Below are 461,373 nucleotides of genomic sequence, written 5' to 3'. Positions count from 1 at the left end.
TCGCGGCCACCTTTGCCATGGCCCTGGGCACCGCCATCACGGTCTCGGCCCTGGCAATACTCAGCGTTGGCTCGCGCAAGATCGCACTTAGCCTGGCCAGTAGCGGCTCCCGCTGGCAGCGTCCGGTCCAGATCGGACTTTCTGTCCTCGGCTCTTTGCTGGTCATCGGCACCGGCGCCATCCTGTTGCTCGCAACCCTGGACCAGACAACCTTGCTCTGACGCCGGCCCTGGCCTTCAGCCGGTCCAAAATAAAAACCCCCGCCACCGGACGGGGGTTTTCGCGCTCCGACTAGGCTCGGCCACAGCCAAGCCCGAAGCAGAGTTTAGAACAAGCCTTCCACCAGGCCTTCGCTATTAAGGCGGATCGAGTTGGCGGCGGGAACCCGTGGCAGACCCGGCATGGTCATGATCTCACCGGTCACCACGACCACGAATCCTGCCCCTGCCGACAAGCGCACTTCACGCACCGGCACCGTGTGGCCGCTGGGTGCGCCCTTCAGGTTCGGGTCCGTCGAGAAGCTGTATTGGGTCTTCGCCATGCAAACCGGCAGATCGCCGTAACCGGCATCCTGGAGATCCTGAAATTGCTTACGGATTTTCTGGTCGGCCATAATGTCGTCTGCACCGTAGAGCTGGGTGGCGATGGTCTTGACCTTGTCCCACAGCGGCATGTCATCGTCGTAGATCGGTGCGAACTGATCAACACCGGCTTCCACCAGTTCCACCACATGCTTGGCGAGTTCTTCGGTGCCCGCGCTGCCGTTCGCCCAGTGGCTGGCGACGATGGCATGTGACCCGAGCTCACGCGCAACATCCTGAACCACGGACAGCTCGGCTTCGGTATCATTGATGAACTGGTTGATGGCAACCACGACCGGTACACTAAAGGATTTCACATTGCGGATATGCCGTGCCAGGTTGCTGCAGCCCGCCCGGACGGCCTCGACGTTTTCCTCGCCCAGAGCGTCCTTGGCCACGCCGCCGTGCATTTTTAGCGCCCGTACCGTTGCCACGATGACCGCTGCGTTCGGATGCAGGCCGGCCTTGCGGCATTTGATGTCGAAGAATTTCTCAGCGCCAAGATCCGCGCCAAAACCTGCCTCGGTGACGACATAATCGGCCAGTTTCAGGCCGGTCTTTGTCGCGATTACCGAGTTACAGCCATGCGCGATGTTCGCAAAGGGGCCGCCGTGAATAAAGGCCGGGTTATTCTCCAGAGTTTGGACGATATTCGGCGAGAGAGCTTCCTTCAGGAGGACGGTCATCGGGCCAGCCGCGCTGAGATCGCGCGCGTAGACGGGCTTGCGCTCACGGGTGTAGGCAACGACGATCTTGCCCAGGCGTTCTTCGAGATCTTCCAGATCGGTGGCAAGGCAGAAGATTGCCATCACCTCGGAGGCAACGGTGATGTCAAAGCCGTCTTCGCGCGGGAAGCCGTTCGAGACACCGCCAAGCGAGGAGTTGATCGCACGCAGGGAGCGGTCGTTCATATCGACCACACGGCGCCAGGCAACACGGCGGGTGTCGATTCCCAGGGCATTGCCCCAGTAAATGTGATTGTCGATCAAGGCAGACAGCAGGTTGTGCGCGGCGCCGATCGCGTGAAAATCACCGGTGAAATGGAGGTTGATGTCTTCCATGGGAACGACCTGGGCATAACCGCCGCCGGCCGCGCCACCTTTGACGCCAAAACAGGGACCGAGCGAAGGTTCACGCAGGCAGATCGCGGTGCGTTTGCCGATCCGGTTCAGGCCGTCACCCAAACCGACGGTCGTGGTGGTCTTTCCTTCGCCCGCAGGGGTTGGTGTAATGGCGGTCACCAGAATCAGCTTGCCGTCCGGACGGTCCTGAACCGATTTGATGAATTCGGCTGAGATTTTACCCTTGGTTGGACCGTACTGCAGGATGTGCTCGCTCGGAATGTCGAGTTTCGCACCGATCTCTGCAACCGGTTTCATCGTGGCTTCGCGGGCAATCTCAATGTCGCTCTTGGGCATGCGTTCGTTTCCCCAGTGTAAGTGTTGTCAGGCCAATATTGCTCGGACCGGCCAAGGCCGGTCTTGGAGAGTGTGTATTCATGGAAATCGCTCGATAGCGAGAGGGCGGCAGACCGTCCTTGTGATAATTTCGCCCTTCGGCGAACCGTCACCGCAATTTCCCGCAGAAGCTATCTTGGCAGGAGCGGTCACAATATCCTGATACCGACGATATCCGGTTCACTTTACGTCATGCATCTGCCTCTAATCCGGGAACCGCGTATTCCTGCGGGATCGACGGCAAATGCATGCAAATTCGGCCAGCACGGCCACCATTCCCGGCGGTGATGCAATGCGCAATGTACAAGGGGGGAGCCTCTGTAAGGAAAACAGCGCTCGAAATCCCAAAATCGTCTATCCTTTTGCGCTGTGACTTAAATGCGACCCGGAAATATCTCTATGCGGACACTGTCCCTACGAAGTCTTCTTTGTCTCGGAATTCTCTCCTGCCTTCCGTCATGGCCGCCTGCCGCTTCTGAAGCGGCGGCGGCCGAAAACGTAGCTTTAGAACTGGTACTGGCAATCGATGTCTCGTCCAGCGTGAACAAGAGCGAATACGCTCTGCAGATGTCCGGGTTTGCGGAAGCATTCCGCCATCCGGCCGTGGTCACGGTTATCGAAAGCCTCGGCAGCCAGGGCATCGTCGTGACGCTGGTGCAGTGGTCTGGCGCCGACACCTATGTCCAGGCGATCGACTGGACCCGGATCAATGGTAAAGCGTCAGCCGAAGCTTTCGCGGCCCAGGTCGAGACGGCACCGCGCCTCATCGAGGGCGGTGCGACGGCGATCGGCGACGCCATGCTCTTTGCCAGAGCCCTGTTGGAGCTAAACGACTTTGTGGGGACCCGGCGCACTGTCGATGTCTCAGGCGATGGAGTCGCAAACCAAGGTAAACAGCCTGCCGTCGCACGGGCAGTCCTCAATGCGGAAGATATTACCGTCAACGGCTTGGCAATCCTGAACGAGGAACCCAGACTTGGTGCCTACTACCGCGCCGGCGTGGTCGGAGGACCGAACGCCTTTTTGATCACAGCGACCGATTTCGAGGACTTCGCAAGAGCGATCCGGATCAAGCTTGTGACTGAGATCGATGGCCCTCTTATCTCAGAGAATGCCGACGAGATTGAACTCGCATCAGGTGACGAATTAACCGGGGAGGAACCGGCCGGGATTAGCCGAGAACCGCTAAGCGCTGCGCGACACCTCTCTCCCGAATCCAGCAATCACGAGACCATCAAATAGGAACACAATGCACGTCGTCATTTTTGAACTGGAGCCAAAGGCAGGGCTTCGTGAAGACTACCTGGCCATCGCGGCAGGTTTGCGTGAAGAACTTGAAAAGGTCGACGGCTTCATCTCGGTCGAGCGTTTCTCCAGTCTGACGCTGGAGGGTAAACTTCTCTCCATCTCTTTTTGGCGCGATGCGGACGCTGTGACGGCATGGCGGCAGGACCGGAAACACAGAAAGGCCCAGGCCAAGGGACGTGGCGAGCTTTTTGCTGATTATCGCCTGACCGTTGCGCAGGTTGAACGGCAATACGGCCTGACGGATCGGGCGCAGGCTCCCGGGAACAGTGAAACGACCTAGCGGAGCCAAGTTCGGAGGCACAATGGTACAAGACTTGTTGAAACGAGTTTGGGTTTTTGCCGGCGCGACCTACCTTTCCGCGATTCTGAGCCTGCTGCCGGCGACCCCCGGCGCGGCCAACGGCCTCTCGGTCCCTGCCGACGTCATCGCGATCTATGAAAGCGATACGGTTCTGGTGGATGCGTACCCCTGGCCCGGGATGACGTTACGGGTGGTGGTGCAGCTCGCCAGCCTAGATGTGCCTAGATCGCCAGGCCTCTGTCAGACCGAATCCAAACTGGCAGCCGACGCCCGGCGTTTCACCGAGCGGGAAATCGGCAGTCTGATTTCACTCAACGGCGTTCGCGACGGCAATGATGCCGGCAGCGTCAAAGCCAACATCACGACTCAGTCCGGCAAGGATCTCGCACAGCTGCTCACGGGGGCCAACTTCGCCCGTCCCCATGACGGAGGCGAGACCCTAGGCTGGTGCCCTTAGAGTCTTTCATGTTTTGACGGAACCGGCCTTTGGTTTGGAGCGATTTGCGTTTTCTTGAAAACACAAGTCCTCAAAAATTGCGTTCGAGATCAGCATATTGCTGAGCGGGAAGCCGCGGATTTTCGGTCCGTTTAAACGCAAATTGCTTTAGAAACTCAGGGCGCATTCATCGACGGAGACGTAGATCCGTTGAAAATACACCGGGCGGTTTTCGTTGGAATAGGCCTTGGCGTGAATCTCGAAAAAGCTGCCTTTCGGTGTTAACCGGAATGTCTCAGCGGTTTCCCGGTCGAGAGATACGGTCTTGACCAAATGAGTTGCGCCAGCCGTTACGATGCCGAATTTCTCTTCCAGATAGGGGCGGATATTGGTCATATCCAGCTCATCGGTATTGACCTCCATCAGACCTGGAACTGTTGACTCGTCGATGAACATCTCGGCGCCTACGTGCGTCCCGTCCGACATGATGTAGCTACGGCGGATACGGATAAATCGTTCGCAATCGGTGATGTACTCGGCCCAATCGCCGTGCTGATCGACGATATCGAGGTGGATTTCCAACCTTGAAATACGCAGTGGTGTCCCATCGCTCTTTGAGACAAAGCGAAAGTGCCAAACCGAACTGGCCAACGGCTCGGTCGAAGCAACCCGACTGCCATCACCACGCCTGCGGACGATAACACCCAACTGCTGCAACTGACGTAAAGCCGCCTGTGTGGTGCCGAGACTCACACGCAGAAGTTCAGTCAGGCGCTTCTCGGACGGCAGAATGTCGCCGGGCGAAAGGTCTCCTGAATGGATGGCATTCATGATCGCCAGCCGGACGGCGGTTCGCTTGGTCCGGCCGCCCACCGCTATAGTTTCTGTCATCTCATTCGACAGAACCTGCTCGATACGGTCACCCTGATTTGCGATCTCAGATGACGCTTTCGCCTTCTTCGACGCTATCGAAACCCGCCTTGCCATAGACTGCTTTTCCAGACCGACCGCACCAGAACGAAGATCGTAAGGGCCAAAAACACAAGCGCGATCGGACTCTCTAAAACGACCCCCAAGTCGGACTTATACAGCAACAACGACTGACGCAACGAGGTTTCGAACATGCCGCCCAGGAGAAAACCGATCACGAGGCAGACAACGGAAAAATTGGTGCGGCGCATGACCAATCCTACGCCTGCAAAGACCAGCATGACTGCGACATCGAAGAGGGATTGGCCGGGCAGGTAGACGCCGACGATACAAAGCACGATGACCGGTGGCAGGATCAACGTCTTTGGGGTCCGCGCGATCAGGGCCCAGACCGGAATACCGAGCTTCCCGATGATCAGATGCACGGCATTTGCCATGAGCATAGATGCGAAGAGGGCGTAAATCAGATCCCCATGCATGGTCATCATGAAGGGACCCGGCACGATGCCGTGAATGATAAAGGCGCCGATTAAAAGCGCCGCGGCGATGTTCCCGGGGATGCCGAGGGCAATGGTTGGGACCAGATTCGCGCCGACAACCGCACTGTTGGCAGCTTCGGTCGCAATGATCCCTGCTGGATTGCCTTTGCCGAAACTGTCCGGTTCAGGCGAAGCACGGCGAGCCGCACCATAGCTGAGAAAGGCGGCGAGCGTGACTCCCAGGCCCGGGAGCATACCAACGCCCGAACCGATCAGTGCCGAACGCCCGATCGTTTTCCAGTGCCCGAAAAATTCGCGAGCGGGGAGCGCCGTGTCCGCCTGGGGTAACTTTTCTCCTGCCACGGCGGCAGGTTCGCGGCCACCGTACCAAAGATCGAACAACTGCTCGACAATAGATGCTAGCGCCAGAGCTCCGATCGCAACGGCTGTCAGCGGCAGACCATCGTAGAGATTGACTTCTTCGAACGTCATCCGGGCGGTGCTGTCGACCGGATCCAGTCCGATGGTCGATAAAAAAACACCCAGGAAGATCGCAATGAAGCCCTTCAGGGGCGAGTCTCCCGATATTCCGGCCAGGAGCGCAAAGGCGAACAGCAGAATGGTCGTGTATTCCAGCGGTCCAAACTGCAACGCGATGGCGGCGAAGGGAACCACCAGGGCGATGAGCAGAAGATCGGATATGGTATCGCCCGTAACCGAAGCGTAGAGCGCAAACTTCATCGCTCTTTGAGCTTCGCCCCTTTTTGCCATGGGATAGCCGTCCAGGGCTGAGGCCGCGGCTTCGGGCGTGCCCGGAGAGTTGAGAAGGATCGCGGGTATTGCGCCACCCGAAGTACCGCCCTTGTTCACACCCACAAGAAACGCGATGGCGGCCAGCGGCGACATATAGAAAGTCACCGGGATCAGCACAGCCAGAGCAGTAACGCTGCCCAGGCCGGGAACGGCACCGATAACGATCCCGAGCGCAATACCGGCGGCGATAAAAGCAAGATTGGTGACGGTCATGGCGTCACCGAAGCCGGTTATGAGCTGCTCGATCATCTGAACATTCCCATCGGGCCTCCGCTATGGCAGCCGAACTGTAAAGACAATCCAGGCAATCTGCTCAACGGCCAGAGGAAACAGCGTCGCGAGCAACAACAGGTGCCACCAGGTTCTGCTGCCGCCAATGAACATCCAGACCGCGGTGAGAATGGCCGCCGTCGCCAGAAAGCCAACGGTCGAAAGCCCCAGAACCGTAATTCCGCCGGCCACTGCCCAAACGACGACCTCGACAAACACTACGAGCGACCTCTCCGCCTTGGCCAAGCGTCGGAAGCGTCTTAACCGAATGACGACGAACAGCAACGAGAGGAGGAGAACGGTCCAGGCCGCAAGGCTGGGGAAAAAGTCAGGCGAGATGTCGTGCTCGCTTGCCGACGGCAAGGTGTTTTGCGGAATAAGCCACAGCAAGGCGAATACCGACACCGCCACCAAAAACAAACCGGTGGCGGTGTCGGCGTGAGAAGTTTCCTCAGCGCTTGTCTGCTCGGGCCGAACTGACAGATCTTTCACCGGGACGCCTTAGGCTATTGGGTCTTCTCCACCACGGTTTTCAAGCCGGCAAGTGTTTGCGCAATGTCTTTCGCGAGCGCATCGGACCCAACGAACTTGACCGGAAACTTGAGCTTGTTCGTGACCAGGTCCGAAAAATCCGCATCGGAGGACGCCCGTTCCATGGCGCTTTCAAGTTTTGCAACAACGTCGGCGGGCGTGCCTTTTGGGACGACGATGACGGCCTGGCTGGGCATTGAGATGCCGTAGAGCTCGGCAATCGACGGCGTGTCGGGCGAGGCCAGAAGGCGCGTCCCGTTCATCGACGCCAGTACCTTCATTTCACTCCCATAGCGGTTATGGATACCACCGCTCCAGGCAAAGTCGATCTTGCCGCCGAGCAGAAACGGAACCATCTCACCGCCGCCCTTCGTTGGGATACCGGTCCAGGTCACCCCCTCGAGGCCGCCGATATAGTTGATGTAGGCACGGGACATCGCACTCTGATCGGCATAATTCAGGCCATTCTCTTTGGCATGAGCGATCAATTCCTGAAGCGTGTTAAAGGGGGCATCCGCCTTGGCGACGATCGCCTGCTGATACTCCGTGATCTGACCTACATAGACAAAGCTGTCCAGATCGAACTCGACTTTCTGAGTCAATGGTGGCCAGAGCAGCGACGTAGATGCGGCAAAGAGCAAAGTGTGACCATCCGCTGCAGCAGCCGCAACCTCGGTTGCGCCGACCGCACCGCCTGCGCCCGGGCGCGTCTTCACGATCACCTTAGCCCCGAGCTCCTTAGCAAGTGCCTTGGAATACACGCGCGCCATTGTCTCGGTACTGCCACCCGCTTTGTAGGGGATGACAAGCGTAACTGGTTTCTCCGGGTATTCGGCTTGAACCTGGGTGGTGCCGGTCACGCCGGCAATTCCAGCCAGTGCCGCCACGGAAAACGCAAATCCGCGGCTCATGACGCCGCGCCGCGTTAATCCACGAAGAATTTGCCCGCGTAGGGCGGATGAAAATTTCATGATGTCCTCCTGTTCGGCTCGGCATCTTTGAGAGCGCCGTTCGTGATTTGCAAAACTATATAGTTTTTGACAAACTGTCTATAGGAACGATTCTGCAGCGGACACTGCAATGCGTCTCGAACATGAAGAGACACCAAAACTCGTCTGACGGACCGCGGCGCTTCTGCGGAGGAAATCAGAGAGTGAGCAAGAGGTAAGGACCGAAATGGCAAGCAATCTGGATGGACCAGTTTCCGAGACCGTAATGGGTGAGGTTTGGCCGGCGGCCCAACCCGGCGAGGATCCGGTACTCTATGGCCATGCGCGGCTCGAGCCCAATAATCCGGTTGAGGTCAGAAGCCTTCAAACCTTTCGTCTGACGTACCAGGTGGGCCGCTACGGATTGGACGATACAGGCGCTATTCGCATCGTTTTCCGCGCGCTTGGAGATTGGGGGCGCATGCAGACGACAGATCCGCAAGCGGACAATTACGTCACGGCCACGACCAGTAACGGGGTGCCGCTGAACGTAGAATACAGCCGCTACGGCATATCGCCACGACCGCGTTGGAAGACACTTACGGTCCGTGTCATGGGCGGTTTCCTGCGTGAAGGCGACAGGATTACGGTCGTATTTGGTGACACCTCGGGTGGGTCGAGGGGGATGGTAATGCAGACCTTTGTCGAAGCCGGCTTTGAGTTCAAGGTTCTGGCCGATGTCTGTGCCGTCGGGCATTTCGTGCCGATTCCCGAGACACTTGCGATCGCGGTGATTCCCAGCAAGGCAGCCGTCTGGCGTGCCGTACTCCCCAGCCTCCGGCGGCCCGGAGAGAGCTTTCGCTTTGGCTTGAAGGCGGAGGACATTTGGGGCAATCCAACTGACAAGGCATCCGGTCGCTTTACCTTCAAATCGACCCTTCCGGTTTCCGGACTGCCGTCGGAGTATGTTTACGAAAAGGGCAAGAAATCGGTCAGCTTTGAGAACCTGAGCGTATCGCAGGAAGGCATCTTGCGGATAACTGTCCTGGACCAGGATGCAGCGACAGTCGCTGAATCCCACCCCCTTATCGTACGAAAGGGTGAGGTCTCAGGATACTGGGGAGACCTGCATGGCCAAAGCGGCGAGTCGATCGGCGTCACCACATCGCGCCAGTATTTCGACTTCGCCCGCAACAAGGCCTTTCTTGATGTCACCGGCCATCAGGCCAACGACTTCCAGGTCAATAATGCCTTTTGGAAATATCTGAACGAACTGACGGCGGAATACAACGAGGAGGGAACTTTCGTCACTTTTCCCGGTTACGAATGGTCCGGCAATACGGCAGTTGGCGGAGATCGGAATGTCTTCTTCCGGGATGAAGGCCGGCAGATCCGGCGCTCCTCCCACGCCTTGCTCACCGATCGGTCTGACCTTGATACCGACGCGCCCGACGCGGCCAAGTTGTTTCAGAGTCTTGAAGGCGAGAATGCGGTGGTCTATGCGCATGTCGGTGGGCGCTACGCCGACATCGGTTTTGCCCACGACCCTAAGTTCGAAACCGCAATGGAAATTCATTCGGCTTGGGGAACTTTTGAATGGCTGCTGACGGACGGCTTTCCGCTTGGTCATCGCAGCGGCGTGGTTTGTAACAGCGACGGCCATAAGGGACGACCCGGCGCGAGCTATCCGGGCGCTTCGACATTCGGTGCCTATGGCGGCTTAACTTGTTTCTTGACCCAAGAACTCTCAAGGGACGCGATCTTCGATTGCCTCCGGCGCCGCCATCACTACGGCACGACCGGAACGCGTCTTCATATGGATGTTCGTGTTTCCCTGCCGGGCGGAGGCGTGCTCTTTGACCAGGACCCTAAAGTCTTTAACGATACCCCTTCGAAACCGGTCAATCATGTCATGATGGGCGATATCGTTCAAACCGACGACGAAGCCGTGACACTGAGCCTTGAAGTCATTGCGCAGGCGCCGATCGAACGGATTGAAATCCGAAACGGAACCGAGGTTCTTCAGACTCTTAGACCCTATGACGAGGCGGATTTGGGTGATCGCATTCGCGTTCTCTGGAGCGGAGCCGAATATCGCGGACGGGGACGCGACAGCCTGTGGGAAGGCCACGCCAGCTTCCAAGGCGCCACCATCGGCAGGATGGAAAAGATCAATGCCTGGAATCATGAACGGCTGTTGGAGATAAGCGCGAAAGATACCGTCACCTTTGAGGCTGTGACGACAGGAAACTATGGCGGTTTCGATGTCTGGCTGGATAAGGCCGGGGAAGGTACGGCCGAAATCGTCACCAACCACGGCACTCTCGCGCTGCCCTATCCAGAAATCGGATTGGAAGATCACATCATGGAAGCCGGCGGATTGGAGCGCAGGATAAAGCTGTTTCGGCTGCCGGAGATGCTTGAAACGCGCCAGATGACCGAGACGGTCACCATCCCTCTTAACCCTGTCGGTGACAATCCGCTCTGGATTTCGGTGTATACAGAGGATGGCTTTCAGGCCTGGAGCAGCCCGGTTTTTGCTTATCGCAAAGACTCAGAACCCGTTTAAATCGAGGCACTGGGACACAAGGCGGAGTCACTAAAAGTCGAGCTGCCCTAACCAGCGGCTACCTCGGCCAGTACAAATTCCCGGAAAGCCTGGACCTTGGGCTTCTTCAATGCGTCGGTAGGCATGGCCAGGTAGTATCCGATACTGGACTCAAGGCAAAGGTCAAAGGGCCGCACGAGCCTGCCCGAGGCAAGATCATCGCCGATCAGTGAAATTCGGCCAAGCGCGACACCGCGGCCTGAGGCGACGGCTTCGATCAACACCGACGGATCGTCGATGATGGTGCCCCGGCGCGGCTCGACATCACCGACGCCGGCCAGCGTCAGCCAGGATACCCAATCCTCATGATTGTCTTCGTGTAAGAGAGTGTGGTGTTTCAGGTCCGATGGGTTTCGCAAAGGGTTCGGCCCCTCCAGCAGAGCCGGACTGCAGACCGGAGCCATATCGATATCCAGCAGGAACTCAGTCGTAAGTCCCGGCCACTTTCCATTGCCGGCCCGTATGGCCACGTCGATCTCATCGGCGACGAAATCTACCAGTTGCAGGGAATGATGCAGCCGCAGATCGATCTCAGGATGAAGATGCCAGAACCGCCCCAGCCGCTTGACCAACCACTTGGAAGAAAAGGCCGGAGTCAATGACACCGATAGATTTGTATCGTCGGCGCCGCGCTGCAGATCCCGGATGGTGACCGCGATCCGGTCAAAGGATTCGCTGAGTATCGGCAACAGCTTTTGCCCCTCTTCCGTCAATACCAGCTTCCGTGTCAGGCGGTGAAACAGCTTGAAACCCAGCTGCTCCTCCAGGGATTTCACCTGATGACTGACCGCAGCCTGGGTCACGTTCAACTCCGCGGCGGCTTTGGTAAAGCTCAGACTACGGGCACCCGCCTCGAAAGAGCGTAGCGCATTCAGGGGCGGCAGGCGGCGCATTTCATCCTCGATCCATATACAAAAAAACTAATCCATCGATTAAAATTGATCGTTTGTCGATCCCTCTACATTCAATCAAATAATATGCACAGAAGGAATTTAAACGAGATTTTGCAATCTCTCATGGATGAGGAAATTTATACCATGGATCTCATTTTCCGCAGCATGTCCCACGCCGCAGGTGTGGAAATACCCGCCAATCACTATTTACCTTGGGAAAAGGCGAAGCAGTCATCCTCAGTTCGGCCCGGTCTCTACCAGGGCTCAACATTAGGTTTGAGAAAAAAAGCCGTTTCGATATTTGGCAAGGCCCTGGGACTTCTCGGGCACCGCCTGGTTCGGGCCGGAGGTGCGCTGGTCTCGTCTTAAGCTTAAAACCCTATGAAGACAGCTGGCGCGTTCAACTGAACGGAAAAATGAAGGGGATCGCGGCCACACTAAGCCAATCATGACGCAACAGTAACCACTACTGTTCTCGTGGCCAGGACACTATTGATGGAACCTAACCGCTTGGCGGAAGAACCCCTAGCTCTTAAGCCATTGGTCCAGAAATCCACCCAACCAGTCCTCGAGCGGCGCGTCATGCCGCTTGCTGTCGGCGATCTGCCGTTCAGCCGAATGGGCGCCGGGCTCTACAAGCATATGCCCCGCCTCCTTAATCCAGCGCTGCGAGATCTCCGGTGTGACTTCCGGATGGAATTGGATGCCGTAAATGTTTTCACTCAACCGATAAGCCTGATTGGGAAAGACCGAACCGCTCACCAACAGCTCGGCACCCTCGGGGAGCTCGAAACCCTCTTTGTGCCACTGGTAGACATGTAAAGGCGCGCCGAGAAACCCGTTGGCGGCTTGCGTAGGCTGCACTTCTACATAACCGATTTCATGGGCTCCCTCTGGATGCCGCGACACCTTGGCACCGAGGCTGCGGGCCAGCAACTGGGCGCCAAGACAGATGCCCAGATAAGGCTTTTCAGCGGCCACCCAGCGGCCAACCCAGTCGATTTCCTGGGCAATGTAGGGTGTTTCCCGATCGTCGTTGGCGCTCTCCGGACCGCCGTAAACCACGGCACCGACATAGTCGGAAATCGCGGCGGGATCCGGCAGGCTGTCGCCACGCCCTGGAGAAACCCAGTGCACTTCATAGCCACGCTCAGACAGCATTCGCGAGGCGCGGTCGTCGCGCTTTCCGACGGGATGATCGATCAGGATTATCTTTTTCGTCACTCGGTTCTCTCCAAATATCGACGCGGTCGCAAAGATACATCTTCCCTCAGAGATTCCCACCAAAGCCTAAACGTCTGCACTTCACTTCTTTGAAAGCGTGCGATCAGGGTTTTGGACGGGCAGTCAAAAAGGCCCGCATATGAAAAGCAGCCTGTTCCGGTTCGTAACGGGAGGAGACACCGATCGGACAGGCCCGGCGGGCCCGGCATCCCAGCTCCATACAGTCCGCGCCGGCCGGTGTCGCAAGATGGGTGGCACAGGCCGGCACGTCGTAACCGTTTCCTGAGAAAGCGGCGACCGGGCAGCTCGAGAGGCAAGGCTGATCCAGGCAGGTCTCACAGGGCGATGTCTCACCTGTGGCTGATGGAATATCGATCCGCACGTCGAAGCAAAGCGCGCCCCGGTAGGCGTGCCACAGCCCGTGTGTTTGATGGATCAGAACGCCGAGGGGTGACGGCCAGAGTGGTTCGGATCTTTGAGCCCAAAGCTGAAAGGGGAAATAAGGCGGTCCGCCAAAGGGAAAAGCCGCTTCGGCATTCAGGTTGTCGGCCAACGCCGAGATAACGCGAAGGCTCCAGCGGTCCATCGGGCCCAGAGCGCCGGCGGTATCCTGATCGGCGGAGGTTTGATCGCTGGAGGTTTGATCACTGGAGGTTTGATCACTGGAGGTTTGACCGGGAACTCCGGGGTCCCCCTGACCCTCGGGAGAGACCCGGAAAGCCTGCCACATCCCATCACCAGCGTTTCCCAGCAACAATATCGTCGACGGCCGACGGCCGTTTGCAAGCAGCGGGACGGTATCGTCAGTGTCTGGATGAAATCCACCCCGGAGCAGCAAACCCTGCTGCGCAGCCGCCTGCCGGATCTCCTCAAGCTGCATCGTCGTCTGTATCCTGCTCTCCGCTGGGCGCTTCCCCATCGAACCACTCGATGACATGATCTTCAAGATCCGCATCCTCGACTTCAGTTTCCGGAACCACACGGTTGAGCACGGACATACCCGCCCGATGGACTGAATCCGGGTCGCCGCTGACCAATGGATGCCAGTCTTCGAGAGGCTTGCCTTCCGCCAGTAGCCGGTAAGCACAGGTCGCAGGCATAAAAGCGAGAGAACCGATGTTCTCGGGCGTCAAGGCCACGCAATCAGGGACATAGCGAGTGCGCTGCTCGTATTGACTGCAGCGGCAGGTGCCAAGGTCCAATAGCTTGCAGGTCACGTCGGTTGCGATGATATCACCGCTGTCCTCGTCTTCGAGCTTGATAAGACAGCATTTACCGCAGCCGTCGCAGAGCGACTCCCACTCATCCCTGGTCAAATCGTCCAGGGCTTTGTGGCGCCAAAAGGGTGTATCTGAAGTCATTGGTGGCTGATACACCCACGCAGGCAATTGCACAAGAATTGCCAGTACACCTTATCACCACAGTCATCTTTCACCTTGCCAAGGAATGCCGGAGCGGCAGGGTTCAAAGATCGCATCTCCACATTCCGACCAGCTTCGTAGAGGCCGCCGAACGGACGATTGACCTGCTGCGAAATCCGGAATAGAAGTTGTATATACAACTTTGGGAACGATACTATGACTGACAACGGGTCCTTCTTGCTTTCGCCGGGTCAACTCACCCTGGACGACCTCCGCAGCTTCTGGTCGGGCAGCCAAGCCCTCACGCTGGATCCGGCCTGCGCCGATGCGATCGATGCTTCGGCCGAAACCGTCGCGGCGGTGCTGCGCGAAGGCCGCACGGTCTATGGCGTCAATACCGGCTTCGGCGTGCTCGCTAAGACTTCGATCCCAAACGACCAAGTCACTGAACTACAGCGCCGCCTGGTGCTTTCCCATAGCGCCGGCGTCGGCGCCCCGCTTTCGGACCGGGTTGTGCGGCTGATCCTCCTGCTTAAGATCAATGCTCTGGCGCGCGGCTTCTCCGGCATACGGCGAGAAGTGATCGATCGCCTGATCGCGTTGTTTAATGCCGGAGCCTATCCGGTGATCCCTGCCAAGGGTTCCGTCGGCGCATCGGGCGATCTGGCTCCTCTGGCCCACCTCTCGGGTGTGCTTTTGGGGGTCGGCGAGGTGAGCCTCAAGGGACGCATCCTGGAGGCCGGCGAGGCCTTGGCCCAGTTGGGTATTGCGCCGGTGGAGCTGGCTGCAAAAGAAGGATTGGCCCTGTTGAACGGCACTCAGGTCTCGACGGCGCTTGCGCTTGAAGGTCTATTCCTTAGCGAAAGGCTGTTCGAGTCCGCCATCGTTGCCGGCGCCATGTCGGTCGATGCCGCGCTTGGCAGCGACACGCCTTTTGATCCGCGCATTCACGAATTACGCGGACAACCAGGCCAGATCGAGGTTGCGGCGCAGCTTCGCGAACTTCTTGCCGGCAGCCAGATCCGGGGCTCGCATCTGGCCTGCGACCGGGTACAGGATCCCTATTCCCTGCGCTGTCAGCCACAGGTTATGGGTGCCGCGCAGGATGTCATGCGGCAGGCAAGCCAGATGCTCACGCGCGAGGCCAATGCCGTCTCCGACAATCCTCTCGTCTTTTCCGAGGCCGGCGATATCCTCTCGGGCGGCAACTTTCACGCGGAACCGGTGGCCCTGGCAGCCGACATGCTGGCCCTCGCCATCGCAGAGATCGGCGCAATCTCCGAACGCCGGATCGCTCTGCTGACGGATGCGACGATGTCCAGCCTGCCGGCCTTTCTCGTGGCCGAGCCCGGCCTGAATTCAGGCTTCATGATCGCCCATGTCACGGCGGCTGCTCTGGCAAGTGAAAACAAGGGTTTAGCTCACCCCACCTCGGTCGACAGCCTGCCGACTTCAGCCAATCAGGAAGACCATGTCAGTATGGCCACCCATGGTGCCAGACGCCTTGGAGACATGGCCGAAAACACCGGTCACATCGTCTCGACGGAACTGCTCGCCGCCGCGCAGGGCCTTGACCTGCGCCAACCTCTGGTAAGCAGCCCAAAACTGGCGAAATATCTGCAGCTGATACGCAAATCGGTGCCATTTTTGGACAATGATCGACAGATCGGAAGAGATATCGAAACAATTCAAAGACTTATACTCTCCAACAGCTTTTGCCTATGATTTAAAGTTGTGGTAATATGATTAATTATCAATTTTTGATACCAGTAATGGGATGTCTTGGCTCTTACTCGTAGACGCTCGCCATAGTTGAGGCTATATTTCCACCAATAGGGAATAGACTCGGTCTAATATAAATACCAATATTTGACTGGGATTCTTTCCCTGAACGATGGAAATCGGATACCGAAGGTAAGTAAATTGAGTATTTTGCCGGCGTCAATTGAAGATAAATCTGAAGATTCGCAGGAGCAGTTTGTGCTTGACCAACAGATCAGCCACTTGCTGCGTCGCGCTCACCAGCGCGCGTCTGCGATTTTCTTGTCGATTCTGGGCGAACACCAGATCACTCCCACCCAGTTCTTTGCGATGGCAAGGCTGCATGAAAAAGGCCAGCTGTCGCAGAATAAGCTCGGGCGCTATGCCGCCATGGATCCAGCAACGATTCAGGGCGTCATCCGCCGTTTACACGAGCGCGGCATGATTGAACGCATCCCGGATTCTACGGACCGTCGACGGATGGTCTTGAGTCTCTCGCCGCTTGGACACAAAACAGTGGAAGAGCTTCTGGCTGGCGCGAAGCGTGTGGACAATGAGATTTTGGGGCCATTGTCCGACGACGAGCGTGCACAGTTCCTGAATCTGGTGAAAAAGGTCGTCTAAATCGCGACCGCTCAGCGCTGAGGCCCGATAATGGGTAGGCGCGTGGTCAAGAAGCGTGGAGCCGCACCGGAACGGTAGCGGCTCCAAACGCTATTTCATGCTTTACCCCACAGCAGAGGTGCGCTAGCTGATAGCGCAATGAGCAAAAGCTCGGCCAACAGCAGCGGCAATTCACCTGCCGTTAGCAGGCACGAGTGCTCGACACCCTGTCTGTTTCTTTGTGTCTCTCTTGCTTCGGTTGCTTTTTATCAGCCAGGGCGCGACGACACGGCGGTTCGGATGACGCTGTAACCTCGGGTTTAGAGTAGATTAGCACCATGACAAACGCCGCAATCGATACCGACGTCATCATTATCGGCGCAGGGCCGGTCGGCCTGTTCGCCGTCTTTGAACTCGGCCTGCTCGACCTCAAGTGTCACTTGATCGACATCCTGGACCGGCCAGGCGGACAATGTGCGGAGCTCTATCCGGAAAAACCCATCTACGACATCCCGGCCCTGCCGATGTGCACCGGTCAAGAACTGACCGACCGGCTTATGGAGCAGATCACGCCCTTCTCGCCGGAGTTCCATTTCTCCCAGATGGCCGAAAAGCTGGAGAAAATGGACGACGGCCGCTGGCGCCTGACCACCGATGCCGAAACCGTACTGCAGGCGCCTGTCGTGGTGGTCGCAGCTGGTGGCGGCAGTTTCGTGCCAAAGAAACCGCCGATCAAGGGCATCGAAGACTTCGAAGGTACTTCAGTGCATTATGCAGTACGCAAGATGGAACAGTTCCGCGGAAAGAACATCCTAATTGCCGGCGGCGGCGACTCCGCATTGGACTGGACGGTCAACCTGCAACCCCTGGCCGAAAAGATGGCCCTGGTGCATCGCCGCGACGAATTTCGCGCCGCCCCGGATTCGGTCAATAAAATGCGCAGCTTGGTCGCCGACGGTGAAATGAACCTGCATATCGCGCAGGTCGCCGCCCTGCACGGTGAAAACGGTCAGCTGGAAGCTGTCACTCTGAAAAACAAGGAACAAGGCGAGTTCCAGGTCGAGTGCGATACGCTGCTGGCTTTTTACGGCCTGACCATGAAGCTGGGCCCCGTCGCCGAATTCGGCCTCAATCTCCATGAGAACCTGATTCCGGTCGACACCGAGAAATTCGAGACCAGCGAGCCTGGAATCTTCGCTATCGGGGATATCAACCATTATCCGGGCAAGCTGAAACTGATCCTTTCCGGCTTCCATGAAGGCGCCCTGATGTCCCAGCAGGCCTTTCGGATCATCCACCCCGATCAGAAGCTGCGCTTTCAGTACACGACCTCCAGCTCCAGCCTGCAGAAGAAGTTGGGCGTTTCCTGATCTTCGGCAAGCCGCAGAACGCAGCCTCTTTTGCCTAGCGAATCAGTTCGGTTCTTCGAGCCTGTTGACGAGGTAGAATGATCGTTCTACCATTTCTTTTATGACAGAGCTGAAAGACAAAATCGCCGCCCGGCTTTCATCGAGCTTTGCAACCAAAGGCTTCTCCGAGCCGGGAATTGATATTCTGCGCCGCGATGCGGGCGTCAGCCTGCGCACTCTGTACAAATACTTCCCCTCGCGCGAAGAAATGGTTAGCGGCGCTTTGGAGCACCGCCATCAAAGCTACCTGCAGCATCTCGCAGGCGACGATGAAAACGGCGACGACATTCTGGAGATGTTTCATCGCCTGGGCGTCTGGCTGGAAGGCAGCGGCAACAATGGCTGCCTTTTTCTCAACGCCTATGCCGCGCATCCGGAGAACGCTCCACTTCGTGACCTAGTTGCCAGACATAAATCTGCAGTACGGAAGAAGTTTTTGGAGCGTTTGCGGGCTGCCGCGCCGGACCGTGATCAGTCTCACCTCCGCTCGCTCGCCGACGCTTTGGCGATCATTCACGAAGGCCAGACAATGACGGCAATCGTCAATGGCCCCCAAAAGGCCACGGAGACAGCCGTTGCTTTGGCCAGGGTTTTACTGACCTCGGAAGGAATTCTATGACTGCTGTTCCCGAAACCATGGCCGCAGTGCTGCTCACCGGGCATGGCGGGCTCGACAAGCTGGACTATCGTGAAGACGTTCCCGTGCCGCGACCCAAGGCTGACGAGGTGCTGATTCGCATTGCGGCAGCAGGCGTGAACAACACCGATATCAATACCCGCACCGCCTGGTATTCGAAAGCCGTCGACCAAGGCACGAACAGCGGTGGCGGCAGCGGCTTTGATCAGGCGGATGACGCGGATGCCAGTTGGTCGGGAACCCCCCTCTCCTTTCCGCGCATTCAGGGGGCCGACGTCTGCGGTATCATTGCCGCCGTCGGCGATGACGTGGACCGCGCCCGGGTCGGCGAACGGGTGCTGGTACGCAATATGCTGCGCCACTACGTCGATTACCGCCCCTATGAATGCTGGACCATCGGCTCGGAAATGGATGGCGGCTTCGCGCAGTTCGCCGTCGCACCATCTCGAGAAACTCACGCGGTGAACTGCGACTGGTCGGACGACGAACTGGCGTCGATCCCCTGCGCCTATTCCACCGCGGAAAACATGCTGCATCGGGCACGGGTGGGCGTTGAACGCGTTGTGGCGGAACGAGTACTGGTCTCCGGCGCATCAGGCGGCGTCGGTTCTGCGGCCGTGCAGTTGGCCAAACGACGTGGTGCTGAGGTGATCGCAATTGCCGCGCAAACCAAGGCCGAGGAGGTATTGACGCTGGGTGCGGACCGCGTGCTTGACCGCAACGCAGATCTGCTCACCGAATTGGGCCGGGAATCCATCGACGTCGTGATCGACCTTGTCGCCGGGGAAAGCTGGCCCGTGTTCCTGGAGCTTCTGGTGCGTGGCGGGCGTTATGCCACGGCTGGCGCCATCGCCGGCCCCTTGGCGCAAATCGATGTGCGCACACTCTATCTGAAAGACCTGACGCTGTTCGGCTGCACCTTCCAGGAAGACGAGGTCTTTGCAAACCTCATCTCTTATATCGAACGCGGCGAGATCCGTCCTCTTGTTGCGAAGACTTATCCGCTTGCCGAAATCGCGCAGGCGCAGGAGGATTTCCTGGCCAAGAAACACACCGGCAAACTGGTCCTCATTCCCCCAGCGGTGAAGCCGTGAAGATCGCAAAGATTGAACTCTATCAGATCGACCTACCCTACTCGGGCGGACTCTACAAACTGTCGGGTGGACGGGAATACCGCAGCTTCGACGCCTCCATCGTGCGGGTCATCACCGACGATGGAACCGAGGGCTGGGGCGAGAGCACGCCCTTTGGAAGCTCGTACATAGCGGCCCACGCCGGCGGCACCCGGGCCGGTATTGCCGAGATCGCACCACACCTTCTTGGCCGGGACCCGCGTCAGCTCGACCGGATCAATGAAGCCATGGACGAAGCCCTGCTGGGTCACAATCATGCCAAAACCGCAATCGATGTCGCCTGCTGGGATGTTTTCGGCAAATCCGTCGGTATGCCGGTCTGCGATCTTCTGGGCGGGCGTACGGAATTTCGAATGCCGACGATCTCCTCGATCTATTCCGGCACGCCAGAGGATATGCGGGCTCGCGTTGCCGATCATCGCGCGCGCGGCTACAGGGGTCACTCGGTCAAAATCGGCGCGCTCGACAGCGAAGGTGGCCCTGCTTTGGATGCGGAACGCATCACGGCCTGTCTGGCCGACCGCCAGCCGGGTGAGTTCTTTCTCGTCGATGCCAACGGCGGACTGATCCCGGAAACGGCCCTGCGCTTGCTGCGCTTGCTACCGGCTGGTCTCGATTTCGTACTGGAAGCTCCCTGCGCCACCTGGCGCGAGACCCTTTCGTTGCGCCAACGCTGCAGCGTACCGATCATTCTGGACGAACTCGCTCAGACGGATGAAGACATCTTGCGGCTGGTGGCGATGGATGTTGCGGATGGAATCGGACTGAAGATATCCAAAAACGGTGGCCTCACCCACGGCCGGCGGCATCGTGATATTTGCCTCGCGGCAGGATTGAGCATCAGCGTACAGGACACGGTGGGTTCTGCAATCGCGTTCGCCGGCATTGTGCATCTGGGTCAGACCGTGCCCGAACAAAGCCTGCGTTGTATTCTGGATTGCCGGGATATGGTTTCAATCGAAACCGCCGCTTTCGACGCCCCGGTCGAACACGGCGGCGTCCTTGCGCCCAAGCTGCCCGGTCTGGGTGTCACACCTGATCTCAGCGTCTTGGGCGCACCAAAAGAAACTTACGATTAAGATCTAATTGTCCACTAACCACCTGATTAACAGAAGAATTCACGTTTTTCTGGTTCAGGAAAAAACGCTCAGACTTCAGGCATAGGTTCTGAGAAGCGCCCTTCCCTGGCGCGTTTGACCGTCCCGTCGAATTCAGCCTGGCTCTGTGCCTGATCGAGCGCTTGCCCGAGCGCCTCGATCCGCAGGCCATCGGTCTGCGGTGCTGGAAAACCGGCATGCTGGAGACCTTCATATCTTGACTTCAGTGCCTTTTTCTTACGGACTTGATGCGGCTGCAGATCGTCGAACTGCCGTGGCGTAATGGCATCTCCCAGGATGAGGTCCCCGGACGCGGCAGCAGCTTCAACCAAGGCCTCCCCCGCAGGCGACCGGACGATGATTCCGTTGAAACCGGCATCTTCACCAGTGGGACCGCCGCCCGGCCAGACATCAGCCGCGGCAACGTCGCTTGCCTCGCCCAATGCATCGGGGCAGAGCTTGCAGCGGGTCTCCAACTGCCACCCTGCCTCGTCTGCCCAAAGATCCAGGTAGGTCTTTTCGAAAGCCCGGCCATCGCGTGTCTCCACGCGGGTCAGGCCAGGGTTGCCATATCCCCGATAGCGAAAAACACTGACCTCCTGCTCTTCGATTCCGAACTCGCGCAAAAGCTCCTGCGATTTTTTCAGCCGCGATTGTCCGCCGCAGACCATCGCCAGCCGGTAGATGCAGAGGGCATCGACCCGAGGATCACTCTTCGAAAGATTATGTACAGCGTTCAGATCGCAAGGTTTGGCAACGACCGCGAAGGGTTCACTCCGCTCGAGCGCGCTCATGAAACCCGCCAACGGGGCCACAGGGCCGTACCGCGAGCCCGCGCCCGAAACCACGTCATAGGGCGTCCTGCTGATTGTCCAGCGGCTGCGCATGGGCTGATCGGGGTCGGCAACGACGTGCAGGACGAAAGCGACCTTGCCCGACTTGACGAGATGCAGTGCCAGCGCCGTCAGCGCTCCCCCGGTGGCGGCCCGAAAGCGCACGTCCTGATGACCGGCCCAGGCATAGCGCATACTGCTGTGCTGCCCCCAGATAGGATCGGGCTCACTCTCGCCGAACGCGCGCGGACTGACGGTCACACCAGGACAGGCGGACAGAAGCCGGGCTTGTTCTTCCCCGGTGAAGTCATCCGCGGGGGTCGGGCGCAATGATCCGTAGTCGGTCATCACCATGCGAACGCGTCCACGCGTCACGGCTTCACAAAGACCGCAGTTGATACAGAGGCCGCTGGTGACGACCTCAGAGATGCTCGTAGCTGTTTTATTGCTCATGCGGCCAGCACCCTCAATTTTTCATGAATTCGACAGGCGCTGGTCAAATGATGATGCAACGCCGCTGGCCGAAACCCTCTATCGCAAGACCGCCCGGGTCAACGATGACCTGTTTTCACTGGTGCCTTTCCAGATACGCAATAATTTGGTCAGCCAGTACTTCAGGAGCGATTTCGCCGCTTTTTAGGACGAGCTCCGCATTTTCGGGAATCTCGTAATCGGAATCGATACCGGTGAAATTCTTAAGCTCACCGGCGCGGGCTTTCTTGTAGAGGCCCTTGGGGTCCCGTTGTTCGCAGATCTCGATCGGCGTATCGACAAAGACTTCGATGAACTCGCCCTCCTCCATCAGCGCACGCGCCATTTGCCGCTCGGACCGGAACGGTGAAATGAAGGAGGCCAGCACGATGAGTCCGGCATCCACCATCAGCTTGGCGACCTCCGCGACCCGGCGGATGTTCTCCACGCGGTCCTGATCGGTAAAGCCGAGGTCCTTGTTCAGACCGTGACGGACGTTATCGCCATCGAGCAGGTAGGTGCGCCGGCCCATGGCATGAAGTTTCTGCTCGAGACGGTCGGCGACGGTCGACTTTCCCGAACCTGACAAACCGGTAAACCACAACACACGCGGTTTTTGCGCATTGATCGCTGATCGTGCAGCCTTGTCGATCTTCATGTCGTGCCATTCGATATTGCTGGCACGCCGAAGCGCAAAATCGACCATCCCTGCAGCAACCGTGGCGTTGGTGAACTTGTCGACCAGGATAAAGGCACCGGTCTGGCGATTGTCGCTATAAGCGTCGAAGGCGACAGCCTGGTCGACCGCTATTTTGCAGTAGCCCACTTCGTTTAAACCCAGGGTTTTGGCTGCGAGATGGTCCAGTGTATTTACATCGATTTGATGGACCAGATCGGTCACGCGAGCGACGGCCTGGCCGCAAACAAAGCGCGCTACGTAAGTGCGCTCGGGGAGCATCGCTTCGTTGTCCATCCAGATGACATGCGCGGCAAATTGATCGACCACTTCCGGCGGAGCCTCCGGATCGGCCAGAAGGTCACCGCGGCTGATATCGATTTCGTCTTCCAACAGGACCGTTACCGCCTGCCCGGCGACTGCTTGTTCAAGATCACCCGCTGGGCCGACAATCCGTTTCACCCTGGACGCCTTACCGGAAAGACTGGCCAGAATTTGTCCGCCAACCGAAACGCTGCCGGACGAGACCGTGCCGCTAAACCCGCGGAAGTCTTGACTGGGGCGGTTGACCCACTGCACGGGCAGCCGGAAGGACTTCGCGGCCTCGACACTTGAGCGGTCGTCATGAACTTCGATCTCTTCCAGGAGAGTCATGAGCGAGGGACCGCTGTACCAGCCCATTTCACTGCCCGCAGCAAATACATTCTCTCCAGTCAAAGCGGAGAGCGGGATGGCGTGAACGTCGTCAAGTTTCAGTTGTCGCGCGAACGCAAGATAGTCTTCGACGATCGTTTCAAACCTGGAGGAATCGTACTTCACCAGATCCATCTTGTTCACCGCCAGAATGACGTGACGGATGCCGAGCAGGGAAACAATGTAGGAATGACGCCGCGTTTGGGTCAGTACGCCTTTTCGGGCATCGATCAGGATGACCGCCAGATCGGCGGTCGAAGCGCCGGTTGCCATGTTGCGGGTGTATTGTTCGTGGCCTGGTGTATCGGCGGCTATGAACTTGCGCTTGTCGGTTTCGAAGTAACGGTAGGCAACATCGATAGTGATGCCCTGTTCGCGTTCAGCCTGCAGTCCGTCCACGAGCAAAGCGAGGTCGACTTCGTCGCCTTGGGTACCGTACTTCTTGCTTTCGCCCTCGGTGGCGGAGAGCTGATCCTCGAACACGGTCTTGGAATCGTACAGCAGGCGGCCGAGAAGGGTCGATTTCCCGTCGTCGACCGACCCGCAGGTAATGAAGCGCAGTTGATCCTTGGCGTCCTGCGCAGAGAGGAAGCTCTCAATGTCGACTGTGTCAGACATGGCCATCAGAAATAGCCTTCCTGTTTCTTCTTTTCCATGGACCCGATCTGATCCTGATCGATCACGCGCCCCTGCCGTTCCGACGCCCGGCTTTGCAGCAGCTCCAGGATGATCTCAGATACGGTGGAGGCCGTGGATTCCATCGCACCGGTGAGCGGATAGCAGCCCAGGGTGCGGAAACGGACCAGCTTGTCCTCCGGAACTTCGCCGGGCTCCAGCGGCAGTCGATCGTCATCCACCATCACCAGAACTCCGTCGCGCGTCACCACGGGCCGAGGGGCGGCAAAATACAGCGGTACCAAGGGGATTTCTTCGCGGTGGATGTATTGCCAGACGTCAAGCTCGGTCCAGTTGGACAGCGGGAAGACGCGGACGCTCTCGCCCGGTGCGACGCGGGTGTTGTAGAGGTTCCAGAGTTCCGGGCGCTGGGCTTTTGGATCCCAGCGATGGGCTTTTGAGCGGAAGGAAAATACCCGTTCCTTGGCGCGGGATTTTTCCTCGTCACGCCGTGCACCGCCGAATGCGGCGTCAAAGCCATGTGCATCCAGCGCCTGCTTCAGGCCTTCGGTTTTCATGACGTCAGTGTGAAGCTTGGAGCCGTGGGAGATGGGACCTATACCCCGCGCGACGCCATCCTGATTGACGTGCACGATCAGATCGAGGCCAAGCCGTGCAGTCATTTCATCCCGGAAGGCGATCATCTCCCGGAACTTCCACGTCGTATCCACGTGCAGCAGCGGAAAAGGCGGCTTGCCCGGCGCAAAGGCTTTCATGGCCAAATGCAGCATCACGGCAGAATCCTTGCCGATCGAATAGAGCATGACCGGGTTGCGGAACTCGGCCGCCACTTCGCGGATAATGTGGATGCTTTCAGCTTCCAACCGATCCAGGTGAGAGAGAGACTGCATGGCACTCGCGTTTGTTTTTCCTACCGGCTCGTGACCACAGATGCCTTCAGCCGGTGCGCATGCAGGTGCTTATAATGGGGCAGACTGTCTTCATAAACCTCTTTCACCCGGTCAGGCAGGCTGCCGATCTCGACGTACCTGCGCTTTTGCGGCTTCAGACCGTCTGAGTTCCGCAAGTTCGCATGAAAGGACCCGCCGTCCCACCAACTGACTTCATCGCGCGCACCGGGTTCCCAGCTCAACGCCTCAGAAATGAAGGGAATGCCCACCGCACGACACCAAGACTGCACCATGCTTCTCGGGTCTTCCAGCAGATCGTCACTGTCGAGCACAGGTGGAGCCGCCCCAAACTTGTCACAGAGCCGGTCGAACAAGGCGCGCTGTTCGACGAAGCCCACCTCCTTGGGATGGAAGTCCGGCCACTTGCTATACATGGAGGAGATTGTCTTAGCCGGATCGCGGATCAGAAAGGAATGGTCGAAGAGCAGGAGCAACTCATCACTCCAGAGATGGTCGACGTAATGCGGGAAGTCCTTGGAGAAGACCGGCCCCTCCTCGGCCAACGCTTTTATATTGTGCAGCACGGAGTCCAGTGTGAGGCCCGGCGTACGAAGACTGTCGTCAGTTACGCGCGGCCAAAGTGGCTCTTCACCCTGATACCAGGCCTCGCCGAAAGGTTCATGAAGGCATTCCATATCACCTCGCTGGCGCATCATCCATTCAAAGGCGGTCGAAGTGGAACGAGGCACGGCCCAGAGTACGAAGATTTTATTCATCTCGAGGTTCCCCTAGTTGCACGCCCCTTTGAGAAGCGTCGACAGCAGCCGGCCCTGTGCACGCCTAGGCGCCAAACCGAGTGTCTTGAAAATACGCCAGTAGAGTGCGCTGTCGGATGAGACGATTGGCCTGCCGACCAGCGCCTCAAGCTCAACTTCGCGCGCGACCATGCGCTCTGGCAGGCCGTCAGCACGCCGGAAGTTCGGCATGCCGTTGACCACGTAGGCATCTACATCAGGCGCCTGCTCGGCCAGCCGCTGCATCGAGCGCGCGGCCGCCTCGCCTGGGAAGATCCAGGACAGGTCATTGACCTCCTGCTGCGTTTCATAGAGCCCGAGGTCGACGAAATTGCCGAAATAGACAAGGTTGAATCCAGCCTGTCTGAGGAACCGGGCGATGCCGTCGCGCCAATCCGGCCAATAATAAACCGAATTGAGCGCAATCTTCTCCGCGCCCAGCTCCCGAAGGCCATCGACCAGACACAGACCAGCCATGTGAAATGGAGTCTCGTAGGTGTCACCGATCCGATCGCAGAATCCGCGAATTTCGTCGGGCGTGGTGCCGGAGGCATGTACCCAATTCGTGCCGACCTGGCCGCAGACGTCGGCACCGTTGTTTGCCATGCATTCCACAAACTCCTCCAGCAGGTGGAAGTTATGCTTCCGCTGGCTCAGTTCGTGTGCGTAACCGGGAACGTGCAGCATACGTCCATGTGCGCCAACCGTCTCCGGCGCAATGCGCAAAAAATCGGTCGGCGCAGCATCGAAGTCGTGTGGCGGTGAGGTAAACCCCACCTGATGAGGGAAAAGCTTTTTGCCCGGGTTCTTCCAGCGTTCCGGTTTAGCGTAAGTTGACACCTTCAACCCCTGTTTCCAGTTACCGTCATACAGATCGTTTTAGGTATAGACTGCACTCGCCCAACCATCTTGTATAATGCTATCGAAGCATAAATGAGATATCATTTCTGATATGAATAAGCGGCGCTTCTCCGTCCCCTCGACCAGCGCGCTGGTCGCCTTCGAAAGTGCCGCTCGACACGGCAACTTCAGCCGCGCCGCACAAGAACTCAATACCTCGCAGTCGGCCGTCAGCCGGCATATCGCGGATCTGGAGGGCCGGCTGGGCGCAAGGCTCTTCGATCGGCATAAGAAAGGTGTGATTCTTAACGCCCAGGGCTCTTATTTCCAGCAGGCGGTCATTTCGGGCTTGGACAGGATTCAAGCCGCGGCGGCGGTCATCTCGAACTGGACAGAAGGCGACGAAATTACCATCGCCTGCACGCACGAGATTTCACACCTCTTTCTCATGCCCCGCTACGAAGCCCTGGAGGCAGCGCTGGGCCGGGAAGTCCAGATCCGGATCATGACCCACGAGTACGACACGCTGGGCCTTCACCTGGAGTCCCGCATCGATGTGACATTTGCTTATGAGTTCCTGGACAAGGCGCCATCGGATTACGTGCAGGTCTTCCAGGAAGCGGTCCAACCGGTCTGCGCGCCAACCTTCGCCAAGGAGCATCATGCAGTACTGTGCCAGCCGGTTTCAAGTTGGAGCGGTCTGCCGTTTCTGCAGCTCACGAAACGCAACCAGGGTTGGGCGACCTGGGAAGATTGGCTTGCCAGCACTGACACGGCAGGCCTTGCGCCCGAATTCATCCGCTTTGACAACTACGTCTATTTGTTGGAGGCAGCGGCAAGCGGGCGCGGTCTCGCGCTCGGATGGCGTGGCTTGATTGAACGGCATCTTTCCTCAGGCACGCTGGTCCCTGTTTCGGACTGTTATGTTTCCTTTGACCGGGCGCTCTATGCTGTCCTGACGCCAAGAGGCCGAAACCGTCGCGCCGCAATCGCCTGCCTGGACTTTCTGGCGAAAGCGTAAGCGCGGGATTCCCGTCCATCGCCAAAATCAAGATCCTGCGCATTTGTCCGGCCCCGCTTCTGTGGGCTATTCCGCCCGATTTCAGGCAGCAGCTGTTCGGAAAGCCTTAACCGCGGCAGTCAAATAGTATCTACTCAGCCACTCATTCAAACCTAAATTAATTTTTCGAAGGCTGTCTGCTCATGTACCCCGCGTCGGTTAGACTTTTTACACAACTCCTGCCGTTCGTCGCTCTGGCTATTGTGGGCGAACTCGCCATTCAGATCGCCAAGGAAAAAATGTCGAGCGGAAGTGGCTTAACCTTCGTCTCAGTACTTATCTGGGCCTACCTCGCTTTTTATGCGCACGCCTCTCTTCTGTTGCCGGACAACCGAGATAAGGCAGAGGACAACAAACGCGTATTCGGCTTCGCGCTAAGGACTTTCGGACTGGGCTTCTTGATGATGATTCCAGTCGTCATAGGCGTAATTGCTGTGTTTTCACAGGTCTTTACCGCCACAGCTACAGCTGGCAGTGAGATCACTGCGTTCGTCGAAATTGGAATCCTGCTGGCCGTCTGCTTCCTGATCGTCTTCGGCCTGCTCGGAACACTTCTCCCCGCCTTCGTCGCCGACAGGGGACGTGGTTTCAGCGTGGCATTTTCGAGAGGCATTTCGCAGTTCCTCTGGACCAGCGGCCATTTTCTCGCCGGTCCGGTTCTCCTCTTTGCCGTGTCCTACGCGATTTCTATCGGTGGGCTCTATGCCATGGATCCGCACATCGACCTGCTGAACGCGTCCTATATCCCAAACATCCCGTTATTCCTGATTCTCATCGTCGCGTATGTGATTCAGGCCCTGGGCACTGTGATGATTGCCTGGGTACTCTCCACTGCGTTTCTACGTGCCGAGGGTCCGGCATAGGTGCCTGTCCGTCGGGGGCGCGATGTGAGGCCCTGACGACGCCAGCTTCAGGATGACGGATTACGCGTAATGCCGGCCAAAGCGATTGCCGAGAAACAGGTCCAAATCGGCCTGCTCCTGTTTCACCAATCCCTGCCCTGGCAGACTACCGTCGCGCACCAGGTCCACCATGGCACAGATCCCAGCGGCAGTGGTCAGTTGGATGGCGCTCCAGCGCTGTCCTCCCATTTCATTGCCATAGACGTTCTTGGCGTAGGACTCCTGGGTCAGGCGGCCGTTCTGCATGCCGCTGACGGTGACGAAGATCACGATCACATCCTGTGGCGTTGCGGGAACCGAGGTTTCCAGAACACTCTTCAGCAGATCACGGTGCGATGAGAGCCCCAAATCGTTCAGCAGAAGCTTGATGATTGCGTTATGACCGGGATAGCGGACGGTCTTGTAGTTCAGGTCCCGCACCTTACCGGCATAGCTCTCGCAGAGCGTCCCCAAGCCCCCCGAGGTATTGAAGGCCTCGTAGGTCACACCGTCCAGGGCAAATTCCTCTAGACCTTCGAGCGGCAACACTTCGCGCATCTCGCCCTCGTGGATGGCCTCACAGGGATTGCAGTACTCGTTAATCAGACCTTCGGTGCTCCAGGTCATGTTGTACTTCAACGCGTTGGAAGGATACTGCGGCAGAGCCCCGACACGCATGCGGATTTCGTGGATCTCATCGAAGCGTTTAGCGAGATCATTGGCGACGATCGAGATATAGCCCGGTGCCAACCCACACTGTGGCACAAAGACCGAACCGGCGCCCTCGGAAAGCCCTTTGACACAACGTGTGCTGGCCACGTCCTCGGTCAGATCGAAATAGCCGGCGCCACAATCCTTGGCGGCTTCCGCGACCACCGGAGTCAGACTGAAGGGTCCGGCATTTAGAACGACATCGTGGCCGGTAATGGCTTCGCGCATGGCGCGGCCATCTGTAACGTCAAGGCAACGGGTCGAGATCTTGCCGTTCCAGGTGCCCTTGAGGCGATCGAGTGCCTGCCCATCCCGATCAGCAATGGTTACGGCGTAATCGTTGGTTCCGCAGAGCAGCGCGGTTATAGCCTCACCAATCTTGCCACCGCCGACAATGAGCGAGCGGGTGGTCTGGTCGTTAGACATTGAAGAGCCGGTCATTTTGACACCTCTGGAAGCGAGAGCGGAAATCATGCCTTATCAGAGCCCAGTATTCTGTCGAAATGAAGTAGGCAATCTGTCAAAATGACGATAAAATCAAGGCAATTTAACGACGGTAACCATAAATATGCCAATAGATGAAAAAGACCTTAAGCTCTTGGAGTTGTTGAAAAACAATGCACGGGAGCCAACGTCTTCCATTGCCAGAAAGCTTGGCGTTTCCCGCTCGACAATACAAAGCCGGATTGAGCGGCTCGAGCGCAGCGGCATAATCAATGGCTACACACTGCGGATGAGTGATGAATACGAACGCAGCCGGATCAAGGCTCATGTCATGATTTCAGTCGCGCCCAAACTCTCCAGCCGGGTCGCGCACAGCTTGCAGGCTGTAACGGAATTGACCGCTCTCTACGCGGTCAGTGGTCCCTACGATCTCATCGCCGTTCTTTCGAGCGAAACAACCGAGCGAATCGACGCGCTGCTCGACGAAATCGGCGCCCTGCCCGGCATCCGCAAAACCACCTCGTCGATCATTCTCTCGACCAAGTTTTCCCGCTGAGAGTCTACCCGACGATATCGATCCACCAGAGGGCAGCCTCTACTTTATAGGGTGACAGTGCAATCGCTAGAAGCTGACCCCGCTTCAGGCAGCCTCGCGCTGGAGAATCCGCTGGGCCGGAAAGACGACCGATATCGACGTTCCTTTGCCGGGCTCGCTATCGATCTTGAACACCGCACCGTGAAGCTCGGCAAGACGCTTGCACAGCGGCAGGCCCAGACCGGTGCCTTCATGTTCACGGCTGACCGTGCTATCGACCTGGCCGAACGGCTTCAGGACCTTCGGAATGTCCGAGGCTGCGATACCGATTCCCGTGTCCTCGACCACCAGCTTGATCCGTCCGCGATAGTTTTGCGCAAAGACACGGATCGTCCCATCGGCTGGCGTGAACTTTACGGCGTTGCTCAGTAAATTGATCAGGATCTGCTTGATCCGGCGCTCATCCGCCATCAGGGGCGGCAATCCGGCCGGCAGCTCGTTGATCAAGGTCACATTGGCCAACTCGGCACGGCTGCGGACCATGGCAAGGCAGTGCTCCGCCGTGGCAGCCAGATCCAGAGGTTCGTCATGCAATTCGATCTTGTCGGCCTCGGCTTTGGAAAGATCGAGAATGTCGTTGATCAGATCGAGCAGATGAAGCCCGGATGATTTGATATCGTCGGCGTAACTTTTGTATCGTTTGTTGCCCAATGGACCGAGCATTTCCATCGACAGGAATTCGGAAAATCCGATCACTGCATTCAGTGGTGTCCGGAGTTCATGGCTCATCACAGCCAGGAAATCAGACTTTGCACGGTTTGCGACCTCGGCATGCTCCTTGGTCTCCACCAGTTCGCTTTCGACGCGCTTCTGTTCTGAGATATCCGTGTGTACGCCGACGTGATACAGCACGGCACCGTCGTCGTCGAACACCGGGTTGACGACCAGGCGGCTCCAGAACTTCGACGAATCCTTGCGGTAGTTCATAATATCTACGCGCACCGGATTATGCGTCTTGAGCCCGCGCTGCAGGGTCTCCAGAGTCGCAGGATCGGTTTCCGGCCCCTGGAGAAACCAGCAGTTTTTGCCCAGCACATCGCCCGGCTCATAACCGGTCAAACGGGTGAAGGCGGGATTGACAAAGATGGTCGGATCGCCGGGGCGCTGTGGATCCGAAATGATGACGCCGGCTTCCGTCGCAGTGACGGCGGCGGCCAAGCGCGTATTCTCCGCAGCCAGCAACATCAGTTCTTTTTCACGCCGTTTGAAAGGCGTGATGTCGCTGTAGAGGCTGATGGTATCACCCTCGGGCGTACGGAAATGTTCGGCCCGGATCCAGCGGTCGCCGTCCAAACGGATTTCATGACTCTCGTTTTTCGCGCGCAGCCGTGCCTGCTTTGCCACCCAGGATCTGGGGTGTTTTGATGCTTCCAGGTTTCGGCCAGCCTTGGCATGGAGCATGGCGATGTCCGTGAAGCTGGCGCCGGGCTGCACCAGTTTCTCCATCCCAGGGAAGAAGAGCTCGCGGAAGCGCCTGTTGCAGAGGATCAGGCGTTCATTGGAATCGAACAGTGTAACGCCGTCCGAACTGCTCTCGATCGCCCGCGTCAGGCGCGCTTGTGCGGCTGCGGCATGCTCGGCAACCATACGCTCCACGGTAATATCCGTACCGGTACCCCGATATCCCAGGAAAAGCCCGTCTGCGTCGAAGCGTGGTTTGCCACTCAGCTTAATCCATCGCAGATGACCGTCCGACAGGTCGATCCGATAGGTAAACTCCCTGAACCCGGCGTAGCGGGCCAGGTCTTCCATGTGGGTCTGGGCGGCCGCGGGATCGATTGCCGGATCGAGCACCTCGAACACCTTGTGGCCGATGAAACTTGAGGGGTCCATGCCTGTGGCATCGCGCACCCGGTCGGAAACATAGGTGAAACTGAGGTCTGCGCCCATTTCCCAGAACCAGTCGGAAGCGGCGTTGGCGATGTCGCGCAGGCGTTCCTCGCTGTCGCTCACCGCTTGCAGCATGGCTTCGCGATTTCGCGCCTCTCGAACCACTGACCGTCCGATCAGAAAGGTTGCAAGCTGCAGGGCCAGACAGGCCGCGGCGGCAAAAATCCAGGATGTCAGGAAGCGCTTACGCCAGATCAGCGAGATATCATCGGCAGATAGGGTCGCAACCAGGATCTGGCTGAAGTGGTCCAGCGCCTTCCAGGTCACGACTTCAGGCTTAAGACCGCCATCGTCATCCGCAAAAACCTTGCTGCCCGAAGCTCTTTCCGCATCGGAAACCACATCGAACAGCATTTCGATGTCCAGAGAAGTATCGTCGCTGCCATCCGGTTGCGGCCTCTGAACCCACAGTCGGCCTTCTTCAGTCACCAGCGTCAGCTTGGCGCCCGTCGGCAGAACCAGGCCGGACCACCATTCCAGCAGAGAACGAATCGGAAAACTCGCGGCGACGAACTTCGCGGATTCGCCATAACGCGTCTGACGGGCGATGGTCGCGAACCAGGTGCCGTCGATGTTGTAGGGAGTGCTTAGGACCGTGCGGCGTTCCTCTGTGGCCTGAGCGAGCACCGACATCAGCTCACTGTGGCCAGGCAAGGGAATCGCCGCCCATTGTTCGCCGACCCGCCCGTCCGACTCGAGGATGGCAGCCTGACGCCAATGGCCGAGAATCTGCGTCAGAGACTCGCTGGGCAGCGGTTTGGAGGATTGCTCATTGACGAGGCTGCCCCATTCGATCTCCCGCAGAACGGCCTCGTGATCGGCAAAAAACAAACCGACCGGGATGGCAGCATCATCCAGCGCCGCTTTGAGTTGATGCCGAACCTCACGCCGGACTTCGTGATAAGTCGTAAAGGCCCAGCCGCCGAGCACGACACAGGACAGCAGGAACAAAACAAGAGAGAACAGGTCGAAACTGCGCCGCAAGTTCCGATCACTGTGTTTAGCTGCACTTAGCGCCGCCCACTTGGGCGTCCATAAAAACGGCCAGCGAAGCTTTGTTTTCCATCGTGGATCCGCTGTCCGGCTAAAGCTCTCTCGGCTTAACCACATCCGGCGAAATCCTGTACCCAGTTGCCCAAACATAATTCTTGTCATCCACGGTCTTGTGACCAATCCAGTCCCCCCTAACCGGCTGTATCCCTAAAATCAGCGCCCGATATCAGCCGTTAGACTTCCATTAAGGTTAACGAACAGACCATAGATGCGTGAAAAAAGAGTTAATATTTACGAAGCTTTAAGCAGGATCAGAGGTCCTTTCGACAAGGCTTTGCACCCGCTTTTGGCCGTCTGGACCTCACCGGCCCATCCGCCTGAAACCAGCCTCCTCAAAGCTTCCCGCAGCCCGCTTCAAAGGGCTCACCAGAACAATGTTTCATGCTTTGTCGCAATTCAGACAGCAGTTGTCGCGAGAGACGAAGCTCAAGGCCCCTCATTCCATGGAAATGTGCATTGGGACTGGCCTTAATGAGGCCCTTGAGGTTCGCCCTGTATTTCAAGAGTCGGCGGCGCGGTAAGCGGCGGCGCGTGTACGGGTGCGATAGCAGACGCGATTAAGGATTAAAGACATGTCGGACGATGACGATCTCGACCTTCGGACCCTTGATGACGATGAACTCGTCAAACAGATGCACGACGATCTCTACGATGGCTTGAAGGAAGAGATCGAAGAAGGCGTCAACATCCTGCTCGAGCGGAACTGGACCCCTTACGACGTCCTGACTCAGGCGCTCGTCGAAGGCATGCGGATCGTCGGCATCGACTTCCGCGATGGCATCCTCTTTGTCCCTGAGGTTCTGCTGGCGGCCAACGCCATGAAGGGCGGAATGTTCATTCTGCGCCCGCTGCTGGCCGAAACCGGGGCGCCCAAGCTGGGCAAAATGGTCATCGGAACGGTCAAGGGCGACATTCACGACATCGGCAAGAATCTGGTCTCCATGATGATGGAAGGTGCGGGCTTCGACGTCATCGACATCGGCATCAACAATCCGGTCGAGAATTATCTGGCCGCGATCGAAGAGCACGAGCCGGATATCCTTGGTATGTCTGCTCTGCTGACCACCACCATGCCCTACATGAAGGTCGTCATCGACACCCTGAAGGAAAAGGGCATGCGGGACGATTATGTGGTCCTGGTTGGTGGTGCACCGCTGAATGAAGCCTTCGGGGAAGCCATTGGTGCGGACGCTTACTGCCGTGATGCGGCTGTCGCGGTGGAAACAGCCAAGGAGTTCATGGCCCGTAAACACAACCAGCTCAGCAAATAGGCCTGAGGCGAACGGACGGACTCGGGAAGCTGGCGAAGACAAAGGGATAACAGGTCCGGCAAAAAGACTGCCGGGCTCAAAATCAGGAACAGCACTGCTGCAGCCTGATGTAACCCCGGATGGATCTAATGCAGAACGGAACGACGGAGGAGACGACCCAACGCACATTGCTGATCGCCTGTGGCGCTCTGGCACGCGAAGTCGTCGATCTGATCCGGCTGAACCATTGGACCCACCTGAGCGTGACTTGCCTGCCCGCGATCTGGCACAACACGCCGCAGAAGATTCCCGAGGGCGTTCGTAAGAAAATCCGCGACAATCGGGACAGCTACGAGAAGATCCTGGTGCTGTACGGCGACTGTGGAACCGGCGGCGACCTGGACCGGGTTTTGGAAGAGGAAGGGGCAGAGCGGATCGACGGCCCGCACTGCTATGCCTTCTACAGTGGTGTCACCGGGTTCAATGAACAGGCCGACGCCGATCCAACCTGTTTCTATCTGACCGATTACCTGGTCCGGCATTTCGACCGCCTGATCATCGAGGGCATGGGTATCGACCGGCATCCTGAACTCCTGCCGATGTATTTCGGCAACTACACCAAACTGGTCTATCTGGCACAAACGGTGGACGCCGATCTGCAGGCCGAAGCCGAGGTCGCGGCACAGAAGATCAATCTGGGCTACGAATACCGCTTTACCGGTTACGGCGAACTGGACAGTTTCATCCGGCAGACTCATTAGGTTGGCGCTCGTCGTGAGCCCACGAAGAAAGAACAGAGAATGGCAAAGTTAACAGTCGTTTACTGGCGCGACATTCCAGCCCAGGTCATCGTGAAGGCTGGGCGCAAGAACGCAAAACGGCAACTCGACGAACGCTTCGAGAAAGCGATAGACCGGGCGGCCATGCGCGCGAAGCTGCGCGACAGCGATTCCTATCTGGAACATTGGCGCCGAGCCGAGCCGAGTGAGGTGAGCGATGATCTTGAGGTAGAAGCCACGCGAGCGGCCGACGCCCTTGAAAGCGCCTACACCGAAGACCGCCTGAAAGAACTGGTCACCAGCGGTGGCCTCGAACCAACATCAGCAGATTCTTGAGCTAAGGATATCGCCATGAACGCTTTCAGCGCCGCGCCCGCTGCTAAAGTCACCAGTCTGAACGGGGCCGACACCATGAAGCAACAGATCATCGATTTCGTGACCGGGTTCACGATCGAGACCACGCCGGGCTCGGCGCTCAAGATTCCCGACTACCGCGATCACCTCCGGCCGGGTGCCAAGGTCGCGGTAACCTTTTTGCCCGGCTCGGACTTCGCCGACACCATCGCGACCTCGAAGCGGCTGAAGGAAGAAGGTTTTCAACCCTTGCCACATTTCGCGGCCCGCTCGATCGTCAGCGCTGCGGTGATGGAAGAGAACCTCAAAAAACTCCAGGATGAGGTCGGCGTTGAAGAAGTGGTCGCCCTCGGCGGTGCTGTGGATACGCCCCTCGGTGCGTTCGAGTCATCGATGGACCTGCTGGAAACCGGTCTGTTCGACAAGTACGGCATTCGCGAAATCGGCGTCGCGGGCCACCCGGAAGGCAGTCCCGACATCTCCGAACATGGCTTAAAAGAAGCCATCACCTGGAAGAACGCCTTTGCGGAGCGCACGGGCGCGAAGCTCTATATTGCCACCCAGTTCTGCTTCGAAGCCGCGCCGATCATCGCCTGGGACCGTGCGATTCAGTCCGAGGGCAACAAGCTGCCGGTACACATTGGCGTGCCCGGTCTGGCGACCATCAAGACGCTCCTGAACCACGCCAAGGCCTGCGGCGTCGGCCCTTCCATGCGGGTTCTGACCCGTCAGGCGAAGAATATTGCCAAGCTGATGACCGTCAACGCGCCTGACAAACTGGTCATGGACCTGGCCCAGTATCACGCCGAAGACCCCAACTGCGGCATTGCCCGGGTGCATATGTATCCGCTCGGCGGCCTGCGTAAGTCGGCGGCCTGGACCTATGCAGTGGCGGACGGCGAATTCGTCATGGATCCCAAAGGCAAAGGCTTCAAGGTCACACGGGATATCTCTTAAGCCGGAAGCGGCTCAGGCATAGGCACATACTATCCTGAGCCGCACTTTTCCCGTCTTAGCACCCTAATTTGGCGGTCAAAATCACGACAGTGCGCTTTTAAGCCATCCGGTGTCGCGGGTGTGACAGCCGCATCTGCTATGATCACAGCTAATCGCGAGAGCATGATCGTTCTTGAGGGAATCAGTCAGGAACGTGAATCACTCTCTACTTTAACAGGTTAGAGGCTGATTCACGTTTTTCACTTTTCAAATGAAAAACGATCAGGCTCTAGGCTTCCGGAACCAATACGGAAACACAAACCACAGACAGCAGGCGCGGACAACAGCGGACACCGCGGCCCTTTGCCAGGAGTTAAAACACCATGTCACGCACCGTTGTCAGCTCGCATTCGAAGGAACTTGTGATCGGCTTTGATCAGCCCTTCTGCATCATCGGCGAGCGCATCAATCCAACGGGCCGCAAGGCACTTGCCGCGGAAATGGCCGCCGGTGACTTCAGCCGCGTCGAAACCGACTGTTTGGCGCAGGTCGCCGCAGGTGCGCACATGCTGGATGTAAACGCAGGAATTCCGCTGGCCGACGAGCCTGCAATTCTGGCGGAGACTGTCAAGCTGGTGCAGTCCCTGACCGACCTGCCTCTCTCGATCGACTCCTCCATCGTCGAAGCGCTGGAAAGCGGTCTGAGTGTCTATCAGGGCAAAGCTCTGGTGAACTCGGTGACGGGCGAAGACGAGCAGATGGAACGCGTTCTGCCGCTGGTCAAGAAGTACGGCGCCGCCGTTGTCGCGATCTCTAACGACGAAACTGGCATCTCAATGGATCCGGATGTCCGTTTCGCCGTCGCCAAAAAGATCGTCGAGCGTGCCGCCGACCACGGCATTCCCAAGGAAGACGTGGTTGTCGATCCGCTGGTCATGCCGATCGGCGCCTTGGGCACCGCGGGCCAGCAGGCCTTCGCCATCGTCCGCAAACTGCGCGAGGAGCTGGGCGTCAACACCACCTGCGGCGCCTCCAACGTGAGCTTCGGCCTGCCGAACCGCCACGCCATGAACGCCTTCTTCCTGGCCATGGCCTCCGGCGCCGGTATGACCTCCGCGATCATGAACCCGCTGCATGAGGAAGAGCTGACGGGCATCATGGCGGCCGACGTGCTGTTGGGCCACGACAAGGATTGCCGTGCCTGGATCAAGAAATTCCGGGCACCCGCCGCGGAAGGGGCCGAGGCCGAAGGCGCTGGACGGCGTGAGCGCCGTCGTCGGAGAGGCTGATCCCGGCGCCAGCGCCGGCGTCGATGGGGCTAAGTCCCCGGCAAGGGTTGGAGCTCGAAAAGCTGTTGGATAGGGACTGCGCTGGTGTCAAAAAGCGCAGTCCATGCCGTCAGGAGACAAGTCAAGGCGCCGAATCAACCATTAGGCTATTCTGAGATTGCAAATCCTCTTGAACCCGGGCAGGTATGTCAGAAGCACTTGAAGAGGCTAGCGGCGCTACTCTGGAACACCAGCCAGCCGCCGCAGAAACAGACGTAACGGGGACGGCGGACAAGGTGGCACAAGAGGCACTGGTCGTATTCACCCCTTCCGGACGCCGCGGACACTTTGCCGTCGGCACACCGGTCCTCAAGGCCGCGCGCAGTTTGGGCGTCGATATCGATTCGGTCTGCGGCGGCCGCGGCATCTGCGGGCGCTGTCAGGTTCAGCCGGAAATCGGCGATTTCGCCAAACACGGCATCCAGAGCCGGGCCGAGAACGTCTCGGAAAGCAACGAGGTCGAGGCGCGCTACAGCAAGAAGCGCGGCATGAAGGCCGACCGGCGCCTCTCCTGCCAGAGCCTGATCCAGGGCGATCTGGTGGTCGACGTCCCCGCCGACAGCCAGGTTCACAAACAGGTCGTGCGCAAGCGCGCCGAAGTCCGCGACATCGAACTCGACCCGGCCATGCGGCTGCACTATGTCGAGGTCGAAGAGCCCGACATGCATAACCCCACCGGCGATCTGGAACGTCTGATCGCTGCCTTGAAAGGCCAGTGGGGCCTGACCGATCTGGAATGCGATCTGCGCACTCTGCAAGGCTTGCAGCAGGCCTTGCGCAAGGGCAACTGGAAGGTCACGGTCGCCGTGCACCGCAGCCAGGTCATCACCGCCATCTGGCCTGGATTTCAGGGCAACGCCTACGGGATGGCCGTCGATGTGGGTTCCACCACCATCGCCGCGCACCTCTGTGACCTCCAGACCGGTGAAGTCCTGGCGTCTTCCGGCATCATGAACCCGCAGATCCGCTTCGGCGAAGACCTGATGAGCCGGGTTTCCTATGTCATGATGAATCCGGGCGGCGACAAGGCAATGACGGCCGCCGTGCGCGACGCGCTCAATGCGCTGACCGAAGCAGTCGCCGAAGAAGCACAGATTGACCGTACCCACATTCTGAATGCCACCTTCGTCGGCAATCCGATCATGCATCACCTGCTGCTCGGCATGGACCCGACGGAGTTGGGCGGCGCGCCCTTCGCGCTTGCTGCCAACTCCGGCATGACCTTGTGGGCCACCGAGCTGGAACTGAACATCAACCAGGATGGCCGGGTCTACGTGCTCCCTTGCATTGCGGGACATGTGGGCGCCGACACGGCGGGCGTCATCCTCTCCGAGCACCCGCATCTGGCCGAGGAAATCACCCTGGTGGTCGATGTCGGCACCAACGCCGAGATCGTACTGGGGAATAAAGAGCGCCTGCTGGCCTGCTCCTCCCCCACCGGACCGGCCTTCGAAGGCGCGCAGATCTCCTGCGGCCAGCGTGCCGCGCCCGGCGCCATTGAGCGCGTGCGCATCGACCCTGAAACGCTCGAGCCAAGATTCAGGGTGATCGGCAGCGACCTCTGGTCCGACGAACCCGGTTTCGCTCTCGAGACCAAAAAGACCGGCGTCACCGGCGTCTGCGGCTCCGGCATCATCGAAGTACTGGCCGAGATGTTCCTGGCCGGCATCCTGCTGACCGACGGCACCATCAACGGCGCGATGGCCGCCAAGACTCCCCGCATCCAACCCGACGGCCGCACCTTCTCCTACCTGCTGCACGAAGGCGACGGGAACGGCGACGGCGAGCCTGAACTGCGCATCACCCAGAACGACGTGCGCGCCATCCAGCTTGGCAAAGCCGCCCTCTACGCCGGTATCCGCCTGCTGATGGACCGCCTTGACATCGAACAGGTCGAGCGCATCATGCTGGCGGGCGCCTTCGGCAGCCATATCGACGTCAAATACGCCATGATCCTGGGCATGATCCCCGACTGCCCCCTGGACAAGGTCCACTCCGCCGGCAACGCGGCGGGCACCGGCGCGCGCATCGCCCTGCTGAACCAGAAAAGCCGCGACGACATCGAAACAGTGGTCAAAAAAGTCGAGAAGATCGAAACCGCCGTCGAAGCCAAGTTCCAAGACCATTTCGTGCAAGCCATGGGTATCCCGCATACGACGGCAGTGTTCCCGCATCTGGCGGCGGCGGTGGAACTGCCCGCGCCGAGTGTGAAGGCTGCGCCGGAGGGCGATGATGATGGGGGAAGACGGCGGCGGAGAAGACGGGGTTAGGGAAAGCGCACTATCGAAGCAGCATACTCTGCATAGTTTCGACGGATTTGCTCGGTATTGGCGCGTTCCGACCAAATCATCTCGCGGGTTACGAGTTCTTCATAATCGTCGTTCTATCCTCTAAGCCATGGATAAGAATGAGATATACACTGTGATGGCGCGGAATTGCGAACCCGCAATCATGCTCCACCGGCCCTACCCGCTCACCAGCGCGCATAAAGGGCACAGCTACCTGGGTGGTACTCCGAAGCTTCCGCAGTCGCTTGAATGGCCCCGCACATCTTCAGGGGTTCCACTTCATTTCCTAGCGCAGATCTACTGCGCCGAATTGCCCTCCAGCCAAGGGCTACTCCCGGACAGCGGCTTGCTATTCTTTTTTGCAAAAATCGATGAAGACATGGATTGGGACAACGAACCGCTTCATGACGCCTGCCGAGTGCTCTTTGTTCCGGACGCAGCCGAGACGTCGACTCCCGCCCCTTCCGACCTGCCGAAAATACAAGGTGGCTGGTCAGCGTTCGAAAAGAACTTCGTACTCCCCAGCGATCCCGTTTATTGCAGCTATCCCAAATGGCCTGTCGGTTTCTTTAGTATCGACTCCTGGCCCGATGCCTCCGCGTTCCCGGGTCATCACTATTTGGACAACCCATTTCGGGAATACCAGACCGCCATTGACCAGGCCCGCAGCGCCGAAGCAGACAGAGCCACCGGCCTACCACCTCTACCCGAAAAGGTATCCTACGTGGATTCCAGCCAGTTGATGGACGTCGGCCCCAAAGATAAGGACTCGGATACGCTGCCCGCCGCCGCCTTCGATCCCCCCTTCCCACAGCTATGGCTGATGATCGATCGCGTGGCTCGAATCGTCGCCACTTGGTCGGCAGAGTCCGCGCGCCGGGTCCGCGACGCGGATGATGCGCTCATCGCCGCATACAATACGCTTCGCCAAGACGCGGTCAGATGGGCCGCGGTTGCCAAGGCCGCCGGCCTGCTCACACAACCTGACGCCGGGCAACAGCGCCGCTTCACTGACTGGATGCGTGCGCTCCGCCATCATGACCATCGTCAAATCGGTACAAACGTCGGATCTCTTTATGCAAAGGGACTGATCAGCGCCATTCAATACATAGCGCAACGCCCCGACTTAACCGCATACATCCCGAAATTTTATCTGCAGGCCTACGCAAAAGAATTTTTGCCAAACCGGTACCAACGATCTCCGGGGTACCCAAACCGCGTATCGCACCAGATGTTGGGCAATGCACACTCTGCACAACAGGCCAATCCAGTTGATCGCGAAGAGGTTCTTCTTCTCCAGCTCATCAGCGACCCGGGCGTCAACTTCATGTTCTGCGATATGGGCGAGGCTGAGTTCTGGATCAATAAAGACGACCTCGCCAACCGCCACTTCGACCGTGTCCGCGCGACGACCTGCGGCGGCTGACATTTAGGGTAACGATCAATGGCCCGAATCTGGATTGCTGCCCTATTCTAATTACGCCAATTTACATTCTAAAAGTTGGGACATTGCCATTACTCTGACACTTATAAATATCGCGTGTTTTGTTTCGCTCATCGTGACAGCGTCTACATGGTCCATCGCCGTCGATTGGCGGCCAGGGGTTGAGACGGGCTTCGTTATCCGCGAGCCCTACATCTGGTGGGCGGTCTTATCGCTCCTTGGCGCGGTTGGCTTGTGTCTCTATCGAAGAAAATGGCTGAAAAGGCGATCAAGGTAATCGTCGTCAGACAAGACGACGCCCCGTCGTGTGTGCACTGCTTTTCGCAAAAAACAAGCGGGCCCCGACCCCCACATCGAAGCCCGCCCGCATCTCTCTTGCCGTTACGCCTGCTGCGACTTCCCTAAGATCGCGTTCATTGGCGACTTCAACAGCCCATCCAGCCTAAAGGCCTTTCCGCCCTGATAGGCATAAATCAGCCAGCAGGCCGCCAGGAAGGCGAACTCGCGTTTGATGGCGTTCAGGTTGTTCCACAAGGTCGCGTCGAAGCTGAGCTTACCCACGCTGTACCAGGCGATCACCGCGAAGGCGGCGATGGCGGCGAGACGGGTGGCGTGGCCGCTGGCGAGGACGAAGCCGATCAGCACCAGAAGGATCGGGATGTCGACGAAGCTCTTGATGTGGCCATAGCCCGCGAAGAAACCGCCGACGATGAACACAGCCGCCACCGACAGCCGCAACAGCAGACCGAAGTTGTTCCAGTTCGCCTGCTCCGGTGCCATGCCCCGGTTCAGGAAGCGCTGGTCAACGGAATAGGAGCCCGAGCCCAGGGCGAAGAGGATGAAGCACATCCCCGACAGGCCGATGTCGCGGATCTGCACCAGCAGCGCCGGTGAGAAGTGGGAGCTGACTTCTGTCTCCAGTCCGGACACCGTGACCACCGGCAATGCGATCACGAAGGTCCAGAGCAGGAAGGCATAGGTGAAGCTCAGAGCCCGCACGAAGACACCCGCCAGCAGCGCAACACCGGAGAGCAGTTCGAAGCTTGAGAGCAGCGTCAGGAAGACCAGCGGCGTCAGTATGTAGAAACGAGGTCAGGTCCCGTTTTGCGCGCGAAATCAACATGGAATTCACCAACCCAGTGCACAAGCATGCGAAGCTTCACTCGAACCTCCTCCTCGCATTCGTCGAAAGTCTGCACTGCCCTATTCGGAGGGTTTACGCACAAAGAGCCGCTCTACACCATTGGGCTCCCAGGGAGCGTTGGCGTCGGCCTCACAATTTCATTTGATGACTTACAAATCAGATTGACTTATACTAGCTATAGGCGCATTTCCTCACGAAGCGCGCGCTTTCAACGCTTGTGCAAACTTACCGATGGCTGTTGGTTCGTAACAGATGTTGGAGATGCATATTCCAGTCTTACCCACCCGCGCCGAAATCGCATTAACGTCCACCTTTTCTCTTTTTCTTCACACCAAACTCGTTTCTCGAAAATACATATAGGGGAACACTGAAATGGCTAGATTTCTACTTGCGGCATTGGCGGCAGCAACACTGACCGTCGTCGCGTCTTCCCATGCCAAGGCACAGAGCTGCACGCCGCAGAGCTTCGACGGGGCCTGGAACGGTGAAGTAACGCTCTGCCAAAACTGGGACGCAGAGGAGCAACAGAGGTTCTGGTTCACGGCGCAGGGTTCCCTGATCATTCCCTACGACTGGTTTCTGTTCCTGGAGCAGGCGGACAGCACCACCCTGTTCCGGGACGGCGGGCATATGGATGGATTGCGGTACCTTCCGCAGAAGCCGACGGACCTAAATCCGGACGGCCTGCCGATCGGCTTTACCAAAGACGTGACGCGGAGAAGAAAACCCTACTACGCGATATCGAAGTCATGGCTGGGAATTACCTGCGCCGCCTGCCACACAAATCAGATCGAAGTGACCGCTGGCGGAGAGACGCAACGGATACTGATCGACGGCGGACCGACGCTGGGAGACTTCGAGGGCTTTGCGGACTCACTGGTCGATGCCTTGGATGCGACCGCCGCCGACAGCGCGAAGTTCGACCGCTTTGCGGCGGCCGTTCTGGCAAAGCAGGACGTGCGGGCCAGCAGCTTCCGAAAGCGAAGCCTGAAAGGCCGGCTCGAACAGGTCACGGAAATCAGGCGAGCCTGGAATGCCCGCAACAAGGGACAGCATCCCTACGGTTTCGGACGTTTGGACGCCATCGGTGCCATCTTTAACGAGGTGGCCGCAGTACCGCTCGATCTACCCAACAACCACCATCCCGCGGACGCTCCGGTCAGCTACCCCTTCCTGTGGGATACGCCGCACTACGACCGGGTTCAATGGAACGGCAGTGTCGAGAACGAAGGCACCGGCGCCCTGGCGCGCAACATCGGCGAAGTACTGGGCGTGTTCGGCGCTCTCCAGTACGCCAGGCCCTTCGGCAACCGCACATCGGTCGATATCAGAAAGCTCGGTGAACTCGAGGGGCTGATCGCCACGCTGAAATCGCCGCAGTGGCCCGAAGCGATTCTGGGGGAAATCGACAGGCGGCCGGAAATTCAGGACAAGGGGCGCATGGCATTCGATCAGTACTGCCGTGATTGCCACAAACCCACCAATACGGCCGGCGCCAGCATCCCCTTCAAGGCGAAGATGATGACGGTCGCCAAGACCGGAACCGACCCGCGGATGGCTGTGAACTTTGCGACCAGGATGAACGAAACAGGCAAGCTCGAAGGCAAACCGGCTCAGTACCTCAGGCTCTTAAGCGACGGGAAGAAACTTAAGGACCCGAAGGACAACGGCATCAACCTGCTGAGTTACGCCGTGGGCGGAACGATCGTCCACGAGTTGATCTTCGACCTGCCCGCGACATTGAAGGCCATTAAGGCCGGCAGAATCGAAGAACGCCTGGCATCCGATAACCGGAAAGAACAGCAACTGACCAAACGAAGTATCAGAGGCGTGCCGACGAGAGAAGCCATCGCGGCCTATCTCGACAAGCCGGACAGCGGTCCTGGATGCGATCCGACGAAGGAAGCCTGTTACAAAGGCCGGTCTCTGAACGGTATCTGGGCCACCGCGCCGTACCTGCACAATGGCTCCGTCCGCACCATGCGCGAGTTGCTGCTGCCTGCCAGAATGCGCGCGGAAAAATTTATGGTCGGTAGCCGCGAATACGACGCCGAGAACATGGGCTTCAAGGACGCCGGCGGCTTCGAGCTGGACACGAGCCTGGACGGCAACAAGAAGGATGGCCACGAAGGCCCCGAGTACGGTAGCGAAGAACTTCTGAATGATCCTGAGTTGCTCAATGCGCTTCTTGAATACCTGAAGACGCTGTAGTTTTGGAAAAGAGCGCCCGGTGCTTACAGGTCGAAGCCCCGGGCGCTCGGCAACTCCCGGGCTTGAAGTAGAAACAAGCGCCGATACAGCGCACGACCATCGAACCATCTATCGCAGATATCGATCAAACTACGTCCCATTCCTTTCCAGTTTTTGCTTGATTCCCCCGCGCCTCAACCTGCCCTAAGACGTGCCGACTTGATGCAGGTCATGGTTCCCCTGCCCCGCCCCCTCCAAGATCTCCACCAGCTCGGGAGTTCGGGAGCGTAGTGCGCTTTTGCCTCTCTCGGTCAGTAACCATTGAGCCCGAGCACATCACAGCCGGCAAAGAAAGGGAAGCGCGATGCTGGAAATCAATCCGGAGACGGTCTGTTTCCTGATCCTCAAAGCCCATCAGTACGACGTGAAGGCGGAACCGGCGGTTCTTGGCGACAGTGCTCATCCGATTGACGACGAGGTGCTGGAGGATCTGGACGCGCGCGCGGGAGATGCCGTCGTCGCGGACCCAATCTACGAAGAGATGAAAAGTTTCATCGAAGACATGAACGAGGACGCGCAGATCGACGTGGTGGCGCTGATGTGGCTCGGCCGCGACGGCGTCTCCGCCGACGATTGGCGGCAGGTCCGCGCCGAGGCGGCGCGTGCCCGCAACGAGCACAGTGCCGAATACCTTCTGGGCACGCCGCTGCTGGCCGACTATCTCTCGGAAGGTCTTAACTGTCTTGGTTACGATTGCGAAGACTATCGGAGATGACGCGACGGGAAAGTTCCACGACCTCGAAAGCGACGACCCGGCGTCATACCCTGAAGGTAGCCGTGGCCATCCTCTGTTGTCCGATGTCGGCCGCGAGAGCTACGAGCACAACGAGGGGCGATCAGGTCACGAACGTCAATGCCAGTGCCGCACACGGCATGTTCCGTTTCGAGCCAGACCTCGTGCGGCTATCTCCCGGCGATAAACCGGTGTTTCTTAACAGCCGCAGCGACCATACCGTACACACGGTGCCCGAGCTCTGGCCGGAGGATGTACCGCCGGTCGCGGTCGCGCACAAGCCCGAGTCCAACCTGTCGTTTGAACGTGAAGGACTCTATGGCTTCCACTGCCGCCGACACGGCCAATACGGCATGGTCATGCTCGTGGTGGTCGGCCCGCCGACGGAGAGGGAAACGCTGAGAGAGGCAGTCGGAACCATGCGCGCCAATCCCCGCGAACGCAGCGCCTTCCTGAACCTGCTGGGTCGTTATGTCCTTACTGGACTCACCGCTCGTCAAGCGAAGAGATTGACGACGCCGATGCATTCTTCATTATAGCGCGTTGGCGAACTGGGCCGCCGACATTGGAGAAAGTCAAAACCGTGAGAGGACAGCTTGGGTAGTTTCGCCTTATGGCACTGGATGATCGTATTATCTCCCCTCGCTCTGATCGCTTTGGCTGTCGCCGTCTATAAGAGCAACCGGCTCGTGATGCAGCGCGAATTCCTCTTTTGGACGCTCGGTCTTTTGGCTGCGGTCGGCCTGCTTGCGGCCGGCTCAACGGTGGCGAGGAGTATCGTGGCGGGGCCTGTTGGGGCGATCGCTTTTTACCTTTATAGTTTCTTCTATTATCAACGCGTCGCCGGACGCGCGGTCGACGCAGGCTTTGGCAAGGGCATTGCGTTCGCCGCAATGATCCCGCTGATCGGTATCGTTTGCCTGCTGGTTCTCCTCTTTGCTCGCACGAAGGAGGTGTCTGCCATAGACGCACCACCGCCCGCAAGCGACGCGCCATGGCGAAACAAGTAGTCTGAAACACCAGATGATCTCACAGCCCCGAAGCGAATTCTTCACGGAGTTCGCGACAGAAGTTTGAGCTTCCTCTTCGGTAATGCAATCCAACTACCGGGCGTTTCGAACTCAGACTCGCCCAATGCCTCGAACCCAATAGACGCCGCTACTTTCATTCGATAGCGGTCCGTGATCCATCATAACGGCCACAGAAGCACCCCACGTCAGACACTCTCTCGCCCAGTCCGTGACACAAACCGGCGCAAAAACAACCTCCATCGACCTTGGCCAAGCATTAATGCCTGCATGGCCGCAATTTTCGTTAAGGGGGCACCGCTATGAATAACGGGCAAAAAACGACAGCTTTCCTCTCGCACCACGCAGCGGTGATTAAAATCGCGCTCCTGGGTTTGATGGTCGTGATTATGCTGATCCCACTCGAATATGTGCGCTCGGTGATTACAGAGCGTGCTTTCCTGAGTAAGTCGGTCACGCACGAACTGGGGGAAAGCTGGGGTCGGGCGCAAACCCTCGCCGGGCCGATCCTGCTGCTGCCTATCGAAGAATCTTATGTGGTCAAAGTTAAAAGCCCGGACTACACCGAGGAAAAACCTCTATATCTCGATGAAACCCGATGGCACCGGCGTAATCTTTACATTCTGCCAGACGCTCAAAAGATCACGGCGGATCTCACCAGTCAGACCCGCAAACGCGGGATATACGAAGCGCTGCTCTACACGGCGGATGCCAAGGCTCGGGGCAGCTTCCGGATCCCGGCAGCCGAAACGCTCCCCATCGAAGAGGGAGCGCGCGTGCACTGGGCGCAAGCCAAGCTGCTTGTTCATCTCTCCGATCTTCGCGGCAGCGCCAATGCACCAACGCTTCTTTGGGGCAATGAAGAGCTTCTGTTCGACGTGCGCAGTGACAAATTGCACCAGAGTCTTCCCGGCGATCTGAACTGGATTCAAGCCCCCCTGCCCAAACTCGCGCCGCAATCCGCGCCGATCGACTTCGCCTTCGACGTCAAACTGAAGGGCAGCAGCGCACTGGGCTTTATTCCCCTGGGACGGGAAAGCAACTTTGCATTAACCGGCGACTGGCCGCACCCGAGCTTTTCCGGTGCGCAACTGCCCGTCTCCAACGAGGTGCGCGATGATGGATTCTCAGCACAATGGCAGATCTCTCATCTTGCACGCGGTCTGCCGCAGGTCCTGCGTGACGACAACGACGGCGCCAAGATCCTGGTGCAGCAGATTCACAGGAACGCCGTATCAACCAGATTGCTGAACCCGGTAGACTTTTACCGGATGAGCGAACGCTCGGCGAAGTACGGCCTGCTCTTCATTATCGTCACCTTCGGCACGCTGTTTGTCTTCGAAGCCATGGGCAAACGCCGTCTGCACGCGGTGCAGTATCTGATGGTTGGCGCGGCCGTCACCCTCTTCTTTCTGCTGCAGGTCTCCCTGGCGGAAGTGATTGGTTTCGCCAGCGCATTCGGCCTTGCGGCCTTGGCCTGTGTTGCTCTGGTCACACTCTACGCCGCCAAGATCAACGCCAGCCGCATGCGCGGACTTCTGCTCGGCGGACTGCTTTCCGGCGTATACGGCTATCTCTTCTTCACGCTGCAGGCGGAAGACCAGGCAATGCTCATGGGAAGCCTTCTTCTCCTCATCCTGCTGGCAACCGCCATGTACACGACCCGGAACTTTGACTGGTACGCGCTTGGCGAACGCCTGGTGCCTCAGAGCCCGGCCCAAGGCAATACAGAACAAAGCGCTGGCGTTTGGGGGAATAGGAAACCCAACACCAGCGAACCGGATTCAACGGCAAAACTTTAGAGAAATGAATCAGCCAATTGCCCGTCCCAACCGCATGACCCCATAACCCGCAAAACAAAGCGAGAGACCCGAAGCGAACGTGCGGACCTGGTTCCAGATCTGCCACCTTGGTGAATAGTTCTCCCAGATCCGGGTTGCAGCACCCGGGTCGATGGGAATTTCGAGCAGAGCCAAAGCTTCGTTCATCGGGACGTTGACAAGCATGGTCAAGAGCATGCCGCCGACGAAATAGATCACTCCCGCCGCCGCGAAAAGCCAACAGACATCACGGCATTTAGCGCAAAAAGCCAGGACAGCCGTCAGAATCAGCACAACAGGCGTGCCGAAGAAGGCAGGTGCAAAGACCGCATTGCGAACAGAAGCATTCATCGCCTGCATCGCGGCAATGGCGACTTTGGGGTCTATGGCATCCAATCCCCACATGGTCGAGCAGACCCAGGCATAGAAAAATCCGAAGATCGCGCCGCTCAAAATCAAACCTGTGAAGGCGGAAAGACGGAGAGCAGTGGACATATCCAACTCCAAGTTTGTGCGATTGCCAAAAAATGTCCGGCGCGCGACTCAAGTTCCGTTTTTAGCTGGAAGCTATATCCGTAATCATATGTACGTCTAGACATATCCGTAATTACATGTACGGTTAGAGTCAAGCAAAACTTGGAGAAGAGAATGCGCAGCTCTGCACGGGCGGACCGTCAGGAAAAGATCGAAAAGGCAGCTTACGAATTGCTTGAAACAAAGGGCTACGCAGGCACCTCGATGCTGAGTATCGCAACACTGGCGAAAGCATCGAACGAAACCCTTTACCGCTGGTATGGCGACAAGCAGGGGCTCTTCAAGGCAATGGTCGCACGCAACGCACAGGATGTTAATGCCTTGCTTGAGGAAGAATTGCGAATTGAGCGCGCACCGCTAAAAACGTTGCGCGTGCTTGGACCCAAGCTACTGAGCCTGGTAGTCGGGTCGCGCGCGGTCGCATTGAACCGCGCGGCAGCGGCCGATCCAAGCGGCGAACTCGGCGCAGCCCTGACCGAGGCGGGACGAAGCTCGATTGTGCCCCTCATCGCACAGGTGTTTCAGAGGGCAAAGAAGTCGAACCTGTTCCCTGGGATCACGGTCAAGGATGCTGTTGAGTTGTATATCAACCTTCTAATCGGTGATCTGCAGATCAGGCGCGTTATCGGTGCAATACCCGCGCTGAGCGATGCCGAGATCAAAAAGCGCTCCGAGAGATCCCTGAAAGCCTTGCAGAGAATCTCCGCGGGTTAAGCCACGCCCCTGGACAAATATGGCGGTTACACCCCTTTCGCCACTTCTGAACGGGCAATCAAGAAATCTGTACGACCGGTGCTATCGACGAGAGCCGACCACATTATCTTTAATGAGGGCTCATGGGTTCTGTTGAAGCAATGCAATAGGCTTGTTCTCAGACGCCCTTTATCGCGCAAAGGATTTTGCAATTTCGGTAGTTACTCAAAGAATGAAGCGCCTCAGCATACTCTTCTCCGCTGGCTTTTCGGCACTGGCATGCCTCGCTGTAGCGTTGGCGGCGACAATGCCGGATGCCTCCTGGGCGACGTCGCCGGTCGAGACCAATCACTCCACTTCGGGCCCTCAAATTGCCGGTTTGCGATTGGGCATGACACGCCTGCAGTTCCTGGAGATCTATCCGGACGCGGAATGGTCGCTCGAGACGCCTCAGATCCATTGTCACGGACGACCGCTTTCCAGCGATTTCGTGGAACGCGGTCAGGCCGGTTGGAACAGTGGACACGAATGGCTGTCCGTGAAGTTTCACCGCGTGGGAAACAGCTTGCGGCTGAACAGCATTGAATATCGAAACCCCATTGATTTTGATGCAGAGGGTTTTGAAGCCCTCCGCAATCAATTAGACCTGCGCTTCGGTACCCACAGCCGTTTGCTGATTCCCGCGAAACTGGATGCCGCAAGGCTGCTTGTCGGATTCGAATGGTCAGAGTCGAAAAACTACAACATGACCTACAGAATCCATCACGATACGCACGGTAGCGGAAATGAACTCTTTGCCACATACCGCCTGACGGACTGGTTTCCGGGATCAAGCGTGCAGGAATCCGGCGATCGCCAACAGCGAAGCGTTTACGCAAAACTACGGAACACTTGCACCGCATCCCGCCGCAAATAGCGAATGCACATGCTAGTAATTGACGCGGAAAACGAACGAAGACACCCGGTTCAATCATTTCTGAACGCCTGATCAAGAAATCTGTACGCCTGGTTCTATGGCCAAATGCCGCAGCCACTATCTTTGAAATATCGTCCGTTCGACCGAGTCGGGTCCGAGAACAGGCGAAATAAGTTCAGGAAATGAAGGTGTTTACGATGAAAGCAAAGTTCTCGCTTATCGGCGCGTCACTCCTAGGCGCATTGGCGCTGGCGGCCTGCGAAGTAATCAACACGGCCGATGCCGATGCCGGAGATACGGTGGTCGAGAAACCCCAATTCACCGCTGACGGCCAACTTGTGCGCCCAGAAAACTATTACGAGTGGATTTATGTTGGCAGCCCGCTGACCCCGAATGCCTTGAACGGCGGAGAGGCAGGCTTCCCCGAGTTTCACAACGTCTATATCCAGCCAAGCGCCTACAAGATCTATAAGAAGACCGGTGTCTTTCCCGAAGGCACAATCTTTTACAAGGAGCTTCAACTGGTTCTTCGGTCCGATCACGAAGACGGATCGGCAAACGAAGCTTCCGGCCGCGGTTATTTCCCTGGTGCGTTTAACGGTGCCGACGTCGCGGTAAAGGACAGCGCACGCTTCCCCGATACCAACGGTTGGGGTTACTTCAACTTCGGACATCATGCGCCCCCGCTCGCCAAAACAGCGAAGGCACTTCCCGCCGAGGCTTGTGCGGCCTGTCACATCGCAAGTGCGACAAAAGACATGGTCTTCACTAAGTTCTACACGCGTTTGCAATAGGCCCTATTGTTGACAGGTTCGGACTTTTCGAACGTGTCAGCGGTAGGTCGCTGACATTGCAACACCGTTATCGTTCAAGATTTCGTTCGAACGCGGAAGATAAGAAGTTGGAGGGAAGCAGATTTGCTTCCCTCTTATTTTGTGGACGCTCTCGAAACGCGGACTCAATTAAAAAAATTTGTTTCGTTCCACGCAGCAATCCGGCAACACGTTGAAGGGGTGCGAGAGCCGAGATTATCACGGAATCAAACCACGGCCTGTAACGACAGACCGGGCGCGGCAGCCACATCACCCTCACAAAACACCAAGCATCTCTCAATTTTTCGCGAATTCACCGCGAGTGCCTTTCACGAAAAGTGAGGCTACGCGCGGTATCAGCCGTACAATAGGTAACGGGCATCAAAGCGATGAAAAATTGGAATTTCGGTTTTCGTCCATTCGTCCCCATCTTTGTCACGGCCTGATGGGCAGCTCATAGATAAAGGTTCCATGAGGTCAAAAACGGGGACTGGAGTGTTATCTTTCCCGATTGTCGAAATCGTGAAAGACAATCACTCTATTTTGTTGGAAGAGGAACTGTAACCTGATCGCTTTAGCTAGAGTCAAAGCAAATCAATCAGGTTCTGGAGTGCGATCGCTTTTGGCAGAACGGGTCAGGCGCGTGAATCGCACGCTTATTGTTTGGGAGTGAGTCTGAGTAACGTTTTTCGCTCATGCGGGCAAAAACGATCAGGCTCTTGAGGAGTGCTATATGTCTGGGATGATTCCTGAATTTGTGATTCAGGCACTCACGGCGCTTGCCGCGATCTTCATTTTCGCTGTTGGTGCCGGCGTGCTAACGCTTATCGTGCTTTATGTTCTGGATGTGAGCCAGACCAAGCAGGCGATCCGGCGAAACTATCCAATCATCGGCCGGTTCCGTTATTTCTTCGAACATGTGGGAACTTTCTTCCGGCAGTACTTTTTTGCCATGGACCGGGAGGAGATGCCCTTCAACCGGGAGCAGCGCAGCTACGTATACCGCGCCGCCAAAAACGTCGATACGACGATTGCTTTTGGTTCGACCCGCGACCTCAAACCGACCGGGACGATCATGTTCGTCAACTGCCCCTTTCCCACTCTGGAGCGCGATGCCGGCGAAACGTCGGAGGTGACGATCGGCCCCTTCTGCAAGCAACCCTATTCAACCAGCAGCCTCTTCAATGTTTCAGGCATGAGCTTCGGCGCGATTTCTCAAGTCGCCGTTAAAGCCCTGTCACACGGCGCGGCCAAGGCCGGTGCCTGGATGAACACCGGCGAAGGCGGTCTCTCGCCCTATCACCTGGAGGGAGGCTGCGATATCGTATTCCAGATCGGCACTGCCAAGTACGGCGTGCGTGACGAACAGGGAGGCCTCAGCGACGAAAAATTGCGTGACGTCGCCGCTCATTCCCAGGTCAAGATGTTCGAAATCAAGATGAGCCAGGGCGCAAAGCCGGGCAAAGGCGGCATCCTGCCCGGCGGCAAGGTTACCCCGGAAATCGCTAAGATCCGAGGCATTCCGGCCGGCCAGGATTCCATCAGTCCAAACCGCCATCCGGAAGTCGACAATCCGGGGCAACTGCTCGATCTTATTGCGCAGGTGCGTTCGGTGACCGGAAAACCAGTCGGCTTCAAAGCAGTGATCGGCGCCTACGGCTGGCTGGATTCACTCTGTGCCGAAATTCAGCGACGCGGCGTGGAGTCCGCGCCTGACTTTATCACCATCGACAGCGCAGACGGTGGCACCGGCGCAGCCCCATCCAGCCTGATGGACTATGTGGGTCTGCCGATCTCCGAAAGCCTGCCCATGGTGGTCGACCGGTTGGTGGCGCATAATCTGCGTGACCGGGTTAAGGTCATAGTTTCGGGCAAGCTTATTACGCCAGCCGACGTCGCGTGGGCGCTCTGTGTTGGTGCAGATTTCATCACCTCCGCCCGGGGATTCATGTTCGCGCTAGGCTGCATCCAGGCGCTCCAATGCAACAAGAACACCTGCCCGACGGGGATAACGACACACGATCCACGTCTCCAAAAGGGTCTAGACCCAGCGGACAAGGCAGTCAGGGTCCAGCACTACATTAAAAACATGGTGCATGAAGTCGAGGTGATTGCTCATTCCTGCGGTGTGCCGGAACCACGCCGTCTGCGCCGTTTCCACGCGCGCATGGTCGGCGCCAACGGGCGGTCTCTACCGATCAACGAAATCTATCCGGATAACGAACCCGGAGCGGCGCTTGAATCGCCGGCTGTACAATGACGCGTGAAACTAACGTGCCTGAACTGAGCGTGACGGCGCCCTTCGACGGGTCCGAGATCGCCCGTCTGGCAGTGGCCGGTCCGGCAGAAATCGAAGTTGCTTTAAGCAGAGCAGCTGCTATGTACCGCGACCGCGATCAATGGCTGGCGTTGTCCGATCGGATTGAGGTCCTGCGCCGTGCTGCCGACATCATGAGCGGGGAAGCCGAAGCGCTCGCGCTTAAGGCGGCGCAGGAAGGCGGTAAGCCGCTGGTAGATTCCAGAGTCGAGGTGGCACGCGCAATCGACAGCCTGCATGTTTGTATCGAGACTCTGCGCAGTGATGCCGGGCACGTAATCCCGATGAACGTCAACGCCGCGTCAAGCGGCCGGATCGCGATGACGCGGCATGAGCCGATTGGCGTTGTGGTCGCCGTCAGTGCCTTCAATCACCCGCTCAACCTGATTGCACACCAGGTGGCGCCGGCTGTGGCGGCAGGCTGTCCGGTGATCGTCAAACCATCTGAGGACACCCCCCTCTCCTGCCTGCGGTTCGTAGAGATTCTTCACGAAGCAGGGTTGCCGCAGGACTGGTGCCGTGCCTTGGTAATTAACGATGTTGCCGTGGCCGAAGCGTTGGTTACGGATCCACGCGTCGGTTTCTTCAGCTTCATCGGCAGCGCCCGGGTCGGCTGGCATCTGCGCTCGAAACTGGCCCCGGGTACACGCTGCGCTTTGGAGCACGGCGGCGCGGCGCCCGTCATTCTGGCGCAGGACGCCGATGTGGACACAGCCCTGCAATCGATCTTAAAGGGCGGGTTTTATCATGCCGGTCAGGTCTGCGTATCGGTGCAGCGTGTCTTCGTCGACCGCCACATCGCGCGGGGCTTTGCCATGCGCCTTGGAGCGGAAGCATCGAAACTGACCGTCGGCGATCCGACCAATGCCGAGAGTGATGTCGGCCCGCTCATTCGCCCTGGCGAAGTGGACCGCGTCCAGGACTGGGTCCGTGAGGCGGTCAATGCCGGAGCAGAATTACTGGCCGGCGGCGAAAAACTTAGCGACAGCTGCTACACACCGACAGTCCTCTTCGACCCGCCCGCGGATGTGCGAATCTCATCGGCGGAAATTTTCGGTCCGGTGGTGGCCATCTATCCCTACGACGATATCGAAGACGCCTTTACGCGGGCCAACTCGCTGGACTACTCCTTTCAAGCTGCGGTCTTCGCGCGCAACCTCGACACAATCATGCGGGCCTATGCAAGGCTGGATGCCTCTGCCGTGATGGTGAACGACCATACGGCGTTTCGCGTGGACTGGATGCCCTTCGCCGGACTGAAGCAGTCGGGCCTTGGTGTCGGCGGGGTCCCGCACACACTACGCGACATGCAAATCGAAAAGATGCTGGTAATCCGCTCGCCCGAACTTTGAGCACGGCGGCCACAAGGGAGACAGAATAATGAAAGCTTCAGACCTCTTCGTAAAATGCCTGGAAGCCGAGGGCGTGGAACGCATTTTCGGCGTACCTGGAGAAGAGAATGCCGATTTTATGATTTCGCTCTTGGAATCAAAGATCGAATTCGTGCTTTGCCGGCACGAACAGGCCGCCGCCTTCATGGCCGATGCCTACGGCCGGCTTACCGGTAAGGCGGGCGTCTGTCTGGCGACCCTGGGTCCTGGGGCTACCAATCTAGTCACCGGCGTTGCAGACGCGAATATGGACCGTGCACCACTGGTCGCAATCATCGGCCAGGGATCCACGGCGCGCCTGCACAAGGAAAGCCATCAGAACATGGACGCCATTGCCATGTTCGAACCGATCACCAAGTGGGCTTCGACAATCAACAACGAGCAGACGATCCCCGAGATCACCCGCAAAGCCTTCAAAATCGCACAGACCGAAAAACCTGGCGCGACGGTCATTGAGCTGCCCGAGGACGTCGCCAAGCGTGACGTGGAACTGCAACCCATGCCTATGGTCAAGACGCGCCGCCCGGCCGCCGACTGGAAAGCGGTCGCCGCAGCTGTGGATTTGATCGGCGAGGCAAAAACGCCCCTGATCCTGGCTGGCAATGGCGCTGTACGTAAACGCTCGGCCAAGCAGGTCAGACGGCTTGCAAGCAAAGCCGGAATCCCTGTGGTAAACACCTTCATGGGCAAGGGCGCCGTACCCCTGGACGATCCCCACTGTCTCTTCACCATTGGGCTGCAGGGCAAAGATCATGTCCTGAAAGCCTTCGGCGAAGCCGACCTGATCATCTCGATCGGTTACGACCTTGTCGAATACGCCCCTGAGTTTTGGAACAAGAGCCGCGACAAAAAAATTATCCACATCGATTACGATCCGGCAGAGATCGACGAGGCCTATCCGGTAAATGTGGATATCGTGGCCGATGTGGCGGATGCGGTTTGGCAGATCAACGAAGCGCTCAACGCCCGCTTCGAGGGACGTTTGCCTCTCCATGAAATCGGCAGTTGGAGCGGCCTGCGCACAACGATCTACGAGGATCTGATGGCGCAGGAAAACGACGCCGCCTACCCCATGAAGCCGCAACGCATGATCTCGGACATTCGTAAGGCCCTGGGAGCCAGTGATATCCTCTTATCCGACGTCGGCGCGCATAAGATGTGGATCAGCCGCTACTACCAGTGCTACGAAGAAAACACCTGCCTCATCTCCAACGGCTTCTGTTCCATGGGCTTCGCCTTGCCGGGGGCAATCGGCGCGACCTACGCGCATCCCGATGTCAACGTGGTGGCCGTCTGTGGCGACGCCGGTTTCCTCATGAACGTGCAGGATCTGGAAACCGCGGTCCGCGAAAAACGCAAGCTTGTCTGCATTGTCTGGCTCGACGGCGAATATGGGCTGATCAAGTGGAAACAGCAGAATCACTTCGATGGAAAACACTCACCGCTTGCTTTCTCGAACCCGAATTTTGAGATGCTCGCCGGCTCGTTCGGGATGTGGGGCCGACACGTCAAAACCGCCGATGACTTCATGCCGGTGCTGACTGAAGCCCTCGCTCACGATGGACCAAGCCTGATTACGGTTGATGTCGATTACGAAGAAAACCAGAAGCTCACCAAACGTCTGGGCGAGATCGAGTTGCCGATCTGAGCGCGTCGAACATCTATAACTCCTAATCACCGGAGATGATTATTGTTTAAAAAGTATGCTGCCGTCGCCTTTGTGGCCGGCACAATCGGCTTTGTGGCCGGAAACGCCTTCTGGTATCTGGCCAGCCCGCTTTGGATTGATGAGGTCGTCAGCGAAGATTTTGCCGGCGCGGGATCATCGCAAATCCTGGGCAGCGGCAACTTCAAGGACGCTGACGGCGCTCACCGGGGCACGGGCGAAGCCACCCTTTATCAGACAAGCGACGGCAGCAGAACACTCCGGTTCACCGGTTTCGAAGTGACCAACGGTCCCGATTTGAAAGTCTGGCTGGTCGCTAAGGCGGATGTTGCTTCTGCGGGGGATGTTACCGGCAGCCAAACCCTGTCACTAGGTCCGCTCAGGGGCAATATTGGTGATCAAAACTACAGCATTCCCGCCGATGCTGATCTCTCCAGGTACCAATCGGTCGTGATCTGGTGCGAACAGTTCGGGGTGCTGTTCTCAGCCGCTGCTTTAGGCAAGTGATCCAAATTCTGCAATCAGAAAATCGAGTCTTGGCAAGCCGGCCCCAAGAGCGTCTTATCTCCAGGTCACGTCGGATCAGGAGAGGTAGCATCGGCATGGAGCCACAGATCTTAAGACCGGAAAAAACCACGAACCCACTGCAAATGTTAATCCGATACAAGGTCTGGGCCAGTGGGATCGCGTTTGACACCGTCGCTGGTCTTCCCGAAGAAGAGCTCATCAAGGAACGGCAAACCACCTTTAAGACGATTCTTCACACCCTCAATCATATCTACGTTGTGGAAGACATCTTTCGGGCGCATCTGGAAGGCCGGCAGCATGGCTACGCAGCGCGCAACACCGAGACCTCACCAACACTGCCGGCGCTTCGTGAGGCAAGCAGGAACATGGGGCGGTGGTACATCGATCTTGCTGACTCGTTGACGGAAGACGAACTGTCCGAGATCATCGAATTCGAGTTTGTTGGTGGTGGCGCCGGTGCGATGGCTCGGATGGAGATCCTCTATCACATCGTTAATCACGCGACGTATCATCATGGTTTTGTCAGTGACATGCTTTATCAGGTCCCCGTCAGACAACCAGCCAACGATTTGCCGGTGTTTCTGCGCGACGTCTGGAACAAGAACTAAAGCCAAAATTCGTCCGATACTGTCTTAGAATTTTGCGAATAGTAAATTCGGCCTTTATGAGTTTAAGTCGTTGGATCAGTAGTTCAAAAACGATCGACGAAGGAACTGCCTGCGGATCGATATCCTGGACAAGCAGCAGAATCTGTTCGTATTGGACGACAAAGTGGTCGGCGTATTCCACATCGAACTTCCTGGATAAAATCTTGAAGGAAGCAATCGCCTCTTCAAGTCCGCCGATCAGCGACGCCTTTTTTACCTCAAGTCTGAATACGCGACTTTGCTGAACACGCTCTCTTCTACCCAGTATACGTGGGTGAGTTTGCTGTCTATTCATCAATGCTGTCTCTATCCATGCCAATAACATGCGTATCAGTTTTGTGGAGCGCCGCTTTCCAGGGCTCCAGCGATGTTTCCGCTCGGCTCTCTAGAACGAGGGTTAAAGCCTCTCAATAAACACGTCTTTCGTTTTTTGCCGTAGAATCGGGGTTTTGAGACACTCGGTGAATTTCAGCCATGCCGACCTTCATCCGGTATCTTTTGTGACCCCGATCGTCAGGCGGCATTCTGCTCCTGTTGTGACAGGAGACTGCCAATAAGGGCGCGGGTTTCCTCGTCGCCCTCAAAACTGATGTGCACGCCCCTAGACGAACATTCCACAACCGTTGCCAGGATCTTCTTCGATAGATTGCCAATTTCCACGTTTATGCTCTGTCCGGTCGAGAGTTCACCCTCGCAGTTGATCAACGCTCCGCCGAGAGAAAGGTCGTTTGCCTGTCCCCGACGACTGATACCGTCGGCGTCGAGTGTAATCGGCCAACTGCCGGCCTGCCGCGCATCCTTGCGCCGGTTGCCGACGGCAGACTCGCGAAGCTCCTTAAGAACGTCACCCATCTGCTTATCCAAATGATCGATGTTGGTCAGGGTTCCTTTCGCACCGGTCATCACGTTCGTCGAATGATCACTCACTGCCTTAGTGTCCTCAGCAACATCGGATATCTGCCCGGTCACTTCGGTCATATGGCGAACAGTGGATTGAACGGATTCACTGATCTCTTGTGTTGCCTGACTCTGCTGCTCCACCGCTTCGGAGATGGTGTCGGAAATCGTATTGACCTCTTTGATCGTTTCTGTGATCAGGCGGATCGCTTGCACGGCCCCCTCGGTTTCAGTGCGAATGGCGCCGATTTGACTGCCGATTTCTTCTGTAGCCTTGGCGGTCTGATTGGCGAGGTTTTTGACCTCAGAAGCAACCACGGCAAAGCCCTTGCCCGCATCGCCGGCCCGCGCGGCTTCAATAGTAGCGTTCAACGCCAACAGGTTTGTCTGTTCCGCGATATCCTGAATCAAATTGATCACGTCACCGATCTTTTGGGCCGCATCTGCCAATCCTCCAACAGTTTCGTCGGTTCGGTTCGCCTCATCAGCTGCTTTTTGAACAATAGTCGAGGACTGACCCACCTGACGCGTGATCTCACTGATGGACGCACTCAATTCCTCGGCGGCAGAGGCCACGGTCTGGATGCTCTCGTTCGCCTGGCTGGCGCCATCAGAGACAGTGGATGCTCGCTGGTTCAGGCGGCCAACGATCTCGGTCATCTCGGTTGAGGTTTCTTTCATTCCTTCAGCTTGCGTAGTCGTGCTCGAAACTGCGGCCTTCACTTCCTTGTCGAGTCGTTCGGAGATGGTCAGAAGCTCCGTCTTCAACTTTTCATCGCTGGCCCGTTTCCGCTCTTCCTCCTCATCCTTCATGCGGTCGACTTCCTTGGCATTGGCCTTGAAAACCTCGACGGCCTCCGCCATGTCGCCGATTTCATCCTGACGGCCGACGGAGGGCACCTCCGTCTCAAGGTCACCGCCCGCAAGTTTCTTCATGGCGGTTGTCATGCCGTTGATAGGAACCGTCACTCTGAAGATCACAACCCAAGCTGACACAGCACCGACCGCCAAGATAACAGCGAGAAGAACAGCCTCGAATATGAGCGTGTTGGTGGCATCGCTCTTCGACGTTTCTGCAAGCGAACCTGTTGCGACACTCACTGTCGACTGAATCTTCAATAGGCTGTCGATTGCAGCTGTTGCAGTGGCGACCCACTCTGGACCGTTCATGGGATAGGCCGACGTCGACGTCGCCTCGGCGTAACGTTCCTCGCGGATACTTTGGTAGATTTCGAAAAAGCTCGTTCGCACCTGCGACATCCGCAGCTTGATCTGAGCAGGCAGCGATGGGTTGCGGGCATCGAGTTGAGCTGCGTCCCAGGCGCTCTCAACGCGGCCGCGATATCTGGACAGGACCTGTAGTTGCGCATCGGTAATTGGAACGCGAGCGCCGATGATACCGCCCATGATGGCGCGTTCGCGCCCGGCATATTCGGCCATTGCCCAAACGTCGTGGCGCAGCGATACGAAGACGCCAAGCAGCGGATCTACTTCGGCAAAATGCTCGACCGCACCCAGCATCAGGTTCTGACTCTGAACGATCAAACGGGACGCTGCAGGCACCCAAGCCAAAGGGAGATCCTTGGGTCGTTGAGACTTATTTTGTGCAAGAGCATCATCCACCTGACTGCGTAGAGCGGCTATCTGGGTATAGGCTTCCTTCACCTCGGCAATCAATTTGTCTTTGCCGTCAAAGTTCCGCCAGTTCGACAGCTGCGTGATGGCCGCCTCAAAGGCTTGATCAGCAGCCTGCCGTCGGGACTCAATTTTCTTCAGAGCTCCGTCACTTGCCGGTGCCGCGGATTGAAGAGCACCGTTAGTAACCCCACGCTCAACCGCCCAGTTTCCGGCAGCCTTCATCAGATTATCGGTTAATTCTTGTCCCTCGAGGCCGACTCCATGCGTACGCCAGGTGTTGGAAACCACAGAATCCAGCACTAACAGTGTATCAATGGCCGCCGTTGCGGCATCAATCCATTCAAGCGCCGTCATATCGTAAGCAGCGCTATAGGTGCCGGCTTTGTAGACGGCATCGCGCGTCGCCTGATAAGAGCCGAAGAAATTGGCTTCGGCCTCCCGAATAGCTTCGGCGATGGCTGCCGGCGTTCCCGGCGCATCCGAAACACTGCGCACGCTATCCCATGCCGCCTCAACCTGTCCGCGAAAACCACTGAGTTTGCGAAGCTGCGCGGCCGTCATGCGTTTTTCACCAGCAACCAATCCACCAATGATCGCGCGCTCCCGGCCGGCATACTCGGACATGACCCAGGAGAAGTGTTTCAGCATGGCGAGTTGACCGATCTGATCACCACCCGTCTGAACTCTGGAAATCGCAACCCGCAAATCCTTGCTTTGCATAATCAGACCGGTCATGTTCGGGACCCAGCCACTCAGAACATCAGTACTGCGGTTCACTTTTTCCCGACTCAGAGCCACATCGACATTTTCTCGGAAAGCGACCACGGATTTGTAGGCTGCTTCCACCTCTTGACCCAGCACCTGCTGGTCCGCATAGAGGTCGCCGGTTTGGATCTTATCCAGGGCCTCCAAAAAAGCCGTATCGGCTGACTGGCGTCGCGCGCTGATCTTGTTTTTGACTTCATCGGAGGCAGGCTTTGCGTTAGCTAGTGCCGCGTTGGTAACACCTCGCTCCACGGCCCAGTTACCGGCTGAGGTGACAAGCAAATCAGCTAGTGCGTTGCTGTCCGAAATCTGTTCTGCAAGATGCCGGTCGCTGATCGCGGAAAACATCGCCGTAGTGGCAAAGGATGCTACTGCAACAATCAAAATTGAACAGATCGCGATCAAGCTGTTGCGGATGGTAAAAAGGCGTGCGGACTTCATAACTATTTTCCCGAGAGAAACAAGATAAGTTTACACCTTAAGAAAACTTCGCTTTCGAATGGTTAAAACCACTATCTATTTACAAGAATATCCATTTTTACTCACAACTATTCCGAATCATTTGCCACCCTCGGTAATTTTTCTATTGAATTTACAATTATATAACTTCGTGAAACTACCACTGGTAGTAAGTGCATTAACCCGCTGTAAACAAGTTTCCGCTTCGCTGATGTGAATTCGGACGCAAGAACCGGATGGCGAACAGGTTCGAGCAAGTGCATCACCCTCTCAGAAGTTCTTAATCTGATGAGGAAAACATGACGCAACTTGAGAACAAGATTGTCATCATCACCGGCGCCAGCAGCGGCATCGGTCATGCGGCGGCAAAGCTTTTCGCAGAGGAAGGCGCCAAGCTGGTTGTCGGTGCGCGGCGGCAAGTCGAACTTGACACGCTGGTCGGCGAGATCCGCGCGTCCGGCGGACAGGCTATCGCGCTCGCCGGTGACGTACGGGAGGAAGCCTATGCAAAAGCCCTGGTCGGACTGGCGCATACAGAATTCGGTGGCCTGGATGTTGGCTTCAACAACGCCGGCCAGCTTGGTGACTTGGGTGAGGCACCCGGGATCACATTGGCCAGTTGGCAGGAAACACTGGAGACAAACCTGACCAGCGCCTTCCTTGGTGCAAAATACCAACTGCCTGCCATGCTCGAGCGTGGCAGCGGCTCACTGATTTTCACCTCTTCCTTTGTCGGCTATACGGTGGGTATGCCGGGCATGGCTGCGTACGCCGCCAGCAAGTCGGGCATGGTTGGCCTTACCAAGGTCCTGGCGGCGGAATACGGGCCGCGAGGCATCCGTGCAAACGCCCTTTTGCCCGGTGGTACCAATACGGAGATGGCGCGGGCTCACTCCAATACCCCCGAGGCAAGGGAATTCGTGTGCGGCCTTCACGCCTTGAAACGGATCGCTAGGCCCGAGGAAATCGCCCAAACGGCTCTCTACTTGGCGTCGGACGCTTCCAGCTTTACCACAGGGCAGGCGATTCTTGTGGATGGTGGAGTGTCGATCAACCGAACCTGACTTCATTACGCAGAGAATGGGGGGCATGGCCGCTGGCAATGGCGATGCCTCGCCACCTTAACCGCCGCAGACCACGACCTTCTGCCGGTCACAGGCGGCAGTACGATGAGGGTAGACGGCATGATAATCTGCGTCTTCCCATAGAGAGAGCAACACATCGGTACTGGGAAAGGCTCCCACTACAACGAGGTCCCAATCCTCGACTTCTCCCACAAAGTTTGCCTCGAAGGGCGACACCAGCAGAAACCTGCCACCGACCTTCTCCATCGTAGGAATACTAACGGCGGCATAACGATCAAACGCATCTTTGCCGCTCCCAGGAACATTCGGTGCGATTGCCTCGTCCCTGTAAAGCGCCTGCTCACGCAATTTGAAAAAATTCACCAGCGTTACCGGACCGTCGGCCGGCCGGCTCATGATATGCCGCCACTGTTTCTGGGTCGGACTGCTGCCATCCGCGCCATCGCCATACCAGGCCACCAGACGACCCAAGCGGTCTTCGAAATTCCTGTTTGCGTTCACATCGAACTCCGTTAAATTTGACATGCGTAAAATTAAACTGGAATTTTTACACGTGTCAAATCTAAAACGCTCGGAACGCACCCGACTTGAAATTCTCGATGCCGCGTGGGATTTGATCGCCCAGCGCGGGGCCGCCGTTTCCATGTCGGAAATCGCAGCAGCCGTTGGCATGACACGGCAGTCGGTTTACGTGCATTTCGGCTCGCGTGGCGGCCTCTTAATGGCTTTGGTCCGCCGCGCCGACGAGCGCTTTTTCATCTGGGAGGGTTTCGCATCAGCAATGGAGGAAGCCGACCCTGCCGAGCGTCTCGACGCCGTTCTTGCAGTCTGGTTGGATTTCGTTCCCAAGATTCACCCGGTCGCCACCGATCTCATCCGCCTGCGTGCCACCGACGAAGACGCGGCAGGCGCCTGGAGCGACCGCATGTCCGAACTGCTGAAATTTTACCGCGGATTGGTTAGCGGCCTAAAAAAGGAAGACGCTCTCGCCGCCCATTGGAGCATCCCACGTGCGACGGACTATCTCTGGGCCAGCTCCTCGGTCCAGGCCTGGGATCTCCTTGTGCGGGATCGAGGCTGGAGTGAAGCGAGTGCCGGTAAAACCATCCGCAGCACAATTGCCGGCGCCCTGCTCAAGTGACATTGGAGCCGAGCAACACCCGGTTCGAACTACATGAAATCGAGACCTACAGCGTTTTGCATTTTTCTGGAACCGCAAGACCTCAAAAATTGCGTTCGCAATCAGCAGCGTGCTTGTTTCGAGGCAGCGAACTTTTTAAATCAGCCTTAAGCGCAAACTGCTTTAAGCAGGCTGAGGTCGCAGCCTGAAGCGGCTGGCCAGTAGCCAAAAGGCGATACCCATATTCAACATATTCCAGGCAATACCGTTCAGAAAGGCGGCTTCGTAGGATCCGGTCAGATCGTATATCTCGCCAGACAGCCAGCCGCCAAGCGCCATCCCCGCGACCGTCGCCATCAACACCAGACTGACGCGAGAACCTGCCTCTCGGGCCGGGAAATAGTCACGCACGACCAGGGCATAGCTTGGCACGATGCCTCCTTGCGACAGTCCGAACAATGCTGAGATTACGTAGAGCGACGCAAGGCCGTCGAAAGGCAGATAAAAGATCAGGGCAATGCACTGCAGGGTCGAACCCAGGATCAGCGTGCCGACCCCGCCGATCCGATCCGCGATCAGGCCCGAGGCCAAACGGCTGACCACGCCCAAACCAAGCATAATCGAGAGCATTTCCGCTCCACGCGCCGGGCCGTACCCTAGATCAGCACAATAGGCCACCATATGAACCTGGGGCATCGCCATGGCAACGCAGCAGGCAACACCGGCCAGCACCAGAACGGCTTGCAGCTTGGCGGGCGAGAGCGGCATTTTATGTTGGAGGATACCCCTTGCCGCAGCCTGGCTTTCAGCCGCCTCCAGGTCCGGGCGGCGACGGAGCATGAAGGCCAGCGGCAGCATGGTCACCAGACAGATCGCACCGACACCCAGATGAGTCTGACGCCAGCCGACGGTTTCGATACCGTACTGTAAAATCGGTGGCCAGATCGTGCCGGAGAGGTAATTGCCGCTGGCTACGATAGCGACGGCAATTCCGCGGCGTTTGTAGAACCAGTGAGAAACGTCCGCGACCAGCGGCGCAAATGTTGCTGAACTGCCCAGCATCCCGATCAACAGAGCCTGCGCGACAATGAAAACCCAGTAGTCAGAGGCAGCCGCCGTGGCGAAATAACCCAGAGCCAGCATCAGCGTGCCAACGATCAGGGGCGGAAAGATGCCGAAACGATCTGCCACACGCCCCATCATGATGCCGCCGATGGCAAAACCAATCAGCGTTGCAGTGTAGGGCAACGAGGCACCGCCCCGATCGATCCCGAATTCCGCCTGGATTGCAGGCAAAACCACCACGCTTGACCAGAGCCCGACACCACCAACCGTACTCAACGCCAGTGCAACGGCAAGGCGACGCCAGGAAGCTGCGCTGTCGGGTATGATCTGCAAAAGGTCGTTGGCAGGCGTTGTCATTCGTTTGGCCGGAGTCCCAGTTAAAAATGGGCAGTCTCCTCACTAACCGAGCAAAGGGCTGACATCAATGGTCACAGCGGTATGGCTGCTATGCGTTTGCCCTACCAGGCCATTGGCGCCCGATCGCGGAAGAACCCGCCGCTCGGCCCATCATCAGGCAAAGTCGCGAGCCAAAGCGCTGTATCCGCTCCCTCCTCCGGCGAGCGATTTGCGCCCGCCCCGCCCATTCTGGTTTTAACCCAACCGGGACACATCGCGTTGATTTTTACGTTTTCCGGCAACTCACGGGACAGCGCGAGGGTCAGCGCGTTTAGACCGGCCTTTGCAACACCGTAAGCGCCGGGTCCGCCCAAGCCCTGGGAGAAAGCGCCCCAGTCTGAAGACATATTGACGATCCTGCCATAACCTTGGTGGATCATCGCCGGCGTCACGGCACGGATGAGGTGATAAGGCCCGTCAAGCATGACTGCCAAGGAGGCACGATACTCCTGCGGACTTTCTAAAAGCGGACGATCGAAGAGAACACCGGCATTGTTGACCAGCACGTCGACGTCACCCAGTTGCTCGATAGCGCCCACAATTGTCGCAGGATCGGCAACGTCGAGCTGAACCGCTTCAGCGCCGAGGGACTCGGCGGCATCCGCTCCGGCACTGGCGCTTCGGGAACCAATCACGACCCTATAATTCAACTTGGTCAGACCAGCGGCGATCGCATAGCCAATACCGCGATTGCCACCTGTGACAAGAGCCGTTTGGGTCATTGCTAAATTCCTTCTTTTTTCAGGATCTTTACGCGCCAATATGGGGTTTGGGGGCAGAACGCGCCACCTTCAACAAACGACCATCTGAACAACACCTTTTGGTCAAATTCCTGCTCCAGGAGTAAATCTGAGGCGTTATGCCGAACGCGGATGTCAGCTTTTCGCAACTCTTGTCCCACAGTTTTTGATGGATCGAATAGTGCTTCGACTGATCCTCGGCCCATTTAACGCTCATTTCACGCCAATCGAAATGGCAGGCGCGGTTGTCGCCATTGTCGCACTGACCCTCCTCACACAAGTCGGCGGCCTCGTCTTGTGGTTTACCTTGGGCATCGATGCAATCATCAGTCGGCGCCGCTATAACGCCCGTAAATTATCGATGCTCGCCATCTTTACAATCCTCTATGGATTTTCGACCGTCATTATCGTTCCCACGGCTGCACCACTGTTCGGTCGGGTTGCTCTCAACTGTTTCGCGGACGGCCAACACCCCTATGAGGCCAACTCCTTTGCGTACTGTGCCTTGAACCGCCACTACGTGGCTCCGGTAACGAAACAGGTTCTGGAGCAGGTCTCAAACCAGATGGCGCGCACGCACCCAGGCACTTTGGTGAGCTATCTTGATGCCGGCTTTCCATTTGATCTCGGCATTCCGCTCCTCCCTCATCTCAGCCACAAAGACGGCCGAAAACTTGATCTGGCATTCTTTTACAAAAGCCGCCCAACTGGAGTTTCGATCAGTAAAGGCGGGGCATGGTTTATCGGTTACTGGGCCTTCGCACCTGCCTGGAATCTTCTGCGCAGCGAGCCGGTTTCACCAAATGACGGATTCCTTCGCTGGCGCTTCGATTGGCTCCAATGGAGTTTTGCCGATAGTGAATTGGATCAAATGCGAACAGGCGACCTGATCCGGATTCTAAGCCAAGGGCCGATATCAGACCGCGTCCAAAAGATCTTCCTCGAGCCCTATCTGGCGAAGCACCTGAATGTACAAAATTCCAAAATCCGCTTCGCCGGCTGGAACGCCGCACGGCATGACGACCATCTGCATTTTCAAGTGTATTGATGGATCACAGTCTAAGGTCGCCAAGCTTCAGAACCAAAGGCAGCATTGAACAATGCAACTTTGCGCCGCATTGTGGCACCGGCATCCAGGAAAGAGTTGGGGCACTTACCATGACAAACGATATACTCGAAGAAGAACAGATTTCATCGGCGAAACTGATTGTCGCCGAATTGAACGCGCGTCTCCGGCCTCTGGACCGGGGAGAGATCTATGAGGATCCGCTCGAAGAATTTCTTGCCGCACGCGGGATTGGCGGGGTGACAGGTGGTGGCACCCTCCAAGCGGCCAATGGAGAGGTCCAGCGCTCCGACATCGACATCAACCTGCCTGATGTGACGGAACAGATATTAGGTGAAATCAGCCGCTATCTCGAATCTCTTGGCGCGCCGAAAGGCTCTTTTCTTATTCTGGACGACGGCACGAAAACCCCCTTTGGTGTCAACGAAGGTTTGGCGGTCTACTTGAACGGCACCGATCTCCCCGCAAGCGTCTACGAACAGTCCGACGTGAACGTCGTTTGGACCGAATTCGAAAAGCTGCTTGCGGGCCATGGCGGAATCCAGAGCTACTGGGAGGGTCCGAAAGAAACCGCTCTCTATCTTTACGGCCCCTCATACGACACGATGGTCTCCCGTATCCGCCCCTTTATGGACGTCTATCCGCTTTGCCAAAAGGCGCGGCTTGAAAAGATCGCCTGAGAATCTCCCTGTAACGCTTGCCAGCTCCTCACCCAAAGTTCATAGTTTGTTCTCACAACTAGTAAGAGCAGGGAACCGGGATGGCGATGCCCTTGAGACGGCGGGCCGATAAAAAGCAAAGCAGTCACACGAGCAATCTTTCTCGGTCAAGCAGCGCTGCGCAGCCGGATTTCGCGTTCGATCAAGAAATCCCTGAGCGACCGCCCAATCGAAGACCGCAACGCGAATTGCCGCAGCGCTACTACCTGACCCACTTTCGGGAGATGTTGGATTTCGTCCGCGAGAAATATGTCCATGTTTTCTCTGATGAGCATCTGCGTTTCCTGAAGGATTTCGATGACCTGGACCTCGACGCGCAATGCCTCTTTGTGCGCTTGGTGAACCGCAAGGGTCATGTTTTTGAAGCCGAGAAACTGCGATATGCGGAAATCGTTGATCTGCCCGGCGCCCTGGAACGGCTACGCAACGTCGGGCTTGCGGACAACGTGACCCAAGATGACTTTACGGCCCTGCTCGAGAGTCTTTCCAAGGACATGCTGATCAAGCTGCTGGCACCACATCTTGAAACCGTTGGCGTTAAAAGAAGCTGGCCCAAAGCAAAGGTGCTTGCGCATGCTCGCGCGACCTTACCCTTCGCAAGCTACGCTACGTCTGGAGCCGCTTCCTCTTTTATCGTCCAGGGACGCCGCAGTGAACTTGGCTTTTTGCTTTACCTCTATTTCGGGAGAATCGAGCAAGGCGTGACCCGCTTCGCACTCCGCGATCTCGGGCTGGTCCGCACCCACCATTTCAAGATCGATTACGAAGCGCGCTTTGAGACCCGAGAGGAGGCGCAGGCCTGTTTTTTCTATGCGCAGCAGCGGGAGAAACTAAGAACCGTAGAAGATGCAACCTGCCGGTATTGGGCGGTGGTTGCCCCGCAATGGCCGGCGGTTTTAAGTGATAAAGCTGAGGATCTGCGGGACAAGCTTCTCTACGAACTCGGAAGTCGCCTGGAGAAAACTGAGGATGTTGAATCTGCGTTATCGGTTTACGCATTGGGCAATTCCGCGCTCTGTAACGAACGGCTGATCCGCCTGCACTATGCGCGCGGCGAGCGGGATATCGTGCGAGACAAGCTCGAAGCTATGATGGCAACGCCCGCAAGCGATCTGGAGGCTCTCTTCGCGCAGGATTTCTATCTGCGCAAATTCAAAGGCAAGCGCACGAGCGCGCTCACCGACCGTCTGCGGGCGGCCTCGGTCATCGGTGTGGACGAATCCTACCGCAATGCCCCTGAGCGGGGCGCGGCCGAGTATTTCAGGCGGCAGGGTTACGAAGCGTTTCAAAGCGAGAACGCTCTCTGGCGCGCCCTTTTCGGCATGCTGTTTTGGGAAGAGATCTATTGCGAAAAAGCGGCTTCGATTCACAATGCCTTCGAGCACCTGCCGGAAACTCTCAAATCAGGGCGGTTTTATTCTGCTTTTCAGGAACGCATCGAAGACAAGCTGGCGCTGTTGAAAGATCCCGCGAAGTCGCTGCCGTTTTTACTCGGGCAGCTTTCCAAGCACTATGGAACGCCCAACGGCATTTTCCGCTGGCGGCCGACGATCACTGACTGGCTAAGCCCTTTTTTACAGAAAGCCCCACCTGAGGCCGCAATCAGCGTACTGCGAGAGATGTGCAAAGACTACGTTTCGCGCAAAGACGGATTTCCGGACCTGATGCTCTGGAAAGAGGACGATCTGCGTTTCATTGAGATCAAGACTGCGGGTGACCAGATCCGCCGCAATCAGCTCATGCAGCTCGAGCTGCTGGGGCGGGCAGGTTTCAAGGTGGAGGTAAACCGCATCGAGTGGATTGTCGATCCTAATCAGATCTATGTCGTGGTAGATGTCGAGACCACAGGCGGGCGCGCGACGCGCAACCGGATCACAGAAATCGGTGCTGTGAAGCTACAAAATGGCCAAATCTTCGATAAGTGGCAGAGCCTGATCAACCCGCAGCAAGCCGTCCCCGCCAACATCACCCGGCTGACCGGCATCACCAATGCCATGGTTGCCGGTGCGCCGACCTTTGCGGAAATTGCGGACGAATTCGAGGAGTTCATGGGTGACGCCATATTCGTGGCGCACAATGTGCGGTTCGACTACAGCTTTATCTCAGAGGAGTTCCGGCGCCTGGACCGGCGCTTCCGGCATCCGCAGCTCTGCACCTGCGCAAGCATGCGCAAACTCTATCAAGGCTACAAATCCTATAGCCTGGGCAATCTCTGCCGCGCCTTTAACATTGCATTGGACAGCCATCACAGGGCGCTCTGCGACGCCGAGGCTGCCGCGGAACTGCTGCTTCTCGTGAATGCGCGTCGCCTGGAAGCATCAAGCGCTATTGAATGCGTAGAAGCGTGAAAACTTACGGCAGCCGCTCGTACCAGACGCCGCCATCATCTTTCTTGATGCGCTTGTAGTTGGCGGTCAGATAGGCTGCAGCTTCCGGGCGCCTGCGAAACAGCCTAAAACTGGCACGCTCCACAAAAACATAAGGTACCTGCTTTTCTTCAAGCGAAGCGAGAATATCCCGGATCTGTGATGGAACATAAAACTCCCAGGAAAAGCCCGCAGTCTTGTGCGCCGAATCTCTACCGGTGAATGGGTAGATCATAGCACTGCCGAAAGAATAAATAGGCCCTGGCCGTGCGCCCGGCTCCGTCAGGAACCTGCCGCTTTCGAAAATGCGCTTGTAGTTCGGATTGACCTTCCAGTGATAGGCCATCAGGCCCCCGCCCGCCATCATGGTCTCGGATATCAAGACACGTGCTTTGGCAAGAAAGGGGCCGGTCAGCGATGCGGTGGGCGGAATTGCGAATAGGGCGGTGCAGACCATCGCCGGAATTGCGGTGCGACCAAGCCACCCTGACCGCTGGGACAGGCCGAAATCGACAAACCGGCCGACATAGGCAGCAACCTTATCAATTCCGAAGACGGCCAAAATTCCCAAAGGGGTAAACAGCAGAAGCGTATGATAGGGCCACCAGGAAAAGCGCTGTATGAGAAACAAACCGCCCGCAAGCAGAATCCAAGCCAGCAGCAAAGTGACCATCCGCGGCGCCTGCTTTCGGAAACAAGCGACAATAGCAACGACGACAAAAAGCAGCCAGGGCGCCAGATTGGTCAGCATAAAGGCCGCAGCAGTCACCAAACGCGTTTTCGATGCAGGAGGTGAGGTGAACAAGGCCTCGGGCGGGTAGATGAATGATGTCCAGAATAGCTCCTGCAAAGCCGAATGCTGCCAGAACCAGAAAACCACGGCACAAAACGGCAGGACCACGCCAACCGCAACCGGTGTCCAAACCCGCAAAAGCAAGCCAATCAGTGAAACCTTGTGTTCGCGTAAAAGATAGAATGACGCGATGAGCCAGAAAGCAACGGCGATGGGGGCTAACAACAGCTTGAAAAGCGTTGCGACCGCTGCTGTAAGACCACTGAAAAAGAACAGCAACACCATGCGCTTGCCGGAAATCTCATTTTCCGAAGTCCCTTCCCGCTTCGATGGTTCCAAAGCTTGGAGCGCACTCCATGCCGTTAGGTAGAGCGGAAAAGCTACCAGTATTTCCAACTGAGTCAGTTCGTCTTCAAGTGCCGTCGCGTAGTAGACACCGATCGTCGCCAGAGGAACCACCGCCGACAGCCATCGCGCTTGAAAGTAGGGGCGCAGCGTAACCATCAAGATAACGGCAAAGACCGCGAACCAAATCAGTTCCAGAAGGTGGACGCCAAATTCAGTGAATCCGAATAGCTGACACGCCAGAAGATAGAAGGCATACAGGCCGGGCTGTTTGTTGCCCCAATATTCCACATAGAGCCTTGCACCCTGATCCAATTCCTTGGCAGCGAAGAACAGTACTGCCTGATCGTCGCCGAATGGATAGAAGAGATTGGCGATCCCAAGCGCGAGGAATGCTAAAAAGCCGATAACGTACCACCCCGCTTCGAGGAGACGGGAGTTAGACGCAGACTGTTCGCTTCCGGCGTCCGTCGTGTTTGATACCTGTTCCATGGTAGGCGAAAAAACTCTTAAAATTCAATTTGATAGAGCAGCTGGAATAGTGAAAGCGGCACGAGTTGAGGTGGTGTTTCAGGGATTGAAAATTCAACTGGGTAAGACTATCCGATGAAACCGGAAAATAATTGGTAAATAAATATCACTCATTACCAAGACGGTGAACCGCGTGGTCGCGGGTCGATCCGTCAAACCTTCTTGGTGTCCTCAATCTCCGCCAGCGGCGGCAAGCCGCGCTCTTTGCGGGGTGTCCGGCCGAAGAAATCCCGGTAACACTTGGAAAAGTGGGAGGCGGAAACGAAACCACAGGCCAGAGCCACATCAATCACGGACATATTGGTCTGCAGCAGGAGCAGGCGGGATTTGTTCAGCCGAAGCTCAAGATAATGGCGGGCCGGTGATCGATTAAGATATTTTCGAAACAGGCGCTCCAGCTGGCGGGTCGAGAGGCCTGCCTCACGTGCCAATCCAGTCCTGCTCAGCGGCTCTTCCAGATTTTGTTCCATCAGCGCGATTACAGACAACAGCTTAGGATGCCTCACGCCCAAGCGGGCGGGCAACGACATGCGCTGATGATCATGATGATCGCGGATACGCTCGTGGGTGAAGACATCGGCGACCTGAACGGCCAATTCGTAGCCGTGCTGACGGGTAATCACGTTCAGCATCATATCCAGCGCCGCCGTTCCGCCGGAACAGGTAAAGCGGTTGCGGTCGATCTCGAACAACTCGGTACTGACCTCGATTTCCGGAAATTCCTCTAAAAAAGCCGCTAGATTCTCCCAGTGGATCGTGCAGCGGTGATCATTCAGCAGCCCCGCGCGCGCCAGAATTTGTGTCCCGGTGCAAAGCGCCCCGATATCCGCACCTTTACGGTCCATACGCCGAAGCCAGGAATCCAGGGTCTTATTGGCAAAATTATAAACCTCGATCCCGCTGCAAACCATCACGGTATTCAGGTTGCTGGCTTCGTCGAATGTTGCGGTTGGCCGGAACTCGATCCCGCAGGACGCTGTCACCGGCTCACCATCCACCGTGATCAGCCGCCAATCGTAGAGAGGATGTCCGCTCACACGGTTGGCCATGCGCATAGGTTCAACGACGGACGTCAAAGCAATCATCGAGAAATTGGGGATCAGGACGATAGCTGTCGTCAGAGGGAATTCGCGAGGTGCGTTGCCGAACATAAGGCGCTCAAAAGTAAAATCTGTTCCGGGACTACCCACGCCAACAAGCTTGGCAGGGACCAGTGCTATGCCTTCAATGTCAACGCCAGTCCGCGTGACTGGCTTTGAAAGCTTCGCATTGGATTCTTATAGTTACTGTCCTTTCGAAGCTCAAATTCGATTATTCAAATTTCGGCTTCCGAAGACTGGGCAACTCTGGCACAAATCATCTATTGTCGCGAACAGAAAACTAAAATGGCGGGATCTTCAAAGAGATGTGTCCGGGCTTTACGTGATCTGTCATTGAGCTCTGCAAGATCTGTAACGCTCTTCGGTCATTGGAAAACGGCGCGGACCCGCGAACAAAAGCGAGCGTGTGCATGGGCCTACAGCCAGGTTTTGCGCGGTTTTTATAAGCGGAACAGGCCGATGCCCGCCTAGAGGGGACAAAACCAGTCATGAAGTCGCGCTATTCGATCTTCAGCTTGATGCGCAATGCCTTGAGCTATCATGAGAAATGGCCCGAAGCCTGGCGTAGCCCGGAACCGAAACCCTCGTACGATGTGATCATTGTGGGCGGTGGCGGCCATGGTCTGGCAACAGCCTATTATCTTGCAAAACTTCACGGAATTCACAATGTCGCGGTAATTGAGCGCGGCTGGCTTGGGGGCGGAAACACGGGCCGGAATACCACCATTGTGCGCTCGAACTACCTTTGGGATGAAAGTGCAGCGCTCTACGAACATGCGCTCAAACTCTGGGAAGGGATGAGCCAGGAGCTGAACTACAACGTGATGTTCAGCCAGCGCGGTGTCATGAATCTGGCGCACAATCAACACGACTTGCGCGAACTGTCACGGCGGATCAATGCCAACCGCCTGAATGGTGTTGATTCCGAGTTCCTGACTCCACAGCAGATAAAAGATCTGGTTCCGATCATCGACCTGCGCGGAAATGGCCGCTATCCGGTGCTAGGGGCATCAATGCAGCGGCGCGGCGGCACGGCCCGCCATGACGCCGTCGCCTGGGGTTATGCCCGCCGGGCCGACGAACAGGGTGTCGATATCATTCAGGAGTGCCCAGTCCATGGTTTCGAAATCGAAAATGGTAAAGTTGTAGGGGTCCAGACCGCGAAAGGTCTGATCAAAGCCAAAAAGGTCGGCGTCGTTGTGGCGGGGCATTCCTCGGTCATGGCGGAGATGGCCGGGATCCGTCTGCCCCTGGTCTCCCATCCGCTGCAGGCTTTGGTCTCCGAGCCGGTCAAGCCGGTGATCGATACAGTGGTCATGTCCAACGCAATCCATGCCTACATCAGTCAATCGGACAAGGGTGAACTGGTAATCGGCGCCGGCGTTGACAAATATGTCGGCTACGGGCAGCGCGGCAGCCTGCCGGTCACCGAGGAGACCCTGGCGGCAGTCTGCGAACTCTTCCCCAGCCTGAAACGCATGCGCATGATGCGCCAGTGGGGTGGCATAGTGGACACCTGCCCCGACGCCAGCCCGATCATCTCCAAAACCCCGGTCGAGGGCTTTTTCATCAATTGTGGCTGGGGCACCGGCGGCTTCAAGGCCACACCGGGTTCGGGCTGGGTCTTTGCCGATACCATCGCCAATGACCGTCCTCACCCGCTCAATGAAGCTTTCTCACTGGAGCGCTTTAACAGCGGCTATCTGGTTGACGAACACGGCGCCGCCGCAGTTGCTCATTAGGGGGAACAAAGACCATGCTTGAAATCAATTGCCCCTATTGCGGTCCGCGTTTCGAGACCGAGTTCTCTTACGGCGGTGAAGCCCATATCGAACGTCCGAAGGACAGCGAAAACCTCACGGATGAACAGTGGGGTGATTACGTCTTCATGAACAGCAACACCAAGGGCGTGTTCCTGGAGCGCTGGGTTCATACCAGCGGCTGCCGGCGTTGGTTCAATGTCGCGCGCGACACAGTCTCCTATCAGATCCTCGCGGTCTACGAGACGGGCGCCAAACCGCCCAAGCTCGACCTGCGTAATGACGTCTAAACGGAGACATCGGACATGCCCGCACGTTTTCGTCTGACCCAAGGCGGACTGATCGACCGCTCCAAGCCCGTTTCCTTCCAATTCAACGGTAAGGTCTATCTGGGATTCGAGGGTGACACCCTCGCCTCGGCCCTGATTGCCAATGGCGTCCATCTGGTCGGACGCAGCTTCAAGTACCACCGTCCGCGCGGCATCATGTCCGCCGGTGCCGAGGAAGCCAACGCCCTGATTCAGGTCGGTGAAGGCGCACGCAGCGATCCCAATCTGCGCGCCACACAGATCGAGCTGGTCGACGGCCTTGTTGCCTCCTCCCAGAACTGCTGGCCGAGCGTTGAGTTCGACGTCAGCATCGTGAACAATTTCGCCTCACGCCTTCTGCCCTCGGGCTTCTACTACAAGACTTTCATGTGGCCGGCCTCCTTCTGGATGACCTATGAGAGCGCGATCCGAAAAGCCGCTGGATTGGGCAAGGCCCCCGAAGGTCCGGATCCGGATAGCTACGACAAGACTTTTGCCCATTGTGATGTGCTTGTGGTTGGCGCTGGGCCCTCCGGCCTCACCGCTGCGCTCTCCGCCGGTCGAGCTGGCGCGCGGGTGATCCTGGCGGAGCAGGACAACGCCCTGGGTGGCGATCTGCTTAGCGAAGCGGATGCCGAGATCCAGGGTCAACCGGCACTTGAATGGGTCGAGGGAGCTCGTGCCGAACTGGAAGGCCTGGAGAACGTGCGTATTCTCACCCGCACTCAGTGCTACGGCTACTTCGATCACAACTTCATCGGCCTGATGCAGAACCTGACCGATCACCTGCCCCAAAACGCCAAACCCGCCAGTCTGCCGCGCCACCGCCTCTGGAAACTGCGGGCCAAGCAGGTCCTGCTGGCGACCGGCGCGATCGAACGCCCGCTGGTCTTCTCTGACAACGACCGTCCGGGCATCATGCTGGCCAGCGCCTGCCGGACCTACGTAAACCGCTACGGCGTCAAGCCGGGCAAGAAGGCCGTGATCTTTACCAACAACGACGGTGCCTATGCCGCCGCGCTGGATCTGCATAAGGCCGGTATCCACGTTGCGGCTATTGTCGATCTGCGTAGCGATCCGGAAGGGCCGATGACCGAGCAGGCCCGCGAAGCCGGTCTGCGCATCCTGGGCAATCACGCCGTCATCGCAACTGCAGGTGACAAGCGGGTCAAAGCGGTACTTGTCGCGCCGCTGAGCGAAGACGGCGAAAAAGTCTACGGCGGCGGCGAAAAGATCGACTGTGATCTGGTCGCGGTCTCCGGCGGCTGGAACCCTACTGTCCATCTGCATAGCCAGTCGCGCGGCAAGATTGTCTTCGACGACGACTACGCCTGCTTTGTTCCAGGCACGCCGGCGCAGGAATCCGTCACGGCTGGTGCCTGCTCGGGCAATTTCGGATTGGGCGCCTGCCTGACTCAGGGACACGATGCGGGGATCGCGACCGCCGCGAAAACCGGTTTCAAGGCCAAGGGCCGCAAGAGGGCCCCACCCAAAGCCGAGGACAGGAACTTCCTGCCTGCCCGATGGATGTGGCTGGTGCCTGGCGACAAGCCCCTGGGACATGGCGGTAAGCATTTCGTCGACGTTCAGAACGACGTGACGGCGGCCGACCTGCATCTTGCTTTGCGTGAAGGCTACCGCTCGATCGAACACGTCAAACGCTACACCACCACGGGCATGGGCACCGATCAGGGCAAGACCAGCAATGTCAATGCCATCGGTATCGTTGCCGGACACTTTGGCTGTCCAATCCCCAACGTGGGAGTCACCACTTTCCGACCACCCTATACGCCGGTCACCTTCGGCGTCTTCGCTGGACGCGACGTCGGCGATCTGCTGGACCCCGTCCGCAAGACGCCGATGCACGCCCTGCACGAGCACGCCGGCGCGGCCTTCGAGGACGTCGGCCAGTGGAAGCGTCCCTGGTACTTCCCGATTGCCGGCGAGGATATGCATCAGGCGGTCAACCGCGAGGTCAAAGCCTGCCGCGACTCACTTGGCGTGATGGATGCTTCGACCCTGGGCAAGATCGACATCCAGGGCAAAGACGCAGCGGAATTCCTGAACCGGATCTACACCAATGCCTGGAGCCAGTTGAAAGTCGGCGCCTGCCGTTACGGCCTGATGCTGGGTGAGGACGGCATGGTGATGGACGACGGCGTCACCAGCCGGCTTGGTGAGAACCACTTCCTTATGACCACCACCACCGGCAACGCCGCGCCGGTGCTGGGTCATCTGGAAGAGTACTTGCAGACCGAATGGCCGGAACTCGAGGTCTATCTGACTTCGGTCACCGAGCAGTTCGCCACCATCTCGCTCGCCGGTCCCAACGCCCGCAATCTTCTGGCCGAATTGACGGACATTGACCTTTCCGCCGAGGCCTTCCCCTTTATGACCCTGCGCGAAGGCACGGCCGCAGGCATTCCTGCCCGGGTCTTCCGGATCTCCTTCACCGGCGATCTCTCCTACGAGATCAATGTGCCCGCGAGCTACGGTGCGGCGCTTTGGCAGACGGTCATGACCGCCGGCGAAAAGTATGGCATCACACCTTACGGCACCGAGGCCATGCACGTGCTGCGCGCCGAGAAGGGCTTTATCATCGTCGGCCAGGAAACCGACGGTTCGGTTACGCCCTTCGATCTGGGCATGGATTGGATTGTCTCGAAGAAGAAGGACTTCGTCGGTCGCCGCTCGCTGTTCCGTGCGGATATGTCCAAAGATGACCGCAAGCAGCTGGTGGGCCTGCTCACCGATGTCCCCGAACAGGTGCTGCCGGAAGGCGCGCAGCTGGTCGAGAAAGTCGAAGACAAGCCCCCCATGAAAATGCTTGGGCACGTGACCTCCAGCTATCACAGCCCGAACGTTGGCCGCTCAATCGCCATGGCCCTGATCAAGGGCGGCCGGGCGCGCATGGGCAGTAAGCTTTACGCCCCGCTGGCCGACGGCAAGGTCGTGACCTGCACGGTCACCGGCGTGGTTTTCTATGACAAGGAAGGAGAGCGGACCCGTGGTTGAGGCCTATCTCAGACAGAGCCCGCTGTCGCAGCTCGCCCTGCCCAGCCGGATCGCGGCCGAACACGGCAACACTGGTGTAACGATGGCAGAACGTCAGTTCCGCCGCATCGTCAATCTGCGCGGCAATCCCAAGTCGGAAGAGTTCACAAAGGCCGTCAAGTCGGTCCTGGGCGCAGATCCGCCGTTGATGCCCAACAGCGTCAACACGGGCAAGGACATCACCCTGCTCTGGCTCGGCCCGGACGAGTGGTGGATCATCACGGATGCGGACACGGCGCCCGTCGCCGACAAGCTGCGTGAGGCCCTCGCCGGCCAGCATGCCGTGGTCACGGATGTTGGCGAAGGCTACACCTGCATCGCGGCCTCCGGCGCCTCGGCGGCGGACACCCTGGCCAAGGGCTGCACCCTGGATTTCCACGACAGCGTCTTCGCCCCGGGCAGTTGCGCCCAGAGCGACATGGCCAAGGCGGTGGTGGTTTTCCATCGCCTGGAGGCCGATAAGCCAAGCTTCGAGATCTACGTCCGAAGCAGCTTCGCGGAGTATCTCTGGCGCTGGATCGAGAACGCAGCGGAAGAATATGGGGTTGCGGTCACGCAGTAACTGCTCTCTCCAATCGAAACACCATGGCAGTATTGAGCCTGTTGTCAGAGTATTTGATGTTGAGAGTACCTCTCAAATCGAAACCAACGATCTGACCGCATTGTTCGGCGGGCTGTCTTTCTCGAGCATCACCGTGACCTGCGTTGGCGGCATGGCGTGTTCGAGCGCCAGTTTCTTCGGAATTCAGATCCAGGCGACGAGTTACGACGTTGCCACGCCGGTGGTCGCGGTCGCGGAGCCCGGCACGCTCGCACTGTTGGGCCTGGGTCTTGCCGGTCTCGGCTGGACGCGCCGCAAGTTGCGCTAAAGCTTTCAAACCGCAAAGCGGTTCGACAAAAGGGCAACCCCGAAAGGCGTTGCCCTTTTTGCTTATCTATAGCGCAATGCGGTTTCTGTGAACCATAGTGTCTCAAAACTCGCGTCTGAGATCAGCCTATTGCTGATCGACAGGCGGAGAATTTTGAGTCCGATAAAACGCATTTTGCTCTATCGGGCTTCAATGCCCGATGCTGAAATTGTTGTTCCCGTTCACGTCCCGCCCGCGCACCAGATAGAGCGGGCGAACGCCGTAGCCCTGCGCCGGATGCTGTTTGCCGATCTCCGCGCCCAGGGCGTGATCGTAAAGCGAAGTCGCCGGCATGAGCCGCACGATAAAAGCGGCACGGCGCTTGTCGGTCCGGTTGGCGCGGGAACCGTGGATCATATAGACGTCGTGGAATGACACTTGCCCGGCTTCCAGGATCAGATCCTCGGCCGTGGTCTCGTCAAACTGCTCGGCGTCGCAAACAAGGTTGATGGTTTTGTTGTCGCCTTCGACCCAGGAATGAGAAAAGACTTCGCGCGCCCGGTGTGACCCCGGGATAAACCGCATCGGACCGTTCTCCGGCGTCACATCGTCCAGCGGGATCCAGATGGTCAGGGTTTCCAGCGGCCGGATCGGATAATACTCCCCGTCCTGGTGCCAGGGCGTCTCCTTGCCGTTGTGCGCGGGCTTGCCGAAGATCGTCGTGCCCCAGAGGATGATGTCTTCGCCGATCAGCTGCGCGGCGATCTCCAGCAGCTCTGGCCGGGTTGCGAATTCCAGCCACTTTTCCGAGCCAATGACACCCTGGGATCCGCCGTTGATCTGGTGCGGCGCCAGCATGATGTCGCTCTCGAGATGGGCATTGCGCGCCAGCAAGGCCGCATACTCAACGCGCATCTCTTCGACCAGTGTCTCGGGAAGTCGATACGACGGTACGATCCAGCCTTTATTCCGATAGGCCTGGAGTTCAACTTTGGACAGAAAATTTCTGGTCATCGCTCTTTGTTATTCCGCAAAGTGGCGCCTGACAACTCAAGCGAAAAAATTAGCCTCACGCCATTTACTTTACAGCCCTGCAGTATGCAGAACGAGCTTTTGCAGGATGCGGTCCAGAGTCTGGCGCTCTTTTTTGTCGAGCGCGCCTAGAATCTGTTCCTCCCGCGCCTCGAAACCCTTGACGATGGTCTCATGCAGCTTCCGACCCTTCCGTGTAATCGTGAGCCAGGCCTGACGGCCGTCGACGGCGTCGGGAATGCGGTTGAGATAACCCTCAGAGAGCATGCGGTGCACCGCACGTGAAATGGAGTTACGCGGACGACCTGTCATGTTCGCGACGTCCTGAGCAGTCAACTCCGGCATGTGCGCAAGACAGAACAGCAGAAGGTATTCGCCGCGATTGAGACCGAAATCCCGCTTGATATCGTCATAGACGGGCAGCACAAGCGAGTTGGCCAGATAGGAAATCCGATAGGTATCCTTGACCTCATTGCGATCAAAGATCGCCGCCAGATTGCGCGGATTGGATGCAGGCAGGAGCGTATCTGCGGGGCGTTCAGTCATGCGGTCTCCGTTACAAATGCAAGGGTTCCTTTGCCCCTCCCATGAAGCAGGAACGAATCTTGTGAGCTAAATTTATAGCTGATATAATGTTCCAAATGGAACAAAATACCTTGATTCGGTATTAAGGAGTGTCGCATGTCGGATGCCGTTAAGAAACTTACGATCCCCGATCTGCACGAAAAGAAATGCAAAGGCGAGCGCGTCGTTCTTGCTTCGGTCACCGACTATCTGATGGCCCAGTGGGCCGAGCGCGGCGGCGTGGATGTCGTCGCAGTTGGTGATTCACTCGGCATGATAACCTACGGGCATCCAAACACATTACCGATGACGGTCGATCAGATGATCGAGCATATCAAGGCCGTGCGACGGGGCGCGCCGAACACACTCTGCATTGTTGCCATGCCTTTCGGATCTTACGCGACGCCGCAACTGGCCGTTGAGAACGCACTGCGTCTGATGAAAGAAGCGGGCGCCGAAGCAGTGAAGCTGCAGGGCGGACGCGAAAAGTTCGAGATCATCAAAGCGGTGGCCGACGCCGGGGTTCCGGTCATGAGCCACGTCGGCATGTGTCCGCACTTCGTCAATAGCTATGGCGGTTTCAAGCTGCAGGGCCGGACGGCGGAGGATGCCTTTAGGATCATCGACAACGCCCGGGCGATCGAGGAAGCAGGTGCGGTTGGTTTCGAGATCGAGGCAGTACCGCCCGAAGTCGGCAAGGCCGTGGACGATGCAGTCGAAATCTTCACCTTCTCTATCGGTGCTGGCGGTGCAGGTTGTGGCCAGCTTTTACTGGGCGCCGATCTGATCGGATCCTTCGACAGCTTCAAACCAAAATTCGCCAAGCGCTATGGTAATGTCGGTGAAGTGGCAACAAAGGCTTTCGCCGATTATGCGGAGGAAGTGCGCTCCGGCGCCTTTCCCGACAGCGAACATGTTTACAAGATGCCTGCGGAAGAAGCCGCGAAATTTTCGGCTGCGCTGGTTGTTAAAGGATAAGCAACATGACCCCAGAAAGTAAATTGGCAAACCGTGAGGCCTTCGAGCGCGAAGGTTATCAGTTTCCGATCCAGGCCATGACAGCCAAAGAGGCAGCGGGCTACCGGGCCCAGCTCGAAGCCCATGAGACGCTGAACGGCGGCCCGCTGCAGTCGAACATGCGCCATCAAACGCATTTCCTCTTCACCTGGGCCTACGAACTGGTGCACAACCCGAAGATCCTGGACGCGGTCGAAGCCGTTATCGGGCCGGACATCCTTTGCTGGGCGACGAACTTTTTTATCAAAGAGGCCAAAGACGGCAACTACGTCTCCTGGCATCAGGACGCCACCTATTGGGGGCTGGAGCCTACCGACAAGATCGTCACCGCATGGCTTGCCCTTTCTGAAGCCTCAGTCGAAAACGGTGCGATGAAGTTCCTTGCCGGAAGCCATCGAAGCGGTCAGCAACCTCATAAGGATACCTTTCACGAGAACAACCTGCTGAGCCGCGGACAGGAGGTCGAAGTCGAAGTGGACGAGGATAGGGCCACTGACGTAACGCTGTCCGCCGGGGAGTTCTCCTTGCACCATGTACTTCTCGCCCATGGTTCGCACCCCAACCATTCCGACGGGCGCCGTATCGGATTTGCCATTCGCTACATACCGACATCAGCACGCCAGACAAAACTGAGAGACGCCGCGGTTCTGGTTCGAGGCGTCGATAACTATAGTCACTTCGACCTGTTGCCTGGGCCCGAGGCCGATCTTGATGAAGCGGCGTTGGCGACTCATGCGGATTCGACGCAGCGCCTGATCGCCGCCGTCTATGAGGGCACTGGCAAAACAGAGCTGCGCGCCTGATTGCGTCTACCCGGTTACCACCTCCAAAAGAGGAGATCCAGAATGACTCCCGAAGAGATTCTTTCCTATCCTGCACGGGTGCTGACGCAGGCGCAGCGTGAGCGTTACTTCGAAAAAGGCTACATTGGTGTCGAGAGCCTGGTGCCGGCTGACCTCCTTGCCGACCTCGTGAAGGTTACCGAAGAATTTGTCGACGCAAGCCGAACTGAGACGCAGTCGGGAAAGATCTTCGATCTTGGTCCCGGACATACAAAGGACAGTCCCGTTTTACGGCGCCTGAAGCGCCCGGACGACCAACACGAAGCCTACTGGGGTTTCGCTTCGGGACTAATGGCAGATGTGGCCGCCGATCTCGCCGGCCCCAACGTGACCTATCATCACTCGAAACTGAACTTCAAATGGTTCGACAAAAGTGACACGGTGAAATGGCATCAGGATATCCAGTTCTTCCCGCACACCAACTACAACGTCTTTACGATCGGCTGCTATCTGGCGGATACAGATATGTCGAACGGACCACTCGCCGTGCTGCCCGGTTCGCACAACAAACCGCTCTATGATCAGTATGACGCAAAGGGAAACTGGACCGGAATGCTTAGCGACGAGGACGCGGCAAAAGTGGATATGAGTCAGGCCGACTATCTGACCGGACCTGCCGGGTCCATCACGATCCACAACTGCCGCACGCTCCACTACTCTCCGGCGAGCAAATCTAAACAACCAAGACCGCTGCTTCTCAACTGTTACAGCTCCAGCGATGCCAAGCCCTATACGCCGCATCCCGACCCCTCGTCCCATGCCTATCGGGTTATACGCGGACAGCCGGTGAAATGGGCGCACCATGATCCGCGGCCTTGCCAGATACCCCCCGACTGGTCGGGCGGCTACACTTCGATCTACGCAGCGCAGTCAGGGGAAGATGCGGCGTAGAGCTGGCCGCAGGCGATCGACCTGCTTCAAAACCCTATCAACTGCGATGGCAACCAAAGAGCGAGGCTCGGGAAGAAAACCACCAGCAGCAGAGTGATGATTTCCAGCGCGATGAAGGGCACGACGCCGCGGTACATATGGCCAAGCGTGATTTCCGGCGGAGAGATGCCACGCAGATAAAAGATTGAGGGCGCCATGGGCGGCGTCAAATAGCTGGTTTGCAGGACGACGAGAAAGAGGATGCAGAACCAGATCGGGTCGAAACCCATGATCTTGATGATTGGAATGGCGATCGGGATGATGATGAGGATCACCGAAACCAGATCCAACACAAAGCCAGCGAGAAATGTCAGGAAAAGTATCAGCGCCAGCGTTCCCCAGTCGCCCAGATTGGCGGCCGCAAGGACACTCTTCATGGCTCCAAGGCCACCCGAGGCGATGAACACACCAGCAAAAATGTTGCCGGCCAGCAGTATCGTCAGGACCATCACGGTGATCAGCAGGGTCTGACGGAAAGCGGTGACGAGAACGCCGAAGGAAAAATTCTTGTACAGCATGGTCAAAACAATGGAACCGACAGCACCGCAGGCTGCCGCTTCGGTTGCAGTTGCCCAGCCGAGCAAAATCGTCCCAAGCACCATGAAGATCAGGATGACAGGCGGCACCATCGCAATCACCGTCTTGCCGATCTTTTCCAACAGCGCCGGCTCCGGGCCCTCCGGCTCAACATAGGGCGCGGCGGCAGGGTCAAGAATACAACGTCCAAGGATGTAGAGGATGAAAAGGCCTGCCATGATAAGGCCCGGGAACAGGATCCCTGCAAACAGATCACCGACAGAAACATCCGCAACAGGTGCCAGGATCACAACCAATACCGAAGGTGGGATTACGGTGCCCAGTGAGCCTCCAGAACAGATCGTACCGGAGATGAGCGCCTTGTCGTAGTTATGGCGCATCATGATCGGGATCGCGAGTAACCCGATGACTGTCTCGGTCGCGCCCACCACACCGCTGGCCGCTGCGAAGATTACCCCCATCAGGATGGTGCCGACAGCGAGCCCGCCGGGAAGACGCCGGGTCCAAAGATGCACGACCTCGAACAGGCGTTCGGCAATGCCCGATTTTTCGAGCATTGCGCCCATGAAGATAAACAGCGGAAGTGCGGCGAGAACGTAATTTCCCGAAACATCCTGAACTTTGGTGACAAACTGGAAGACAGCCTTGTCGCCGAATCGCAGAATGCCGAACACGAGCGAAACGCCCATCAGCGAATAAGCAACCGGTATCCCCGCGAAAATCGCTATCAGCAGGACCGGGAACATAAGAAGAGCGAGATCCATCCTACAGACGAGCCCCGTCGCTGTCGGATCTGGTGTCGAGTTGCACTCCGCTGAAAAGCGTGTGCGCGGACTTGATGATCTCGGCCAGAGTTTGGAGAGCAAAGAAGGCAAAGCCGGTGACGAAGGTCACGCGGAAGGGCCAAACGACCGGATTCCAGGCGCTTTCACCCGAGACTTCGTTGTTCACATAGGCGTAGACCAGATAATCCCAGAGGCCGAGGGTCATCCATAGGACCATGGGCAAAAGGAAAACAAAGCCGAACAAATCCACCAGCGCCTGGCCACGCCGCGGCAGGGCTCCATAGAGAAAGTCGACTCTGACATGGCTGCGGGTTTGCATGGCGTAGGCAATGCCAAGCATCAAACCTGCGCCCATCAGCATATAGCCAAGCTCATAGGCCCAAAAGGTCGGTTGGTTGAAGGCGTAGCGAGAAACGACCTCCCACACCATGGCAAGCATGAGCGGCGCAGCGGTAGCGGCAGCGAGCCAGCCAGACCAGCGCGTGATCATTTCGATCCCACGGACCAAACTGCGAAGGATTACAAGCATCGGAAAAAACCCTGCGGCGGTAGCCAAGGGGGCCGCGGAGCTTTGCCTCCACGACCCTGGCCTCCGCCGGTTTACTGGGCGCCTTTACTTCGCTGGCGCTTTGGTGTCGCGATACTTGTGGGCATTGGCCCAGAGCGCTTTGTAGGCTCGCTGGTTCTCAAGGATCTTTGTAAACCAGCCGCCGAGCTCACCTGAGGTTTTGTCGGCCCAGGCCTGAGCCAGTTCCTGCGTTTTCGAAATCACCTCGTCGTTGACGACGACGATTTCATTGCCGCTTTCTTCATAGAACTTGTAAGCGGAAGCATCCTCATGCCCGGTTTCCTCATAGACCTTGTGGGTTGTGAGTTTTCCGGCCAGAAGAAGAAGCTGTTGGTTTCTTTCACCAATCCGGTCCCAGACCTCAGCATTCACATTGCACTCCAGCACTGAGGTCGGATGGTGATAGCCGGGCAAGACGATGTACTTCGCGATTTTATAGAAACCCGCCGACTTATTGAGATAAGGAGTCGACCACTCCACGGCATCGATGACGCCGCGCTCCAGCGCCGGATAGACTTCAGCGCCCGGCAGGATCACGGTAGAAACGCCCAGCTCGGCCGAAATTTCTGCCCAGGCTCCGGCCGTGCGCTGCTTGAGTCCTTTAAAGTCAGCGATCGTTTGAACTTTTTTTGTGGAATGCAGGCCCACTTCGCGCGGATAGATTCCGCAAGGGAAAGAAACAACGCCGAATTTGTCGCGCTTGTATTCCTGCCACATGGAAAGGCCGCCACCTTCATAGATCCAATGGATCATCTCTTCAGCATTCAAACCACCAGTCCAGCCACCGAACAGCACAGTCGTCTTGTCGATGCCCCAATCGTAGCCAACCCAGTGATGACCGATTTCGGCGACACCGTTGCGGACGGTTTCAGTAACCTTTAGTGGGCTGCCGAGCGTGCCGCCCGGAAAGACCTCGATCTTAATTTCATCATTGGTCAGGAAGGCAGCCATCTCGGCAAAGCCTTTGGCGGCGGTCTCGAGCGGTGGTCCGCCACCCCAGGACGTCGCCATGCTCCAGTTTTCGGCCGCAGTGCTCGTTCCGGCGCTGAAGGCCATGCCCAGCGCCGCAAACAGCACCATCCCGGTTCGCGTCGATTTCATTTTGGTATCTCCTCCCCATTTCAGGCTAGCCAATATCAGATTGGCCCTTGCCAGGCCGGCCCTGTCAGCACCGACCGCGACCGCGGCTTTTCTTGCTTCGCCGCACATTTATTGTTCCAAATGGTACAATCTAAATTGTTCCATTTGGAACATATAGTCAATTGTTCTGTCGCTTTTGGACAGACTGAAACTATCCACCTTCATTTTGTGGGGGGCATAAGGGGCTAAAAAATTATAATCGAGCGATAGGCTCGATAACAAATCGCTATGGCTCTGCGTCGCGATCCACCTGACCTCAGGGAGAGGCTTTCTGGAGCCGATCAGACATCAGGGCAACCTTCCATAGTAACATTGGGAAGAGGAGCACCTGGCATTACTTTTCAACACAGGAAATAGCTTTCCGACATCATCAAATCGTATCCGGATCACACAATGCCCGAACCGTGTAATCATTCGTTGCATCGCTGAAAGACCGGTGACTGGGTCACCCGCGAAATAGGAATCCGAGGCTGTCGCGTCACTACCTTTCAGGGAATTGACCTGCATCAATGTGCCTACTCTGGATATGCCTTCTTCTTTCGCTGCCCTGCGGGATCCTCCCCCCAAAATGGCCGCTCTTTTTAGTTTGGATCCAAAACCGCTGTCGCGCCTGTAGAGGACGACGGACTTCTCTCGTTGAGCCTTCGGGTTCCGCAAGCGGCCGGTCGTTTCTGAATTCCGGCCGACCACAGGGCAGGTCAATGAAACTGCAAGCTTCCGCCCCGATACGAACGGCGGAGCGAAACGGAGAAGACATGAATAATTGGCGTTGCAGAGGCGCGGCCTGTATCACCGCGCTCTCGGTCCTATTGGCGGCAGGTGCCGCGTCCGAACAGACTCTGGCGGCGGACGATACCTTCAACCCCTTCGGCTTCGACCTCGAAGGTTCCTTGGGCGAAGGCAAACACAGCCGCTACGTCGCCCCCCTGACCAATCCAATCTTCAACGAGACACCCCATATCACCACCGAAGCCCGTGCCTTCTACTTTTATCACGCCCTGCCCAACGATTTCGTCACCGGCGGTGGCGATGTCAATCTCGCGGCACTCCAGTTGCGCGTCGCCATCACCGACCGCCTGGGCTTCATCGCCACCAAGGACGGCTACGCCGACTTCGATTTCGACGAGGTCCTGCCCGACGAATCCGGCTTCGCCAACGTCGCCCTGGGCTTCAAGTACGCACTGATCTCGCGGCCCGAGGACGAGACCATTCTGACCGCCGGCCTGCGCTACGAGATTCCGATCAATGACCTGGAGACCGGCGGCATTGAGTTGCAGGGCGACGGTGACGGCTTTCTCAATCCCTTCCTGACCGGTTCCACCGTCTACGGCGACTTCGGGCTTCAGGCCAGCGTCGGCGCTAACGTCGCTCTCGATGCCGACGAGGATACCTCGATCCTGCACTACTCCCTGCACGGCGACTACGAGCTGTTCGAGGGCTTCTTCCCGCTGGTGGAGCTCAACGGCTTCACCGCGATCGACAACGGCAAGCGCACGACCGGCGCTCTGGCCGATCTGGACGGCGTGGACGTGCTGAACTTCGGCAGCGAAGACCGCGACACCACTGTCACGGCCGGCGGCGGCTTCCGCTACCGCTTCGACGACAACATTCAGCTCGGCCTGGGCGCGGAAACCCCCATCACCGACAAGGACGACACGATCTTCGACTACCGCGTCTACGTGGATCTGGTGCTGTCGATGTAGGAGCAAGGCGGTCGTGAGGGATATGAAGCCCCGGATATTCCGGTCTCGGGGCTTCAGCCTTTGGCAGTCTGGCGCTGGATCGCTGCATAGAGCAGCTTTCGCTCGATCGGCTTGGTGATGTGCTCATCCAGGCCGGCCGCGAGGTATCGTTGTTTATCTTCTTCCAACGCGTTTGCGGTTACGGCGATGATCGGCACCGAACGTTTGGGCATCGGTAAAGCACGGATTTCGCGCGTCGCGGTCATGCCGTCCATTTCCGGCATTTGCGAATCCATCAGGACCAGATCGAAGTCCAGCGACTTGACGGCCTGTAAGGCCTCGGCACCGTTCGACACAAAAGTCAGGTCGCAGGGCAGACTCGACAGAAAGGCCTGAATGATCTTTTGATTGATCGCGTTGTCGTCGGCAACCAGCACACGGATGCTCTTACGTTGTTTCAATAGCTCTTCGAGCGCCTGGTCGTCGTCTTCCAGGCTCTCGGCCTGCTGCACCGCTGCGGCCTTCAGCTCAAGCGTGAGGAAGAAGCGGGATCCCTCGCCGGGCCTGCTCTCGACACCGACGCTGCCGCCCATCAGTTCCGCCAGCTGGCGGCAGATGTTCAGGCCCAGCCCTGTGCCGCCGTACTTTCGCGACGTGCTGTCGTCGGCTTGAACGAAGGCGGAAAAGAGCCGGTCTTGCACCTCCTCCGACATGCCGATCCCGCTGTCCCGGATTTCGAAGCGGACGGCGATCTCACCCGCGGTCTGCACTTCGGCGCTGCTGCGGATTGCAATGCTGCCCGTCTCGGTAAACTTGGCGGCGTTGGACAGAAAGTTTGAGAGGATCTGGCGAATACGCAGCGCATCGCCGACGACATCCGGAAGACCTTCCAGATTCCCGCGATCCACGTCGAAATCGATTCCCTTCGCGGTGATGGCCGGCCGCCAGAATGCCGTTGTCGATCCGATCAGTTTTGCCAGGTTCATGGGATGCGGATCGAGGCGCATCTCTCCAGCCTCGATTTTCGATAGATCGAGGATATCGTTGAGGATCGTGAGCAGTCCTTTGGCGGATTCCTGGACGGACCCCAGCATTTCCCGCTGTTCTTCCTGCAGGTCATCCGCGTTCAGCGCTTCCGTCAGCCCGAGAATACCATTCAGGGGAGTCCGCAGTTCATGGCTCATGACCGCCAGAAACGCCGACTTCGCGTCATTGGCCGAATTTGCGGCCCGCACTGCATCGCGCAGCTCGGTCACGTCATCCTCGCAGACCACGAAGACCTGATCCCCCGTCAGGGGATGCCGGCTCATGCGAATGTCGAGAGAATGCCAGCGGACCCCGTCCAGCCGGTTCATCCGGCATTCGAACCTGCCGCAGGCACCGTTCCCGACGATGCCTTCCAGGATCTCCCGGCCCTCGTCGGTGTTTTCGAAGCGGCTGACGAACACGGGCGTGTCAGATGCTCTGTTGCTCCGCACGGATCCGCCATAAGCTTCTGCCGCGGCGGGGTTCTGGCAAACCGGCGCGCCATCCAGAAAGTAGCTGGTGACGCAGACATCGGTGTAGCGCATCGCCTCGACGAACAGCAGATGCTCGGGCTCCTCGCCGATATCGATATCTTCGAAGATAATCCCCATCACAGCCCTGTGGCGGTCGGGACCGACCAGGACTGCGCGGTGCTTGATCAGGACGGTTTTCGGCTGGCCGTTGGGATAGGTCGTCCAGGGATCCACGGTCATGCCCTGCTCGGCAGCGGCTTCGAAGGACTGCGCGATCCGCCGCCGGATACCCTCGCTGTCCGAAGAAAGGTCTTTGGCGGTCAACTGCTCGAGCGAAGTTAAGTCCCAAAAGGCGACTGCCGCCTCATTGCCCCACCAGAAGTCGTGCCGCTCGACATCGAACAGCCACACGGCATTCGGCATGAGGTTGAAAGCCTCAACGGAAGCGTGGTCGGGAAAATGGGTTAAGTGGGTATGCGAAACCAAAGCCTTACCTAGCCAGATCGGACACCAAGAATACCCGCTCTTTACAAGTACCTGGAGCGGTCTCCGAAACCTTGCCTTAAACGCGTAAAAGCTTCGCTAATTTTCCCTAAAATTGAAGAGACTGGGCGTAACCCAAAGGCTGAGGAAGACACCAGCCTGACCCGCCGCTTTACCTATTGTGATTTGCGTTTTTATTAAATCACAAGATCTCAAAATTTGCGTTCGAGATCAGCAATTTGCTGATAGAGAGGCAGCGAATTTTGTGTCTACTTAATCGCAAATTGCTCTAAGCAGCGAACCAGGCCAGGCCGATGCCCTCCATCCCGCTAACTCGCCCGCGCGGTTTCCTCGTCGTCATCGGCCTCCGTGCCGATGAAGCCGCCCGACTGACGCGACCAGAAGCCCGCGTAGAGTCCACCGCGTTCCAGCAACTCGGCGTGCGTCCCCTGCTCCGCGATCTGGCCATCGTCGAGGACGATGATCCGGTCCATGCGTTGAATCGTGGACAGACGGTGGGCGATGGCAATGACGGTCTTTTCGGTCATCAGGCTGCCCAGGGCCGACTGGATCAGGCCTTCGGCTTCGGAGTCGAGCGCCGATGTGGCCTCGTCCAGCACCAGGATCGGCGCGTCCTTCAGCACGGCCCGGGCCAGGGCGATCCGCTGCCGCTGGCCGCCCGACAGCTTCACGCCCCGCTCACCTACGTGCGCGTCGTAACCCCGCCGGCCCTTGGGGTCGGACAGACCGGCGATGAAGTCGTCGGCATAGACCAGCCGCGCGGCCCGCCGCATCTCGGCATCGCTGGCATCGGGCTTGCCGTAGAGGATGTTGTCCCGCACGGAACGATGCAGCAGCGCCGTGTCCTGGGTCACCACCGAGATCGAGCGGCGCAGGGAATCCTGCGTCACCCGGCTGATGTCCTGACCGTCGATCTCGATGCAGCCGCGCTCCACGTCGTAGAAGCGCAGCAGCAGGTTGATCAGGGTCGACTTGCCCGCGCCGGAGCGCCCGACCAGACCGACCCGTTCGCCGGGCTGGATTTCCAGCTCGATGCTGTGCAGGCCACCTGCAACAGGACCATCCTGGTCTTGATGCGCCGGATCCCGGCCGTACAGATGCACGACCTGCCGGAAGCGGATCCCGCCGCCGTTCAGCAGCAGATCCGGCGCCTGTGGCACATCGACCACTTCGTGGGGCTGGGAGATGGTCTCCATCCCCTCCTTAATCACACCGGCATACTGGAACAGCTGCGAGGTCACCCACATGATCCAGCCGGTCATGGCGTTCAGGCGCAGGGTCAGCGCCGCCGCAGCCGCCACCGTGCCCAGCGTCGTCTCGCCCTGCTGCCAGAGCCAGACCGCTGTCCCGACCGTAGCGACGATCAGCACGCCGTTCAGGCTGGCCAGCCCCGCCGTCATGGTGGTCATCCGCTGTAGCAGCCGGGCGAAGCGCAGCCGGTGCATGGCCATGGCCGTGCGGGCGTAGGCTTCCTCACGTGAGGCATGGGCGAAGAGCTTCACCGTCTGCATGTTGGTGTAGGAATCCACGATCCGCCCGGTCACCATCGAGCGGGCATCCGATAGGCGCTTCGAGGCCTTGCCGATCTTCGGGATCAGGGCATAAAGCAGCGTCAGATAGGCAATCAGCCAGATCGCGATGGGCAGGATCAGCCGCTCGTCCGCGCTGACCAGGATCAGGACCGCGCCCAGCACGTAGGCCGCCGCGTACCAGATCGCCTCGAAGAACATATAGGTCGAATCTTCCACCGCCGGCCCGGTTTGCATCACCCGGTTGGCGATCCGCCCGGCAAAGTCGTTCTGAAAGAATCCGACCGACTGTCCCAGCAGATGCCGGTGCGCGCGCCAGCGCACCTGATCCAGCAGATTGACCGACATACCGTGGTTCAACAGCGCGATGCTGCCTACGATCACGATCGGCCGCGCGATCAGGATCAGCAGCACGACCACGGCCAGCTCAAGCCCGTGCCGCGCCGAAAAGCTCTCGGGGCCGCTGGCGGCCATCAGGTCGACCAGACGCCCGGCGTAGTAGATCAGCCCGGTCTCGATCGATGCGACCGATAGGCTCATGACCGAGACCACGGCCAGCACGCCGCGGAAGGGTTTCAGGTTATCGAGCAGATAGGGCCAGAGCCGGTCGGGCGGTGTCGTCTCGACGGGTCTGAAGGGATCGATAAAGGATTCTAAAAAACGGAACATGATCTCTTATCCTGCATCGCGATGGCGAGAACTGCGCGCGGCAGTCCGTCGTCATGTTTAAAGCTGATGATGATTTTGAGATTGATGGAAATCCGGCATTGTCGGGTCTAACCCGGGCCGGCTCGAAGGCGGATCCGCCCCCGAAGGGCGAACTCACCAGGTTGGGGAGAGTGCGTACATCATTTCCATCTTCATGCTCCTGCTTAGGGCGCTTCGCGTTTTCTGGAGTCAGACCAACCGCGAATGGCTTTAGCTGCGAACGGGAAGCTATACGATCCTGACGCGAAAGTCGAGACCCTAAATGCTATCGGACAGAGACATTATTGTGGCGCGCGCCGCGGCGACAGGTCAGCCGTCAGGAAGCCGATACCCGAAAGATCCGGCCGTATTACTTACGATCGGAATCACCTGCGCAAGCTCCTGCGCGGTGAGGTTTTCGCGCCACCTCTGAATGCGAACCGAGTGGTCCGGCCGCGAATAAGCCCGTGAGGTTTCGGCCTCGACGAACCTGGCGTTGTTGCTGTTCTGAACACGGTCTTCCCACGACGCCAACTCGGGCTGATGATCCGGATAACTCAGACCCAGAACCCCGCAGACGCGCTGGGCAAAGTCACCGGGGTCCGAAATCATATCCTCGAAGCGGACGAGCGATGCGATGTCCGATACCTGCGCGAAGCCCTGCGCATTGAGATACTGCCAATGGTGCGCGCACTGCTCGACCAGAGGACGCGCCAGCCAGTCTTCCCAGCCTGGCGGCCGGGGATGATGCCCCCAGTTCTTGCCGATCCCGACCTTCAGCGAGCAGACGGCATCCAGCGGATGGCGGACGATCCAGAAGAACCGCATGCGCGGTACCGCCGCGCGCAACCGGGCGAGAGGAAAGGATAGACCCGTGTCGGGCGCGAAGCCCGCACTCTCTCGCGGCACCTTGAAGGCGAGCGGCGAAGAGAAATCCGCGTTCATGACATCGGCAAACGGTGGTTCGCTGCGGTAGGTGTAGATCGCCAGATGATCGAAGAATTCGCCGAAGATAGAGGTGCCGCTCCGGCCACAGCCCAGGACCATCGCGGGAGGCGGAATATTATCAGGCGTCATAGCGATCCCTCGAGCAGATGAGCGAAGAGATCATAACAGAACGCCGGCGCATTTCGAGCAAGCGGTTCCAGCCAACCTGGCCTCACGCGCAGTGCCGTCGGACACGAAGCCGCCGGCACGCCCCGGTCCGAGGAGAAAAATAACGGAGGGCTAAACCGAGCCCTCCGCTGAATTTGATGGAGGTACTAGGGTCGCAGCTAGAGATCAGCTCCGCTTTGGTTCCAGGGTCACGCTGTAGAGATCCTGGTCGTCGATGTCCTTCAGGGTGACCTTCATCTCTTCGCTTTCGCCGTCGATGTCTACGCGGCCGAAGAACTGCAGTTTTTCGCTCGGCGGCAGGTTCGCCTTACCGCCCGGGTTTTTCGTAAACTTCACCTCGGGACCGAAGGTGTTGTCCATCTCGCCCGGACCGAAGGAGCCGGCGTGGATCGGGCCGGAGACGAATTCCCAGAAGGGCGCGAAGTCCTGGAACTGCGCCTTGTTGGGGTCGTAGTAGTGTGCGGCCGTGTAGTGCACGTCGGCGGTCAGCCAGACCGTGTTTTCGACGCCGCTGTGCTTGATGAAACGCAGGGTCTCGGCAATGTCATGCTCGCGGCCCAGGACCGGACCGTCCCCGTTGGCGCCGTTCTCGAAACTGTTCTTTTCCTTCCAGTTGTCATAGACGATCAGGCCCAGCGGCATGTCGCTGGCAATTACCTTCCAGGTCGCGTTGGAGGCCAGCAGTTCGCGCTTCAGCCAGCGCAATTGCTGCGCACCCATAAAGGCGGTCTCAGGTGACGCCTCGGCCTGATTGTTGGCGCCGTTCGGCCCGCGGTAGCTGCGCAGGTCGAGGAAGAAGATATCCAGCGAAGGGCCGTAGCTGATCTTGCGGTAAATCCGTTCCGGCTCGTTCGGCCTGGTCCGCAGCGGCATGTATTCGTGGAAGGCCCGGGCGCCGCGCGCGAACAGCAGCGACGCGCTCTTGACCTTGTAGCGGTCATCGGAGATCAGCATCTCGCCCGGGTACCAGTTGTTGACCACCTCGTGGTCGTCCCACTGGGCCAGCATGGGAACTTCCGCATTGAACGCTCGGACGTTCTCGTCGAGCAGATTGTACTTATAGTTCCCCCGGAACTCCGCCAGGGTCTCGGCGACCTTCGACTTTTCCTCGGTCACCAGGTTCTTCCAGATGCCGCCGTCCGGCAGCGCCTTTTCGGCCTGGATCGGGCCGTCGGCATAGACGGTGTCGCCGGAATGGATGAAGAAGTCCGGGTTGTTCCGGCGCATGGTCTCGTACCCGCGCATGCCACCCCAGTCCTCGTTGATGCCCCAGCCCTGCCCGGCGGTGTCGCCCGACCAGACGAAGCTGATGTCACGCTTGGCCGCCGGCGAAGTGCGCAGACGGCCGGTCACAGGCTCGCTCTTGCTGTTCACGTTGTCCAGGTCCTGCAGGTGCATCCGGTAGAAAACATCCTGACCCGCGGGCAGTCCCTGCAGCTCCATCTTGGCGGTGAAGTCGCCGTTCGCCAGCGCCGCCGGGCCGCGCAGCATCTGCCCGTTCTTGAAGGACTCGGTGGTCGAGACCTCGACCATCAGCCGCGCAGGCTTATCCGCCCGCGCCCAGACGACCGCGCCGTCCGATGAGATGTCGCCGCTCTGGATGCCGTGGGTGAAAAACGGCCGTTTCGACTGTGCGATGGCCGGCGCCGGAAAGCTCTTGGCGGCCAGCAGGCCGGCGGCGGCTGTGCCCCCGACCAGGACCGAACGACGGCTCAGGTTTCTCGAATGCGGCTTGGGTTTCGTCATAACGATGCGCTCCCTCATTGTTTTCAGGGCTCTTGCTCTGCGGGTGGGCGCCATTGATGCGCCCAAGCTGTGAACCTTGTTTGAAGGAAGCGTGAAACTTACAAGTCGTTCGCTGTTCCAGAGCCTTTTGAGTATCAGACTGTTGCCGTGATTGAGCCCGAAATGACCAATGCTGTGTTGCAATCATTTGCCGGCAATTTTTCACTACCGCTGGCGGCAAAATCGAACGCGGAGGTTCAGCCCGGGCCTGCACCTGCGCGCGAAAGCGCATCCGAGGGCACCAGAATTGGCCAGGCGGCAGCGTTCAGTGCATCCCAGTGAGCTGCCGGGACCGTTATCCCCGACTCCAATGACTGCATATAGTTGGCTGCAAGCTGCGCCGCCGAAATCTCAAAGCGCTGGACGTTCGGCTGTTCGGCCTGACGTGCCACGGCATCGGCAAGAAGGGCAGGTTGATCGGTGCAGATGATGGTGATGGTCGATACTCCCTTGGCGGCGTTCAGATTTTCCACATGCCAGTAGTTTGGAAACGTTGCTCCACTCTCAAAACTTGCGCCATGTGCGCCCGCGGCATCCTGCCAATAGGCAGCAATGAAGACGCCTTGCTGCGCGACCAGAGAGAGGCTGCGCAGGATCAAACCGGGGTATCGGCAATTGGCCAGTTGCACGATCGCAAAACCTGAGCTCAATGCTTTCGTATGGGCCAGATCCGACGTCAGTGAACCGTGTTCACAGACATCGGCCCCGCCCGCGTCGATAACCGCCATTCCGCCGTTTTCAAAAACAAGGCGCGGCGTTGCGCCACCTTTCGGACCGGCCGGCGGCATCGCGATGCGGTCAAATCCGCCAAGACCACACATCTGTGACCAGGTGACCAGTTGGGCTGCGTCTTCATAGTCGCCGATGTGGTGACCGGCGCCCTCGTATGCCCGGGACAGCGCCGCGTTCATTTCATTACGGGAAACTCTCATATCAGGGCCTCCTTCATTTCGGGCTTCAGTGGCAGGAACCAGCTGTCATAGGTCTGGCCGATATCATCGATCAGGGGGGCGCCCTGATACATGGTGTTCCGCACCCAGAGCTTGGAGCGGGGATCGAACTTGCTGACACCGAAAAACGCGAGCTTGCACCGCAGCAAATCCATCGGACGGACATTGCGGTCGGCAAGGTTTGCACGGATTTCCGCGTATTTGTGCCGCGACATGGTCTGAATGCGGCGCACGATGCTTTTCAACGACGGGCGGCGCAGGAGAAAATGCACGACATCGCTGTCGGCGTGCTCGGCCAGATCCTCGATCAGCAAGTCATAGCACTCGCGGACGCGGCGCCCGATCGGCAGCGGCATCTGTTTTTCGATACCGGGGTCGGCGCCGACAAACCCAAGCCGGGGCTCAAGCTTTTCCTCGGATCGATACCAGAAAGCGTCACAGGTGGTCGGATCGGAAAAGTCGATCTCAAGAGCCCAGTCGTAGCGAAGTTCTATCACTTGGCGCAATTGGCTTGTGGTCATTGCTGGATCAACCACGGGGTTGGGGACGACCGTGCAGCTATCTTCAAGATCGTTGACCAGTTCGGGGTGAATTTCCATGCAGATCGCATGAATCAGTTCTTGGGTTTCCAGGCTCCATGTCCCCTTGGCATGATCCGACAGAACCGACCAGGTTTCGAGCTTGCCGTCCTGCTCCCGGACCCAGCCATCGACTTCAGCCAGCTCAGCGATCAGAATGCGGTTGCGTTCGATCTGCTCGTCATCGCTGGTTTTCGTCTCACCAAAATGCCGGATCGCGCGCTGCACCAGATCATGGAAAAGTTCAATGCGCCAGTCCGTCGGTGTGACCTTGTGCAGGACCTGTGCAAGAGCGGTTTCGCGCATTTCCACCCACTGGCTGAATAGCTCGCCGTGATTAACCAGGTAAGGCGCCATGCCGAGACCGGTGGAGTTGCCGATACCGAAGAAACGTTTCAACCGGTCATCCAGAGCGACGGCGCTGCCGGGCGCGCGGGATTTTGCGATGTGGTCAACCTGATCCAGGCTGAACTGGCGCAGCAGATAGCAGATGAACATTTCCGGCGCGAAGGGGCGTTTGAAATCTGTAAATTTGCTCCGCACTTTGTTCCAATCGGCCATCCCAAGCTTGCCGCTGCCGTAAACGGCCGTGGTGCGATAGAGGTATCCAACGTCGGCGATCTTATCGACGTCGGGTTGACGACCGGCGCAAAGTTCATCCAGGACATAGCTGAACAGGCGCGAACTGCGGTTGGCACGTGACAGGCTGAAAACCCGTGCATCAACCCGGCCCGCTTCCTGTTTCGGCACGTTGCGGCGCAGTTCCTCAAGCCAGATGTCGTCCACGACGCCTTCGCAAAGCGCCATCGTCAAATCCCAGCTCGTGGCGATCACCCGGTCATTACGATTCTCATCGGACAGATGATTGGAAAACAGTACAAAGCTGAAAGTGTCGTTGGGGGTTTCGATCTGGTAAATCGCAGTTCCGTAACCGTTTTCGTCCAGGTCAAAAAGCCGTCGTTCGATTTTCCATTCTTCTTTCATGATGCGCCGTACCAGCGTGCGCATAAAGCTGAGTGTCGAAGAATGCAACGATCCCAGCCGGGCAAGGTCCATAACCTCTGCCTCGGGGCGCATTTTTTCTGCTATTGCCGGGAGCATCTGGACATCTCCTCCTGAAGGTGGTTGGCACACCCGCAGTTAGAGGAATGTCGCGTCATAAGTAAAATTTGAAGATTCGAAGAATTTATAAAAAAAATAAATAAATCAATCTGTCTTGGCTGTGCACTCAACCGTATCATTCGGGAACATCGCGCAAATTCTGTGAGACTGCGCGCACAGGAACTGCATGAATCCCGCAGTTGCCTTCGATACACCTCGGTTTTTGACCGTAATAAGATAGAGATCCCGGTAAATCAGCGGTTCGGACAGTTCACGGAACACAAGTGACGGATTCAAATAATCCGGCGCAGCCAACGCAGGAAGAGCAGAGACGGCTTCGCCGTGTTCCACAATGCCGACAAGCGCCGCAATTGTCAGAACCCTGTAAGCTGGTTCAGTAACGGACAGCGGCAATCCGGCAGCGTTCCCGGTAAGGCGGCTGATCCCAGTGTCGGCTGCCATCCCAACGAATGGGAGGTCATGAAGACTCGACCAGTTCAAGCGGCCCTGTCGGTGAGCCAGTGGATGATCACCCCGACAGATCAGGCCCAAACGGTCGCGCATGAACGGTGTGTAGTCGAGATCATCAGTCCCCGACCATTTGTTTGAAATGCCAAAGTCGGCCGTGCCGTTCAGGATCTGCGTCTCTATCCCACGTCCATTATCATCCTGCATGTGAATGGAGGTTTCCGGCGACACTTCGGCATAGCATCGCATTGCCTCTGGAAGGATGCGAATGGCGATCGACGGCAACAGGGCGACTTTGATCCTGTTTTCCTGCCGCTCTGCGCTGGCACGCACCGAGAAAATGGCCGCCTGGATATCGTTCAGAATTTTCTCCGCATTTGGCAGAAATTCCCGCCCTTGCCGGGTCAGCGAAACAGACCGAGTCGTTCTGTGCAGCAGGGCAACCCCGACAATCTCTTCGAACTGCTGGATACTCAGCGTAAGCGCCGGCTGTGAGATCGCGAGTTCCTGAGCCGCTTGGCTGAAAGAACCGTGTTTTGCAACGCAGACAAAGGCACGAATTTGCTTTAATGAAAGGTTTCTGGCGATCTTTGTATCCATGCCGGCAACTTAGCAGTCGCGAAGCACACTTTGAACCAGGCAACGCAGCTGCGACATCACGACACGACTTTCTCCTGAGATGCACTCAAATCAAACCAGCGTCCACTGCCATTAGCCTTCGCCTTGAGGTGGCGGCGCAGATCCAAGAAACGAATGGCGGCTAGGTTTCTCGAACGCGGCTCAGGTTTCTTCATAATGATGCGCCCCTCGTTGTTTTCAGGATTCTTCCTCTGCGGATGGAATCCCTTGATGCGCCCAAGTTGTGGAACCTGTTTGAGGGAAGCGTAGAGTTTTGTTGACGGTTGCTGTTGTTGGTTCGAGACTCTTAATCCGGCATCCTCTCAGGGTCGCTTTGTGCCTTACTCAGGCCTTTCAGAAAGGCGTTTATGTCGGCCACACACCATGAGAGGTTTTCGGCAAAGTGCTGAATTCGGCCAACAACGGTATTTCAGATAGCCATTAATCAAGCGTCTTTCGCAAAGCTTTGGCGAGTTGATGCCTTCGGAATGGTTTGTTTAACAACACATCGCCCGAGCCCAGGACGCCGTTACGCTTGGCCGCATCGGCCGGATAGCCTGACATAAATATGACCTTCAGGCTGGGGAACCGCGCGCTGACCTCTTCGGCAAATTCTGGGCCGCTCGTGCCGCCGGGGAGCACGACGTCCGAAAGCAGCAGATCGAACTCTTGCCCGCTCTCCAGGGCCGCCCTGGCCGCCGTAGCCTCGGGCACACCTGTCACCCGATACCCCAGGCCGTCCAGTGTTCTGGTCACGAGCTCGCGCACCTCCGGATCGTCTTCTATCACCAGCACTTCCTCGCCACGGCCGCGTGGGATCTCCGCAGTTTCATCCTCGACCGCTTTCGCCTCGACAGCTTGGTCGCGCGGTAGATAGAGTTTGACCGTCGTGCCCTGACCCGCCTCGCTATAGAGGCTCACGTGACCGCCCGATTGTTTGGCGAAACCGTAGACCATGGAAAGCCCGAGCCCCGAGCCCTGACCAACGTCCTTGGTAGTGAAAAAAGGCTCAAAGGCGTGCGCCTGAACCGTCGCGTCCATGCCGGTCCCACTATCGGTCACCGCCAGCATCACGTATTCGCCAGCCTCTGCCTCGGCATTTTCCGCCACATAAGCGTCGTCAAGGTGGGTGTTACGGCATTCAATGGTTATCTTGCCGCCACCCGGCATGGCATCGCGCGCATTGACCGCCAGATTTAGAAGCGCGTTTTCAACCTGGGCCGGGTCAGCGGCGGCTGGCCAAAGGCCGGCGTCAGTCTGGAACTTGATTGCAATGGTCTCACCGAGAGTGCGCGTGAGCAGGTCCGACATTCCCTCGACTAGGGCAGCCAAATCAAGTGTCCGAGTCGCCAGGGGCTGCTGACGTGAAAAGGCGAGCAGACGATGCGTCAGCTCGGCGCCTCGGCCTGAAGTGCGGATGATGGTCTCGACCATTTTCTCGTTGTAGCTCGCATTCGACTGCATTTGTTCGGCAAGCCCCAGGATGATGGCCAGCAGGTTGTTGAAATCGTGAGCCACGCCGCCGGTCAACTGGCCTACCGCCTCCATCTTCTGGGCCTGGCGCAGACGTTCCTCGGCCGCTTTCGAATCGGTGATGTCTTCGACCACAAGATAGAACCCAGGCACGGATCCAAATTGATCGAAATCCGGCGCGTAGGTGGCGCGAATGAAGCGTTCGCCGCCATCTTTAAATGGCACAGCCGATTCAAAAATAACCGTACTCCCGGCTAATGCTCGATCAATGTATTCACGCAACACCTCAAACGCGGAGCCACCGAGAACCTCCTTGACGTGCAGGCCTCTAAGGTCCTCTCTCCCGTGACTGAACCAATCTTCGAAAGCCTTGTTGTTAAACTGGTAGCGGTAGTTCTTGTCTACGTACGCAAAAAGAATCGGAACAGCGTCCGTGAGCAGTCGCAGCCGCTCTTCGCTGTCCTTCAAAGCCTGGGCAGAGGTCACGAGCCGCCGGGCTAAATTTAGCCGCCAAGACACAAAACCGAGGATAGATCCGAGGATGAGAATTACCGCACCGCTTTGGAACCAGAGCATCTGCCAGAATGGTGGATAAACGGTGACCGCCAGAATGGCGCTGTCGCTCCAGGGGCCATGGCCGGCCCGCCCCTGTGTGAGCAGGCTGTATGTTCCACCGGGAACGCGGCGGTAGGTGACCTGAGATTCGCTGTCCGCAACAATCCAATCCTTGTCGTAGCCTTCGAGCCTATAGCGGATTTCGCGGTGTGTGTGTCCGGCGCTCCCGATGACCGATGCTTGAAACTCGAAATCCGTATCGGGCCAGTGAAGTTCGAACTTCTCGGCCCGTTCGACGGCGGATTGAAGCGGCAGTTTGCTCCCCCCCTGCGTTAGGGAGGTGAATACGACACGCGGCGGCTCGCCAAATGTCTTAAGCGATGGCAGGGAGATGACACCCAATCCCGAAAGCGTGCCAAACATGAGATCCTGGCCGCTGGTCATCAGGGTTCCGCCAGGCCAGCTCAGGAGAACATCGCTCGGCAAGGCGTCTTCCCGGCCATAGCGGGCAACGACGCGCCTGCTTTCCGGTTCGAACTGAAAGACTCCGGCGTTCGTTGCCAGCCAGAGATACCCCTCGGCATCGGATTCTATCGCAAAGATCGTATTTGTCGTCAGGCCGGACTCCGGACCTATCCGTTCGAATTTTCCGGCGGCCTCATCGAAGACGTTCAGTCCGCCTTCCACGGTGGCGATCCAGAGCCGGCCTTGCGGGCCGTATTCCACCTCCGACACGTTGGAGCTACCAATCGTTGCCGGGTCGTTCGGGTCGTGATTGTAGGCCCCTATGACCTTCTTGCCATCGAACTTCAGCAAACCCTGGCCCCAGGTCGAGAGCCAGAATTCTCCTGTGTTGGTAACGGTTACTTGCGAAACAAACGACGCTTTGACGCCGGCATCGACATTGGATGAACTATTGAAAAATTTGTATGAACCGTCCCTGATGTCGACCCGGCCGAGACCGCTGGTTTGCGAGCCGAACCAGATGATTTCCGGGTTGCCAGGATCGTAGACTCCCCCCCAGGTGCCAAATGCAAGCTGTTGCGAATTCCAGCGTTTCAGAATTGAACGGGACGCGGTATCGACCAAAAGAAAATCCGAGTCGACCTCGCCGATCCAGAGCCGGTTATCGCCGGCCTGCAGAATCGTGTTGACCTCTTCGAGTTTCAAAGGCGGTTCCAGATTACCGGTAAGGTCCGTCTCCGGCAGCCAGCGCGCGTAGCTTCTTGTTTGCGGGTCGTAGCGCTTGAGCCCGCCAACGCCGCCGACCCAGATGCCTCCATTGCTGTCTTCGTTGACGACCAGGACGGGTTCCAGGTGCCTTTCCGGCGGGCCCGGGTCATCGAAGCGGGCCGTCCAGATGGACGGCGTCGGTAATATGCGATAGACCGGTCCGGTGTTGTAGGGGAGCCAGATCGTTCCGTCGGCGCCCTCGAAGACAGAGAGAATCATCTCGGTCGTATCAGGGGACATAGCGCCGGGACTGCGCAGAACAACCTCGAAGCTCCCGATCTCGGGATCGTACATCTCGACGCCCGCCGCCACGGCAAATATCCGGCCAAGCCAAACGCGCCCCTGGCTGTCCACCGTCACCGACAGGACCTGGCTGTTAGATATCCCGTTGGGCTCGCCGGGGTCATGCCGAAAGTTTGTGAAGCGGTCGCCGGAGGGATCTAACCGTCCAAGACCGTTTTCCGTTCCGAGCCAGATCTCGCCGTTTCGTCCTTCGGCGACACTGTAGACCTGGTTCGCCGCCAGGCTCGCGGGATCGCTCGGGTCATGATGATAGTTCACGAAATTGTCCGCGCCGGGATCGAGACGGCTGAGCCCCGAGCTTGTCGCGACCCAAAGACGGTCTTTCGAATCGACGTGAAGGCCCCAAATGTTGTTTCCCGAAAGCGAGTTCGGATCCGTGGGATCATGGAAGTAATGCCTGAAGCCGCTCCCAGCCTCGTCGAGAACGTTCAGACCATTGCCGGTCCCGACCCAGACCGAGCCGTCTGAGCGCGTCGCGATCAATCCGGGCGCCCAGTTCATTGTGTCGGAACTCAGGCTGTTCGGATCGGCGGGGTCGTGGCGATGGGAGATGAAGCTGTTGCGGTCTTTGTCATAGATGACGATGCCGCCAGCGCTGCGGGCAAACCAGATACGACCGTCCCGGTCCTCAGCGATCGACCCGACCCGCGATAAGAACACCGAGCCGTCGGAGCCGAAATACTTCGCGTCTCGATAATCGTAGCGTAAAGCACCGTTCGCGGTGGCGAACCACAGAATACCGTCGCTATCTTCGAATCCGCCGGCCGTCACGGCCCCTGTGTCCAAGACCCATTCCGGTGATTCCGCCGCTTCTGCTCGTTGGATGGAAAGATTGGCCAGGAAAGTAATCAGGCAGGCAAAAACCAATGCCCGGCACCGGAGTCCTTCATCTATGGCGCCGCGATGGCCGTTGCTCTTTTTCAGGCCCAGGTCACTACCCTCTTTTCTGATCTTTTCGCCGAGCCCCCCCAAGGCATCGAAGAAGAGTTCAAGCCGCCCGGCGATACCGGCAGTCTTCGATTTGCGGTGGATTTGACCAATGCCCCTCCGGCCAATCTCGATCACCCGGTTCTCGATCCCGCAGTTCAGGCGAAGGCTCGATGGTTTTGAGGGGCCATCTTTCAGGATCAACGATCCCTCTTCGAAGTACTTGATGACCGCTCGCATGTCGAGCTCCGGCTAACTCCAAGACAGGCAAAGAATTTTTCTACCCTGGATCGGCCTGCATTTCGAGATCTTCAATAATTAAGCGTTCGGTTTTGTCGCTTTGTAACTAATGCTATCAGATATCTTTGCTGACCTAATGTTGTTTTTTCCGCTTTTCGTCAATCGCTTCATTTTTAATGCCTGGAATTTTGTTCGGCTGGTTCTGCCGGACGCTAGAAGCACGGACCTCTCGAGACAGGATTCCCGAGTTTCCGCTGAGGCGCGGCATCGGGCCCGAAGCGGTCATTGGGCGCAATAGCGACCGCCGCGTTACCGCTTCCCAACAGTGAACACTCGACTCTTTCGAAGGCTTCGCGGATTGGCAGCGCAATGATTTTCGGTCATGGTTCGTGGCATGGCGTTTGGTGTCTTCATCCACAGGACTGATTCAATATACGACGATGTGCCGTCGGAACGATATCAATTCCCAAAACAGTATCTGTCACGGGCTCAAGACTGTGAGGGTGACTGGGTCGTTTACCTCTAACCCAGCAAAATCAAAAACACCAAGGGCTACTTCGCAGTGGCCAAAGTTCAGGAGATCATTTCCGACCCGAGGAACGTTGACATGCACCTGGCGGTGATCGAGCCAGGGACGTATCTCGACTTCGGTGACCCCGTGCCGTTCCGTGACGCCGGTGTTGTTATCGAGCAAGGTCTTTTGAATGACCAAGGCGAAATCTCAGGACGGGCTCAGGCGGCGGTTCGACCGCTTTCTCCGGCAGATTTCGCCCGGATAGTCGAACGCGGCCTTGGACGTGACGAAGATGTCCTGCCTCGGATGGACTCGGCTCGAACGGCGGAGGGTTTCGAGGAGGAGCAGAGACCCTTTCAGCACATCTCGGCGAGGGAGCGTGTCAGGCAATTGACTAACCGGGCTGTGCGTGACCGAAACTTCCGGAAAAATGTACTCCGAGCCTATGGCGAACGCTGTGCCATCACAGGGTTACGGCTGATCAACGGCGGTGGCAGGGCAGAGGTTGAGGCAGCACATATCAGACCGGTCGAACATGATGGCCCTAACATCGTAAGCAACGGAATCGCACTATCCGGCACGGCTCACTGGATGTTTGACAGGGGGTTGGTTGGAATAGCAGATGATCTTGCGATCCTGGTTTCCAGACAAACCAACGATCCTGACGCAGTGAAATCGATGATCAACGTTTCAGGGAAACTCCTGGCACCTGAACGCCTGGTAGATCGACCGCGGGCTGAATTCTTGACTTGGCATCGAGAAAACAGCTTTAAGCTCTAACGGCGCAAAACCAACTGCGGTGACAGCGGACCTGGTCTGTAACCATCAGGATCGGATCATTGATTGCGCGTCGGTGATCTTAAAGGCACGCACAATTACAGACCTGACCCCAATCACAGATGAGAGGACTAACTAAGGCGCCTAATTCAGTCTCACGATCAAACCCTTCGGACCATTGCTAGTTGCGATTGCTGGTGGCTTGGACTTTCTGAGCCTCCAGGACCGCTTGAATAAGTTTCTCGGGCACCTCAATTGGAAAATACACCTCTGCCTCCCGTGCGCTCGTCTTCGCTAGTTCTATTGAAATGCGGCAAGCTCTAAGATAGTCACGGCATTCGGGGCACAATTCCAAGTGCGTGTCGAGCACGAACTTCTGCCTTGGAGGAAGTTTATCGTCCAGATAGGCAAGTATAAAATCTTCAAAGCTCCGGCACGTAATCATCATTGGAAGCTTGAAGAGAATTCCGTGGATACGGTTGATCGTTCTCTTGCTCAGTCCCATCATAGCGCTCCTCCGCGGATCAATGGCTCAAGAAGCTTCTTAAGGGCTGACCTCGCTCGGTGAAGTTTGACTCTAACATTCGCTTCGCTTGTCTCAAGCATATCGGCGACCTCTGTTGTTGATAGCTCTTCGATGTCCCGAAGCACTAAGATCACACGATAACTTTCAGGTAAACGACCAATCAATTCTATGACTTGGGCAGAGGATTGGGCCTGTTGCAATATCGTTTCTGGTGTCCTGAATGTTGTCCAATCTTCTTCTATGCGGCATCCGTTTTCATCAAAAATGGATTGAAATGGATCGATCGAATCTTCACATGTGCTGCTTTGTTTTCGCAGTAGCATCAGCGCCTCATTGACGACAATGCGATGCATCCAAGTCTTCAGTGACGATTTCTGATTAAAGCTATCCAGATTCTTGAAGACTGCCGCAAATGCATTCTGCACCGCGTCTTCCGCATGGCTACGATCCCGAAGCACTCTGTTTGCGACCGCCAGCATCCATCCCGCATGATGCCGCACGAACTGTTCCGTTCTGCCGTGCTCTTTGTTTTGCAGTGATGCTAGCTCGCGTTCTTGCTTCGTCGCACTTAAATCCGGATCGTCGCAGATCGTCATGTGGAAACCTCATCATCATGCAGCCCAGGAACGCACCCGTGAAATCTTGCTCGAAGAGCAGTTTTCAGGAGAATCTGAAATCCTACGGCTGTGCAAAAGAAGCTACTCATGGAACGCACGGCAAACGTTAGCTTCCAAGCTGTCGACGCTTTTATCGCCCACGGTTGTTATTCGATAAATCTCAACTCGGTGTTCTATTTTGAAGAATTGGCAAGCTCTGCGGCCGTGTCCGCAAACAGGCCAGCGAAATCAGTTGCCTCACGCTCAGTCTGACCACCGCTCTTCAGGAACGTCGTGATGATGGTTTGCGTTTTTTCTTCGGCTGCACGCTCAAGAAAATGACGCAACTCAATCGTAGCGCCCGCCTCTTCGTCACGGATTGATGCGTTTACGATGTCCTTGTACATAGCGATATCGCGCAGGTCTCTGGCTTTTAGCGTATTCAGAAACTCTTCGAGATATTCATCAAGCTCCATTTTTGGCACATATTTCGTAATGATGTTCAAGGCCTCGGCTTTCAGCGCAGGTATGTCTTCGCCCGTCAACAGAAACTGCATGGCCTTTTTCCGGCCCAGTCGGCGGGCAAACTGAACGCCCCCTTGCCCGCCAGTGGGAATGTTGACACCTATCTCGGGCTGAGCGAATACGGCGTTCTCAGTGCCATAAGTGATGTCACAGGCCATGGCGAATTCATTGCCCCCGCCTCGAGCAATGCCGTCCACGATAGCAATGGACAATTGCGGTAACGATTTGACATTGTTTATCATTTCGGCGAACGCGCAGATACCTTCTTGCCCTTCTGGCGTGCCGTTGATCGTTTTCAGATCAAGATGCGCCACAAAGAACAGCGGGTTAGCTGACTTGAAGACTATAGCCTTGGTCTCTCGGTCTTGCTTCAGCGAATAGAAGAAGCTGTTCATTTCACCAATGACGCCCACCGTCCAGATGTTGGCCGGAGGATTATCAATGACAACGGTCTTGATACCGTCTTCAGTTGTTATATGCAGCTGACTCACTTTTGAAGCTCCCAAAGGATGCAGCCAGAAGCCCTTGAATTGGCCACGGGGCATGGCCCGATTCCGGAACGGCTTCTTCTTAACCAAAAAAAATATACATATGTAAAGTTTTTTATTATACGACTGGAATATTTTCCATCCTAACGGCAAGAGCTATAACCACTTTGAGATTTGAAAAATCCAAAGCTGACTTTTCCAAACTGAGCACGGAGGGGTGATTTATGGTTGGCGCAAAGAATCGATTAAAGGATGTAACTGAGCGCTCAAAAGCAAAAGTCACCAAGTTCGAGGCGCGTAGAGCCAAACTCGCCGACGCGGCTTTGTCTACGCTGTCAAGTTTGGGCTACGCCCGGACATCTTTGCGCGATATAGCTGAAAACACGGAGTTCTCGCATGGCGTCCTTCGATACTATTTTGACGACAAACTTGACCTCATCATCCAGTGTATCAAGCAGTATAAAGCGGTTTGTGTTCAACGCTACGACGTGGCGACATCAACTGCGGAAACACAAGATGCTTTGCTTGAAGGTTTCTTAGAGCAGCTCTCCGAAACACTGCTGACAGAATCTCACTTGCATCGACTATGGTATGATCTTCGCTCCCAAGCATTGTTCGAGCCGGCACTGCGGGACGATGTGAGGAAAATAGACAGTGATTTGGAGCAGATGATCTGGCGAGTCGTTAAGCGTTATGCGGAGTTGGGCGACTGTTCTCCAAAACTAACATCGAGTGCGCTTTACGCCCTTTTCGATGGTTTGTTCCAAGCAGCCTTGGCAAAAGTTGTTGCAGGTGAAAAGGCAGGCGCTTTGGGATTAGATAAGGAGCTTCGACAGTTGTTTCCGGTGATTGCGTGAACTGGCAGTTGGAAACAGTAAGCGAAGAAAATGATATAATTTGGAGGCGCTGCGAATGCTTAAGGCTTTCACACTCGCTTTCAAAGGCATGCTCTCCGTATGCAGAAAGTTGTCTATACTGCCAGTTCTGCTCCTACGCAGGCATCCGAGCTGCATGGTCTGTATCGGCTCTTCGAAGGTTCCGCGAGACGGCAACATGGCCGATCCTCAATACAATGTTGGCGTCACGCCGTTTGGCCGATGGCGTCCCTCTTCGGTAGGCGTGAGAAGATAGTACCCGAACTCATAGATCTCCGGGTTGATTGACCTTCAACGTATTTTCGTCCTTTGCCCAGTTTGTGCTGGAGGTGACGGCAGAGCGTAACGACTCTCGTTCTGAGTGCATCAAAGGAGAGTCGGAGGCAAGAGGTGCCCTCTCTCACGCTCAAACGTAGCAATTAAAGGAGACGACCATGTTCTTTCGATCCATGCTGCCTACGAAAGCAGATGAAGCCCAACCAAACAGAAGGAAAATTCTTGCTTTAAGTGTAAGTGGGCTGGCATTGGTGGCTGCTTTCGGGCTGGCTAAGCCTATAGCAGCCGCTGGCTAACAGGAGGGCTCGCTCAAGAATGCAAGTGTAACTTATCTGGGCGGTCCGACTTATCTCATCGAGATTGGAGACTTCCGGATCATTTCCGACCCAGGTTTTGATCCCCAAGGGACAAAACGCATTGAAGGCCCAGGTCACACGTTGACGAAAGTGATGGAGCCACCGATCCCAGTCGACGAAATTGGCAAGATTGATATCGCCCTCGTTGGCCACGCAACGCATCTCGACAATCTCGACAACGAAGGCCGTCGTTTGCTTGGCAAGACATGGGGGCAGGTCTTAATTTATGCGTATCCCCTAAGCCGCCCGGATCTCCGACACGCTCTCTCTCAATGTCGCCGCAAGCTGATCCATAACCCGGGCCACCTCAGCGACCTGGGCTAGGGTTTCCTGCCCGCCCCCACCGCTTCCACCACCGGTCGACTCCAGGCTGGCCGTGATGCGGCGGGTGCCCTGGGCGACGAGACCGACGGTGCCCGCAACCTGCTCCGTGGTGGCATTTTGTTCTTCGATGGCGGCAGAAATGGCCGAGCTGGATTCGTTCATCCGGTTGATGACCGACTTGATCGTGCTGATGCTCTCAACGGTCTGCGTGGTGATCGTCTGAATTTCGCCGATCTGGGTGGAGATGTCTTCGGTCGCTTTTGCGGTCTGGGTCGCCAGTCCTTTAACCTCATTCGCAACCACGGCGAAACCCTTGCCCGCATCGCCGGCACGCGCCGCCTCGATGGTGGCATTCAGCGCAAGAAGATTGGTTTGAGCCGCGATGCCCTGGATCAGCGAGACGATTTCGCCGATGGCCTGAGCGCTGTCTTCAAGCGTCTGAACCAGTTCGCCGGCCTCTTCGGAACGCTCCACCGCTTCGACCGCCACGCCGGCAGAGGTGGCGACCTGGCTGGAGATCTCCCGGATCGCCTGGGTCAGTTCTTCCATAGAGGCTGCAATTGTGTCTGCCGAGGTGGAGGCTTCCTGCGCCGCCGCGAAGGCCTCGCCATTTGCACCAGCGCCGCCGCCAGACGACATCTGATGAATCGTAGAATGCAGGTATTCTGCGGTGCCCATGACCTCTTCGACCATGCCCTGCGCTTCACCCTCCAGGCGAGAGGCGATCTGCTCCAGATGCTGCCGCCGCGCGTCATCGCCCTGCCCAACGCTAAGAGTCTGAGCTTCAAGAGCCTGGGGCATCTCTACTGCTAGTTCCGCCTCCGTGGATTCTTCGCTTTCACTGGAAGACGCGCCCGAAAGCTCGCTGGCCAACTCGGCGCCGGTTTCTTCTCTGTCCGCGGGGCTAAGGCCGGTGACGAAGTGCAGAATGGCTGGTGCGACGAGCGCAGCAGCCACGGCACGCAGCGTCTCCATGCCCCACGCCAGTTCCTGGTCGATCACGCCGTTGCTCGCCAGGGCAAACTGCAGAACCGTAACCCCAAGCAAGGTGATAAATACAGTTACAGCAACCACAAGCGCCTGTTTCACACGCGGGTTGCTGCGAGCAACCGGCGACACCTCAACCTGCGAGGCTTCCTGTTCCTTGGATGCGGACATCGTAAGACAACCTTCCTGCTTGGCGTGAGCCAGTCGCTAACTCGACCTGAACCGCACCTACCAATGAGAGTATCAATGCCGGAGACATCAATACTTTTTGTAAAATCAGAATAATTTTATATAAATCCCTGTAAAATTTGGGTTAACCACGAGCTGGCGCCATAACCGGTTTCACCTGAAACCATTCGAGGGACTGTTTCATAGAAGGCCGTCGGCGGGACAGCTGGCCACCGGTTTTGCTTGGCCTCACCCTGTCCTGACGGCAATATGTTGCGAGCACTCCCTTCAAGAGGCGGGTCCTAAGATGCCGAGCAGATAGACTTCAATCTCTGCCCTCCTCTCCCGATCCCGATACAGCGGAAGCCTTCCCTATGACCGACACCATCCTGACTCACTGCGAAGACCGGATCCTCAAAATCACGATCAACCGGCCGGACAAAAAAAATGCGCTGACCCTGGCCATGTATGACCAGATGACGGCTGCCGTCGAAGCCGCACAAAATGATTCGGAGGTCCGTGTCGTCACCATTACCGGCACAGGCGATGCTTTTTCGAGCGGTAACGACCTGGCAGACTTCCTCTCCCATCCACCAACACCCGGCGACAGTCCAGCCGCGCGATTTCTTCACACCATTGCGGGCGCCGAGAAACCGCTAATCGCGGCGGTCAATGGTCTGGCTATCGGCATCGGCACAACCCTCCTACTGCATTGCGATCTGGCTTACGCAGCGGTCTCGGCAAAATTTCAACTGCCATTCGTCAACCTGGCTTTGGTACCGGAAGCCGGTTCGAGCCTGCTGCTTCCTCAGGTCGCCGGGCACAAAAAGGCGGCGGAGCTCCTGATGCTGGGCGAGATGTTCGATCCGGAGACCGCCCGGGAAGCCGGATTGATCAACGGCGTCTGCGCCGACGTGGCGCTCGAGCAAACCGTCATGGAAGTGTCCCGGCGGCTGGCCGCAAAGCCACCAGAGGCCCTGCGGCTGACCAAGGCACTGCTGAAGGACCACTCAGGCGACGCGGGAGAGAGGATCAACAAAGAACTGGGACACTTTGCCCATCGTTTGGAGTCACCGGAGGCTCACGAGGCCATGCAGGCATTCATGGAAAAGCGCTTGCCTGACTTTTCCAAGTTCTCCTGAATCGGGACGGCATCCTGAAACCAGAACAGGTTCCGAAACACCGTGACGACTGCAAGCCTCGAAGACGCTCTTACCGGCCGGATGGAGGGCTGGGCCCTCGCCCCGGTCCTGATCTGGCTGCTGACCGAAGGCCGCAAGATTCCCGAGCCCGGCCCACTGATCACCGCCCTGGCCCATCAGCTAGAGTCTGCCGGCGCGCCTGTCTGGCGCTTACGCACCGGCCTGCGCCTGATCCACCCGCAGATGTTCGGAACCGCCGTGATCTGGCAGCGCGGCCGGGGCGGCGCGGAAGAAACCCAGGTCCGTCACGGGGTTCTGGATTCCGATGCTTATCTCGGCAGTCCGATCCAGACCTTCAACGAGACCCACAGGACCGTCCGCTACCGGCTCGACCGGCTCGATGAAGCGCGCGATCACAGAGTCCTCTTCGAGCTGGCCGAACAGGGCGCGCGCGACTATGTGATCCAACCCATGACCTTCAGCGACGGCAGCGGCCATTTTCTGGCGGTCGCAACCGACCGGGTCGACGGCTTCAGCGATCTGGACATCTCCAAATTCGGTTTGTTGGCCGACACCCTGGCTCCCTGTTTCGAAATCATTTCAAAACGCCGGCTGTCGCAAACCCTCATGGACACCTATCTAGGGCACCGGACTGGTCAAAAAGTGCTGGAGGGTCTGATTCAGCGCGGCGATGGCGAAGCTATAAATGCCGCTCTCTGGTACAGCGATCTGCGCAATTTCACGGCACTGACCGATGCCCTTGGGCCGGAGCGGCTGTTCGACATGCTCAATGCCTACTTCGAGTTCGTATCCTCGGCAGTGACAGCACGCGGCGGCGAGATATTGAGTTTCATCGGCGATGCCATGCTGATTATCTTTCCCTGCAACGACGGCAATGAACGCGAAGCCTGCCAGGCCGCGCTGGATTCTGCCATCGACGCCTTCGACAGTCTCGCCACAGTGAATTTCTCCCGGCGGCGGGCAAACCAGCCAGAGATCGTTTTCGGTCTCGGCCTCGATGTCGGCAAAGTCGCCTACGGCAACGTCGGCGCTCCGGACCGGCTAGCTTTCACTGTGATCGGGCCGACAGTAAACCGGACCGCAAGACTTGAGTCCCTTACAAAAACCTTAGGCAAACCGATTTTAATGTCAGACAGTTTCGCCAAGCGGGTCAATCACCTCGCCACGTCGGTCGGCCGCTTTGAGATGAAGGGAATACCAGCCCCGCAGGAAGTCTTCGCCCTCCATCGCGAGTTTTAGAAGTCAGCGCCCATTCGTCGAATTGTCTGGTTCCTTTCGACCTGCTGCCTCTAGTTTCCCCGCATCTGGCACCTAATCCTTTGCAAATTAGAAAGATATCTTTGCAATTTGCGCAGAAATATCCGACCTGCTTTCTCCCAATTCCAACCAGCAATTTTTCAAGTGATTGAAAACCCTGCTTCTTGATTGCCGCGTTCTCTGGCACAGATCTTGATGCTTGCCTCAGTAAAATCGACATCTACTTGAAGAGATTGAGCTCGTGGCAATGCTACAGGAACTAAACCCGGCTCGCGAACGCCGTTCGACTGAGAAACTGCGTCGATACTGGTCCAGCGTAGCAGGGGAAAATGCAGTCCCCTGTCTTTCTGGTTTCTCGATCAGGATCAATGAAACCGAATGGCGCAAGCGTTTCCTATTGAAGGAAGATGTAGAGCCTTCGATGTCCGTATTCATTTTCTGTGGTGCAAACGCACAGATGCTGTTTGACGGATCTCCTGTCTCCAAAACTATGCTCGAAGCCGCTCCCCCTCATCTCAGAGACGACTTCTGCCGCAACTGCGAAAATGTCACATCGCGGCTTGATACAGTGAGCGAAGAAGGCTCGTACTGGCTCCACGGAGAAGAGGTCTTCTACCGCTATATCCTTCTGCCCGTAACATCGAGCAGCCATGAAAGAGGTTACATTCTCGGCGCATTTTCCACGTCCTCATAGTTGGCAGAGCCGCCCGAATGCACGGCTTTCTGCCGCGAGTTCGGGAACTTCGCTCCACAAAAGAGAATTGCGGAAAGGCATGCGCTTGCAAACCGGCGTATCGGCCCGAGCGATCAGGTGAAGGCGTCGGGCATGGATTCCTTTTTCTTTGCAATGTAGGCGTTCAAGGCCTCGTCAACCGCCGGGTCGATGGCCGGTGCCTCGTAATCTGCAAGCACCCGCTTGAAGATCTTGTTGGCGCGCTGACAAGCATCCAGTGCGCCCTCAGCCTCCCACTGCTCAAAAGAATTATTGTCTGCAATATTAGAGCGGTAGAAGGCAGTCTTAAAGTTTGCTTGCGTATGTGCACAGCCGAGGAAGTGACTGCCCGGGCCGACTTCGCGGATAGCGTCCATAGCCTGGCCATTCTCGGTCAAATCGTAGCCCTCGAGCATTCTCTGCATCATGCCGAGTTGATCCGCGTCCATAATGAACTTTTCGTAGGACGAGATCAGTCCGCCCTCGAGCCAGCCCGCGCCATGCAGGACGAAGTTCACGCCCGCCATCGCCGTCGGCATGAGTGTCTGTGCCGACTCGTACGCTGCCTGGGCATCGGGAGTCTTTGATCCGCAAAGCGAACCACCTGATCGGAAAGGAACGCCGAGACGCCGGGCCAGCGCTGCCGCGCCGTAGAGCACCAAAGCCGGCTCAGGTGTGCCGAAGGTGGGTGCACCGGACTGCATGGAAATTGAACTCGCGAAGCTGCCGAACACAACCGGTGCACCTGGATTGACCAGTTGGCTGAAGGCGATCCCGGCGAGGGCTTCCGCCAGTGTCTGTGCCAGGACACCTGCTGGCGTCACTGGCGCCATGGCACCGGACAGGATGAAGGGCGTGACGATACAGGCCTGATTGTTCCGCGCGTAGACCTTCAGCGCCCCCAGCATGGTGTCGTCGAAAGTCATCGGCGAATTGGCATTGATCAAGCTGATCATCACCGTGTTGTCGTCGACGAAGTCGTCTCCGAACAGGATCTTCGACATCGCGATCGAGTCTTCAGCTCGTTCGGGCGCAGTCACCGATCCCATGTAAGGTTTGTCGGAATAGCGCATATGGGCGTAGAGCATGTCCAGATGGCGCTTGTTGACCGGCACATCCACCGGTTCGCAAACCGTACCACCAGAGTGGTGGATCGATGGCATGGAGTAAGCGAGCTTCACGAAGTTCTGAAAGTCTTCGATCGTCGCATAGCGCCGGCCACCATCCAGATCGCGAACGAAGGGCGGGCCATAGACTGGCGCGAAAACCGTGTTGTCACCACCGATCTGGACTGAACGATCCCGGTTCCGGGCGTGCTGAGTAAATTCGGTCGGCGCGGTTTTAGCCAGACTGCGACACATGCCACGTGGAAAGCGGACCCGTTCGCCCTGCACATCCGCGCCTGCGTTCTTCCAGATCTCCAGGGCCTCCGCATCGTCCCGAAAATCGATACCGACCTCTTCCAAAATCGTATCGGCGTTGTATTCGATCAGTTCGAGCGCTTCGGTGTTCAAGGTCTCAAAGACAGGAATCTTCCGCGTGATATATTGGAGCTGCTCAACTTTTCCGCCCTGCCGCGCGGCCCGGCGCGCTTCTGCGCCGCCCGCGGCTCCACGCGCACCACGGCCACGGCGGCCGCCACCGGCACTAGCGCCCGTCTCGGTCATAACTCAGTCCTTCCAAAAAACCAGAACCCGATTATTCCCGCGCCGGACCAATCCGCTCTGTCGAATTCGCGACCACGAACCTCGGAAACGCGCCCCGTCCCCCTTGGAAAGCGATAGGAAACAGGGTGTAGGACTGCATATCAGGCCCATTAAGATGTCGCTTTTGGGTGGCAGTTTCGTGCATGTCGGAATTTGGCGTGGCGGTGTCGCAAACGGTTCGGACCATAAAAGGTCTATCGGCCATCTTGCCGCTGGAATTAGAATGGCTGCCAAACATCTGGCGGTTGGCAAGGTTGCTGATTTACAAGCTGGTGTACCTCCGCAGGGACAAGGCTTCAGCAGCGTTTCGGGAGACGAATAATGAAAACACATGCGCGGGCAGTGGTCGTTGGCGGTGGTGTGGTCGGCGCCAGCATTCTCTATCATCTGACCAAGCAGGGCTGGTCCGACGTGGTTCTGCTGGAGCGGACCGAGCTGACAGCCGGCTCCACCTGGCATGCCGCCGGCTTGCTGCCGCTTTTCAACATGAGCTACAGCGTCGGCCAGATCCACAAATACTCGGTGGATCTCTACAAAACCCTACAGGAGGAAACCGGCCAGGATGTGAGCTTCCATGTCACCGGCAACCTGCGTCTCGCCACCAATCAGGAGCGCATGGACGAGTACCGTCATTACTGCGGCACCGCCAACACCATCGGCGTTCCCTACGAGATGATCACGCCCGCTCAGGTCAAGGAACTCTGGCCGCTTTGCGACACAGAAGGCCTGGTCGGGGCGCTCTATCACCCGGACGACGGTCACATTGCACCAGTTGATCTGACCAACGCCCTGGCGATCGGCGCCCGCAACGGCGGCGCCGAGATCTATCGCCAGACCGAGGTCACCGCCATGACCCAGCTGCCGAGCGGTGAGTGGAAGGTAACCACCAACAAGGGTGAAATCACCTGCGAACACCTCATCACGGCGACCGGCAACTACGCCCGACAGACTGCCGCGATGGTCGGGCTCGACATTCCCGTGATCCCGGTCGAGCACCAGTATATCGTGACCGACGCCCATCCGCTGCTGGAAGAACGCAAGAAGGCAGGCTTGCCTGAAATGGCGGTGCTGCGTGAATCCGATGCCTCCTACTACATGCGCGAAGAGCGCCAGGGCCTGATCCTGGGCCCTTACGAGAAAGGCGCACCGGCCTGCTTCGTCGACGGCGTGCCGGAAACCTTCGGCCAGGATCTCTTCCCTGGCGATCTGGAGCGTTTGGAGCCGCATATCGAGGCCGCGATCAACCGTGTGCCAATCTTCGGCGAAGTCGGCATCAAGGACGTGGTCAACGGGCCGATTTCCTACACACCCGATGGCAATCCCATGATCGGCCCAGCGTTCGGACTACGCAATTACTGGCTCGCGGAAGGTTTCAGTTTCGGCGTGACCGCCGCCGGCGGTGCCGGCCGATACCTGGCAGAGTGGATCTGCGAAGGCGAGTCCAGCCTCGACATGCTGGATGTCGATCCACGCCGTTTTGGAGCCTATGCCAACAAGGCTTACACGGTTGCCAAGAACGAAGAAACCTACGCCAACGTCTTCACCATCCATTATCCGGATGAAGAACGCCCGGCGGCACGTCCCTGTAAGACCAGCCCCTGCCATGACCGTCTTGATGCCGCCGGAGCAGTCTGGGGTCAGCGCTACGGTTGGGAGCGGCCGAACTGGTACGCACCTGAAGGCGTTGCGCGTGAAGATGTCTGGAGCTTCCGCCGCAGCAACTACTTCGAGCACGTCGGTAATGAGTGCAAGCTGATGCGCGAAAAGGTCGGCATGATCGACTTGACCAGCTTCTCCAAGTTCGACGTGTCGGGCCCCGGTGCCGAGGCTTATCTCGACCGCCTGGTTGCGAACGCACTGCCAAAGAAGGTTGGCCGGATCGCCCTCACCCACAACCTGACTCCATCGGGCGGCGTGCGCAGCGAATTTACCATCACCCGAATGGGTCCGGAGAGCTTCTACCTTATCTCTTCCGGCGCGGCAGAGCGTTACGACTCCGATCTTCTGCTCAAGGAGCTGCCGGACGACGGCAGCGTAACCCTGCGCAACATCACAACCAGCCGCGGCGTCTTCGTGTTGGCCGGCCCGCATGCCCGTGATGTGCTTGCAAAGGTGACGGATGCCGATCTTTCCAATGCTGCTTTTCCGTGGTTGTCGTCACAAACCATCTCGGTCGGTCTGGCGTCGGACGTGCGTGCCCTGCGCGTAAATTTCGTGGGCGGCCTGGGTTGGGAGCTGCATCACCCGATTGAGTTCCAGAACCACATCTTCGACGCTTTGATGAAGGCAGGTAAGGAATTTGGTATCGGCCTCGTCGGTATGCGGGCAATGGATTCAATGCGGATCGAAAAGTCTTACCGCATGTGGGGCAGCGATCTGACCACCGAATATTCCGTTTTGGAAGCTGGTCTGAACCGCTTCGTCCGTTTGAACAAGGGTGAGTTCATTGGCCGCGACGCTCTGGTACGACAACAGGAAGCCGGTGTTCCGCAGAGCTTCATCACGCTGGAAGTCGACGTTAAGGACGCAGACTGCCTGGGCAACGAACCGCTTTACCTGGGCGAGGAAATGATCGGCCGGGTTACGGCTGGCGCTTTCGGCCACTCGGTCGGTAAAAGCCTCGCGCTCGCCTATGTAAAGCCGGAAGCCGCGGATCCGGGAACCGAACTGAAGGTCGACATATTAGGCGAACTCTTCCCGGCCAGGGTGATCGAGGAATCGCCTTACGATCCCGAGAACACTGCGCTCCGCGCATAAATCACAACATCGTTCTCACCTGAAAGGCAGGCAGCGAAAGCTGCCTGCTTTTTTTGTTTGGCATCGGTAATCTGCAGGACACAGTCAATCCAATCCTCTACTTCGCGACACCGCCAATCAGTCAGTTCCAACCTCGATTGCGATTCCTTCGCACACATGCAATGATGAATTGCAGTCCAGTTCATCCGCTTCAGAACAACAATAATCGTTGTAAAGGGGGATCCTAATGGCCAAGGCACCAAACAATCCGTTTGAAAAGATAGCAGCTCCTTCAGAGGAGGCGCGCGAAATCCGCGAGTTGACAAAGCTCACGGTAAAACTGCTAGACAAGCGCTACTCGCAAAAGAACAAAAAGGTCCTGCGCGGCGTCCACCCGAAATCTCATGGTTGCCTCAGAGCCATCTTCGAGGTCCGACAGGACATCCCCGAGTCATTGCAGGCCGGTCTCTTTGCCAAGCCCGGCAGCCGCTACAGAGCCTGGGTCCGTTTCTCCAACGCCGCCATAAAGGTAGCCCACGATCTGGGTACGGCTGATCCCGCGCAACAACAAAACGGCAGCCGCGGCATGGCGATCAAGGTGCTGGACGTCGGCGGCCGTGTTCTGTTGAAGGATGGAGGTGGCCAGAATCAAGACTTCCTGATGATCAACACGCCCGCCTTTGCCTTTGTCGACAGCAAACAGTATCTCGTGCTGAATAAAGTGCTGGAAATGACCGGCGACAATGAAACGGCTGCCGTTGGCGCCGTCTTGCAGCCAATCCTGGATCCGAATTCGAAAGCCTCGCCGGCCGAAAAACAACGCGCGGCAAAAACCGCCGGCGTCATTCAGATGATCCAGGCCACGCCTGTCGAAAACCCTGTCGACGTTGCCTATTTCGGCGCCGCACCTTTCCTTTACGGTCCAGACCGGGTCATGAGGTTTGCCGCAGTCCCATGGGGGGGCGATTCACCTCAATCCGTCCCGCCGCAAGCAGGGGCCAATTATCTGCGCCAGGCTGTTAAACGGCGAGTCCGCCAACGCGAGGACATCTGTTTCGACTTCAGGGTCCAAGTTCGGGGTAAGAACGACAAGAACCTTCAGATCGAAGACGCCACTGCAGTATGGGACGAAGCTAAGACACCCTTCGTTTCCGTTGCCAGACTGATCGTTCCCGCGCCGCAGGGACGGCCCGGCGCAGATCATGCCAAACTCGAACAACGGCAGGAGATGCAATGTGAGAAAATGGCCTTTACCCCCTGGCATTGCCTCGCCGAGCACCAGCCCCTGGGCAGCATCAACCGGCTGCGCAAGCCGGTTTACGACGCGTCAGCCACAAAACGCAGTGGCGGAAAGGCCTATCGCAAACCTGTGGTCAAACCGGCTGTAGGCAAGAAGACCCGAAAGAGGAAATTATCAAAACGCTAAGGTTAGATACGACTGCAAGAAACAGACGAAAAACACCCGTCATCTCGGCGGGGCAGCAGCATATCGACCAAATTTGATATCTTTTGATCTAGAGCATCGAACGTCAGATTTGGCGCCATATGCTTACCAGACGGACGATCTGTCGATTCGCCCTGACCGGCGGTCATTCTTGATGGAACCGGTCGAGAGCGTGAACCGCACTCTAACCACAGGGAATAGAGGCTGATTCACGCTTTTCACTAGCACTGTATGAGACGATCAGACTTTAGCGCCCGACAATAAAGTCGCGCAGGACGCTGGTCTCGGATTCGAGCTCCTCGAGCCGGTGCTTGACCACGTCGCCGATCGACACCAATCCGCAGAGCGAACCATCCTGAACTACAGGCAGGTGGCGGATACGGCTGCGTGTCATTTCAGCCATAACATCATCGATCTTTGCACCGGTGCCAGTCGTTTTGACTTCGCTGGTCATGATCGATGAGACCGGTTTTTCCAATAAGCCAGCACCCTGGTCGGCCAAACCACGTACAACGTCGCGTTCAGAGAGAATACCGGCAATTTTGTGACCGTCGTCACTGACGACCAAAGCGCCGATTTTTTTCTCTTTCAAAACCCGAATCGCAGCGTCGATTGTGATATCGGGCCGTATCGTCGAGACGTCGCCGCCGCCGCTCTTCGCATTGAGCATTGCTTGAACCTTCATGGGCCTTGCTTATCCTCCCTCAGTCATTCGGACTCCGAAAGGCGCCGTTCCTAACACCGGCCGACCAGCATCTTCATTGGCCGGTTCAGCTATTGCCGGGGTCGTCCGGTGCCTGAGCCGGACCGGCGATAGCTTGCTTGGAGCAACACCACTGCACTCGCTACTGTTCCACAGACTCCACGCCACTTGTATAACTTTAACGCATGACCGATCTTCATCGAAACTACCAAGATCGAGAATCATACACTGAATTGCAATTTTACGACGAATCACCTTCAGGCACCAGTCATCAGGACAGGAATTGCTTTTATCGACTGGCCGACCTCGGCTATAACCTGGAGGAACACTCAGAAAACCGATGCAAATCAAGAGTATCCTTGACATGATGACGCACAGAAAGGGGCGAAACAGGCTTCGTATTTCGGACCAGGACGCCCTGTTGAAATGGTGCCGTTCAAACGGCTTCTCGCTCACCCGGCGTGACTTGGCCTCAGAACTCATGTTCGACATCAACCGGCGCGGAAAGTCTGGTGATGCCGGCCAGGTGGCGGACTTTGTGCTCACAGCCAGCGAGCATATGTTTTCCATACGTGATGCCGACGATAGACAAATCGCCCAACACGCCCAACTCCGCGAAGTGCTTAAGCAAATCTCTGGTCATCTGGCAGGTGCGCACTCCGCAGCCAGCTGAGAAATCAGTCGAGACTTATTCGGTTTTGACAGGAAGGTTCAGCCCTTGGAGGCTAATCGTTTTTGTTGAAACAGTGAAAAACTCAAGTTGGCCTCAAGGAGCGCGATCGCATTCTAGAGATCGAGGCTTTCCCGTGCGGGATCTGCAAAACTCCGAAGCTCAGCCTCAGGCTCCCATCCGACAACCACGTAGGCGTAACCGTCCTGGCGCCACTCGACCATATTAAGATCGGCCCGGCGAGTGGAGGCCGGATCCAGGTCCCCCTTGCCGCTCGCCATGACACAGAGCGCGAAAGGCTCTCCATCGGCAGTTTGATAGATCAACTGGGCGACCGGGCGGCCGTTGATCCCCAGCAGACGAGCCCCCTTGAAGACCGCACCGGCGTCCGACAGATCGGGGACCACCAAATTCCGGTCTAGGCGCTTGCCGAGCCAAGCTTCGATATGCGGTGTCTCATCGGCCGAGACCTCTACGAGGTGGCGTTTTTCCTTGGCATAAATGCCGTGATAATCCGCGACCTGTGAAAGCCAGTCCGGCTGCGCCACCGGAGCGACGCCATAACGCCCTCCAGCCACGAAACCGCCCGCCGCACCGATCACCAGGAACGCAACAGAGGCTGCCACCAGCCACAGACGGGCCATGCTGCCGCCGGTTTTCGACGGAGGCGATGACACTACAGCAGCGGGGCGCCTTTCTTCCGTCAGATGGTTCGGCATCGCGCGAAGTTCGGTATCCGCAGATACCGCCGCGTGACCCCGAATCGCCTGGATCAGGTGAGCTGGAACCGGTTGCTCCACGATGTCGCTATGGAGCGTCTTGAGTGTCTCGGAATGACCGCGCAGGGTATCGCGCAATTGCCGTGCCTTGGGGTCCTCGACCAACAGATCGTCGACCCGGCACATCTCAGCAGCCGACAACTCGCCGTCCACATAGGCGACAAGAAAGTCGTTCAGATTGTCCCGAGTGATGTTCTCTGCACTCATGACTTTACGTAAGTCCTTCGCCGGGGGCGGCTTCAGGCAGAAAATCCGACATATACTCGGCAAGAGTCAGGCGAGCGCGGGAAAGCCGGCTCATAACCGTACCGATCGGGATCTCCAGAATCTCCGAAGCTTCCTTATAACTATATCCTTCGACACAAACCAACATGAGCAGAGCCCGCTGCTGCTCGGGAAAGCGCGCAAAGACCTTTTCCAGGTCCCCTAACAACAATCCGGACTCGATTTGGCCTTCGGCCGAAATGTCGACCAAATGCTCAGTGTCCGCCAAACCGGTGCCGCGCCGCACCTTGCGGGATCTCAGTTCGTTATGCCAAATCGACTGCATAATCGAAAACACCCATGAATCCAGGCGCGTCCCCGGGATCCACTGGTGGACACGGGTCAGCGCACGTTCGCAGGACGCCTGCACCAGATCGTCCGCCATATCCAGAGACCCGGTCAGACTGCACCCGAATCTTCTGAGTCGCGGCAGAAGATCGATGAGCGCCTGCTCAAAGCTGTCAGTACGTTCCGACATCAATAGCGACGGCTCATCACTGGCACATGCATCCTTCGATCATGACAACGCCTGGGATATCGAATTTATTCCGCATAAAAACCGAAAAATTCAGTGCAATGGATAATTTTCGCTGTCCAGGGAATAAAACACCGCAAAGGGGTGTTGTCATGGCATCATCCCCAGATAAGGCAGAGCCGGCTTATCTGAAACCGTACTCGCGCCGACACCACCCCATGTGGTCGCTGAGGCGAACATTAATGAGGCGTTAACGAATGAACAAGTTCTTATCTGCTTTCACCCTCTCCCTTCTATTGGCCAGCGGCAACGCAATGGCCGCCGCCAGTTGGAACGACTCACCCAGCAGCAGGAATGTGGATTACGCCGCCGCCGAATCCAAAATAAAGGCAGGCGACTATACTGCCGCCATCGTCTCGCTGCTCAAAGTCGTCAAGGCAGAGCCAAAGAATGCCGACGCCTACAACTATCTTGGCTATTCGCACCGCAAGCTCGGTCAGTTTGACGACGCACTGGCTTATTACCAAAAAGCCCTGTCGATCGATCCTGATCACCTCGGCGCAAACGAGTACCTCGGCGAGCTTTATCTGCAGACCTCGCAGCTGGAAAAAGCCGAAAAACAGCTCGATATTCTTGACGACCTCTGTTTCTTCGGCTGCCCGGAGTATCGAGAGCTCAAAAAGAAGATTGCCGAGCACAAGTCAGCGGGTGGCTAAGAAGCCCTGAGTGCGTCACGGCGAAGGAATTCAGCTGTTCCGCTTATGGAAAAAAGTGATGATCCACATCACTGGGAAGATCCAGATGATGCCGGTTACACCATAGAAGGCAAGCTGTGCCGCCCAGTGGTCGGGCAGGATCGCCGCACCGATCGAGATCAGGATCATCACATAGATTGCGAGTCCCAGTGCGATGGTCAAATAGATCGCGACGCGCTTCACCCTATCCGTCCTCTTTGCAATTGCGCCCTTTAAGCCGCTGCTTCGTGACGACGGATAAACACAGGTGCTTCGACGCTGGATAGTTGAGGCTGAAAACGGTAGCCACCATCCTCAAAATCCTTCAGATCGTCTACACGGGTCAGGCGATTTTTAACGATGAAGCGGGCCATCATGCCACGGGCGCGCTTGGCGGTGAAGCCGATGACTTTTGCTATGCCATCCTTTTCTTCCTTGAAGACCGGGGTAATCAGAGGGCCGTCCAGCTTTTTCGGGCGAACCGCCTTGAAATACTCACTCGAAGCCAGATTCACCAGCACCGGCGAACGGCTGTCTCGGCTAGCCTGATTGAGTGCCTCGGTCAAACGGTCGCCCCAAAAGCTGTAAAGATTGGTGCCTCGCGGATTGGCCAGCCGCGTCCCCATCTCCAGACGGTAAGGCTGGATCAAATCCAGTGGCCGCAGCAGCCCGTAGAGCCCCGAGAGGATCCGCAGGTGCTTCTGGGCATAGGCAACATCCTTATCAGCCAGACTGTCCGCATCCAACCCAACATAGGTATCGCCTCGGAAGGCTAGCAGCGCAGGCTTGGCATTGTCCGGATCACCTGTCTTTGCAAAGGCCTGGTAGCGCTCGTAATTCAATGACGCCAGGGATTCGCTGAGACTCATGAGCCGCGAAATGTCGCTGCGGCTAAGAGCCCGCGTGGTTTCCATGAGGATCTCCGTGTCCTCCTGAAAGGCGGGCGCACTGTAGGCTTTCGCGAATGGCTTCTGCCAATCTTCTGAAAAGTCGAGTTTTTTGGCCGGCGAGATAACAGCGAGCATAAAGAAAGCCTCGGATCAAAAGTCGTCAGGAGAACCTGTGAAGGATTCGCCAGGGGTTTCGAACGAGAAATCTTGTAGCCCAAAGACGACACGCCCGCCAAGGGTCTGGCGGGCGTGTTTCAAGCGATCGTTATCACACCGGCTGAGAAGCCAGTGAAACCTGCGGTGTTATCCTTCGGGAAGGATCAGCCAGCCGTTCTCGTGCTTCGCAGGCACCAGAGCGCGGGTGTCCTGACCGAGCGGTAGTGTGTAATCCACTGCCGAAAGCACACGGCCATCGGCCGAGCGGAGCAGGCGTAGATTGATATGCACCTGATTGGTGCCCACCGCATAGGTGCCGGCAACCACGGCCTGGGCATCATGCTGCTGGCCGAGATGCTTGAGCTGACGTGACAGAACCAGCTCTCCCGCCTGCTGCTTGATGGCAACGGAGCCCCGCAGTTTCATCTCGGTAACATGGTAGCCCAGTTGTGCGAGACGGCCGGAAACCTGTTCAGCCACCATGCGCCCAAGTGTCGAGGACCGGCGCAGATCGTCGATATCGACCAGACTGGCAACCAGTACCGGTTCGGCCCGGTCAAGCGGCTGGATCGTTGTATCCACCAGCATGTCAGTTGCAAAGTACGTCTGTGTCCCGATATGGGCATCGACAGGCTGGGCGTTTGTTACCGGCCTTTTGCCGTCCAGGGCGCAGCCGGAAAGCAACAGTGCGGCCAGCGACAAGGCCGAGAAGATCTTGGTTTTGCGGGGCATCGTCATCATTCCTTGCAAACTATTCGCTGACCACGGGCACGCGCTGAACCTGCATGCGCTCGGTGATGCGCGGTTCAGTCGGCCGCGGAGCGGCAAGACCCGGATGCTGGGTCATGTAGAGCGGCAGATCGGCAGGCTTGATGTAAACCGCCTCGGAGTTCTGATAGAGAACTGCGTCGCCGTAGAGAATGCTGGTGGTAACGACCACTTCGGCATCGGTCACTGCACCGTAGTCGATCAGTGATGTGATGATCGGCCCTGCAGCGAAACCGCCGACAATCGCCGCTTCGAGCGGAACCGCATCGAAGGCGCTCAAGCCCAGACCTGCGGCAACCGACCACAGAACTGTCGAGGTCGCCGGGTACTTCTGGCTCCGCTCATCATAAAAGAAGGGCTGAACCCGGTAATTGACCACAATTGACTGCTCGGGAGAGGAGGAAACCGCCATATTGTGGTCCAGCAGGTTCTGCTGAAGGATACCTTTAAATGCCGAGCTGAACGGCATGTCTGAGGCCAAACCCTGGACATAAAAGGGTCGTCCGCCGAGCAGGCTGCGCTGATAGAGTTCATCCTCGATCGCGCCACTTGCGGCATCCAGTTCAGGCACGGATTGCAACGAAGCAACCATATCCTGTACCACTCGATCACCGAGCTGGTCCCAATGCTGCCAGGTCATGACTTTGTACTGTGAAAGCTGCTTGCCCTCGGGAAAGTGCTTCACAGTTGGCTGTGCGCATCCGGCCAGAAACGCCAAGGCAAAGATGGCGATAATCCCGCGTCGCATCATAAAAGGTCTCCGAACAGTGAGAGGCGCCTGAACCCCCGCCCTACCCAAGCCTAGTGGCCTAAAGTGGAGCTGAATCTCGGCGGCGTCGGAAAAAGGCTGCCAGCAAATCCCTTCATTCCGGTTAAGAAAACTGGGGCAATTTTTGGCTAAAATTTTATATTTTCTCTTAATTATTTCCGGATCTTAGCTGTAAGCGAACAGCCTGGATCCCGCGTCTAGGCGCCTCCCGCTCGGGACAAATCCCCAGTCGCAATAGGTCTTTGAAGGGAGTCTTTCCACCGTGGTGTTGTTGCGGGCCGGACACATAATCTATAAAGTCGAAAGTTCATGATTTGTTCTGGTTTTCAACTCTACCAACTATGGTATCTTCACAAAGTTGTCACGCAACATGTTGTGTTTGATCCACAGTTAGAACTGTCCACTACTGTGGATAACGGGGGAGTGCTAGAATGGATGGCTCGGGGGTTTTATTGCGTGAAGATGTCATGACAATTTCGGAAGAGTCTGTGGATAAGTCGTCACTTGATGTGAATCTAGGGTCGTTGCAGAACGAATCCGCGCCGATTCAGGCCGAGATGTTCGGCGAGCTTGAGATGGCACCGAAAGATCTGCCCAACGACCAGGATGAAGCACTTCTTGGTGATGGCGAGATTCGCGACATCTTTCAGAATGAACGCGGTATCCGCGTCGTCATGGACCGCACACGCGACGATCTGCTGACCGCATTCGGCAAGGCGACCCTCACTGACCGTTACCTGATGGACGGCGAGAGCTTTCAGGATCTCTTTGCCCGGGTCGCGGCCCATTTCGCCGACGACACCGATCATGCCCAGCGCCTCTACGACGCCATCTCCCGCCTGTGGTTTATGCCTTCGACGCCGGTCCTTTCCAACGGAGGCACCACCCGTGGACTGCCGATTTCCTGCTTCCTCAACGAAGCCGGCGATTCTCTCGACGGTATCGTCGACCTCTGGAACGAGAATGTCTGGCTGGCCGCACGCGGTGGCGGCATCGGCAGCTACTGGGGCAATCTACGCTCGATCGGCGAGCGGGTCGGCCACAACGGCAAGACCAGCGGTGTCATCCCCTTCATCCGGGTTATGGATTCACTCACCCTGGCTATCAGCCAGGGATCGCTGCGCCGCGGCTCGGCCGCCTGCTACATGCCGGTGACCCACCCGGAAATCGAAGAATTCATCGAACTGCGCCGCCCGACCGGCGGAGATCCGAACCGCAAGGCGCTGAACCTGCACCACGGCGTGCTGCTGACCGATGCCTTCATGCGCGCAGTGGAAAACGATGACGAATGGGCGCTGACCAGCCCCAAGGACCACGCCGTGATCCGCAAGGTAAAAGCGCGCGATCTCTGGATCCGTATCCTCACGGCGAGGATCGAGACCGGCGAACCTTACATCATCTACGGCGACCACATTAACCGGGCGATCCCCGAACATCACAAGCTTGCCGGCCTTAACGTCAAGATGTCCAACCTCTGCAGCGAAATTACGTTGCCGACAGGGATCGATCATCACGGCGTCGACCGCACAGCCGTCTGCTGCCTCTCCTCACTGAACCTGGACAAGTACTTCGAGTGGAAGGATGAGGAAGGCTTCGTCGAGGATATTATGCGATTCCTCGACAATGTGCTTAGCGACTTCATCGCAAAGGCGCCGGATTCCATGGCCCGCGCGCGCTATTCCGCCGAACGTGAACGCTCCGTGGGCTTGGGCGTCATGGGCTTCCACTCCTTCCTGCAAAAGCACCGGATCCCGATAGAAGGTGTCATGGCAAAGGTTTGGAATAAGAAAATCTTTGAGCAGATCCGCAGTCAGGCCGATGCAGCCTCGAAGCTGCTGGCCGAAGAACGCGGTGCCTGTCTCGATGCCGAGGAATTCGGTATTATGGAGCGCTTCTCCAACAAAATGGCGATCGCCCCCACCGCATCCATCTCGATCATTTGTGGCGGTTCCTCCCCCGGGATCGAGCCAATGGCAGGTAACAGCTTTACTCACAAAACCCTTTCCGGCTCCTTCAACGTCCGCAACAAATACCTGGAAGAGCTGCTTGAGGAAAAAGGCCATAACGACGAGGACACCTGGACTTCGATCACATTGAACGAAGGATCGGTACAGCACTTGGAGTTCCTGAGCGACGACGAAAAAGACGTCTTCAAGACCGCTTTCGAGTTGGATCAGCGCTGGTTAATCGAGCACGCTGCCGATCGCACGCCGTTCATCTGTCAGGCGCAGTCCCTGAACGTGTTCGTGCCCGCTGACGTGCATAAACGCGATCTGCATCAAATCCACTTCCAGGCCTGGAAAAAGGGTGTTAAGTCGCTCTATTACTGCCGCTCGAAATCCATGCAGCGCGCTGAATCGGCAAACTCCAACGAAGCCGTTTCTTCGGTGCCGCATCTTGGCAAAATCGACAGCAAGGGCCAGGACAGGAGCGCGGCGCCGGCAAGCACAGACTATGAAGAGTGTCTCGCTTGCCAGTAGACGCCTACCGATCGAATTCGCACTGACTATGTGCCGGCATTGCGGCCTATTGGTGGTGCCGAAAGAGAATTATTGGCGTTCCAGGAACCGGAAAGCCGTATACAGTTTAATAGCCTCCCACCGGTTCAAGTAGCGCGCGGGAGGACTTCGCTTCTCAGAGGCGAATGGATTTATCCGGCAGGGTCGCGCCAACAGTGACGACTGCCGAAGAGGAGACGCCATCCCATGTCGTTGCTGGACGCCAGCCCGGTCTATAAGCCGTTTCGCTACCCCTGGGCCTACGATGCCTGGCTGATGCAGCAACGCATCCATTGGCTGCCCGAAGAGGTGCCGTTGGCCGACGACGTAAAGGACTGGCAGCAAAAGCTGAGTGAAGGCGAGAAAAATCTGCTAACTCAGATTTTCCGCTTCTTCACGCAATCGGATGTAGAGGTAAACAACTGTTACATGAAGCACTACAGCCAAGTGTTTCAGCCGACAGAAGTACAGATGATGCTGGCCGCCTTCTCCAATATGGAGACGGTGCATATCGCCGCCTACTCTCACCTGCTCGACACCATTGGCATGCCGGAATCGGAGTATTCCGCCTTCCTCCACTATAAGGAGATGAAGGACAAGTACGATTACATGCACGAGTTTGGAGTCGAGACCAAGAAAGACATCGCTATCACCCTTGCTGTCTTCGGCGCCTTTACAGAAGGCCTGCAGCTTTTTGCGAGCTTCGCGATCCTGTTGAATTTCCCGCGCTTCAACAAGATGAAGGGCATGGGCCAGATCGTCTCCTGGTCGGTCCGCGACGAGACCCTGCACACCCAGTCGGCGATCCGCCTCTTTAAGACCTTTATCAGCGAAAATCCGGAGATCTGGAACGAGGATTTCGAGCGCGAACTCTACAAGGCCTGCGAAACCATCGTGGTCCACGAAGACGCCTTCATTGATCTTGCCTTTGAAATGGGCGGAATTGAAGGGCTGAGTGCGGAAGAGGTGAAGTCCTACATCCGCTACATCGCCGACCGCCGACTAGGTCAGCTTAGCCTGCAGCCGCTCTATCGCATCGAAAAGAACCCTCTGCCCTGGCTCGACGCCATGCTCAACGGCGTCGAACACGTCAACTTTTTCGAAAACCGTGCGACCGAATACACCAAGGCCGCCACGCAGGGCAGCTGGGAAGAGGCCTTCGCCTGACGCTTCCTCGCAGTTTCGGTGCCATCAGGCCTTGGGGCCATCAGGCCTCGTTCATGAGGTCGCGGACAGCTGCGTCGAGAAAAGCCTCGAAGGCCGGCTCGTTCCCCGGGCTTGCAACGCAATGCCCCCAAGGTGATGTGAACGGCCGCAGCTCCGCATTCGGCATCTGTCCAACTTCGATTGCGTTGTCGGCAGGCGGGAAGTAAAGATCGTCGCTGCAGGGCATCAGGATAGCCCGCGCGGTAATGGCGCCCAGTGCACGCTTCAAATCACCCTCGTAAACCGGGTTCGCGCTGATATCACCCATCTGCCAAGTCTTGAGCTTGGCAAGCAGGTTGTTGGCGTCCCAGTTTTGGGCATGATCCTCGGCCCAATCGTCAAGCAGTTCTTCCGGCGTCTGGAATCCAAGCTGCCGGTATAGGCCTTCGCGATAAAAGGTCTGCGAAAACGCCCAGCCAGCATAGACCCGGCCAAAGGCGCGCAACCCCCGCCGCGGCGGTGATCGGTAGTTGCCATTGTTCCAGTCGCCATCAGCGCAGAGTGCCGCCTTCACACCTTCGAGAAAGACGAAGTTGTGCGGAGAGGTCTTGGCGGACGCACAAAACGGCAGGATCGCCTTTACCATATCCGGATACTGCGCCGCCCACTGATAGGCCTGACAACCCGCCATCGACCAGCCGGCAACCAAGGCAATACCTTCAATACCGTAGCGTTCAGTGAGCAGACGGTGTTGGCAGGCAACATTGTCCCAGAGCGTCACATCGGGAAAGCCGGCTCCATGACAGGGAACCGACGCATTGCTGGGCGAAGTCGAGAGGCCGTTTCCGAACATGTTGATGGAAAGGATGAAATGCCTGGCAGGATCGATCGCTCGGCCCGGACCGAAAAACCCCTCGTTCCGGCCGTGACTTCCGGTATAGAAGGTCGGAAGGACGACGACATTGTCCCGGGATTGATTGAGCGCGCCATAGGTTTTGTATGCCAGTTGGGCATTGGTCAAGCGGCCGCCGCCCAGCAGCTCGACATCACCCAGTTCGAAAATTTCGTAATCCATACCACCGCACTCCCGGGACATCAGGCTCTTCTTCAGTATAGCCGCAGATATTCCTGCACTTCCCAGTCGGTGACGGCCTGATGATAGCGCTCCCACTCATCGGTCTTGTAGGCGATGTAGGATTTTCGCATCACTAGACCCATAACCCGCTCGGCCAGTGCATCGTCACGCAAGGCGTCGGTCGCCATCATCAGATTGCGCGGCAAGCGCCGGATACCGAGCTCCTCGAATTCCGAATCGCTCATCGCATAAAGATCTCGATCGGTCGGCGGACCCGGGTCGATTTTGTTAGTTACACCTTCGACAGCCGCAGTCAGGGTCATACCGAGCGCAAGGTAGACATTCATGCACATGTCCGCGGCGCGGTTCTCGATACAATAGCGGCTCTGCGGCAGGCGAAATTGAGCGGAACGATTATTGTGCCCATAAGTGATGTTCGTCGGCGCCCAGGTTACGGTGCCTCCTTCAAATCCGCCGACCCGTGGAACCAACCCGTTGTAGGAGTTTACCGTCGGGCAGGTGATCGCGGTGATGGCTTCAGCATGCGCCATAAGCCCGCCAACCGCATGATGTGCCGTGTCACTCCATCCGTCCTCTTCCGAGCCAAAGAGATTCTTGCCCGACTGATCCGCTGCCTGCAGAGAAAAATTGATATGAGCACCGGAGCGCCAGTCGCCGACCGTTGGCTTCGGCATGAATGTAATGAACATACCGTGCTTCTTGGCAACTTCCTTCAAGAGTATGCGCAGGAAAACCAGCCGGTCGGCCATTTCCAGAAGATGCGTGTAGTGAAAATCGAGCTCAAACTGCGAATAGGCACCTTCGGCAACCACATCGTGGAGATTCCAGCCCAAGCCCTCCAGAATATCGATCATGTCCTTGAGAAACGGCATCGAATCGATGGAGTATTCTACGTCATAACCAAACGCCTGTCGGCGCGGGCGCACACCCTCCACCGGATCGTTGTCGATCGCCTTAACCGGCTGTCCCTGCTCGTCGTAGCGCAGAGCGATAAACTCCGGCTCGATCCCGGCATAACCCACATATCCAGCCTGCTCGGCGTCGCGAACCGCTCGCTTGAGCGCTTGCCGCGGACAGACATTGTAGGGCTTATCTTCCCAAAAGAGATCGGCGAAGATAATCGCCATCGAGGTATCCCAGGGACATATGTAGACTGCGTCCAGATCGGGTACCATGACCTGGTCGGAATCGGCAGGCGACAACTCCGGCACATAGGAGATTGAGTGGACAGCGAACTGCGGCCCCTTACCCATGCACAGCAGTTCGAAATCGCTCATCGGAACCGGCTTGGTCTTGGGAATTCCGAAAAGATCGATCCAACAGGATAAGACATATTTGACGCCGGCATCTTCGAGGCGCTTGCGCACTTCGGCCACCCGTGCCTCAGATGGCAAGGCGTCGGCAAAATTCTCAACATAAGCAGTCATTGTGTTCTCCCTGCAGCGGGATTGCTGCACCCGTTTGTTGATCCGGCCCGTGTTATTCCCAATTACGTTTCAACAGGAATTGGTTCTTGAAATTCTTCAGTCCCGTCATTGTCTCGCTTGAGGCAATGTCGGGCTGGCCATGAATTTCTCTGTTGAGAAAATCGAGAAAGCCGTTGCGGTCATCGCTGACCACTTCGACCAGCAAGTCGAAGCGGCCGCTGACCCATAGGATGTAGACAACATCCGGCAAGGCAGCGAGCCGTTCTGCAACGGCTGCCGGTGCGTGTCCCGAGGCAAGCTTCAGGCCCAGCATTGCATCGGTTTTGTATTCGGCGGCCACTGGATCAGCCATTGCTACGATCCGCAGCATCCCCGCTTGCTTCATGCTGCCCACGCGATTGCGGATCGTCCCCTCAGACACGCCCAGTTCTTGCGCGACCTCCGAAAAGGCCATCCGTCCGTCTTGCTGCAACAAAGAAATGATCGAACGATTAAGCCTGTCGTCCGGAGAGGATTTATCCATTTGCCGGTTAGCCGCATTTCCCTCATCGGCACCGGCAATACTCTCGACAATCTTTGCACCTCTGGCCACAGGACACTCCCTTTTACTTCACACACAGTTACGTGCGGAAATCACAAAAAATCAATATAATTTTTCGTATTTCGTATAATTTTTCACATTTACTACGAATTACGTAATTTACCGCATAGGGTTTCGGGATCGATATTTCGTGTTTCAGTTTGAAAGAATGCTAGCGGACCGATCCAGCAACCGCCTGGTAAGGGCGGGTCTCCAACGGGGTGAAAAAGGGGATACATCTTTCGACCTCAGCGCCCATCATCACGCCTTCTCGCAATCGCAAATTCGTTCTAATGACACAAGAATGACATACGGGGAATGCACGACATACGCGTTGACATTTTTAAGTCACAACAACATAATACGCCTACAAACAATCCAAGTATAAAACAGGCTGATGTAGTAATAAGCCGTTTTTGCAAATCCACCGGGAATATCCAATGTCGACAAGGGCGCTGCCCTTGCACAAGATTCGGGGCACGACATGGAAATCGAGTTAGGCAATCTCCGCTTCAACACGGAGTACCAGCTGACCTTTGTAGGCGGTCTGGCATTTTTATTTTTCTATTGCTACGACAGCTTCAACAAACCAGTGAAAAGCGGCGATTCCTTCGTCAGCACCCTTGCGCCACGTGAACTCGCGTCAAACCAGGATTACCTCAAGGCCTTCCTGGTCTACTTCTTTCTGATGACGCTGATCTATGCCTTCCTCTCGATATTCTTTCCGCACATCCTTCAGGCGGTCGAGTTTGCCGGTCTGGGCGACATATCGGTTGGCTTTGCAGCAACCCCCGAAACGGACGGGAACGCCGAGGGGCTGACTGAAGCCTTCAGTTTCAGCGGTCCGGAAGCCACTTACGCCGCGGCCTGGATGCCCATGGCCATCGCAATGATCCTGACCGGCATTTCCACAAACTATCAATGGCTCAACAAGATCGAGCTTTCCGTGCGCAGCGCGACCCACCGCATCATCGGCATTCCAGACGGGATCGAAAAGCTGGCCCAGCGCATTCAGGTCGCGCTCCTTGACGTCGAGAAATTCGACACCAACGACAGCCTCTTCATCCACGAGAAATTCAAGCTGATCACAGGCAAGGAGCTACATGACGTCTCGACCTACTACGACGACGTCATCACGGCCGACCCGCTGCGCCGCTGGATCAGGATGCAGTTTCTGTTCGACCGAATCGAAAACAAAAAACACCTCATCAACTCAGCCCTGAACGTGCATGTTTTCGAGCACTACGATTTCATCCTGAACCGCATTCGCCTTTCGGCCCTTGAGCTCTCAAATCTGGAGAGAATCAAACCGGTCCTGGCACCGGCCGATAGCGACGAACAGCAGAACATCACCGAGCGACAGATCGCGACAACGAAAAAAATTGACAGCACGCTGCACGACATTCACGCCATCCTGGCGGCAAGTATCTTTCAGCACAACAATGATCCGGCGTCGGTGATGAGCGCCTTTCAGGCGGTCGGGCTCTCGACGACAACGATTCGCAAGGACAACATCATCAACGGAGTCATCGCTGCGATCTTTATGCTGTTCTTTCTTGTGATCGTAATTGTCCTCCTGACGCCCCCCATCGCCGCGATGCTCAACATCACGACCTCGGAAGCTTTCCCGAAAGATTCCAACGATGCGCTGATTTGGGCAACCTCCGCCATTAGTCTGCATGGTGCTTCAGCGCTCATTGCCTGGAGCTATCAGAACAAACGGATCGTGGCACGGCGCTGGCGAGCTATGAACATTGGAAAGTTTGAAGTCCCCGCCCTGCAGTATGCCTTCGCCTGTCTCGTGACCTACCTGGCCGGTGCCTTCGCCCTGCTCTGCTGGTGGTGGATCAAGCAACTTTTTAGCGGCGAGACTCTCCTCCTCACCCAGAACGAACTCTGGATCCCGATCTTCGGTGTCCTCGGAATGGTCACCGGTTTCTGGGTGCTCTACACCATCGATGTCGCGCAACGCAGCGATCTCTCGAAACAACGCCTGTTGCTACAACCTCTCCTGCACGGATTAACGACGGGCCTGGCCGGTTACTTTCTTATGACCGTGTTTCTGAGTGGAAATCCGGATCTCGCCTTCAGCGTCTATGTCGGCATCGTGACCGCCCTGCAGGGCGGATTGATCGGCACCATCGTCACCCTCTTTTCCCGTCATCAGTTTTCCAAACCCGGTGCCTCTGCGGAACCGCTGGTCGTGGCCCAACCTGCGACGATGCCATAAGGGAAACGGACAGCATGATCAGAACCTCCCAAATCTACGCCACACCGCTCCGACCTAAGCTCGCACGTCTGACGTCGCTGCTGTGCGTCTTCGCACTGATGACTAGCAGTGTGACCCTTGGAATGGCTCAAGCCGCAACCGAGGAAACGGAAATCATTCGCTTCGGCGTGCGCCACGACGCGGCCCCTCTCTCCTTTATGAAGGACGGCAAGTGGGTCGGTTACAGCGTCAATCTCTGCAGCCTGATCCTTGACGCTTACCGTAAGGAACTGCCGGACGGCGCAAGCGTAGAGGCAGAATTCGTCCGCGTCACGGCGTCGAACCGTTTCGAATTCTTGAAACGCGGTGACGTCGATGCGCTCTGCGAAGCCACTACCGTCACGATCAGCCGGATGAAATCCCACCACTTCAGTCTACTGACCTTCGTCAGCGGTGCCGGCGGTATCAAGAAAAAGGAAACAAGCGTCCGTGCGCTCAAAGGAAAATCCACGCGCGCACGCGGCATCAAGGTCAGCGTCGTTGACGGTACCACGACCAAGGAGCAAGTGGAGAAACTGTTGGGATATGCAGTGGTTTTTCCCAGCAAACCGGTCCCGTCCCATGACGTCGCATTCGATCTTCTCCGTAATGGGGATGTCGAGCTCTACGTCGGAGACCGCATTATTCTCCGTGAGAAGTTGCTGAACCAGAATGACCGCGATGACTATGATCTCTCTGCGGGCTTTCTCTCCTATGAGCCCTATGCCATCGCTATCCGCCACGGTCGCGAAGATCTGTTGCAGGTCGCCAACGCGACCCTCGCCCGGCTCTATCGCGATGGCGACGAAGGCATCAAACCGATCTACAAACTCTGGTTCAAGGACTCCAAAATGAGCAAGCTGCTGTGGTCCATGTATCAGTTGCAGAAGCTGCCTGAGTGACGCAGAAGTTAAACTCCGATGTGAAAAGGTCTCCACGACCTGTCGCAAAATACTTCGCCAGGTTCGAGGCAAAATCACGAGCGCATGGACACCGTGATCACCATCACGTGAGCACGTCAGCACAATTGCTCGTCTGTGACCAATCTTGGTCAAGCTGACAGCACCGCACTGAGGGCCTGCGATTCTTGAGCATCGCGCGGTAAATCTGGCACATCAAAGATGCTCTAACTCTATGAAATGGATTAACCGACAGCCAATCACTTCTCATTCCCGGTCGGTTGATTTAAGGGCGGTCTTCGAGCTTTCCCCAAAACTGCACTACATCAGCATCAATGCGCTCGGCTGCGGCATTGATGATTGTGCACATGGCTCGAGCGACACGAGAGGACTGACGCAATCGTGGCTGCATCAGGGAAATTTCAAATGCGATGTTCGCATCCAGCGGACGCAGGACCAGCCCCTGCTCGAGGTAATCCAGCGCTGTAAGTGCATCTACAATGGCCACGCCTGCACCATGGACCACTAATTCGCAGGCGATATGGGCAGTAAACACATCCAGCCGTCGTGCAGGTAAGGCACCACTGTCTTCCAGGACCCGGTCCAGTTCCAATGGCCAACGGTCAAAGTTGCTAAGCGTGATCAGATCATATCCCTTTAAAGCACGTGGAGAGATTCTGCCGGAGCCGGCAAGCGTGTGATCGGGGGCGCAGACACAGACCAAAGGCAAACACATCAGCTTAGAGGTTTCGATTCCCGGTTCGGTGCCCCGGTCCAAACCAATGCCGATGTCCACAGTGCCAGCGGCAACAGCACGCGCAATCCAGTCGGTGCTGCGCACGGGAATTGATAGTGAGACATTTGAATGTGTCTTGGCGAAACTAGCCACCAGTTTCGGCAACCACCGTTGCGCTAGCAAAGGCATGGCTGCAACTGTTAGATCTCCATGCCGGTTGCGTTTGAGGTCGTCGGCAAATCGCGAAAGTGAGTCGAGTCCGGTATAGACCTGTTCGACCTGCTCAATGAGTGCCAATGCCTCAACTGTGGGGATCAGTTGATTGCCCTTGCGCAGAAACAGATCAAATCCGAGGTCATGCTCCATCAGGCGCAAATGCTTGCTGATGGCAGGTTGGCTGATGTTCAGGCGACGCGCTGCTTCTGTGACAGAACCAGCAGACATAATCTCGCGGAATACCTCAATTTGCCGGATGTTCATAACTAATCTTTCGTCTCGACTAAAATAAATCGATTTGAGGTTATGTTGCTCTACTTGCACACTCGAGTCCATTCATCGAGTGATCCAGGACAGGCGCATGACAACGGCTGCGATGCCTTCCCGCCGAGACGAACGGGTCTTGTGGCCCGGCGAACTATCCTTTCCATTGGAGGATTTCTCGGCGCGACTGATCTTGGTTCAGAAGGACCTGACCCGGCGTGCTTTGAATGGCGCGCTGATATTCGATCCAGAAAATATGTATTGGCTGACCGGGTTTCAAACCATCGGCTACTTTACCTTCCAAGCCATGTATGTCCCTGCCGACGGACTTCCCACGGTCATCACACGGATCGTCAACCGGGACATGGCACTGGCTTTACCGACGATCGGTGCGGTCGAGCCAGTTCTGGATACAGAGGATCATGTGGATGTTCTGAGAGGGTTTCTGGAGCAGACCGGACGGGGACGGCTCGGGCTTGAAACGCTGTCGCGATATCTGTGCGTGCACGACTACCGGCGTTTGCTAACGACCGATGGCTTGGAATTCGTCGACTGGGATTGGGTGATTGAAAGCCAGCGCGCCGTCAAAACCGGACCCCAGATTGATCGCATGCGCGCCGCGGCACGGACCGTCGAGGCCGGTATCGATGCTGCCCTGAAGACGATTGCGCCGGGACGGACAGACAATGACGTGGCCGCGGCGCTTTATCATGGCTCGATTGCCGCCGGCAGCGAATATATTGGCCATCCCCCCATGGTTGTTAGCGGTAAGCGCAGTGCGCTTTGCTTCGCCTTGTGGAAACGCAAAGTCATTGCGCGTGGCGATGTGGTTCTGCTCGAAGGGGCGGGCTGCATTGACCGCTATCACGTGATGATGTCCCGATCAGCCGTTGTCGGACCACCCACCGATGAACAAAAAGCGGCGGCAGAAGCGCTGATCAGCATTCTTGAAACCGCTGTTGAAACGATCAAGCCAGGTGAAACGGCCGGCGCGATCGACCGTAAGTGCCGTGACGGCGTCGAAAAGCTGGGGCTGGGAAAGTACTTCAAAAGCCGTGTCGCTTACGGCATTGGCATTGGTTTCCCGCCAAACTGGGCAGAGGGACATATCTATGCCATCCGTCCAGACGATCCGATGCTCTTGCGAGAAAACATGACCTTTCACGTGATCCCAACCATTTTTCGTGAGGACTTTGGTATGGCGATCAGCGACAGCGTGCGCGTCACCTCAACGGGATGCGAAGTCTTAACCAAATACCCCCGCGATCTGGTGATCGTAGACTGTGACAGCTAACAAGGAGAGACCGATGTTTGAATTTACCAGGATGCTCGTCCGATACAGCCTGTCTGCCGTAGTCTTGGCAGCAGCGGCAGCCGTAGCGCAGGCGCAAGAAAAATGGGACATGCCTGCTGCTTATTCTGGCCAAAACTATGTCTCTAAATCCTACATCGCTTTTGCAGAGGCCGTGACCGCCAATTCGAATGGCGCGTTGGAAATCGTCGTGCATCCTGCAGGGTCGCTCTATAAAGGGGCGGAGATCCTGCGTGCCGTGCGTTCAGGGCAGGTTCCGATCGGCGGACGCTATATGGGAGCTCATGCGAAAGAGGATCCAATCTTCGGAATGGACGTAGTGCCGTTTCTCGCCTCCGACTTTGACGCAGCTTGGGATTTGTATCAGACCTCCAAGCCCGCCATCGAATCGGCGTTATCCGAGCGCGGCATGAAACTGCTCTACATGCCCGTCTGGCCGCCCCAGGGGCTGTTCAGCAAAAACCAAGTCACTACGATGGCAGATATGAAGGGCACAAAATTTCGCGCCGCTGATGCAAACACCTCGCGGTTGGCGGTGCTGATGGGGGCAACCCCCACCAAAACCGAAGCGACGGAGATCAGTCAGGCATTTTCAACGGGTGTGGCTGACAGCATGATGGGATCGGGTGCGATCGGCGTTTTCCAAAAGATGTGGGATAATGTCGACTACTTCTACACTGTAAATGCCTGGATCCCCAAAAGTGCCGTGATCGTCAACGCCGATGCATGGGCCGATCTGGACGACGCGACCAAACAGGTGGTGATGGATGCGGCGGCCAAGGCCGAAGCGGACGTCTGGCAGGCCGCAAAGGACATCACCGACAGTTATAACGCGACCATGGCTGAAAACGGCATGACCGTAGCGCCTCCGTCAAAGCAATTGAAAAGCGAGTTCAGCACGATTGGTGCCAAAATGGCCACCGAATGGGCGGAAAATGCCGGTGAGGCAGGGACTGCGGCTCTGGTGGCGTTTAAAGCATCGAACTGATCTCAATCCAATGCTTGGCGCTGTCGAAAAACTGATTGTGTTGACCTGCCGGCTCTGCGGATTTCTGGCCGCGGGAGTGGTTCTGATATTGACGGGTTTGGTTGTTGTCAGTATCGGCAGCCGCGCCGTTGGCGTCTATGTGCCGGGCTTGACGGACTATGCAGCCTATTGCCTGGCCTGGGCGGGAGCACTCGGCATGGCCTACACCTTTGGACAGCATGGTCATATCCGCGTTGAGATGTTGGTGGATCAGATGCACGGCAGGCGGCGGTATTGGTTTGAACTGTGTGTTCTCACGCTCGCCACGGCGATGACCGTCTACCTGTCGTACTTCTTGGTGAAAATGACCCATACCTCGTGGCTGTACGAGGATCGCAGCGATGGATCCGACGAAATCCTCATCTGGATTCCGCAGGTTCCATTTGCTGCGGGTTTTTGCCTGTTCTCGCTGGTCTTGGTGCTTGCGTTCATCAAGGCGTTGATCCGGCGTGATCTGGAAGGTCTGGCCGCGACGAAAAAATCCGAAAGCTGGGAATAGACAAATGGCCGAAACCAGCCTTGCCATTCTGATGATTGTCGCCCTTCTGGGGCTGCTGGCTGTCGGCCTGTGGATTGGCCTGGCGCTGATGGGCGTCGGCTTCATTTCGATGATTCTGTTTACATCCCGCCCTGTGGGCGACGCATTGGCGACCACAGTCTGGTCGCACAGCGCGCTTTGGGGATTGGCGTCATTGCCATTGTTTATCTGGATGGGTGAGATTCTGTTCCGTTCGCGACTGTCCGAAGGTTTGTTCAGTGGCCTTGCGCCATTGATGCGGCGACTGCCAGGTGGGTTGATCCATGTGAACATCGTGGGCTGTGCCACCTTTGCAGCGATCTCAGGATCCTCGGCCGCCACTCTGGCGACCATTGGCAAGATCACTGTGCCCGAGCTGAAAAAGCGCGGCTATCCCGACAGAATGGCTTATGGCACCCTTGCCGGAGCCTCTACGCTGGGCCTGTTGATCCCACCTTCAATTATCATGATTGTCTATGGCGTGACCGCACAGGTATCGATTACGCGGTTGTTCATGGCGGGCATCTTTCCCGGTCTGATGCTGGGAGGTCTCTTCGTCGGCTATATCGTTCTGTGGGGAATGCTGACCGAAGAAGGGCGCGCGATGCGCGAAGAGCGTGCCACTTGGGGTGAAAAGCTTCGCGGCGTCGTTCGGCTGACGCCGGTCGCGGGACTGATCGTGGTGGTGATCGGGTCGATTTACAGTGGCTTGGCGTCTCCGACAGAGGCAGCTGTGCTCGGTGTTTTAGGGGCGCTTTTCCTGTCGACTGCCGAGCGCTCCCTGACATGGACCAGCTTTATTGAAGGATTGATGGGCGCGACCAAGACAACATCGATGATCATGCTGCTGGTTGCGGGATCCGCGTTTCTGACGCTGGCCATGGGGTTCACGGGCTTGCCGAGAGAACTGGCGGAGTGGATTGGAGGCATGAACCTCACTCCTTGGATGCTGATAGCTGCCCTGACGCTGTTTTACGTGATCTTGGGTTTTTTCCTCGACGGAATCTCATCGATTGTACTCACCATGGCCGTGGTCGAACCATTGGTTCGCGGTGCAGGGATCGACATGATTTGGTTCGGTATCTTTGTCGTGCTGGTCGCCGAAATGGCGATGATCACGCCACCGGTGGGGTTCAATCTCTTTCTGGTGCAAAGTATGACGGGCCGCGACTTGGGGTTCATTGCGCGCGCGGCACTGCCAATGTTCGTGCTCATGGTCTTTGGGGTAATATTGCTGACGGTCTTCCCGGGATTGGCGCTCTGGTTGCCAGAAGTACTGACGGCGAGGAATTGAGCCGATGGACCGTACCGTCCTGGTCTGTGTTGACACGTCCGATCCCGATTGCTGGCCTGCGCTCTTAGCTGACGTGCTCCACTCCGCTGTCACTGGCGCAACACTTCATATGGTGCACGTTGTCCCCGAGGAAGAGGCGCTTGGGCCTCTGTCTCAATTCGTACCTGAAGGATTTGCGGATGCGCATCGCGCAACATCGCACAGCAAGCTGGAGACTATGTCCAAGGACCTGCCAAGTCATGTGGACATCAAGCTACATATGCGCAGCGGAAATATCTACGTCGAGGCACTGAATCTCGCTGAAAAGATTGAAGCGGACCTTATCATCATTGGTTCAAGCAGACCGGACCTGCGCGACTATCTGCTCGGACCAAAAGCGGCACGGATAGTGCGGCATGCCAAATGCTCGGTGTTGGTTGTGCGATCATGAGTTAGGAGGGCCTATCGCTAAATTCAGGTGTAGAAGTCTCGATTTGATCAGACACTTCGCTTTTTAAAGAGAGAGTTACCGACTTTGATGGATGTGGCCAACCTCGCATCGCCCGAGACGACGCAGGCGCTGCCACACCGTATAGCGAAGCCTTCCAAGAATGCGAGGGTAAATAAATGACCCGTCCATGGGGGCAGATCGACCTGGCTCATCTACCCCCATATCAACAGAAACGGCCCCTCTCACTTTAACATCAGAAAGCCGAAGACGCGGGCTCGTCATTCTTTTATGGGATTTTGAAACCTATCGTTCCCCCTGCAGCGTCCAAGCCGTTTTGTCACGATTAACTAGAGTAACTCCTGACACCACCTTGTCAGCAGCCCTCCCCTAAGATCAACCCATCACATCGATCCTTAGGGCATTGTCGGAATGACTACTTTTTCGTCCCTGGAAATCTCCAGTAACAGAACCCATAACCAACATCTGATCGGCATCCTGCTGGTGGTTGCCTCGGCGGTCGTCTTCAGTCTGGCGGGTGTCCTGACCAAGATGATCGAGAGCGACGCCTGGACAATCGCCTGCTGGCGCGGTCTGTTCGGTGCCCTGTTTATTACGCTCTATGTCCTGTGGCGTGAGCGCGGACGAAAGTTTTCAGACATCTTTTCGCTCGGCTGGCGCGGCTGGCTGCTGGCGACCATCGGCAGCCTCTCGACTCTCGCCTTTATCAATGCCTTCAAACTGACATACGTCGCCAATGTCGCGATCATCTATGCCACCGCGCCCTTCATCGCGGCGGCACTCGAATGGATGCTTCGCGGTGTAGGTGTCCGGCCGTCGACCATGATTGCCGCTATTGCTTCCCTGCTTGGCGTGGCGATCATGGCCGGCGCCGGCGCCGCTACTGGCAGCATTACGGGAGATGCGTTGGCCCTGGTTATGACTCTTGGCATGTCGCTCTATATGGTCCTGATCCGGGTCTTTACCGATACGCCGGTCGTGCTGGCAGCGGCCGCGTCGGCCTTTCAGCTCTTCGTCTTGGGTTGGTTTATTACCGAGCCCCTAGCCGTTTCCTCGAACGACGCCGTTCTACTCGTCCTCTTCGGTGTCGTCTTTGCCGTGGCATCGGTCCTGCTGACCGAGGGCACCCGCATGATCCCGGCGTCGGAATCAGGTTTGCTGGGTTCAGCCGAGACGCCGCTTGCCGTGCTCTTCGCCTGGCTTATCCTCGCCGAGTTGCCGCCTAGTGCAAGCCTGATCGGCGGTGCGATTGTTATGCTCGCGGTGATTGGCCATGCCGCACGGGATTTCGTCGGCGCTGCAAGATAAACTCAAAGCAGCGAGGCAATTGAAGGGACAGCCATGCGAAAACCAGCATCCATGCGTGGCCTCGAAGACCTGGGGCGTGTCCGGCTGAGCCCGAACTTCTTCCTGCGTGACTTTCTCTATTCCGAGATCGCGGGGTTTCATGGCATTGCCAACATTCCGACGGATCCCGATCTTGCAATCACGGCCGGGCGCCATCTCTGCACGGAGTTGCTCGAACCCTTGCAACGGACCTTCGGCCGTGTCGCAGTTCGCTCAGGCTATCGTTCAGCTGAAGTCACGGCCTTTGGCAACGCCCGAAAGCAGGGCGCCAGCGTGAAGGCCAATGCCGCCTATCACGTTTGGGATTTACGTGACAGTCAAGGTCGGATGGGCGCGGCAGCCTGCGTCGTCATCCCCTGGTTTGCCGATCGCTATGAACGGGGTGCGGACTGGCGGTGTCTGGCGTGGTGGATTCACGATCATCTGCTCTTCGAACACCTTCAGTTTTTCCCCAAACTCTGTGCCTTTAACATACAGTGGTGTGAAAGCGCAGACCGCAGGATAGACAGCTTCATCCGACCAAAAGGCTGCCTGACGAAACCCGGTATGGCCAATTATGAAGGCAATCATGCTGAATGGTACGAAGGTTTTCCGGTCCTCGTGCAACCTCAGTAGTGAATGCCTTTCGCGGAACCTTGTTCGCGGATGATCGCGCCAACTTCACCGTCAAAGGAATCGCTCTCACCCTGCTTCGCAAGCTCCTTCTTGATATAGATATCGCGTTTGGTGACCAATATGTTGATCTTACGGCGTAGCGCATCTCGTTCTTTCGTCTTCTCGGCGATTGCCAATTCACGCGCCTCCGGACTCAAGCCCTGAAGGTCGGTCGGCAAAGCCTCCGGCTCCAATTCCTCGAGCGTCACGCGCCCTTCCGCCAAGTCGTTGATCAACTCGCCACGACCCGTAACGATCTCCTCGCTGGCGCCCTTTGACTTGAAATAGGCCGACTTATCCGCAATGACCGAACTCGGTGCTGCAGCGGTGCGTCCGAGTTTCTGCCGGACCTCATCCTGCTGCACCCTCTTGCCATACGGCAAAGCCGTCCCGTTCAGGCGCTGATTTAACGATTGAATATCCTGATCGAAAGGTGTTTCGATGATCTGCATATTGCCGGTCTGGGGGATGGATACAAAGCGCCCCTGGGCCAATCGTGCGATTTCACGCCAAATCTGGCCGGTATCCCCCGCACCACCGGCCAGCACAGTATTGATCACGATGTCCCGCTCGGCCGCCAGACTCGCGGTGACCGGGTATTTGATGTCGTCCTGGTAATTCATTTTCGGGGGCGAATCGCCGACCAGGAAAACCACGCGATAGACAGAACCGCCCCGATCCCAGCTCAGGCCGTTGATCGCATCGTCCAGGGCCTGATTAACGGATTCGGGCCGGTCGCCGCCACCATCCGCCTCGAACTTCAGTAACTCGCCGTAAATCCGATCTATATCATCGGTCAGATCGAAACTCCGGGTCACATAAGCGTCGCCCCGATCACGGTAACCGATCAGCGCCATGCGCAGATCCGGCGCCACCTTGGCATCCAGCATTTCTTTGGCGATCGACCAGATCTTGACCTTTGCGCCCTGGATCAGATGATCCATCGAGCCAGTGGTATCCAACAGAAAGGCCACGTCGATCTGGGGGCCGGCATGCTGTTCGGCCTGGCCGTGATGGTCCCGCTTGAAATGCGCGTCCTTCGAGGACTGCTCCGCCGCGACGGGAAACCCAGCCAGGATCAAGCAGGTCACCAACATCCCAGCTCCGATCAGTCTTGTCCCGGTTAATCGTCGCATCGCCCCCCCCTATGTCTGGTGATTAAAGCGACGATAGGAAATCACGCCACGACGGCCGTGCGAGGGCAGTGAAAAGGCGGAGTTAAGGCAAAGTTATGTCACGGCGAGGCAACTAAGGCAGAGAGACCGTTCCTGGGCGACAGCAGTGACGGCTGCCGCCCAGGATTGGACATGCTCATATTACGGCCGTCCGACGAAACCGGACCCGGCCAAAAGCAATCACACGATCTCAACCCGAAGCAGGGAACGAACGTGCTGGATTTGATTCAGGATCGTGGCAACCGACGAGCCTGCAAACAACAGGCCGACGGCGCGGTTGCTCGAGCGGTCCGCGACAATCGATCCGGAATCTCCGCCAGCGGACATATTAGTGGTAATGATTTGATCCCGGAACCGCGCCACACGCCCGGCGCCGTAATTGACGTCGATCGTCGCATTGACCGCGGTAATCCGCCCGGTCGTGTAGTTCGTCGTACGCCCCGTCTTGTGAAGACGCATGCCGACATTGACCTGTGCCCGCGGCACCCAGCCCTGCAGGTGCCCGACCCAGTGTATCTCGCGTTTCAGGTCGTGAAACTGGCCTTCCGCCACGGCTGCATCGACCAGATTGCGATGTAGAAAGCGCGGCACCGGCGGCTCGAACGTGATCGGAATGAAACGGTTGAGTCGCGCAATCCGGTCAGTTGGATCAGTCCCGCCGTCAAAGGGACCCGGCTGAAGAACCGGATCGCCCAAACCAGCATTATTGCTGTTTGCCAGCACGTGGTTGTTGCTCAGGATATAGTAGCGACCCGGAATTCCAGCAGGGTTGCTGCCGGTTCCTTCCAGATCGAAAACGCAGGTGCCGATGGTGCCGGCTGTGATGTTGACGTGACCGACTGAATAACCGCCGGAGGCGGGCCGGATCCGTCGAGCCAAAGCCTCGATACCGACCTCAGCCGGCTCAGCCTGACCGGCAAACAGCTCGCCGACCGCCAAGACATCGGTTTGCATATTATTGATCTTGGCCGGAATCATATCGCCTTCGCTCAATTCGTCCTTTCCGACCTTTTGCGACACAAGAGCAAGCAGAGCTGACTTGCCTGTCGGCTCACCCTTGGACCACTTGACTCCCAGGCCGAAGCCGACAAGGTTCGCGGGTGTACTCTCCGGCTTCAACATTTTCTCTACGGCCATTGCCTGCGTTTTAAGGGCCGATGCGCTGGTGGAATCTTCAGGTTTCAGGATCATTTTTTTTGTATCATTGGGCATGACTAATCCTTCCTTGTTTCTCCAGAGTCCTGCGCCGAAATTGATCCGATAACTTCAAGCTCGACCTTGTAGCCGTCGAGTTCCAAAGGGACCCCCGCCCGTTCGCGGTCCTCGTCGTGAATCCTCCTGTTCGTGAATATTTTAATGACCTTGACGCCCTCTCGTTCACCGATTCCAACACCCTGGACATCGGGCAAACTCAAAAGAGCGTCCTCGTGGAGTCTCAGTACGTCGTCAATTGTCATGTCGAGCACGCTATCGAGATGGCGATCTGTCGCCAAGATATCGGGTCAAAGACCGAGCCCGTCATCAGCCGACAGGTCTTGTTGGCAACTCACTACTCGCAAATTGAATCAGTGGGCTGGATTAAGGGCCTCATTGTAGACTGACCCGTGTTTGAGCAATCGAGTCGAAGTGGCGATTCACCCCTGAGAGGCAGGAACTGATGCCAATCAGTCGATCAGCTAAAGCTTGCGGCTCAGAGTAAATCGGTCTGCCTTTAGTCCCCGATTTTTTCAGTAGTTCGGAGGGCTACTTAGCGTTGATACTATACGCCACCATACAGCTGGCACGCAAGATAAATTCATTCGTGTACGTTTTTATTGTTCGGTACTTGGAATTACGCGACGGTCACAAGCGAAGCCTGATTGACGTCCGCTATACAACCAGTTGTCACGGGCGTCCTGTATCTCACGCCAAACTGACGAATACATTCGCCATTCCAAAACCCAGAACCATACCGCTTCACGCCGACATAATGACGATCGAGGAATTCACTTTCTATACTTCACAAAAAAGAAAAACACCGATCCTTCTTTTGATTTCCTAAAACAAGAATCTATTTTCCCTTATCAGCTACACGCAAATTTGGCACAACAATCACTTATTATTTACCAGTTAACTAAATTTTAGCGCATAGCTCGTATTGTTTTCATGATGAAGGACTATCATTTTTTATAATATGACGACGTGACGACAAAGGAGCAGTGAGTGTCGATCGAGCCGAATATCATCTCATTTCCCACACCCGGCATCCCGGGGGACGAGTACGACTATTGGCTGAGCTGGGTAGAATGTGAGCTCGCTATCTTGGGCTATGATCTGCCAGAGCTATCCTACGACTGGAAATCCGCGTACGAACGGAAAATGAAACCCGAGGAAGCAGCGACGGCAGCTGTGGCTGCTGTGGACCAAAACGCCTAACGCCGATCAATCGCGCAGAACCCGCCAACGCCCTTTAAGGCGTCTACCGACAGCAAACGCCCGTGAAGCACGTGTTCAGCACAACACTGAGAATTCAGCCATTCTGTTAGAAGTTTTAGGCCTCTGGCAGCTCCGAAGACGGCTGCTCCGTCACATGCGACGTCTTGTCACCACGCGCGCAGAGTAGGATGCAGGCGAGGCCCAGTCCGATTGCGCCCCAGAGGACGCCAGCGTAGATCAATTCCATGTCTTCCGATCTCCAAGCATGGCCGGATTGTTGTGCGGAGTTAGTCCGTTCTGCGTTATGCAGGAGATAGATTAACGGGTGGTTAGATTTGCACGACGCCCGCGAATTTAAGTGGGTGACATTCGCAGATCTGTTATGCAAATTCAGCATGGCTAAACATCGAATTGCCGCGCGTACTGCAGCGCCGGCATTCCTAGCGATCCTAAGGTCTTAGAGCAAGCCGGACGACTGCGGAATCCATAAAAATATTGCAGTTGGTCGCACTGCGTGACTTGCCTATTATCGCCGCCAAGCTTCCACTTTCATTGCGAGAAGAGGTCCGAGCATGGTGAAATTCGGTGTCGGTCAGGGTTTACGGCGCGTCGAGGACGTGCGTCTTTTGACCGGTCACGGTCGCTATACGGATGACATCAAGGAAAATGGCGAAGTCTTTGGTTTCGTTTTACGAAGCCCCCACGCTCATGCCGAAATCAGCGCGCTAGACGTCGAAGACGCCAGGGCTGCACCGGGCGTCCTGGGAGTTTATACCCACGAAGATCTGACCGCCGACGGCGTGCAGGATATCCCCTGCATGACGCCGATTCCCGGTAAGAACGACAGCCTGCCGATCATGCCCCCACATCCTGCCTTGGCCCGCGGACGGGTCCGCCATATCGGTGATCCGGTGGCCTTCGTGGTGGCTGAAACGCTGGAGCAGGCAAAGGACGCGGCCGAACTGATCTTCGTCGACTTTAAGGACCTTCCCGCCAACGTCCTCTCCGAGAAAGCAATGCAAGCGGGTACGCCGCAAATCTGGGATGAGGCTCCAGGCAACATCTGCCTGGATTGGGAACAGGGCGATCAGGGTATGACGGAGGCCGCATTGGCCGCTTCCCATAAGGTGGTCAAACTGAACCTCGTCAACAACCGGATTGTGGTCAATGCCATGGAACCACGCGGCGCTTTGGCCAGCTATGATGCCGAAAGCGATCAACTGACCCTGGTCAGCGGCAGTCAGGGCGTCTTTTCGCTTCGAGGGCAGCTTGCCGACCGGGTCTTCCAGATTCCGCAGGAGAAACTCAGAGTTCTGACACAGGACGTCGGCGGCGGTTTCGGAATGAAGATCTTCGTCTATCCGGAACAGGTCATGGTGCTCTTCGCTGCCCGGCGCCTGCGTCGCCCTGTCCGCTGGACCGGTGAACGCGGCGAAAGCTTTATGAGCGACAGCCAGGGTCGTGATCATCTCACGACAGTCGAAGCCGGCCTGGACGAGAATGGTAAGATTACGGCTCTCAAGGTTTCGACGGTCGCCGATCTGGGCGCCTACCTCTCCAATTATGGCCCCTATATTCCGACGGCTTGCGGATCGCACATGCTTTGCGGGGTCTATTCGGTTCCCACGGTTTACGTTGACGTCAAATGCGTCTTCACGAACACCGTGCCTGTCGACGCCTATCGTGGCGCCGGTCGCCCGGAGGCTGCTTACGTGGTCGAGCGCCTGATCGATTACGCGGCCCGCGAGATAGGTATCAGCCCGGATGAGATGCGGCGCAGGAACTTTATTCCCTTCGAGGCCATGCCTTACACGACTTCAACCGGCATTACCTATGATTCCGGTGATTTCGCCGAGATGATGCAGCGGGCCCAAACCGCAGCCGATTGGAGCGATTTTGAAGCGCGTCGCATCACCTCCAGATCCAAGGGTAAGCTGCGCGGTATCGGTATGTCCTCCTACGTCGAGGCTTGCGGCACATCGGGCAAGGAAGAAGCGCGAATCAAAGTCAGAGCCGACGGTGGAATCACCCTCTTCATCGGGACTCAGAACAATGGCCAGGGCCATGCGACGGCCTATGCACAGATTCTGGCCGACAAGCTGGGCGTAGAGCCCGAACAGGTCGAGTTGCGTCAAGGCGACACCAATGAGCTGACATCCGGCGGCGGCACCGGAGGTTCGCGATCGGTCCTGATGGGCGGCATGGCAATCGCGGGCGCTTCGGAAAAGGTGATTGCCCGCGCCCGCGAAATCGCCGGACACCTTCTCGAAGCCGCAACAGAGGACATCGCATTCGATGCCGGCATGCTGTCAATTGTCGGTACCGACCGCAGGGTTTCGCTGGCAGACGTCGCCCAGGCGATCGAGGAAGGCATGAACCTGCCGCCGGAAACCGCAGAAGCAGTCACGGACGGAATTGACGAAACCTCAAACTTCGAGGAGACCTTGCCCATGACCTACCCCAACGGCTGTCACATCTGCGAAGTCGAGGTCGACGAAGCCACAGGCGTCACGCAAATTCTGCGCTACGTCATCTATGATGATTTCGGCAAGGTCATCAATCCGCTGCTTGCGGCGGGCCAGGTGCATGGTGGAACGGTTCAGGGCATTGGCCAGGCCCTCCTGGAGCACACTGTCTACGACCCGGAGACGGGGCAACTGCTCTCAGGCTCGTACCTCGATTACTGCATGCCTCGTGCCGACGATATTCCGCAGATCGAGTTGACAATGGTTGAGGATATGCCTTGCGCAACCAACGACATGGGCGTTAAGGGAGCCGGTGAGGCCGGTGCCATCGGCGCCCCGCCTGCCGTCATCAATGCCATCGTCGACGCCCTGTCCCCTTTCGGCGTTCATCATGTGGATATGCCGGCGACATCCGAAAAGATCTGGCGGATTATTCAGCATGCCAATCGGAATCAGGTGGCGGCTGAATAGAGAAGCGGATAAAAACGGCGCGTTGAATAGATGTCCCTGCGCATTGAGCGTATGCTCGATTGCGGCGTTATTGAAGTAGAAGCTATGAGCGACAGCACAAACGGAGCCGCCTCTTCGGCCAACGACAACGCTTCGGGTTCGAAAGGACCTGAAGGAGAAAGCGACGCCGATGACCTGATGGCTGCCCTACGGCTGATCGCCGAGCGGGCTGGAAAGGTGATCCTTCAATACTACGTCGATGCGGAAGAGATTGTCGTCCGGCATAAAGATGATGCCTCTCCGGTCACCGATGCGGACGAAGCGGCGGAGACCTTTATCCTAGGCGCGCTCAATACGCTCACACCGCAAATTCCCGTCGTCTCGGAAGAAGCGGCCTCCGCCGGAGAAATTCCCGATATCGACGGAGACTTTTTCTGGCTGGTTGATCCCCTGGACGGAACCAAAGAGTTTCTGTCCCGTAACGGCGAGTTCACGGTCAATATTGCGCTGATCGAACATGGCATACCGGTAGCCGGCGTCGTTCATGCCCCTGCCCTGGCCATGACCTGGACAGGTGCGGGCGAAAGCACCGCAACCTTTTCTGAAACCGACAATCCTCCCATGCAGATTTCGGTTCGTGAGATACCCGATGAGGGCGCGACGGTTGTGGCCAGTCGACGCCACGGCACTGGCGAAAAGCTGGAGCGGTTTCTCGCCAGCCGAAAAATCAAAGACCGAGTTACGGCCGGTAGTTCACTCAAGTTCTGCCTGGTGGCCAGTGGCCAGGCGGACTTTTACCCACGCTTCGGCCGGACCATGGAGTGGGATACCGCAGCAGGCCACGCCGTGCTACTCGCAGCCGGCGGTGATGTCTGGACCCTGGATAACGAGCCGTTGGACTACGGCAAGCCCGGATTCGAAAACCCTGACTTCATCGCCGAGGGGGTTCACCTGGATGCCGGTTTCGACTCGGGCAGCGTGTCGGACTGACCACAGTCATATTAAATGTTTCCAGGGATGGACGCTAACACCCTGCCGCCCATCGGTCGAAATTTGCACGCCTGAGGCGGCCATTCCCAGTCATTGTCACGATTTTGTGTTGAAACCTGATTTGCCCGGCATCGCTTCAAACGGGAAACTGGGTGCGTCGCCGCATTCCGCGGTGCGTTTGAGAGAGCGAATCACAATACATCCATGTGGCGAATGCCCGTTAGAATGACAGAGTCCCCAAACGGTTTACGGTTCTGCCGGGCAACAATAAATTCAGGAGTGTTTATCCATGTCTTCAAAAAAATCAATCATGCTTGCGTCCAAGAGCCGCCGGTCCGTCATCATGGGCGGTGTAGCATTGGCGTCTGCAGGCCTGCTCAGCGCTTGCGCCAGCGGCAGCAAACATCACAACCCTTGCAATCCTTGCGCAGCCAAGAACCCCTGCAATCCGTGTAATCCCTGCAATCCTTGCGCAGCCAAGAATCCTTGCAACCCCTGCAACCCTTGTGCAGCCAAGAACCCTTGCAATCCCTGCAACCCTTGTGCCGCCAAGAATCCTTGCAACCCCTGCAACCCTTGTGCCGCCAAGAACCCTTGCAATCCGTGTAACCCTTGCGCAGCGAAGAACCCTTGCGCAGCCAGCTAAGAGCTCGATTGCTTTGATTTAAAGCAAGACAATCAGACTCTGACGCGCGTTAGAGCGGTAATAAATGGCGGCGGGCAAATCACAGCCTGCCGCCATTTTTGTTTTTTTATGTTGCATTCTACAATTGCCTCTTGGTCAGACCTATCGAGATCAAAGCTCATATCAAGCTCCTATGCGCAGCATCTTCTTGATCGTGGATCCCGTGTTCGCCGGCTGCTTCACGAGAGCTTTCCGATACGCCAGCATCGCGCTGCGAGCCGCACCTTTCGCTGAATCGGCTGTTCCCCCACCAAATCGCTCCTCATCAATGCCGACCGGTTTTAGGTCTCAATGACGCCGTCAAATTAAGCCAAATTGACGAGACCATAGCCTGGAGTCAGAGGGAGCGAAGGTGCTATTCTGCATCCACGCCTGGAATCGGCGCAGGCTCATCGCTTCGGATAACTTTTGGAAATTGGGTAGGTAAATGACGGCGGATCGTAAAGTCGCACTGGTGACCGGTGCAGGAAGTGGAATCGGCAAACATGCAGCCATGGCGTTGCTCAATGCTGGTTACGCAACGGTTTTGACAGGCCGTCGGCTGCGCCCCCTGGAAGACACGATTAAAGAAGCCGCAGTCACTGACGCACCGGCACTGGCCCTCTCGTGCGACGTCGGCAGTCCAGACGACGTGGCGGGACTTTTTTCGAAAATCGAGCAGAAATTCGGACGCCTTGATGTCCTATTCAACAATGCCGGCACCAACGTACCGCCACTGACCCTCGATGAGATTTCACCGGAACAGTGGCGCACGGTCGTCGATGTGAATCTGACAGGCGCATTCCTCTGCAGCCGTGAAGCCTTCCGGCTCATGAAGCGTCAGGATCCCATGGGTGGCCGTATCATCAACAACGGCTCGATCTCTGCGCAATCACCGCGCCCCGGCTCCGCCCCCTATACCGCAACCAAACACGCCATCACCGGCCTGACTAAGTCCACTTCGCTGGACGGTCGACCGTTCAACATTGCCTGTGGCCAGATCGACATTGGCAATGCGGCAACTGATATGACCACCGCAATGGCCGTCGGTGTGCCTCAGGCCAACGGCACCATGGCGGTCGAACCAACGATGGACGTGAAACATGTTGCTGACGCGGTGGTCCACATGGCTGGCTTACCGCTCGACGTGAACATTCAGTTCGTCACCATCATGGCAACGAAGATGCCGTTGGTCGGCCGGGGATAGCAGGCGCGATCAGCAAGGCGGGGACAAGCAGTTGATCGCAGCTCAACTGGCCGCGCGCAGGACTTCTTTGGCCAGCGCTCGGATTTCACTGGCGGCCTGGCCTCGGGGTTGAAACTCGCCAACGGCGCGTCCCTCAGCGAGGGCTGAGGCAAAGGCAACCCGGTTACCGATCCGAGCCTTGGCAATCTTGGCGCCATAAGTCTGGATCTCAGCGAGCATCTCGTCGATCAGATTAGCCCGTGGCGGCACACGGTTGAGCACGAGTATGGCGGGCACTTTTTCCTGCTGTGCCAACTCCAACGTCGGTTTGGTCGCCCAGACGTCCATCGGCGAGGGCTGAACAGGCACAATCACCAGATTGGCGGAGCGCACGGCAATCTTGGCCTCTGTTTCAGCGTGGGGTGGACTGTCAATCAAGACGATATCGTGATCTCGGGCCAGCTTTTCGACCTCAGCGCGCGAACGCCAGCCTTTCACCGCCGAAACCAGCAATCCGGCACCTGCATCGCCCAGACGCTCGGCACGCAGCCGGTACCACATGGCGAGCGATTGCTGCGGATCGATGTCGACCACAGCTACGGATTTTTTTGCCGCGGTGAAAGCGACCGCGAGATGGGCAGTGATAGTGGTCTTACCGGCGCCGCCTTTTTGCTGTGCAACCGTCAAAATTTTCGCGGCCATGCTGGAGTCCTTCGTTTGCAATCCGACAATATTGTGCAGGTGCGAAATGCGCCGTCAAGGCGGCAAAGCAAGGTTTGAGAATAAATCTTGGCAGTACCTCCACCTGACCGGGAATATTCATCGTTCTAACAACAGAAAGCACGCTTTTGCCAATCGCTCTTTTTGACTAGCGGAGGCTTTTGATTAGACTGCGCCGCCATGTCACAGAAGCAGCCACCATCAATGATCAAGGTCCCCGACCCAGAGGTCTACCGCGCGGCTGCCGCATTGCTGCACCAAGGCGAGGTGGTCGCCTTCCCTACCGAAACAGTCTACGGCCTGGGGGCGGACGCGACCAACGATCGCGCGGCTGCCCGCATTTTCGAAACCAAGGGGCGGCCGAGCTTTAACCCACTGATCGTCCACTTCGAAGATCTTGCAGCCGCGGACCAGGAAGTGGACGTAAACTCCCGGGCCGAAGCCCTGGCCGAGGCCTTCTGGCCGGGGCCCCTGACACTCGTCCTGCCACGTCGACCCGAGTCACGTATCTCTCTACTCTGCAGTGCCGGTCTCCCAACCCTTGCGGTCCGGGTTCCCCGGCATGAAATCGGCCAGAACCTGCTGCGGACTGCGCAACGACCGCTGGCTGCGCCGAGCGCAAACGCTTCAGGCAAAATCAGTCCGACATCGGCTGCCCATGTCGCCGCTTCTCTCGGCAACAGAGTGCCGATGATCCTTGACGGCGGCGACTGCGAGGTAGGTCTGGAATCGACTGTTGTGGATCTCTCCGGCGTGCAGCCCGTAGTTCTACGTCCCGGCGGTATCACACGGGAGCAACTGGAGGCAGTGCTGGGCCCGATCGCCGAGGCCGGTGCGGATAGCGACATCAAATCGCCAGGTATGCTGACCAGTCACTATGCGCCGGCGCTGCCGATCAGACTCAACGCCCGGGAGGTCGGGCAGTCCGAAGCCCTGCTGGCCTTCGGTCCGAATCCGATCGAAGGCGCCGCTGTGACAAAAAACCTCAGTCCCGACGGTGACTTGGGTGAAGCTGCCGCAAGACTCTTCGGGCTGCTTCACCTTTTAGACAAAGAAACTGTCGAAGCCATCGCAGTCATGCCCCTGCCAGAGGTAGGACTGGGGATAGCCATCAACGACCGGCTGCGCCGCGCCGCTGCTCCCAGAGCCCATACCAAGGAGCGCTAACACCAAGGAGCGCTGACAACAAGGAGCGCTGACAACAACGAGCGCTGACAACAACGAGCACAGATAATAGAGCTCTCGCGCGAGAAGACTGGCCCTCGGAGGCCGCAAGCATTAAATTCCAACCCATGAACACAGAAGTTCCGCAACCGCACACCGACAGCCGCCTCGCCGATTTCTTCACCGAACTCGAAAACGCCGTTGGTCCCAAAGCAGTTTTAACCGCTTCCGAAGATCTCGCGCCGCATCTGCAGGAGATGCGCGGCCTTTATCTGGGCGATGCACCTTGCGTCATCAAACCGGGCTCGACGGAAGAAGTCGCCACCGTTGTGAAAATTTGTGCCAGGCACGGCATGGCGGTCGTTCCACAAGGCGGGAACACCGGGCTGGTTGGCGGTGGGATCCCCATCACTTCCGACAAAGCCATCGTCCTGAGCCTGTCACGGATGAACACCGTCCGCGAAATCGACACCGCCAATTACACCATGACCGTGGAAGCTGGCTGCATCCTCCAGAACATCCAGATGGCTGCAGATAAGGCGGACAGGCTTTTCCCCTTGAGTCTGGGTGCTGAAGGCACTTGCCAGATCGGCGGCAACCTCAGCACGAATGCCGGCGGGATCAACGTGCTGCGCTACGGCAATGCACGCGATCTGGTGTTAGGCCTTGAGGTCGTGCTGCCGGACGGTCAAATCTGGCACGGTCTGCGCGCCCTTCGCAAAGACAACACCGGCTACGACCTGAAACACCTCTTCGTTGGTGGCGAAGGTACACTGGGGATCATTACTGCCGCGGTGCTTAAGCTCTTCGCCAAGCCGCGCGACAGAGTGACGGCTTTTGCCGCAGTGCCGACCCCCGCCGCCGCGGTTGAACTGCTCGGCCGCTGCCGAACGATTTCGGGCGAAGCTGTCAGCAGTTTCGAACTTATTCCGCGAATCGGTCTCGCCAACTCGATCAAGCACGTGGCAGGGGTAACGGATCCGCTGGATCAAGCCTACGACTGGTACGTCCTGGTTGACCTTGTCGCCGGCATTGAAGACGGCAGCCTGTCAGAAACCATGATGACCGTGCTGGAAGGCGCTTTGGAAGAAGAGTTGATACTCGACGCCACTGTGGCCGCGAGCGAAACCCAGGCCGCCGCACTTTGGCGCATTCGCGAAGCCATGGTCGAGGCTCAGAAGCACGAAGGCGGCTCGATCAAGCACGATGTCTCAGTTCCGATCTCCAGCGTTCCCGATTTCCTTGAACGCGCCATCGCAGCAGTTTCAGAACGTATCCCCGGTATCCGTCCAGTGCCCTTCGGGCACATCGGCGACGGCAACATCCACTTTAATCTCAGCCAGCCAGTCGGCGCCGACAGGGCAAACTTTCTCGCCCGCTGGGACGAGATGAACGAAGTCGTCCACGATATCGTGGTCAGTCTCGGTGGTTCCATCAGTGCGGAACATGGCATCGGTCGCTTGAAGGTCCAATCCAACGCTCATTACAAGTCGGCCGTCGAAATCGAACTGATGAAAAAGATCAAAGCGGCGCTGGATCCGGAGGGACTCATGAACCCTCACAAGGTCGTGGACTGAACTGGAGATTGTAGTCTCCCCACCATTTGTTGACTTCAATCATCGGAACAAGCTGACTAAAGTTCACGTCACAAGAACAAAAACAAATTACCTGGGGAGGAAATATCGTGAAAAAACTCTGCCTTTTTGTGGCCTTCTCGGCCTGCGCTGTCCTGGCATCGGCAAACCTGCAGGCGGAACAGTTGAAGCAGCCGCTTGCGGCGACACAGGCCATCGACCTGACTCAAAAAATGCACGAAGGCATGCCCTTCTGGCCTGGTGGCGTTCCTTTCACGATGCATCGTCTGGTGGACTACGATCAAGGTTATCAACTGCATAAATTCGAGGTCGGCGAAAACACCGGCACTCACGTCGATGCACCGTCTCACTTCATCAAAGGCAAGCAGTCGATCGACCAGATCCCGCTTTCGAACCTGATCGTACCCGCGGTGATGATCGACATTCAGGACAAGGTCACCGGCAATCCGGATTATGAATTGACTCCATCCGACATTGAGGCTTGGGAAGCCGCGAACGGTAAGATTCCCGCCAATGCGCTCGTCGTTCTCAACACCGGCTGGCACAAGCGCTTTTCCGACTCTGAGCGCTACATCAACATGGATGACTCCAAGGTAATGCACTTTCCGGGTTATCATCCCGACAGCGCGAAACTGCTGCTCGAACGAGACGTTGCCGGGGTCGGCATCGATACATTGAGCCTGGATTTTGGAGGCTCGAAGACCTTCGCTTTCCATGTAGCGATGCTGAAGGCCAATAAGTATCAAATCGAAAACATGGGAAATTTAGATGCTCTGCCTGCTACGGGCGCAACGGTCGTGGTCGGCGTACTGCCCGTCCAGGGCGGAAGTCAGGCCCAGGCTAGGATAATCGCGCTCTTACCGTAGAATCTGATTGTTTTTCACTGGAACAGAAACACGTGAATGAGCCTCCATTTTACGAGATCTGAGGTTCATTCACGTTCTTGATCAGAGCGATCAAAGAAAACCCTCTGATGACAGCCGCGTCCGAAGGGCCTCGGCCAGTTGGCGCCTACGGATGGGCTTATTCAGCAGCACCTCGCCCTTTTCTAGCAAAGCGTGGCGATTGGCCGCCAACGCAGGATAACCAGACATGAACATGAAGCGAAGATCGGGATAGGCTTTCTGGGCTTGCTCGGCAAATTCCGGTCCGCTGATACCACCCGGCAATACGACATCCGAAAGCACCAGGTCCACTGAGTCTCGGGCCGTCAAGACAGCCTGTGCCGCTGCAGCGTCAGGCACGCCAATCGCCCGATAGTCCAACCCCTCCAGCATCCGTACTGTCAGAGTGCGAACATCGGGGTTGTCCTCGACCACCAGAACGACCTCCCCCCGACCCTTTGGAAGCTGGTGCTTTTCAACCGTTTCCGCTGGGTTCAATACATCCTCAGCCCTCGGCAGATAGAGCTTTACGGTCGTACCTCGGTTCTGTTCGCTATAGATCGTTACGTGGCCTCCCGACTGCTGGGCAAAACCATAGATCATCGAGAGACCCAATCCGCTGCCCTGGCCCACCTCTTTGGTGGTGAAGAAGGGCTCAAAGGCATGGGTACGCACCTCTTCCGTCATGCCACTCCCTTCGTCGCTCACCGCCAGCACAACATAGTCTCCAGCATTCATCTCGGGGATTTCGGCCAAATCACCGGCATCCAAGTGGACATTGATGCAGTCGATTGTCAGCTTCCCGCCTCCCCGCATGGCATCGCGAGCGTTGATCGCCAGATTCAAAAGTGCATTTTCAACCTGCCCCGGATCGGCGGATGCACTCCATAGATTCTCAATCGCAGCAATATCCACCTCGCAAGCCTCACCGAGAGTCCTGTTCAGCAGGTCCTTCATACCGGTTGCCAAGGCGCCAATATCGATCACCTGTGGACTCAATGGCTGCTGTCGCGAAAAGGCCAACAGGCGTTGGGTCAGTTCTGCTCCCATTGAGACGGCTCTTAAGATTGGTTCCGTCAAGGGTGTGTCCCCGCCAATTTCATCTATCAGGAATTCCATGTTGCCCTGGATCACGGCCAGCAGATTGTTGAAATCATGTGCCACGCCGCCAGTCAGTTGACCTACCGCCTCCATCTTTTGGGCTTGGTGAAGTCGCTGCTCGGCAACCTTGATGTCGGTGATGTCGCTCGTGATTGAACAAACGCCGACGACACCCCCTCCTTCGTCCCTCAAGGGGAACTTGGTGTTCCAGGAATGGCGGATCTTGCCGTCGAGTTCCTCGCGAACTTCCTGCTGCAGTGACTGTCCGCTCGCAATGACTTCCCGGTCGGCATCCATATAAATTGCTGCAATCTCTTCAGGTAGAAAGTCGCGTGTCGTGCGGCCATTAAAGCCTTTCGACTTTCCCTCGAAGATCTCGGCGATGTTCTGGCTGGCGGCCATGAAGCGTCCCTCCAGATCTTTGAGGACGATTTCGACTGGCGAGTTTTCCAGGATACCTCTCAGCCAGGCATCACGTTCGCGAAGTTTTTTTTCAGCGCGCTGCCGCTCAGCAATTTCATCACGCAGTTTCCGATTGGCCGCCTGCAGTTCGGCCGTGCGTTCCTCAACGCGCCGCTCGAGATCACTATAGGCTCTTTCGAGTTCCGCTTCGGTTTCCTTGCGTTCAGTGATGTCCTGCACAGTGCCGATCTGCTCGATCGCGTGGCCGGCAGCATCCTCAATACTCTCGCCGATCTCAATGACATGGCGGACTTCACCGTCCGGCCTAACGATGCGGTACTCGATCTCGTAGTCGATCCCCTCCTTATCGTAACGTTGAAATTCAGCAGCCACACGTGCCCGGTCTTCCGGGTGAATTACCCGCTCCATTTGGACATCAAGAAGCGCCGGTGCTTCGGTCCATTTCACACCATGGATGCGTGCATATTCCTCGGAGCAGGAAATCAGGCGGTTGCCTGGCACATCCCAGCGCCAACTGCCGATCTTAGCTTGGCGTTGCGCACGGCTCAGAGCAGCTTCACTTAGGCGCAACGCCTGTTCCGTATCTTTCAATTCGGTTATGTCTTGCAAGATCCCTACCCAAACATTTCGCGGACCACCTTCGGGTGTCCGCTCGCCAACTTCTTGGAAATGGCGGTAGGTTCCATCCGATATTTTTTCGCGAAACTCCACAGCGTATCGGTCGCCGGCCGCCATAGCTGCATTGATACTTTTCACATAGTGTTCGTTGTCGTCAGGATGAAGAAAAGCCGTCACCCCCGGTCCCTTGGCCCGGGTCGCCATGTATTCATCGACCGTCAAACCGAACAGCAACGCAAGCTCCTCGGAACAGTAAGTGCATTCGTCCGCAGTATCATCCCAGACCCACGCACCCAAACGAGCCGCCCGCATCGCCTGCTTTAGCAAGGCCTCGCTTTGCTTGAGCGCCTCTTCCGAAAGCTTTTGCTGCGTGATGTCCTGAATAATCCCGACCGAGCGGATTACTGCGCCATTTTGGTCGAATACAGGCTCCGCCTTTTCCCTGACCGTAAGATAACTGTCACCTGGTTGATGTAATCGGTAATTGATGTCAAAACCTTCGCCACTAGTTCGGAGTTTTCTGCAGAGCTCCTGATAGCGCGGCCGGTCCTCGGGGTGCACCCACTCCAGTTCTGCTTCGGAAGAAGATGCACGCAGAAGATACTCCTGTACCGAGAAGCCGTACATTCGTGCCAGTTCCTCGGAGCAGTAAGTGCAGCAATCTTCCACCTCGTCCCATTCCCAATGCCCCAGCTTGGCAAGACGTTCTGTTTCTCTGAACAGATTTTGGGTTTTTGTTGCTGTCGGTTCGAGTGCCAATCCAGCCTGGTCCAGATCCGAAACAGGGACCAGTGCCACGAGCGCTTTGCCTCGGCGTTCGATTGTTATCTGCTCTCCCTCGTCGGACACCCGTCGCAAGATCTCGGCGAACTTAGTCCGCGCTTCGGTAATTCCGATAGATTTCAAATTTCCCTCTCCCGCTCTGTCCGAAATCTATACGCCGTGCTAATCCGGACGGAGTGAAGATGAAAACGCCTCGTCCTAAGGGCAGTCCCTAAACGATTTCCAATCAAGCCGCTTCCTGGTGGAGGACAGCACGCAGTTCCTGCAGCCGAAAGGGCTTTGCTAAGTAGGTCACAACCAATCCCTTCGCAGTGCCCAGCTTCGCTGCCATCTTGGCATAAAGGGGATTGAATCCGGACGCCACTACGATTCTGGCGGTTACCCGGCGATCAACCAGCCATTGTAGAAGTTGGATACCATCTGTGTCGGGCATGACCATATCGAGAACAATGACGGTCGGATGAAAGCTGTCAAAAGCCTCCATAAACTGGACAGCTTCCGTTGCCACACAGACATCGTAACCAGCACCAACTCCGACCCGTCGCACAAGTTCTGCAAGATCCCGGTTGTCATCGATGACGAGAAGACGCTTTTCGATCATCACCTACCCTCCGTGTTATCTTGAAACTGCTGCCTTAGAAAAACCGCCAAATCCGCCCGACGGTAAGGTTTGTCGATCAAGGTCACGTCAGCATCAAGAACGCCGTTGTGAATAGTCGCGTTTTCCGTGTAGCCCGAAGTGTAGAGCACCTTAATCTTCGGCCGTAACGCCACCGCTTGCTTTGCAAGGACAACACCATTCATCCCGTGCGGCAGTACAACATCGGTGAACAGCAGATCAGCCTGCTTGCCTTCACGCAGTATCTTGAGCGCCGTGACTCCATCGCCGGCCTCCCGAACTCTGTAGCCGAGGCTAGAGATCATGGTGACGGCCAAACGCCTAAGTTCGGCATCGTCCTCTACAATCAACACCGCCTCGCCATCACCCAGTGGCGCATCTCCAGTCTTCACCTTGGCTGGAGCGCAGTGTTCAGTCGAACCGCTTGCAGGCAGGAAAAGTTTGACAGTCGTCCCTTCCGCTTGCTCGCTGTAGATCACCACATGTCCGCCCGACTGCTTGACGAAACCGTGCACCATGCTCAACCCGAGGCCGCTGCCTTTGCCGACTTCCTTTGTTGTAAAAAACGGCTCAAACGCCTGGTCAAGAATCTCCGGCTCCATACCAACTCCCGTATCGGAAACGGCCAGTTGGACATAGCGTCCGGATAAAACTTCCTCGAATCGTTCGGCATACTCCTGATCAAGCTCCACGTTGCTGGTCTCAATCGTTAAGCGTCCGCCGTCGGGCATGGCATCGCTCGCGTTCAAGGAAAGATTGAGCAGCGCAGTTTGAAGTTGTGTGTGATCTATTTCGATCGACCAAACGTCTGCCCCTGGAATCGTCTCGATGCTTATGGTTTCACCGATTGTCCGCTTCAGCATGGTGGTCATCTCGGCCAGATGGGTATTAAGATCGGTCACCTTAGGCTGCAGCGCCTGCCTGCGGGAAAAAGCCAGCAATCGATTCGTCAACTCAGCACCACGCAGCGCGGATTTAAGTGCCGTTGCAATGAGCTCAGTCTTGTCCGGTTCATCCTTTGATTCTTCCGCCAGAAACTCCAAATTACCGATAATAACGCCGAGTAAATTATTGAAATCGTGCGCAATTCCGCCAGTCAGCTGGCCGACCGCTTCCATTTTCTGCGCTTGACGTAGCTTTTCTTCGGTCTCCAAGCGGTCGGTGACATCGGTTAAAATTGCGGCTATGCCACCGCCGGGGAGGTAGGTGCGATTGACCTCTATTGTTCGCCCCTTGGCAGAAGAAATCGTCTCCAGTGTCTTTGCTCTGCCACTCTTGATCAATTCGATGTGTTGACCTGCTTGCTGGTCGGGATCACCCGGCCCGAAAATGCCTTTCTTGGCCATCACATAATAGGCATCGAAAAGCGGATAACCCTGCTCCAGGCATTCTTTTGGAAAAACACCCATATTCTCGAAAGCGGAATTCCACGCGATCAATTTGTACTCGGCGTCAAAAACCTGGACGCCCTGGCTGATCGAATTCAACGCCGTGTCGAGCAAACTACCACCCGCACCTAATTTCAAATCGACTTCGCGTACCATTCTTTCGCAACTTCCGAATGTCTATTTTAACATAAATGCCTTTGTTTAAGGTTCGTAAATGCCATTGCCTTCCCGTCACAAAATTATGCGACCACTCCTCACAAAGATCGTCGCCACACTGATACTTTCGACAGTTAACTCATTTGAAAACCCCTGCACCAGAAAGTACAGCTCCCCAACAAGTCAATCTCTAGATGCAGATACGCAGAACAATATCTACAAAATAGATAATTCTGCACAGTACTACCGGCGACTGCAGAAATAAGCATCAGAAATCAACTCAACATTGATGTAATAAAAATAGCACAAATTTATAAACTGCGTACAAAGAATATAAATTTTACAACTTTAACGACGAATCTATATATATAAATCTATAATAACGATATCATTTCAGTATTTATATGTAGAAATTCTAACGTTGCGAGCGGTTAACCATACTTAAGCACGCAAGAAGTACTCGAGGATGAATACTTTGTGGGACTGGTTGCACAGCCAGCCTCGTCTCAAGTGAGGAAACAAGCGCATGTAAGAAACCCTTGAGTCTGGCAAGAGCACTTGAAGGCGCACTTACCTGTCTGGGGAAAAGCTTACTATTTGGGTCAAGACCCTATAGCGCCTCAAAAAACAGCACCGAGCGCTCACCGATCCAGATGGCGGCGATGGCGACGCAGGGAAGCGCAAGCGCGCCACGCACCAAAGTCATACGGGTCGGCAGATATTTTGCCAGAGCCCAAAGACATGGCCAGACTACGAGCGCGATCGCCACTTGACCAACCTCGACACCGACATTGAAGGCCAGCAAGCTCTGCCAGATATTAGGCGCATCCAGTTGTAGGATCTCGCGCAGCACGAAAGAGAACCCCAGACCGTGCAGCAATCCGATCAGCGACGTGATCGCTATCGTGCCTGCGTGCTGTTGTTTACTGATCGCAATCACCGCCGCATAGACGATCGAAAGGGCGATGCCGGTTTCGACCAGGGGCACGAACCAATCGGCCTTAGGCGCAAAACCGAAAAACCCGAGGGCCAGGGTCACGCTGTGACCAACGGTAAAGCCGGTGATACGCCAAAGCAGATCCTTCAACAGGGTCGCGCCAAGCACGAGGCAGAAGACAAAGAGAACGTGATCCGTACCTTCCAGGATGTGTCGCACGCCCTCCTTGACAAAGGTGAAGAACGCTTCAAACAGTGAGCGCGATACTTCCAGCGGTTCCGCCATCAGGCCGCGAACCCTAAAGATCAGTGGATCGCCCGCACCGTGAATCAACACGAGGTTCGCGGTGTCCTCCTGTCCAGGCAACCCAGGATCCAGTGTGCTCTCGATTGTGTAGCTTTCAAGCGATTCGGGCGCGCGATAGATGATCTCCACATCGACGATGGTGTCGCCGACATAGGTCGCTTCGAAATCGTCTGGATAGACTTCGCCCTTTAGTGCGGTATCAGCTTCTTCAAGCGTGGCGAAAGGAACCTGCTTTAGGGCGGGATAAGCCCGCAACCGACCGATTTCCGGGACCAGCGCCCGCCCCTCACTGCGAAAAATGTGGCCTTCTGCAATCAGGCTCGCCAGTCCCCCAGGATCGCGCCGCAGAGCTTCTGCGTCGAGGTAATGGACAAGAACCTCATCTTCAGTGCTGTTGGTCGAATAAGGTGCCGGTGCCCGCGAACCATCCGCCTGTTCCGGCCCGAGCTTATCGGCAATCAGATAGGCCATGGGCAGACGGATCAATACTCGCAGGTCATCCGCACGCTCCTCGACATGGATAATCCGGATATTGACGTTGAGATTGAAATGTGCGGCCGCCGTCCCTGCCAACCCGGCAACCAGCGCAAACAGCAACGTAAGGCGGGTGGGGCGCCAAGCGCACCACCCATCTGCCGAACATAAGATCCTACTCAGGACCATCTGGAGACACGAAACCGGGGGTCAGTTTTTGACCATGTTGTTCGAGCCGAAATAGTAGACGTGGCCTGACTTTCCATCCAGGTCTGCCGCCGCGATCTCGATCGAAGGCTTGTCCAGCTTGGTGTTCGAATGGCTATCCACCCACTCGGTCGCCGGTTGCAGGGTCGATGTAAAAAAAGTCGTTTCCGGCACCAGATAGTGATGCGGAATGGCAAGCTTTGCACCCACCTTGGCAACCACGGAATCGGCCTGCTGGTAATCGAAAATATGCCGGGATCCGTCGACCGGCACGAAGATCACATCTACCTGACCGATCTGGTCCCAGACTTCCTGCGGCGGGTTTGGACGATTGTCGCCCCACATCAGGAATTTCATGCCGCCGGTTTCGATCACGAACATGGTGTTGTCGAAATGGCGGGCATTTGTCGGCGGACAGACATTGTCCCGGCCCTCGAACTGTTTGACCGCGTCGGTCCAGGCAACAATGCCGGGAGCCACGCACTGGTGCTTGTCGGCGATACCGGTAATCTTGACGTCACCAAGCTGGAAGCTGCCCGCCATCCGGTCGAGCAGCATGTTCGCATCGAGTTTGTCGATGGCATCATGATCGAAATGCGCGTGGGTCGACATACCAATGTCGACCTCGACTTTCGGGAAGTCCAGGCGATACCAAAGCCCCCAGGCGCCAGACGGATCGTTCCGCCAGGGGTCCACCATCACGGTGATGCCGCGCGGCGAGGTGATCTGGAAGGCGGAGTTGCTGTAAAAGGCGACACCAACTTTGCCACTGTCCGCCTGGACGCCACCTTCATTCTGCACCTGGATGATACGGTTATGGTTCTTCCCTGATTTCCAGGTGTCCAGCCCGGTTCCCAGTGCTGACAAAGCACCGAACGAGACGCCAGCCAGCACAATGGCGCTGATCGTCCCAAACTTCAATTTGTCACGCATAGTTTCCCCTACCTCCTTGCAACGTTTTTTACGAGCAGACGCTCTTACCGTAAGGATAACAGGTGGGCTGATTCGGAAACAGATTGGGAAACCTGGGGGATACTATGGGGGAAATCCCCATATTAAGGCATTTACCGCGCACACGAAATACGCACAGACACCAACGCCTCGAATACCGGTTTTCAATGCAGCGAGGAGAGATAGCTGCGCAGATTGACCTTCACGCTGTTGAGGCCGACTTTCTTGCGAATGTTGTTGCGGTGAAAGTCGACGGTGCTGGTGGCCACGGTCAGAAGTTCAGCGATCTCCTTCGTCGTCTTCCCCTGCATGATTAACTTGGCGATCTCAACCTCGGTAGGCGTGAGTCGGGAAAACTTCGATGACAAACGGCTCGCAAAAGGTTCGGTAATGGCGTTCAAGTTGGTCTCAAGGATAGCCAGATACGAGCGGTTCCGTTCATTGGCCGTGCCGCGTTTCAGTTTCTCAAGATAGGGCAAAACCAGCTCTTCGAGGTTCCAGAGGATCTTTTCCTCGAAGTCACCGCGTGAGTCTTCGACACGCTGTAACAACACCTTCAGCGCCGTGTTGGTATCTTCCAGCTCAGCCTCGCGTTTCAGCAGCGCTTTCTCAGCTCGCCTCCGGCTGGCGATTTCCTTCTTCAACCCCTCGTTCGTCGCCGCAAGTTCCCGCGTCCGTGCTTCGACACGGGTTTCCAACTCATCGTGTGCCTGTCGTAGTTCACCCTGCACACGTTTGCGCTCGGCTATTTCCATCAGGAATTTCAGATCGCTGTCGACCACCTCCTTGAATTCGGACAGCAGATCGGCGTAGGCCACGGCCTTTTCGTTCTCCTTACTGTCCAGCACACAAATGGTGCCGAAGAGCGTCCCATCGGGCCATGTCAGGGGAAGTCCGAGATAGAACAGCATGTTGTGTTTGAGATCGGGATTTTGATCCCATTCCGGGTCCAGGCGGGCATTGCGCACGACCAGCAGATCGCGTGACTCCATGACCGTGTCGCAGTAGAGGCCGGTGTTCAGATCAAAGGACTGATCAGGCTCGTAGGGGTTGCCTTCGCCGGCCGAACTGACGAACACCATATGCTTCGGATCGGCCCGCTTCATGATCAGGCCGGCAGGCACGGTCAGCAGACGCGCAAGAATATCGACCACACGCTGCCACTTGGCGATCATCTCGTCGGGAATTTGCGGTTTACTGTCCGGCATAACGACCCGTCGCTCGAAAACTCTAACCTTGTCCACCGTTAGCGTCGCAGAGTGAGAGATTTTTTCAAGCAGTCTGTTTTCGAGTGACCTATTTTCGACGGGACGGCGGCGCCGTCGTTCCCCGCACGAGCAGTCCCACCTCCAGTTCAGTCGAATCCGGCATCGGCACATCACTCAACCTAGCCAGCAGGTACTCGGCTGCCCGGCGCCCCATTTCGCCGGCAGGCACATGAAGTGTGGTCAGCGATGGCTGCAGGTGAGAGGTCAGCGGCAGGTCATCGAAGCCGGTGATCGAGATTTCTCCCGGCACCGGCACGCCACGGGACTGACATTCGAGCAGTGCCCCCAGGGCCAATACGTCGTTGCCGCAGATTACCGCGGTCGGCGGCACGTCCTGGGTCAGCAACTGGCGCATGGCACTGCGGCCCTCGGCTACATCGTAGGCTTTCTCCAGGTAATATTCGGGCAGCAGCGCGAGGCCGCGCTCCTCCAGCGCTTCACGCACGCCAAGCGCGCGTTCGGTCGCCCGGTCATTGCCTTCAGTGATTCCAACTACCAGTGCAATCGCCTGATGGCCGATGTCAATCAGATAGCTGGCGGCACGCTTGGCCGCCAGACGATTGTCAAACCCCACGCAAGGCTTGGCACCGGATCGGTCGAAGGCCCAGGTATGAACATAGGGGAGCTCCATCTTGTCGAGCCGCTCGTAAAGCTTGGGTGTATGCAGACAGCCGACCAGGAGCAGTGCATCCACTCCTCGAGTCAGCAGCGCATCCACGTGCCGGACCTCTTCTTCGAGATCATAATCGAAGCTGGCCAGCAGCAGCGTGAAGTTGTCCGAGTGCAGGCGATGTTGAAAGGCCTGAACCCCGCGCGCGAAGATCGCATTGTCGAGTGTAGGAATCACGGCACCAATGGTTCTGGTTCGCTGCGACGCCAGGGCACGGGCGGCGCCGTGCGGCACGTAGCCGAGAGCTGCAATGGCCGCCTCGATCTTTTCTCGGCGCTGCGGCCTGACAAGTTCCGGCATGTTGAGATAACGCGACACGCTCGCCGTGGACACCCCTGCTTCTCGGGCAACGTCTTCTAGAGTGGGGGCTTTCGCGGTCACGGTTAGTAAGCGCTTTCTTTTGTTTGTATTTTCTCGGCGTTCCGGCCGTTCGCAAAGGTCCAGCAGGACTGCTGCGTTACCGCTGCTTTTGCGTAGAAATCCTGCAGACAATCGGGCATCAAAACTTTATGGACTTGACTTGCGAATGACAACAATGGTTTAGTTAAAAAAATGTAAGCGCTTACATTTAACAAAAACCGAGTCACTCTCTTTATGACGGGAATTGGCTCGGTACCGGAGGAAAGCATGTCGAAACCAGACGCTGCGGGCAGCGAACAAGATGCGCCCTCACAGAGCAGGCCACCGAACAAAAGCGATGGACGATGGGCGCTCCTGGTATCGGCAGCTTTTTTCTGCGTTTACGCACTGAATGTGCTGAGCGGAAAACTATCAACCGCCACAGACGTGAACATTCCAATCAATCTCGGTGACGTGGGCGAGTTCCTCACTCTCATCGCCGCAGCCATCTGCTTCGTGATTGCAGCTCTGCAACGCGAAGCGGCCAACTGACCCGGTCCGCCAACACATGGCATACGGGTCCAAAAAAATCGACTCCCAGGGAGGAAACTGATGTCGAACGAAGAAAACCCGCAATCCAATTCGAAACAGGAAACACCGCGTTCGCTTGAGCGCCGCCGCTTTTTTGAAACCGCCGCCAAGTTCGGTTTTACCACGGCACTGGTAGCCGGCGCGGCCGGCACGCTGATGTCGTCGGAAGCCCTGGCCCAGACCGCCAAGGAAGAAGGCGATCGGAAAAAAGCCGCCAAACATACAATGACCATCGCGACCGCCTATATTCTGGGCGCCTCGCGCAGCTATCCAATCATGCAGTTGGACTTCAAGGAGAACATCCAAAACCTGACCAACGGACAGGTTTATGTGAAACTGGCTCCGGGCGGACAGCTTGGCGCAGGCGGTGCACTGGCCCAGAAAGTTCAGGCAGGCACTATCCAGGCCGCACAGCACTCGCTGTCCAACTTTGCGCCTTTCGCACCGGCCGTCGATCTGATCAACGTCCCCTACTGGTGCGGTGAGAACCAGAAGTTCATCAACCTGGTGACTTCGGATGCCTGGAAAAGTGAAATCAATCCCAAGGTCGAAGCCAAGGGCTTCAAGCCACTTTGGTATGTTTGCATCGACCCACGCGTTGTCGCGTTGCGTAAAGGTGGTGACGGACCAATCAAGACGCCGGATCAGATGAGTGGCATCAAGTTCCGTGTTCCAGGCTCCAAGATCCTGCAGCAGTTCTACCGCCTGCTGGGCGCCAACCCGACGCCGGTCGCCTGGGGTGAGACGCCCTCCGCAATCAAGCAAGGCGTTGCCGACGCATTGGATCCCTCGGTCGAGGCGCTGAACGTCTTCGGCTTCAAGGACATTCTCTCCTGGGTCACCTTCAACCGCTCGGTACCGGATTCACAGGTCTATTCCTGTAATCTCGAGTGGTTCAACTCAATGCCAGGAGACATCCAGGAAAGCATCGAGTTCGCCAGCGATATCACTTCGCAACAGAACCTGGCCAAGGTTCCGGGTGCACGCGCCTACGCCATGGCGGAGCTTTCCAAAGCCGGTGTGCAGTTCTATGCACCCAACGACTCGGAAATGGAACAGTGGGTCGCCAAGGCCGGACATCAGCTCTCGGACTGGGATGCCATCAAGACCGAGCTGGCTGGTTCCAAGGCTACGTTCGACAAGCTGCTCGAAGCCGCCAACACGCAGGGCCGTCTCTACGTCCACGACGTCTGATTTGACCTATGCGCTTTCGGCCGGCGGCCTCCCCTTCTTTGGGAAGGCAACGCCGCCGGCCGGCTTTCTTTAGAATGAAGCTTCTTAAAATATACGGAGCTTCTTTGAGAAAAGAATCAGCATGAACGGCTTCCTGCAGAAACTGGATCGGAACGGCGAACGTTGGCTGCTGCTGGTCTTCTATTCGACGATTGTTGTTACAATCGCGATGGAGGTCATCCGCCGCTTCACACTCAGCTACTCCTCGATTTGGGGCGAGGAAATCGCCCGCTACGCCTTCATCTATCTGGCATGGGTCGGTGCTTCGGCCGCGGTGCGCGAGCGCGCCCACATCCGTATCGACGTGCTGCTGCACTATCTGCCACCGCGCGGTAAGGCTGTCATCTACCTCTTCGGAGACTTCGCCACGCTGATCCTGGCGGTGATTGCGGTCTATTGGTCGCTGGAAACCGTCCAGACCTCGCTGAAGTTCGGCTCCGTCACCCATGGCCTGCGTATCAGCCAGGCCTGGTTCCTGGCAGCCGTGCCTCTCGGTTTTTCCATGATGCTGTTCCGGCTCGTCCAGTCCATCCGGCGCGATCTGATCGATCTGCGCCACGGACGCGACGTGTTCGACGGCAATCGCCTGTTCGATTGAGGGTCTAAATTATGTATCAGATCTTAAATCAGCAGGTATCTGTGGAACTGGGGTGGGAATTCTACGTCTCGCTCTGCGGTATGGTGCTGCTGATCGCCCTCGCCGTGCCAGTCTGGGTCGCCTTGGGCCTTGGGGCCGTGGCCATGCTGGTCCTGACCGACGTGCTGCCGCTTTCCCTGGTCGGCGAGGCACTGTTCGACGGAATCGATGCCTTTGCCTTGATCGCCGTGCCGCTCTTCATCCTGACTGGCGACGTGCTGGTCCGCACAGGCCTTTCCAACAAGCTGCTGGACATTGCCGAAGCCACGGCGGGCGGTTTCAAGACCGGTTTCGGAACGGCGACCGTTCTGGGCTGCGGCTTCTTCGCGTGTATTTCCGGCTCGGACGCGGCCGGTGCCGCGGCGGTCGGGCGTATGACCATCGACCGCCTGACCGAACAGGGCTATCCCAAGCCCTACGCCTGTGCCCTGGTAGCTTCGGGCGCCTGTACCGGTATCCTGATCCCACCCTCGATCGCTTACATCATCATCGGCCTGGTGCTCGGCGTCTCCGCCTCGACCCTGTTCCTGGCCGCAGCCGTGCCCGGCGTAATGGTCATGCTCTCTATCATGATCACCAATATCGTGATGAACCGGATTTACGGATACGAAAACGCCGAAGGCGGCTTTTCGATGGAGCGCTGGCTGAAGACGATCTACGAGGGGCGATACGCCCTGCTCGTCCCGGTCGTCATCCTAGGCGGAATCTATACAGGCATCTTTACGCCCACCGAGGCGGCCGCCGTCGCGGTGGTGACCACCATCATCATCGGTCTGTTCCAGGGCACCATTTCCCTGGGCGATTTCCCCAAGATGTTGGAGAGCTCGGCTAAGGTGAATGGTGTGATCCTTCCGATTATCGCGCTCTCGTTGCCGCTGGCACAAACCCTTGCAGCCCTCGAAGTACCGCAAGGCTTTGTCCAGAGCATGACTTCGCTGACCGACAATACGGCAATCCTGACCCTGATCATGATCGGCATTCTGATCCTGGCCGGCTGCGTGATGGAGACCACCCCAAACATCGTCATTCTTTCGCCGATCCTTTTGCCGCTGGCGCGGGAGATCGGTATGGACGATATTCATTTCTGTATCATGATGGTAACGGCATTGGGCGTGGGCTTTATCACACCCCCGCTGGGTTTGAACCTGTTCGTCGTCTCCGGTCTGACGGGAACCTCGGTGCTGAGTATCGCGGCCCGCGCGGGGCCATACGTTATCGCCATGCTGAGTGTCGTGTTGATGCTCGCATTTATACCGGAACTCTCGCTGTGGGCTCTGGACTGACGTAATATCAAGCTGACGTCCAGCCAGGCAGCAACAAGAGAATCCAGCCCTTTGACCCCTAGACAACCGGGAGAGAAAAACCGTGTCCGCTAAAGATCCCTTGGCCAACTACCCACAGGCCGAATACCTTAAAAAAGCCGAGATGACCTCCGCGACCGGCGAAGCCGACGTGCGCGACCTGGTCGCCGGCATGCTGCGCGAGATCGAAGAAGGCGGTGAAGCCAAAGCCATTGAATACACCCGCAAATTCGACAAGTGGGAGGGTGATATCATCGTCCCGCAGGAAACGATCGAAGCTGCAGCCGCAAAGGTTCCGCAGCGCCTGAAGGATGACCTCCAGTTCGCACACGACCGGGTACAGGGCTTTGCGCAAGCCCAACTCAAAAGCATGAGCGAGTTCGAGACCGAACTGTCACCCGGTCTCTTCGCCGGTCAGAAGCTGATCCCGGTTCAAACAGCCGGTTGTTACATCCCGGGTGGCCGCTACTCTCACGTCGCTTCAGCCATCATGAGCGTGACGACGGCAAAAGTTGCGGGCGTCGATAACGTCATCGCCTGCTCTCCGCCTAACCGGGATGGCGGCGTACACCCCGCCATTCTCTATACCTTGAAACTCGCCGGCGTCGATCAAGTGCTCGCGTTGGGTGGTGTTCAGGGCATCGCAGCCATGGCCTTCGGTCTCTTTACCGGTCACAAGGCCGATATTCTGGCCGGCCCGGGCAACCAGTACGTGGCCGAAGCCAAGCGCCTGCTGTTCGGCCGTGTCGGTATCGACATGTTTGCAGGACCGACCGAGATCCTGGTCATTTCTGATGAAGCCGCCGATCCCTGGATCGTTGCAACCGATTTGGCCGGTCAGGCGGAGCACGGCCCCAACAGCCCGGCCTGGCTGATTTCCACTTCGCGCAAGCACGCCGAAGAGGTCATGCGCCTGATCCCAGATGCTATCGAATCCCTGCCGGAACCCAACCGCACTTCAGCCCGGGATGCCTGGCGGGACTACGGCGAAGTCATCGTGACGCCAAGCCGCGAGGAAGCCGTCAAGATCAGCGACGACTACGCCGCAGAACACCTTCAGGTCCAGACCGAGGATCCGCAATGGTGGCTGGAGAACCTGCGCAACTACGGTTCACTGTTCCTGGGCGAGGAGACCACGGTTTCCTTCGGCGACAAGTCCTCGGGTACCAACCACATCCTGCCCACGAAGGGTGCGGCCCGCTACACGGGCGGCCTCTCGGTCGGCAAGTTCATCAAGACCGTCACCTACCAGCGCTCGACTCGCGACGCCAACCGCGACGTGGCAGCGGTGACCGCGCGAATTTCGCGCCTGGAAGGCATGGAAGGCCACGCCCGCAGCGGCGACGTCCGTCTGGCCAAGTACTTCCCGGACGAAGAGTTCGAGCTCAGTGCCTAACCAAGCAGACTGCGTGGTTTCGACCGGGAACAGCTTATGACGAACCCGGATCCGAGTAACTTCGATCTGACCGGCGAGGTCGCGCTCTGTACAGGCGCGACCTCCGGGATCGGCCGCCGCATGGCCTGGGCGCTCGCCCAGGCCGGTGCCGATGTGGTTCTGCTCGGCCGCCGGCAAGAGCAACTGAATGCGGCCAAATCCGAAATCGAAACCGCAGGACAAGGCCGTGCCGCCACTCTGTCGGCGGATCTGGCGACCCTCTCGACCTGCGAAGATCTGACCGACGAAGCGGCAAAGGCTTTCGGCCCGGTATCGATCCTCGTGAATGCGGCAGGTGTGAATTTGCGTCAGCCGCCCGAGGACATTACGCCGGAGAGCTGGGATCTGACTCTGAAGCTTAATTTGTCGATCCCGTTCTTTCTCGCCCGCGCTTGCATCCCTGCCATGAAGGACAGGCAATTTGGCCGCGTCATCAATATCGCGTCGCTGCAATCGACCCGCGCCTTCCCCAACGCCATGCCTTATGGCGCCTCCAAGGGCGGAATCGCCCAATTGACACGCGCCATGGCCGAAGCCTGGTCCCCGTCCGGCGTAACCGCCAACGCCATCGCGCCGGGCTTTTTCCCGACGGAGTTGACGGAGGCGGTCTTCGCCGATCCGGAACGATCTGCCCGCAATGCCAGCCAGACCGCCATCGGCCGCAACGGCAAGATGGAGGATCTGGACGGCCTCACCGTCTTTCTTGCCTCGCGCGCCTCTGATTACATCACCGGTCAGGTGATCAATATCGACGGCGGCTATACCGCCAAATAGGAACAAGAAAATGAAAGCCCTGGTCTATACCGCGCCGGAACAGCTGGTTTACCGCGACGAACCGGACCCGCAGCCTGCAGGCAACGAGTGCCTTGTCAAAGTCGATGCGGTCGGCATCTGTGGTTCAGATATGCATGCCTTCAAGGGCCACGACCAGCGGCGGCCTGCGCCTCTCATTCTGGGGCACGAAGCCAGCGGCATAGTGGTCGAGGGGCCGGACGGCAACAAGGGACGCCGCGTCGTGATCAATCCGCTGGTCAGCTGCGGCAGCTGCGAGTGCTGCCTTTCCGGACGGGTCAATCTCTGCCCAAGGCGCGAGATCATATCGATGCAGCCGCGCCAAGGAGCCTTCGCGGAGATGATCACCATCCCGGAGCGCAATCTCATCGACGTGCCCGATGGCATGGACAGCGCAAAAGCTGCTTTGGCCGAACCTATCGCGACGGCCCTGCACGGTGTTGTTTTGGCCGCCAAAGCCAGCGACCGGCCGCTTTCGGAAGTTAAGGCACTGGTGTTAGGCGGCGGTGCCGTTGGTTTATCTGCAGCCCTTGTACTGCGCAGCCATGGCTGCCGGTATATTATGCTCGGCGACACCAATCCGCTGCGGCGGCGCACGGCCGAAGCGCAGGAGATCGGTGCGGTCTACGATCCGATTTCGGGGCCAACGCCGGATGACAACTCCATGCACGTGGTGATCGATGCGGTCGGTGGCCGTGCAACCCGAACCGCGGCCCTGGCGGCCGTCCGACCTGGCGGAGTCGTGGTACACATCGGCCTGCAGGACAGCAACGACGGAATCGATATCCGCAAGGCGACCTTGCAGGAAGTTTCTTTCATCGGCAGCTACACCTACACCATGATCGATTTCCGGGCCACGGTCGCGGCCATGCACAGTGGCGCATTGGGAAAACTCGACTGGATCGAACAGCGCCCTCTGTCTGAAGGTGCAGCCGCCTTCGAAGACCTCAGTAAGGGCTCGACCGCCGCGGCCAAGATCGTTTTGCGACCGACCTGACAGCCCTCGGCAGATCCGCACAACAAGCTGTTTCCTCCGCTCGCATGTGATTAGACTGGCGGCAACCGATCCTGTGTCGACACCGGCGCTGGTTCCAAAAGCATAGCTAATCAATGCGCTGCCTGCCGCAATGGCATCTGCCTGCGCTTGCGAGGAATGAAAATGAAAGTCAAAGCCGCCGTTCTACATGCCCTTGGCGCATCGCAACCTTACGCCGAAACAAAGCCCCTGGTGATCGAAGAGGTTGAGCTAGCGCCACCGGGCGCAGGCGAAGTCCTGGTGGAAGTGAAAGCCGCCGGGCTTTGTCATTCGGACCTCTCCGTGATAAACGGCAGCCGCCCACGGCCCACCCCCATGGTGATCGGCCACGAAGCCGCAGGCGTTGTCGCCGAATGCGGCCCTGGCGTCGAGGACCTTAATCCCGGCGACAAAGTGGTAATGGTTTTCGTGCCCAGCTGTGGCAGTTGCCTGCCCTGCGCGGAAGGGCGGCCAGCGCTTTGCGAACCCGGCGCAGAGGCTAACACGGCTGGCACCCTGCTTTCGGGCGAGCGCCGGCTCGAGCGTCCCGGTGCAACACCGGATTCAATGCTGCATCATCACATGGGCGTCTCGGCCTTTGCCGAATATGCCGTGGTCTCGCGCCGTTCGTTGATCAAGGTCGACGACGAAGAATTGAGCCACGAAGAAGCCGCTCTCTTCGGCTGCGCGGTCCTGACCGGCGTCGGCGCCGTGGTGAACACGGCAAAAGTTCCGCCGGGCAGCAGTGTCGCGGTGCTCGGCCTCGGCGGCGTGGGCCTTAATGCGCTTTTGGGCGCCAAGCTCGCCGGTGCGCGGCACATCATTGCCATGGATCTTCAGGACAGCAAATTGAACTTGGCGAGTGAACTGGGCGCCACGGGCACGGTGAATGCCGCCGACGAAAATGCGATAGAAGCGGTGAAGGACCTTACCGGCGGGGGTGTTGATTTTGCTTTCGAACTGGCCGGCTCAGTCAGGGCCATGGAACAGGCTTACCGGGTCACCAAACGCGGCGGCACGACCGTCAGCGCTGGCCTGCCCCACCCCGATCACCGCTGGGATCTTCAGCAGGTTAATATGGTTGCTGAAGAACGTACCATTAAGGGCAGTTACATTGGGTCCTGCGTGCCGGTGCGTGACATTCCCCGCTACATCGAACTCTATCGTCAGGGACAACTTCCCGTCGACCGACTGATGAGCGACGTCCTGGACTTGCAGGAAATCAACATGGGTTTTGATCGGCTTGCCTCAGGCAAGACCGTGCGGCAAGTCATCAGGTTCTAGTGTCAGTTGAGATTCAGGATATCTCTGAGGTTAAGCGGTCGACAAGACAATGAGCTGCGTCCGACGAAACATTGCCCGCTTTAGGGTCTGTTGTTCGAGATTTTCCAGATTGCAATTGCCCCTTCTCAGCATAAACGAGATTTAGGCGCTAAAGCAGGGTCAGGCGGTCGGCGGGCATCCGAACTCGAACCGTCGTCCCCTGTCCTGGATGACTCTCGATATCCAGGCTTCCCTTGTGCAGCTCGACCAGTGTCTTACTCAAGGGCAGACCGAGGCCGACACCTTGACGGCTTCTTGTCGCGACATTTTCGACTTGCCGAAAAGGCTCGAGCGCGACTTTGATATCCGAGCGGCTCATTCCGATACCTGAATCAGTCACCGATATTTCTAGGTCGTCGTTCTTCAGCAGTCCTGCACGCACCAAAACCATCCCGCCAGACGGCGAGAATTTGATTGCATTGGTCAAGAGATTGACGACCACCTGCTTCATTTTCAGTGGGTCAGCGTAAAGAATCGGCATCAGATCATCGACCGAAGACTTCAGGGTGACATCGCTCCGAACAGCCTGCTCTCTCACTAGACTGATGGACGCGGCGATAAGGTCTTTGACCTCGACCGCTTCCGGATGAAGTTCTCCATGACCCGATTCAACGCGCGACAAATCTAGGACATCATTTATCAGGTCAAGCAGATGACGAGCAGAGCTGTGGATGTCGCTGGCATAGGCTGGGAATTTCTCTACGCCTTTGGGACCCAGCAATCCATCCTTCATAATTTCTGAAAAGCCGAGGATTGCATTAAGCGGTGTACGCAGCTCATGGCTCACGCTTGCAAGAAACTCCGACTTTGCGCGGCTCGCTCGCTCAGCAGATTCCTTGGCAAGGCGGAGCTCAAAATCGTTGCGTGTTCTTTCCATGGCAATGCCCGTTAAACGAGCCGCCGTCATGATCTCCTCGAGCTCACTCGTCGAGGGGACATGCGGTTCTTCGTGATACGCCGCGAATGTCCCCAACAGATTACCGCTCATCGAGAAAACTGGCTGACACCAGCAGGCGCGCAGGCCCGCCTCGCCTGCACGCGAATCTCGTTCCAGCCATTGCGCATCGACCTCGATATCTTTGACGACCACACGCCGTCGGTTGAACGCTGAGACAGCACAGCAGTGCCCGGTCGGCCCTACTTCGGTCCCATCGATCGCTGCGAGATACCAGTCCGCTACGCTGGGTGCTGCGAGATGACGTAGTGTTGAGCGTTCAGAGTCCAACGCCATGATGGCGCAACGCATGCCGTCATAGTGACTTTCGGCCTTGCCAATGATTGCTTCAAGCGAAAGCTGCAGGGGTGCGCCGGTCGCCAAAAGCTCGAGCACCGTATTCCAGTCCTGACGCGAAGCAATTTCGTCAACGGAGGTATGGTCCGAGTTCCGCTCTTCAGCCCGCTTCGAGTCCGGGGCATCCACCATATTTCATCGACCTCTGTATCTTCACGTCAACTCCATCACAGGCAGCCCAAGCGCCGCCATTCCACCGCTATGACTGGTCAGCCGGTTTTAGTGCTTATCTGCGCAAAGCAGAGTGAGGTTTCCACACAAACGATTGTATTAACAAGTCGTAAACGAACAGTTAATATTTCTTTCAAAGCCACTTATTTTAAGTTGAATAAGTCTTAAATTCTCTCTATCGATTTAGTGATTACCCGTCAATACAGTTCCCCGCTGCAAGGCCAAGCTAGCCGGAACAGTTAAAGACGTGACGGCCAGGCGATAAATCACGGTAGACGGTGGAACTCCACCTCTGGACTTGCTAAGTCTCTAACAGGATAAAAACGATGTGCCTGGCGATCGGCGGTGTATCTGCCCTTTGGCGCTTTTGAGTCAAACGAATTCAGGGAAACGGGATATGACCTATATCGCCCCCATCGAAGACATGCGCTTCGTGCTCGATGAAATTGCCGGGCTGTCGGGTATTGCTGAATTGCCAGGTTATGAGGATGCCACACCGGATCTTGTCGACGCGGTGTTGGGTGAAGCCGGCCGCCTGGCGATGGAAGTCCTTGCTCCTTTGAACCACCCCGGTGACCGGGAGGGCTCCACCCTCGTCAATGGGATCGTCCGAACTCCCAAGGGCTTTCGCGATGCCTATCAGCAGTACGTCGATAGTGGCTGGAATTCCCTGCCTTTCGATCCGGAATACGGTGGTCAGGGTCTTCCCTGGGCGGTATCGACGGCCGTAACCGAGATGTGGAACGCTGCAAACATGAGTTTCGCACTCTGCCCCCTGCTCAATCAGGGTGCCGTTGATCTGTTGCAGACCCATGCTACGGAAGCCCAGAAACAAACCTACCTGACCAAGCTGATCTCCGGCGAATGGACCGGCACAATGAACCTGACCGAACCGCAGGCCGGGTCCGATGTTGGTGCCTTGAAAACCAAAGCGGTACGAAACGGCGATCACTACCTGATTACAGGTCAGAAAATCTTCATTACCTGGGGCGAGCACGATTGCACAGAAAACATAATTCATCTGGTTCTTGCGCGCCTGCCCGACGCGCCAGCAGGCACAAAAGGCATCAGCCTCTTCATCGTACCCAAGTTCCTGGTCAATGCAGACGGCACTCTGGGGCAGCGGAACGATCTGCGATGTGTGTCGCTTGAACATAAATTGGGCATTCATGCCTCTCCGACTTGCGTCATGGCCTATGGCGACAGCGGCGGTGCAGTTGGTTATCTGGTGGGCGAGGAAAACAACGGCATGGCCTGCATGTTCACCATGATGAACAACGCACGCTTGTCGGTCGGGGTCCAGGGCGTCGCCATCGCAGAGCGGGCGTACCAGCAAGCCGCTACCTTCGCCAGGGAGCGTGTCCAAAGCCGTGCCATCGGCACCAAAGATGCCAAGAGTTCCGCAATTATTCATCATCCAGATGTACGGCGCATGCTGTTGACCATGCGCGCCGGTACTGAAGCCATGCGCTGCATCGCCTATCTCAATGCCGCGGAAATTGATCGCTCCCATCACCATCCCGATCAAGCTGTACGCACAAAAAGTAACGCCCGCGCCGGGATACTGACCCCGATCACCAAAGCCTGGTCGACGGAACTAAGCTGCATGATTACTTCGCTGGGTGTTCAGATCCATGGCGGCATGGGCTTCATTGAAGAAACCGGCGCGGCGCAGCATTACCGGGACGCCCGAATTCTACCAATTTACGAAGGCACGACTGGTATCCAGGCGCTCGACTTGCTGTCCCGAAAGTTGCTGCGGGACGGCGGAGAGACGGCCCGTGGCCTGATCGAAGAAATGCTGGAAACCCTGGCCGCGGTTGGCGCCAGCAACAACGGGGCTGTCGCTGCTCTCGCCGCGCCGGCAACCGAAGAGGTGAAGCTCCTCGCAAAAACCACCGAAACACTGTTAGCGCTCGGTGCTGAGGACATGGAGGCAGCCGCTGCCGCTGCGACTCCCTATCTCAACCTCTTCGGCACCGTGGCCGGTGGCTGGCTGCTCTGCAAGAGCGCCTTGACCGCAAGTGGAAAACTGGCAAACGATCAAGGCAATGCCGCGTTCCTGGACGCGAAGATCAAGACAACCCGCTTTTATCTCCACAACATCCTGCCGCAGGCCAGCGCTTACGCTAAGGCGGTCGCCAACGCAGACAGCGTCATGACATTGGACGAAACGCAGTTCTAAAACCCGGCAGTGACGTCAAAGGAAGTCTGCAATCCGCTTCAGGAATCGCTCAATGTCATGGCAATCGACGAAGGCATGCACGGATAACCTGATACGGCCGTTATCTCCCCAAACAAGAAATTTTTCAGCCGCCAGGACCTGCATGATCCGCTCGTAATCAGGATGCGCGAAAGCTATATTGCCGGCGCGGGCTGCTTTAGGTTCGGGCGTGAGTACCTCCGCACCCATTCGAAAAAGTTCCGCGCGCAGATGACCGCCTAGGTTATGGGCATTGGCAGCAATCTCGTCGATCCCGATGTTCAGAAGATAATCCAGCGACGTACGCATGAGGTAGGTGTCCAGATGGTTCGGGTTTCCGACCTCCGCCCGCCCCGCGGTTTCCAGCAGATTGTATTGCCCTGGTCTTTCGCCCTGGGTCGCGGAGTTCCAGCCGACACCAAGCGGTTCGAATTCAGGCCGGCGTTCGCGGTTCCAAACAAGAATGCCGGTGTGAGTCGAAAGCAGCCACTTGTAACCGCAGCAAACGACGAAATCGCTCAAGCGCGCATCCACCGGCACGACGCCAAGCGCGTGGCTGGCATCGATCAGGAGCACGATATCCCGCCCTTCCAGCGCATCTGATAATTGCGCAACATCGATCTGTTGGCCGGTCAGATAGCTGACTTGGCTGACGAGAAGCAGGCGTGTGCGGGAATCACAGGCCTCGATCAGATCCCCGATTTCAATGACCCCGCCTCTGGAGGGAATCATGCGGACCTGGACGCCGAGCTTTTCGAGACGTGTGAGACCATAGCGCCCCGACGCAAATTCGATCTCTGGAGTCACAACCGAATCGCCCGCCTGCCAGTCGATCGAGGAAACGGCTCGGTTGATCGCCTCCGACGCACTCCCGACCAAGGCAATATCGTCAGCCGCCATTGCGGTAAGGCGCCCCAACCGCGCCCTGACCTCTTGCGCCACCAGCCAGTGACGCCGGTATCCGTTCTGGCCGCTGGCCTTGTCGCGCGCAAAGTCTTCAAAGGCGTCCCGATGGGCTTTCAACAATGGCGGCTCGCCACCAGTCGCCAGATGCGTGATGCCTTCCAACCCGATGAAGTCGCTTTTCTGTGCCAGCATTTCTCGATCCCTGTGCGCCAAGTCCGTTCACTCTAGGCGAGAGCATCGGCACTGAAAATCTTATTAGCCTGTCCCTATAGATCACACGATGCGCCAATAACTTGAACTTTCTGTGCTTAAGGCGTGGATATGTTTCGCAGGCGAGCATGAAGTTGTTAGCTGTGTTGGCCATTGCCGCTGACGAGCCCCTGGGCTCCGCCATCACTTCCGAAATGACCTTTGGGGTGGTCAGGAAATATCTGTCTGAGAGTGAAAAATTATTCGACGGACTTTAATCGGCCATTGGGTGAGATGACGCGAGATGGTTCTTACAGAATATATCTTGCGCGAATTGGGTTCTTGGAAAAAGAGTGTGTTGGCTGGTCGAGCGGTGGAGTGATTCTTGCAGCCAGAAACTATTTACGGTGACACTCGAAATAGTCTCGCAGAGGCATCAGCCAATGAGCCTAGAAGACGGCGGGCCGCTGGTCGACTACCTACTGCTAGCGGGAAATAATAACGATTCCACAATATTGCAAAGACCTACTCTGGCGCTGCCTATCCAGAACAAGGCAAAGAATGACGGACACGCGACTATTCGTGAGATAAAGTCAAACCATGACCACCTCCACACCCGAAGCATTGTATTTTCGACATTATATCAATAGAAGATGCATTCTGATGTTACGACCTGGAGGCGAATTCTTATATACAGAAACCGTCTACTTACTCTGAACTTGCTTAAATGGCAGAACAGATTGAATCACACTGGCTTGACATTTTAAAATTCCCAATACATTAACTATATATTAAGCATAATTTACTTAACTGGAGTTTAGCTCCGCTTACGATCCGCAATAAGGTTTCTGAAAGAATCTTGGGGCTTTTGACAATGGCTTTGCCAGAAACGCTGACGAGAGAACCTTCCTCCAATCCAAAGAACTGCGAGCCAGCGCTCAGCGGTAAGGTCTCCCACCAACAGCAAAAAGAAACGACGATTCTCCCCAGGCCGGTTCGGATCATCCATGTCGATGACGATCTGGTTGAACACAAGCTGGTTCGAAAACACCTGTCGAGCCTTGAACACCTTAGTTACGAGTTGATCTCGCTGAACAACTTCCCGGAGGCACTCGATCGCCTTCGACAAGAGTCCTTCGATGTTGGTCTTATCGACTATCACCTCGGCGCACATACAGGATTGGAGCTTCTCACCAGGTTAGGAGGCCGTTTGAGTTCGACACCTCTGGTCATATTGACAGGACGAGGTGACTACACCGTCGATGTGGAAGCGACAAACGCTGGGGCGTTTGATTATCTGGACAAGAACGAGCTGACCCCAGCGCTGCTTGAGCGGACAATCCGGAACGTTCGGGTCCAGTTTAAGACGGAACAACAGCTTCGCGAGAGCGAAACACTCTTAAAACATGCGAAGACGGAGGCCGAGGCCGCAAATAGGGCAAAATCAGAATTCTTGGCCAGAATGAGCCACGATCTCAGAACCCCACTGAACGCAATTCTGGGGTTTTCCGAGATGATCCAGGGACAATTTTTAGGGCCTGTCGGCGGAAAGAGGTACCTGGATTACGCCAGCGATATACACCAGAGTGGGCAGCTGCTTCTGACAATGATCAACGATATCCTCGATCTATCGAAAATCGAATCAGGAAACGTTGAACTGCACGACATCGAGATTGCCGTTGATGAGCTGATTTCAACAGCACTCAAATTGATCGAACCCGGTGCCACACTTGCTGGCATATCGATCCGAACCAGGCTCGATCCGGCTCTGCCGCTTTTACGGGCTGACCGGCAAATGGTTGACCGTATGCTTTTCAATCTTTTGACCAATTCCATGAAGTTCACGCCCCGGGGCGGCGAGATCGTGATTCAGGCAAAGGTAAGTGGGGGAGACGTTCAACTGATCGTCGAAGACAACGGCATTGGAATAGCCGCGAACCAAATCAATCACGTCCTGGAACCCTTTACCCAACTCAAAAGTTCGCAAGAACCTTCCTCCGGCGCAGGTCTTGGCCTCGCAATCACCCATTCGTTCATTGAGATTCATGGTGGCACGCTCACCGTCGAAAGCGAACTCGGATCAGGCACCCGAGCAACTTTGACCTTCCCGTCAAACAGACTGCATTAATAGACTTTCACCGCCGGTCTCGGTCAATCCGATGCAAGACCCTTCACCTTCTGCGCCGATATTCTGTTATGAAGGAATAGAGTTCCAACAATTCGGATCAAGCGGTGACAGAAAACACGACCGGCGTTCAGGCGCAGCAACACGACATCATTATCAGAAACGCGCGCGTCATCGATGGCAGTGGCGAACCATCCTTCACAGGCGACTTAGCGATCCTCGATGATCGAATCTCTGCACTTGGTGATCTTTCCAAAGACCGGGGCGCGAGCGAGATCGATGCGGGCGGTAAGGTTCTCGCGCCGGGGTTCATCGACTCCCATACCCACGACGATCATGCTCTGGTGGCGACACCTTCGATGGACTTCAAGATCAGTCAGGGGGTAACCACGGTTGTAACCGGCAACTGCGGGGTCAGTATCGCGCCCCTGGCGATCGATCGGCGGCCACCGCCGCCGATCGACTTGTTGTCTGGCGACCCGAGGAATTTCCACGCCACCTTTGCCGGATATCTGGATGCGTTGGATGCCGAACCAGCCGCGGTAAATGCCGTCTGTCAGGTTGGTCATTCGACTTTGCGGCTGGCTGCCATGGAACGTTTGGACCGCACTGCAACAGGTGATGAAATCGATGCCATGCGCACGACCCTGGCCGAAAGTATGGAAGCCGGTGCGGCCGGTTTCTCGACAGGTCTCTTCTATCCACCGGCCCGCGCAGCAGCGACCGAAGAGGTCATCGAGATCCTGGAAGGTTTCAGTGATTTCGGCGCCATCCACACCACCCATATGCGCGATGAGGCCGATCATATTGCGGATTCCATTGCAGAGACCGCCAGGATCGGGCGCGAGGCGAAGATCCCCGTTCTGATCTCTCATCACAAATGCGTTGGCCGTAACAATCACGGCCGTTCCGGCGAGACCCTGGCCGCCATCGATCAGGCCCGCGCGACGCAGCTGCTGACGCTTGACGCCTACCCCTACGTCGCAGGCTCCACAATGCTGGACGCCGGACGCCTGATGACGGCCTCGAAGGTTCTGGTCACCTGGTCCGTTCCCCATCCCAACTACTCCGGCTGGGATCTGGAAGACGTCGCCAAGGATATGGGACGTTCCGTCGACGATACGATCGAGGCGCTGTTGCCCGCCGGCGGCATCTTCTTTTCCATGGATGAAGAAGACGTGCGGAAAATCCTCGCCTACCCGCACACCATGATCGGTTCGGACGGCATTCCCGGCGACGAGCACCCCCATCCACGCCTCTGGGGGACCTTTCCACGCGTCTTAGGTCACTATTCACGGGATGAAGGACTGTTCGATCTGGAAACCGCCGTACGGAAAATGACGTCCATGACCGCCGAGCAGTTCAAGCTTAAGGACCGCGGCACGATCCGGCTAGGCGCCTTTGCCGACCTCGTTCTATTCGATGCAGAAACCATCGAAGATTCGGCGACCTTCGAGCATCCAAAAACGCCCGCAAGGGGGATCGACAGGGTTTTCGTCAACGGCCGGTTAGTCTGGAGCGATGGTGGCTTTACCGGTGCCCGTCCGGGCCGAGCCCTGCGGCACCGGCATTAAGTCCGGTTACTCACCGAGGATAGAGGCTGCCGCATCGGCCAGAACCTGACAACCAAGCGCGATATCGTCGTCGTGGCTGTCTTCGGCGAAGTCGTGACTGATCCCGCCGATGGAGGGGATGAACAACATGGCGCAAGGCATGAATTCCGAGATGACCCCTGCGTCATGGAACGCGCCGCTGGGCATCTCCGTCCACATTTCGCCTGTATTCTTTTGTGCGGCAACCGCAAGGTGCCTGCGGAAGCCTTCGTCCATGTGGGCAGGCGCAACACGCACACGCGCCGGCTCAGAAGTGATCTTTGCACCGCCACGCGCATTGATCTCGTCGATAAGACGCGAAACCGTTGCCTCAAAGGCATCCAGCACCTCCGTCGATTTATCCCGATACTGCAGATCCAATTCCGCGTAACCCGGCACGATTGAAGCCGCACCCGGTTCGATGACGGCGCGGCCCATGGTCCAAACCGAACGCTCTCCTGCGACCTTGGGAAATTCTTCGTTAATGGCATTGGCCAAGGCATATAGCGCAGCCGAGGCATCCTTGCGGATCGCCATCATGGTCGTGCCGGCGTGGTTCTGCTGACCATCGAATTTCAGGCGCAGGCCACCGAGACCGACGATAGAGGTGACGACGCCAATGCCAAGTCCGTCTTCTTCAAGATGCGGTCCCTGTTCGATGTGCGCTTCCAGAAAGCCCAGATAGCGTTCACGATCAAGTTGGATGCGCGGAGCATCTCTCAGACCCGCATCACGCAAAGCATCGCTTAGCAGGACACCATCCTTATCCTGAGCATCGGCCTCCATCTCTGGCGTAAAGAAGCCGCAGAGCGAACGGCTGCCCATACAGCCAAAAAACCGCGATTCTTCATCCTGCAACGAGACCGCATCGACAGCCAAATGCCTGGTTTCGGGATCTTCCCTCAACGCCCGGGTAACTTCGAGGCCGTAAACGACGCCCAGGGCTCCGTCCAACCAGCCGCCGGTCGGCTGGGTATCCGAGTGCGACCCGATCAACAGTGCCGTACCGGCATTGGGTGAGCGCCCCAATACGTTTCCGACACCGTCGATCGTCGCCTCCAGGCCAGCCGCCTCATACTGCGCCTTAAGCCAGCGGCGCGCCTCCATATCCTCTTCGGAGAACGCTGGCCGCACAACGCCATTATCGACCGCACCGATGCTGCGGAGATGTCTTAGATCCGCAAGCAGGCGGTCGGCATTGATCTTGGGCACTCGGGTCTCTCCTCATTGAATGAACATACTCGTCCGCCACCACCGACAGGCCGCAACGATCCGACGCGCAATTATTGCCAAGCACCAGGGAATCACAAGGACTCACACGTCAGACGACAAGTGTCGGTCGCTTCGGGGCCAATGAGAGGAAGATTTTTCTGATACCGGAGAATTCAGAGATGAAAAAGCAGCCGATTTATCTCGGCAGTGGAGAACCACCCTATGACCAGAACAGCTTATTCCGTCTGCCAGCCAAAGATCGATCCGAGCCGGTCCGCCGGCCTCAAGCCGGATGGATCTCCCAACGATAACGACCGGGTAGAGATCGGACCGACGGACCTTGCTTTCACCGAATGGGCAGCGCTTGGTCTGACCGCACCAAACCTGGACCGCATGCGTGAGGCCCGCCTGAATCGAATCTGCGCGGAGCTGCAAAAGCGGGATTATGCCGGCGTTCTGTTATTCGACCCGCTCAACATCCGCTATGCCACCGACAGCTCCAACATGCATCTTTGGATCACGCACAATCCGGCCCGCGCCGCCTTCGTATCGGCCGACGGCTATGTCGTGCTGTGGGATTTTCATGGGTGCGATCATCTTTCCGGTCATCTGCCGCTGATCCGGGAAATCCGCAGCGGCGCGGGCTTCTTCTATTTCCTGACCGGCGACCGGGAAGAAGACTATGCCCAGGCCTTTGCAAAACAGATCGACGAGCTATTGATCCGGCATGGCAGCGGCAACCGGCGGCTGGCCATCGATAAGATTGAGATTGCAGGGCTACGCGCGCTTGAGAGCCTGAACATCGACATAAAGAGCGGTCAGCAGGTGATGGAACAGGCGCGAGTCGTCAAGGGTGCGGACGAAATCAAGGCCATGCGCTGTGCCATGGCCACTTGCGAGATCGCCGTCTCGGAAATGCGCAAGGCCCTGCACCCTGGAATCGCCGAAGTCGAGCTGTGGTCCGTCCTGCACGCCGAAAACATTAAACGCGGCGGCGAGTGGATCGAAACCCGAATCTTGAATTCGGGCCCACGCACGAATCCCTGGATGCAGGAAGCGGGCCCACGCAAGGTTCAAGAGGGTGACCTGGTCGGTTTCGACACCGATCTTGTGGGCCCCTACGGGATGTGTGCGGACATTTCCCGCACCTGGTATTGCGGCGACGGACCAGCCAGTGACGAGCAAAGGCGCCTGCACGACATCGCGCACCGGCACATTTCCAAGAACATGGAACTGCTCAAGCCCGGCGTGGCTTTCCGGGAATTGGTCGAACGCGGCGACCGTTTGTCCGAAGAATTCCGGCCCCAGCGTTACGGCGTTATGCTGCACGGCGTCGGGCTCTGCGACGAATATCCGGCCATTTACTATCCAGAAGATTTCGTCGACGGAGCATTCGAGTACGTTATCGAGCCGGGTATGACGCTCTGTGTCGAGGCTTATATCGGCACAGTCGGCGGTAAGGATGGGATCAAGCTGGAAGAGCAGGTTCTGATTACTGAAGACGGATATGAGAACCTGACAGCCTGTCCCTTCGACGAACGACTGATGTCATAGAGGTTCTGGAGTTCGTCACACCTTCATCAGGGTATTTTTCCTCGCCTTCGCTGAGCCGGCGACTATAGTCTGGTTCCGAATCAGGACTGATGTCGCAAGGACCGGGCAAGTCAAATCTGGCAGCGGCAGATGAGGGAGGAAAGCGGACATGTCTTCAGCACGATCACTGCTTGCGATCGATCAGGGTACCACCAGTAGCAGGGCTATGGTCTTTGACGACGCCGGACGTCCGATGGGTCAGGCGCAGCAGGAATTACCGCAACACTTTCCGCAGTCGGGGTGGGTCGAGCATGAAGCCGAAGACATCTGGCGTGACACGGTCGGCGTGGTCAAAGGCGCACTATCCAATGCCCGGGTTTCTGCCGGTGATATCGCCGCGCTGGGCATCACCAACCAGCGGGAAACCACAGTCATCTGGGACCGCAAGACCGGTGAAGCCGTGCATAAAGCGATCGTCTGGCAAGACCGGCGTTCGGCGCCGCTGTGCGATCAGTTGAAGCAGGAAGGTCACGAGGCAATGGTTCAGGCCCGCACAGGCCTGCTCATCGATTCCTATTTCTCGGCGACTAAAATTGCCTGGCTGCTGGAGAACGTCGAAGGCCTGCGCGCCCGGGCCAACCGTGGTGAACTCGCCTTCGGTACCATTGACTGCTTCCTACTTTGGCGGCTCACCGGCGGTAAGGTTCATGCAACCGACGCAACGAATGCCGCCCGCACCATGCTGTTCGATATCCATCGTCAAGCCTGGGACGAAGATCTTTTGGAACTCTTCGGCGTTCCCGCATCGCTGCTGCCGGAAGTCTACGACAGCAATGCCGACTTCGGTGTAACTGATGCAAGTCTGTTTGGCGCGCCAATCCCGATCCTGGGCATTGCAGGAGATCAACAGGCGGCGACAGTCGGGCAGGCCTGTTTCGAATCCGGCATGATGAAGTCGACTTACGGCACCGGCTGCTTCGCGCTGATGAATACCGGCGAGACCGCGCTGAAATCAACGAACCGGCTCCTTACGACGGTTGCGTACCGTATCGATGGCAGGACCAACTACGCCTTGGAAGGCAGCATCTTCGTTGCCGGCGCTGCAGTGCAGTGGCTGCGCGACGGACTGAAGATCATTTCCTCGGCCGGTGAGACCGAGGGTTTAGCGAAATCGGCCGACGCGTCACAGGAGATCTATGTGGTCCCTGCCTTCACCGGCCTGGGTGCGCCTTATTGGGATGCCGATGCCCGTGGTGCGATCTTCGGCCTGACCCGCGCGACCGGGCCTGCGGAGATTGCTCGCGCGACGCTGGAAGCAGTTTGCTATCAAACCCGGGATTTGTTGAAAGCCATGGAAGCCGACGGCGCGAGCGGCCTGGAAACGCTGCGGGTCGACGGCGGTATGGTCGCGAACAACTGGATGCTGCAGATGCTGGCCGACATCCTGGGTGTCGCTGTCGAGCGGCCGGTGGTCGCCGAGACCACAGCCCTTGGGGCTGCCTGTCTGGCAGGGCTGAAGAGCGGCGTCATGAACGGTCTGGGCGGTATCTCGGGCACCTGGCAAAGCACCGGGCGATTTGAGCCCCGCATGTCTGCTGAGGAGCGTGATACCCGCTACAGCGGCTGGCTGGATGCGGTCCGTCGAACCCGCAGCTCTGATTAAAGCTAAATTTGGCTAAGAAACAGCCCACTCAAGGCAAAGAAACCAAAGGCAGCAAGGACAAGTCCTGACAGTCGGTTGATCCACTGCAGCGCAGATGGTGTAACCCGCTTGCGCAACAATCCTACGCTGCCACTCAGGCCCAGCCACCAGAGAGCGGATCCCAGAAAAACGCCAAAAACCAGGATTACTGCGCCGGTGTACCCCCCACCCAAGCCCGCGGTTGCCCCTGCAAATCCAAGTCCTGCGAAAAGTGCAATGAAGGAAAGAATCGTCGCCGGATTCGCGAGGGTAAGGACGAAGCACGACAGAAAAGCCCCGCCATGTCCTCCGTTTTTACCGTCTGTCCCCAGCGCCGCCGGAACCGCACGAAAGGTCTTCACTCCCAGCCAAACAAGAAACAGGCCGCCACCAAGCCGTAACGCGCCTTCCATTTCCAGCAGAAAAATTGATACCGCCGCCAAGCCAAACGCTGCGACAGCGCCGTAGCAGGCATCCGCCGCCGCTGCCCCAAGTCCGGATACAAAGCCGATCCCCATGCCCTGAGTAAGACTGCGCCGGATACAAAGTACACCAATTGGACCGACAGGCGCGGCAACCGACAGCCCCAACAAAAGTCCTTTCGCAAATAGCTCCAGCATTGAATTCATCGCCCATATCGTATACTATCCGAAAATTAGCATCATAAATCGGATAAATCACGGAATTTGTGAACTTAAATGGAAATTGACCAATCTGACCGCCAACTCCTGACGCTCGTTCAGGATGATTGCCGCCGGTCTTACAGCGATTTGGCGAAGGAAACCGGCATCTCCGCCTCCACCATTCACGACCGTCTGAAACGGCTGCAGGTCCGTGGCGTTATCAAAGGTCAAGTTGCCATTCTGAATGCCAGCGCTCTCGGGCTCGACATCTGTGCCTTCGTACAAATCACCTTGAGTCATCCGACCAAAGTCAGCCAGTTCCTCCAGCAGATCGTCGCGTTACCGGAAGTGCAGGAATGCCATCACGTAACCGGAGATTTCGACTATCTCCTGAAGATTCGAGCCCGGAACGCTGCTGCGCTGGAAAGTGTAATTACTGAAAAGATTAAAATTATCGAAGGAGTTACGCGCAGCCACACCGCCATCGCGCTCTCATCTGCGAAGGATACACCCGCTGTTGACTGCGGTTTGGTGCCCCAAGAATGACACTTACCTTAACGAGTATAAAGTCACACAAAAATAACCTTTAGATAAAATCGTCGATCAGGTTGATTTTTTTGATCTTTTCTTAATCATGCTGGCGCAGACTTTGATCTGCCGGCACCTCTCGATGCCCGTCTCGATCGAACCCGAATTGATCAGTCGCCGTCGAATGGCCATTGCTTCTGGATACGGCTCCGTCACCGGCAATTGTTTCTACGGCGAAGAAGTTTTGAGCTTGACCAACTCCACCGTTCACTCCCTGAAGACACCCGACCAGCGGCACTACAAACGCGCCCAGGTCGTTCTTTCCGGATGCCTGATCAACGAGATCGCGACGCTGGATTGCGCCGTCATCGATCTCTCGATCAACGGAGCGCGTGTTTGTCTGGACGATGCGCCCGACGATAAGCAGATCATTAAGTTGCGCCTGGCCCGTTCCACTGATCTGAATGTCGAAGTTGTGTGGCAGGAAGACGGTATCCTAGGCTTGCAGTTCACCGACGACCCATGCGATGTCGCCAATATACTGGACGGCTTACTTCCGGAAGACTGTCTCGACTCATCCAGCGGCTTGCGCCTACTCAAAAAAACTTAGAGCCGCCCCCGACAGTCCCATTTTGACATCTCGCACGCTGTATCTTCCGCAGCCGGACGTGCCAATATGCCTCCTATGAGACACATCGTCCCCCTTCTGTTCCTGTTGATTGGGCTAGCAATCTCCTCTGCCCATACCGCAGCCTGGGCTGCAAACGCCGAGGTATCCGGCAAGCAGAGTGAGGTTTTTGGTCCCGCCGCCATCGAGGTTGGCGGAGTCTTGGTCCGGCTGGAAGGCTTGCGGGCACCGACCAACGAACAGGTCTGCAGCGAAGGTCCGGTCCTCTGGACCTGTGGTCGGGATGCCCGCTGGGCGACTCTGAATCGCTTGGGGAATCACTGGATCGTTTGTCAGGATCGCGGACGAGACAGCGACGGATCCTTTATCGGCCTCTGCTTTCTTGGCGGCGTGGGTGGCCCCGAGTTAAACGCTTGGCTTGTCGAAAAGGGTTGGGCGCTCACCGATGCAATAGGTGCCGAGCGCTATGTCAATGAAGAGACGTCGGCAAGAGCCGAGCGCCTCGGGTTATGGCGAAACGGTATTGAGCCGAACTGGGAGTAAGCGGCCCGAACCTCCTCCAAAAACCGCGATCAGGCCGCGACGGTTTCGGTCCCGGCAACCATCGCTTCGCGCTCGGCGACAACCGACTGGTAATCCCGCAACACTTGATCGCGCAGACCGTGCGAGCGCTCAGATTGAATTTTCAAACCGGCAAAGTTCGGCTCATTGAACGCTTTGATCATGAGTAAGGCATCGCTGTCGAACCAACGCGGCAAAACACAGCCGCAAAAATATCCCCTGGCACGAAGTGCAGCGGCCACCCGGGCCACCTCCGGCTCACCGAGATTGATCGCCACTTTCATAATCGCACGACCGTTTGCCTCTGCCTCTTCTTCCAAAGAATTCACGCTGGCATCAAAGTCCCTGCCGGCATGCCTCAGATTGACAGCGGTGACGTCGCAGTCCGGCATGTCGGTGACCGTCAGTTCGCTGCTGCCTCGTGGAACCATCGATACACTTGCATCGATATAGCTGCGCCGGTCCCCGAGATGCGCGACCACGTCCCGGACCGTACCGGCGTAGCATTGCGGCAAAAAGACCTCTGCGTCGTTGTCCTGCGCAAAGCTGCGGGCGTAATTCAAAGTAGCGACACGTCCAATCGGCCCGTGCGCCTGGAGAAACATGCGCTCGGGCAGATAGTCCATCTCGTAACCGATTTCGGTAAGTCCGAGGGAAAGACACGCCTTTTGGGAGTAGAAATGATTGCAGACTGCGGCGCCGAAAAGAAGTTCACAGCCAAGGCTGCTGCGGGCGTGTTCGATGGCAATATTCATCATCGATGCCAGTAGCCCACCCGAGCGATGCTCTTTACTAACCACCGCTTGGCCGATCTCTAAAACTTTCGGCGACGGTGCGCAACGAGACAGCCCGACATGCCCGACCACCGTGCCGCCAGCGGTTCGGGCAACAACCGAAATCAGCTTTTGATCCCGGTTCCCAGCAGTGAACGTTGCGGGTTCATAGATCGAGGGCTTCAAGTAATTGTCACCGTAGGCTTCCCTAAAAAGCTGAACGATGGACTCGGCATCCGAATTCCGGAAACCGCTAATAATATAAGGACCTTGCTGACGTGGCGACAGAAATGCCGACATAATGAATCCCCTGTGGCATATTTGTGTCTACTTTAGCGGAAAAAAGTATACGCAGCATTTATGAAATATTTAAATCGCCTTTAACATTCGTTTACAGATGATTTAAATAGTATTTGAGGTAGTTATAATATTACTTTCCGGGGAAATAACTAATTGGGAATTCCCCTTACACGGGAATCTACGTACGTCTTTAGCGTGTGGTGGCACTTAAATGAAACCAGTGAGAGCGCGATACATCTGCTAACCAATTGAACACAAGGCGAAATTCGAAGCCGATGCGACTCAGGTCAGAGTGCGAATCGGGTGCTCAGGACAAAAAAAGAGAGCGGCCCAAAGACCGCTCTCTTTTATTTAAGGATGTAAATTTTTAAGGGTTTCTACTCTTGTTAGAAACCCGCTTTGTTGTCAGCCTGCAATCACGTGCTGTAGCTGCTCGCCCAGACCTTCGATGCCGAGCGAAACCGTATCGCCGGGTTTCAAATAGCGCGGCGGCTTTTGCCCCATGCCGACACCCGGCGGCGTGCCCGTTGTAATGATATCACCAGGATGCAGGGTCATGAAGCGGCTGAGATAGGACACGACAAAGGCAACTCCATAGACCATCGTGTTTGTGCTGCCGTCCTGCTGGCGCTCGCCGTTGACGTCAAGCCACATGGAGAGCGCCTGCGGATCGGGAACCTCGTCACTCGTGACAAGCCAGGGACCAATCGGGCCGAAGGTATCAGCCGACTTACCCTTGACCCACTGGCCACTGTGCTCGATCTGGAAAGCGCGTTCGGAGACATCGTTGACCACACAGTAGCCGGCAACATGCTTCAGTGCGTCTGCTTCATCCACGTACTTCGCCTTGCTACCGATCACAACGCCCAGTTCGACTTCCCAATCGGTCTTTTCCGAACCGCGGGGAATTTCAACATTATCGTTGGGGCCGCAAATCGACGATGTCGCTTTCATAAAAACGACCGGCTCGGGTGGAACTTCCAGCCCCGACTCTGCAGCATGATCGGAATAGTTCAGACCGATAGCGATGAACTTTCCTGCCCCGGCCACGCAGGGCCCGATCCGACTTGCACCATCGACTTCCGGCAGGTTGGCCGGATCCAGTGCGCCAAGTTTCGCCAGTGCGTCAGGCGACAGAGCGTCACCGTTCACGTCGCCCAGCACCGAGGAAAGATCGCGGATAGTACCGGCGGAATCCAACAGCCCGGGCTTTTCAGCGCCTTGCGGCCCGTAACGAAGCAGTTTCATGAAGTTGTCCTTTTACGCGGAAATTCGGAGTGAATTACTAGTATCGGATTATGCCGTTCAGTTGGACCAGCCGCCATCGATGATATGGATTTGGCCGGTCGTGTAGGCCGCGGCATCGCTCGCAAGATAGAGTGCAAGTTCGGCGATTTCCTCTGGCTTACCCAGCCGTCCGATCGGTTGTCGAGCGATAAAAGCCGCGCGCGCAGCATCATAGTCGCCCTGCGCTGCAAGACGTTGCTCGAGAGAGGGCGACTGAACGGTTCCCGGACAAATCGCATTGCAACGAACGCCTTGCTGAACGAAATCCGCAGCGACCGACTTGGTCAGACCAATTACCGCCGCCTTGGACATACCGTAAGCAAAGCGGTTCGGAACACCCTTCACACTGGACGCGACCGAGGACATATTCACGATCGAACCGCCGCCCGCCTCCAGCATCTTTGGCATAAAGGCGCGGATGGTCCGGAACATGGATTTAACGTTGAGGTTGATCGCCTGCTCCCAGTCCGCTTCGCTGCACTCAAGGATCGTTCCGCCGTGCACGAAACCCGCACAATTGAACAACGCATCGAGACTCCCGACCTCGGAAGCCAGATCTGAAACCATCGCGTCGTCAGTTACGTCAAGCCGGCGCCGGTTGCTGACATTGACCTCGGCAAGAGCGTCTTCATTTATATCGGTCGCCCAAACGGTCGCGCCCTCGGCCTCGAACAGCTCGGCAGTTGCCCGGCCAATTCCCTGTGCAGCAGCCGTCACTAACGCAGTTTTGCCACGCAGTCTGTCAGCCATAAATCTCGTTTCCTCCCGAAGTCGACATACTCTTTAAGGTGATTTTGAAATGCGTCTGCCAGACAGAACACTGTTTTACGTCAAACAGGAAGGCAGCTACATCACGGCGCCAATTTGCCAGGGGACAAATTCATTGTCTCCGAAGCCAAGCTCTTCGCTTTTTGATTGCGTTCCAGACGCGACCGCCAAGACCTTCTCGAAGATCTCAGCGCCCTTCTCTTCCACGCTGGAACCGCCTTCAGCGATCGGTCCGCAGTTTACATCCATGTCTTCGGACATGTTCTCGTACATCAGCGAATTGGTTGCCAGTTTGATGGAAGGAGCCGGCTTATAGCCGAACACCGAACCGCGCCCGGTGGTAAAGCACACCACATTGGCACCTGAGGCCACTTGGCCTGTGATCGAACAAGGGTCGTATCCGGGACTGTCCATGAAAACAAAGCCCTTAGTATCAATGGGCTCCCCGTAGAGATACACGCCACTCAGCGGCATGGTGCCGCCCTTGGCCGCAGCACCAAGCGACTTTTCCAGAATTGTCGTCAAACCCCCGAGCTTGTTGCCGGGCGAGGGATTGTTATTCATCTCGCCGCCGTTCCGCTGTGTGTAATCTTCCCACCAGTGGATCCGCTCAATCAGCTTTTCACCCACCTCCCGGCTGACCGCCCGGCGGGTCAGAAGATGTTCCGCGCCATAAATTTCCGGCGTCTCGGAGAGGATTGCCGTACCGCCGTTGCGCACCAGGAGATCCGCAGCTGCGCCGAGTGCCGGGTTCGCCGTGATGCCGGAGTAACCATCGGAGCCGCCGCACTGCAGTGCCAGGGAAAGTTCACTCGCCGGCACGTCTTCCCGCCGACAGGCATTGGCGGCAGGCAACATAGCCTTGATGCGTTCAACGCCCGCCTCAATCGATTTGCGCGTGCCGCCGTTGGCCTGAATGGTCATGGTCTGGAAGCTATCCGTATCGCTTAGGCCATAAGTCTCCATTAGCTGCGGAATCTGAAACACCTCACACCCAAGGCCAATCATCAGAATTCCGGCGAAGTTGGGATGCGAGGCATAGCCCCAAAGGGTCCGTTGAAAATTATCGAAGCCCTCGCCCGAACTCGCCATGCCGCAGCCGGTGCCATGCACAAAAGAAACCACGCCATCGATGTTTGGATAATCGTCTAGCAGGCCGCTGCGGTTAAAGGCGTCCGCGATGAAACGCGCAACCGTCGCCGAGCAATTCACCGAGGTGAGCACACCAATATAGTTGCGCGTACCGACCCGGCCGTTGGTCCGCCGGTATCCGGCAAAGCTGCGCTTATCAGCCTCTCCGACCATCGGAACAGGCCTGGCATCAGCGCAGAAATCATAATCCCGCGCAAACTCCTGAACCGCGCAGTTGTGCTCGTGCACATGTTCGCCTGCAACAATCGGGCAGGTCGCGAAGCCGATAATCTGATTGTACTTCCTGATGGGTTCACCCAGCGCAATCGCACGGGTCGCCAACTTGTGACCTTGCACGACACGCCCGATCGCTGTGACGCCCTCACCCGCGACCAAGGTTCCCTCAGCTATATTCTGCCGCGCAACGACGACGTTGTCTGCGGCCGACAACCGGATCGTCAGGCTTTCGGTTTCTTCAGGCACCTTGTTCCTTCCATAGTCTTCCCACCGTTCGGACAGCCAGTGCCACATCTGTGGCCGCGCCAAACCTCAATAATCGTTATCGCCAAAACCACAGCAATAACTGAACGACGGGTCAGATAATCATCTTACTGCCGGCGGATCACCCAAACTACTTGACTCTTGTCACCGCCAACCGCCTCTCCAAGAACTCCCTACTGCGTTGCCAAGAAGAGCCCGACGGGAGACGCTATACTGGGACGATCGGGTTTCAACTTGACATCAACTCGGTCTCCGCTAGCATGTTAGCATAATTAGCATGCAGGGTATGGAGATGCAACATCCGCTTCCGGACAACGCGGTCATCGACCCCAGACAATCGCGGTCTTCCCAGGTCTACGCGATTCTCCGAAGCGCCATCATTGATCTTACGCTCCCGCCCACCGCTGTAATAAAAAAAGAAGAGATTGCCACGCAACTGGGTATCTCCCGCACGCCGATCAGCGAAGCCATCAATCGTCTTGCAGAAGAAGGTTTGGTCGAGATTTTTCCTCAGCACGGCACCTATGTCTCAAAAATCCGGACCGAAGACGTGGTCGAAGGGGCCTTCCTGCGCCGGGCGCTGGAAGTCGAAACCGTGCGGGAAGTGGCCTTACGGATCACCCGCGAAATGCTCAACGAGCTAGACCGCAGCCTCCGCTATCAGAAAGCCAATCTTGAGGCCGACGACCTCGACGCGTTTCACCGTCTGGATATCGAATTCCATCAGATGATCTGCGACTTCCTCGGCTTTCCTAAAGTGCGCCGTGCGATCGATAGTTCACGTGCGCAACTAGACCGTGTCCGCAAGCTGATGCTGACGGTCGTCGACCGGCCGCAGGAAACTTACAGCGAGCACGTGGCAATCTTCGAGGCCCTGCGCGAAGGCTCACCGGATGCAGCCGCCAAGGCAATGAAAACTCATTTGGCTGCAGGCATCGCACCGCTTCAAAAGCATATGAAGGAACGACCTGAACTCTTTGAATGAGGCCAGGCTTACCTGCCGCAGCAGCAGATATCAGCGGCTGGAGTTTGGACACCCCACAACAACGACAAACCAAAAACGGCAGTCACTTTAACGGGAGGATTTATAATGAAGTCATCAAAATCCAATTCACGATTACGCCGCGTCGCGGCGGTCGGCACCACGAGTCTTTGCGCGGTGGCGCTGGCCGCTTCGACCGCCTTTGCGGCCGGTAAGTACGACGGCGTGAAAGTCAACATCATGACCTTCACCGGACCGCAAATTGCTGAGCCTCTACAACGGCGTGCACCGGAGTTCAAGGAGCTGACCGGGGCGGAGATCAATGTCGTAACCGTTCCCTTTTCTGACCTCTATACCAAACTGCTGACCGACTTTGCGACCGGCACTAACTCCATCGACGCGGCTGTCTTCGCGCCGCAGTGGATGGTCGATTATGCCGATCCCGGCTACCTGGAAGATCTGTCAGGCAAGGTTGCGGCTGATACGGATCTCAAGTCCGATGACATCGCCGGATTCTTCCGCGAGTTTTCTCAGCAGTACAGCGGCAAGACTTATATGCTGACGCTGGATGGCGACTTTCACATGGCATACTACCGTAGTGACATACTGGAAGCCGAAGGCCTGTCGCCGCCGGAAACCTGGGACGATTATCTGTCGATTGCCAAGTCTCTCCACGGCAAGGACATGAACGGCGACGGTGAAGGCGACTATGGTTCCTGCATCTCGAAAAAGCGCAACGCTCAAGCCTATTGGGCCATCCTCTCGATTGCCGGCGGCTTCCTGCAATCCAAAGGCACCAAGCAGGGCGCGTTCTTCGACACCGAAGACATGAGCCCACTGGTCAACAATGAGGGATTTGCCGCAGCGCTCGACGTCTACACCGAATCCACCAAGTACGGTCCGCCGGACGAAATCAATCTCGACGTCGGCGACACTCGCGGACTCTTCACCTCCGGACGCTGCGCGATGACCATTGATTGGGGTGATATCGGCACTCTGGCGATCGACCCGGACAATTCAAAAGTCATCGACAAGGTCGGTGCAGTGATGCTGCCAGGTTCGCGCAAGGTACTCGACCGTGAAACCGGAAAGCTTGCCGACTGCGACGCGGATCTCTGCCCGCACGCCGTCAATGGTGTCAACCGCGCACCCTTCGCTGCCTTCGGCGGCTGGTCCGGCGGCATCAATGCCTCCGCGGATCAGAAAACCAAAGATGCGGCCTACGACTTCTTCTCCTACATGAGCCAGCCGGCACAGTCGAATGTTGACGTGACCATCGGCAAGACCGGTTTCAATCCTTACCGCCTGTCACAGTTCAGCGACATGGACACCTGGTTGAAGGCTGGTATGAGCGAGAAAGCCGCGAAGAACTATCTGGGTGCCATCGGGGCCAGCCTCGATAGCCCCAATATGATGCTGGATCTCCGGATTCCGAAAAACCAGAACTATCAGCAGGTGGTTCTGGACACGGCGATTGCCCGCCTGCTTGCCGGCGAGATCGACAAGGCCGCTGCAATGGCAGCCATTGAAGAAGGCTGGATTGAACTGAACGAAGACTTAGGCGTCGACGAACAGCTCCGCCTCTACAAAGCGACTCTCGGCCAGTAGGCCCTGTCACCTATGCCGGGGAAGATGCAGTCGCATTCTCCCCGGTGCCTTTTTTCCCGATCGCAGTAAAGAACGCGGAGCCCTCAGCTCAAGCGGATGAATTTTATGTTTCCTTCTTCGGCAAAGTTCACTGAATGGAGCGATCGGCAGGCGCCGACACTCCTGATCCTGCCGACCGTGCTGATCATCCTCGGCCTTTCCATCTATCCGCTGCTGCTGTCGCTCTATCTCGCGCTCTCACGCTTCAAACTGGTGCGTGGCGGCTACGAACTGAAATTCGTCGGTCTGCGCAACTTCAAGAAGCTGTTGTTCGGATCACAGCAGTATCACTTTCTGGGTACGCTCGGTCAGATCTCGTTGCTCGAGTGGTGTCTATTGGCTTGTGTGGTGGTTGCTTTCGCCTACTGGATCTGGCGATATCTTTGCAGTGGGAAAGCGGGCATCTTCGGGACTCTCGGCCGGCTCATTACAGCGACGGTTTTAACCGGCCTGATCTTGCTGGGCCTGTCAGTTCTGAATGCAAAAGGTTTTCCCGGCAGTCTGATTGTTACCCTCTTCTATGTCTTTGCCGGTGTTTCCCTCCAGTTTCTGATCGGCCTCGGCTTGGCGCTCCTTTGCGCACAGAGAATCGCCGGGCGGAACTTCTTTCGGCTGATTTTCTTCATCCCCTTGATGGTTACACCTGTCGGCATCGCCTACGCCTTTCGCATGCTGGCCGATGTCTCCAAGGGTCCCTTCGCCCCATTGTGGCAATGGTTCGGTTACGGAGACTTCGCCTGGGCGGTCGACGCCTGGTCTGCGCGCTGGGTCGTTTTGATCGGCGACTCCTGGCAATGGATTCCCTTCATGTTCATCGTGTTGCTCGCGGCTCTTGAGAATCAGCCTGGTGAACAGGTCGAGGCAGCCAAGATGGACGGCGCCGGGGGCTGGCAGATATTTCGCGACATTTCCTGGCCGGCCATCGCACCGGTCGCGGCCACGGTGATCCTGATCCGTTTGATTGAAGCCTTCAAGATCGTTGACCTGCCAAACATCCTGACCAATGGCGGGCCCGGAATTGCAACGGAATCCATGACGCTGCACGCCTTCATTGCCTGGCGAACCCAGGATCTCGGCGGCTCTTCAGCGGTCGGTTATATGCTGTTGTTCGTCGCAGTCGTGACCTGTGTTTCATTCTTTAACTTCATTGCCCAAAAAACGCAGGAGGCCGGCACATGACAACTCCGCCCTCGATGTCAGAGCGCAGCCTCTTTCAACGCCTGTTCGAGCCCAAGGATATAAAGTCGCTTTCACCAGTAAGGCTGGTCCTGACATACGCCTTATTGACCTTCTGGTCATTCGTCGTTCTCTTTCCGCTCTACTGGCTGCTGGTCACCTCCTTCAAGCTGCCGATCCACGTTTCAGATGGGCCGGTCTACCTTCCCTTCATAGATTTCGAGCCCTCAACCCACGCCTGGAGCTACATTTTTTTCGACCTCGGCAACGATACCTTCCGGCCCTACATGAACTCGTTGATCATCGCCTTCATCAGCACATTTCTGGCCGTGTTGTTTGGCTCCATGGCCGCCTATGCCCTGACCAGAATCACTTACCGGCCAAAGCTGGGATCGATCGCCGTCTTCATCGTAATGCTGGCAGCGGCAGTCTATCTGACGGCGGCCGTGGGCGTCGCCTGGCAGATCAGCCTGGCAGTGGGCGCTGCCCTCTTTGTTCTTTTCCTGCTGACACTGGCAAAGCGCTTCAAGCGCGCCCTTGGCAACAACGACATTCTCTTCTGGATCATCTCCCAACGGATCCTGCCGCCGGTGGTCGCTGTGCTGCCGATCTACGTCATGTTTCAGCAGTTCCGCCTGCTCGACACCCACTTCGCGCTGATCGTCGTCTATATGGCGGTCAACCTGCCGATTGTCGTCTGGCTGATGCGCGACTTCTTCGCCACCATCCCGATCGATCTGGAGGAAAGCGCGGAACTGGATGGCGCCTCGCGCTTTCGCATCTTCCTCACCATCGTCATGCCCCTGGCGAAGCCGGGGCTCGCCGCCACCTTCCTGCTGGTGCTGATTCTGTCCTGGAACGAGTACCTGCTGGCACTCTTCCTATCGACCGCCGACGCGCAGACCATGCCGCTGTTGGTCGCGGCCCAGAACGCCACCCGCGGACCGCAGTGGTGGTACATGTCGGTGCTGATCGTGATCATGATTCTACCGGTCGTCGCCATGACCGGACTTCTTCAACGCTTTATCACCCGCGGCCTGCTGATCGGTGCGGTAAAGGGATAATTATTCATGCAGGTTTCGCTCAAAGATATCCGGAAGTCTTTTGGTCCCGTCGAAGTGGTCAAAGGACTCGATCTCAAGGTCGCCGATGGTGAGTTCCTGGTGCTGCTCGGCCCATCCGGCTGTGGCAAGACAACCGCTCTGCGCATGATCGCCGGTCTGGAAACGGCTTCAGGAGGCCGGATCTATCTTGGTGAACAGGACGTGACCGATGTCCTACCCAAGTACCGTGATATCGCCATGGTGTTTCAGAGTTATGCGCTTTATCCACATATGACGGTCGAGGACAACATCGGCTACCCGCTATATCTGCGGAAAGTACCAAAGGACGAGCGCGCGCAGGCGATCCGCGAGGTTGCCGGTAAGGTCGACCTGCTCGACTATCTTGCGCGCTACCCAAGGCAGCTCTCAGGCGGTCAGCGTCAACGCGTCGCCCTCGCTCGGGCCATGATCAGGCGGCCAAGCCTGTTCCTGATGGACGAACCCCTATCGAACCTTGATGCCAAGCTTCGCGGTCACATGCGTTCGGAACTCAAACATCTTCAGAACGAGCTTGGCATCACGACAATTTACGTCACCCATGATCAGATTGAGGCCATGACCCTCGCTCATCGTGTTGCGATCATGAAGGACGGCGAGCTGCAGCAACTCGCGCCACCGCGCGAAATTTACAACGATCCCGCCAATCTTTTTGTCGCCGGATTCATCGGATCGCCGCCGATGAATTTTATCACGGGAGAGATTGCCGCTGACAGCTTTCAGGCGACCGATGCGCAGCTGTCTTGTCCAGGCTTCGTCGATCATAACTCCGTTGTCGCCGGCACGCGGGCCGAAGACCTCCGCATTGTCCCGGAAACCGGAGCCGCACTGTGTGGCGACATCTATGCAATTGAACTGACAGGTAATGAAACACTGGTCACCTGTCGCGTCGGCGAAAGCCTGATGGTCGTCAAGATGGACAAAGATTACGACGAAAAAATAGGCACGCGCGTCGGCATCGCCGTCGATGAAAGTCAGGTGTTCTTTTTTGATGCTGCCAGCGGCACACGCTTGCGGCAAAGAGCCTGATCATTTCGTTCAAGTAAGATCGTGCTTTAATAACCTCTGAGCGAGGAGACACGGCCCATGCAGTTCAACGAGCTTAAAACTACCCGCACAAAAGCACTCAGGCTTTCTCAGATGGGCTTCGGTGGCGCGCCACTCGGCAACATGCATCGCGCGCTCAGCGAAGAAGAAGCCCAGGCCACTCTGCGTGCAGCCATCGATGCGGGTGTAACCTATTTCGATACCGCGCCGCTTTATGGCCATGGCCTCAGTGAGATGCGTTTCGGCGAAGCGTTAAGATCTCTGCCGAGGGACAGTTACCAGCTCTCCACCAAGATCGGCCGCTACCTCGAAGCCTGTGAACCGGGACAGGAGGATGCCGGTATCTTTGTCGATGTCCCGCACAACAGGCCGGTGTACGATTACACCTACGACGGTGTTATGCGTTCCTACGAAGAGAGTCTGAAACGCATGGGACTCGATGCGATCGACATCCTCTATATCCATGATGTCGATATTTGGACTCACGGCAGCAAAGAGGCATCGGACCGCCGGATCGATGAAGTCATGTCGGGTGGTTACAAAGCGATGGAAGCGCTGCGTGCTTCTGGCGATGTCGCGGCGATCGGTGCAGGCGTAAACGAATGGGAAGTCTGCCAGCGTCTGACTGAACTCGGCAACTTCGATTGTTTCCTGTTGGCAGGCCGCTACACCCTTTTGGAACAGGAAGCTCTCGATAGCTTCCTGCCGATTTGTGAGGAACGAAACATCGGCATCGTTCTCGGTGGTCCTTACAACAGCGGGATTCTGGCAACCGGCGCAATCGAAGGCGCGATCTACAATTATCATCCAGCACCGCCAGAAATACTGCAACAGGTAGCCGCCATCGGACGGGTGTGCGATGCCCATAGCGTTTCAATGGCCAGCGCCGCGCTGCAGTTTCCCCTTGCCCACCCGGCTGTGGTCTCGATCATTCCCGGTGCCATGTCGCCGGACGAAGTCAAGCGCAACATGGCGACTCTGGAGGCAGAGATTCCACAAGCCTTTTGGGCGGATTTGAAGAGCGAGAAACTTTTACACCCCACTGCACCGACGCCATGAGGGAGGAAACTTCATGATCGATGCCCATGTCCATCTCTGGAAGATCGCGCGCGGCGACTACGGCTGGATGTCTTCCGATCTCGCGGCGATCTACCGCGACTTCGACATCGAAGACCTTCGTGTGCGGCTCCAATCTACCGGCGTTGCTCAAGCCGTTTTGGTTCAGGCCGCGCCCACCGTTGCAGAGACCGAATTCCTGCTGGAGATTGCCGCGAGCGCCGACGAAATAGCAGGTGTCGTCGGCTGGATCGATTTCGAGTCTCCAACGGCCGCCGATGATCTCTCGTCTCTTTGCCGCTCGCCCTGGCTCAAATCGGTCCGACCGATGATCCAGGACATTCCCGATCCGGACTGGATGCTGAAGCCGGAATTGGATGCCGCATTCCGCGCCGTGATCGATCAGGATATCTGCTTCGACGCATTGGTTCTACCGCGACACCTTACGCAACTCCAAACCCTGCTGGCGCGCTACCCGGATCTACGCGTGATAATCGATCATGGTGCGAAGCCCCTGATCGCGGAAGGCATCATCGAAGGCTGGGCGGAAGACATGAAGGCAATTGCCGGGTTAGGCTCGGTCTACTGCAAACTCTCGGGTCTCGTAACCGAAGCCGGCAAAGATTGGACGGAAGAGACTGTACGGCCCTACGCGAATGATCTGCTGGCCTGGTTTGGTCCAGAGCGAATTGTTTGGGGAAGTGATTGGCCGGTGCTCAGACTGGCCAGCAATTACAAACGCTGGTTCGAACTCGCACAGAGCTACTACGGCGGTCTCGGTGAGTCGGAACGCGGTGCGATCTTCGGGGAAAACGCGCGGCGGTTTTACCGCTTGGAACACTAGACACTGGTCGTTCGGTAATCAGCTTCAAGCCTGTACCACCGCTTCACGCATCTTCAGTTTATGCCCGACTTTTACGATGGCGTTGATGGCGGGGATCAGCTCCTCACCCAGGTCTGTCAGTGCATATTCGACGGAAGGGGGTGACGTCGGCTTTACCTCTCTGCTGATCACGCCGCTTGCTTCAAGCGAACGCAGCCGCGCGGTCAGAACCTTTGCGGATACACCCGGGATATCGAGCCGCAGCTCGCTGAAACGTCGAGGCCCGGCGCTCAGGTACCAAATGATGTTTGGTGTCCAGGCGCCGCCCAGCACCGACATACATTCGGTCAGCGGGCAGCCTTCAGGCGTTGGCGGGGCTTGGTTTTTTCGTACACGCAGAACCATCTTCCCGACCTTGCTTTCCTGACTCCGGTTACCAAACGGAAACTACATAATCAGATAACCAAAGGTTACTAAGTTTACAAGTGATACTTTCGTTCCCTAATTAACTTCAGTCTTTAATAAGGGAACGAAAAGATGTCCTTGCAGACCGAAGCCGTACGCCGTCTCAGCATAGACTACCCAATCATTCAAGGGCCTTTCGGTGGAGGGATTTCCACCGTCGAGCTGGTCGCCGCAGTTTCCAATCGAGGTGGCCTGGGGTCCTTTGGCGCCCATATCGTCGCCCCTGAAGATATCGGAACACTGGCTGATCGGATCAGAACAGAAACTTTCGGTCCTTTCGCATTGAACCTTTGGGTTTCCGATCACGATCCCGGTGGACTGCATCTCAGCCAGGATCAGTTCGACAGATATTTCCCGATCTTCGCGCCTTACTTCGACGAACTCGGCCTGGAAAAACCCGAACGGCCCGATCTCTACCACTACCGCTTTGAAGAGCAGGTCGACGCTCTGCTCGAGGCTCGACCGCCGGTCTTCTCTTTTGTCTTCGGCGTTCCGTCAGTCAAGATTCTCGCTGAGTGCAGACAACGCGGTATCCTGACAGCTGGCGCGGCCACGACGATCGCCGAGGCCGAGGCCCTGGACGTCGCCGGCGTGGACCTGATTGTTGCAACCGGGTTCGAAGCCGGCGGACACCGCCCATCGTTCCTGGCGGCTGCGGAAGACTCCCTGATGGGAACGCTGGCCCTCACGCAGATCATTGCAGAGCGAGTCAAAGCGCCGGTGATTGCAGCGGGCGGTATAGCTGACGGCCGGGGCCTTCGTGCGGCACTGGAACTTGGTGCCCAAGCAACCCAGATCGGCACAGCCTTTCTCGCCTGTTCGGAATCCGGCACGACAGACGCACACCGCGCACTTCTCCTCGGCGATGCCGTGCTCGAGACGGCTTTGTCCCGATCTTACACCGGCCGCCTCGCACGCGTTATACCCAACCGGCTCTACGAGGAACTGCAGCCAAAGACAGATGAACTTCCGCCTTTCCCGGTCCAGGGCTGGTTTATCTCGAAAATCAAGGCCGCCGCCATGGCGGCAAACCGCAACGATCTGATCACACTCTACAGCGGGCAGATCGCCCCCAACCTGCGTCACCGGACCGTCCCCGAACTGATGGACGCGCTGATCCAGCAAATCGCTTAACCACCCCTCACCTAACCTAGGAGAACGATAAGATGAAACTCTACTACAAACCTGGTGCCTGCTCTCTCTCCCCGCACATCGTCTTACGCGAAGCCGGCATCGATTTCGAAATAGAACAGGTCGACACCACCACCAAAAAAACCGCAAGTGGAGCTGACTTTACCCAAATTAATCCGAAGGGCTACGTGCCGGCGCTGGTGCTGGACAACGGACAGGTGCTCACCGAGGGCGCAGCTATCGTTCAATACATAGCCGACCAGAACGCGCCCTCCGGCCTCGCGCCGGCAGCCGGAACGATTGAACGCGCACGTTTGCAGGAGCACCTGAATTATGTAGCGTCCGAGTTTCACAAAGCCTTCGGCCCGTTGTTTACGCCTGATGCCAGCGAGACGGAGCAGAGAGCGGCTAAGGCCAACATCGTCCGCCGCCTCGATTACCTCGAAAGCCTCTTCGCGGATGGCCGCGCCTATCTGCTCGGCGACAGTTTTTCCGTAGCCGACGCCTATCTCTTCGTCGTGACTTCCTGGGCCAGGTTCAAGGAAATCGATCTTTCCGGACATCCCCAAGTAAGTGCATTCCTCATGCGGGTCGCCGGACGTACCAAGGTGCAGGAAGCATTGCAAGCGGAAGGCCTGGCCTGATTCACAACCGAAGCTCGATCCCTCCCGTCAGCGAAAGACCTGCGGGAGGGACGCTCGCTTGGCATCGCCTTGCGCGACGATTAAGCTTCCGACGATAATCTCAAGCGGAGATGAGCGTGGATCCGGATGTCTTTCTCTCCCTGCTCGGCGAGGCAAAGCGATTACTTGAATCTGCCGACACCGGGGAACTGGAGCTTCTGCATCAATGGCCCCGGGATCCTGAACCCGCCCTGCAGTCACCACAGAACCTTCCTGTGCTGGCATGGCTGGACTCAATCCTGGCCGATACACCCGACACGGCGTGGGCGTTCGTCGATAACCTGGTAGCCCACAGCAATGAACTTTACTGGGGTCAGACCTATCAAACTGACGACTTCGGCGCTGCATTTCTGCAGCGCTACGGCTGGTGTAAATTCGCCGGGCCAGGAAGTCCGCTGGCTGACAGCGCCCTTGCCTGTGGCGTGCTTCTTCTTGGCCCGGAAACCGAATATCCTTCGCACAGTCATGCCGCGGAAGAAATCTATCTGCCGCTGTCCGGACAGGCTGAATTCTACCGGGAAGATAACGGCTGGAAAGCTAAAGCGCCTCTGATCCCCGTCCACAACCCGCCCTGGATACGCCACGCGATCAAGACCGGCGACACACCGTTGCTCGTTCTCTATCTCTGGAGCGGCGACGGGCTGGACAGAAAATCCACGATCGGCTGACTCCACCGGACTGATCCCCGCCAACCCGATACCTTCGGCCCGGCGGAGGAGACGCGCATCAACCGTCCGTAAAAGTCCGGGACAGACGATCGGTCAGCGGTTTGACGAAGTAACTGAGCGCCGTGCGGCTGCCGGTCTGGATAAAGATCTCGGCTGGCATCCCTGGAACCAGCTCTATGCCATTCTCCGACCAGTTCTCTTCGTCGGTCAAACGAATGCGGGCGTTGTAATATCGCGTACCGCTGACCTCGTCCGTGAAGCTGTCGGCCGAGACAGCGATGACCTCACCCGTGACCTCGGGAGTAGTCGACTGATCGAATGCCGTGAGGCGGACCCGCGACGCCTGCCCCTGCGCGATCCGGTCGACATCGTCGGTCGGAATGCGCGCCTCGATCACCAAGTCTTCGTCAGCCGGCACCAGATCAAGGATGGCGTCACCCGGCCTGATTACGCCACCGATAGTGTTTACTTCCAGGCCGACCACGACGCCATCCTGCGGCGCAGTCACCTCAACCCGCTTGAGGCGTTGGGCGGCGGCCACCTGGCGTTCCTGCAGGCTGGCGATCTGTGGTTCGGTCAGCCGGAGCTCCGCGGTGGCTTCTTCGCGCAGATCGCGGTCAGCCTGCGCCAGTTCCAGCTTCAATTCCTCGATGCCATTGCGGGCACGTGCGATGCTCGCATTGTGTCCTGCAACCTCCCCACGGATGCGTTCGGCCTCGCGCTCCAATGAAAGCACTCGGCTCAGGGTCGCGTAACCTTTTTTGTAAAGCTTGCGCAAGCCAACTAGTTCCTCGTCGACGAAGGCGATTTCCCGCTTACTGGACACGCGCTGCGCCTGTACGCCGGCGATTTCCTCCCGGAAACGGGCAATGCGCTGCTGGACCAGTTCTGCCTGACCCGCCCGGCTTGCACGGCGCACAAAGAAGAGTTCTTCCTGGCCGGCCAGAATCGCTTCCACTGCAGGATCCCCGCGACGCTCCAGCAACAGGGAGGGAAAGGCAATCGCCTCGATGCCGCGGCTCTCGGCCCGAAGCCGCGCCCTCCGGGCCAACAGCTCGTCGAGTTGTCCCTCGACCACACCCAGGTTGGCCCGGTCGATGGTGCTGTCTAGCCGCAACAGAACCTGCCCCTGACGTACAAGGTCCCCTTCGCCGACCAACAGCTCGCTGATGATTCCCCCCTCGAGGTGCTGCACCGTCTTACGGCTGGATTCCACGGTGAAGGTTCCGGGTACCACAACAGCGCCGTCCAGCTTGGCGGTAACCGACCAGCCGACCAGCCCGCCGACCAGGCCAATGAGCAGGATGAGTCCGACCCAGACATAGACGCCGAGACCGTCTCTCGGCGCGTCGACGACCGACAGGTTTTCGGTGTCACGGGGATTGAGAATGATGGCGCCGCTCATGATTGTTTCCTCCTGGGCAGGGTCGCGACATTGCCGTTGGTCGAGGCCGGTAGGGGTTGGGTGGTGGCAGCAAGCACCTCGTCCTTGGGACCAAATGCCTGCTGGCGGCCGCCGCGCAGAACCAGCAGTTTGTCCGCCGCTTCGATGGCACTCGGCCGGTGTGCCATGACCACAACAATCAGGCCGCGCCGCTTCATCTCGCGAATAGCATCGCCCAAGGCGCAATCGCCATCTGCGTCGAGGTTCGCGTTGGGCTCGTCGAGCACCACCAGAAATGGATCTCCAAAGAGCGCGCGCGCAAGACCAATGCGCTGTCGCTGTCCGCCGGAAAGCTTGCTTCCGTTCTCGCCGATGGCCGTGTTGTAACCGTCGGGCAGATCCAGGATCATGCTGTGACAACCGGCCAGCTTGGCGGCGGTCACGATGGCTTCCGGATCGGCATCCTCGTCAAGCCGGGCGATGTTCTCCGCCACGCTGCCCTCGAAGAGCTCGACGTCCTGCGGCAGATAGCCGATCTGAGGGCCCAGCTCGCGGGGATCCCATTGATCCAGGGCTACGCCGTCGAGACGGAGCGCACCACGCTGAGGCTGCCAGACACCGACCAGGAGACGGGCCAGACTCGATTTGCCAGATGCGCTCGGGCCGATGACGGCCAGAGCTTCACCGGCCAGCAGCGAAAAATTCAAGGCGGAGACCACGGGACGGCGCGACTCCGGCGGTCCGGCGTGGACCTTCTCGACCTCGAGAAAGCTCTTGGCGCGTGGCAGCGACATACGTCGTTCCGCCTGTGGGTGTTCGTCCAAAAGTCCACCGAGGCGGGCGTAGGCTGTGCGCGCGCCGATAAAACTCCGCCATTGACCGATCGCCTGTTCGACCGGCGCCAGGGCACGGCCGAGAATGATCGAGGCAGCGATCATGGCGCCGGGAGTTATGGCTTCTTCGATCACCAGCGCAGCGCCGAAACCCAGAATCGCAGCCTGCAGGATCAGGCGGCCGGTCTTCGAGGTCGCCGTCAGCAGACCGGCACGGTCGCTGGCTCTGGCCTGATGCTGCAAGCCGTCGCGTTGCCGCATCAGCCAGCGGCGGCGCAGACCACCCAGCATGCCCATGGCGCGTAGCACCTCGGCATTACGCTGACCAGCGCCGGCCATGACGTCACCTTCGGTGAAGCGCTGTCCGGCCTGCCCGAGCGGGCGCCGGGTCCAGGCGTTGTTCAGGAGGGCGACCGAGAAAAGAAAGAGCGCACCGGCGGCGGCCACTAGAGCGAGGACTGGATGCAGCAGGTAAATCACCCCGATGTAGACGGGAACCCAGGGCGAATCAAAAAATGCGAAGGGACCAGGCCCCGAGAGAAACTCTCTGAGTGAACGCAGATCACGCAACGGCTGGTCGTCATTGCTTTCGGTACCGCGAATGGAGCGTGACACCAGGCTTTCGAAGACGCGGCCATCCAGGCGGCGTTCGATGCGCGAACCGACGCGCACCAGAATGCGGGAGCGGATCAGCTCCAGAATTCCCATAACCACAAGCAAACCGATGACCAGGACCGAGAGTGCAATCAGGGTATCCTGGCTGTGGCTCGTCAGCACACGGTCATAGACCTGCATCATGTATAGAGGACTGGCGAGCATCAAAAGATTGATGACCAGACTAAACAGTCCGGTTGTGGCGAGACCGCCGGTGCAGGCGCTCAGCGCGCTTCTGACTTCATTACGGCTATTCGGTTTCATGTTTGTCTTCAGCTCCCCGACGCGATCCAAAAGAAGGTCTTTGTTGGCGCTTGAAACTGAGCGCGGGGGTCGGGCGCGAAGTCCGACCCCCAGCCCAGGTCAAGATCAGACGACGAAGTCGGTCTCATTGACCTGATCGACATTGATGCCGGTCAGGCGAACCGAATCGTTGGCCCCGGCATCCAGGTCGATGACAGTGTCGTCACCATCCTGGCGGGCCGCGGCCACCGCATCGGCTGCGTCGTCGAAGAAGGCCGAAACATCGAGCAGATCCAGCTCGTCTTCGAAGTCCGTCACGGTGTCTTCGTTGGTGTCTTCGAGGAAGACAAAGGTGTCGGCTTCGCTGCCGCCGGTCAGCTCATCGTCGCCCTCACCGCCGTTCAACCTGTCGGAGCCGCTACCGCCGTTCAGCACATCCTCGCTGTCTCCGCCGGTCAGGTTGTCGTTGCCTCCGTTACCGAAGACCTCTCCATTCAGCTCACCATCGCTGGAGTCGAGCGTGTCGTCCCCGGCACCGAACTGAATATCGCCGTTGATGACGCCGCTGTTGTTGACCCGAAAATCGACGGTGGAGTCGACGTCGATCTGGATGGCGTTCTCTTCGGCGCTTTGCGCTTCGAGAGTGCCGTAGTTATTGATCGAGCCAGTGAAATCAGTGACGAGATCGATGTTGATCGCGTCGTCATCGACCGACGAAATCGTACCGTGGTTATTGATATCGCCATCGAAGGTCGAACCACTATCGAGGTCGATTCCGTCTTCCAGAACAGTCGATATCGTACCGTAGTTGTCGATATCGCCGGTCACGGTGACATCCGCCCCCACTTGGATACCCTCACCCTCTTCGGAGAGGATACGACCACGGTTGACGATATCGCCCTCGTACACGGAGCCCTCGGCGGCACCCGAGAACAAACGGATACCGTCGGCACCAACACCCGTCGCAGGATCCACACCACGGCCGTAGACCACGCCGTCATTGCGGATTGATGCCGTCACTTCGGCACCGAGCTGGAGTGCGATCCCACTGCCGTTGTTGCCCTGACCGGCATCGATCAGACCACCGCGATGGTTGGTGATGCTGAAGTCGTCGGCGGTGCCGTCGGCATAGACAGTGCCGTTACGCTGATCACCAGTACCGAGAATACGGCCGTAGTTGTGCAGATTCACGCCGCTGCCATCGATGTTGACCGCCCGGCTGTCACTCTGGATCGTGCCGTAGTTCTTCACCTCGGCGTCGTGTTCGCCGGTGCCGAAGTAGAGGCCGTTGTTGGCACCGTCGATCAGGCCATGCCGGGCATTGGTCAGCGTGCCGTCGAAATTCAGGCCATTTGCAAACCGGACACCCGCCGTCGGACCTTGCCCACTCTCCGACAGAATCTTGCCGCCGTTGTAGATGTCACCTTCGAAGGTCGTACCGCCTTCAGCAGCTCCGGAGAAGATGCGCAGGCCATCGCCTGCTTGACCACCGGCCGGGTCCGCCTGACCGCGGCCCTGGAAAGTGCCATAATTGGTGATCGATGCCTCGACCACATCGCCTTCCTCACTGCCGGTCTGCAGGGCGACAGCCGCACCGTTGTTGCCTTCGCCGGCATCGACCCGGCCGAAGCGGTAGTTGTTGATGCTATAGTCGTCAGCAGTCGCATCGGCGTAGACCGTACCGTTGCGCTGGTCACCGGTACCGAGGATACGGCCGTAGTTGTGCAGATCCACGCCGCTGCCATCAATGTTGACCGCCCGGCTGTCACTCTGGATCGTGCCGTAGTTCTTCACCTGGGCATCGTGTTCACCGGTGCCGAAGTAGAGACCGTTGTTGGCACCGTCGATCAGGCCGTTGCGGGCATTGGTCAGCGTGCCGTCGAAGTTCAGGCCGTTGGCAAACCGTACGCCAGCCGTGGGGCCCTGCTCACTCTCGGAAAGGATCTTGCCGCCGTTGTAGATGTTACCCTCGAAGGTCGTACCGCCGCCTTCTGCACCGGAGAAGATGCGTAAACCATCGCCGGCCTGACCGCCGGCGGGATCCGCCTGACCGCGGCCCTGGAAGGTACCGTAGTTGGTGATCGAAGCCTCGACCACGTCGCCTTCCTCACTACCGGTCTGCAGGGCGACAGCCGCGCCGTTATTGCCTTCACCGGCATCGACCCGGGCGAAACGGTAGTTGTTGATGCTGTAATCGTCCGCAGTCGCATCAGCATAGACCGTGCCGTTGCGCTGATCGTCGCTACCTAGGATGCGGCCGTAGTTGTGCAGATCCACGCCACTGCCATCAATGTTGACCGCCCGGCTGTCACTCTGGATCGTACCGTAGTTTTCGACGCGCGCATCGTGCTCACCGGTACCGAAGTAGAGACCGTTGTTGGCGCCGTCGATCAAGCCATTGCGGTCATTGACGATCTTGCCGTCAAAGTTCAAACCGTTGGCGACCCGGATCGCCGCAGTCGGGCCCTGCTCACTTTCAGACAGGATATTGCCGTCGTTGTAGATGTCGCCGTCGAACGTTGTGTCGCCGCCTTCGGCGCCGGAGAAAATCCGGATACCGTCGCCGGCCTGACCCGTGTTGGCAGCCGCCTGGCCGCGGCCCTCGATCGTACCGTAATTGGCTACCGAGGCGCGCACAGAATCACCGGTTTCATCGCCGGTCTGCAGTGCGATACCGGCGCCGTCGTTGCCTTCGCCGGCATCGACCCGGGCATGGCGGCCATTCAGAATCCGATAGTTTTCGGCTGTGCCGTCAGAGTAGATCGTTCCGTTGCGCTGATCGTCGGTGCCGAGGATGTCGCCGTAGTTGTTGATGGCGATATCTTCACCGCCGATGTTTACCGCGCGGCTGTCGCTCTGGATCGTGCCATAGTTGGTTACGCGGCCAGAACTTTCGCCGCCATTGACAAAGTTTACGCCGTTGACGCCGCCGTCAATCAGTCCGCGATTCTGGATATTCGCACGCTCGCCGGAAACTTCAATTCCGGTGTTTTCAGCCAATATCCTGCCGTGGTGCTGGTTGCCGATGTAGGCCCTGTCACCCTGGATGTCGACGGTTGCCGTATCGCCAGTGGTCTCGGCCGTACCGCGATTCCGGAAGGAGACTCGGTCGTCGTCGATGGTCAGGACCGGTTCGCCGTCCACCAGAGTGGCGTCACCTTTGTTCAGAACGAATCGCTGACCATCGAAATCGCTGGTCCGGGCCTGATTGTCGCCGTCCGGAATGACCGTCGCCCCCCGATCCCGGCCAAAGCGGCCGCCGGTCAGGGTGCTTAGAAAGAAGGAAAAGATGCTCACGATTGACTCCTGTTTAACAGTTTGTGTCCGAACCGCTGAGGAAACGGCAGCCGTTCGACTCGGATACTGAAGTCCGAGGACACGGCGATTGCTCCGTCGCGGATCTCAAACGGAACCAAAGGAGAAAAGGGATAGCCCGACAGTAGATAGTTGTGACGCCGAACGAGAGAATCGGGAAAGCCATGGGGGAAGACCTGGATAGCCGCTCCGTCATCTCCGGTCTCCCTTTCCACCGGCACCTGAATGCCGGGGTTCCCCTGGACCGGATCTTAGACGTGGGAAGAGTCTGACAACCTGTTAACTGTTAGAATTTGCATAGGGTTAAACGAAAACTTTGGTGCCTTTTGCGAACACTTTCTTGTGTCTGTTTTGTGAGCACCAACTTCGTCGCGCAGCTGCACAGGATCGCTTTCGGCAAGGCGATTAAGCAGCGCCGCATGTATCCTGAACCCGGCCTTATGAAGGACAGGATGAGGAGGAGTTAGAGTCTGATGAAGACTTCACTGATATTCGATAGGTCAGAGAGCAACTGTTCTTAAAGGAAATTCTCAAGAAGAATCTCAACAGGCCTTAGAGCAATAGAGGCAGATTCGCGCTTTTCACTGATCCCGCAAAACCGGTCAGATTTTAAGCCACCGCACGCAGCCGGCGGTCTTCACGAATCATAGCTGAGGCCTTTTCAGCGATCATGATAGTGGGCGAGTTGGTGTTACCGCTGGTGATCGTCGGCATGATGGAAGCGTCGACCACGCGCAGGCCTTCGATACCGTGAACGCGCAGCCGGTCGTCGACCACTGCCATGGGGTCGTTGCCCATCTTGCAGGTGCCGACCGGGTGAAAGATCGTCGTCGCGATGTCACCCGCGGCGACGGCCAGAGCTTCTTCATCAGCAATATGGAGCCCTGGTTTGAACTCTTCCGGAGAAAAAGGCGCCAAGGCCGGTTGTGCGCAGATCTTCCGGGTCAGCAGAATAGCCTGTGCCGCCACCTTGCGATCGGCCGGCGCCGAGAGATAGTTCGGCCGGATCGCCGGCTGCACGCGCGGGTCCGGTGATTTGATATGGATCGATCCCCGGCTCTCGGGCCGCAGATTGCAGACGCTCGCAGTAAAGGCCGGAAAGGAATGCAGCGGTTCGCCGAACTTGTCCAGGCTCAGCGGTTGCACATGGTATTCCAGGTTCGGTGTTTCGCGACTGCCGTCCGACTTGGCAAAGGCCCCAAGCTGGCTCGGCGCCATGGTTAAGGGGCCGGTCTTGAACAGCATGTACTCCAGGCCCATCCCGACCTTCCCGATCAGGCTGTTTGCTCGTTCGTTCAGGGTTTTTACGTTCTTCACTTTGAAGACCGTGCGGACTTGAAGGTGATCCTGCAGATTTTCGCCGACGCCGGGTAGATCGTGCCGTGTCGCGAGGCCGTATTGACTGAGAACCTCGCCTGGTCCGATGCCCGAGAGCTGCAGCAATTGCGGTGATCCCACCGCGCCTGTGGCGAGGATCACTTCGCCCCTGGCACGAGCTTTGCTCAACACGTCCCTGTGGCAGAATTCGACACCGGTGACGCGCTGTCCCTCCAGGGTGAGCCGCTTGGCCTGGGCGTGCGTCAGCACTGTCAGGTTCGGCCGAACCATGGCCGGACGCAGAAAGGCCTTTGCCGTATTCCAGCGCACGCCCCTGCGTTGATTCACCTGAAAATAACCGCAGCCTTCGTTGTCGCCGCGATTGAAATCGTCGGTCTTGGGCACGCCTGCCTGATGCGCGGCTTCCTGAAAAGCATCCAGAATATCCCAGGACAAACGCTGTTGCTCGACCCGCCACTCACCACCGCTGCCATGCTGAGCATCAGCACCGCGCGCCTGATCCTCTGAACGTTTGAAGACCGGCAGAACATCGTCCCAACCCCAGCCGACATTGCCAAGCTGCCGCCACTGGTCGTAATCCTGCGACTGGCCGCGCATGTAGATCATGCCGTTAATCGAGGAGCAGCCGCCCAGCACCTTGCCACGCGGATAGGCCAGCGCTCGACCATTCAAACCTGGTTCTTCCTCGGTCTCAAAACACCAGTCCGTGCGCGGATTGCCCATGCAATAGAGATAGCCGACGGGAACATGAATCCAGAAATAATCGTCCTTGCCACCGGCTTCCAGCAACAGAACGCTTACGTCCGGATCGCTGGACAAGCGGTTGGCGAGAACGCAACCGGCACTGCCGGCACCAACGATCACATAGTCGAATTCTCCGACGTCCTTGATGTCCCCTTGATCGCTGCCTTGCGCCACAAATGCCCCCGTATCAGCCCGCACAACTCTTGCTGTCCGCAGCCCAGTTCTTGAATTCACTCTGTTGTCGAACGGATGATACCAATCCGATTAGGCCGGGAGCAAGGACGCCCCACCGATGCTGCACCTAAGTCGTCCCTTAGAGATATGTCTTTACAATTGCGACTTTAGGATGTATTTTTTTCATCATCTCCCGCAGGAGAAGAGCGCATGGTCAGTGACTGGTTGCTAAAGGAGCCCACCACCCCGCTGCGTAAACCGGCAGACGGTCTCCATCTGCGGAGTGAGGTTTCTTTTGAGGAATTGGCGCAGCAACTGGCGTTCGACGTGCAGCGAGATCTCCTGGTTTACTGGAACGTCATCCGAAGAGAAACGCCAATACCATCCAGATCCGATTTCGACCCTTTGGGTATCCCTCAGGCCTTACCCTACCTCGGTCTTATCGACATTATCGAACCCGGACCCCAGTTCCGCTATCGCCTGATCGGAACCAAGCTGCCGGCCTATGCCGGAGGCCGTTTAGAGGGCCGGTTGGTTGACGATCACAAAACTGCCAGCTACGCGGCTTACCTCAACTGTGTCTACGAACTTCCATACAGATTCCGCCAGCCGGTTTTCATTCGCGAATGCGCCGTTTACGAGGATGGTTCCCGGGAAAGTTTCGCCCGGCTCCTGCTCCCGCTCGCCTTGGATCTCAACATGCCCAACATGCTGATGATTTCGATCATCCGCGAAAACCGCGATGTCTTCGAACCTCCAGCTTGCAGAAGCACACCGCGAAACTGCACGGCCCTGACGATGGTGTCGGCAAGACCGCCGCACTGATTGAGCAGAGCGGCGGCTTGTCAACTGGGTCGCTAACCGCCTGGTTTCGCCCGCATGTTCTCTGGAAGGTAAGTCACTAGTTCGGGGAACCAAATCAGCACAAAGACCATCACAACCATGATAAAGAACATCGGGATTGCAGCCTTCGCTATGTAGTTCATCTCATGCTTCGTCATGCCCTGCAGCACGAAGAGGTTAAAGCCGATCGGTGGAGTGATCTGTGCCATCTCAACCACGACCACGATAAAGATCCCGAACCAGATGACGTCGATCCCTGCTTGACGGATCATGGGCTCGACGACCGCCATGGTCAGAACCACCGAAGAGATACCATCGAGGAAACAGCCAAGCACGATATAGAACACGAGCAACGCCATCAGCAGTTCGAATCTGCTAAGTTCCATACCGGCGATCCACTCGGCGAGCGCCCGCGGCAGGCCGGTAAAGCCCATGGTCAGAGACAGGAAGGCCGCGCCGGCCAAGATCAGGGCAATCATCGCCGAAGTGCGTGTCGCCCCCATGAGACTCTCGGTGAAGGTCGACCAGTTAAGTGACTTCTGACCTGCAGCGAGCAACAAGGCGCCGATCACACCAAAGGCAGCAGCCTCGGTCGCCGTTGCAAGACCAAGATACATGGAACCGATCACAACCAGGATCAGGCATATTACCGGGATCAGAAATCGCGAGTTCGCAATCTTCTCCGCCAAGCTCGTCTTTGGCTCCGGGTCCGGGTTGTAGTTGGAAGAGACTTTCGAATAGATCGCCACGTATCCCATAAACATCGACGCTAAAACCAGTCCAGGCAGGACACCTGCGATAAACAGTTTCGAAATCGATTCATTGATGGTTACGCCATAAACGATAAGCGTGAGCGAGGGCGGAATCATAAGTCCCAGCGTCGCGGCGCCGGCAAGCGTGCCGATGATCATATGTTCAGGATAATTACGCCGGCGCAGTTCGGGGATCGACATCTTGCCGACCGTGGTCAGCGTCGCCGCCGAAGATCCCGACACCGCCGCAAACACCGTACAGCCGACAATGTTGGTATGAACCAGACCACCGGGCAGCCCGGCCATCCAGGGGGTCAGTCCCTTAAACATATCCTCGGATAATCGGGTCCGGAAAAGGATCTCACCCATCCAGATAAATAGTGGCAAGGCTGTGAGCGTCCAGGAAGAGGACGCGGTCCAGATCGTCGTGATCATGGCATCGCCGACCGGGCGCGTGGTGAAAAGCTCCATGCCGAAAAAGGCGACGCCCAGCAGCGCAAGCCCGACCCAGACCCCTGTGCCAAGCAACAGGAAAAGGACAAAAAGGAAGATGGCGATCAGTTCGAGATGTTCCATGACCGCCCCCTAATCGTGGTCGTCGACCAGTTCCGCTTCGATGCGGTGGTCGCCGAAAAAGATGAGATTAACGAGATGATCGGTCAGTGCGATCGCGAAAAGAATGGAGCCGACGACCATAGCAATCTGCGGAATCCAGATCGGCGTGGCATCCTGGCCTTGACTGACGTCATGCAACTTCCAGGACCAATAGGCCCCCTTGATGGCGTAGCGCGCCATGTACCACGCAAGCGCCGTGCCGACGGCAAAGCACCAGACCTCGACCCAGCGGCGGTAACCGCCAGCTGCCTGTAACAGCAGGCTCACCCGGATATGGGCTCCACGATTAAGGGCGTGCGCAAAGGCAAAAAACGATGCCGCAGCCATGCAATAGCCGGCGTAATCCGCAGCCCCCGGGAAGACATTCCCGGTCCAGCGTGCCAGCATTTGCAGGACAACGAGTGTTAAGATGGCGATCAGGAACAGGGCAGCAACGATCCCCGATCCGAAATAGAGTCTGTCCAGCGTTCTCCGGACGATCGGTCCGACAGCCTTCATCGACTTCCCCCTGCTTTCCCCTGAAAGATAAAACGAGACGTGACTTGTTCTTCGACCGGCCCTGGCCGCAGCAGGCATCAGAAGATCCCTACGTCGGCATAGCTACTTACGCGTCTCTTTAATCCGAAATAAGAAATGGAGAGGCGCTTAAGCCTCTCCATTTCATCCGTCTTAGTTGGCCTTGAAGGCGTCGATGATCGCTTTGCCTTGATCACCGGTCTTTTCGAGCCACTCTTTGGTCATGATGTCACCAAAGCCGATCAGTTCACCCTGCATCTTGTCACTGGCAGGCGCCACCGTCATCCCACCGGCACGCAGGCCGTTGAGCGTGAAGTCGGTGTACTGAACCGAACGCCAGTAACCGGCGTACGACGCCAGTTCGGCGCAGGCTTCGACCACGTTCTTCGTGCCGTCGTCCAGGCCACCCCAGGAGTCCTTATTGACGATCACGTAGTTCCGCGGCAGCCACGAATCGACCTCGTAGAAGTGCGTCAGATGCTCCCAGACTTTCCGGTCGTAACCGGTCGCGCCCGAGGACACCATGGATTCGGCGACACCGGTCGCGAAGGCCTGCGAGATTTCAGCCGCTTCGACCTGAACCGGCAGCATGCCCGCCAGTTCCGCCAGACGTGCCGTCGCCGAGTTATACGAGCGGAACTTGACGCCCTTCATGTCGGCAACCTCATTTACTTCTTTCTTGAAGTAGAGGCCCTGCGGCGGCCAAGGAACAGCGTAGAGAAGCTTCAGGTTCTGTTCGTCCAGGACCTTTTCGATCTCAGGCCGTGCGGCTTTCCAGAGCTTCTCCGACTGCTCGAAAGAGTTTGCGAGGAACGGAATGGAGTCGACGCCGAACAGAGCATTTTCGTTCTGGTGTGCCGACAGCAGGCGCTCACCGATCGGCGCCTGACCAGTCTGAACCGCGCGCTTGATATCGTTGCCTTTGAAGAGCGAACCCGAAGGATGAGTAACGATCTCCAGCCCACCGCCGGTTCCCTTGGTGACACATTTGCCGAATTCAGCGCCGGTGACCGAATGGAAATTCGTCGCCGAATAGGCCATCGGCATATCCCAGGTTTCAGCCGAAGCAGAGGTCGCGACCGAAGCGGCCAAACCGATACCCGCCGCTGTCGCTAGAAGTGACTTCATTAATCGCATGTACTTTTTCTCCCTGTCGTTGGCGGCCCACATTTGAGCCGTGGTCAAGCGAATCTCGCCGGCGCGTAAGCCGAAAGATCACTGTTGGGGCGATCCCCGGAAATCAATCCGGCAAGAATGCGCCCGGTTTTTGGCCCTCCGGTCAGGCCGATATGGTGATGACCAAATCCCATAAAGACCGACTTGAGACCTGGGGCCTCGCCAATAACCGGAATGGAATCCGAAACGGCGGGCCGGTGGCCCATCCACTCCCGGGTTTCCTTCCAGGTTAAGTTTGGTATCGCTTTGGATATATTCTCAAGCAGCAATTCGATCGGTCGCCGGCTGGGCGGTGCATCCAGGCCGCCGAACTCGACCAGTCCCGCAACCCGCAAGCGACCATCCATCGGCGTCACGACGAACTTGCCTGACGCAAGCATCACGGGCGAACGCGGCATGATGTTTGGCTCTACAAGCTCAACGTGATACCCCCGTTCGCTTTCAAGCGGAACCTTCATGCCAAGCTTTTTTGCCAACGGACCCGACCAGACGCCTGCCGTGACAACGGCCGAATCACAATCGATCACACCTTGATCCGTCACGACACCACTCACGGTGCCGTTTTCCTTCCTGAAGTCGGAGACATCCGCCTTGATGTAACGCCCCCCGTTGCTTGTAACCGACGTAGCGAGGTCTTTAACGTAGCGGCCAGGATCTGCTATTCGGCCATGTCCGCTAAGGCGCGCAGCGAAGGTCAGATCTTCGGCAAAGACCGGGTCATAGGCTTTGAATTCGTCGCCTTCAAGCTCCTGCCAGGAGAAACCATTGGCTTTGCGCAGGCCCCACCCGAAACTATCGGCCTCAAAGTTGCTGCGGTTGCCGTAAATAAAGAGATAATCGGATGGCACGAGCCATTTCTCTGCGCCCGTCCCTTCCGCCAGGGCCTGATGCTGTTCGAGGCTGTCGCCGACGATGTCATTCAAGGCGGAGGCAATGCGCGTGGTCTCAGAGGCCTTGCAGTGAGAAAGGTAATGCCGCAGAAAGGGCAGGAGTTTTGGCAGATACGACCACCGCAGGAACAGGGGCGACTTCCGATCCAGCAACATAGCCGGCACCTTGCCGAGCAACCCGGGAACTGTGACAGGCACAATTGAGCAAGAAGCGAGGATTCCTCCGTTGCCATAAGACGTGCCTTCGCCCGGACCCAAGCGATCAATCAAGATCACCTCACAACCACTGCGTTGCAACCAGACAGCCGTCGACACGCCGACAATTCCAGCTCCAATAACGGCCACCTTCTTGGCGCCTGTTCCGTTATGCTTCGGAGCTTCGTTCATCCTGTCCTGCGTCCCTTTGTCATTGTTTGTCATCACAAATTGGCATCGCTCCAACCACTGAGAGTGAACGTGGTCCCACGACAGCGCAAGCGTTACTGTCTCGTCTCCACGGCATATCGGCCAAGTTTCTCGACATCCACATCAAATCCGAGGCCCGGCCCGTCCGGCACCACAACCTTGCCGTTATCGCTTGGGAAGGGTTCGCTCAACAGGTCTTCCTTCAGGTACCAACGCGCCTGATAAAACTCACAGCCGAGTGAAATGTTGGGGGCCGCCGCGATCATATGTGTTCCGGCGAGATGTGCGATCCCGCTTTCGAACATATCGCCGCCGTAGGCCGGCATCCCGGCCGATTCAGCGATCGCAGCCACCTCCATACCTCGGCGAGGGCCGCCGGTTTTCATAATTTTCACCGAGATAGCATCACAGAGCCGGCCCTTTACCGCTTTGTGGGCATCGCTGGGGGAAAAGACCGTCTCGTCCGCAAGTAATGGCGTCTCCAACTCGGCGGTGAAAAGCGCCATGGCTTCGTGATTTCGCCCCGGCACCGGCTGCTCGATGAAGGTCACATGGAATTGCTCGACGTCCTTGAGTTTGCGCAGCGCCCCAAAGGGCTGCAGGCCTTGATTGTAATCAATCCGAATATCGAGCTCCGGATAGGTTTTTCGCAGGCGCTCCAGCCGCTCAAGGTCAAAGGCGTGCCCGCGCACACCGGTCTTCAGCTTGATAATGCGCAGACCCTCTTCCCAGACCTGCGCCATCAGCGCCATATCCGCATCGAAATCGGGATCGGCAAGCGAGATCGATAACGGAATTTCACTGCGGAACCGGCCGCCAAGAAGCGCCCAGACCGGCTGTCCGGTTGCCCGGCCACGGCAATCCAGCAACGCCGTCTCCAAGGCAGCCTTGGCTTCCGTATGGCCGGCAATCGCACGGTCGGCATTCGCCATGATGAGCGGGATATCGGCGGGATCGGCACCGATCACCACCGGCCTGATATAGCGATCCAAAGCTGCCGCTGTGGCCTCTGCCGTCCCCGTAAAGACCGCCCAGGGCGAAGCTTCGCCGAAACCGCTGCAACCGCTCGCCGTATCCAGACGAAGGATGACGACGTCTACATTTCCGGCGACCAGACCGCTGCCGTGGTCGCGCGGTGCGCGAACCGGCAATGCCGCGTGCCAGATCGTCATGCGTTCGATTTTATCTTTTTCGTGAGCCATACCGTGTCGCCCTGTGCAACTACTATCCAATGGGCTCAAGCCACCCACTCACTGACCGGCGCATTGGCGTCCTGCAGCGGCTGCGCGATGACATCAACAAGGGTCGGCCCGTCGGCTTCGAGCGCAGCCTTCATCGCATTTTCTAGATCCGCAGGATCCTCGACCCGCCAGGTTTTCAGGCCATAGGCCGCGGCGATCCCCGCATGATCACTGCGAGTGAAATCGACTGAATAATACCGCTCCCCAAAACCGCTCTTCTGACCTGCCTTGATCCAGCCATAGACCGAATTCGAGAAGACCACATAGGTAATCGGCAGGTTCTTACGCATCACCGTCTCGTATTCGCCAACGGTAAAGCCGAAGCTGCCGTCGCCCATCACGGACACGCACTTGGCACCGGGACGTCCGTAGTGTGCGCCCAGGACCGCGGCTGCCGAATAGCCAAGGGCACCATGGGCGCGGTTGGTGATGAACTGCCGGCCGGCTTTGCCGTTCTGATAGAAGGCCGAAAAGAACGGACAGGGTGTGCCCGGATCGGCCACGACCACGGCATCGTCGTCCAAAAGCTTGCCGAGCGTTGAGACCACCCTTTCCGGCCGGATCGGCGAATCGTTGCTTGCGGCCCGTTCTTCAAAGTCGGCGAATTTGATCTTACGTGCTTTCGCGATCCGGGCGGCACCGCCGAAGTCGCGTCGTTCACCGGATTGAGCCAGAACGTCATTGGCCATACGCAGCGCCAGCTGTGCATCTCCGTTCAAGGCCACCTCGGTCTCATAATTCGCGGAAATTACCATGGGATCGATATCGATGTGCAGGATCCGCTGTCCGGGAGTCGGGCAGCGCCAACGCTCTGTCGTCACCGAACCCGCGCGGCAGCCAATAAAGAGGACCAGATCCGCTTCCTCGACCACTTCCCTCGTCTCGGCCACACCCCCATTACTGCCGACCACGCCAAGGCACAAAGGATGGCTATCCGCCAGACTGCCCTGCCCGCTGATGGTTGTAGCGACAGTCATATTCAGGGCTTCGGCAAAGCTCTGCAACTCGCTTTCCGCTCCTGAGATTACGACGCCACCGCCGCAAATGATCATAGGGTTCTTTGCCGACAGCAGAGCTTCGACCATCCGCTCCACAGCCTGAGCCGCCGGCCCGGCTCGCCAGGCCGGATAGTGGCCCAGCTCCGACTGCGCCCAGATCTCACTTTCCGAGACCGCTGCTTTTTGTACGTCAAAAGGCAGGCCGATATGCGCCGACCCCGGCCGCCCGGTGGTCATGGCACGAAACGCGGCCCGCACCATAGCTGGCAGGCGCTCCGCCTGATCGATCACGGTGTTCCACTTGGTCAGGGGCCGGAATAGACTGTTCTGATCCAGCTCGGTCAGGGGATAGCGGCCACGGGCCGAAGTGGAAACATCGGTCGTAATTCCGAGAATCGGCACCGACGATTCGTTGGCTTCGACCAGTCCCGGCAAAATATAGGTGGCGCCGCCGCCACTGGGGCCTTCGCAGACACCTACCTTACCCGAAACCCGGGCATAGGCGTCAGCCATATAGGCAGCGTGCCGCTCGTCCCGAGTCAAAATGTGTTCGATCCCATGATCGAGACGGTAGAGCGCATCGTAAAGCGGCAGCGTCGTGTCACCGCAAAGTCCGAAAATATGTTTTACGCCATGAGCTTGAAGCATCCGCACCATTGCTTCGGCGCCGTTCAGCTCATTTCCACCTGCGGTCATCGGGATCTCTTTCAACTGGTTGGAGGGTGTTCAGTCACCCTAGGTTACGCGTCGTGTTCGATGCAGCACAAAGCTCCGGATCAGGCGTTTCCATCTGACTTCCGAACTGCATATTTATCTGTATACAGGACTGTATGTTTTAAGTTGCATGAGAGTCAAGCAGGTGCAATAACTTTCTTGCGACGGCTGGTAAATAGGTTCGCCTTTGGGCGCATTAGTCTTTAAAATCAGCTGCTTGAAACAGTTTAGATCCACGCCGGAAAGCCCGGCGAGAGGAATCCGAATGCCTGGCGAAACGGCAAATCCGGCAAGCGTCGATCGTATCTATGACGCGGTCAGGGAACTGGCTGCGAGCTATGCAATCAAGCCGGACGAAAGAATCAATGAAGGTTCCCTTGCGAAATCCTTGGGAGCCAGTCGCACGCCGGTCCGCGAGGCACTGAACCGTCTTGTCGCCGAGGACCTGCTGGTCTTTCATCCCGGCAAGGGCTTCTTCTGCCGTGCACTGGACCCACAACAAATCTTCGACCTTTACGAACTTCGAGTCATCATCGAAGAGGCGGCGGTCACCCTCGCCTGCGAACGTGCCGAAGACTCGGATATCGAAGCCTTGCGCCTGGACCTCATGACCAATGGACTGGACTACGAAGGCAAGAGTGTTAAAGAGCTGGTGGCTTATGACGAGCACTTTCACCAGACTCTGGTGAGCCTCTCCGGAAACGGTGAACTGGTCAAACGGTTGCGCAACATCAATGCCCGGATTCGCTTTGTCCGCTGGTTCGATATGGAACAACGGATCTCGGTGACGCGTGGCGAGCATCGGGAGCTGATGGACCAGCTTGCCAAACGCGACGCAGCGGCCTGCCGCAACATTCTGCGCGGACACATCGAAAAGCGGCTCGATCAGATCATCGCCTTCGCTCGTGCGGGCTATTCGGCACTCTATCTGCCCGATTCCCAAGGCCCGCTGACGGGAAGCCCACTCATTGCAAGTTCGGGGCGTTAAGCGCCGGCGACAGGCCTTCAAAACAATCGATAAAGACGACAGCGGTAAGGTGAGTATGAAAGTTAAAGGTGGTAAGACCGTATATGGTGCCAGCATCGGGATCCTGATGCTGGAAACCAAATTCCCGCGTATCCAGGGGGACATGTGCAACGCGCTGACCTGGCCCTTTCCCGTCCGCTATAAGGTGGTCAGCGGTGCTTCCCCCGATCGGGTGGTTCGAAACCGCGCAGAAGGACTATTGGAAACCTTCATCGCCGATGCCCGGGCTCTTGTCGATCAAGGCGCCGATGGCATCACCACCAACTGCGGCTTTCTCTCACTGTTTCAGGACGAACTGGCAGCGGCCTGCGGAGTGCCGGTGGCAACCTCCTCTCTCTTGCAGGTTGAGGCGGTCAATCGCCTGCTCGCTCCGAGCAAGCGTTGCGGCGTCCTGACCATCTCTCGCGAGACCCTTTCCGATGACCATCTGCGCGCGGCGCGCGTGCCTCCGGACACACCCATTATGGGCACCGAGGGTTTACGCGAATTCAGCCGCGTAATCCTTGATGATGAAGAGGAGCTGGATATCGAAGCGAGCCGCCTGGACCTGATTGACGCATCGCGGGCCTTAGCCGAGGCAAACCCCGATCTTGGCGCCATTGTCCTGGAGTGCACCAACATGGTGCCCTTCGCACATGACATCCGCGCAGCGACCGGGCTTCCCGTCTACAGCATTTACAGTTACATCCTTTGGTTCCAGTCCGCCCTGGCACCGCGCGTGTTTCCGGCAGGCCTGTAAGATCTGATACCATTTTGGTCAGTCGCTTCGCGGCGCGGCTTTCCGTAAGGTGACCGGATGAAAATCCTCATCTTCACGATGGGTTCGCGCGGCGACGTGCAGCCCTATGTGGCGCTAGGCGCCGCCCTGCGTGGCCTCGGGCACAGTGTCACGATCTCGACGGGCGAGGGCTTCGACGAGATGATCGAAGCCGAAGGCTTGACGGTCGCAACGGTCTCGGTCGATTTCCGAGCTTTGATCAATTCACCCGATTTGCGGGAAGCTCTGCACAGCTTCAGTGGCAAGATAAAAGCCTGGCGCAAATTCAAACCTCTCATGCGGCAGCATTACGACGACATGTGGCAAATCGCCCAGGATGTGAAGCCTGACCTTTACATTTACCACCCCAAGGGGTCAGTCGCGCGGCTTATCGCAGAGGCGCAGCAGGTGCCGGCTATCGCGACCAGCCTGCAGCCCACCTTCGTTCCGACCGAAGCCTTCCCGGTGATTTTTACACCCTTCGCCGATTTGGGTGGCTTCGGTAACAGGCTGAGTCACCACCTCTTCAACGCTCTTGCGGCCTGGGGGCAATCCAACTCCTTCGGCAGTTGGGGCACAGAGATTCTTGGCATAACGGGATCAGGAAAACGGGATTTCTTCGACGGTTACGATCCAACGGGCCGGGTATTGCCCCGCCTGCACGGCTACAGCAGGCATATCGTTCCCAAGCCCAAGGACTGGCCAGAGCGTGAGCAGGTCACGGGTTACTGGTTCAGCGAACCGGTGAATGACTGGACACCACCAGAGCCGCTTGCAAATTTTCTTGGTGCTGGCCCCCCGCCAGTCTATGTCGGTTTCGGCAGCATGCCGGCGGAAGACGCCGAACGGCAGACCCGCGTGGTGATCGATGCGCTCGAATTGTCAGGCCACCGCGGAATATTAGCGACGGGCTGGGGCGGCCTGAAGGACCTGACCAACAGCAGTGACATCCACCTGCTGGAAAGCGCACCCCATAGCTGGCTCTTTCCCCGTTGCTCGGCGGTGGTTCATCACGGTGGTGCCGGCACCACCCACGAAGGCCTGCGCTGGGGCCGCCCGAGCGTCGTCTGCCCACTGACCGTCGACCAACCTTTTTGGGGCCGCCGGGTTAAGGCCCTGGGCGCGGGTCCCGCTCCGCTCCCCCAGAAACGCCTGAACGCAACGGATTTGGCCAAGGCACTGGAGGCCGCACACCAACACGCCATCACCTCCCGCGCAAAGGAGACTGCCGAGATGATGCACGAAGAATGCGGTGCTCAAAAGGCGGCGGAAGTAATCGGCCGAACTTTCTGTTGATCCACCCTAACCACAATTACACAGTTGAAAGTCGATAGCCCTATTGCAGACCTTCGGCGTCCATCATGAAGCCCATGTGGGTTTTGGCCACGGCCAGACCGCCTTCACCATCCGCCCAGCCAATGCTGCCGTCGCCGTTCAGGTCTTCACCAATCGTGATCGCCGAAACGCTTGCTTTCATCTTCTCGACCATTGGCGCCGCTGTCTTATCGTCGGGCGCGGCCAGGATCCCGGCAATCAGGGTCTTGACCTCTTCCGTACGTTTGAGAACGGCCTCGGCAGCGGCGGAAACGTGGGTCGCATGCAACTTGACCGCATCAGAGGCTCCATCCGAGCCAGCGGCAAATCCAATATGGCTATGCGTGCCTTCGGTTGCCTTCAGCACACCGAAACCAGCGCCGGGCCCGCTGGTTTCGACCGACGGGTCGAGCGCGTGCAACACATGGCGGCTGTGCAGCTGCATGCTGGAAAGATCACTTTGGTCGGAGGCCGCCAATCCGGCGTGGGTCTCCGCAACCTTGGCTTCCTCTATGGCCACAGGCAGGAAACCCTTCTGGTCGGGCGTGTCTTTCCATTTGGTCATGACATGACCGATATGCGCATGAGATTCATTGGCCTGCACGGGCAACGCAGACAAAACGGCGAAGCTGGCAACTGTGGCCGCGAGCGTAACTTTACGAAGCATGATTCCTCCCCCTCTAGAGTCTGACCGTTTTCGCTGAACCAGCGATCAACGTAAATCAGCCTCTCCTTCAAAGTGTCAGAGAACGATTCCCGCCCTTGATCCTTTCAATCAAAAACGATCGCACTTTAAGTTCATTGTGACTTTGTAAGTGATATGGGGTCGCGTCGGTTGCAACGCGTTCAACTTTCGGTGACGGGCTCCAATTGACCCCAAAACACCCACGATCTACATCATGGTTGCGCAATTATGTTACGGACGGTCTGCAGCCAAAGATCATCTTCGGATTTGACGGCCTCGTAAGCCTTCCAGTGTGGCGCCCCTAAGAAAAGCAGGTAACTGTTTCCTACTGAGAAAGTCGGATACATATTGCAATCTGCGCTGTTCCATTGCCGCGCGTTGTTTTCGTCCCAAAACGAGAGATCCCGGTGGCTGTCAAAATCCGTTTCCAAACTACCGACACCTTGCTTCCAGCCCGATAAAGCGAAGCCGTTGGGGATGGTGAAACGCTTTGGAACATAGCCGCTCAAAACCTCGATGGTTTCGAAGAGCATCAGTTCATGCTCTTTTCCCCAAATGTCGGATGTGTCTTCCGAACCACCAATGGCTTTGGCCCAAACAATTGTATCAGTTCTCTGAACCAATTCAGCGTGATCGACCGTAAAGCTTCGAGGCGGCGCAATACAAGCAAGGACCAAAGTGGGAAAAAGGCAAAATAATATTGAGAGAAAAATTGATTTCACAAATCTGGTTCCAACAGGTTCGAGCAAAGACAAGTGTCTGATCGTTCTACGCAATCAGAACACAAGCCCTAGTTCGGCTTAACACCCTGGCAGACCTTCGCGAAGGTGCCCGCATCCTGCATATTCCAAGCGGCTTGCGGCTTCTTCATCATGACGCGACACCAGCCCTCCGGACCGTATTGCGCCAATGCCGTTTGCATGGCGTTTTTCGCGACCGCCTCATTCGCATTGAGTTCGGGGCAATTGGCCTCAAGGATCTTGCCCGAAGCTCGGATCTTGCCGCCGGCCTGACGCATGCCGGCCTGAATCGCATGAAAGCGCTTGGCAATATACTGATTGAGCTGCTGTGCTTCTTCCAGGCTATCAGGCAAAGCGAGAGATTTTCGGGTTTCGGCATGGGCGATCAACTGACCGACACTCTCTTGCACCGATTGGCAGGCCGCTTTCACCCCGGCAACCGGGGTCGTCCGGTCAACCTTCAGAGGCGTAAACAACATGGCCTCAAAATTATCAAACGCCGCCACAAGAAGCGATTGATGGGTCACGGACGCCGTGCCGCCACGAGCAACGATTTCCGCTTCAAGCTGTTTCTCCATGACCGCCGCAAGATCCAGGTTCATCTCGCGTGCTCGTCGCAATAGATCCGCGTTGATTTCGAGCGTGACGCTCTCCTTGAGTGCTGTTGAATTGCTTTGCGCAACAACAGAAAAACCTGGGAGCAGCGCAGCCAAAAATAAAATCGCGAATAGTCTCATGTCTATATCCCCCTAATCCGTCGCTTTGGTTCTTCTGAATATTCGACGGTCCCCGCAAATCTCTTATTCGAGTTTACCATAGGGTATTTCAGACAATATTTGAATCGGCAGATCTAAAAGGCCTCGCGCAAAAGGCTACGATACTCCTCTTCGCTCGCAATGCGCGGATTTGTGCCGTGACAGTGATCCAACAGCGCAGCAGCCGCAACCGCTGCAAGCTGCTCTTCGGCTACCCCCATCTGCGACAAAGATGCGGGCAGCCCGAGTTCGCTGTTCAGGGCGGCAATCTTTTGATCCGGCGCACCGCCGAGGACCGCAGACAGGCGTTCCCACTTCTCGCCGATCGCCGGTTGGTTGAAGCGCAATACCGCCGGCAGCAATACGGCGTTCAGCGTGCCATGATGTAGCTTCAAATCCGCCAAGGCTCCCAAGGGGTGCGACAGTGAATGCACCGCACCAAGTCCTTTCTGAAAAGCCATGGCACCCTCCATCGAGGCCATTAGCATATCCCAGCGGGCATTGCGATTACCGCCATTTGCGACCGCCGTTCGGATCGCGCCGTAGCCGCGCACCAAACCCTCCAAGGCAATGGCATCGGCCGGCGGATTGACCGCCGGCGACATGAAGGTTTCCAGACAGTGGGCGAGCGCGTCCATACCCGTGGCAGCAGTCAATATCGGCGGTAGCCCTAGAGTGAGCTCGGGATCGCAGACTGCCAGCGAGGGCAGCATCAGTGGCGAAACGACACCCAGTTTACGGCCGTTATTCATTACGATCACAGCGCCGCGACCGACTTCGGATCCGGTCCCGGCGGTCGTCGGCACGGCGATCAACGGCGGCAAGGATCCCTTGATCGGGGCAACACCACCTTCGACGGCGGCATACTGGGAAAGCGGCGGTTCGTGAGATACCAACAGGCGAACGGCCTTACCGAGATCAAGCGAGGAGCCGCCGCCCAGCGCCAGAATCCCGTCGCAAGAGCTTTCCCGGTAAACCGCGAGCGCTTCCATCACTGCCGCCTCGGTCGGGTTGGCGGGTGTTCCATCAAAAACCTGTGGTCGTTGAGCGAAGCCCTCGGCGATACGGCTGGTCACACCCAGAGCCGTCAAACCGGCGTCGGTCACCAACAGCGGGCATGTCATCCCGAGCTCGGCACAGAAATCCGGCAGCTTTGCCGCAAGGCCGAAATCGAATTCGATTCTTGTCAGGTAACTGATGGTCGCCACGTGTTTCTCTCCCAGTGCAGCCAACCTCTGCAGGCACCAGAGAAAGACGGCCACAGGACGGCGGATTGATCTTGATCAGGATTTTTGTTGTCCCCGCGCCACTTCACAAGGAGAATCGGAATTCCGATCCACCTGACTGCGGCGACCGTTTCAATGATATCCAGCACCACATCCGGTAAAGTAACCCAAGCAGAAGACCATGAAGCAGACAAGGTACCCACGCACGATGTAGCGATTCCCTATCTTACCCGGATCCGCAGCTACTATCAGACTCTCGGGTATGGGAAACCCTATGTCTGGGCACATTACCGAGAGGTTCCTTTTACGCCTCTGTCCAAGCCGGTCGCTGATTCCAGGCTGACCTTGATTACAACGGCAGCCCCGTACCAACCGGACAAGGGCGACCAGGGCCCCGGTGCCACCTACAACGCCGCGGCCAAGTTTCATTCCGTCTTTTCGCTGCCCAGCAACAGTAGTCCTGATCTTCGAATCTCCCACGTCACCTATGACCGGCATCACACCACGGCAGAGGACATGAACAGCTGGTTCCCCCTGGCACAAATGAATCGGCTCGTGGCGAATGGAGAGATCGGTGGCCTGACGCGGAGCTTCCACGGAGTGCCGACCAACCGCAGCCAAAAAACCACCCTTACCCGGGATGCGCCGGAAATTCTCCGCCGCGTGAAAGATGATGATGCGGATGCGGCGATCCTGGTGCCCAATTGTCCCGTCTGCCATCAGACCGTTTCTCTGACCGCCCGCCACCTGGAGGCAAACGGCATCCCGACTATCGTGATGGCCTGCGCCAAGGATATTGTGGAACACGTAGGCGTCCCACGCCTGTTGTTCAGTGATTTCCCGCTCGGCAATGCAGCGGGACGACCGCACGACGAATCCTCGCAGGCCTTGACCCTGGAGCTTGCATTGAAGGTCCTTGCCGCTGCCCCAGGCCCGCGCACCAGCGTTCAATCCCCCCAGCGATGGAGCGGTGATCCTGATTGGAAAATGGATTTCTATAATGTGGAACGCCTCTCGCAAGACGAAATCAAACGGTTGCGCGAAGACTTCGACCGGCAAAAGGAAATCGCGAAACGGGAACGGGCAAGGACCGCATCGTGACGTTGGAGTGAAGTCTGTGTTTGAACGTAAAAAATCCGGCGGGCAAAGCTGTCGCCCGCCGGAAACATTTTACGTCCAAGAGGCCGATCGCACTCTAAGTCTCGGGTACGAGTTCCAATTGCGAGATGCCGGCTGCGATATTGATGCCCTCAATGCCTTCGATACTGAGCGGCTGCAGCGCCACTTTGGGATGATCGCCACCGAGAATCAAAACGTCCGCGCCCACGCCGTAACCGACGGCTGCATCCGCGCCAACGCCGATGAATTTGCCACGCAGAGACCCATCGATGACGTCAGGTGTTCCTGCAAGCACACCCCAGACCATGACACCGCTTTTGGTGTAGCCAATGTCGACGCCGTACTTCTCGATTGTTCCGGTATAGCGTTCGACGCTTTTGTCCGGCCGTTCGAAGGTGCAGGCGATGTCGCGGCTCGAACCGAATATAAAGCTGACGCCGCCTTCAACATCGCAACGCAGGAAACCGGCTTTCACATCAGGGCTGTCGCCGTCCGCCGCCTGCGCCGAGAAGGGGTTTGCTGAAATCAGGACCGTCGCCAAGGCGAACGATAACGTCAGCAATCGAGAGAATTCCATGAGAACATCCTTTTTATTGACCTGTGTCTGCTATTGAAGCGTCGGCTTATTCAGGTTTACCGGCCGCTACAATGACCTGGAAACTAATGTTTGTAGTGATCCAGGCCTTTCTCGGTAAATTCTGTACCACTTCATTTATTGAGACTGTCGATGCCTGCCTTTTTCTTTAACGGCATTACAAGTCTGTGCTCCACATATTTTGCTCTGCTGGGTTTATTCAAAGTCACATTGCCGCGATCATTTCGGCAGTAATCGTGATCGCGCTGGTGCGGTGAATTAGCCGCCATCTTCGGGTTACGCGCAGTTTGCGGTCGTCTCGGCGGTGTTCTGAAGAGATGCATTGCGAATGCTTGGCGCAGGCTCTGCTCCTGTGCAAAACTGCGGCGCAACCGTCCCGCCCTCGCGAATAATCCCGGAGTTTGCTGCGTGTCGATCATCTCTTCCGTCGAAGAATTGGAAAGCCTTTACGGCCAGCCCGGCGAAGCCTCGACCGTCAAGGTCGCCGCTGAAATTACGCCGGAATACCGCGCCTATATCGAAGTTTCTCCCTTTGCCGCCCTGGCCACCAGCGGGCCCGAAGGCCTCGACTGTTCGCCACGCGGCGATCTGGCGGGCTTTGTTCGCGTCCATGATTCCAAGACACTGGTGATGCCCGACCGGCGCGGCAACAACCGGGTCGATTCCCTACGCAACATCGTCCGAGACCCCCGGGTCGCCCTTCTGTTCCTGATCCCCGGCCACGGCAACACAATCCGCATCAACGGCCGCGCGCATCTGGATACCGATCCCGCTCTTCTCGCGTCCTTCGCAGTCAAAGACAAGGCGCCACGCTCGGTCATCGTCATCACGATAGTGGAAATGTACTTTCAGTGCGCCCGTGCGATCGTGCGTTCGGAGCTCTGGAATCCGGAGCGTCACGTCGACAAGAAATCTCTCCCTACGCCAGGCCGGATCCTCGCCTCGATGACCGAGAACCGCGTCGGTGGCGAGGAATATGACAAGGCCTGGGGCGCCCGTGCCCAAAAGACTCTTTGGTAACGACCTGGCTGCGGCCTATTGTCTATTCGAAAGGGCTTGAACTGATCCGTCGAAGCGGATATTTCAGCCTTCTCTGAATTCGGAGTTTTGATGTCCATTACGCTTGTGTTCAGCTGACGGGATTCTTCTATAGAGGCCCGTCGCAAAAACCTGACACCGCACGCCGTGCCGGTGGATGGCGTTTTGCGTCCGCCTCACGGGTCGGTGTTCTGTTTCAGAACATTTCCGGACATCATTTCAGTGAACGTCTCCCGTCATCAACAACGGGTGCTGCACGCCTTGGCACAGGGCGGCTGCATTCGCCACTACTTCGACTCAAGCAAAAAAATCATCGGCGTTGACTGCGTCACCCGTGAAGGTTGGGTCCTTGAAAATTGCACTCTCAACTTATTCCGCACCCTGAAGTCAAAGGGCTTGATTGCCTCAAAAAACGGTCGTCCCTACCGGATCAGCCGGAAAGGCTTATTGGCTGTGCGCGCGCGGCCAGATAACAGGTAGGTCAACAAAAGATAGGCCGATAGCAAATAAAGCGGCTCAAACGGCGTGAAACTCAAACGGTCTCCAACCCAATGGGTTTCACGCCATCGCGGCAAAAGCCGACACAATCGCTTCAGACATGGCTTCGACTGCAGCAGAACCGGCGGCGTCGCCTCGCAACAGCAACAGGTGCGAGACGGGCAGGCCAGGAAAACCGTCCGAAGGTTTCAGGATCTGCATACCAGGTTCTAACGTACTACGCGCAATCATGCCGGCTGCAAGGCCTGAAGAGATTGCCGCCTTGACCCCCGCCACGCTGTCGCTGGAATAGGCAATCCGGAAAGATCTTCCTGCGTCCTGCAGGGCAGAGACTGCAATATCTCGCCACCAGCAGCTTCGCTCAAAGAGTGCGAGCGGAACGGGTTGCTCCCCCGAAAACGAAAAACCTTTTCGACAGGTCCAGACGGTTTCCTCCTCCATCAAAACCGTCACACCGGAAGATCGTGGAATGTGGTCGCTTGTGTAAATCGCCAGATCGAGCTGTCCCTTCTCCACCACATCCGGAAAATCGACACTGAAGCCACAGCGCACCGAAACCTGGGCAAGCGGGTGCTGGGTCGCAAAGGCCGCCAGAACGTCGGGCAGGATCGTCGCACCGTATTCATCTGGAATTCCCACCCGCACGGCACCTGTAACCGGCGCACGGGCAAAGCTCGCCGCCACCTGATCGAGTTGACGCACGATCGGCTCTGCGCATTGCAACAAAGTTTCACCGGCCTCCGTCAGCTTGACACCGCGGGCCTCGCGCGTGAACAGCTTAACCCTCAGCCGCTCTTCCAACTGCCTGATCTGCACGCTGACAGCCGACTGGGTCTTATGAACTACCCGTGCTGCATGGGTTACGTTCCCATGGCGCGCCACGACGATGAAGCTGCGCAAGAGCTCGCTATCCAGGTTAGCAATTGACCCATCGTTTTTATTCATAGCTTACATAATAACTATTCGTTTGTGCGATTTCTAGTCATCACTAATTCTGCCTGAATAGCAACGAGCAACTTCCAGCAAGGTGGGATCGTAATCCGCATGAGCCTAAACACCGCAAAACAACTGGCGCAACGGCCAGCTATATCGTTGAAGAAACTGATAAAAGCTGCCTGCCTGCTTGCCGTTGTGACGGCAGTTGTTCTCTGGCCGACGCACGCTTGGACTGCGCTGCTCTTTGCGCTGAAGAACCTGCTGCTGATCCTGCCCATGATCGCGATCGGCCTGTTCCTTACCGCCGGAGTTCAGGCCAGCGGCTCGATGGCCCTCATCGCCTCAGCTTTTCAGGGCCGCCCAGTCAGGATGATCGTCCTTGCCGCCTTCATCGGCGCCTTGACGCCGGTCTGTGGCGTTTCCGTGCTGCCGCTGGTTGCCGGTTTGATGGCGGGCGGTGTACCTCTGGCACCCGTTGTTGCCTTCTGGCTATCGTCTCCGATCACCGGCCCAGGCATGCTGGCGGTAACCGCCGGAACCCTCGGCACCTCCTTCGCGGTCGGCAAGACTCTCGCGGCCTTCCTCATCGGTCTGTTCGGAGGCGGGGTCGCAGCGCTTCTTATCAAGGCGGGAGCTTTCCGGAATCCGGCAAAGAACAGCCTCGCCCACTACTCTGCATCCGGCTGCGGCGGTTGCGATACGTTGGAGGAAAGCGGTCTCTGCTGGAGTTTCTGGCGCTCGAAAGCCCGGCGAAAGATCTTCCTGGACTCCAGCCTGGCCAACGGACGCATGATGTTCACCTGGCTCTTTGCCGCCTTTATCGCCGAGTACGCCTTGCAACTGTTTCTGCCGCCCGATTTCGTCGGCCGTTTCGCCAGCGGCGACGACTGGTGGTCGGTCCCGGCTGCCGCCGTTGTGGGCGCACCAATCTATCTGGATGGCTTTGCCGCTTTGCCTTTGATCCGCGCATTGATGGACAGCGGTATGGGCCAGGGTCCGGCCATGGCCTTCCTGATCGCCGGCGGCATCACCAGCGCCTGGGCCGCCATACCGGTCTTCGCCCTGGTCCGCCTGCCGGTGTTCTTTTTCTACCTCTTCATGGCGGTTGTCAGTGCCATGCTTTCGGGCTGGGCTTTCGGTTTCGTGATGGGATAAGTGCCAGTTTCGGCCATGACATCACTAAAGCAGCCGACTAATCTGCCTGCCTCCTTTACTTTGCAGGCGAGTCCCCATGCCCGATGGCCTTTCTTCCCAAAGCCGCTTCCCCAAGAACGGCATCATGTCATTGCTGGATATACATCGCCGGCACAATCTGGCGGGCAGCACCGGACAGGATCTCCAGCTCCGCGATCTCATAACCCCCGAAGAGCTGGAGGCGTTTCTCTCGATGCCGCTTGGCTATGGATCGTCACGCGGCGACCCTGAACTGCGAACCCTGATCGGCGCGCGCTGCGGCATAGATCAGGAAAAGGTTTTAATCACCCAGGGTGCGGCGCTGGCCCTGTTTCTCACCAATTTCGAACTCTGCAATCCTGGCGATGAAATCGTCGTCGCCACCCCCTGCTATCCACCAAGCATCGACAGTCTGCGCGCAACCAAGGCTCAGATCCGTCCCCTTCCCCTCACCTTTAAAAGCGGTTTCCGGCTCGATACTCAGGCCTTGTCGAATGCCCTGACACCGAAGACTAAGCTGGTCAGCCTGGCCTCTCCCCAAAATCCCGGCGGCGTGTCTCTGGCGCGGGAAACCATTGAAACTGTCGTCGATATCGTGTCGATGCAGGCCCCGGACGCCTATGTCGTCGTCGACGAAACCTTTCGGGAGGCAACCTATGGCAGTCCTCCGCAGGCAAGTGTCGCCAACCTCTCAAAACGCATCGTCACGATGTCGTCGATTTCCAAGGCCTATGGCGCACCGGGCTTGCGTATCGGTTGGCTGACCAGCGGCGACGAAGCGCTCTACGAACGCCTGCGAATCGCGAAAACCAGCACGGTGATCTCGGCGTCGGTCGTCGATGAAACCCTCGCCGTTATGCTCTTCAAAAAGCTCGACGGAATCATGGAACAACGCAACGCGACCCTTGCGAAAGCCTTTGATCTCCTCGAGGATTGGGTGAGCACGCATAAAGATCTGATCGAGTGGGTGCGTCCAGACGGTGGAGCGCTGTGTTGTATGCGCCTACCGGAGAGCAGGTTCAGCGAAGCGGCGGTAGATCGCTTTTATGAGAGCCAGGAAGACTACGATCTTCAGATATCCGACGGCCGCTGGTTCGGCGAGGAACAGCGCGTGATCCGCATCGGCTTCGGTTATCTGTCGTTGGAACGCCTCGAAGCCGCTTTGACCGCTCTCCATCAGGCTTTGTGGGATTGCTCTGACAACGCTTAAAAAGCACATCAAATTTCTGTAAGATACTTCTGCAATGATTGTCGCTTCGCGGAATTATTAAGATCTGTCCATGCCGCAAGACAAGCAACCAATGGTGCCAACATCGAAAGCTCTCCAGCAATGGTTGGACGTGGCCGGCGATCTCGTCTCGAGGATCGGGTGCGATGACTTCCTCGCGCGTTTCTCTGCCGCCATGGCGCAAATTCTCGCTTTTGAATTTCTGATTGTCTTTCTCTACCGGCCGGACGCAGCCCCAGCCCTATTGCACGACAGCATTTGCGTCGCCCGCCATCGCAAAGGTCTGAAAAACTATTTGCGGAACACCTATGTCCTCAACCCCTTCTACCAGGCTGTGCGAAAGAATCCCGAGCCCGGCATCTATTTCATGAAGGATTTCATGCCGGATGAATACAGCCTGGAAAGCAGACATCAGGAATTTCCTGTCAGCCTCGACAGTTTCGAGGAAATCGGCTTTCTCACCAACGACTGGCCTTCGGGGATGCAGGAACTGCTGATCGTCATGCCGTTGAACGAATCAGCACTGATCGAAGTGTCTCTGTCAAAAAAAGAGGCCGGTGGCGGTTTCTCGGAATACGAAGCCGAAACATTGAAGACCTTGTTTCCTATCCTTTACGCACTCTTCCGCAAGCACTGGGAATATGCCGCTCACCGCCTGGCGCCGGAGCTGGAGGAGCCGCTGCTCGAACGCCTTTTCCACCAGTTCGGCCAAGGTGTTCTGAGCGAACGGGAGCGTGAAGTCGTCCGTATGATCCTCCTCGGTCACTCCTCGACATCGATCGCGCTCAACCTCGATGTCGCTCTACCCACGGTGAAGTCTCATCGGCGCAATGCCTACGCGAAACTCGGCATTTCCTCGCAGGCGGAACTTTTCACCCGCTATATGGATTCCGTGCACCAGACACGAGGGTGAGGACAAACGGTCTTCTGACGGTGCGCTTTCACATCGCTCACGCAGCATCAAATCTTCGTAGAGCGGTCGTATCTCAGTTGAAAGTGACGGTCGAAATCCCGAAGTTTTTGGGATTGAATGCCTAGCGCTCAATCGTTTTTGGCTGGATCAATCGAGGACGTGAACTGCATCCTAAATAAATGTTTCAGAGACTGATTCACGTTTTTCACTGAGTCTTTGAAAAGCGATCAGGCTTTGGCGGTTCTGTAAAAATTCGGGGAATAGTGCTGTGTGTGAACTTTTTGCGATGTCGTCGCGTCAGCCTTCAGCGCTGACCTACTCTCTTAATGAATTCTCGAAGCACGGTGGCTTGACCCACGGCAACAATTCGGGCTGGGGCATTGCCTATTTCGAAGAGCGTGACGCCTTTCTGGTCAAGGAACCCGAGCCCGCCAGCGACAGCCCCTGGGTCAAGTTCATCGCCGAGCAGGAACTGGAGAGCCAATGTGTCATTGCCCACGTGCGCCTTGCGACGATTGGCAAACCCATGTTGCGCAACACCCATCCCTTCCGTCGGGCTCTTGCAGGCCGCGCGCATGTCTTTGCACACAACGGCACGTTGAAGGGCTTGCATGACACGGAACAGGCACAGAACGCGCATTATCAGCCCATCGGCGAAACGGATTCCGAACTCGCCTTCTGCCTTTTGCTGGAGCGTCTGCGCAGTGTTTGGCTGAACAATGATCAAGCGCCCTCTGTAAACGAACGCCTGCGCCTCTTTGCCGGTTTCGCAAGCGATATGCGCAGACTCGGCTCTGCCAATTTCCTCTACTCCGATGGCGAAGTCCTATTCGCCCATGCGGACCGCCGCATCTACGAAGAAGGCGGCGGCTTCAGCGAGCCACGCGCACCCGGGCTGAGCCTACGCAACTGCGTGGCCTGCCAGCAGGGTCCCGAATGGGCCTGCGACGGCCTGCGTGTTGGCCTGGGCGATCAATCGACGCTGTTGCTGGCAAGCGTTCCGCTCGACGAGTATGGCTGGGAAGCCTTGCCGGAAGGCACTGCCCTGGCAGTCCGGGACGGCATGGAAATCGCCCGCCTCTCGACCTGAGCTGGTTTAGATCTTTCCAAAATCGCCGTGCCGGCCAAGACCGTCCTTAAAGCGGGCCGCGCCGTCGAGCCCACCTTCGCTTAAAGCTGGTTGCCCGTTGTACCACTCCTGCACCAACGCATCGCGCACAGACAGACCATGCTGGCGAATGGCCGAGCGACGATCGGTGCGGACACAGTGTTGGGGAAATTTTGCAATCTGATGCGCCAGCTCTTCCGCCTTTTCCCGGCTCCCGCCATCCTCAACCAGATATTCGCAAAGGCCGATTCTGGCGCATTCCTCTGCCGGCACCTTGCGGCCGGTTAGAATAATTTCCAGTGCGCGCCCTTCGCCCACAAGGCGTGGCAAACGCACCGTACCGCCATCGATCAGCGGAATGCCCCAGCGCCGGCAGTAGACACCCATGTAGGCAGTCTCCTCCATCACCCGGAAGTCGCACCAAAGCGCCAACTCCATACCGCCCGCAACGGCAGGACCGGCCACGGCCCCGATCACGGGCTTATCAAGCTCGAGCCGGCTGGGGCCCATGGGGCCGCGTGGAATTTCGCCGCCGTTCCCGCGCTCACCGCCGTCTTCGGGCAGATCCTGTTCACTCAGCGGATTGTCATCGTCCAGTGAGGCGGCGAATTTCAGATCCCAACCCGCGCAAAAGGCCCCACCTTCACCCCAGAACACCGCGACCGAAGCCGTCTCGTCCCGGTCGAATTCCAGAAAGGCTTCCTGCAAAGCGTCGGCACTGTCGGGGTCCATGGCGTTACGGGCCTCAGGACGCGAATGAATTACGGTCCAGACGCTGTCCGTTTTCTCAATCCTAACTGTCATATCCTAATCCCTGTAACTCGCGCACCGAGTCCCTGTCGTGCAGCATGAGCTTTTGAAACGTGCCTAATCCGGCTTGAATCATCCGCAGAAACCTTATGCTTTTATTTTTTGGCAAGGGAGGTAAGTGCGTCGCCATCGAGCCGCATAAAGCGCTTCTGAGGCAAGACTTTGGCACCAAAAGCCTCGTAGAATCGCTGCGACCGATCGTTCTCAACCGACCAGTCGATCCGGCCTATGCCTTCACGCTGACAGAAACCGGCGAGGAACCGCACGATTTCTTTGCCAACACCGGCGCCGCGCCAGTCTTCAACGACAAACAAATCCTTCAGAAAGATCAATCCGGCCAGCGCATTGCCGGGATGTAAAACGGCAAAACAAGCAAAGCCCACCGCTTCCCCTCCCGAGAATGCTAGAACGAATCGCGTATCGGTCCTATCCGAACACAGCCACTCTTTGACCGCCGATCGTGTCAGGTCAACGGGTTTTGGATCATCACGATAATAATCGTCCATTGCATCGATCATCTCCGCGACCTGCTCTTCATCCCCATCAACGGCGAACCGAACCGAGATATCTCCCACAGCCCCTCCAATACAGTTGATCGCGCGTGCCCCATTCCGCGCCGCGTTATAAAGAATAGTCTACCGGACTGGACCAGGCCGGATCACTGTGCTTGGCCCAATAGAGGTCTTTGATCCGTCGTGTCACCGGACCAACCGCCCCCGCATTGACCGGTCGGTCGTTGATACGGGTCACGGGCATGATACCGCCGGCCGTCGAGGTAATGAACAGCTCATCCGCCCCTGCCAGTTCAGCCCGGGGAAGCGCTCTCGGCGCGCAGGCAAGGCCAAGTTCCTCGCAGATTTCGAATACACTTTGACGCGTGATGCCCGCCAGAACACCGTCGGCCGGCGTCGCGAGGCTTCCATCTTTAACGAGGAAAACGTTGAACCCAGGCCCCTCTGCAACATTACCTTGACTATCGACGACGAGAGCCGTTTCAGCGCCCTGATCGTAGGCGTCGAAAAGCCCGCGAACCAGATCCAGCCAGTGGTAATTCTTAATCGCGGGATCGACCGAACTTGGCGGAATTCTAACAACGTCGCTGACCGCGATATGCAGGCCTCGCGCCAACTGTTCCGCATTGGCAACCGAACCAAAAGGTACGGCAAAAGCCATAAAGCGGTTCACCGCATCACGCGGATCACGGCTGAAACTGGGCGATGTGCCGCGCGTACAGAGCATCTCAACATAGGCATTCCGATGCCCCGAGAGCGCGACGCAATTGTGCAGGATTTCGGTCACCTGTGCGGGATCGTAGGGAATCGACATCCGGAGCCTCTCCAGGCTGCCCCAAAACCGCTCCAGATGCCGATCGAGCCGGAAGAATGCTCCATCCCAGACGTGGACAGTATCGTAGGTGGCGTCGGAATGCAGAAATCCCCAGTCGAGAACGGAGATCTTGGCCTCAGAGACGGGCAGATATTGGCCATCCTGAAAGGCAATTCCCTCCGGATAGTGATGCGGATCACGATACTGCCGTTCGACAATCGGGCGCGAAGTCATGAAGAGTTCTTTCCTATCATTGCGACCTCAAGAATAGCTGTTCCTGCAAACCGCACCAATCTCATAACAAATGCGCTCATCCTTTAGGATGATGTTCTCCGATGACGGTTGTCGTCTATCTGTGTCACACTACCGATGGACGATGCGCCGGGACTGCTCGCATGATTTCAAGAGCTGGGCGTGATGAAGGACTATAGTTTATGACTTTTCCGATTGAACGCGTACGCAGCGCTTTTCCCGCTCTGGCAATTACCGATGGCGGTGAAGCAAGAATCTATCTGGACAATCCGGCGGGAACCCAGGTTCCACAACACGTAGTCGACGCCATCTCGAGCTGCCTGATCGGCAGCAATGCCAACCTCGGCGGTTACTTTCCTACCAGTCTGGCGGCGGGGTCAGTCGTCGACGATGCGCATCAGGCCATGGCTGATTTCCTGGGCGCCCGTTCGGCTGATGAAATCATCATCGGCGCGAACATGACCAGCCTGACCTTTCATCTGGCCCGCAGTATCTGCCGCGACTTCAAACCCGGTGACGAGATTTTGCTGACGCGCATGGATCATGAAGGCAATGTCGCCCCGTGGCTGACCATCGCGGAGGACCTGGGTCTGGTGGTCAAATGGCTGCCCTTTGATACCGAGACCTGGCAAGTCGAACCCGACGCCCTCGAAGCCGCACTCAGCGATCGGACACGGCTGATCGCCCTGAACTACGCCAGCAACCTGACCGGGTCGATCAACGACGTAAAGGCCCTGACGGCCATGGCCAAGGCGGCCGGCGCGCTGGTTTTCATAGACGCCGTGCAGTTGGCGCCGCACCGGTCCATCGACGTCCAGGATATCGGCTGCGATTTCCTGGCCTGCTCATCCTACAAGTTTTTCGGACCGCACCTCGGAATCATCTGGGGCAGCACGGAGGTTTTGCGCAACCTGCCGGCCTACAAGTGCCGCTGCGTCGGCGAGGAACTGATGGGCAAGTTCGAAACCGGCACTCCCCAGATCGAGCTTCTGGCCGGCCTCACTGCAACGGTGGACTACTACGCCTGGCTGGGCAAACAAATCGGCGGCGACGGATCCCGGCGGGCGCAGATTCTAGCCGCCTTCGACGCCGCACATGCCTATGAACGGCCATTGGCTGGACAGCTGATCGAAGGCCTGCTGTCAATCCCCGACGTTACGATCCACGGCATCACCAACCTGAACCGCATCGACCACCGGGTGCCAACCGTCTCCTTCAGCTACAACGGCCATAAACCCGCCTTCGTCTCAAAAGCCCTGAGCGATCAGAACATCTTTATCTGGGACGGTCACAACTATGCGCTGGAAGTCGTACGGCAGCTCGGTATCCCGGAAGACGAGGGTATCGTGCGTATCGGTATTGCCCATTACAACACCGAAGACGAAGTCGACCGGGCTCTCGAATGCCTCGCAGCCATCGGCAAGTAGAGGCGCAGTTTCCTCAACGGCTTCACGATGTGAGAACAAGGCCCCCGGCGGCGGACGACATGCGACGCCGTTCATTTCCCATGCGCAAGCGGTCGCGTGAGGTCCGCCTCTCCATTTGACTCTCGATTAGTCTGACTTAACCCGCGCTCGAGCGTCGAAAGGTTTCAATTGAAAATCTATCGATCAGTAGATAGATATATAATTTGAATTATGCGCCCGACCCGTGGACATTTCGGAAGTGACCTTGGCGAACACGAATGAAGACTGAGACTCTGATCATCGGTGGCGGCTTGAGCGGCCTCTATGCGGCCTACCTGTTGTCCCGGCAGGAACGGGATTTTCTGCTGATCGAGGGCCGAAATCGCCTGGGCGGGCGCATTCTCTCCGAAGCCCTGCCATCCACCGCCGGTTCCAATACCTTCACCGCATTCGATCTGGGGCCGACCTGGTATTGGCCGGACCATCAACGTATGTCCCGTCTGCTCGATGAACTGGGTATTGAGAATTTCCGGCAATATACGAATGGAGCGTCGCGCTATGAAGACCCGCAGCGCGGTGTGGAGAGCTTTAGCAACCCTGGCCAGATGCCCCCAAGTTTTCGTGTGGCAGGTGGAATGGCGCGTCTTATCGACCGCCTCGCGGAGCACATCCCGACCGAGCGCCTGCGTCTTTCCAATAGGGCCGCTGGCATCACCCTGCAAGGCGGGCACCTGGAAGTTGCCGTCCGGGGCGCCGCAGGCACTGAGCAGAACATCAGGGCGGACCGGGTCCTGATGGCACTTCCGCCACGCCTGGCAATGCGCTCTATAAGTCTTGAACCGGCTCTGCCGGTTCCCGTACACCAGGCTTTGCTTGCAATTCCGACCTGGATGGCCGGTCACGCCAAGGTGGTTGCGGTCTACGACCGCCCATTCTGGCGGGATCAAGGCCTTTCGGGTCACGCCTTCAGCCACATCGGCCCGGCCATGGAAATTCACGACGCCTCGCAACCCGATGGGCCTGCCGCGCTATTCGGCTTTCTTGGTGTCCCGGCCCAGGAGCGCAGGAAGATTGATCCGGCGGCCGTGCGTGCCGCGGCGATCGCACAATTCGAGCGGCTGTTCGGACCGGAAGCCGCTCAACCGACTGCGATTTTCCTGAAAGACTGGATCGACGATCCACTGACAGCGACTGAAGACGACCTCGCGCCACTCTATAATCATCCAGAGTACGGCCTTCCGGCGGCGGCTCAGCACCTCTGGGACGGACGCCTGATTTTTTGCGCCACGGAGGCCGCATCATCCTATGGCGGTTACCTCGAAGGTGCTCTGGTCGCAGCCGAAGCGGCGACGGGAAAACCTTCCACATAGCGTAATTCAGCAGAGTTTTCCTCCATCGAAAATTAGATAACATCGCCTGCTTTAGCCCGGTCATTGTGGTAAGAAGTAGTTCGGCGTGACCGACAACCGCCACAGTGACGCACAGCAGCAATGAAGCAACTCGACCACAAGGGCCTGATCGCCGGATTGAATGACGCGCAGCGGGAAGACCTGCTCGCGCGCTCCGATGCAGCAGGATTGCGTCAGGCGGCATTGCATCTGGGCGCGATCTTCGGAACCGGCGCGCTCATCCTATTGGAGGTCCCCTTCCAACCCCTGTTGATGCTGGTTCAGGGCATTCTGATCGTATTTCTCTTTACGGCGTTGCACGAAACCATCCACAAGACCGCTTTTGCGACCCCCGCGTTCAACAAGTTCATCGCCTTGCTGAGCGGCTTCCTGTTGGTCCTGCCGCCCGACTGGTTCCGCTATTTCCACTTTGCACATCACCGCCATACCAACGATCCGGCGCGCGATCCCGAACTGGCGAAACCGAAACCTGAAAGCCTCGGTTCCTACCTCTGGTATCTTTCAGGTCTACCGGTCTGGGTGTCGCACCTGCGGACCCTGGTGACCAACGCGGCGGGCAGGAACAACGATAGCTTCGTGCCGCCCAAAGGCGCCGTCAAAGTCCGATCCGAAGCCCGATTTTTTCTGGCGCTTTATGCCGGGATTGCCGGTCTTTCGATCCTCTTCCGGTCCGACGCCGTCATCTGGGTCTGGCTGCTGCCCATCGTCATCGGCCAGCCCGTCCTGCGCGCTTATCTGCTGGCCGAACACGCCCGTTGTCCGCAGATCGCCAACATGCTGGAGAACAGCCGTACCACCTTCACCAACGCGGTGGTCCGATTTCTGGCCTGGAACATGCCCTACCACGCCGAGCACCATGCCTTCCCGGCCGTCCCCTTCCACAAGCTCGCCGATTTCCACACACTGACCCGACCGCATCTGAAGGTAACCGAGCAGGGTTACGGAAGGTTTCATCTGAAACTATTGCGCATTCTGAAGCGAAGAGAAGATCAGACTGTCACTTAATGGCTTTAAGGACGGTCTGATTGTCTGGCGACAGGCAGTGTCACACCCTGCGAAGGCAGTCGCGGTTAGTTCGGATGTCTTTTTGTCAACACGATCGTTGAAAACGCCGTCCTGCAGAATCCGGTTTTCAAAGAGCAAACTACCGGACACTTCAACGCTGTGCGAGCAGCAACAATCAGTCTACTCGGGCGGGTAAAGTCTAGAGGCGGGCTCCGGAATGACCTCGGCCTCGATGCGGCAGGCGATTTCATTGTCGGCGCCCTGATGGCCATCGGCTTTATAAGCCTTGATGCCAGGGACGTCACAGCTGCGGCCGGATATGTCGCCACGGCGAACGCCTCCATCGAATCCTGGCATCGACAATCCGATAAAGGCTAAGAATTTGCGGCGCCCCCAACTTATCTCTACGGCATCTTATTCAGTTGGGTCACCAAACGATTAGATCACGCATTCCCTGGACGCAGACGCAGCCGCGCGCCAAAGCGTTTAACGCTTGGGATTTGGCTCGCGATCAGCAGGATGTTGAGGGTCAACAATATTGCAGAGCCGGGCCGGGAGACGAAAACCGACAGATCACCGTCGGAAATGAGAAGCGAGCGGCGGAAGGTCTCGTCGAACAATCCACCTAGAATGACTCCAATGACCAGGGGCGCGATCGGATAGTGCATCGCGTTCATCGCGTAGGCCACAAAGCCGACCCCGATCATCAGGAAAAGGTCATTGATGCCGCCACCAACCGAGAAGGAGCCTATGGTCGTCAGCACCATGACCACAGGCAGGAACACGGTTTGCGGAATCCGCAGGATGGTGATGAAAACACGAGCGGTAAACAGGCCCATGAGCAGCATGGTCAGCGAAGCCAGGACAAGAATCGCTACGATATGCAGGATCAAAGCCGGGTCGATGGTCGGGCCAGGAATCACATTGTTGATCTTCAACGCGCCCAATAACGCCGCAGCCGGTGGTGAACCCGGAATACCCAGCACAAGAAGAGGAATAAGTGCGCCGCCGATCGCGGCGTTGTTTGCAGCTTCCGCGCTGATTAAACCATCCTTGGAGCCATCGCCAAACTTCTCGCCTTCCTTCGAGGCGGCTTTGCCAACCCCGTAAGAGACCCAGCCTGCGACATCTTCACCAACACCGGGCAACGCGCCAACACCGGTTCCGATCGCGCCGGCCCGCAGAATAGTCGGCATGCGCCGCACCACTTCGCCGATCTCCGGCACGATGCGTCCGACCTTTGGCGCCTTGCCAAGCATGATTGCGTGACGCGCGCCGTCCATGATTTGGGGAATAGCAAAGGCGCCCATCAGGACAGGCACCACCTGGAACCCGGACAAGAGATACGACCATTCAAATACATAGCGTTCTTCAGACAAGAGCGGATCCAGACCGACCATGGCCATGGCAAGACCTATCAGTCCTGAAATCCAGCCTTTAATGACAAGGTCCCTCGACATCAGGGTTCCGGAGAGAAGAATACCGAACAGCGCGAGCAGCGCCTTTTCCGGCGACGCGATGTTTTTGGAAACCGCCAGCAGCACCCACACGAATATGAGCAGGCAAAAGGTGCCGAAAAGCGTACCGATGAACGAGGCCGTCGTCGTAAGCCCGAGGGCTTCGCCGCCCCTGCCGTGCTTGGTCAGCGGATATCCATCCATGGCCGTGGCGGCAGAGGCAGCCGTACCGGGAATATTGAGTAGAATGGAGGGATAAGACCCGCCATATATCGCGCCGACGTAAGCACCGATCAGCGCAATGAGTGCTTGATCGAGAGGAAACTTGTTACCGAAAAAGCCCGTGAGAATAGTAACTGCGAGTGTTGCCGTAAGACCCGGAAGGGCACCGAAAACGATCCCCAAAAAAACCGACGGTATCAGATAGAAATAAGTAACAGGATCCAAGACCAACAAGTAAAGCGAATACGAAAATCCAGACAGCTGCGTGAGGACAAAATCCATCGTCACTTCCCCTGGAACAAGGGTTTGACCGTCACATAGTAGTGATATTCGATCTGCTTAAAGAGCAGTCCTGTCCGGTTTGGCACGTTTTGCCGAAAGCCGAAAGCCATCGCCAGGACAAGAATCAAGGGACATAAAATAGCAACCACAGGGGTGATGCGGACGACCCCCATGGCCGCGTGTTTCCGCCTCGCATGCCAGAACATGACCGCAGTCAGAACGACGTATGCGCCAAGTGCCACCCAATCATCGTCGTGAGGTTTAGCCCATTCGTCGCGGCCGAAATGAACGATCGCGGCATAGAGCGCCGGAACCATGATTGCGAAGGTACTGATCAGCATGGCCGAACGCGACCCACCGTGGAAACCCCATATCAGGCAGGTAATCATGAGGGCCGAAGCGATAATGAAATCGACGCGCGGAACAAGGCCAAAAATGTAACAAAAGAGAATGATCGCAATCGCCGTCAACCGCCGGAGTTCCGGACCATCCAATCCTATACCGGCAGCTGCCAGAGCGCGACTTGCGCCCCCATCCCGAACCGCAACACCCAGCAAAACCAACGACAGCAGCAGGAGAGAGCCGAATATGCCAAAGGGAACGAGTGCTGCCGAATTGTACCATTCAGCAGAGTCCACGCCGGCAGATTTGGTATTGAGAAAGGGGATATCCGTCGTCTGAATAAGGAAGAAAACGCTGACTGCCAGGAGCACAAGCGCAGTCCAGAAGTCCCTTGCACGGAGAACTGCTTTATCGTCCATCAACACTGCTTTCCAACGCAACAAACAGGCCAGCCCATTAGTGCGGTCGTTGTGGATGGGAGTGATCCGGAACGACCGCACGACGACTACGTGATGTAGAAAGCTGGCCTGCGCTTAAGTGCTGTTTAATGAGCCAACTACAAAGGCTTACGGTTTTGCGATACCCAGTTTGGCTGGATCGACTTTTGCCGCTTTGAGGTTCCACAGGGTCCAGGCGAAGTTGCTTTCGAGCGTGGCAAAAGTGGCCGAAGCTTCTGCACCAGACTGGCCGGAGACATCGTAGTTGTTGGCTTTTGCCCACTTGGCAACTACGTCAGACGCGATGGCCTTGTTGAAAGCCTCGGTCAGCTTGGCTTTTGCATCGTCGGGTGCCGAAGCGTGAATGGCAAAACCGATGGCCTGCTTGAGGGGCAGGTACTTGTCCAAACCATCATAAACGGAAAAGGCCGAAGGAATGTCTTTGCCTTCAAAGGTCACGGCATCGGGTGTCAGCATCGCCAATGGCTTCAATTGTCCGCCCTTGATCAAAGGTGCCTGCTCGGCGAGCGACGTAACAACCAGTGCAACTTCGCCGGCAATAGCGGCTTCCTGGCCGGGTGCTGAGCCCTTGTACGGGACAAACTTGAACTTGCTGCCAGAACCGTTTTCGATTGCCAAAAGATTGAGGTGATGGATGGAGCCGGAGCCCGAAGCAGCCGCTGGAATCGAGCCCGGCGCAGCCTTAGCGGCGTCAACCAGCTCTTGAAGCGTGTTGTAAGGGGAGTTCGTGGGAACCGAAATCAAGTCCGGGGAGCCACCAACGATAAAGGGATGCCAGAATTCGAATTTCTTATCCCAACCGCCCTGAACTGAGGCGGTTACGTTTGATTCGGACAGGCCTACGAGCGTGTAGCCGTCATCCGGCTGGTTCATGACGTAAACCATGCCGTTGGATCCAGCGACGCCGCCGGTCTGGTTGGTCACGCTGATGCTGACCGGCAGATGCTTTTCCATCTCCGCCATGATCATGCGGTTGATTGAATCAGTGCCGCCGCCAGCGCCCCACACAACCGCGGTCGTGATGTCCCGGAAGGGATATTCCTGGGCGCTGGCGACAGATCCCGCCCCAAGCACAATGGCTGCAGCTGCGCCGAATTTCAAAAAAGTACGTCTCATGAGTTCCTCCGAGTAAGCTGATATTTTTTGTATAATTTAACGTATGCATTATTTTATTCATTGTCAAACGCACTAATTATCCTTATTAAAGAATGAGATACGGCCGTCGTTACCAATATGTTTTTCGGGGAAATTATGAATCAGGTTCTTAATGTCGCGGTTTTCGAGGGTGACGGAATTGGACCGGAGATCATGGCTCCGACAGTCGACATTCTCCGCCTGTTGACGAGCCGCGCATCGACTTACGGCCTCAATTTCATATCGCTTAAAGGCGGTGCAACCCACTACCAGAAGACTGGTGTTTCATTGCCTGACGACTCGCTTAGTACAGCCCGAAAAGCGGACGCAATCCTTCTGTCGGCTATGGGCTTGCCAAGCGTGCGCTATCCGGACGGGACCGAAATTTCACCCCAAATCGATTTGCGCAAGAAATTGAATTTATTTGCCGGCGTAAGGCCCGTCACCGTGCTGCCGGGGCAGGCAAGCCCTATTGCGCGGCCGGATGGGAAACCAATTGATTTCGTTCTGGTCCGTGAAAGCACAGAGGGGCTTTTCTGGTCTCAAGGTTGCGGCGAAGTGAGTCATGACGAAGCCCGAGAAACACTGGTCATAACACGTAAGACCAGTCAAAAACTCTTCGAGTTTACTTTCAAACTGGCTGAGCAGCGCCGCAAAACCGGACGCGGAAAGGGGCTGGTAACTTGTGTCGATAAGGCCAACGTATTTCGGGCCTTTGCATTTTTCCGTGAAATATTCGACGCGGAGGCCGGCAATCATGCGGACATCGCAGCAAACCATGCTTATGTGGATGCAACAGCTTTATGGATGGTGCAAAAACCTTGGGAGTTTGATGTTCTCGTTACCGAGAATATGTTCGGGGATATCCTCTCCGATCTGGGAGCCGGTCTGATGGGGGGGCTTGGCCTTGCACCCTCCGCCGATATTGGCGAAGGACATGCCGTCTTTCAGCCCTGCCACGGATCCGCACCCGATATCGCCGGACAAGGCGTTGCCAATCCATTCGCAATGATTCTGTCCGCTGCGATGATGCTGGATTGGCTCGGACACGAACACGACAACAAGGAGCTGCTCGAGCACTCCGAAATACTACGAGAAGCCGTCAATGCGCTGATTATGGAGCGTAAATTCCTCACCCGAGATCTCGGTGGAACGTCAAACACAGGCGCGGCAGCGAACGCAATCAAGAGCAAACTACGCGCCTGATAACGGCGAAGATGCGGGCTTTCTGCCCATGGATCTTAATGGAGAAAAGCGCGCCCTTTTCCGCGCCACCCGTTATCTGGACCACTGTGCCGAGTTCTATCCCATGGCATTGGGCGGATCTTTGCTGGAGGGGACAGGAAGCACCTTAGGCTTTGTCTGGAGACGGCTTCGCGGTGAATCCCCTTCAGTTCTTGTGCAGCATCCGTTGTTCTGGGCGCACGATAGTGGCCTAGCTTTGGTGGGAACTGTGCTTTTGCGTTGCAGTCCCTCGTCTTCGAGAGCATGGTCGACGACAAGCCATTTGAAATTGAAGCCGGAGATGTCTTACGCATAATCGAAATCGAATTGGCTGCAATCGCTTCAGCATTGGAAGGCCGCAAGTTTGAGGTTTAAATGAGTGTCGAAATAGATATACCGCCAAGGCTGGATGCTGATTCGAAAGCTAAGTCGAGTACCCAGATCGCTATCGAAATCATCAAAAAACTCATTCTGGAAAATAAGCTTCCCGCAGGATCAAACCACTTGGAGAGCGAGCTTGCGAAACGGCTAGGCATGTCCCGCACGCCAATCCGCGAAGCAACATTGATCCTCGAGGCTCAAGGCCTGTTGCAGGTCAAGCCGCGCCGTGGCGTGAAAATACTCTCCTTTTCCACCGACGATATGAATGAGATCTACCAGATACTCACCGAGTTGGAGGGACTTTCAGCTGAATTGGCCGCTAAAAAACAATTCAAAGACGAGGACTTTTCCACGGCCGAACAAGCGATCGCAGATATGGACCAGGCGCTGGAACTGGACGAACGCGAAGCCTGGGCTATCGCAGATGAAGCCTTTCACAATGAACTGATTCGCCTCGGCGGCAATAGACGCGTCGCCAACATTGTTGAAATGTACAACGATCAGGTCCGCCGGATCCGTGCACTCACACTGTATTTGAGGCCTAGTCCCACCAAGTCCAACGATGACCATAGAAATGTACTGCGGGCCATTCGGGCACGAGATCCGGAGACCGCCCGGTCATTACATACCGCGCATCGGATCCAGGCCGGCAAAATACTGATCGAACTCCTGCAGAAATTTGGTTTCCATCAGGTCTGACCCTCAACCCGTACCGGAACAATTTTTGATGGTGCGGGACTCTGCGATCGAGGCCGGCAATCTGGCCGTGGACCAACCTGACTGACCCTCACACACCATAAAGACGCCGCGCCAGCCACAGACTTCGCGTTGGCGAAACATCTTCGTACTCAATCGCCTCGAAGCTCTGAGATCTCCAAAACCGGATGGCATCTTCGTTCGCCCGGTTTGTGCCGATGTGCACGCCCGTCGCTCCTGCCTGTCGCGCCTTTTCGATCCAAGCTGTCAGCAAACGCGCACCTATACCCCGGCGCTGAAGCCGCGGCAGCAGGTTCATGTGGGTATGGGCAGGAAACGCAGCGGCAATAGCACGTGGTGGCGTCTCGGGATGGTGGATCAGGAACGCGCGTCGCTGATCAGGCGTCCACACTTCCGCAGGGGTCTCGGACGGATCCGCATAGTTCTCTCTTAGCAATGGCCACCATTCCCGCTCGAGACGTTGCGTCCAGGCGAGAGTGTCGAGAACCCCGACGATAAAGCCCGCAACGCCCTGCTCATCTTCAACGATCAGGACCAGCCCGGGTTCCAGAGTAGCGTAGGGCGCGGAATAGATGTGTCCGATCAGTTTTGAGTCTTCATAAAGATGCGACGCATCCCTGCCCGCCAATCCGGTTGCAATTGATATGGCATAGAGGGCGTCGAGATCCCGGGGTTGGTAGGGCCGAATGTTGGACTTCATAGACGTGGTCCCTTGAGAACCCAATTCTCGTTTGCTTGGATTAAGATCAGCATTTGAATGGAAAGGGTGAAGGCCAGTACACTCGCAAATTACGCGCAAGCACATTGCATCAGACTCCAGCGAGCTTACAGGCTTTTATGTCAGATCCGAGCGGCGATATTTCCTTCCTTACCTCCGATCCGCGTGTGCTGGGTGCCGTTGTGGCCGGCGTTGCTACGCTGGCTGTCTTCACTGTCAGCAAGGTCTACGACGTCTGGGTCACGGCGAAGGTCAAGCGCGACAGCAAGCGGCGCCTGATCAATGCGATCTACACTGAGATCGGCCACAACAAGGAGGAACTGATCAAAGCCGTGGAGAAATCGCCCTCGACTGCAGCCCTGATGCGCGCACTGGCAGAAGACGACCGGCGCACAGTCCACATGGTTTATGCACGAAACATGCGGTTTTTCGAGGATTTGAAGAGCGAACTCCATGTCCTGCCGTCCGCCCTGCTCGGCCACACAGTGAAATTCTATAATTGCCTGGAATCAGTCTACGCCCAGATGGACGGTTTCGAGCGCGACAGCTTTAAGACCATGACGCCGGGCGGCAAACGCGCCACCATGGAGAACCTGATCGACAAGATGCTGGAAGCGACAGCCCTCGCAGGCATAGCACGCAGCCAGTTCGAGGCTCACTTCACGCATTTAAGGAATTCGAATTAAGGGATTAAGCCTGTACTTCAAACTTAGGCAATCGCTCACGGGAGCCAGGCTTAAGCGTCATGCCTCGCGAGAGTCGGGCTCAAACGCCCCAGGGCTGCGGTCCTTTAAACATCGTCGTTCTCCGGCTCTACTAAGAACATCCTGTAAGTCTCAGGATAACCACTAAACGTTACGCGTTTATAGCATATCGGCGGCATTTCGTCCAACCGACAGCCTATATGTAACTCTTTTTGCCATAACTTCAATCACATAGCGTTTGGACGTCCGGCACCGATCCAACGCAATCCAGAGCTCAAAAGAGCATACCAAAGGAGATAAGGTCTTGAAAATTATCGCAGTTGGAGCCGAAGGCGATATCGGTCGCGCGGCTTACGGCGAATTGTCCACCCGGCACGAGATCATCAAGGTCGGGCGCAACAGCGGTGACATCCATGCCGATATCGCCGACAGAGCCTCCATTGAGGCAATGTACCGCAAAGTGGGCAAGGTTGACGCCGTTGTATCGACCGCCGGTGCCGTCCACTTCGGACCGTTAAGCGATTTCACCGAAGAGCAGTTCATGCTCGGCTTGACCAACAAGGTCATGGGTCAAGTCAATCTGATCCTCGCGGGCCTCAACTACGTCAATGACGGTGGGTCCTTTACACTGACCAGCGGGGTCCTGGATCGTGATCCGATCAGAATGGGAACCGGTGCCGCAACGGCAAATGGTGCTCTGGGCGGCTTTGTCGTCGGCGCTGCTATCGAACTGCCGCGCGGCCTACGGATCAATGTCGTCAGCCCCGGCCTCCTGGAGGTGTCGGAGGAAAGATACGGAAGTTTCTTTCCCGGCCATGAAAGGGTCTCATCCAAACGCGTCGGTCTCGCATATGCAAAAAGCGTCGAGGGTGCGATCACCGGAAAAGTCATCATCGTCGAATAAGGACGACCTGAGATTCCTGCGTCCAATCGACGTTAGAGTTCCAGGGCGCTGCGAAAGGCCAGCAGCAACGCCTCTTCGTCCCGATGCCGCCCCTCCTGCACCAGCCATTGGCCACCGACCATCACATCGCGGACGGGATTGACGTTTCCGGCAAATACCATCGCGTCCAACAGCACATCGCCGTTCTTGCCGAGCAAGCAGGGCGCCTCGGCGTCCAACACCACCAGATCGGCGCGGCAGCCGCCTTCGAGCCGTCCGATCTTACGTCCCAGCGCCTGAGCCCCTCCAGCCAGTGCCGACCGGTAGAGTCCCGCGCCGACGGACTGGTCTTCGCCCTCCGAGCCGAGCAGATTTCGGCGGCGATGGGCAAGCCGCTGACCGTATTCGAACCAGCGCAGTTCCTCGACCGGACTGATCGAAATGTGGCTGTCCGACCCGATCCCCCAGGTGCCGTTTTGTGCCAGAAAGTCCCGTGCCGGAAACAAGCCATCGCCCAGATTTGCCTCGGTAGTCGGACAAATCCCCGCGACCGCTCCGGAACTCGCCAGGCGCCCGGTTTCTTCCTCGGTCATATGGGTCGCATGGATCAGACACCAGCGCCGGTCGACGTCGATATTGTCGTACAGCCAGTCGACCGGACGGCGGCCGGACCAGGCCAGGCAGTCCTCGACTTCCTTGATCTGCTCAGAGATGTGGATATGGATCGGCGCCTGAGGATTAAAGCCAGCAAGACCCTCGACCGCCGCCTGCAGGGTCTCCGGCGTTACAGCGCGCAGGGAGTGCGGCGCGATTCCGATCGCGGCCTGCGGATCCCCCGCCGCGTCCGCAAAGAGGATTTCGAGCAGCTTCAAAAAGCGGTCCGGATCGTTGAGAAAGCGCCGCTGCCCCTCGCCCGCCGTCTGTCCTCCGAATCCGCCAAAACCATAGAGCACCGGCAGGTGGGTGATGCCCAGTCCCGTACGCTTGGCCGCCCCCATTACCTGACGGGACATTTCGGCCAGATCATCATAGGGCAGGCCGTCGGGCCCGTGGTGCAGGTAGTGGAACTCTCCCACCGCGGTGTAGCCGGCCTTCAACATTTCGACATAAAGCTGACCTGCGATCGCTCCGGCCTGATCCGGAGTCAGGCTGCCGACGAAGCCGTACATCACCTGGCGCCAGGTCCAGAAGGAATCGTCACTCGGCCCGCTGCGTTCGGCCAGACCGGCCATGGCACGCTGAAAGGCGTGGCTGTGCAGGTTCGGCATGCCCGGTACCACCGGTCCCTTGCAGCGCTGGACGCCCGGCGGAATCGCAGAAGACGCGACACCACGATGTACAGCGTCGATATCGCCTTCGCTGGAGAGGTCGAACAGGACATCCTCTGCCCATCCCTCCGGCAAAAGTGCGGAGGGGGCGAAGACGGAAGTTTCGTTGGAAAGGGAGGCTGAGGTCATGGTGGATCGGGCTACCGGATCGGAAGTGAAAGAACGGAGGCAGAGCCTGATCGTTTCAATTTTTGTCAAAGAGAAACGTAAATCAGCCCCATACCAAACAAGTTAGAGGACGAACCACGTCCTTGATCGCTTCGATCAAGAACCATCACGCTCTAAGATGCCACAATGAGGAAGACACTGCGACTGCAAAGTTGTATATACAACTGAAATTATCAAACGAAACAATCGGCACGTGACGACAAGGACCGAACGTATGTGGGATCGACTCTGGATCAACACCCATCTGGCCACCATGACGGACGCTGGGCCTTACGGGGCCATCAGGGACGCGGCCATCGCGAGTGCCGGCGGCAAGATTGCCTGGGTCGGCCCGCAGGCCGAGTTGCCAGGCGCACCCGAGGCTCTGACGAGTGAAGTCATCGATCTCGCGGGCCGCTGGGTTACGCCGGGGCTGATCGATTGCCACACCCATCTGGTCTACGGCGGCAACCGGGCGCGGGAATTCGAACTGCGGCTGGAGGGCGCGAGCTACGAAGAGATCGCCCGGGCCGGCGGCGGCATCCGCAACACGGTCAAGGCCACGCGCGCCGCCAGCGAAGAAGAGCTGCGCGCCGGCGCCCTGCCCCGCCTGAAAAGCCTGTTGGCCGAAGGCGTGACGACAATCGAGATCAAATCGGGTTACGGTCTGAACCTGGAGACTGAACTCAAGCAACTCCGGGTCGCACGCGGACTGGGCGCGGATCTGCCGGTGACGATCTCGACCACCTTCCTGGGCGCCCATGCCCTGCCGCCGGAATTCGAGGGCGACGGCGACGGCTATATCGACGCGGTCTGTGCCATGATGCCGGAGATCGCAAAGTCGGGCCTCGCGGATGTGGTCGATGCCTTCTGCGAGAACATCGGCTTCTCATACGAGCAGACAAAACGAGTCTTCCAGACCGCACGCGACAACGGCCTGCCGGTCAAGCTGCATGCCGACCAGCTTTCCGACCTGGATGGCGCCAAACTGGCAGCGGACTTCAGCGCGCTGTCGGCCGATCACCTGGAATACACCTCCGACGCCGGCGCACAGGCGATGGCCGCCGCGGGCACGGTCGCCGTCCTGCTGCCCGGTGCCTTCTACTTCCTGCGCGAAACCAAACAGCCACCGATGGATGCCTTCCGCAGCGCCGGCGTCCCCATCGCCATTGCCACTGACTGCAACCCCGGCTCCTCCCCCGCAACCTCTCTGCTGCTGATGCTCAACATGGCCTGCACCCTCTTTAGAATGACGCCGGAAGAAGCGCTGCTGGGCGTGACACGGCACGGCGCGCAGGCGCTTGGCCTGCAGGACAGCCGGGGCACGCTGGAGGTGGGCAAGGCAGCGGACCTTTGTATTTGGGAGATCGAGTCCCCGGCGGAGCTGGCCTACCGGATCGGGTTCAATCCGCTGCTGACCTCGGTGAAGGACGGGCGGGATGTGGAGTTGGGAAATTGAAAGCCGTTTGTCTTTGGACGACGTCGGCGTATAACGAGAGATGCCATTAACTCCGCAAACTGACCATCAATACGCGCAATTTGTCGCCCTCGGCATGCGTGACCCGGAAGAGATCACCCAACTGTTGGGTATCGAACCCTACGAAAGCTGGAAAGTCGGCGATACCTTTGAACGCCGGGGTCACAAGCTTAAGCGCCGAAGTTCCATGTGGTGCGTCACAAGCGGCTATGATGACACACACTCCCTCGAAGACCATATCGAGGCGCTGCTGAGAAGACTCGGCCCCCACCGGAACGCGTTACTGGACATCGGCACACGCTATGACATGCAAATCTCCTGTGTCTCCTACAGCTATCAAAGTTACGACTTCGAACTGCCTTTCGATCTGCAAAGAGACGCCACAGAACTCGGTATCAGGTTTCGGTTTGCGTCCTATGACTACGGAGACCAACACGAAGAAATCGTGGAACTCAGGGAACAGCTCAACATCCGAGGTGAAGGGTGAGGCGGAACCTCTGTTGCAGTATTGGCAACAGTGTTGTTCATCGAACTCTAACTTCTATTTTACAATCCGCTGGTGACGTCGGTGAAGGACGGGCGAGACGTGGAGTTGGGAGTGGATTGAAGAGCATTCCTGCTCCATCTGCAAAGCAAACGCTTAGATGCTGGTAGGCAGTCCGAACTCATTCGCTACAGCCTGTGCTGGATGCAACCGTTTGTCCTGTGGGTCCAAGCTTTGGTCGCAAGCGGTGTTGAGGTGACGTCTGATCAATCAGAACTGGCAAAAATGTAACGGCCCCTTCGACCTCAAAATGATGATCAGAGGAGCCTAGAGCTTCCTAAATGAACTTCGTTTCTGGCGTCATGTTTTCTGGTGGAAATCCAGTGAGATCATGAATAATCGTAGTCATCGTTTTCCACACATCGGACTCTGTCCATCTACCTCCTAACGAAACCAATTGCCCGAGATTGACCTCTGATGCTTGCCGGGACAAATCACCTAGAGTTCCGTCGAATACCCAAACTCTTTCGTCTATGCTGTCAGCAAACCTCCACAAGGTGTGCGAGACAGCCACCACTAAGATCCCAACCAAGATGGCGATGAAACCAGAGAACATAATCGGGGCAACGATCCAAGTTACGAACTGCAACAAAGACAAGATGACCACCCACAAGCTGGCTTTGGTCAGAAAATCAAGCTTCAGATTGGTCATTTCTTCCAATTGCCTTTGAAAGCTTCTAGGGCTCAGGTCTACAGGGACTTCAACGCGAGTTGACAGTTTTATTTTTCCATGGCCACAGAATGCCTTATTCAATCTGTAGTAGGCCATCGCAGTCAGACATTTATTCTGTAGTTTTTGACTGGAAGGTAACTTCGAACAGACGACCTCAAAGGCTTCACCTAGAGTAAAAATGCTCTCAGCTTCTTCGTCAGAAAACGTGATTTTAAATGCGGACTCAAGATCCTCAATCAATTGGACGTCATCGCCGTCGCCAATAATGCCAACCGATTTCAGTTCCTGGGATTTATTAAGATGAGACATCAGCCTTCCAGACAATCGTAGCCTCGATTTCAACTGTTTAACACAGAACATAGTCAATTTATTTTCAGAAACCAACGGCAGGTCTGTTCCACATAACTGATACCTAGCCGTCTTAGCGTTCCTGGTATTTCAAGCCTCTCGGGATGGCAGAGGTTGGCGCGATGCGAGCAACGTCAGACTCAGCCCGACATCTCACCGAGCCAACGGACGGTTTTTCGGGCCTCGTTCAGAGTGGATTCAAAACTGTCGAAGACTCGATTTCCATAGTGCCCAATGGCGTACCAGCCACGATTGTCCTCGGGGTCTCGCCGAAATTCGTCGAACCCGTAAGTTCCGTCGGGACGGCGGAAAACATCCACGCAGATTTGCTCGCCCTGCATGTTAATAGAACGGACGACTTTGTTTGTCTGAACCATCTATATTTCCTCGTCGTTTCGACAGAAAGTCCTTCTGACGAGTCTCGGACGACATGCCGCAGTAGGGATTTGCCTTCATTGCGGGCGGCGCAATAACGACGCATCAAACTTGCCAGAAGCCTCCGCGCGTCATCGCCATATCGACTCCACCGCCTATCAGTAGCGCAACGACAGGCTTGACGGCGACCAGCATTCCGCCAGCGCGCAGGTATCTTTCTCAATTTTCTGGATAGCGAGATTTTGAGGAAAAATATCAGTCTTGTCAATAAGTTAAATCAGGTTACCGTTGGTCTCCTTCGCAATCGATGGCGCGGGAGGAACTCTTCAGTGAACAGCCGACATAAACCCGTCTCTTTCGTCGCGGCAGCGGCCACCATCCTGATGGCGATCATGTTGTATGACATCATGGGCGCGATCATTAAGCACCTGAGTCAGCACTATCCCAGCCAGCAGCTTTCAATGCTGCGCAATGTATTCGGGTTGATCCCGACATTGGCCATTCTTTTCTGGTCTCAAAGCTGGGTCCAAGCAGGCAGGCCCATGGTGATAAGGCAGTGGAAGTTTGCCCTGGCCCGCGGCGGCCTGGGTGCCTTTGCCCAAATCAGTTTCTATCTGGCTTTGTTTCACCTGGAATTTGCGACGGCGACGACGATCGTCTTTGCCGGTCCGCTGTTTATAACGGCTTTGTCCATTCCATTGCTGGGCCATCGGGTCGGCCTCTGGCGCTGGCTGGCGGTGCTGATTGGATTCACCGGCGTCCTGCTGGTGATGAGACCGACAGCCGACAGCTTTACCTGGCATGCAATCCTGCCGCTTTGTGCCGCGTTTGGCTACGCCAGTATCAGCGTGACCGCCCAGCTGTTCGACAAGGCCGTACCCACCGCACTGATCAATCTTTACTACAATGTCGGGTCTTTGGTTGGGGCGGTCGCACTGGTTCTTCTTACCGGCGGGTTTGTCCAAATTGGAGCATTGGAGGACTGGTTATGGATCGCTGCCATGGGGATAGCGGGCGGCACGGCAGCCTACTGTCTGATCACGGCTTACAGGTTGGCGGAACCCAGCAGCCTATCGCCGTTTGAGTATTTCGGAATCCCGTTTTCTTTCTGCCTTGGCTGGATTTTCTTTTCGGAGACACCTTTTGACCGGCTCATCCCCGGCGCATTCCTGATCGTCGGCGGTGGTCTATTTATTATCTGGCGCGAGCATTCCTTGAAAAAAACGACAGCGGATTGAATAAGGGTTCGAAGCGTTGATTGGGTAATCGCGTTCGTCGCTGAAATTAGAGACGTCCTGCCAACACTGATCAAAGGCCTGTGCCTCCGACCTACCCTTCCCGCCAGTAGATTCTCATCTTCACGCCGGCCGCGGTGGTGTCGGCTTTGACGAGTTCAGGCCCCTTGGTGGCGTCCCCTCGCCGAAGAGGCGCTTCCCTGCACCGACGAGAACGGGGAAAGTCCAGATCTGGAACTCGTCGATCAGATCGCTGGCGAGGAGAATTTGAATCAGTCGCCAGTTGCCATGGACCTGAAGCAAGGGACCGTCCTACTCCTTACCGGCCGCGAACTTACCGGCGATATCCCCTCTCACTCCGCTGGTACAGTCAGTGAAGGCGGGGCGAGCGTTGCCGAATGGCCGTAATTCCAGGGACAATGTTTACTGAGTCGGAATATAAAAAAGAGCCGACTGGCCGTTTTCAGGCAGCCAGTCGGCTCACTTAAATTCAGCTGACTAGAGCAGATCAAGTTTAGACGGGATCGCCGAAGGCGATCTGTCGTACTTGTGAATCTGCTCTACCTATTTGAGTTAGAGCGGATTCACACGTTTTATCGAAAACACGTAGTGTTTCTGTTAAAACGTGATCCGGTCTAGCAGCCTGTCTTAACCGATGACGCCGCCATCGTCCCGACGCACAGCTACAACGCCCGAGCGGGGCACGCTGTCACCGCCACCCGGCCAGTGGCTGGGCTTGCCCTTTTCGCCGGGATGTTGGACGCCGACAAACATGGTGCGGCGATCCGGCGAGAACGACAGGCCGGTGATTTCGCACGAAATCGGGCCAACCAAGAAGCGGCGGATCTCGCCGGTTTCCGTGTCGGCGGCCAGCATCTGATTGTTGCCCTGACCTGCAAAATCTTCCTCATTCGAGTAGTTGCCGTCGGTCTGGATCCAGAGGATGCCGTTATTATCGAAGGAGATGCCGTCAGGCGAGTTGAACATGTTGCCTGCATTCACGTTGGACGAGCCTTTTCTGTCGTCCGAATGGACTGCCGGGTTGCCAGCGAGAACGAACAGGTTCCAGGCAAAATTGTCCGCCGTATGGTCGCCGCCTTCCGGCATCCAGCGTACAATCTGGCCGTACTTGTTGCCCTTGCGCGGATTCGGGCCGCCAACCGGGGTTTCGTCTCCTCCCTTATTCGGCTTGATGCCGCGGTTCTTATTGTTGGTCAGGGCGCAGTAAACCTCGGCCTTTTTCGGATGGCTGGCAACCCACTCCGGGCGATCCATCGTGGTGGCGCCAACCTTGGAACCTGCCATGCGTGAGAAGATGCTGATCTCGGCCGCCGACATGCCGGTGGCCTCTTCCGACAGTTCCAACCACTTGCCTGTGCCGTCTTCATCGAACTTGGCGGCGTAGAGCTTGCCGTCGTCCAGCAAGTCGTCGGTCGGGCCGCCCACGGAATAGACACCGTTTGACACATAACGGTAGAGGAACTCGCCGCGTTCATCGTCACCCAGGTAGACGACCACGTGGCCGTCCCGGTTGATCACGAGTTCGGCGTTCTCGTGCTTGAAGCGGCCAAGGGCGGAGCGCTTCTTCGGGGTCGATGTGGGATCGGAGGGATCAATCTCGACGACATATCCCGCTCGGTTGCACTCGTTCGGGTGCTTGGAGATATCGAAGCGTTCGTCGATCTGCGCCCAGGCGTAGCCCCAGTCCTTCGCGCCGACGCCATAACGCTTTTTGTCGGCAGAGATCTCGATGTCCGGGTCGGACGACCGGAAGTAGCCATTGAAGTTTTCTTCGCAGGTCAGATAAGTTCCCCACGGTGTTTCACCATTGGCGCAGTGATTCCAGGTGCCGATGAGGTTTGTGCCAGTCGGGTCCGCAGCGGTCTTGACCAAGTCGTGCCCGGCAGCGGGTCCGGTTAACTCCATCGGCGTCTGCGGCGTGATGCGACGGTTGAGCGGGCTGTCCTTGACGATGGTCCATCTACCATCGATTTCTGCCAGTTCAGCAACCGTGTGACCGTGGGCCAGCATGCCCTTTAACACGTCGTCATCGGTTTCCGGCAGCTTCGATTCGCGATGGGCGTTGGCGACGTCACGGTTCGTGTATTCGTGGTTGATCACCAACACGGTTTTCCCGTCGATGGTGAAAATCGACATGCCGTCGTTGTTGTCACCAAAGGCTTTGGCCTGCTGCTCGGCAGTACCACGCACAGACCAGTCGAATTTGGGCGAATCCGACCACAGCGGGTCACCCCAGTTGACCATCGGCGTCGCGTTAAATCCGGGCGGCACTGTAACGGTGTCCGCGACCGACGCTTCGATCTGCTCGAAGCCAAAGCGGTCTGCCGCAGCGCGTGCAAAGTTCGGGAATGCAGCCGAGGCCGTGAAGCCAGCGGTTCCCATTGCAACGACGCCGAGGAACCCCCGGCGCGAAATGGCGCTCTCGACAACCCGGTCGAACTCGCATTCCTCGGGACGCGGGTTGTTCATCTCATCGAACTCGTCGAACGAAATATTCTCCTTGTCACTCATTTTCATGCCACCTTCCTTCTTACTGAAAATTAGTTGGTTATGAGCCGACCTACACCTCGACTGAAAAGCCAATGCAATCGCTTCCTCACGTCATCAGCTATACGGCCTATTCTCGGTCACGCTCTACGCAATCTTTGTTGCGGTATGATGACAATCTAGCACGTTTGTTATCGAAAGCAGCCCTTACAGAGTCAGGAGCACAGGAATGCCCAATCCGCCCCGCTGACCAGATAGGCGAATTCAATCAATGCAGATAAGGATAATATCAACGATCTGAGCGTTTTAGACGCGACAGGAGAGGACAGTTTGCTGCGCCTGTTACGTCTGCCTTCTGACGAAAACCAGACTTTAGAATTGTCAGTCTCACGTGTTAAAAATTTCTACGCGTTCGTTACAAACCAACAGTTCATACCCCCAAGCGTTCGGAGTTTCCCGAGCAAAAACAACGTTCACCCGATTTCGATTTCGAACGGAGAGTTTGGCATTTCGGAGTCGTTCGTTCTTCAGCGGAAGGTTGACTGAAGCGACGCAAGTTCAATTCACTGACCCGATAGCCTAGTGTCCCGAATCTGAAGTTCGTATCATTTGATGCCAGCACTTTTCGAACTTCAGATTCGATAAGGACACCCGTTAATTTATTGAGCTAGTGTGGTTTTCAGATTTGATGTTCCTATGAAGTGCCTATCCAAATAAAGATAGGAACTTCAAATCCACCACACTAGGTTACCAGCGGTAGAGTCCCATCGTCACACCGGTTGCAGTCGTGCCCGCTTTTATAAGCGTCAGGCCCCTCGGCACCGTCCCCTCGCTGAAGAGGCGCTTCCCTGCGCCGACAAGAACGGGGAAGGTCCAGATCCGGAACTCGTCGATCAGGTCGTTGGTGAGAAGAGCCTGAATCAGTTGCCAGCTGCCGTGGACCTGGAGCAATGGTCCCTCCTGATTCTTAAGGGATGCAATCTCGTCGGCGATGTCTCCGGTGAGAGCGACCGAGTTGTTCCACTCAAGCTGGTCCAGGGTCGAGGTGGCGACATACTTCCGCGCGGCGTTCATGGGGTTTGCGTCGCCGGCGGGGGCGAAATGGGGGGCGAAGAGCTGGTAGGTTTTCCGGCCGAGCAGCAGATCGTAGGGCGCGGCCATGGCCTCTCTCCCGACCTGCGCCATTACGCCGTCCCAATGAGGATCCGCCCAGCCGCCCTGCGTAAAGCCGCCCGAGGTGTCTTCCTCCGGCATTTTGGGGGCCTGCATGACGCCGTCGAGCGTCTGGAAGGTCAGGATCGCGAGTTCTCTGGCCATAGCCTTCTCCTGTTCTGTCACGTTGCCGAATTGAAGAAAGAAGGTCCGAAACGGCTCAAGCTGCGGCTTCACGCAGGACATCAGCCAGACGTTCCAGGCTTTCGGTTCCACCACCTTCGGCGCCGAGATCCCTGGCATGTTCAGCGGCCTCCGCCGTGGGAAAGATCATGCGCAGCGTGACTTTCGTTCGCCCGTCGATCTCCTCGAAGGTGACGAAGAATTCACATGTCAGATGCGGATCATCCGCCTTTCCGCCGACGTGGGAAAAGGCCAGGCGTTCGGGTTCCACGATTTCGCTGTAGACGCCTCTGCCAGGATAGTCCGTTCCGTCCGGGCCGTGCATGACGTAGTCCCAGACACCTCCCACCTTGACCTCCATGGCGTGGGTCGTGGTGGTAAAGCCGTTTGGCCCCCACCATTTGCCGATGTGCTGCGGGTCGGTCCAGGCGGCAAACACAAGCGCGCGCGGCGCATCGTAGATGCGGGTGAAGAGCAGTTCATTTGCGACGGGGTTTCTTGCGGCCACGGCCGTCTCCTTTTCCCGCCGACTGAAGGTCCTGCAGGTAATGGCCCAGTCGGTCCAGGCTCTCTTCCCAGGATTGCCGGTAGTCCTCGACCCAGTCCGAAACCGCCTTGAGCGGCGCCGCGCGCAGCCGGCAGGGTCGCTTCTGCGCCTCTCTGCTGCGTTCGACCAGCCCGGCTTTTTCCAGCACCTTGATGTGTTTAGTGACGGCCGGCATCGTCATCTCGAAGGGTTCCGCCAGCTCGGTGACGGTTCGTTCGCCGGAAGCCAGTTGGGCCAGGATCGCGCGACGTGTCGGGTCGGCCAGCGCCGAGAGCGTGACGTCGAGTTGGTTTCCGCCTGCTTGAGGTGTTGCCATTGAATGTTACCAATTGGTTAATTTACTAATTGGTAAAATAAAAATGCGAAAGCGTCAAGAGTCGATGGAAATGCCCGGCGTTGGACGCAGGGCAACGGAGGTTTCGTCAATGCTCGCCCGCGAACAGGCGACCGGTTCTATGCTTCGATCAGTCCCAGCTCACGCTGTTTCTTTTTCGAGAGACCCTGGGAGACGATCTTATGGGAATTGCGCAGGTAGTCCTTGAGGTCGTCGTCGGACAGGCCCGGCTGGGCATAATCCTGGATCCACTTCATCCCGCGCGACGCGAGATAAGGCGCCGGGCGCAGGCCCGGCTGGTCCTTCAGGATCTCGTAGGAGAGCTCGGTGGTCTTGAAGGTGAAGCCCGGCTGATCGTCGCCCCAGCCGCCAATGGCGAAGACCTTGCCGCCGACCTTCCAGACATCGGCTCCGCCCCACTGGACCACATGGGTCGTGGCTAGCAGAGAGCCGCAGAAGGCGTTGAATTCTTCGTAGGTCATGGGTGGGTCCTGTAGATCAATCATTGAAACAAGCGGCGTGGATTGCAGAAGGTGTTCTGGTCAGGAATTATCATGAAACTCGATCCATCTTGCCAGAGGTCTGTGACTGCCATTACATCAGGCCCATGCTTGACCCACATCAACGACGCAGCCCGCACCGGCCGCTAGTCTTCTGAGTAGAGCGAGCGCAGGGTTGCGGAATTCACCGGCCGCGGTCGCCGCGAATGGAAATCATACACACTGGCCCTGCCCGCCGGCACATCAGCTTGCTGCGAGGCACTCAAATGGTTCAGAAGATACTCACTCCCGTCGACGGATCCGAAAACGCCAATACGGCCCTGGAGGTCGCGGCTGATTTGGCCGCCGGGATGGGCGCGCAATTGAAGATCCTTCATGTCGGGCTGCGCCAGGCCGGCCCGCGCCAATCGCTTCTCGAAGCGGCCGAATACTCCTTTGACAAAGCGGAGCGCAAGGGCGGCTGGACCAGCGATCACCACAACTGGCCGCGGCGCCTGCAGGTGCTCGAGCATATGGGCCGTATGATCCTCGACAATGCGGAAACCTGCGCGCGGGACCGGGGCGCGGCCGAGATCGAGACCGAGCTGGACTGGGGCGAGGAAGGTGAGCGCATCCTGCATCATGCGAAGCACCCCTTCACCGACATGATCGTGATGGGCAGCCGCGGCGCAGGCCCGCTGCAGGGAGTGCTGATGGGTAGCGTTTCTCACAAGGTCTTTCATCTGGCGCCCTGTACCTGCGTCACCGTACATGCCGGCAAGGAGAGACTGGGGCTGGGCACGGTGGAGCGGATCCTGGTGCCGTTTGATGGATCAGGTCACGCGGTCAAAGCGGCCGAACTGGCTTGTGATATGGCGGCAAAGTTCAGCGCAACCGTAAAATTTGTCCATGTGTTACTGCACGGCCAAACACCCGAGCTGCTGCTCGGCGTGGTTGACAAGGACCGGTTGGATGCGGAGACCCTGGATGCCCTCGAAAATGTCCGCGCCGTCGGCGGCCTGGCCATGGGCGAAGCCTATGCGGTGCAGCTGATCCCCGATGCGGTCCTGAAGGATATCGGTGCGGAAGTTCTGGAACGTGCCCAAAAAATCGCGAGCGACAAAGGGCTCTCAAAAATCGAGACCGCGCTGCTCGATGGCCAACCCGCCCACAGCATCCTGGAGGCCGCCGAGAAGGACCGGGCCGATCTGATCGTCATGGGCATGCGCGGACTTGCCGAAGTGGAAGGCCTGCTGGTGGGCAGCGTTTCCTACAAGGTCAATCACCTGGCGCCCTGCACCTGCATCGCGGTGCGATAAGCGGAAGCCGGTCCGGGAACGGAGGCCCTGTACCAAGGAGCGTTAGCAAAGGCGGCTCAATGGATCATCATTAACGCGCCTTGGGGTTATTCCAAACCTTCGACGCCGACCAGCCGAGCGCTGCTGCAGGCGTCTCTGATCTCCTTGAGGCCCTGGTAGGTCGCGCCATTGTAAAAGCCTTCCCAGGCCGCGACGGAAGGAAACTCCAGCAGGACGATCCGGCGCGGCTCCCAGTCGCCTTCGTAGACCTTGTGCGCCCCGCCACGAGCGAGATAGCGCGCGCCGGCCTCCTGAAGGGCCGGCTTGACCTTGTCCATAAACTCCATGTAGCGGGTCCGGTCGTGGATCTCGACATCGAAAATCACATATGCGGCCATTAGGTCCCCCGGCAATAATTAGGCGCGGGCAGGTTAGCAGGGAAGCGAATCATAAAACACAATCGTTCGCATCCACAAAAAACCCTCGAGGCCTCCTCCCCTCACCCGTCAACATTCGACTGGACAAATGCGTCCGAATGGCGACCCTGAGCCTACAATGCTAAACGGGGAGTGCACTAAATGATCATGTATTCGCGGGAACTGACAGTCGCCTGGGGGGAGTCGGATCCCTTTGGGCTGGTTTACTATCCCATGATGTTCACCTGGTTCAACGAGACCGAACACGAGCTGTTGCGTGCCCTGGGCTTTCCAACCAACAAACTGATCAAGGAGGACCGCACTGCCTTCGTCATGGGCGACGTGCACTTCCGGTTCGTCGGACCTGCGGCTTACGGCGACAAGGTGCGCACCATGATCCGGCTGGCAAAGATGGGCACCTCCTCGCTGCATTGGGACTGCAAGGCGGTTCAGGCTTCAGATGGTGCGGTCATCACCGAAGGCCGGGCAGTGCGTATTCATGCGCGGATCGAGGAAGACGGCAATCTGAAAGCCATCCCGATCCCAGATTATATCCGTAACGCACTCAGCGAGCCGGGCAGCTTGATCGACTTACCGGAAGATGATTTTTAATGTAAAAGGTAAGTTTTTCATTGTAATATGCTGATAATTATATCTTTCGAAACTGCTCCAGGTTGCGACAAGTCAATGACATTGCAAAAACTGATATAAACACGAAACACTGCGTACTGAATTCCAAATTCCAAATCTTATATCTTTGCACCTCCGCTCAGACTCAGATACGTCCAATGCCAGAATTGACGGCCAGAACGCCAATGGTCTCCCAGGCGACAGGTATTCCCGTCACCGCTCATCAAGCTTCGGGTTCCAACAGCTTGGAACTCGTATAGCGCTCGATCGAAGGGATACGGCTACCCCGAAACATCAAGGCGCCGCACATGGGGATCTAGCTTGGAACGGCGTTGCAACTTCCAACACAAAGAGGCGCGCGACCTGCTTGCCGTCAGCAGACAAACGGTTGTTGAGCCACAATGAACGCAACTGTGGATCCTGGAGCGCGTGCCTCTGTCCTGATACGCTCGTGCCAATCTTGAGGAACTGGGAAAAGCCCCGATGGACCTGCTCGTCACGCTGCTGCTCATCGTGTTCGTAAATCTGGTCGCCTGGATCACGCCGGGCCCAAACATGATCGCCGTCATGAGCGCATCCATGATCGGGGGACGCTACAATGGCATCTTAACCGGGTTGGGGCTTTCGACCGGCGCCGTATTCTGGGCTGGTCTTGCTGTCATGGGGGTCACGGCGCTTTTCGAACTTTTTCCGAGTATTGTTTTCTGGCTTCGTATCCTCGGCGCCACCTACCTCATATGGTTGGGCGCCAGAGCCCTTTGCAGTGCGCTGGCTATGGATGCCGGAGCACTCACGCCAAGACCTTCTCACGCAAACGCGCGCCGTGCTTATCTGAACGGATTGCTTGTCAGCCTGACAAACCCGAAAGCCGCTTTCTTCTTCGGCTCAATCCTCACGGCCTTCGTTCCAGCCAATGCTTCAGCGGCATTCCTGGTCGGAGTCGTCGTCCTCTGTGGTCTGCTCGCGGTGCTCTGCCACTCAATCACGGCGACCGTCTTTTCTTCGAAACTGGTTGTCAGGAAGTTCAACGACGCCAGACGTGGCCTTACCGCGGCCTTTGGATTCGTTTTCGCCGGCCTGGGCCTCGGCATCGCGTACGACACTCTCCGGCGCCTGTAATCGCGGGGATTGTTGGGTGAACGCGCTCTGACGTCGTATGATTTCGTGACGACAACTGCAGGACGTCCCAAGAGGAACAAAAGCATGATACCCGGTGCCGAGATTATCGAAGACACGGTCGTTGCCGCTGGACAGCCCTGGAGCGGCAAAGTTCGCAAGGGCGACATTCTCCGGCTGATCGACTTGGAAGGACAGCAAGCGATCGATTTTCTTTGCTACAACCTGGCTGATCCGCAAGAACGCTATCACGCTCCCAACAGCATCAAGATTCCAGGCCAAATCTACCTGGATAAGGGATCGGTTCTCTATTCCGTACGGGCACGCAGGATGATGACCATCATCGAAGATACCTGCGGCGGACACGACACCATCTTTGGCTGTTGCTCTTTTGCACTGGACGAGGTGCGTTACGGCCAGACCAATCCGCGTTGCTGCCAGCAAAACTTCGAAGAAGAGCTGGCCCGGCACGGGCTCGGTGCCCGTGACGTGGTGCCAAACGTCAACTTCTTCATGCGTGTGCCTGTTGGCGAAGATGGCCGGGCGATGATCGTCGACGGCGCTTCAAAGCCCGGCGACTTCGTCGACCTGCGCGCGGAGATGGATGTGCTAACGGTGCTGTCCAACTGCCCGGAAGCGCTGAACCCCGCAACGGGGTCTGGCCCGACGCCGATTAAAGCGATCATCTATCGGCCCTCATAAATCCCTTAACGAATTTGACGTAGATTTAGCACCAGTCTCTGGGGCCAGAGCTTGCCCCGATCACATGGATTTCAGGCAGACAAAATACATGCAGATGACGCTCAACGCCGATAAGATCATCGCCACTGTCGACACGCTGGCACAACGGGTCAGCGAGCGGTTTCCCGAGGCGGGTCTGAGCAAGGTTGCCAAGGATTTCACAAAGATCGCCCGCAAGATGCGTGACGATGCACTCGCGTTGGAACAGCCCAACTGGCGGCTGCGGCTGACAACGTTTGGCATTCTGGCCGCCGGCGTCATCCTGTTCGGCTTCGTCTTTAAGGAGCTTCATTTCAGCTCACCGCTGCCCGAAGCGGCAACACTGGTTCAGATCATCGAGCCCGCCGCCAACATTGCGATACTGGTCGCACTGGGCATCGCTTTCATCGTCAGCCTGGAGGGACGCTGGAAACGGAAGCAGGCCCTTGTCTCCCTTCACTCCCTGCGCTCGATGATCCACGTGATCGACATGCATCAGTTGACCAAGGATCCGAGCGTCCTGCTCGATGCCATCGAACCGACGGCGAGCTCACCCAAACGCACCATGGGCCGGGTCGAAATTCAACGTTACCTCGATTATTGTTCCGAGATGCTGTCCCTTTCGGGCAAGATCGCCGCCCTCTACACACAGAGCATGCAGGACCAGGTCGTAATCGAAACGGTGAATGAACTGGAGGCTCTCTCGACCAACCTCACGCGGAAGATCTGGCAAAAGATCATGATCCTCGACCGTGCCGCGTCGGACGGGCGGGGCAATACCCCTAGCGAATAATGCAACGAAGAAATAGATCTGAATAAGATGTAAACTTCAGGGCGAATACAGGGGGCGAAGACATTGGGAAAGCGGAACCACGTACCATTTGATGTCTTCGCGATGCAGGTAGATGTGCCGGTTTCGGCAATGGTTTCCGACTCCGGCTATGGCTGGACCTGCGGACAATGTCCACTCGATCAACACGGCCAGGTCGTGGCGCCCGGTGAACTGCTCACCCAAGCTGCTTTTGTTTGCGACATGATTGAGAGCGTTGTGCACCGGGGTGGGTTCAATGTGGCTTCAGTGGGCAAGCTCAACGTTTACTTTGCCGAGTCAGATGCCGGTGAAGGCGCTTCTGCACTCAGAATCTTCCAGGATCGATTTCAACACCAGCCCGTGATTGTTCCGATCCCCGTCCCTCACTTTTACTACGACGGCATGATGATCGAGGTCGACGTGTTCCTGGGCGTGCGAACCGTCGCGCGATCGACCAAAGCGGCAGGCAATATCGACCTCCAGCTCGCTGAATCAGGAGAGATCGTTTGGGCATCGGTTTGCGCCGGTCTGGAAGGAGACGATGATTTGTCATTGTGCCTTAAGGACATATCATCCGCACTGGACTTAGAGGGCTTGAGCGCCGGGCAACTGATCTCCGACCATTGGTTTGTTTCAAGTTCCATTGATGAACACACCCGGTATGGCTTCATTGAAAACGACCTGATCACAAATCCCGACGCCGCCGTTATTGTGGAAACCCACGGCCGCAAGTGTGTGACGGGCGCGTTGACGTTCTGCGCAGGCGGAGCACCGGGCGAGTTGATAACACACGACGATCGAGAGCTTAGGGCGTTCACGCGCACAAACGACTCTACCTGCTGGGTCAGCAGCATTTGTGCCGATCCCACGGGCAGCCTTGTTGAGCAGACGCAGGTGATTATGTCCGGTATTGAGAAATCACTGGCGGCGCAGAGTATGTCCTTCAGCAATGTCACGAAGTTGACAGCGCACTATGTCGGCGGCGCCTCTGCCGAGGAACTACACGGCAATATGTCTGTCCGTCACAGCTACTATTCCAACCCCGGTCCAGCCTCAACCGGCCTTCCCGTTTCCGGCCTTCTGAATTCAGATTGCAAGATTTCCATCGACGTGATGGCACTTGCGTGAGCGTAGGTTGAGAATTGGCGAAGAAGTCCGGAGCGAGGAATCACGACTGGACGGGCGGTTAACCGGAGACGTTTAACGGCGGTCGCTGTCCTGAAATGTCATCGGACGTCGTCAAAAGCGGAACCCACGCTCCGCCATTCGGAAATTTGGTGTGAAATCCTGCGCTACCAGGTAATCAGTTCAGGAGAGAGGTGCTGGAGCCGATTGGTATAGACAACGACCTTTGATCTTGAGTTGAAGTCGACGCGTGTGATTGAGGTATTGTGAACAGCCCAATTGCCCTCCCAGTGGTTGCTGTAGTTCTCGTCGCGACGACTAAGCCCCGTAAACTCATTGATGAGCTGATCGATGAGATCTCCGTGAATTATCATGGCAACTGAGTCGTCGGTGCCAACGTGGCGTCGCTCGAATTCCAACGCGACTTGTTTCGACCTTAGGAGAAACAGCTCTGGTGTCTCGGCGGGGCGATTGTACCAGCCGCCGTGCCTCAGGTCTGCAGGCAAACCGAGATCCGGAAACCTGTCGTTGAAGTCCTTTCGATCCGGTCCGGGCAATCCTACTTTTGCTCCGTCAGCAGCCTCTTCATAAACGCCCTGCTTCTCAAAAATATCGGCGTGCGCCATGAGAGGAAGACCACACGCCTTTGCAACATACTGCGCAGTCAGAATGGATCGCGTCATCAAACTGCAATACACATGGGTCAAATCAAAGCCGTGACTCCTGCCTTCTCCCACATTGGAGGGGTGCTGTAACGGGTCACCCAGTGGATCAGCTAAATAATCTGCCAGCAATTTTGCCTGTCGATGGCCCGTCTCGGTCAGCTCCGGGTCAGGCACTCTACTTTTGAAGTCACTGTTACTGGATTGAATGGCGTTGTTTACAGATTCGCCATGCCGGATGAGATAGAGCCTCATATCGTTTCCCTAAGTAATTCCTAGAAACAGTAAAAGAGCTGACCGTATTGCAGAGGTCTACTCCAGTGCGCCGATCACCGCTTCGCAGGCTGCCAGAACAGCTCCTTCCCGGACCAGGCTCGCAATGGCGTCCATGTCCTTCGCGAACCAGATATCGCCTTCGAGCCGCGCGGGAATCTTTTTGCGGATCGATGCCATGATCGCCGAGGTCGCTGGTGAAGTTTCATGACCGCCGGCAATATCGTCCACCAACGATAGGGCTTGCGCTGCGACGAGAATTTCGGTGGCAATGATCGAATGGACGTTACCGACGACCTGGCTGGCTTTGCGCGCGCACCACATAGAATTTGAGACGTGATCCTCGGCATTTCCCTTGCCGGGAATTGAGTCGACGGACCCGGGCGCAGACAGCGTCCGGTTTTCCATTACCAGAGCCGACATGGAGCATTGCACGGTGGCGTAACCGGTGTTTAGGCCGGGTGTTCCCGACGCCAGGTTCCGAGGCAAACCGTAACTCATGGCCGGATCGATCAAGCGCGCGATGCGGCGTTCAGCGATCGAGCCCAGATCGGTCATCGCGATTGCCAGCAGATCCATCACCTGGGCAATGTACTGGCCGTGAAAATGCCCGCCCGAAACCGCGCGACGCCCAGCACCATCCTCTACGATCAGGGGGTTGTCGGTCGCCGAGTTGATTTCCCGCTCGACGATGCTGCGCGCGTAGATCAAGGCCTCACGAACCGGTCCATGCACCTGCGGGGCGCATCTCAAGGAATAGGTATCCTGTACCCTTGGTACGGCGGGACTTCCCTCCCCGCGATTTTCATCCGGGAAAACGACATCACGGGCCTCGACCGACATGCGTTTCGACCCACGGGTCAATGCAGCGACGTTTCGGGCGACGAGTTGCTGCCCGGGATGCGGCCGTGCATCGTGCAGAGCCGGAACGAAAGCATCCTTCTCGCAGCGCATGGCCTCAAGCGACAAGGACAGTCCGATGTCCGCATGCCTGGTGATTTGCTCGGCATCGGATAAGGCAATTGCCGCAACGGCCAGAGAGACGGTGGAGCCGTTGATAAGGGCTGAGGCATCTTTGGACTGGAGATCGAGCTCTAAGGACAAACCTGCCGCCTGCAGTGCCTGCCGCGCCGGCATCCGCTTGCCTTCGAAAACGATCTCGGCTTCGTCGAACCCGCAGAGTGCGCCTGCCATATGCGCAAGCGGCGCCAGATCACCTGAGGCACCGACTGAACCTTGGGCCGGTATGATCGGAGATAACCCCTTGTTCAAAAAATCGATGAGGCGGTCTGCGACCGGCAGGGTCACACCGGAGTGGTCCGAACAAAAGGCGTTGAGCCGCAGAAGCATCACAGCCCGGGTTGCCGCAATCGACAGCGGTTCTCCCAAACCGGTCGCATGTGCCAGTATCAGGCTGGTCTGAAATTGCTTGATGTCTTCAACTGCGATCCGGCGATCCTTGAAAGCTCCAACACCCGTGTTGAAGGAATAGATCAGGGGCGCGTCGTCGGTCATCCAAGCACCGTCAATCAGCGCGCGGGTCTCGGCCAGACGGGTCCGAACACCCACCGACAGTTCAACCATCTCCTCGTCTTTGGAGACAGCAATGACCTGTTCCAAAGTGACTGCACTGCCGTCCAGAATCATTCTGCGCTCGCTTTTCTTATCTTCCAATGGGTCGTGGGTTGCCGGCTCCAGAAACGCCAGTCTCCGGACGATATGTCACTTTGCACGGCAAGTCACTTGGTGCTGGCAGAACGATCTGCCCAGATTCTAAAAAGTTACAAAAGAAGCTCGGCCTTCATATAGGTTACGGCTTGGCCGGTCAGCAAGACACGCGCACCACTCAGTTCGCAACCCAGATATCCGCCGCGGGACGAAGCTTGGAAGGCTTTTAATTCGTTCTTTCCAAGCTTTGCCGACCAGTAGGGCACGAGGGTGGCATGTGTCGATCCGGTGACCGGGTCCTCGGGAATACCTGCGCCAGGTGCGAAATAGCGTGAGACGAAGTCGTAGGGTCGGGCTGGGTCAGTTCGAACAGTGGCATCTGCAGGTGCGGTAATCACGAGTCCGAGTGGATGCAGTTCAGCTATAAGAGTCAGGTTCGGCAAGAAGCTGCGTACCGCCGCCTCGTCCGGCAACGCGACGAAAAGATTTTCGAAGTTGCGAAAGGCAGCAATATAACCGGTCGGGAAGATCTCTTCGAACGGCGCCGGCACAGCCCCCAGCGCTTCCGGAGGAAAACACGGAATATCGAGACGGTAGCTTCCGCCGTTTCGACTTACATGGATAGGCCCAACCTGGGTTTCGAAAGAGAAGTCGCCGGCTAACTTAAATTCTTCGGCCAAAGTGTGGGCAGTCGCCAAGGTCGCGTGACCACAGAAGGCCGCCTCCGCAACCGGTGTGAACCAGCGCAGATCCCAGACCTCGCCACGACGGCGGACAAAGGCGGTCTCGGCGAGGTTGTTTTCCTCGGCAATACAACAGAGCAGACCGTCTTCGGGCCAGGCCTGCGGCCAATCCGGAAGCACCAGCACTGCAGCCGGATTGCCAGCGAAGATCCGATCGGTGAAAGCATCGACCTGATGCATGGTCCAGCCACGCGCCATGCCCTACTCCTTGACGCCGGTTACTCAGTGATCACGAACTTGCAAAAGAGCTTCTCGCCCCGATCGCACTGCTCGTCAACCTCGGCGTCCGTCACCTCGGCGAAGAAAGCGGCGATGACTGAGCATACGCAAGCCTCCTGACGGACGGCCCGCCCGAGCGGACAGCTATAACTGCGCACTACCGCGCCGTCACCCGTTTCCTCAACCACAGTCTCGGCGCCGACGCTGTCGGCAAAATCGGTCGCCGCCTTAAGGCGTTCGGAGAAGCCTGCTTCTGCATCCGCGTCCAGATGGGTGGCCATCTTCCGGCCGACCTGCTGCATCAAGCGGCTGATCTGATCGCGCGAGAGATGTTCGGGCAGCGTTTGCAGTAAGAGTTCGGCAAAAGGTGGATAGGCGCGCGACGCTACATCCTCCCGGCCCGCCACGGCAGTGTATTCAAGCGCCGGTTTCCCCACTCTCTTGTCCCGGCGCTCGGCGCCTTGGATCAAGCCGTCAGCTTCAAGCTGACGCAGGGGCACGATCACCGCATTGCGGGTAACGTCCAACCGGGCTGAAAGTTCGGTAACAGTCAGCGATTCGCGCCGCAACAGCGAAAGGATATCGTCCTTCGTGGACATGGCTTCACCCGTTTTCTCTTATTCTCCAATTATTTATATCCATATCGCTTGAAATTCAATGAAAAATGATAATTATAACAATATTAATTGTTGTTATTGTTTTTATATGTGATAGCGTCTCGCCACCACAGAAATCCGGAAGGGAGCAATCATGCGGAAATCGCACGCAGACCGCCCAGCACACGCCAGACCGGCGTCAGGCACCACTAGATCAATCGGAACCTTTGCAGCAGGACTCCTCGCCATGACACTTCTCACCAGCCCAGCCTCTTTCGCCCAGGCAGCCGATGCCCAACCCAGCCCGGAAGACACGATCAATGCACTGAACGGCGTCTTTGGCCGGCATGCGAAAGAACGTAGCTCCCATGCCAAGGGTTTTTGTGCCGCAGGCCAGTTCATCCCTTCCCCGCACGGCAGGGACTTCTCGACCACGCCATTGTTCCAAGGTTCCGCGATGCCGGTGACCGCCCGCTTCTCGATCGGTGGCGGCAATCCGAAAGCCTCCGACAAAGGGCGTTCCGTACGCGGCCTCGGCGTTCGCTTTCATCTGCCGAATGAAGAAGAGCTGGATCTGGTGATGATCTCTGCGCCGGTCTTCTTTGCCGCCAACCCCGCACAGTTCGTCGAGTTTCTGAAGGTCCGCACCGCCGACCCGGCGACGGGCCAGAAAGACCCGGCCAAGATTAAGGCCTTTAACGAAGCCAATCCCAACGTCATGGCGCACTTGAACTACGTCTCCAAAACCCCGCCTCCTGCGAGCTACGCCACCGCACCTTACTTTTCGACCCATGCCTTTCTCTTCGAGGATCATGGGGTAGAAGAACGTGCAGCACGTTGGAGCGTCGAGCCGGTCGGCGGCTTCGAGGGCCTGACCAAGGAGCAGGAAGAAACCTTCCCCGACAGCTTCCTTGAACAGGAACTGCGTGACCGCCTGGTGCGCGGGCCCGCCCAATGGGAGATCTCGCTGCAGGTCGCGGAGGTCGGTGATCCGCTCAACGATCCAACTGCCGTCTGGCCGGACTCCCGCCGCAAGGTCAATGTTGGCCGGCTGGTGATCGACCGGGTCGTCGAGAAAGGTGCGGACGATGATTGTACCGGCTTCGTCTTCGATCCCAACAATCTGCCGACGGGAATCGGGCCAACCGACGACCCGATCCTGGCCATCCGCAACCCAGCCTATGGTGTGTCCTTCGGTAGGCGCTCCGAATAGCAGCAAGAAGAGTAGTCAAGCCAGCAACACGAACGAAATGGGCAGAACTCAGACTGCCCTCGTGTGGACGATCGTTTTGCTTCGACTCAAAGTAAAACGATCGTCCCTCGCTAGGCCGGCCTCAGGATCGTCGTTACCCTTGTACCTGCCAGGTCAACGATACTGGCTTTGAGCGAGATTTCGCATGCTCGAAGCTGCCGTCAAAGTAAGCGACGGCGCGAACTTCTTCATTGGCCGGAAAGTCGTCTTCAATTTCGAAATCGAATGTCGACGCGGGGCCAAGCGGCACTCTCGTCCAAACTGTCGGGCGGCCGACACGCTGAATCTGCAGCAACACATCCTGCGCGCCCACATCGGGGCTAACATGACCGAAGAGTGTCAGCCGTTCCGGCATTAATCCGCCGTTTAAGACGGTTTCGGTTCTGAATCTCGGTTTGATGACGTAGCGCGATGCGCCCCAGCGCTCCTGCGCGTGATCTTCCAGCCGCAGGACCTCCAGCCGGAAATCGATGTCTTTTCCGCAATTCGCGTAGAGCAAACGCTCGCTCAACTCAGCCCGAACGCGAAAGTAACCGCGCGACCTCGGCGCAATTCTCATCCGGTCCGGCGTAACCTTCACCACTGCCCCGGCATCGAGACCAGCAGGCACAACCGAGACATCCTCGACGTATGACCCCGCGTTATTGACCTCGAACGTAAACTCAACGGGATCAGGAGGACTGTCGGCTTCGGCTTCGAATTCGAACACGTTTTGCTGTGCCCAGTCGTTGGACGCATCCGTGTCATCCGAGGCCAGCGCAACCCCGTCATTGTTCCGGGGAACATCGCGATCTCCAATCTGCGCACGAAAGCAAAGATGAGTTTCAGAGTCTTCTTCGACTTCCCAATCAAAGGAAATGATTGGCGGGGACTGATCCGTCGATGGCGGCACCGGGTCGGGTAGCGTTTCCAAAAACTCAGCGTCGTTCTCCCAATCGCCACCACCGCCGCCTTTCGGCCTTCGCCGGATCAACCCGATCTGAACGTTTTCGGCCGTCGCATCACCAAAGTTCCACACCTTCACGGCAATCTCGTGAGGTAACGACGCGCCGCCTTCCGGCGGTATCCGGAAATACTCAACGTCCTCCTGATCTTCGGGAAATTCGAAATTCCCAGCGTCATCTATGTCTTCCGGCCGGATGACGGCGATGTCCGGGCTTTGCCAGTCAGGGGTCGCATCTTTGAAACCCAGGTTGATGGCCGCCCCGCGCTCCCAAGCGATTTGCAACCGGGCAATAGAGAAACTTCCGGATGACGTCGACCCGGTCCCCCATTCCAGCAGTTGGACCGTCAGCCCAACTTCGGGAAACTCCGGATCCGAAGCAAAATCGTAAGTCGCATCAGCAGTGCCGATTGTCGTCTCTCGCAATGCGCTGGATAGCAGGTGCACTTTTCTACGGTAACGCTCCAGCACGTCTTCGGTCGTTCCAGCGCCCTCGACCTCGATGTCGGAATAACGGCTGTCGTCGTCAGGGTCAATGGCATTGCTGACGACGACGCGCGGCGGCGTGATGCCGTTGGAAAACCGCTGTCCAGGTCCGCGCAACTCGAGAATATCAAACTGCCGGCCGTCACCTCCGAGCCGCAGATAAACCGCTGCCTTAACCGGCGTACCCGGAGCCATGCCGCTCAACGCAGTTTGCGCAATCGCATCTAACGTCGCGGCGTCGAAAGTCGGATCCCAATGCTCCAACTGAATAAGCACAACTTCCTGATCGATTTCTTCCTCACCCGAGGGCCGATCCAGGATAAGGATTGCATCATCATCAAGCCAACCCTTGATGCGTTTGTTGTAAGCGCAGAAATGAGCAAAAGAACCGCTGTCACCCATCAGGCAATGCCCGCCCATGTAGCGCACGTCCGAACGGAAACTGCCTCCGCTGTAAAGATCGGGAAGGCCCAACAAGGCATGGCCGAGTTCGTGCGCGAGCGTCCCAGCACTTCGGCTCGCGCGGTCAGAGTCTGTCGCGCTGTCTACTGCAATTTTCATAATGATTTTGCGGCGATTCGATGAAATCGGCAGCACCGGCTTCGCGCGCTCTTCGGCCTTGAGATCCGACATCGTCGTGCCTTTTGACGCGCCGCGTTCACCATTCACCAAATCCGGTTCCGTGCTCGTTCCGCTAAACGGCGGGCCGGGGTAGACGGGAGTCACAACAACAGAGTGAATGAGATCGAATGCGCATTCGAAAGGAAATTGCTCAAGTCCGATGCAGTTAAATCGCCTGTTGATTGCGTCGATGGCGGCCTCTGCCGGTCCGGCCCAGCTATCGATTGCGGCGTCGATCATCGCTGTATAGACATCGTCAAACAGGTCATTGTTTTCGAATTTTGGGCCACCGCCCCCGCTGTAGGAGGCATCTGCGCCGATCCCTTCAACAGGCATATCCATGCCGATCTGATCCAGCCCGATCTGATTGTCGAAACGGATGACAGCCGGATCGCGTCCATGCTTTGTGGATAAGCTTATTCGTGTTTCGAGCACACCGGCTTCCAAGCGCACCCAGGGTTGCCAGTTGTTGTCGAGGTCGAAATAGGACTCCGACAGATCCGGCCCAAACTCCGAATTCCTCACATGGGCATCAGTCACGTTGCGACGCAGATAAGACTGAAGCGTGCCTTCATCCCCAGGAATCGAAAAGGTTGCTGCAGTCGATCCACTACCGACATGATTTAGCAGATCGTCAATGTTGAAGTTCGTGACGCGCGGAGCGACCCCGCCAGGCGCATCGGCAAAGAGCAATGTGACATGAAGCATGCCGGTTTCATCACCGTCGTCATGCCAAACGACCGATGGGCGTTGGAACAACCCCGGCTCTGCGCTCTCCAGCAGCTCTTCCAGTACATCAGCAAGAGCCTCCAGCGGATCGGTCGAACCGATGAGTTCAAGACGCGTCAGTTCGAGGACTGTCTGTCCGGAAAGGATCGACGTATCGACCGAAATAAAGAAGTTCGCTCCTTGCCTGTCAACGCCATCGACAGCGATTGCTCGCGCCGGCATAAGAGACGCCTGATAAGTAACTGCCGGTGTGCCATTCGAGATCCGGCTTCGATAGCTTGCAGCGGGAAAACGGATCGTAAAGTTCAACGGATCATAGGTTTCTTCAGGCGAGGGCTCGCAGGTTATTTCAAGGCGTTCATCCCCGGAAAAACCCAACATCAGGCCTGTCATCGGAACATCAACGCTGCTCTTGATGTGGCCCGGGTCCCATGCAGGACCCCAATATTCTTTCAACGGCTTTTCGATTCGCACCGGTGGTCCGGTGTAGACCGTTGGTGTATGAGCTCCGAACCAAAGGAACCGAACGCTTAAACCAAAGTGATCGGGCTGCTGGTCATAGGTTGCTTCTTCATAGAAATCCTGCACCCGCGCCAATATATCCTGCATCTCATAATAGTCGGCGATCTCATCGGTGTTGCCGGTGTAGGCTTGTCCCGGCTCCAGTACCGGTATTATCAGAACCGTCCGCAGGCCGACCTGAACTCCATCCCGGCTGTACTGAGTGACCGGGCTCTCGCCGTCATGAACGGCTGAGCGAGTAACGGGTGCAGCGACATCCAAGCTCAGGAGCGGTGCCGCATCCAGCAGTTGGATCTCACCGGCTTCGGTCTGCAGAAAAAGGGCATCCGCGGCAGCTGCCGACGCCATGGCAACGGCGGCCTGATCTGTACGCGTTTGGTGAAGGACGCGCAGTGTATCCGACTCAAGGACCGCACGACGGCGGCCATCGTCAGATGTCGCGATGAGCGCACGTCTTGTCCGGTCGATGCGGCGCACCTGAAAACCGGTCGTTGCCACGCAGGTTGGATCCGTTGGCTCGCATATGTTTATGCGGATCACCTTGCCGTTCAAATAGGTCGTCACCCAGCAGCGATCCGGCACGCCGTCATCACCGGGAACGCACTGCCCGTCCGGATCGTTCGGTTGTCTCGGCGGATCACCCGGCACTTCGTCATGCCCGCCGGGTCGGCGGGGCGGTTTGCACCGGCAGCCACAGCCAGCGTGGCATTTGTCACAATCGTCCGGTTGCCCCGGCGGCGTTCTGGGCGGAACGGGATCTCGCCCACAATTATCTTCGCGTCTGGACGTATCGACATACCGCAGACGGCCGCCCTGTTCAGCAATAAGCACTTCGTCTCCGGCACCAACCCGTATGCGCACATTTTCTGACGCAAGAGGCAGGCGCCTTGCCACGCGGCCGTCGCGCCGGCCGAGAACTATCAGTTCAGGTCGATCAAGCCCCTGTCCGGGAGTCACGAAAACAAGGCTACGTCGGGTCGCCGCAATCGCGGTAGGTTCTCTATCAAGCCGCTTCACGGCCCGGCTTGACGCATCACCGATTTCGACAATTTCCCAAGTCTCGCAATCACGGTCGAGAACGGCAAAGAACGCACCATCTTCTGCGGTAACAATCTTGCTTACCTCGCCTGGCAGTTCGGTAGAGCAGACCTTTTCCGCATAAGGAAAGTCACTTTTACGATGAATGCGATAACGGTGAACTTCTCGCCCCTCAACAAACCAAATCGTCGTGGCGCTGGAATCAACCGCCCAGAGCGTGCGCGCATAAACCTGCGGCAGGCCTTTTATCGAGAGCGACACCAAGCGTTTGCCGCCGCTCATTTTAGAAGTACAATTCTCTTGGCGCTTAAGACGCCTCGTTTTGGAAACAAGCATTGTTAGGACCTCATGGGTTCGGTGTTTGCAGCCATGCGCGAACAGGATTCAAACAGGCTGGCGGGTGCCCCGCGTTTCTTAACTAACGCCGCTTTTTCCTCGCACTCCTTCACCGCGGAACTCCCAATAACCGCAGCACAATCCGGCATTGACAAACTCGCCCTCTAAATCACTTGCGACGGTGATCGGGATCCTTCTGAGCAGCCAAACCCCAACAACGGCAGCTCTCTCTACCAGGAGCCGACAAGTCGCCTTCAGCGCCAGTAACAACCCGGACAATTGTTGCAACCAAAGAGAACGGACTGACCCGGTGAAAAGCAAACTCTCTGGTGGAACCCTTCCACCTCATTCAAATTCGACAGGTAAGCTCATGTGGAAAAGGCCGTACCTGTCGCATGTCAACGTCAGACGGAACCTTGCCCTCATCCACCGCTTGAATCCGTTGGTCGAGTCCAGATATAAATAGTCTATTTATCAGCTTGTTAGATTATTTCTTACACTCTCGCCCGCGTCGACCAAGAGCGAACCTGCCCTGAAAAAAAGAACAAGCCAGACCGGCAACACCCAGCATCAACCGCCTGATCCAGACCTGATTTAGCAGCCCTGGAGGTGTTTTTTTCATATGTAAGCTTACATTTTTTTAATCACAACTTGAACAGGAAAATTCACATGATGGTCATGCATTTTTGCATGATGTTTCGAGAAGATTATGCGAATGTTTGAGCCGGTGGTAACAGTGAAATTCTGTGGTTGAACCACGTCAAACGCGCGACGAGCTCTGTCTCGGCTTTATCACTAGGACCGGTTTGAGACTGATCGTTTTTCACTTAATTAGTGAGCGATGTGAATCCGCCTCCTACTCATGTAGTTAGAGAGCATTTCACACTCTTGGCCGCTGTCATCCGAGTGGCCGCAAAGGAGCCGGCAGCAAAGTGGATCTTCACTGGGTCTGCTTAGCTGCACATGGAAACCGAGAAGCTTCTCAGCAATAGCGTTCGACGCCGACGATCTGAGCATCGGAATAGCGGTCGCCGTGAGCAAATCCGCGCGGCAGGATTCGCTCGATTTCGACCAGATCGTCCGGGGTTAGAGTGATCGTCGCGGCGGTGGCAAGGTCTTCCAGATGTGCTGGTGAACGGGTACCTGGAATGGGGATCAGATGGTTGCCCTGGTAGAGAGTCCAGGCCAGGGCCAATGCGACGGAGGTCACGCCCCGATCGGCGGCGTAGCGCTTGAAAACATCGATGATCTTCAGGCTGGCGCTGTAATTAGGCTCAAGGAAGCGCGGGTTGTTCTTACGGAAATCGCCCGCCGGGAAGGTCGTGGGATCAGGCGATTGATCGGCAAAAACCCCACGGCCGAGTGGCGAGAAAGGAACGAAGGCCACACCGAGCTCCTTACAAGCATGGATCAGGCCCATATCGGGCATGCGCGCCCAGAGCGAATACTCGTTCTGCACGGCCATGACCGGACCGACCGCCTGCGCGCGGCGCAGGGAGGAGGGAGAGATTTCCGAAAAGCCGATCCCGCCGATTTTACCTTCCTCTTTGAAGCGCAGCAGGGTCTCCATGACCTCCTCGATCGGGCGCTCCGCTTCGCGCCGGTGAATGTAGTAAAGATCGACGTAATCGACACCGAGATACCCCAGTGAGCGCTCCAGCATCATACGCAGATGCTCTGGACCATTGTCGAAGCTGCGCACCTTTGTCTCGGGATCGCGTTTGATCCCTCCCTTAGTCGCGATCTTGAAGCGGCCTGGATTGTCTTTGATGAAAGCGCCGATGGCCTGTTCCGATACACCATTGCCGTAGACATTGGCGGTGTCGAGAAAATCGATGCCCAGATCCAGTGCCTTGGCCAGAGTGGCATGTGTTTCAGCCGTATCGGTGGGCCCGTAGGCACCGGCGAAACTCCAGCAACCCAATCCGATGGCACTAACCTTGGGTCCACCTGTTCCAAGTTCACGTTTCTGCATGTCTCTCACTACCTCCCTGGACGGCGAATTACGAGTCGGCCAGCTTGAATTTTCCATCTGGGATATCCAGGTGGGCTTCCACGCCGGCGGTCGCCACTACGGAGAGGATATCGTTTTCGGGATCAGGTATGTTCAGGCCGCCCTTGACGGCGACGACCGTGACGGTGCCGAAAGGTATCTGTTGCTTCACCTTGTCGACGTCCACGCACTCCGGTTTCTGAACCCCGATGTTGACCGTGACCTGCATGGCATCGTGCTCCAGCTTTAAGGAGCGGAACAGGGTGAGAGAGGAATGATGCAGCGCATCCTGCACAGCACGCACGGCGGCCTTGGTGTAGTCCTCGCCATAGAGGTCGTTGCCGGTGCCCATTTCCAGGATCAAGCGTTTGACGGTCATGACCTAAATTCCTTCCGCAATATCGAAGTAGACGATGGCAGCGGCATTGGCCACGACCGTCCGTCCCGAACCGCCGGCCCGGGTGACGTCAAGACCGCCTTCTTCTACTTTTACTGTCGCGGAGCCGTAAGGCAGCACGGCGGCCACCTCATCTTTGTTGACCGCATCCGGTTTTGCCACACCGATCATCACCTCGACGATCATGGCTTCACGCGGAAAGCCGAGCGCATCGGCCACGTTCAGGGAGTTATGCCAAAGCGCATCCCGCAGCGCACGCACTGCTGCCTTGGTGTAGTCCTCGCCATGCAGATCGGTGCCCATGCCGAACTCGACCGCCATTCTCTTTAATGCCATTTCGGGAAATCCTGAAAGAAACCATGTGTGATGGAAGTAAAGTTCGTGACTGGTTCCGCCAAGAACGATCCTGTTCCAGAAAGACGTTATAGCAAGCTTCCGGGCCGAAACCACCTGCCAGATGCTCTGCTGCGCAACAGGCCTTGAACCAAAGCGCGAAGATCGACATCCGACGTTGCGGTTGGCGACGATGCAAACAAGGCACGATCCAGACGGGCAAGCCCCTCCTGAGTGTCAGGATCCGACCTCCCTTCCCGGCCCGCCTCCCGATCGCTTTGAAGCAACCGATGCGCAACGAACCGGACGCTTGCGGCATCACCTGACCGAGCTGCCCGACGCAGTTCCCTGACCATTGGATCCCGGGTCAAGGGGCGCAGAAGGCCAGCCAACTCGGCCCGGGTTCTCAAGCGCAGACCGGGAATCAGCATAGCGAGGCCCGCAAGCGCGCCGATCAGTAAACCGACAGGAAGAGCGAAAGCGGCCGTCGTTGTTATCAAGGTCTCGGGAGCCGCTTGCACGGCTTCCTCGCCGGCGAGGCTGACGCGTTGTTCCGCGAGCATCACTTCGTCAGCCGTGCGCGTCATGGTGTTGAACCAAGGAATGCGCACCGCTTCTATGATCGCCGGCGTCGAGGTGATGGACCGGACCGTCCAACGCCAGGTTACCCGCGACACCGGTCCTTCTGGGGTGAGTTCATGGCTGCGCTCCTCGGGATCGCTGAAGGACATGATACCGGGCGAACGCATGTCAGGTGCAGACGGCAAGCGTTCGGGCCCCACGCCACGCACCTCGAGCGTCACAGTCCTGTGGGCCAATTCCGCCTGCCCGAGTTGATCGGGGGCGCGATCCCAACTGTCGGTGACCGTCAGTCCGCGCGCAGGCAACCACCACTCCTTGGTCACGGGTTTCGGCCGCACCTCGATTATTACCGGATCCGATCGGAGCACCCGTTCAACCCAGCTTCCGTCAAGAGCGTGAAAGGTCATGCGATGCTCGAAGGCGCCAATCTCGATCTGTCCGGCCTTCTGTGGAAAGATGGCCATAATACGCTCGAACGCGTTTACCGCTTTACCGTCATGCACGGCATCGGTCCAGCTGTCACTGCCCAGCTGCATCCAGCCGGCGTTCAGAATAATGGGCTGTTCAAGACTGTGGCGCGCGGGTTTACTGGCATAGATTCCGCGGATCTTTATCAACACCATTTCCTGTTCGTACGGCGTCTCAGGCATAGGCTCCACCAGCACCTCGGCGAAGCCCCCGAAAGCGTCCGAAATCTCCTGCGCCGACAAGGCACCGCCGAAACCACAAAACGTTATGATCCAGCAGGTGGCGACGACAAGGAACGGAAAACGGCTCACCATGTGTCACTCTCCGGCGCCACCGCAATGCCGCGTTCAAAGCGCCGCTTGTGCTCGGCCGCAAGCCGCAGTTTGAGATAGAGGCCGGGCTCGTCCGTCAGGGTCGCAAGCCATTGCCGGCTGGCAATCACGGCTTGATCCACGAAAGTCCTGCGGCCGTTATCCCGCCAGCGGTTCCAAGCCTCGGACATCGCGTCGGTTTTCTCTGCCTCCTCCTCCGATTCTTCGCCCGCCACCAGTGCGTCAGTCACCCGCCCGTCCGTGGTTGAACCGTCGCCGATTACGCCGACGAGATCCACGATCAAAGCGCGATTGACGTGGGCATCGTCATCGTGTGGCATCCTATAGATATGCGCGTCGTAGACCTCAATCGCTTCGTTGAAACGGCCGGCATGTACCAGCGCGTTTCCCCGGTCATAGTATCCCGACGGACCCGCAGCACGCAGGGCCGTCACGGCTTCCTCGTAGCGGCCCTGGCGGTAAAGCGCGACGCCCTTCCAGAAAGGGTCATCCAAAAGCGGTGCGGCAAACGCGGGATAGCCGAGAGAGAGTGCAAGCCGGCCGAAAGGAGCCATTCCATCAAGCGCAATGGAACCGGCCGCCGTCAGCACGACCAGAAACGACAAAATAAGAATCCGCCTCATCTCATCCTCCCCGCCGGAAGAGGGCAAGTGCAGGGATCAATGCCAGCAGCAGCAGAAAACGGCCATAGTCCTGCCAGGCCAAGGTTGCGAAATCACCATCGGCCAAACGTGCCGAAGCGCTTTCGTCCGTCAGCGCGACAATGGTCGCCGGATCGAGAACATCGGCAACGCGCCCACCGCCACTCCTCGCCAGCGCTTCGACCAATCCTTGGTCCGGTGGCGATGAGTTCGTGCTTGCTTCGGCCGATGGTGCAAAAACAACGGAAACCCTGCTGCCAAGCCGAGCAATAGCATCGGCCTCTCGAAACGCGGCATCGCCAAGGCCGCCGCCGTCGGTCACCAGTACGACATCGCCTGCGACGATGTCCGCGTCTACAAGCGAGCGGCGTGCAAAAGCCAAACCGCGTTCTGGGCGGCTGCCGGCATCTGGGATCGTCTCGCTGTCCAGAACCGCAATGGTTGTTCCCAATGCCCGATGATCGCTCGTAAAAGCCGAGGCCAAGTAGGCATCGCCGCCGTAGACGACCAGCGCGACCGGTCTCGTCCCTGCCTGATCGATCATCTGCCGGGCAGCCGCGAGCGTTTCACCCAACCGTGTGCTTTCGGTCACCGAACGGGACAGATCCATGACGACGACCAAACCGTCAAGATTGCGAAAACTGGCCCCTTCCCTTACCTCGTTTGCCGGACCAATCAATGCAAACGCAATCAGCATCGCCGTCGCAGCGGGAAACCAGTTCCGGCGGCCAGAGCCGGGCACGACCCGGCCGAGCCGCTCAAGCGCAGCCAGAAGAGCCGGGTCAATGGCACGGTCCCAACCGGCAAGAGCTGTCACGCGGGGCACAAAGTAGTAGCCGACAACAGCGACCAGTGGCACGACGAGCAACCACTGAGGGCGTAAAAGCATGATATCGAAAATCTCGATCATGCCTGTCTCCGACCAGTAAAGACGAGCGCAAGGGCGAGCAGAAAAGCAAGTCCCGCCGGATAGATCCAAAAGTCGCGATAAATCTGCGTCGCGGGGGCCACGTTCCGGTTCGATTCCATCATGTCGATCGAACGACCAACAGCCTCGAGGTCAGCGGTAGTGCGGACGCGAAAACTCGTGCCGCCGCTGAGTTCGGCAACCGCCTGCAGGGTTTCGGCATCGACGGCATCCCGGTTATGGCCTTCGTCCGTGGTCGCATGCAGCCCCATTGCGATGGTGTGAACACGGATTCCCAAATCCTTGGCAAGCGTCGCTGCGTCCTTCGGCTCGACATTGCCGGAGGTATTCACACCGTCGGACAGCAGGATCACGACCCGCGACTTCGATGCCGAAGCCTCCAGTCGCTTGAGTGCCAACCCTAAACCGTCACTAATTGCCGTGGAACGGCCGGCAATGCCGATCGTCGCTTCTTCGACGCTGTGCGCGACAGCCTCGACGTCGTACGTCAGGGGCGTGGCAAAAAAAGCCTTTTCGGAAAAGATGACCAAACCAACCCGGTCGCCTGCGCGGCCACGAACGAAATCGACCGCAACGCGTTTTACCGTATCGAGCCGCCGGGCAGGTTCGCCATCCAGCTCGAAATCCTTACGCTCCATGCTGCCGGACAGGTCCAAGGCGAGCACGATGTCCCGGTCCGACGCCGGCAGAGCGGGACTCTGAACCACGAGACGCGGCCCTGCGATGGCCACGACCAGTGCCACCCAAAGGATAATCGGAAGCAGCTTTCGTCCGGCAACCGCGAGACCTGCACTTCCGGTCTGACCAAGATCGACAGCGATACTCGTTGGCACCGATATAGCACCGCTTGCACCCGATAGGGGCGGCAGCAATCGCACTGCCAGAATCGGCAAGGGCAACAGCAGGAACGCGAGCGGTGTTGCGAAATCGAACATGGTCGTCAGCCCCGCCGCCGTTTGAGCAGGCGCAGGATCTCCCGATCAATCGCCTCTGGGTCCGTGCGGGGTTCAGGCCGGTAGAGATCGTCGCGCAAGGACATGCCGGCACCAGCAGTAAAAAAATGACCGGGTAAGCGCTGTTCAAAAGTCATGGACCAATGCCGGTCCGTGGCATTCTGGTCTCCTTTTCGGTCCTCCTGCAGTGCGATCGCCTGCAGGATCTTCGCCTGGGCGAGCAGCCGCTCGGCAGGTTCCAGAGTGCGGCTGGCCGTCAGTGCAACGAGAGCGTTCTTGCGGTGAGACGGCAACTTCCTGAGAACCGCACCTCCCAGCAGCGTGAGAAACACTGCGGCCAGCAAGCCTAGCGATGCGCCGGCGGCCCAATCTGCAAGAATGCCGGCCTCCGACAGTTCCGGAAGATGTATGTCCCTGAGCTGGGAAAGAGCTTTCGCGGTTTCCGCGGTCAACGGCTCGGCCATGGGTTTACTCCAGACCTCTGGCCAGATCGTCAGCCATCACTTCGGGGCCAGCACTTGCGTCTACCGGTACGACCACGATACCGAGCCGGGTCAGATGTTCGATCCGCCGGTCCTTGGCGGCCTCACGCTTTTCGCCGCCAATCAAAGCCCAGCGGATCCGGCCTTGCCCGGAGATGAAAGGATAGGAACCGGCAGGTGCCCTGCGTTCAAAGGCATCGGTGACCAGCAGTACCGTGAGCGCTGCGCGGCGATTGAGCGCCACGGCAAGTGCGTCAAAACCCTTGCCTGGATTGTCCAGACCTGTGGCCAGAAAAACCGAGCCACCTGCAGGCACCAGTCCGGCCGCCATTTCCAGTGCGACTTCGAGCGGTTGATCTTCCAGGTCTCGACTTTCCGCCGCCGTCGCAAGTGCATCGCGATGCGCGGCGGCAAGCCCACCGATTACTGCGACCATACCCCGTTCGCGCCCGCGCGCCGCAGCAAAGACCGGTGCCCCGCTACCGAAAGCTATCAGCCCTGCCCGGCCGCCGGCTTCATTGACACGCCAGCCGGTCAAGGACAGAGCCTCAGCGGCGGCAACCGAGCGCAGCGCGCGGCGAGTCCCCCAGAGCATCGCGGGCCGGAAATCGGCGATCAGCAGGGCCGTGCGTTCCCGCTCATCGTGAAAAGTCCGCACATGAGTGACGCCGGTGCGCGCCGTCGTATTATGGTCGACATGCCGGACATCATCACCATAGGAAAAGACCCGGATATCGATCGTCTCGAGCCCCCGCCCGCGCCGCCGGGTCATGAATCCACCTGGCATGCCGGTTGGCGCAAGGCGGCGCTCCGGAATATTCCGGACCAGATGGCGCAGCTTCAGCAGGGCTTCGGTATCGGCCGTCACTCCTGGAACGGCTAAGGGGTCAGGTTCCTGGAGTCCGCTAAGCGTATCCATATCAAAGAGGCCGAACCTGCTTGAGCAGCTGATGCACCAGATTGCGTGCGGTCTCACCGTCTGCGGCTGCACGCCAAGTCAGGACGATCCGATGGGCCAGCGCATCGGTTGCAAGTTCAACGACATCTTCCGGCACTGCATAATCGCGGCCGGCCAGATAGGCGTGTGCCTTGGCAGCGGCGGCAAGCGCAAGTGTGCCACGTGGTGAAATGGGGTGCTCAATAGCGCGGCGCACATCAGGTGCGATTTCCGGATCCCGGGTCGCAGTGACCAAGCGCACGATATAGTCTTTCAAAGCCGGTGCGAGATGCACCTGCATCGCCGCGGCCTGGGCCTGATGCAGGATCTCCGGGCTGAGTTGATCGACATCCGGAGCCGGCGTTACCGTCGTCTCCCGCTCAACCAGATCCAGGATCTCGCGCTCGGCCACTGCATCGGGAAGATCAAGCACCACATGCAGCAAAAAACGGTCGAGTTGCGCCTCCGGTAGAGGAAAGGTGCCTTCGTGTTCGATCGGGTTTTGAGTGGCAACGACCATGAAGGGGTCTGGCAACGGATAAGTCGCACCGCCCGCTGTGACTTGGTGTTCGGCCATTGCTTCCAGCAAAGCAGACTGAACCTTGGGCGGTGCGCGATTTATCTCGTCGACCAGCACGAGCGAATGAAACACTGGTCCGCGCACGAACTCGAACTCGCCCCGATCAGGCCTGAACACGGGCGTGCCGGTCAAATCCGCCGGCATGAGGTCCGGAGTGCACTGAATTCTGGCAAAGGAGGCATCGACCCCCTGGGACAACAGCTTGACCGCGCGGGTCTTCGCCAATCCCGGCGCCCCCTCGATCAACAGATGTCCGCCGGTGAGCAGACCGATCAGAAGGCGTTCGACGAGAGGCGAGCGGCCAATCAAGCCACTTGAAAGATGCTGAGATAGCGACGCGATCTGACGACTGGTATCTGCGTCGGGAGCGGCGTTTCGGTCGATCTCGACGGCGGTATCTTGCATGCCTTCTTCCTATGGATGCTTGTGGGACAATCCAACGGCCTGCATCGCTAGATCCGAAACGATATGCGCGCAGCGAACTAAAACTTGAAACCCCAGGCTAGGTCGAAGGCCGAAAATACACCTATGCCCTCTGCGACTTGGATGAAATGCTCACAAATTCGCGACGCGACCGCAACAGACAATCAGCGTACTGGTTGTAGTACCATGGTCGAATAAAACGAGACACAATCTTGCCTATACGCTTGGCTTTATGTGTCTCACTCAATGATGAATGAGGGCGGGCGGGCGCGTGCGGCAGTCAGGCCTCCACAACCGCTAATCCATGCGCGGCCATAGCAACGACCTTGTCGCCGAATGCCGCGAAACGCGAGTCGGCGGTTTGACCGCGCAGATAGCGGATATAGATCTGCTGGATCACCACAACCATCTTGAAGATGCCGAAGGCGTGATACCAGCGCCAGGCGGAGAGATCGAGTCCGCTCAGCCTGGCGTAGCGGTCGACTGCATCCTCGCGGCTCGGGAATCCGCCTGTCCAGGTCGGCATGGCCGAAACGCTATGGCAGGCCGGGTCGTCGCCAGGCTCAGCCCAGTAGTTCAGTAGCAGGCCAAGGTCGCTCAAGGGGTCACCGCGTGTGCACATGTCCCAGTCGAGCAACGCCGTCGGCTTGGCCGGATCCGACGGGTCAAGCAACATGTTGTCGAGCTTGTAGTCGTTGTGAACCAACGTGGCCACCTGGCTTGACGGCAAATCCGTCTGTAGCCGTTTCACGAGATGATCGACGCTTTCGAGATCACGGTCCTTGGCGGCCTTCCAGCGTCTGGCCCAACCATCCAACTGTCTTTGCAAAAAGCCTTCCGGATGACCCAGGGTTTGCAGACCTACAGCCGCCGGATCAACCTGATGGAGCTCGACCAGAGTATCGATCAGCATATCGCCAATACGGCGCTTGAGATCCGGAAAAGCACCATAGTCCGGCGGCAGCAGCGCGCGAACGGCAATACCGCGACGGCGTTCCATAATCTGAAAATCGGCACCGATGATGGCTCGATCCTCGCATAGTAGGAATGACCGCGGTGCCAAAGGAAAGACTTCGTGAAGCCGCGATAAAACCCGGTGCTCGCGTTTCATATCATGCGCACCGGGCGCGACCGGTCCGAGCGGTGGACGGCGCAGAACCCACTCGTCCTGCCCAATCGAGATCATGTAGGTCAGATTGGCGTGGCCGCCGCCGAATTGCAGCACGGAAATCTCACCCTCGGCCCCGGGCAATTGGGCGCGCAGGAAGGGCTCGAGCCGGGAAAGCTCAAGCCGCTCGTCGGGACGGGTTTCACGTAGTTCTGGATCCTCTGACGTCATGCTGTCGCCCCGCCGTCAATCACCATCTCGCTGCCGGTCACGAAGGCCGATTCGTCAGACGCAAGGTATAGGATCATTTTTCCGACGTCTTCCGACCGCCCAAGGCGTCCAAGCGGCACCTGCCGGGTCAGAGACGCGCGCGCCGCGGCGGGGTCTTCGGCCGTCTCCAGGAGTGCATCGAGCATCGGCGTTTCCACGAAAGTGGGGTGGACCGAATTGCAGCGAATTCCATAACCCTTGCGCGCACAATGCAAAGCAACCGATTTGGTCAAGAGCCGAACGCCACCCTTACTGGCATTATAGGCCGCGAGATTATGTCCTCCGACCAAGCCGGAAACTGAGGAGAGATTGATAATCGACCCGCCACCGGCCTCTTTCATGGCGCCGATGCCATACTTACAGCCGAGAAAAGTACCATCCAGGTTGACAGCGCTTACCCGGCGCCAGTCCTCAAGGCTGGTTGCTTCCACATCCTTCATCAGAAGTATTCCGGCCGAATTGACCAGAATATCCAACCGGCCATAGTGATTGAGCACCTTTTCAATGGCATCGATCCAATCACTCTCTGAAGTGACATCCAGGCGGATCGAAAACACCTTATCGCCCAGACCCTGAAACGCGCTCAGGCTCTTTTCAACTTCCAGGTCTCCGGCAACGACCCGGGCACCTTCGGCCACAAGCAGGGCAACCGTTGCCGCGCCCAGGCCCGACGCCGCCCCCGTAACCAAGGCGACCTTCCCTTCGACCCGTCCCATATCGATTTTCTCCCTGAATGCCCCGGTAAGGATAAAGGATCCCGCCCGACTGGAAAAATCCCAAGGCAAGCTAATATTACGAGAGTCGCTTGTTATTCAGTAGTCGTTTACCATCACTCATCAAATATAGTCTAGGCGAGCTTTGTAGGGTGTTTTTGTATAGCGTACGAAAGGCCAAATAATACACATGGTTGTGTAGTGCAGGAATAACCACTTTAGGAAAAGCAATCAGATAGAGCTTATCCACAGTAAGATAGGCCGGAGAACAACCAGCAAAGAACTGACAGAATTGTGTGACGAAGAGTGACGAGACCCAGAGTTTTAAACCAGGCATGAAAAAAGCGAGCCACTTGTGAAGACCGGTGACGCCCGACCCGATATTCTCGAATTCGCGTCTGCCATTTCCGATTGGGTTTGGGAATGCGATGCCGATCTCAGATTGACGTTTGTCTCGGAAGAATGGCCACGGTTTTTCGAAATTGAAACGCAAGACTGCTTAGGAAAATCCCTTCACGAGTTGGTGGAAAATCAAGGTCTTGAGACCGGCGAGGGCTTGGCGGAACACATTCTGAGGCTCGCCAAGCGGCAGTCCTTTCGCACGTCCCGCTTCGGTTACATCAGTCCAAAAGGCAACCAGCGGCATCTCTGCGAGTCTGCTCAGGCGATCTTTGCACCAGACGGCAGTTTCCAGGGCTTCAGGGGCGTTGGCTGGGATCATACCGCCACCGATCGGGCCGCCGCGGAGGCTCGGCGAACGGAGTCGCTGCTGAGCGAAGCCATTGAAGCCATAACCGAGGGCTTCGTACTCTACGACCGGGAAGACCACCTGCTGGTCTGTAACACGAACTATCAGAAGATGTATCCGAAATCAGCGGTCATGATGACGCCGGGCCGGACGTTCGAAGAAATTATCCGCTACGGGGTTGCGCAAGGTGAATATGCGGTCGACCCAAACGATGAAATCGCAAGCGAACTGTGGATCGCTGAGCGGATGGAATTTCATCGTTCAACCAGTGAAAGCGTTGAGCAGCGGCTCGCGGACGGAAGATGGATCAGGATCGACGAACGAGCCACTCGCGACGGTGGAAGGGTCGGCATCAGAACCAATATCACGCAGCTGAAAATGGCAGAACAACGGCTGCTCGACGCCATCGAAAGCATGCACGAAATCTTTGTGCTCTGGGATGCCGAGGACCGTTTGGTACTGTGCAACAGCAGATACAAAGAGATTATCGCACGCGCGCCCCAAGTGCTGAAACCCGGGGTCCCCTTCGAAGATGTTGTGCGTGCAAATGTCGACGCGCAGAACATCGATCCCGGCCAAGTGAACAAGGAGGAATGGGTTCAGCAGCGGATTAAGATCCATCGCGAGGCAAGCGGCACCATGGAACTCAATCTGGCGGATGGCCGGTCGTTCCTCATGACAGAGGTCCGGACGTCCGACAGCGGTATCGTCAGTATCGGGATGGAAATTACCAAGATCCGGGAACAGGAACGCGAGCTCCGCAAAAAAGAATTCAAGCAGCGCGACCTGATCGCCAACCAGAAACTCGCCCAGACTCAGTTGGAAGGGCAGGCAAAGGAGCTCGCCAACCTGGCGCAAGAGCTTGCCGTCGCACGCGATCAGGCCGAAGCAGCCAATCGCGCCAAGTCGGATTTTCTGGCAACCATGAGCCACGAGATCAGAACTCCGATGAACGGCGTTCTGGGAATGGCGAACCTTTTGCTCGACACGGCACTCAGCGACGAACAGCGGCTCTACGCTGAGACGATCCAAAAGTCAGGCGATGCCCTGCTGGAAATCGTCAACGACATTCTTGATTTTTCAAAGATTGAGGCCGGCAAGCTGGACATCGAAACCGTCGAATTCGACCTGTACAGCCTGATCGAGAGCATCATCGACCTCATGTATTCTCGGGCCGACTCCAAGCATATCGATCTGGCGGCCTGGATCGGACAGGGAGTGCCGAGAAAGCTGATCGGCGATGCAGGCCGTCTGCGACAGGTGCTGCTCAACCTCCTCAGCAACGCTCTGAAATTTACTGAAGAAGGTGGCGTAAGCCTTGGCGTGGAACTCAATTCCCCTTCAGTGGACGGGAGCAGCGGGGAAACTAACATTACGTTGCTGTTTTCGGTTCAGGATTCGGGCATCGGTATCCCCGAGGAGATCCACGAAAAACTATTCGATCGCTTTACTCAGGCCGACGCTTCGACGACCCGCCGTTACGGGGGCACCGGCCTCGGACTGGCAATTTGCAAGCAGATCATCACACTCATGGACGGTCAGGTGGAACTGGAAAGCACCGAAGGCGGCGGTAGCACTTTCACCGTAACGCTGTCCTTCAAGCAGGCTGAAACAAAAACTCCTTTAGCTGCAGAAGACCGCTTGGAAGAAGCCTCCAGCCGGCGGGTACTCGTCATCGAGAGTAACAGGGTCGCGGGCGACAATTACCGCAAGCAGCTCGAATCTCTCGGGCTTTCCGTAGATGTAACGCACAACAGTGAAAGTGCACTTCAGATCCTTACCGCCCCGGATCGCAAAGGTCGTTACTGGCTCACGTTGATTGGTGCCCTGTCACAGGACGAGAGCGTGGGCACCTTGAGCGAGGACATCAAGGCCTGTCCGGAAGCCAGCGATATGAATATGCTGCTGGTCTTACCCAAAGCCGCGGTCGGCAAAGTGCTTGCCTCGACTCACGATCGCTTCGATGAGACCTTTTACAAGCCGCTTCATTGCAATGCCCTGCGAGACTTCGTCTTTTCTCTGCTCAGCAAAAGGGGCGATAAACGGAGCTCAACCGACGCGTCTCACGAAGCGAAACGCGAAGCGGACCGAAAGCGCGCGTTGCGCCTGTTGGTGGTGGAAGACAACAAGATCAATCAGCTGCTCGCAATGACCCTGCTTCGCAAAGCCGGGCACGAGGTCGATATTGCTGTGAACGGAAAGGAAGGCGTCGAAGCCGTTGTAGCGGAAAGCTACGACGTGATCCTGATGGATATGCAGATGCCAGAGATGGACGGCCTGGAAGCCACGCGGGAAATCCGTAAGCTCGCAGACGACAGAGCCAAGACACCGATCATCGCCATGACAGCAAATGCGCTGGCCAGTGACCAAAAACTCTGCATCGATGCCGGCATGGATGACTATCTGCCAAAGCCGATTGATCCGAAGGCCCTGCATGAAAAGCTGGCTGTCTGGGGACAATCCAGGCGAAACATGGCAAATGGAGTAACGGGTTCGGATTGAGGAGCTTCGCCAGCTCGCCTCGAGAATTCATATCTCTCGGTTCGAACCAAACCCCAGAGGTTAAAGCCGTTTTGGGCTCGGTGTATGAATATCCAGATCGAGCGCCCGCAGGGCTTCCGATACCCGAGTTCGCTCCGAAAGAAGATGGTTGAACTGACAATCGCAGCCGGCAATGGGAGTCGGATAGTTTCTGATCTCTTTTGTCAACTTTCCCTTGGCCACTTTCAACTCGGCGCGCGCCAGGCTCACACATTCTTCAATCGTCGTGACCATTGTCTTTTTCCTTCCCGCCTCACGTCGCAATCCAATTTCGGGCTTGTTAAATGTGACGCCATACTTCCCGTAACTCTGCCAAAGGAGCGCCGTCCGGTCGACAGCTTCTTCCTGCCCCTGTGATGCAGCCAGCCTGAGTTGCCGCTCGATTTCATAGCCTGCCAGCACCATGCCATGCCCGTTTCGCAGCCAGTTCACAGCAGCCAACGCGACCCCAAGATGACGAACCACGCTTTTTACGACTTCGGTGAAAAGGCGTTCGGGCCCCACGTGGGTCTTGGCCGTGTTTTTTTGATTTTCCATCTGTCTATTCATAGCAATACCGTGGATTTTCAGTGGCTCCATGGGCGGTGTAGTCAAAGCCTAGGGCCATTGCTTTTCATTAAAGTCGTGGAAAACGTGAGCTGGCCTCTCTTTCATAGTGTTTGAGGGCGGCTCACGGCCATGATGACTGCGATCAAGGACGATCACACTCTAGACCTGCCAGTGCATTTGTTCCATTGTATGAAATATCGATGATTCATATAAAAAAGATATGACATGGAATTGCGCCACCTCAGATATTTCAAGGTCGTCGCCGAAGAAGGGCACATCACCCGAGCGGCGGAACGGCTCTCAATTCAACAACCGCCGCTTAGTCTTCAGATCAAAGCGCTCGAAACCGAACTGAAGGTAAAACTGTTTCACCGCCGTTCGAGAGGTGTCGAACTTACCGACGCTGGCGCAGCCTTCTATGCAGATGTTTGCGGATTGCTGGCTGGATTGGAAGAAGCCGTTTCGAAAACCAAGCGAGTGGCGCGCGGAGAACAAGGCAACATCGCGATCGGCTTCACCAGTTCCGTGATCTTCCATGCGGCAACCAAGAAAGCAATTCGTTCTTACCGGACAGCTTTTCCTGAAATCGCTCTGTCGCTCGAAGAGGATGGCTCCACGGAGCTGATCAACAACATTGCCCACAACAAACTCGATGCCGCCTTCGTAAGGTCTAATACGTCTTATGTGGAGGGTGTCCGGATCCATCAAATGTTGGAAGAGCCTATGCATCTTGCGGTGCCGGCAGATCATCCGCTTTCAATCGGTAGTTCCAAACCGATCGAATTGGCGGCGCTGTCCGATCAGCCCTTGATCCTCTATCGCAGATCCTCTGGCCCCGGCCTTTATGACCGCATCATAGCGGCCTATGCCAGTGCCGGCCTCACGCCGCAAATCGTGCAAGAGGCGCCAAGAGTAGGTTCCGCCCTCAATCTGGTTGCCGCAGGCCTGGGCGTGAGTTTCGTTCCGCAGTCACTAGGCGCCGCTCATTCGGAGGGGGTGGTGTACCGGCCTGTCGAATGCGACCCGCCGCTCTTGGCCCCGATCATGCTCGCCTGTCGAAAGTCAGAGTCTTCCGAAGCCGTCAAATCCTTTATCCGCACGGCCCGCACAGCCATGGGCTCCCGAAGCTAGGTTGGGAACTCCTATTCCTTGACGATCTTGACGACAAAATTGTGTTTTCTGGCAAGAAGTTAGGAGCGACGCTGATGCATCGTGCCTCTGCCAGAATTGGACTGACGAAGCGACGCTGTCCAGAACGTGGTTCCCAGAACGTGGTTCCCAGAACTCATAATCTTGTCGCCCAAATTACGATCAAGGCCATCAAGGAATAGGAGGCCTCAACCTAGATAGATCCCGGATAGGCCTAATCGTCTTTGGCAATCTGTCGCCGAGGTGGATCTACTCTAGCCATATATTTTTAAAGCGGATCCTCATGTTTAGCCGGAACCATCGTGTGATTTTAACTTTGCACGTAAGGTCTCTAGTGAAAGTCCCTTGACGGGAACAACACCTTGGCCTGATCGCGTGGATGCCGTGGTCGGGGGACAGGCCTCGTTTTACCCTGATGTGTCAGGCCCCGAGGATTCAAGGAGGACAGTACGGGGTTTTTGAACTCGTCGGCAGGCGAGAGTTCCGACTGAAAATCCGTCCCATCGCCCAATTGGTCGAGCAGAAACGACAGATCTTCGATCTTATCGGCCACCAGATGAACCACGATTCCCTCGCGCTGCAGACGTCCCGTCACCCGCATCAGCCGGGTCGTGACCACTGCGCGCCGGAAGCGTTCGAAAGTCTTTGGCCAGACCACCACGTTGCAAACACCGGTCTCGTCCTCCAGCGTAATAAAGATAACCCCCGAGGCGCTGCCGGGGCGTTGACGCACCAGAACCAGTCCCGAGACCACGATCCGGGCGTCCACCGGAACATCCAACAGGCGGTCAGATGCCGTGAGAGCGGCAAAGTCAGGATGCTGTTCGCGCAGCAGAGCCATAGGATGCGCCTTGAGGGAGAGCCGTAACGAAGCATAATCCTCCACCACTTCTTCCCCAAGCGAAGAGGTCGGCAGAGCCACGGAAGGTTCGGGCCCGCGATCTTCCTCCCCGGCAGCAGCGAACAGCGGCAGTGGTGCCTCCCCCAGCCCCTTGATCTGCCAGAGCGCCTGACGCCGGTCCAGCGTCATGGAAGAGAAAGCATCCGCACGCGCCAGCACATCCAGGGCACGCGGCGACAACCCCGCCCGCCGCCAGATTGCCAGGGGGTCCGTGTAGCCGTTACCACGAGCCGCCACCAGCCAATCACCGTCATCCTGCGACAGGCCTTTGATCTGGCGCAGACCGATCCGCAACGCCATGCCCAGGCCTGCGCTATCGGTCGTGCCGCCGGTCTCCAGGGTGGAGTCCCAGTCCGAATGATTGACGTCGGCCGGGCGCACTTCGACACCGTGTTCCCGCGCATCGCGGATAATCTGAGCCGGCGCGTAGAACCCCATGGGCTGGCTGTTCAACAGAGCACAGGCAAAGGCAGCCGGATAACGGCATTTCATCCAGGCTGAAACATAGGCCAACAGCGCGAAGCTTGCTGCGTGGCTCTCGGGAAAGCCGTACTCGCCGAAGCCTTCGATCTGCCGGAAGCAGCGTTCGGCGAAGTCCTCCTCGTAGCCGCGCTGGATCATGCCCTGAATCATCTTTTCCCGGAAGGTGTGGATCGTCCCGCTGTTGCGGAAGGTCGCCATGGCCCGGCGCAGCTTGTCGGCTTCGCTGGCGGTAAAGCCGGCCGCCACCATGGCGATCGACATGGCCTGCTCCTGAAACAGGGGCACACCGAGTGTCTTCTGCAAAACCTGGCGCAGCTCTTCGGAAGGATAATGCACCTTCTCTTCGCCGTTCCGGCGGCGCAGATAGGGGTGCACCATGTCACCCTGTATCGGTCCCGGGCGGACGATGGCGATCTCGATGACCAGATCATAAAAGTTGCGCGGTTTCATGCGCGGCAGGAAATTCATCTGCGCCCGGCTTTCGACTTGAAACACACCGATTGCGTCGGCGCGGCAGAGCATGTCGTAAACGGCCGTGTCCTTGCCGGGCACTGAACTGAGCTCGTAACTCGCGCCGTAGTGCCGGCGGATCAGTTGCAAACCCTTGCGCAGACAAGTCAGCATCCCAAGCGACAGCACATCGACCTTCAGAATTCCCAGAGCATCCAGATCATCCTTGTCCCACTGGATAACCGTACGGTCCTCCATGGCCGCGTTCTCGACCGGCACCAGTTCGTCCAGCCGGCCACGGGTCATGACAAAGCCGCCGACATGCTGCGAAAGATGCCGGGGAAAACCCGTGATCTCCGCAGCAAGATCCAGGGCGAGGCGCAGACGGGAATCTCCCGGGTTCAAGCCGATCTCCCGCACCCGTTCGTCGACCAGTCCATCACGCGACCAGCCGGAAGCCTGGGTCGCCAGGGCCGCGATGGAGTCCGCGCTAAGACCCATGGCCTTGCCGACATCCCGGATCGCCCCGCGCGTGCGGTAATGAATCACAGTCGCGGTTAAGCCGGCATGGGCGCGTCCGTATTTCTCGTAGATGTACTGGATGACCTCTTCCCGGCGCTCGTGCTCGAAATCGACGTCGATGTCCGGAGGCTCATTCCGTTCACTGCTGATGAAACGCTCGAACAGCAGATCAGTGCGGTCCGGATCGACTTCTGTAACACCCAGGCAAAAGCAGACCGCCGAATTGGCCGCCGAGCCGCGCCCCTGACAGAGGATGCCCACGGATTCCGCGAAGCGAACCAGGTCGTAGACGGTTAGAAAATAAGGTGCGTAGGAAAGCTGACCGATCAGATTCAGTTCATGTTCGAGCTGCTTGCGGATCTTTTCCGGAACCCGCCCCGGATAGCGCCGCCGCGCGCCCTTCCAAGTCAGGTATTCCAACTCCTCCTGCGGGCTCCGGCCCTCGCTGGTGATCTCGTCCGGATAGTCGTAACGCAGTTCGTCGAGATTGAAACTGCAGCGCTCGACGATCTCAAGACTGCATGCCAGAGCCTCCGGATAATCCTGGAACAGACGCCCCATCTCCGACGCCGACTTCAAGTGACGCTCGGCATTGTCGAGCACCCGGTAACCGGCCGTATCGATCGTACACTTCTCTCGGATACAACTCAGAACATCCGCCAGCGGCCGGCGCGCGGGTCCATGCATTATGACACCGTTGGTCGCCAGCATCGGAACACTGAGATCAACTGCCAGATCCGACAGCCGGCGCAGGCGCCGCGCATCGTCACCCTGATAGCGATACCGTGCAGCGAGATAAAGACGCCCCCCATCAAGACAGTCGGGAAAGAGCTCCCTCCAGGCCTGCAATTCAGCACGATAGCGCGGGAAAACTTCATTGGTTTCGTGGACCTGCGCTTCCAGGTTCTCCGGCGGGATGGATACGAACAGCAATCCCTCATGCCAGTCCGCCAGATCGTCGCGATAGAGAACACAGTCGCCCTTTTCCGCCCGGCGGCGCCCCAGGGTCAGCAGACGGCAAAGCCGACCATAAGCCGCACGATCCATTGGAAAAGCCAGTAAGTCGGCACTATCCTGGAAGCGCAGGCGGGCCCCGACAACCAACCGCAGACCAGCCTCCTTGGCGGCGACGTGAGCCCGGACGACACCGGCCAGACTGTTAACGTCGGCGATCCCGATCGCCTGTAGACCCAACGCCGCGGCCTTCAGCACAAACTCGGCCGGATGGGATGCCCCTTGCAGAAAAGTGAAGTTCGACAGAACATCGAGCTCGGCATAGCCAACAGGTGCTTCCGTGCGCGATTTCATCTTACTCTGCTCCCGGTCTCTATCCCCGGCTGCATCAGGCCCGACATCCCCCCGCATCACGCAAAGAGCCCATGGAGAAACCATGCCACGGGCACGCCGGCCCGCAATGGGCCTTCACGGTACAGCCAGAAGCGCCGTCCGATGTCATCCTCGACCCGCCAATAATCGCGAGCTCCCTTTGCCCAACCGGCATCCCCCCGCCACCACTCTGGTGTCAAGCGCTCCGGACCTTCAGCGGCACGGACCTTGTGTCGGATCCGGCGCCACAGGAAGACGGCCGGCGGCATTCCGGGTTCGCCCGGCGGCAGGAGAGAAATGGTTTCGATCCGCTCCGGTCTTCGCAAAAGACGGGCCGGCCGCGGCTTGTCCAATGGCCAGGACGCGATCGGGGTTGAGGACGCCGCAGCGCTTGCCCCATCAACAGATATATTAGCAGGAACCCCGGCCTCGGACGCCGACACCGCCCGATAGGCGCGCTCGGGCAGATAGCTGGCAACCGGCAGCAGCTTCTGTACCCGCTCGAATCCCAGCCGGTTGCCCAAACGGTCGATCAGAGGGGCCGTGCCGTTTTCCCCGGACGCGGCATCAGCAAGGTCCGCCCCCACAAGAATCACTTCCTGCGTAGCACCCAGCGGTTCCACGCCTTCTGCCGCAAGGACCAGAGCCTCGAAGCCGAAGGCCGGATCAAGCTGCCCCAGATGTTCGGCAAACAGCCGGGCCAGTTGTTTCGGATCCCGCATCGGGCGGGCCGTGCCGATTGTCAGCCGCTGGGTGTTGCCATCCACACGATGACACTGGAACTCCAGCCGGCGGCAGCCGTACTGCTCCTGCCGCAACCGCATACAAAGCCGCTGCAACAGCAATTTCAGTGCTTCGGCAATGTCCGAGGCCAGAACGATCGGTTCGGGAAAAGCGATCCGCACACGAAAAGGTCGCTCATGACTGCGCGGGGCAATCGGCTCCGCCGTCCGTCCCAGCGCCTGGTCCAGGCGCTGCACAACCTCCAGCCTGAAACGATTGGCCAGGGAAATTCGCGGCACGGCATAGAGATCCCCGATCCGCCGCAGGCCAAGGCGAAACAATTTCGACAGAGTCTCCGGATCTAACCGCAAGGCCGCAACCGGCAAGGACGCCAGGGCCTCTTTCGCCTGTCCCCGGGGAATCACCCTCCGATTCTCTCCGCAACGGGCAAAGGCCCAGGCGCCACCGGGCGTATCGGCCAGCGCACCGCGAACGGCAAAACCGTAACCGCCCAGCCGGTCCAACAGATCGTCCAGCAAAGCCTGCTCACCGCCGCGCAGGTGGGCGCAGCCGGTCACGTCCAGCCAAAGACCGTCGAGCCCATCCAGGGAAACCCAAGGCGTATAGGCGCCGCACCAGCGCGCCAGGCGTTCCATCATAGCAGCATCTGCCCGGCCATCTGATGGTAAGGTCAAAAGATCCGGCAACACAGCCCGGGCATCGGCCAGAGTCATGCCCGGCGCGATTCCGGAAGTTTCCGCAATCTGCGTTACAGCGGAAATGACGATGCGGTTCCCGGTCTCTGCCGTCACCGCAAGCGCCTTATCCCACCAGGCGCTGCCCTGACGACGGATCAACCTGTCCGTCGGCAGTCTCGGCAGCCAAAGAGAAACGATACGTCTTTGCATCCCATTTCACCGTCCAGGCACCACTGCCGCCATTCCGGCAGCGCAGCAAAGAAAGCCGCCAGGTCATGCCTCCCACCAGTGCCCCTGAAGCACCACTGCCGTTTCTGGCAGCACCGACCGACCAGCGGGAGAAGGCCGCACTGGGATCTTTCTCCTGTGTCGCCGCGGAGAAACGCTCGGTTTCACCGGCTTTCTGCCCCCATTCGGTCCCAGTTTCTTCTGCGATTCCGCCGGCCTTTCTCTTTCCCGTGGCTCGACTGATAGGCTGACTTTTCGAGATTTGGTCCCGCCAGGCCGATTTGACGAGAAACCCGGTCACGCCACTGCCCTCTGCCGCCAGTTGAAGCCTGCGGCTGGCCGTCAGGTCGATCCGGGCGGATAGTTCACCGACGACGGCGGCCAAGGCACGGCACCGCAAGCCGTCTTCCATGGCAGAGAGAGTTTCCCGCGGTTTATGGCAGCGCACGATGATCAAACGCCGATGATCCAGTCCGAAAGCCGTGAGCCCCGGCGGGTAAAGATCGCTCCCTGCCAGCGCATCTGCGCACCAAAGCACCGGACCCTTCAAACGGCCGGAGAGAATTGCGGCGAAAGCTTCGGCCCCTTCCCCTGAGAGTTCATGCAAACAGCCTCTCCGCAGGCCGAAAACCGCCTCTTTTGATTGCAGGGTCTCCCTGTCTTGGGAAAAGTCTTCCCCGGACAACAGGTTATCGATTTCCGGAAGGCCCAATTCAATGGTCTCGCCGGTTTTTCTGTTCCAATCGCTCTGTTCGATCTTACGAAGCTCTTCGCGCAAAGCCGCCAGTCTGGCCACTGTTTCGCCAGCTGGTGGCGCGTCTGGAGTTTTTCGCAGGTATTTCGAACGAAACATTCCGTCGCTAAGCTCTCGTTCATTTCATGTGTTCTTGTTTTGTTCTACATGTTCTTTGTCATGAGAGTCAACAAACCCTGGATTGGAAAATCCTCCTTTCAGGAAGACGGCCTATACAGAACAAGGGGCATCAGGAAGATGCGGGGATCAGAAGCGTATGGTGGCAACTCTAAATTGAAAGCCAGATGCGCATTATCAGGTGAGCGTTATGAATCGGGAAAGAGTTTGTCCCCTATAAAGAACGGTCATTTGGGATAACAGTCATTTCCGACGCTAGCACCGAGAAGAGAGCGCGTCGAAAAAATCGCCTGAAAAATACGATAAAACAATTTGTTAGAGAGAAAACGGCACATTCAAAGCCAATGAAGATATCACGACCCAAAACCCTCTCCCTCTACTTCCCGCTGGCCATTTTCCTCTGCTTGGCCTCAGCGGTTTTGGGTATTTCCTGGTTTCTCTCCTACAATCAGGCAGCCGCCATCCGCAATGAAGTCAATTTGATCGGCCAACAGACCGCCGGGCAGCTCAAAAATCACGTCACCGATCACCTGAGCATCATCGAACATCTTCGAAATCTCTGGATGAGGCGTCAGATCAACAGCCCCGAAGCTTTCGTGGAAACGATTGAATCCCTCCAGCAACAGTTTTCGGGCTTCCAGGCGGTCAATTGGGTCAATCCCGAAGGTATCATCCAATGGGTCGCCCCCGAAGCGGACAACGGCCCGGCCAAGGGGGCGAATCTGGCCGAACACCCCTTCGCCAGTCTTCTGTTACGACGTGCCGCCGAAGCGAACCAGGATCTGGCAACCCGTCCGATCACGCTGCTCCAGGGTGGCAAAGGCTTCGCGACCTATTACCCCTTGATCCGGGACGGCAAGCTGGAAGGCTACCTGAACGGCGTCTTCCGGATCGAGCCGCTTTTGGAGAATGCGCTCGCCCAAGTCATGAGGAGTGACTATCAGATCACAGTCATGGACGGCGATCAGACAGTCTATGCCCGGGGAACGCCAACCAACAACGGCGCCTTCACGACCGAGCAACGGATAGAGCTGCTCGACAGGACCTGGACCCTCTTTCTGACAGCCGGTCCAGCCTCGGTGGCCGCCCAATCCATGGATGCCGATATTGTCATCCTGGTGCTCGGGCTGATCCTGTCCGTCGGTCTGGCCTACCTGCTCCGGCTGATTGCTTTGCGCCAGGAGGCTCTCTGGGCTGTCGAGGAGAGCTATAGCGGCCTCTTTGAAAATGCCACGGAAGGTATCTACCGCAGTCTGCCCGACGGCACCTGCATCAGCTGTAATCCGACCATCGTCAAGCTGAACGGCTTCACCAAGGAAACGGAACTACTGAGCGCGATCAATGCCAAGCCGACGACCTGGTATGTCGACCGGCATCGCCGCAGCGAATTCCTGCAGTTGCTCAACAGGAATGACCGGGTCGAGAATTTCGTTTCCGAAGTCCGGCGCCTGGGCAACGGTGAACGTTTCTGGATCAGCGAGAACGCACACGTCATCCGTGGCGAAGATGGCAAAATGCTCGGTTACCAGGGCACCATCACGGACATCACCGAGCGGCGGCGAGCAGACGAGACGCTGCGCAGCGAACGAGAATTCGTAGTTGCCATGCTGGATACTGCGGACGCTCTGATTTGCGTGATCGACATGGAAGGACGGGTTGTCCGCTTCAACAAAGCCTGTGAAAAGATGTCAGGCTACAACCTAGCCGAAGTCGAAGGACGGCCGATATACGATTTCGTCATTCCCGACCACGACCGTGAAGGCCTCGAGGGCATGCTACGCAGCCTGCGTTTCGGCGTCTATCCAAATACCCATTTAAACCACTGGGTTTGCAGGAGCGGCGAACAGCGGCTGATCGAATGGTCGAACACTGCCCTGCGCGACGAGGCCGGCAAGGTTGCCTACTGCGTTGCCATGGGCATCGATGTCACCGAACGGAAGCAGGCGGAAGAGGCCTTGCAGATGGCCAAGGAAGAAGCCGAGTCCGCGAACCGGGCGAAATCCGAGTTCCTGGCCAACATGAGCCATGAACTGCGTACCCCGCTAAACGCTGTGATCGGCTTTGCCGAGATTCTCGAAAATCAGATGTTCGGCGATATGGGCGACAGCCGCTACGGCGACTACGCCCGCGACATCCGGACCAGCGCAACCCATCTTTTGGGCATCATCAACAACATTCTGGATCTCTCGAAAGTCGAGGCCGGACGCCTGGAGCTGATCGAGGACCCGACCGACGTCAAGGACGTGCTTGGCGCCTGCCTTAATATTGTAAAGGCTACTGCAAACGCGGATGAAGTCGCGTTCGAGGTTAAGGCGGCAAAGGATATGCCCTATCTGCTGGCCGACGAGCGCATGCTGCGCCAGGTCCTGTTGAACATCCTATCCAACGCCCTGAAATTCACGCCCGCCGGCGGACGGATCACGGTGACGCTAACAAGCGACACCTCCACACCACCTCAGACCAGCGACATCTATAGGATCACGATCGCCGACACCGGTATCGGTATGACCGCGGAGAACATCGCCAAAGCCCTAACCCCATTCGGCCAGGTCGAAAGTTCGCTGAGTCGTAAGTACGAAGGCACTGGGCTGGGGTTACCCCTGTCCAAGTCTCTGGTCGAGCTGCACGGCGGACATCTGGCCATCGAAAGCCGGCCAGGAGCCGGCACAGAAGTCATCTTGAGCTTTCCCAATGGGCGTATTATCCAGCGCAACGCATCTACCGGCGGCGCATTTGCAAATTCAGCTTAAAATGCAGTTCGAACCGCGCCGGCTCAAACGTAAGGCGCCTCAATGCCTTCCTGTTCCAACGTCCGCTTGACTGCCGGACGTTCCATAACACGCTCCAGAAGCGCACCGATATTGGCCAAACTGCGCGGCGGCCGGGTCATGCCGCGGCCCCAGCGCGAGAGCATCAGGAGATAGAGGTCACAGACACTGATCTGCTCGCCGAGCAGATAGGACTTACCCTCCAGCGCCGCCTCCAGAATGTCAAAACTGCCGTTCAGACGTGTTTCCGCAGCCGCAGCCACCGCCTCGATCCCAGCCTCGTCAGTGGTGTAGCGGTGACCGTAGAAATAAGTCAGATAGGTCGACTGCATAGTGTTGGTCATGTAGCACAGCCACTTATAGAGCTGCGCGCGTTCGAGTGAGCCGAGTGCAGGAGTCCAACCCGAATTCGGATTGCTGTCCAAAATATGCAGGCAGACAGCGACCGTCTCGTGCAGAACCAGCCTGTCCTCCCCTTCCCCCTCGATCAGCAAAGGGATCAGGCCACTGGGATGCAACGCCAGGTATTCCGGAGACTTATGGGCGTTCTTGGTCCGGTCAACGAACTGCAATTCGTAGGGTGCTCCGATCTCCTCCAACAACATGTGCGGCGTGATACTGGCGTTTCCGGGGTAGTAATAGAGCTGATACATCGGCGTCGCTTCCATCCTGGTTTCCATTCGATCATTGCGGATAGAAAATCCGCCTTTTCAAATAGAGGCAAAGACTTTTCACACCAGTGACACGCTTTTGATATCTAACACGGTCAATTCTCGACCCAAGGCCTGATTGCTAAATGCGTCAAAATTCTGATCCGGCGGTGTATTCTCGGCGTAAGTTCAATGACGTCTGATGAAAAAAGGTATCTGTGATGTTTAACCGATCCACGTGTATTGAGCCCGGCCCAGGTCAAGAATCGGTTTGGGTTTGTCCAAGATCCTGGCACGTGAGAAAGGCCGACAGATGTCATGATTGCTTTTGGGGTGTGCGGTGAACACCATCCTTTTTGCACTGGGTCTGTTGCTTGCTGCGACATCGTACGGATATGCGGCCGGCGAGGCAGTGAACCAGTCGGCCCACGAGACTAAGCTGTGGCAGGCACTCGCTTCGGAACGGCATGTTGTGCTTATGCGTCATGCCACGGCGCCCGGCACGGGCGATCCCAGTAACTTTGCCTTGAGGGACTGCGCCACGCAGAGAAATCTCTCCGACGAAGGACGCGCACAGGCGGCGCGGATCGGCGCGCGCTTTCGCGCCGCAGGTATCGCGTCCGCGCGGGTGCTTTCAAGTCAGTGGTGCCGCTGCCTGGAAACCGCAAAGCTTCTGGGATTAGGGCCGGTGGAAGAACTGGCCAGCCTCAATTCCTTCTTCAGCCATCCTGACCGGCGCGCTGCAGCAACACAGGCCCTGAAAGACTGGCTGATCGCCCAGCCCCTTGAAGGCCCGATCGTCCTGGTCACGCATCAGGTCAATATCACAGCGCTGACAGGGATCTATCCCCGCTCGGGCGAGATGGTGATCCTGCAGCGGATTGGAGATGGCGGTTTGTTGGCGGCCGGAAGGATTGAAACAGAATGACACGCCGTGATGGGTTCGGTCTTGCAGCGTTCCTGCTGCTCTGTTTTGCCGTCTCAGCTCTTGGCGGCGCAATCACCGCGACATCGGTGAGCACCTGGTATCAGACGCTTGAAAGGTCCGTGCTCAGCCCGCCGGACTGGGTCTTCGCACCGGTCTGGACAACGATTTATCTCTTCATGGCGATTGCCGGCTGGCGTGTTTGGCGCCAGGCAGCGTCTCACACCCGCCGACAGGCTCTGGTGGTCTTCTGCCTTCAGTTGGCATTGAACCTCCTCTGGTCGTTCCTCTTTTTCGGGCTGCAGCAAATAGGCTGGTCGCTGGTCGAAATCGTAATTCTGCTGTTCGCAATCATCCTGAACACGGTCTTGTTCTGGCGCCAGGATAGAATCGCCGGGATCTTGTTTATACCCTACGCCGCCTGGGTTTCCTACGCGACGATCCTGACCGCGTTCTTATGGTTGCTGAACTCTGTTTAGCGGTAGAAAGTAAGTTCACTGATTGCAAGATCTGCGAAAAAAGCGCGCCCGATGGCCACCAAGCCTATGCGCCGCAGCCGGGTGATATCCAGAGGCGCTTCGAGCCGGTAAGGTGTGAAAGATGCGAAGGGGAACTCAAGAGTCTCCCAGTCAGGGCCGGCTACGAATTGAGCCCGATAGGACTGCCAGGGCCGGACGTTATCGGTGCTGCGTAGATGCAACGAATAACGCTCGCCATTGCCGCGTACCGTAACCCGCAGTCCGGAGAAGCCCGAGGCATCGAAGCTGCTGCGCTCAGGCGATAGGTCGAGCGCCGCTTGAACAAAGCCACCGTCGTTGTCGAGCCGGACATCTCCGCTCAACCTCAAAGCGTCCCTTCCATCAACGCTCTCGCGGGTAACCAAAGCCTGCGAGATCCCGCCCATGACCTGATCGCTGACACCGCGCCAAGCCGTGCCCAATTTTGAGATCAGATTGGGATCGCCAAAATCGTCGATCAGCATGTCATCGGTCCGCGCATCCTTGGCTTTTGCGTTGATTGACTTGGAACGCAACAAGATAGGCCCGATTAGGCACGCGGCCAGAATTATCTTGGCGCAGGACCGTCTATGCAGAGCCGGGTGCGATTTGTCCCGCCAAGGTGTTATCACCCGGTATCGCCGCCGCGGAAGGCCCAGCCGACGAAGCGCCGTTCAACGAGGGCGAAGATGGCGTACATGCCCACGCCCATGGCGGCGATAACCAGTAGGCCGGCGAAAACCAGCGGCACGCGGAAGCTGGAAGACGCGGTCAACATCAGGTGTCCCATACCGCCATTACCAGCCACCGTCTCCGAGATGACCGTGCCGACAAAGGCGAGCGTGATCGCGACCTTCAGCGACGCGAAGAAGTAGGGCATCGAGCGCGGAACCCCAACCTTCAGCAGAATGTCGATTTTGCGCGCACCCAGCGAGCGCATGACGTCCCTGATCTCGGGCTCCAGGGTCGCCAGGCCGGTCGCGACGTTCACCACGATCGGAAAGAATGAGATGGTAAAGGCGGTCAGGATCGCCGGGATCGTACCAATGCCGAACCAGACCACCAGGACCGGCACGATCGCCACCTTTGGGATGGAGTTGAAGCCGACCAGCAGCGGATAGATCGCCGAATAGACCAGCGCGGAAGCGCCGGTGACCAGCCCAAGCGCCAGCCCGAAGACGACCGCGAGCGCAAACCCGACCATCGTCACCCAGAAGGTATAAAAGGCGTTCTGCCAGATCGCCGGCCAGTATTCGATCAGCGCAGCAATGGCCGCGCTGGGCGCCGGCAGGATGAACTCCGGTACCGAGAAGAGCCGGCAGACCAGTTCCCAAACAGCAAAGAGCCCGAAGGTGGCAAGCCAGGGTGCCAGTTTGATAGGTGTGATCATGACGCACGCACCTCGCCGATGTGATCGCGGAGCTTATGCACAAGATCGACGAAGCCCTGATCGAAGGTCGATTCCAGCGTGCGGGGCCGCGCCAGAGGGACAGGCCGTTCATAAACAATGCGCCCCGGGCGTTTGCTGACCACATAGACCCGATCGGCCAGATAGACCGCTTCGCGCAGATCATGGGTGACCAGGATCACGGTGAACTTCCGCTGCATCCAAAGATCCTGCAGCACGCCCCAGAGCTCTTCGCGGGTAAAGGCATCCAAAGCCGCAAAGGGTTCATCCAACAGAAGGAGATCCGGCGCATGAATCAGTGCCCGGCAGAGCGATGCACGCTGCTGCATACCTCCTGAAAGCTCGTAAGGCGCGTGGTCTTCGTAGCCTTCCAGTCCGACCGTCTTGAGCAGAGACCGTGCCGCCTCTATATGCTCCGCCTTTTTACGCCGGAAGGTGGCGCGGTGGGTCCGGCTGACTTCCAGCGGCAGCAAGACGTTTTCCAGTGTCGTCCGCCAGGGTAGAAGCGTCGCATTCTGGAACGCCATGCCGACCATGGTCAGCGGCCGTATCACCGCCTCCCCGGCAACGCGGGTGATGCCTTCATCTGCAGGCATCAGGCCGGATACTATTTTTAGCAGCGAAGATTTTCCACAGCCCGACGGACCGACCATGGCAACGAATTCACCGCGGTTGATCGTCAGGGAAGCGTCGGCAACCGCCGGGGTGGTGTCACTCCCGGCGCCGCCATAGGTCATGGTGACCTGGTCGAGTTCAACGAAGGCCGTCACAAAAATTACCGCCGGTTAAATGCCAAGGATTCGAACGGATCAACGCGCCCTGTTAACGCGACAACATCCGCTCCTCTGCCGGCGGCAAGAACTTCGAGGTCCAGACAGCCGAGGGTTCCGGCGTCGCCGTCAGACCATAAGCCAAGGCAAGCTGGGCGATGGAATTCTTCAAGCGGGCTTCGTCGACATCGCCGATGCCGGCTTTCAGCACATGCGGCGTCAGCACATTGACGTCGAGTGCCAGCTGCAGCCGTTCCAGCTCCAGCTTTTTGTCGATCAGCGGATCGCTCTTGGCTACGATCTCGATAGCGCCCTGAGGATCGGCGATGATGTCCTTCCAGCCACGCACGGTGGCCCGGATAAAGCCGGAGACGGCCTCGGGATGATCGGAAATGAAATTCCCCGAGGCGATCACGGCATTACCGTAAAAGTCCATACCGAAATCAGCGTAGAGGAAATACTTGATGTCTTTTTCGGCCACGCCTTTGGCTTTCAGGTCCAGCATCGAGGAGAAATAGTGCCCCGAGATGAAATCGACCTCTCCCTGAACCAGCATGGTCTCGCGCAGGGCCGGGCTCATGTTGACCCGTTCGACCGCCTTCTCGTCGATCCCGGTTTCATGGGCAAAAGCAGGAAATAGCTTGTAGGAGGCGTCGAACACCGGCGCGCCGAGCTTGCGGCCAGCGAGATCCGCAGGCGTCTTGATGTTGTTCTTGGCCAGAGTGAAAAGCGAGAATGGCGGTGCATCGTAAGCCATCATCACGGCTTTGACGGACTGGCCGGAGTTCTGGGCGTTGAAATCGACCAGCGCATTAATGTCGGCAAAGCCCATCTGATAAGCACCGCTGGCAACCCGGGTCACCGCACCTGCCGAGCCATTGCCGCTGTCGATGGAGACATCCAGGCCTTCCTCGGCATAGTATCCCTTATCGGCCGCCACCAGGAACGCCGCCGTCGGCCCCTGAAACTTCCAGTCGAGGGTGAATTTGATGTCCAGTTCAGCCCAGGCCGGTGTTGAAACCATTGGAGCCGCAACCATAAGACAGGCCGCGGTCAGTACAGACGCACGCAAGCGATTGATTTTAAACATTTCTTGAATATCTCCCCGTTATTCCAAAAGCGAATTCCGGCTTTTTGGCTGGACCTCAGCTTCCCCGACACAGCAATCCGCATGTCATAGGCCAAAGCTTCAGCCGCCCGCCCTTCTGCTCGCCATCAGATCGTGCTCAGAGTAATGCGGCTGTGGGATTTCGTCGAGAGGCGTTTGAGTTGGTTCAGATCAGACAGAGTCTGGAGAGAAAGAAAAAGGCAAGGGCAAGAAGTTGAAACGATACCCACGAACGAACGCTAGCCGCTTCCTGTCTAGCTTGATCGGGGCAGGCAATTTTTCCTGCGCTGATTTACCGAAGAGTTAGTCAGCAAATAACATGTGCTCCAATGATTTCGCGGCACTGAGCATATAGGAAATATTTGCGTCAACTTCGTCGACACTTTTGCGCGTCGTAAGAGCATGTGTCGACAGGCAGGCGCACAGCTTCCCCTCTTTGTTGAGGATTGGAACGGCAGCTCCAACCATACCTTCAAACCATTCCTCGTCGTCGAGGGCATAACCACGCGCAGCAATTGCCTCGAGTTCTTCGGAGAACTTCTTCTGGGTCGTGATCGTATTTGGTGCCCGTCTCTCAGGCCGGATGTTGCGAAAAACTTCAAGCGCAGCATCACGCTTGAAGGAACTGAGATAGAGCTTGCCGGATGCACAGCAATGCAGCGGCAACGGATCACCGACATGCAGGTTTATCTGCACCGGCCAATGAGATTCAAACCGGTCGAAGTAAACGAGCTTGGCACCGTCGGCGACCGACAGATTGACGGTTTCTTCGAGTTCGCCCGAGAGCTTTCTCATGATGGCCCGGCGGCGGGTCACTTGCGGCTCGTATGCCAGACTGTTGAGGACGAGAGCCCGCATCCGGGCACCCGGAATGAACGATCCCGACGGACTAAGGACGATATACTTTTCCTCGCTCAAGGTTTCCAACTGCCGGTAAACGGTGGGCAAGGGAATATCCAGCGACTTTGACAAACCTGCCGCGGTAGTGGTGTCCGGTTTCAGGCTTATAGCCTCAAGAATATCGAGTATTCTTTTCGGCGAAGTACGCTTGGATTTGTCGCTCATCTACCGCTCTATTCATCAGTTTCTAGTTCTTTGGAGTCTGATCGCCTTTCACCGAATCGATGAAAGAAGACCAGACTCGACACCATACAGTTAGAGGACGTTTCACGTTCTTGACAGAAACAGTCAAGAACGATCGTACTCCAGAGAGTTACGCGTCAGGCCTGACGCCTCAAAGATGCTCTAACCGTATGAAAGAAAGCAACTTATCAACGGGTAACTGATTCTGATTATCCGTCGGTTTCTCTAGTATCAATGAGATACCCTCGACAGGGCTTCTCTTTAAACAGCCCGATCAGACCTTATGGGCAGTAATTCATTCCAACGTTACGAGAGAACCGGAATCGAGAACTCCGGACCGGCATTTTCCCCTGCCGGCCACGTCAACGTCGCCGTTTTCAGCTTGGTATAGAAGCGAACGCCTTCGGGGCCATGCATGCTGTGATCTCCGAAGAGAGACTGCTTCCACCCGCCAAAACTGTGATATGCCACCGGTACGGGAATCGGGACATTGACTCCGACCATGCCGATGTTCGCGCGCTCCAGAAAATGACGGGCCACACCACCATTGCTGGTAAATAGAGTGGCACCATTACCAAGCGCATGATTGTTGATCATCGAGAGAGCTTCGCCGTACTCGTCGGTTCGCACAATCCCGAGAACAGGACCAAAAATCTCTTCTTTGTAGATTGTCATGTCAGTCTTGACGTGGTCGAAGATGCAGGGTCCAAGGAAATAACCCTCTTCATATCCCTGCAGCGAAATATCACGTCCGTCAGCGACCAGCTTTGCCCCCTCCTGTTCACCGCTATCAAGGTATCCCAACACCTTGTTCAGATGAGCTTTGGTGTTGAGCGGACCGTAATCTGCGTCAGGGTCCGTATAGGGCCCAACATTCAGTTTTGATGTTGCTTCGAGCAAACCATCGCGGATCCTGTCCGCGGTCTTATCGCCGACACAAACGGCGATTGAAATTGCCATACACCGTTCTCCTGCAGAACCGAAGGCAGAGCCGATCAAGGCATCGACGGTGCGGTCGGTTTCGGCGTCGGGCATAACAATCATGTGGTTCTTCGCGCCACCAAGCGCCTGCACCCGTTTGTTGTTGGCAGCCCCCTGGTGATAGATGTATTGGGCGATAGGGCTGGAGCCGACGAAACTGACCGCTTTCACACGGTGATCCTGCAGCAAGGCATCGACCGCTTCCTTATCGCCATTGACAACATTAAGGACTCCAGGCGGCACGCCCGCTTCATGCGCCAACTCGACCATTCGCAGAGGACAGCTCGGATCCTTCTCCGATGGCTTCAGTATGAAGCTGTTGCCACAGGCAAGCGCTACCGGAAACATCCACAGCGGTACCATGGCAGGGAAATTGAATGGTGTAATGCCGGCGCAGACACCAAGAGGTTGGCGCATATTGAAGCTATCGACCCCGCTTCCGACATTCGCGGAATACTCGCCCTTCAGCAGCTGAGGGATACCACAGGCGAACTCCACGATCTCTATGCCGCGTTTCACAGATCCAAGGGCGTCGGGCAGCGTTTTGCCGTGTTCGCGCGAAACCAGCTCCGCAAGTTCGTGTGCGTGCTCCTCGAGCAGCTGTTTGTAACAGAACATGACACGCGCCCGATTGATAGGCGTGCGACCGGACCACTCGATAAACGCCGCGTCAGCGACGGTAACTGCCTCTGCGACATCAGCGGTGCTCGCGAGTTCGACCTCGGCAATCTGCTGGCCTGTCGCAGGGTTGAACACCGGACCTGTCCGGCTATCACTACTGGTCGATTTCTCACCGTTTATCAGCTGCCCAATTCTTATCATTTTCGCCCCTCCGCGTTTTAAAGATCAGGCAATTTATAACAATCTTTCTGATTTTTAGAAACGTTAAATGAGAAAATTTTTATCATTTAATTGACATTATGACTGAATGCCCGCTATCGTTTCCGCACACGAGCAATATTGGCAGCCGGAAATTTGGCGCCTAAAGAAACAAAAAGAATGCTGTGTGGATGGGGAGACATGATGCGAAAGACGGTCAGAGTTTGTACGCCCCGATACCTGCAAATCGGTGAGGGAAGCGTCTCATGCCTACCCGATATTCTAAGCGCTATCGGGAAGATCAGTTCGCCGTTGATCATCACCGATAAGACCATGGTCGAGCTAGGGCATGTGGCAAAAGTCCAGTCCGCACTCATCAATCAGGGTATTGCCTGTGGCATCTTCGATGAAACCGTCCCGGATCCAACCGATGAAGTCGTGCTCGCAGCCCTAAGCAAACTCGAAGCCGGCAAGCATGACTGCGTCATCGGTGTCGGAGGCGGCAGCCCGATCGATACGGCAAAAGCGGTCGCCGTCATGTCGCGCTACAGCAGAGACATTTTCGACTATCGACCGCCTGCCGAGTTCAACGAACCTGGATTACCGATGATCGCCGTACCGACGACTGCGGGCACCGGATCGGAAGTCACTCATCATACCGTTCTTGTCCACGCGGCGACGCGCGAGAAAATTTCCTGTCGCGGCGAAGCATTCGTGCCCACCGCGGCGATCGTCGACTATGACTTCACACTCTCTAAACCGAAACGTCTTACAGCCGACAACGCACTGGACACCCTGACTCACGGCATTGAAGCCTACATCAGTCAAAAGCGCTCGATGTATTCGGACCGTATGGCGCTGGACTGCATGCGCCTGGTAGGAAAGCTTCTCGATCGCGCCTACGCCGATGGCGGAGATCGTGAAGCACGCGAAGGCCTGATGTTCGCGGCGACACTGGGCGGTCTAGCCTTTTCGAACGCTTCGATCTGTCTTGTCCATGCAATGAGCCGGCCACTCGGCGGCCTGTTTCATGTTCCGCATGGCCTTAGCAACGCCATGTTGCTTCCAATGGTCACAGAATTCTCCTTGGAGAGTGCGACACCAAGATACGCCGACTGCGGTCGGGCGATCGGGTTTGCTTCGACCGGCGACGATGACCAAACGGCGGCGCGAAAACTGGTCCAGGGCCTTTACGCCTACAACAAAAACCTCGAAGTCCCCTCCATCGAGGCCTTTGGCATCGACCGCCGGGAATTTGAAAACGCCCTGGGTCAAATGGCTGAAGATGCCCTTCGGTCCGGAGCACCAAACCTGAATCCGCGAGTGCCTACAAAAGATGAGATCATAGATCTGTATCGGCAGGCGTGGAGCACCGCATCGTAACGGAGCACCGCGCCGGAGAGGCGCATGCAGATTTTAAAAAACAATAATTCGTCCCATAAACAAGGAGGCTTAAGTGATGAGCAAACAATCCAAATCAGGCGTGTTTAGGGTGAGTACAATTGCGGCAATCAGTGCTGCGGTCATTGGTTTTTCAGCTGCATCATCTGAGACGGCAAACGCCGAAGAAAAAATTCGCTGGAAAGTTCAATCCACCTTTAACACCGGCTGGCCGGCACTCGGCGACCCCATCGCTTATCTGGCCAAGACCCTCGACAAGGCGACTGCGGGCCGGATCAAACTGAAAGTGTTCGAGCCTGGGAAAATCGTTCCGCCCCTGGAAATCACGCCTTCTATCAGTAACGGCAACCTGCCAGCGGCCTACAATTATCTTGCCTACGATCAGGGACGCATCCCTTCCGCTGTGCTGTTCTCCGCGGTTCCCTTCGGCATGGAACCCTGGGAGTATGCCGCCTGGTGGTTTGAAGGTGAAGGCGCCTCCCTGGCCGCTGACATCTACCACAAACGCAATGTCCACCCCTTGCTTTGCAGCACGATTGGGCCAGAAACAGCCGGCTGGTATCGGAAGCCCATCACGTCGCTTGACGATCTCAAGGGCCTGAAAATTCGCTTTTCCGGCCTCGGCGGAATGGTGCTGAACGAAATCGGTGCTTCGGCAACCTTGATGGCAGGGGGCGAGATTTTTGCCGCACTCGAAAAAGGCACTCTCGACGCAACCGAGTACTCCATGCCTGCCATTGACGAAGTTCTCGGCTTTCACAAGATCGCCAAGTTCAACCTCTTCCCGGGTTGGCACCAGCCATCAACGTCGACGCACCTCTTGGTCAATCTCGACAATTGGAACGGCCTATCCGATGCGGACCGCGCACTGTTCGAAATGGGCTGCACGGCCGCAACAATGCGGGCCATCACCAAGGGAGAAGCACTGCAGGGCGCACAGATCAACAGCTTCGAAGAAAAAGGCGTAACGGCCGCGAAGCTGCCGGATAGCGTTATCGAAGAATTGAAGCGAGTGACCCAAAAAGTCATGACTCAGGAAGCCGCCAAGGATGCCGACTTCAAACGCGTCTGGGAATCGCAGCAAGCATTCCACGCCCAGTATCAAGTTTGGAAAGAGTGGGGATACCTCCCGCGCGATTTCAATTAAACACTGATGACCGGTAGCGGTATTCAGACCTGCTAAAATCTATTCGTAACCACTTCCTGCAGCCGGGCTTTCCGGCTGCAGGACCATCAACTCTCTGAATTCGCTGACCTATACAGTTCGCTTCATAGTGCCAAGGAGCACCAACAATGGCTCACAAAGATTGTTTATAGGGTCCTTGGTATAAGATGATAAAATTCCGATCGTTTAACAAATGGTCCTTCTGAAAGATCATGACCCACATCACGGAAATCGTTGAATCCATCGATCATCACGAATTTGTTCTGCGGGAAACAAGTTTCACGCGCGTGGTTGATCGACTGGTCATGCTGGTAAGTGAAATATTCAACTGGACCTGGATCGCCCTTCTCACTGTCATCATTGCCAACGTCATACTGCGCTATGTCTTTAGTCAGGGCATGATCGAATTTGAAGAGCTTCAGTGGCACCTCTACGCTGTCGGCTGGTTGATCGGTCTTTCCTCCACTTTTGTCGTCGATGGTCATGTCAGAGTTGACGTTCTTCACGATAAACTCTCGTACCGGCGCAAATTGTGGTTCGAGATGATTGGTTTACTCTTCCTGTTTCTGCCTTTCGTATTCTTCATCATCATCTATTCCGTCCCACTGGTGGAGCTGTCCTGGACGACCAGCGAACGCTCTACCTCAGCAAACGGCTTACCCGCTCGCTGGGTCGTAAAAGGCTTCTTACTTTTCAGCTTTGTCCTTCTTGGCCTCGCAGGTATCTCGCGATTGGTGAAAGTGGCGACCTCAATGGTTCTCGGCTCGCCGAATGGCGCTCCGCCGCCGGCCACAGAAAACAATCGTTAGGCGGTTCGGATGGAATTTGAAGCCAATCACTTTATGGCGTTGCTTTTGTTTGCGTCGTTCATCGCCTTGATCTTTGTAGGCTATCCCGTCGCCTGGCTGATGGGCGGGTTGGCCGTTATTTTCACAGCGATCTCGGTCGCCTCCGATACTTACCTCGACACCTTTTTCGGCGTCGACTGGGGATACAGCTCCATTGTTGTGGACCGTATTTACGCGGTCATGAGTAACTGGGTCCTGGTGGCGCTCCCGATGTTCATCTTCATGGGGATCATGCTCGACCGCTCCGGCATCGCCGAAGACCTTATGACCGACCTTTCAAAGCTTTTCGGGCGTATGCGTGGCGGCCTGGCGATCACCGTGATCTTCATCGGTGTCCTCCTCGCCGCCTCGACTGGGATCATCGGCGCGGCCGTAGTGTTGCTGGCAATTCTCGGCGTCCCCTTAATGCTCAAGCACAACTATCGTCCGGAGTTGGCCTGCGGGGTCGTCTGTGCAACAGGGACTTTGGGCATCCTCATTCCTCCCAGCATCATGCTGGTGATGATGGGTGATCAAATTCGCATCTCGGTCGGCGATCTGTTCATGGGCGCCGTGTTCCCGGGATTGCTTTTGGGTTTACTTTATACCGTCTACATCCTGGTCTATGCCTGGGTGCAGCCAAAGGCAGCCCCCGCCCCCGAACATGCCGAACCCGTTAGTCCACGTATTCTGCTCAACGTCTTGCGATCCACTATTCCGCCCGCGGCCCTCATCTTTGCAGTGCTGGGAAGTATCTTCTTTGGCATTGCAACACCAACTGAGGCATCAGGCGTCGGGGCTCTCGGTGCCGCGCTTCTGGCGCTCGTCCGCGGACGACTATCAATTCGGGAACTGGGTGACGTTGTCCGGGAAACAACGAAGACGACATCCTATATTTTTGCGCTGTTCGTCGGCGCAACCGCATTCTCTCTGGTTCTTCGCGGATTTGGTGGCGACGAGGTGATCGAATCTGCATTGACCGGATTGCCGTTTGAAAAGGAAGGGGTCGTTATCGTCGTCCTGATCGCGGCCTTCTTTCTCGGCTTTTTCCTCGATTGGATCGAAATCACGCTCATTATCTTGCCGCTCATTGCCCCGATAATGCAGAGCCTGGGTGTTGATTTGATATGGTTTACGGTAATGTTCGCCGTCTGCCTGCAAACATCATTCATCACGCCGCCCGTTGGGTTCGCACTTTTCTACATGAAGGGTGTGGCACCAAAAGGCATCGAGATAACGACAGTCTACAAAGGCGTCATTCCCTTTGTGATTCTACAGATGATCGCTGTTAGCGTGGTGTTTAACTGGCCCAAGATCGTCACCTGGTTGCCGGAAGTCGCTTACGGACAATGACCCGGCAGTTGACCAGCCTTGGGGTCAGCACGTGAACACGACACCAGCATTCGGAATGCTGGCTGGACCAATGAGGTCCTAAGTTTTTCTCAATACCGGGAAACCTCAACCATTCCGCGGACAGTAAAAGAGCCGGAGTGATACACACCCCGGCTCTTCTTTTTGACTGCACCGAACTGCAGTCAGCACATCAGCTTAAAAAACTTACTGCCAGCGCTTAATGATTTCCTCGTAAGCGATGGTCTCGCCCTTCGGCTTTTCGTTCTCCAGCTTGGCTTTGGGGCCGTCTGCCTTGCCAAGCCACGCCGAAGCGTCCTGCTCGTCGTTCAAACGGGGGCCACAGCCGCCATAGACCTTAGCTTGCTCGTCTGCGGACTGCATGCGGGCCATGACCTGGTCCATCTCGCCGGCAAGCCGATCCATGGCTTCCTGCGGCGTGAAGGCACCGGAGTTCACATCACCGATGTTCTGCCACCAAAGCTGTGCCAGCTTCGGATAATCAGGGACGTTGATGCCGGTCGGCGACCAGAGAACACGGTCGGGCGAGCGATAGAACTCGACCAGACCGCCGAGGTTCGGGGCCCGCTCGGTGAAGCTTTCATGCCGCACGGTTGTGTCGCGGATGAAGGTCAGGCCAACATGGCTTTTCTTCACGTCGAGGGTTTTGGAGACGACGAACTGAGCATAGAGCCAGGCCGCCTTGGCACGATCGACCGGGGTCGACTTCAGGATCGTCCAGGAACCGGCGTCCTGATAACCGAGCTTCTGGCCGTCTTTCCAGTAGGGACCATGCGGGCTCGGAGCCATCCGCCACAAGGGCTTGCCAGCATCGTCGACCGTGTTGTTCCCGCCTGATTTCGGCCCGACCATCGAGGCGGTGAAGGCCGTGTACCAGAAGATCTGCTGGGCGACGTTACCCTGGCTCAGTGCCGGCAGCGACTGATAGAAGTCGTAGCTGGCCGCGCCCGGAGGGGCGTACTTACGGAGCCATTCATCCCACTTGCGGATTGCATAGACCGAAGCAGGACCATTAGCTTCGCCACCGCGGCTGACGCTTGCGCCGGCTGGGTTGCAGGAGCCGGCTTCCATGCGGATGCCCCACTCGTCGATCGGAATACCGTTCGGGGTACCCTTGTTGCCTGTGCCCGCCATCGAGAGCCAGGCATCAGTCATACGCCAGCCCAGGTCGGGAGCACGCTTGCCGTAGTCCATGTGGCCATAGACGCGAACACCATCGATTTCCTTGACGTGAACGCTGAAGAACTCGGCGATATCCTCATAGGCGGACCAGTTTACCGGCACACCCAGATCGTAGCCGTACATCTCCTTGAACTTGGCTTGCAGTTCCGGCTTATCGAACCAGTCCTTGCGGAACCAATAGAGGTTCGCGAACTGCTGGTCGGGCAGCTGGTAAAGCTTGCCGTCCGGACCGGTCGTGAAGGACTTGCCCATGAAGTCCTCCAGGTCGAGCCCTGGGTTGGTCACGTCCTTGCCTTCGCCTTCCATGAAGTCGGTCAGGTTGTAGGCGAGCTGAAGGCGTGAGTGAGTGCCGATCAAGTCCGAATCATTGATGTAGGCGTCGTAGAGATTACGCCGCGTCTGCATCTGAGTCTGAACCGCCTGCACGACTTCACCTTCTCCGAGGAGCTGATGATTCACCTTGATACCGGTGATCTCCTCGAAGGCCTTGGTCAGCGTTTCGGATTCGTAGGTATGCGTCGGGATCGTCTCCGACAGCACGTTGATCTCCATGCCCTTGAAAGGCTCGGCGGCCTTGATGAACCAGTCCATCTCCGATATCTGCTCGTCACGCGACAGAACCGATGGCTGGAACTCGTTATCGACCCATTTCTCCGCCTCGGCCATGCCAGCAAGGGCTGGATTCGCCCCGCATAGCAAAGCCACCACGGCGGCTGATGCCATTAGTTTCTTCATTTTCCCTCCTCCCTTGAGGTCTTAATCCGCCCGTTAAACCGGGCCCGAAGTGCGCCGCGTCGGAGATTCGCACTCCATGCGGCAAGATTCGCCAGCGCCCTTCAGCATATCCGACACACGCGTGCCCGGAGCGAAGGCGAAATTCTCCATACGGCCTCCTACACCCAGCGAAAGATCGCGAGCGCAATGATAACCGAAATGATCGTTGCCACCCAAAGCGGCCCCGTCGCCAGCGCCAGCCATGCAAGATGGACGTAGGCGCTGGTAAGCAAAGATATGAACAGACGGTCGCCACGGGTCGTATCCAAACCGAGCACACCGTGGCGTGGATCGCCACCGGGCCGCGCCATTTCCCAAACACTCATTCCGATCAGGAACAGCGCAATGACGCCAAAGAAGGCCCCTGTCTGCCATGTCCAGGCCATCCACGAGAGACCCATGATCAAACCCTCCCCATCGCAAAGCCCTTGGCGATATAATTCCGGACGAAATAAATCACGATCGCACCTGGGATGATAGTCAACACACCCGCCGCTGCGAGCAGCCCCAATTCATAGCCGGAGGTACTCGCCGTCCGGGTCATGACAGCCGCGATCGGTTTCGCCTCGACCGACGTCAGCGTCTTGGCCAGCAACAGTTCTACCCAGGAGAACATGAAACAGAAGAACGCCGTCACGCCGATACCGCTGCCGATCAGGGGCATGAAGATCTTTGTGAAAAACCGCGGAAAGGAATAGCCGTCAAGATAGGCGGTCTCATCGATCTCACGCGGCACACCGGAGATGAAGCCTTCCAGAATCCAGACCGCCAGAGGAATATTGAAAAGACAATGCGCAAGTGCGACGGCAAAGTGCGTATCAAAGAGCTCCAAGGCCGAATAGAGCTGCAGGAAAGGCAATGCAAAGACGGCCGGCGGCGCCATTCGGTTGGTCAACAGCCAGAAGAACAGATGCTTGTCGCCGACAAAACGATAGCGCGAGAAAGCATAAGCAGCCGGCAGCGCGAAGGAGACAGATATTACCGTGTTGAGCCCGACGTAGATGATCGAATTGATGTAACCGCTATACCAAGTCGGGTCGGTGAAGATCTTGACGTAGCTCTCGATGGTGAATTCGGCGGGGAACCATGAGAAACCACCCAGGATCTCGTTGGTGGTCTTGAACGACATGTTCAACAGCCAATAGATCGGCAGCATCAGGAAGATGATGTAGAGCGTCGGCACCAGCCAGCGGAGACGGGTCATTCTCTCTCTCCCTGCATGGTAATGGTATAGAAGAGCCAGCAGACCAGCAGCGTCATCAGGAAGTAGATAATGCTCATTGCAGAGGCGACCCCAAGATTGAATTCGCCCAACGCCGCCTTCACGAGATCGATCGACAGCACCGTCGTCGAGTTGCCCGGACCACCACCAGTCAACACAAAGGGCTCCGTGTAAATCATGAAACTATCCATAAAACGGAGCAGGATCGCGATGGTCAGCACATGCTTCATCTTCGGCAACTGGATGAAACGGAACACGGCCCAGCGTGAGGCGCCGTCGATCTGTGCCGCCCGGTAATAGTTTTCGTCGATCGATTGAAGACCGGCATAAGCCAGCAGCACCACCAGCGAGGTCCAGTGCCAGACATCCATCAGGATAACGGTGAACCAGGCGGAAACCGGCTGCTGGGTGAAGTCGTAAGGAATACCGAGCCAGTTCAAGCCGTAACCCAACAGGCCGATATCCGGTAGCGCGTAGATGTTCCACATGGCCCCAACCACATTCCAGGGGATCAGCAGCGGCAGCGCCATCAACACCAGACAGACCGAGGCCCAAAAGCCTGTGCGTGGCATAGTAAGGGCGATGGCCACACCAAGCGGAATCTCGATTGCAAGAATGGTGGCGGTCAGAAAGAACTGCCGCAGCAGCGCACCGTGGAAACGCTCCGAAGCCAGGACCTCACTGAACCAGCGCGTTCCCTCGAAAAAGAAGACGTTGTTTCCGAATGTGTCCTGAACCGAATAGTTGACGACGGTCATCAATGGCACAATGGCATTGAGCGCCACGATGAAAAGGACCGGCAGGACCATGAACCAGGCTTTGTTGTTCTGTACCTTCACCATGGCTCAGACTTCTCCACGCACGAGATGGGAATCTTGATAGATGCCGATCCGCTGCGGATCGATCACCGCGGTTGCCTCGGCTGGAATCTCGGCCCCCTCCGGCAACACGGCATTGAAGCTTCGGCCCTCAAGCTGGGCTCGTACGATCTTAAAGCGGCCGATATCCTCAACCGCCGAGATCGAGATCGGCACGCCCTCACCATTAGCCGCAAGACTGACGAATTCAGGCCGCACGCCCATCTCGACAATCCCGTCAAGCTGCTGATATCTACGCTGCAAGGAAATGTCCTGCCCGCCAAGCCGAAGCTGGTTCCCAGCCACCTCGCAGGGCAGAACGTTCATGCCCGGTGAACCGATGAAGTAGCCGACGAAAGTATGGGCCGGTTCATCAAAGAGCTCCTCCGGTGTACCGATCTGCACAACCTCGCCTTCGTACATCACAACCACCTTGTCGGCGAAGGTCAGTGCCTCCGTCTGGTCGTGCGTAACATAGATCATGGTGTGGCCGAACTCGTGATGCAGTTCCTTGAGCTTGGTGCGCAGCTGCCATTTGAGATGAGGGTCGATGACGGTCAGCGGCTCGTCGAAAAGAATGGCGTTCACGTCGTAACGCACGAGGCCGCGCCCAAGAGAGATTTTCTGTTTTTCGTCGGCGGTCAGGCCCCGCGCCTTGCGATTGGCCTTGTCACCCAAATCCAGGACCTTGATCATCTCGGCGACCCGTTTGTCGATCTCGTCCCTCGGCACCTGCCGGTTAACCAGCGGAAAGGCCAGGTTTTCTGCGACGGTCATGGTGTCGTAGATCACGGGAAACTGGAACACCTGAGCAATGTTGCGCTGCTCGGGCGCATAGTGGGTCACATCCTCCTCGCCGAAAACGATGCGCCCACGCGAGGGCACCAACAGACCGGAAATGATGTTCAGCAGCGTGGTCTTGCCGCAACCGGAAGGGCCAAGCAGGGCGTAGGCACCGCCATCTTCCCAGACGTAATCGATTTCCTTCAGCGCGAAATCTGCTTCGCTTTTCGGATCGGGAAGATAGGAATGGGCGAGTTTGTCGAGTGTTATCTGAGCCATTGTTTCACCCGTGCCCCGCGCTTGCGCTGGCCAGATCCTCATGCGGGAGGATGTCCTGCGAAGGTGCGGCTACCAGCCGGTCCTGATTGTCGAAAACGAAAAAACTCCGGGGATCGAGATAGACTGAGATCCGATCGCCAACTTCGACCCTGTGCACGCCGTGTGTGAGTGTTACCCAGCGCTCACCCATTGTTTCCACATGAACAAAGCTTTCAGAGCCGGTGATCTCTGTGGTCGAAACGGTCACCTCCAACTCAAGAGATTCCCCGGCAGGCGCATGCAGCATCAGGTGGTGTGGACGGATCGCGACCTTGTAAGGACCGTCGGCCAGTCTCACGAGGTCACCGGATACCGGCACCTGCTTGCCGGCAAAGACAAAAACGCTGCCGGTTTTGGTCATGGGAACGATGTTCATGGGCGGGTCGGAAAAGGTCTGCGCGGTGATCAAATCAGACGGACGATTGTAGACTTCGATGGTGGGGCCGAACTGCGTGACGCGGCCCTCCGAAAGGCTCGCCGTCTTGCCGCCAAGCAGCAGCGCTTCATGCGGCTCGGTCGTCGCATAAATGAAGATCGCCCCGGTCTCGGCAAAGATCCGGGGCAGCTCCACGCGTAACTCTTCGCGCAGCTTGTAATCGAGATTGGCAAGCGGCTCGTCCAACAGCACCAGATCGGCGCCTTTGACAAGCGCCCTTGCCAGGGCCGTGCGCTGCTGCTGGCCACCGGACAGATTGAGCGGCACACGGTCAAGAAACTCGGTCAGCTTCATGAGGGCTGCGGCTTCGCGCACTTTGCGATCGATGTTGGCCGCATCGGCACCCGCCACCCGCATTGGCGATGCAATATTTTCGTAGACCGTCAGCGTCGGATAATTGATGAATTGCTGATAGACCATGGCGACATTGCGCTTCTGGACCGCCATGCCCACCACGGAGTTTCCATTGACCCGGATATCGCCGGAGGTCGGCTTGTCCAATCCGGCCATCAAACGCATCAGCGATGTCTTACCCGAGAGCGTTGGCCCGAGCAGAACGTTGAGCGAGCCTTCGTCAAAGCTCAGGTTCACATCACGGATGTGATCCTGCCCTTCAACCCGCTTACCAACATCGATCAGCTCTAACATACTTAACGAGTTCCTCCGCTATTCCACAGCCGTTAGACCGTGGCCCCCAACCAGTCGATTGCCAGAGCCGGTTATCCGACCCGGCGACCGGAAAGTCCGTTTTGTCCTAACCAGGACTTGATCTCTTCAACCGTCTCGTTCGAGACATGCAGACCCAGTTTCGACCGCCTCCATAGCAGGTCGGCCGCTTCGACGACCCACTCCTGTTCGACGAGGTAACTTAATTCCGCTTCGTAGATTCCGTCGCCCAGCTCACGGCCCAGACCGCCAATATCTTTGGCATCGCCGACAACCATCGCGGCTCGTGCGCCGTAGTTCCGCGCATAACGCCACGCGAGATCCCGCGGCAGCCAAGGATGCTGCGCGGCAAAGCGTTCGAAGAAACCGTCGAAATCAACGCTACTCTGTCCGTCATTCTGGTTTGCAGTCTCCCTGCCCCCGCGTCCAATGTCTCCACCGGGCAAAATCGAGCCATCCGTCCAGTCGGGCGCAGTACAGTTGATCAAGGGACAGAGTTTTTCCATGGCATGCTCGGCCAGTTTACGGAAGGTCGTGATCTTGCCGCCGAAAACATTCAGCAACGGCGCGGCGCCTTCCTGCTCGTCCAAGTCCAGAACGTAATCCCGCGTCACTGTGGATGCGGACTGCGAATCGTCGTCGTAGAGAGGTCGCACACCTGAATAGGTCCAGACCACATCCTTCGGCGCTATACCTGACTTGAAATACTGATTGACCGCGCTGCAAAGATAAGAAACCTCATCATCCGAAATCGCCACCTCTGCCGGATCGCCCTCATATTCGACGTCAGTGGTCCCCACCAGGGTGAACTTCCCTTCGTAGGGAATTGCAAAGACAATGCGGCCGTCGGGATTCTGAAAAATATAGGAGAAATCGTGATCGAACATAGCCGGCACAACGATATGGCTGCCCTTGATCATGCGTAGACCGGCCGCCCGGTTCGAGCCAACACGCTGCTCGAGCACCGACGCGACCCAAGGACCGGCGGCATTCACCAAAGCCCGCGCTTTGACTGTGCGGGCTTCACCACTCAGCAAATCCCGAAGCTCGACTTCCCAGAGATCGTCCACCCGGCGTGCGGAGAGACATTCGGTGCGGGTAAGAATTTCTGCGCCATGTTCACGTGCGTCCAACGCGTTCAACACCACAAGGCGGGCGTCCTGGACCCAACAGTCTGAATAGACAAAGCCCTTGGTCATCTCGTCCTGGAGCGGCGCACCGGAGGGATGATTTATCAGCTTCACGCCTGACGAAGACGGTAGCAGCTTTCGCCCACCGAGATGATCGTAGAGGAAGAGGCCAAGCCGAATCATCCAGGCCGGCCGCAGCGATTTGTTATGCGGCAGGACGAAACGCATCGGCCAAATGATGTGCGGCGCGGCACGCAGCAGAACTTCGCGCTCCATCAGGGATTCGCGCACCAGCCGGAATTCATATTGTTCGAGATAGCGAAGACCGCCGTGGATCAGCTTAGTGCTGGCAGAAGAAGTTCCGCTGCCCAGGTCATTTTTTTCACAAAGCAAAACTGACAGACCCCGGCCCGCCGCATCCCGCGCGATTCCGGTTCCGTTGACTCCGCCGCCAATAACAGCGACATCGAGTGGCTTTTCCTGCGCCACCAGACGTTTCTCCCCACAAATTCAGTGTATCGCGCCGTTGATCCCGGCTGTCGAAAGCTTGGTTAATTCAAGCCTACTCGCAAGGTTGGATTTTGACAATCGAAAATTTTATTCTCTAAAACGAAAGAAACGAAAATTAATGAAAACGATTTCAATGCACGCCGCGCTGCATCCAGCCCTGGGGCTTAGTCCTCATCTGGAATGTGCAGAGTGACGTCCGCTTCTCTCAAAATGCGGCACATTTCCTTGTCGGGGCGTCGATCGGTAAAAAAGGCGTCGATCTGCGAGACATGCCCCAAGCGGACCATTGCGTTGCGGCCGAACTTGGTCCAGTCCGCCGCCATGAAGACTGCCCGAGAGTTTTGAATAATGGCTTTGGCAACCCGCACTTCGCGGTAATCGAAGTCGAGCAGAGTGCCATCGTTGTCGATTCCTGAAATCCCGACAATCCCAAAATCGACCTTAAACTGATCGATGAAGTCGACGGTGGCTTCCCCTGTGATGCCCTGGTCACGGCTGCGCACGACCCCTCCTGCGATGATGACCTCGAAACTAGGGTTGGCCGAGAGAATACGGGCGACATTGAGATTGTTCGTGATAATGCGCAGATCTCTGTGATTGAGCAGAGCCTTCGCAATTTCCTCAGTCGTGGTGCCGATGTTGATGAACAGCGATGCCTGGGCTGGGATATGCTTGACCAGGGTCGCAGCAATGCGCCGTTTCTCATTCAGGCTCTTGATTTGCCGGCTGTCGTAAGATTCGTTTTCGACAGACGAAGACAACCCGACTCCGCCATGATAGCGGCGCAGCAGCGACATTCCGCTCAGTTGATTGACATCACTGCGGATCGTCTGTGCAGTGACGGCGAAAAGCTGCGCCAGGGATTCGATTGAAACGAAACCCTCCTTGCGAACCACTTCAAGAATACGCTGTTGCCGTTGACTCAGGTTCAACATGGGGACCATCAATCATCTATGTTTGTTCGAAAAGAAGCAGAAAAAGAAGGATAGACGCATCAGGTGATTTTTTCGAATACGAAAATTCGATCGCGACAGAGTAAGAAGCAATATCCTGCGTTTGCACCGACCCAAGGTTATCCTCCGTTCCCGCTCCTTCCGGCACGCACAGCACGAATTACGGGCGGCAAGAACCAGACGGTGAGGGTCACAACACCCAAAACCAGGGCGATCGGCCTGGAGAAGAAGCCCAAAAGATCGCCATCCGCCTTGATCATGGAAGACATAAAATTATCCTCCAGCATCGTTCCCAGCACGATGCCGAGAATGGTCGGCGCAATTGGAAAGCCGTTCTCCTCCATGACGTAGGCCAGCAAACCCAAAACCAACATCACCGTAATACCGAAGACGGTGTTATTGATGGCAAATGCACCAACCAGGCAAAACAACAAGATCATCGGCATCAAAACCGGCTGCGGGATTCGCAAGACCTGACGCGCCAGCTTGATCGCCATGAAACCTAGAGGCAACAGCGCCAGATTGGCGACAAAAAACGCCACGAAGACCGCATAGATCAGTTCCGGCTGGTTAAGAAAGACCGTGGGGCCTGGGTTCATACCTTTCATGTAGAGCACGCCGATGACGATAGCGGTGATCGAGTCGCCGGGAATTCCAAAAACGATGGCGGGCACCCATGCACCATTCAGTCCTGCATTGTTGGCGCAACCGCTGTCGACCAGTCCTTCGACATGGCCGGTTCCAAACTTTTCCGGCTCCCTGGAAAACTTTTTGGAGAGCGCGTAGGCCACCCAGGCGGCAATATCGGCACCGGCACCAGGCAGGATGCCAATCGCCGTCCCGATGACCCCGCCGCGCAGCAGGTTGATCTTGTAGCGTCCAAGCACCGGTCCCAGGCCACGGAAAACATTCCCGATCGACTGCTGAGGCACGGCAAGCTTTTCATGGTTGGAGGCGATGTAACGCAAAACCTCCGACACTGCGAACATTCCGATCATCGCGGGGATGAAGGAGATCCCGCCCATCAACTCGACGTTGCCGAAGGTAAAGCGCGGATAGCCTGCCGTGATATCGATGCCAATGGTCGAGATAAACAAACCCAGCAGCAGCGAAACCAGTCCTTTGATCATCGACCCGCTCGAAATCATGACCGCACAACTCAACCCAAGGCACGCCAGCCAGAAGTACTCGAACGAGCTGAACTGTATCGCGAACTCCGCTAGCAGAGGGGCCGTGGTTGCCAGCACCAGCGAACCGATCAGACCACCGATGACCGCGCATACCAGACTCGTGCCAAGTGCCTTTTCCGCCTGCCCTTTGGCGGTCATGGCGTAGGCTTCGTCTGCATAGGCCGCCGAAGCAGGAGTGCCCGGGATACGAAGCAGGCAACCGGGAATATCGCCGGCGAAGATTGCCATTGCCACTGTGGTCACGATGGCAGCGATTGCCGGAACCGGATCCATGAAAAAGGTGATGGGAATCAACAGCGCGGTTGCCATTGTTGCCGTGAGTCCAGGAATCGAACCGACAAAGAGGCCGAAGATTGCAGCCCCCAACATCACCAGCAACACATAGGGCGTGAAGACCAAACTGAAGGCGGTAAGTAGGATATCCATGGCTACCAGGCCACCGGCTGCAACAGGCCCCATGGCAGGGGCACCAGGAGGAAACGCACAAAAATCGTGTGAATGACCAAGGTCGCAGTAAACGCGATAACGAGCGCCTTGGCGGGTGCGACCGCAAAGCGGCGCAGCAGTACAAAAAGGAACAGGAGTGCCGTGGGAATGAAACCCAGAAAGTCCGCCACCAGGACGTAGGAAATCAAGCCGACAGGCACTAGGGCGAAGGTGATGACCTTACCCCGGTCCTGAGCCCAGGCGCCGAACTCTATCCAGGGAACGCTCGCACGCGACATCCATCCACGCAGAGTCAGGGCAAGACCGCATAAACTTAATCCCAATGCGATCAGCACCGGGAAAAGATCCGGCCCATAGCTCTGTCCATGGGTCGCCGGAAAGCTTTGGCTATAGAGGATAACGGCCAGGGAAAAGAGCAGAAGGATAATGCCGAAAACGGCGTCGTTGACGCGCATGCCGAGCTCTTGGTTACGAGGAGTAGGAACGGCCGTTCTTGCTCGTTTCGAACAAGAACGGCCGTACGCTGTTGATTCAGAGCCTGACCAACGGCCAGTCGGCTCCTGTGATGCGCGATGGCAACCGCGCGGCGATGCCGGTCGATTTTCCGGCGTTTGCCTGGTCGACTCGCTTACTTGGCCAGTTCCACTACTTAGCCAATCCAACGGCTTTCATGACAGAGCCAAGACCGGCATCACTTTCAGCCATCCAGGTCGCGAATTCCGCTTCAGGTTTCCAGACCAAACCGAAACCGCGGCCCTTCATGAACTCCTGAAACTCGGTCGAATTCCAGACCTTCTCAAAGGCCGGGACCAGCTTGCTGGTTACCTCGCCCGGCAACCCCTTCGGACCGGCCAGACCGCGCCAAGCCGCGACCTTCCAGTCGAGGCCGGTGGATTCTTTCAAGGTCGGCACGTCCGAGAAAGCGCCGAGTCGCTCGTCCCCCATCACAGCAAGAGACCGCACCTTACCGGCGTCGATCAAAGCGGCTGCCTCGACCACCGAGCAGGTCACAAACTCAACTCCGCCTGCTGCGAGTTCCTGCAACCCGGGGGCTGCGCCTTTGGAGGGCACCCATGGCGCCGCAGCCGGATCGACCCCCGCATCATTCAACATGCCCGCGAGTGCCAGATGCCAGATGCCGCCCTGGCCGGTACCGGAGCCTTTGAACTTACCTGGGTTGGCCTTGATGGCGTCGATCGCGTCGGCGGCTGTTTTATAAGGCGAATCCGCCCGCACCTGCAGGCCCGCTGGATCCGCATTGTAGAGAGCAACCGGCGTGAAGAACGTGCCATCGAGGTCGGTTAGCCCAGCCCAATGCATCATGCCCGTCTCGACGGTGATGACCCCCAAGGTATAGCCGTCAGGCTTGGCGTTCGCGATTGCCGAATGCCCGACAACACCGCTTCCGCCCGTCCGGTTTACAACATTGACCGGCTGACCCAATTCCTTTTCCAGAAGACTGCCGATCATGCGGCCTGTTGCGTCGGTACCGCCACCCGCACCCCAAGGCACAATCAGCGTTATCGGCCGCTCCGGCCATTCAGCCTGAGCAGTGCTTGCGAAAATCATCGCAAGACCACCCAGAATTACTCCAGCCATGCGGCCCATGGTCATTGAATTCAGCATTGTTTCCTCCCGAAGTGAATTGCTTCGCTTCTCGATTTCCGTCTTGGAAGCTGGAGCAGTGTAATCCGGTTTACGACCACGCCGTTAGGCCTTTTCGGCTTCTACTTTAGTCAGCCGGGTCAGTGACATCTGTCCTGTGATCCGCAACATGCGAATCTCCCGCAAGCGCTGCCCGGTTCTTTTCAAAGACGGACGCAAGGAAATCCATAGTGGCGCGGATACGCGCCGAACGGCGCAGATCCACGTGAGTAACCAGCCAGATTTCCTGCATAATGTTGGCTTTATCCGCAAGAACCCGAACCAGCCCGCCTTGCCTCTCGGCAAGAAAGGCGGAGGTGCCACCGACGCCAATACCTGCCTTCATCGCCGCCACTTGGACCATCAGCCCGTTCGAACGAAAGACGTAACGCTCGCGTGGGGCAAGACGATCCATTGCTTTCGCTGTTTTCGAGACGATCGCCGCCTCGTCAAATCCGACGATGTCATGTTCGCGAAGATCCCGGAATCGTGCTGGCGTCCCGCGTGCGGCAAGATAGCCGGGTGCGGCGAAGAATCCCAACCCGTGCTCCCCGACCCGCCGGGCCACCAGGTCTGGTTGATCCGGCCGGAACATCCGCACTGCGATATCTGCTTCGCGCCGAACCATATTGGCCGAAGCATTGTCGACAATCAGCTCGATCCGAATCTTGGGATAGGTCTTCGCAAAGGCTGTAAACTCCTCCGCCAGCCATTCCGCAAAGAGCTCGATGACCGAGATGCGCACCGCCCCCTCTGGTGCTGCATCGGTGCCGAGCGCAAAGCGTTCGATCGCCAGCGCCTCCAGTTCCATGCGCCGCACCCGCTGCAAAAGGTCTTCACCGGCTTCGGTCAGTTCCAACCCGCGCGGCACCCGATCGAACAGCCGGGTCTTCAGGTGTGCCTCCAAAGCGCCAATGCGCCGGGACACAGTTGGCTGACTCACCTTTAGGCGTTTGGCACCTGCAGAAAGACTGCCCGCCTCAGCTACAGCGACGAAATCTCGTAGTCCATCCCATTCGAGCATGAAAAATAACGTATACCAGATCTACTTTTTTTGCCAGTTCCTATCCATTTTTTTAATGCTATCTTTTCGTCAGGTTCACTTTTCGAACCCAAACACAGCTTCATTTGAAGGACCAATGAGATGTCGAGCAACAGTCTGGCGCCGCATTACCCTTCGCCATTGAGCGCATTGCCGAAAATCGCAGGCAAATGCGTCCGCCAAGCAGCCACGAGGGTCGCACCGTCGCTCTCGCGCCGCAGCCGGCAGACAGTCGCTGGCTCAGCATCGGAAATATTTCAGGAACGGCGATCATCGGCGACGCAGCGGGTATCCTTGGCGGCCACCCCCCGACCGGCAGGAGCGAAAGCAACGGCCGGCGATCGCGTCACGATGATCGCCCGCTTTATCTGCTGGTCTGCAATTGCGACCTATCTCGCCGTTTTGTCGGTACAGCTTTTCACTCTCTACGCAGGCTGATATGCCTCGGTTTCACAGTGACAACAGGGCCTGATAACCGAAGCCCGCCAACAAGCTGCCGAGGAAAGCCAACAACAGATACCAGGCGAACACCGTCTTACGCACCAGGGCATAGACCGCCATCGCTGCCGGGATCGAGGTCGCGCCACCGGCAACCAGGAAGGTAACTGCCGCACCTGGCGCCATACCCATCGCCATCAGTTCACCGACCAGCGGGATCGCTGCAAATCCGTTGAGATAAGCAGGCACGCCAATGGCCGCAGCCAGCGGTATCGCCAACAGGCCCTGGTCTGCGCCCAGGGAAGACGCGATCAAGTCCGGTGGCATCCAGGCCACCATCAAACTCTCGATCGCGAACGCTAACAGCAGCCACTTTGCGAGGAACATCGTAACATCGCGCGCCTCACCCGAAAATGCCGACCAGCGTTCCTTCTCCCGCCAGAACGCCCAGCGCACACCATCCGTCGAGGTAAGCGATTTCGAACCGCAGCCGCCGCATGTTGCGATTCCCTTCAAAGGATCGGCGAAAGCGCCTGCGCGCTGTAAGGCGAGCGTTGCAAAACCTGCCAAAAGGCCCAGGCCAAACGCTGTGACCAGCTTTACCGTTGCAAACTCTAACGAAATGGTTGCGCCTAACAGAATGAATTGCTCCGGATCCATTAGAGGTGACGAAAGCCAGAAAGCCGCGACCACCGGCAGGGGTACGCCGGCCGCCAAGAGACCGGCAACCAATGGCACGACGCCGCAGGAACAGAAGGGGGAAAGCGATCCTGCCGCAGCCGCGACAAGAATTCCCATTGCCGGAGACCGGGAGACGACCGCCCCGATGAGCCGGTCGGCGCCTGCCGCCTTCAACCAAGCGGCCAATAACACCGACAACAGAAGAAAGGGCGCAATCCAAAGGAAGGCATCCGCGACGAAAGAAACACTGTCCACTGCCTGTGCCGGCAGTGCGACAGCCAAGACGGCGAACAAAAGAATCAGCGCCAGCCAGACCCGGTCCAAACGCCAGACACGACCGCCGAACCCCATCATGCGTTCCACCAGAACCGTCACCTTGTTTCTCCTTCGATGTCTCCAACGATAATTCTAGAATTATCGAATGATATAATCAAAAAAAGAGTCAGCCGGCATCCCGTTTGGGTTGGGCTGGCTCCACGCCTTCGCAGCATTCTTCAGTCATGAAGTCGATCAGGGCCTGCATCAACTCGAAGTCCGGGCGGCAGCGCAATACTCGCCCTTCACGCTCTTGATGCACCAAGCCGGCATTTACCAGATGAGAGATATGATGCGACAGCGTCGAGGCAGGGACATCCAGGTGCTCCTGGATGTCACCCACAGGAAGCCCCTCCCGGCCTGCCTTCACCAAAAGCCGAAAGACCTCCAGCCGGGTCGGGTTGCCCAGTTTATCGAGACAGCGTGCAGCTTGCAGAATTTCCATAGTGCTAATTTGTCCGACCTTCCATTCGTTGTCAACTATATTTCTAGAATATTCGAAATAATGAGCTATTACCCGTTTGCTCAGCGCCATTTTTCGATGGCAATTAAGCGGAGGATTGACCTGGCGCCGCCCACGGTTACAGACCAATACGATCCGAGCCAGCGCAGATGCATCAGACGCACGAAGGTGGCTTGGTTGGACAGCCGCCGCAATAACCCTGAGCTGTACAGCACAAAAATTCCAATCCCGAGAAGCCTCAAGCTCGCCGGTTCCGGGATCACAAAGAGCTGGCCACGGACCTCGCCGCCAGTGAAATCAGGAAAGCTATGGATATTGACGTAGATGTTGCCCAACGCAAGTTGGTTCAAAAAGGCCTCGGCAGTGATGCCGGTCAGAACATTGGCCAAAGGACCAAATGCGCTTAAGGAAAAGCCGTCGCCGGTCTCAGAGTAAAGGATCTGATTATTGAACGTCCTGACGATTGGGCCATTGACGCCCACTGGCGCGTTATGAAGATGTGCCGGGCCGGCGGCGTCGAAAGCCAATCCATTACCATCCGGAAAGGTGATGTCGGTCAGGATTACCCCGGAAACACTCAACTGGAAAGTATAGTTGCCGCTGTCACGGTCGAAACTGAAAAGCGCTGTGCCGGTCGCCGTAGAAGCATTGCCTGGAACTTCCTGATCGGCATCGATGACGGCGCTTGCGGTGACAATCCCCGCACTGGCCGTACCTATGCCCGAGGCAGCCACGGCAACCGCCAGCACCGCAGCCTTTGTGAACCTGGACAGCATAACAAACACCCTTTCGCGCATGCATCGCGGAACAAGGTTTTTCCCTAGAGCAGGCCAAGATTAGACGGAATCGCCCAAGCGATCTGTCAATCCGGCGATTCTACTCCAGGCACATGAGATAAATCGGATTCACGCTTTGCACTGAACCAGTGAAAAACGATCAGACTCTAATGAGAAGAGATGCGCGCCATAAGCTGGCTTAATCTCCCGACCGGAGCGAACTCTAGCAGAATAACGTCACTTCCACTCCGTGTATTTCTTGTGGCATCTAGCGTCTTAGATGAATAAATCCAGACTCGACCGATGGCTCTTCGCGGTAGAGTTGAATCGAGGCAACCTTGGCAGCGGGTGGTCCTTTCCAACAATCCTCGATCATTTCATCTACCTGGTCGGCGGCACCGGAGAAGACTGCTTCGACAGTACCATCGGAACAGTTGCGCACCCAACCATCGAGCCCGCGTGCGCGCGCTTGCCGCTCGGTCCAACCGCGAAACCATACACCCTGCACCCGGCCGGAAATCACTGCCCGTAATGTTTTTACGGCAGGCGTCACGCCAGTTCCCCCTCTTCCGGCAAATCCGCATCCGGGTAAAGTGCGTTAAAAGCCAGCAGAATGGACCGGCGCGCCGCGGTTTCCCATTCACCACGACGTAGCCAGTGATCCTCGACCGTGATGACTGGTGACTCCCGGTCCTCATGAACCAGCTTGTTACGCAAATCCTGCAGCCAGCGCCGCACCTTGCGTTGTTGAGGGTCTTCAGGCGTCCTGCCGGCCTGCGCTTCCACAATGGCTGCTGCCAACACCACTACCGCCGAGAAAGCGCCGGCACAGAAGGCTGCCTGAAGATCAATCATCAGGGCACAGGCCTGCTCGCTCGGTGCAGGTGCTCCGCTCTGCCCCGCTGCATTCTCCAGGTCTTCGAACCAAAAACGCCGCTCGGACCAGGTTTCATCACTTGGAAGATCAAGCTGTTCCATGTTGCAAGCTTCTATGCGCCACTCTATGAAAGCAACGTCGCAGTTGTCTCACCCCAAAATCACCCCAATGTCACCGGGATTCGAGAGTCTGATCGGTTTTCACTTGATCGGTGAAATACGTGGATCAACCTCCAAACTTGATAGGTAGAGGGCGAATGCTCTACGTCGTACGCCATGGCCAAACCGAATGGAACATCGCAAAACGGTTTCAGGGTCAACAGGACTCCCCGCTGAGCAATCTCGGCCAGCGCCAGGCTCAGGCAGCAGCAGCCTTTCTGAGAAATGCAGGCATTGATCAGCTCTACGCCAGCCCGCTTGGCCGAGCCTGGGACACGGCTGAAACGATTGCCCGTCAGGTTGGAAAAGACAGGGTCTCGGACGACAGGCTGAAAGAATGTGGCTTCGGCGCCTGCGAAGGCATGACGCTTGCCGACATCGAAGAGGCTTTTCCGGGCAAGACCGCCTGGCGCGAAGGGGATAAATGGAACCGGCGTTATCCCGATGGGGAAAGCTATCTCGACGTTGTCCAGCGAATCAGCACATTTGCCGAGGAAAAACTGTCCGACGCTCTTCGGAATGATGGACCGGTCATTTGCGTCGTCGCCCACGATATGGTCAACCGCTGTCTTGTCGGTCATCTGTCAAACTGGTCGCAGGCCCAGATCATGACCCGGCGTCAGGGCAACGATGAGGTTTTCGTTCTGTCACCGCAGGGCACGGAGCGAATCATGCTGTCCAAGGTCTAACGGACAATCTGGATACCACTTCGGTCAAGCACGAATGTCGTGAAATTAAGAGTAGCTTTCGGATGCCGTCACTGAAATTCACGCGCGGTGACGCCGTTTCATCGCTGTCAAAGGATGCAAAATCAGTTGCGCTGTGCAGACCGACATCAGTCGATTGCACTTAAGCTGTTCGATTTACATTACCACGGGCAATTAACTTGAATGGCTTTGTACTCAGCGTCATATCCGTTGTAGAAGCACGTTAGGAGTCGGAAGTTCTGCCAGTTTCGTTGTAGATATCGAAGCTCTCGAGCTGTGATATTATAGCCAAATGCCAGATCAGGCTCTCGTCCGATAATGGCTTGAATATCGCCAAGTCCCTCGAGATGGAAATGAACCATCCCATGCATTTTTTGTCTCGTCCACTCCAGCGCTGTTTTTGACCACCGCATCCCAAATTGGCTTAGAACGGGGATGTCAACGTAGCCAATTTCCTTGCCCTTGTTATCAGCAGTGACCTCGATCTGCCCATGGTGATCTGTTTGGCTGTATTTGTGCACTCCTTCTAAAGGGATATTCTGACCGACTACAGACCCCGGACCGTATTTCTTGTGAGCGGGAGGAGTATTGTTGAAGTCATTGAAAAACGTAACAAATCCACTGTCCTGCAAGGCCTGTGGATTTTTCTTCCATTCCTCCCACGGTTTCTCGGCAACGGTTCCGCCCCGATGATTGATATCAAAGGCGCGCGGACCATAGTTACCGTACTCATTGTTAACGTGTTCACGATAGAGAAAGGGTATGACATGCTCTGGTGACCAGTTCCTACCAAAGTGAACGTCAAGCAAACCTAGCCTGTGAGTTGCCACACGTTCGTTGAAGGTGATTGGCGTCGCGCCCCAAGTGGCAAGCGGAAAGCCAGTTAACGGTAAAGCCATACTCATGTCAGCGTTTTGTCGTCGGGCATGACAACCTCCGTCCTCTAGAGACGATCTAATGATAACACGGCACGGTGTTCCGTGGCAGTCATTGCAGTCTTGCTAAAAATAGAAAGGCCTCAATATTTCCATAAGCTTCTCCTTCAAGTGCTCCGGGGTCAGAGCTCAACAAACGAGAGGGCGCGCTACTTTCAATTCCAAAACTCAGTGTCTCTTACCCAATGCCTGACATACGCTTCAGCAGAGTGCAGTCATCACTCGAATTCCATGATGATCTGGTCGACGCTGAGGCTCTCGCCCGGCGCCGCCTTGATCGCGGCAACCACACCGTCCTGTTGTGCACGCAGCAGGTTTTCCATCTTCATGGCTTCGACTACGGCAAGTTCCTCGCCGGATTTCACCGACTGCCCAACTTCGACCGCAAGCGACACCAAAAGCCCCGGCATTGGCGAGAGAAGGAATTTTGAAAGATCCGGCGGCGCCTTGATCGGCATGACCGCATTCAACGCCGCAACATGAGGGCGAAGGACCAGCGCGTCCAGCGTAACACCGGCATGGGTCAGGCTCAGACGCGGACCCACGCGGTCGATCTGAACCGTAACAGGCTCGCCGTCAATCAAGCCGGTAAACAGCGCCTCCCCCGGCACCCAGTCGGTTTCCAGCATCACTCGCCCGCCGTCAATCCCAACATCATAAGACGCCATGCCGGTGCAAACGGAAACAGCAGTGTGATCAGTTCCGACGCAGACCACCCACTCTTCAGCCAAAACTTCGACTTCCAGGTCATCCCAAGCCACGCTCTCGGCTTCCCGTTCAGCAATGATATGCTGAGCCGTGGCCGCGGCAGCGGCTATCGTCCGGCGCTGCGATTCGTCGGGATCACCGCCTTTGAAGCCATCCGGAAATTCCTCGGCGATGAAGTTGGTGGTAAGACGCCCGTCGCGAAAACGCTGCTTGGCCATAACGGCGGCCAGGAAGCCCATATTGTGGTTGATCCCGCGGATATGAAAGGCGTCCAGCGCCGCCTGCATTTCCTTCAGCGCAGCCCCCCTGTCCGCACCATAAGTCACCAACTTAGCAATCATGGGATCGTAGAACATGGTGATCTCGGAACCTTCCTCGACACCACTGTCGATGCGGACATTCGCCGAAACTTCGGGTTCGTTGTATTTCACCAGCCGCCCGATCGAGGGCAGGAAACTGCGCAAGGGATCCTCGGCATAGACCCGTGATTCCATTGCCCAGCCCTTCAACTTCACATCGGCTTGGCCAAAATCGAGCTTTTCACCCGCCGCGATCCGGATCATCCATTCAACCAGGTCCAGCCCCGTGATCATCTCCGTCACGGGATGTTCGACCTGAATGCGGGTATTCATCTCGAGGAAATAAAAGTTGCGGCTTTTATCAACGATAAATTCGACTGTGCCTGCCGAGCAGTAATCCACCGCCTGGGCTAGGGCCACGGCCTGAGCGCCCATGGCCTGACGCGTCTCTTCGTCAAGGAACGGCGACGGCGCCTCTTCAATAACTTTCTGATGGCGCCGCTGGATCGAACACTCGCGCTCACCCAGATGCAGAGTATTGCCGTGTTTATCGGCCAGCACCTGGATCTCGATGTGGCGCGGCTCTTCAACGAATTTCTCAATAAAGATGCGTTCGTCACCGAAGCTGGTGCGCGCTTCGCTGCGGGCCGAACGAAAGCCGTCACGTGCCTCCTCTTCATTCCAGGCTACGCGCATGCCCTTGCCGCCGCCGCCCGCCGAGGCCTTGATCATAACCGGGTAACCGATCTCGCCGGAGATCTTGACCGCTTCTTCAGCATCCTCAATCAAATCCATGTGACCGGGCACGGTGCTCACATTGGCATCGGCAGCCAGGCGCTTGGACTCGATCTTGTCGCCCATCGCACCAATGGCCAGAGTCGGTGGGCCGATAAAGACGATATCCGCCTCGTCGAGGGCTTTCACGAATGCAGCGTTCTCGGATAAAAAGCCAAAACCCGGGTGCACGGCTTGGGCACCACTGTCCTTACAGGCCTGCACGATCTTCTCGATCACCAGGTAGCTCTCGGCTGATGCCGCGGGGCCGATGGCGACGGCCTCATCGGCCAACTGGACATGCAGCGCATCGGCATCAGCTTCGGAATAGACCGCAACGGTCGTGATGCCCATGCGCTTGGCGCTGCGGATAATGCGGCAGGCGATCTCGCCCCTGTTTGCAATCAGTATCTTATTGAACACTTTTTATCTTCCCCCTGAACGGCCTGATCGGCATGTCGATTTACCACCGCCTTAGAGCGGCAGGTTGTCATGCTTCTTCCAGGGATTTTCGAGTTCCTTGTTACGCAGCATGCGCAGCGCTTTGGCGACCCGGCGGCGGGTGCCATGCGGCATGATGACATCATCGATGAAACCGCGCGACGCCGCCACGAAGGGGTTCGCGAACTTCTGCCGGTATTCCTCGGTACGCGCTTCGATCTTTTCGCTGTCACCGATGTCGCCGCGGAAGATGATCTCGACCGCACCCTTCGGCCCCATGACCGCGATCTCGGCCGTTGGCCAGGCATAGTTCACGTCACCACGCAGATGCTTCGAAGACATAACATCATAGGCACCGCCATAGGCCTTACGCGTGATCACCGTAACCTTCGGCACGGTGGCCTCGGCATAGGCGAACAGCAGTTTCGCACCATGCTTGATGATGCCGTTGTATTCCTGCGAAGTGCCGGGCAGGAAGCCGGGCACATCGACGAAGGTGAGTATTGGTATGTTGAAGCAATCGCAGAACCGCACAAAGCGCGCCGCTTTCTTGGAGCTGTCGATGTCCAGACAGCCAGCCAGCACCATTGGCTGGTTGGCCACGATTCCGATCGTCCGGCCTTCCATACGGCCGAAACCAACGAGAATGTTGCCCGCGTACCCCGGCTGGATCTCGAAGAAGTCACCTTCGTCCACGACCTTCTGGATCAACTCCTTCATGTCGTAAGGCTTGTTCGGATTGGCCGGAACCAGGCTGTCCAAAGACGGCTCCTGCCGGTCGGCAGGATCGGCAGTTGGCCGGACCGGCACTTCGTCCCGGTTGGAACCGGGCAGGAAGTCCATGAAACGGCGCAGCTCCAGCAACGCCTCCACGTCGTTCTCGAAGGCCAGATCTGCAACGCCGGATTTGGTGGTGTGAGTCGTAGCGCCGCCCAATTCTTCGGCGGTTACGCTTTCATGGGTCACAGTCTTGACCACGTCGGGACCGGTCACAAACATGTAGGAACTGTCTTTGACCATGAAGATATAGTCGGTCATGGCCGGCGAATAGACCGCGCCCCCCGCGCAAGGCCCCATGATCATGGAGATCTGCGGCACAACACCAGAGGCCAGAACATTGCGCTGAAAGACCTCCGCATAGCCGGCCAGTGAGGCAACACCTTCCTGAATGCGCGCACCGCCGGAATCGTTCAAACCGATCACCGGCGCACCAACCTGCAGCGCCTTGTCCATCACCTTGCAGATCTTTTCGGCGTGGGATTCCGACAGCGAACCACCGAAGACCGTGAAGTCCTGGCTGAAGACAAATACCAACCGGCCATTAATAGTACCATGACCGGTCACCACCCCGTCACTCGGCACGCGCTGGTCGTTCATGCCAAAATCGCCACAGCGATGTTCGACGAACATGTCCCATTCCTCGAAGGAACCTGGGTCCAGCAGGATCTCAAGCCGTTCGCGGGCGGTCAGCTTGCCCTTGGCATGCTGCGCATCGACCCGGCGCTGACCGCCGCCGTTTCTTGCCGCATCGCGTTTGGATTCGAGCTTTCGGATGATATCCTGCACGCAATCTCCCCCCGTTTCTTTGATCCGCTCACCGCAATATTTTTTCGCGATGAAGGTGAATTGCTGATAACACGCAGGGATCAAAAGCACCAGCCGGGGCAGGGCTTTCGATCGTGTTCCAGGATAGATCCAGGTTAGTCGAAACCTCTCTGGGCGATCCGTCGTCCCGGTGGATCAATTCTCGCCATCCGCTCTAGGATCAGTTTTAGTAGAGGCTGATTCACGATTTCACCGGTTCAGTGAACTACAGATCACCACACTAACCACGCAGCAAGGTCAGAAAACTTGCAGCCGCGTGAAATTCTGCACGCAGCCCGGCATGACGTGCGGCCGCTTCGGAATCTTCCCCCCAAAACTCGACCTGGAACAGCTCATCCAACAAAGCTGCCGCAAAGGCTTCGTCTGCAGTGAGACGTCCGCGCAGCAGCGCCAAACCAATGACCAGCGAGCCGCCGGCGGAAACCACCGTGTGCAAGGCAGTCAGGGTCATGTCGTCGAGCCTCTCGACCGTGTGGCGCAAAGCCGCAACGGATGCTTCAGGCTGAGGTCTGGCGAGGATACCCGAAATCACCACCAGAGGTGCATCGAAACTCAAAGTCAGCCAGTCGAGCAGCGGTTGCCACCTGACCTGTTGCCGCTCAACCAGCTCCGGCGGATCCTCCGCCCAATAGCAAACGAGGTCGTGTTCCGCGAAGGCAGAGGTGGCATCGACGGCGTGTGCCCGCTCTTCATGAACCCAATCAATAGCGGTACAGGCCAATGTCATCATCGGCATGGCCTGTGCGTGAATCGTCTCGCCCTGCGCATTCCACTCCGCTGCGACAGCTTCTGCCAAAGAGAGTGTCGGTAACTGCAATGCGGCCTTATTCGGCGTGCGCAGGATACGGCCGTCAAGTGCGACGGTAAATCCGCCGCTCTCCTTCTCATCCGAAGGAACCGCTTCAGCTTTCTTGTAAAAGCGCTTGATATTGCTTGATGTGTTCATTCCATCCAAACACTTTCGACCACTGGGCAACAGGATCTTCTCAAGCTCTTAGGCGATCCTCGTCCCGACTGTCAGTTCCTCGAGTAACTCGGCAAAGGACTCAACGACATTTGAGGCTCCATTGGCCAGGAGTTCCTCACTGTCATGATAACCCCAGGATACGCCGATCGCACGCGCGCCGGCATTTCGGGCCAGCAGCATGTCGTATGTGGTATCGCCGATCATCACGGTGTCCGCCGGCTCGACACCAGTTTCGGCCATGGCCTGTTGAAGGATCTCCGGGTGAGGTTTGCTCGGACCGTCATCTGCCGTCTTCAAGGTCGCAAAATGGTGGTGTAATCCGTGGTGTTCCAAACTGTGAAGCAAGCCACGGCGATTCTTGCCGGTTGCGATGCCGAGCCAGGTTTCCGGCAGATCAAGGGCTACAATGGCTTCGCGTGCGCCCTGGAACAGAGGTTCGTCATAAGTGCCGCTGTGCCGAATGGCAAAGGCCCGCTCGCGATAACCTTCTGCAACCACCGCAGCCAGATCCCGGTCGTTGGGGTCCGGTAACAACGAGCCGATAGCATATTCCAAGGCTAAACCGACACTGCGGCGAATATCATTCGCGCTCGGAACCGGTAAGTCGTGATGCGCGAAGGCACCGGACATGCATTCGATGATGACCTGCTGGCTGTCGACCAGTGTTCCATCGAAATCGAATACGACAAGTCGGGGAACCATTGCCGAAATTTGTGTGTCGTCTGGCATAGTCTCTTCAGCAATGTTCGGCAAACCGCCTGACCGTCTCATCGACGCGGCCCGGCAGCTTACCAACAGCAGCCCGCCGCGCCAAGCGAGCGTTCAACGCGCCATGGAGTCCGGCTTGCGCTTTTCCAGATCAAGGGCGTCTGCGTAGGTCGCAAGATCGTTGGCAACGTCGTCGCCATGACGGACATCGAAGCGGAATGCATTCCAGGCCTCCGCCATCTCAGGCGGCAAGGGCGCGGAAATCCGCAAGGTCGTGCCGTCGTCAGGATGCGGCACTGCGATCTCCTGAGCATGGAGCATCAGGCGCTTGGGGAAATCGGGTTTAGCCGGAAAAGCCTGCTTCCCGCCGTACTTGCCATCGCCCACGATCGGCATGCCGAGCTCGGCACAATGCACGCGAAGCTGATGCGTGCGTCCGGTCAATGGCATCATCGCAATCCAGGTCAAACCACGGCTCTTACCGGTCCCAGTGGCAATTGTCTGATAAAGCGTAAGTGCACGCTTGCCGGCCGGCCCAAGAGCCGCGACCTTTTCCATACCGCCGTCGGTGGTTGTTTTGCCCAACGACATATCGATCACACCACGCGCCTTCGGCGGCTTGCCGGCCACCACGGCCCAATAGATCTTTCGGGCATCCTTGCCGCGGAACGCCGCCGTCAGGTCACGTGCCACCGCAGACGTGCGTGCCAGCAGCAGAACACCGCTGGTGTCCCGGTCAAGCCGGTGAACGAGCTTGGGACGTTCTTTGCGGTCGAAGATCAAACCATCAAGCATGGCATCAACGTGACGGCTCTGACCCGTTCCGCCCTGAACTGCGAGTCCGCTCGCCTTGTTGATCGCCAGAACCCAGTCATCTTTGAAGAGAACGGCATCCTGCAAGGCCTTGATGTCTTTAGGAGAAGCCACCGCTTTTTTGACCTGGCGCGCCGAAGCTTCCGGCATTCTCCCGGGCCCTGCCGCAATGGGGGGAACGCGCACGACTTGACCGGCCTCAACGCGCGCCGAAGACTTGACCCGCTTGCCGTCCAGCCGCACCTGACCGGTCCGCAGCAGCTTTTCGACCTGCCCTTGGGTCACGTCACTGTAGCGGCGCTTCAACCAGCGGTCCAAGCGGTCGCCGGCCTCCTCGCCGCTGACGGTCACCATTTCAACGGCCATTGTTTCTCTACCCTAAAATCGTTCGGAACAGTTGAAGGCCCGCGAAAAAGCCCAGCACCGATATCACCACAGATGCCAGCGCATAGATCGCAGCCTGCCCGGTTTCCCCCCGCTCCACCAGAAGGACCGTTTCCATCGAAAAGGTCGAAAAGGTGGTAAAGGCCCCCAGACAGCCGACCGTTAGAAATGCCCGCATCATCTGCGAGGGCGCCCAGGCCAGGGCAAAGACCTCAACCAGCGAGCCCATAATGAATGACCCGACCACATTGACCACCAGAGTCCCGTAAGGAAAGCCGGTGCCCATCCAGTGGCCGACCTGGGTGACGGCGAGGTAACGGCCGACAGCCCCAACTGCGCCGCCTAAGGCCACTGCCAGAATGATCTGGATATGCATCTCTCACCTTTTCCACGACAAGATCCGCGGTCATGCAGCGATCCGCATTCCGCGTGTGGTAGCAAACCAGCCCACTCAGCGCAATGGATGGCGGCTTTCGAGCAATAAGCCGTCTATCCATGACTTGCAGTTGCAAAGGTTTTTAAAGGTGACGTTTCAACGACGCAAAATAACCGGCTGAACCGTAACTCACGCGGCTTCGCCTGGCCGCTCCACGCCGGTCAGCCAAGTCAGGCAGTTCTCTGCATTCAGCAGATAAACGCCCATACGCCCCAACTCGCGCACACCGTCTTCCGTCGAATTGCACACTGCATCAGGCACCAGGACGATGCGGAAATCGCGCGCACTGGCCTCGTAGATCGTGGCCCGTGTGCCGGTCGCGAAGCTGAAGCCGCAGATAACCAAAGTGGTCACACCGCGTGACTTTAGTTCCTCTTCCAGACCCGTATCGTGAAAAGCACCCCAGCGCGGCCGGTAGAAGATAGACTCCTGATCGCTGACGGACTGGAATTTCCCAGCGAACAGCAGTTCCGGATCCAGCCGGGTGCCGGATGTCGGCTTGACTTCATCAATAAGCTCGGAGCCAAAACTGCCGGGCATGAGAATTCGCAGGCCTTCTTCAACGGCCTGCCGGCGGCACACATCGACATTGGTGCCATCAGGACGATAGAGGCGGACGGAGTGATAGATCGGTACACCCTGGTGACGGAAGCCGTCCACCAGGCGCTTCATTGCCGGAATGGCCCGGCCCAGGCCGGCAGCGCGTACTGGCGATCCAGGTAACGTAAAATCACGTTGCGCCGAAAGCGTGAGCAGAGCGACGGTTTGCTTTTCGGGTAACGTGTAGTCGGGCATTCCTCTATCCTTCAACGCCGATTTAATCCAGAGGGCATTCGTTCTTGATTCCAGCGATCAAGAGCGATCAGGCACTCGTCGCGACTCTTTGCCGCAAATTGGTTTGCGCAAACTACTCCTGACGGCGTCAGATTCAATTCTAAAGGTGGAATGGCAGACGCGCGGGAAACGCAGAGCTCGGATTTTTCCGCATATCTGCTACCATTCCCGCCTCTATTTTCCCCGCTCAGCCCTCAATTTGGCCCAGTAATCCAGCCTTTTTCGTACTTCCCGTTCGAAACCGCGCTCGACCGGCCGGTAGAATTGCCGGCGGGGCATTTCGTCAGGGAAGTAGTTCTGACCTGAAAATCCATCTTCGGCATCATGGTCGTAGGCGTAACCCTTGCCATAGCCCAAATCCTTCATCAACGAGGTCGGCGCATTGAGGATGTGCATGGGAGGTGAAAGCGAACCGGTTTCTTTGGCGCTACGTACGGAGTCTTTGTAGGCCTTATAGGCTGCATTGGATTTTGGCGCCGTTGCCAGGTAGATCACCGCCTGAGCCAACGCCAATTCGCCTTCCGGACTGCCCAGACGTTCGAAACTCTGCCAGGCTGCCAGAGTCTGTGTGAGCGCCTGAGGGTCCGCCAGCCCGATATCCTCGACCGAGAACCGCAACAACCGCCGGCCGATGTAATTAGGATCCTCTCCTGCAGACAGCATTCGCGCGAGCCAATAAAGTGAGGCGTCGCAGTCTGAACCGCGGAGCGACTTGTGTAGCGCCGAAATGAGATTGTAATGCCCTTCCTGAGCTTTGTCGTAAATCGGCGCACGCTTTTGCATCATGACCGCCAAAGCCGCGGAATCGAGAAGCTCCTCTACGTTCAGAGCAAAGAGTTCTTCCACCAGATTGAGCAGATAGCGTCCATCACCGTCGGCCATGGCGGCGACGGCCGCACGCGCGTCCTCGCGCAGAGGCAGGGCTTTGCCCTTGTCACTCTCTGCGCGGCGCATCAGTTCATCCATCGCCTTGTCGTCCAGGCGTTTGAGAACAAAGACCTGACAGCGCGACAGGAGAGCAGCATTCAATTCGAATGAGGGGTTTTCGGTCGTCGCGCCGACCAGCACCACGGTTCCATCTTCGACATAGGGCAGAAATCCGTCTTGCTGCGCCCGGTTGAAGCGATGGATTTCGTCAATGAACAGCAGAGTTCCACGGCCGGCGAGCCGACGATCCTTGGCCCGTTCGAAGACCTTACGCAAATCAGCCACACCAGAGAAGACCGCTGATAAAGGTTCAAACTCCAGATCTGTCACTTCTGCCAGGAGACGGGCGATTGTTGTCTTACCGCACCCCGGCGGCCCCCAGAGCACCATAGAAGCCAGGCGGTTACCCGCCAGCATCCGGCCCAGGGGTGCGTCAGGCTTCAGCAAGTGGTCCTGACCGACCACTTCCTCCAGCGCGCCTGGGCGCAAGCGATCCGCCAACGGACGCGGCGCCTGGCTTTCAAAGAGTCCCGTCACCATAGCGGAGTCTTCATGACCGAAGATCCATCCAAATTCTACGCCTTATCGAAATACTCAGCGGCCGATATTAATCGATCGGACCTTGCCGCCGCGGCGAAAGGTAATCCGCCAGCGCTTTTTGCTGGTCGCCAGGGCGCCGTCAATATCGGCGACTTGGGAGATGTCGCGATCGTTCACGCCAAGCAGCACATCGCCCGGCCGCATGCGGACCCGCTGTGCAGGACTGCCTCGTGCGATCTTGGTCACGATAACACCGACCCAGGCACCAGGAATATCGAGCTCCTCGGCGAGGGCAGGAGACAGATTGGCAACCTGCGCACCTGACAGCGGATGTTGTCCTCGGAGCCGCACCACTTCGCGCGGCGGCGATTCCGGCGCGGCCTCAATAGGAAGCTTGAGCGCCAGATTATTCTTAGACCGCCAGACCTCAATCGGCACTGCCTCTCCAAGATCCCGGGTTGCCACCCGGAACCGCAGGGATTCGTAGTCCTCGATTTTCACGCCATCCACCGAGAGGATCACGTCGCCGGGTTGCAGGCCGGCGCGATCAGCGGGACCCCCGTCATAAAGCTGGCTCACCACCACACCGCCCGGCCGATCAAGGCCGAAACCCATGGCCAGGTCCGCAGTCAGGGTCTGACCCGTAATGCCCGTCCAGGGGCGCACCAGGGTGCCACCGCTTTTAGCCGATTCGATGACCGTCCGAACCATATTCGCAGGAATAGCAAAGCCGATTCCAACCGAGCCGCCGCTGCGGGAATAGATCGCCGTGTTGATCCCGAGCAGTTGGCCATCCATGGTCACCAGAGCGCCCCCTGAGTTCCCGGGATTGATGGCCGCATCAGTCTGAATAAAAAAGCTGAAATCCCCGATCCCAACCTGTGTCCGGGCCAACGCCGAGACGATTCCGCTGGTCACCGTTTGCCCGACGCCAAAGGGATTGCCAATGGCGAGAACCAAATCGCCGACCTCAACATCGTCCGAATCGCGGAGTGGGATCGTCGGCAACACGGCCCCTTCCGGATCTACGCGAAGAACGGCAAGGTCGGTGCGCTCGTCATCGACGACCAGTTCCGCACTGAACTCGCGCCGGTCGGACAGCACAACCTTGATTTCAGTCGCACCGTTGATGACGTGATGGTTGGTGACAACGAGCCCATCACCGGACACGATCACACCGGAACCTAGCGATGACTCCATACGCTTGCGTTTCTGAGCGCCACCGAACTGGTCGCCAAAAAAGCGTTTGAAGAAAGGGTCGTCAAACAAAGAGGGGCGGCGTTTTTGCTTAACCGCGCGTTTGGAGAACACATTGACCACGGCCGGTGCGGTGGTTTTAACAACCGGCGCAAAGGACAGTGTCATCTCCTCCTGCGAGAAGGGCACACGAGAAGAGTCGTTCGCGCTGTCCGTTTGTGCCTTAGCCGGCGTCATTGTGACCGCCGCACTTGTTGCCAGCACCAGGACGGTGCTCAAAAACATTGTTATGAAACTACGTGGTTTCACCTGAAAATTGCTCCAAATGTCTTTCTTCAGTTTAACCGCCACACCCTTCACGGCGCATCACCTTGTCGTGCGAGGGTCCAGAATAGCAAGCTGTGCAGGACCGGAAACTACCAATTTCCCATCGTTTAGAACGCTTTAGTATCCCGTACCGTCCAATATCTGTTGAAAACAAAGCACGTTGAACGACAAAAGGCAGCCCTGAAGGACTGCCTTTGCCATAAAGTCTCGGTGCTCAAGCCTTTTTCAAGGAGCCGGAGCCGCGACTCAAAAGCCGAAGCTATTCTTCGCCCTCGTCTTCGTCTGCGTCCTGCGTCGGACCGGAGTCCATGCCCTTGGCATCTACATTACGATCAACCAGCTCGATGAAAGCCATCGGCGCCATATCGCCATGCCGGAAACCGGCTTTCAGCACGCGTGTGTAGCCGCCTGCCCGACTTTCGTAACGTCCTGCCAGATCATCGAACAACTTCGCAGTGATCTTGTCATCACGCAGAACGGAGTGGGCCTGACGGCGGGCGTGAAGATCGCCACGCTTGCCAAGGGTGATCAGCTTGTCGACCACACGACGAAGATCTTTCGCCTTCGGCAAGGTCGTTTTGATCTGCTCGTGCTTGAGCAGAGCGACAGCCATGTTGGCGAACATTGCCTTACGGTGGCTGCTGGTGCGGTTCAGCTTACGACCGCTCATTCCGTGACGCATTATCTTCTCTCCGTTCTCTATAACCTCGCGCACGAGGCCGATTAAGCGGTGCGACGCCAAGTCCCCATCGGGGTCGGGTACGTCGCACTGAGCCGGATGGCTCCATTTTCTTCAGCAGAAGAAGCTTACAGACTGCTTCTTGTTTTTGGCGCTAAGGGTCAAAAACAACCGCACTCTATATCTTAGTAAGGCTCTTCGAGCTTCTTCGCCAGTTCCTCGATGTTCTCCGGTGGCCACTCGGCAATCTCCATCCCAAGATGCAGACCCATGGTCGAGAGAACTTCCTTGATCTCGTTTAGCGACTTACGGCCGAAGTTCGGCGTCCGCAGCATCTCGCCTTCGCTCTTTTGGACCAGATCGCCAATGTAGACGATGTTGTCGTTCTTGAGGCAATTGGCTGAACGTACGGAAAGCTCGAGCTCGTCGACCTTGCGCAGCAGGTTCTTGTTGAACGGCGGCTCGCTCGGACGATCTTCGATTTCGCGAACCTGGGGTTCATCGAAGTTCACGAAGAGCTGCAGCTGGTCCTGAAGGATCCGGGCGGCCAGAGCGACCGCATCCTCGGGCGTCACCGCACCATTGGTGAACACATCCATCGTCAGCTTGTCATAATCGGTGACCTGGCCAACGCGGGTATTGTCCACCTTGTAGGAGACTTTGCGCACAGGCGAGAAAATCGAATCGACCGGCACCAGGCCAATCGGCGCATCTTCCGGACGGTTCTGCGAAGCGGCAACGTAGCCCTTGCCGATCTCGACCGTCAGCTCCATGTCGATCCGCGCACCATCATCCAGAGTACAGAGGATGAGATCCGGATTCATCACTTCGATGTCGGCGCCAGTCTCGATCTGTCCGGCCGTGACCGGGCCTGGGCCTTCGGCACGCAGACGCATGCGCTTGGGACCTTCGCCTCCCATACGCAGAGCGATCGATTTGATGTTCAACACCACGTCGGTCACGTCTTCACGCACGCCGGGAATGGAGGAGAACTCGTGCAGAACACCGTCCACCTGGATCGACGTTACAGCAGCACCTTGCAAGGAGGACAACAGCACCCGGCGTAACGCATTGCCGAGTGTCAGACCAAAACCCCGCTCCAGAGGTTCGGCGACGACCTTCGCAACGCGGGAAGCATCGGGACCCGGCTGGATGTCTAGCTTGTTCGGCTTAATTAGTTCGGTCCAATTTTTCTGAAGCACGATTGCGCCCTCATAATGTGCGGACTGCTTTGCGCCTGCCCGCTGTCTTTGAATGCCAAAAGCCGGTCTGCACCGGCCTCCGACTTGCCACGTTACTGCTGCAGACACCCGGGCCTGCAGCTCCCGTGAAACGGTCTAGAGTCTGATCGTCTTATTTCGAAGCGAAATGAAACGTGAACCAGTCTCTCCTTCATATGATCAGAGGACGATTCACGATCTTGATCACTTCGATCAAGATCGATCGCGCTCTAGACGCGGCGCCGTTTTGGCGGCCGGCAACCGTTGTGCGGAATCGGAGTTACATCGCGGATCGCAGTGATCGTAAAGCCGACCGCCTGCAGGGCCCGCAGAGCCGATTCGCGGCCCGAACCAGGGCCCTTAACGTTAACTTCCAGGGTCTTCATGCCGTGATCCTGTGCCTTGCGGCCAGCGTCTTCAGCAGCGAGCTGTGCGGCATAAGGAGTCGACTTCCGCGATCCCTTGAAGCCCTGCCCACCGGCCGAGGACCAGGAAATAGTATTGCCCTGAACATCGGTAATCGTGATCACCGTGTTGTTGAACGTCGCATTGACGTGGGCGATGCCGGAAGAGATGTTTTTCCGCTCGCGACGACGCAAACGCGCTTGAGGTTTGGCCATGGCCTGTAAAACCTTATCTTATCGTTTTGAAGTTATTTCTTCTTGCCTGCAATCGGCTTCGCCGGACCCTTGCGGGTACGGGCATTCGTGCTCGTCCGCTGTCCACGAACCGGCAGACCCTTACGGTGCCGCAGGCCGCGATAGCAGCCCAGGTCCATCAAACGCTTGATGTTCATCGCCACTTCACGACGAAGGTCGCCTTCCACCGTGTAACCACGGTCAATGGCCTCGCGAACCCGCACGACCTCATCGTCGGTCAGCTCGTTCACCCGCCGCTCCGCCGGAATACCGACCGTGCTGCAGATTTCCACGGCTTTGGCGCGGCCAATACCGTGAATGTAGGTCAAAGCAATCTGTACCCGTTTTTGCGTCGGGATATTGACGCCAGCAATACGTGCCACGCCACGGTCTCCTTAAAACATCGATTCCCGGGCCACAGCCCTGAGAAGCTTGTTAATTTATGCCTCGGACCAACCTGGCCCGAAGTCCTGGAACGCTTGGACAGGCAAAACCTTCCGGTCGCGGCCGCGCCGAAGGATGCGGGATTATATGCACCCGCTCCCCCAAGTCAACCGTCATGCCACGGGTGTTACGCCGCAGCTAGAATGGCCTCAATCTGCCCTGTTACTTCATCGATCGCCGCCATGCCGTCGATCGTCTTCAACACGCCCTTCTCCCGATAGTAGGGAAGGATCGGCGCGGTCTGTTCATGATACGTCGCCAAGCGGGTCCGCATCGTCTCTTCGTTGTCATCGGCGCGGCGTGAAAACTCACCATTACCGCAGTTATCACACACACCCTCTTTGACCGGCTTCTGGTATAGGTCGTGATAGCCTGCGCCGCATTTGGCACAAGAATAACGCCCCACCACGCGCTCGATCAGCGCCGCCTCGTCGACGGCCATCTCGATCACTCGATCGAGCTTCAACCCCTTGTCGGCAAGCATTTTATCCAACCCTTGGGCCTGCGGGGTCGTCCGGGGAAAGCCGTCGAGAATAAATCCCGTCGCACAATCCGGCGCGTCGATGCGTTGCGAGATCATCTCGATCATAAGATCGTCCGGCATCAGCTTGCCGGCGTCCATGATTTCCTTGGCCTGCGCGCCCAGCTCACTGCCGGAATTCTTCAATTCCCGAAGCATGTCACCCGTCGAAAGCTGAACAAGACCATGCTTGTCCTGCAATCGCTTCGCCTGAGTACCCTTACCTGCCCCCGGAGGACCCAATAGAATGATATTCACCCACGCCGTCCCTTCAGCTTGGACTTCTTGATGAGTCCTTCGTATTGATGCGCCAGCAGGTGAGAATGGATCTGACCCACGGTGTCCATGGTGACCGAAACGATAATCAGCAGAGACGTGCCACCGAAATAAAACGTCACCACGGAAAACTGCGCGCTCACCAGTTCTGGCAGCAGGCAAACCAGCGCCAGATAGGAAGCCCCGACAACAGTCAGTCGATTCAGCACAAATTCCAGGTACGTGGCCGTATTCTTACCCGGTCGAATGCCCGGAATGAAGCCGCCATGCTTCTTCAGGTTGTCAGCAGTATCCTCCGGATTGAAGACGATGCTGGTATAAAAGAAGGCAAAGAAGACGATCAGCGCGGTAAAGAGAAGCAGATAGGCGGGAGAGCCGCGTCCCAGATTGGCCGTCACCCAGCTCAGCCACTCTGGTCCCGTACCGCCGGAAAAGCCAGCTGCCGTCAGAGGCATCAGCAGAAGCGACGAGGCAAAGATCGGCGGAATGACACCCGCCACATTGAGCTTCATCGGCAGATGCGAAGCTTCGCCGCCGAACATCTTGTTGCCCACTTGACGCTTCGGATACTGAACAATGATCCTGCGGTGAGCCCGCTCGACGTAGACGATGAACGCGATCACAGCAACCGCCATGATTGGCACGAGGATCGCCAGGGCATTGGTTTGGCCCAGCGAAAAGGCCTGTGCCAGCGCAATCGGCAGGTTTGCCACGATACCCGAGAAGATGATCAGGGAAATACCGTTACCGACACCGCGCTGGGTAATCTGCTCGCCCAGCCACATCAGGAAGATGGTACCGCCCGTGAGCGTAATGACCGTCGAAAGCTCGAAAAACAGTCCCGGCTCGATCACCGCCGAACCGCCCGTTCCAACTGTCGCCTCCAAGCCCTTGGCAATACCAAAAGCCTGTACAGCAGCCAGTACGACTGTACCGTAACGGGTGTATTGATTGATCTTTTTCCGGCCCGATTCGCCTTCTTTCTTCAAGGCTTCAATCTGCGGCGACACAGCGGTGAGCAGCTGCATTATAATCGACGCCGAGATGTAAGGCATGATGTTGAGCGCAAAGATCGTCATGCGCTCCAAAGCACCACCTGAAAAGGCATTGAAGATATCGAGGACACCGCCCTGGGCTTGGTTCTGGTAGATTGTGGCGAAAATCGACGTATCGATTCCAGGGATCGGAATGTAAGTTCCAAGCCGGTAGATCACCAATGCACCAAGCGTGAACCAAATGCGCTTCTTGAGTTCGGTCGCCTTGGCTAGCGCGCCGAAGTTCATATTTGCAGCAAGTTGTTCGGCGGCTGAGGCCATATACTTTATCCCAGTTGTTCCCGCGGCTGATGCCAGCACATCGCTATAACTGCCGAACGCTCCCCGGTCAAAGCCTGAGAGCGACGGCAATACAATGACTGACCCAACCGACGGACTTCTGCATCTTCACTTTAAGAAGATGCCACAAGCCCGCTGACTTTCTTAGCTTTCGGCCGCTGCCACCTTGGCTACAGCGACGGTTACACTGCCGCCAGCTTTCTCGACCGCGGCAATCGCGGCCTTGGAAGCACCGGCGACCGCGATATTTACTTTGGTCTTCAGTTCACCGGATGCAAGTAAACGAATTCCATCTCGCGGATTCGTAACCACACCGGAGGCCTTGAGCGATTCGGCATTGATCTCCGACTTCGCGTCAAGTTTGCCTGCATCAATCGCCGCCTGCAGGCGGCCGATGTTTACGGCAACGAAGTCCTTTTTGAAGATGTTGTTGAACCCGCGCTTCGGCAGACGGCGATGCAGAGGCATCTGGCCGCCTTCGAAACCCTTGATCGCAACACCGCTGCGGGCCTTCTGACCCTTGTGGCCGGCGCCGGAGGTCTTACCTGTGCCGGAACCGATGCCGCGGCCAACGCGCTTGGCATCCTTACGAGCGCCTGCGTTATCGGACAGCTGATTGAGCTTCATGTCTCTTTACCCTGCTTCAGTCAAGGGAGGAGCAAACGACGCCTAGGCGTCGCTCTCAACCCGTATGAGATGACTGACTTTGTTGATCATACCGCGCACCGACGGTGTATCCTCGAGCTCACGGCTACGGTTGATCTTGTTCAGACCGAGGCCGATGAGAGTCGCGCGCTGATCCTTCATCCGCCCAATCGGGCTTGCGATCTGCACGACCTTAACTGTTTTCTTCTTAGCGGCCATTTTGCTTTACTCCCGTGCCTCGGCAGCACCGGCAGTGCGGTTGCCGAGAATGTCGGAAACCTTCTTACCACGGCGCTGAGCAACCATACGCGGGCTGGCACAACGCGACAGAGCCTCAAAAGTGGCCTTGATCATGTTGTGGGGATTCGAGGTGCCGACCGACTTCGCCACGACGTCCTGGACGCCAAGGGCTTCGAAAATCGCACGCATCGGACCACCGGCAATGATACCCGTACCGGCCGGAGCTGCACGCAGTACGACATTACCAGCACCGTAGTGCCCCTTAATATCGTGGTGCAGAGTCCTGCCCTCACGCAGCGGCACACGGATCATGGCGCGCTTCGCCGATTCAGTGGCTTTGCGAATTGCCTCTGGAACTTCGCGGGCCTTGCCGTGGCCATGACCGACGCGGCCACGGCCATCGCCGACAACGACCAGCGCGGCAAAGCCGAAACGCCGGCCACCCTTGACCACCTTGGCTACGCGATTAATACCGACCAGCTTCTCGATGAGCTCCGGCTCGTCGCGGTCGCGCGGACGCCGGTCATCTCTCTGGGATCGTGATTCTCTTGGGGCTCGTGCCATCGATCTGCTTTCCTAGAATGCCAGGCCGTTTTCGCGTGCGGCGTCTGCCAGAGCCTTTACCCGGCCGTGGAAGATGTATCCGCCACGGTCGAAGACCACTTCTTTGACGCCGGCGGCGACAGCACGCTCGGCAATAAGTTTACCCACCTCGGTAGCGGCTGCCTTGTCGGCACCCTTCGCCAATTTTGACTTGAGGTCGTTATCGATCGTCGATGCAGACACAAGGGTTACCCCCTGCACATCGTCGATAACCTGGGCGTAGATGTGTTTGCTCGACCGGAAGACCGACAAACGGGGCCGGCTGCCGCTTTTGCGCTTGATCTGTGCGCGAACACGGCGCGTGCGGCGGTCGCGAAGTTGTTTGCTGCTCAGCATGGCCTTACTTCTTCTTGCCTTCTTTGCGCAGGATCACCTCATCCTCATACTTCACGCCCTTGCCTTTGTAAGGCTCTGGCGGACGGAAGCTGCGGATTTCTGATGCAACCTGACCGACCTTCTGCTTGTCAGCACCCGAAATCGCAATCGCGGTTGGCTTCGAGCAGGTGATCGAGATCCCCTCGGGGATCGGGAAGTTGATATCGTGACTGTACCCCAGCTGCAGGTTCAGGCTTTTGCCCTGGACCGCGGCACGGTAACCGACGCCATTAATCTCGAGGTTCCGCGTGAAGCCGTCGGACACCCCCGTGACCATGTTCTGGACCCGCGAACGTGCGGTGCCCCACATGGCGCGGGCCTGCTTGGACTGATTTACAGGCGTGACGGTCACTTGCCCGTCCTTGACCTCGATCGCAACATCGTCGGTTGCTTCGAATTCGAGCTGACCCAGCTTGCCTTTTGCCGAAACCAAACGGCCCTTGACCGCAATTTCGACGCCGCTGGGCACCTCGACCGGATTTTTGCCTACGCGCGACATTCACCCAATCCCTTAAAATACCCGGCAGAGAACTTCGCCGCCGACGTTGGCAGCGCGCGCCTCCTGATCCGACATCACACCACGTGGCGTCGACAGGATGGTAATTCCCAAACCGTTGTAATAACGCGGCAGCTCTTTGATCTTCGAGTACACGCGACGACCCGGGGTCGAAACCCGTGCGATCTCGTTGATCACAGGCTGGCCTTCGTTGTACTTCAACTCGATCTCAAGCTCGCTGATACCCGGGGACTGTTCCTGCGTGCGGAAATCCCGGATAAAACCTTCGCGCTTCAATACATCAAGCACATTCGAACGCAGGCGGGACGCCGGCGCCGTTACTTTTGACTTACCAACTCGCTGTCCGTTCCGGATGCGGGTTAGCATATCCCCAAGAGGATCGCTCATCGCCATCGCGCGGACCCTTTCCTACCAGCTCGACTTGACCATGCCAGGGATCTGGCCGATCGATGCGAGGTCACGCAATGCAATACGCGACAACTTAAATTTCCGATAGACGCCGCGCGGGCGTCCGCTCAACTCGCAACGATTGCGAACTCGAATTTTCGACCCATCGCGTGGCAGCTCTGCCAGTTTGATGTGGGCCAGGAAGCGTTCCTCTGGTGAGAGGGACCGGTCGTTCGCGACAGCCTTGAGAGCCGCACGTTTTGACGCCTGCTGGGCGACAACCTTCCGACGCTTCTGATTCTTTTTGATGGCGCTAACCTTAGCCATTCTTTTCGATCCCTTCCGCCGCTATTTCTGGAACGGCATATCGAAGCCCGCGAGGAGAGCCTTGGCTTCCTCATTCGTCTTCGCAGTGGTGCAGATCACGATGTCCATGCCCCGGATCTCGTCGACAGCGTCGTAGTCGATCTCGGGAAAGACGATCTGTTCCTTCAAGCCCATGGCATAATTGCCGCGGCCATCGAAGCTTTTGTCCGATACGCCGCGAAAGTCGCGGACGCGGGGCAAAGCAACGGTCACCAGGCGATCCAGAAATTCGTACATCCGGTCCTTCCGCAAGGTCACCTTGCAGCCGAGCGGCATGTCTTCACGCAGTTTGAAAGCTGCGATCGACTTCTTCGCCTTCGTGATCACCGGCTTCTGACCAGCAATCAGACCCATTTCGTTAGCGGCGGCAGCAACCTTCTTTTGGTCCTGCACGGCGCCAGCAACACCGATGTTCAGCACGATCTTTTCGATCTTCGGTGCCGACATCTCGTTCTTGTATCCGAACTGCTGCACCAGGCTCGGTTTAACAGTCGTTTCGTAGTGCTCTTTCAAGCGCGGCTTCATGGTCCTGCCTCGCCTTAAATGTCTATGACTTCGCCGGAGCGCTTGGAAACACGCACCTTGCGACCGCCCTCTTCAACCCGGAAACCGACGCGTGTGGGCTGGTCGGATTTCGGATCGATATGGGCAACGTTCGAAATATGGAGGGGCGCCTCTTGCTCGACGATCCCGCCCGGTGTGGAAGCAGTCGGACGCGTATGACGCTTGACGATGTTGACACCCTGAACAACCACCCGGTCGTCCTCACGTACAACACGCAGCACTTCGCCCTTCTTGCCTTTGTCACGACCGGTGATCACTGTCACCTTGTCGCCTTTTTTGATCTTAAACTTCTTGCTCATCATAGCACCTCAGGCGCCAGAGAAATGATCTTCATGTACTGGCGTGCGCGCAGCTCGCGGGTGACCGGACCGAAGATACGGGTTCCGATCGGCTCGCCCTGCTTGTTGATCAACACCGCGGCGTTGTTGTCGAACCGGATCGAACTGCCGTCCGGACGACGGATTTCCTTGGCAGTGCGAACGATGACGGCACGATGTACATCACCCTTTTTCACACGACCGCGCGGAATGGCTTCCTTGACCGATACCACAATGACATCGCCGACACCGGCAGTCTTGCGTTTCGATCCGCCCAGCACCTTGATGCACTGGACTCGACGGGCACCGGAATTGTCGGCGACATCGAGTTGGGATTGCATTTGAATCATGGCGAGCCCCTAACCTTCAGCGCTGGCGGCAGATTCGTCGAAAACTTCCCAGCTCTTGGTCTTGGAAATCGGACGGCACTCACGAATTCGAACAGTCTCGCCCGATTTGACCGAATTGGTCTCGTCATGGGCATGATACTTTTTCGAACGCTTAATGAACTTCTTATAGATGGGGTGCATGACGCGCCGCTCGACCAAGACGGTAACCGTCTTATCGGTCTTGTCACTAACCACCACACCCTGCAACACACGACGCGGCATTGATACTCTCCTAAGAAACGGCCTGCATTTGGTGCAGGATGGTTTTGATGCGCGCGATATCACGGCGAACTTGGCGTGCGCGCGTCGTATTCTCGAGCTGGCCACTGGCCTTCTGGAAGCGCAGATTGAACTGTTCTTTGTGCAGTCCCATCAGCTCGTCTTTCAACTCGTCCTGGGTCTTGACCCTCAGATCACTCGCTTTCATGACCTAACCCTCCTCACCGACACGGGCGATGAACTTGGTTTGCACGGGCAGCTTGGCCGAAGCCAGCTTAAAGGCTTCGCGAGCGAGCTCCATGGGAACGCCATCGAGTTCGAACATGACACGGCCGGGCTTGACCCGAGCCGCCCACCATTCCGGGTTACCCTTACCCTTACCCTGACGAACCTCGGCAGGTTTGCTCGAAACCGGCACGTCTGGGAACACGCGGATCCAAAGCTTACCGACACGCTTCATGTGACGGGTAATGGTGCGGCGGGCTGCTTCGATCTGACGGGCAGAAACACGACCTGGCGTCATCGCCTTCATACCGTAAGCGCCAAAGGTCAGGGCTGTGCCGCCCTTCGCCTTGCCATGGATCCGGCCCTTATGGGCTTTGCGGAATTTTGTCCGCTTTGGTTGTAACATTGCTCTGTTTCCTCAAGCCTGACTGCTTTAACGCGCAGCCTGCAAATCCTGAGACCGCTTGTCCTGGGCCATTGGGTCGTGGGCCAGGATTTCTCCCTTGAAGACCCAAACCTTCACGCCGCAAGCTCCGTAGGTCGTCTGCGCCGTCGCTTCGCCGTAATCGACATCGGCACGAAGCGTATGCAGAGGCACGCGGCCTTCGCGGTACCATTCGGTCCGTGCAATTTCCGCACCGCCCAACCGGCCGGCGCAGTTGATCCGGATACCACCGGCCCCAAGGCGCATGGCGGACTGAACCGAACGCTTCATCGCCCGCCGGAAGGCAACACGCCGCTCCAGCTGATTAGCAATGTTCTCGGCGACCAGCTTGGCATCGATCTCAGGCTTACGAACCTCAACGATGTTCAGATGTACTTCGCTGCTCGTGCGCTGCTGAAGAGCGGAGCGCAGCTTTTCGATGTCTGCACCCTTCTTACCAATGACAACGCCGGGACGGGCCGTATAAATCGTTACGCGGGCCTTCTTCGCAGGACGCTCGATCACGATCCGCGACACACCGGCCTGCTGCAGACGCTTACGCAGGTACTTGCGTAGCTCGAGATCCTCGAGCAGCAGGTCCGCGTAGTTGCCGTCGGCGAACCAGCGGGAATCCCAGGTCCGGTTAATACCGACGCGCAGGCCGATTGGATTGACTTTATGACCCATTACGCCGTCTCCTCACGCTCACGCACCACCACGGTCAGGCGGCTCCAAGGTTTCACGATCCGGCCGACACGGCCGCGGGCACGGGCCCGGAAACGCTTCATCGTGAAGCTTTTGCCCACCGAAGCTTCCGCCACATAAAGACGGTCGACGTCGAGCTGGTGATTGTTTTCCGCATTCGCAATCGCCGATTGCAGAACCTTCTTGACCTCACCGGCAATGCGGCGCTTTGAGAAGGTCAGCTCTGCCAGGGCTTTCTCGGCCGTCTTGCCGCGAATGCTGGCGGCAACCAGATTCAGCTTCTGAGAACTGGTCCGCATGTTCAAAGCGATAGCCTTGGCTTCGTTGTCAGCCAACACGCGCGGGGTTTTCGACTTACTCATCGACCTTAGCCCCTCTTGGATTTCTTATCCGCAGCGTGACCGTAGTAGGTCCGCGTCGGAGAGAATTCGCCGAACTTGTGACCGACCATATTTTCGGTCACCAGAACAGGCAGGAACTTCTGGCCGTTGTAGACGCCGAAGGTCAAGCCGACAAACTGCGGCATGATCGTCGAACGGCGCGACCAGGTCTTGATGATTTCGTTTCGTCCGGAACCTCTGACTGTATCGGCCTTTTTGAGCAGATAACCGTCGACGAACGGACCTTTCCATACGGAGCGAGCCATGGCGGCCTTCCCCTTAGCGTTTCTTGTGACGGCGGCGCACGATAAGGCCGTCCGTCTTCTTGTTACGGCGCGTCTTGGCGCCCTTCGTCGGCTTACCCCAGGGAGTCACCGGATGGCGACCGCCGGAAGTGCGGCCTTCGCCGCCGCCGTGCGGATGGTCAATCGGGTTCATGGCAACACCGCGGACCGATGGGCGTTTGCCCATCCAGCGCTTACGGCCGGCCTTACCCAATTTCTGGTTCGACTCGTCGGGGTTGGAAACGGCACCAACCGTTGCCATGCACTCGGCCCGGATCATGCGGACTTCGCCCGATCCAAGACGCAGCAGAGCATAACCGGCATCGCGTCCGACGATCTGAACATAGGTCCCGGCCGAGCGGGCGATCTGACCGCCCTTACCAGCCTTCATCTCCACGTTGTGCACAATTGTGCCAACGGGGATCGCGCTTAGAGGCATCGCGTTGCCAGGCTTGATATCCGCCTTCGTAGAAGCAATGACCTTGTCTCCAATCGCCAAGCGCTGCGGCGCAAGGATGTAAGACAGCTCCCCGTCATCATACTCGATCAGGGCAATAAACGCGGTCCGGTTCGGGTCGTATTCGATCCGCTGAACCGTCGCCGAAACATCGAACTTGAGACGTTTGAAGTCGACCAGACGATAGTTGCGTTTGTGACCGCCACCCTGCCGGCGGGCCGTAACCCGACCGGTGTTGTTGCGTCCGCCCTTCTTGGTCAGGCCTTCGGTCAGCTTCTTGACCGGTTTGCCCTTCCAAAGACCCGAGCGATCGATCAACACCAGATTACGGCGTGATGGCGTCGTCGGACTGTATGTTTTTAGCGCCATAGGATCAGATTCCCGTGGTCACGTCGATGCTGTGACCCTCTTCTAACGTGACGTATGCTTTCTTGACGTCGGCACGGCGGCCCGGACGACCCTTGAACCGCTTGGTCTTACCGTCCTGGCGAAGCGTGTTGACCGCTTTCACCTTGACATTGAACAGACCTTCGACTGCCAAAACGATTTCAGGCTTGGTCGCATCCATAGCCACCTTGAAGGCAACCTGGTTGTGCTCAGAACCCAAAGTGGATTTTTCAGTGACGACCGGCTGGCGAATGACTTCGTACATCCGCTCCTTGGAGATCGTCACCGGCGCCTTGTTGCGCGCGCGCCCCTTACTCATTTCAGTCGCGCCTCCAGCGCTTCCACAGCATCCTTGGTCAACACCAGAGTGTCGCGCCGCAGGATGTCGTAAACGTTGGCGCCCTGCTGAGGCAGAACGTCGACGTTGGGAATGTTGCGGGCAGCACGAGCAAAACTCTCGTTAATCGCCGCACCGTCAATCACCAGAACCGAACCCCAGCCAAGCGTTCCGAACTGCTTCGACAGAGCCGAAGTTTTCGCGTCTTTGACGTCCGCGCTCTCGAGCACGATCAGCTTGCCGTCAGCGGCCTTGGACGACAGCGCCGTCTTCAACGCCAGCTTCCGGACCTTCTTCGGCAGATCGAGATTGTGATCCCGAACGACCGGACCGTGGACAACACCACCGCCACGGAAGATCGGTGCACGCAGACTTCCGTGACGGGCACCGCCGCCGCCTTTCTGCTTCGTGATCTTCCGGGTCGAGCCGGAAACTTCGCTACGTCCCTTGACCTTATGGTTCCCGGCACGCCGCTTCGCGAGCTGCCAATTTACCATCCGGCCCAGGATGTCCGCCCGGACAGGAAGTCCGAAGACCGAGTCATTCAACTCAATCTCGCCAGCGGCTTTGTTTTCGAGGGTCGTGACCGAACACTTCATGGTCATTGATCCTTATCTTCGCCAGCGGCTTCTGAAGCCTCTGCCGGTGCTGCTTCTGCCTCAGCCGGAGCTTCTTCAGGCGCCTCTGCAGGAGCTTCTTCAACCGCTGCCGCAACGATACCAGCGGGGAAAGGCACTGCCTCTGGAAGCGCGCGCTTAACCGCATCGCTGATCCGGACCCAACCGCCTTCGGCTCCCGGAACGGCACCCTTAACCAGGATCAAGCCACGCTCCTCATCGGTCGAAACGATCCTGAGGTTCTGTGTCGTCACCCGGGCATCACCCATGTGACCGGCCATCTTCTTACCTTTGAAGACCTTACCCGGATCCTGGCTGTTACCTGTTGAACCGTGGCTACGGTGCGAAACCGAGACACCATGAGTTGCCCGCAGGCCGCCGAAGTTATGGCGTTTCATGGCACCGGCAAAACCCTTACCGATCGAAGTCCCCGTAACGTCCACAAACTGTCCGGCTACGAAGTGGTTCACCGACAGTTCTTGACCGATTTCCAGCAAGGCGTCGTCGGAAACCCGAAACTCACCCAGCTTCCGCTTAGGCTCAACCTTGGCTTTTGCATAATGGCCACGCATCGGCTTGGTCACGCGTTTGACCTTCGCCTTTCCGTTACCCAACTGAACGGCGGAGTAGCCGTCCGATTCTTTTGTGCGCACTGCAACGACTTGACACTTGTCGACCTTCAGGACGGTGACAGGAACGTGCTGACCTTCATCGGTAAACACGCGCGTCATGCCAAGCTTCTGCGCAATCATACCCGTGCGCATAATCCTAGCCCTTCAGCTTAATCTCGACATCCACACCAGCAGCCAGGTCGAGCTTCATCAGAGCGTCAACGGTCTGCGGTGTAGGGTCGACAATGTCCAGAAGACGCTTGTGAGTCCGGATTTCGAACTGCTCGCGGCTCTTCTTGTCGATGTGAGGTCCACGAAGCACCGTGAACTTCTCAATGCGTGTCGGCAAAGGAATGGGTCCGCGCACCTGCGCACCCGTCCGCTTGGCGGTACCGACGATCTCGGAGGTCGACGTATCGAGCACCCGATGATCGAAGGCCTTTAGCCGTATTCTGATGTTCTGGCTGTCCATATTTCAGCCCCATTGGCTGCCGGTAATCAAGATCTTGTCGGGCTCGACGAGCCACGCACCTGAACCGGCGCCCCTTTCACGTTCTATAACTGTTTGAATCCGGCCGCACTCGGCCGCGAATTACCTCAAGGTAATTCTGGATTACTTAATGACGCCAGCGACGACGCCTGCACCGACGGTACGACCGCCTTCACGGATTGCGAAACGAAGGCCTTCGTCCATCGCGATCGGTGCGATCAACTCAACCGTCATGGAGATGTTATCTCCAGGCATCACCATCTCGGTTCCCTCAGGCAGGGTCACGACACCCGTAACGTCAGTCGTACGGAAGTAAAACTGCGGACGGTAGTTCGTGAAAAACGGCGTATGACGACCGCCCTCTTCCTTCGTAAGGATATAAGCTTCTGCAGTGAAGTTCGTGTGCGGCGTGATCGAACCCGGCTTTGCCAGAACCTGACCGCGCTCAACGTCCTCACGACCGACACCACGCAGAAGCGCGCCGATGTTGTCGCCAGCTTCGCCAGAGTCCAGAAGCTTCCGGAACATCTCAACGCCCGTGCAGGTCGTCTTCTTCGTGTCCTTAAGGCCGACGATCTCAATCTCGTCGCCAACCTTGACGATACCGGCCTCAACACGTCCCGTAACAACCGTTCCACGGCCGGAAATCGAGAACACATCCTCAATCGGCATCAGGAACGGACGATCCTTCGGACGCTCAGGCTGCGGGATGTAGTCGTCAACAGCCTTCATAAGCTCCATGATCGCGTCCCGGCCGATCGCCGCATCGCCATCTTCAAGCGCGGCAAGCGCCGAGCCCTTGATGATCGGAATATCGTCGCCGGGGAAATCGTAGGAAGACAGAAGCTCGCGGATCTCAAGCTCAACAAGCTCGATAAGCTCTTCGTCGTCAACCTGGTCGACCTTGTTCATGAAGATCACGATCGCAGGAACACCAACCTGGCGCGCAAGAAGGATGTGCTCGCGAGTCTGCGGCATCGGACCGTCAGCAGCCGACACAACCAGGATCGCGCCGTCCATCTGCGCAGCACCCGTGATCATGTTCTTCACATAGTCCGCGTGACCAGGGCAATCAACGTGCGCGTAGTGACGGTTCTCCGTCTCGTACTCAACGTGTGCCGTCGAAATCGTAATCCCGCGCGCCTTCTCCTCAGGTGCCTTGTCAATCTGGTCGTAAGCAGAAAACTCCGCCCCGCCACTCTCTGCAAGCACCTTCGTGATCGCTGCCGTCAACGTCGTCTTACCATGATCAACATGACCAATCGTACCAACGTTACAGTGCGGCTTAGTCCGCTCAAACTTTGCCTTCGCCATCTTCTCTATTCTCCGTCCATAGGATGATCAAAACCTCGCTTCCGCGGGTTAGGCCATCTTGGCAACCACTTCATCGGCGACTGCCTGCGGCACTCGCTCATAGTGGTCAAAATGCATGGTGTATTGTGCCCGGCCCTGGCTCATGGAGCGCAGGTTGTTGACGTAACCGAACATGTTCGCAAGGGGGACCATCGCGTTGATCACCTGTGCGTTGCCGCGGCTGTCCATACCGGACACATTGCCGCGGCGGCTGTTAAGATCACCGATGATGTCTCCCATATATTCTTCGGGAGTCACCACTTCGACCTTCATAACCGGCTCAAGAAGAGCAGGTCCGGCCTTCTGCACGCCTTCACGGAAGGCGGCGCGGGCCGCAATTTCAAACGCCAGCACCGAGGAGTCGACGTCATGGCTCGCGCCATCGGTCAGTGTGACCTTGAAGTCGATCACCGGAAAACCGGCCATCACACCTGTTGCCTGTGCAGCAATCAGGCCTTTTTCAACACCCGGGATGAATTCCTTTGGAACCGCACCGCCGGAAATCGAGTTATCGAACGAGTAACCTTCACCAGGCTGCTGCGGCTCAAACGTCAACTTGATGCGCGCAAACTGACCCGAACCACCAGACTGCTTCTTGTGAGTGTAATCAACCTCAGCAACCCGAGAGATTGTCTCACGGTAAGCAACCTGCGGCGCACCAACGTTCGCATCGACCTTAAATTCGCGCTTCATGCGATCGACGATGATGTCGAGATGAAGTTCGCCCATACCCTTAATGACCGTCTGGCCGCTCTCAACGTCAGTCGAAACACGGAAAGAAGGATCTTCCTGCGCCAAACGGCCCAGAGCGACACCCATTTTTTCCTGGTCGGCCTTGGTCTTCGGCTCGACAGCGACTTCGATGACGGGATCCGGAAACTCCATGCGCTCCAAGATGATCGGCTTCAAGGGGTCACACAATGTCTCACCAGTGGTCGTGCTCTTCAGACCGGCAATAGCGACAATGTCGCCAGCGCGGGCTTCCTTGATGTCTTCGCGGTGATTGGAGTGCATCTGCAGCATACGGCCGACGCGCTCGCGGTTCCCCTTGACCGAGTTCAAGATCTGAGTGCCCGTTGTGAAGACACCTGAATAGACACGCACAAAGGTCAGCGAACCAACGAAGGGGTCGGTCATGATCTTAAAGGCAAGTGCTGAGGCAGGCTCGTCATCGGACGTCTTGCGAACCAGCTCCTCGTCCGAGTCAGGCTTTACGCCGGAAACGGAATCAACATCAATCGGAGACGGCAGGAAATCAACAACCGCATCAAGAAGCGGCTGCACACCCTTGTTCTTAAAGGCCGTTCCACAAAGAACCGGCACAAAAGAAGAGGTACAGGCGCCTTTGCGGATGCAGCGCTTCAGAGTCTCGATATCAGGCTCGTTGCCTTCGAGATAGGCTTCCATCGCATCGTCGTCCTGCTCAACAGCGAGGTCGAGCAGTTTTTCGCGATATTCAGCAGCCTTGTCGGCAAGATCGGCCGGAATGTCTTCCTCGACATACTCGGCACCCATGGTCTCGTCTTTCCAGACGATCGCCTTCATCTTAAGCAGATCGACAACACCGACGAATTCGCTCTCGGAACCGATCGGCAGTTGCATGACAAGCGGCTGCGCTCCGAGGCGGTCGACGATCATATCTACACAACGGTAAAAATCGGCGCCGATCCGGTCCATCTTGTTGACGAAACAGATCCGCGGCACGTTGTACTTGTCGGCCTGACGCCACACCGTCTCGGACTGAGGCTCAACACCGGCAACCGAGTCGAACACGGCAACCGCACCATCGAGAACCCGGAGAGACCGTTCAACTTCAATCGTGAAGTCAACATGGCCCGGTGTATCGATGATGTTGATCCGGTGATCGTTCCAGAAACAGGTCGTGGCCGCCGAGGTAATGGTGATGCCCCGCTCCTGCTCCTGCTCCATCCAGTCCATGGTGGCGTTGCCGTCATGGACTTCACCGATCTTGTGAGAAACACCGGTGTAGTAGAGGACACGCTCAGTTGTGGTCGTCTTACCGGCATCAATATGGGCCATGATGCCGATATTGCGGTACATTTCGAGCGGAGTGGTGCGAGACATGACGCGGGCTCTCTTGCTTCGTTACCAGCGGTAATGGGAGAAGGCCTTATTGGCCTCTGCCATCCGGTGAGTGTCTTCACGCTTCTTGACCGCGGAACCGCGGTTGTTCGAAGCATCCATAAGTTCGTTCGCCAGACGGTCGGTCATGGTGAACTCGGAACGGGCGCGCGAGGCGTTGATCAGCCAGCGGATCGCCAACGCCTGAGCACGCTCGTGGCGTACCTCGACGGGCACCTGATAGGTGGCACCACCGACACGGCGGGACCGAACCTCGAGGTGCGGGCGCACATTGCCGAGTGCTTCGTGGAAGACCCGGACCGGATCGGCGCTACCGCGCTCTGAAATCCGATCAAATGCACCGTAAACGATACCCTCTGCAACCGACTTCTTTCCGTCGTACATCAGGCAGTTCATGAACTTGCTGACGATCGTGTCGCCGAACTTGGGGTCCGGCAGAACTTCGCGTTTTTCTGCGCTATGGCGGCGAGACATCTTGAATACCCTGCCTTATTTCGGCCGTTTGGCGCCGTACTTCGAACGGCGCTGGCGGCGATCCTTGACACCCTGGGTATCCAAGGTGCCGCGAATGATGTGATAACGGACACCGGGCAAGTCCTTGACACGCCCGCCACGCAGCATAACCACCGAGTGCTCTTGAAGGTTATGACCTTCACCCGGAATATAGCTGGTCACTTCAAAACCGTTGGTCAGACGCACACGCGCAACTTTACGCAGGGCCGAGTTAGGTTTCTTCGGTGTGGTGGTATAAACGCGCGTGCAAACCCCCCGCTTTTGCGGGCAGGCTTCCAGCGCCGGTACTTTGTTCCGCGTTACAGGCGCTTTACGCGGCTTGCGGATCAATTGGTTAATCGTCGGCATTCAGGTTACTTCCTTAAACCTAGCTCTCGAACCAAAGCGCCGCGGCAGGGCAATAGCCTTACCCCGCGGAGCTTTGAGCGCCGTCTAAAACAGCAGTTAAATTTTTCATCCCGTGTACCGTCGAGGCTGCGTCTAAACCGCAATGGGCCTACCACCAGCCCCCGAAAGGTTGGCGCATACTATTGATGCACCCCTATCGCGTCAAGCCTTTGGAAACCCTTTTTTTACGGACCAAAAACAACACGCCGCCGCCGGGATTCTTGAAACAAACGATCCCGGCGACGGCGCTTAAACGCAACGATCTGTCAAAGGACGTCGTTAGGCGACCGAAGTCTCCTCTTCGGCCCCACCCGACTCGGCCTCGTCGACCGCTCCGGGAATGCTGGCCTGGTTCTTTTCCTTCTCGTCCAGCAACACCTGGTCCCGTTCCGAAGCGACTCGCTTCAGACGGTTCATGACCGCACCGGTACCCGCCGGGATCAGGCGACCGACAATGACATTCTCTTTGAGACCAATGAGACTATCATGCTTGCCGTGCGTCGCTGCTTCCGTGAGAACCCTGGTGGTTTCCTGGAACGACGCTGCCGAAATGAATGACCTCGTTTGCAGGCTGGCCTTTGTGATCCCTTGCAGGACCGGCCGAGCCTCGGCGGCACGACCGCCCTCGGCAATAGCCTTGTCATTGACTTCCGCAAACTCTTCGCGGTCGACCTGCTCCCCAATCAGGAAGGTGGTGTCGCCGCCATCAGAAATCTCAACCTTCTGCAACATCTGGCGAACGATCACTTCGATGTGCTTGTCGTTGATCTTCACGCCCTGCAGTCGATAAACGCTCTGGATCTCATATGCCAGATATTCGGCCAGAGCCTCGACGCCCAAGACATCGAGAATGTCATGAGGCACGGGGTTACCGTCCATCAAGAGGTCGCCGACCAGAACATAGTCGCCTTCCTGCACCGAGATATGCTTGCCCTTAGGGATAAGGTACTCACGCGGTTCGCCGGCTTCGTCACCCTCAGGCCGCACCACGATCCGACGCTTGGTCTTGTAATCCTTACCAAATTCGACCCGGCCTTCGATCTCACTGATGATGGCGTAGTCTTTCGGCTTCCGGGCTTCGAACAGCTCCGCAACGCGCGGCAGACCACCCGTAATATCGCGGGTTTTCGAAGATTCCCGCGGAATACGGGCCAGCACGTCGCCGGCCTTGACCGTTGCTCCGTTCTCGACCGACAGAATTGCGTCCACGGACATGAAATAGCGTGCTTCCATGCCATTGGCCAAGGTCACCACCTCGCCCTTTTCGTCACGCAAGGTGACGCGGGGCTTCAGGTCATTGCCCTTAGGCTGCTGCTTCCAGTCGACAACGACCCGGTTGGAAATACCGGTGGTCTCGTCCATGACTTCACGCATTGAGAGACCTTCGACAAGGTCGACATAGTTCGCGAGGCCTTCTTTTTCAGTAATGATCGGAATGGTGTAGGGATCCCATTCGGCCAGTTTCTGACCTTTGGTCACCACGCCGCCGTCATCGACCAGCAGCTTGGCGCCATAAGGCACCTTGAAACGGGCCCGCTCGCGATTGGTCTCGTCCCGAAGGGCAATTTCAAGGTTCCGCCCCATAACCACCGGAACACCGTCGGAATTAAGAACCACGTTGCGATTCTTAATCGAAACCGTGGCATCCTGCGTTGCCTCGACATTCGACTGCTCGGCACCACGCTGGGCCGCACCGCCGATATGGAAGGTCCGCATAGTCAGCTGGGTACCGGGTTCGCCGATCGACTGAGCTGCGATTACGCCGACGGCCTCACCCACGTTGACTTCGGTACCACGTGCCAAATCACGACCGTAGCAAGCTGCACAGACGCCACCTTTGGATTCACAGGTGAGGGTCGAACGGATCATGACACTGTCGACACCCGCGCGCTCAATTTCGTCGGTCTTGCTTTCGTCGACCATTGTGCCCGCGGAAACGATGACATCACCCGTCAAAGGATTGACCACGTCTTCCAGCATGGTCCGGCCCAGCAGACGTTCGCCAAGCGGAGAGATAACCTCGCCGCCCTCGACAACCGCCGTGCAGGTCAGACCATTGGTCGTACCGCAATCGTATTCGATGATGATGGCATCCTGTGCCACGTCCACCAAACGACGGGTCAAATAACCCGAGTTTGCAGTCTTCAGAGCGGTATCGGCGAGGCCTTTACGTGCACCATGGGTGGAGTTGAAGTACTCCAGCACGGTCAGGCCTTCCTTAAAGTTTGAGATAATCGGCGTCTCGATGATCTCGCCCGACGGTTTGGCCATAAGGCCGCGCATACCGGCAAGCTGCTTGATCTGTGCCGCCGAACCACGGGCACCGGAGTGTGCCATCATATAGACCGAGTTGACGTCCCGGCCGGTGAAGCCGGAAATTACCTTCATCATCTCGTCAGCAACACGGTCGGTACACTGTGACCAGACGTCGACAACCTTGTTGTACTTTTCACCGCTGGTGATCAGGCCATCAAGGTACTGTTGCTCGAATTCCTTAACCTCGGCCTGCGCCGCTTCAACCAGTGGTGCCTTGGCGTCGGGAATCTGCAGATCGTCCTTACCGAAGGAGATACCGGCCTTACAGGCGTAGCTGAAGCCCAGTTTCATGATCTGGTCGCAGAAGATGACCGTGTCTTTCTGACCGCAGTGGCGATAGACCACATCGATAAGGTCAGTGACTTCCTTCTTGGTCAGCAGACGGTTGATCATCGAGAACTTGACCGCAGGGTTCCGCGGCAAGATCTCGGACAGGATCATCCGGCCCGGCGTGGTCTCGACAATGGTCGTGATCGGCTGATTGTCGTCATCGACCGTGTGATAACGCGCCTTGATCTTCGCATGCAGGGTCACGGCACCGCTCGACAGAGCGTGCTCCATCTCACCCATATCTGTGAAAGCCATGCCTTCACCGGGCTCACCATCGGCTTCGGTCGAAAGATAGTAAATCCCGAGCACGATATCCTGAGACGGCACGATGATCGGCTTGCCGTTCGCTGGCGAGAGGATGTTGTTGGTCGACATCATCAGCACGCGGGCTTCAAGCTGGGCTTCAAGCGACAGCGGCACGTGAACGGCCATCTGGTCACCGTCGAAGTCAGCATTGAACGCAGTACAGACCAGAGGATGCAGCTGAATAGCCTTACCCTCGATCAGGACCGGCTCGAAAGCCTGGATGCCAAGACGGTGCAACGTCGGCGCCCGGTTCAGCATCACGGGATGCTCGCGGATCACCTCTTCCAGGATATCCCAGACCTCGGGACGCTCCTTCTCGACCATGCGCTTGGCAGCCTTAATCGTCGACGCCATGCCATAAAGTTCGAGCTTGGAGTAGATAAAGGGCTTGAAGAGCTCAAGCGCCATCTTCTTGGGAAGACCGCACTGATGCAGCTTAAGCTCCGGACCAACCACGATCACCGAACGGCCGGAATAGTCGACGCGCTTACCGAGCAGGTTCTGACGGAAGCGGCCTTGTTTGCCTTTCAGCATATCGGACATGGATTTCAACGGGCGCTTGTTGGCACCCGTGATCACCCGGCCCCGGCGACCGTTGTCGAACAGAGCATCAACCGATTCCTGCAGCATACGCTTTTCGTTACGCACGATGATATCGGGCGCGCGCAGCTCAATCAGGCGTTTCAGACGATTGTTCCGGTTGATCACCCGACGATAGAGATCGTTCAGGTCCGAAGTTGCGAAACGGCCTCCGTCAAGCGGCACCAGAGGCCGAAGTTCAGGCGGAATGACCGGAACCACGTCGAGAATCATCCATTCCGGACGCGCACCAGACTCCATGAAGGCTTCAATCAGCTTCAGGCGCTTGACGTACTTCTTGCGCTTGGCTTCGGAATTGGTTTCGCGCAGATCAATCCGCAGGCTGTCACGCTCTTCTTCGAGTTCGAGACTCGAAAGCATGTCTTTCAGCGCTTCGGCACCGATTTTCGCGGTAAAGGAATCGTCGCCATACTCTTCCTGCGCATCGAGGAATTCTTCCTCGCTGAGCAACTGGTTGACCTTCAGCGGCGTCAGGCCCGGCTCGATCACGACGAAGTTCTCGAAATAGAGAACCCGCTCAAGATCCTTCAGAGTCATATCGACCAGAAGGCCAATGCGGCTCGGCAGCGACTTCAGAAACCAAATATGCGCAACAGGGCTGGCCAGCTCAATGTGGCCCATGCGCTCGCGACGCACCTTGGAAAGCGTGACTTCCACACCGCACTTCTCGCAGATGATGCCACGATACTTCATGCGCTTGTACTTGCCGCAGAGGCACTCGTAGTCCTTGATCGGACCAAAAATGCGCGCGCAGAACAGACCGTCCCGCTCCGGCTTGAAAGTACGGTAGTTGATGGTTTCCGGCTTTTTGATCTCGCCGAACGACCAGGAACGGATCCGCTCCGGGCTGGCGATCGAGATTCGAATCTGATCGAAGCTTTGCAAGCCCGCAGGCTGGCCGAAGATGTTCATCAACTCGTTATTCATCGGTATCTCCCGATTACGAAAACTACTTTACAGGCGGGCACTGCCGATTCACGCATCCGGGTGAATCGGCAGGTTCATCAGCTCGCCTAATACTGGCTCTGCTTCAATTCGACGTTCAGCCCCAAGGACCGCAGTTCCTTGACCAGAACGTTGAACGATTCAGGAATACCGGCTTCGAAATTGTCGTCGCCTTTGACGATCGACTCGTAGACTTTGGTCCGGCCCGAAACGTCATCCGACTTGACCGTCAGCATTTCCTGCAGCGTGTAGGCGGCGCCATAAGCTTCAAGCGCCCAGACCTCCATCTCACCGAAACGCTGACCGCCGAACTGCGCCTTACCGCCCAGCGGCTGCTGGGTAACAAGGCTGTAGGGGCCAATCGAACGGGCATGGATCTTGTCGTCAACCAGATGATGGAGTTTCAGCATGTAGATGAAGCCCACTGTCACCGAACGCTCGAAGACCTCACCAGTCCGGCCATCGACCAGACGCACCTGACCTGAAGTATCCAATCCGGCCTGGGTCAGCATCTTCACGATGTCGTCTTCACGCGCACCATCGAACACCGGCGTCGCGATCGGCACACCATCCGTCAGATTCTGACCAAGCTCAATCAGAGCTTCGCCTTCCATGTCTGCGATATCCTCGGCATAGACCTCGTCGCCGTAGATATCTTTCAACCGGTCCTTGACCTGAGCATAGTCGCCACTGCGTTTCGACGCGGCCATCAGATCACCGATCTGGCGGCCGAGACCGCTACAGGCCCAACCCAAATGAGTCTCAAGGATCTGACCAACGTTCATGCGGCTTGGCACGCCAAGCGGGTTCAGCACGATGTCGACCGGTGTTCCATCTTCAGTATAGGGCATATCTTCGATCGGAACGATCCGCGAGATGACGCCCTTATTGCCATGACGGCCGGCCATTTTATCGCCCGGCTGCAGCTTGCGCTTCACAGCCACGAAGACCTTGACCATCTTCATCACGCCCGGCGGCAGTTCGTCGCCACGCTGCAGCTTATCGACCTTGTTGTCGAACCGCTTGGTCAACTCCTCGATCGATCCCTCAAACTGCTTGTTGAGAGCTTCGATATCCGTCTGCCGCGCATCGTCGGTGACTGCAAACTGACGCCATTGCCCCGGCGTGAAGTCTGACAGCGTCTCTTCCGTCACCTTCGTGTCGGCCTTTAAGCCCTTTGGTCCGGTGACAGCGACTTCACCCAGCAGCAAATCTTTCAGCCGGCCATAGAAACTACGTTCCAGAATGACCTTCTCGTCATCGCGGTCTTTGGCAAGACGCTCGATTTCCGCACGCTCAATCGCAAGAGCACGCTCATCTTTGTCAACACCACGACGGGAGAACACACGCACCTCGACCACAGTACCGCCCACACCCGGGGGCACCCGCAGCGAGGTATCGCGAACGTCCGAAGCCTTTTCACCGAAGATCGCCCGCAGGAGCTTTTCTTCGGGTGTCATGGGTGATTCACCCTTTGGCGTCACCTTGCCGACCAAGATATCGCCCGGCAATACTTCGGCCCCGATGTAGACCATGCCCGCTTCGTCGAGGTTCCGCAGAGCGTCCTCACCGACATTGGGGATGTCACGGGTGATTTCTTCCTGACCCAGTTTCGTATCCCGGGCCATGATTTCGAACTCTTCGATATGGATCGACGTGAAAACGTCGTCCCGCACGATACGCTCGGAAATCAGGATCGAATCCTCGAAGTTGTAACCATTCCAAGGCATGAACGCGACCAGCACATTACGGCCAAGCGCCAGTTCACCCAGATTGGTCGACGGGCCGTCGGCAATGATGTCGCCGCGCGAGACCGTGTCTCCCATTTTCACCAGAGGGCGCTGCGTGATGCAGGTATTCTGGTTGGAACGCTGAAACTTCAAGAGATTGTAAATGTCGACGGCTTGTTCGCCGCTCGAAGTTTCTTCGCTAACCCGAACCACAATACGGGTGGCATCGACCTGATCGATAATGCCGGTCCGTCTCGCGGAAATTGCAACACCCGAGTCACGGGCGACAACCGATTCCATGCCGGTCCCGACCAATGGCGCTTCGGACTTCAGCAAAGGCACAGCCTGCCGCTGCATGTTCGAGCCCATCAGTGCCCGGTTGGCGTCATCGTTTTCGAGGAAGGGGATCAGAGCCGCTGCGACAGACACCAACTGTTTCGGTGAAACGTCGATCAAATCGATGTCTTCCACACGGGACATAATGTAATCGCCGCTGCGACGGCAGGAAATCAGGTCATCCACGAACTCGTTGTTTTCGTTCAACTGAGCATTGGCCTGCGCAACCGTGTAGCGGCCCTCTTCCATAGCGGAGAGGTAACGCACTTCATCCGTGACCTTACCGTCCTTAACGGTCCGGTAAGGGCTTTCGATGAAACCGTACTTGTTCACGCGGGCATAGGTGGCCAGCGAGTTGATCAGACCGATGTTCGGGCCTTCAGGCGTCTCAATCGGGCAAATCCGACCGTAGTGAGTCGGATGAACGTCGCGAACCTCGAAGCCGGCACGCTCACGGGTCAGACCACCCGGACCAAGCGCCGAGAGACGCCGCTTATGCGTAATCTCTGACAGCGGATTGGTCTGGTCCATGAACTGTGACAACTGGGAAGAACCAAAGAACTCACGCACCGCAGCAGCAGCCGGCTTAGCGTTGATCAGATCGTGCGGCATAACCGAGTCGATCTCGACCGAGCTCATACGCTCCTTGATCGCCCGCTCCATACGCAGCAGCCCGACCCGGTACTGGTTTTCCATCAGCTCGCCGACCGAACGGACACGACGGTTGCCAAGATGATCGATGTCGTCGATCTCACCGCGGCCGTCCTTAAGCTCCATCAGAATCTTAAGGATCGCCAGGATGTCGGTCTTGCGCAGCGTCCGGACCTGATCATCGGTCTCGAAACCCATCCGCGAGTTCATCTTCACCCGGCCGACCGCCGAGAGATCATAGCGCTCGGGATCAAAGAACAGGCCATTGAACATGGCCTCGGCCGTCTCGAGAGTAGGCGGTTCGCCAGGGCGCATGACACGATAAATATCGATCAGCGCTTCCTCACGAGACGTGTTCTTGTCGATGGCCAGCGTATTTCGCATGTAAGGGCCGACGTTCACATGATCGATGGCCAGAACGGCCAGAGATTTGACACCTGCCTCGACCAGTTCCGCGATCAAGGTTTCGGTCAGCTCGTCGCCGGCTTCGCAAAGAACCTCGCCCGTGTCTTCCTTGATGTAATCCTGGGCAACATAGTTGCCGATCAGGTCGTCACTCTGGACAAACTGATTCTCAAGACCGCCCTCGATCAGTTTTTTCGCCAGGCGGGGAGTCATCCTTGTCCCCGTCTCGGCAACCACGTCGCCGGTCTTCGCGTCAATCAAATCGCGCGCCAGCTTAGAACCCTTGAGACGCTCGGGATTGAAGGCTGTTTTCCAGCCATCCTTCGCGCGCTTGTACTCGATCGAGTCATAGAAGAAGTTGAGAACGTCTTCTGGGCTCAAACCAGTGGCTTCATGGGGCTCAAGCTCCAGACCGGCAGCAGCCCGTTCTTCGCGCAACGCTTCGGTTGCATCGGAATCCAGCGCCAGCAGCAAGGTCGACGCGGGCAGTTTACGGCGACGGTCGATACGGACATAGGCCAGATCCTTGGCGTCAAACTCAAAATCGAGCCAGGAGCCACGGTAAGGAATGACGCGCGCAGCAAAGAGGTACTTACCCGAAGAATGAGTCTTGCCACGGTCATGGTCGAAGAACACGCCCGGGCTGCGATGCATCTGCGAGACGATCACGCGCTCGGTTCCGTTGATGACAAAGGTGCCATGACGGGTCATGAGCGGCATATCGCCCATGTAAACGTCCTGCTCCTTAATGTCGCGAATCGACCGGGACCCCGTGTCCTCATCGATATCCCAAACGACAAGCCGCAGAGTTACCTTCAAGGGCGCCGCGAAGGTGATCCCGCGCTGCTGACATTCCTCAACGTCGTACTTCGGCTCTTCCAGCTCGTAGCGCAAAAACTGCAGCTCCGCCTTTTCGGAAAAATCCTTGATCGGAAACACCGATGCAAAAACTTCCTGGAGGCCGGTTTGCGTACGGTCCGCCATAGGCACACCGATCTGCAGAAACTGATCGTAGGAGGTTTTCTGAACCTCGATCAGATTCGGCATGCTGCTTACTTCAGCAATGCGCCCGAAATCCTTACGAATACGTTTGCGGCCCGTAAACGATCTCGCCATGTCAGTCATGTCCTCGTTTCATCAGGTTTTGACGCAGCTGCGCCAAGAATCTTTGTCTTTTCCCGATGTATCCGCCCGGTCGAATTCGTCACTTGCGACCAGCGATACCTCGCCTCAGGAACCAGGTTTTAGGCCTTCGGATCCAACCGGCCGGCCTGCGATAAACAGGCCCAAATCAAAATACGCAGAAGGCCGACGCGGCGTACGTGGCTCACCACGTACGCCGGCCGGACCTTGCGTTACGTCCGATCGGCTCTGATTACTTGAGCTCGACCGTCGCACCAACATCCTCGAGCTTCTTCTTAAGCTCTTCGGCTTCGTCCTTGCTGGCACCTTCCTTAACGGCTTTAGGTGCGGACTCGACCAGATCTTTGGCTTCTTTCAGGCCAAGACCGGTGATGGCGCGGACTTCTTTAATCACGTTGATTTTCTTCTCGCCGGCAGCGGCCAGAACAACGTCAAACTCAGTCTGCTCTTCAGCAGCTGCGGCCTCACCACCACCAGCAACGGCAGCAACAGCAACCGGTGCAGCGGCGGAAACGCCCCAGGATTCTTCGAGCTTTGAAGCGAGCTCAGCCGCTTCGATAACAGTGAGCTTCGAGAGCTCTTCTACCAACTTGTCCAAATCAGCCATTTTAATCTCCTAGGCTTGAACTATTTCCTCGAGAGGCTTACGCCGCCTCACCTTGAGAGCCGTAGGCGCTGAACACCCGGGCCAGCTTGCCGGCCGGGGCCTGTACAACACCAGCAACCTTCGTTGCCGGCGCCTGCAGGACGCCAATAAGTTTTCCACGCAATTCGTCGAGCGACGGCAATTTGGCAAGCGCATTGATCCCAGCAGGATCAAGAATCACCTCACCCATTGCACCGCCGACGATGGTCAGCTTCTCGTTCTTCTTGGCGAACTCGACGCAGACCTTTGCCGCCGCCACGGGATCTTCCGACGTCGCAATTGCGGTCGGTCCCGTAAACATTGACTCCAGCGCCTTATACTTCGTGCCCTCAAGCGCAAGACGCGTGAGCCGATTTTTAGTCACCTTGTAGCTGGCACCGGCGTCTCTCATCTGCGTTCGAAGACCCGACACCTCGGATACGGTGAGCCCGGATTGTTGGGTCACCACGACGAGGGCCGCGCTTTCGAGCGTCTCATTGAGAGCCGAAACCATCTCTGCTTTTTGTGATCGGTCCACGGATCGCTCCGCTCTTTTTTAGCCAATTCCCGCAACAAGGCGGTCATCAGCCGGTTTGCACGAGGATTCCCGGAAAAGCTCCCGGAAATCCGGTTCGCCTGTCCTGGAAGTTCAAGCCCGATTGGCCTCAATATCGAGGCCCTTCAAACTCGCTTCCCGTCTATGCAGGCCCTTTCGGCTTAGACCCCTAGAAGCATCCCACACAATGGGAAGCCCTTTGGGGCACCTACAGTCTCGGACAGGTTGGACCGGCAGATCGCTCCGCCGCTCCGATAATCGGCCTCGCCTTTTCAGGTTTGGCCGAATTTCTTGACCCGACGGACCGGCTTACGCCGACGCCGACAGGCTGGAAACTTCAATCTTCACGCCAGGACCCATGGTCGACGAAAGAGCCACACGCTTAACGTAAGTCCCCTTCGCTCCACTGGGTTTGGCCTTCTGAATTGCATTGACAAAAGCCCGTACGTTCTCGACCAGGGCTTCTTCACCAAAGCTGGCTTTACCGACACCGGCATGAACGATTCCGGCCTTCTCGACACGGAACTCGACTTGGCCACCCTTGACGGCCTTAATCGCGCCAGCGACGTCAGGCGTCACGGTACCCAGCTTCGGATTTGGCATCAGCCCGCGCGGACCAAGGATCTTACCCAATCGACCGACCACGGCCATCATATCAGGCGTTGCGATAACGCGGTCGAACTCGAACTTGCCTGACTGAATTTCAGCAGCCAGGTCGTCGGCGCCGACGATATCGGCGCCGGCTTCACGTGCCTCGTCCGCTTTCGCGTCTTTCGCGAAGACCGCGACACGAACCGTTTTACCGGTGCCGTGCGGCAGGGAAACGACGCCACGCACATTCTGGTCCGCGTGCCGGGGATCGACGCCCAGGTTCATCGCGATCTCGATGGTTTCGTCGAACTTGGCGCTCGAACCACCTTTAACGAGACTGACCGCTTCAGGAAGAGCGTAATTCGCATTGCGATCAACGCTCTCGTACGACTTGGTCAGCCGCTTGCCTTTATTTGCTCCAGCCATGGCTTTACCCCTTAACCTCAAGACCCATCGAGCGTGCCGAACCCATAATGATCTTGGCGGCGGCATCGATATCGTTGGCGTTCAGATCAACCATTTTGGTCTGCGCAATCTCGCGAACCTGGTCCATCGTCACGCTGCCCGCGACAGCCTTACTCGGCGTTGCGCCCCCCTTCTGCAGGCCCGCGGCCTTTTTCAGGAAGAAGCTCGCAGGTGGCGTCTTGGTCTCGAAAGAAAAGGAACGATCCGAATACGCAGTGATGATCACCGGAGTCGGCGTGCCCTGATCGATGTTCTGCGTGGCGGCATTAAAGGCCTTGCAGAACTCCATAATGTTCAATCCACGCTGTCCCAGCGCGGGTCCGACAGGCGGCGACGGATTCGCCTGACCAGCCGGAATCTCAAGCTTGATATAGCCTGCGATCTTCTTTGCCATCAATTAACCCTTTCGGTTCGTGGGTCGCGCGGTCCGGTTATGGCAAACCTCCCGCACTTATAAACCGCCCGGCTGATCCGGACGGAAAATCACTCTTGCGGCCTACTGCTTCTCAACCTGAGCATATTCCAGCTCTACAGGTGTCGAACGGCCAAAGATGGAAACGGCCACCTTAAGGCGAGCACGCTCCTCATCAACTTCTTCCACCAGGCCGTTGAACGACGTAAACGGCCCATCGCTGACGCGTACGGTTTCCCCAATCTCGAAGGTGATCGAGGGCTTTGGACGCTCGACGCCTTCCTGAACCTGGGTCTGGATCCGCTCGGCCTCTTTCTGGGAAATCGGCAGCGGCCGCCCCTTGTTACCAAGGAAACCGGTCACTTTCGGCGTATTCTTCACCAGATGCCAGGACTCGTCGGTCAGATCCATCTTGATCAGAACGTAGCCCGGGAAGAATTTACGCTCGGAATTGACCTTCTGGCCCCGGCGCATCTCAACAACTTCCTCGGTGGGAACCAGGACTTCTTCAAAGAACTCCTCCATTCCCTTTTGAACCGCCTGATCCTGGATCGATTCAGCAACCTTCTTTTCGAAGCCCGAATAGACGTGCAGGACGTACCATCGCATAGCCATGGCTTAACCTCCGAGACCGAGGATCTTGCCGACCCCAAAACTGAGGATCTGATCAACGACAAAGAAGAATAGCGCAGCAAAGAACACCATCACGAACACCATAATGGTGGACACGATCGTCTCCTTGCGCGTCGGCCAGGTGACTTTTGAGGTCTCCTGCCGCACTTCCCGAATGAATTGACCCGGACTGGTCTTGGCCATTCTCCGACTTCGTCCTTTTCAACACTGCTTCCACCCAATGCGGCAGAAACTTCTAAATCACATATACGTCGCAACTTCCGCGACAAAAGCCCCGATCATAAAGATCGAACCCGAAATGGCAGGAGAGGAGGGACTCGAACCCACAACCCCCGGTTTTGGAGACCGGTGCTCTGCCAATTGAGCTACTCTCCTAATCGCCGCACCGAAAGCCGCAAATCAGCAGTTTTCGGCGCTTTGGTTCTCTTTTCAGATGCCGGACCTTGTAAACGCCAGAGCCGCCTGCGGTTAAAACCGCACGCGGCTGTGGAGCTGATCCAGAGCACAGCCTTCCGTATGAAGGAGTGCGCCGAATGGTCCGACTTTACTTAATGACGCCAGCGACGACGCCTGCACCGACGGTACGACCGCCTTCACGGATTGCGAAACGAAGGCCTTCGTCCATCGCGATCGGTGCGATCAACTCAACCGTCATGGAGATGTTATCTCCAGGCATCACCATCTCGGTTCCCTCAGGCAGGGTCACGACACCCGTAACGTCAGTCGTACGGAAGTAAAACTGCGGACGGTAGTTCGTGAAAAACGGCGTATGACGACCGCCCTCTTCCTTCGTAAGGATATAAGCTTCTGCAGTGAAGTTCGTGTGCGGCGTGATCGAACCCGGCTTTGCCAGAACCTGACCGCGCTCAACGTCCTCACGACCGACACCACGCAGAAGCGCGCCGATGTTGTCGCCAGCTTCGCCAGAGTCCAGAAGCTTCCGGAACATCTCAACGCCCGTGCAGGTCGTCTTCTTCGTGTCCTTAAGGCCGACGATCTCAATCTCGTCGCCAACCTTGACGATACCGGCCTCAACACGTCCCGTAACAACCGTTCCACGGCCGGAAATCGAGAACACATCCTCAATCGGCATCAGGAACGGACGATCCTTCGGACGCTCAGGCTGCGGGATGTAGTCGTCAACAGCCTTCATAAGCTCCATGATCGCGTCCCGGCCGATCGCCGCATCGCCATCTTCAAGCGCGGCAAGCGCCGAGCCCTTGATGATCGGAATATCGTCGCCGGGGAAATCGTAGGAAGACAGAAGCTCGCGGATCTCAAGCTCAACAAGCTCGATAAGCTCTTCGTCGTCAACCTGGTCGACCTTGTTCATGAAGATCACGATCGCAGGAACACCAACCTGGCGCGCAAGAAGGATGTGCTCGCGAGTCTGCGGCATCGGACCGTCAGCAGCCGACACAACCAGGATCGCGCCGTCCATCTGCGCAGCACCCGTGATCATGTTCTTCACATAGTCCGCGTGACCAGGGCAATCAACGTGCGCGTAGTGACGGTTCTCCGTCTCGTACTCAACGTGTGCCGTCGAAATCGTAATCCCGCGCGCCTTCTCCTCAGGTGCCTTGTCAATCTGGTCGTAAGCAGAAAACTCCGCCCCGCCACTCTCTGCAAGCACCTTCGTGATCGCTGCCGTCAACGTCGTCTTACCATGATCAACATGACCAATCGTACCAACGTTACAGTGCGGCTTAGTCCGCTCAAACTTTGCCTTCGCCATTGTTTTGTTCCCGTGCCCGCGTCAGCGCACCTAATTAGAGTATACCCAAATCTCCCCGGATCACATGGACCCGCGGATCTCCGACAGTCTTGGAGCGGGTGGAGGGAATCGAACCCTCGTAGCCAGCTTGGAAGGCTGGAGCTCTACCATTGAGCTACACCCGCAATCTTGTTCGCAACGCACCTGCGACGGTCTTCCGGAGAGGTCATAACAACCTCCTGTCCGGAGCTCCTGCCGAGGCTGCCGAGTCGGCGTTATGGTGGAGGGGGTTGGATTCGAACCAACGTAGGCATAGCCAACGGGTTTACAGCCCGTCCCCTTTAGCCACTCGGGCACCCCTCCCAGGATCCCGCTCGACGGCGCAACGAAGATGCGAAATATGTTGATTTAATTCGGCCTGTCAACTTCAAACATAAAGACAGCGCCCCTCGCAGCCAAAAGATTATTTTGGCTGAAGGCAACGCTTGCAGAACCTTGGGCTCTTGATGGCATAGTACGCCCCATGATGACCCAAAGCAAGCGCCCCAAAAATCGCCAGAAATCCGCCAATAAACACACTGGCAAATCAGGCGGTAAGTCCGACCACAAATCCGGCATCGACGGAGCTGGCCGCAACAGTGCTCAAAATCGCACTGAACCCGGCGGCCAAAAACGTCAAAAATCCGGATTCAGTCCGAGTCCATTGTCAGGAAGCAAACCAGGCGGCTCTTCAGGTCATTGGGTGTTTGGGGTGCATGCCGTCTTGGCGGCCCTGGCGAACCCAAAACGGCGCAAAGAAAGGCTTCTCGTCAGCAAGGAGGCGGCTCAGCGTCATAGTGATGCCCTGAACGGGCTCCTCGCGCAGCCGGGTGCGCCGCAAGCTCACCAGGCGAATCGAGAGGATTTTCTGAACGCCCTTCCCGATTCGGCCGTTCATCAGGGACTAGCGCTGCAGTGCGCCCACTTGCCGCAACCGCATTTGGAAGACCTCCTGACCGAACCGCTCGCAAAGGCGGAAGATGGCTCCTGGCCTGTCATTTTGGTGTTGGATCAGGTCACCGACCCGCAAAATGTCGGCGCAATCTTGCGTTCGGCAGCCGCCTTTGGCGCCCAGGCCGTGGTTACGACCGGCCGCAACGCTGCGGCGGAAAGCGGTGTTCTGGCCAAGACTGCGTCGGGCGCATTCGACCATATTCCCTATATTGCCGTGACAAACCTTGCCCGGGCACTCGAAAGCCTAAAATCTGCCGGCTATTGGACTCTAGGCCTTGCAGGCGAAGGCAAACGGAGCCTGGCTGAGGCAAAATCCGACGCCCCTGCAGCCCTTGTTCTGGGAGCTGAAGGCAGCGGCCTACGACGCCTGACCCGTGAGACCTGTGACGAATTGGTCCGCCTGCCAACCCGAGAGCCGATTTCATCCTTAAACGTGTCGAATGCTGCGGCGGTTGCTCTCTACGAGCTCTTGGGCTGATCTGGCTGCGATCAGTCATTAAACCAACACGGCCCGTCAATTTACCCGCGACGCCCCCAAAAAGGCCGCTGCAGTCTCAAAAGCTCGGCGGCGTGCAGGCGGTTACGACCTCAACCTCCTCTTCGCCGACATTTCGGAAGCGATGCGGGATCCGGCTGTCGAAATAGAAGGCATCGCCCGGCCCCAGGACTCTGCGCTGCTCACCGACGGTGACCTCGAAGCGCCCGCGGATCACGATACCCGATTCCTCTCCCTCATGCCTAAGCATGGTATCGCCGGTATCCGCTCCGGGCTGATACCGCTCGCGGAGGATTTGAAGCGCCTTACCGGTTAGATCGCGGCCAACCTGCCGGAAAGATATTTTGCCGCCGCCAATTTCCGTCAGTTCATCCGCCTTAAAGAACACCTCAGCCCGCGGCGCCACATCGAGGGCAAAAAAGTCATTCATCGACATGGGAATACCACCCAGCACTTTCTTCAGCATTCCAACGGACGGACTGGTTCTGTTCTGTTCGATCAGAGAGATAACCGCATTCGAGACGCCGGCGCGCTTCGCCAGCTCCCGCTGGGACAGATTATGGAGCTCCCGAAGCGAACGCAGGCGCTGACCAAGATCAAAATCGTCCTCGGCAACCCCTCCACCGTTGATCTTATTAACAATTTTCTCGGTAGCACCATCATTGCTCATGCGTTTACTCGTTTATGATATTTAACACTTCGACGCAAAAATAGTCTTAATAATGCCTATAAACAAGGCAGTTGTTTATTTTCTTAATCATTGATAGGCTGAGTTCCAAGCAACGCATTTAACAATCTGTAATCGAACAGGGGGTGTCGTCATGGATGGGCTGACTTCCTCGGGGAACTTCGATGCATCCCCGAACAATCTCGAATCCTTTTGGATGCCGTTTACATGGAATCGTGAGTTCAAAAAGAACCCGCTTCTCTTAACGGCTGCAAAGGATATGCACTATACGTCGCTGGACGGCCGTCAGATTCTCGATGGTTCCGCCGGCCTGTGGTGCGTTAACGCGGGCCACTCCCGCGATAGGATTGTCAAGGCCGTCCAGGATCAGGTTGCGAAGCTCGACTTTGCCCCGACGTTCCAATACGGCCACCCGCTTCCGTTCGAACTGGCATCGCGCCTCACAAACATGCTGAGCGGCGATTTCGACCACGTCTTTTTTTGCAACTCCGGGTCGGAAGCCGGAGACTCGGCACTTAAGATGGCGCTGGCCTATCATCGTGCGCGCGGACAGGGCGAGCGCACCCGCCTGATCGGTCGGGAGCGCGGCTACCACGGCGTGGGTTTCGGCGGTATCTCCGTTGGCGGCATGGTCAATAACCGCAACTTCTTCGGCTCGCTGCTGAACGGCGTCGATCACCTGCCGCACACCTATAACCATGCTGAGCAAGCTTACACGCGCGGTCAGCCCGAATGGGGCACACATCTTGCCGACGATCTTGAGCGCATCTGTGCGCTGCATGATCCCCGCACAATAGCCGCCGTTATCGTCGAGCCCATGGCCGGTTCTACCGGCGTCCTGCCTCCACCCAAGGGATATCTCGAGAAACTTCGCGCCATCTGCGACAAACACGGCATCCTGCTGATCTTCGATGAGGTCATCACTGGTTTTGGCCGTCTCGGCGAAAGCTTCGCCACCGAGTACTTCGGCGTGGATCCCGACATGATCACCTGCGCCAAGGGCCTGACCAATGGCACGATCCCCATGGGCGCCGTCATTTGCCGCAAAGGCATTTACGACACCATGATGGATTACGGTGACGAGACCGGCTCGACGATCGAGCTGTTCCATGGCTACACCTACTCCGGTCATCCAGTCGCGGCTGCCGCTGGCCTTGCAACCTTGGAGGTCTACCGCGAGGAAGGCCTGTTCGAGCGCGCCAAGGAATTGTCGCCCTATCTCGAAGTGGTCGCACATTCGCTCAAGGGCACCAGGCACATCATCGACATCCGGAACCTGGGACTGGTTGCGGCTATCGAATTGGAGCCGCGCCCTGGTGCACCGACCAAACGGACCTACGATATCTATCGAACCTGCTTCGAAAAAGGGCTGCTGCTAAGGATTTCCGGCGACACTCTGGCGATTTCGCCTCCCTTGATCGTCAGCAAGGAGCAGATCGATCAGATCTTCGAGACCATCAAAGAGGTACTCGAGGCAACCGACTGATCATCAATAGGGAAAAGTGCCAGACATCGAAACTGGCCTTTCGCTAAATCCAGCCGCATCTGCACGACGCTGAACCGCTCAGCGGAAAGGCAAATGGATCCGCTGGATCCACAGGAAACGGGAGACAGCCACTAAGGCGGCCCGACAGGAAAAGACAAGACCGGACCGAGATGCTGAGCGCTGGGGTCCAGTCTTGTCTGCACATATTTCAACATACTGAGTTTCAAGGAGATTTCTCGTGCTCATTGGTGTGCCGAAAGAGGTAAAAAACCACGAATATCGTGTTGGCCTCGTTCCCAGCTCGATCCGCGAGCTTAAGCATCACGGTCATCAGGTCATGGTCGAAACCGCCGCCGGGAGCGGGGTCGGTTTCAGTGACGATGACTATCGCAACGCAGGCGCAACCGTCGTCGATACTGCAAATGAGATTTTCGACAGCGTCGAAATGGTGGTGAAGGTCAAGGAGCCGCAACCCGGCGAATATGCCCAACTGCGCGAAGGCCAATTGCTTTTCACCTACCTCCATCTGGCGCCCGATGAAGCCCAGACCACAGGCCTGGTAGATTCAGGCTGTGTCGCGGTCGCGTACGAAACGGTTACTTCGGCGCGGGGTGGCCTGCCTCTACTGACCCCCATGAGCGAAGTCGCCGGCCGGATGTCAGTGCAGGTCGGTGCCCACTGTCTCGAAAAAGAACAGGGCGGGTCTGGCATGCTGCTTGGTGGCGTTCCCGGTGTTGCTGCCTCCAAGGTTGTGATCATTGGCGGCGGTGTCTCGGGCACCAATGCAGCACGCATGGCGATGGGTATGGAAGCGCACGTTACGGTGATCGACCGCTCGCTACAGCGACTCAACGAATTGGATATGCAATTCGGCCCGACTTTGAACACGATCTACTCGACTGTGGACTCTATCGAAAATCACGTCGCCGGTGCGGACCTTGTGATCGGCGCGGTTTTGGTGCCGGGCGCGGCAGCGCCCAAGTTGGTCACACGCGATATGTTGAGGAAAATGCGGCCTGGATCGGTCCTCGTCGACATTGCGATCGATCAAGGCGGCTGTTTTGAGACATCGCGCGGCACCACACACGACAATCCGACATACGTGGAAGAGGAAGTGGTCCATTACTGCGTGACAAACATGCCCGGTGCGGTTGCCCGGACCTCGACGTTTGCGCTGAACAACGCCACCCTGCCCTTTACCCTGGCGTTGGCCGACAAGGGTTATAAACGCGCGCTCACCGATGACCCACACCTGATGGAAGGCCTGAACGTTGCCATGGGTAAGGTTACTTACAAGGCGGTAGCCGATGCCCATGGCATGGATTACGTCGCTCCGCAGGAGGCACTGGGCCTCTAAATTTTCGTCTGGACGGACGAAGATTTCTACAATGAACAAGGGCGCCGGGCTTTTCAGCTTTGGCGCCCTTTTCTGTTTTCCGCGGACCGCGAAGCAACCTTCGCCCTCAAACCGGCGACAAGGTTGGGGAGTTGCGGCTGTCCTGCGTCCGTGTTAGCGATTTGTTATCCATAATTTCGCAAGCTGTGCGGGGAATTTCCCCCAATTCCTTTCCTGCAGACCACAGTGCAGTCCAAAAACGGACCTGCGTTATCAGCCAGAGAGTTCCCTCATGGAATCAATCGAAGCCTTCCTGAAAGAGCATAAAATTGACGAGGTCGAATGCCTGGTGCCCGACATGGCCGGAATTGCCCGAGGCAAAATCCTTCCGGCTGCCAAGTTCGTTCAGGGAATGCGAAACAACGGATTACGCATCCCGGAAGGCGTTTTCGTACAGACGGTCAACGGTCATTACCCCGACAACGAAGACGCGGTGATCAGCCCGGCGGTTCAGGACGTCTATCTTCTGCCCGACCCCAGCACCATCAGGGTGGTGCCCTGGTATAGCGACCCGACCGCCCAGGTGATCTGCGACGCCTTTTTTCTGGATGGCGGCCCGGTCGACATCTCAGCGCGTCATCTGCTGCGCCGCATCCTGTCGCTCTATGAAGAGAAAAGCTGGCAGCCCATCATCGCGCCGGAATTGGAATTCTTCTTGGTCGATGTCAATACCGACCCCGACTATCCGCTGGAACCGCCGATCGGACGTTCTGGGCGGCGAGAAACTTCACGGCAGGCGTTCGGCGTGGATGCGGTGAACGAGTTTGATCCGCTATTTGAGGACGTCTACGACTACTGCGAGGCTCAGAACCTGGATGTCGACACCCTGACTCATGAATCAGGTGCAGCGCAGATGGAGATGAACTTCAATCACGGCGATCCATTATTGCTCGCGGACCAGGCCTTCCTTTTCAAACGCACGGTGCGCGAAGCAGGGTTGCGTCATTCAGTCTATGCAACGTTCATGGCCAAACCGATGCAGGACGAACCCGGTAGCTCCATGCATATCCATCAAAGTCTGCTGAGCTCGGAGACCGGTAAAAACCTTTTCTCGCAAAAGAACGGCAAGGACACCAAGCTGTTCCACCAGCACATTGCCGGACTGCAAAAACACCTGCCGGCGATGATGCCGCTGCTGGCGCCGAACGTGAATAGCTATCGCCGCCTGATTCCCGATTCAGACGCCCCAATCAATACCCATTGGGCCTACGACAACCGAACCGTCGGCCTGCGCGTACCCCACTCGGACGCCTCTGGCCGCAGGGTGGAAAACCGGCTCGCCGGAGCCGACGCCAATCCATATCTGGCAATCGCAGCCTCGCTGGCTTGCGGCTATTTGGGCATGACTCAAAAGCTCAAGCCGCGCTCGCCGGTCGAAGGCAGTGCCTACCGGCTTGCTCACACTCTGCCGCGTACACTCTACGACGCGCTCTCCCGGTTCAACGGCACGCGCGCGATCAAACCGATCCTAGGCGAAAAGTTCATCGACGCCGTCACAATCGTGAAGGAAACCGAACTGCTTGCCTATCAGAAGGTGATCTCCTCCTGGGAGCGTGAACATCTGCTCCTGAACGTCTGACTTTGCGCGGAAAGACAAGCTTGCTGGTCGAGAATTTTGCGCACAACCTATGGATTTGGTATCCTCTATCTGTAACGATAGCATTCACCCTCAGGATCGACGGTCAATCATGCGGCCAGTGGACAACATGACCTGCAAAAATCGACACAGTTCGGACGCTGCGCTACCGTCACGTCTTGCCGAGCTTCTGATCCTTTGCGCAAGAATCGGCTTCAATCCTTAAAGGTCTGAGCACCGGTCCATAACAGTCTGAAAAGACGCGTTAAAGATGCCGGTCCCTTCTTCAAACGGCATTTCCATGCCGTTTTCGATGCCAGACAATTCGAGGAATTCCGATCATGAGCACCCAACTTGCCCGCAATGAAACCACCTGGTGGCGCGAAGCCGATGCGGCACACCACTTACACCCCTTCACCGACGGCAAAGCCTTGGCGAAAGACGGCGGCAGCCGCATTATCACCAAAGCTGAAGGCGTCTGGCTGACTGACTCCGAAGGCAATCAGATCCTGGACGGGATGGCCGGCCTCTGGTGTGTGAACCTGGGTTACGGCCGTAAAGAGCTGGCCCAGGTCGCCTATGACCAGATGCTGGAATTGCCCTACTACAATACGTTTTTCAAGACCGCGACACCGTCTTCGGTGGAGTTGGCGGAGAAACTGGCCCGGATCACGCCGGAGGGTCTGAACCATGTCTTCTATGGTTCATCGGGCTCTGAAGCCAACGATACTATCGTGCGCATGGTACGCCATTTTTGGAATCTTGCCGGCAAGCCAAGCAAAAAGATCTTCATCAGCCGCAACAATGCCTACCATGGCAGCACCATGGCAGCCGCAAGCCTCGGCGGCATGGCGGCTATGCACGGGCAGGCCGACCTGCCCTTGCCCGGATTCGAACATGTCATGCAGCCCTACTGGTATGACCTGGGCGGAGATCTCACACCGGATGAACTGGGATTAAAGGCAGCCGAAGCGCTTGAGAACCGGATCCTGATCCTCGGTGCACAGAATGTCGCGGCCTTTATCGGTGAGCCGGTTCAGGGCGCCGGCGGTGTCATCATCCCGCCGGAAAGCTACTGGCCGAAGGTGCAGGAAATCTGCCGCAAGCACGACATCCTGCTGATCGCGGACGAAGTGATCTGTGGCTTTGGGCGTACGGGAAACTGGTTCGGCTGCGAAACCTTCGACATTGACCCCGACATCATGCCGCTGGCCAAAGGCATTTCCTCAGGCTACCTGCCTCTCTCGGCTGTTATGGTCGGCGAACGCGTGGCCAACACACTGATCGAAGATGGCGGCGAGTTTTATCACGGCTTCACCTACTCGGGTCATCCGGTCTGCTGCGCCGTGGCGCTGGAAAATATCCGGCTGCTCGAAGAGGAAAAAATCGTTGAACAGGTCCGTGACGATACTGGCCCCTACCTCCAGGCACGACTAGGCGAGTTGGCTGACCATCCCTTGGTCGGAGAAGTCAGGGGTGTCGGTTTTCTGGGCGCCATTGAATTGGTGAAGGATAAAGCGACCCACATGCGTTTTCCGGATGTCGGAACAACCGGTGCACTCTGCAAGGACTATGCGATGGGCAATGGCTTGGTCATGCGGGCCGTAGGCGACACGCTCGTGGTTTCGCCACCTTTGATCATGTCGCGTAAGGAAATTGACGAATTGGTCAAACGTGCACGCGAGACCCTGGACGTCACCGCCAAAGACCTCGGCGTCCTATAAGTACGACCAGCTGCGGTCCCGGCATCAGCCTGGACCGCAGACGACTTTCTAAGGCTCCACGCGACATCAACGTAAAGTGCGTCATCAGTTGCCTCGAAGTGTCCCGAATTCCTGGTGGACTAGTGTAGCTATCAACCGAAAATCGACCCTGGCGGTCCGTCAGTTGCTCAATATGGCGAATTGATCGCTAAACCGACCCTTCCTTGACCGGCTTGCGCCACTCGCCGGGCACATTCCCCACAAGCACGCGGCAAACCTTCCGGTCTTCATCCATCAGGGGCAGCATCAGACGATGCCAAAGCTTTACGCCGATCGTTGTAGGCGGTTCGTGCTCGGTATACAGCGGCTCGGGCCGGATAAGCACCGCTCTATAAACGGCGTAGAAAAAATCCATGACAACGCCTTTCCAGGGAACTTCCGACATCAATTTTCCAGTGACGTCCAGTTCAACCGACTGGGCGATCGCTGAGCCATAAACGCGAAAGCGGAAATCGGCGCCGTCGTCGACGACATCTACAAGCATTACGAAACCGAGGGCGGGCCACATATCGAGCGGATCGATTTCCTTAGCAGCAACAAACGACTCTTCGCTGCTGAGGCCAGCCCAGTAAGCCATTAGGAACTGCAATTGCTCCTGTTTTAGCGCATGACTATCGGGGCGCCATGCAATCTTTGGAGGTAAAACTCCGCGATCGGCATGGAGGCGGTTTAGATTCGAAAAATTCTCCTTGGCTATCTGATCGGCGAGATCCCAGGACGCAGAATCAGAAATGGCTTTCCTCCCCCCGACACGACATCGCAACTACCAATGCTTACTCCAAAATGCAGAGATAAACGATATACACAAATAAAAATAGCGGAAAAAAGCCCTGAAGCATGGGAATTAATTACACGTTTTGCGTGATATTTCTTGCAACCTAAAATTAATTATCAATATAGTTTAGTGGCTTAGTTCCCAGCGCCGGCACAATGAGCGCGGAACAAACTCGCTGAAAACCTTTGCTGGCCAGACTGCAGGTGCGACGGGGAAGCGCAGGCATTTACGGACTCGCATGGACAGACCGGAAGGTCATAGTCGGATCCCTATCGTCCGAGATCTCGCAGGCCAATTTAAAAAAGGAGTTGTTGGACGTCTTAAAAAAATGAACTCGCTTTGACGTGGTAAAAACGCCTTCGCCAAGCCAACGTCTTGATGGCGATCTCGTCACTAAACGGATTATGAGGCTATGTTGTCCGGCGATTCCAGAGGAACAAAATAGTATCGGACCCGATCATAACGGCCAGAGATGAGTTACGAAGCGTACTCGCCTCGGAACTGCGTGGCGGGATCCTTAACGGTAAAAATCGGCTCCATACGCTCTGGATCACAATCCAGCACGTCGAGCAGGGTCAGTGAATCGCGTTCAACATCTTCGGGCAACATAAGGCGCGCAATGGTCGAAATGTCGTATCCTCGATCAATCTGGCCCATGTCGGTTCCTTTTGATGACACCCGGTTTCCTTCAATGGGTTAAACACTAGAGCCGACACCCGTTAACCTGTTGCGTCAAACCAAGGGCAAGATAGGTGCAAAGTTGTGGCATCCAACCCAAAAGTGTTAACGCCCTTAAAGAGTGCGCGCGTGGGTGTAATCTGCACCTCTTGCACGTCCCTCAATAGCCAGCCTTTTCATGGACCGGCAACAGTAATCAAAAACGATGAAATGACCAGTTGCCCTCACGCGCGGAAAGCACTATTTTCCGCCCGTTCTGCCGCGCAGCACCATCCAGGCGCTGCCACGACGTGAGCCCCATTAGCTCAACTGGTAGAGCACCTGATTTGTAATCAGGGGGTTGGCAGTTCGAGTCTGTCATGGGGCACCATTTCTTCGATACCGACATCTTCGCAGCATTCTGCGTATACGCCGGGCTGGGCAAATTCCTTTGTGCCTTCTCGGACTTTTGGCACTTTCCCGTATCCTTAATAAGCGGCTGAACCTACAACAATGATCAAGTAAAAAGACTGAGGAAAAGGAATTCAGAAGCTTTCCGCAGAATCCCCCGCACAATTCCTCTCTAGAAGAAAAGACCAACAGCTCCTGATGCCAGGTTTTCGCTATTCAAAACTCTGTATGACGGGATCGCTGCTCTGGATATTGCTGTCCGTATATGAGTCCATTCAATGGACAAAACTGCTTGGTTACCAACTACCCTTTGTGAATCCGAGCACGGTTGCGGCGTGTGCAACGGCAATGGCGTTTCTAATAATCTGGACTTGCACAAAAGAGACGCAGCGAAATTGGAAGCCCTATCTTTTGCCGGTGGTCCTGGCGATTATGGCCACCGCGCCCTGGCTATACGACAGCCTCGGAGTTTCCCCGCTCGCCGGCACCAACCCCGTCCTTTCGGCCCTGTCAATTCTGACCTTGCTGGTCTTGTTGTTGTCGTTCTGGCGCTTACTAGGGCTTCCCTTCGCAATAATAGCAGCGGTCTTTTGCGCCTACTATGTATGGGGCCACCTTTTACCTGCACCATGGTCGCATAAGAAAGCAGATCTCTGGTGGGACCTGACCCATCATTGGAATGCTGGTAGTCTTAAATCGACTATAAATGTCGCCATTCCACTTTTGATATTGAGCTCGGTGATCGACTCCCTGGGCAGTCGTCATCCCATTCTTGGCTTCTTGAGCCGCCGTCTTATGGTGAACCCGCTACCAAGGGTTTTCGCACGGCATTTTTGGAGCTGGGTGCTCGTTTGCTGCCTGACGGCATACTTCTTTAGCGGTGGCCTGTACAATGGAATTGCGGCAAACAAAGCTCTGGTGAAGACCCTATTGCTTTGGTCGGTTTTTCTCTTTGTGGCAACAGTTGCGGTAACGATTTTTAGGATATCACGCTCAAGATTTGGTGCGGGTAGAGATCGATCCAGCATATTTCGGTCACTTGGAAACGGCTGTGGTTACTTGGTGTTGTTGACTTCGAGTACATCAGCAAGCCTGCCCCTTGGTCTAAGCTTTGCAGCCTGGGCTTGGAGAGACCGAGTTACTCATCTATCCACCGCTGCTGCGGCTCGCAATATCCCTATCAGCTACATCTTCGCAGTAGCCGCCTTAGTCGGCACGGCACTTGCCCTCATAGTTATCAGCGAAGCAGCCAAATCACTTCTCCCTGCAATGCCGTTTGTCTTCGAGCCGGTTCTGCTGCTGCTCGTTCCCCTCGCTCTTGTTTCAGGCTTATTGATCATCAGTCCCTTCAAGCTCTCAAGGCACTGGCCCTCCGTTGCCGCGATTTCAGCCTATCTCGTCATTTTTCTCACGGTTATGGTCTTTCGTCTGTCATTCGATCTTGCGATCGAACTGGCTTGCGGTGCATTGCTGCCTATCACACTGCTTCGACCAGGCACAATCCGCCTGCGCTCACGTCAATCGCTCCTTCGCCTTGTCAAACTTGTAGTGATGCGGTTCCCTCAAATCGCCATTCTTGTAGTCCTTGTGGCTTGGTATGCGGATCTAACCACAAGTATCGTTTGGGTTATCGGGTTCTAAGGTTCACGCCATAACACTGGTCATCGGACTGACGGCCTCCCCCGCTCCCAAAGCCTCCAGACTCCCCGGCAGTCTGACCTGCCCTCAAGCTGCGCAAATCCCTCAGCCGCTGTTCCAGCCGGAATTGGCCGAAAGTATCGATACAATTCAACCCTTCCAAACCCTTACGCCACGCCTTTATGTTTGTCGGAAGAATCACCAAGGAGCCTTTACATGCGTGGCACAGGCCTCGAAGAGGCGATTTCAAACCGCCGCACTCAGAGAGATTTCCAGGATCGGTCGGTGTCCGTGAGCAAGGTGCACCGTTTGCTCTGGGCGGCACAGGGCGTTACCGATGAGAGCGGCAAGCGCACCGCTCCGTCGGCGCACGCATTGCATCCGCTGAATTTGCGGTTCACTGCCGGGAATATCGACGGTCTCGAACCAGGCACTTATAGCGTTGCCGGCGACGCAAAGACCCTGGAACCAATCATCCGACGCGACCTGCGCCGTGAGCTTCAAGCCGCCGCCCTCGAAGACCAGCCATGGATTGGCGAGGCCGCCGGCATCATCACTGTCTGTGCTGATTTTGCCGCTGCGTCCCGGGCTTTCGTGGAGCAACCACCTTATGGTCTGCGCGGATTGCGTTACGTTTACATCGAAGCAGGCGCCGTCGCGCAGAACCTTCAGCTAATGGCCTCGGCCGACGGGCTTGGGTCGGTTATTGTCGCCGGCTTTAAAGACGAAGCCACAGCTGACATCCTGGAACTCGAGGCTCCAATTACTCCAGTCATGCATCTCTGCTTCGGCTGGCCGCTGCTGAGCTGACGAGGCAAAACGGAATGCTTCAAAATGTGCCTTTCTTTTGGAGGTCGCTTCAGCAGTAGCGGATTAGCGCCGCCAAGAGGGCTTGCGATCTTGGCAAAGAGCGACGCACTCGACTTTGCGTCCGGTCTGCGCTTCGCATTCAACAGCCTGATGGTGCAGGTCACCGCCCACGACCAGAGCGCGGCCTTGATCTGCTGCACCTCACTTGAGTCTTGCAACACGCCGCATCCAATTCACCGGTAGGAACGTAGCCTTAACAGGAAGCATCGTTCCGACGACGGCGATGCGCGACTATCAATTCAAGGGAACTTCAGACCATGATTATGGCATCACAGATCCCAGCCACCGCTGCAGCATTCGTTTCCCGATGCCAGGCGCATCTGCAACAGGGCCTCTACCCGTCAAGAGCTGACGGATACCGTGCGTTCTTGATCGAACAGACCCGACAACGGGATCCTCAGTTATTGTTCTATATCGAACGTAACGACCGAGCAGAGGGAACTCAGGGCACGTTCACGGATGCCGATCACATTGTTCCGCGGTCAGTTTGGCATTTGTTGATGCCAATACAGTTTCACACCGCCCCGGAATACGACAGCCTGCTCGGTAACCTGGCATGGCGATCGATCGTCTTTAACCGCCGCCATGTGGCCGGCAAAAAAGACGGCTTGATTATGGAGAGCTACGATCATCACTTGATCGAACAGATCCGCCTTGAGGCGACCCGTCCCGCCAACGGACCGCAGAACCGAATCTGGGCCGACAGCCGAATCGAATGGTTCCTCCAAACCAAACAGATAGAAAGCAATCCACTTTCCGGCTACTACGTGGAAACTGCTCGACTTGATGGCAGGGATCCGACACTGGATGTACACGGCTATCAAGTTCCGAACGGGTGGCTGCGTACCTAGAGCGGATTTACATTCTTTATCGCTTCAATCACGAACGATAGCACGCTAGCAATCGGGGAAACGCGCAAGATAGGCTTCGAAGCTCTTATCAGCCTCGACCTTGAATCGCTTCCGTTGAACTGCGAATTCCTCAATTCGGTCGACGCGAAAATCGCGAAAGTCGTTCCTGAGCTCGCACCAGGCAGTCAACAGCCAGACTGCGCCGAAGTTGGTCAGCCCCAAGGGACGGATGGTCCGTTCGCTTCGCTTGTCCAGAAGGCTTCTATAATCGATCCTGAGCCTGTGGCGCTCAGATATCGCTCGCCGTATCGATCCAAGCGATTTGGGTGGTTTCGGCTGTTTCGCACCCCGTACCGCAAACAGCGGAGCCGTCTTCAGACGGCGCGCGTGTTCAGGCGGGATCGACGTTTCGATCTTGGCCAGGGCCTCTCGCGCGGCAATCCCAAGATCTTCGCCCGCGAGGGCCTGTACCGCCTTCGCGCCGAATGCGAGGGCCTCCAGTTGCTCGAAAGTAAAGGTCAGTGGCGGAGCGTCAAAAGCTTCGCGCAACAGATAGCCAATACCGCGTTCCCCGTCGATCGGCGCGCCCGAAGCCATCAAATGCCCCAGGTCCCGATAGACGGTGCGGGCCGACACCTCCAACCGCTCCGCGATTTCGGCGGCAGTCATCACGCGGCCGGTCGCTCGCATGATCTGAATGATCCGGAAAAGGCGTTCGGCAGGTCTCATAATTCCTCATAGCATAATTCAATGGCCATAAGGTTGTCAGTAGCGATGTGTTTTATGGGGACAAGCAAACAACAAGGAACCCCGCCATGAACAACACCATTTACGAAATCATCGTCTACGAAGTGACCGACCGGGAGACCGCTATCGCTGCCCGCCGTAAATCCATGGAGTCGGCGAAAACTTATCCCGGGTTTCGTGCTTACCGCGCGCTCAGCGGCATCGAGCCGGAAACTATGATGGCCGATCTGATCGAATGGGACGACCACGATAGCGCTAAGGCGGCAGGCGAAAGGGTTAAGACCGATCCGGAATTCGTGGAGATTTTCAGCGCCGTATCTGATGTCAAACTGCTCGCCCACTTTACATCCGACAAACTGCTGTCCAGTGGCGCGTAAAGACAGAAATGCCTGAGCCTTTCAAGAACTTCATCAGCGAGGAACTGATCACCGGGATGGCTTGCCATCTCGGGATCGCCTGGCCTGCATTCCCCAGGGAGCGTTTCATCGCAAACGCTCAACGCAATCTTGAAGAGCTGGAATTAAAGCAACGCTCAAACCAGATTGTCACGGCGCTGGAACGCCACCTGCCAAGCGACTTCGAACAGGCAGCAGCTGTCCTTCGTGCCAGCCTGCCTGGCAAGAACAAACCCGGTCTCTCCGGCTGGGCGATCATGCCGCTCAACGACTACATCGGCCGCGCCGGGCAAGAGCATTTTGATACTGCCATGGACCTATTGAGAGATATCACTTCGCTCTTTACCTCTGAGTTCGGTGTCCGACACTTCCTCATTGCCAATCAGAGTCGGGCGTTGGAACAGATGGTGCGTTGGAGCAAAAGTAAGAATTTCCATGTCAGGCGCCTCGCCTCGGAAGGCTGCCGTCCGCGTCTGCCCTGGGCCATGCGACTGCCGGAACTGGTCAAAGATCCCAGGCCAATCCTTCCGATCCTGACGACACTCAGAGATGATCCCGAGGAGTATGTGCGCCGCTCGGTTGCCAACAACCTTAACGACATCTCTAAAGACCACCCAGATCTTGTCGCCAACACCGCCGCCGACTGGATGACAAATGCCTCCAAGGATCGAAAGCGCCTAATCCGCCACGCCTGCCGGTCATTGCTGAAGCAGGGTCATGGAACGGCGCTCGGCGTTTTCGGTTTCGACAAACCCGAGAAGGTTTCTGCAGAACTTCAAATACAGACGCCCGTGCTCACCCTCGGCAGTGAGTTGAAGTTCGAGCTATCCTTGAACTCGACCGCCCGTCAGGAGCAGAAACTGATGATCGATTACGTCGTTCATCACATGAAGGCGAACGGCAAGCAAACGCCGAAGGTCTTCAAATGGAAAACGACGCAAATCGAAGCAGGCGCACACATCGCCATTGGAAAAAGGCATGCTATCCGCCCGATCACCACACGGCGGTACTACGCAGGACAACATCGGCTCGAAATCATGGTCAACGGTACGAGTGTTGCAATGGCGGACTTCATTCTCTCGATCTGAGATTCGCAAGCATTAATCCGCCGCTTTCTCCTGAAGCTGAGGTAGTGAAAAGACGTAATCCTCGTCGACCAGCGGCTTATAGCAAGCCAGGCACTTGGCCTCGTTGATACCGGTCTTGACGGTTTTGTCCGCTGAGAAAACTGCGTAACTCCAGTCGCCGTTGCGCAGGATATCGGGAACGCTGTCGCCCCAACCGGGTTGCTTCTCCATGGTCGAATAGGCGGCCAGCTTGTCGGCCACGTAGTGACCGTCATCCCCTTCGACCGGTTCGCCATTCGCGTCCAGCTTGGCCTTATAGACCTCGACCATCAAGAACGAGCCATGCGGAAAGGCGTTCCCCTCACCAGCCGCCTTTAGAGCCGCTTCGTTGGCGTAGTAAAAACGGACCTGCTTGCGGTTCGGAAAGCTGATCGTGGTGTAGTGCGTGTAGGTCGCTTTATAGTTATCTGGAAAGGTAACTCGGTCGGCCGCGAGTTCCGGCAGCAAGTCCGAACTTTCTCCATCTGCACCTGCGCCCAACTGGCCCGAAAAGAACGCTGCCACATTTTCGATTTCGGTGTCATCGAGTTGTGCTGCAATAGCATTCATCAGGGCGTTGGTTCGATCGCCTTCGCGGAATGCCCTGAGCTGAGTGATCAGGTATTTGGTTTTCTGACCAGCAAGGTTTGGAATATCGTCGCTTACGCTGACGCCGTTACCACCATGACAGGCTGCGCAAACTTCGGCAGTCTTCGCACCGGCAACAATGTCCGCGGCGTCCACCGGATGAGCCATAGCCAGTGCCGGCATTCCCAGAACGGCTAACAGAGCAATTGTCTTTTTCATCGGAGCCTCCCTTTCGCCGACCGCACTCCCGTTTGCAAAAGGAGTCAGCGATCGTTCAGCGGCGTGCCAACCGGAAAAGAGCCGGTGGCAAAACAGATGGAAAATCGGGTTGCGGCGCCTGAGAGAGAGTTTGCTCCCAACCACAGGCGCTTTGAACTCCGTTCTGCACCCTTTCTGCAGAAAGACAAAATGACGTTATCTTGATCGAAAAATGAGTTGGTGCCGTTCAATGGTAACTGCCGAGCAGGTGCCGGAGGGACGGGTATCAGCCGTTCCGGTAAACGTAGCTGTAACCGTTGATGGCCGGCACGCCGCCCAGATGCGCATAGAGCACCTTGGATCCAGCGGGAAAGAATCCCTTGCGCACGAGGTCGATCATGCCCTGCATCGATTTCCCTTCGTAAACCGGGTCGGTCATCATGCCTTCCATGCGCGCACAAAGGCGCATGGCATCATTGGTTTCCGCCGAGGGAACACCGTATACCGGATAGGCGTATTCTGTTTTCAAGACCACATCCTCGGCCTCGATCTCACGTCCCAGATCAACCAGTTCCGCCGTCTTTTGTGCGATATCCAGCACCTGTGCACGGGTCTGATCAGGCGTGCAGGACGCATCGATACCGATCACTTTGTCCGCGCGCCCGTCTTTGGCAAACCCGACCACCATTCCCGCATGGGTCGATCCGGTGACGGTACAGACGACAATGTAGTCAAAAGCAAACCCGAGCTCTTTTTCCTGCGCGCGCACTTCCTCGGCAAAGCCGACGAAACCGAGACCACCGTATTTATGAACTGAAGCGCCGGCCGGAATGGGATAGGGCTTGCCACCTTTCGATCTTACATCCTCAAGGGCGTTTTCCCAGCTTTCACGAATCCCGATATCGAAGCCTTCGTCGACCAACTCGATCTCGGCCCCCATAACACGGCTCATCAAAATGTTGCCGACACGATCATAGACGGCATCTTCGAAGGGAACCCAGCTCTCCTGAACCAGCCGGCACTTCATACCGATCTTGGCCGCAACTGCGGCTACCTGCCTGGTGTGGTTTGACTGAACCCCACCAATAGACACCAGAGTATCTGCTCCCGATGCAATCGCGTCCGGCACGATGTATTCCAACTTGCGAACCTTGTTGCCTCCAAAGGCAAGGCCCGAGTTACAGTCTTCGCGCTTCGCGTAGAGTTCCACTCCGCCCCCCAGATGTGCAGACAGGCGTTCAAGTTTCTCGATCGGCGTCGGACCGAATGTAAGTGGATAACGGTCGAATTTTTCCAGCATGTCTCGTCTCTCCTTGTTCAAAACCTTACAGAGAGGCTAGACAAAAAGGCACGAAATGTGCTCTCACAATTAGATAACAAAATTCACCATCTCAATTAAAACTGCGGATATTCTGACCGACCACCTCAATTCTAGTGTAAAATATGAAAGAATCTTCCATAGACAACAGCCTCGACCGGACGGATATGAAGATTCTCCGCCTGTTGCAGCAGGACGGCCGCATGGGAAACGCGGAACTGGCGCGCCGGGTCAATGCCAGCGCCGCAACCTGTCACCGCCGAACGCAAAGACTGTTTGACCTCGGATACGTTCAATCTGTGCGGGCTCAGGTCGACCCACACAAGGTCGAGCGAGCAGCGCTGGTTATGGTCGGCGTCGTGTTGGACCGCTCCACGCCGGAGAGCTTCGCCGCTTTCGAGGCCGCAATCAAAGGATTGAGTTTCATTCTGGATTGCCATCTGGTGGCCGGCGACTTCGACTATTTCCTGAAGATCCGTGTGCGCGATATGGCCGACTTCAACCGATTGCACGGCGAGCAGCTGATCGCCCTGCCCGGCGTGCGGCAAACGCGGACCTTTTTCGTCATGAAGGAAGTCGTGGACAACGCCCCACTCAGTTTTTGACAGCGTACGACCTGATCTTTGTCAGTCGATTTTACGCTGCAAGCAAATCCTGCACCGCATTGTCATAGATGCCATAATCTTTCAGACTACTCGCCAGGATCATCCCGCCTTGTAATGTCGCTACGATGTGCATCGCCTTCTTATGGCGCGCCTTGGACGGTAGTGCTTTAGGAAGCGCAGCAGCAACCCAGTTGATATTCTCCTGCAGAAACTCACCAGCGGCCTTCGACAAAGTCGGCGGCAACCCACAGCTTTCTGCACCCAGCATACCACAAAGACAAATCCGGTCGGAACCCGTCAGAGCTTCTCGATAGAGCTCGGCAAAGGCGCGAATACGGTCTTCCGGCGTTTTCGCTTTTTCGACCTTGGTATCCAGCGCGGCAAAAAACCGGGCGGCATATCGCTCGACCAATGCGAGACCCAGGTCCTCTTTCTGGCGGAAATAGTAGTGAACGCTGGAGCTCTTGATGCCCAGTTCCTCTGCGAGATCACGAAAACTGACAGCGTGGTAACCGCGCAATCGGATGCCGTTCTCCGCTGCATCCATCAATTTGTCAAAAGTTTCACTCACGTCATCACCAATTCGTCACTCAACCTATCACTAGATAGGCTTGACATCGTTCGAATTGCAAGTTAGATAAATCTACCTACTGATAGATAGATGAATGGATGCGACAATGAAGATTTATGATTTCGAGGGTTTTCCGAACCCGGCACGAGTTAGAATCGCCCTGGCGGAAAAAGGCCTTATGGACCAAGTCGAATTTGTTACCGTCGATGTGCCGAGCGGCGAACATCAAAAGGAAGCTTTCCTCAAAAAGAACCCTTCCGGTGCAGTTCCGGTTCTTGAGCTCGAAGACGGCACGACGATCGCGGAATGCACCGCCATTACCGAATATCTCGATCATGTTTCTGGCGAGACATCACTGACCGGGAACACGCCGAAGGAACGCGCCGTGATTCACATGATGCAGAGGCGCGCTGAATCAGGCCTGCTGGACGCAGTTGCAACTTACTTCCATCACGCCACTCCCGGATTAGGCCCGGACATTGAAGGCTATCAATGTGCCGAATGGGGTAACCATCAGCGCGAGCGCGCCATAGCCGGAATGCGCTATTTCGACAGCAAGCTGGCGGATCAACCTTATGTCGCAGGTGATAGCTTCTCGATGGCTGACATCACGGCATTTGCCGGGCTGGCCTTCGCCGACTTTGCGAAAATCGATGTACCGGATGATTGCAGCAATCTAAAATCCTGGCGCCAGCGCATCGCCGAACGGCCCAGCATTGCCGGATAAATTGAGGACGAAGTCATGGAACTGAATGCCGATTTCTCTCAGCGCGTCGCCGTGCATGCGGCCAAGCTCCCCTGGAAGAGTTCGCCCATGCCCGGTGTCGATCGCCGGATGCTTGACCGCCTCGGCGACGAGGTCGCGCGCGCAACATCGATCGTTCGCTACGCTCCGGAAAGCAGCTTCTCGCCGCACGTTCATACCGGCGGCGAGGAGTTCTTCGTACTCGACGGTGTATTCCAGGACGAACACGGTGACTTTCCAGCGGGCAGTTACATCCGCAACCCGCCGGAATCCAGCCACACACCCGGCTCTGCGCTTGGCTGCACGATCTTTGTCAAACTCTGGCAGTTCGATCTGGCCGACCGGACTCATGTCCAGATCGATACCAACAAAATGGCCTTCGTCGCAGATCCAAAACGACCGGGCGTCGAGGTTATGCCGCTGTTCCAAGACAGCCGGGAAGAGGTCTGGCTGGAAAGGTGGCAGCCCGATGCTCAGGTAGATCTCGTCGCGGCGGAGGGCATGGAGCTTCTGGTGCTCGACGGGGCCTTTATGGAGGCCGGAGAAAGCTTTGAGCCGCAATCCTGGCTGCGGTTACCGACGGGGAGCAGCACTCAAGCAACGGCAGGTGGGCAAGGCGCACGCGTCTGGGTCAAACGTGACCACTTGGCAGAAGCGCCAAAGGCACCCAACGCCGCTTAGGCTAGAATCCCGATCGTGGTTTGCGGGAAGGAGCATTTGCCTAGCCACGGCGAATGCTCCTTTCGATCTGAGTGAATGTCGTTTTAAACAAGCATCTTCAAATAGTTATGGTGGAAATCAACGATCCCCCACTCCATAGAAGACAGTGGGCCTGGGCGATAGTAGAGGGAATTTACACCTTCTTGGTTATGCCGGATAATCCGTTCGTCATCCAAGGTGGTCACGTGCCAGAGCCAAGTCAGATGCTCTAGATCGTAATCCCTTCCCTCCTCGGCATCGGATCGAACCAGCCAGACAGTCTGTATGTCCGTGGTTTGGAGGCTGGTCGGCACGAAACGATAGCCCACCAGATAGTCCGAATAGACGAGAAAATTGTTGAGCGGACCGATCTGAATATCCGTGGCACCACCGTCGTAATCGGTCAGGTTGCCCAGCAGAGGGGCAAGTCCCTCACCGTTCCGACTGCCGGTCACATAGCCGGGGAAAAGCGGGTAGCGGCGGTAATAAACATCGGCACCCGGCGCACGTGCATCCTCACCGGTTTCGTTGAGTTCTCCGGTGGGCAAGCCCACGTTAACAGACCGTGCCTGCATCGCTTCGATCAATTCCGGCGTCATGGCGGCCGGGTCCTTTAGGCTATGTGATTTGGAATACTCCTTGTGTGCCGGCGCACAGTGGTAGCACTCGAGATAATTCTCCAGCGCCAGCTTCCAGTTAGCGGGAACCGGATAGGAGGCGTGGTGGGCGATCTTCAGGTTTTCGAACTGGAAAGGGGCGGTCATCGGCGCCAGGCGTTCGAGCGCAGGTTCGATTGGCGGTGGAGTTTCGGACAGACAAATGAAGATCAGACCCTGAAAATCGATCACCTTGACCGGCAACAATCCATGGTCTGCGCGATCGAAGCCATCGGGCATCATCCGCCGGCTGCGCAGGTCGCCGTTCAGGCTGTAGGTCCAGGCGTGATAGGGACAGGAGAATGCCCGCAGATTTCCACAAGGCTCCAAACAGATCCTTGAACCACGGTGCCGACAGACGTTTAGGTGTGCGCAGATGGCCCCAGTCCCATCACGTACAACAATGACGGATTCCGATCCGACCTCGAAGAGAAAATAATCACCCTTGTTTGCCAACTGGCTGATGTGCCCAGCCCAAATCCAGCTTCCGCCCCAAATCTTCTCGAGCTCCTGCTGATAAATCTGCTCGGAGGTATAGAACTGCCGTTCGAGCGACTGACCTGTCTGAAACCTGCCGACGCAGACCTCAATCGATTGCTCATCCATTCCCTGACGGGATTCCATTCCGCACATGGTCTTCACCTTTGATCAGACAGCGACGGCATTTCCCGCCGATAGAGGGCAGAGTCGACTTTATCCGGGTCAGCTTCGAAACTCCGCGCAGCAAGATGGCCGGAGTAAACGGCATCGGCAATCAATCCAGGTGCCAGCGCGTCACCGATGACTTCAAGCCTGAGCGGCATGCCGCCAAGATCGCCCGATTCTTGGAGTTTCATCAGGTGCCGGTAAAGCTTCATTTGAGGTAGGCGCTCTGTGACCAGAATGAGACCCGCACAAGGAAGTTCAATAGCTTCACCCGTGAAGACGCAGTTGGCTTCGATGGAGTTTTCCCGCGCGTGAGATAAGGTTCGATTTGCATGGATTTTCACCCCCTGTTGCAACAGGGTTCGCTGAACCCGTTCCTGTTCCAGGGTATAGCTGGTCCAGGGCGAGACCACAGCGGCGGGTGTGACGATGGAGGTGTCATATCCGGCCGCGCTCAGGTGGTCCGCGACGACGCCGCCCAGATAGCACTGATCGTCGTCGTAAACGACCAACGGACCTTCTGGCAGCGCTGCGCCTGTCATAATATCATGAGGGGTAAAAACCTGCATCGAGCCTAGACCGGCAATCGCCTTTCGGCTGCTGCGCCCGACGCCGTCGACGCGCCAGCGGGCACCCGTAGCCAGGAAGACATTCTCGATTTCCAGTTCGCGAATGTGCGCAGCCGACAATTCGCTGCCGGTGAAGATATCCACGTTGGCTTTCTGCTGCAGCTCGTACAGCCGGTTGTCCCGCACGCGCAGCCAGGCCGAAAGACCTTTCAGGCTTGCCTCCTCGGCGACGCGGCCGCCAAGACGGTCGGAGGCTTCGGCCAGTGTGACCTGATATCCGCGGCGGGCCAGTTGCAGGGCACATTCAAGTCCCGACGGACCACCTCCGACCACTAGTGCGGCAGCCTCCGACACTTTCGGTTCGATCCGTTCCGGATGCCAGCCACGGCGCCATTCATCGCCCATGGTCGGATTCTGTGTACAGCGGATGGGAACACCGAGCGTATCGGAGGAGACGCAAATATTACAGCCGATGCATTCGCGGATTTCATCGGTCCGGTTCGATTCGATTTTGGACGGCAGGAAGGGATCGGCAATGGACGGGCGTGCCGCGCCGATAAAATCCACGACCTTTCGCTTGATGAGAGAGGCCATCATGTCGGGAGAGCTCAAGCGGCTCACCGCGACCACGGGTTTACTGGTCACCTGCTTAACGAAGTCTATGTAGGGGATCTGATAGCCGTCCTCCAAGGCAAAGCGGGTGGTTTGCGAATCATTCGCCCAATCGGAAACGTTGACGTCCCAGAGGTCCGGCAGTTCCGCCAAAAGCTCGACAACTGCCCGCCCCTCCTCGGCCGCCTGCATGCCGTCAGCGCCCTTCAGCTCGTCAACCGCAAATCTTAAGGCAACGGCGCAAGTATCACCGATCTCCTCCTTGGTTTCCTCCAGAAGCTCGCGAATCAGTCGCGCTCTGTTTTCCAGGCTTCCCCCATATTCGTCACTTCTGGTGTTGAACTCCGGCAAAAGAAAATGCTGTGTCAGGGTCATGGAGTGACCGGCATAGACATAAACGATGTCGAAGCCCGCTTGCTTTGCCCGGCGGGCAGCCAGGCGATGCCAGCGCCGGAACTCGCGAATATCGGTCTTGCTCATGGCGCGCGCCTGCTTGGGATAGACGAGCTCCAGCGAAGTGTCCGAGGGTGCGAGCGCAGGCGCGCGGGAATAGAGGTTCGGCGCGTGATGCCCGTTGTGGACCAATTCGATCGCCGCCAGCGCGCCGTGCTTGTGCACCGCATCTGTCATCAACCGCAGCGCCGGGACATCTCTTTCATCCCAGATACGCTGTTCCGCGTAGGGTGAAAGGTCCGAGCTCGGGTGGATCTCGGCCTCTTCCGTGCTGACGACAGCCCAGCCTCCCTCGGCTTTCGTGGCCCGCATGGCAGCGTGTGCCCGGGGGCGCAAATGCCCCATGCCGCAACAGTGCGGCACTTGGTAAAACCTGTTCTTCGCCGTCACCGGACCGATAGCCAAGGGTTCGAACAGAATGTCATAACCGGTTTTTTTCAGCATTCCCGTCTACCAGCATGCGCTTGTCTTTAAGAGAGTCGGTGAGACCAGGCCGCACTTTACAGATAAGCTCTGACCTGGTCCCGGTTGCGCATCAGAACCCCGCTTTTATACGCTCGAATTCCTTCGTCATTTTCGCTTCGGTCTTTGGATCGAGTGCGGAGGTCAGCAGGCTTTCCTTCAGGAACACCTCGGCATTGTCGAAACCGTAGCTCTTGACCAACGCAGGATCGACCTTGCCATAGGCGTCCGCGTTGGCGTGCGCGTAGCCCCAGGCTTCGATGATGTATTTGCCGGAATTCACATCGCTTAAAGCATTCAGCATGTCGTAGACCTGTTCATCCGACATGGTCCCATTCGCCAGGTGCACATAGCCGCAGACCCAGGTGGCAACACCCTTGTCGACGTCCTTCATCATGGTGGCCGGTGTCTTGTTGGCAAGCAGGTTCAGTTCCGTCTGGTTCCACCCCCAACCAGCGACAATTTCGCCGCTGGCAAGTGCCTGGTCGAGTTGCCCCGGATCGGACCAGTAAAAGCGGACATTTTTGTGTAGCTTCCTAAGATAAGCTGAGGCTTCCTTGAACTGCGCATCAGTCATATTAGTCCAGTCGCGCAGGCCAATGGCGAGAGACGCCATGGCGTAGGCACTGGTCACAATGTCGGGGATGGCCACTTTGCCTTCGAACTCCGGCCCGGTGACCAGATCAAGTGAAATCTTTTCTGCGTCGACCTTGTCCGTGCGGTAGATCAGCCCCGAATTGCCCCAATCAAAAGGCATCATCCAGGTCTTGCCGTCAAAGGCGACACCGGAGACGGTTTTTATCGTCGGCAGGAGCTGATCCCAATTCTTGATCTTCGTTGTGTCGAGCGGTTTGATCAACCCAGCGTCAGCCCATTTTCGCGTCACGCCGATGCAGGGATGCGCAAGGTCCGAACTGAAACCGGATCGCAGCTTGGTATAGGCTTCCTCCTCGCTGCCGAAAAAGGCATAGGACGGCGCGCTGCCATGCTTATCCATATAGGGTTGAAAAAAACCGCTGTCTTCATAGCCGGACCAATCGAACACGCGCAGATCTGATCCTTCTGCCTTTACTTCGCCCGACCAGATCGCTCCTGCAACGGCAACGCCGGCAATTATCGACCTGGACAAGAGAGGCTTCTCGGTCGCCTTCATTGTTCTTCTCCTTAAGCTCATTTTTAGTCTCCCTAGAATCCCGGGCTTCCTGTTTCTTGGTATTTTCCGAGATCGATGACGGACGAATTTTGGAATCCAATCCAAACGTCATCCCCTACTTGATGGTCCACCGTATGGAAGTAGTTGGTGACTGCGACAGCGCACGGCTCGTCCTGACCGTCGATGCCAACGTAGTAATGGATGCTCTCGCCGTAGAAGGCGACGTTCGTAACTTTACCCTTTACCGCAACGTCGTAGCCCGAGGGTTGCGCTGTTCCGATCTCCAGCTGTTCAGGCCGGATACCCACTAGCGGCTCGTGACCCGATTCGATGCCGTAGGGGTTACGTTTGACGGCCATAGGGCCAACCCCATCGGCCTCGACTCGCAACACATCGGCCGCTTCCGCACGCAGGGAGGTTTTCAGAAAATTCATGCTGCCGACGAACGAGGCCACTTCGCGGTTCAGGGGCGCGCTGTACAGCCGTTTCGGAGTATCGACCTGTGCCAGCTTGCCCTGGAACATGACCCCGATACGGTCTGACATAGTCATCGCTTCGTACTGGTCATGAGTGACCATCACGAAGGTAATACCAACCGACTGCTGCAATCGGCGCAACTCTAACTGCATGGTTTCCCGCAGTTTCTTATCGAGTGCGGAAAGGGGCTCGTCCAGCAGCAGTACCTTTGGCCGCATCACCAAAGCACGTGCCAGGGCCACCCGTTGACGCTGCCCGCCGGAAAGTTCGTCGGCCTTACGCGTACCCAAGTTGGGCAGCTCGACCATCTCGAGCGCCTCTCTGACCTGCTGATCGATCTCCTGCCGGCTCAGACCTTTCTTGCGAAGCCCGAAACCCACATTGTCGGCGACGTTCAAATGGGGAAAGATCGCGTAACTCTGAAACACCATGTTGGTGGGCCGCAGATTGGCCGGCACGTCGCGCATAGGCGCGCCGTCGATAAAAATCTCGCCTTTGCTGGGTTGTTGAAAGCCGGCGATCATACGTAGCGCCGTGGTCTTGCCGCAGCCCGAAGGGCCGAGCAGCGAAAAGAACTCTCGTTGCTTAAGGTCGAGATTAAAATCACTCACGGCGACGTAATTGCCGAAGCGTTTTTCGATGTCCTTCACAACGACGATAGGTGCATCACTTTCCATGAGTCGAAACCTTTAGCGTGAAGCGGACGAGCGTTCGGCCCTGCGGCGGAAATACTCCGCGGCGAGCAGAAGAAGGATGGAGCCCAGGATCAGCAGCGTGCCCAGGGCCAGAGTATTGGGCAGCTTGGCCGGAAAGCGTATCTGGCTCCAGATGTAGACCGGCAAAGTCGGCTCGTTTCCGGCCAGAAAGAACGCCAGCACAAATTCGTCAAAGGACACCGTAAAGGTCACCAGAAAACTCGAAACTATGCCTGGAGCAACCACCGGCAACGTCACGCGTCTGAAGGTTCCCACGACCGTCTCGCCAAGATCATAGGCTGCCTCTTCCAGCGACCCGTCGAACTGATCAAAGGAAGATTTCAAGATCGACACGGCGAACGGCAAGGCGAGAAAGACGTGTCCGGCAATGATGGTCAAAAGAGAAGGTTGGAGTCCCATATTGATGAACAGCACTAACATGGACGAGGCAACGATGATGCCCGGTATGACCAACGGCAACATCACCAGACCCTCGGCAGGTCCACGACCGAAAAAGCTGTGCCGGGCAAACGCGCGGGCGGCGAACAAACCGATAGCAGTGCTGATTACCGCTGTTGCCAAGCCTACGATCAGGCTGTTGCCCAAAGCGCCCAGCAGAGCATCGGCTTCCGCCAGCTTCTCGTACCATTGAAAGGTAAACCCGGTCAGCGGAAAGGCCACAATGGTTCCCGCGTTAAAGGAAAACACCGGAAGGAACAGCACCGGCAAATAGAGAAATGCCAAGTAGGCCGCCGCATAGCTGCCCAAGCCCGGCCGGAGATGCTGAAGCCTCGTCATCGGATCCGCCGCCCGGCCGAGCGCAGTGAAATGACAAAGACGGCGGCCACGAAAGCCACGACCAGAATTGCCATTATCGAGAGAGTCGCCCCCATGGGCCAGTCGTTGGCCGCACCGAACTGGACCTGGATCAAATTGGCGATCATCTTTCCGTCGGCCCCGCCCACAAGTGCCGGCGTTACATAGTCACCGACAGTGGGGATAAAGATAATCAGGCTGGCGGCAATAACCCCTGGAATGGAGAGCGGCAGCGTCACCCGTAAAAACCGTTCGATCGCCGTATTTCCCAGATCTGTCGCCGCCTCCAGCAGGCTGGGGTCGATTTTCTGGAGCGAGACATATATCGGCAGGATCGCAAAGGGTGCCCAGGCGTGGGCAAGTGTCAGGACAACGGCGTTGGGATTGTAAAGAATGAAACTCAGAGGTTCATCGATCAGCCCGACCGTCAGCAGTCCGCTGTTGAGCACGCCGTTGTAACCGAGAATCAATTTCCACGCGAAGACCCGAAGCAAATAACTGCTCCAAAACGGGATCGTCACCAGGATCAGCCAAAGAGCCTTCTTCTGGGTCTTAAAGGCAATGAAGTAGGCAATCGGATAAGCCAGCAGAACCGTCAGACCGGTCACAAGCCCGGCAATCACCACTGAACGGATCAACAAAAGACGGATCAGCGGATCGTCCACGGCTTGCCGGTAGTTCTCGAGGGTCAACTCACGGTTAATGTCGATGTAATCCTGAGTCCAGAAGCTATGCGCGACCATTAACGCCAGAGGGACGGCGACCAGAAAACCGACGTAGACCACTGCCGGCATACTGAGCGCATAGCCCTTTGCGCTGTCTGATCTGAGCGAGATCGCCATGTTAGATCGCGTCAATCGGAGATTGAGACTAGCTCACACTCTCAAATTGCCCTTCAGAATTCAAAAATGGACAATCGTCCATAAATATATCTAGACTAGAATCCGGCGATGGGTCAATAGCTAGTTACCATGAAAGACAAACCGCAAAAGCGAGCACTCAAGAAGGTCCGGCATCGGGAGATGCTCGTGGAAGCGACAGCTGATGTCATTTCTGATCACGGCATTGCCAACACCTCGGTAACTCGGATTATCGAGCGAGCCGGGCTCTCGCGCGGCATGGTACATCTGCATTTTCAGAGCAAAGAGGACCTTCTGGTCGGCGTTGCCCGCCACATGAGCGAACAATATTACGCCAAGCTGGATGGGTTTCTGAGTCAGGCTGGCCCTAAACCGCAGGATAAGCTGGAGGCCATCGTCACCGCCGACCTCAGCGAGGAAATTCTGACCCGCAAGTCAGTCAATATCTGGTACGCCTTTCGCGGTGAAGCCCGGTCCGACAACGCGTTTATGGCTTACTCAGATACCCGGGACGACGCGCTTCGGAACTTGATCTTTGAGACATATCTTGAGATCGCAGCACAATCGGAGAACCCTGAGATGCTTGCTCGGGACGCCACGCACGGCACCATCGCTCTTTTGGAAGGTATGTGGGTCGACTTCTTCCTGCACAGCGACCAGTTCAACCGCGCCACGGCAAAGAGAATCGTCTTCCGTTTCGTGGCCGCCCTCTTTCCGCAGGCATTCGATCTGCAAGACGGCGGACCTGAAAAGCCTAACTGAGTTCTCGAGGATAGAGCGTCTCAGTACCGCCATCGACGGCAATCACCTGCCCGGTGATCCGCCTGCCCCGCGCAGAACAGAGATAGACGACCATGTCAGAGATCTCTTCGGGCTCGACAAAACTCGCCAAGGAAACGCCCTGGGTGTACATCGCCCGCACCCGATCTTCGGAAATCCCGTCGGCGGTAGCATGCGCCGCAATCACACGTTCCATGCGGTCGCCGGTGATCGATCCAGGCGCAATGGCGTTGACCCGGATATTGTCCCGGCCCAACTCCATCGCCAGCGTCTTTGTCAGACCGACGATAGCAAACTTGGCGGCGACATAAGGGGCACGCATGGGCAAACCCATCAAACCGGTCGTCGAGGAGATATTGACGATCGCACCGGAGCCGTTCTTTTTCATAGCTGGCACGACGGCGCGCGTGCAGAAAAACTGGCTGTCGAGATCGATCGTAAGACAGCGTCGCCAATCTTCGGTGGTAATATCCTCAATCGCCGCTGTCGGTCCGGCAATTCCGGCATTGTTGATCAGGATGTCGATTCCGTCGGCAACAATCGGCGCCAGCCACGCGTCGACCGCATCGGGGTCGGAGACATCAACGAAGGAACCCGTCAAACTCTCTGGCAGGTTCCCAATCGCAGTTTCGTCGACATCACAAACAAAGACTTCAGCACCCTCGGCCGCCAAGCCCTGCGCGATCACGAGGCCGGATCCACCCGCCCCTGCTGTTACAACGGCGCGTTTCCCCGTCAATTCAGTGTTCATAGGGCAGATGGCTTCCCGAAGAATGGTCTTACGGCAGATTTCTACACGGCCCATGTAGAGCCTTGAATTAGACCGTAAAGGCTAGGAAAAGAATACAATCGTTATTTCTGAACCCACTTGCCTTTTTCGTTCAGAAACCAGGTTCCAGACGGGGCTTTTTTCATTATCTGTTTGGCGTAAATCTTACCGACAGAAGTGACGTCCGCACCCGTCTTTTTGGCTTCGCGCTGATAGATTTTACTGCGCTTCGCATTTACGTCTTTCACGACTTTTTTGGCACCGCCGTCGCGTGCGACCGCGAGCCCGTCGAAACGTTCGCCGACAGTTCCTTGTTTGCGCAGATCATCAAGCGAGGCAGCAAAGGCGGGTCGGCCCGCAGCACCGATGCCAAGGGCAGCGAATGCCGCAAGAGAGCAAAGTGCGGCCCGGCGGCCAATCAGGTTCGTATCTGTCATATTGTGTTGACCAGTTGTTCTGGAACATAGGGTGGTGGGCCGTTCGTCGGGTGCGCGCTGCACCCGGCCGGCGTCAGAGTTCATTATGTCATTCGCACTGCGCATCAGAAGATATCCGGGTTAGCTTCAACTTCTTCGCGTGCCTGCTCTTCCAGCTTCAGCCGCACTTCCGCGTCGAGTTTGACATTCAGATTGATGGTGATCGGCTCCTTGGGCGCCTCGACGCGAACCGTAGGCTGGCAAGCCGATAACACGCCGATCGCTGCCGTAAGCGCGGCAAACCTGATCCCGGTGGGTACAAGGCGATAATCACGCAGCAAACCGGCAATTCGCGGGCCTTCGCGATTAAAAGCTAAAGTAAAAGCCTGGGACAAAGAGATATCACCTTTCACCGAAGAGGTTTCCGACCAGAGTGTACTCACAGGCAAGCACAAGCTCCAAGCTGATAACGCATATAAACCCGGCTATCTGAACAGAGCCTGAACAGCTTGAGCTTTGGGGTCATTGCAGGGAATACCGCCCGGACAGCAGGTCTTTGGTGATTTCCAGGCTTTCACCAAGCGTATTGAGGACCTGGCCGATATTACTTTCGAGGTTCAGATTGAGGCGAAAAGGCTGTCCTTCGAGCACAGCCGGATTGTTTCCGAGAATCGACAAAAGAAGCGTGAGATCGTCCTCGGCCGTCTTCTCAAGGGTCAGCGATAGATCGTCGTAGTGGAAATCTTCCAGGGCTCGCACGAGGGAATTCACCTCATCACCATACCCTGTCAGCAAGGAACTGACCTTGTCCGAACGGACGCGCAAAACACCCGGCTCGGTCGCCGCCAGCTTGCTTTGCTGGATAATCACAGTGCCATCATTGAAGCTGATGGGCAGATCGCCTGTGAGCCGGCCAGACACATCGACATCAGCGAGGTCCGCCGCCTTCAGGATCTCAGCAAGATCCAGTCCGGTGATACGAATTGGGAGGTCTGCTGAACCGTCCAGCAAGGCCACTCGGCCGCCAGCCACCGACAGACGTGCGCCCAGAACGGTCAAAGCCATGTCCTGAAGGTCCAGTGCAAAGGGCATTGCCTCCGGCAGAAGCGCCTCGACACGCAAATTACTGACCGGCAGGCCGGGATCGAACCTGGCCAGATCGATCCTGATCGGCACCGAAGCCCGGGGCGGCCAGAGACCGTCGAGTTCAACTGCCATGGAGAGATCCGAAAAGGGAAATCCGAGAGCCTCTCCCGCTAAACCCTCGCTTTTGATCCGCGCAAAGCCGACCGGACCCTCCGGCAATATCTCGACATGCAATTTACCCGACAATGAACCCACATCGACTGCCGCGCCGGAAATCCAGGATAAATCCTTCAAGTTGAGCGGTGTGACCGCAAAATCATGCGTTGGCAGGTTAACATCGACGGATAACCCACCTGCGGGATCGGACCTCCCTTTCACGTCAAAGGTGATTGCGTTCTGGAAAGTGCGGCCTTCGGCGGCGAAGTCGAGCCGGCCGCTTTTGTCGCGTCTAAAAGTACCGTCCAGCAAAACCTCTTCAAACCGCCGCGGCTGCGCCAGATCTTCAAGCTTCAGATCATTGAATTCACCGGACAGCCGATTCGTGTTGGGATCGGCTCGAGCCCGTAATCCGATATTCGCCGCGCGTAGTTGAAGCTCGGTTATGGAAACACCCGCGGTTTCAATGCCAAGCAAAAGCGGACCATCGGCCTTCCGATCCGGCGATATTGTAAGATCAATCGGCTCTATCTCGAGCGTAACTTCTTGCTCTTCAGCAGCAAATGAGAATCCGGAAGCCGCCATCTTGGCAACCATCATGGGCCGAACAATGCCTGAGGCAAGATCAACCTCCACCTCAGACGAAGTTATGTGGAGCTTCAAGGGGATCGTGCTGGTTACCGCAGGTGTCGAAAGCCTTTTTGCCGTGGTCACAGCAGAGCCGGTACTCTCGACGTTAAGCTTTTGTCCTTTCAGTTCTGCGCGGAAAGGCATCATGGAAACCAGACCTGCGATCTTAGCATCTTCCTTGATCAACTGCTTGGACGTGGCCTTCACATCTCCCGTCATTACCGAAACAGCCGCGCTCGAGGTGAACTCTCCCTGGATGCCGATATTAAATCGTCCTTTGGCACCACTAATTCCCCGCAAAGGAAGTTTCTGCGCCTCCACGGCAACCGGACCGCCAAGGGACCAATCGGCTGCTTCCGGGCTAAACTTGCCCGTTGCCGTTGTAACAACCGAAAAGCCTTCGCCTGCAGCATCAAGAGCCGCCGCAAGGAAATAAGGTCCGACAGAAGCGTTTGCACGCGACGCCCTTAGAAAGGCTGTTTCCTCTATAGGGGACAGGTCAAGCTTCACTGGTCCGTCGAGCCACTCCCGCAGATCATCAGGAAGGGCTAGATTGTCCAACAGCTTGTCGGAAAGTGCAGATATTCGGGCAGCCGCAGGCTGCGCCAGACGTACCACAAGGCCCTCATCATCCAGCTGAATCCCACCATCTATATCCAAGGAGAAGCCCTCCAGGTATTCGGGATGCGAGAGTGCTTCCAGCCTCAGTGTAAAATCCGACTTGATCGTAGATACAATCTGAAGCAGTTGTTCGGGCGGCATCGCAAAAATGCCTATCGACTGTAAGTCCTTAAGTGGCGGCATCGTGGCATCGATGCGGGCCTGTGCTGCCACTTGTCCAGCTTCTGGCAGAGGGAAAGGAAACTTGGAAAACAACGGTAGAGTGGCGGGCGTATCGATGCTGCTCGAAACCGACAGGGTAGCGGCATCGTCGCCTTGTGCGACGCGGCCGGCAACCTTCGCGCGCGAGGGGTTCTCTGTCTGACCGCCCGACAAAAGCGTGGCTTCGAAAACCACATCCTGCTGCTCCAGACCAGCTTCGAGAGAGACCTGGATTGGGGCAAGGTGCGTGTCGGGAGAGAGCGCCCCACTTATCTTCTCGAACGTCAAAGCACCATCCAGCCGCTCAAAGACGGCCTTCGGTCCGTTAAGCGCCGCGGAAAAACTACCGCTCAAACCACGAAACGTCAGTTCGCCGACGTCCAGGTTTCCGTCCTCGACAACGACATCTGCCAGAACACTGGCATCGGGCGTGACAGTCAGTCCGACGACCGCGGTCGTTCGGCCCTGCGACGCGTTAGCAGCGAGACTGAATGCCCCGAGAATCGCAGCCGTCGGATCGCGCCAGACTGAGCCTTCGACCCCCAAGTCGATTGGTCCAACCGGTGTTCCCAGACGGACCAACGTTTCCTCAATTGTCACTTCGGGAAACGCTGGAAGGGGCTCACCTGTCTCCGAGTTGGCTCCTAATGAGGTCCCGCCATCTTTCCCCCCCGATTGGTCTTTCAACCATGGTGAGTCCATGTCCAGGGACAGTTCGGCGCCAGAGAGAAACACCGTTGGCAATGTTCCGGAAAGTAAGTCGGTGAAGTTATAGTCAAGATCGATAACGTCGAGATCGGCGGAGACCCCAGGCGCACTGACGGACAGACGCCGAATGGAAACACGCTCCCAATCCAACTGCGTCAACGCCAAAGATGTTACCTGCAGGCCCTGCTCTTCCAGACCTTTGGTAAGAGCCCAAACCGCGACATCCTTTCGAAGAGCGACGGCACCTATCACGCTTAACCCAACGACGATAAAGCCGGCGAGCCACAGGCGGCCGCGGAAAAATTTGCCCAACATAGAAATGCGCCGCGACCTCCACTGCCGCATCAACGTTCTGGCGCAAGCCTATAGCAGTGGCGTAGGCCTGCATACCATGGCGATAGCAGGGCTCCGGTGCTCCGCGCGCAATTTTCTGATTGTTAGGGAAGGTAACGGTGACTGGTTAAGCACCTAAGACGACGCTGAAGCCTTCGAATTGCGGATGACCGAGGTAGAGTGCTCTATTATCTCCGGCATTGCGATGTGCCATACGGAAGTGTTCCGATTTGGTCCAGTTCTCGAAGTCCTTTTCCGTGGCCCAAATTGTATGAGACGCAAACAAGGTGTGATCTTCTTCGGCGTGACCCTTAAGCAGGCGAAACTCAACAAAACCCGGTACTTCTTCAAGATGCGTATCGCGGCTGCGCCAAACTTCTTCAAAGGCATCTTCTTGACCGGAGGTCACTTTGAAACGATTCATTGCGATGAACATGGATTGAGTCCTTCCCCACGTTTGAAATTCAGTTTGCCGTCTATGCAATACTAATAATGCGAGTCAGTCGCAATACAAATAGAATTCAGGCTATTGAATTTCTATGACGAAGCCGACCTGTTGGACGGCGGGAAACCTTCCAAATCTCAAGAATGCAGTGACGCGACTGAAGCCTCTGTGCCGGCGTTGTCGCCAGCGATCCAGGTGCGTTTGACTTGCCAATCATCGTCAAGCAACACGAGGTCGGCACGATGACCAACGCGGAGATAACCGAAACGGTCGTCCAGCCCGAGGAACTGAGCTGGATACAGTGAGGCCATCCTAAGGGCTTCAGACACCGATAGACCGAGCTGATCAATGGCGAAGCGAACTGCCTGTGCCATATCCAAATCAGAACCCGCAAGCGTGCCGTCCTCCAAAGTGACTCGACCGTCTTCGCGCACAACGCTGCGCCCATTCAAAACAAAGCGGTCTTCGGCACAGCCGACAGTCGGCATAGCGTCGGTAACCAGGAACATCCGGCCCGGGCCGGCCTTCGCGCGCAACGCTGCCCGCAACACCGCCGGATGGACGTGATGCCCGTCGGCGATAATGCCGCACCAGAGTTCACCGCGATCCAAGGCTCCGCCCACCATTCCCGGTGCACGATGACTCAAGGGACTCATGGCATTAAACAGATGGGTCACGCCCCGTGCACCGGCATCGACGGCGGCGCAAACCACTTCATAACTGGCATCCGAATGGCCCAAGCTGACCGTAACACCGCCGTCGACGAGCCGGCGGATCAGTCGTGGCGCAACCTGGTCGGGCGCGATTGTAAGCAATAGCGTCCTAAGTCCTGTGGAAGTCAGGTACTCGACATCTGCATCCCCCATCTCCCTGATCAAACCCCCGGCATGTGCTCCCTTGCGGCTCGGTGCCAGAAAGGGCCCTTCCAAATGAAGGCCGAGGACACCCGGCACGCTATCCAGCGTTACGGCTTCTTGCACGGCCTCGATCACGCGGCACATGATGTTGGGGGTGTCCGTGATGAGTGTTGGAAATAATCCCGTCGTACCATACCGCCGGTGTGCACGGGCAACGATCCTCAGGCCCTCCACATCCGGCTGGTCATTAATCAATACGCCACCGCCGCCATTGACCTGCGCATCGATGAAACCTGGCGCCAGAACACCGCCGCCAAGGTCTTCAAACACCGCATTGGGATCGAGAGAAACTGCCGGAACGATCTCGGCGATATGACCATTTTCGATTACCACCGCACGATCGTCCAGAAAGCCTTCACCGTCGAACAGCCGTGCGCCGAGCAGAATTCTCTTCGTGACTGCGGCAGTATCCGCCATCAAACGGTCTCCGTTACTTTCTTCAGGTTTGTGGGGTTATCGGGATCGTAGCCTCGCCGCCGGGCGAGCCCCTCAATCAATTGGTAGGACGACAAGCACATTGCGATCGGATCGGTAAGCAAGTGACCGCTCGCCGTCATGGGCAAGCGGCCTTCATTCGGCCCGTCCGACGCCTTGTTCGCCGTCCCATTTTCCGCGACGAAAAAGACCTCGGCGCCAGCGATACGCAATCGATCGAGCACAGCCGACATTCCCGGATGAGAGGCGTCAGATGGATTGAAAGCGAAGATACGAAATCCGTCTTGAACAAGCGACAAGGGACCGTGCATGACTTCGGCTGCGCTGAAGGCTTCGGCATGCAGAGACATGGTTTCCTTGAACTTCAGCGCGGTTTCCATGGCGATCGGAAAGCTCGGCCCCCGACCCAACACATAGAGAGAATCGGTCGTGGCCAGCGGCTCGATAGCTTTTTGCCAATCGAGTGAAAGCGCATCCGAAAGCCGGTCAGGCAGAGCCTCGAGCGCCATTTGCAGAGAACGATCTTCCGACCAGGCGGCAATGATAGCCGCAGCAGCCACAGCCGACGCTATGAAGCTTTTGGTCGCCGCAACACTTTCTTCCAGCCCGGCATGCATCGGAACCACGATATCTGCGCCTTCGGCCAGCGGTGAATCAACATGATTCACAATAGCGATCGTCAAGGCTCCTGCCCGTTTCGCTGCTGTTTGCAGGGTAACGATATCCGGGCTCTGACCGGATTGGGAGATAGACAGCTGCACACCCCCGCGCATCCGCAGAGGCGCTTGATAAATCGAAGCGACAGAGGGGCCCATAGACGCAACTGGAACCCCCAGCAGAATCTCGAGACCGTATTTGAAGAAACCTGCTGCATGGTCTGACGACCCGCGAGCGCAGGTGACAACGACCGACGGATCCAATTTACGAAGACGTTTGCCAATAGAAACAAAATTGCTACGCTCGGCATCAAGAAGCCTGGCGACTGCTTCAGGTGCCTGGGCAATCTCACGCTCCATAGCGGTCTGCTGCGCCAGCACAGTGTCAGCGGCCATATCAGTTCCTCCAGTCATATCGCAGTTGTTCCTGGCATCAGGCATCGGTTTGAGAGCCGCAACTGCTGTCATTCTTCATCGCCGCTCGTCATTGCCAGTTCGGCAACAAAGTCGTAGGCATCGCTGCGATAAAACGATCGTGTAAACTCGACCACGCTGCCGTCTTCCAGATATGAGACGCGCTCAATCCGCAATGCCGCCGTTCCGGGCTCTACCCCTAAGCGCTCCGCATTCAGGGGCTCCAGATTGACCGCGCTGAAGCGCTGAAGCGCGCGCGTCGGGAGCAGGTTGGCTGCGTCGAGCACCTTGTACAGCGACAGCTCGACCGATGCGGGATCAGGCAGAAAACGGGCTGGAACGACGGCCAGCTCAATAGCCATTGGCACACCATCCGCCAAACGCAATCGATGCAAGCGGGAGACCTTTTCACCGGTCGAGAGGCCGAACACCATCGCCTCTTCGGTCGAAGGATGACCTGAGCTGCGTTCGAGCCAGACAAATCCCGGTGTCAGCCCGCGCGCCACCATGTCTTCACTAAACGAGGTCAAACGTGACAGACGCTGTTCCACATGGTGTGGGGGCTTCGACACAAAGGTGCCCGACCCGCGCCGCTGCTTCAGAACGCCATCGTCGACGAGACCGCTGATAGCCTTACGAACTGTGACGCGGGACACCCCCAGCGCCGTAGCGATTTCACGTTCCGCCGGCAGTGCCTGCTGAGGTTTCAAAACACCTCCGGTCACGGCATCCTGGATCATCGCCTGCAGACGCAGATAGAGCGGGGTCGGATCATCGCCGTTCAAGCGGGCTTGGTCGAATATCTCGCTGAGCGCTGTCATATCAGGTTCCGGTTGCCCCAATCGCGCCCTGGTCTTGGGCCGCCATACGCGCCATTGTGATCGCACCACCCATGGCATCAGACCTCGGTGCCACAATCAGGCTTCGAACCTGCTCCGACAGCAACGGTGTATAAGCATCAGACAGCCCGCCAAGCAGGCAGATCCGGCTCGCCCCGAGTTCCGACAGAGCGACCAGAAGTTCCTCGACCTCGCGCAGGGACGTTGCAAGGACGTCCTCTGCAACCAAATCACCCTCCTTGGCCGCACCGATAACCATCGGCGCAAATGCGGCATAGTCCTTGGGCAGTGCGGTTTCAGCCCAAGATACCAGCGCCTGCGGATCCGATCCGAAACGCGCCATAACACGCTCGGTCAGCAGCGATTCAGGGCGGATCTTTTCATGACAAAGCAACGCCGTTCGGATCAGATGACGCCCCATGGATGCGCCGCTGCCACTGTCTGAGACAGAAAAGCCCCATCCACCAACCGTCTTCTTTCGCGCACCAATTTTGGCAAAGCCAGCCGAACCGGTTCCGACGATCAGTATCGCGCCATCATCCGGATAGTGCGCACCCAACCAGGCGACGTAAGCATCCGACTCAAGACTTACCTTCCGAAAGGGAAATGGCATGGCTGCTAAAGCGCTGTGATGCTCCTTGAGATTAGCACCAGCGATACCAAAACCCGCATAGCAATCCGCATAGACAGTTTGGTTCAGCCCGGCACTCTGCGCAGCCGCGTCCACAGATGCCATGATCGCGCGAAAGGAATTCTCAATCCCCGCGGTCACATTTGCCATCTGAGACCGGCCTTCACCGAGCACCTGTCCGTCCGAAGCTTCAATCCGCGCCCGGCACTGCGTGCCACCGCCGTCCACTCCCAAAAAGTACATTTCAGTTGCACCTTCAAATTTTCCTTCCCTCTTATAATACCAACCTAAGTCCATTTGCAATCGCTTATGTTTAACGAAATACGCCCGCTCACATCGAGTTTCGCATAGCGATTTTTTATTTTATTATTATTTTACAATATATTAAGGAATTTTTTCATGAATTTCCCCTAAAAAACTATATTTGGAATTTTTTCTGACTGGACAAATGGTATTATTTTGGTATTGTTTTTGATAACACTTAATTAAGCATGTTGAACACAGGGGCTTTGGGGGAGGAATATGGAGCCGCGCCGCACGGAACAGGTGAGCGACCGTTATCGCGGCCTCGACACTTGGCAGGACAACGCAATCCTTGCCGCCATGATCGAAGGTCAGGCGAGCGCCATCACTGCAGTCCAGCGTGCGATCCCTGAAATCTCTGCTGCCGCGTGCGATATTGTCGAACGCTACGAAGCAGGCGGGCGTCTAATCTACGCTGGCGCGGGCAGTTCGGGGATTATTGCTCGCCTGGATGCTCTTGAACTTCCAGGAACTTATGGCATCCCAAGAGATCGAATTGTCACTTTTTTGGCAGGTGGCGAAGAGTCTCTAAGAAACTTAAACAGCGGTGCCGAGGACGACCGGGAAGAGGCACTTTCGGCAATAGGATCGCAGGAAATTACGAGCCGAGATTCCGTGATCGGCATATCCGCGAGCGGATCGACGCCCTACGTCCTTGCGGCGATTGAAGCCGCTCAGACCGCTTCTGCCCTTACGATCGGTATTGCCTGCAATCCGGGGACTCCACTGCTTGATCTTTCCAAGCATGCGGTGCTGCTCGACAGTGATCCTGAGGTCGTTGCAGGCTCAACCCGAATGAACGCAGGTACCGCACAAAAGTGCGCCCTAAATCTGTTGTCGACCCTGGTCTCCATCAGACTAGGTCATGTCTACGACGGAATGATGGTCAACCTGCAAGCCGACAACAGCAAGTTAAGAGAGCGTGCCGCCGGAATCGTTGCGCGGATCAGCGGCGTCGAAGTTCCCGTCGCAAGGCAATTGCTCATGCAAACGGACGGTGTTGTGAAACCTGCTATTCTTCTCGGTGCTGGCATTGGGTCGCTTCAAGAAGCAACCTCGATGCTTTCAGCGACAAACGGAAATGTCCGTCACGCGCTTGAAGCACATAGGAAAAACAAAACCAGACCAGATTAAACGTCGTACCACTGGAGCACTGAGCTAAAGAAGGTTCAGGGAGGAAAGGAAACAAGCTATGGACAAGAAAACCTGTAAAACCGGCACACGGTTGACCGCAAGCTTCACCGCAATGACTTTCGGTGCAGTTTTCGCTTTCGGTACCACAGCAGCGGCAGCCGACGACGTCACGCTTACCATTGAAAGCTGGCGCAATGACGATCTTGCCATCTGGCAGGACACAATTATCCCAGCATTCGAAGCCAAACACCCCGGGATCAAGCTGAAATTCACGCCATCGTCCCCTGCTGAGTACAATGCCGTACTGAATTCCAAACTAAGCGCCGGTTCGGCGGGCGATATCATCACCTGTCGCCCCTTCGACGCATCTCTTGCGCTTTACGAAGCAGGCCATCTGTCAGATGTGACCGGTCTTGAAGGCATGAAGAACTTTTCCCCTGTCGCAAAATCGGGCTGGAGCACAGACGATGCCGCGATCCAGTTCTGTGTGCCAATGGCTTCGGTCATTCACGGCTTCATCTATAACAAAGACGCGTTTTCCGAGCTTGGCATTGAAGAACCCCAAACCGAAGCCGAGTTCTTTGCCGCCCTCGATAAGATCAAGGATGACGGCACTTACATTCCGATGGCGATGGGCACCAATGACCAATGGGAAGCCGCGACGATGGGTTACAACAATATCGGCCCAAACTATTGGAAGGGTGAAGAAGGTCGACTGGCTCTGCTCGCAGGCAAACAGAAGTTGACCGATGAGGCATGGGTGGCCCCATTCCGCCAACTCGCCAAATGGGGACAGTATCTGGGTGACGGCTATGAAGCTCAAACCTATCCCGACAGCCAGAACATCTTCACACTTGGCCGCGCTGCAATTTATCCCGCAGGGTCCTGGGAGATCTCAGGCTTCAACACTCAGGCCGATTTTAAGATGGGCGCGTTCTTTCCGCCGGTCGCGAATGCGGGTGACACTTGCTATATCTCGGATCACACCGATATCGGCATCGGCATGAACGCCAAGACGGCGCATCCAGAGGCTGCAACAGTCTTTCTGAACTGGGTTGGGACGACCGAGTTCGCATCGCTCTTCGCAAACGCACTACCCGGCTTCTTCCCGCTGTCATCAGGCACGGTCGAGTTGGAAGACCCACTGGCACAGGAATTCATCTCGTGGCGTGGTGAATGCGAAAGCTCGATCCGGTCCACCTATCAGGTTCTATCGCGTGGCACTCCGAACCTTGAGAACGATACCTGGAATGCTTCAGTTGCCGTGATCAAAGGCGAGGAAAGCCCCGAAGACGCCGGCAAGCGCCTGCAAGAGGGCCTGGCCAGCTGGTACGCGCCACAACAATAAACCAACCTGCCTGACTTCACTTGTCCCGGGCTTTCCCGATGCGCCGGGACGAGTGAACGCAGTCCGTGTCATTGCGCCAAACCGCAACGCCACCGGATGTGATCCAACAGGATATTCCAATGCCAAAACAGAATCGCCGGATCCGAATCAAGTGGCATATCATCGTCTTTCTGGCACCTGCAGTGCTCGTCTACACTGCGGTGATGGTCTACCCGCTGTTCAATACCATGCGGCTCTCCCTGTTTACCGAGACCGATCAGCAGCGCGTATTTGTAGGACTGCAGAATTTTCGCACTCTGTTTGGCGATGACGTCTGGTCTGATCAATTCTGGAACGCGCTTGGGAACAATTTACAGTTCTTCCTCATTCACATGCTGGTACAGAACCCCATCGGCATCGCGCTTGCGGCAATCCTGAGCCATCCAAAGCTGCGGTTCGCCAGCTTCTACCGCTCGGCAATTTTCATCCCGACGATCCTGTCATTTGTGATCGTGGGTTTTGCCTGGAAACTCATACTTTCTCCCATTTGGGGTATCGCCCCCGGGATGCTTGACGCTGTGGGGCTGAAATCACTCTACGCGCCGTGGCTGGGCAAAGAAGCCTACGCTCTGACCACCTTGTCGCTTGTGTCGGTCTGGCAATTCGTCGGCATTCCGATGATGTTGATCTATGCGGCGCTCTTGTCGATACCCGATGAAATTCTTGAAGCGGCCGAGGTCGAGGGCATCACCGGTCAATCGGCTTTCTGGAAGATTAAATTGCCTCTGATCCTGCCATCCATCGGGATCATTTCAATCCTGACTTTCGTCGCCAACTTCAACGCGTTCGACCTGATCTATGCCGCCCAGGGCGCGTTGGCCGGACCGGACTTCTCGACCGACATTCTGGGCACCTTCATGTATCGCTCCTTCTTTGGCTTCCAATTGCAGCTCGGAGATCCGCACATGGGATCCGCGATCGCGTCGGCCATGTTCGCCATCATCCTTGTCGGTGTGAGCATTTACCTGTTCGGCATCCAAAGCCGCATGCGTCGCTATCAGTTCTGAGGAGACAAGATATGAGTGCCGCTCGCCAGAACCGCCTAAACACATTCGCCGCCCACGGTGCGCTGATCCTCTACACGCTGATTGCGCTCTTCCCGGTATTCGTGATCGTCATCAACAGCTTTAAGACCCGCAAGGCGATTTTCCGCGAACCACTGGTCCTGCCGAATGCGGACAGCTTTTCAATGATCGGTTATGAGACCGTACTCAAACAGGGGGACTTTTTCCTCTATCTCCAGAACTCGATTATCGTCACTGTCGTCTCGTTATTCTTCATTTTGCTTTTCGGAGCCATGGCGGCTTTCGCGCTTGCGGAGTACCGCTTTAAAGGCAACACACTGATGGGCCTTTACCTGGCGCTCGGCATCATGATCCCGATCCGTATCGGCACCGTCGCTATTCTTGAATTGATGGTGCAAACCGGACTGGTGAATACACTCTGGGCGCTGATCCTGGTTTACACGGCGCAAGGTTTGCCACTGGCCGTGTTCATCTTGTCTGAGTTCATGAAACAGGTGTCAGACGACCTGAAGAACGCCGGCCGGATCGATGGTCTTTCAGAGTATCGCATCTTCTTCCGTCTGGTCTTGCCGCTCGTGCGCCCGGCCATGGCAACGGTCGCGGTGTTCAACATGATCCCGATCTGGAACGACTTGTGGTTCCCATTGATCCTTGCGCCTGCAGAAGAGGTGAAAACGCTGACGTTGGGCAGCCAGGTGTTCATCGGGCAGTTTGTGACAGACTGGAACGCGGTGCTTTCCGCACTGTCGCTGGCGATCCTACCGGTCATGGGCCTGTATGTGATCTTCTCCCGCCAGCTCATTCGCGGGATCACTTCAGGTGCAGTCAAATGAGCCTTAAAGTTCTGATCGCCGGTTTGGGGAATATGGGGCGGAGCCACGCGCTGGCCTACCACGCCCACCCGGACGCCCACATAGTCGGGCTGGTGAACCGATCGGCCGTCGATCTTCCAGAGGCGCTTCGGGACTACCCTTTATTCCCGGATTTCAGCGAAGCCCTGGAGAGTACCTGTCCGGATCTTGTCTGCATCGCGACCTATTCTGACAGCCATGCCGCCTATGCGATCGCGGCGATGGAGGCCGGTGCCCATGTCATGGTTGAAAAGCCGCTGGCGACCAGCGTGGAAGACGCCCGCCGAGTGGTGGAGACCGCAAAGCGGCTAAACCGCAAACTGGCTGTGGGTTACATCCTTCGGCATCATCCCAGTTGGCAGCGCCTGATCGCCGAAGCCCGCAATCTCGGCGGTCCTTACGTCTTTCGTTTGAATCTGAACCAACAATCCGACGGGGCGACCTGGGGCACCCACAAGGCCCTGATGGAAACGACGTCACCGATTGTAGATTGCGGCGTTCATTACGTCGACATCATGTGCCAAATCACCGATGCAAAGCCGGTACGGGTGCACGGCATCGGCCTGCGCCTGTCCGACGAGATTGCAGAGGACATGTATAACTACGGCCAGCTGCAGGTTGTTTTCGCGGATGGCTCTGTCGGCTGGTACGAGGCCGGCTGGGGTCCGATGATGTCCGAAACCGCTTTTTTCGTGAAGGACATCGTTAGCCCCAATGGCGCGGTGTCGATCGTCGACGCCGACAAAGGCGCGTCGGACGATGTGGATGGCCACACCAGAGTGGGTAGCCTGCTGATCCACCGCCTTGACGGCGACACCGTCGTCGACCTGCCTGATGAGCCGGATCATCAGGCGCTGTGCTTTGCCGAACAGGACTTCATCATCAACGCGATCCGCAACGACACCGATCTCAGCCGCCACGCGGCAGACGCCGTACAATCTCTTCGCATCTGTATGGCCGCCGATGAAAGCATCCGCACAGGCCAACCCGTCCATTTGGGAGACCCCGCATGACCGCCCTCAAACTTGAAAAAGTGTGCAAATCGTTTGGTGATGTAGAGGTTCTTAAGAATATCGACCTGGTCGTGGAAGACGGCGAATTTGTAGTCTTTGTCGGCCCGTCGGGTTGCGGTAAATCCACTCTTTTACGCGTCATTGCGGGGCTGGAGGACGCCACTTCGGGCACGGTGGACATTGGCGGCGAAGTCGTTAACGACACTCCGCCTGCCAAACGCGGCATTGCCATGGTGTTCCAGTCGTATGCGCTTTATCCACATCTGAGCGTGCGAGATAACATGTCGCTCGGGCTCAAACAGGAAAAGCAGCCCAAGGCAGTGATTGAAGAGCGCGTCGACAAAGCCGTGAAGATGTTGGATCTGGGTGACTATGTTGACCGTCGCCCCTCAGATCTGTCGGGTGGTCAGCGTCAGCGCGTGGCCATTGGACGGGCCATCGTGCGTGAACCAAAACTTTTCCTGTTCGATGAGCCGCTGTCAAACCTCGATGCTGCACTGCGGATGAACACCCGGATTGAAATCGCCGATCTTCACCGCAAACTGAGCGCCTCGATGATTTACGTGACGCATGACCAGACCGAGGCCATGACCCTTGCCGACAAGATCGTTGTCCTTCGTGACGGCAATGTAGAGCAGGTCGGCTCACCAATGGAGCTCTACAACAACCCCGCCAACCAGTTCGTCGCGGGCTTCCTGGGGTCGCCATCAATGAATTTCCTCAGTAAATCCGAGATACCCATTCCGGACGGTGCAACACTGGGCATACGACCCGAACACCTGTCGCTTACCGATGATGGTCGCATCAAGGGGCAGGTCACCCATGTTGAACGACTGGGCGGCGACACAAATCTTCTCGTCATGTCCGAGGCTGGAGAAACGCTTACGGTGAGGCAATTCGGACAACATGACGCCAATGTCGGTGAACCCGTCGGCCTTGATTTCCAGGACCAGAACGCGTTTCTGTTCGATCAAAACCAACAGCGAATTGCCGAATAACCTGGGACAAGCGAGTTTCGGTGTCCGCTCAGCAGCCTGAACCATCTGTGAGAAAACTCTGCGCGAGCGTATCGCGCAATGCATCCAAGGTTGGGTTGATGGTCTCGGCTGCTGACAATTCGCCTCTCCAGACTTAACCATCTGCACCCCTATGACCTAAAGATCGTTTCTTCACAAACCAATCAGCCATCAATAGCCTTACGAGACTGACCGTATTTCTATTTCCACACCGAGAGTCTTTTTGAACTGTGAGGCAGGGGCACAATGGATCCGATAGAAACCGGCAAGCGACGCGTTAAGAATTTTCAGACGGCCGACTTCGAAACCCTGGAACGCTTGGATGGGAAAACTTCAGGTGCCAGTATACTGCAGCTCGATTCCTCAGCCGCACCCGGAGTTGGGTTTCATCTCTACCGATTGGAGCCGGGTGCGTCGAGCGAGCCTCACGAGCACAGCTGCAACGAACAGTTCGTTGTGCTGCAGGGCAGTCTTCTTGATCACGACGGCATTCAGTACCGCGAAGGAGACTTCGTTTGGCTCGAAGCGGGCACGCGGCATTCATCCTATTCGCCAGATGGCTGTCTGCTTGCGGTTTATTTCGAAACAGCCGCTAAGACACTCGCTTGATTGGATGCAGCGGCTGTTTTCCTCGACTTCCTTAACTTCGCGTTACAGAACATTGCCTAAAGTCGTTTGTACGCCTAATGTCGAACGCTGCATCCCATCGTATGCCTAGTTCGATGGTCAGCAGTTGTGTAGTGCGGATTACCAGCGGACAAATAGGGTCGATGGACGCAAGTCCGTAGAGTTTTGTTAGAGTTCAGATGCAAGATCGATCTTCACCAGACCTTGGGTCGTTCAGGCGAGTCATCGCGCATCCGGCGTTGACGGAACTCTATGACTTCTGGCTTGCGCATCGTGGCGAAAAACCTGCCATGCTCCGCAGCGACCTGGACCCAATGGACATCCCCCACCTTTTGAAAAATCTTATCCTCGCCGATGTGTCGGAAGGAGGGCGCGCAATCCGCTATCGCCTTGTCGGGACCGAAATCGTAACCGCCCACGGCGTCGATTACACCGGAAAAACAATCGAGGAACTGACCAGCGGCGCGACGCTCGATTTCACCCGGGACCTTTACAGCATGGTCGTGGGTCAGGCGATTCCGGTCTTTTCGCAAGGCCATTTCAGATGGGCTGGAAAGGAACACTGCTGGACCAAACGTCTGCACCTCCCACTGACAAGAGATGGTAAAAACATCGATGTGGTGCTGGTCGGTCAGGTTTACGAAACAAGCAGCGCCGTTAACCGCGAGGAATTACGCCCGGCACGGCCTGAAGAACTGGTCGCCGATCAAGCCGCGTGCGACGCCGTCAGCACCTCCAGGAATTCCAGCTAGCTTTATTCAACGTCAATATTTACTACCAAAAGGCTGCGTAATTACTTCTGGTAGTGCTTTCACACAACCAAAATTTTCAATACTTTGGTGTCATTTATTTACTAATTTTAAATATATAGATTACTGATTTGTAAATTCCATAAAATAATCTGCGCAAATTGCAACCACTACACATAGCTTTGCACAATAATTTCTCAATATTGGTTAGTTTTTACTATTTCTAAAAACAACCGGGCTATTTTCCATACCACAGTCTTAACGTGTATAACCGCGAACCCGTGGCATCCGTGCCCTCTCGCCTACAAACACGACTACGCCCGACCGAAACCGGGTGTGCCGGTTATTTGCCCACTTCGTTCAATCGGAACGAAAACACACGGCATCGATCCGGATTGGCCAGCACATTAACTGAAACGAATTGGTACGAACGATGACCGACAATACCGAATTCAACGCATCGGACCTTGATAGCAAGGCACCAGGCAACTCCGGAGTCAATCTACGTATCCGCGGCCGACTGATTGCGGGCTTTGCGGCTATATGCGCAATCCTGATCGTCATTGTTAGCGCGACGATAGTTCAAGTCGGTTCAATCGATAGAAATATCATTCGGATCAACGAACTGCGCATACCCACAGCCTTTGCAAGTGGCGCGATCACACGCGACCTCTATGCTTCCCTCGCCAGTCTGCGCGGCTGGATGCTGACCGGTAACGACAAGTTCAAGGCCGAACGTGCCGGAATTTGGACCGATATCGAATCCCAGCGTGCTGATATGTCTCGTCTGTCTCAGAGCTGGACCAACGCGGAAAACATAGAGAAATGGGCTGAATTCGAGCGCGTTCTCGAGGAGTTTCGCACGGCTCAAGCCCAAGTCGAAGCCATCGCCAACAGCGCCGATGAACAGCCTGCCACAAAAATACTGCTGACCGAGGCAGCCCCGTTGGCGGCGGTCCTGCTGTCTAAGATTACAGAGATGATCGATGAAGAGATGACGAAAGCTCCTACGGTGGAGCGCCGGCAGCTGTTGGGCGCTATGGCCGACGTACGTGGTACCACCGCCGTAGCACTCGCCAACATCCGCGCATACCTGTTGTCGGGCAACAAGAAATTCGCGGACGGCTTCGACACCGTCTGGGCGAAAAATGAACGGCGTTTCGCCGACCTTGCCGCTATGAACACTCTGTTCACCCCAAGTCAGGCTTCAGCATTCAAAGAGTTCTCTGAAAGCCGGACGAACTTCGCACCCATGCCTGGCCGGATGTTTGAGATTCGTGGCTCTGACAGTTGGAACATGGCCAACTACACTCTGGTCAAGGAAGCTGCACCGCGCGCCGGTAAGCTGCTCACCATACTCCTCGGCGAGTTGCAGGCCGACGGCACGCGTACAGGCGGGATGCTGGATAATCAGCGGCACCTGCTTGACACCGACGCCAAGGTCACTCTTTCCGAGGCCGATACCTTGTCGATGGCGGCATGGCTCATGCTGGCCATCGGCTTCGTCGTCTCTGTGACGGCGGTCGTTCTAACATCCCGCTCGATCGTTGCGCCCGTCACCGCCATGACCACTGCCATGGTAGAACTCGCGGGCGGTGACAAGACCACCCATATTCCTGCGACCGAACGCCGAGACGAATTCGGTGATATGGCCCAGGCCGTGCAGGTCTTCAAAGACAACATGATTAAGGCCGACACCTTGGCCGCCGAACAGGAAGCCGAACGGGCCACTCGTGAACAACGCGCTCAACGGATCGAACAGTTGACCACCGAATTCGACCAACAGGTCGGAGACGTCATCAACAGTGTTGTCGCCGCCACAGATCAAATGGGTTCGACTGCCCAGTCCATGACGTCGCTGGCACAGAACGCCAGTGAAAGTTCTGGTTCGGTTGCCGCTGCTTCTCAGCAGGCTAGCAGCAACGTTCAAACCGTTGCTGCGGCGTCGGAAGAACTTTCAGCGTCGATCACCGAGATCTCGAGTCAGGTCACGACCTCGTCAAGCACGGCAAATGCGGCCGTCGGCGCGGCTGAGCAAGCAACCCAGAAAGTCCAGGGCCTGGTCCAGGCGTCGCAGAAAGTCGGCGAAGTTATCAACCTGATCAACGACATCGCCGAACAGACCAACCTATTGGCTCTGAACGCGACGATCGAAGCGGCCCGCGCCGGCGAGGCAGGCAAGGGCTTCGCGGTGGTAGCCACAGAGGTAAAGAACCTCGCTTCTCAAACCAGCAAGGCAACCGATGAGATTGCAGAGCAAGTCTCGGGAATTCAGGAGGCAACGGGCGAGGCGGTCGGCGCGATCGAAGAGATCACGAAAACCATCGGCCGGATCAACGAAGTTGCAGGTGCCATTGCTGCTGCGGTCGAAGAGCAGGGTGCTGCCACCGGAGAGATCAGCCGGAACGCTCAGGAAGCCGCGAATGGCACGGAACAGGTTGACAGCAACATCGCGAACGTTAGCAAAGCCAGTGTCGAGACAGGCAATGCCGCAGGCGAAGTGCTGGATGCCTCGAAGAGCCTCTCGCAGCAGACCGAGTTGTTACGCAACGAAGTGGATAAATTTCTGACCGCCGTTAAAGCGGCATAACACCTAAGCTCAATTATTAAAGCGGCGCCATAAATCAGATGGCGCCGCTGGTCGCAAGATAGATGGCATAGAGCGACGACGTGGCGGTGATAAAAAGGCGGTTGTTCTTGGGGCCGCCAAACGCGACATTCGCCACGGCTTCACCGATCACGATCTCGCCGAGCAGTTTTCCTGTTGCCGAAAAGCACTGCACGCCACCGCCGGTGCTGGTCCAGAGATTGCCTTGACAATCCAGACGGAAGCCATCGGAAACGCCCTGTTCTATCTCTGCGAAGATCCCTCCGCCTTTCAATCGTCCCCCCTCTTCCACCTCGAATGACCTGATATGGCGCGGCCCGCCAGGTTGGTGAGAAACGCCGGTATCGGATACGTAGAGGATTGATTCATCCGGTGAAAAGGCCAGGCCGTTCGGTTTCACGAAATCATCGGCGACCACCTCCAGCGAACCGCTCGAAACATCCAGCCGAAATACGAAGCAGCCATCCTGCTCCTGCGGCGATTTTTTTCCCTCATAGTCGCTGATGATGCCGTAGGAGGGGTCGGTGAACCAGATGGAGCCGTCGGATTTGACGATGACATCGTTGGGCGAGTTAAGCCGCTTACCCTCGTAGCTGTCCGCGAGCACGGTGATCGAGCCATTGGGTTCCGTCCGGGTGACACGTCGTGTGAGATGTTCGCAAGTCACGAGGCGCCCTTCGCGGTCGCGCGTGTTGCCGTTCGAATTGTTAGAACTGTACCGGTAGATCCGCATTCCTGGGCCTTCAACCCACTGCAGCATCCGGTTGTTGGGGATATCACTCCAAAGCAGATAATCGCCCTGCGGAAAATAAACCGGCCCCTCGGCCCAAAGCATGCCGGAACATAATTTCTTCAAGCTGGCAGCGGGATTGACCAGAAAACGAAAAGCTTCGTCATGAACGACGAGATCACCGGTCATCGCACTCTCTCCTGAAACCTAAACGCAGGCCGATTTGGATCGTGGAATCCTAGGTGTTGAAATGCTAATCGTCTGCCTTGCTTGACGGAATGACGGCGCAGTTTTCACCGCGCCAACCTGCGGATTCCCGCAGAACCACAGGCGGAGACTAACATCGGGAACACCACGTGGGGTCTGGCTGCCTCCGGGGCATCATGGTAGATTTGATCCCCAGAAAGTGTCGCAAATATGCCGAATGAAACCAAATCGTTGCAGGCGAGGTCCCTTTTGGATCGCTATATGGCGATATCTAGAGCGGTTGCCGGTCAGCTCGACTTTCAACAGGTCCTACAGCGGGTCGCCGGTGAGATTCGGGCACTGATATCATACGATCATATGGATATTTCGGTGATCTTCGCCGATACCCGCGACTGCTGCGTTGCCTACGAAGTCGGAGTCACGACCGGTTGGGGCGAAGAAAAAGAGCCAAAGCCCATAGAGAAAAGTCCGATCCGCCAGCTGTTGCGCGGCGAGGTCGACTACATTTTGACCGGCGATGCCTGGCAGGACGATCGCTTTCATTTTGAAGGTGCCTTCGACGCGCCGATCTACGAGGCTCGATTGCACAGCCGGTTGCATGTCCCCTTCCGTGTGCATGGTACAATTCACGGCGCGCTCAATATCTCCAATCACGAAAAGAACCGCTACAGCGATCAGGATGTTGCTACCGCTCGCGAGATCGCAGATCTGCTCGCACCCTATGTCTATGCCGTAATCCGAAGCGAGGAAGCCAAGAAACTTGCGCTCTCCGAGGGAGCCGCAAGGGGTCGCGAAGAGGCTCTGCGACTGGGAGCCCTGCGCCTCACTGAAGGCATGGAGAATGAGCGTAAACGCCTCGGTATGGATCTTCACGATCAGACCTTGGCGGATCTGGCGCGAGTGTCACGGCAACTTGCTCATTTGCGTCGCCAACCAACACTGCGATCATCCGATCTGGCCGAACTGGACCACGAAGTCGCAACCTGCATCACCGAGCTGCGGCGCATTATTGAAGACACCAAACCAGGCATTCTGGAACTTTTCGGGTTTAGTCAGGCCGTGGAGGCACAGCTCGAGCGGTCGGTGGTCAGCGTACATCCGCCGATCAGGACAACGGTCATCGACAACACAGCCTCGCTCCTGGACAGCGGCCCGGAACCCCTGCGACAGACCCTTTTTCGAATCGTACAGGAAGCCATAAATAATGCCATAAAGCATGGCCGCGCCCGTAGGATCAGAGTTTCCATCGATACCTGCGCTACCGATCTGTCCATTTGCGTCGAGGACAATGGCATGGGACCAGCAGGCGAATGGGACCGATCATCCGGCGGAGTCGATAACATGCGCGTGCGTGCACGACTGATCTCAGCGAAGATTGATTTCGTCCGCTCCGCAATCGATGGGGTAACCAGGGTAGCCATCAGCCTGCCGCTCTCTCAACTGACGGACTCCCGAGACGATGTTCAGGATGAGACGAGCGAAGTATCAGAAGTCATCGACGAGGCGGCAGTACATGCCGATCCCCGCAAGGATCTGGCGGCTCAATAAAGGACGAGCATGAATATTCTGGTTACAGAAGACGATCCCTTTCACAGAGCGTATCTGAAAGAAGCCGTGACCCGGGCGCTACCGGAATGCGAGGAGGTCTTCGAGGCTGACAATGGTAAGTCGGCCATGGAGATCGTTGAGAGCTCCGACGTGCACGGCGTTATCATGGACCTGCAGATGCCTCAGACCAACGGCGTGACAGCGGCGAAACAGATCTGGCGAAAAAACCCCTCGATGCGGATCCTCTTTTGGTCCAACTACGCCGACGAGGCTTATGTCCGCGGCGTCTCTCGCATCGTTCCTCAACTCGCTGCTTATGGTTATCTTCTCAAATCCGCAAGCGAAGACCGTCTGGTGCTTGCGTTGCGCGGGGTCCTGCGCGAGGACCAATGCATCATCGACCGGGAAATACGAGGTGTTCAGCAACGCGCCGAGAACGTGCTGGAGGGCCTCACTGATTCGGAATTCGAGGTGTTGATGGATATCTCTCTCGGCATGACCGACAAGGCCATCGCCGCGCGCCGCAGTATGTCGACGCGAGGCGTTCAAAGCCGCCTCAAGCATCTCTATGAAAAACTCGGCGTGGATGAACGAGAAGCAGATGCCGAATTCGGTCCCGTCTTCAACTCCAGAACCCGAGCAGTCGCGATCGCCATGGAACGCGGTTTGCTGAACGTCGACGGTCTCGCGGCATTGCAGGATGACCTCGATCGTTGGCTTTCAATACGGGCCACAGTTCCGCGTGGCCGGGCCTGAATGACCCCACGAGCAACTGCGGGAACCCGCACTCTGAGAGGCGATTTTGCGTAACAACATTCCCACAAGCGCCGCATACGCCAAGCTATGCTTCTCTTAGCCTCAATCAAAATGCCGCAGAGCATTTCGAAGCCAAATCGGGGAGGCTCCATTGCAGCTGGACGGGGAAACCGCGTCCTGGTTACTCAGTGCCATCAGCTGCGAGCATCCTCAAAAATTGGCGATCAAGATGGGCAACTATCCCTGTCGATCACTGCCACGGCCAACCAGCCGAGATCGTTTCGCACGGGACTGCAGAAAGTTGATGCCCCAAAGCTGTAGCAAGGAGGAAATCATGATCCGTTCAAAATTGAAGGTGCTGTCCCTTGGTGTTGCGATCGGCTTGACCGCGTGGTCTCAGATGGCGGTTGCCGATACGTCGGACAAAAAAATTGCGCTCTCCAATAATTACGCCGGCAACTCCTGGCGTCAGGCAATGCTCAACAGCTGGGAAAAGATTACTTCGCAGGCAGTGAAAGACGGTATTGTCTCATCTGCAGACGCTTTCACGACCGCTGAAAATCAAGTGACCGAGCAGGCCGCTCAGATTCAGAATATGATTCTCCAGGGCTACGACGCGATCGTCATCAACGCGGCCTCACCCGATGCACTTAACGGTGCGGTCGAAGAAGCCTGCAGCGCCGGAATCAAGGTCATCTCCTTCGACGGCATTGTCACAGCGCCCTGTGCCTGGCGGATCGCGATCGACTTTAAACAGATGGGCAAAGAACAGCTTATATATCTCGCCAAGCATATGCCGGACGGTGGTAATCTTTTGGAAATCCGCGGCCTGGCAGGCGTGTTCGTGGACGACGAAATCAGCGCCGGTATTCATGAAGGCGTCGCCGAAAACCCTCAGTTTAAAATCGTCGGTTCGGTTCACGGCGACTGGGCGCAGGACGTCGCGCAGAAAGCCGTCGCAGGTATCCTGCCGTCGTTGCCGGAGATCACCGGCGTGGTAACGCAAGGCGGCGACGGTTATGGCGCAGCGCAGGCATTCAAAGCAGCCGACCGGCCAACGCCATTGATCATCATGGGTAACCGTCAGGATGAATTGAAGTGGTGGAAGGAGCAAAAGGACGCCAACGGCTATAAGACAATGTCCGTCTCGATTGCCCCTGGCGTTTCCACTCTGGCGTTCTGGGTCGCCCAACAGATCCTCGATGGTGCCGATGTACCCAAGGAACTGGTTGTCCCCTTCCTGCGCGTAGACCAGGATGACCTGGAAGAAAAACTGGCCGGTACCGAAGTAGGCAGCGTGGCCAATGTTGAATACTCGTTAGACGACGCCAAAAAGGTCATCGCGGGCGAATAATCGATCGCGTCCCGCAGAATATCCTAAACCCGAACGGCGTAAATTTTGAGGGAGCAGGGTGTTCGAGTCACAAGAACGATTGATTACGATGGACGGTGTCTGCAAGACTTTCGGCGCCGTCCAGGCCTTGGGCAGTATCGATCTTGAGATTCTCACGGGTCAGGTCCTGGGGATCGTCGGTCACAATGGCGCCGGCAAGTCCACCCTCATTTCGATTCTGGCAGGCACACAACGCCCCTCGCAGGGGAACCTCAAATTCGAAACAGCGGCTAGCGTCCTGCCGGGTTACGGTGTGAACCAGGCACAAGCAAACGGCATCCGCTGCGTCTTTCAGGAGTTGTCGTTGTGTCCAAACCTGACGGTTGCCGAGAATGCCCGCATCCTGCATCCGGCGATAAAGGGCGTGGGTTGGAAAGCACGGGCACGCGCGCTCATTTCCAACAAGCTGCAGGAAATCTTCCCCGGTCACGGCATTGATCCGGATGCGCTGGTTGGGGACCTCTCCATCGCCAAGCGTCAGATGGTTGAAATCGCGCGTGCCTTTACCAAGGTCGACAGCCCAATCCGCTTGGTGATCCTGGATGAGCCAACGTCCTCGCTCGACGCAGTCATCGCGCGGCAACTTCTTGAACACGTCCGGAATTTCGTCGACCAAGGCGGTGCCTGCATACTGATTTCGCACCTGCTGGAGGAGATTCTTCAAACCAGCCACCGGGTCGTCGTCATGCGTGACGGCGGCATCGTGGAAGACCGGGAAGCCAGCGCCTTTACGAGGACCAATCTTGTCGAAGCCATGGGAAGTGTCGCCAAAGAACAGGACGGCACGCAACGAACTTCCGATATTCGCCAGTCAGGAGAGCAAGTGCTGGTGTCACTGCAGCCCAAGGGGCAAAGCGACGGTCATCGGCTGCTTGCCTACCGCGGTGAGATTGTCGGGCTGGCAGGCCTTGGCGGTCATGGACAGACGGATGCCCTGCTTGATGTCTATCGTAACAAGGGCTGCACAGGACCGGCGTTGAGAGAAGAGTCGGTTCCGATGGCACTTGTCCCCGGGGACCGGCAGGTGGACGGTGTCTTTCCGCTCTGGTCGATTGCCATGAACATTGTCATTGGCTCCATGCGCCAACTGACCCGTGGCGGCCTGATCGATCCCAAGGCCGAAGCGCAACTCGCAGCAGACTGGAAGCGCAAAATCGCAATCCGCACACCGGACGTGAACAACAACATTCTCTCCCTCTCCGGCGGTAATCAGCAAAAAGCGCTCTTTGCGCGGGCATTGGCTTCGAACGCCGAGATTATCCTGATGGATGATCCGATGCGCGGTGTCGATATCGGCACGAAGCAGGAGGTTTACGAGATGATCCGCGAAGAGGTCGGCTTGGGACGAACCTTCGTGTGGTACACAACCGAGATGGACGAGTTGGCGCACTGCGATCATATCTACGTGTTCCGCAATGGTACCATCGTGGCCGATCTCGCGGGAGCAGAGGTCACCGAACAAAAGGTGCTCCACGCTTCCTTCGAAGACCAGTCCAAGAGTCATTCGTCAGCGAAGGCTCCTGCATCGTGAGCACCTTTCTCCCCTCACCCCGCCTCCTTCGAAGCCTGCTTCCCGCCTTTTCGCTGACGGTTATTCTGATCGCCATCTTCTATCTGCAACCGCGCGCCATGAGCTATTTCGGGCTCAATTTGCTGCTGAATCTCGCCTTGCCGATCGCCTTCGCGACGCTTGCGCAGATGTGCGTCATCACGGTAAACGATCTTGACCTGGGGATCGGCGCGTTCGTCGGCTTCGTTGCTTGCGTTGGCGCGACCTGGTTGAACGAAGCGCCCCTTCTAGGGGCTGCCGTTCTGCTGCTTTGTATCCTGGCCTACGCGGCATTGGGCGCATTAATCCATCTGCGCAACTTGCCCTCGATCGTGGTCACTCTCGGCATGTCGTTTTTCTGGCTCGGTCTGGCGTTGCTGGTCCTGCCGACGCCAGGTGGAAAAGCTCCCGACTGGGTGCGTGCAGCCATGACCTTCAAGGCACCCGGCCTTCCCGCAACCATATACGCTTCGGCGCTGGTTGCGTTCGTTGTCCATCTGGCTCTGATGCGTTCGTCCTACGGAACAGTGCTCCGTGGTGTCGGCGGCAATCCACGTTCCGTGGCGCGCGCGGGTTGGTCGATCCTGAAAGCCAAAATGACCATGTATGCTCTGGCTGGTTTCTTTGGCGTGTTAAGCGGGATCTCGCTAATTGGCCTGACCACCTCTGCCGATGCCAACATCGCGCTGCGCTACACACTGCTGTCAATCGCAGGCGTCATCCTGGGCGGTGGCGAATTCGTCGGAGGCCGCATTTCACCGGTCGGCGCAGTGTTGGGCGCTATGACCCTGACACTGGCGGGCTCCTTTCTATCCTTCCTGAAGATTTCGCCTGACTGGCAGATCGGCGCTCAGGGTGCGATCCTCATCATCGTTCTGGCGCTCAGGGTGGTGATCAACCGGACCGGTGCAAAATGACCGCTCTACTCACCAAACGAATCAGGACGGTCTCAGAGAAGCCCTGGATCTGGGCCTTTTTGGGCGCGTTCCTTGTTTGGCTTGCAACGATCCTCTTTACCGGTGGAACCGGCGCAGGGGAAATTCTGTCCGCCGCCTTGGCCTTCGCAACCTTTTCGGTCATCGTCGGCATCGGCCAGATGTACGTCATCACGCTCGGCCCCGGTAACGTCGATCTTTCCATTCCAGCCACCATGACCTTCGCCGGCGCGGTTTCCATGAAGATCATGGATAGTCAGGATGTCATGATCCTGCCTGGACTTGTGATCGCGTTGATCTGCGGCCTGCTGGTCGGAATATTCAACTACGGACTGATCCGGGCTCTACGTATCCCACCGATCATCGCCACCCTCTCATCGAGTTTCCTGGTACAGTCCTGCGCCATCGCCTATGGACGTGGCATAAAGATCAAGCCACCGGAACTCCTGGCTGACTTTACGACGACGAAGATTGCCGGTTTTCCCATTCTCGCTTTCTGCGTCGTCCTTCTTGCCGTCGTTATGAGTGTCGTACTTCATCGCACAGTATTCGGACGTTCGGTCCATGCCATCGGGCAAAACGCACGTGCGGCAGAACTGGCGGGCGTCAAGGTCGACATTATTCGCCTGGCAACCTACGTTCAATCGGCTGTGCTTGCAGGTCTCTGCGGGTATTTGCTCTCTGGGTTTTCCGGGGGTGCGTCCTTGAACATGGGCGCGGAATATCTGCTCGCCTCTATCGCCGTCGTGGTGATTGGTGGAACCTCTGTTGCCGGAGGCTTCGCCAACCTCCCGGGTATCTGGGGCGCGGCGCTTTTCATGTTTCTGTTGGTGACCATGCTCAACACCTTCGGCCTCAGCGCCGGCATTCGCCTGCTCCTGACCGGCGTCATTATCGTCGGCGTCATTACGCTCGCAGGCGGGCGGCGGGAGTGACGGAATTGTCCTAATGACGGTGATTATCAGCCGTCATTCACAAGGAAAAGACAGTGACAAGGCGTAGGCTACCAAACCGTCCGCCTTTAAGTTAGCAAGTTGCCTGTTGGCAGCCAGATAGTCCTTCACGAGTTCGACGAGTTCCTCGGTCGTCTCTCCGCCCGGCAGACAGGCATAGATACCGTCGACCTTGGCACCAGGACCACCCAAAACATCTGCGACCCCCAGGATGTAACCAATGCAGAGTCCTTTCTCCGCCGGGTCTTCACTTCCGCAAGCCACAAGCAGCCGCTCCCCAGTCATGTAAGGTGGCCAGGTCTCTCCGCTCAGAGGCATGTTCGCGATCAGCACCGCCGCCGCGACGGAAGAAAAAATGCCCGACACCACCATGGTCTCCCCTACCTCTCCGCGAGAACCTGTTCGTTTGTCACTCGTTCTGCAAAACAACCGGGTTCGTCATCTTACCGCGAGACAGTGATTCACGTCATTGATTGCTTCAATCAAGAACGATCGTTGCTTAGGTTGCGAACTTGAGCCCGGGAGGCCGGTTGGAACTCCGGCCTCCGTAAAACGACCAAGCATGAGCAAAGCTATGCCGGTGACATCCACGACAGCAAGTCGCTTGCCTGGGGCAGTTTGCGTTTATGCGGTCTTTGTTCCGCCGGCTCTTCGCCAAGCTTTGATTGCTAAATGGCGAGCCAGCATGACTGGCGGCATGCGCAGCCAATGCGAACGCATATAAAGTAACTCACCAGCGAAATTCACAACCCGGTTGGAGTCGAAAAGATAGGTCGGAGTCAGGGCGCGCGGCACCAAAAGGTCCATGAGCAAACGTACCGGAAGCGGAGGCGCAAAACGCTGAGAGGCTTTCAGCGCTGGCTCGGGAACCGGCGCATCGAGCAAGGCCTCAGCGTACCGGAGACTGTAGAACAGGGGGCGCCCCAGCCCCAGGTATTCCGCACGTGCAATCAGGCGATCCCAGAAACCCGGCCGATCCGCAAAATGGGCAATCATATCCCGTTGATCGACGAGGTCCCGCAAACCGCCGCGGATCTCACCATCTTGAAAAAGATGGACAGTTGAATGCAGCAACATATCGGTATCGCAGAGGACATAGTAACCTTGTCGCGAACGTTCTGCCGGATCGTTTGCCGCCTCGACTTCTGTTGCCGCAAGAGATTCAACCGGCACCGCAAGCTCAAGCAATTCGCTGCCATCAGCCGTTACCCGGCCTGTGGGGGGCAGGATTGTGTGGTGGACATCAATAACAGTGCCACGGCCTTCATGAACCAGCGGCGGCAGTTCGTGCATCCATCGGCGGTAATAGAGGTCGTCATAATCCTCCGCGTCGCCTTGAATCTCCTTGGCTGAAACCCAGCCGGCATCCAGCAGGGTCGCTTCCACACCGGCAAGTTCATCCTTGGCCACCAGGATGTCCATATCCGAACTCAGGCGGCCCCGCGTACAGGGAATGTCGCCTGCCAGATAGGCCGCCCCTTTTAACAGTACAATCTTTATGTCGCGGTCCCAAAAGACACGCTTGATCCGATCCATTTCCCACGACAGCCGAACCTGGTTGCGCGCGCCATTGCGTTCGGCCGACAACAAGCACCCTTCCAGACCCTGCGGCAATCCGGTCCGTTTTCCTGCTTCGGTCAAGTCGACACTTATGCGTGTCAAAACACCAGCAGCCTGCGCAAGATAGGCTACGCGGGACCAACGCTCGGCAGACCAGCCCCCAGCCATATGCGGGGCCACCAGCAGCGTTTTCAGATCTGCCGGCAGGCCTTTCATGCCGCCTCCTCCATCAGGTCTTCCACCATACGCATAGCCATGTCGAGCGTATCGTATTGCAAGTGAAAGAATTTGCAGCGTCCGGTGAGATCGGAGATCGCATCAAAGGCCGCCTGGCCCAGACGATCGCAATTGACGCTCGCGCCGCGCAGCATCGCGAAAGCCTCCGCACCTTCGAATTCGGCCACCTGGGCCGGCGCGCCAGGGCTGTACTCCGGGAAAACCACCAAGTCCAACCTTGCGGGCCTATCCCCATTGCGCAGGCTGTCCCCCGGCGCCTTGAGGTACCGGATGGTTCCCTTGGGCGTATCCAGGTATGGACGGCTGAAAACCTCCTCACCCAATCGCTCTACCATAACTTCGATAGATTGGTTCTTTAGCGAGATCGGCCGGGGATAGGGATAAAGCTGTAGATCGCTGGTATCCATCAGCGCAAACTCGTCGGAGAAAAGGCGCCAGCCGTTGTAAGCAAGGCCGGCGGTCAGAGTGCTTTTTCCGGCCCCGGACTGCCCGGCCATCAGCACTGCGCGACTGGGCCGAACCTCGCCGGTTGCCGATGGCTCAAAATCCTTGGCAACGACCCCCGAGTGAAAGATCAGAAATTGGTCGGATTTCGTGCCGACCTGCCAGTTCAATCCCATTTCAAGCGCCAAGATAGCAAGATCGCCGGGTAAGGGAACGAACGGTGAGGCAACGAACCCACCATCTGCAATCACCTTAGGTCTAAACCAGCGCCGAAGCAGTGAAACCGGGCCGACCTTCAGATTGAAATGGACGAAGTCCTCGGGCGCTGCCAGAGGATAGCCTTCATAAATGTCCAGAAAATCCTGCTGCAGTAGAGGATAGGTCGTACCGATTCGCGCCACGAATGGGCCGACCTTGAACTTCAGCGTGCCGCGACGCAGCCCACGCATGACCTCCGCACGATGTTGCGGCGAGATTGTTCGATCCGTTGTATTCACGGAGCCCTTATAACACCGTGAGGATTAAGAAAAATATGCTGGAATTATCAAGCCGGCAGAATCAAAAGCTTCGAGGGTCTCATGGATGGCCGCCTCAAGCTTCGCGGGATCCTGCCCTTCCATCAGGCTGCTTAACTCGCGAACCAGAGAGGTCTCGTCGTGCGGAGCCTCCATCAGAAGATCCAGAATTTCGCGTGACAGGGGATCAAGCACGTGGGTGTCGCCCGAACGCTCGTTGAAAAGCAGCGAATAGGAGTCGAAAGACCGCCAGACAAGACTGCCGGGTTCTGGAAGATGCCAGACTGTAGAGGCTTCAATCACTGAAAAATAACGGGCGCGGCCGATAATCGGCCGACGCCCGCTCCCCAAACCGTCAATGCTCTGATTCCAGAGATCACGTCAAGGCTATCTTGCTAGAACGTCGTAATCGAGTTCAAGCACGACATTCCCATGTTGTCATTGTAAACCAGCGCGCGAAGCTTGCTGTGCCGCATATCAGCATCAGCCACGTGACCGACTCTTTGTCTTATCCTGATCGTCTTGTAGGTCACCCGTCTGCGGTACTGACTCTGATCGTAGCTGTAACCGCTATTATAGCCACTATCGCTATAACCGCTGTTAGAGCCATTGTCGTAGGTCGTGTAACCGTAGCCAGAGCCGTAATAGTCGGGAATCGGCCGCCAATATGTGTCGACCTTAATGATTCGGCCCGGGATCGGCAGATTTCCGTGCTGCAGAAGACAGCCAGCCGAGTTTGCCCAAGCCGAACTCGGCCGAAAGGTCAACACCAGCGGCGCACTCGCTGCACCAAGCTTCAATAGACGGCGCCGCGCTTTTCGCGCCTCGTCCATCTGCTCCTCACTCCTAGACCCGGCACTCTCGTTGCCATGCAAAGTCGGATCCATAAATGCCACACTCCTTAAAATCGGCTTAATAAATCGCCGCATCCAAATTTCGCCACAGGAATACCCCAGAGGGTCACGCTGCTGCAAATGGTTTAATCGCAATCCTGGCAGTTACAAAGCAACTTCTATGCCACGAGTCTTATATTCGTATTTTCAACTACTTAGTGATTCCCACCCATTGCTTCTGTAAAGAATCTCAACACATTTTTCCGGCTCGAGTTGGTATAGAACGATGATAATGTCTATAAGAGATTGAAAAATATATAAAACACAGAAATGCCACACCGTAAAAAAAACCGACAATCCCTGACTCCAGGCGAATCTACAGTGGGTAGGCATGGCAATCGGACCTACAGCCGAAAGCTGTGGAACGGCAGCTAGAACGTAAAATTTCAACTGAATGTCAAACGGCAGTGCTGCTCACCGGCTGGCACTCGCCCTTATAAAATGTGAAGAATCAAAGTCTTCTGACTGTTGGGCTTGATCGCGGGTGCAGGTCGGGGCTTGTGGCGCGCGCCGCTGTCTCAACAACCGCTGCCGATTGCCCTTTTTCTCTGAAAACTTGATGAGGGCTCTGTGAGTTCGTCTACCGGCAGAAAATCATACTTCTGCTCCTGATAGTGAGCACTGTTCACAAGATCGATCGAATCACCGCGCACGGTGACGCCCACCAAACCGTCGGCCGTCCCACCATCGCTGGACAATGGCAGAACTAGGCGCTCCCCCAAAGTCATACGATCAGTACAACGATAGATTGGGCCTTCTGCGTGCAGCGCCAGTTTCTCGTTCACTACCCTCAGGAAGAGTTCGTTAACGGTCGGGAAACGCCCGCCTTTCACAATTTCAGACAACAGCTTTCCGGTAATCCGCGAGCCGAACACCGCATTTACTTCCTCGCCAGCCAGCCGGTAGCGAAAGGTGTCGTGCGCCGCTTCATAGTCACTCAGCCAGATAAAAGGCAAAACCGGACCTAGCCGGAGCGCATCGATATCTTGGCGGCTCGGCATGGTACGCTCGCCCCGCACCTCCAGGTAATGGTCAAGGAAAACTGCCAACCTCGGATCTGACAATCTATTGAACATCGTTACTGCTCCAAGAATTTACAGGAGTCATTTCGCGCATAGATGTCAAGGAAGCTGCATTCCATGTAAAAACAATCTTCATAGAAAAAGATACCATAGACGATAAAAAATCTATTTTACTTCAACTCAGACGAAGCACGTGCATTTAACTTAGCAACATACGAAGTTAAGGTCACCTTAATACCTTGATTAATGGTCATGTTTGGCAATGCAGTACGTTACGCTGTGCCTGCTGCTGTCACAATGCCGACAGGGAACCCGACTTCTCATTCAAAGCCATATCCCGAGCTGAAATTAGAAATGCCTCTACACAATGCAAACGATTGTCATCGGGCAGGTTGGACGCATTCCTGATCAAAAGGCCGGTGCCGCACGGCGCAGAAGTCCTGCTCTCATCATCTATGCATGGCTGATACGCAAATCCGAGAATTCCTAGCAATGGAATTTTCCTGTATTGCTGCGGCATACAACCAATAACGCAAAGCCATTAAATGACGGACGCATCTGTACGCACCGGCTCTTCCTCCGGTTCGAGCAAAGGGATACTTTGGATGCTGCTGACCATGCTGCTGTTTGTCAGCATGGACACGGCTGCCAAGCATCTCACTCAGAGCTATCCAGTGCTGCAGGTCGTCTGGGCTCGTTACTTTTTCCATGCTTTGCTTTTGGCGCTCTACCTCAACCGCAGAATTCCGGGCTTGATGCGTACGAAACGGCTGGGAATACAGCTTTTTCGTTCACTTCTGCTTTTGGTGACCACGGTATTGTTCTTTACCGGCATTAGCCTAATCCCACTGGCGGACGCGAGCGCTATCATGTTCGTCGCTCCGATCATCGTGACAGCTCTGTCCATGCCGCTGCTTAAGGAAAAGGTCGGCCCCCGGCGCTGGGTGAGTATCGTCGTCGGGTTCATCGGCGCGCTGATCATCATTCGCCCTGGAGGCGAAACTGTGCAGATTGCTGCCCTTCTGCCTTTTTGTGCGGCCTGTTGCTATGCGCTCTATCAGATTATAACCCGCTCGCTCAGCCACAGTGACCAACCTTTGACCACGCTGGCTTATACCGCATTGGTTGGCGCCGTCGTCATGTGTTTCGTGGCGCCCTTTAATTGGCAATCTCCCGACACGAACGGCTGGCTGTTAATGATTCTGATCGGCTTTCTCGGCGGTATTAGTCAGTTTACCCTGATCAAGGCCTTTCAGTCGGCACCTGCCGCTGCGGTCACGCCCTTTAGCTATTCGAGCCTGATCTGGGCCACATTCTACGGCTTCATCGTGTTCGGTGATCTGCCGGATCAGCCGACCGTTGCCGGTGCCCTCATCATCGCAGCCAGCGGCCTTTACATCTTTCACCGTGAAAATCTGAAGAAGCGCAGCGACGGCACATAATGCCTGGGAACGGCGCAATCGTTTGCATCTACACTCTAGTTGTATGACTCGGAGAAAGGCGGCCCTTAAGGGTAATGCCCATATTTGCCGGGAAAGATTTTCCCGGCAACAGGCCGCATCGCCCTCAAAACTGCCGCTTCATGGAGCAAAAGCGTTATTGTCCGCTCTCGAGTAAAACAATCAGAGGTGTGGATCGAGCTCTAACTATATGAATAAGAAGCGAGTTCATGGTCTCCACCGCCTCGGCAATAACGACCGGACACTATCCCTCCACCGAACCTCTCTCTGGTCCAGACTTTGCATATCCACTGCAAACAGGAAGATTCAGTCAGAAGAGGAAGTTCATGTCTCTTATCGAACCAGGTGACATCAAGCATCAGTTCAATTCCGCACGATCGTGGATGAAGGAAAGTACGACAGCCGACCTCGACATCTCGGTTCCGGTGGCCAAACCCATCGACCCACCAGCGGAGACAGCTGCCAGCGCGATTGCCCCGAAGCTGAAGGCGGGCCTTTCTGATAAGCTGTCACAAGCTGTAAAGCAGGATAAAAAGCTGCCCAAGACCACATCCAGTCCTGGCAATTCAGGTGCCGTGGCCGCTGGGCAGTACGACCGGATGATCGAAGACATGATCCGCAACGAAAGCCAGGCGGAGATCATACAGCACGTCATTAAAGTTGAACGCACTGAAGTGGCGGCGCTCGTCAAGCAGGTGGCACGCGCCAAAGGCCGCTACCTCGCGACACTACTCGAGTCATCCAAGGGTAAAAGCGTCTCCGCCAGCAGCATCGAAGATCTGAAGCAGCTCCGTGACACTCATGAAGAACTGCAGCAAGGCCTTAACGATCTACGTCGGCATATTATGGATGGAACCGTCATGGTTGAAGGCGTTCGCAACTAACGCCTGCCCGTTTTATTGCCGGAGTCCTGACGCCAGTCTTTCAAAGTCACCGTAGAGTACTGAAAGACCGCCCGGGATCCGCCAAATGCCTCGCGGTCGTTATCCAAGAAGAAATCAATAGCCGGTAACGACACGTGCTGGTGAAACGTCAGTGACGCCGACCGGCATTCGCGAGCTCGAGCGCTTGATAACCTGATCACAGATGCAGCCTCGGTTACCGACTGCGCAGGTGCACTAAATTAAGACCCTATGCCTACATCAGCCTTTGAGCAGAAGACTCGAAGGAAATAAAAAAGCGGGACCTGAAAGGCCCCGCTTTTCTTATGAGCGATATGCTCTTGCCGCCGATAGATTACCGGCTGACAGCACCATTCGACCATACATAACGAAAGGGTTTTACCGACACTGGGCGTTTGACCGCAGCCTTAGTAGCAGACGGACGCTTGGTGACAGCTTTACGCGCAATCGGCTTCTTAGCAATAGCGGCCTTGGCCATCGGCTTCTTAGCGACAACCTTGCGAACGGCAGGCTTCTTGGCTGCCGTCTTGCGAGCAACTGGCTTCTTAGCAGCGGCCTTCTTAGCAGCCGGCTTCTTGGCTGCCGTCTTACGAGCAACTGGCTTCTTAGCAGCGGCCTTCTTAGCGGCCGGCTTCTTGGCTGCCGTCTTGCGGGCAACTGGCTTCTTAGCAGCGGCCTTTTTAGCAACCGGCTTCTTGGCTGCAGTCTTGCGAGCAACTGGCTTCTTAGCAGCGGCCTTCTTAGCAGCTGGCTTCTTGGCTGCCGTCTTGCGAGCAACTGGCTTCTTAGCAGCGGCCTTCTTAGCAGCTGGCTTCTTGGCTGCCGTCTTGCGAGCAACTGGCTTCTTAGCAGCGGCCTTCTTAGCAGCCGGCTTCTTGGCTGCAGTCTTGTTAGCATCTGTCTTCTTAGCAGCGGGCTTCTTAGCTGCAGCCTTCTTAGCAACCGGCTTCTTGGCCGCAGTCTTCTTTGCTACCGGCTTCTTAGCAGCAGGCTTCTTAGCTACTGGCTTCTTAGCAGCAGTCTTCTTAGCGACTGGCTTCTTAGCTGCAGTCTTCTTGGCGACTGGCTTCTTAGCTGCAGTCTTCTTGGCGACCGGCTTCTTAGCTGCAGTCTTCTTGGCGACTGGCTTCTTAGCAGCAGTCTTCTTAGCGACTGGCTTCTTAGCAGCAGACTTCTTAGCGACTGGCTTCTTAGCAGCAGACTTCTTGGCGACCGGCTTCTTAGCTGCAGTCTTCTTTGCTACTGGCTTCTTAGCCGCAGTCTTCTTGGCTACAGGCTTCTTAGCTGCAGTCTTCTTGGCGACTGGCTTCTTAGCCGCAGTCTTCTTGGCGACTGGCTTCTTAGCCGCAGTCTTCTTGGCGACCGGCTTCTTAGCTACAGCCTTCTTGACGACCGGCTTTTTAGCAGCAGTCTTTTTGACGACTGGCTTCTTAGCTACAGCCTTCTTAGCGACTGGCTTCTTAGCAGCAACGGTTTTCTTAGCGACTGGCTTTTTAGCAGCAGCCGTCTTACGAGCAGCTGGTTTCGCAGCGGCCTTCGTTACTTTTGCCGGTTTAGCCTTGGCAGTAGCCCGAGGCGTCGCCGTCCGTTTTTTCGCAACCATTCTAAATCCTCAAAATTATGAAGTAAGGTCCGGCGATTCACGCCTTGGTGGCGTATCGTTTAAACTCACTTGGTAAATATTTTGTTACCTTCGACGTTGCTTCATTCACCAAACTAATTTTCTTTTCATCTCCACTACTAAGTCAGTAGCGGTTATTCGGATGAAGTTGCCCAGCTTCTCGCTTGACCGAGGCCCATTACTACGAACACCAGAGATACAGTCGGTTATGGCAGAATTAAACTGCACGCAATGCGGCAAAGGCCCCGGTGCCAGGCCTCTGAATTTGCTGCTTATCAGATCGCCTCGCTGAGTGGAAATTCGCAGAAGTATCCCCAGGTCTTCCGATAAAAATTTGTTTTAACTGACCTTTTCGCCGGTCAAATATTCGAATCAGTCAGATAAGGCATCTACAGAGTAAAACACGTGAAGAAGAGTTACTGGCCAACCCACGAAAACATCCTGGATCAATCCAAAGCAAAACAGTCCTGTCGCCATCTATGAACTGCATAAGCCTCTTACACATGTCGGTTGTGCGGGGTATGTGCCGTTGTAATCGGGTGGATATTAAGTCGTCCGATTGATCTGATTAGGGTGTGGATAAATTTGTTGAGAATTTTACGCTGATTCGCTGTATCGGCTGACGTTTCACACATCATTAAGTTTTATTTACAAAGGTAAAAATTTATCTAGTGCATTGTTATTTATGATATTTTCGAAAACTTACTACATCAGAGACTTAATTTTGACCAGAGGTCACCTCAGTCGGAGGATCCACTAACGCGGATCGACATGCTGTGTATAATTCGCGTACGGTCGAATCTCATGACCATTAAAGAAGAGCCCGTTTCGTCATGATCACTCGGCTTGGTTCGGCAACCTCTTGAAAATTCAAGTTTCATCCTCATCTAAATTCTAACACACCCCGTGTTTGAGTCGCTGAATTCTACCCTGTCACTCCGACTCACTACTTCTGCCCCGGCGACTCCGCCGGGGTTTTATTTTTTCTGCATCTTTCCAAGCCATCCCTCAATTGGATGGCTCGAACCCGGGTGTTCTTCCCGGAGCCTCCGGCCAGACTCCCCGACTTCCCCCCGAGTCGTTTCCCATTCGGTGAAGCAATAAAAGCAAAAAAGGGCTCTCCTCAAATAGGAGAGCCCTCATTGCTGATTTGCACATAAGACGATGATAGCGATTGCCGTCTTTCAAACGGCAAGCATTTGTTCCGTCACGTTGCTCGAGTGAAAATGCCTATTCGGCAGCCTGCGCCTGATGATTAAGAACCTCGCCTCGTGCGGGGTACCCTTTTGCAATTACGAAATCCAAGGCCTTGAGAATGTCGCCGAAGGCCGGACGGGCAAAAGGCATGGTCTGAACGCTGCCGAAGTAAAGAGTCCCATCCGGACGAATCAGAAAGATACCCGGCTCACTGAACATTGCAGGCTCTTCAATGCCGATCGACGTCGTGCCGATACCAGCGGAAACGTAGAGCCCCCACTCGCGGGCCTTGTCCAAGCTGAGGCCATATCCCAGCGTCAGTTTGTCGAGCTTCCACTTCTCCTTGGCTTCGGTGGCACGATCCGCATCGTCACTCGACGCAACGAAAACCGAAACGCCGCGCTCGGCAAACTGCTCAAGCTTTTGATTGAGATCACCGAGGTACATCGAGCAGATCGGGCAGTGGAGACCGCGGTAAACCACCAGCATGGTGAAGTTTTCAGGCTTTTGATCGGCAAGCGACCAGGTACCGCCACCAACAGTCGGTAAATCCAGCGATGGAACGGCTTGACGGGGAAACAGTGGAGTGATCGTGCTCATGACAGGCTTCCTTCAGATCTAAGTTGCTGCATAACTGGAACGATCGTTCAATTATGTCAAGTCACTTATCCGGCACTTCTTGCAGCAACCTGGTCAGCAGTCAAAAATTTCTCAAATCAGCCGCGGTGTTTTGGGGAGCGCGTTAACAACTTTCTAAGGCCTCTACGTTATGGTTAACGAACTCCGCCACCTGGATATTGCGGTCTATGCCTGCGTCAAAACCGCGCGGCCGAAGCCAATCCAACAGTCCGGCGGTTTGCAATTTTGACAAGACGGGCCTGAGCGAGGGAGTCCCCTATGGCAAAGAAAACATTTGTATACCGCCTGACATTTGACCAAGACGAAGGGTCGAATACCGGCGAGGTCATCGCCACCAATGAAGCCGACGCCCGTCGGCAGCTACGGGTAAAGTATGTCTGTACCCGCCTGCCGGATGACACCTTGTTAATCGAAAAACCAGCGGAAGCCAAAAGCGGGAAATCCAGCGACACTAACTCCTTGAAATCTGCTAAGGCACGACAACTCCTGCATATTATGGCAGGGCATCACATTTGGCTGCAGAACGGAAAAGACGGGAGTCGGGCCAATCTGAACCGCCTGAATCTTGCCGGCTTAAAGATACCAAATGCCGCACTGCCGCATGCTGATATCGCCGAAGCAGATCTTTCCTTCGCAGATTTGGGGAAGGCAAATCTTCAAAACGCAAACCTGGTCCGGGCCAATCTTCAAGGCGCTAATCTTTCCGGTGCCGATCTGAGTGGGGCAGATTTAAGTGACGCCGACCTGCGTGACGCCGTACTGACGGGTGCGAAACTAAAGGGCACCGACTTCTGGCGAGCAAATCTTATTGGGTGCAAAATCTCTCCAAAGGCATTACATACGGCTCTGTCTTGCAGGTCATCGTAATCCCCTTCGAAAGATAAGCATCCCAATGGCATATATGGCTTCCGAAACAAAGCGCCCCATGCTTCTTTCCTTGTTTCGGGGGCTCTTGCGCCGCTGCCCATCTTGCGGGATTGGGAAGTCTTTCAAAGGGTATGTGAAGGTTGCGGACAGTTGCTCGCACTGCGGTGAGCCGTTGGGGCACATCCGCGCCGATGATATTCCGCCATATTTTACAATTCTGATCGTCGGGCACATGATCGTGCCCTCGATCCTTTACTTAGAGCAGACTTCGCCGCCGGAATTTTGGGTCCACATGGCGGTCTGGCCGACTCTGACACTTTTACTGACCCTGCTGCTTCTACCGCGGGTGAAAGGTGTGATTGTGAACCTGCTCTGGGTGCTTCGGATCCGCGGCGACGAAACCTGATATAATCGCCGCACATGCGTTGAACCTCCGCACCTTTGCAAGAGGATCATCGCACCCGTTATTCCGTCCACATCCTGTCTTATCTAAGGTGCGATCATTATTGAATGGTCCAGTCAGGAACCTCCACAGGCCTGCTGACGCGTTCTTCTTTCAACGCCAGGACTGGAAATCTCCACCGTTTCGAATTCTCCCCTTAAGCGCGAATTACCTGTTAACGAATTCTAAAATTAAGAAATCGTAAAAACCAAATCTTAACATTTGGGCACTAAAACAAGTCAGATAGATAAAAAGCGTCATGCTTTTTAGACGTATTGAAGAAACAGCTACAGGAATTGGTAGCTGAGGCTTTTCGGGGATCGGCGGTTCTCTGCATAGCGCATTCGTGGGGTCTGGCAACAGTCATGACCTGCAACGCGCGTTTGCCCTGGGTATCAGGCCGACCCTGCGTGTTAAGAAGGTAGCTTTTCATGACCAAAGGTGTTGCTCTATCTCTCATGATCGCGGCTGCGAGCCTGACGACGACGTCGGGCAGCAGCGTCGCTGGACCGATGACCTATACCAGCCCGATCGGTTTCGTGAATCAACTCGGCGGGTCTGTTGACGCTCGTGTGGATTTTAATAGTTTTGGAGTCGACGCCTTTTTCCAGAATTCGTCACTAGATGTCGGCCCCTTATCCTTTTCGTCGTCCGGACCAGCACACAATCAACTCAACAAGGTTGAGGTGAGTCCCGTTACCTTCCCAACGACAGCGCCCAATTTCACGCCTTATGCTGGCCTCTATCTACAAACATTAAGCGGTGGATCGACAACCGTCACTCTGACATTTGATGAACCAACAAGAGCCTTTGGCGCAAATTTCCGGGAAATGGATCGCAGCACCGTTATCAGTTACACGACTCAACTCGGTAGCCAGTCGATCACACCCGGCATCTCGAACGGTTTTTTTGGGTTCATCCTTGAAACCGGGCAATTTGTTTCCAGCCTCATGTTCTCAACCCCGGTCGCGGACGGTTTCGGAATCGACAACATTCTCATTTCCAATGCGTCAGCGGCAGCTTTGCCTGCCAAGGTCAATGAGCCTGGCACGCTCTCGCTGATGTTTGCCGCTCTGCTGGGACTGGGCATTTTGCTGCGGCGCAGCCGTCATCGCAGCTAGCGTTTGAGTCGCTAAAAAATAACAGGCTCCACGACTAATTGCGGGCTGATTCACGCGACATCTGCATAGCCTAGTGCAATCGCCTCGTTTTCCAGATACAGGATCCGGTCGTAAGCCTTGTTAGGCAGAACCTCCGCACGCTCAATAAGCAAAGCTTCGCGCGTATCTGCCAACTTCGGATCTTCTATCGCCGAAAAGAGCGCCGCGCGGATCCGCTGTAAGCGGTCTTTTCCTGTCCCACCCGCTGTTATGTAGGGAAGACCGGGCGCCTGGGGGCTGAACGCCAAAACACGGAGACCTTCAGTTGCAGAGGGCCGGTATCGCGCCGCCAGAGCATAGGTAACAGCGTCGACGGAGCAGACATCGGCGTTTCCAGCCTTCACCTCAGCCATGCTGGCCATATGTCCGCCGCTCACGCCCACACTCGAGAAAAACCGCCCGTCGGTGGCAAATGGCGCTATTGCAGCCCGAAGCGCCGAAAAGCCTGACTGGGAATCATGAGAATTCACAACAGCAGACCGTCCAATCAAATCGGACAGCCCAGCAGCGGTCTCGTTCTCACGCACAAGAATGAAACTACAGTAGTTGCTGCCCTCACAACCATGGCAGTCGTAACCGGGGGTCGCAATCACGGTGACTTTGCCGGCCAGGCCGTGCATCAGTGGATAACCACAGGTTTGGCTGAACAAGAGATCAGGTTTAGTCCAATGGGCCTTCAAGTTTGAGGCTTCAGCCAGGCGTTCGGGAACGCCATCGACGCCCTCGGCGACCATCGCCTGCGACAGTCCCTTCCACCAACTTTCGTTCGCCCTTTGGAACTCGGGCATAGCGTACATTGCCAGGCTGGCGTGTCCTATTGCGCCACTCATTCCCGATCCCCTGAATCCCTATCGGACATTCCCGCGAGTGCTTGTCCTCCTGCATGCGCACCGAAGGCGGCAGAGCCTTCTTTTTCCTTTGATAAACCGCCATGAAGGATAATGTCGGTGCCTGGCGCGAGTTCGTAGTAGTCACCCTTATCCGAGACAAAAATGTCATGTGTTGTTTTCAAGCCGGTCGGACGATCAATGCTTCCCGCCGATACGGATATCGCGTCTCCATCCGATCGTTCCCAGAGCAACGACGATCCGCAGTGCCGACAGAATCCCCGTCGGGCACGGTCGGACGAGCCATACCAGCGCAAACCCTGCCGCTCGACAAATTTGAATGCGGCGCGCTTCACCTTGGAATAGGCGGCGAAGTTGCCGTGGGTTCTCAGACACTGGCCGCAGTGGCAGTTGACCACATCGCGCAATGGGCCGAAGAGTTGATAGCGCACGGCTCCGCACAAGCAGCCACCAGTCGCACTCGGCTGCTCATCCTCCCTGTCTTCAACCCCTTCCATCTCCTCACGCATTTTTCTAACTCCATCCTTTCAGGATTGACGATCGCCTAGGCGACTGATTTGCGATCACTTTCTGTGTCTTCGCTTCACTTTACATCCGACAGGAGCCGTTCCAAGAACCCAATGACGTCAGTGGGCTGAATGACCGCCGAACGGATCAGCTCGTCGAAATGCCGGTTCAGGACACGGATATGTTCGGTCGAATTGAACACGAAGTACATATTGCCGAAATAAGCCGCCGCCCTCTGCCGGCCAAAGAGTGTGACGGGGACAGAATAACGCTGTAAACCATCGAACAGGAACCAGCGAAAGGCAGGGTAGAGTTCGTCGATCAACGACATCATCGCCAACAGCTGCTCATGACGCGACTCTGCCGGAAAGTCGCCCCAGATCCCATGTCCTCGCGCGAAATCCTGTACCGACTGAAACGAACAGCAAGCCTCAAGATCGGTTTCCGGACGCCGGCTGTATTCCAGGCGATGAGAGGCCTGTTCGAGCCCGCGCTCGGGTGAAATCGGCGCATAATCACGATATTCGTAGCGTGTGACAGCCTCGGTTTTCAGCAGATCCGGCAAGGTCGACGGCACATAGCGAATCTTGTAACCCTCAGCCTCCGCATGCCAACGGATCAAGCGCTCATCGACGGGAGATCCAGCGCCGGATTCAATTTCCAGCGGCTGCCCCATGATATTGATGCCTTCCTGATCGATCTGGCTCAGCCCCAACAGCCAATCTACGCTGACTTGCTGGGCTGCTGCGATAGCCGCAATGGTCTCGGCCCGGGGCAGACGGTCGTTGTTGGACGACAACAATTGCGACAGCGTCGAACGGTCAAGGCCAGCTGATGCCGCGAAGGCGGATCGGCTCAGACCCGAGCGTTCAATAACGTCGGTTAACCGTTCCCGGAAAACTTCGACGGTTTCACGACGATCCACTTTTGTTCCTCGATTTGCATCAATTTTGTTTACAGTTATCACCATTTGACGTGTTTGCATACCACTATCAACGTATTGTGCGCCGAATCGCACTATTGTCATTTTCATTTCGCTCGTACAATTGACACATGAGCTCGGGATCGCCTGGGGAAGCGGTCACGCCAATCAGACGACACTAAAAATGCCGCGGCCCACCCAATTTGGCTCTCAGAGTGCGATCGCTCCTGACAGCGAAGGTCAAGAGCGTGAACCACCCTCGAACTTTAATGATGAGTGGCGGATTCACGCTTCGTTGTTCCAGCGAAACTCGATCGGACTCTCGCTATCCACGTGATGGCTCATTGAAAAACATGCCTGGAATCAGGCTTCTGTGTGGTGAAAAGGAAATCGATGTTCGGCGTAACAACTACTAAGAGAGCAGTCCGAAGACGGGAATCGGAGTCGCCTCAGGAAAGAGCACGCCCCGCTCAAATACCCACGATCGAATGGCCCACGCTCGTGCTAGCGTTCGTTATCTACAGCGGGTTCGGGCTCATTACCTGGTACTTTCACACTCTCCCCTGGTGGCTTGCAGCCGCAATTGGCATCTATCTCATCGCATGGCACGGGTCACTCCAACACGAGGTTGTGCATGGCCACCCCACCGCTTGGCGCAGGCTCAATGAAGTCTTGATCTTTCCCAGCCTTTGGCTCTGGATCCCCTACGGCCTCTACCGCTCCGCCCACCTTCGACATCACTGCAACGCAAAGCTGACCGATCCTCTTGAAGACCCTGAATCTTACTACCTGACACCACAACACTGGACCTCATTGGGACGGACTGCCCGATTTTTCTACTTTGTCCACAACAGCTTTCTCGGCCGCTTACTGATTGGGCCCGCGGTGTGCATCTGGCATCTCTACAGGAACGAGTTTGGGCAGCTCCGCCGTGGCCAACTGCAGAATCTGGGCACTTGGTGCGTCCATGCTGCAGGCTGCGCGCTTGTTCTCACCTGGGTGGTCGGCATTTGTCAGATCCCGCTCCTGACCTACATCGCCCTCTTTGTCTATCCGGCAATCTCCTTGTCGCTCATACGCTCCTTCGCCGAGCACCGCGCCCATCCCGGTGTCGACGAACGCACGGTCATCGTCGAATCCCGTGGACTCATGTCTCTTCTGTTCCTGAACAACAATCTCCATGCGCTTCATCACGCCGAGCCGGGATTGGCATGGTATCGCCTACCGGCACGATTCAAGGCCCGGCGAGGCGAACTCCTGACGGCGAATGGCGGATACCGCTTCAGCGGCTACGGCGAAATTCTTTTACGCTACTTCCTATGGCCCAAAGAGCATGTCCGGCACCCACAGGGAGACGTTACTTCTGTTGAGGTTGCAAGCACCGCATCGGCATTTACGGAAAAAGGGCTAACGGCAATGACCGCGCCCAATCTGGAGCCTGTGAACGCAGCCTGAGCTCTGCCAAAGATTGCGTCACAGCAAAATCTAGAAGGGCCAGACCACTAGAATCACCGGCACCGCAACGGCCACGATCAAAATCTCGAGTGGCAATCCCATGCGCCAATAGTCCCCGAATGCGTAACCGCCAGGTCCCATGACCAAGGTGTTGTTCTTATGCCCAATCGGTGTCAGAAACGCACAGCTGGCCGCCACAGCGACGGCCATCAGGAACGGATCCGCACTAACCCCAAGTCGCCCGGCGATATCGATCGCGATCGGCGCTGCGATCACTGTAGTCGCCGTATTGTTAAGCACGTCCGACAGGGTCATTGTCACGATCATAAGAATGGTCAACACGACCGCCGGCGACCAGCCGGTCGAGACCGCGACAATCCCTTCCGCAATCAAAGCTGTACCGCCACTGGTCTCAAGGGCCTGACCGATCGGGATCAGACAGGCGAGCAGAACGATCACCGGCCATTCCACGAAGTCATAGATTTGGCGCAAAGGCATGATTTTCAGCAGCACGTAGGCGATTACCACGCCCGCAAGCGCGATCGGCAGGTAAACGATGCCGACACTCGCCAGTACGATCGCCAGCGCAAAGAAACCCGCGGCCAAGGCCGCCTTTTCCCGTTGGATCACCTCCAGGCCGCGCTCTGCCAGCGGCAACGTCCCCAGCCAACTCGCAACCTCGGGCAGGCGCTCAGACGGTCCGAGCAGCAACAGCACATCACCCGCGGAGATCATCAGCTTGCGCACCCGGTCCCGAAAGCGTTGCCCCCTGCGTGAAACCCCCAGCAATGTGACGCCATGGCGGTATAGCAGGCTGACATCCAGTGCAGAGCGTCCTTCGATCCGGGCATGCCGCGGCACCACAACTTCCATCAGCTTTTGTCCGCCCTCGTCCGCCTTGGCATGCTTCTCACTGCCGACGTATTCCAGCTTAAGACTGCCCACCAGCTTATCGATCGCCTCTGGCCCGGCCTCAACCACCAGAATGTCACCACCAACGATCTCTTCGCGCCTCGCCATGCCCGGCAAGCGCTTTCCGCGGCGCACCAGTCCCACGATGTGGGCGTCACAATCGTCGGCCTCCTCGTCCAAATCCAATATCTTACGGCCAATTGTCGGGGATTCTTCGGGCACCCTGACCTCGGCGATATAGCCCTGCAGGTCCATCAATTCCTGCCCGCTATCGTGCTCGCCGCGTTCGCCGGGGATCAAGCGCCAGCCGATGAGAGCGACAAAAGCGACACCAGCAACGGCACAGGCAAAACCAACTGGTGCAAAATCAAACATGGAATAGCTCTCGCCCAGCGACTTTTCGCGAAAGGCTGCAATGATGATATTGGGCGGCGTGCCGATCAGCGTTACCAGGCCACCCAGGATGGTGGCAAAGGACAGCGGCATGAGGGTCAATGCCGGCGATCGTTTGGCCTTTGCACTGGCCTGCAATTCGACCGGCATCAGCAAAGCGAGCGCGCCGACGTTGTTCATGAAAGCGGAAAAGAACGCGCCCAAGCCGCTCATGACCGCGATGTGGCTGGAGAGCTTCCGGCTACCATCAATCAGATAGCGGGTGATTAGGTCGATCGCGCCGGACAAAACCAGGCCTTTGCTGACGATCAATACCAGCGCAATGATCACCACGGCCGGATGACCAAATCCCGAGAAGGCGTCTGCGGTCGGCACTGTCCCGGTCACCACCGCCACAACCAGCGCGCCAAACGCAATGAGGTCGTAACGGTAACGTCCCCACAACAGCATCGCAAAAACTGCAAAAAGCAAGGCGAACAGAATGATTTGATCAGTATTCATCTCTTGTCCTCACCATCGCTTCGGCGCGTTTCTTCGGTTGATCCAATTGCAAAACCACCCCCTGGCAAAGACTGACCCGTCAGCTTTAGCGTTAATGCCACTAGGAAAACAAGCTAGGGAAAACGCGCAGTCCTGCTGCAGAAGCTCCGACATACTTCGCAATTCGCAAAGGATCGGCTCGTTCTGAAAGTGACGCTGTTCGCAATCTGGCAAGATGCGTTGTCCTGATTCCATATCCACAATAACGGATCGAACCTCGAATCGCATCATACTGAAACAAAAAACACTCGCGGCTGTTTCTGGCTTAAGAGAACATATTTAAATATTGTTTTTCAACTCGTTACCGAAATTCACACTGTCCTTTTGAAGCTGTTTCTCTGCCAGTTCACCAACTGGATTTATCATACCAAAGTCTTCGAGAAATCGCATCTACCCGCCGCATGGCACGAAGGTTGCCCTTATTGACCCAATGGTTCGTACCGTCCCTCTGCGGAGCTGGCGCGGTTTCACCCAAAAACGCCAATAAGGAGACTGAAACGTGAGAAAAAAATTTAAACGCATAGCCATCCGTACAGTGCTCGGTTGCACGGCCATGGCCGCACTGGCGGTTGCAGCCCAGGCCGAACCTATAAGGACGTTCTTTGGTGAGGATCTCCACAACAGCCGCACGACGCGCCTGTCCAGCACACCCAACGCAGATGCAGCAGCGGCAGAGTTTCTCTCAAATTTAAGCGGGACGGGCACCGAAGAGTTTGAGAGTTTCTCTTCTGGCTCGGTCTCATCTCTGGCACTGTCGTTTCCCGGCAGCATGGGCTCGACTATCACTTCGACCCTATCCAATCCCGCTGGTTCGAACATCGTTATAAACAACCGCACGAGCGGGACCAATGGCTATGGGCGTTATCCCATCTCCGGAGATCAATATCTCGATGTGGATGGTGCCAACTTCCAAATCGATTTCGACAACGGCATCGCGGCATTCGGCTTCTACGGGATCGACATTGGTGATTTCGGCGGTGAACTGTCCCTGACTCTGGCGAACGGCGTTACTGAATCCCTCGACATCGGTAACACGGTCGGCAGCGGCGGCAGTACGGATGGATCGGTTCTCTTTTTCGGCCTGATCACCGACTCACCCTTCACCCAACTTACCTTCGCCAACAGCACCACAAGTGACATCTTCGCATTCGACAACATGACCATCGGCGACCTGTCACAGATCGTGCCGCCAACAGCCAGTGTACCGGAACCGGCATCTCTAGCATCCTTCGGCTTTGGTTTGCTCAGCTTGGCACTCTTGACTCTGCCAGCAACCAGGAAGCGCCTAGCTTTCCGCACATGAAAGACCGCATTCTTTTGTCGGCAAACTTATATGCCGGTGACCTGAATGGGTCGCCGGCACTTTCTTGGTTTGACCTTGAGCCTGAAGAAATGAAAGATCGCAGACACCGGCATTGAGGGTCGTCTCAGCGCCGAAGCGGATTTGGGATCTAAGGACGTGCTACCTCCCCTCAACGCCCTTCGCGCTTTTGAAGCGGTCGCCCGGCATCAAAGCTTTCAAAAGGCCGCCGAAGAACTGAGCGTAACATCGTCCGCAGTCAGCCATCAGCTGCGTAATCTCGAAGACTTCATGAATGCGGATCTCCTAGAACGTAACAGCAAGAAATTCGGATTGACGCCAGAAGGCCAGATTCTCTTCGATTATCTCTCCCAAGCTTTCAGCTTGATCCGACAGGGCGCAGCCGATGTTGCAGCGCGAACGACCGCCTCACCTCTCGGGGTTTCGCTTCGTTCACACTTTGCCGCTCGCTGGCTCGGTCCGCGTATGAGCCGCCTTTGGCGTAAGCTTCCGGGTCTCGACGTCCGCTTTTTCCACCACAATGGCCCTGCCGACTTCGGAAATCCAAATATCCATGTCGCGATCGAATGGCTGCATGTCAGCGAAGTTCCAACACATGCGCGCCTGCTCTGGCCAGGTGATTTGAGCCCTGCTTGCAGTCCTGACATCCTTAAGGGTGAAATGACGGTTACCAAGCCCAGCGATCTGGCAAAGCATAAGCTTCTGCACGAAAACGATGAGCGAAGCTGGCAAGAATGGCTGACTGCCGCGGGTGAGCCCAATCTCTGGGCCGGTGGCAAGCTCTTCTTCGAAGATTCGAACGTTCGCCATAGTGCCGCAATTGCCGGCGAGGGCTTTGCCCTGGTTTGCCCTTCACTCATCGAAGATGATCTGAACAGCGGCCAGCTCGTCTGCCCTTTTGACGCCCGTCTCGACAGTTATGCCTATTACATCATTGCACCAGCCAATCGCATGAAGATTCCAGCCGTAAAGAAGTTCGTCACCTGGATCCTAAACGAAGCGGGTCGAGCGCCCTGAGCCTTCCCTGCGTCCTGCGAACACGGAAATTATTTCAACAAGCCTGAGAAAGACGCGTTCGCCAGAGAAACGCTGGCACGCTAATGCTTGATCTCGACAAGAGTGTCGCCCGCCCTCGAGGCGTTTCGTTCTGTGGAGATGGCACTATGCGATCACGGCACTTGGAGGACCAAAAGTCTTCAGGACTTCTCGGAAACCTCTGCGGCCAGTCGGTAACGGCTGCGGCCCACGGTCTCCCAGGTTCCGCCTATACCGGCGAGACATTCTGGCAACGCGAAACTGAAAAACTGTTTCCTGACTCGTGGGTTTTCGTCGGCTTTACCCATGAGCTGACCAACGCGGGAGACGCCGTTCCCGTAACCGTGGCGGGAAAGCCGCTGTTGCTTCTGCGCAACCGGGACGGCGAGATCAACGGATTCCACAATGTCTGCCGCCACCGCTGTCTAAAGCTCGTCGACACACCTGGCAATGTCGGCCGGTTGCTGAAATGCCCTTACCATGCCTGGGCTTACAGCCTAAACGGCGAACTGCGCGCAACGCCCTACTTCGGTGGCCGTAACAGCCACAGCGCAGAGGGCTTCGACCGGGCGGAAACAGGTCTGGTGCCTGTCCGGACGGCAATCTGGCATGACTGGATCTTCGTCAATTTGGGCGGCGACGCCCAAAATTTCGATGACTTCATCCAACCCTTGGTCCGAAACCTTGAGGCACTTGATCTGAACCAGATCAAATTGGTTGGGGTTATCGACCTTGGTATAGTCCAGGCCAACTGGAAGGCCTTGATGGAGAACTTTATCGAGCCCTACCACGTTCAGTTTGTCCACAAGGAAACCACCAAGCAGCCCCTGCGTGATCACTACACAGTGATAGACGGACCCTGCCTGGGCAGTGCGGTCGACCTTTCCGACGAAGATCTCGAACAGTATCGGGCTGGAAAGACACTTGCCGTCTCGTCGCGTTACCTGACGTTGTTTCCCAACTTCGTCTTCGGGCGATACTTCCCTGACCAGATCGGCGTTCATCTGAACACACCGATCGGACCCGGGCAAACCCATCAGCGCCGCGCCATCTACACCACTGACGGCAGCAGGCCCGACGAATCACAAACAGAAGCGCTCAAAAAGCTCTGGAGCGACGTGCATCGCGAAGATCATGAAATCTGCGAGCGGCTACAGATGGGGCGCCTATCCGATATTGCAGAATCCGGCGGTTTTCTCTCCCCGGAATGGGAGAACAGCGTCCGGCGCTTTCAGGAGCTAGTTGCAGCTGCGGTTTCCTGACCGCCACAACGAATGATTACGGGGAGAAGCACAGTGACAGACCAGAAACGCGAACCGCAGGAACGGGGTTACCGCCTTGCGCATACGATGATGCGCGTCCGAGACATGGAAAAATCGCTCGAATTCTACGTCGGCATTCTGGGTATGCAGGTACTCCGCCGACGCGATTACCCGGACGGCAAGTTCACCAACACCTTTATCGGCTATGGACCGGAAGCCGAATTTCCGACCCTCGAACTCACCCATAACTGGGAACAGTCGGACGTCTACGACAAGGGTAATGGCTGGGGGCACATCTGCTTCGAGGTCCCCGACGTCTATCGCACCTGTGATGATCTCGCCGCAAAGGGTGTCACCATCACCCGCCCCGCAGGCCCCATGAAACATGGCACACGTGTCATTGCCTTTGTCGAAGATCCGGACGGTTACAAGGTCGAACTCAACGAATCCATCCTCAATACACCCAACGCTTAACCCAACAGGAAACATTACCATGGCAAAACCACAGCTCTACAAATTCACTGACATACAAAACCGCCTGGAAACCCTTGAGCCGGGGCAGACCTACATCAAGCCTTTCGTCACCAGCAGCGTCAGTGACACCATGTGCGGCGGGCTCAACTTCCTGAACAAGGTTTCGGTGCCTTGGGATCTGACCTGCGACGAGATCATCTACTGCATGGAAGGCACCTTCCGCCTAGTTTGTGATGGCGAGGCCTATATCTGCAAACCGGGTGACGTCCTCTACATTCCAAAAGACAATCACATCAAATATGAAGCAGATGAAAAAGCCGTGATTTTTTACGCGGCCTATCCGCACAATTGGAAACAGTTAGCGGGCATTACCTATGTCCCGGGCATCGACCCCGAGGACATGCCGGGGCCGGTATGATGTCCTGTGATCATGCATTTAGTTAGCACATCGCACGCTGACTTTGCTTGAACTGGCCGATGGATGTGCACAACGTATCCAACGCCTGTAGGATCATGGGCTATTCCCGCCGGCAGTTTTACGAGACCCAGCGAAACCTCCAGACCCACGCTGTCGCCGGACTGATAAACCGGCAGCTTGGTGCCAGAGGACCGCATTCGAACTAGGTCTCCGTGGCATTTGAGCGGGCGATCTTCGATCACGCTCTGGAGGGTTCCAGTCAAGACCATCGGCGGGTAGCTTATGAACTCACATTAAAAGGCGTTCAGGTTTCCTTCGGCGAGATACGTTGGGTCTTAAGCGACCATAATCTCTTGACCTAAGATAAGCGCTTGCTGCTTCTGGGAAAGCATATCTGGGGCAAAAAACTCGGGCTGAGCGAAGAGCAAATCAGACTGCTGGAACACTTCAACCCGAGTTTCGCGAACGCCACATTGAGACCTACTATACAAGCGACCTGATGGCTGTCGACACCTTCTTAATCGACCATTTGAAAGGGATTGGACGGACCTACTTGCAGAACGTCATCGACCACCGTTCCCGCTATGCCTGATGACAACTCCATACTTCAAACGGCCAATCACCGTGGCGTAAGTCATGGGGCGTAGAAATTTCTAAGACAGTCTCGAGGAGATGGAAAAGGGCCTGAAAGCCTTTCTGCCCTCTACATTACAAGCAATCCAACGGTAATCCCCCCAATTTTAGAGGGGCCTGTCAGTAGAATTTAAGCTGCTTTCAGTTTCTGTATC

Annotated in this window: 422 protein-coding genes and 4 tRNA genes (1 of these 426 only partly in view); 185 read left to right on the top strand and 241 right to left on the bottom strand. The window is 57.0% G+C overall.

Features of this window, described 5'->3' with window-relative positions; translation table 11 throughout:
* Positions 1-221: the final stretch of a nickel/cobalt transporter gene (locus QMZ18_RS15655; RefSeq protein WP_282607246.1), read on the top strand. It extends 808 nt beyond the left edge of the window; 221 of the gene's 1,029 nt are visible here — the last part of the coding sequence; the start codon falls outside the window, past its left edge; its stop codon occupies positions 219-221.
* Positions 222-325: 104 nt separating this feature from the next.
* Here QMZ18_RS15655 and QMZ18_RS15650 read toward each other — a convergent pair whose 3' ends face one another.
* Positions 326-1,999, bottom strand: a complete 1,674-nt coding sequence (locus QMZ18_RS15650; protein ID WP_282607245.1) for a formate--tetrahydrofolate ligase — start codon at positions 1,997-1,999, stop codon at positions 326-328.
* Between the two features lie 438 nt (positions 2,000-2,437).
* On the opposite strand from QMZ18_RS15650, the gene QMZ18_RS15645 reads away from it, so the two are divergent.
* The 3 genes from QMZ18_RS15645 to QMZ18_RS15635 are packed head-to-tail and all read left to right on the top strand — an operon-like array spanning position 2,438 to position 4,104.
* Positions 2,438-3,280: a DUF1194 domain-containing protein gene (locus QMZ18_RS15645; protein ID WP_282607244.1), complete on the top strand. Its 843-nt coding sequence runs from the start codon at positions 2,438-2,440 to the stop codon at positions 3,278-3,280.
* A 7-nt stretch (positions 3,281-3,287) separates the two neighbouring features.
* The gene (locus tag QMZ18_RS15640; RefSeq protein ID WP_282607243.1) at positions 3,288-3,626 is read left to right on the top strand and encodes an antibiotic biosynthesis monooxygenase; all 339 of its coding nucleotides are present in this window, start codon (positions 3,288-3,290) and stop codon (positions 3,624-3,626) included.
* Between the two features lie 22 nt (positions 3,627-3,648).
* Entirely contained in the window at positions 3,649-4,104 is a 456-nt protein-coding gene (locus QMZ18_RS15635; protein WP_282607242.1) for a hypothetical protein, read from the top strand.
* Between the two features lie 147 nt (positions 4,105-4,251).
* On the opposite strand, the gene QMZ18_RS15630 is transcribed toward QMZ18_RS15635, so the two are convergent.
* From QMZ18_RS15630 to QMZ18_RS15615, 4 genes are read right to left on the bottom strand one after another with little or no spacing between them, the layout of a single operon-like run.
* The gene (locus QMZ18_RS15630; protein ID WP_282607241.1) at positions 4,252-5,070 is read right to left on the bottom strand and encodes a GntR family transcriptional regulator; all 819 of its coding nucleotides are present in this window, start codon (positions 5,068-5,070) and stop codon (positions 4,252-4,254) included.
* Positions 5,049-6,554: a tripartite tricarboxylate transporter permease gene (locus QMZ18_RS15625; protein WP_282607240.1), complete on the bottom strand. Its 1,506-nt coding sequence runs from the start codon at positions 6,552-6,554 to the stop codon at positions 5,049-5,051. The genes QMZ18_RS15630 and QMZ18_RS15625 overlap by 22 nt, the downstream gene beginning before the upstream one ends.
* Positions 6,555-6,578: 24 nt before the next feature.
* Entirely contained in the window at positions 6,579-7,067 is a 489-nt protein-coding gene (locus tag QMZ18_RS15620; RefSeq protein ID WP_282607239.1) for a tripartite tricarboxylate transporter TctB family protein, read from the bottom strand.
* A gap of 14 nt (positions 7,068-7,081) precedes the next feature.
* Entirely contained in the window at positions 7,082-8,077 is a 996-nt protein-coding gene (locus QMZ18_RS15615; RefSeq protein ID WP_282607238.1) for a tripartite tricarboxylate transporter substrate binding protein, read from the bottom strand.
* 205 nt (positions 8,078-8,282) lie between these two features.
* On the opposite strand from QMZ18_RS15615, the gene QMZ18_RS15610 reads away from it, so the two are divergent.
* Positions 8,283-10,604 carry a DUF3604 domain-containing protein gene (locus QMZ18_RS15610; RefSeq protein ID WP_282607237.1) on the top strand — a complete coding sequence of 774 codons (2,322 nt, stop codon included), beginning with the start codon at positions 8,283-8,285 and terminating at the stop codon, positions 10,602-10,604.
* Positions 10,605-10,651: 47 nt separating this feature from the next.
* Here QMZ18_RS15610 and QMZ18_RS15605 read toward each other — a convergent pair whose 3' ends face one another.
* A complete protein-coding gene (locus QMZ18_RS15605) occupies positions 10,652-11,536 on the bottom strand; it encodes a transcriptional regulator GcvA (RefSeq protein ID WP_282607236.1) in 885 nt (294 codons plus the stop codon).
* Between the two features lie 123 nt (positions 11,537-11,659).
* On the opposite strand from QMZ18_RS15605, the gene QMZ18_RS15600 reads away from it, so the two are divergent.
* The gene (locus QMZ18_RS15600) at positions 11,660-11,905 is read left to right on the top strand and encodes a hypothetical protein (protein WP_282607235.1); all 246 of its coding nucleotides are present in this window, start codon (positions 11,660-11,662) and stop codon (positions 11,903-11,905) included.
* 156 nt (positions 11,906-12,061) lie between these two features.
* Here the strand turns inward: QMZ18_RS15600 and QMZ18_RS15595 are convergent, their stop codons facing one another.
* The 3 genes from QMZ18_RS15595 to QMZ18_RS15585 form a co-directional block, all read right to left on the bottom strand.
* Positions 12,062-12,760, bottom strand: a complete 699-nt coding sequence (locus tag QMZ18_RS15595) for a hypothetical protein (RefSeq protein ID WP_282607234.1) — start codon at positions 12,758-12,760, stop codon at positions 12,062-12,064.
* A 103-nt stretch (positions 12,761-12,863) separates the two neighbouring features.
* On the bottom strand, positions 12,864-13,640 hold the full coding sequence (locus tag QMZ18_RS15590) for a ferredoxin (RefSeq protein WP_282607233.1): 777 nt from the start codon (positions 13,638-13,640) through the stop codon (positions 12,864-12,866).
* Positions 13,630-14,121 carry a YcgN family cysteine cluster protein gene (locus QMZ18_RS15585; RefSeq protein ID WP_282607232.1) on the bottom strand — a complete coding sequence of 164 codons (492 nt, stop codon included), beginning with the start codon at positions 14,119-14,121 and terminating at the stop codon, positions 13,630-13,632. Before QMZ18_RS15585 ends, QMZ18_RS15590 begins: the two co-directional genes overlap by 11 nt.
* A 216-nt stretch (positions 14,122-14,337) precedes the next feature.
* Between QMZ18_RS15585 and hutH (QMZ18_RS15580) the strand changes: the two genes are divergently transcribed.
* The 6 genes from hutH (QMZ18_RS15580) (at position 14,338) to QMZ18_RS15555 (ending at position 20,743) form a co-directional block, all read left to right on the top strand.
* Positions 14,338-15,846: a histidine ammonia-lyase gene (gene hutH, locus QMZ18_RS15580; RefSeq protein ID WP_282607231.1), complete on the top strand. Its 1,509-nt coding sequence runs from the start codon at positions 14,338-14,340 to the stop codon at positions 15,844-15,846.
* A gap of 198 nt (positions 15,847-16,044) precedes the next feature.
* On the top strand, positions 16,045-16,506 hold the full coding sequence (locus QMZ18_RS15575) for a MarR family winged helix-turn-helix transcriptional regulator (RefSeq protein WP_282607230.1): 462 nt from the start codon (positions 16,045-16,047) through the stop codon (positions 16,504-16,506).
* 317 nt (positions 16,507-16,823) lie between these two features.
* Entirely contained in the window at positions 16,824-17,855 is a 1,032-nt protein-coding gene (locus QMZ18_RS15570) for an NAD(P)/FAD-dependent oxidoreductase (protein ID WP_282607229.1), read from the top strand.
* Positions 17,856-17,955: 100 nt separating this feature from the next.
* On the top strand, positions 17,956-18,513 hold the full coding sequence (locus tag QMZ18_RS15565; protein WP_282607228.1) for a TetR/AcrR family transcriptional regulator: 558 nt from the start codon (positions 17,956-17,958) through the stop codon (positions 18,511-18,513).
* Positions 18,510-19,625 carry an alcohol dehydrogenase family protein gene (locus QMZ18_RS15560; protein WP_282607227.1) on the top strand — a complete coding sequence of 372 codons (1,116 nt, stop codon included), beginning with the start codon at positions 18,510-18,512 and terminating at the stop codon, positions 19,623-19,625. Before QMZ18_RS15565 ends, QMZ18_RS15560 begins: the two co-directional genes overlap by 4 nt.
* Complete coding sequence (locus QMZ18_RS15555) at positions 19,622-20,743, top strand: mandelate racemase/muconate lactonizing enzyme family protein (RefSeq protein ID WP_282607226.1); 1,122 nt, start codon at positions 19,622-19,624, stop codon at positions 20,741-20,743. Before QMZ18_RS15560 ends, QMZ18_RS15555 begins: the two co-directional genes overlap by 4 nt.
* Before the next feature lie 68 nt (positions 20,744-20,811).
* On the opposite strand, the gene QMZ18_RS15550 is transcribed toward QMZ18_RS15555, so the two are convergent.
* The 5 genes from QMZ18_RS15550 to QMZ18_RS15530 form a co-directional block, all read right to left on the bottom strand.
* The gene (locus QMZ18_RS15550; protein ID WP_282607225.1) at positions 20,812-22,047 is read right to left on the bottom strand and encodes a Coenzyme F420 hydrogenase/dehydrogenase, beta subunit C-terminal domain; all 1,236 of its coding nucleotides are present in this window, start codon (positions 22,045-22,047) and stop codon (positions 20,812-20,814) included.
* Between the two features lie 115 nt (positions 22,048-22,162).
* Entirely contained in the window at positions 22,163-24,058 is a 1,896-nt protein-coding gene (gene cysN / locus QMZ18_RS15545; RefSeq protein ID WP_282607224.1) for a sulfate adenylyltransferase subunit CysN, read from the bottom strand.
* Positions 24,058-24,960 (bottom strand): sulfate adenylyltransferase subunit CysD, encoded by a 903-nt coding sequence (gene cysD / locus QMZ18_RS15540; protein WP_282607223.1) that lies wholly within the window; start codon positions 24,958-24,960, stop codon positions 24,058-24,060. The genes cysN and cysD overlap by 1 nt, the downstream gene beginning before the upstream one ends.
* 20 nt (positions 24,961-24,980) lie before the next feature.
* Complete coding sequence (locus tag QMZ18_RS15535; RefSeq protein WP_282607222.1) at positions 24,981-25,736, bottom strand: hypothetical protein; 756 nt, start codon at positions 25,734-25,736, stop codon at positions 24,981-24,983.
* Between the two features lie 12 nt (positions 25,737-25,748).
* Positions 25,749-26,594 carry a hypothetical protein gene (locus tag QMZ18_RS15530; protein WP_282607221.1) on the bottom strand — a complete coding sequence of 282 codons (846 nt, stop codon included), beginning with the start codon at positions 26,592-26,594 and terminating at the stop codon, positions 25,749-25,751.
* 112 nt (positions 26,595-26,706) lie between these two features.
* Between QMZ18_RS15530 and QMZ18_RS15525 the strand changes: the two genes are divergently transcribed.
* Entirely contained in the window at positions 26,707-27,615 is a 909-nt protein-coding gene (locus QMZ18_RS15525) for a LysR family transcriptional regulator (RefSeq protein ID WP_282607220.1), read from the top strand.
* A gap of 182 nt (positions 27,616-27,797) precedes the next feature.
* Entirely contained in the window at positions 27,798-28,517 is a 720-nt protein-coding gene (locus QMZ18_RS15520) for a hypothetical protein (RefSeq protein WP_282607219.1), read from the top strand.
* Between the two features lie 60 nt (positions 28,518-28,577).
* Here the strand turns inward: QMZ18_RS15520 and QMZ18_RS15515 are convergent, their stop codons facing one another.
* Positions 28,578-29,687, bottom strand: a complete 1,110-nt coding sequence (locus QMZ18_RS15515) for a saccharopine dehydrogenase family protein (protein ID WP_282607218.1) — start codon at positions 29,685-29,687, stop codon at positions 28,578-28,580.
* Between the two features lie 127 nt (positions 29,688-29,814).
* Here QMZ18_RS15515 and QMZ18_RS15510 point away from each other — a divergent pair, with 127 nt between their 5' ends.
* Positions 29,815-30,246 (top strand): Lrp/AsnC family transcriptional regulator, encoded by a 432-nt coding sequence (locus QMZ18_RS15510; protein WP_282607217.1) that lies wholly within the window; start codon positions 29,815-29,817, stop codon positions 30,244-30,246.
* A gap of 84 nt (positions 30,247-30,330) precedes the next feature.
* On the opposite strand, the gene QMZ18_RS15505 is transcribed toward QMZ18_RS15510, so the two are convergent.
* Positions 30,331-33,285, bottom strand: coding sequence for a PAS domain S-box protein (locus tag QMZ18_RS15505; protein ID WP_282607216.1), 2,955 nt, complete (start codon positions 33,283-33,285; stop codon positions 30,331-30,333).
* A gap of 515 nt (positions 33,286-33,800) precedes the next feature.
* On the opposite strand from QMZ18_RS15505, the gene QMZ18_RS15500 reads away from it, so the two are divergent.
* The 7 genes from QMZ18_RS15500 (at position 33,801) to QMZ18_RS15470 (ending at position 41,589) form a co-directional block, all read left to right on the top strand.
* The gene (locus QMZ18_RS15500; protein ID WP_282607215.1) at positions 33,801-34,499 is read left to right on the top strand and encodes a B12-binding domain-containing protein; all 699 of its coding nucleotides are present in this window, start codon (positions 33,801-33,803) and stop codon (positions 34,497-34,499) included.
* A 128-nt stretch (positions 34,500-34,627) separates the two neighbouring features.
* Positions 34,628-35,239, top strand: coding sequence for a DUF1638 domain-containing protein (locus tag QMZ18_RS15495; protein WP_282607214.1), 612 nt, complete (start codon positions 34,628-34,630; stop codon positions 35,237-35,239).
* 39 nt (positions 35,240-35,278) lie between these two features.
* Positions 35,279-35,593: a virulence factor gene (locus QMZ18_RS15490; RefSeq protein WP_282607213.1), complete on the top strand. Its 315-nt coding sequence runs from the start codon at positions 35,279-35,281 to the stop codon at positions 35,591-35,593.
* 15 nt (positions 35,594-35,608) lie between these two features.
* Positions 35,609-36,568: a methylenetetrahydrofolate reductase gene (locus QMZ18_RS15485; RefSeq protein ID WP_282607212.1), complete on the top strand. Its 960-nt coding sequence runs from the start codon at positions 35,609-35,611 to the stop codon at positions 36,566-36,568.
* 362 nt (positions 36,569-36,930) lie between these two features.
* Entirely contained in the window at positions 36,931-37,836 is a 906-nt protein-coding gene (locus QMZ18_RS15480; protein ID WP_282607211.1) for a methyltetrahydrofolate cobalamin methyltransferase, read from the top strand.
* Between the two features lie 185 nt (positions 37,837-38,021).
* Complete coding sequence (locus tag QMZ18_RS15475; protein WP_282607210.1) at positions 38,022-40,145, top strand: ASKHA domain-containing protein; 2,124 nt, start codon at positions 38,022-38,024, stop codon at positions 40,143-40,145.
* A gap of 154 nt (positions 40,146-40,299) precedes the next feature.
* Positions 40,300-41,589, top strand: coding sequence for a DUF1963 domain-containing protein (locus tag QMZ18_RS15470; RefSeq protein WP_282607393.1), 1,290 nt, complete (start codon positions 40,300-40,302; stop codon positions 41,587-41,589).
* A gap of 399 nt (positions 41,590-41,988) precedes the next feature.
* Here QMZ18_RS15470 and QMZ18_RS15465 read toward each other — a convergent pair whose 3' ends face one another.
* Positions 41,989-42,606 carry a hypothetical protein gene (locus QMZ18_RS15465; RefSeq protein WP_282607209.1) on the bottom strand — a complete coding sequence of 206 codons (618 nt, stop codon included), beginning with the start codon at positions 42,604-42,606 and terminating at the stop codon, positions 41,989-41,991.
* Positions 42,607-43,123: 517 nt separating this feature from the next.
* Between QMZ18_RS15465 and QMZ18_RS15460 the strand changes: the two genes are divergently transcribed.
* The 5 genes from QMZ18_RS15460 (at position 43,124) to creD (ending at position 48,564) form a co-directional block, all read left to right on the top strand.
* Positions 43,124-44,962 (top strand): di-heme-cytochrome C peroxidase, encoded by a 1,839-nt coding sequence (locus tag QMZ18_RS15460; protein WP_282607208.1) that lies wholly within the window; start codon positions 43,124-43,126, stop codon positions 44,960-44,962.
* Positions 44,963-45,305: 343 nt separating this feature from the next.
* Positions 45,306-45,716, top strand: coding sequence for a DUF3775 domain-containing protein (locus QMZ18_RS15455; protein WP_282607207.1), 411 nt, complete (start codon positions 45,306-45,308; stop codon positions 45,714-45,716).
* Positions 45,695-46,273 (top strand): plastocyanin/azurin family copper-binding protein, encoded by a 579-nt coding sequence (locus QMZ18_RS15450; protein ID WP_282607206.1) that lies wholly within the window; start codon positions 45,695-45,697, stop codon positions 46,271-46,273. Before QMZ18_RS15455 ends, QMZ18_RS15450 begins: the two co-directional genes overlap by 22 nt.
* A 57-nt stretch (positions 46,274-46,330) precedes the next feature.
* Positions 46,331-46,744, top strand: a complete 414-nt coding sequence (locus tag QMZ18_RS15445) for a hypothetical protein (RefSeq protein WP_282607205.1) — start codon at positions 46,331-46,333, stop codon at positions 46,742-46,744.
* 320 nt (positions 46,745-47,064) lie between these two features.
* Complete coding sequence (gene creD / locus QMZ18_RS15440) at positions 47,065-48,564, top strand: cell envelope integrity protein CreD (RefSeq protein WP_282607204.1); 1,500 nt, start codon at positions 47,065-47,067, stop codon at positions 48,562-48,564.
* 9 nt (positions 48,565-48,573) lie between these two features.
* Here creD and QMZ18_RS15435 read toward each other — a convergent pair whose 3' ends face one another.
* Positions 48,574-49,077: a DUF1772 domain-containing protein gene (locus QMZ18_RS15435; RefSeq protein ID WP_282607203.1), complete on the bottom strand. Its 504-nt coding sequence runs from the start codon at positions 49,075-49,077 to the stop codon at positions 48,574-48,576.
* Between the two features lie 153 nt (positions 49,078-49,230).
* On the opposite strand from QMZ18_RS15435, the gene QMZ18_RS15430 reads away from it, so the two are divergent.
* From QMZ18_RS15430 to QMZ18_RS15395, 8 genes are all read left to right on the top strand, one after another.
* Entirely contained in the window at positions 49,231-49,830 is a 600-nt protein-coding gene (locus QMZ18_RS15430) for a TetR/AcrR family transcriptional regulator (RefSeq protein ID WP_282607202.1), read from the top strand.
* A 211-nt stretch (positions 49,831-50,041) separates the two neighbouring features.
* Positions 50,042-50,725 carry a hypothetical protein gene (locus QMZ18_RS15425; protein ID WP_282607201.1) on the top strand — a complete coding sequence of 228 codons (684 nt, stop codon included), beginning with the start codon at positions 50,042-50,044 and terminating at the stop codon, positions 50,723-50,725.
* A 197-nt stretch (positions 50,726-50,922) separates the two neighbouring features.
* On the top strand, positions 50,923-51,519 hold the full coding sequence (locus tag QMZ18_RS15420; protein WP_282607392.1) for a cytochrome P460 family protein: 597 nt from the start codon (positions 50,923-50,925) through the stop codon (positions 51,517-51,519).
* Between the two features lie 751 nt (positions 51,520-52,270).
* Positions 52,271-53,797: an FMN-binding glutamate synthase family protein gene (locus tag QMZ18_RS15415; protein WP_282607200.1), complete on the top strand. Its 1,527-nt coding sequence runs from the start codon at positions 52,271-52,273 to the stop codon at positions 53,795-53,797.
* Entirely contained in the window at positions 53,794-55,206 is a 1,413-nt protein-coding gene (locus QMZ18_RS15410) for an aldehyde dehydrogenase family protein (RefSeq protein WP_282607199.1), read from the top strand. The genes QMZ18_RS15415 and QMZ18_RS15410 overlap by 4 nt, the downstream gene beginning before the upstream one ends.
* Positions 55,207-55,234: 28 nt before the next feature.
* Positions 55,235-56,893 (top strand): acetolactate synthase large subunit, encoded by a 1,659-nt coding sequence (locus QMZ18_RS15405; protein WP_282607198.1) that lies wholly within the window; start codon positions 55,235-55,237, stop codon positions 56,891-56,893.
* 42 nt (positions 56,894-56,935) lie between these two features.
* Complete coding sequence (locus tag QMZ18_RS15400) at positions 56,936-57,418, top strand: DM13 domain-containing protein (protein WP_282607197.1); 483 nt, start codon at positions 56,936-56,938, stop codon at positions 57,416-57,418.
* Positions 57,419-57,561: 143 nt separating this feature from the next.
* Entirely contained in the window at positions 57,562-58,047 is a 486-nt protein-coding gene (locus QMZ18_RS15395) for a DinB family protein (protein WP_282607196.1), read from the top strand.
* 552 nt (positions 58,048-58,599) lie between these two features.
* Here the strand turns inward: QMZ18_RS15395 and QMZ18_RS15390 are convergent.
* A complete protein-coding gene (locus QMZ18_RS15390; protein ID WP_282607195.1) occupies positions 58,600-61,827 on the bottom strand; it encodes a methyl-accepting chemotaxis protein in 3,228 nt (1,075 codons plus the stop codon).
* A gap of 317 nt (positions 61,828-62,144) precedes the next feature.
* On the opposite strand from QMZ18_RS15390, the gene QMZ18_RS15385 reads away from it, so the two are divergent.
* Positions 62,145-62,909: an SDR family oxidoreductase gene (locus QMZ18_RS15385; RefSeq protein WP_282607194.1), complete on the top strand. Its 765-nt coding sequence runs from the start codon at positions 62,145-62,147 to the stop codon at positions 62,907-62,909.
* 57 nt (positions 62,910-62,966) lie between these two features.
* Here QMZ18_RS15385 and QMZ18_RS15380 read toward each other — a convergent pair whose 3' ends face one another.
* Positions 62,967-63,431, bottom strand: coding sequence for a DUF1330 domain-containing protein (locus tag QMZ18_RS15380; RefSeq protein WP_282607193.1), 465 nt, complete (start codon positions 63,429-63,431; stop codon positions 62,967-62,969).
* 52 nt (positions 63,432-63,483) lie between these two features.
* Here QMZ18_RS15380 and QMZ18_RS15375 point away from each other — a divergent pair, with 52 nt between their 5' ends.
* A complete protein-coding gene (locus tag QMZ18_RS15375) occupies positions 63,484-64,071 on the top strand; it encodes a TetR/AcrR family transcriptional regulator (RefSeq protein WP_282607192.1) in 588 nt (195 codons plus the stop codon).
* Between the two features lie 162 nt (positions 64,072-64,233).
* On the opposite strand, the gene QMZ18_RS15370 is transcribed toward QMZ18_RS15375, so the two are convergent.
* Together QMZ18_RS15370 and QMZ18_RS15365 are read right to left on the bottom strand one after the other, a co-directional pair.
* On the bottom strand, positions 64,234-65,472 hold the full coding sequence (locus tag QMZ18_RS15370; protein WP_282607191.1) for an MFS transporter: 1,239 nt from the start codon (positions 65,470-65,472) through the stop codon (positions 64,234-64,236).
* A 101-nt stretch (positions 65,473-65,573) separates the two neighbouring features.
* Entirely contained in the window at positions 65,574-66,233 is a 660-nt protein-coding gene (locus QMZ18_RS15365; protein WP_282607190.1) for an SDR family NAD(P)-dependent oxidoreductase, read from the bottom strand.
* A 199-nt stretch (positions 66,234-66,432) separates the two neighbouring features.
* Here QMZ18_RS15365 and QMZ18_RS15360 point away from each other — a divergent pair, with 199 nt between their 5' ends.
* From QMZ18_RS15360 to QMZ18_RS15350, 3 genes are all read left to right on the top strand, one after another.
* Positions 66,433-67,299 (top strand): hypothetical protein, encoded by an 867-nt coding sequence (locus QMZ18_RS15360; RefSeq protein ID WP_282607189.1) that lies wholly within the window; start codon positions 66,433-66,435, stop codon positions 67,297-67,299.
* Positions 67,300-67,409: 110 nt separating this feature from the next.
* A complete protein-coding gene (locus tag QMZ18_RS15355) occupies positions 67,410-67,997 on the top strand; it encodes a hypothetical protein (RefSeq protein ID WP_282607188.1) in 588 nt (195 codons plus the stop codon).
* A gap of 80 nt (positions 67,998-68,077) precedes the next feature.
* A complete protein-coding gene (locus QMZ18_RS15350; protein WP_282607187.1) occupies positions 68,078-70,384 on the top strand; it encodes an exonuclease domain-containing protein in 2,307 nt (768 codons plus the stop codon).
* 4 nt (positions 70,385-70,388) lie between these two features.
* Here QMZ18_RS15350 and QMZ18_RS15345 read toward each other — a convergent pair whose 3' ends face one another.
* Together QMZ18_RS15345 and QMZ18_RS15340 are read right to left on the bottom strand one after the other, a co-directional pair.
* Positions 70,389-72,032, bottom strand: coding sequence for a glycosyltransferase family 39 protein (locus QMZ18_RS15345; protein WP_282607186.1), 1,644 nt, complete (start codon positions 72,030-72,032; stop codon positions 70,389-70,391).
* A 191-nt stretch (positions 72,033-72,223) separates the two neighbouring features.
* Positions 72,224-73,222 (bottom strand): GlxA family transcriptional regulator, encoded by a 999-nt coding sequence (locus QMZ18_RS15340; protein ID WP_282607185.1) that lies wholly within the window; start codon positions 73,220-73,222, stop codon positions 72,224-72,226.
* A 437-nt stretch (positions 73,223-73,659) separates the two neighbouring features.
* Between QMZ18_RS15340 and QMZ18_RS15335 the strand changes: the two genes are divergently transcribed.
* The 5 genes from QMZ18_RS15335 to QMZ18_RS15315 are packed head-to-tail and all read left to right on the top strand — an operon-like array spanning position 73,660 to position 79,162.
* Entirely contained in the window at positions 73,660-74,913 is a 1,254-nt protein-coding gene (locus tag QMZ18_RS15335; protein ID WP_282607184.1) for a sarcosine oxidase subunit beta family protein, read from the top strand.
* A 14-nt stretch (positions 74,914-74,927) separates the two neighbouring features.
* Positions 74,928-75,221: a sarcosine oxidase subunit delta gene (locus tag QMZ18_RS15330; RefSeq protein ID WP_282607183.1), complete on the top strand. Its 294-nt coding sequence runs from the start codon at positions 74,928-74,930 to the stop codon at positions 75,219-75,221.
* Between the two features lie 15 nt (positions 75,222-75,236).
* The gene (locus QMZ18_RS15325) at positions 75,237-78,254 is read left to right on the top strand and encodes a sarcosine oxidase subunit alpha (RefSeq protein ID WP_282607182.1); all 3,018 of its coding nucleotides are present in this window, start codon (positions 75,237-75,239) and stop codon (positions 78,252-78,254) included.
* Positions 78,223-78,855: a sarcosine oxidase subunit gamma gene (locus tag QMZ18_RS15320; protein WP_282607181.1), complete on the top strand. Its 633-nt coding sequence runs from the start codon at positions 78,223-78,225 to the stop codon at positions 78,853-78,855. Before QMZ18_RS15325 ends, QMZ18_RS15320 begins: the two co-directional genes overlap by 32 nt.
* Entirely contained in the window at positions 78,833-79,162 is a 330-nt protein-coding gene (locus QMZ18_RS15315; RefSeq protein WP_282607180.1) for a PEP-CTERM sorting domain-containing protein, read from the top strand. The genes QMZ18_RS15320 and QMZ18_RS15315 overlap by 23 nt, the downstream gene beginning before the upstream one ends.
* Positions 79,163-79,351: 189 nt before the next feature.
* Here the strand turns inward: QMZ18_RS15315 and QMZ18_RS15310 are convergent, their stop codons facing one another.
* Together QMZ18_RS15310 and QMZ18_RS15305 are read right to left on the bottom strand one after the other, a co-directional pair.
* Positions 79,352-80,155 (bottom strand): phytanoyl-CoA dioxygenase family protein, encoded by an 804-nt coding sequence (locus QMZ18_RS15310; protein ID WP_282607179.1) that lies wholly within the window; start codon positions 80,153-80,155, stop codon positions 79,352-79,354.
* A 69-nt stretch (positions 80,156-80,224) separates the two neighbouring features.
* Entirely contained in the window at positions 80,225-80,719 is a 495-nt protein-coding gene (locus QMZ18_RS15305; RefSeq protein WP_282607178.1) for a MarR family winged helix-turn-helix transcriptional regulator, read from the bottom strand.
* Between the two features lie 135 nt (positions 80,720-80,854).
* On the opposite strand from QMZ18_RS15305, the gene panB reads away from it, so the two are divergent.
* The 3 genes from panB to QMZ18_RS15290 are packed head-to-tail and all read left to right on the top strand — an operon-like array spanning position 80,855 to position 83,487.
* On the top strand, positions 80,855-81,715 hold the full coding sequence (gene panB / locus QMZ18_RS15300) for a 3-methyl-2-oxobutanoate hydroxymethyltransferase (RefSeq protein ID WP_282607177.1): 861 nt from the start codon (positions 80,855-80,857) through the stop codon (positions 81,713-81,715).
* Between the two features lie 5 nt (positions 81,716-81,720).
* Positions 81,721-82,557 carry a phytanoyl-CoA dioxygenase family protein gene (locus QMZ18_RS15295; protein WP_282607176.1) on the top strand — a complete coding sequence of 279 codons (837 nt, stop codon included), beginning with the start codon at positions 81,721-81,723 and terminating at the stop codon, positions 82,555-82,557.
* Positions 82,558-82,599: 42 nt separating this feature from the next.
* On the top strand, positions 82,600-83,487 hold the full coding sequence (locus QMZ18_RS15290) for a phytanoyl-CoA dioxygenase family protein (RefSeq protein ID WP_282607175.1): 888 nt from the start codon (positions 82,600-82,602) through the stop codon (positions 83,485-83,487).
* Between the two features lie 26 nt (positions 83,488-83,513).
* On the opposite strand, the gene QMZ18_RS15285 is transcribed toward QMZ18_RS15290, so the two are convergent.
* The 3 genes from QMZ18_RS15285 to dctP all read right to left on the bottom strand — a co-directional run bounded on the left by QMZ18_RS15285 (position 83,514) and on the right by dctP (position 86,517).
* Positions 83,514-84,827 (bottom strand): TRAP transporter large permease subunit, encoded by a 1,314-nt coding sequence (locus QMZ18_RS15285; RefSeq protein WP_282607174.1) that lies wholly within the window; start codon positions 84,825-84,827, stop codon positions 83,514-83,516.
* A gap of 1 nt (position 84,828) precedes the next feature.
* Entirely contained in the window at positions 84,829-85,377 is a 549-nt protein-coding gene (locus QMZ18_RS15280; protein ID WP_282607173.1) for a TRAP transporter small permease subunit, read from the bottom strand.
* 84 nt (positions 85,378-85,461) lie between these two features.
* Positions 85,462-86,517 carry a TRAP transporter substrate-binding protein DctP gene (gene dctP, locus QMZ18_RS15275; protein WP_282607172.1) on the bottom strand — a complete coding sequence of 352 codons (1,056 nt, stop codon included), beginning with the start codon at positions 86,515-86,517 and terminating at the stop codon, positions 85,462-85,464.
* A gap of 794 nt (positions 86,518-87,311) precedes the next feature.
* Between dctP and QMZ18_RS15270 the strand changes: the two genes are divergently transcribed.
* On the top strand, positions 87,312-88,259 hold the full coding sequence (locus QMZ18_RS15270) for a transporter (RefSeq protein ID WP_282607171.1): 948 nt from the start codon (positions 87,312-87,314) through the stop codon (positions 88,257-88,259).
* A gap of 53 nt (positions 88,260-88,312) precedes the next feature.
* On the opposite strand, the gene QMZ18_RS15265 is transcribed toward QMZ18_RS15270, so the two are convergent.
* The 8 genes from QMZ18_RS15265 to QMZ18_RS15230 all read right to left on the bottom strand — a co-directional run bounded on the left by QMZ18_RS15265 (position 88,313) and on the right by QMZ18_RS15230 (position 103,804).
* Complete coding sequence (locus QMZ18_RS15265) at positions 88,313-90,160, bottom strand: ATP-binding protein (protein ID WP_282607170.1); 1,848 nt, start codon at positions 90,158-90,160, stop codon at positions 88,313-88,315.
* Positions 90,161-90,549: 389 nt separating this feature from the next.
* Positions 90,550-92,439 carry an ABC transporter ATP-binding protein gene (locus QMZ18_RS15260; protein WP_282607169.1) on the bottom strand — a complete coding sequence of 630 codons (1,890 nt, stop codon included), beginning with the start codon at positions 92,437-92,439 and terminating at the stop codon, positions 90,550-90,552.
* Positions 92,440-92,787: 348 nt separating this feature from the next.
* Positions 92,788-93,534, bottom strand: coding sequence for a sulfotransferase (locus QMZ18_RS15255; RefSeq protein WP_282607168.1), 747 nt, complete (start codon positions 93,532-93,534; stop codon positions 92,788-92,790).
* Between the two features lie 204 nt (positions 93,535-93,738).
* Entirely contained in the window at positions 93,739-95,319 is a 1,581-nt protein-coding gene (locus QMZ18_RS15250; protein WP_282607167.1) for an alkaline phosphatase, read from the bottom strand.
* 236 nt (positions 95,320-95,555) lie between these two features.
* Positions 95,556-96,290, bottom strand: a complete 735-nt coding sequence (locus tag QMZ18_RS15245; protein WP_282607166.1) for a DUF3726 domain-containing protein — start codon at positions 96,288-96,290, stop codon at positions 95,556-95,558.
* A complete protein-coding gene (locus QMZ18_RS15240; RefSeq protein WP_282607165.1) occupies positions 96,287-97,987 on the bottom strand; it encodes a hypothetical protein in 1,701 nt (566 codons plus the stop codon). Before QMZ18_RS15240 ends, QMZ18_RS15245 begins: the two co-directional genes overlap by 4 nt.
* A gap of 105 nt (positions 97,988-98,092) precedes the next feature.
* On the bottom strand, positions 98,093-99,055 hold the full coding sequence (locus QMZ18_RS15235) for a LysR family transcriptional regulator (protein ID WP_282607164.1): 963 nt from the start codon (positions 99,053-99,055) through the stop codon (positions 98,093-98,095).
* Positions 99,056-99,514: 459 nt separating this feature from the next.
* Positions 99,515-103,804 (bottom strand): two-component regulator propeller domain-containing protein, encoded by a 4,290-nt coding sequence (locus tag QMZ18_RS15230; RefSeq protein WP_282607163.1) that lies wholly within the window; start codon positions 103,802-103,804, stop codon positions 99,515-99,517.
* A 562-nt stretch (positions 103,805-104,366) separates the two neighbouring features.
* On the opposite strand from QMZ18_RS15230, the gene QMZ18_RS15225 reads away from it, so the two are divergent.
* Entirely contained in the window at positions 104,367-105,098 is a 732-nt protein-coding gene (locus tag QMZ18_RS15225) for an HNH endonuclease (RefSeq protein WP_322097222.1), read from the top strand.
* Positions 105,099-105,276: 178 nt separating this feature from the next.
* Here the strand turns inward: QMZ18_RS15225 and QMZ18_RS15220 are convergent, their stop codons facing one another.
* From QMZ18_RS15220 to QMZ18_RS15210, 3 genes are all read right to left on the bottom strand, one after another.
* Positions 105,277-105,603 (bottom strand): anti-sigma factor, encoded by a 327-nt coding sequence (locus QMZ18_RS15220; protein ID WP_282607162.1) that lies wholly within the window; start codon positions 105,601-105,603, stop codon positions 105,277-105,279.
* The gene (locus QMZ18_RS15215) at positions 105,600-106,217 is read right to left on the bottom strand and encodes an RNA polymerase sigma factor (protein WP_282607161.1); all 618 of its coding nucleotides are present in this window, start codon (positions 106,215-106,217) and stop codon (positions 105,600-105,602) included. Before QMZ18_RS15215 ends, QMZ18_RS15220 begins: the two co-directional genes overlap by 4 nt.
* Before the next feature lie 194 nt (positions 106,218-106,411).
* The gene (locus QMZ18_RS15210; RefSeq protein WP_282607160.1) at positions 106,412-107,287 is read right to left on the bottom strand and encodes an enoyl-CoA hydratase/isomerase family protein; all 876 of its coding nucleotides are present in this window, start codon (positions 107,285-107,287) and stop codon (positions 106,412-106,414) included.
* A gap of 167 nt (positions 107,288-107,454) precedes the next feature.
* On the opposite strand from QMZ18_RS15210, the gene QMZ18_RS15205 reads away from it, so the two are divergent.
* Positions 107,455-108,087: a TetR/AcrR family transcriptional regulator gene (locus QMZ18_RS15205; protein WP_282607159.1), complete on the top strand. Its 633-nt coding sequence runs from the start codon at positions 107,455-107,457 to the stop codon at positions 108,085-108,087.
* Positions 108,088-108,974: 887 nt separating this feature from the next.
* On the opposite strand, the gene QMZ18_RS15200 is transcribed toward QMZ18_RS15205, so the two are convergent.
* Positions 108,975-110,219, bottom strand: a complete 1,245-nt coding sequence (locus QMZ18_RS15200; protein WP_282607158.1) for a methyl-accepting chemotaxis protein — start codon at positions 110,217-110,219, stop codon at positions 108,975-108,977.
* A gap of 371 nt (positions 110,220-110,590) precedes the next feature.
* On the opposite strand from QMZ18_RS15200, the gene QMZ18_RS15195 reads away from it, so the two are divergent.
* The 3 genes from QMZ18_RS15195 to QMZ18_RS15185 all read left to right on the top strand — a co-directional run bounded on the left by QMZ18_RS15195 (position 110,591) and on the right by QMZ18_RS15185 (position 113,330).
* Positions 110,591-111,358 carry an enoyl-CoA hydratase gene (locus tag QMZ18_RS15195; protein ID WP_282607157.1) on the top strand — a complete coding sequence of 256 codons (768 nt, stop codon included), beginning with the start codon at positions 110,591-110,593 and terminating at the stop codon, positions 111,356-111,358.
* Between the two features lie 42 nt (positions 111,359-111,400).
* Positions 111,401-112,618, top strand: coding sequence for an adenylate/guanylate cyclase domain-containing protein (locus tag QMZ18_RS15190; protein ID WP_282607156.1), 1,218 nt, complete (start codon positions 111,401-111,403; stop codon positions 112,616-112,618).
* Positions 112,619-112,877: 259 nt separating this feature from the next.
* Positions 112,878-113,330, top strand: coding sequence for a hypothetical protein (locus QMZ18_RS15185; protein ID WP_282607155.1), 453 nt, complete (start codon positions 112,878-112,880; stop codon positions 113,328-113,330).
* Between the two features lie 113 nt (positions 113,331-113,443).
* Here QMZ18_RS15185 and QMZ18_RS15180 read toward each other — a convergent pair whose 3' ends face one another.
* The gene (locus tag QMZ18_RS15180) at positions 113,444-115,015 is read right to left on the bottom strand and encodes a trimethylamine methyltransferase family protein (protein WP_282607154.1); all 1,572 of its coding nucleotides are present in this window, start codon (positions 115,013-115,015) and stop codon (positions 113,444-113,446) included.
* Between the two features lie 360 nt (positions 115,016-115,375).
* Here QMZ18_RS15180 and QMZ18_RS15175 point away from each other — a divergent pair, with 360 nt between their 5' ends.
* The gene (locus tag QMZ18_RS15175) at positions 115,376-117,811 is read left to right on the top strand and encodes an FAD-dependent oxidoreductase (RefSeq protein WP_282607153.1); all 2,436 of its coding nucleotides are present in this window, start codon (positions 115,376-115,378) and stop codon (positions 117,809-117,811) included.
* Between the two features lie 226 nt (positions 117,812-118,037).
* Entirely contained in the window at positions 118,038-119,216 is a 1,179-nt protein-coding gene (locus QMZ18_RS15170; protein WP_282607152.1) for a catalase family protein, read from the top strand.
* A 265-nt stretch (positions 119,217-119,481) separates the two neighbouring features.
* On the opposite strand, the gene QMZ18_RS15165 is transcribed toward QMZ18_RS15170, so the two are convergent.
* Positions 119,482-119,919 (bottom strand): CBS domain-containing protein, encoded by a 438-nt coding sequence (locus QMZ18_RS15165; protein WP_282607151.1) that lies wholly within the window; start codon positions 119,917-119,919, stop codon positions 119,482-119,484.
* Between the two features lie 382 nt (positions 119,920-120,301).
* On the opposite strand from QMZ18_RS15165, the gene QMZ18_RS15160 reads away from it, so the two are divergent.
* Entirely contained in the window at positions 120,302-120,610 is a 309-nt protein-coding gene (locus QMZ18_RS15160; protein WP_282607150.1) for a hypothetical protein, read from the top strand.
* A gap of 113 nt (positions 120,611-120,723) precedes the next feature.
* On the opposite strand, the gene QMZ18_RS15155 is transcribed toward QMZ18_RS15160, so the two are convergent.
* The gene (locus tag QMZ18_RS15155) at positions 120,724-121,593 is read right to left on the bottom strand and encodes an anti-sigma factor (protein ID WP_282607149.1); all 870 of its coding nucleotides are present in this window, start codon (positions 121,591-121,593) and stop codon (positions 120,724-120,726) included.
* Between the two features lie 4 nt (positions 121,594-121,597).
* The gene (locus tag QMZ18_RS15150; RefSeq protein WP_282607148.1) at positions 121,598-122,128 is read right to left on the bottom strand and encodes an RNA polymerase sigma factor; all 531 of its coding nucleotides are present in this window, start codon (positions 122,126-122,128) and stop codon (positions 121,598-121,600) included.
* 311 nt (positions 122,129-122,439) lie between these two features.
* Here QMZ18_RS15150 and QMZ18_RS15145 point away from each other — a divergent pair, with 311 nt between their 5' ends.
* Positions 122,440-122,841, top strand: a complete 402-nt coding sequence (locus tag QMZ18_RS15145) for a tetratricopeptide repeat protein (RefSeq protein WP_282607147.1) — start codon at positions 122,440-122,442, stop codon at positions 122,839-122,841.
* Positions 122,842-122,871: 30 nt separating this feature from the next.
* Here QMZ18_RS15145 and QMZ18_RS15140 read toward each other — a convergent pair whose 3' ends face one another.
* The 4 genes from QMZ18_RS15140 to QMZ18_RS15125 form a co-directional block, all read right to left on the bottom strand.
* Positions 122,872-123,063 (bottom strand): DUF2842 domain-containing protein, encoded by a 192-nt coding sequence (locus QMZ18_RS15140; RefSeq protein ID WP_282607146.1) that lies wholly within the window; start codon positions 123,061-123,063, stop codon positions 122,872-122,874.
* A 29-nt stretch (positions 123,064-123,092) separates the two neighbouring features.
* Complete coding sequence (yaaA, locus tag QMZ18_RS15135; protein WP_282607145.1) at positions 123,093-123,884, bottom strand: peroxide stress protein YaaA; 792 nt, start codon at positions 123,882-123,884, stop codon at positions 123,093-123,095.
* A gap of 168 nt (positions 123,885-124,052) precedes the next feature.
* Entirely contained in the window at positions 124,053-124,637 is a 585-nt protein-coding gene (locus QMZ18_RS15130) for a FlgO family outer membrane protein (protein ID WP_282607144.1), read from the bottom strand.
* Positions 124,638-124,656: 19 nt separating this feature from the next.
* Entirely contained in the window at positions 124,657-125,424 is a 768-nt protein-coding gene (locus QMZ18_RS15125; protein ID WP_282607143.1) for a hypothetical protein, read from the bottom strand.
* Between the two features lie 449 nt (positions 125,425-125,873).
* Between QMZ18_RS15125 and QMZ18_RS15120 the strand changes: the two genes are divergently transcribed.
* Both QMZ18_RS15120 and QMZ18_RS15115 read left to right on the top strand, forming a co-directional pair.
* Positions 125,874-127,922, top strand: coding sequence for a ribonucleoside-diphosphate reductase subunit alpha (locus tag QMZ18_RS15120; protein WP_282607142.1), 2,049 nt, complete (start codon positions 125,874-125,876; stop codon positions 127,920-127,922).
* A 225-nt stretch (positions 127,923-128,147) separates the two neighbouring features.
* On the top strand, positions 128,148-129,107 hold the full coding sequence (locus QMZ18_RS15115) for a ribonucleotide-diphosphate reductase subunit beta (RefSeq protein ID WP_282607141.1): 960 nt from the start codon (positions 128,148-128,150) through the stop codon (positions 129,105-129,107).
* Positions 129,108-129,147: 40 nt separating this feature from the next.
* On the opposite strand, the gene QMZ18_RS15110 is transcribed toward QMZ18_RS15115, so the two are convergent.
* Genes QMZ18_RS15110 through QMZ18_RS15100 form a run of 3 tightly spaced genes read right to left on the bottom strand, consistent with a single transcriptional unit; the run spans position 129,148 to position 132,201 of the window.
* Positions 129,148-130,161, bottom strand: a complete 1,014-nt coding sequence (locus QMZ18_RS15110) for an alpha/beta fold hydrolase (RefSeq protein ID WP_282607140.1) — start codon at positions 130,159-130,161, stop codon at positions 129,148-129,150.
* 32 nt (positions 130,162-130,193) lie between these two features.
* Positions 130,194-131,609, bottom strand: coding sequence for a glutamine synthetase family protein (locus tag QMZ18_RS15105; protein WP_282607139.1), 1,416 nt, complete (start codon positions 131,607-131,609; stop codon positions 130,194-130,196).
* Between the two features lie 52 nt (positions 131,610-131,661).
* A complete protein-coding gene (locus tag QMZ18_RS15100; RefSeq protein WP_282607138.1) occupies positions 131,662-132,201 on the bottom strand; it encodes an Lrp/AsnC family transcriptional regulator in 540 nt (179 codons plus the stop codon).
* Positions 132,202-132,673: 472 nt separating this feature from the next.
* On the opposite strand from QMZ18_RS15100, the gene QMZ18_RS15095 reads away from it, so the two are divergent.
* On the top strand, positions 132,674-134,419 hold the full coding sequence (locus QMZ18_RS15095; protein WP_282607137.1) for a hypothetical protein: 1,746 nt from the start codon (positions 132,674-132,676) through the stop codon (positions 134,417-134,419).
* Between the two features lie 14 nt (positions 134,420-134,433).
* On the top strand, positions 134,434-135,339 hold the full coding sequence (locus tag QMZ18_RS15090; RefSeq protein WP_282607136.1) for a transporter substrate-binding domain-containing protein: 906 nt from the start codon (positions 134,434-134,436) through the stop codon (positions 135,337-135,339).
* A gap of 283 nt (positions 135,340-135,622) precedes the next feature.
* Here QMZ18_RS15090 and QMZ18_RS15085 read toward each other — a convergent pair whose 3' ends face one another.
* A complete protein-coding gene (locus QMZ18_RS15085; RefSeq protein WP_282607135.1) occupies positions 135,623-136,624 on the bottom strand; it encodes a LysR substrate-binding domain-containing protein in 1,002 nt (333 codons plus the stop codon).
* 25 nt (positions 136,625-136,649) lie between these two features.
* On the opposite strand from QMZ18_RS15085, the gene QMZ18_RS15080 reads away from it, so the two are divergent.
* From QMZ18_RS15080 to QMZ18_RS15050, 7 genes are all read left to right on the top strand, one after another.
* Positions 136,650-137,846 carry a Xaa-Pro peptidase family protein gene (locus QMZ18_RS15080; protein ID WP_282607134.1) on the top strand — a complete coding sequence of 399 codons (1,197 nt, stop codon included), beginning with the start codon at positions 136,650-136,652 and terminating at the stop codon, positions 137,844-137,846.
* A gap of 13 nt (positions 137,847-137,859) precedes the next feature.
* Positions 137,860-138,852 carry a TRAP transporter substrate-binding protein gene (locus tag QMZ18_RS15075; RefSeq protein ID WP_282607133.1) on the top strand — a complete coding sequence of 331 codons (993 nt, stop codon included), beginning with the start codon at positions 137,860-137,862 and terminating at the stop codon, positions 138,850-138,852.
* Between the two features lie 88 nt (positions 138,853-138,940).
* Entirely contained in the window at positions 138,941-139,390 is a 450-nt protein-coding gene (locus tag QMZ18_RS15070) for a TRAP transporter small permease (RefSeq protein ID WP_282607132.1), read from the top strand.
* A 4-nt stretch (positions 139,391-139,394) separates the two neighbouring features.
* Positions 139,395-140,702 carry a TRAP transporter large permease gene (locus QMZ18_RS15065; protein WP_282607131.1) on the top strand — a complete coding sequence of 436 codons (1,308 nt, stop codon included), beginning with the start codon at positions 139,395-139,397 and terminating at the stop codon, positions 140,700-140,702.
* A gap of 4 nt (positions 140,703-140,706) precedes the next feature.
* A complete protein-coding gene (locus QMZ18_RS15060; protein ID WP_282607130.1) occupies positions 140,707-141,132 on the top strand; it encodes a universal stress protein in 426 nt (141 codons plus the stop codon).
* Between the two features lie 429 nt (positions 141,133-141,561).
* Entirely contained in the window at positions 141,562-142,458 is an 897-nt protein-coding gene (locus QMZ18_RS15055) for a DMT family transporter (protein WP_282607129.1), read from the top strand.
* A 33-nt stretch (positions 142,459-142,491) separates the two neighbouring features.
* Positions 142,492-143,112 (top strand): hypothetical protein, encoded by a 621-nt coding sequence (locus QMZ18_RS15050; RefSeq protein WP_282607128.1) that lies wholly within the window; start codon positions 142,492-142,494, stop codon positions 143,110-143,112.
* On the opposite strand, the gene QMZ18_RS15045 is transcribed toward QMZ18_RS15050, so the two are convergent.
* The 3 genes from QMZ18_RS15045 to QMZ18_RS15035 all read right to left on the bottom strand — a co-directional run bounded on the left by QMZ18_RS15045 (position 143,106) and on the right by QMZ18_RS15035 (position 145,783).
* A complete protein-coding gene (locus QMZ18_RS15045; RefSeq protein WP_282607127.1) occupies positions 143,106-144,287 on the bottom strand; it encodes a vWA domain-containing protein in 1,182 nt (393 codons plus the stop codon). The genes QMZ18_RS15050 and QMZ18_RS15045 overlap by 7 nt on opposite strands.
* A gap of 219 nt (positions 144,288-144,506) precedes the next feature.
* Positions 144,507-145,538, bottom strand: coding sequence for a hypothetical protein (locus QMZ18_RS15040; protein WP_282607126.1), 1,032 nt, complete (start codon positions 145,536-145,538; stop codon positions 144,507-144,509).
* A gap of 2 nt (positions 145,539-145,540) precedes the next feature.
* On the bottom strand, positions 145,541-145,783 hold the full coding sequence (locus QMZ18_RS15035) for a hypothetical protein (protein ID WP_282607125.1): 243 nt from the start codon (positions 145,781-145,783) through the stop codon (positions 145,541-145,543).
* 745 nt (positions 145,784-146,528) lie between these two features.
* Here QMZ18_RS15035 and QMZ18_RS15030 point away from each other — a divergent pair.
* The gene (locus QMZ18_RS15030; RefSeq protein ID WP_282607124.1) at positions 146,529-146,741 is read left to right on the top strand and encodes a hypothetical protein; all 213 of its coding nucleotides are present in this window, start codon (positions 146,529-146,531) and stop codon (positions 146,739-146,741) included.
* Between the two features lie 115 nt (positions 146,742-146,856).
* Here the strand turns inward: QMZ18_RS15030 and QMZ18_RS15025 are convergent, their stop codons facing one another.
* Positions 146,857-146,988 (bottom strand): hypothetical protein, encoded by a 132-nt coding sequence (locus QMZ18_RS15025; protein ID WP_282607123.1) that lies wholly within the window; start codon positions 146,986-146,988, stop codon positions 146,857-146,859.
* 325 nt (positions 146,989-147,313) lie between these two features.
* Between QMZ18_RS15025 and QMZ18_RS15020 the strand changes: the two genes are divergently transcribed.
* From QMZ18_RS15020 to QMZ18_RS15010, 3 genes are all read left to right on the top strand, one after another.
* Positions 147,314-149,677 (top strand): xanthine dehydrogenase family protein molybdopterin-binding subunit, encoded by a 2,364-nt coding sequence (locus QMZ18_RS15020; RefSeq protein WP_282607122.1) that lies wholly within the window; start codon positions 147,314-147,316, stop codon positions 149,675-149,677.
* A 30-nt stretch (positions 149,678-149,707) separates the two neighbouring features.
* Positions 149,708-150,646 carry a 3'(2'),5'-bisphosphate nucleotidase CysQ gene (cysQ, locus tag QMZ18_RS15015; protein WP_282607121.1) on the top strand — a complete coding sequence of 313 codons (939 nt, stop codon included), beginning with the start codon at positions 149,708-149,710 and terminating at the stop codon, positions 150,644-150,646.
* Between the two features lie 1,112 nt (positions 150,647-151,758).
* Positions 151,759-152,517 (top strand): SDR family oxidoreductase, encoded by a 759-nt coding sequence (locus tag QMZ18_RS15010; RefSeq protein WP_282607120.1) that lies wholly within the window; start codon positions 151,759-151,761, stop codon positions 152,515-152,517.
* Between the two features lie 42 nt (positions 152,518-152,559).
* On the opposite strand, the gene parA is transcribed toward QMZ18_RS15010, so the two are convergent.
* Positions 152,560-153,198, bottom strand: a complete 639-nt coding sequence (gene parA, locus QMZ18_RS15005; protein ID WP_282607119.1) for a ParA family partition ATPase — start codon at positions 153,196-153,198, stop codon at positions 152,560-152,562.
* A gap of 222 nt (positions 153,199-153,420) precedes the next feature.
* Between parA and QMZ18_RS15000 the strand changes: the two genes are divergently transcribed.
* The 3 genes from QMZ18_RS15000 (at position 153,421) to QMZ18_RS14990 (ending at position 156,841) form a co-directional block, all read left to right on the top strand.
* Positions 153,421-154,383, top strand: a complete 963-nt coding sequence (locus tag QMZ18_RS15000; protein WP_282607118.1) for an L-threonylcarbamoyladenylate synthase — start codon at positions 153,421-153,423, stop codon at positions 154,381-154,383.
* A 125-nt stretch (positions 154,384-154,508) separates the two neighbouring features.
* Positions 154,509-155,957, top strand: coding sequence for an FAD-binding oxidoreductase (locus tag QMZ18_RS14995; RefSeq protein ID WP_282607117.1), 1,449 nt, complete (start codon positions 154,509-154,511; stop codon positions 155,955-155,957).
* A gap of 107 nt (positions 155,958-156,064) precedes the next feature.
* Positions 156,065-156,841, top strand: a complete 777-nt coding sequence (locus QMZ18_RS14990) for a cyclase family protein (RefSeq protein WP_282607116.1) — start codon at positions 156,065-156,067, stop codon at positions 156,839-156,841.
* Positions 156,842-156,931: 90 nt separating this feature from the next.
* Here the strand turns inward: QMZ18_RS14990 and QMZ18_RS14985 are convergent, their stop codons facing one another.
* The 7 genes from QMZ18_RS14985 to QMZ18_RS14955 all read right to left on the bottom strand — a co-directional run bounded on the left by QMZ18_RS14985 (position 156,932) and on the right by QMZ18_RS14955 (position 167,141).
* The gene (locus QMZ18_RS14985; RefSeq protein WP_282607115.1) at positions 156,932-159,907 is read right to left on the bottom strand and encodes a type II toxin-antitoxin system prevent-host-death family antitoxin; all 2,976 of its coding nucleotides are present in this window, start codon (positions 159,905-159,907) and stop codon (positions 156,932-156,934) included.
* Positions 159,908-160,010: 103 nt separating this feature from the next.
* Entirely contained in the window at positions 160,011-160,385 is a 375-nt protein-coding gene (locus QMZ18_RS14980; RefSeq protein WP_282607114.1) for a response regulator, read from the bottom strand.
* A complete protein-coding gene (locus QMZ18_RS14975) occupies positions 160,385-161,947 on the bottom strand; it encodes a PAS-domain containing protein (RefSeq protein ID WP_282607113.1) in 1,563 nt (520 codons plus the stop codon). Before QMZ18_RS14975 ends, QMZ18_RS14980 begins: the two co-directional genes overlap by 1 nt.
* A 610-nt stretch (positions 161,948-162,557) precedes the next feature.
* Positions 162,558-163,853, bottom strand: coding sequence for a HupE/UreJ family protein (locus QMZ18_RS14970; RefSeq protein WP_282607112.1), 1,296 nt, complete (start codon positions 163,851-163,853; stop codon positions 162,558-162,560).
* 21 nt (positions 163,854-163,874) lie between these two features.
* Positions 163,875-164,804, bottom strand: a complete 930-nt coding sequence (locus tag QMZ18_RS14965; RefSeq protein WP_282607111.1) for an MBL fold metallo-hydrolase — start codon at positions 164,802-164,804, stop codon at positions 163,875-163,877.
* A gap of 182 nt (positions 164,805-164,986) precedes the next feature.
* A complete protein-coding gene (locus QMZ18_RS14960) occupies positions 164,987-166,030 on the bottom strand; it encodes a LuxR C-terminal-related transcriptional regulator (protein ID WP_282607110.1) in 1,044 nt (347 codons plus the stop codon).
* Between the two features lie 88 nt (positions 166,031-166,118).
* Positions 166,119-167,141, bottom strand: coding sequence for a LacI family DNA-binding transcriptional regulator (locus QMZ18_RS14955; protein ID WP_282607390.1), 1,023 nt, complete (start codon positions 167,139-167,141; stop codon positions 166,119-166,121).
* A gap of 246 nt (positions 167,142-167,387) precedes the next feature.
* On the opposite strand from QMZ18_RS14955, the gene QMZ18_RS14950 reads away from it, so the two are divergent.
* The 8 genes from QMZ18_RS14950 (at position 167,388) to QMZ18_RS14915 (ending at position 175,387) form a co-directional block, all read left to right on the top strand.
* Positions 167,388-167,651 carry a hypothetical protein gene (locus QMZ18_RS14950; protein ID WP_282607109.1) on the top strand — a complete coding sequence of 88 codons (264 nt, stop codon included), beginning with the start codon at positions 167,388-167,390 and terminating at the stop codon, positions 167,649-167,651.
* Between the two features lie 60 nt (positions 167,652-167,711).
* Positions 167,712-168,884 (top strand): TRAP transporter substrate-binding protein, encoded by a 1,173-nt coding sequence (locus QMZ18_RS14945; protein WP_282607108.1) that lies wholly within the window; start codon positions 167,712-167,714, stop codon positions 168,882-168,884.
* 121 nt (positions 168,885-169,005) lie between these two features.
* Entirely contained in the window at positions 169,006-169,521 is a 516-nt protein-coding gene (locus QMZ18_RS14940; protein ID WP_282607107.1) for a TRAP transporter small permease, read from the top strand.
* Positions 169,522-169,532: 11 nt separating this feature from the next.
* Positions 169,533-170,843 (top strand): TRAP transporter large permease, encoded by a 1,311-nt coding sequence (locus QMZ18_RS14935; RefSeq protein ID WP_322097221.1) that lies wholly within the window; start codon positions 169,533-169,535, stop codon positions 170,841-170,843.
* Between the two features lie 82 nt (positions 170,844-170,925).
* Complete coding sequence (gene hisD / locus QMZ18_RS14930; protein ID WP_322097220.1) at positions 170,926-172,257, top strand: histidinol dehydrogenase; 1,332 nt, start codon at positions 170,926-170,928, stop codon at positions 172,255-172,257.
* 36 nt (positions 172,258-172,293) lie between these two features.
* The gene (locus QMZ18_RS14925; RefSeq protein ID WP_282607106.1) at positions 172,294-173,070 is read left to right on the top strand and encodes an SDR family NAD(P)-dependent oxidoreductase; all 777 of its coding nucleotides are present in this window, start codon (positions 172,294-172,296) and stop codon (positions 173,068-173,070) included.
* 10 nt (positions 173,071-173,080) lie between these two features.
* Positions 173,081-174,085 (top strand): alcohol dehydrogenase catalytic domain-containing protein, encoded by a 1,005-nt coding sequence (locus QMZ18_RS14920; protein ID WP_282607105.1) that lies wholly within the window; start codon positions 173,081-173,083, stop codon positions 174,083-174,085.
* A gap of 162 nt (positions 174,086-174,247) precedes the next feature.
* Positions 174,248-175,387: a zinc-dependent alcohol dehydrogenase family protein gene (locus tag QMZ18_RS14915; RefSeq protein ID WP_282607104.1), complete on the top strand. Its 1,140-nt coding sequence runs from the start codon at positions 174,248-174,250 to the stop codon at positions 175,385-175,387.
* 148 nt (positions 175,388-175,535) lie between these two features.
* Here QMZ18_RS14915 and QMZ18_RS14910 read toward each other — a convergent pair whose 3' ends face one another.
* The gene (locus QMZ18_RS14910) at positions 175,536-176,849 is read right to left on the bottom strand and encodes a GAF domain-containing sensor histidine kinase (RefSeq protein ID WP_282607103.1); all 1,314 of its coding nucleotides are present in this window, start codon (positions 176,847-176,849) and stop codon (positions 175,536-175,538) included.
* A 436-nt stretch (positions 176,850-177,285) separates the two neighbouring features.
* Between QMZ18_RS14910 and QMZ18_RS14905 the strand changes: the two genes are divergently transcribed.
* Entirely contained in the window at positions 177,286-179,073 is a 1,788-nt protein-coding gene (locus tag QMZ18_RS14905) for an acyl-CoA dehydrogenase C-terminal domain-containing protein (protein WP_282607102.1), read from the top strand.
* Positions 179,074-179,088: 15 nt separating this feature from the next.
* On the opposite strand, the gene QMZ18_RS14900 is transcribed toward QMZ18_RS14905, so the two are convergent.
* The gene (locus QMZ18_RS14900) at positions 179,089-180,189 is read right to left on the bottom strand and encodes an aminotransferase class V-fold PLP-dependent enzyme (RefSeq protein WP_282607101.1); all 1,101 of its coding nucleotides are present in this window, start codon (positions 180,187-180,189) and stop codon (positions 179,089-179,091) included.
* A gap of 871 nt (positions 180,190-181,060) precedes the next feature.
* Here QMZ18_RS14900 and QMZ18_RS14895 point away from each other — a divergent pair.
* Together QMZ18_RS14895 and QMZ18_RS14890 are read left to right on the top strand one after the other, a co-directional pair.
* Positions 181,061-182,314: a hybrid sensor histidine kinase/response regulator gene (locus QMZ18_RS14895; RefSeq protein ID WP_282607100.1), complete on the top strand. Its 1,254-nt coding sequence runs from the start codon at positions 181,061-181,063 to the stop codon at positions 182,312-182,314.
* 104 nt (positions 182,315-182,418) lie between these two features.
* Complete coding sequence (locus QMZ18_RS14890; protein WP_282607099.1) at positions 182,419-183,885, top strand: amidohydrolase family protein; 1,467 nt, start codon at positions 182,419-182,421, stop codon at positions 183,883-183,885.
* A gap of 6 nt (positions 183,886-183,891) precedes the next feature.
* Here QMZ18_RS14890 and QMZ18_RS14885 read toward each other — a convergent pair whose 3' ends face one another.
* The gene (locus QMZ18_RS14885; protein ID WP_282607098.1) at positions 183,892-185,115 is read right to left on the bottom strand and encodes a hydantoinase/carbamoylase family amidase; all 1,224 of its coding nucleotides are present in this window, start codon (positions 185,113-185,115) and stop codon (positions 183,892-183,894) included.
* Positions 185,116-185,337: 222 nt separating this feature from the next.
* On the opposite strand from QMZ18_RS14885, the gene dddP reads away from it, so the two are divergent.
* Both dddP and glpK read left to right on the top strand, forming a co-directional pair.
* Positions 185,338-186,669, top strand: coding sequence for a dimethylsulfonioproprionate lyase DddP (gene dddP, locus QMZ18_RS14880; RefSeq protein ID WP_282607097.1), 1,332 nt, complete (start codon positions 185,338-185,340; stop codon positions 186,667-186,669).
* 148 nt (positions 186,670-186,817) lie between these two features.
* Positions 186,818-188,311: a glycerol kinase GlpK gene (gene glpK / locus QMZ18_RS14875; protein WP_282607096.1), complete on the top strand. Its 1,494-nt coding sequence runs from the start codon at positions 186,818-186,820 to the stop codon at positions 188,309-188,311.
* Positions 188,312-188,313: 2 nt separating this feature from the next.
* On the opposite strand, the gene QMZ18_RS14870 is transcribed toward glpK, so the two are convergent.
* Positions 188,314-188,949, bottom strand: coding sequence for a LysE family translocator (locus QMZ18_RS14870; RefSeq protein ID WP_282607095.1), 636 nt, complete (start codon positions 188,947-188,949; stop codon positions 188,314-188,316).
* Between the two features lie 78 nt (positions 188,950-189,027).
* Here QMZ18_RS14870 and QMZ18_RS14865 point away from each other — a divergent pair, with 78 nt between their 5' ends.
* From QMZ18_RS14865 to QMZ18_RS14855, 3 genes are all read left to right on the top strand, one after another.
* Positions 189,028-189,498: an Lrp/AsnC family transcriptional regulator gene (locus QMZ18_RS14865; protein ID WP_282607093.1), complete on the top strand. Its 471-nt coding sequence runs from the start codon at positions 189,028-189,030 to the stop codon at positions 189,496-189,498.
* 88 nt (positions 189,499-189,586) lie between these two features.
* Positions 189,587-190,090, top strand: coding sequence for a PilZ domain-containing protein (locus QMZ18_RS14860; RefSeq protein WP_282607092.1), 504 nt, complete (start codon positions 189,587-189,589; stop codon positions 190,088-190,090).
* A gap of 66 nt (positions 190,091-190,156) precedes the next feature.
* Positions 190,157-190,651: a thermonuclease family protein gene (locus QMZ18_RS14855; RefSeq protein WP_282607091.1), complete on the top strand. Its 495-nt coding sequence runs from the start codon at positions 190,157-190,159 to the stop codon at positions 190,649-190,651.
* Positions 190,652-190,680: 29 nt separating this feature from the next.
* Here QMZ18_RS14855 and QMZ18_RS14850 read toward each other — a convergent pair whose 3' ends face one another.
* The 4 genes from QMZ18_RS14850 to QMZ18_RS14835 all read right to left on the bottom strand — a co-directional run bounded on the left by QMZ18_RS14850 (position 190,681) and on the right by QMZ18_RS14835 (position 195,411).
* Positions 190,681-191,742: a GNAT family N-acetyltransferase gene (locus tag QMZ18_RS14850; RefSeq protein ID WP_282607090.1), complete on the bottom strand. Its 1,062-nt coding sequence runs from the start codon at positions 191,740-191,742 to the stop codon at positions 190,681-190,683.
* Between the two features lie 405 nt (positions 191,743-192,147).
* Positions 192,148-192,990: a fumarylacetoacetate hydrolase family protein gene (locus tag QMZ18_RS14845; RefSeq protein ID WP_282607089.1), complete on the bottom strand. Its 843-nt coding sequence runs from the start codon at positions 192,988-192,990 to the stop codon at positions 192,148-192,150.
* 57 nt (positions 192,991-193,047) lie between these two features.
* Positions 193,048-193,779 (bottom strand): SDR family oxidoreductase, encoded by a 732-nt coding sequence (locus tag QMZ18_RS14840; RefSeq protein ID WP_282607088.1) that lies wholly within the window; start codon positions 193,777-193,779, stop codon positions 193,048-193,050.
* A 96-nt stretch (positions 193,780-193,875) separates the two neighbouring features.
* Positions 193,876-195,411 (bottom strand): UxaA family hydrolase, encoded by a 1,536-nt coding sequence (locus QMZ18_RS14835; RefSeq protein ID WP_282607087.1) that lies wholly within the window; start codon positions 195,409-195,411, stop codon positions 193,876-193,878.
* 310 nt (positions 195,412-195,721) lie between these two features.
* Here QMZ18_RS14835 and QMZ18_RS14830 point away from each other — a divergent pair, with 310 nt between their 5' ends.
* The 7 genes from QMZ18_RS14830 (at position 195,722) to QMZ18_RS14800 (ending at position 203,281) form a co-directional block, all read left to right on the top strand.
* Positions 195,722-196,414 carry a GntR family transcriptional regulator gene (locus QMZ18_RS14830; RefSeq protein ID WP_282607086.1) on the top strand — a complete coding sequence of 231 codons (693 nt, stop codon included), beginning with the start codon at positions 195,722-195,724 and terminating at the stop codon, positions 196,412-196,414.
* Between the two features lie 105 nt (positions 196,415-196,519).
* Positions 196,520-198,019, top strand: a complete 1,500-nt coding sequence (locus QMZ18_RS14825) for an ABC transporter substrate-binding protein (protein WP_282607085.1) — start codon at positions 196,520-196,522, stop codon at positions 198,017-198,019.
* Between the two features lie 105 nt (positions 198,020-198,124).
* Positions 198,125-199,237 (top strand): carbohydrate ABC transporter permease, encoded by a 1,113-nt coding sequence (locus QMZ18_RS14820; protein ID WP_282607084.1) that lies wholly within the window; start codon positions 198,125-198,127, stop codon positions 199,235-199,237.
* Positions 199,234-200,298: a carbohydrate ABC transporter permease gene (locus QMZ18_RS14815; RefSeq protein ID WP_282607083.1), complete on the top strand. Its 1,065-nt coding sequence runs from the start codon at positions 199,234-199,236 to the stop codon at positions 200,296-200,298. The genes QMZ18_RS14820 and QMZ18_RS14815 overlap by 4 nt, the downstream gene beginning before the upstream one ends.
* A 6-nt stretch (positions 200,299-200,304) precedes the next feature.
* Complete coding sequence (locus QMZ18_RS14810; protein ID WP_282607082.1) at positions 200,305-201,363, top strand: ABC transporter ATP-binding protein; 1,059 nt, start codon at positions 200,305-200,307, stop codon at positions 201,361-201,363.
* A 57-nt stretch (positions 201,364-201,420) separates the two neighbouring features.
* Entirely contained in the window at positions 201,421-202,440 is a 1,020-nt protein-coding gene (locus QMZ18_RS14805; RefSeq protein ID WP_282607081.1) for an aldo/keto reductase, read from the top strand.
* A 13-nt stretch (positions 202,441-202,453) separates the two neighbouring features.
* A complete protein-coding gene (locus QMZ18_RS14800) occupies positions 202,454-203,281 on the top strand; it encodes an amidohydrolase (protein WP_282607080.1) in 828 nt (275 codons plus the stop codon).
* Between the two features lie 24 nt (positions 203,282-203,305).
* Here the strand turns inward: QMZ18_RS14800 and QMZ18_RS14795 are convergent, their stop codons facing one another.
* Positions 203,306-203,665: a helix-turn-helix domain-containing protein gene (locus tag QMZ18_RS14795; protein WP_282607079.1), complete on the bottom strand. Its 360-nt coding sequence runs from the start codon at positions 203,663-203,665 to the stop codon at positions 203,306-203,308.
* A gap of 132 nt (positions 203,666-203,797) precedes the next feature.
* Here QMZ18_RS14795 and QMZ18_RS14790 point away from each other — a divergent pair, with 132 nt between their 5' ends.
* The 3 genes from QMZ18_RS14790 to QMZ18_RS14780 all read left to right on the top strand — a co-directional run bounded on the left by QMZ18_RS14790 (position 203,798) and on the right by QMZ18_RS14780 (position 206,207).
* Positions 203,798-204,859, top strand: coding sequence for a nitronate monooxygenase family protein (locus QMZ18_RS14790; RefSeq protein WP_282607078.1), 1,062 nt, complete (start codon positions 203,798-203,800; stop codon positions 204,857-204,859).
* A 32-nt stretch (positions 204,860-204,891) separates the two neighbouring features.
* Positions 204,892-205,500, top strand: a complete 609-nt coding sequence (gstA, locus tag QMZ18_RS14785; RefSeq protein WP_282607077.1) for a glutathione transferase GstA — start codon at positions 204,892-204,894, stop codon at positions 205,498-205,500.
* 116 nt (positions 205,501-205,616) lie between these two features.
* Positions 205,617-206,207: a dimethylsulfonioproprionate lyase family protein gene (locus tag QMZ18_RS14780; RefSeq protein ID WP_282607076.1), complete on the top strand. Its 591-nt coding sequence runs from the start codon at positions 205,617-205,619 to the stop codon at positions 206,205-206,207.
* Positions 206,208-206,265: 58 nt separating this feature from the next.
* Here QMZ18_RS14780 and QMZ18_RS14775 read toward each other — a convergent pair whose 3' ends face one another.
* The 4 genes from QMZ18_RS14775 to QMZ18_RS14760 form a co-directional block, all read right to left on the bottom strand.
* Positions 206,266-207,612, bottom strand: coding sequence for an HlyD family type I secretion periplasmic adaptor subunit (locus tag QMZ18_RS14775; protein ID WP_282607075.1), 1,347 nt, complete (start codon positions 207,610-207,612; stop codon positions 206,266-206,268).
* Positions 207,609-209,342 (bottom strand): type I secretion system permease/ATPase, encoded by a 1,734-nt coding sequence (locus QMZ18_RS14770; protein WP_282607074.1) that lies wholly within the window; start codon positions 209,340-209,342, stop codon positions 207,609-207,611. Before QMZ18_RS14770 ends, QMZ18_RS14775 begins: the two co-directional genes overlap by 4 nt.
* Positions 209,343-209,447: 105 nt before the next feature.
* Positions 209,448-212,618: a hypothetical protein gene (locus QMZ18_RS14765; protein ID WP_282607073.1), complete on the bottom strand. Its 3,171-nt coding sequence runs from the start codon at positions 212,616-212,618 to the stop codon at positions 209,448-209,450.
* Between the two features lie 627 nt (positions 212,619-213,245).
* The gene (locus tag QMZ18_RS14760; RefSeq protein ID WP_282607387.1) at positions 213,246-214,865 is read right to left on the bottom strand and encodes a GMC family oxidoreductase; all 1,620 of its coding nucleotides are present in this window, start codon (positions 214,863-214,865) and stop codon (positions 213,246-213,248) included.
* A 237-nt stretch (positions 214,866-215,102) separates the two neighbouring features.
* Between QMZ18_RS14760 and QMZ18_RS14755 the strand changes: the two genes are divergently transcribed.
* On the top strand, positions 215,103-215,717 hold the full coding sequence (locus QMZ18_RS14755; RefSeq protein WP_282607072.1) for a PAS domain-containing protein: 615 nt from the start codon (positions 215,103-215,105) through the stop codon (positions 215,715-215,717).
* Between the two features lie 32 nt (positions 215,718-215,749).
* On the opposite strand, the gene QMZ18_RS14750 is transcribed toward QMZ18_RS14755, so the two are convergent.
* The 6 genes from QMZ18_RS14750 to QMZ18_RS14725 all read right to left on the bottom strand — a co-directional run bounded on the left by QMZ18_RS14750 (position 215,750) and on the right by QMZ18_RS14725 (position 223,024).
* On the bottom strand, positions 215,750-217,063 hold the full coding sequence (locus QMZ18_RS14750) for a TRAP transporter large permease (protein WP_282607071.1): 1,314 nt from the start codon (positions 217,061-217,063) through the stop codon (positions 215,750-215,752).
* A 9-nt stretch (positions 217,064-217,072) separates the two neighbouring features.
* Positions 217,073-217,600 carry a TRAP transporter small permease gene (locus QMZ18_RS14745; protein ID WP_282607070.1) on the bottom strand — a complete coding sequence of 176 codons (528 nt, stop codon included), beginning with the start codon at positions 217,598-217,600 and terminating at the stop codon, positions 217,073-217,075.
* A 171-nt stretch (positions 217,601-217,771) separates the two neighbouring features.
* Positions 217,772-218,755: a TRAP transporter substrate-binding protein gene (locus QMZ18_RS14740; RefSeq protein ID WP_282607069.1), complete on the bottom strand. Its 984-nt coding sequence runs from the start codon at positions 218,753-218,755 to the stop codon at positions 217,772-217,774.
* A 44-nt stretch (positions 218,756-218,799) separates the two neighbouring features.
* Positions 218,800-220,071, bottom strand: a complete 1,272-nt coding sequence (locus QMZ18_RS14735) for an FAD-binding oxidoreductase (RefSeq protein ID WP_282607068.1) — start codon at positions 220,069-220,071, stop codon at positions 218,800-218,802.
* A 92-nt stretch (positions 220,072-220,163) separates the two neighbouring features.
* The gene (locus QMZ18_RS14730; RefSeq protein WP_282607067.1) at positions 220,164-221,291 is read right to left on the bottom strand and encodes an enolase C-terminal domain-like protein; all 1,128 of its coding nucleotides are present in this window, start codon (positions 221,289-221,291) and stop codon (positions 220,164-220,166) included.
* Between the two features lie 35 nt (positions 221,292-221,326).
* Positions 221,327-223,024, bottom strand: a complete 1,698-nt coding sequence (locus QMZ18_RS14725) for a thiamine pyrophosphate-binding protein (protein ID WP_282607066.1) — start codon at positions 223,022-223,024, stop codon at positions 221,327-221,329.
* Positions 223,025-223,307: 283 nt separating this feature from the next.
* On the opposite strand from QMZ18_RS14725, the gene QMZ18_RS14720 reads away from it, so the two are divergent.
* Genes QMZ18_RS14720 through QMZ18_RS14710 form a run of 3 tightly spaced genes read left to right on the top strand, consistent with a single transcriptional unit; the run spans position 223,308 to position 226,122 of the window.
* The gene (locus QMZ18_RS14720) at positions 223,308-224,030 is read left to right on the top strand and encodes a GntR family transcriptional regulator (RefSeq protein ID WP_282607065.1); all 723 of its coding nucleotides are present in this window, start codon (positions 223,308-223,310) and stop codon (positions 224,028-224,030) included.
* Positions 224,031-224,085: 55 nt separating this feature from the next.
* Complete coding sequence (locus tag QMZ18_RS14715; protein WP_282607064.1) at positions 224,086-224,808, top strand: aspartate/glutamate racemase family protein; 723 nt, start codon at positions 224,086-224,088, stop codon at positions 224,806-224,808.
* Positions 224,809-224,865: 57 nt separating this feature from the next.
* Entirely contained in the window at positions 224,866-226,122 is a 1,257-nt protein-coding gene (locus QMZ18_RS14710) for a glycosyltransferase (protein WP_282607063.1), read from the top strand.
* A gap of 40 nt (positions 226,123-226,162) precedes the next feature.
* Here QMZ18_RS14710 and QMZ18_RS14705 read toward each other — a convergent pair whose 3' ends face one another.
* The 4 genes from QMZ18_RS14705 to QMZ18_RS14690 form a co-directional block, all read right to left on the bottom strand.
* The gene (locus QMZ18_RS14705) at positions 226,163-226,807 is read right to left on the bottom strand and encodes a hypothetical protein (protein ID WP_282607062.1); all 645 of its coding nucleotides are present in this window, start codon (positions 226,805-226,807) and stop codon (positions 226,163-226,165) included.
* Between the two features lie 230 nt (positions 226,808-227,037).
* A complete protein-coding gene (locus QMZ18_RS14700; RefSeq protein WP_282607061.1) occupies positions 227,038-227,547 on the bottom strand; it encodes a hypothetical protein in 510 nt (169 codons plus the stop codon).
* 68 nt (positions 227,548-227,615) lie between these two features.
* Positions 227,616-228,302 carry a DUF3012 domain-containing protein gene (locus QMZ18_RS14695; protein ID WP_282607060.1) on the bottom strand — a complete coding sequence of 229 codons (687 nt, stop codon included), beginning with the start codon at positions 228,300-228,302 and terminating at the stop codon, positions 227,616-227,618.
* Positions 228,303-228,415: 113 nt separating this feature from the next.
* A complete protein-coding gene (locus QMZ18_RS14690; protein WP_282607059.1) occupies positions 228,416-229,528 on the bottom strand; it encodes an iron-containing alcohol dehydrogenase in 1,113 nt (370 codons plus the stop codon).
* Between the two features lie 153 nt (positions 229,529-229,681).
* Between QMZ18_RS14690 and QMZ18_RS14685 the strand changes: the two genes are divergently transcribed.
* The gene (locus tag QMZ18_RS14685; protein WP_282607058.1) at positions 229,682-230,647 is read left to right on the top strand and encodes a glycine reductase; all 966 of its coding nucleotides are present in this window, start codon (positions 229,682-229,684) and stop codon (positions 230,645-230,647) included.
* A gap of 94 nt (positions 230,648-230,741) precedes the next feature.
* Here the strand turns inward: QMZ18_RS14685 and QMZ18_RS14680 are convergent, their stop codons facing one another.
* Together QMZ18_RS14680 and QMZ18_RS14675 are read right to left on the bottom strand one after the other, a co-directional pair.
* On the bottom strand, positions 230,742-231,242 hold the full coding sequence (locus tag QMZ18_RS14680; protein WP_282607057.1) for a DUF992 domain-containing protein: 501 nt from the start codon (positions 231,240-231,242) through the stop codon (positions 230,742-230,744).
* A 131-nt stretch (positions 231,243-231,373) separates the two neighbouring features.
* Positions 231,374-231,679 (bottom strand): hypothetical protein, encoded by a 306-nt coding sequence (locus QMZ18_RS14675; protein ID WP_282607056.1) that lies wholly within the window; start codon positions 231,677-231,679, stop codon positions 231,374-231,376.
* Here QMZ18_RS14675 and QMZ18_RS14670 point away from each other — a divergent pair.
* Together QMZ18_RS14670 and QMZ18_RS14665 are read left to right on the top strand one after the other, a co-directional pair.
* Positions 231,669-232,280 carry a pyridoxamine 5'-phosphate oxidase family protein gene (locus tag QMZ18_RS14670; RefSeq protein ID WP_282607055.1) on the top strand — a complete coding sequence of 204 codons (612 nt, stop codon included), beginning with the start codon at positions 231,669-231,671 and terminating at the stop codon, positions 232,278-232,280. The genes QMZ18_RS14675 and QMZ18_RS14670 overlap by 11 nt on opposite strands.
* A gap of 240 nt (positions 232,281-232,520) precedes the next feature.
* Positions 232,521-232,778 (top strand): YjhX family toxin, encoded by a 258-nt coding sequence (locus QMZ18_RS14665; protein ID WP_282607054.1) that lies wholly within the window; start codon positions 232,521-232,523, stop codon positions 232,776-232,778.
* Between the two features lie 78 nt (positions 232,779-232,856).
* On the opposite strand, the gene QMZ18_RS14660 is transcribed toward QMZ18_RS14665, so the two are convergent.
* Positions 232,857-233,741 carry a LysR substrate-binding domain-containing protein gene (locus QMZ18_RS14660; RefSeq protein WP_282607053.1) on the bottom strand — a complete coding sequence of 295 codons (885 nt, stop codon included), beginning with the start codon at positions 233,739-233,741 and terminating at the stop codon, positions 232,857-232,859.
* A gap of 99 nt (positions 233,742-233,840) precedes the next feature.
* On the opposite strand from QMZ18_RS14660, the gene QMZ18_RS14655 reads away from it, so the two are divergent.
* From QMZ18_RS14655 to QMZ18_RS14640, 4 genes are all read left to right on the top strand, one after another.
* Positions 233,841-234,887 carry a permease gene (locus QMZ18_RS14655; RefSeq protein WP_282607052.1) on the top strand — a complete coding sequence of 349 codons (1,047 nt, stop codon included), beginning with the start codon at positions 233,841-233,843 and terminating at the stop codon, positions 234,885-234,887.
* 76 nt (positions 234,888-234,963) lie between these two features.
* Entirely contained in the window at positions 234,964-236,115 is a 1,152-nt protein-coding gene (locus QMZ18_RS14650; RefSeq protein WP_282607051.1) for a pyridoxal phosphate-dependent aminotransferase, read from the top strand.
* 70 nt (positions 236,116-236,185) lie between these two features.
* Positions 236,186-237,046 carry a LuxR family transcriptional regulator gene (locus QMZ18_RS14645; RefSeq protein ID WP_282607050.1) on the top strand — a complete coding sequence of 287 codons (861 nt, stop codon included), beginning with the start codon at positions 236,186-236,188 and terminating at the stop codon, positions 237,044-237,046.
* A gap of 268 nt (positions 237,047-237,314) precedes the next feature.
* The gene (locus QMZ18_RS14640) at positions 237,315-238,136 is read left to right on the top strand and encodes a class II glutamine amidotransferase (RefSeq protein ID WP_282607049.1); all 822 of its coding nucleotides are present in this window, start codon (positions 237,315-237,317) and stop codon (positions 238,134-238,136) included.
* 6 nt (positions 238,137-238,142) lie between these two features.
* Here QMZ18_RS14640 and QMZ18_RS14635 read toward each other — a convergent pair whose 3' ends face one another.
* The 3 genes from QMZ18_RS14635 to QMZ18_RS14625 form a co-directional block, all read right to left on the bottom strand.
* Positions 238,143-238,958, bottom strand: a complete 816-nt coding sequence (locus tag QMZ18_RS14635; RefSeq protein WP_282607048.1) for a crotonase/enoyl-CoA hydratase family protein — start codon at positions 238,956-238,958, stop codon at positions 238,143-238,145.
* Positions 238,959-239,059: 101 nt separating this feature from the next.
* Complete coding sequence (locus QMZ18_RS14630; protein WP_282607047.1) at positions 239,060-239,539, bottom strand: GNAT family N-acetyltransferase; 480 nt, start codon at positions 239,537-239,539, stop codon at positions 239,060-239,062.
* A gap of 46 nt (positions 239,540-239,585) precedes the next feature.
* Entirely contained in the window at positions 239,586-240,524 is a 939-nt protein-coding gene (locus tag QMZ18_RS14625) for an aminotransferase class IV (protein ID WP_282607046.1), read from the bottom strand.
* A gap of 200 nt (positions 240,525-240,724) precedes the next feature.
* Between QMZ18_RS14625 and QMZ18_RS14620 the strand changes: the two genes are divergently transcribed.
* From QMZ18_RS14620 to QMZ18_RS14605, 4 genes are all read left to right on the top strand, one after another.
* Complete coding sequence (locus QMZ18_RS14620; RefSeq protein WP_282607045.1) at positions 240,725-241,969, top strand: cysteine desulfurase-like protein; 1,245 nt, start codon at positions 240,725-240,727, stop codon at positions 241,967-241,969.
* Between the two features lie 257 nt (positions 241,970-242,226).
* Positions 242,227-243,318 carry an FAD-dependent oxidoreductase gene (locus QMZ18_RS14615; RefSeq protein WP_282607044.1) on the top strand — a complete coding sequence of 364 codons (1,092 nt, stop codon included), beginning with the start codon at positions 242,227-242,229 and terminating at the stop codon, positions 243,316-243,318.
* Positions 243,319-243,438: 120 nt separating this feature from the next.
* A complete protein-coding gene (locus tag QMZ18_RS14610) occupies positions 243,439-244,362 on the top strand; it encodes a fatty acid desaturase family protein (RefSeq protein WP_282607043.1) in 924 nt (307 codons plus the stop codon).
* Positions 244,363-244,521: 159 nt separating this feature from the next.
* A complete protein-coding gene (locus tag QMZ18_RS14605) occupies positions 244,522-244,740 on the top strand; it encodes a hypothetical protein (protein WP_282607042.1) in 219 nt (72 codons plus the stop codon).
* A 65-nt stretch (positions 244,741-244,805) separates the two neighbouring features.
* Here QMZ18_RS14605 and QMZ18_RS14600 read toward each other — a convergent pair whose 3' ends face one another.
* From QMZ18_RS14600 to QMZ18_RS14590, 3 genes are all read right to left on the bottom strand, one after another.
* A complete protein-coding gene (locus QMZ18_RS14600) occupies positions 244,806-246,323 on the bottom strand; it encodes a tripartite tricarboxylate transporter permease (protein WP_282607041.1) in 1,518 nt (505 codons plus the stop codon).
* A 2-nt stretch (positions 246,324-246,325) separates the two neighbouring features.
* A complete protein-coding gene (locus tag QMZ18_RS14595; protein WP_282607040.1) occupies positions 246,326-247,084 on the bottom strand; it encodes a hypothetical protein in 759 nt (252 codons plus the stop codon).
* 147 nt (positions 247,085-247,231) lie between these two features.
* Complete coding sequence (locus tag QMZ18_RS14590; protein ID WP_282607039.1) at positions 247,232-248,239, bottom strand: tripartite tricarboxylate transporter substrate binding protein; 1,008 nt, start codon at positions 248,237-248,239, stop codon at positions 247,232-247,234.
* 135 nt (positions 248,240-248,374) lie between these two features.
* Here QMZ18_RS14590 and QMZ18_RS14585 point away from each other — a divergent pair, with 135 nt between their 5' ends.
* Both QMZ18_RS14585 and QMZ18_RS14580 read left to right on the top strand, forming a co-directional pair.
* Positions 248,375-249,463: an isocitrate/isopropylmalate dehydrogenase family protein gene (locus QMZ18_RS14585; RefSeq protein WP_282607038.1), complete on the top strand. Its 1,089-nt coding sequence runs from the start codon at positions 248,375-248,377 to the stop codon at positions 249,461-249,463.
* 393 nt (positions 249,464-249,856) lie between these two features.
* Entirely contained in the window at positions 249,857-250,561 is a 705-nt protein-coding gene (locus QMZ18_RS14580) for a GntR family transcriptional regulator (protein WP_282607037.1), read from the top strand.
* Between the two features lie 88 nt (positions 250,562-250,649).
* Here QMZ18_RS14580 and QMZ18_RS14575 read toward each other — a convergent pair whose 3' ends face one another.
* The gene (locus QMZ18_RS14575) at positions 250,650-251,279 is read right to left on the bottom strand and encodes an N-acetyltransferase (RefSeq protein WP_282607036.1); all 630 of its coding nucleotides are present in this window, start codon (positions 251,277-251,279) and stop codon (positions 250,650-250,652) included.
* 137 nt (positions 251,280-251,416) lie between these two features.
* Here QMZ18_RS14575 and QMZ18_RS14570 point away from each other — a divergent pair, with 137 nt between their 5' ends.
* A complete protein-coding gene (locus QMZ18_RS14570; RefSeq protein WP_282607035.1) occupies positions 251,417-251,983 on the top strand; it encodes a hypothetical protein in 567 nt (188 codons plus the stop codon).
* 322 nt (positions 251,984-252,305) lie between these two features.
* Positions 252,306-252,905 (top strand): short chain dehydrogenase, encoded by a 600-nt coding sequence (locus QMZ18_RS14565; RefSeq protein WP_282607034.1) that lies wholly within the window; start codon positions 252,306-252,308, stop codon positions 252,903-252,905.
* A 32-nt stretch (positions 252,906-252,937) separates the two neighbouring features.
* On the opposite strand, the gene QMZ18_RS14560 is transcribed toward QMZ18_RS14565, so the two are convergent.
* Positions 252,938-254,341, bottom strand: coding sequence for a formimidoylglutamate deiminase (locus QMZ18_RS14560; RefSeq protein ID WP_282607033.1), 1,404 nt, complete (start codon positions 254,339-254,341; stop codon positions 252,938-252,940).
* A 253-nt stretch (positions 254,342-254,594) separates the two neighbouring features.
* Here QMZ18_RS14560 and hutI point away from each other — a divergent pair, with 253 nt between their 5' ends.
* Positions 254,595-255,818 (top strand): imidazolonepropionase, encoded by a 1,224-nt coding sequence (gene hutI, locus QMZ18_RS14555; protein ID WP_282607032.1) that lies wholly within the window; start codon positions 254,595-254,597, stop codon positions 255,816-255,818.
* Positions 255,819-255,858: 40 nt separating this feature from the next.
* Positions 255,859-256,323, top strand: a complete 465-nt coding sequence (locus tag QMZ18_RS14550; protein ID WP_282607031.1) for a DUF4279 domain-containing protein — start codon at positions 255,859-255,861, stop codon at positions 256,321-256,323.
* A gap of 334 nt (positions 256,324-256,657) precedes the next feature.
* On the opposite strand, the gene QMZ18_RS14545 is transcribed toward QMZ18_RS14550, so the two are convergent.
* Both QMZ18_RS14545 and QMZ18_RS14540 read right to left on the bottom strand, forming a co-directional pair.
* Positions 256,658-257,362, bottom strand: coding sequence for an acyl carrier protein (locus tag QMZ18_RS14545; RefSeq protein ID WP_282607030.1), 705 nt, complete (start codon positions 257,360-257,362; stop codon positions 256,658-256,660).
* Positions 257,363-257,541: 179 nt separating this feature from the next.
* Positions 257,542-257,778 carry a hypothetical protein gene (locus QMZ18_RS14540; RefSeq protein WP_282607029.1) on the bottom strand — a complete coding sequence of 79 codons (237 nt, stop codon included), beginning with the start codon at positions 257,776-257,778 and terminating at the stop codon, positions 257,542-257,544.
* A gap of 327 nt (positions 257,779-258,105) precedes the next feature.
* Here QMZ18_RS14540 and QMZ18_RS14535 point away from each other — a divergent pair, with 327 nt between their 5' ends.
* On the top strand, positions 258,106-259,014 hold the full coding sequence (locus QMZ18_RS14535; protein ID WP_282607028.1) for a DMT family transporter: 909 nt from the start codon (positions 258,106-258,108) through the stop codon (positions 259,012-259,014).
* 120 nt (positions 259,015-259,134) lie between these two features.
* Here the strand turns inward: QMZ18_RS14535 and QMZ18_RS14530 are convergent, their stop codons facing one another.
* The 6 genes from QMZ18_RS14530 to QMZ18_RS14505 form a co-directional block, all read right to left on the bottom strand.
* Complete coding sequence (locus QMZ18_RS14530; RefSeq protein WP_282607027.1) at positions 259,135-259,314, bottom strand: dihydrofolate reductase family protein; 180 nt, start codon at positions 259,312-259,314, stop codon at positions 259,135-259,137.
* A gap of 345 nt (positions 259,315-259,659) precedes the next feature.
* A complete protein-coding gene (locus QMZ18_RS14525) occupies positions 259,660-261,549 on the bottom strand; it encodes a PhoX family phosphatase (RefSeq protein ID WP_322097219.1) in 1,890 nt (629 codons plus the stop codon).
* A 717-nt stretch (positions 261,550-262,266) separates the two neighbouring features.
* Positions 262,267-262,836, bottom strand: a complete 570-nt coding sequence (locus tag QMZ18_RS14520; protein WP_282607026.1) for a dihydrofolate reductase family protein — start codon at positions 262,834-262,836, stop codon at positions 262,267-262,269.
* 55 nt (positions 262,837-262,891) lie between these two features.
* On the bottom strand, positions 262,892-263,362 hold the full coding sequence (locus tag QMZ18_RS14515; RefSeq protein WP_282607025.1) for an SRPBCC family protein: 471 nt from the start codon (positions 263,360-263,362) through the stop codon (positions 262,892-262,894).
* Positions 263,334-263,717, bottom strand: coding sequence for a helix-turn-helix transcriptional regulator (locus QMZ18_RS14510; protein WP_282607024.1), 384 nt, complete (start codon positions 263,715-263,717; stop codon positions 263,334-263,336). Before QMZ18_RS14510 ends, QMZ18_RS14515 begins: the two co-directional genes overlap by 29 nt.
* 137 nt (positions 263,718-263,854) lie before the next feature.
* A complete protein-coding gene (locus tag QMZ18_RS14505) occupies positions 263,855-264,217 on the bottom strand; it encodes an MmcQ/YjbR family DNA-binding protein (protein ID WP_282607023.1) in 363 nt (120 codons plus the stop codon).
* A 284-nt stretch (positions 264,218-264,501) separates the two neighbouring features.
* Between QMZ18_RS14505 and QMZ18_RS14500 the strand changes: the two genes are divergently transcribed.
* On the top strand, positions 264,502-265,533 hold the full coding sequence (locus QMZ18_RS14500) for a universal stress protein (protein WP_282607022.1): 1,032 nt from the start codon (positions 264,502-264,504) through the stop codon (positions 265,531-265,533).
* Between the two features lie 86 nt (positions 265,534-265,619).
* On the opposite strand, the gene QMZ18_RS14495 is transcribed toward QMZ18_RS14500, so the two are convergent.
* Entirely contained in the window at positions 265,620-265,910 is a 291-nt protein-coding gene (locus QMZ18_RS14495) for a DUF1330 domain-containing protein (RefSeq protein ID WP_282607021.1), read from the bottom strand.
* Between the two features lie 180 nt (positions 265,911-266,090).
* Between QMZ18_RS14495 and QMZ18_RS14490 the strand changes: the two genes are divergently transcribed.
* From QMZ18_RS14490 to QMZ18_RS14470, 5 genes are all read left to right on the top strand, one after another.
* Complete coding sequence (locus QMZ18_RS14490) at positions 266,091-266,540, top strand: thioesterase family protein (RefSeq protein WP_282607020.1); 450 nt, start codon at positions 266,091-266,093, stop codon at positions 266,538-266,540.
* 501 nt (positions 266,541-267,041) lie between these two features.
* Positions 267,042-267,677, top strand: coding sequence for a LysE family translocator (locus QMZ18_RS14485; protein ID WP_282607019.1), 636 nt, complete (start codon positions 267,042-267,044; stop codon positions 267,675-267,677).
* Positions 267,678-267,761: 84 nt separating this feature from the next.
* The gene (locus tag QMZ18_RS14480) at positions 267,762-268,376 is read left to right on the top strand and encodes a DUF1989 domain-containing protein (RefSeq protein WP_282607018.1); all 615 of its coding nucleotides are present in this window, start codon (positions 267,762-267,764) and stop codon (positions 268,374-268,376) included.
* Positions 268,377-268,464: 88 nt separating this feature from the next.
* Positions 268,465-269,187: a hypothetical protein gene (locus QMZ18_RS14475; protein ID WP_282607017.1), complete on the top strand. Its 723-nt coding sequence runs from the start codon at positions 268,465-268,467 to the stop codon at positions 269,185-269,187.
* Between the two features lie 63 nt (positions 269,188-269,250).
* Entirely contained in the window at positions 269,251-270,333 is a 1,083-nt protein-coding gene (locus tag QMZ18_RS14470; RefSeq protein ID WP_282607016.1) for a hypothetical protein, read from the top strand.
* A gap of 164 nt (positions 270,334-270,497) precedes the next feature.
* Here the strand turns inward: QMZ18_RS14470 and QMZ18_RS14465 are convergent, their stop codons facing one another.
* From QMZ18_RS14465 to QMZ18_RS14450, 4 genes are all read right to left on the bottom strand, one after another.
* Positions 270,498-271,247: a histidine phosphatase family protein gene (locus QMZ18_RS14465; protein ID WP_282607015.1), complete on the bottom strand. Its 750-nt coding sequence runs from the start codon at positions 271,245-271,247 to the stop codon at positions 270,498-270,500.
* 57 nt (positions 271,248-271,304) lie between these two features.
* Positions 271,305-272,912, bottom strand: coding sequence for a histidine ammonia-lyase (hutH, locus tag QMZ18_RS14460; protein WP_282607014.1), 1,608 nt, complete (start codon positions 272,910-272,912; stop codon positions 271,305-271,307).
* 134 nt (positions 272,913-273,046) lie between these two features.
* Entirely contained in the window at positions 273,047-273,874 is an 828-nt protein-coding gene (locus tag QMZ18_RS14455) for a PhzF family phenazine biosynthesis protein (protein WP_282607013.1), read from the bottom strand.
* A 20-nt stretch (positions 273,875-273,894) separates the two neighbouring features.
* On the bottom strand, positions 273,895-274,494 hold the full coding sequence (locus QMZ18_RS14450) for a metalloregulator ArsR/SmtB family transcription factor (protein WP_282607012.1): 600 nt from the start codon (positions 274,492-274,494) through the stop codon (positions 273,895-273,897).
* Positions 274,495-274,738: 244 nt separating this feature from the next.
* On the opposite strand from QMZ18_RS14450, the gene QMZ18_RS14445 reads away from it, so the two are divergent.
* On the top strand, positions 274,739-275,704 hold the full coding sequence (locus tag QMZ18_RS14445; RefSeq protein ID WP_282607011.1) for a catalase family peroxidase: 966 nt from the start codon (positions 274,739-274,741) through the stop codon (positions 275,702-275,704).
* Positions 275,705-275,837: 133 nt separating this feature from the next.
* Here the strand turns inward: QMZ18_RS14445 and QMZ18_RS14440 are convergent, their stop codons facing one another.
* The 13 genes from QMZ18_RS14440 to QMZ18_RS14380 form a co-directional block, all read right to left on the bottom strand.
* On the bottom strand, positions 275,838-280,364 hold the full coding sequence (locus tag QMZ18_RS14440) for a hypothetical protein (RefSeq protein ID WP_282607010.1): 4,527 nt from the start codon (positions 280,362-280,364) through the stop codon (positions 275,838-275,840).
* A 1,036-nt stretch (positions 280,365-281,400) separates the two neighbouring features.
* Positions 281,401-282,393, bottom strand: a complete 993-nt coding sequence (locus tag QMZ18_RS14435) for an aldo/keto reductase (protein WP_282607009.1) — start codon at positions 282,391-282,393, stop codon at positions 281,401-281,403.
* Positions 282,394-282,421: 28 nt separating this feature from the next.
* Positions 282,422-282,790, bottom strand: coding sequence for a Lin0512 family protein (locus QMZ18_RS14430; RefSeq protein ID WP_282607008.1), 369 nt, complete (start codon positions 282,788-282,790; stop codon positions 282,422-282,424).
* 3 nt (positions 282,791-282,793) lie between these two features.
* The gene (locus QMZ18_RS14425) at positions 282,794-283,144 is read right to left on the bottom strand and encodes a Lin0512 family protein (protein WP_282607007.1); all 351 of its coding nucleotides are present in this window, start codon (positions 283,142-283,144) and stop codon (positions 282,794-282,796) included.
* Positions 283,145-283,230: 86 nt separating this feature from the next.
* A complete protein-coding gene (locus QMZ18_RS14420) occupies positions 283,231-284,505 on the bottom strand; it encodes a hypothetical protein (protein ID WP_282607006.1) in 1,275 nt (424 codons plus the stop codon).
* Positions 284,499-285,146, bottom strand: a complete 648-nt coding sequence (locus tag QMZ18_RS14415; protein ID WP_282607005.1) for a tetratricopeptide repeat protein — start codon at positions 285,144-285,146, stop codon at positions 284,499-284,501. Before QMZ18_RS14415 ends, QMZ18_RS14420 begins: the two co-directional genes overlap by 7 nt.
* Before the next feature lies 1 nt (position 285,147).
* Entirely contained in the window at positions 285,148-286,074 is a 927-nt protein-coding gene (locus QMZ18_RS14410; RefSeq protein ID WP_282607004.1) for a VWA domain-containing protein, read from the bottom strand.
* Positions 286,071-287,027 (bottom strand): VWA domain-containing protein, encoded by a 957-nt coding sequence (locus tag QMZ18_RS14405; RefSeq protein WP_282607003.1) that lies wholly within the window; start codon positions 287,025-287,027, stop codon positions 286,071-286,073. The genes QMZ18_RS14410 and QMZ18_RS14405 overlap by 4 nt, the downstream gene beginning before the upstream one ends.
* Positions 287,028-287,032: 5 nt before the next feature.
* Positions 287,033-287,509 carry a DUF4381 domain-containing protein gene (locus QMZ18_RS14400; protein ID WP_282607002.1) on the bottom strand — a complete coding sequence of 159 codons (477 nt, stop codon included), beginning with the start codon at positions 287,507-287,509 and terminating at the stop codon, positions 287,033-287,035.
* A gap of 4 nt (positions 287,510-287,513) precedes the next feature.
* On the bottom strand, positions 287,514-288,446 hold the full coding sequence (locus tag QMZ18_RS14395) for a DUF58 domain-containing protein (protein ID WP_282607001.1): 933 nt from the start codon (positions 288,444-288,446) through the stop codon (positions 287,514-287,516).
* A gap of 1 nt (position 288,447) precedes the next feature.
* Positions 288,448-289,449: a MoxR family ATPase gene (locus tag QMZ18_RS14390; protein ID WP_282607000.1), complete on the bottom strand. Its 1,002-nt coding sequence runs from the start codon at positions 289,447-289,449 to the stop codon at positions 288,448-288,450.
* 298 nt (positions 289,450-289,747) lie between these two features.
* Positions 289,748-290,806: a phosphotransferase family protein gene (locus tag QMZ18_RS14385; RefSeq protein WP_282606999.1), complete on the bottom strand. Its 1,059-nt coding sequence runs from the start codon at positions 290,804-290,806 to the stop codon at positions 289,748-289,750.
* A complete protein-coding gene (locus tag QMZ18_RS14380; protein WP_282606998.1) occupies positions 290,803-291,561 on the bottom strand; it encodes a glucose 1-dehydrogenase in 759 nt (252 codons plus the stop codon). The genes QMZ18_RS14385 and QMZ18_RS14380 overlap by 4 nt, the downstream gene beginning before the upstream one ends.
* 352 nt (positions 291,562-291,913) lie before the next feature.
* Between QMZ18_RS14380 and QMZ18_RS14375 the strand changes: the two genes are divergently transcribed.
* The gene (locus QMZ18_RS14375) at positions 291,914-294,808 is read left to right on the top strand and encodes a PAS-domain containing protein (protein ID WP_282606997.1); all 2,895 of its coding nucleotides are present in this window, start codon (positions 291,914-291,916) and stop codon (positions 294,806-294,808) included.
* 60 nt (positions 294,809-294,868) lie between these two features.
* Here QMZ18_RS14375 and QMZ18_RS14370 read toward each other — a convergent pair whose 3' ends face one another.
* Complete coding sequence (locus tag QMZ18_RS14370; RefSeq protein WP_282606996.1) at positions 294,869-295,384, bottom strand: hypothetical protein; 516 nt, start codon at positions 295,382-295,384, stop codon at positions 294,869-294,871.
* A gap of 237 nt (positions 295,385-295,621) precedes the next feature.
* On the opposite strand from QMZ18_RS14370, the gene QMZ18_RS14365 reads away from it, so the two are divergent.
* A complete protein-coding gene (locus QMZ18_RS14365) occupies positions 295,622-296,527 on the top strand; it encodes a LysR family transcriptional regulator (protein ID WP_282606995.1) in 906 nt (301 codons plus the stop codon).
* Between the two features lie 349 nt (positions 296,528-296,876).
* Here the strand turns inward: QMZ18_RS14365 and QMZ18_RS14360 are convergent, their stop codons facing one another.
* Genes QMZ18_RS14360 through QMZ18_RS14350 form a run of 3 tightly spaced genes read right to left on the bottom strand, consistent with a single transcriptional unit; the run spans position 296,877 to position 302,729 of the window.
* Positions 296,877-300,209, bottom strand: a complete 3,333-nt coding sequence (locus tag QMZ18_RS14360; RefSeq protein WP_282606994.1) for an error-prone DNA polymerase — start codon at positions 300,207-300,209, stop codon at positions 296,877-296,879.
* A gap of 56 nt (positions 300,210-300,265) precedes the next feature.
* Positions 300,266-301,858 carry a DNA polymerase Y family protein gene (locus QMZ18_RS14355; RefSeq protein WP_282606993.1) on the bottom strand — a complete coding sequence of 531 codons (1,593 nt, stop codon included), beginning with the start codon at positions 301,856-301,858 and terminating at the stop codon, positions 300,266-300,268.
* Entirely contained in the window at positions 301,773-302,729 is a 957-nt protein-coding gene (locus QMZ18_RS14350) for an ImuA family protein (RefSeq protein ID WP_282606992.1), read from the bottom strand. The genes QMZ18_RS14355 and QMZ18_RS14350 overlap by 86 nt, the downstream gene beginning before the upstream one ends.
* Before the next feature lie 362 nt (positions 302,730-303,091).
* Here QMZ18_RS14350 and QMZ18_RS14345 point away from each other — a divergent pair, with 362 nt between their 5' ends.
* Positions 303,092-305,497, top strand: coding sequence for a PAS domain S-box protein (locus tag QMZ18_RS14345; protein ID WP_282606991.1), 2,406 nt, complete (start codon positions 303,092-303,094; stop codon positions 305,495-305,497).
* 23 nt (positions 305,498-305,520) lie between these two features.
* Here QMZ18_RS14345 and QMZ18_RS14340 read toward each other — a convergent pair whose 3' ends face one another.
* The gene (locus QMZ18_RS14340) at positions 305,521-306,183 is read right to left on the bottom strand and encodes a glutathione S-transferase family protein (protein ID WP_282606990.1); all 663 of its coding nucleotides are present in this window, start codon (positions 306,181-306,183) and stop codon (positions 305,521-305,523) included.
* A gap of 322 nt (positions 306,184-306,505) precedes the next feature.
* Between QMZ18_RS14340 and QMZ18_RS14335 the strand changes: the two genes are divergently transcribed.
* Positions 306,506-307,093: a histidine phosphatase family protein gene (locus tag QMZ18_RS14335; RefSeq protein ID WP_282606989.1), complete on the top strand. Its 588-nt coding sequence runs from the start codon at positions 306,506-306,508 to the stop codon at positions 307,091-307,093.
* Entirely contained in the window at positions 307,090-307,569 is a 480-nt protein-coding gene (locus QMZ18_RS14330; RefSeq protein WP_282606988.1) for a TspO/MBR family protein, read from the top strand. Before QMZ18_RS14335 ends, QMZ18_RS14330 begins: the two co-directional genes overlap by 4 nt.
* On the opposite strand, the gene QMZ18_RS14325 is transcribed toward QMZ18_RS14330, so the two are convergent.
* From QMZ18_RS14325 to QMZ18_RS14300, 6 genes are all read right to left on the bottom strand, one after another.
* A complete protein-coding gene (locus QMZ18_RS14325; protein ID WP_282606987.1) occupies positions 307,566-308,123 on the bottom strand; it encodes a CIA30 family protein in 558 nt (185 codons plus the stop codon). The two genes, QMZ18_RS14330 and QMZ18_RS14325, sit on opposite strands and share 4 nt — an antisense overlap.
* Positions 308,124-308,215: 92 nt before the next feature.
* Positions 308,216-308,977, bottom strand: a complete 762-nt coding sequence (locus QMZ18_RS14320; RefSeq protein ID WP_282606986.1) for an ABC transporter permease — start codon at positions 308,975-308,977, stop codon at positions 308,216-308,218.
* The gene (locus QMZ18_RS14315) at positions 308,974-309,765 is read right to left on the bottom strand and encodes an ABC transporter ATP-binding protein (protein WP_282606985.1); all 792 of its coding nucleotides are present in this window, start codon (positions 309,763-309,765) and stop codon (positions 308,974-308,976) included. The genes QMZ18_RS14320 and QMZ18_RS14315 overlap by 4 nt, the downstream gene beginning before the upstream one ends.
* Before the next feature lie 52 nt (positions 309,766-309,817).
* Positions 309,818-310,855, bottom strand: coding sequence for an ABC transporter substrate-binding protein (locus QMZ18_RS14310; RefSeq protein ID WP_282606984.1), 1,038 nt, complete (start codon positions 310,853-310,855; stop codon positions 309,818-309,820).
* A 321-nt stretch (positions 310,856-311,176) separates the two neighbouring features.
* Entirely contained in the window at positions 311,177-311,938 is a 762-nt protein-coding gene (locus QMZ18_RS14305) for an IclR family transcriptional regulator (protein WP_282606983.1), read from the bottom strand.
* A 324-nt stretch (positions 311,939-312,262) separates the two neighbouring features.
* The gene (locus QMZ18_RS14300) at positions 312,263-313,759 is read right to left on the bottom strand and encodes a CoA-acylating methylmalonate-semialdehyde dehydrogenase (RefSeq protein ID WP_282606982.1); all 1,497 of its coding nucleotides are present in this window, start codon (positions 313,757-313,759) and stop codon (positions 312,263-312,265) included.
* 198 nt (positions 313,760-313,957) lie between these two features.
* Here QMZ18_RS14300 and QMZ18_RS14295 point away from each other — a divergent pair, with 198 nt between their 5' ends.
* From QMZ18_RS14295 to QMZ18_RS14280, 4 genes are all read left to right on the top strand, one after another.
* A complete protein-coding gene (locus QMZ18_RS14295; protein ID WP_282606981.1) occupies positions 313,958-315,139 on the top strand; it encodes an iron-containing alcohol dehydrogenase in 1,182 nt (393 codons plus the stop codon).
* Between the two features lie 76 nt (positions 315,140-315,215).
* Entirely contained in the window at positions 315,216-316,304 is a 1,089-nt protein-coding gene (locus tag QMZ18_RS14290; protein ID WP_282606980.1) for a TRAP transporter substrate-binding protein, read from the top strand.
* A 230-nt stretch (positions 316,305-316,534) separates the two neighbouring features.
* Positions 316,535-317,131 (top strand): TRAP transporter small permease subunit, encoded by a 597-nt coding sequence (locus QMZ18_RS14285; RefSeq protein ID WP_282606979.1) that lies wholly within the window; start codon positions 316,535-316,537, stop codon positions 317,129-317,131.
* Between the two features lie 9 nt (positions 317,132-317,140).
* Positions 317,141-318,502 (top strand): TRAP transporter large permease subunit, encoded by a 1,362-nt coding sequence (locus QMZ18_RS14280; protein ID WP_282606978.1) that lies wholly within the window; start codon positions 317,141-317,143, stop codon positions 318,500-318,502.
* Positions 318,503-318,706: 204 nt separating this feature from the next.
* Here the strand turns inward: QMZ18_RS14280 and QMZ18_RS14275 are convergent, their stop codons facing one another.
* The 12 genes from QMZ18_RS14275 to QMZ18_RS14220 form a co-directional block, all read right to left on the bottom strand.
* On the bottom strand, positions 318,707-320,437 hold the full coding sequence (locus tag QMZ18_RS14275) for an ABC transporter substrate-binding protein (RefSeq protein WP_282606977.1): 1,731 nt from the start codon (positions 320,435-320,437) through the stop codon (positions 318,707-318,709).
* A 158-nt stretch (positions 320,438-320,595) separates the two neighbouring features.
* Entirely contained in the window at positions 320,596-320,877 is a 282-nt protein-coding gene (locus QMZ18_RS14270) for a DUF2160 domain-containing protein (RefSeq protein WP_282606976.1), read from the bottom strand.
* Between the two features lie 2 nt (positions 320,878-320,879).
* Positions 320,880-321,680 carry a carbohydrate ABC transporter permease gene (locus QMZ18_RS14265; protein ID WP_282606975.1) on the bottom strand — a complete coding sequence of 267 codons (801 nt, stop codon included), beginning with the start codon at positions 321,678-321,680 and terminating at the stop codon, positions 320,880-320,882.
* Positions 321,677-322,540 carry a carbohydrate ABC transporter permease gene (locus QMZ18_RS14260; protein WP_282606974.1) on the bottom strand — a complete coding sequence of 288 codons (864 nt, stop codon included), beginning with the start codon at positions 322,538-322,540 and terminating at the stop codon, positions 321,677-321,679. The genes QMZ18_RS14265 and QMZ18_RS14260 overlap by 4 nt, the downstream gene beginning before the upstream one ends.
* Before the next feature lie 3 nt (positions 322,541-322,543).
* Positions 322,544-323,617 (bottom strand): ABC transporter ATP-binding protein, encoded by a 1,074-nt coding sequence (locus tag QMZ18_RS14255; RefSeq protein ID WP_282606973.1) that lies wholly within the window; start codon positions 323,615-323,617, stop codon positions 322,544-322,546.
* Positions 323,618-323,621: 4 nt separating this feature from the next.
* Entirely contained in the window at positions 323,622-324,740 is a 1,119-nt protein-coding gene (locus tag QMZ18_RS14250; protein ID WP_282606972.1) for an ABC transporter ATP-binding protein, read from the bottom strand.
* A gap of 71 nt (positions 324,741-324,811) precedes the next feature.
* Positions 324,812-326,377: a glycerol-3-phosphate dehydrogenase gene (gene glpD, locus QMZ18_RS14245; RefSeq protein WP_282606971.1), complete on the bottom strand. Its 1,566-nt coding sequence runs from the start codon at positions 326,375-326,377 to the stop codon at positions 324,812-324,814.
* A gap of 185 nt (positions 326,378-326,562) precedes the next feature.
* On the bottom strand, positions 326,563-327,330 hold the full coding sequence (locus QMZ18_RS14240; RefSeq protein WP_367575953.1) for a DeoR family transcriptional regulator: 768 nt from the start codon (positions 327,328-327,330) through the stop codon (positions 326,563-326,565).
* A gap of 140 nt (positions 327,331-327,470) precedes the next feature.
* Positions 327,471-329,000 carry a tripartite tricarboxylate transporter permease gene (locus tag QMZ18_RS14235; protein WP_282606969.1) on the bottom strand — a complete coding sequence of 510 codons (1,530 nt, stop codon included), beginning with the start codon at positions 328,998-329,000 and terminating at the stop codon, positions 327,471-327,473.
* Positions 328,970-329,443: a tripartite tricarboxylate transporter TctB family protein gene (locus QMZ18_RS14230; protein ID WP_282606968.1), complete on the bottom strand. Its 474-nt coding sequence runs from the start codon at positions 329,441-329,443 to the stop codon at positions 328,970-328,972. The genes QMZ18_RS14235 and QMZ18_RS14230 overlap by 31 nt, the downstream gene beginning before the upstream one ends.
* A 190-nt stretch (positions 329,444-329,633) precedes the next feature.
* Positions 329,634-330,614 (bottom strand): tripartite tricarboxylate transporter substrate binding protein, encoded by a 981-nt coding sequence (locus QMZ18_RS14225; protein WP_282606967.1) that lies wholly within the window; start codon positions 330,612-330,614, stop codon positions 329,634-329,636.
* A gap of 106 nt (positions 330,615-330,720) precedes the next feature.
* Positions 330,721-331,656, bottom strand: coding sequence for a LysR family transcriptional regulator (locus tag QMZ18_RS14220; RefSeq protein ID WP_282606966.1), 936 nt, complete (start codon positions 331,654-331,656; stop codon positions 330,721-330,723).
* Between the two features lie 120 nt (positions 331,657-331,776).
* Here QMZ18_RS14220 and QMZ18_RS14215 point away from each other — a divergent pair, with 120 nt between their 5' ends.
* Positions 331,777-332,112: a hypothetical protein gene (locus QMZ18_RS14215; protein WP_282606965.1), complete on the top strand. Its 336-nt coding sequence runs from the start codon at positions 331,777-331,779 to the stop codon at positions 332,110-332,112.
* 12 nt (positions 332,113-332,124) lie between these two features.
* Here QMZ18_RS14215 and QMZ18_RS14210 read toward each other — a convergent pair whose 3' ends face one another.
* From QMZ18_RS14210 to QMZ18_RS14190, 5 genes are all read right to left on the bottom strand, one after another.
* Positions 332,125-333,168, bottom strand: coding sequence for a permease (locus tag QMZ18_RS14210; RefSeq protein WP_282606964.1), 1,044 nt, complete (start codon positions 333,166-333,168; stop codon positions 332,125-332,127).
* A gap of 67 nt (positions 333,169-333,235) precedes the next feature.
* A complete protein-coding gene (locus QMZ18_RS14205) occupies positions 333,236-333,553 on the bottom strand; it encodes a helix-turn-helix transcriptional regulator (protein ID WP_282606963.1) in 318 nt (105 codons plus the stop codon).
* An 80-nt stretch (positions 333,554-333,633) separates the two neighbouring features.
* Positions 333,634-334,347: a CHRD domain-containing protein gene (locus QMZ18_RS14200; protein ID WP_282606962.1), complete on the bottom strand. Its 714-nt coding sequence runs from the start codon at positions 334,345-334,347 to the stop codon at positions 333,634-333,636.
* 268 nt (positions 334,348-334,615) lie between these two features.
* Entirely contained in the window at positions 334,616-334,900 is a 285-nt protein-coding gene (locus tag QMZ18_RS14195) for an acylphosphatase (RefSeq protein WP_282606961.1), read from the bottom strand.
* Positions 334,897-335,325: a hypothetical protein gene (locus QMZ18_RS14190; RefSeq protein ID WP_282606960.1), complete on the bottom strand. Its 429-nt coding sequence runs from the start codon at positions 335,323-335,325 to the stop codon at positions 334,897-334,899. The genes QMZ18_RS14195 and QMZ18_RS14190 overlap by 4 nt, the downstream gene beginning before the upstream one ends.
* A 155-nt stretch (positions 335,326-335,480) precedes the next feature.
* Between QMZ18_RS14190 and QMZ18_RS14185 the strand changes: the two genes are divergently transcribed.
* The gene (locus tag QMZ18_RS14185; RefSeq protein WP_282606959.1) at positions 335,481-336,071 is read left to right on the top strand and encodes a histidine phosphatase family protein; all 591 of its coding nucleotides are present in this window, start codon (positions 335,481-335,483) and stop codon (positions 336,069-336,071) included.
* 179 nt (positions 336,072-336,250) lie between these two features.
* Here QMZ18_RS14185 and QMZ18_RS14180 read toward each other — a convergent pair whose 3' ends face one another.
* The 53 genes from QMZ18_RS14180 to QMZ18_RS13920 form a co-directional block, all read right to left on the bottom strand.
* Positions 336,251-336,994, bottom strand: coding sequence for a hypothetical protein (locus tag QMZ18_RS14180; RefSeq protein ID WP_282606958.1), 744 nt, complete (start codon positions 336,992-336,994; stop codon positions 336,251-336,253).
* A 248-nt stretch (positions 336,995-337,242) separates the two neighbouring features.
* On the bottom strand, positions 337,243-339,228 hold the full coding sequence (locus QMZ18_RS14175; RefSeq protein WP_282606957.1) for an acetyl/propionyl/methylcrotonyl-CoA carboxylase subunit alpha: 1,986 nt from the start codon (positions 339,226-339,228) through the stop codon (positions 337,243-337,245).
* A gap of 51 nt (positions 339,229-339,279) precedes the next feature.
* Positions 339,280-340,812 (bottom strand): acyl-CoA carboxylase subunit beta, encoded by a 1,533-nt coding sequence (locus QMZ18_RS14170; protein ID WP_282606956.1) that lies wholly within the window; start codon positions 340,810-340,812, stop codon positions 339,280-339,282.
* 259 nt (positions 340,813-341,071) lie between these two features.
* Positions 341,072-341,797 (bottom strand): ATP12 family chaperone protein, encoded by a 726-nt coding sequence (locus QMZ18_RS14165; protein ID WP_282606955.1) that lies wholly within the window; start codon positions 341,795-341,797, stop codon positions 341,072-341,074.
* 48 nt (positions 341,798-341,845) lie between these two features.
* Complete coding sequence (locus QMZ18_RS14160; protein ID WP_282606954.1) at positions 341,846-342,547, bottom strand: HAD-IA family hydrolase; 702 nt, start codon at positions 342,545-342,547, stop codon at positions 341,846-341,848.
* Positions 342,548-342,640: 93 nt separating this feature from the next.
* Complete coding sequence (locus tag QMZ18_RS14155) at positions 342,641-343,705, bottom strand: RluA family pseudouridine synthase (protein ID WP_282606953.1); 1,065 nt, start codon at positions 343,703-343,705, stop codon at positions 342,641-342,643.
* Between the two features lie 7 nt (positions 343,706-343,712).
* Positions 343,713-344,099, bottom strand: a complete 387-nt coding sequence (gene crcB / locus QMZ18_RS14150; protein ID WP_282606952.1) for a fluoride efflux transporter CrcB — start codon at positions 344,097-344,099, stop codon at positions 343,713-343,715.
* A 189-nt stretch (positions 344,100-344,288) separates the two neighbouring features.
* On the bottom strand, positions 344,289-344,954 hold the full coding sequence (locus QMZ18_RS14145; RefSeq protein WP_282606951.1) for a cysteine hydrolase family protein: 666 nt from the start codon (positions 344,952-344,954) through the stop codon (positions 344,289-344,291).
* Positions 344,955-345,167: 213 nt separating this feature from the next.
* Positions 345,168-346,460 (bottom strand): replication-associated recombination protein A, encoded by a 1,293-nt coding sequence (locus tag QMZ18_RS14140; RefSeq protein ID WP_282606950.1) that lies wholly within the window; start codon positions 346,458-346,460, stop codon positions 345,168-345,170.
* Positions 346,461-346,514: 54 nt separating this feature from the next.
* The gene (locus QMZ18_RS14135; RefSeq protein WP_282606949.1) at positions 346,515-347,966 is read right to left on the bottom strand and encodes a DegQ family serine endoprotease; all 1,452 of its coding nucleotides are present in this window, start codon (positions 347,964-347,966) and stop codon (positions 346,515-346,517) included.
* A 277-nt stretch (positions 347,967-348,243) separates the two neighbouring features.
* Positions 348,244-348,666: a 50S ribosomal protein L17 gene (gene rplQ / locus QMZ18_RS14130; RefSeq protein WP_282606948.1), complete on the bottom strand. Its 423-nt coding sequence runs from the start codon at positions 348,664-348,666 to the stop codon at positions 348,244-348,246.
* A 182-nt stretch (positions 348,667-348,848) separates the two neighbouring features.
* Complete coding sequence (locus QMZ18_RS14125) at positions 348,849-349,865, bottom strand: DNA-directed RNA polymerase subunit alpha (protein WP_322097218.1); 1,017 nt, start codon at positions 349,863-349,865, stop codon at positions 348,849-348,851.
* 248 nt (positions 349,866-350,113) lie between these two features.
* Entirely contained in the window at positions 350,114-350,503 is a 390-nt protein-coding gene (rpsK, locus tag QMZ18_RS14120) for a 30S ribosomal protein S11 (RefSeq protein ID WP_282606947.1), read from the bottom strand.
* A gap of 32 nt (positions 350,504-350,535) precedes the next feature.
* On the bottom strand, positions 350,536-350,904 hold the full coding sequence (gene rpsM / locus QMZ18_RS14115; RefSeq protein WP_282606946.1) for a 30S ribosomal protein S13: 369 nt from the start codon (positions 350,902-350,904) through the stop codon (positions 350,536-350,538).
* Between the two features lie 188 nt (positions 350,905-351,092).
* Complete coding sequence (locus tag QMZ18_RS14110; RefSeq protein ID WP_282606945.1) at positions 351,093-351,743, bottom strand: adenylate kinase; 651 nt, start codon at positions 351,741-351,743, stop codon at positions 351,093-351,095.
* Positions 351,740-353,077 carry a preprotein translocase subunit SecY gene (gene secY, locus QMZ18_RS14105; protein WP_282606944.1) on the bottom strand — a complete coding sequence of 446 codons (1,338 nt, stop codon included), beginning with the start codon at positions 353,075-353,077 and terminating at the stop codon, positions 351,740-351,742. Before secY ends, QMZ18_RS14110 begins: the two co-directional genes overlap by 4 nt.
* A gap of 162 nt (positions 353,078-353,239) precedes the next feature.
* Positions 353,240-353,722, bottom strand: coding sequence for a 50S ribosomal protein L15 (gene rplO / locus QMZ18_RS14100; protein ID WP_282606943.1), 483 nt, complete (start codon positions 353,720-353,722; stop codon positions 353,240-353,242).
* A 42-nt stretch (positions 353,723-353,764) separates the two neighbouring features.
* Positions 353,765-353,959, bottom strand: a complete 195-nt coding sequence (rpmD, locus tag QMZ18_RS14095; protein ID WP_282606942.1) for a 50S ribosomal protein L30 — start codon at positions 353,957-353,959, stop codon at positions 353,765-353,767.
* A gap of 6 nt (positions 353,960-353,965) precedes the next feature.
* Positions 353,966-354,544, bottom strand: a complete 579-nt coding sequence (rpsE, locus tag QMZ18_RS14090) for a 30S ribosomal protein S5 (RefSeq protein ID WP_282606941.1) — start codon at positions 354,542-354,544, stop codon at positions 353,966-353,968.
* A 12-nt stretch (positions 354,545-354,556) separates the two neighbouring features.
* The gene (gene rplR / locus QMZ18_RS14085) at positions 354,557-354,919 is read right to left on the bottom strand and encodes a 50S ribosomal protein L18 (protein WP_282606940.1); all 363 of its coding nucleotides are present in this window, start codon (positions 354,917-354,919) and stop codon (positions 354,557-354,559) included.
* Between the two features lie 4 nt (positions 354,920-354,923).
* A complete protein-coding gene (gene rplF, locus QMZ18_RS14080) occupies positions 354,924-355,457 on the bottom strand; it encodes a 50S ribosomal protein L6 (RefSeq protein ID WP_282606939.1) in 534 nt (177 codons plus the stop codon).
* A 12-nt stretch (positions 355,458-355,469) separates the two neighbouring features.
* Positions 355,470-355,868, bottom strand: a complete 399-nt coding sequence (rpsH, locus tag QMZ18_RS14075) for a 30S ribosomal protein S8 (protein WP_282606938.1) — start codon at positions 355,866-355,868, stop codon at positions 355,470-355,472.
* Between the two features lie 15 nt (positions 355,869-355,883).
* Positions 355,884-356,189, bottom strand: a complete 306-nt coding sequence (gene rpsN, locus QMZ18_RS14070) for a 30S ribosomal protein S14 (RefSeq protein WP_282606937.1) — start codon at positions 356,187-356,189, stop codon at positions 355,884-355,886.
* A 21-nt stretch (positions 356,190-356,210) separates the two neighbouring features.
* Positions 356,211-356,753, bottom strand: a complete 543-nt coding sequence (rplE, locus tag QMZ18_RS14065) for a 50S ribosomal protein L5 (RefSeq protein ID WP_282606936.1) — start codon at positions 356,751-356,753, stop codon at positions 356,211-356,213.
* 14 nt (positions 356,754-356,767) lie between these two features.
* Positions 356,768-357,091 carry a 50S ribosomal protein L24 gene (rplX, locus tag QMZ18_RS14060; RefSeq protein WP_322097217.1) on the bottom strand — a complete coding sequence of 108 codons (324 nt, stop codon included), beginning with the start codon at positions 357,089-357,091 and terminating at the stop codon, positions 356,768-356,770.
* Positions 357,091-357,459: a 50S ribosomal protein L14 gene (gene rplN / locus QMZ18_RS14055; RefSeq protein WP_282606934.1), complete on the bottom strand. Its 369-nt coding sequence runs from the start codon at positions 357,457-357,459 to the stop codon at positions 357,091-357,093. Before rplN ends, rplX begins: the two co-directional genes overlap by 1 nt.
* Before the next feature lie 9 nt (positions 357,460-357,468).
* Positions 357,469-357,720 (bottom strand): 30S ribosomal protein S17, encoded by a 252-nt coding sequence (gene rpsQ, locus QMZ18_RS14050; protein ID WP_282606933.1) that lies wholly within the window; start codon positions 357,718-357,720, stop codon positions 357,469-357,471.
* Between the two features lie 10 nt (positions 357,721-357,730).
* Entirely contained in the window at positions 357,731-357,925 is a 195-nt protein-coding gene (rpmC, locus tag QMZ18_RS14045) for a 50S ribosomal protein L29 (RefSeq protein WP_142894959.1), read from the bottom strand.
* 3 nt (positions 357,926-357,928) lie between these two features.
* Positions 357,929-358,348 (bottom strand): 50S ribosomal protein L16, encoded by a 420-nt coding sequence (gene rplP, locus QMZ18_RS14040; RefSeq protein ID WP_282606932.1) that lies wholly within the window; start codon positions 358,346-358,348, stop codon positions 357,929-357,931.
* Positions 358,349-358,375: 27 nt separating this feature from the next.
* Positions 358,376-359,053, bottom strand: coding sequence for a 30S ribosomal protein S3 (gene rpsC, locus QMZ18_RS14035; protein ID WP_282606931.1), 678 nt, complete (start codon positions 359,051-359,053; stop codon positions 358,376-358,378).
* On the bottom strand, positions 359,053-359,433 hold the full coding sequence (gene rplV, locus QMZ18_RS14030; RefSeq protein WP_282606930.1) for a 50S ribosomal protein L22: 381 nt from the start codon (positions 359,431-359,433) through the stop codon (positions 359,053-359,055). Before rplV ends, rpsC begins: the two co-directional genes overlap by 1 nt.
* 5 nt (positions 359,434-359,438) lie before the next feature.
* Complete coding sequence (gene rpsS, locus QMZ18_RS14025; protein WP_142894955.1) at positions 359,439-359,717, bottom strand: 30S ribosomal protein S19; 279 nt, start codon at positions 359,715-359,717, stop codon at positions 359,439-359,441.
* A gap of 13 nt (positions 359,718-359,730) precedes the next feature.
* Positions 359,731-360,561 (bottom strand): 50S ribosomal protein L2, encoded by an 831-nt coding sequence (gene rplB, locus QMZ18_RS14020; protein ID WP_282606929.1) that lies wholly within the window; start codon positions 360,559-360,561, stop codon positions 359,731-359,733.
* A 4-nt stretch (positions 360,562-360,565) separates the two neighbouring features.
* A complete protein-coding gene (locus tag QMZ18_RS14015) occupies positions 360,566-360,898 on the bottom strand; it encodes a 50S ribosomal protein L23 (RefSeq protein WP_282606928.1) in 333 nt (110 codons plus the stop codon).
* Positions 360,895-361,515 carry a 50S ribosomal protein L4 gene (gene rplD, locus QMZ18_RS14010; RefSeq protein WP_282607384.1) on the bottom strand — a complete coding sequence of 207 codons (621 nt, stop codon included), beginning with the start codon at positions 361,513-361,515 and terminating at the stop codon, positions 360,895-360,897. The genes QMZ18_RS14015 and rplD overlap by 4 nt, the downstream gene beginning before the upstream one ends.
* Positions 361,516-361,517: 2 nt before the next feature.
* Positions 361,518-362,297 carry a 50S ribosomal protein L3 gene (rplC, locus tag QMZ18_RS14005; protein WP_282606927.1) on the bottom strand — a complete coding sequence of 260 codons (780 nt, stop codon included), beginning with the start codon at positions 362,295-362,297 and terminating at the stop codon, positions 361,518-361,520.
* Between the two features lie 4 nt (positions 362,298-362,301).
* Complete coding sequence (rpsJ, locus tag QMZ18_RS14000; RefSeq protein WP_282606926.1) at positions 362,302-362,616, bottom strand: 30S ribosomal protein S10; 315 nt, start codon at positions 362,614-362,616, stop codon at positions 362,302-362,304.
* Between the two features lie 141 nt (positions 362,617-362,757).
* Positions 362,758-363,948, bottom strand: coding sequence for an elongation factor Tu (gene tuf / locus QMZ18_RS13995; protein ID WP_282606915.1), 1,191 nt, complete (start codon positions 363,946-363,948; stop codon positions 362,758-362,760).
* A 48-nt stretch (positions 363,949-363,996) separates the two neighbouring features.
* Positions 363,997-366,072, bottom strand: a complete 2,076-nt coding sequence (gene fusA / locus QMZ18_RS13990) for an elongation factor G (RefSeq protein WP_282606925.1) — start codon at positions 366,070-366,072, stop codon at positions 363,997-363,999.
* A gap of 21 nt (positions 366,073-366,093) precedes the next feature.
* A complete protein-coding gene (gene rpsG, locus QMZ18_RS13985; protein WP_282606924.1) occupies positions 366,094-366,564 on the bottom strand; it encodes a 30S ribosomal protein S7 in 471 nt (156 codons plus the stop codon).
* Between the two features lie 15 nt (positions 366,565-366,579).
* A complete protein-coding gene (gene rpsL / locus QMZ18_RS13980; RefSeq protein ID WP_142894948.1) occupies positions 366,580-366,951 on the bottom strand; it encodes a 30S ribosomal protein S12 in 372 nt (123 codons plus the stop codon).
* Positions 366,952-367,269: 318 nt separating this feature from the next.
* Positions 367,270-371,469 (bottom strand): DNA-directed RNA polymerase subunit beta', encoded by a 4,200-nt coding sequence (gene rpoC, locus QMZ18_RS13975; RefSeq protein ID WP_282606923.1) that lies wholly within the window; start codon positions 371,467-371,469, stop codon positions 367,270-367,272.
* 86 nt (positions 371,470-371,555) lie between these two features.
* Positions 371,556-375,725, bottom strand: coding sequence for a DNA-directed RNA polymerase subunit beta (rpoB, locus tag QMZ18_RS13970; protein WP_282606922.1), 4,170 nt, complete (start codon positions 375,723-375,725; stop codon positions 371,556-371,558).
* Between the two features lie 259 nt (positions 375,726-375,984).
* Positions 375,985-376,359, bottom strand: a complete 375-nt coding sequence (gene rplL / locus QMZ18_RS13965) for a 50S ribosomal protein L7/L12 (RefSeq protein ID WP_282606921.1) — start codon at positions 376,357-376,359, stop codon at positions 375,985-375,987.
* 37 nt (positions 376,360-376,396) lie between these two features.
* Positions 376,397-376,915: a 50S ribosomal protein L10 gene (gene rplJ, locus QMZ18_RS13960; protein ID WP_282606920.1), complete on the bottom strand. Its 519-nt coding sequence runs from the start codon at positions 376,913-376,915 to the stop codon at positions 376,397-376,399.
* 327 nt (positions 376,916-377,242) lie between these two features.
* The gene (gene rplA, locus QMZ18_RS13955) at positions 377,243-377,950 is read right to left on the bottom strand and encodes a 50S ribosomal protein L1 (protein ID WP_282606919.1); all 708 of its coding nucleotides are present in this window, start codon (positions 377,948-377,950) and stop codon (positions 377,243-377,245) included.
* 4 nt (positions 377,951-377,954) lie between these two features.
* The gene (gene rplK / locus QMZ18_RS13950; protein WP_282606918.1) at positions 377,955-378,383 is read right to left on the bottom strand and encodes a 50S ribosomal protein L11; all 429 of its coding nucleotides are present in this window, start codon (positions 378,381-378,383) and stop codon (positions 377,955-377,957) included.
* Positions 378,384-378,485: 102 nt separating this feature from the next.
* Positions 378,486-379,016 (bottom strand): transcription termination/antitermination protein NusG, encoded by a 531-nt coding sequence (nusG, locus tag QMZ18_RS13945; RefSeq protein WP_282606917.1) that lies wholly within the window; start codon positions 379,014-379,016, stop codon positions 378,486-378,488.
* 3 nt (positions 379,017-379,019) lie between these two features.
* Positions 379,020-379,217, bottom strand: coding sequence for a preprotein translocase subunit SecE (gene secE / locus QMZ18_RS13940; protein WP_282606916.1), 198 nt, complete (start codon positions 379,215-379,217; stop codon positions 379,020-379,022).
* 116 nt (positions 379,218-379,333) lie between these two features.
* Positions 379,334-379,409: transfer RNA gene (locus tag QMZ18_RS13935), tRNA-Trp, on the bottom strand.
* A gap of 169 nt (positions 379,410-379,578) precedes the next feature.
* Positions 379,579-380,769, bottom strand: coding sequence for an elongation factor Tu (tuf, locus tag QMZ18_RS13930; protein ID WP_282606915.1), 1,191 nt, complete (start codon positions 380,767-380,769; stop codon positions 379,579-379,581).
* Between the two features lie 90 nt (positions 380,770-380,859).
* Positions 380,860-380,933 (bottom strand) — tRNA-Gly (locus QMZ18_RS13925).
* 93 nt (positions 380,934-381,026) lie between these two features.
* Positions 381,027-381,111 (bottom strand) — tRNA-Tyr (locus QMZ18_RS13920).
* A 388-nt stretch (positions 381,112-381,499) separates the two neighbouring features.
* Here QMZ18_RS13920 and rlmB point away from each other — a divergent pair.
* Complete coding sequence (rlmB, locus tag QMZ18_RS13915) at positions 381,500-382,219, top strand: 23S rRNA (guanosine(2251)-2'-O)-methyltransferase RlmB (RefSeq protein WP_282606914.1); 720 nt, start codon at positions 381,500-381,502, stop codon at positions 382,217-382,219.
* 76 nt (positions 382,220-382,295) lie between these two features.
* On the opposite strand, the gene QMZ18_RS13910 is transcribed toward rlmB, so the two are convergent.
* A complete protein-coding gene (locus QMZ18_RS13910; protein ID WP_282606913.1) occupies positions 382,296-382,907 on the bottom strand; it encodes a cupin domain-containing protein in 612 nt (203 codons plus the stop codon).
* A 151-nt stretch (positions 382,908-383,058) separates the two neighbouring features.
* On the opposite strand from QMZ18_RS13910, the gene QMZ18_RS13905 reads away from it, so the two are divergent.
* From QMZ18_RS13905 to QMZ18_RS13890, 4 genes are all read left to right on the top strand, one after another.
* Positions 383,059-384,411 carry an aspartate aminotransferase family protein gene (locus QMZ18_RS13905; protein WP_282606912.1) on the top strand — a complete coding sequence of 451 codons (1,353 nt, stop codon included), beginning with the start codon at positions 383,059-383,061 and terminating at the stop codon, positions 384,409-384,411.
* 238 nt (positions 384,412-384,649) lie between these two features.
* Positions 384,650-385,768: an alanine dehydrogenase gene (ald, locus tag QMZ18_RS13900; RefSeq protein ID WP_282606911.1), complete on the top strand. Its 1,119-nt coding sequence runs from the start codon at positions 384,650-384,652 to the stop codon at positions 385,766-385,768.
* Between the two features lie 271 nt (positions 385,769-386,039).
* Entirely contained in the window at positions 386,040-387,386 is a 1,347-nt protein-coding gene (locus QMZ18_RS13895; RefSeq protein WP_282606910.1) for a glutamine synthetase family protein, read from the top strand.
* A gap of 338 nt (positions 387,387-387,724) precedes the next feature.
* Positions 387,725-389,107, top strand: a complete 1,383-nt coding sequence (locus QMZ18_RS13890; RefSeq protein WP_282606909.1) for an aspartate aminotransferase family protein — start codon at positions 387,725-387,727, stop codon at positions 389,105-389,107.
* Positions 389,108-389,294: 187 nt separating this feature from the next.
* Here QMZ18_RS13890 and QMZ18_RS13885 read toward each other — a convergent pair whose 3' ends face one another.
* Both QMZ18_RS13885 and QMZ18_RS13880 read right to left on the bottom strand, forming a co-directional pair.
* Complete coding sequence (locus QMZ18_RS13885) at positions 389,295-389,735, bottom strand: PAS domain-containing protein (RefSeq protein WP_282606908.1); 441 nt, start codon at positions 389,733-389,735, stop codon at positions 389,295-389,297.
* Between the two features lie 663 nt (positions 389,736-390,398).
* Positions 390,399-390,599 carry a hypothetical protein gene (locus QMZ18_RS13880; RefSeq protein WP_282606907.1) on the bottom strand — a complete coding sequence of 67 codons (201 nt, stop codon included), beginning with the start codon at positions 390,597-390,599 and terminating at the stop codon, positions 390,399-390,401.
* 294 nt (positions 390,600-390,893) lie between these two features.
* Between QMZ18_RS13880 and QMZ18_RS13875 the strand changes: the two genes are divergently transcribed.
* The 5 genes from QMZ18_RS13875 to QMZ18_RS13855 all read left to right on the top strand — a co-directional run bounded on the left by QMZ18_RS13875 (position 390,894) and on the right by QMZ18_RS13855 (position 394,348).
* Positions 390,894-390,969: transfer RNA gene (locus tag QMZ18_RS13875), tRNA-Thr, on the top strand.
* A 218-nt stretch (positions 390,970-391,187) separates the two neighbouring features.
* Positions 391,188-392,630 (top strand): hypothetical protein, encoded by a 1,443-nt coding sequence (locus tag QMZ18_RS13870; protein ID WP_282606906.1) that lies wholly within the window; start codon positions 391,188-391,190, stop codon positions 392,628-392,630.
* 213 nt (positions 392,631-392,843) lie between these two features.
* Positions 392,844-393,437: a SagB/ThcOx family dehydrogenase gene (locus QMZ18_RS13865; RefSeq protein ID WP_282606905.1), complete on the top strand. Its 594-nt coding sequence runs from the start codon at positions 392,844-392,846 to the stop codon at positions 393,435-393,437.
* Between the two features lie 90 nt (positions 393,438-393,527).
* Positions 393,528-393,680: a hypothetical protein gene (locus tag QMZ18_RS13860; protein WP_282606904.1), complete on the top strand. Its 153-nt coding sequence runs from the start codon at positions 393,528-393,530 to the stop codon at positions 393,678-393,680.
* Between the two features lie 74 nt (positions 393,681-393,754).
* On the top strand, positions 393,755-394,348 hold the full coding sequence (locus tag QMZ18_RS13855; RefSeq protein ID WP_282606903.1) for a hypothetical protein: 594 nt from the start codon (positions 393,755-393,757) through the stop codon (positions 394,346-394,348).
* A gap of 45 nt (positions 394,349-394,393) precedes the next feature.
* Here the strand turns inward: QMZ18_RS13855 and QMZ18_RS13850 are convergent, their stop codons facing one another.
* A complete protein-coding gene (locus tag QMZ18_RS13850; RefSeq protein WP_282606902.1) occupies positions 394,394-395,077 on the bottom strand; it encodes a YafY family protein in 684 nt (227 codons plus the stop codon).
* A gap of 86 nt (positions 395,078-395,163) precedes the next feature.
* Between QMZ18_RS13850 and QMZ18_RS13845 the strand changes: the two genes are divergently transcribed.
* Together QMZ18_RS13845 and QMZ18_RS13840 are read left to right on the top strand one after the other, a co-directional pair.
* A complete protein-coding gene (locus tag QMZ18_RS13845) occupies positions 395,164-395,472 on the top strand; it encodes an antibiotic biosynthesis monooxygenase (protein WP_282606901.1) in 309 nt (102 codons plus the stop codon).
* 8 nt (positions 395,473-395,480) lie between these two features.
* A complete protein-coding gene (locus QMZ18_RS13840; RefSeq protein ID WP_282606900.1) occupies positions 395,481-396,578 on the top strand; it encodes a DNA alkylation repair protein in 1,098 nt (365 codons plus the stop codon).
* 12 nt (positions 396,579-396,590) lie between these two features.
* On the opposite strand, the gene QMZ18_RS13835 is transcribed toward QMZ18_RS13840, so the two are convergent.
* Complete coding sequence (locus QMZ18_RS13835; protein ID WP_282606899.1) at positions 396,591-397,403, bottom strand: cytochrome P460 family protein; 813 nt, start codon at positions 397,401-397,403, stop codon at positions 396,591-396,593.
* Positions 397,404-397,668: 265 nt separating this feature from the next.
* On the bottom strand, positions 397,669-398,682 hold the full coding sequence (locus QMZ18_RS13830; protein ID WP_282606898.1) for a 1-aminocyclopropane-1-carboxylate deaminase: 1,014 nt from the start codon (positions 398,680-398,682) through the stop codon (positions 397,669-397,671).
* Between the two features lie 143 nt (positions 398,683-398,825).
* On the opposite strand from QMZ18_RS13830, the gene QMZ18_RS13825 reads away from it, so the two are divergent.
* Positions 398,826-399,305 carry an Lrp/AsnC family transcriptional regulator gene (locus tag QMZ18_RS13825; protein WP_282606897.1) on the top strand — a complete coding sequence of 160 codons (480 nt, stop codon included), beginning with the start codon at positions 398,826-398,828 and terminating at the stop codon, positions 399,303-399,305.
* A 31-nt stretch (positions 399,306-399,336) separates the two neighbouring features.
* On the opposite strand, the gene QMZ18_RS13820 is transcribed toward QMZ18_RS13825, so the two are convergent.
* On the bottom strand, positions 399,337-399,876 hold the full coding sequence (locus tag QMZ18_RS13820) for a TetR/AcrR family transcriptional regulator (protein ID WP_282606896.1): 540 nt from the start codon (positions 399,874-399,876) through the stop codon (positions 399,337-399,339).
* Positions 399,877-399,982: 106 nt separating this feature from the next.
* Between QMZ18_RS13820 and QMZ18_RS13815 the strand changes: the two genes are divergently transcribed.
* Positions 399,983-400,603 (top strand): glutathione S-transferase family protein, encoded by a 621-nt coding sequence (locus QMZ18_RS13815; protein ID WP_282606895.1) that lies wholly within the window; start codon positions 399,983-399,985, stop codon positions 400,601-400,603.
* Positions 400,604-400,618: 15 nt separating this feature from the next.
* On the top strand, positions 400,619-401,302 hold the full coding sequence (locus QMZ18_RS13810) for a cupin domain-containing protein (protein ID WP_282606894.1): 684 nt from the start codon (positions 400,619-400,621) through the stop codon (positions 401,300-401,302).
* 83 nt (positions 401,303-401,385) lie between these two features.
* Here the strand turns inward: QMZ18_RS13810 and QMZ18_RS13805 are convergent, their stop codons facing one another.
* The 6 genes from QMZ18_RS13805 to QMZ18_RS13780 all read right to left on the bottom strand — a co-directional run bounded on the left by QMZ18_RS13805 (position 401,386) and on the right by QMZ18_RS13780 (position 408,700).
* A complete protein-coding gene (locus tag QMZ18_RS13805; protein WP_282606893.1) occupies positions 401,386-402,609 on the bottom strand; it encodes an aromatic ring-hydroxylating dioxygenase subunit alpha in 1,224 nt (407 codons plus the stop codon).
* Positions 402,610-402,614: 5 nt separating this feature from the next.
* Entirely contained in the window at positions 402,615-404,699 is a 2,085-nt protein-coding gene (locus QMZ18_RS13800; RefSeq protein WP_282606892.1) for an FAD-dependent oxidoreductase, read from the bottom strand.
* Positions 404,700-404,790: 91 nt separating this feature from the next.
* Positions 404,791-405,870, bottom strand: a complete 1,080-nt coding sequence (locus tag QMZ18_RS13795; protein WP_282606891.1) for an extracellular solute-binding protein — start codon at positions 405,868-405,870, stop codon at positions 404,791-404,793.
* Positions 405,871-405,902: 32 nt separating this feature from the next.
* Positions 405,903-407,024 carry an ABC transporter ATP-binding protein gene (locus tag QMZ18_RS13790; RefSeq protein WP_282606890.1) on the bottom strand — a complete coding sequence of 374 codons (1,122 nt, stop codon included), beginning with the start codon at positions 407,022-407,024 and terminating at the stop codon, positions 405,903-405,905.
* A gap of 12 nt (positions 407,025-407,036) precedes the next feature.
* Entirely contained in the window at positions 407,037-407,840 is an 804-nt protein-coding gene (locus QMZ18_RS13785) for an ABC transporter permease (RefSeq protein ID WP_282606889.1), read from the bottom strand.
* The gene (locus tag QMZ18_RS13780) at positions 407,837-408,700 is read right to left on the bottom strand and encodes an ABC transporter permease (RefSeq protein ID WP_282606888.1); all 864 of its coding nucleotides are present in this window, start codon (positions 408,698-408,700) and stop codon (positions 407,837-407,839) included. Before QMZ18_RS13780 ends, QMZ18_RS13785 begins: the two co-directional genes overlap by 4 nt.
* Positions 408,701-408,886: 186 nt before the next feature.
* Here QMZ18_RS13780 and QMZ18_RS13775 point away from each other — a divergent pair, with 186 nt between their 5' ends.
* Entirely contained in the window at positions 408,887-409,480 is a 594-nt protein-coding gene (locus QMZ18_RS13775) for a TetR family transcriptional regulator C-terminal domain-containing protein (RefSeq protein WP_282606887.1), read from the top strand.
* Here the strand turns inward: QMZ18_RS13775 and QMZ18_RS13770 are convergent.
* The 9 genes from QMZ18_RS13770 to QMZ18_RS13730 form a co-directional block, all read right to left on the bottom strand.
* Entirely contained in the window at positions 409,473-410,249 is a 777-nt protein-coding gene (locus tag QMZ18_RS13770) for an SDR family oxidoreductase (RefSeq protein ID WP_282606886.1), read from the bottom strand. The genes QMZ18_RS13775 and QMZ18_RS13770 overlap by 8 nt on opposite strands.
* A 101-nt stretch (positions 410,250-410,350) precedes the next feature.
* Positions 410,351-410,704, bottom strand: a complete 354-nt coding sequence (locus tag QMZ18_RS13765; RefSeq protein WP_282606885.1) for a YdbL family protein — start codon at positions 410,702-410,704, stop codon at positions 410,351-410,353.
* Between the two features lie 104 nt (positions 410,705-410,808).
* Positions 410,809-411,096, bottom strand: coding sequence for a YnbE family lipoprotein (locus QMZ18_RS13760; RefSeq protein ID WP_282606884.1), 288 nt, complete (start codon positions 411,094-411,096; stop codon positions 410,809-410,811).
* 109 nt (positions 411,097-411,205) lie between these two features.
* Entirely contained in the window at positions 411,206-414,400 is a 3,195-nt protein-coding gene (locus tag QMZ18_RS13755) for a YdbH domain-containing protein (protein WP_282606883.1), read from the bottom strand.
* 145 nt (positions 414,401-414,545) lie between these two features.
* Positions 414,546-414,854, bottom strand: a complete 309-nt coding sequence (locus QMZ18_RS13750) for an antibiotic biosynthesis monooxygenase (RefSeq protein ID WP_282606882.1) — start codon at positions 414,852-414,854, stop codon at positions 414,546-414,548.
* A gap of 146 nt (positions 414,855-415,000) precedes the next feature.
* Positions 415,001-416,197, bottom strand: coding sequence for an N-acetylglucosamine-6-phosphate deacetylase (gene nagA / locus QMZ18_RS13745; protein WP_282606881.1), 1,197 nt, complete (start codon positions 416,195-416,197; stop codon positions 415,001-415,003).
* The gene (locus QMZ18_RS13740; RefSeq protein WP_282606880.1) at positions 416,197-417,267 is read right to left on the bottom strand and encodes an SIS domain-containing protein; all 1,071 of its coding nucleotides are present in this window, start codon (positions 417,265-417,267) and stop codon (positions 416,197-416,199) included. The genes nagA and QMZ18_RS13740 overlap by 1 nt, the downstream gene beginning before the upstream one ends.
* Before the next feature lie 68 nt (positions 417,268-417,335).
* Positions 417,336-418,106, bottom strand: coding sequence for a GntR family transcriptional regulator (locus tag QMZ18_RS13735; protein ID WP_282606879.1), 771 nt, complete (start codon positions 418,104-418,106; stop codon positions 417,336-417,338).
* Position 418,107: 1 nt separating this feature from the next.
* A complete protein-coding gene (locus QMZ18_RS13730; RefSeq protein WP_282606878.1) occupies positions 418,108-418,998 on the bottom strand; it encodes a BadF/BadG/BcrA/BcrD ATPase family protein in 891 nt (296 codons plus the stop codon).
* Positions 418,999-419,277: 279 nt separating this feature from the next.
* Between QMZ18_RS13730 and QMZ18_RS13725 the strand changes: the two genes are divergently transcribed.
* The 9 genes from QMZ18_RS13725 (at position 419,278) to QMZ18_RS13685 (ending at position 429,450) form a co-directional block, all read left to right on the top strand.
* Positions 419,278-420,192 (top strand): N-acetylmuramic acid 6-phosphate etherase, encoded by a 915-nt coding sequence (locus QMZ18_RS13725; protein WP_282606877.1) that lies wholly within the window; start codon positions 419,278-419,280, stop codon positions 420,190-420,192.
* Positions 420,193-420,250: 58 nt separating this feature from the next.
* Positions 420,251-421,540, top strand: a complete 1,290-nt coding sequence (locus QMZ18_RS13720) for an ABC transporter substrate-binding protein (RefSeq protein WP_322097215.1) — start codon at positions 420,251-420,253, stop codon at positions 421,538-421,540.
* A gap of 119 nt (positions 421,541-421,659) precedes the next feature.
* On the top strand, positions 421,660-422,586 hold the full coding sequence (locus tag QMZ18_RS13715) for a carbohydrate ABC transporter permease (protein WP_282606876.1): 927 nt from the start codon (positions 421,660-421,662) through the stop codon (positions 422,584-422,586).
* 11 nt (positions 422,587-422,597) lie between these two features.
* Positions 422,598-423,437 carry a carbohydrate ABC transporter permease gene (locus tag QMZ18_RS13710; protein WP_282606875.1) on the top strand — a complete coding sequence of 280 codons (840 nt, stop codon included), beginning with the start codon at positions 422,598-422,600 and terminating at the stop codon, positions 423,435-423,437.
* Positions 423,434-424,468 (top strand): Gfo/Idh/MocA family protein, encoded by a 1,035-nt coding sequence (locus tag QMZ18_RS13705; protein ID WP_282606874.1) that lies wholly within the window; start codon positions 423,434-423,436, stop codon positions 424,466-424,468. The genes QMZ18_RS13710 and QMZ18_RS13705 overlap by 4 nt, the downstream gene beginning before the upstream one ends.
* Positions 424,465-425,466, top strand: a complete 1,002-nt coding sequence (locus QMZ18_RS13700) for an ABC transporter ATP-binding protein (protein WP_282606873.1) — start codon at positions 424,465-424,467, stop codon at positions 425,464-425,466. The genes QMZ18_RS13705 and QMZ18_RS13700 overlap by 4 nt, the downstream gene beginning before the upstream one ends.
* A 264-nt stretch (positions 425,467-425,730) precedes the next feature.
* A complete protein-coding gene (locus QMZ18_RS13695; protein WP_282606872.1) occupies positions 425,731-426,093 on the top strand; it encodes a cupin domain-containing protein in 363 nt (120 codons plus the stop codon).
* 197 nt (positions 426,094-426,290) lie between these two features.
* On the top strand, positions 426,291-426,863 hold the full coding sequence (locus QMZ18_RS13690; RefSeq protein ID WP_282606871.1) for a PAS domain-containing protein: 573 nt from the start codon (positions 426,291-426,293) through the stop codon (positions 426,861-426,863).
* A gap of 430 nt (positions 426,864-427,293) precedes the next feature.
* Positions 427,294-429,450: a methyl-accepting chemotaxis protein gene (locus QMZ18_RS13685; protein WP_282606870.1), complete on the top strand. Its 2,157-nt coding sequence runs from the start codon at positions 427,294-427,296 to the stop codon at positions 429,448-429,450.
* 34 nt (positions 429,451-429,484) lie between these two features.
* Here QMZ18_RS13685 and QMZ18_RS13680 read toward each other — a convergent pair whose 3' ends face one another.
* Complete coding sequence (locus tag QMZ18_RS13680) at positions 429,485-430,387, bottom strand: SMP-30/gluconolactonase/LRE family protein (RefSeq protein WP_282606869.1); 903 nt, start codon at positions 430,385-430,387, stop codon at positions 429,485-429,487.
* A 279-nt stretch (positions 430,388-430,666) separates the two neighbouring features.
* Here QMZ18_RS13680 and QMZ18_RS13675 point away from each other — a divergent pair, with 279 nt between their 5' ends.
* The 6 genes from QMZ18_RS13675 (at position 430,667) to QMZ18_RS13650 (ending at position 437,521) form a co-directional block, all read left to right on the top strand.
* Entirely contained in the window at positions 430,667-431,953 is a 1,287-nt protein-coding gene (locus QMZ18_RS13675) for an ATP-binding protein (protein ID WP_282606868.1), read from the top strand.
* A gap of 9 nt (positions 431,954-431,962) precedes the next feature.
* A complete protein-coding gene (locus QMZ18_RS13670; protein ID WP_282606867.1) occupies positions 431,963-432,709 on the top strand; it encodes a response regulator transcription factor in 747 nt (248 codons plus the stop codon).
* 334 nt (positions 432,710-433,043) lie between these two features.
* Positions 433,044-434,063 carry an ABC transporter substrate-binding protein gene (locus QMZ18_RS13665; RefSeq protein ID WP_282606866.1) on the top strand — a complete coding sequence of 340 codons (1,020 nt, stop codon included), beginning with the start codon at positions 433,044-433,046 and terminating at the stop codon, positions 434,061-434,063.
* Between the two features lie 58 nt (positions 434,064-434,121).
* Positions 434,122-435,633, top strand: a complete 1,512-nt coding sequence (locus QMZ18_RS13660; RefSeq protein ID WP_322097214.1) for a sugar ABC transporter ATP-binding protein — start codon at positions 434,122-434,124, stop codon at positions 435,631-435,633.
* Positions 435,630-436,568 (top strand): ABC transporter permease, encoded by a 939-nt coding sequence (locus QMZ18_RS13655; RefSeq protein WP_282606865.1) that lies wholly within the window; start codon positions 435,630-435,632, stop codon positions 436,566-436,568. The genes QMZ18_RS13660 and QMZ18_RS13655 overlap by 4 nt, the downstream gene beginning before the upstream one ends.
* Positions 436,565-437,521, top strand: a complete 957-nt coding sequence (locus QMZ18_RS13650; RefSeq protein ID WP_282606864.1) for an ABC transporter permease — start codon at positions 436,565-436,567, stop codon at positions 437,519-437,521. Before QMZ18_RS13655 ends, QMZ18_RS13650 begins: the two co-directional genes overlap by 4 nt.
* A gap of 33 nt (positions 437,522-437,554) precedes the next feature.
* Here the strand turns inward: QMZ18_RS13650 and QMZ18_RS13645 are convergent, their stop codons facing one another.
* From QMZ18_RS13645 to QMZ18_RS13620, 6 genes are all read right to left on the bottom strand, one after another.
* Entirely contained in the window at positions 437,555-437,905 is a 351-nt protein-coding gene (locus tag QMZ18_RS13645) for a Rap1a/Tai family immunity protein (RefSeq protein ID WP_282606863.1), read from the bottom strand.
* Positions 437,906-438,163: 258 nt separating this feature from the next.
* The gene (locus tag QMZ18_RS13640; protein ID WP_282606862.1) at positions 438,164-439,315 is read right to left on the bottom strand and encodes a nucleotidyltransferase family protein; all 1,152 of its coding nucleotides are present in this window, start codon (positions 439,313-439,315) and stop codon (positions 438,164-438,166) included.
* Positions 439,312-440,229, bottom strand: a complete 918-nt coding sequence (locus QMZ18_RS13635) for an HprK-related kinase A (protein WP_282606861.1) — start codon at positions 440,227-440,229, stop codon at positions 439,312-439,314. Before QMZ18_RS13635 ends, QMZ18_RS13640 begins: the two co-directional genes overlap by 4 nt.
* Before the next feature lie 72 nt (positions 440,230-440,301).
* Positions 440,302-440,646, bottom strand: coding sequence for an HPr-rel-A system PqqD family peptide chaperone (locus QMZ18_RS13630; RefSeq protein ID WP_282606860.1), 345 nt, complete (start codon positions 440,644-440,646; stop codon positions 440,302-440,304).
* Positions 440,647-440,690: 44 nt separating this feature from the next.
* Positions 440,691-441,182 (bottom strand): hypothetical protein, encoded by a 492-nt coding sequence (locus tag QMZ18_RS13625; RefSeq protein ID WP_282606859.1) that lies wholly within the window; start codon positions 441,180-441,182, stop codon positions 440,691-440,693.
* Positions 441,183-441,706: 524 nt separating this feature from the next.
* The gene (locus QMZ18_RS13620) at positions 441,707-442,264 is read right to left on the bottom strand and encodes a PAS domain-containing protein (protein ID WP_282606858.1); all 558 of its coding nucleotides are present in this window, start codon (positions 442,262-442,264) and stop codon (positions 441,707-441,709) included.
* A gap of 491 nt (positions 442,265-442,755) precedes the next feature.
* Between QMZ18_RS13620 and QMZ18_RS13615 the strand changes: the two genes are divergently transcribed.
* Together QMZ18_RS13615 and QMZ18_RS13610 are read left to right on the top strand one after the other, a co-directional pair.
* The gene (locus QMZ18_RS13615) at positions 442,756-443,652 is read left to right on the top strand and encodes a DMT family transporter (protein ID WP_282606857.1); all 897 of its coding nucleotides are present in this window, start codon (positions 442,756-442,758) and stop codon (positions 443,650-443,652) included.
* 344 nt (positions 443,653-443,996) lie between these two features.
* Entirely contained in the window at positions 443,997-444,554 is a 558-nt protein-coding gene (locus QMZ18_RS13610; RefSeq protein ID WP_282606856.1) for a hypothetical protein, read from the top strand.
* Positions 444,555-444,906: 352 nt separating this feature from the next.
* Here QMZ18_RS13610 and QMZ18_RS13605 read toward each other — a convergent pair whose 3' ends face one another.
* Together QMZ18_RS13605 and QMZ18_RS13600 are read right to left on the bottom strand one after the other, a co-directional pair.
* The gene (locus tag QMZ18_RS13605; protein WP_282606855.1) at positions 444,907-446,175 is read right to left on the bottom strand and encodes a histone H1-like repetitive region-containing protein; all 1,269 of its coding nucleotides are present in this window, start codon (positions 446,173-446,175) and stop codon (positions 444,907-444,909) included.
* Between the two features lie 1,248 nt (positions 446,176-447,423).
* The gene (locus QMZ18_RS13600; protein WP_282606854.1) at positions 447,424-447,990 is read right to left on the bottom strand and encodes a peroxiredoxin-like family protein; all 567 of its coding nucleotides are present in this window, start codon (positions 447,988-447,990) and stop codon (positions 447,424-447,426) included.
* 297 nt (positions 447,991-448,287) lie between these two features.
* Between QMZ18_RS13600 and QMZ18_RS13595 the strand changes: the two genes are divergently transcribed.
* From QMZ18_RS13595 to QMZ18_RS13585, 3 genes are all read left to right on the top strand, one after another.
* Entirely contained in the window at positions 448,288-448,896 is a 609-nt protein-coding gene (locus QMZ18_RS13595; RefSeq protein WP_282606853.1) for a pentapeptide repeat-containing protein, read from the top strand.
* Positions 448,897-448,921: 25 nt separating this feature from the next.
* Positions 448,922-449,302 carry a DUF983 domain-containing protein gene (locus QMZ18_RS13590; RefSeq protein ID WP_282606852.1) on the top strand — a complete coding sequence of 127 codons (381 nt, stop codon included), beginning with the start codon at positions 448,922-448,924 and terminating at the stop codon, positions 449,300-449,302.
* 548 nt (positions 449,303-449,850) lie between these two features.
* On the top strand, positions 449,851-450,459 hold the full coding sequence (locus tag QMZ18_RS13585; RefSeq protein ID WP_282606851.1) for a hypothetical protein: 609 nt from the start codon (positions 449,851-449,853) through the stop codon (positions 450,457-450,459).
* 50 nt (positions 450,460-450,509) lie between these two features.
* Here the strand turns inward: QMZ18_RS13585 and QMZ18_RS13580 are convergent, their stop codons facing one another.
* The 3 genes from QMZ18_RS13580 to QMZ18_RS13570 all read right to left on the bottom strand — a co-directional run bounded on the left by QMZ18_RS13580 (position 450,510) and on the right by QMZ18_RS13570 (position 452,778).
* Entirely contained in the window at positions 450,510-451,328 is an 819-nt protein-coding gene (locus tag QMZ18_RS13580; RefSeq protein WP_282606850.1) for a phosphate/phosphite/phosphonate ABC transporter substrate-binding protein, read from the bottom strand.
* The gene (locus QMZ18_RS13575) at positions 451,325-451,855 is read right to left on the bottom strand and encodes a GFA family protein (RefSeq protein ID WP_282606849.1); all 531 of its coding nucleotides are present in this window, start codon (positions 451,853-451,855) and stop codon (positions 451,325-451,327) included. The genes QMZ18_RS13580 and QMZ18_RS13575 overlap by 4 nt, the downstream gene beginning before the upstream one ends.
* A 74-nt stretch (positions 451,856-451,929) precedes the next feature.
* Complete coding sequence (locus tag QMZ18_RS13570; RefSeq protein WP_282606848.1) at positions 451,930-452,778, bottom strand: helix-turn-helix domain-containing protein; 849 nt, start codon at positions 452,776-452,778, stop codon at positions 451,930-451,932.
* A gap of 498 nt (positions 452,779-453,276) precedes the next feature.
* Between QMZ18_RS13570 and QMZ18_RS13565 the strand changes: the two genes are divergently transcribed.
* Positions 453,277-454,230 carry a fatty acid desaturase gene (locus QMZ18_RS13565; protein WP_282606847.1) on the top strand — a complete coding sequence of 318 codons (954 nt, stop codon included), beginning with the start codon at positions 453,277-453,279 and terminating at the stop codon, positions 454,228-454,230.
* Between the two features lie 30 nt (positions 454,231-454,260).
* Here QMZ18_RS13565 and QMZ18_RS13560 read toward each other — a convergent pair whose 3' ends face one another.
* The gene (locus QMZ18_RS13560; RefSeq protein WP_282606846.1) at positions 454,261-456,036 is read right to left on the bottom strand and encodes an SLC13 family permease; all 1,776 of its coding nucleotides are present in this window, start codon (positions 456,034-456,036) and stop codon (positions 454,261-454,263) included.
* 538 nt (positions 456,037-456,574) lie between these two features.
* Here QMZ18_RS13560 and QMZ18_RS13555 point away from each other — a divergent pair.
* The 6 genes from QMZ18_RS13555 to QMZ18_RS37065 all read left to right on the top strand — a co-directional run bounded on the left by QMZ18_RS13555 (position 456,575) and on the right by QMZ18_RS37065 (position 460,791).
* Positions 456,575-457,378 carry a hypothetical protein gene (locus tag QMZ18_RS13555; RefSeq protein ID WP_282606845.1) on the top strand — a complete coding sequence of 268 codons (804 nt, stop codon included), beginning with the start codon at positions 456,575-456,577 and terminating at the stop codon, positions 457,376-457,378.
* A 156-nt stretch (positions 457,379-457,534) separates the two neighbouring features.
* Complete coding sequence (locus QMZ18_RS13550; protein ID WP_282606844.1) at positions 457,535-458,413, top strand: LysR substrate-binding domain-containing protein; 879 nt, start codon at positions 457,535-457,537, stop codon at positions 458,411-458,413.
* A 146-nt stretch (positions 458,414-458,559) separates the two neighbouring features.
* The gene (locus QMZ18_RS13545; protein WP_282606843.1) at positions 458,560-459,693 is read left to right on the top strand and encodes an aromatic ring-hydroxylating dioxygenase subunit alpha; all 1,134 of its coding nucleotides are present in this window, start codon (positions 458,560-458,562) and stop codon (positions 459,691-459,693) included.
* A 33-nt stretch (positions 459,694-459,726) separates the two neighbouring features.
* The gene (gloA, locus tag QMZ18_RS13540; protein WP_282606842.1) at positions 459,727-460,167 is read left to right on the top strand and encodes a lactoylglutathione lyase; all 441 of its coding nucleotides are present in this window, start codon (positions 459,727-459,729) and stop codon (positions 460,165-460,167) included.
* Between the two features lie 19 nt (positions 460,168-460,186).
* Positions 460,187-460,585, top strand: coding sequence for a cupin domain-containing protein (locus QMZ18_RS13535; protein ID WP_282606841.1), 399 nt, complete (start codon positions 460,187-460,189; stop codon positions 460,583-460,585).
* Positions 460,586-460,644: 59 nt separating this feature from the next.
* On the top strand, positions 460,645-460,791 hold the full coding sequence (locus QMZ18_RS37065) for a helix-turn-helix domain-containing protein (protein WP_367575952.1): 147 nt from the start codon (positions 460,645-460,647) through the stop codon (positions 460,789-460,791).
* Positions 460,792-461,373: the final 582 nt, after the last annotated feature.

Origin of the sequence: Pelagibius sp. Alg239-R121, from assembly GCF_947331435.1 — a bacterium.
Taxonomy (GTDB): Bacteria; Pseudomonadota; Alphaproteobacteria; order Kiloniellales; family Kiloniellaceae; genus Denitrobaculum.
Note: the sequence above shows the minus strand (reverse complement) of the source record. Positions and strands in the feature narration are given on the sequence as shown.

What these genes read in the sequence shown, in the direction of transcription:
- QMZ18_RS15650 (WP_282607245.1), bottom strand. Translation starts at nt 1,999, where the DNA reads ATGCCCAAGAGCGACATTGAGATTGCCCGCGAAGCCACGATGAAACCG.
- QMZ18_RS15645 (WP_282607244.1), top strand. Translation starts at nt 2,438, where the DNA reads ATGCGGACACTGTCCCTACGAAGTCTTCTTTGTCTCGGAATTCTCTCC.
- QMZ18_RS15640 (WP_282607243.1), top strand. Translation starts at nt 3,288, where the DNA reads ATGCACGTCGTCATTTTTGAACTGGAGCCAAAGGCAGGGCTTCGTGAA.
- QMZ18_RS15635 (WP_282607242.1), top strand. Translation starts at nt 3,649, where the DNA reads ATGGTACAAGACTTGTTGAAACGAGTTTGGGTTTTTGCCGGCGCGACC.
- QMZ18_RS15630 (WP_282607241.1), bottom strand. Translation starts at nt 5,070, where the DNA reads ATGGCAAGGCGGGTTTCGATAGCGTCGAAGAAGGCGAAAGCGTCATCT.
- QMZ18_RS15625 (WP_282607240.1), bottom strand. Translation starts at nt 6,554, where the DNA reads ATGATCGAGCAGCTCATAACCGGCTTCGGTGACGCCATGACCGTCACC.
- QMZ18_RS15615 (WP_282607238.1), bottom strand. Translation starts at nt 8,077, where the DNA reads ATGAAATTTTCATCCGCCCTACGCGGGCAAATTCTTCGTGGATTAACG.
- QMZ18_RS15610 (WP_282607237.1), top strand. Translation starts at nt 8,283, where the DNA reads ATGGCAAGCAATCTGGATGGACCAGTTTCCGAGACCGTAATGGGTGAG.
- QMZ18_RS15605 (WP_282607236.1), bottom strand. Translation starts at nt 11,536, where the DNA reads ATGCGCCGCCTGCCGCCCCTGAATGCGCTACGCTCTTTCGAGGCGGGT.
- QMZ18_RS15600 (WP_282607235.1), top strand. Translation starts at nt 11,660, where the DNA reads ATGGATGAGGAAATTTATACCATGGATCTCATTTTCCGCAGCATGTCC.
- QMZ18_RS15590 (WP_282607233.1), bottom strand. Translation starts at nt 13,640, where the DNA reads ATGCAGCTTGAGGAGATCCGGCAGGCGGCTGCGCAGCAGGGTTTGCTG.
- QMZ18_RS15585 (WP_282607232.1), bottom strand. Translation starts at nt 14,121, where the DNA reads ATGACTTCAGATACACCCTTTTGGCGCCACAAAGCCCTGGACGATTTG.
- hutH (WP_282607231.1), top strand. Translation starts at nt 14,338, where the DNA reads ATGACTGACAACGGGTCCTTCTTGCTTTCGCCGGGTCAACTCACCCTG.
- QMZ18_RS15570 (WP_282607229.1), top strand. Translation starts at nt 16,824, where the DNA reads ATGACAAACGCCGCAATCGATACCGACGTCATCATTATCGGCGCAGGG.
- QMZ18_RS15565 (WP_282607228.1), top strand. Translation starts at nt 17,956, where the DNA reads ATGACAGAGCTGAAAGACAAAATCGCCGCCCGGCTTTCATCGAGCTTT.
- QMZ18_RS15560 (WP_282607227.1), top strand. Translation starts at nt 18,510, where the DNA reads ATGACTGCTGTTCCCGAAACCATGGCCGCAGTGCTGCTCACCGGGCAT.
- QMZ18_RS15550 (WP_282607225.1), bottom strand. Translation starts at nt 22,047, where the DNA reads ATGAGCAATAAAACAGCTACGAGCATCTCTGAGGTCGTCACCAGCGGC.
- cysN (WP_282607224.1), bottom strand. Translation starts at nt 24,058, where the DNA reads ATGGCCATGTCTGACACAGTCGACATTGAGAGCTTCCTCTCTGCGCAG.
- cysD (WP_282607223.1), bottom strand. Translation starts at nt 24,960, where the DNA reads ATGCAGTCTCTCTCTCACCTGGATCGGTTGGAAGCTGAAAGCATCCAC.
- QMZ18_RS15535 (WP_282607222.1), bottom strand. Translation starts at nt 25,736, where the DNA reads ATGAATAAAATCTTCGTACTCTGGGCCGTGCCTCGTTCCACTTCGACC.
- QMZ18_RS15525 (WP_282607220.1), top strand. Translation starts at nt 26,707, where the DNA reads ATGAATAAGCGGCGCTTCTCCGTCCCCTCGACCAGCGCGCTGGTCGCC.
- QMZ18_RS15520 (WP_282607219.1), top strand. Translation starts at nt 27,798, where the DNA reads ATGTACCCCGCGTCGGTTAGACTTTTTACACAACTCCTGCCGTTCGTC.
- QMZ18_RS15515 (WP_282607218.1), bottom strand. Translation starts at nt 29,687, where the DNA reads ATGACCGGCTCTTCAATGTCTAACGACCAGACCACCCGCTCGCTCATT.
- QMZ18_RS15510 (WP_282607217.1), top strand. Translation starts at nt 29,815, where the DNA reads ATGCCAATAGATGAAAAAGACCTTAAGCTCTTGGAGTTGTTGAAAAAC.
- QMZ18_RS15505 (WP_282607216.1), bottom strand. Translation starts at nt 33,285, where the DNA reads ATGTGGTTAAGCCGAGAGAGCTTTAGCCGGACAGCGGATCCACGATGG.
- QMZ18_RS15500 (WP_282607215.1), top strand. Translation starts at nt 33,801, where the DNA reads ATGTCGGACGATGACGATCTCGACCTTCGGACCCTTGATGACGATGAA.
- QMZ18_RS15495 (WP_282607214.1), top strand. Translation starts at nt 34,628, where the DNA reads ATGCAGAACGGAACGACGGAGGAGACGACCCAACGCACATTGCTGATC.
- QMZ18_RS15490 (WP_282607213.1), top strand. Translation starts at nt 35,279, where the DNA reads ATGGCAAAGTTAACAGTCGTTTACTGGCGCGACATTCCAGCCCAGGTC.
- QMZ18_RS15485 (WP_282607212.1), top strand. Translation starts at nt 35,609, where the DNA reads ATGAACGCTTTCAGCGCCGCGCCCGCTGCTAAAGTCACCAGTCTGAAC.
- QMZ18_RS15480 (WP_282607211.1), top strand. Translation starts at nt 36,931, where the DNA reads ATGTCACGCACCGTTGTCAGCTCGCATTCGAAGGAACTTGTGATCGGC.
- QMZ18_RS15475 (WP_282607210.1), top strand. Translation starts at nt 38,022, where the DNA reads ATGTCAGAAGCACTTGAAGAGGCTAGCGGCGCTACTCTGGAACACCAG.
- QMZ18_RS15470 (WP_282607393.1), top strand. Translation starts at nt 40,300, where the DNA reads ATGGCGCGGAATTGCGAACCCGCAATCATGCTCCACCGGCCCTACCCG.
- QMZ18_RS15460 (WP_282607208.1), top strand. Translation starts at nt 43,124, where the DNA reads ATGGCTAGATTTCTACTTGCGGCATTGGCGGCAGCAACACTGACCGTC.
- QMZ18_RS15455 (WP_282607207.1), top strand. Translation starts at nt 45,306, where the DNA reads ATGCTGGAAATCAATCCGGAGACGGTCTGTTTCCTGATCCTCAAAGCC.
- creD (WP_282607204.1), top strand. Translation starts at nt 47,065, where the DNA reads ATGAATAACGGGCAAAAAACGACAGCTTTCCTCTCGCACCACGCAGCG.
- QMZ18_RS15435 (WP_282607203.1), bottom strand. Translation starts at nt 49,077, where the DNA reads ATGTCCACTGCTCTCCGTCTTTCCGCCTTCACAGGTTTGATTTTGAGC.
- QMZ18_RS15430 (WP_282607202.1), top strand. Translation starts at nt 49,231, where the DNA reads ATGCGCAGCTCTGCACGGGCGGACCGTCAGGAAAAGATCGAAAAGGCA.
- QMZ18_RS15425 (WP_282607201.1), top strand. Translation starts at nt 50,042, where the DNA reads ATGAAGCGCCTCAGCATACTCTTCTCCGCTGGCTTTTCGGCACTGGCA.
- QMZ18_RS15420 (WP_282607392.1), top strand. Translation starts at nt 50,923, where the DNA reads ATGAAAGCAAAGTTCTCGCTTATCGGCGCGTCACTCCTAGGCGCATTG.
- QMZ18_RS15415 (WP_282607200.1), top strand. Translation starts at nt 52,271, where the DNA reads ATGTCTGGGATGATTCCTGAATTTGTGATTCAGGCACTCACGGCGCTT.
- QMZ18_RS15410 (WP_282607199.1), top strand. Translation starts at nt 53,794, where the DNA reads ATGACGCGTGAAACTAACGTGCCTGAACTGAGCGTGACGGCGCCCTTC.
- QMZ18_RS15405 (WP_282607198.1), top strand. Translation starts at nt 55,235, where the DNA reads ATGAAAGCTTCAGACCTCTTCGTAAAATGCCTGGAAGCCGAGGGCGTG.
- QMZ18_RS15395 (WP_282607196.1), top strand. Translation starts at nt 57,562, where the DNA reads ATGTTAATCCGATACAAGGTCTGGGCCAGTGGGATCGCGTTTGACACC.
- QMZ18_RS15390 (WP_282607195.1), bottom strand. Translation starts at nt 61,827, where the DNA reads ATGAAGTCCGCACGCCTTTTTACCATCCGCAACAGCTTGATCGCGATC.
- QMZ18_RS15385 (WP_282607194.1), top strand. Translation starts at nt 62,145, where the DNA reads ATGACGCAACTTGAGAACAAGATTGTCATCATCACCGGCGCCAGCAGC.
- QMZ18_RS15370 (WP_282607191.1), bottom strand. Translation starts at nt 65,472, where the DNA reads ATGACAACGCCTGCCAACGACCTTTTGCAGATCATACCCGACAGCGCA.
- QMZ18_RS15365 (WP_282607190.1), bottom strand. Translation starts at nt 66,233, where the DNA reads ATGACCCAAACGGCTCTTGTCACAGGTGGCAATCGCGGTATTGGCTAT.
- QMZ18_RS15355 (WP_282607188.1), top strand. Translation starts at nt 67,410, where the DNA reads ATGACAAACGATATACTCGAAGAAGAACAGATTTCATCGGCGAAACTG.
- QMZ18_RS15350 (WP_282607187.1), top strand. Translation starts at nt 68,078, where the DNA reads ATGGCGATGCCCTTGAGACGGCGGGCCGATAAAAAGCAAAGCAGTCAC.
- QMZ18_RS15345 (WP_282607186.1), bottom strand. Translation starts at nt 72,032, where the DNA reads ATGGAACAGGTATCAAACACGACGGACGCCGGAAGCGAACAGTCTGCG.
- QMZ18_RS15340 (WP_282607185.1), bottom strand. Translation starts at nt 73,222, where the DNA reads ATGTTCGGCAACGCACCTCGCGAATTCCCTCTGACGACAGCTATCGTC.
- QMZ18_RS15335 (WP_282607184.1), top strand. Translation starts at nt 73,660, where the DNA reads ATGAAGTCGCGCTATTCGATCTTCAGCTTGATGCGCAATGCCTTGAGC.
- QMZ18_RS15330 (WP_282607183.1), top strand. Translation starts at nt 74,928, where the DNA reads ATGCTTGAAATCAATTGCCCCTATTGCGGTCCGCGTTTCGAGACCGAG.
- QMZ18_RS15325 (WP_282607182.1), top strand. Translation starts at nt 75,237, where the DNA reads ATGCCCGCACGTTTTCGTCTGACCCAAGGCGGACTGATCGACCGCTCC.
- QMZ18_RS15320 (WP_282607181.1), top strand. Translation starts at nt 78,223, where the DNA reads ATGACAAGGAAGGAGAGCGGACCCGTGGTTGAGGCCTATCTCAGACAG.
- QMZ18_RS15315 (WP_282607180.1), top strand. Translation starts at nt 78,833, where the DNA reads ATGGGGTTGCGGTCACGCAGTAACTGCTCTCTCCAATCGAAACACCAT.
- QMZ18_RS15310 (WP_282607179.1), bottom strand. Translation starts at nt 80,155, where the DNA reads ATGACCAGAAATTTTCTGTCCAAAGTTGAACTCCAGGCCTATCGGAAT.
- QMZ18_RS15305 (WP_282607178.1), bottom strand. Translation starts at nt 80,719, where the DNA reads ATGACTGAACGCCCCGCAGATACGCTCCTGCCTGCATCCAATCCGCGC.
- panB (WP_282607177.1), top strand. Translation starts at nt 80,855, where the DNA reads ATGTCGGATGCCGTTAAGAAACTTACGATCCCCGATCTGCACGAAAAG.
- QMZ18_RS15295 (WP_282607176.1), top strand. Translation starts at nt 81,721, where the DNA reads ATGACCCCAGAAAGTAAATTGGCAAACCGTGAGGCCTTCGAGCGCGAA.
- QMZ18_RS15290 (WP_282607175.1), top strand. Translation starts at nt 82,600, where the DNA reads ATGACTCCCGAAGAGATTCTTTCCTATCCTGCACGGGTGCTGACGCAG.
- QMZ18_RS15285 (WP_282607174.1), bottom strand. Translation starts at nt 84,827, where the DNA reads ATGGATCTCGCTCTTCTTATGTTCCCGGTCCTGCTGATAGCGATTTTC.
- QMZ18_RS15280 (WP_282607173.1), bottom strand. Translation starts at nt 85,377, where the DNA reads ATGCTTGTAATCCTTCGCAGTTTGGTCCGTGGGATCGAAATGATCACG.
- dctP (WP_282607172.1), bottom strand. Translation starts at nt 86,517, where the DNA reads ATGAAATCGACGCGAACCGGGATGGTGCTGTTTGCGGCGCTGGGCATG.
- QMZ18_RS15270 (WP_282607171.1), top strand. Translation starts at nt 87,312, where the DNA reads ATGAATAATTGGCGTTGCAGAGGCGCGGCCTGTATCACCGCGCTCTCG.
- QMZ18_RS15265 (WP_282607170.1), bottom strand. Translation starts at nt 90,160, where the DNA reads ATGCCGAATGCCGTGTGGCTGTTCGATGTCGAGCGGCACGACTTCTGG.
- QMZ18_RS15260 (WP_282607169.1), bottom strand. Translation starts at nt 92,439, where the DNA reads ATGTTCCGTTTTTTAGAATCCTTTATCGATCCCTTCAGACCCGTCGAG.
- QMZ18_RS15255 (WP_282607168.1), bottom strand. Translation starts at nt 93,534, where the DNA reads ATGACGCCTGATAATATTCCGCCTCCCGCGATGGTCCTGGGCTGTGGC.
- QMZ18_RS15250 (WP_282607167.1), bottom strand. Translation starts at nt 95,319, where the DNA reads ATGACGAAACCCAAGCCGCATTCGAGAAACCTGAGCCGTCGTTCGGTC.
- QMZ18_RS15245 (WP_282607166.1), bottom strand. Translation starts at nt 96,290, where the DNA reads ATGAGAGTTTCCCGTAATGAAATGAACGCGGCGCTGTCCCGGGCATAC.
- QMZ18_RS15240 (WP_282607165.1), bottom strand. Translation starts at nt 97,987, where the DNA reads ATGCTCCCGGCAATAGCAGAAAAAATGCGCCCCGAGGCAGAGGTTATG.
- QMZ18_RS15235 (WP_282607164.1), bottom strand. Translation starts at nt 99,055, where the DNA reads ATGGATACAAAGATCGCCAGAAACCTTTCATTAAAGCAAATTCGTGCC.
- QMZ18_RS15230 (WP_282607163.1), bottom strand. Translation starts at nt 103,804, where the DNA reads ATGCGAGCGGTCATCAAGTACTTCGAAGAGGGATCGTTGATCCTGAAA.
- QMZ18_RS15220 (WP_282607162.1), bottom strand. Translation starts at nt 105,603, where the DNA reads ATGATGGGACTGAGCAAGAGAACGATCAACCGTATCCACGGAATTCTC.
- QMZ18_RS15215 (WP_282607161.1), bottom strand. Translation starts at nt 106,217, where the DNA reads ATGACGATCTGCGACGATCCGGATTTAAGTGCGACGAAGCAAGAACGC.
- QMZ18_RS15210 (WP_282607160.1), bottom strand. Translation starts at nt 107,287, where the DNA reads ATGCCCCGTGGCCAATTCAAGGGCTTCTGGCTGCATCCTTTGGGAGCT.
- QMZ18_RS15205 (WP_282607159.1), top strand. Translation starts at nt 107,455, where the DNA reads ATGGTTGGCGCAAAGAATCGATTAAAGGATGTAACTGAGCGCTCAAAA.
- QMZ18_RS15200 (WP_282607158.1), bottom strand. Translation starts at nt 110,219, where the DNA reads ATGTCCGCATCCAAGGAACAGGAAGCCTCGCAGGTTGAGGTGTCGCCG.
- QMZ18_RS15195 (WP_282607157.1), top strand. Translation starts at nt 110,591, where the DNA reads ATGACCGACACCATCCTGACTCACTGCGAAGACCGGATCCTCAAAATC.
- QMZ18_RS15180 (WP_282607154.1), bottom strand. Translation starts at nt 115,015, where the DNA reads ATGACCGAGACGGGCGCTAGTGCCGGTGGCGGCCGCCGTGGCCGTGGT.
- QMZ18_RS15175 (WP_282607153.1), top strand. Translation starts at nt 115,376, where the DNA reads ATGAAAACACATGCGCGGGCAGTGGTCGTTGGCGGTGGTGTGGTCGGC.
- QMZ18_RS15170 (WP_282607152.1), top strand. Translation starts at nt 118,038, where the DNA reads ATGGCCAAGGCACCAAACAATCCGTTTGAAAAGATAGCAGCTCCTTCA.
- QMZ18_RS15165 (WP_282607151.1), bottom strand. Translation starts at nt 119,919, where the DNA reads ATGAAGGTTCAAGCAATGCTCAATGCGAAGAGCGGCGGCGGCGACGTC.
- QMZ18_RS15160 (WP_282607150.1), top strand. Translation starts at nt 120,302, where the DNA reads ATGATGACGCACAGAAAGGGGCGAAACAGGCTTCGTATTTCGGACCAG.
- QMZ18_RS15155 (WP_282607149.1), bottom strand. Translation starts at nt 121,593, where the DNA reads ATGAGTGCAGAGAACATCACTCGGGACAATCTGAACGACTTTCTTGTC.
- QMZ18_RS15150 (WP_282607148.1), bottom strand. Translation starts at nt 122,128, where the DNA reads ATGTCGGAACGTACTGACAGCTTTGAGCAGGCGCTCATCGATCTTCTG.
- QMZ18_RS15145 (WP_282607147.1), top strand. Translation starts at nt 122,440, where the DNA reads ATGGCCGCCGCCAGTTGGAACGACTCACCCAGCAGCAGGAATGTGGAT.
- yaaA (WP_282607145.1), bottom strand. Translation starts at nt 123,884, where the DNA reads ATGCTCGCTGTTATCTCGCCGGCCAAAAAACTCGACTTTTCAGAAGAT.
- QMZ18_RS15130 (WP_282607144.1), bottom strand. Translation starts at nt 124,637, where the DNA reads ATGCCCCGCAAAACCAAGATCTTCTCGGCCTTGTCGCTGGCCGCACTG.
- QMZ18_RS15125 (WP_282607143.1), bottom strand. Translation starts at nt 125,424, where the DNA reads ATGATGCGACGCGGGATTATCGCCATCTTTGCCTTGGCGTTTCTGGCC.
- QMZ18_RS15120 (WP_282607142.1), top strand. Translation starts at nt 125,874, where the DNA reads ATGGATGGCTCGGGGGTTTTATTGCGTGAAGATGTCATGACAATTTCG.
- QMZ18_RS15115 (WP_282607141.1), top strand. Translation starts at nt 128,148, where the DNA reads ATGTCGTTGCTGGACGCCAGCCCGGTCTATAAGCCGTTTCGCTACCCC.
- QMZ18_RS15110 (WP_282607140.1), bottom strand. Translation starts at nt 130,161, where the DNA reads ATGGATTACGAAATTTTCGAACTGGGTGATGTCGAGCTGCTGGGCGGC.
- QMZ18_RS15105 (WP_282607139.1), bottom strand. Translation starts at nt 131,609, where the DNA reads ATGACTGCTTATGTTGAGAATTTTGCCGACGCCTTGCCATCTGAGGCA.
- QMZ18_RS15095 (WP_282607137.1), top strand. Translation starts at nt 132,674, where the DNA reads ATGGAAATCGAGTTAGGCAATCTCCGCTTCAACACGGAGTACCAGCTG.
- QMZ18_RS15090 (WP_282607136.1), top strand. Translation starts at nt 134,434, where the DNA reads ATGATCAGAACCTCCCAAATCTACGCCACACCGCTCCGACCTAAGCTC.
- QMZ18_RS15085 (WP_282607135.1), bottom strand. Translation starts at nt 136,624, where the DNA reads ATGGACTCGAGTGTGCAAGTAGAGCAACATAACCTCAAATCGATTTAT.
- QMZ18_RS15080 (WP_282607134.1), top strand. Translation starts at nt 136,650, where the DNA reads ATGACAACGGCTGCGATGCCTTCCCGCCGAGACGAACGGGTCTTGTGG.
- QMZ18_RS15075 (WP_282607133.1), top strand. Translation starts at nt 137,860, where the DNA reads ATGTTTGAATTTACCAGGATGCTCGTCCGATACAGCCTGTCTGCCGTA.
- QMZ18_RS15065 (WP_282607131.1), top strand. Translation starts at nt 139,395, where the DNA reads ATGGCCGAAACCAGCCTTGCCATTCTGATGATTGTCGCCCTTCTGGGG.
- QMZ18_RS15060 (WP_282607130.1), top strand. Translation starts at nt 140,707, where the DNA reads ATGGACCGTACCGTCCTGGTCTGTGTTGACACGTCCGATCCCGATTGC.
- QMZ18_RS15055 (WP_282607129.1), top strand. Translation starts at nt 141,562, where the DNA reads ATGACTACTTTTTCGTCCCTGGAAATCTCCAGTAACAGAACCCATAAC.
- QMZ18_RS15050 (WP_282607128.1), top strand. Translation starts at nt 142,492, where the DNA reads ATGCGAAAACCAGCATCCATGCGTGGCCTCGAAGACCTGGGGCGTGTC.
- QMZ18_RS15045 (WP_282607127.1), bottom strand. Translation starts at nt 144,287, where the DNA reads ATGCGACGATTAACCGGGACAAGACTGATCGGAGCTGGGATGTTGGTG.
- QMZ18_RS15040 (WP_282607126.1), bottom strand. Translation starts at nt 145,538, where the DNA reads ATGCCCAATGATACAAAAAAAATGATCCTGAAACCTGAAGATTCCACC.
- QMZ18_RS15035 (WP_282607125.1), bottom strand. Translation starts at nt 145,783, where the DNA reads ATGACAATTGACGACGTACTGAGACTCCACGAGGACGCTCTTTTGAGT.
- QMZ18_RS15025 (WP_282607123.1), bottom strand. Translation starts at nt 146,988, where the DNA reads ATGGAATTGATCTACGCTGGCGTCCTCTGGGGCGCAATCGGACTGGGC.
- QMZ18_RS15020 (WP_282607122.1), top strand. Translation starts at nt 147,314, where the DNA reads ATGGTGAAATTCGGTGTCGGTCAGGGTTTACGGCGCGTCGAGGACGTG.
- cysQ (WP_282607121.1), top strand. Translation starts at nt 149,708, where the DNA reads ATGTCCCTGCGCATTGAGCGTATGCTCGATTGCGGCGTTATTGAAGTA.
- QMZ18_RS15010 (WP_282607120.1), top strand. Translation starts at nt 151,759, where the DNA reads ATGACGGCGGATCGTAAAGTCGCACTGGTGACCGGTGCAGGAAGTGGA.
- parA (WP_282607119.1), bottom strand. Translation starts at nt 153,198, where the DNA reads ATGGCCGCGAAAATTTTGACGGTTGCACAGCAAAAAGGCGGCGCCGGT.
- QMZ18_RS15000 (WP_282607118.1), top strand. Translation starts at nt 153,421, where the DNA reads ATGATCAAGGTCCCCGACCCAGAGGTCTACCGCGCGGCTGCCGCATTG.
- QMZ18_RS14995 (WP_282607117.1), top strand. Translation starts at nt 154,509, where the DNA reads ATGAACACAGAAGTTCCGCAACCGCACACCGACAGCCGCCTCGCCGAT.
- QMZ18_RS14980 (WP_282607114.1), bottom strand. Translation starts at nt 160,385, where the DNA reads ATGATCGAAAAGCGTCTTCTCGTCATCGATGACAACCGGGATCTTGCA.
- QMZ18_RS14975 (WP_282607113.1), bottom strand. Translation starts at nt 161,947, where the DNA reads ATGGTACGCGAAGTCGATTTGAAATTAGGTGCGGGTGGTAGTTTGCTC.
- QMZ18_RS14970 (WP_282607112.1), bottom strand. Translation starts at nt 163,853, where the DNA reads ATGGTCCTGAGTAGGATCTTATGTTCGGCAGATGGGTGGTGCGCTTGG.
- QMZ18_RS14965 (WP_282607111.1), bottom strand. Translation starts at nt 164,804, where the DNA reads ATGCGTGACAAATTGAAGTTTGGGACGATCAGCGCCATTGTGCTGGCT.
- QMZ18_RS14960 (WP_282607110.1), bottom strand. Translation starts at nt 166,030, where the DNA reads ATGCCGGACAGTAAACCGCAAATTCCCGACGAGATGATCGCCAAGTGG.
- QMZ18_RS14950 (WP_282607109.1), top strand. Translation starts at nt 167,388, where the DNA reads ATGTCGAAACCAGACGCTGCGGGCAGCGAACAAGATGCGCCCTCACAG.
- QMZ18_RS14945 (WP_282607108.1), top strand. Translation starts at nt 167,712, where the DNA reads ATGTCGAACGAAGAAAACCCGCAATCCAATTCGAAACAGGAAACACCG.
- QMZ18_RS14940 (WP_282607107.1), top strand. Translation starts at nt 169,006, where the DNA reads ATGAACGGCTTCCTGCAGAAACTGGATCGGAACGGCGAACGTTGGCTG.
- QMZ18_RS14935 (WP_322097221.1), top strand. Translation starts at nt 169,533, where the DNA reads ATGTATCAGATCTTAAATCAGCAGGTATCTGTGGAACTGGGGTGGGAA.
- QMZ18_RS14925 (WP_282607106.1), top strand. Translation starts at nt 172,294, where the DNA reads ATGACGAACCCGGATCCGAGTAACTTCGATCTGACCGGCGAGGTCGCG.
- QMZ18_RS14920 (WP_282607105.1), top strand. Translation starts at nt 173,081, where the DNA reads ATGAAAGCCCTGGTCTATACCGCGCCGGAACAGCTGGTTTACCGCGAC.
- QMZ18_RS14915 (WP_282607104.1), top strand. Translation starts at nt 174,248, where the DNA reads ATGAAAGTCAAAGCCGCCGTTCTACATGCCCTTGGCGCATCGCAACCT.
- QMZ18_RS14910 (WP_282607103.1), bottom strand. Translation starts at nt 176,849, where the DNA reads ATGGTGGATGCCCCGGACTCGAAGCGGGCTGAAGAGCGGAACTCGGAC.
- QMZ18_RS14905 (WP_282607102.1), top strand. Translation starts at nt 177,286, where the DNA reads ATGACCTATATCGCCCCCATCGAAGACATGCGCTTCGTGCTCGATGAA.
- QMZ18_RS14900 (WP_282607101.1), bottom strand. Translation starts at nt 180,189, where the DNA reads ATGCTGGCACAGAAAAGCGACTTCATCGGGTTGGAAGGCATCACGCAT.
- QMZ18_RS14895 (WP_282607100.1), top strand. Translation starts at nt 181,061, where the DNA reads ATGGCTTTGCCAGAAACGCTGACGAGAGAACCTTCCTCCAATCCAAAG.
- dddP (WP_282607097.1), top strand. Translation starts at nt 185,338, where the DNA reads ATGACCAGAACAGCTTATTCCGTCTGCCAGCCAAAGATCGATCCGAGC.
- glpK (WP_282607096.1), top strand. Translation starts at nt 186,818, where the DNA reads ATGTCTTCAGCACGATCACTGCTTGCGATCGATCAGGGTACCACCAGT.
- QMZ18_RS14870 (WP_282607095.1), bottom strand. Translation starts at nt 188,949, where the DNA reads ATGCTGGAGCTATTTGCGAAAGGACTTTTGTTGGGGCTGTCGGTTGCC.
- QMZ18_RS14865 (WP_282607093.1), top strand. Translation starts at nt 189,028, where the DNA reads ATGGAAATTGACCAATCTGACCGCCAACTCCTGACGCTCGTTCAGGAT.
- QMZ18_RS14860 (WP_282607092.1), top strand. Translation starts at nt 189,587, where the DNA reads ATGCTGGCGCAGACTTTGATCTGCCGGCACCTCTCGATGCCCGTCTCG.
- QMZ18_RS14855 (WP_282607091.1), top strand. Translation starts at nt 190,157, where the DNA reads ATGCCTCCTATGAGACACATCGTCCCCCTTCTGTTCCTGTTGATTGGG.
- QMZ18_RS14850 (WP_282607090.1), bottom strand. Translation starts at nt 191,742, where the DNA reads ATGTCGGCATTTCTGTCGCCACGTCAGCAAGGTCCTTATATTATTAGC.
- QMZ18_RS14845 (WP_282607089.1), bottom strand. Translation starts at nt 192,990, where the DNA reads ATGAAACTGCTTCGTTACGGGCCGCAAGGCGCTGAAAAGCCCGGGCTG.
- QMZ18_RS14840 (WP_282607088.1), bottom strand. Translation starts at nt 193,779, where the DNA reads ATGGCTGACAGACTGCGTGGCAAAACTGCGTTAGTGACGGCTGCTGCA.
- QMZ18_RS14830 (WP_282607086.1), top strand. Translation starts at nt 195,722, where the DNA reads ATGCAACATCCGCTTCCGGACAACGCGGTCATCGACCCCAGACAATCG.
- QMZ18_RS14825 (WP_282607085.1), top strand. Translation starts at nt 196,520, where the DNA reads ATGAAGTCATCAAAATCCAATTCACGATTACGCCGCGTCGCGGCGGTC.
- QMZ18_RS14820 (WP_282607084.1), top strand. Translation starts at nt 198,125, where the DNA reads ATGTTTCCTTCTTCGGCAAAGTTCACTGAATGGAGCGATCGGCAGGCG.
- QMZ18_RS14815 (WP_282607083.1), top strand. Translation starts at nt 199,234, where the DNA reads ATGACAACTCCGCCCTCGATGTCAGAGCGCAGCCTCTTTCAACGCCTG.
- QMZ18_RS14810 (WP_282607082.1), top strand. Translation starts at nt 200,305, where the DNA reads ATGCAGGTTTCGCTCAAAGATATCCGGAAGTCTTTTGGTCCCGTCGAA.
- QMZ18_RS14805 (WP_282607081.1), top strand. Translation starts at nt 201,421, where the DNA reads ATGCAGTTCAACGAGCTTAAAACTACCCGCACAAAAGCACTCAGGCTT.
- QMZ18_RS14800 (WP_282607080.1), top strand. Translation starts at nt 202,454, where the DNA reads ATGATCGATGCCCATGTCCATCTCTGGAAGATCGCGCGCGGCGACTAC.
- QMZ18_RS14795 (WP_282607079.1), bottom strand. Translation starts at nt 203,665, where the DNA reads ATGGTTCTGCGTGTACGAAAAAACCAAGCCCCGCCAACGCCTGAAGGC.
- QMZ18_RS14790 (WP_282607078.1), top strand. Translation starts at nt 203,798, where the DNA reads ATGTCCTTGCAGACCGAAGCCGTACGCCGTCTCAGCATAGACTACCCA.
- gstA (WP_282607077.1), top strand. Translation starts at nt 204,892, where the DNA reads ATGAAACTCTACTACAAACCTGGTGCCTGCTCTCTCTCCCCGCACATC.
- QMZ18_RS14775 (WP_282607075.1), bottom strand. Translation starts at nt 207,612, where the DNA reads ATGAGCGGCGCCATCATTCTCAATCCCCGTGACACCGAAAACCTGTCG.
- QMZ18_RS14770 (WP_282607074.1), bottom strand. Translation starts at nt 209,342, where the DNA reads ATGAAACCGAATAGCCGTAATGAAGTCAGAAGCGCGCTGAGCGCCTGC.
- QMZ18_RS14755 (WP_282607072.1), top strand. Translation starts at nt 215,103, where the DNA reads ATGGTCAGTGACTGGTTGCTAAAGGAGCCCACCACCCCGCTGCGTAAA.
- QMZ18_RS14750 (WP_282607071.1), bottom strand. Translation starts at nt 217,063, where the DNA reads ATGGAACATCTCGAACTGATCGCCATCTTCCTTTTTGTCCTTTTCCTG.
- QMZ18_RS14745 (WP_282607070.1), bottom strand. Translation starts at nt 217,600, where the DNA reads ATGAAGGCTGTCGGACCGATCGTCCGGAGAACGCTGGACAGACTCTAT.
- QMZ18_RS14740 (WP_282607069.1), bottom strand. Translation starts at nt 218,755, where the DNA reads ATGCGATTAATGAAGTCACTTCTAGCGACAGCGGCGGGTATCGGTTTG.
- QMZ18_RS14735 (WP_282607068.1), bottom strand. Translation starts at nt 220,071, where the DNA reads ATGAACGAAGCTCCGAAGCATAACGGAACAGGCGCCAAGAAGGTGGCC.
- QMZ18_RS14730 (WP_282607067.1), bottom strand. Translation starts at nt 221,291, where the DNA reads ATGGCTCACGAAAAAGATAAAATCGAACGCATGACGATCTGGCACGCG.
- QMZ18_RS14725 (WP_282607066.1), bottom strand. Translation starts at nt 223,024, where the DNA reads ATGACCGCAGGTGGAAATGAGCTGAACGGCGCCGAAGCAATGGTGCGG.
- QMZ18_RS14720 (WP_282607065.1), top strand. Translation starts at nt 223,308, where the DNA reads ATGCCTGGCGAAACGGCAAATCCGGCAAGCGTCGATCGTATCTATGAC.
- QMZ18_RS14715 (WP_282607064.1), top strand. Translation starts at nt 224,086, where the DNA reads ATGAAAGTTAAAGGTGGTAAGACCGTATATGGTGCCAGCATCGGGATC.
- QMZ18_RS14710 (WP_282607063.1), top strand. Translation starts at nt 224,866, where the DNA reads ATGAAAATCCTCATCTTCACGATGGGTTCGCGCGGCGACGTGCAGCCC.
- QMZ18_RS14705 (WP_282607062.1), bottom strand. Translation starts at nt 226,807, where the DNA reads ATGCTTCGTAAAGTTACGCTCGCGGCCACAGTTGCCAGCTTCGCCGTT.
- QMZ18_RS14695 (WP_282607060.1), bottom strand. Translation starts at nt 228,302, where the DNA reads ATGAGACTATTCGCGATTTTATTTTTGGCTGCGCTGCTCCCAGGTTTT.
- QMZ18_RS14685 (WP_282607058.1), top strand. Translation starts at nt 229,682, where the DNA reads ATGATATCCAGCACCACATCCGGTAAAGTAACCCAAGCAGAAGACCAT.
- QMZ18_RS14680 (WP_282607057.1), bottom strand. Translation starts at nt 231,242, where the DNA reads ATGGAATTCTCTCGATTGCTGACGTTATCGTTCGCCTTGGCGACGGTC.
- QMZ18_RS14675 (WP_282607056.1), bottom strand. Translation starts at nt 231,679, where the DNA reads ATGATCGACACGCAGCAAACTCCGGGATTATTCGCGAGGGCGGGACGG.
- QMZ18_RS14660 (WP_282607053.1), bottom strand. Translation starts at nt 233,741, where the DNA reads ATGAATAAAAACGATGGGTCAATTGCTAACCTGGATAGCGAGCTCTTG.
- QMZ18_RS14655 (WP_282607052.1), top strand. Translation starts at nt 233,841, where the DNA reads ATGAGCCTAAACACCGCAAAACAACTGGCGCAACGGCCAGCTATATCG.
- QMZ18_RS14650 (WP_282607051.1), top strand. Translation starts at nt 234,964, where the DNA reads ATGCCCGATGGCCTTTCTTCCCAAAGCCGCTTCCCCAAGAACGGCATC.
- QMZ18_RS14645 (WP_282607050.1), top strand. Translation starts at nt 236,186, where the DNA reads ATGCCGCAAGACAAGCAACCAATGGTGCCAACATCGAAAGCTCTCCAG.
- QMZ18_RS14635 (WP_282607048.1), bottom strand. Translation starts at nt 238,958, where the DNA reads ATGACAGTTAGGATTGAGAAAACGGACAGCGTCTGGACCGTAATTCAT.
- QMZ18_RS14625 (WP_282607046.1), bottom strand. Translation starts at nt 240,524, where the DNA reads ATGACTTCGCGCCCGATTGTCGAACGGCAGTATCGTGATCCGCATCAC.
- QMZ18_RS14620 (WP_282607045.1), top strand. Translation starts at nt 240,725, where the DNA reads ATGACTTTTCCGATTGAACGCGTACGCAGCGCTTTTCCCGCTCTGGCA.
- QMZ18_RS14615 (WP_282607044.1), top strand. Translation starts at nt 242,227, where the DNA reads ATGAAGACTGAGACTCTGATCATCGGTGGCGGCTTGAGCGGCCTCTAT.
- QMZ18_RS14610 (WP_282607043.1), top strand. Translation starts at nt 243,439, where the DNA reads ATGAAGCAACTCGACCACAAGGGCCTGATCGCCGGATTGAATGACGCG.
- QMZ18_RS14600 (WP_282607041.1), bottom strand. Translation starts at nt 246,323, where the DNA reads ATGGATTTTGTCCTCACGCAGCTGTCTGGATTTTCGTATTCGCTTTAC.
- QMZ18_RS14595 (WP_282607040.1), bottom strand. Translation starts at nt 247,084, where the DNA reads ATGGACGATAAAGCAGTTCTCCGTGCAAGGGACTTCTGGACTGCGCTT.
- QMZ18_RS14590 (WP_282607039.1), bottom strand. Translation starts at nt 248,239, where the DNA reads ATGAGACGTACTTTTTTGAAATTCGGCGCAGCTGCAGCCATTGTGCTT.
- QMZ18_RS14585 (WP_282607038.1), top strand. Translation starts at nt 248,375, where the DNA reads ATGAATCAGGTTCTTAATGTCGCGGTTTTCGAGGGTGACGGAATTGGA.
- QMZ18_RS14580 (WP_282607037.1), top strand. Translation starts at nt 249,857, where the DNA reads ATGAGTGTCGAAATAGATATACCGCCAAGGCTGGATGCTGATTCGAAA.
- QMZ18_RS14575 (WP_282607036.1), bottom strand. Translation starts at nt 251,279, where the DNA reads ATGAAGTCCAACATTCGGCCCTACCAACCCCGGGATCTCGACGCCCTC.
- QMZ18_RS14570 (WP_282607035.1), top strand. Translation starts at nt 251,417, where the DNA reads ATGTCAGATCCGAGCGGCGATATTTCCTTCCTTACCTCCGATCCGCGT.
- QMZ18_RS14560 (WP_282607033.1), bottom strand. Translation starts at nt 254,341, where the DNA reads ATGACCTCAGCCTCCCTTTCCAACGAAACTTCCGTCTTCGCCCCCTCC.
- hutI (WP_282607032.1), top strand. Translation starts at nt 254,595, where the DNA reads ATGTGGGATCGACTCTGGATCAACACCCATCTGGCCACCATGACGGAC.
- QMZ18_RS14550 (WP_282607031.1), top strand. Translation starts at nt 255,859, where the DNA reads ATGCCATTAACTCCGCAAACTGACCATCAATACGCGCAATTTGTCGCC.
- QMZ18_RS14545 (WP_282607030.1), bottom strand. Translation starts at nt 257,362, where the DNA reads ATGTCTCATCTTAATAAATCCCAGGAACTGAAATCGGTTGGCATTATT.
- QMZ18_RS14540 (WP_282607029.1), bottom strand. Translation starts at nt 257,778, where the DNA reads ATGGTTCAGACAAACAAAGTCGTCCGTTCTATTAACATGCAGGGCGAG.
- QMZ18_RS14525 (WP_322097219.1), bottom strand. Translation starts at nt 261,549, where the DNA reads ATGAAAATGAGTGACAAGGAGAATATTTCGTTCGACGAGTTCGATGAG.
- QMZ18_RS14520 (WP_282607026.1), bottom strand. Translation starts at nt 262,836, where the DNA reads ATGGCCAGAGAACTCGCGATCCTGACCTTCCAGACGCTCGACGGCGTC.
- QMZ18_RS14510 (WP_282607024.1), bottom strand. Translation starts at nt 263,717, where the DNA reads ATGGCAACACCTCAAGCAGGCGGAAACCAACTCGACGTCACGCTCTCG.
- QMZ18_RS14505 (WP_282607023.1), bottom strand. Translation starts at nt 264,217, where the DNA reads ATGACCTACGAAGAATTCAACGCCTTCTGCGGCTCTCTGCTAGCCACG.
- QMZ18_RS14500 (WP_282607022.1), top strand. Translation starts at nt 264,502, where the DNA reads ATGGTTCAGAAGATACTCACTCCCGTCGACGGATCCGAAAACGCCAAT.
- QMZ18_RS14495 (WP_282607021.1), bottom strand. Translation starts at nt 265,910, where the DNA reads ATGGCCGCATATGTGATTTTCGATGTCGAGATCCACGACCGGACCCGC.
- QMZ18_RS14490 (WP_282607020.1), top strand. Translation starts at nt 266,091, where the DNA reads ATGATCATGTATTCGCGGGAACTGACAGTCGCCTGGGGGGAGTCGGAT.
- QMZ18_RS14485 (WP_282607019.1), top strand. Translation starts at nt 267,042, where the DNA reads ATGGACCTGCTCGTCACGCTGCTGCTCATCGTGTTCGTAAATCTGGTC.
- QMZ18_RS14480 (WP_282607018.1), top strand. Translation starts at nt 267,762, where the DNA reads ATGATACCCGGTGCCGAGATTATCGAAGACACGGTCGTTGCCGCTGGA.
- QMZ18_RS14475 (WP_282607017.1), top strand. Translation starts at nt 268,465, where the DNA reads ATGCAGATGACGCTCAACGCCGATAAGATCATCGCCACTGTCGACACG.
- QMZ18_RS14465 (WP_282607015.1), bottom strand. Translation starts at nt 271,247, where the DNA reads ATGAGGCTCTATCTCATCCGGCATGGCGAATCTGTAAACAACGCCATT.
- hutH (WP_282607014.1), bottom strand. Translation starts at nt 272,912, where the DNA reads ATGATTCTGGACGGCAGTGCAGTCACTTTGGAACAGGTCATTGCTGTC.
- QMZ18_RS14455 (WP_282607013.1), bottom strand. Translation starts at nt 273,874, where the DNA reads ATGGCGCGTGGCTGGACCATGCATCAGGTCGATGCTTTCACCGATCGG.
- QMZ18_RS14450 (WP_282607012.1), bottom strand. Translation starts at nt 274,494, where the DNA reads ATGTCCACGAAGGACGATATCCTTTCGCTGTTGCGGCGCGAATCGCTG.
- QMZ18_RS14445 (WP_282607011.1), top strand. Translation starts at nt 274,739, where the DNA reads ATGACACTTCTCACCAGCCCAGCCTCTTTCGCCCAGGCAGCCGATGCC.
- QMZ18_RS14440 (WP_282607010.1), bottom strand. Translation starts at nt 280,364, where the DNA reads ATGAGCGGCGGCAAACGCTTGGTGTCGCTCTCGATAAAAGGCCTGCCG.
- QMZ18_RS14435 (WP_282607009.1), bottom strand. Translation starts at nt 282,393, where the DNA reads ATGCAGAAACGTGAACTTGGAACAGGTGGACCCAAGGTTAGTGCCATC.
- QMZ18_RS14430 (WP_282607008.1), bottom strand. Translation starts at nt 282,790, where the DNA reads ATGACCGTCAAACGCTTGATCCTGGAAATGGGCACCGGCAACGACCTC.
- QMZ18_RS14425 (WP_282607007.1), bottom strand. Translation starts at nt 283,144, where the DNA reads ATGGCATTAAAGAGAATGGCGGTCGAGTTCGGCATGGGCACCGATCTG.
- QMZ18_RS14420 (WP_282607006.1), bottom strand. Translation starts at nt 284,505, where the DNA reads ATGGTGAGCCGTTTTCCGTTCCTTGTCGTCGCCACCTGCTGGATCATA.
- QMZ18_RS14415 (WP_282607005.1), bottom strand. Translation starts at nt 285,146, where the DNA reads ATGAGGCGGATTCTTATTTTGTCGTTTCTGGTCGTGCTGACGGCGGCC.
- QMZ18_RS14410 (WP_282607004.1), bottom strand. Translation starts at nt 286,074, where the DNA reads ATGATCGAGATTTTCGATATCATGCTTTTACGCCCTCAGTGGTTGCTC.
- QMZ18_RS14405 (WP_282607003.1), bottom strand. Translation starts at nt 287,027, where the DNA reads ATGTTCGATTTCGCAACACCGCTCGCGTTCCTGCTGTTGCCCTTGCCG.
- QMZ18_RS14400 (WP_282607002.1), bottom strand. Translation starts at nt 287,509, where the DNA reads ATGGCCGAGCCGTTGACCGCGGAAACCGCGAAAGCTCTTTCCCAGCTC.
- QMZ18_RS14395 (WP_282607001.1), bottom strand. Translation starts at nt 288,446, where the DNA reads ATGGATACGCTTAGCGGACTCCAGGAACCTGACCCCTTAGCCGTTCCA.
- QMZ18_RS14390 (WP_282607000.1), bottom strand. Translation starts at nt 289,449, where the DNA reads ATGCAAGATACCGCCGTCGAGATCGACCGAAACGCCGCTCCCGACGCA.
- QMZ18_RS14385 (WP_282606999.1), bottom strand. Translation starts at nt 290,806, where the DNA reads ATGACGTCAGAGGATCCAGAACTACGTGAAACCCGTCCCGACGAGCGG.
- QMZ18_RS14380 (WP_282606998.1), bottom strand. Translation starts at nt 291,561, where the DNA reads ATGGGACGGGTCGAAGGGAAGGTCGCCTTGGTTACGGGGGCGGCGTCG.
- QMZ18_RS14370 (WP_282606996.1), bottom strand. Translation starts at nt 295,384, where the DNA reads ATGGAAAATCAAAAAAACACGGCCAAGACCCACGTGGGGCCCGAACGC.
- QMZ18_RS14365 (WP_282606995.1), top strand. Translation starts at nt 295,622, where the DNA reads ATGGAATTGCGCCACCTCAGATATTTCAAGGTCGTCGCCGAAGAAGGG.
- QMZ18_RS14360 (WP_282606994.1), bottom strand. Translation starts at nt 300,209, where the DNA reads ATGAAATCGCGCACGGAAGCACCTGTTGGCTATGCCGAGCTCGATGTT.
- QMZ18_RS14355 (WP_282606993.1), bottom strand. Translation starts at nt 301,858, where the DNA reads ATGCAAAGACGTATCGTTTCTCTTTGGCTGCCGAGACTGCCGACGGAC.
- QMZ18_RS14350 (WP_282606992.1), bottom strand. Translation starts at nt 302,729, where the DNA reads ATGTTTCGTTCGAAATACCTGCGAAAAACTCCAGACGCGCCACCAGCT.
- QMZ18_RS14345 (WP_282606991.1), top strand. Translation starts at nt 303,092, where the DNA reads ATGAAGATATCACGACCCAAAACCCTCTCCCTCTACTTCCCGCTGGCC.
- QMZ18_RS14340 (WP_282606990.1), bottom strand. Translation starts at nt 306,183, where the DNA reads ATGGAAGCGACGCCGATGTATCAGCTCTATTACTACCCCGGAAACGCC.
- QMZ18_RS14330 (WP_282606988.1), top strand. Translation starts at nt 307,090, where the DNA reads ATGACACGCCGTGATGGGTTCGGTCTTGCAGCGTTCCTGCTGCTCTGT.
- QMZ18_RS14320 (WP_282606986.1), bottom strand. Translation starts at nt 308,977, where the DNA reads ATGATCACACCTATCAAACTGGCACCCTGGCTTGCCACCTTCGGGCTC.
- QMZ18_RS14310 (WP_282606984.1), bottom strand. Translation starts at nt 310,855, where the DNA reads ATGTTTAAAATCAATCGCTTGCGTGCGTCTGTACTGACCGCGGCCTGT.
- QMZ18_RS14305 (WP_282606983.1), bottom strand. Translation starts at nt 311,938, where the DNA reads ATGAGCGACAAATCCAAGCGTACTTCGCCGAAAAGAATACTCGATATT.
- QMZ18_RS14300 (WP_282606982.1), bottom strand. Translation starts at nt 313,759, where the DNA reads ATGATAAGAATTGGGCAGCTGATAAACGGTGAGAAATCGACCAGTAGT.
- QMZ18_RS14295 (WP_282606981.1), top strand. Translation starts at nt 313,958, where the DNA reads ATGATGCGAAAGACGGTCAGAGTTTGTACGCCCCGATACCTGCAAATC.
- QMZ18_RS14290 (WP_282606980.1), top strand. Translation starts at nt 315,216, where the DNA reads ATGAGCAAACAATCCAAATCAGGCGTGTTTAGGGTGAGTACAATTGCG.
- QMZ18_RS14285 (WP_282606979.1), top strand. Translation starts at nt 316,535, where the DNA reads ATGACCCACATCACGGAAATCGTTGAATCCATCGATCATCACGAATTT.
- QMZ18_RS14280 (WP_282606978.1), top strand. Translation starts at nt 317,141, where the DNA reads ATGGAATTTGAAGCCAATCACTTTATGGCGTTGCTTTTGTTTGCGTCG.
- QMZ18_RS14275 (WP_282606977.1), bottom strand. Translation starts at nt 320,437, where the DNA reads ATGAAGAAACTAATGGCATCAGCCGCCGTGGTGGCTTTGCTATGCGGG.
- QMZ18_RS14270 (WP_282606976.1), bottom strand. Translation starts at nt 320,877, where the DNA reads ATGGGTCTCTCGTGGATGGCCTGGACATGGCAGACAGGGGCCTTCTTT.
- QMZ18_RS14265 (WP_282606975.1), bottom strand. Translation starts at nt 321,680, where the DNA reads ATGACCCGTCTCCGCTGGCTGGTGCCGACGCTCTACATCATCTTCCTG.
- QMZ18_RS14260 (WP_282606974.1), bottom strand. Translation starts at nt 322,540, where the DNA reads ATGGTGAAGGTACAGAACAACAAAGCCTGGTTCATGGTCCTGCCGGTC.
- QMZ18_RS14255 (WP_282606973.1), bottom strand. Translation starts at nt 323,617, where the DNA reads ATGGCTCAGATAACACTCGACAAACTCGCCCATTCCTATCTTCCCGAT.
- QMZ18_RS14250 (WP_282606972.1), bottom strand. Translation starts at nt 324,740, where the DNA reads ATGTTAGAGCTGATCGATGTTGGTAAGCGGGTTGAAGGGCAGGATCAC.
- QMZ18_RS14235 (WP_282606969.1), bottom strand. Translation starts at nt 329,000, where the DNA reads ATGGGGCCTGTTGCAGCCGGTGGCCTGGTAGCCATGGATATCCTACTT.
- QMZ18_RS14230 (WP_282606968.1), bottom strand. Translation starts at nt 329,443, where the DNA reads ATGCGCGTCAACGACGCCGTTTTCGGCATTATCCTTCTGCTCTTTTCC.
- QMZ18_RS14225 (WP_282606967.1), bottom strand. Translation starts at nt 330,614, where the DNA reads ATGCTGAATTCAATGACCATGGGCCGCATGGCTGGAGTAATTCTGGGT.
- QMZ18_RS14220 (WP_282606966.1), bottom strand. Translation starts at nt 331,656, where the DNA reads ATGCTCGAATGGGATGGACTACGAGATTTCGTCGCTGTAGCTGAGGCG.
- QMZ18_RS14215 (WP_282606965.1), top strand. Translation starts at nt 331,777, where the DNA reads ATGTCGAGCAACAGTCTGGCGCCGCATTACCCTTCGCCATTGAGCGCA.
- QMZ18_RS14205 (WP_282606963.1), bottom strand. Translation starts at nt 333,553, where the DNA reads ATGGAAATTCTGCAAGCTGCACGCTGTCTCGATAAACTGGGCAACCCG.
- QMZ18_RS14200 (WP_282606962.1), bottom strand. Translation starts at nt 334,347, where the DNA reads ATGCTGTCCAGGTTCACAAAGGCTGCGGTGCTGGCGGTTGCCGTGGCT.
- QMZ18_RS14190 (WP_282606960.1), bottom strand. Translation starts at nt 335,325, where the DNA reads ATGGAACAGCTTGATCTTCCAAGTGATGAAACCTGGTCCGAGCGGCGT.
- QMZ18_RS14185 (WP_282606959.1), top strand. Translation starts at nt 335,481, where the DNA reads ATGCTCTACGTCGTACGCCATGGCCAAACCGAATGGAACATCGCAAAA.
- QMZ18_RS14180 (WP_282606958.1), bottom strand. Translation starts at nt 336,994, where the DNA reads ATGAGTATGGCTTTACCGTTAACTGGCTTTCCGCTTGCCACTTGGGGC.
- QMZ18_RS14165 (WP_282606955.1), bottom strand. Translation starts at nt 341,797, where the DNA reads ATGAACACATCAAGCAATATCAAGCGCTTTTACAAGAAAGCTGAAGCG.
- QMZ18_RS14160 (WP_282606954.1), bottom strand. Translation starts at nt 342,547, where the DNA reads ATGCCAGACGACACACAAATTTCGGCAATGGTTCCCCGACTTGTCGTA.
- QMZ18_RS14155 (WP_282606953.1), bottom strand. Translation starts at nt 343,705, where the DNA reads ATGGCCGTTGAAATGGTGACCGTCAGCGGCGAGGAGGCCGGCGACCGC.
- crcB (WP_282606952.1), bottom strand. Translation starts at nt 344,099, where the DNA reads ATGCATATCCAGATCATTCTGGCAGTGGCCTTAGGCGGCGCAGTTGGG.
- QMZ18_RS14145 (WP_282606951.1), bottom strand. Translation starts at nt 344,954, where the DNA reads ATGCCCGACTACACGTTACCCGAAAAGCAAACCGTCGCTCTGCTCACG.
- QMZ18_RS14140 (WP_282606950.1), bottom strand. Translation starts at nt 346,460, where the DNA reads ATGGTGACGGGACTCTTTGAAAGCCAGGCGCCGCGTCCGTTGGCGGAT.
- rplQ (WP_282606948.1), bottom strand. Translation starts at nt 348,666, where the DNA reads ATGCGTCACGGAATGAGCGGTCGTAAGCTGAACCGCACCAGCAGCCAC.
- rpsK (WP_282606947.1), bottom strand. Translation starts at nt 350,503, where the DNA reads ATGGCCAAACCTCAAGCGCGTTTGCGTCGTCGCGAGCGGAAAAACATC.
- secY (WP_282606944.1), bottom strand. Translation starts at nt 353,077, where the DNA reads ATGGCCTCAGCCGCCGAACAACTTGCTGCAAATATGAACTTCGGCGCG.
- rplO (WP_282606943.1), bottom strand. Translation starts at nt 353,722, where the DNA reads ATGAAGCTCAATCAGCTGTCCGATAACGCAGGCGCTCGTAAGGATGCC.
- rpmD (WP_282606942.1), bottom strand. Translation starts at nt 353,959, where the DNA reads ATGGCCGCTAAGAAGAAAACAGTTAAGGTCGTGCAGATCGCAAGCCCG.
- rpsE (WP_282606941.1), bottom strand. Translation starts at nt 354,544, where the DNA reads ATGGCACGAGCCCCAAGAGAATCACGATCCCAGAGAGATGACCGGCGT.
- rplR (WP_282606940.1), bottom strand. Translation starts at nt 354,919, where the DNA reads ATGCTGAGCAGCAAACAACTTCGCGACCGCCGCACGCGCCGTGTTCGC.
- rplF (WP_282606939.1), bottom strand. Translation starts at nt 355,457, where the DNA reads ATGTCGCGCGTAGGCAAAAATCCGGTCGAGGTGCCCAGCGGCGTCGAA.
- rpsH (WP_282606938.1), bottom strand. Translation starts at nt 355,868, where the DNA reads ATGGCGATGAGCGATCCTCTTGGGGATATGCTAACCCGCATCCGGAAC.
- rpsN (WP_282606937.1), bottom strand. Translation starts at nt 356,189, where the DNA reads ATGGCTAAGGTTAGCGCCATCAAAAAGAATCAGAAGCGTCGGAAGGTT.
- rplE (WP_282606936.1), bottom strand. Translation starts at nt 356,753, where the DNA reads ATGAAGCCGCGCTTGAAAGAGCACTACGAAACGACTGTTAAACCGAGC.
- rplX (WP_322097217.1), bottom strand. Translation starts at nt 357,091, where the DNA reads ATGAGCAAGAAGTTTAAGATCAAAAAAGGCGACAAGGTGACAGTGATC.
- rplN (WP_282606934.1), bottom strand. Translation starts at nt 357,459, where the DNA reads ATGATTCAAATGCAATCCCAACTCGATGTCGCCGACAATTCCGGTGCC.
- rpsQ (WP_282606933.1), bottom strand. Translation starts at nt 357,720, where the DNA reads ATGCCGCGTCGTGTGTTGCAGGGTGTGGTGGTTAGTGACAAGACCGAT.
- rpmC (WP_142894959.1), bottom strand. Translation starts at nt 357,925, where the DNA reads ATGAAAGCGAGTGATCTGAGGGTCAAGACCCAGGACGAGTTGAAAGAC.
- rplP (WP_282606932.1), bottom strand. Translation starts at nt 358,348, where the DNA reads ATGTTACAACCAAAGCGGACAAAATTCCGCAAAGCCCATAAGGGCCGG.
- rpsC (WP_282606931.1), bottom strand. Translation starts at nt 359,053, where the DNA reads ATGGGTCATAAAGTCAATCCAATCGGCCTGCGCGTCGGTATTAACCGG.
- rplV (WP_282606930.1), bottom strand. Translation starts at nt 359,433, where the DNA reads ATGAGTAAGTCGAAAACCCCGCGCGTGTTGGCTGACAACGAAGCCAAG.
- rpsS (WP_142894955.1), bottom strand. Translation starts at nt 359,717, where the DNA reads ATGGCTCGCTCCGTATGGAAAGGTCCGTTCGTCGACGGTTATCTGCTC.
- rplB (WP_282606929.1), bottom strand. Translation starts at nt 360,561, where the DNA reads ATGGCGCTAAAAACATACAGTCCGACGACGCCATCACGCCGTAATCTG.
- QMZ18_RS14015 (WP_282606928.1), bottom strand. Translation starts at nt 360,898, where the DNA reads ATGAGTAAGGGGCGCGCGCGCAACAAGGCGCCGGTGACGATCTCCAAG.
- rplD (WP_282607384.1), bottom strand. Translation starts at nt 361,515, where the DNA reads ATGAAGTGTTCGGTCACGACCCTCGAAAACAAAGCCGCTGGCGAGATT.
- rplC (WP_282606927.1), bottom strand. Translation starts at nt 362,297, where the DNA reads ATGCGCACGGGTATGATTGCGCAGAAGCTTGGCATGACGCGCGTGTTT.
- rpsJ (WP_282606926.1), bottom strand. Translation starts at nt 362,616, where the DNA reads ATGGACAGCCAGAACATCAGAATACGGCTAAAGGCCTTCGATCATCGG.
- tuf (WP_282606915.1), bottom strand. Translation starts at nt 363,948, where the DNA reads ATGGCGAAGGCAAAGTTTGAGCGGACTAAGCCGCACTGTAACGTTGGT.
- fusA (WP_282606925.1), bottom strand. Translation starts at nt 366,072, where the DNA reads ATGTCTCGCACCACTCCGCTCGAAATGTACCGCAATATCGGCATCATG.
- rpsG (WP_282606924.1), bottom strand. Translation starts at nt 366,564, where the DNA reads ATGTCTCGCCGCCATAGCGCAGAAAAACGCGAAGTTCTGCCGGACCCC.
- rpsL (WP_142894948.1), bottom strand. Translation starts at nt 366,951, where the DNA reads ATGCCGACGATTAACCAATTGATCCGCAAGCCGCGTAAAGCGCCTGTA.
- rpoC (WP_282606923.1), bottom strand. Translation starts at nt 371,469, where the DNA reads ATGAATAACGAGTTGATGAACATCTTCGGCCAGCCTGCGGGCTTGCAA.
- rpoB (WP_282606922.1), bottom strand. Translation starts at nt 375,725, where the DNA reads ATGGCGAGATCGTTTACGGGCCGCAAACGTATTCGTAAGGATTTCGGG.
- rplL (WP_282606921.1), bottom strand. Translation starts at nt 376,359, where the DNA reads ATGGCTGATTTGGACAAGTTGGTAGAAGAGCTCTCGAAGCTCACTGTT.
- rplA (WP_282606919.1), bottom strand. Translation starts at nt 377,950, where the DNA reads ATGGCTGGAGCAAATAAAGGCAAGCGGCTGACCAAGTCGTACGAGAGC.
- rplK (WP_282606918.1), bottom strand. Translation starts at nt 378,383, where the DNA reads ATGGCAAAGAAGATCGCAGGCTATATCAAGCTTGAGATTCCGGCTGGT.
- nusG (WP_282606917.1), bottom strand. Translation starts at nt 379,016, where the DNA reads ATGGCTATGCGATGGTACGTCCTGCACGTCTATTCGGGCTTCGAAAAG.
- secE (WP_282606916.1), bottom strand. Translation starts at nt 379,217, where the DNA reads ATGGCCAAGACCAGTCCGGGTCAATTCATTCGGGAAGTGCGGCAGGAG.
- tuf (WP_282606915.1), bottom strand. Translation starts at nt 380,769, where the DNA reads ATGGCGAAGGCAAAGTTTGAGCGGACTAAGCCGCACTGTAACGTTGGT.
- QMZ18_RS13910 (WP_282606913.1), bottom strand. Translation starts at nt 382,907, where the DNA reads ATGAGCAATGATGGTGCTACCGAGAAAATTGTTAATAAGATCAACGGT.
- QMZ18_RS13905 (WP_282606912.1), top strand. Translation starts at nt 383,059, where the DNA reads ATGGATGGGCTGACTTCCTCGGGGAACTTCGATGCATCCCCGAACAAT.
- QMZ18_RS13895 (WP_282606910.1), top strand. Translation starts at nt 386,040, where the DNA reads ATGGAATCAATCGAAGCCTTCCTGAAAGAGCATAAAATTGACGAGGTC.
- QMZ18_RS13890 (WP_282606909.1), top strand. Translation starts at nt 387,725, where the DNA reads ATGAGCACCCAACTTGCCCGCAATGAAACCACCTGGTGGCGCGAAGCC.
- QMZ18_RS13870 (WP_282606906.1), top strand. Translation starts at nt 391,188, where the DNA reads ATGCCAGGTTTTCGCTATTCAAAACTCTGTATGACGGGATCGCTGCTC.
- QMZ18_RS13865 (WP_282606905.1), top strand. Translation starts at nt 392,844, where the DNA reads ATGCGTGGCACAGGCCTCGAAGAGGCGATTTCAAACCGCCGCACTCAG.
- QMZ18_RS13855 (WP_282606903.1), top strand. Translation starts at nt 393,755, where the DNA reads ATGATTATGGCATCACAGATCCCAGCCACCGCTGCAGCATTCGTTTCC.
- QMZ18_RS13850 (WP_282606902.1), bottom strand. Translation starts at nt 395,077, where the DNA reads ATGAGACCTGCCGAACGCCTTTTCCGGATCATTCAGATCATGCGAGCG.
- QMZ18_RS13845 (WP_282606901.1), top strand. Translation starts at nt 395,164, where the DNA reads ATGAACAACACCATTTACGAAATCATCGTCTACGAAGTGACCGACCGG.
- QMZ18_RS13840 (WP_282606900.1), top strand. Translation starts at nt 395,481, where the DNA reads ATGCCTGAGCCTTTCAAGAACTTCATCAGCGAGGAACTGATCACCGGG.
- QMZ18_RS13835 (WP_282606899.1), bottom strand. Translation starts at nt 397,403, where the DNA reads ATGAAAAAGACAATTGCTCTGTTAGCCGTTCTGGGAATGCCGGCACTG.
- QMZ18_RS13830 (WP_282606898.1), bottom strand. Translation starts at nt 398,682, where the DNA reads ATGCTGGAAAAATTCGACCGTTATCCACTTACATTCGGTCCGACGCCG.
- QMZ18_RS13825 (WP_282606897.1), top strand. Translation starts at nt 398,826, where the DNA reads ATGAAAGAATCTTCCATAGACAACAGCCTCGACCGGACGGATATGAAG.
- QMZ18_RS13815 (WP_282606895.1), top strand. Translation starts at nt 399,983, where the DNA reads ATGAAGATTTATGATTTCGAGGGTTTTCCGAACCCGGCACGAGTTAGA.
- QMZ18_RS13810 (WP_282606894.1), top strand. Translation starts at nt 400,619, where the DNA reads ATGGAACTGAATGCCGATTTCTCTCAGCGCGTCGCCGTGCATGCGGCC.
- QMZ18_RS13805 (WP_282606893.1), bottom strand. Translation starts at nt 402,609, where the DNA reads ATGTGCGGAATGGAATCCCGTCAGGGAATGGATGAGCAATCGATTGAG.
- QMZ18_RS13800 (WP_282606892.1), bottom strand. Translation starts at nt 404,699, where the DNA reads ATGCTGAAAAAAACCGGTTATGACATTCTGTTCGAACCCTTGGCTATC.
- QMZ18_RS13795 (WP_282606891.1), bottom strand. Translation starts at nt 405,870, where the DNA reads ATGAAGGCGACCGAGAAGCCTCTCTTGTCCAGGTCGATAATTGCCGGC.
- QMZ18_RS13790 (WP_282606890.1), bottom strand. Translation starts at nt 407,024, where the DNA reads ATGGAAAGTGATGCACCTATCGTCGTTGTGAAGGACATCGAAAAACGC.
- QMZ18_RS13785 (WP_282606889.1), bottom strand. Translation starts at nt 407,840, where the DNA reads ATGACGAGGCTTCAGCATCTCCGGCCGGGCTTGGGCAGCTATGCGGCG.
- QMZ18_RS13780 (WP_282606888.1), bottom strand. Translation starts at nt 408,700, where the DNA reads ATGGCGATCTCGCTCAGATCAGACAGCGCAAAGGGCTATGCGCTCAGT.
- QMZ18_RS13770 (WP_282606886.1), bottom strand. Translation starts at nt 410,249, where the DNA reads ATGAACACTGAATTGACGGGGAAACGCGCCGTTGTAACAGCAGGGGCG.
- QMZ18_RS13765 (WP_282606885.1), bottom strand. Translation starts at nt 410,704, where the DNA reads ATGACAGATACGAACCTGATTGGCCGCCGGGCCGCACTTTGCTCTCTT.
- QMZ18_RS13755 (WP_282606883.1), bottom strand. Translation starts at nt 414,400, where the DNA reads ATGTTGGGCAAATTTTTCCGCGGCCGCCTGTGGCTCGCCGGCTTTATC.
- QMZ18_RS13750 (WP_282606882.1), bottom strand. Translation starts at nt 414,854, where the DNA reads ATGTTCATCGCAATGAATCGTTTCAAAGTGACCTCCGGTCAAGAAGAT.
- nagA (WP_282606881.1), bottom strand. Translation starts at nt 416,197, where the DNA reads ATGGCGGATACTGCCGCAGTCACGAAGAGAATTCTGCTCGGCGCACGG.
- QMZ18_RS13740 (WP_282606880.1), bottom strand. Translation starts at nt 417,267, where the DNA reads ATGGCCGCTGACACTGTGCTGGCGCAGCAGACCGCTATGGAGCGTGAG.
- QMZ18_RS13735 (WP_282606879.1), bottom strand. Translation starts at nt 418,106, where the DNA reads ATGACAGCGCTCAGCGAGATATTCGACCAAGCCCGCTTGAACGGCGAT.
- QMZ18_RS13730 (WP_282606878.1), bottom strand. Translation starts at nt 418,998, where the DNA reads ATGTACTTTTTGGGAGTGGACGGCGGTGGCACGCAGTGCCGGGCGCGG.
- QMZ18_RS13725 (WP_282606877.1), top strand. Translation starts at nt 419,278, where the DNA reads ATGGAGCCGCGCCGCACGGAACAGGTGAGCGACCGTTATCGCGGCCTC.
- QMZ18_RS13720 (WP_322097215.1), top strand. Translation starts at nt 420,251, where the DNA reads ATGGACAAGAAAACCTGTAAAACCGGCACACGGTTGACCGCAAGCTTC.
- QMZ18_RS13715 (WP_282606876.1), top strand. Translation starts at nt 421,660, where the DNA reads ATGCCAAAACAGAATCGCCGGATCCGAATCAAGTGGCATATCATCGTC.
- QMZ18_RS13710 (WP_282606875.1), top strand. Translation starts at nt 422,598, where the DNA reads ATGAGTGCCGCTCGCCAGAACCGCCTAAACACATTCGCCGCCCACGGT.
- QMZ18_RS13705 (WP_282606874.1), top strand. Translation starts at nt 423,434, where the DNA reads ATGAGCCTTAAAGTTCTGATCGCCGGTTTGGGGAATATGGGGCGGAGC.
- QMZ18_RS13700 (WP_282606873.1), top strand. Translation starts at nt 424,465, where the DNA reads ATGACCGCCCTCAAACTTGAAAAAGTGTGCAAATCGTTTGGTGATGTA.
- QMZ18_RS13695 (WP_282606872.1), top strand. Translation starts at nt 425,731, where the DNA reads ATGGATCCGATAGAAACCGGCAAGCGACGCGTTAAGAATTTTCAGACG.
- QMZ18_RS13690 (WP_282606871.1), top strand. Translation starts at nt 426,291, where the DNA reads ATGCAAGATCGATCTTCACCAGACCTTGGGTCGTTCAGGCGAGTCATC.
- QMZ18_RS13685 (WP_282606870.1), top strand. Translation starts at nt 427,294, where the DNA reads ATGACCGACAATACCGAATTCAACGCATCGGACCTTGATAGCAAGGCA.
- QMZ18_RS13680 (WP_282606869.1), bottom strand. Translation starts at nt 430,387, where the DNA reads ATGACCGGTGATCTCGTCGTTCATGACGAAGCTTTTCGTTTTCTGGTC.
- QMZ18_RS13675 (WP_282606868.1), top strand. Translation starts at nt 430,667, where the DNA reads ATGGCGATATCTAGAGCGGTTGCCGGTCAGCTCGACTTTCAACAGGTC.
- QMZ18_RS13670 (WP_282606867.1), top strand. Translation starts at nt 431,963, where the DNA reads ATGAATATTCTGGTTACAGAAGACGATCCCTTTCACAGAGCGTATCTG.
- QMZ18_RS13665 (WP_282606866.1), top strand. Translation starts at nt 433,044, where the DNA reads ATGATCCGTTCAAAATTGAAGGTGCTGTCCCTTGGTGTTGCGATCGGC.
- QMZ18_RS13650 (WP_282606864.1), top strand. Translation starts at nt 436,565, where the DNA reads ATGACCGCTCTACTCACCAAACGAATCAGGACGGTCTCAGAGAAGCCC.
- QMZ18_RS13640 (WP_282606862.1), bottom strand. Translation starts at nt 439,315, where the DNA reads ATGAAAGGCCTGCCGGCAGATCTGAAAACGCTGCTGGTGGCCCCGCAT.
- QMZ18_RS13635 (WP_282606861.1), bottom strand. Translation starts at nt 440,229, where the DNA reads ATGCGTGGGCTGCGTCGCGGCACGCTGAAGTTCAAGGTCGGCCCATTC.
- QMZ18_RS13625 (WP_282606859.1), bottom strand. Translation starts at nt 441,182, where the DNA reads ATGGATCCGACTTTGCATGGCAACGAGAGTGCCGGGTCTAGGAGTGAG.
- QMZ18_RS13620 (WP_282606858.1), bottom strand. Translation starts at nt 442,264, where the DNA reads ATGTTCAATAGATTGTCAGATCCGAGGTTGGCAGTTTTCCTTGACCAT.
- QMZ18_RS13615 (WP_282606857.1), top strand. Translation starts at nt 442,756, where the DNA reads ATGACGGACGCATCTGTACGCACCGGCTCTTCCTCCGGTTCGAGCAAA.
- QMZ18_RS13610 (WP_282606856.1), top strand. Translation starts at nt 443,997, where the DNA reads ATGTCTCTTATCGAACCAGGTGACATCAAGCATCAGTTCAATTCCGCA.
- QMZ18_RS13605 (WP_282606855.1), bottom strand. Translation starts at nt 446,175, where the DNA reads ATGGTTGCGAAAAAACGGACGGCGACGCCTCGGGCTACTGCCAAGGCT.
- QMZ18_RS13600 (WP_282606854.1), bottom strand. Translation starts at nt 447,990, where the DNA reads ATGAGCACGATCACTCCACTGTTTCCCCGTCAAGCCGTTCCATCGCTG.
- QMZ18_RS13595 (WP_282606853.1), top strand. Translation starts at nt 448,288, where the DNA reads ATGGCAAAGAAAACATTTGTATACCGCCTGACATTTGACCAAGACGAA.
- QMZ18_RS13590 (WP_282606852.1), top strand. Translation starts at nt 448,922, where the DNA reads ATGGCATATATGGCTTCCGAAACAAAGCGCCCCATGCTTCTTTCCTTG.
- QMZ18_RS13585 (WP_282606851.1), top strand. Translation starts at nt 449,851, where the DNA reads ATGACCTATACCAGCCCGATCGGTTTCGTGAATCAACTCGGCGGGTCT.
- QMZ18_RS13580 (WP_282606850.1), bottom strand. Translation starts at nt 451,328, where the DNA reads ATGAGTGGCGCAATAGGACACGCCAGCCTGGCAATGTACGCTATGCCC.
- QMZ18_RS13575 (WP_282606849.1), bottom strand. Translation starts at nt 451,855, where the DNA reads ATGCGTGAGGAGATGGAAGGGGTTGAAGACAGGGAGGATGAGCAGCCG.
- QMZ18_RS13560 (WP_282606846.1), bottom strand. Translation starts at nt 456,036, where the DNA reads ATGAATACTGATCAAATCATTCTGTTCGCCTTGCTTTTTGCAGTTTTT.
- QMZ18_RS13545 (WP_282606843.1), top strand. Translation starts at nt 458,560, where the DNA reads ATGCGATCACGGCACTTGGAGGACCAAAAGTCTTCAGGACTTCTCGGA.
- QMZ18_RS13535 (WP_282606841.1), top strand. Translation starts at nt 460,187, where the DNA reads ATGGCAAAACCACAGCTCTACAAATTCACTGACATACAAAACCGCCTG.
- QMZ18_RS37065 (WP_367575952.1), top strand. Translation starts at nt 460,645, where the DNA reads ATGGATGTGCACAACGTATCCAACGCCTGTAGGATCATGGGCTATTCC.